Source organism: Rhizobium sp. WYCCWR10014, assembly GCF_001657485.1.
Classification (GTDB): Bacteria; Pseudomonadota; Alphaproteobacteria; order Rhizobiales; family Rhizobiaceae; genus Rhizobium.
On record NZ_LXFU01000029.1, the window covers coordinates 57,672 to 461,445 of the forward strand.

363 protein-coding genes, 2 tRNA genes, 6 pseudogenes and 2 riboswitches (1 of these 373 running past the window's edge) are annotated in these 403,774 nt (G+C 61.0%); of the genes and pseudogenes, 206 read left to right on the forward strand and 165 right to left on the reverse strand.

Going from position 1 to position 403,774, the window contains the following annotated elements:
* On the reverse strand, positions 1–14 hold the 5' end (the start) of the coding sequence (locus tag A6U98_RS09015) for a Tim44/TimA family putative adaptor protein (RefSeq protein WP_003544090.1). 691 nt of this gene lie to the left of the window's left edge; 14 of the gene's 705 nt are visible here — the first part of the coding sequence; the start codon lies at positions 12–14; its stop codon lies beyond the left edge, outside the window.
* Positions 15–145: 131 nt separating this feature from the next.
* On the opposite strand from A6U98_RS09015, the gene A6U98_RS09020 reads away from it, so the two are divergent.
* The gene (locus A6U98_RS09020; protein ID WP_064649770.1) at positions 146–652 is read left to right on the forward strand and encodes an FxsA family protein; all 507 of its coding nucleotides are present in this window, start codon (positions 146–148) and stop codon (positions 650–652) included.
* A 101-nt stretch (positions 653–753) separates the two neighbouring features.
* Positions 754–1,236 carry a protein-export chaperone SecB gene (gene secB, locus A6U98_RS09025; RefSeq protein ID WP_017995590.1) on the forward strand — a complete coding sequence of 161 codons (483 nt, stop codon included), beginning with the start codon at positions 754–756 and terminating at the stop codon, positions 1,234–1,236.
* Between the two features lie 66 nt (positions 1,237–1,302).
* On the opposite strand, the gene dnaQ is transcribed toward secB, so the two are convergent.
* The 5 genes from dnaQ to A6U98_RS09050 are packed head-to-tail and all read right to left on the reverse strand — an operon-like array spanning position 1,303 to position 4,933.
* Positions 1,303–2,025: a DNA polymerase III subunit epsilon gene (gene dnaQ / locus A6U98_RS09030; RefSeq protein ID WP_064649355.1), complete on the reverse strand. Its 723-nt coding sequence runs from the start codon at positions 2,023–2,025 to the stop codon at positions 1,303–1,305.
* Positions 2,018–2,629, reverse strand: coding sequence for a dephospho-CoA kinase (coaE, locus tag A6U98_RS09035; protein WP_064649357.1), 612 nt, complete (start codon positions 2,627–2,629; stop codon positions 2,018–2,020). The genes dnaQ and coaE overlap by 8 nt, the downstream gene beginning before the upstream one ends.
* Entirely contained in the window at positions 2,629–3,486 is an 858-nt protein-coding gene (locus tag A6U98_RS09040) for a shikimate dehydrogenase (protein ID WP_064649359.1), read from the reverse strand. The genes coaE and A6U98_RS09040 overlap by 1 nt, the downstream gene beginning before the upstream one ends.
* Positions 3,479–4,078 carry a Maf-like protein gene (locus A6U98_RS09045; RefSeq protein WP_064649361.1) on the reverse strand — a complete coding sequence of 200 codons (600 nt, stop codon included), beginning with the start codon at positions 4,076–4,078 and terminating at the stop codon, positions 3,479–3,481. The genes A6U98_RS09040 and A6U98_RS09045 overlap by 8 nt, the downstream gene beginning before the upstream one ends.
* A gap of 33 nt (positions 4,079–4,111) precedes the next feature.
* On the reverse strand, positions 4,112–4,933 hold the full coding sequence (locus tag A6U98_RS09050; protein ID WP_011649834.1) for a pyruvate, water dikinase regulatory protein: 822 nt from the start codon (positions 4,931–4,933) through the stop codon (positions 4,112–4,114).
* A gap of 401 nt (positions 4,934–5,334) precedes the next feature.
* On the opposite strand from A6U98_RS09050, the gene hemE reads away from it, so the two are divergent.
* The 8 genes from hemE (at position 5,335) to A6U98_RS09090 (ending at position 14,113) form a co-directional block, all read left to right on the forward strand.
* Positions 5,335–6,366 (forward strand): uroporphyrinogen decarboxylase, encoded by a 1,032-nt coding sequence (gene hemE, locus A6U98_RS09055; protein ID WP_064649363.1) that lies wholly within the window; start codon positions 5,335–5,337, stop codon positions 6,364–6,366.
* A 2-nt stretch (positions 6,367–6,368) separates the two neighbouring features.
* Entirely contained in the window at positions 6,369–6,905 is a 537-nt protein-coding gene (gene hemJ / locus A6U98_RS09060) for a protoporphyrinogen oxidase HemJ (protein ID WP_064649365.1), read from the forward strand.
* Between the two features lie 197 nt (positions 6,906–7,102).
* On the forward strand, positions 7,103–8,368 hold the full coding sequence (rho, locus tag A6U98_RS09065) for a transcription termination factor Rho (RefSeq protein WP_011654069.1): 1,266 nt from the start codon (positions 7,103–7,105) through the stop codon (positions 8,366–8,368).
* Positions 8,369–8,473: 105 nt separating this feature from the next.
* Positions 8,474–9,793, forward strand: a complete 1,320-nt coding sequence (mnmE, locus tag A6U98_RS09070; protein WP_064649771.1) for a tRNA uridine-5-carboxymethylaminomethyl(34) synthesis GTPase MnmE — start codon at positions 8,474–8,476, stop codon at positions 9,791–9,793.
* A 72-nt stretch (positions 9,794–9,865) separates the two neighbouring features.
* Positions 9,866–11,743: a tRNA uridine-5-carboxymethylaminomethyl(34) synthesis enzyme MnmG gene (gene mnmG / locus A6U98_RS09075; RefSeq protein ID WP_064649367.1), complete on the forward strand. Its 1,878-nt coding sequence runs from the start codon at positions 9,866–9,868 to the stop codon at positions 11,741–11,743.
* A gap of 25 nt (positions 11,744–11,768) precedes the next feature.
* Positions 11,769–12,386: a 16S rRNA (guanine(527)-N(7))-methyltransferase RsmG gene (rsmG, locus tag A6U98_RS09080; RefSeq protein WP_064649369.1), complete on the forward strand. Its 618-nt coding sequence runs from the start codon at positions 11,769–11,771 to the stop codon at positions 12,384–12,386.
* A gap of 19 nt (positions 12,387–12,405) precedes the next feature.
* Complete coding sequence (locus tag A6U98_RS09085) at positions 12,406–13,200, forward strand: ParA family protein (protein WP_011654065.1); 795 nt, start codon at positions 12,406–12,408, stop codon at positions 13,198–13,200.
* Positions 13,201–13,231: 31 nt separating this feature from the next.
* The gene (locus A6U98_RS09090; RefSeq protein WP_064649371.1) at positions 13,232–14,113 is read left to right on the forward strand and encodes a ParB/RepB/Spo0J family partition protein; all 882 of its coding nucleotides are present in this window, start codon (positions 13,232–13,234) and stop codon (positions 14,111–14,113) included.
* Between the two features lie 104 nt (positions 14,114–14,217).
* Here the strand turns inward: A6U98_RS09090 and holA are convergent, their stop codons facing one another.
* Genes holA through leuS form a run of 3 tightly spaced genes read right to left on the reverse strand, consistent with a single transcriptional unit; the run spans position 14,218 to position 18,410 of the window.
* Complete coding sequence (gene holA, locus A6U98_RS09095; RefSeq protein WP_064649373.1) at positions 14,218–15,258, reverse strand: DNA polymerase III subunit delta; 1,041 nt, start codon at positions 15,256–15,258, stop codon at positions 14,218–14,220.
* Positions 15,259–15,268: 10 nt separating this feature from the next.
* The gene (gene lptE / locus A6U98_RS09100; RefSeq protein ID WP_064649376.1) at positions 15,269–15,790 is read right to left on the reverse strand and encodes an LPS assembly lipoprotein LptE; all 522 of its coding nucleotides are present in this window, start codon (positions 15,788–15,790) and stop codon (positions 15,269–15,271) included.
* Positions 15,780–18,410, reverse strand: a complete 2,631-nt coding sequence (gene leuS / locus A6U98_RS09105) for a leucine--tRNA ligase (protein ID WP_064649378.1) — start codon at positions 18,408–18,410, stop codon at positions 15,780–15,782. The genes lptE and leuS overlap by 11 nt, the downstream gene beginning before the upstream one ends.
* Positions 18,411–18,610: 200 nt before the next feature.
* Between leuS and A6U98_RS09110 the strand changes: the two genes are divergently transcribed.
* From A6U98_RS09110 to A6U98_RS09120, 3 genes are all read left to right on the forward strand, one after another.
* A complete protein-coding gene (locus A6U98_RS09110; RefSeq protein ID WP_064649380.1) occupies positions 18,611–19,270 on the forward strand; it encodes a YggS family pyridoxal phosphate-dependent enzyme in 660 nt (219 codons plus the stop codon).
* Positions 19,271–19,352: 82 nt separating this feature from the next.
* Positions 19,353–21,263 carry a propionyl-CoA synthetase gene (locus A6U98_RS09115; RefSeq protein WP_064649382.1) on the forward strand — a complete coding sequence of 637 codons (1,911 nt, stop codon included), beginning with the start codon at positions 19,353–19,355 and terminating at the stop codon, positions 21,261–21,263.
* A gap of 155 nt (positions 21,264–21,418) precedes the next feature.
* Entirely contained in the window at positions 21,419–22,354 is a 936-nt protein-coding gene (locus tag A6U98_RS09120; RefSeq protein ID WP_064649384.1) for a flagellin, read from the forward strand.
* 78 nt (positions 22,355–22,432) lie between these two features.
* Here the strand turns inward: A6U98_RS09120 and A6U98_RS09125 are convergent, their stop codons facing one another.
* A complete protein-coding gene (locus tag A6U98_RS09125) occupies positions 22,433–23,137 on the reverse strand; it encodes a DUF1013 domain-containing protein (RefSeq protein WP_003544022.1) in 705 nt (234 codons plus the stop codon).
* A 232-nt stretch (positions 23,138–23,369) separates the two neighbouring features.
* Between A6U98_RS09125 and acs the strand changes: the two genes are divergently transcribed.
* Positions 23,370–25,325 carry an acetate--CoA ligase gene (gene acs, locus A6U98_RS09130; protein WP_064649386.1) on the forward strand — a complete coding sequence of 652 codons (1,956 nt, stop codon included), beginning with the start codon at positions 23,370–23,372 and terminating at the stop codon, positions 25,323–25,325.
* Between the two features lie 96 nt (positions 25,326–25,421).
* Here the strand turns inward: acs and A6U98_RS09135 are convergent, their stop codons facing one another.
* Positions 25,422–25,646: a DUF1674 domain-containing protein gene (locus A6U98_RS09135; RefSeq protein ID WP_064649388.1), complete on the reverse strand. Its 225-nt coding sequence runs from the start codon at positions 25,644–25,646 to the stop codon at positions 25,422–25,424.
* Positions 25,647–25,756: 110 nt separating this feature from the next.
* Between A6U98_RS09135 and htpX the strand changes: the two genes are divergently transcribed.
* The 4 genes and pseudogenes from htpX to purH all read left to right on the forward strand — a co-directional run bounded on the left by htpX (position 25,757) and on the right by purH (position 31,811).
* A complete protein-coding gene (htpX, locus tag A6U98_RS09140) occupies positions 25,757–26,719 on the forward strand; it encodes a zinc metalloprotease HtpX (protein ID WP_064649390.1) in 963 nt (320 codons plus the stop codon).
* Positions 26,710–28,097, forward strand: a pseudogene (locus A6U98_RS09145) (RsmB/NOP family class I SAM-dependent RNA methyltransferase). Before htpX ends, A6U98_RS09145 begins: the two are co-directional and overlap by 10 nt.
* Before the next feature lie 217 nt (positions 28,098–28,314).
* Positions 28,315–29,988, forward strand: a complete 1,674-nt coding sequence (locus A6U98_RS09150; protein ID WP_064649392.1) for a heparinase II/III family protein — start codon at positions 28,315–28,317, stop codon at positions 29,986–29,988.
* A 206-nt stretch (positions 29,989–30,194) separates the two neighbouring features.
* Positions 30,195–31,811, forward strand: a complete 1,617-nt coding sequence (gene purH / locus A6U98_RS09155; protein WP_064649395.1) for a bifunctional phosphoribosylaminoimidazolecarboxamide formyltransferase/IMP cyclohydrolase — start codon at positions 30,195–30,197, stop codon at positions 31,809–31,811.
* Between the two features lie 46 nt (positions 31,812–31,857).
* Here purH and A6U98_RS09160 read toward each other — a convergent pair whose 3' ends face one another.
* From A6U98_RS09160 to A6U98_RS37990, 3 genes are all read right to left on the reverse strand, one after another.
* The gene (locus A6U98_RS09160) at positions 31,858–33,246 is read right to left on the reverse strand and encodes an MFS transporter (protein ID WP_064649397.1); all 1,389 of its coding nucleotides are present in this window, start codon (positions 33,244–33,246) and stop codon (positions 31,858–31,860) included.
* 26 nt (positions 33,247–33,272) lie between these two features.
* Entirely contained in the window at positions 33,273–38,048 is a 4,776-nt protein-coding gene (locus A6U98_RS09165; RefSeq protein ID WP_064649398.1) for an NAD-glutamate dehydrogenase, read from the reverse strand.
* A gap of 131 nt (positions 38,049–38,179) precedes the next feature.
* On the reverse strand, positions 38,180–38,305 hold the full coding sequence (locus tag A6U98_RS37990; protein WP_280950214.1) for a hypothetical protein: 126 nt from the start codon (positions 38,303–38,305) through the stop codon (positions 38,180–38,182).
* Positions 38,306–38,324: 19 nt separating this feature from the next.
* Here A6U98_RS37990 and pdxY point away from each other — a divergent pair, with 19 nt between their 5' ends.
* The 3 genes from pdxY (at position 38,325) to A6U98_RS09185 (ending at position 41,629) form a co-directional block, all read left to right on the forward strand.
* On the forward strand, positions 38,325–39,200 hold the full coding sequence (gene pdxY, locus A6U98_RS09175; RefSeq protein ID WP_064649400.1) for a pyridoxal kinase PdxY: 876 nt from the start codon (positions 38,325–38,327) through the stop codon (positions 39,198–39,200).
* A 71-nt stretch (positions 39,201–39,271) separates the two neighbouring features.
* Positions 39,272–39,913 (forward strand): carbonic anhydrase, encoded by a 642-nt coding sequence (locus A6U98_RS09180; RefSeq protein ID WP_003544008.1) that lies wholly within the window; start codon positions 39,272–39,274, stop codon positions 39,911–39,913.
* Between the two features lie 96 nt (positions 39,914–40,009).
* Positions 40,010–41,629 carry a GGDEF domain-containing protein gene (locus A6U98_RS09185; protein WP_064649402.1) on the forward strand — a complete coding sequence of 540 codons (1,620 nt, stop codon included), beginning with the start codon at positions 40,010–40,012 and terminating at the stop codon, positions 41,627–41,629.
* Positions 41,630–41,674: 45 nt separating this feature from the next.
* On the opposite strand, the gene A6U98_RS09190 is transcribed toward A6U98_RS09185, so the two are convergent.
* The 3 genes from A6U98_RS09190 to A6U98_RS38110 all read right to left on the reverse strand — a co-directional run bounded on the left by A6U98_RS09190 (position 41,675) and on the right by A6U98_RS38110 (position 44,132).
* A complete protein-coding gene (locus tag A6U98_RS09190; RefSeq protein ID WP_064649404.1) occupies positions 41,675–42,496 on the reverse strand; it encodes a lytic transglycosylase domain-containing protein in 822 nt (273 codons plus the stop codon).
* Between the two features lie 277 nt (positions 42,497–42,773).
* On the reverse strand, positions 42,774–43,808 hold the full coding sequence (locus A6U98_RS09195) for an aspartate-semialdehyde dehydrogenase (RefSeq protein ID WP_064649406.1): 1,035 nt from the start codon (positions 43,806–43,808) through the stop codon (positions 42,774–42,776).
* Between the two features lie 111 nt (positions 43,809–43,919).
* Entirely contained in the window at positions 43,920–44,132 is a 213-nt protein-coding gene (locus A6U98_RS38110; RefSeq protein ID WP_011654045.1) for a hypothetical protein, read from the reverse strand.
* Positions 44,133–44,219: 87 nt separating this feature from the next.
* On the opposite strand from A6U98_RS38110, the gene A6U98_RS09205 reads away from it, so the two are divergent.
* From A6U98_RS09205 to A6U98_RS09225, 5 genes are all read left to right on the forward strand, one after another.
* A complete protein-coding gene (locus tag A6U98_RS09205) occupies positions 44,220–45,974 on the forward strand; it encodes an alkaline phosphatase (protein ID WP_064649408.1) in 1,755 nt (584 codons plus the stop codon).
* Positions 45,975–46,178: 204 nt separating this feature from the next.
* Positions 46,179–46,646: a hypothetical protein gene (locus tag A6U98_RS09210; protein ID WP_064649410.1), complete on the forward strand. Its 468-nt coding sequence runs from the start codon at positions 46,179–46,181 to the stop codon at positions 46,644–46,646.
* Between the two features lie 6 nt (positions 46,647–46,652).
* Positions 46,653–47,345 carry an ABC transporter ATP-binding protein gene (locus A6U98_RS09215; protein ID WP_064649412.1) on the forward strand — a complete coding sequence of 231 codons (693 nt, stop codon included), beginning with the start codon at positions 46,653–46,655 and terminating at the stop codon, positions 47,343–47,345.
* Positions 47,342–48,643, forward strand: coding sequence for an ABC transporter permease (locus A6U98_RS09220; RefSeq protein WP_064649415.1), 1,302 nt, complete (start codon positions 47,342–47,344; stop codon positions 48,641–48,643). Before A6U98_RS09215 ends, A6U98_RS09220 begins: the two co-directional genes overlap by 4 nt.
* Before the next feature lie 245 nt (positions 48,644–48,888).
* Complete coding sequence (locus A6U98_RS09225) at positions 48,889–50,775, forward strand: MFS transporter (RefSeq protein WP_064649417.1); 1,887 nt, start codon at positions 48,889–48,891, stop codon at positions 50,773–50,775.
* A 46-nt stretch (positions 50,776–50,821) separates the two neighbouring features.
* Here the strand turns inward: A6U98_RS09225 and lpxE are convergent, their stop codons facing one another.
* Together lpxE and leuB are read right to left on the reverse strand one after the other, a co-directional pair.
* Entirely contained in the window at positions 50,822–51,574 is a 753-nt protein-coding gene (gene lpxE / locus A6U98_RS09230) for a lipid A 1-phosphatase LpxE (RefSeq protein WP_184501548.1), read from the reverse strand.
* A gap of 278 nt (positions 51,575–51,852) precedes the next feature.
* Entirely contained in the window at positions 51,853–52,965 is a 1,113-nt protein-coding gene (leuB, locus tag A6U98_RS09235; RefSeq protein ID WP_064649421.1) for a 3-isopropylmalate dehydrogenase, read from the reverse strand.
* A 165-nt stretch (positions 52,966–53,130) separates the two neighbouring features.
* Between leuB and A6U98_RS09240 the strand changes: the two genes are divergently transcribed.
* Positions 53,131–54,063, forward strand: coding sequence for a pyridoxal-phosphate dependent enzyme (locus tag A6U98_RS09240; RefSeq protein ID WP_064649422.1), 933 nt, complete (start codon positions 53,131–53,133; stop codon positions 54,061–54,063).
* Positions 54,064–54,123: 60 nt separating this feature from the next.
* Here the strand turns inward: A6U98_RS09240 and leuD are convergent, their stop codons facing one another.
* The 3 genes from leuD to A6U98_RS09255 all read right to left on the reverse strand — a co-directional run bounded on the left by leuD (position 54,124) and on the right by A6U98_RS09255 (position 55,652).
* Complete coding sequence (gene leuD / locus A6U98_RS09245) at positions 54,124–54,732, reverse strand: 3-isopropylmalate dehydratase small subunit (RefSeq protein ID WP_003543984.1); 609 nt, start codon at positions 54,730–54,732, stop codon at positions 54,124–54,126.
* 133 nt (positions 54,733–54,865) lie between these two features.
* Positions 54,866–55,288: a glyoxalase/bleomycin resistance/extradiol dioxygenase family protein gene (locus A6U98_RS09250; RefSeq protein WP_011654037.1), complete on the reverse strand. Its 423-nt coding sequence runs from the start codon at positions 55,286–55,288 to the stop codon at positions 54,866–54,868.
* Between the two features lie 130 nt (positions 55,289–55,418).
* Complete coding sequence (locus tag A6U98_RS09255) at positions 55,419–55,652, reverse strand: hypothetical protein (protein WP_017962593.1); 234 nt, start codon at positions 55,650–55,652, stop codon at positions 55,419–55,421.
* A gap of 137 nt (positions 55,653–55,789) precedes the next feature.
* On the opposite strand from A6U98_RS09255, the gene A6U98_RS09260 reads away from it, so the two are divergent.
* Both A6U98_RS09260 and A6U98_RS09265 read left to right on the forward strand, forming a co-directional pair.
* Positions 55,790–56,710, forward strand: a complete 921-nt coding sequence (locus A6U98_RS09260) for a CoA ester lyase (RefSeq protein ID WP_064649424.1) — start codon at positions 55,790–55,792, stop codon at positions 56,708–56,710.
* Positions 56,710–56,916 (forward strand): DUF1737 domain-containing protein, encoded by a 207-nt coding sequence (locus A6U98_RS09265; protein ID WP_064649772.1) that lies wholly within the window; start codon positions 56,710–56,712, stop codon positions 56,914–56,916. Before A6U98_RS09260 ends, A6U98_RS09265 begins: the two co-directional genes overlap by 1 nt.
* 23 nt (positions 56,917–56,939) lie before the next feature.
* On the opposite strand, the gene A6U98_RS09270 is transcribed toward A6U98_RS09265, so the two are convergent.
* Positions 56,940–57,377 (reverse strand): metallopeptidase family protein, encoded by a 438-nt coding sequence (locus A6U98_RS09270; RefSeq protein WP_003543974.1) that lies wholly within the window; start codon positions 57,375–57,377, stop codon positions 56,940–56,942.
* Between the two features lie 161 nt (positions 57,378–57,538).
* On the opposite strand from A6U98_RS09270, the gene A6U98_RS37565 reads away from it, so the two are divergent.
* The 5 genes from A6U98_RS37565 (at position 57,539) to bfr (ending at position 64,373) form a co-directional block, all read left to right on the forward strand.
* Positions 57,539–58,483: a hypothetical protein gene (locus A6U98_RS37565; protein WP_064649426.1), complete on the forward strand. Its 945-nt coding sequence runs from the start codon at positions 57,539–57,541 to the stop codon at positions 58,481–58,483.
* A 10-nt stretch (positions 58,484–58,493) separates the two neighbouring features.
* Positions 58,494–59,939, forward strand: coding sequence for a DNA polymerase Y family protein (locus A6U98_RS09280; protein WP_280950220.1), 1,446 nt, complete (start codon positions 58,494–58,496; stop codon positions 59,937–59,939).
* A complete protein-coding gene (locus A6U98_RS09285; RefSeq protein WP_064649430.1) occupies positions 59,936–63,400 on the forward strand; it encodes an error-prone DNA polymerase in 3,465 nt (1,154 codons plus the stop codon). Before A6U98_RS09280 ends, A6U98_RS09285 begins: the two co-directional genes overlap by 4 nt.
* A 90-nt stretch (positions 63,401–63,490) precedes the next feature.
* Positions 63,491–63,922, forward strand: coding sequence for a (2Fe-2S)-binding protein (locus A6U98_RS37570; protein ID WP_082933858.1), 432 nt, complete (start codon positions 63,491–63,493; stop codon positions 63,920–63,922).
* Positions 63,888–64,373, forward strand: coding sequence for a bacterioferritin (gene bfr / locus A6U98_RS09295; protein WP_064649434.1), 486 nt, complete (start codon positions 63,888–63,890; stop codon positions 64,371–64,373). Before A6U98_RS37570 ends, bfr begins: the two co-directional genes overlap by 35 nt.
* Positions 64,374–64,459: 86 nt before the next feature.
* Here the strand turns inward: bfr and A6U98_RS09300 are convergent, their stop codons facing one another.
* The 6 genes from A6U98_RS09300 to rsfS all read right to left on the reverse strand — a co-directional run bounded on the left by A6U98_RS09300 (position 64,460) and on the right by rsfS (position 70,246).
* Complete coding sequence (locus A6U98_RS09300) at positions 64,460–64,993, reverse strand: RNA pyrophosphohydrolase (RefSeq protein ID WP_064649436.1); 534 nt, start codon at positions 64,991–64,993, stop codon at positions 64,460–64,462.
* 50 nt (positions 64,994–65,043) lie between these two features.
* Entirely contained in the window at positions 65,044–66,240 is a 1,197-nt protein-coding gene (locus tag A6U98_RS09305) for a divergent polysaccharide deacetylase family protein (protein WP_064649438.1), read from the reverse strand.
* Between the two features lie 77 nt (positions 66,241–66,317).
* Positions 66,318–67,640 (reverse strand): S41 family peptidase, encoded by a 1,323-nt coding sequence (locus tag A6U98_RS09310; protein ID WP_017995549.1) that lies wholly within the window; start codon positions 67,638–67,640, stop codon positions 66,318–66,320.
* Positions 67,630–69,030 (reverse strand): murein hydrolase activator EnvC, encoded by a 1,401-nt coding sequence (locus A6U98_RS09315; protein ID WP_064649440.1) that lies wholly within the window; start codon positions 69,028–69,030, stop codon positions 67,630–67,632. Before A6U98_RS09315 ends, A6U98_RS09310 begins: the two co-directional genes overlap by 11 nt.
* Positions 69,031–69,202: 172 nt before the next feature.
* Complete coding sequence (gene rlmH, locus A6U98_RS09320; protein WP_064649442.1) at positions 69,203–69,685, reverse strand: 23S rRNA (pseudouridine(1915)-N(3))-methyltransferase RlmH; 483 nt, start codon at positions 69,683–69,685, stop codon at positions 69,203–69,205.
* Between the two features lie 117 nt (positions 69,686–69,802).
* Positions 69,803–70,246 carry a ribosome silencing factor gene (gene rsfS / locus A6U98_RS09325; protein WP_032984631.1) on the reverse strand — a complete coding sequence of 148 codons (444 nt, stop codon included), beginning with the start codon at positions 70,244–70,246 and terminating at the stop codon, positions 69,803–69,805.
* Positions 70,247–70,456: 210 nt separating this feature from the next.
* Between rsfS and A6U98_RS09330 the strand changes: the two genes are divergently transcribed.
* A complete protein-coding gene (locus A6U98_RS09330) occupies positions 70,457–70,834 on the forward strand; it encodes a winged helix-turn-helix domain-containing protein (RefSeq protein ID WP_064649444.1) in 378 nt (125 codons plus the stop codon).
* Here A6U98_RS09330 and modC read toward each other — a convergent pair whose 3' ends face one another.
* The 7 genes from modC to obgE form a co-directional block, all read right to left on the reverse strand.
* Positions 70,835–71,902 (reverse strand): molybdenum ABC transporter ATP-binding protein, encoded by a 1,068-nt coding sequence (gene modC, locus A6U98_RS09335; RefSeq protein WP_064649446.1) that lies wholly within the window; start codon positions 71,900–71,902, stop codon positions 70,835–70,837. It abuts the gene before it with no gap.
* Positions 71,899–72,600, reverse strand: coding sequence for a molybdate ABC transporter permease subunit (gene modB / locus A6U98_RS09340; RefSeq protein ID WP_064649448.1), 702 nt, complete (start codon positions 72,598–72,600; stop codon positions 71,899–71,901). Before modB ends, modC begins: the two co-directional genes overlap by 4 nt.
* Positions 72,601–72,846: 246 nt before the next feature.
* A complete protein-coding gene (modA, locus tag A6U98_RS09345) occupies positions 72,847–73,638 on the reverse strand; it encodes a molybdate ABC transporter substrate-binding protein (RefSeq protein WP_064649450.1) in 792 nt (263 codons plus the stop codon).
* 496 nt (positions 73,639–74,134) lie between these two features.
* On the reverse strand, positions 74,135–74,815 hold the full coding sequence (locus A6U98_RS09350; protein WP_064649452.1) for a nicotinate-nucleotide adenylyltransferase: 681 nt from the start codon (positions 74,813–74,815) through the stop codon (positions 74,135–74,137).
* Complete coding sequence (locus A6U98_RS09355; RefSeq protein ID WP_064649454.1) at positions 74,790–76,073, reverse strand: glutamate-5-semialdehyde dehydrogenase; 1,284 nt, start codon at positions 76,071–76,073, stop codon at positions 74,790–74,792. The genes A6U98_RS09350 and A6U98_RS09355 overlap by 26 nt, the downstream gene beginning before the upstream one ends.
* Positions 76,066–77,235 carry a glutamate 5-kinase gene (proB, locus tag A6U98_RS09360; protein WP_064649456.1) on the reverse strand — a complete coding sequence of 390 codons (1,170 nt, stop codon included), beginning with the start codon at positions 77,233–77,235 and terminating at the stop codon, positions 76,066–76,068. The genes A6U98_RS09355 and proB overlap by 8 nt, the downstream gene beginning before the upstream one ends.
* Positions 77,222–78,298, reverse strand: coding sequence for a GTPase ObgE (gene obgE / locus A6U98_RS09365; RefSeq protein ID WP_064649458.1), 1,077 nt, complete (start codon positions 78,296–78,298; stop codon positions 77,222–77,224). The genes proB and obgE overlap by 14 nt, the downstream gene beginning before the upstream one ends.
* Positions 78,299–78,382: 84 nt before the next feature.
* Between obgE and A6U98_RS09370 the strand changes: the two genes are divergently transcribed.
* Complete coding sequence (locus A6U98_RS09370; RefSeq protein WP_064649461.1) at positions 78,383–79,249, forward strand: endonuclease/exonuclease/phosphatase family protein; 867 nt, start codon at positions 78,383–78,385, stop codon at positions 79,247–79,249.
* 92 nt (positions 79,250–79,341) lie between these two features.
* On the opposite strand, the gene A6U98_RS09375 is transcribed toward A6U98_RS09370, so the two are convergent.
* The 4 genes from A6U98_RS09375 to rplU form a co-directional block, all read right to left on the reverse strand.
* Positions 79,342–79,929, reverse strand: a complete 588-nt coding sequence (locus A6U98_RS09375) for a GNAT family N-acetyltransferase (protein ID WP_064649463.1) — start codon at positions 79,927–79,929, stop codon at positions 79,342–79,344.
* Entirely contained in the window at positions 79,926–80,582 is a 657-nt protein-coding gene (locus A6U98_RS09380; protein ID WP_064649465.1) for a GNAT family protein, read from the reverse strand. The genes A6U98_RS09375 and A6U98_RS09380 overlap by 4 nt, the downstream gene beginning before the upstream one ends.
* 126 nt (positions 80,583–80,708) lie before the next feature.
* The gene (rpmA, locus tag A6U98_RS09385; protein ID WP_003543909.1) at positions 80,709–80,978 is read right to left on the reverse strand and encodes a 50S ribosomal protein L27; all 270 of its coding nucleotides are present in this window, start codon (positions 80,976–80,978) and stop codon (positions 80,709–80,711) included.
* Between the two features lie 34 nt (positions 80,979–81,012).
* Positions 81,013–81,330, reverse strand: a complete 318-nt coding sequence (gene rplU / locus A6U98_RS09390) for a 50S ribosomal protein L21 (protein ID WP_003543907.1) — start codon at positions 81,328–81,330, stop codon at positions 81,013–81,015.
* 304 nt (positions 81,331–81,634) lie between these two features.
* On the opposite strand from rplU, the gene A6U98_RS09395 reads away from it, so the two are divergent.
* Positions 81,635–81,724 (forward strand) — tRNA-Ser (locus A6U98_RS09395).
* A 330-nt stretch (positions 81,725–82,054) separates the two neighbouring features.
* On the opposite strand, the gene A6U98_RS09400 is transcribed toward A6U98_RS09395, so the two are convergent.
* The 4 genes and pseudogenes from A6U98_RS09400 to A6U98_RS09410 form a co-directional block, all read right to left on the reverse strand.
* On the reverse strand, positions 82,055–83,686 hold the full coding sequence (locus A6U98_RS09400; RefSeq protein ID WP_064649467.1) for a glycosyltransferase family 39 protein: 1,632 nt from the start codon (positions 83,684–83,686) through the stop codon (positions 82,055–82,057).
* 35 nt (positions 83,687–83,721) lie between these two features.
* Positions 83,722–83,868, reverse strand: a pseudogene (locus A6U98_RS37575) (ATP-dependent DNA ligase); the annotation flags it as partial.
* Positions 83,869–83,999: 131 nt separating this feature from the next.
* Complete coding sequence (locus tag A6U98_RS09405; RefSeq protein WP_064649469.1) at positions 84,000–84,560, reverse strand: thioredoxin domain-containing protein; 561 nt, start codon at positions 84,558–84,560, stop codon at positions 84,000–84,002.
* 36 nt (positions 84,561–84,596) lie between these two features.
* Entirely contained in the window at positions 84,597–86,030 is a 1,434-nt protein-coding gene (locus A6U98_RS09410) for a DUF6880 family protein (RefSeq protein ID WP_064649472.1), read from the reverse strand.
* A gap of 200 nt (positions 86,031–86,230) precedes the next feature.
* Between A6U98_RS09410 and A6U98_RS09415 the strand changes: the two genes are divergently transcribed.
* Positions 86,231–86,485, forward strand: coding sequence for a DUF2934 domain-containing protein (locus tag A6U98_RS09415; protein WP_064649474.1), 255 nt, complete (start codon positions 86,231–86,233; stop codon positions 86,483–86,485).
* A gap of 34 nt (positions 86,486–86,519) precedes the next feature.
* Here the strand turns inward: A6U98_RS09415 and A6U98_RS09420 are convergent, their stop codons facing one another.
* Positions 86,520–87,089 (reverse strand): GNAT family N-acetyltransferase, encoded by a 570-nt coding sequence (locus A6U98_RS09420; RefSeq protein ID WP_064649476.1) that lies wholly within the window; start codon positions 87,087–87,089, stop codon positions 86,520–86,522.
* Positions 87,090–87,241: 152 nt separating this feature from the next.
* Positions 87,242–87,886 (reverse strand): ThuA domain-containing protein, encoded by a 645-nt coding sequence (locus A6U98_RS09425; protein ID WP_064649478.1) that lies wholly within the window; start codon positions 87,884–87,886, stop codon positions 87,242–87,244.
* 268 nt (positions 87,887–88,154) lie between these two features.
* On the opposite strand from A6U98_RS09425, the gene galE reads away from it, so the two are divergent.
* Both galE and A6U98_RS09435 read left to right on the forward strand, forming a co-directional pair.
* The gene (galE, locus tag A6U98_RS09430) at positions 88,155–89,138 is read left to right on the forward strand and encodes a UDP-glucose 4-epimerase GalE (protein ID WP_064649480.1); all 984 of its coding nucleotides are present in this window, start codon (positions 88,155–88,157) and stop codon (positions 89,136–89,138) included.
* Positions 89,116–90,684: an alkaline phosphatase family protein gene (locus A6U98_RS09435; protein ID WP_064649482.1), complete on the forward strand. Its 1,569-nt coding sequence runs from the start codon at positions 89,116–89,118 to the stop codon at positions 90,682–90,684. The genes galE and A6U98_RS09435 overlap by 23 nt, the downstream gene beginning before the upstream one ends.
* A gap of 156 nt (positions 90,685–90,840) precedes the next feature.
* On the opposite strand, the gene A6U98_RS09440 is transcribed toward A6U98_RS09435, so the two are convergent.
* Positions 90,841–91,338, reverse strand: a complete 498-nt coding sequence (locus A6U98_RS09440; protein WP_064649484.1) for a DUF1993 domain-containing protein — start codon at positions 91,336–91,338, stop codon at positions 90,841–90,843.
* A gap of 374 nt (positions 91,339–91,712) precedes the next feature.
* Here A6U98_RS09440 and A6U98_RS09445 point away from each other — a divergent pair, with 374 nt between their 5' ends.
* The 13 genes from A6U98_RS09445 (at position 91,713) to opgC (ending at position 113,064) form a co-directional block, all read left to right on the forward strand.
* Positions 91,713–92,642, forward strand: coding sequence for a sugar ABC transporter substrate-binding protein (locus A6U98_RS09445; RefSeq protein WP_064649487.1), 930 nt, complete (start codon positions 91,713–91,715; stop codon positions 92,640–92,642).
* Between the two features lie 69 nt (positions 92,643–92,711).
* Entirely contained in the window at positions 92,712–94,253 is a 1,542-nt protein-coding gene (locus A6U98_RS09450) for a sugar ABC transporter ATP-binding protein (protein ID WP_018448348.1), read from the forward strand.
* 34 nt (positions 94,254–94,287) lie between these two features.
* A complete protein-coding gene (locus tag A6U98_RS09455) occupies positions 94,288–95,313 on the forward strand; it encodes an ABC transporter permease (protein WP_011653996.1) in 1,026 nt (341 codons plus the stop codon).
* Between the two features lie 266 nt (positions 95,314–95,579).
* On the forward strand, positions 95,580–96,638 hold the full coding sequence (locus A6U98_RS09460) for a dipeptidase (protein WP_064649489.1): 1,059 nt from the start codon (positions 95,580–95,582) through the stop codon (positions 96,636–96,638).
* Positions 96,639–96,676: 38 nt separating this feature from the next.
* The gene (locus tag A6U98_RS09465; RefSeq protein WP_064649490.1) at positions 96,677–98,320 is read left to right on the forward strand and encodes an ABC transporter substrate-binding protein; all 1,644 of its coding nucleotides are present in this window, start codon (positions 96,677–96,679) and stop codon (positions 98,318–98,320) included.
* An 18-nt stretch (positions 98,321–98,338) separates the two neighbouring features.
* Positions 98,339–99,406: an ABC transporter permease gene (locus A6U98_RS09470; protein ID WP_064649492.1), complete on the forward strand. Its 1,068-nt coding sequence runs from the start codon at positions 98,339–98,341 to the stop codon at positions 99,404–99,406.
* Positions 99,403–100,338: an ABC transporter permease gene (locus tag A6U98_RS09475; RefSeq protein WP_020052146.1), complete on the forward strand. Its 936-nt coding sequence runs from the start codon at positions 99,403–99,405 to the stop codon at positions 100,336–100,338. The genes A6U98_RS09470 and A6U98_RS09475 overlap by 4 nt, the downstream gene beginning before the upstream one ends.
* Positions 100,335–101,168 carry an ABC transporter ATP-binding protein gene (locus A6U98_RS09480; RefSeq protein WP_064649494.1) on the forward strand — a complete coding sequence of 278 codons (834 nt, stop codon included), beginning with the start codon at positions 100,335–100,337 and terminating at the stop codon, positions 101,166–101,168. The genes A6U98_RS09475 and A6U98_RS09480 overlap by 4 nt, the downstream gene beginning before the upstream one ends.
* Positions 101,165–101,914, forward strand: a complete 750-nt coding sequence (locus tag A6U98_RS09485) for an ABC transporter ATP-binding protein (RefSeq protein ID WP_064649496.1) — start codon at positions 101,165–101,167, stop codon at positions 101,912–101,914. The genes A6U98_RS09480 and A6U98_RS09485 overlap by 4 nt, the downstream gene beginning before the upstream one ends.
* 163 nt (positions 101,915–102,077) lie before the next feature.
* Positions 102,078–102,266 carry a hypothetical protein gene (locus A6U98_RS09490; RefSeq protein ID WP_064649498.1) on the forward strand — a complete coding sequence of 63 codons (189 nt, stop codon included), beginning with the start codon at positions 102,078–102,080 and terminating at the stop codon, positions 102,264–102,266.
* Between the two features lie 127 nt (positions 102,267–102,393).
* Complete coding sequence (locus A6U98_RS37115; protein WP_184501524.1) at positions 102,394–102,558, forward strand: hypothetical protein; 165 nt, start codon at positions 102,394–102,396, stop codon at positions 102,556–102,558.
* A gap of 647 nt (positions 102,559–103,205) precedes the next feature.
* Positions 103,206–111,725, forward strand: a complete 8,520-nt coding sequence (locus A6U98_RS09495; protein ID WP_064649500.1) for a glucoamylase family protein — start codon at positions 103,206–103,208, stop codon at positions 111,723–111,725.
* 100 nt (positions 111,726–111,825) lie between these two features.
* On the forward strand, positions 111,826–113,064 hold the full coding sequence (gene opgC / locus A6U98_RS09500) for an OpgC domain-containing protein (RefSeq protein ID WP_064649503.1): 1,239 nt from the start codon (positions 111,826–111,828) through the stop codon (positions 113,062–113,064).
* Between the two features lie 51 nt (positions 113,065–113,115).
* Here the strand turns inward: opgC and A6U98_RS09505 are convergent, their stop codons facing one another.
* The 3 genes and pseudogenes from A6U98_RS09505 to A6U98_RS09520 all read right to left on the reverse strand — a co-directional run bounded on the left by A6U98_RS09505 (position 113,116) and on the right by A6U98_RS09520 (position 116,212).
* Complete coding sequence (locus A6U98_RS09505) at positions 113,116–113,469, reverse strand: VOC family protein (RefSeq protein WP_064649505.1); 354 nt, start codon at positions 113,467–113,469, stop codon at positions 113,116–113,118.
* 467 nt (positions 113,470–113,936) lie between these two features.
* Positions 113,937–114,207, reverse strand: a pseudogene (locus A6U98_RS37580) (IS5/IS1182 family transposase); the annotation flags it as partial.
* Between the two features lie 241 nt (positions 114,208–114,448).
* Entirely contained in the window at positions 114,449–116,212 is a 1,764-nt protein-coding gene (locus A6U98_RS09520) for a glucan ABC transporter ATP-binding protein/ permease (protein ID WP_011653986.1), read from the reverse strand.
* A gap of 318 nt (positions 116,213–116,530) precedes the next feature.
* Between A6U98_RS09520 and A6U98_RS09525 the strand changes: the two genes are divergently transcribed.
* The 3 genes from A6U98_RS09525 (at position 116,531) to A6U98_RS09535 (ending at position 121,729) form a co-directional block, all read left to right on the forward strand.
* The gene (locus A6U98_RS09525; protein ID WP_064649509.1) at positions 116,531–117,286 is read left to right on the forward strand and encodes a LuxR family transcriptional regulator; all 756 of its coding nucleotides are present in this window, start codon (positions 116,531–116,533) and stop codon (positions 117,284–117,286) included.
* 215 nt (positions 117,287–117,501) lie between these two features.
* Positions 117,502–120,966, forward strand: coding sequence for a pyruvate carboxylase (gene pyc / locus A6U98_RS09530; RefSeq protein ID WP_064649512.1), 3,465 nt, complete (start codon positions 117,502–117,504; stop codon positions 120,964–120,966).
* 190 nt (positions 120,967–121,156) lie between these two features.
* On the forward strand, positions 121,157–121,729 hold the full coding sequence (locus A6U98_RS09535) for an NAD(P)H-dependent oxidoreductase (RefSeq protein WP_064649514.1): 573 nt from the start codon (positions 121,157–121,159) through the stop codon (positions 121,727–121,729).
* 143 nt (positions 121,730–121,872) lie between these two features.
* Here the strand turns inward: A6U98_RS09535 and A6U98_RS09540 are convergent, their stop codons facing one another.
* The 4 genes from A6U98_RS09540 to A6U98_RS09555 form a co-directional block, all read right to left on the reverse strand.
* A complete protein-coding gene (locus A6U98_RS09540; protein ID WP_064649516.1) occupies positions 121,873–122,634 on the reverse strand; it encodes an amino acid ABC transporter ATP-binding protein in 762 nt (253 codons plus the stop codon).
* Complete coding sequence (locus tag A6U98_RS09545) at positions 122,631–123,311, reverse strand: amino acid ABC transporter permease (protein ID WP_064649518.1); 681 nt, start codon at positions 123,309–123,311, stop codon at positions 122,631–122,633. Before A6U98_RS09545 ends, A6U98_RS09540 begins: the two co-directional genes overlap by 4 nt.
* 201 nt (positions 123,312–123,512) lie before the next feature.
* Positions 123,513–124,286 (reverse strand): amino acid ABC transporter substrate-binding protein, encoded by a 774-nt coding sequence (locus tag A6U98_RS09550; protein WP_064649520.1) that lies wholly within the window; start codon positions 124,284–124,286, stop codon positions 123,513–123,515.
* Between the two features lie 152 nt (positions 124,287–124,438).
* Positions 124,439–125,308 carry a DMT family transporter gene (locus tag A6U98_RS09555; protein WP_064649773.1) on the reverse strand — a complete coding sequence of 290 codons (870 nt, stop codon included), beginning with the start codon at positions 125,306–125,308 and terminating at the stop codon, positions 124,439–124,441.
* Between the two features lie 212 nt (positions 125,309–125,520).
* Here A6U98_RS09555 and A6U98_RS09560 point away from each other — a divergent pair, with 212 nt between their 5' ends.
* The 4 genes and pseudogenes from A6U98_RS09560 to hisC all read left to right on the forward strand — a co-directional run bounded on the left by A6U98_RS09560 (position 125,521) and on the right by hisC (position 129,968).
* Positions 125,521–126,297, forward strand: coding sequence for a DeoR/GlpR family DNA-binding transcription regulator (locus tag A6U98_RS09560; RefSeq protein ID WP_064649522.1), 777 nt, complete (start codon positions 125,521–125,523; stop codon positions 126,295–126,297).
* Positions 126,298–126,360: 63 nt separating this feature from the next.
* Positions 126,361–127,551, forward strand: coding sequence for an MFS transporter (locus A6U98_RS09565; RefSeq protein ID WP_064649525.1), 1,191 nt, complete (start codon positions 126,361–126,363; stop codon positions 127,549–127,551).
* 96 nt (positions 127,552–127,647) lie between these two features.
* Complete coding sequence (gene ispG / locus A6U98_RS09570) at positions 127,648–128,898, forward strand: flavodoxin-dependent (E)-4-hydroxy-3-methylbut-2-enyl-diphosphate synthase (RefSeq protein ID WP_064649527.1); 1,251 nt, start codon at positions 127,648–127,650, stop codon at positions 128,896–128,898.
* Between the two features lie 16 nt (positions 128,899–128,914).
* A pseudogene (hisC, locus tag A6U98_RS09575) lies at positions 128,915–129,968 on the forward strand (histidinol-phosphate transaminase).
* Positions 129,969–129,977: 9 nt separating this feature from the next.
* Here the strand turns inward: hisC and A6U98_RS09580 are convergent.
* Positions 129,978–130,892 (reverse strand): polyprenyl synthetase family protein, encoded by a 915-nt coding sequence (locus A6U98_RS09580; RefSeq protein ID WP_064649529.1) that lies wholly within the window; start codon positions 130,890–130,892, stop codon positions 129,978–129,980.
* Between the two features lie 134 nt (positions 130,893–131,026).
* Here A6U98_RS09580 and mtgA point away from each other — a divergent pair, with 134 nt between their 5' ends.
* The 5 genes from mtgA (at position 131,027) to A6U98_RS09605 (ending at position 134,198) form a co-directional block, all read left to right on the forward strand.
* Positions 131,027–131,764 carry a monofunctional biosynthetic peptidoglycan transglycosylase gene (gene mtgA / locus A6U98_RS09585; protein ID WP_064649531.1) on the forward strand — a complete coding sequence of 246 codons (738 nt, stop codon included), beginning with the start codon at positions 131,027–131,029 and terminating at the stop codon, positions 131,762–131,764.
* A 156-nt stretch (positions 131,765–131,920) separates the two neighbouring features.
* Entirely contained in the window at positions 131,921–132,643 is a 723-nt protein-coding gene (locus A6U98_RS09590; RefSeq protein ID WP_064649533.1) for a DUF1868 domain-containing protein, read from the forward strand.
* A gap of 13 nt (positions 132,644–132,656) precedes the next feature.
* A complete protein-coding gene (locus A6U98_RS09595) occupies positions 132,657–133,304 on the forward strand; it encodes a glutathione S-transferase family protein (protein WP_064649535.1) in 648 nt (215 codons plus the stop codon).
* A gap of 155 nt (positions 133,305–133,459) precedes the next feature.
* Positions 133,460–133,645, forward strand: a complete 186-nt coding sequence (gene rpmF / locus A6U98_RS09600) for a 50S ribosomal protein L32 (RefSeq protein ID WP_003543812.1) — start codon at positions 133,460–133,462, stop codon at positions 133,643–133,645.
* A gap of 145 nt (positions 133,646–133,790) precedes the next feature.
* Positions 133,791–134,198, forward strand: coding sequence for a hypothetical protein (locus tag A6U98_RS09605; protein ID WP_064649538.1), 408 nt, complete (start codon positions 133,791–133,793; stop codon positions 134,196–134,198).
* On the opposite strand, the gene phaR is transcribed toward A6U98_RS09605, so the two are convergent.
* On the reverse strand, positions 134,193–134,765 hold the full coding sequence (gene phaR / locus A6U98_RS09610; RefSeq protein ID WP_064649540.1) for a polyhydroxyalkanoate synthesis repressor PhaR: 573 nt from the start codon (positions 134,763–134,765) through the stop codon (positions 134,193–134,195). The genes A6U98_RS09605 and phaR overlap by 6 nt on opposite strands.
* A 238-nt stretch (positions 134,766–135,003) precedes the next feature.
* Here phaR and A6U98_RS09615 point away from each other — a divergent pair, with 238 nt between their 5' ends.
* Together A6U98_RS09615 and A6U98_RS09620 are read left to right on the forward strand one after the other, a co-directional pair.
* Complete coding sequence (locus A6U98_RS09615; protein WP_064649542.1) at positions 135,004–136,185, forward strand: acetyl-CoA C-acetyltransferase; 1,182 nt, start codon at positions 135,004–135,006, stop codon at positions 136,183–136,185.
* A 71-nt stretch (positions 136,186–136,256) separates the two neighbouring features.
* The gene (locus tag A6U98_RS09620) at positions 136,257–136,982 is read left to right on the forward strand and encodes a beta-ketoacyl-ACP reductase (protein ID WP_017989801.1); all 726 of its coding nucleotides are present in this window, start codon (positions 136,257–136,259) and stop codon (positions 136,980–136,982) included.
* 612 nt (positions 136,983–137,594) lie between these two features.
* Here A6U98_RS09620 and A6U98_RS09625 read toward each other — a convergent pair.
* Both A6U98_RS09625 and A6U98_RS09630 read right to left on the reverse strand, forming a co-directional pair.
* Positions 137,595–137,855, reverse strand: coding sequence for a glycine zipper domain-containing protein (locus A6U98_RS09625; protein ID WP_003543792.1), 261 nt, complete (start codon positions 137,853–137,855; stop codon positions 137,595–137,597).
* A gap of 27 nt (positions 137,856–137,882) precedes the next feature.
* Positions 137,883–138,038 (reverse strand): DUF3309 family protein, encoded by a 156-nt coding sequence (locus A6U98_RS09630; RefSeq protein WP_007825451.1) that lies wholly within the window; start codon positions 138,036–138,038, stop codon positions 137,883–137,885.
* 807 nt (positions 138,039–138,845) lie between these two features.
* Here A6U98_RS09630 and A6U98_RS09635 point away from each other — a divergent pair.
* The 5 genes from A6U98_RS09635 (at position 138,846) to A6U98_RS09655 (ending at position 145,270) form a co-directional block, all read left to right on the forward strand.
* Positions 138,846–142,118 (forward strand): helicase-related protein, encoded by a 3,273-nt coding sequence (locus A6U98_RS09635; protein WP_064649543.1) that lies wholly within the window; start codon positions 138,846–138,848, stop codon positions 142,116–142,118.
* Positions 142,119–142,120: 2 nt separating this feature from the next.
* A complete protein-coding gene (locus A6U98_RS09640; RefSeq protein ID WP_064649545.1) occupies positions 142,121–142,525 on the forward strand; it encodes an RNA-binding S4 domain-containing protein in 405 nt (134 codons plus the stop codon).
* A 194-nt stretch (positions 142,526–142,719) separates the two neighbouring features.
* Positions 142,720–143,058 carry a ferredoxin FdxA gene (fdxA, locus tag A6U98_RS09645; protein WP_064649774.1) on the forward strand — a complete coding sequence of 113 codons (339 nt, stop codon included), beginning with the start codon at positions 142,720–142,722 and terminating at the stop codon, positions 143,056–143,058.
* A gap of 393 nt (positions 143,059–143,451) precedes the next feature.
* Positions 143,452–144,024 (forward strand): CarD family transcriptional regulator, encoded by a 573-nt coding sequence (locus A6U98_RS09650; RefSeq protein WP_003543775.1) that lies wholly within the window; start codon positions 143,452–143,454, stop codon positions 144,022–144,024.
* Positions 144,025–144,406: 382 nt separating this feature from the next.
* Positions 144,407–145,270: an RNA polymerase factor sigma-32 gene (locus A6U98_RS09655; protein ID WP_012759432.1), complete on the forward strand. Its 864-nt coding sequence runs from the start codon at positions 144,407–144,409 to the stop codon at positions 145,268–145,270.
* A gap of 113 nt (positions 145,271–145,383) precedes the next feature.
* Here the strand turns inward: A6U98_RS09655 and A6U98_RS09660 are convergent, their stop codons facing one another.
* Together A6U98_RS09660 and A6U98_RS09665 are read right to left on the reverse strand one after the other, a co-directional pair.
* On the reverse strand, positions 145,384–146,928 hold the full coding sequence (locus A6U98_RS09660) for a M48 family metalloprotease (RefSeq protein ID WP_064649547.1): 1,545 nt from the start codon (positions 146,926–146,928) through the stop codon (positions 145,384–145,386).
* A gap of 392 nt (positions 146,929–147,320) precedes the next feature.
* Positions 147,321–148,859, reverse strand: a complete 1,539-nt coding sequence (locus A6U98_RS09665; RefSeq protein ID WP_064649550.1) for an MDR family MFS transporter — start codon at positions 148,857–148,859, stop codon at positions 147,321–147,323.
* A gap of 116 nt (positions 148,860–148,975) precedes the next feature.
* Between A6U98_RS09665 and A6U98_RS09670 the strand changes: the two genes are divergently transcribed.
* The 4 genes from A6U98_RS09670 (at position 148,976) to A6U98_RS09685 (ending at position 152,788) form a co-directional block, all read left to right on the forward strand.
* A complete protein-coding gene (locus tag A6U98_RS09670) occupies positions 148,976–149,503 on the forward strand; it encodes a MarR family winged helix-turn-helix transcriptional regulator (RefSeq protein WP_027668531.1) in 528 nt (175 codons plus the stop codon).
* A gap of 57 nt (positions 149,504–149,560) precedes the next feature.
* Positions 149,561–150,217 carry a thiamine diphosphokinase gene (locus tag A6U98_RS09675; protein WP_197496366.1) on the forward strand — a complete coding sequence of 219 codons (657 nt, stop codon included), beginning with the start codon at positions 149,561–149,563 and terminating at the stop codon, positions 150,215–150,217.
* Between the two features lie 3 nt (positions 150,218–150,220).
* Positions 150,221–152,038, forward strand: a complete 1,818-nt coding sequence (locus A6U98_RS09680) for an ABC-F family ATP-binding cassette domain-containing protein (RefSeq protein ID WP_064649555.1) — start codon at positions 150,221–150,223, stop codon at positions 152,036–152,038.
* A gap of 120 nt (positions 152,039–152,158) precedes the next feature.
* Positions 152,159–152,788: a hypothetical protein gene (locus tag A6U98_RS09685; protein ID WP_064649558.1), complete on the forward strand. Its 630-nt coding sequence runs from the start codon at positions 152,159–152,161 to the stop codon at positions 152,786–152,788.
* A gap of 70 nt (positions 152,789–152,858) precedes the next feature.
* Here the strand turns inward: A6U98_RS09685 and A6U98_RS09690 are convergent, their stop codons facing one another.
* Positions 152,859–154,748, reverse strand: coding sequence for an ABC transporter ATP-binding protein/permease (locus A6U98_RS09690; protein ID WP_197496367.1), 1,890 nt, complete (start codon positions 154,746–154,748; stop codon positions 152,859–152,861).
* A 114-nt stretch (positions 154,749–154,862) separates the two neighbouring features.
* Positions 154,863–154,940: riboswitch (SAM riboswitch) on the forward strand.
* A gap of 47 nt (positions 154,941–154,987) precedes the next feature.
* On the opposite strand from A6U98_RS09690, the gene metA reads away from it, so the two are divergent.
* From metA to A6U98_RS09720, 6 genes are all read left to right on the forward strand, one after another.
* Positions 154,988–155,911 (forward strand): homoserine O-succinyltransferase, encoded by a 924-nt coding sequence (gene metA / locus A6U98_RS09695; RefSeq protein ID WP_018481841.1) that lies wholly within the window; start codon positions 154,988–154,990, stop codon positions 155,909–155,911.
* 226 nt (positions 155,912–156,137) lie between these two features.
* On the forward strand, positions 156,138–157,160 hold the full coding sequence (locus tag A6U98_RS09700) for an aldose epimerase family protein (protein ID WP_064649562.1): 1,023 nt from the start codon (positions 156,138–156,140) through the stop codon (positions 157,158–157,160).
* 164 nt (positions 157,161–157,324) lie between these two features.
* A complete protein-coding gene (locus tag A6U98_RS09705) occupies positions 157,325–158,098 on the forward strand; it encodes a GntR family transcriptional regulator (protein WP_064649564.1) in 774 nt (257 codons plus the stop codon).
* Positions 158,095–159,126 (forward strand): SIS domain-containing protein, encoded by a 1,032-nt coding sequence (locus A6U98_RS09710; protein ID WP_064649566.1) that lies wholly within the window; start codon positions 158,095–158,097, stop codon positions 159,124–159,126. The genes A6U98_RS09705 and A6U98_RS09710 overlap by 4 nt, the downstream gene beginning before the upstream one ends.
* The gene (nagA, locus tag A6U98_RS09715; RefSeq protein ID WP_064649568.1) at positions 159,126–160,277 is read left to right on the forward strand and encodes an N-acetylglucosamine-6-phosphate deacetylase; all 1,152 of its coding nucleotides are present in this window, start codon (positions 159,126–159,128) and stop codon (positions 160,275–160,277) included. The genes A6U98_RS09710 and nagA overlap by 1 nt, the downstream gene beginning before the upstream one ends.
* Positions 160,278–160,294: 17 nt before the next feature.
* A complete protein-coding gene (locus A6U98_RS09720) occupies positions 160,295–161,023 on the forward strand; it encodes an SIS domain-containing protein (protein WP_064649570.1) in 729 nt (242 codons plus the stop codon).
* A 215-nt stretch (positions 161,024–161,238) separates the two neighbouring features.
* Here the strand turns inward: A6U98_RS09720 and efp are convergent, their stop codons facing one another.
* On the reverse strand, positions 161,239–161,808 hold the full coding sequence (gene efp / locus A6U98_RS09725) for an elongation factor P (protein WP_064649572.1): 570 nt from the start codon (positions 161,806–161,808) through the stop codon (positions 161,239–161,241).
* A 149-nt stretch (positions 161,809–161,957) separates the two neighbouring features.
* Here efp and epmA point away from each other — a divergent pair, with 149 nt between their 5' ends.
* The 9 genes from epmA (at position 161,958) to A6U98_RS09770 (ending at position 174,885) form a co-directional block, all read left to right on the forward strand.
* Entirely contained in the window at positions 161,958–163,019 is a 1,062-nt protein-coding gene (gene epmA, locus A6U98_RS09730) for an EF-P lysine aminoacylase EpmA (protein ID WP_064649574.1), read from the forward strand.
* Positions 163,016–164,068 carry a lysine-2,3-aminomutase-like protein gene (locus tag A6U98_RS09735; protein ID WP_064649576.1) on the forward strand — a complete coding sequence of 351 codons (1,053 nt, stop codon included), beginning with the start codon at positions 163,016–163,018 and terminating at the stop codon, positions 164,066–164,068. The genes epmA and A6U98_RS09735 overlap by 4 nt, the downstream gene beginning before the upstream one ends.
* Positions 164,069–164,332: 264 nt before the next feature.
* The gene (locus A6U98_RS09740) at positions 164,333–164,584 is read left to right on the forward strand and encodes an acyl carrier protein (RefSeq protein WP_003543737.1); all 252 of its coding nucleotides are present in this window, start codon (positions 164,333–164,335) and stop codon (positions 164,582–164,584) included.
* Entirely contained in the window at positions 164,584–165,765 is a 1,182-nt protein-coding gene (locus tag A6U98_RS09745) for an acyl-CoA dehydrogenase family protein (RefSeq protein WP_064649579.1), read from the forward strand. Before A6U98_RS09740 ends, A6U98_RS09745 begins: the two co-directional genes overlap by 1 nt.
* A 5-nt stretch (positions 165,766–165,770) precedes the next feature.
* Positions 165,771–166,679, forward strand: a complete 909-nt coding sequence (locus A6U98_RS09750; protein ID WP_025396393.1) for an amino acid--[acyl-carrier-protein] ligase — start codon at positions 165,771–165,773, stop codon at positions 166,677–166,679.
* Positions 166,670–167,662: a DUF1839 family protein gene (locus tag A6U98_RS09755; protein WP_197496368.1), complete on the forward strand. Its 993-nt coding sequence runs from the start codon at positions 166,670–166,672 to the stop codon at positions 167,660–167,662. The genes A6U98_RS09750 and A6U98_RS09755 overlap by 10 nt, the downstream gene beginning before the upstream one ends.
* Positions 167,663–167,678: 16 nt before the next feature.
* Positions 167,679–170,159: a glycoside hydrolase family 2 protein gene (locus A6U98_RS09760; protein ID WP_064649581.1), complete on the forward strand. Its 2,481-nt coding sequence runs from the start codon at positions 167,679–167,681 to the stop codon at positions 170,157–170,159.
* Between the two features lie 45 nt (positions 170,160–170,204).
* Entirely contained in the window at positions 170,205–171,383 is a 1,179-nt protein-coding gene (locus tag A6U98_RS09765) for a glycosyltransferase family 4 protein (protein ID WP_064649583.1), read from the forward strand.
* Between the two features lie 190 nt (positions 171,384–171,573).
* On the forward strand, positions 171,574–174,885 hold the full coding sequence (locus tag A6U98_RS09770; RefSeq protein ID WP_064649776.1) for an oligosaccharide flippase family protein: 3,312 nt from the start codon (positions 171,574–171,576) through the stop codon (positions 174,883–174,885).
* A 71-nt stretch (positions 174,886–174,956) separates the two neighbouring features.
* Here the strand turns inward: A6U98_RS09770 and A6U98_RS09775 are convergent, their stop codons facing one another.
* The 3 genes from A6U98_RS09775 to A6U98_RS09785 all read right to left on the reverse strand — a co-directional run bounded on the left by A6U98_RS09775 (position 174,957) and on the right by A6U98_RS09785 (position 177,494).
* Positions 174,957–176,135, reverse strand: a complete 1,179-nt coding sequence (locus tag A6U98_RS09775) for a glycosyltransferase family 4 protein (protein ID WP_064649585.1) — start codon at positions 176,133–176,135, stop codon at positions 174,957–174,959.
* Between the two features lie 145 nt (positions 176,136–176,280).
* A complete protein-coding gene (locus tag A6U98_RS09780) occupies positions 176,281–176,517 on the reverse strand; it encodes an Lrp/AsnC ligand binding domain-containing protein (protein WP_003543721.1) in 237 nt (78 codons plus the stop codon).
* A gap of 68 nt (positions 176,518–176,585) precedes the next feature.
* Positions 176,586–177,494 (reverse strand): LysR family transcriptional regulator, encoded by a 909-nt coding sequence (locus A6U98_RS09785; RefSeq protein WP_064649587.1) that lies wholly within the window; start codon positions 177,492–177,494, stop codon positions 176,586–176,588.
* A gap of 84 nt (positions 177,495–177,578) precedes the next feature.
* Here A6U98_RS09785 and A6U98_RS09790 point away from each other — a divergent pair, with 84 nt between their 5' ends.
* The 6 genes from A6U98_RS09790 (at position 177,579) to A6U98_RS09815 (ending at position 186,005) form a co-directional block, all read left to right on the forward strand.
* Entirely contained in the window at positions 177,579–179,009 is a 1,431-nt protein-coding gene (locus tag A6U98_RS09790) for a VOC family protein (protein WP_064649589.1), read from the forward strand.
* 68 nt (positions 179,010–179,077) lie between these two features.
* Complete coding sequence (locus A6U98_RS09795) at positions 179,078–180,361, forward strand: FAD-binding oxidoreductase (RefSeq protein WP_064649591.1); 1,284 nt, start codon at positions 179,078–179,080, stop codon at positions 180,359–180,361.
* A gap of 25 nt (positions 180,362–180,386) precedes the next feature.
* Positions 180,387–181,925 (forward strand): aldehyde dehydrogenase family protein, encoded by a 1,539-nt coding sequence (locus A6U98_RS09800; RefSeq protein WP_064649593.1) that lies wholly within the window; start codon positions 180,387–180,389, stop codon positions 181,923–181,925.
* A 212-nt stretch (positions 181,926–182,137) separates the two neighbouring features.
* Positions 182,138–183,154: an iron ABC transporter substrate-binding protein gene (locus A6U98_RS09805; RefSeq protein ID WP_064649595.1), complete on the forward strand. Its 1,017-nt coding sequence runs from the start codon at positions 182,138–182,140 to the stop codon at positions 183,152–183,154.
* Between the two features lie 149 nt (positions 183,155–183,303).
* Entirely contained in the window at positions 183,304–184,971 is a 1,668-nt protein-coding gene (locus A6U98_RS09810; RefSeq protein ID WP_064649597.1) for an iron ABC transporter permease, read from the forward strand.
* Entirely contained in the window at positions 184,968–186,005 is a 1,038-nt protein-coding gene (locus A6U98_RS09815; protein WP_064649599.1) for an ABC transporter ATP-binding protein, read from the forward strand. Before A6U98_RS09810 ends, A6U98_RS09815 begins: the two co-directional genes overlap by 4 nt.
* A 68-nt stretch (positions 186,006–186,073) precedes the next feature.
* Here the strand turns inward: A6U98_RS09815 and A6U98_RS09820 are convergent, their stop codons facing one another.
* From A6U98_RS09820 to A6U98_RS09860, 9 genes are all read right to left on the reverse strand, one after another.
* Positions 186,074–187,408, reverse strand: a complete 1,335-nt coding sequence (locus A6U98_RS09820) for a glucoamylase family protein (protein ID WP_029870862.1) — start codon at positions 187,406–187,408, stop codon at positions 186,074–186,076.
* Between the two features lie 254 nt (positions 187,409–187,662).
* A complete protein-coding gene (locus tag A6U98_RS09825; RefSeq protein ID WP_064649601.1) occupies positions 187,663–189,501 on the reverse strand; it encodes an ABC transporter ATP-binding protein in 1,839 nt (612 codons plus the stop codon).
* A 25-nt stretch (positions 189,502–189,526) separates the two neighbouring features.
* A complete protein-coding gene (locus tag A6U98_RS09830; RefSeq protein WP_064649603.1) occupies positions 189,527–190,282 on the reverse strand; it encodes a DUF1028 domain-containing protein in 756 nt (251 codons plus the stop codon).
* Positions 190,283–190,284: 2 nt separating this feature from the next.
* Entirely contained in the window at positions 190,285–192,069 is a 1,785-nt protein-coding gene (locus A6U98_RS09835) for a gamma-glutamyltransferase family protein (protein WP_064649606.1), read from the reverse strand.
* Positions 192,070–192,090: 21 nt separating this feature from the next.
* Entirely contained in the window at positions 192,091–192,966 is an 876-nt protein-coding gene (locus tag A6U98_RS09840; RefSeq protein WP_064649608.1) for an ABC transporter permease, read from the reverse strand.
* Positions 192,963–193,910: an ABC transporter permease gene (locus tag A6U98_RS09845; protein WP_025396375.1), complete on the reverse strand. Its 948-nt coding sequence runs from the start codon at positions 193,908–193,910 to the stop codon at positions 192,963–192,965. Before A6U98_RS09845 ends, A6U98_RS09840 begins: the two co-directional genes overlap by 4 nt.
* Before the next feature lie 166 nt (positions 193,911–194,076).
* Positions 194,077–195,585, reverse strand: a complete 1,509-nt coding sequence (locus tag A6U98_RS09850; protein ID WP_064649609.1) for an ABC transporter substrate-binding protein — start codon at positions 195,583–195,585, stop codon at positions 194,077–194,079.
* 86 nt (positions 195,586–195,671) lie between these two features.
* Complete coding sequence (locus A6U98_RS09855) at positions 195,672–196,403, reverse strand: FadR/GntR family transcriptional regulator (RefSeq protein WP_064649611.1); 732 nt, start codon at positions 196,401–196,403, stop codon at positions 195,672–195,674.
* 210 nt (positions 196,404–196,613) lie between these two features.
* Complete coding sequence (locus A6U98_RS09860) at positions 196,614–198,056, reverse strand: M81 family metallopeptidase (RefSeq protein ID WP_064649614.1); 1,443 nt, start codon at positions 198,054–198,056, stop codon at positions 196,614–196,616.
* Between the two features lie 903 nt (positions 198,057–198,959).
* On the opposite strand from A6U98_RS09860, the gene A6U98_RS09870 reads away from it, so the two are divergent.
* From A6U98_RS09870 to A6U98_RS09880, 3 genes are all read left to right on the forward strand, one after another.
* Complete coding sequence (locus tag A6U98_RS09870) at positions 198,960–199,910, forward strand: AraC family transcriptional regulator (RefSeq protein ID WP_064649618.1); 951 nt, start codon at positions 198,960–198,962, stop codon at positions 199,908–199,910.
* Between the two features lie 451 nt (positions 199,911–200,361).
* Positions 200,362–201,192, forward strand: coding sequence for an alpha/beta hydrolase (locus A6U98_RS09875; RefSeq protein WP_064649620.1), 831 nt, complete (start codon positions 200,362–200,364; stop codon positions 201,190–201,192).
* 112 nt (positions 201,193–201,304) lie between these two features.
* Positions 201,305–202,510 carry an NAD(P)/FAD-dependent oxidoreductase gene (locus tag A6U98_RS09880; protein ID WP_064649622.1) on the forward strand — a complete coding sequence of 402 codons (1,206 nt, stop codon included), beginning with the start codon at positions 201,305–201,307 and terminating at the stop codon, positions 202,508–202,510.
* Between the two features lie 136 nt (positions 202,511–202,646).
* On the opposite strand, the pseudogene A6U98_RS37585 reads toward A6U98_RS09880, so the two are convergent.
* From A6U98_RS37585 to A6U98_RS09895, 4 genes and pseudogenes are all read right to left on the reverse strand, one after another.
* Positions 202,647–202,848, reverse strand: a pseudogene (locus tag A6U98_RS37585) (hypothetical protein); the annotation flags it as partial.
* 52 nt (positions 202,849–202,900) lie between these two features.
* Positions 202,901–203,326, reverse strand: coding sequence for a cupin domain-containing protein (locus A6U98_RS09885; protein ID WP_064649625.1), 426 nt, complete (start codon positions 203,324–203,326; stop codon positions 202,901–202,903).
* Positions 203,327–203,473: 147 nt separating this feature from the next.
* The gene (locus A6U98_RS09890; RefSeq protein ID WP_064649627.1) at positions 203,474–204,226 is read right to left on the reverse strand and encodes an SDR family oxidoreductase; all 753 of its coding nucleotides are present in this window, start codon (positions 204,224–204,226) and stop codon (positions 203,474–203,476) included.
* Between the two features lie 123 nt (positions 204,227–204,349).
* Positions 204,350–205,303: an MBL fold metallo-hydrolase gene (locus A6U98_RS09895; protein ID WP_064649629.1), complete on the reverse strand. Its 954-nt coding sequence runs from the start codon at positions 205,301–205,303 to the stop codon at positions 204,350–204,352.
* A 74-nt stretch (positions 205,304–205,377) separates the two neighbouring features.
* On the opposite strand from A6U98_RS09895, the gene A6U98_RS36710 reads away from it, so the two are divergent.
* Positions 205,378–205,614 (forward strand): hypothetical protein, encoded by a 237-nt coding sequence (locus A6U98_RS36710; protein WP_156667824.1) that lies wholly within the window; start codon positions 205,378–205,380, stop codon positions 205,612–205,614.
* Between the two features lie 121 nt (positions 205,615–205,735).
* Here A6U98_RS36710 and A6U98_RS09900 read toward each other — a convergent pair whose 3' ends face one another.
* A complete protein-coding gene (locus A6U98_RS09900) occupies positions 205,736–206,668 on the reverse strand; it encodes a LysR family transcriptional regulator (protein WP_064649631.1) in 933 nt (310 codons plus the stop codon).
* Positions 206,669–206,726: 58 nt separating this feature from the next.
* On the opposite strand from A6U98_RS09900, the gene A6U98_RS09905 reads away from it, so the two are divergent.
* The gene (locus A6U98_RS09905) at positions 206,727–207,476 is read left to right on the forward strand and encodes a glucose 1-dehydrogenase (RefSeq protein ID WP_064649632.1); all 750 of its coding nucleotides are present in this window, start codon (positions 206,727–206,729) and stop codon (positions 207,474–207,476) included.
* Positions 207,477–207,715: 239 nt separating this feature from the next.
* Here the strand turns inward: A6U98_RS09905 and A6U98_RS09910 are convergent.
* Positions 207,716–207,790: transfer RNA gene (locus tag A6U98_RS09910), tRNA-Gly, on the reverse strand.
* Positions 207,791–208,045: 255 nt separating this feature from the next.
* Here A6U98_RS09910 and A6U98_RS09915 point away from each other — a divergent pair.
* From A6U98_RS09915 to A6U98_RS09930, 4 genes are all read left to right on the forward strand, one after another.
* Positions 208,046–208,555, forward strand: coding sequence for a prolyl-tRNA synthetase associated domain-containing protein (locus A6U98_RS09915; RefSeq protein ID WP_064649633.1), 510 nt, complete (start codon positions 208,046–208,048; stop codon positions 208,553–208,555).
* Positions 208,556–208,715: 160 nt separating this feature from the next.
* On the forward strand, positions 208,716–209,690 hold the full coding sequence (trxA, locus tag A6U98_RS09920) for a thioredoxin (RefSeq protein WP_064649634.1): 975 nt from the start codon (positions 208,716–208,718) through the stop codon (positions 209,688–209,690).
* A 280-nt stretch (positions 209,691–209,970) separates the two neighbouring features.
* The gene (locus A6U98_RS09925) at positions 209,971–210,657 is read left to right on the forward strand and encodes an LON peptidase substrate-binding domain-containing protein (RefSeq protein ID WP_184501785.1); all 687 of its coding nucleotides are present in this window, start codon (positions 209,971–209,973) and stop codon (positions 210,655–210,657) included.
* 9 nt (positions 210,658–210,666) lie between these two features.
* Positions 210,667–210,855, forward strand: a complete 189-nt coding sequence (locus A6U98_RS09930) for a Trm112 family protein (RefSeq protein WP_017966162.1) — start codon at positions 210,667–210,669, stop codon at positions 210,853–210,855.
* A gap of 41 nt (positions 210,856–210,896) precedes the next feature.
* Here A6U98_RS09930 and A6U98_RS09935 read toward each other — a convergent pair whose 3' ends face one another.
* Positions 210,897–212,111 (reverse strand): ubiquinone biosynthesis hydroxylase, encoded by a 1,215-nt coding sequence (locus tag A6U98_RS09935; RefSeq protein ID WP_064649635.1) that lies wholly within the window; start codon positions 212,109–212,111, stop codon positions 210,897–210,899.
* 83 nt (positions 212,112–212,194) lie between these two features.
* Here A6U98_RS09935 and tesB point away from each other — a divergent pair, with 83 nt between their 5' ends.
* The 6 genes from tesB to A6U98_RS09965 all read left to right on the forward strand — a co-directional run bounded on the left by tesB (position 212,195) and on the right by A6U98_RS09965 (position 219,797).
* Entirely contained in the window at positions 212,195–213,079 is an 885-nt protein-coding gene (tesB, locus tag A6U98_RS09940; RefSeq protein ID WP_064649636.1) for an acyl-CoA thioesterase II, read from the forward strand.
* 210 nt (positions 213,080–213,289) lie between these two features.
* Entirely contained in the window at positions 213,290–213,640 is a 351-nt protein-coding gene (locus A6U98_RS09945; RefSeq protein WP_003543684.1) for a P-II family nitrogen regulator, read from the forward strand.
* 27 nt (positions 213,641–213,667) lie between these two features.
* Positions 213,668–215,098, forward strand: coding sequence for an ammonium transporter (locus tag A6U98_RS09950; RefSeq protein WP_064649637.1), 1,431 nt, complete (start codon positions 213,668–213,670; stop codon positions 215,096–215,098).
* A gap of 250 nt (positions 215,099–215,348) precedes the next feature.
* The gene (locus A6U98_RS09955) at positions 215,349–218,039 is read left to right on the forward strand and encodes a DNA translocase FtsK (RefSeq protein ID WP_064649638.1); all 2,691 of its coding nucleotides are present in this window, start codon (positions 215,349–215,351) and stop codon (positions 218,037–218,039) included.
* Between the two features lie 139 nt (positions 218,040–218,178).
* Positions 218,179–218,847 (forward strand): outer membrane lipoprotein carrier protein LolA, encoded by a 669-nt coding sequence (locus A6U98_RS09960; protein ID WP_064649639.1) that lies wholly within the window; start codon positions 218,179–218,181, stop codon positions 218,845–218,847.
* A gap of 146 nt (positions 218,848–218,993) precedes the next feature.
* Complete coding sequence (locus A6U98_RS09965) at positions 218,994–219,797, forward strand: exodeoxyribonuclease III (protein ID WP_028757778.1); 804 nt, start codon at positions 218,994–218,996, stop codon at positions 219,795–219,797.
* Between the two features lie 112 nt (positions 219,798–219,909).
* Here the strand turns inward: A6U98_RS09965 and A6U98_RS09970 are convergent, their stop codons facing one another.
* Together A6U98_RS09970 and A6U98_RS09975 are read right to left on the reverse strand one after the other, a co-directional pair.
* Positions 219,910–220,365, reverse strand: coding sequence for a cyclic nucleotide-binding domain-containing protein (locus A6U98_RS09970; protein WP_064649640.1), 456 nt, complete (start codon positions 220,363–220,365; stop codon positions 219,910–219,912).
* Between the two features lie 138 nt (positions 220,366–220,503).
* The gene (locus tag A6U98_RS09975; RefSeq protein WP_011653914.1) at positions 220,504–221,187 is read right to left on the reverse strand and encodes a response regulator transcription factor; all 684 of its coding nucleotides are present in this window, start codon (positions 221,185–221,187) and stop codon (positions 220,504–220,506) included.
* Between the two features lie 167 nt (positions 221,188–221,354).
* On the opposite strand from A6U98_RS09975, the gene A6U98_RS09980 reads away from it, so the two are divergent.
* Together A6U98_RS09980 and A6U98_RS09985 are read left to right on the forward strand one after the other, a co-directional pair.
* Complete coding sequence (locus tag A6U98_RS09980; protein ID WP_064649641.1) at positions 221,355–221,876, forward strand: L,D-transpeptidase family protein; 522 nt, start codon at positions 221,355–221,357, stop codon at positions 221,874–221,876.
* 131 nt (positions 221,877–222,007) lie between these two features.
* Positions 222,008–222,838: an aldo/keto reductase gene (locus A6U98_RS09985; protein ID WP_064649642.1), complete on the forward strand. Its 831-nt coding sequence runs from the start codon at positions 222,008–222,010 to the stop codon at positions 222,836–222,838.
* Positions 222,839–222,924: 86 nt separating this feature from the next.
* Here the strand turns inward: A6U98_RS09985 and A6U98_RS09990 are convergent, their stop codons facing one another.
* The 10 genes from A6U98_RS09990 to ffh form a co-directional block, all read right to left on the reverse strand.
* On the reverse strand, positions 222,925–223,278 hold the full coding sequence (locus tag A6U98_RS09990) for a hypothetical protein (RefSeq protein WP_064649643.1): 354 nt from the start codon (positions 223,276–223,278) through the stop codon (positions 222,925–222,927).
* Positions 223,279–223,590: 312 nt separating this feature from the next.
* Positions 223,591–225,000, reverse strand: a complete 1,410-nt coding sequence (gene leuC / locus A6U98_RS09995; protein ID WP_020052055.1) for a 3-isopropylmalate dehydratase large subunit — start codon at positions 224,998–225,000, stop codon at positions 223,591–223,593.
* Positions 225,001–225,285: 285 nt separating this feature from the next.
* Positions 225,286–226,098 (reverse strand): amino acid ABC transporter permease, encoded by an 813-nt coding sequence (locus tag A6U98_RS10000; RefSeq protein ID WP_064649644.1) that lies wholly within the window; start codon positions 226,096–226,098, stop codon positions 225,286–225,288.
* Positions 226,099–226,114: 16 nt separating this feature from the next.
* Positions 226,115–226,912 (reverse strand): transporter substrate-binding domain-containing protein, encoded by a 798-nt coding sequence (locus A6U98_RS10005; protein ID WP_064649645.1) that lies wholly within the window; start codon positions 226,910–226,912, stop codon positions 226,115–226,117.
* A gap of 145 nt (positions 226,913–227,057) precedes the next feature.
* The gene (gene rplS, locus A6U98_RS10010) at positions 227,058–227,612 is read right to left on the reverse strand and encodes a 50S ribosomal protein L19 (protein WP_064649646.1); all 555 of its coding nucleotides are present in this window, start codon (positions 227,610–227,612) and stop codon (positions 227,058–227,060) included.
* Positions 227,613–227,947: 335 nt separating this feature from the next.
* Positions 227,948–228,631, reverse strand: coding sequence for a tRNA (guanosine(37)-N1)-methyltransferase TrmD (gene trmD / locus A6U98_RS10015; protein ID WP_064649647.1), 684 nt, complete (start codon positions 228,629–228,631; stop codon positions 227,948–227,950).
* Positions 228,631–229,200 (reverse strand): ribosome maturation factor RimM, encoded by a 570-nt coding sequence (gene rimM / locus A6U98_RS10020; RefSeq protein ID WP_012759372.1) that lies wholly within the window; start codon positions 229,198–229,200, stop codon positions 228,631–228,633. Before rimM ends, trmD begins: the two co-directional genes overlap by 1 nt.
* Before the next feature lie 113 nt (positions 229,201–229,313).
* The gene (gene rpsP, locus A6U98_RS10025) at positions 229,314–229,685 is read right to left on the reverse strand and encodes a 30S ribosomal protein S16 (protein ID WP_003543667.1); all 372 of its coding nucleotides are present in this window, start codon (positions 229,683–229,685) and stop codon (positions 229,314–229,316) included.
* A 48-nt stretch (positions 229,686–229,733) separates the two neighbouring features.
* Complete coding sequence (locus A6U98_RS10030) at positions 229,734–230,054, reverse strand: chorismate mutase (RefSeq protein ID WP_064649648.1); 321 nt, start codon at positions 230,052–230,054, stop codon at positions 229,734–229,736.
* 16 nt (positions 230,055–230,070) lie between these two features.
* The gene (ffh, locus tag A6U98_RS10035) at positions 230,071–231,657 is read right to left on the reverse strand and encodes a signal recognition particle protein (RefSeq protein WP_064649649.1); all 1,587 of its coding nucleotides are present in this window, start codon (positions 231,655–231,657) and stop codon (positions 230,071–230,073) included.
* A gap of 491 nt (positions 231,658–232,148) precedes the next feature.
* On the opposite strand from ffh, the gene A6U98_RS10040 reads away from it, so the two are divergent.
* The 6 genes from A6U98_RS10040 to A6U98_RS10065 all read left to right on the forward strand — a co-directional run bounded on the left by A6U98_RS10040 (position 232,149) and on the right by A6U98_RS10065 (position 237,592).
* Positions 232,149–232,373 (forward strand): hypothetical protein, encoded by a 225-nt coding sequence (locus tag A6U98_RS10040; RefSeq protein WP_017962453.1) that lies wholly within the window; start codon positions 232,149–232,151, stop codon positions 232,371–232,373.
* Between the two features lie 117 nt (positions 232,374–232,490).
* Positions 232,491–233,396, forward strand: coding sequence for a diaminopimelate epimerase (gene dapF, locus A6U98_RS10045; RefSeq protein WP_064649650.1), 906 nt, complete (start codon positions 232,491–232,493; stop codon positions 233,394–233,396).
* Positions 233,393–234,667, forward strand: coding sequence for a tRNA (N(6)-L-threonylcarbamoyladenosine(37)-C(2))-methylthiotransferase MtaB (gene mtaB / locus A6U98_RS10050; RefSeq protein ID WP_064649651.1), 1,275 nt, complete (start codon positions 233,393–233,395; stop codon positions 234,665–234,667). The genes dapF and mtaB overlap by 4 nt, the downstream gene beginning before the upstream one ends.
* A gap of 16 nt (positions 234,668–234,683) precedes the next feature.
* Positions 234,684–236,288 carry a signal recognition particle-docking protein FtsY gene (ftsY, locus tag A6U98_RS10055; RefSeq protein WP_064649652.1) on the forward strand — a complete coding sequence of 535 codons (1,605 nt, stop codon included), beginning with the start codon at positions 234,684–234,686 and terminating at the stop codon, positions 236,286–236,288.
* A gap of 75 nt (positions 236,289–236,363) precedes the next feature.
* Positions 236,364–237,008: a septation protein A gene (locus A6U98_RS10060; protein ID WP_003543660.1), complete on the forward strand. Its 645-nt coding sequence runs from the start codon at positions 236,364–236,366 to the stop codon at positions 237,006–237,008.
* Positions 237,005–237,592, forward strand: coding sequence for a DUF2585 domain-containing protein (locus A6U98_RS10065; protein WP_064649653.1), 588 nt, complete (start codon positions 237,005–237,007; stop codon positions 237,590–237,592). The genes A6U98_RS10060 and A6U98_RS10065 overlap by 4 nt, the downstream gene beginning before the upstream one ends.
* Before the next feature lie 189 nt (positions 237,593–237,781).
* Here the strand turns inward: A6U98_RS10065 and A6U98_RS10070 are convergent, their stop codons facing one another.
* The 5 genes from A6U98_RS10070 to ccmA form a co-directional block, all read right to left on the reverse strand.
* Positions 237,782–238,390: a DsbE family thiol:disulfide interchange protein gene (locus A6U98_RS10070; RefSeq protein ID WP_064649654.1), complete on the reverse strand. Its 609-nt coding sequence runs from the start codon at positions 238,388–238,390 to the stop codon at positions 237,782–237,784.
* The gene (gene ccmD / locus A6U98_RS10075) at positions 238,387–238,566 is read right to left on the reverse strand and encodes a heme exporter protein CcmD (RefSeq protein WP_064649655.1); all 180 of its coding nucleotides are present in this window, start codon (positions 238,564–238,566) and stop codon (positions 238,387–238,389) included. Before ccmD ends, A6U98_RS10070 begins: the two co-directional genes overlap by 4 nt.
* A 2-nt stretch (positions 238,567–238,568) precedes the next feature.
* Positions 238,569–239,330 (reverse strand): heme ABC transporter permease, encoded by a 762-nt coding sequence (locus A6U98_RS10080; RefSeq protein WP_064649656.1) that lies wholly within the window; start codon positions 239,328–239,330, stop codon positions 238,569–238,571.
* A 47-nt stretch (positions 239,331–239,377) separates the two neighbouring features.
* The gene (gene ccmB / locus A6U98_RS10085; RefSeq protein ID WP_064649657.1) at positions 239,378–240,037 is read right to left on the reverse strand and encodes a heme exporter protein CcmB; all 660 of its coding nucleotides are present in this window, start codon (positions 240,035–240,037) and stop codon (positions 239,378–239,380) included.
* Positions 240,038–240,302: 265 nt separating this feature from the next.
* Complete coding sequence (ccmA, locus tag A6U98_RS10090) at positions 240,303–240,950, reverse strand: heme ABC exporter ATP-binding protein CcmA (protein WP_064649658.1); 648 nt, start codon at positions 240,948–240,950, stop codon at positions 240,303–240,305.
* Positions 240,951–241,212: 262 nt separating this feature from the next.
* Between ccmA and acnA the strand changes: the two genes are divergently transcribed.
* From acnA to A6U98_RS10105, 3 genes are all read left to right on the forward strand, one after another.
* Positions 241,213–243,903: an aconitate hydratase AcnA gene (gene acnA, locus A6U98_RS10095; protein ID WP_064649659.1), complete on the forward strand. Its 2,691-nt coding sequence runs from the start codon at positions 241,213–241,215 to the stop codon at positions 243,901–243,903.
* A gap of 346 nt (positions 243,904–244,249) precedes the next feature.
* Positions 244,250–244,990: a thioredoxin family protein gene (locus A6U98_RS10100; protein WP_064649660.1), complete on the forward strand. Its 741-nt coding sequence runs from the start codon at positions 244,250–244,252 to the stop codon at positions 244,988–244,990.
* A gap of 384 nt (positions 244,991–245,374) precedes the next feature.
* Positions 245,375–245,776, forward strand: coding sequence for a DUF2794 domain-containing protein (locus A6U98_RS10105; RefSeq protein WP_018448249.1), 402 nt, complete (start codon positions 245,375–245,377; stop codon positions 245,774–245,776).
* 6 nt (positions 245,777–245,782) lie between these two features.
* Here A6U98_RS10105 and A6U98_RS10110 read toward each other — a convergent pair whose 3' ends face one another.
* The 4 genes from A6U98_RS10110 to A6U98_RS10125 all read right to left on the reverse strand — a co-directional run bounded on the left by A6U98_RS10110 (position 245,783) and on the right by A6U98_RS10125 (position 250,599).
* Positions 245,783–246,331: a GNAT family N-acetyltransferase gene (locus A6U98_RS10110; RefSeq protein WP_064649661.1), complete on the reverse strand. Its 549-nt coding sequence runs from the start codon at positions 246,329–246,331 to the stop codon at positions 245,783–245,785.
* Between the two features lie 111 nt (positions 246,332–246,442).
* On the reverse strand, positions 246,443–247,171 hold the full coding sequence (locus tag A6U98_RS10115; RefSeq protein WP_003567385.1) for a Bax inhibitor-1/YccA family protein: 729 nt from the start codon (positions 247,169–247,171) through the stop codon (positions 246,443–246,445).
* Between the two features lie 180 nt (positions 247,172–247,351).
* Positions 247,352–249,895, reverse strand: coding sequence for an ABC transporter permease (locus A6U98_RS10120; RefSeq protein WP_064649662.1), 2,544 nt, complete (start codon positions 249,893–249,895; stop codon positions 247,352–247,354).
* Complete coding sequence (locus A6U98_RS10125) at positions 249,892–250,599, reverse strand: ABC transporter ATP-binding protein (RefSeq protein ID WP_027666930.1); 708 nt, start codon at positions 250,597–250,599, stop codon at positions 249,892–249,894. Before A6U98_RS10125 ends, A6U98_RS10120 begins: the two co-directional genes overlap by 4 nt.
* A 72-nt stretch (positions 250,600–250,671) precedes the next feature.
* On the opposite strand from A6U98_RS10125, the gene A6U98_RS10130 reads away from it, so the two are divergent.
* Both A6U98_RS10130 and thpR read left to right on the forward strand, forming a co-directional pair.
* Entirely contained in the window at positions 250,672–251,316 is a 645-nt protein-coding gene (locus tag A6U98_RS10130; protein ID WP_064649663.1) for an arylesterase, read from the forward strand.
* A gap of 68 nt (positions 251,317–251,384) precedes the next feature.
* Complete coding sequence (gene thpR / locus A6U98_RS10135) at positions 251,385–251,978, forward strand: RNA 2',3'-cyclic phosphodiesterase (RefSeq protein ID WP_028758047.1); 594 nt, start codon at positions 251,385–251,387, stop codon at positions 251,976–251,978.
* Here thpR and A6U98_RS35680 read toward each other — a convergent pair.
* On the reverse strand, positions 251,885–252,385 hold the full coding sequence (locus A6U98_RS35680) for a low molecular weight protein-tyrosine-phosphatase (RefSeq protein ID WP_082933862.1): 501 nt from the start codon (positions 252,383–252,385) through the stop codon (positions 251,885–251,887). The genes thpR and A6U98_RS35680 overlap by 94 nt on opposite strands.
* A gap of 34 nt (positions 252,386–252,419) precedes the next feature.
* Between A6U98_RS35680 and A6U98_RS10145 the strand changes: the two genes are divergently transcribed.
* Both A6U98_RS10145 and A6U98_RS10150 read left to right on the forward strand, forming a co-directional pair.
* Complete coding sequence (locus A6U98_RS10145) at positions 252,420–252,725, forward strand: 4a-hydroxytetrahydrobiopterin dehydratase (RefSeq protein ID WP_064649778.1); 306 nt, start codon at positions 252,420–252,422, stop codon at positions 252,723–252,725.
* Between the two features lie 106 nt (positions 252,726–252,831).
* On the forward strand, positions 252,832–253,224 hold the full coding sequence (locus tag A6U98_RS10150) for a YkvA family protein (RefSeq protein WP_064649665.1): 393 nt from the start codon (positions 252,832–252,834) through the stop codon (positions 253,222–253,224).
* A gap of 89 nt (positions 253,225–253,313) precedes the next feature.
* On the opposite strand, the gene A6U98_RS10155 is transcribed toward A6U98_RS10150, so the two are convergent.
* The gene (locus A6U98_RS10155) at positions 253,314–253,874 is read right to left on the reverse strand and encodes a sigma-70 family RNA polymerase sigma factor (protein WP_064649666.1); all 561 of its coding nucleotides are present in this window, start codon (positions 253,872–253,874) and stop codon (positions 253,314–253,316) included.
* Positions 253,875–254,210: 336 nt separating this feature from the next.
* On the opposite strand from A6U98_RS10155, the gene A6U98_RS10160 reads away from it, so the two are divergent.
* The 5 genes from A6U98_RS10160 (at position 254,211) to A6U98_RS10180 (ending at position 259,139) form a co-directional block, all read left to right on the forward strand.
* Entirely contained in the window at positions 254,211–254,720 is a 510-nt protein-coding gene (locus tag A6U98_RS10160) for an invasion associated locus B family protein (protein WP_017962430.1), read from the forward strand.
* Between the two features lie 351 nt (positions 254,721–255,071).
* Complete coding sequence (gene rlmN / locus A6U98_RS10165; protein WP_064649667.1) at positions 255,072–256,298, forward strand: 23S rRNA (adenine(2503)-C(2))-methyltransferase RlmN; 1,227 nt, start codon at positions 255,072–255,074, stop codon at positions 256,296–256,298.
* A gap of 93 nt (positions 256,299–256,391) precedes the next feature.
* The gene (locus A6U98_RS10170; RefSeq protein ID WP_064649668.1) at positions 256,392–257,345 is read left to right on the forward strand and encodes an ABC transporter substrate-binding protein; all 954 of its coding nucleotides are present in this window, start codon (positions 256,392–256,394) and stop codon (positions 257,343–257,345) included.
* A gap of 124 nt (positions 257,346–257,469) precedes the next feature.
* Positions 257,470–258,348: an ABC transporter permease gene (locus tag A6U98_RS10175; RefSeq protein WP_017989717.1), complete on the forward strand. Its 879-nt coding sequence runs from the start codon at positions 257,470–257,472 to the stop codon at positions 258,346–258,348.
* The gene (locus A6U98_RS10180; protein WP_064649669.1) at positions 258,345–259,139 is read left to right on the forward strand and encodes an ABC transporter ATP-binding protein; all 795 of its coding nucleotides are present in this window, start codon (positions 258,345–258,347) and stop codon (positions 259,137–259,139) included. Before A6U98_RS10175 ends, A6U98_RS10180 begins: the two co-directional genes overlap by 4 nt.
* Positions 259,140–259,246: 107 nt before the next feature.
* On the opposite strand, the gene A6U98_RS35690 is transcribed toward A6U98_RS10180, so the two are convergent.
* The 3 genes from A6U98_RS35690 to A6U98_RS10195 form a co-directional block, all read right to left on the reverse strand.
* On the reverse strand, positions 259,247–259,612 hold the full coding sequence (locus A6U98_RS35690; RefSeq protein ID WP_082933863.1) for a hypothetical protein: 366 nt from the start codon (positions 259,610–259,612) through the stop codon (positions 259,247–259,249).
* Positions 259,613–259,911: 299 nt separating this feature from the next.
* Positions 259,912–260,553 (reverse strand): LysE family translocator, encoded by a 642-nt coding sequence (locus tag A6U98_RS10190; protein WP_064649671.1) that lies wholly within the window; start codon positions 260,551–260,553, stop codon positions 259,912–259,914.
* 191 nt (positions 260,554–260,744) lie between these two features.
* A complete protein-coding gene (locus A6U98_RS10195; RefSeq protein ID WP_064649672.1) occupies positions 260,745–261,596 on the reverse strand; it encodes an SDR family NAD(P)-dependent oxidoreductase in 852 nt (283 codons plus the stop codon).
* 178 nt (positions 261,597–261,774) lie between these two features.
* Between A6U98_RS10195 and A6U98_RS10200 the strand changes: the two genes are divergently transcribed.
* The gene (locus A6U98_RS10200; RefSeq protein WP_064649673.1) at positions 261,775–262,998 is read left to right on the forward strand and encodes an argininosuccinate synthase; all 1,224 of its coding nucleotides are present in this window, start codon (positions 261,775–261,777) and stop codon (positions 262,996–262,998) included.
* Positions 262,999–263,471: 473 nt separating this feature from the next.
* On the opposite strand, the gene A6U98_RS10205 is transcribed toward A6U98_RS10200, so the two are convergent.
* Both A6U98_RS10205 and A6U98_RS10210 read right to left on the reverse strand, forming a co-directional pair.
* On the reverse strand, positions 263,472–264,842 hold the full coding sequence (locus tag A6U98_RS10205; protein ID WP_064649674.1) for an NAD-dependent succinate-semialdehyde dehydrogenase: 1,371 nt from the start codon (positions 264,840–264,842) through the stop codon (positions 263,472–263,474).
* 135 nt (positions 264,843–264,977) lie between these two features.
* Positions 264,978–265,718 carry an SDR family oxidoreductase gene (locus A6U98_RS10210; protein WP_064649675.1) on the reverse strand — a complete coding sequence of 247 codons (741 nt, stop codon included), beginning with the start codon at positions 265,716–265,718 and terminating at the stop codon, positions 264,978–264,980.
* A 638-nt stretch (positions 265,719–266,356) separates the two neighbouring features.
* Between A6U98_RS10210 and A6U98_RS35695 the strand changes: the two genes are divergently transcribed.
* A complete protein-coding gene (locus A6U98_RS35695) occupies positions 266,357–266,659 on the forward strand; it encodes a UBP-type zinc finger domain-containing protein (protein WP_082933864.1) in 303 nt (100 codons plus the stop codon).
* A gap of 2 nt (positions 266,660–266,661) precedes the next feature.
* The gene (locus A6U98_RS10215; RefSeq protein WP_064649676.1) at positions 266,662–268,395 is read left to right on the forward strand and encodes an FAD-dependent oxidoreductase; all 1,734 of its coding nucleotides are present in this window, start codon (positions 266,662–266,664) and stop codon (positions 268,393–268,395) included.
* On the opposite strand, the gene A6U98_RS10220 is transcribed toward A6U98_RS10215, so the two are convergent.
* Complete coding sequence (locus tag A6U98_RS10220; RefSeq protein WP_064649677.1) at positions 268,390–271,242, reverse strand: winged helix-turn-helix domain-containing protein; 2,853 nt, start codon at positions 271,240–271,242, stop codon at positions 268,390–268,392. The two genes, A6U98_RS10215 and A6U98_RS10220, sit on opposite strands and share 6 nt — an antisense overlap.
* A 470-nt stretch (positions 271,243–271,712) precedes the next feature.
* Between A6U98_RS10220 and A6U98_RS10225 the strand changes: the two genes are divergently transcribed.
* The 5 genes from A6U98_RS10225 (at position 271,713) to A6U98_RS10245 (ending at position 276,470) form a co-directional block, all read left to right on the forward strand.
* Positions 271,713–273,260 carry a winged helix-turn-helix domain-containing protein gene (locus tag A6U98_RS10225; RefSeq protein WP_064649678.1) on the forward strand — a complete coding sequence of 516 codons (1,548 nt, stop codon included), beginning with the start codon at positions 271,713–271,715 and terminating at the stop codon, positions 273,258–273,260.
* Between the two features lie 223 nt (positions 273,261–273,483).
* Positions 273,484–274,239, forward strand: coding sequence for an alpha/beta hydrolase (locus A6U98_RS10230; RefSeq protein ID WP_082933865.1), 756 nt, complete (start codon positions 273,484–273,486; stop codon positions 274,237–274,239).
* A gap of 227 nt (positions 274,240–274,466) precedes the next feature.
* Positions 274,467–275,267: a type 1 glutamine amidotransferase domain-containing protein gene (locus A6U98_RS10235; RefSeq protein WP_064649680.1), complete on the forward strand. Its 801-nt coding sequence runs from the start codon at positions 274,467–274,469 to the stop codon at positions 275,265–275,267.
* 115 nt (positions 275,268–275,382) lie between these two features.
* Positions 275,383–275,682 carry an antibiotic biosynthesis monooxygenase gene (locus A6U98_RS10240; protein WP_018243941.1) on the forward strand — a complete coding sequence of 100 codons (300 nt, stop codon included), beginning with the start codon at positions 275,383–275,385 and terminating at the stop codon, positions 275,680–275,682.
* Positions 275,683–275,828: 146 nt separating this feature from the next.
* A complete protein-coding gene (locus tag A6U98_RS10245; protein WP_012759334.1) occupies positions 275,829–276,470 on the forward strand; it encodes a LysE family translocator in 642 nt (213 codons plus the stop codon).
* An 83-nt stretch (positions 276,471–276,553) separates the two neighbouring features.
* Here the strand turns inward: A6U98_RS10245 and A6U98_RS10250 are convergent, their stop codons facing one another.
* A complete protein-coding gene (locus A6U98_RS10250; RefSeq protein WP_064649681.1) occupies positions 276,554–276,985 on the reverse strand; it encodes a hypothetical protein in 432 nt (143 codons plus the stop codon).
* Positions 276,986–277,195: 210 nt separating this feature from the next.
* On the opposite strand from A6U98_RS10250, the gene A6U98_RS10255 reads away from it, so the two are divergent.
* The 4 genes from A6U98_RS10255 to ppa all read left to right on the forward strand — a co-directional run bounded on the left by A6U98_RS10255 (position 277,196) and on the right by ppa (position 282,749).
* Entirely contained in the window at positions 277,196–279,283 is a 2,088-nt protein-coding gene (locus A6U98_RS10255) for a M3 family metallopeptidase (protein WP_064649682.1), read from the forward strand.
* Between the two features lie 157 nt (positions 279,284–279,440).
* Positions 279,441–281,261, forward strand: a complete 1,821-nt coding sequence (gene typA / locus A6U98_RS10260; RefSeq protein WP_064649683.1) for a translational GTPase TypA — start codon at positions 279,441–279,443, stop codon at positions 281,259–281,261.
* A 246-nt stretch (positions 281,262–281,507) separates the two neighbouring features.
* Positions 281,508–282,014, forward strand: coding sequence for a GNAT family N-acetyltransferase (locus A6U98_RS10265; protein ID WP_003543622.1), 507 nt, complete (start codon positions 281,508–281,510; stop codon positions 282,012–282,014).
* 201 nt (positions 282,015–282,215) lie between these two features.
* A complete protein-coding gene (ppa, locus tag A6U98_RS10270; protein WP_011653868.1) occupies positions 282,216–282,749 on the forward strand; it encodes an inorganic diphosphatase in 534 nt (177 codons plus the stop codon).
* A gap of 4 nt (positions 282,750–282,753) precedes the next feature.
* Here the strand turns inward: ppa and A6U98_RS10275 are convergent, their stop codons facing one another.
* The gene (locus A6U98_RS10275; protein ID WP_064649684.1) at positions 282,754–283,065 is read right to left on the reverse strand and encodes a DUF167 domain-containing protein; all 312 of its coding nucleotides are present in this window, start codon (positions 283,063–283,065) and stop codon (positions 282,754–282,756) included.
* Positions 283,062–283,352 carry a YggT family protein gene (locus A6U98_RS10280; RefSeq protein ID WP_026158917.1) on the reverse strand — a complete coding sequence of 97 codons (291 nt, stop codon included), beginning with the start codon at positions 283,350–283,352 and terminating at the stop codon, positions 283,062–283,064. Before A6U98_RS10280 ends, A6U98_RS10275 begins: the two co-directional genes overlap by 4 nt.
* Before the next feature lie 139 nt (positions 283,353–283,491).
* Here A6U98_RS10280 and A6U98_RS10285 point away from each other — a divergent pair, with 139 nt between their 5' ends.
* Positions 283,492–284,742, forward strand: coding sequence for an MFS transporter (locus A6U98_RS10285; RefSeq protein WP_064649685.1), 1,251 nt, complete (start codon positions 283,492–283,494; stop codon positions 284,740–284,742).
* Positions 284,743–284,768: 26 nt separating this feature from the next.
* Here the strand turns inward: A6U98_RS10285 and A6U98_RS10290 are convergent, their stop codons facing one another.
* The 6 genes from A6U98_RS10290 to hemC all read right to left on the reverse strand — a co-directional run bounded on the left by A6U98_RS10290 (position 284,769) and on the right by hemC (position 290,637).
* Positions 284,769–285,542, reverse strand: coding sequence for a glutamine amidotransferase (locus A6U98_RS10290; protein ID WP_064649686.1), 774 nt, complete (start codon positions 285,540–285,542; stop codon positions 284,769–284,771).
* Positions 285,511–285,996, reverse strand: coding sequence for a TerB family tellurite resistance protein (locus tag A6U98_RS10295; protein WP_062941301.1), 486 nt, complete (start codon positions 285,994–285,996; stop codon positions 285,511–285,513). Before A6U98_RS10295 ends, A6U98_RS10290 begins: the two co-directional genes overlap by 32 nt.
* A gap of 17 nt (positions 285,997–286,013) precedes the next feature.
* The gene (locus A6U98_RS10300; protein WP_064649687.1) at positions 286,014–287,654 is read right to left on the reverse strand and encodes a heme biosynthesis protein HemY; all 1,641 of its coding nucleotides are present in this window, start codon (positions 287,652–287,654) and stop codon (positions 286,014–286,016) included.
* Between the two features lie 4 nt (positions 287,655–287,658).
* Positions 287,659–288,924 carry a COG4223 family protein gene (locus tag A6U98_RS10305; RefSeq protein ID WP_082933866.1) on the reverse strand — a complete coding sequence of 422 codons (1,266 nt, stop codon included), beginning with the start codon at positions 288,922–288,924 and terminating at the stop codon, positions 287,659–287,661.
* 68 nt (positions 288,925–288,992) lie between these two features.
* Positions 288,993–289,700: a uroporphyrinogen-III synthase gene (locus A6U98_RS10310; RefSeq protein ID WP_064649689.1), complete on the reverse strand. Its 708-nt coding sequence runs from the start codon at positions 289,698–289,700 to the stop codon at positions 288,993–288,995.
* A gap of 7 nt (positions 289,701–289,707) precedes the next feature.
* Positions 289,708–290,637 (reverse strand): hydroxymethylbilane synthase, encoded by a 930-nt coding sequence (gene hemC / locus A6U98_RS10315; RefSeq protein ID WP_064649690.1) that lies wholly within the window; start codon positions 290,635–290,637, stop codon positions 289,708–289,710.
* Positions 290,638–290,709: 72 nt separating this feature from the next.
* Between hemC and tsaD the strand changes: the two genes are divergently transcribed.
* The 6 genes from tsaD to A6U98_RS10345 all read left to right on the forward strand — a co-directional run bounded on the left by tsaD (position 290,710) and on the right by A6U98_RS10345 (position 295,976).
* Positions 290,710–291,819 carry a tRNA (adenosine(37)-N6)-threonylcarbamoyltransferase complex transferase subunit TsaD gene (gene tsaD / locus A6U98_RS10320; RefSeq protein WP_064649691.1) on the forward strand — a complete coding sequence of 370 codons (1,110 nt, stop codon included), beginning with the start codon at positions 290,710–290,712 and terminating at the stop codon, positions 291,817–291,819.
* The gene (locus A6U98_RS10325; protein ID WP_064649692.1) at positions 291,816–292,799 is read left to right on the forward strand and encodes an NAD(P)H-dependent glycerol-3-phosphate dehydrogenase; all 984 of its coding nucleotides are present in this window, start codon (positions 291,816–291,818) and stop codon (positions 292,797–292,799) included. Before tsaD ends, A6U98_RS10325 begins: the two co-directional genes overlap by 4 nt.
* A gap of 9 nt (positions 292,800–292,808) precedes the next feature.
* Entirely contained in the window at positions 292,809–293,102 is a 294-nt protein-coding gene (locus A6U98_RS10330; protein ID WP_064649693.1) for a YciI-like protein, read from the forward strand.
* Positions 293,103–293,104: 2 nt separating this feature from the next.
* Positions 293,105–293,536: an EVE domain-containing protein gene (locus A6U98_RS10335; protein ID WP_003543603.1), complete on the forward strand. Its 432-nt coding sequence runs from the start codon at positions 293,105–293,107 to the stop codon at positions 293,534–293,536.
* On the forward strand, positions 293,533–294,216 hold the full coding sequence (locus A6U98_RS10340; RefSeq protein WP_064649694.1) for a methyltransferase: 684 nt from the start codon (positions 293,533–293,535) through the stop codon (positions 294,214–294,216). The genes A6U98_RS10335 and A6U98_RS10340 overlap by 4 nt, the downstream gene beginning before the upstream one ends.
* A gap of 80 nt (positions 294,217–294,296) precedes the next feature.
* Positions 294,297–295,976, forward strand: coding sequence for a glycoside hydrolase family 3 N-terminal domain-containing protein (locus A6U98_RS10345; protein WP_064649695.1), 1,680 nt, complete (start codon positions 294,297–294,299; stop codon positions 295,974–295,976).
* A gap of 609 nt (positions 295,977–296,585) precedes the next feature.
* Here A6U98_RS10345 and A6U98_RS10350 read toward each other — a convergent pair.
* From A6U98_RS10350 to A6U98_RS10385, 8 genes are all read right to left on the reverse strand, one after another.
* Positions 296,586–296,999, reverse strand: a complete 414-nt coding sequence (locus A6U98_RS10350; protein ID WP_018072093.1) for a DUF3830 family protein — start codon at positions 296,997–296,999, stop codon at positions 296,586–296,588.
* On the reverse strand, positions 296,996–298,429 hold the full coding sequence (gene hydA, locus A6U98_RS10355) for a dihydropyrimidinase (protein ID WP_064649696.1): 1,434 nt from the start codon (positions 298,427–298,429) through the stop codon (positions 296,996–296,998). The genes A6U98_RS10350 and hydA overlap by 4 nt, the downstream gene beginning before the upstream one ends.
* 11 nt (positions 298,430–298,440) lie before the next feature.
* On the reverse strand, positions 298,441–299,169 hold the full coding sequence (locus A6U98_RS10360; protein ID WP_003543594.1) for an amino acid ABC transporter ATP-binding protein: 729 nt from the start codon (positions 299,167–299,169) through the stop codon (positions 298,441–298,443).
* Entirely contained in the window at positions 299,166–302,114 is a 2,949-nt protein-coding gene (locus A6U98_RS10365) for an FAD-dependent oxidoreductase (protein WP_156667830.1), read from the reverse strand. Before A6U98_RS10365 ends, A6U98_RS10360 begins: the two co-directional genes overlap by 4 nt.
* Positions 302,111–303,001, reverse strand: a complete 891-nt coding sequence (gene dapA, locus A6U98_RS10370) for a 4-hydroxy-tetrahydrodipicolinate synthase (RefSeq protein WP_029870935.1) — start codon at positions 302,999–303,001, stop codon at positions 302,111–302,113. The genes A6U98_RS10365 and dapA overlap by 4 nt, the downstream gene beginning before the upstream one ends.
* Positions 303,002–303,016: 15 nt before the next feature.
* Positions 303,017–303,709, reverse strand: a complete 693-nt coding sequence (locus tag A6U98_RS10375) for an amino acid ABC transporter permease (RefSeq protein WP_064649780.1) — start codon at positions 303,707–303,709, stop codon at positions 303,017–303,019.
* 76 nt (positions 303,710–303,785) lie between these two features.
* Positions 303,786–304,622 carry an ABC transporter substrate-binding protein gene (locus tag A6U98_RS10380; RefSeq protein WP_018243921.1) on the reverse strand — a complete coding sequence of 279 codons (837 nt, stop codon included), beginning with the start codon at positions 304,620–304,622 and terminating at the stop codon, positions 303,786–303,788.
* Positions 304,623–304,737: 115 nt separating this feature from the next.
* A complete protein-coding gene (locus tag A6U98_RS10385; RefSeq protein WP_197496369.1) occupies positions 304,738–305,391 on the reverse strand; it encodes a GntR family transcriptional regulator in 654 nt (217 codons plus the stop codon).
* 112 nt (positions 305,392–305,503) lie between these two features.
* On the opposite strand from A6U98_RS10385, the gene A6U98_RS10390 reads away from it, so the two are divergent.
* Together A6U98_RS10390 and A6U98_RS10395 are read left to right on the forward strand one after the other, a co-directional pair.
* Positions 305,504–306,187 (forward strand): GntR family transcriptional regulator, encoded by a 684-nt coding sequence (locus A6U98_RS10390; protein WP_064649698.1) that lies wholly within the window; start codon positions 305,504–305,506, stop codon positions 306,185–306,187.
* Between the two features lie 310 nt (positions 306,188–306,497).
* Positions 306,498–307,355, forward strand: a complete 858-nt coding sequence (locus tag A6U98_RS10395) for a LysR substrate-binding domain-containing protein (protein WP_064649699.1) — start codon at positions 306,498–306,500, stop codon at positions 307,353–307,355.
* A gap of 92 nt (positions 307,356–307,447) precedes the next feature.
* Here the strand turns inward: A6U98_RS10395 and A6U98_RS10400 are convergent, their stop codons facing one another.
* The 4 genes from A6U98_RS10400 to A6U98_RS10415 form a co-directional block, all read right to left on the reverse strand.
* Positions 307,448–308,746 (reverse strand): aminotransferase class III-fold pyridoxal phosphate-dependent enzyme, encoded by a 1,299-nt coding sequence (locus tag A6U98_RS10400; protein ID WP_082933867.1) that lies wholly within the window; start codon positions 308,744–308,746, stop codon positions 307,448–307,450.
* Entirely contained in the window at positions 308,719–310,005 is a 1,287-nt protein-coding gene (locus A6U98_RS10405; RefSeq protein ID WP_064649701.1) for a TRAP transporter large permease, read from the reverse strand. Before A6U98_RS10405 ends, A6U98_RS10400 begins: the two co-directional genes overlap by 28 nt.
* Positions 310,002–310,466, reverse strand: coding sequence for a TRAP transporter small permease (locus tag A6U98_RS10410; protein WP_064649702.1), 465 nt, complete (start codon positions 310,464–310,466; stop codon positions 310,002–310,004). The genes A6U98_RS10405 and A6U98_RS10410 overlap by 4 nt, the downstream gene beginning before the upstream one ends.
* A gap of 95 nt (positions 310,467–310,561) precedes the next feature.
* Complete coding sequence (locus A6U98_RS10415) at positions 310,562–311,560, reverse strand: TRAP transporter substrate-binding protein (RefSeq protein ID WP_064649703.1); 999 nt, start codon at positions 311,558–311,560, stop codon at positions 310,562–310,564.
* Positions 311,561–311,782: 222 nt separating this feature from the next.
* On the opposite strand from A6U98_RS10415, the gene A6U98_RS10420 reads away from it, so the two are divergent.
* Complete coding sequence (locus tag A6U98_RS10420) at positions 311,783–312,040, forward strand: CrpP-related protein (RefSeq protein WP_064649704.1); 258 nt, start codon at positions 311,783–311,785, stop codon at positions 312,038–312,040.
* A gap of 93 nt (positions 312,041–312,133) precedes the next feature.
* On the opposite strand, the gene A6U98_RS10425 is transcribed toward A6U98_RS10420, so the two are convergent.
* The 19 genes from A6U98_RS10425 to speB all read right to left on the reverse strand — a co-directional run bounded on the left by A6U98_RS10425 (position 312,134) and on the right by speB (position 333,350).
* Positions 312,134–313,936, reverse strand: coding sequence for an adenine deaminase C-terminal domain-containing protein (locus A6U98_RS10425; RefSeq protein WP_064649705.1), 1,803 nt, complete (start codon positions 313,934–313,936; stop codon positions 312,134–312,136).
* Positions 313,937–314,043: 107 nt separating this feature from the next.
* The gene (locus tag A6U98_RS10430) at positions 314,044–315,234 is read right to left on the reverse strand and encodes an amino acid aminotransferase (RefSeq protein WP_064649706.1); all 1,191 of its coding nucleotides are present in this window, start codon (positions 315,232–315,234) and stop codon (positions 314,044–314,046) included.
* An 85-nt stretch (positions 315,235–315,319) separates the two neighbouring features.
* Complete coding sequence (hutH, locus tag A6U98_RS10435) at positions 315,320–316,933, reverse strand: histidine ammonia-lyase (RefSeq protein ID WP_064649707.1); 1,614 nt, start codon at positions 316,931–316,933, stop codon at positions 315,320–315,322.
* On the reverse strand, positions 316,930–317,112 hold the full coding sequence (locus tag A6U98_RS36730; protein WP_156667827.1) for a hypothetical protein: 183 nt from the start codon (positions 317,110–317,112) through the stop codon (positions 316,930–316,932). The genes hutH and A6U98_RS36730 overlap by 4 nt, the downstream gene beginning before the upstream one ends.
* 15 nt (positions 317,113–317,127) lie before the next feature.
* Positions 317,128–317,706: a TIGR02444 family protein gene (locus A6U98_RS10440; RefSeq protein ID WP_064649708.1), complete on the reverse strand. Its 579-nt coding sequence runs from the start codon at positions 317,704–317,706 to the stop codon at positions 317,128–317,130.
* A complete protein-coding gene (locus A6U98_RS10445) occupies positions 317,706–318,773 on the reverse strand; it encodes an ABC transporter ATP-binding protein (RefSeq protein WP_064649709.1) in 1,068 nt (355 codons plus the stop codon). Before A6U98_RS10445 ends, A6U98_RS10440 begins: the two co-directional genes overlap by 1 nt.
* Positions 318,770–319,801, reverse strand: coding sequence for an ABC transporter ATP-binding protein (locus A6U98_RS10450; protein WP_064649710.1), 1,032 nt, complete (start codon positions 319,799–319,801; stop codon positions 318,770–318,772). Before A6U98_RS10450 ends, A6U98_RS10445 begins: the two co-directional genes overlap by 4 nt.
* Before the next feature lies 1 nt (position 319,802).
* The gene (locus tag A6U98_RS10455) at positions 319,803–320,726 is read right to left on the reverse strand and encodes an ABC transporter permease (protein WP_064649711.1); all 924 of its coding nucleotides are present in this window, start codon (positions 320,724–320,726) and stop codon (positions 319,803–319,805) included.
* Positions 320,723–321,718: an ABC transporter permease gene (locus A6U98_RS10460; RefSeq protein ID WP_064649712.1), complete on the reverse strand. Its 996-nt coding sequence runs from the start codon at positions 321,716–321,718 to the stop codon at positions 320,723–320,725. The genes A6U98_RS10455 and A6U98_RS10460 overlap by 4 nt, the downstream gene beginning before the upstream one ends.
* Positions 321,719–321,785: 67 nt before the next feature.
* Entirely contained in the window at positions 321,786–322,724 is a 939-nt protein-coding gene (locus tag A6U98_RS10465; protein ID WP_018069089.1) for an isocitrate lyase/PEP mutase family protein, read from the reverse strand.
* 143 nt (positions 322,725–322,867) lie between these two features.
* Positions 322,868–324,478, reverse strand: coding sequence for an ABC transporter substrate-binding protein (locus tag A6U98_RS10470; RefSeq protein ID WP_064649713.1), 1,611 nt, complete (start codon positions 324,476–324,478; stop codon positions 322,868–322,870).
* Positions 324,479–324,585: 107 nt separating this feature from the next.
* Positions 324,586–325,161: a UbiX family flavin prenyltransferase gene (locus tag A6U98_RS10475; protein WP_064649714.1), complete on the reverse strand. Its 576-nt coding sequence runs from the start codon at positions 325,159–325,161 to the stop codon at positions 324,586–324,588.
* Positions 325,158–326,600, reverse strand: coding sequence for a UbiD family decarboxylase (locus A6U98_RS10480; RefSeq protein ID WP_064649715.1), 1,443 nt, complete (start codon positions 326,598–326,600; stop codon positions 325,158–325,160). Before A6U98_RS10480 ends, A6U98_RS10475 begins: the two co-directional genes overlap by 4 nt.
* A 153-nt stretch (positions 326,601–326,753) precedes the next feature.
* Entirely contained in the window at positions 326,754–328,604 is a 1,851-nt protein-coding gene (locus A6U98_RS10485) for a LysR family transcriptional regulator (RefSeq protein ID WP_064649716.1), read from the reverse strand.
* A gap of 214 nt (positions 328,605–328,818) precedes the next feature.
* Positions 328,819–329,790: an ornithine cyclodeaminase family protein gene (locus tag A6U98_RS10490; RefSeq protein WP_064649717.1), complete on the reverse strand. Its 972-nt coding sequence runs from the start codon at positions 329,788–329,790 to the stop codon at positions 328,819–328,821.
* A 159-nt stretch (positions 329,791–329,949) separates the two neighbouring features.
* Positions 329,950–330,597, reverse strand: coding sequence for an amino acid ABC transporter permease (locus tag A6U98_RS10495; protein WP_064649718.1), 648 nt, complete (start codon positions 330,595–330,597; stop codon positions 329,950–329,952).
* Positions 330,594–331,262, reverse strand: coding sequence for an amino acid ABC transporter permease (locus tag A6U98_RS10500; RefSeq protein ID WP_064649719.1), 669 nt, complete (start codon positions 331,260–331,262; stop codon positions 330,594–330,596). The genes A6U98_RS10495 and A6U98_RS10500 overlap by 4 nt, the downstream gene beginning before the upstream one ends.
* Before the next feature lie 144 nt (positions 331,263–331,406).
* Positions 331,407–332,204 (reverse strand): transporter substrate-binding domain-containing protein, encoded by a 798-nt coding sequence (locus A6U98_RS10505; protein WP_064649720.1) that lies wholly within the window; start codon positions 332,202–332,204, stop codon positions 331,407–331,409.
* A gap of 84 nt (positions 332,205–332,288) precedes the next feature.
* Positions 332,289–333,350, reverse strand: coding sequence for an agmatinase (gene speB / locus A6U98_RS10510; protein ID WP_197496370.1), 1,062 nt, complete (start codon positions 333,348–333,350; stop codon positions 332,289–332,291).
* Positions 333,351–333,611: 261 nt separating this feature from the next.
* Here speB and A6U98_RS10515 point away from each other — a divergent pair, with 261 nt between their 5' ends.
* The 6 genes from A6U98_RS10515 (at position 333,612) to A6U98_RS10540 (ending at position 339,097) form a co-directional block, all read left to right on the forward strand.
* Positions 333,612–334,688 (forward strand): extracellular solute-binding protein, encoded by a 1,077-nt coding sequence (locus A6U98_RS10515; RefSeq protein WP_064649722.1) that lies wholly within the window; start codon positions 333,612–333,614, stop codon positions 334,686–334,688.
* A 92-nt stretch (positions 334,689–334,780) separates the two neighbouring features.
* On the forward strand, positions 334,781–335,665 hold the full coding sequence (locus tag A6U98_RS10520) for an ABC transporter permease (protein WP_064649723.1): 885 nt from the start codon (positions 334,781–334,783) through the stop codon (positions 335,663–335,665).
* A complete protein-coding gene (locus A6U98_RS10525; RefSeq protein ID WP_064649724.1) occupies positions 335,662–336,501 on the forward strand; it encodes an ABC transporter permease in 840 nt (279 codons plus the stop codon). The genes A6U98_RS10520 and A6U98_RS10525 overlap by 4 nt, the downstream gene beginning before the upstream one ends.
* A 10-nt stretch (positions 336,502–336,511) precedes the next feature.
* Positions 336,512–337,579, forward strand: coding sequence for an ABC transporter ATP-binding protein (locus tag A6U98_RS10530; protein ID WP_064649725.1), 1,068 nt, complete (start codon positions 336,512–336,514; stop codon positions 337,577–337,579).
* 120 nt (positions 337,580–337,699) lie between these two features.
* Positions 337,700–338,569, forward strand: a complete 870-nt coding sequence (locus A6U98_RS10535) for a LysR family transcriptional regulator (protein WP_197496371.1) — start codon at positions 337,700–337,702, stop codon at positions 338,567–338,569.
* A 174-nt stretch (positions 338,570–338,743) separates the two neighbouring features.
* Positions 338,744–339,097 carry a RidA family protein gene (locus A6U98_RS10540; protein ID WP_064649727.1) on the forward strand — a complete coding sequence of 118 codons (354 nt, stop codon included), beginning with the start codon at positions 338,744–338,746 and terminating at the stop codon, positions 339,095–339,097.
* A 106-nt stretch (positions 339,098–339,203) separates the two neighbouring features.
* Here A6U98_RS10540 and A6U98_RS10545 read toward each other — a convergent pair whose 3' ends face one another.
* Entirely contained in the window at positions 339,204–339,695 is a 492-nt protein-coding gene (locus tag A6U98_RS10545; protein WP_064649728.1) for a hypothetical protein, read from the reverse strand.
* 315 nt (positions 339,696–340,010) lie between these two features.
* On the opposite strand from A6U98_RS10545, the gene sdhC reads away from it, so the two are divergent.
* The 19 genes from sdhC to A6U98_RS10640 all read left to right on the forward strand — a co-directional run bounded on the left by sdhC (position 340,011) and on the right by A6U98_RS10640 (position 358,331).
* The gene (gene sdhC / locus A6U98_RS10550) at positions 340,011–340,406 is read left to right on the forward strand and encodes a succinate dehydrogenase, cytochrome b556 subunit (protein WP_064649729.1); all 396 of its coding nucleotides are present in this window, start codon (positions 340,011–340,013) and stop codon (positions 340,404–340,406) included.
* Positions 340,407–340,416: 10 nt separating this feature from the next.
* The gene (gene sdhD, locus A6U98_RS10555) at positions 340,417–340,797 is read left to right on the forward strand and encodes a succinate dehydrogenase, hydrophobic membrane anchor protein (protein WP_064649730.1); all 381 of its coding nucleotides are present in this window, start codon (positions 340,417–340,419) and stop codon (positions 340,795–340,797) included.
* A gap of 6 nt (positions 340,798–340,803) precedes the next feature.
* Positions 340,804–342,645: a succinate dehydrogenase flavoprotein subunit gene (gene sdhA, locus A6U98_RS10560; RefSeq protein ID WP_064649731.1), complete on the forward strand. Its 1,842-nt coding sequence runs from the start codon at positions 340,804–340,806 to the stop codon at positions 342,643–342,645.
* Positions 342,646–342,663: 18 nt separating this feature from the next.
* The gene (locus A6U98_RS10565) at positions 342,664–343,443 is read left to right on the forward strand and encodes a succinate dehydrogenase iron-sulfur subunit (protein ID WP_003567268.1); all 780 of its coding nucleotides are present in this window, start codon (positions 342,664–342,666) and stop codon (positions 343,441–343,443) included.
* On the forward strand, positions 343,440–343,652 hold the full coding sequence (locus A6U98_RS10570; RefSeq protein WP_156667828.1) for a hypothetical protein: 213 nt from the start codon (positions 343,440–343,442) through the stop codon (positions 343,650–343,652). Before A6U98_RS10565 ends, A6U98_RS10570 begins: the two co-directional genes overlap by 4 nt.
* Before the next feature lie 136 nt (positions 343,653–343,788).
* Positions 343,789–344,304, forward strand: coding sequence for a protease inhibitor Inh/omp19 family protein (locus tag A6U98_RS10575; protein ID WP_003543526.1), 516 nt, complete (start codon positions 343,789–343,791; stop codon positions 344,302–344,304).
* 47 nt (positions 344,305–344,351) lie between these two features.
* Positions 344,352–345,515, forward strand: a complete 1,164-nt coding sequence (gene zapE, locus A6U98_RS10580; RefSeq protein ID WP_064649732.1) for a cell division protein ZapE — start codon at positions 344,352–344,354, stop codon at positions 345,513–345,515.
* A 177-nt stretch (positions 345,516–345,692) separates the two neighbouring features.
* Complete coding sequence (gene mdh, locus A6U98_RS10585; RefSeq protein WP_003543522.1) at positions 345,693–346,655, forward strand: malate dehydrogenase; 963 nt, start codon at positions 345,693–345,695, stop codon at positions 346,653–346,655.
* A 36-nt stretch (positions 346,656–346,691) separates the two neighbouring features.
* Positions 346,692–347,885, forward strand: coding sequence for an ADP-forming succinate--CoA ligase subunit beta (gene sucC / locus A6U98_RS10590; protein WP_064649733.1), 1,194 nt, complete (start codon positions 346,692–346,694; stop codon positions 347,883–347,885).
* 19 nt (positions 347,886–347,904) lie between these two features.
* Positions 347,905–348,807, forward strand: a complete 903-nt coding sequence (sucD, locus tag A6U98_RS10595; protein WP_011653811.1) for a succinate--CoA ligase subunit alpha — start codon at positions 347,905–347,907, stop codon at positions 348,805–348,807.
* Positions 348,808–348,979: 172 nt separating this feature from the next.
* Positions 348,980–351,964, forward strand: a complete 2,985-nt coding sequence (locus tag A6U98_RS10600) for a 2-oxoglutarate dehydrogenase E1 component (protein ID WP_064649781.1) — start codon at positions 348,980–348,982, stop codon at positions 351,962–351,964.
* 15 nt (positions 351,965–351,979) lie between these two features.
* The gene (locus tag A6U98_RS10605; protein ID WP_064649734.1) at positions 351,980–352,288 is read left to right on the forward strand and encodes a YciI family protein; all 309 of its coding nucleotides are present in this window, start codon (positions 351,980–351,982) and stop codon (positions 352,286–352,288) included.
* A gap of 39 nt (positions 352,289–352,327) precedes the next feature.
* Positions 352,328–353,605 (forward strand): 2-oxoglutarate dehydrogenase complex dihydrolipoyllysine-residue succinyltransferase, encoded by a 1,278-nt coding sequence (gene odhB, locus A6U98_RS10610; protein WP_027682569.1) that lies wholly within the window; start codon positions 352,328–352,330, stop codon positions 353,603–353,605.
* A 13-nt stretch (positions 353,606–353,618) separates the two neighbouring features.
* Positions 353,619–354,368 (forward strand): DUF4241 domain-containing protein, encoded by a 750-nt coding sequence (locus tag A6U98_RS10615; protein WP_064649735.1) that lies wholly within the window; start codon positions 353,619–353,621, stop codon positions 354,366–354,368.
* Positions 354,365–354,895: a hypothetical protein gene (locus A6U98_RS10620; RefSeq protein ID WP_064649736.1), complete on the forward strand. Its 531-nt coding sequence runs from the start codon at positions 354,365–354,367 to the stop codon at positions 354,893–354,895. Before A6U98_RS10615 ends, A6U98_RS10620 begins: the two co-directional genes overlap by 4 nt.
* On the forward strand, positions 354,892–355,644 hold the full coding sequence (locus A6U98_RS10625) for an SDR family oxidoreductase (protein ID WP_064649737.1): 753 nt from the start codon (positions 354,892–354,894) through the stop codon (positions 355,642–355,644). Before A6U98_RS10620 ends, A6U98_RS10625 begins: the two co-directional genes overlap by 4 nt.
* Positions 355,645–355,665: 21 nt before the next feature.
* Positions 355,666–356,304, forward strand: coding sequence for a LysE family transporter (locus A6U98_RS10630; protein ID WP_064649738.1), 639 nt, complete (start codon positions 355,666–355,668; stop codon positions 356,302–356,304).
* Positions 356,305–356,331: 27 nt separating this feature from the next.
* The gene (gene lpdA, locus A6U98_RS10635; protein WP_064649739.1) at positions 356,332–357,729 is read left to right on the forward strand and encodes a dihydrolipoyl dehydrogenase; all 1,398 of its coding nucleotides are present in this window, start codon (positions 356,332–356,334) and stop codon (positions 357,727–357,729) included.
* 101 nt (positions 357,730–357,830) lie between these two features.
* The gene (locus tag A6U98_RS10640; RefSeq protein ID WP_064649740.1) at positions 357,831–358,331 is read left to right on the forward strand and encodes a cytochrome b/b6 domain-containing protein; all 501 of its coding nucleotides are present in this window, start codon (positions 357,831–357,833) and stop codon (positions 358,329–358,331) included.
* Positions 358,332–358,343: 12 nt separating this feature from the next.
* Here A6U98_RS10640 and A6U98_RS10645 read toward each other — a convergent pair whose 3' ends face one another.
* Both A6U98_RS10645 and A6U98_RS10650 read right to left on the reverse strand, forming a co-directional pair.
* Positions 358,344–359,420, reverse strand: coding sequence for a TraB/GumN family protein (locus A6U98_RS10645; RefSeq protein WP_064649741.1), 1,077 nt, complete (start codon positions 359,418–359,420; stop codon positions 358,344–358,346).
* A 189-nt stretch (positions 359,421–359,609) separates the two neighbouring features.
* Positions 359,610–360,545, reverse strand: coding sequence for a tyrosine recombinase XerC (locus tag A6U98_RS10650; protein ID WP_064649742.1), 936 nt, complete (start codon positions 360,543–360,545; stop codon positions 359,610–359,612).
* A 139-nt stretch (positions 360,546–360,684) separates the two neighbouring features.
* Here A6U98_RS10650 and A6U98_RS10655 point away from each other — a divergent pair, with 139 nt between their 5' ends.
* On the forward strand, positions 360,685–361,635 hold the full coding sequence (locus A6U98_RS10655) for a 1-acyl-sn-glycerol-3-phosphate acyltransferase (protein ID WP_064649743.1): 951 nt from the start codon (positions 360,685–360,687) through the stop codon (positions 361,633–361,635).
* A 14-nt stretch (positions 361,636–361,649) separates the two neighbouring features.
* On the forward strand, positions 361,650–362,147 hold the full coding sequence (locus tag A6U98_RS10660; RefSeq protein ID WP_064649744.1) for a GNAT family N-acetyltransferase: 498 nt from the start codon (positions 361,650–361,652) through the stop codon (positions 362,145–362,147).
* Here A6U98_RS10660 and A6U98_RS10665 read toward each other — a convergent pair.
* The 3 genes from A6U98_RS10665 to A6U98_RS10675 are packed head-to-tail and all read right to left on the reverse strand — an operon-like array spanning position 362,128 to position 365,656.
* A complete protein-coding gene (locus tag A6U98_RS10665; protein WP_064649745.1) occupies positions 362,128–363,060 on the reverse strand; it encodes a dihydrodipicolinate synthase family protein in 933 nt (310 codons plus the stop codon). The genes A6U98_RS10660 and A6U98_RS10665 overlap by 20 nt on opposite strands.
* 14 nt (positions 363,061–363,074) lie before the next feature.
* Positions 363,075–363,947: an amidohydrolase family protein gene (locus tag A6U98_RS10670; protein WP_064649746.1), complete on the reverse strand. Its 873-nt coding sequence runs from the start codon at positions 363,945–363,947 to the stop codon at positions 363,075–363,077.
* Entirely contained in the window at positions 363,944–365,656 is a 1,713-nt protein-coding gene (locus A6U98_RS10675) for an IlvD/Edd family dehydratase (protein WP_064649747.1), read from the reverse strand. Before A6U98_RS10675 ends, A6U98_RS10670 begins: the two co-directional genes overlap by 4 nt.
* 241 nt (positions 365,657–365,897) lie before the next feature.
* On the opposite strand from A6U98_RS10675, the gene A6U98_RS10680 reads away from it, so the two are divergent.
* Complete coding sequence (locus A6U98_RS10680) at positions 365,898–366,923, forward strand: Gfo/Idh/MocA family oxidoreductase (protein ID WP_064649748.1); 1,026 nt, start codon at positions 365,898–365,900, stop codon at positions 366,921–366,923.
* A 129-nt stretch (positions 366,924–367,052) separates the two neighbouring features.
* Positions 367,053–367,736, forward strand: coding sequence for a GntR family transcriptional regulator (locus A6U98_RS10685; protein ID WP_064649749.1), 684 nt, complete (start codon positions 367,053–367,055; stop codon positions 367,734–367,736).
* A 43-nt stretch (positions 367,737–367,779) separates the two neighbouring features.
* On the opposite strand, the gene A6U98_RS10690 is transcribed toward A6U98_RS10685, so the two are convergent.
* Positions 367,780–369,408, reverse strand: coding sequence for a beta-xylosidase (locus A6U98_RS10690; RefSeq protein WP_064649750.1), 1,629 nt, complete (start codon positions 369,406–369,408; stop codon positions 367,780–367,782).
* Positions 369,409–369,759: 351 nt separating this feature from the next.
* Between A6U98_RS10690 and A6U98_RS10695 the strand changes: the two genes are divergently transcribed.
* From A6U98_RS10695 to A6U98_RS10755, 13 genes are all read left to right on the forward strand, one after another.
* A complete protein-coding gene (locus tag A6U98_RS10695) occupies positions 369,760–371,661 on the forward strand; it encodes an ABC transporter substrate-binding protein (RefSeq protein WP_064649751.1) in 1,902 nt (633 codons plus the stop codon).
* A 67-nt stretch (positions 371,662–371,728) separates the two neighbouring features.
* Entirely contained in the window at positions 371,729–372,733 is a 1,005-nt protein-coding gene (locus A6U98_RS10700) for an ABC transporter permease (RefSeq protein WP_003543481.1), read from the forward strand.
* Between the two features lie 6 nt (positions 372,734–372,739).
* Complete coding sequence (locus A6U98_RS10705; RefSeq protein WP_064649752.1) at positions 372,740–373,597, forward strand: ABC transporter permease; 858 nt, start codon at positions 372,740–372,742, stop codon at positions 373,595–373,597.
* Positions 373,598–373,601: 4 nt separating this feature from the next.
* Positions 373,602–374,636, forward strand: coding sequence for an ABC transporter ATP-binding protein (locus A6U98_RS10710; RefSeq protein ID WP_082933868.1), 1,035 nt, complete (start codon positions 373,602–373,604; stop codon positions 374,634–374,636).
* On the forward strand, positions 374,633–375,520 hold the full coding sequence (locus A6U98_RS10715; protein ID WP_064649753.1) for an ABC transporter ATP-binding protein: 888 nt from the start codon (positions 374,633–374,635) through the stop codon (positions 375,518–375,520). Before A6U98_RS10710 ends, A6U98_RS10715 begins: the two co-directional genes overlap by 4 nt.
* Positions 375,521–375,626: 106 nt before the next feature.
* Entirely contained in the window at positions 375,627–377,843 is a 2,217-nt protein-coding gene (locus A6U98_RS10720) for a primosomal protein N' (RefSeq protein WP_064649754.1), read from the forward strand.
* Between the two features lie 79 nt (positions 377,844–377,922).
* Positions 377,923–378,312, forward strand: coding sequence for a hypothetical protein (locus tag A6U98_RS10725; RefSeq protein ID WP_012759252.1), 390 nt, complete (start codon positions 377,923–377,925; stop codon positions 378,310–378,312).
* Between the two features lie 255 nt (positions 378,313–378,567).
* On the forward strand, positions 378,568–379,134 hold the full coding sequence (locus A6U98_RS10730) for a F0F1 ATP synthase subunit delta (RefSeq protein ID WP_012759251.1): 567 nt from the start codon (positions 378,568–378,570) through the stop codon (positions 379,132–379,134).
* Positions 379,134–380,663 (forward strand): F0F1 ATP synthase subunit alpha, encoded by a 1,530-nt coding sequence (atpA, locus tag A6U98_RS10735; RefSeq protein ID WP_003589851.1) that lies wholly within the window; start codon positions 379,134–379,136, stop codon positions 380,661–380,663. The genes A6U98_RS10730 and atpA overlap by 1 nt, the downstream gene beginning before the upstream one ends.
* A 28-nt stretch (positions 380,664–380,691) precedes the next feature.
* Positions 380,692–381,576, forward strand: coding sequence for a F0F1 ATP synthase subunit gamma (locus A6U98_RS10740; protein WP_025396266.1), 885 nt, complete (start codon positions 380,692–380,694; stop codon positions 381,574–381,576).
* Positions 381,577–381,599: 23 nt separating this feature from the next.
* Positions 381,600–383,036 (forward strand): F0F1 ATP synthase subunit beta, encoded by a 1,437-nt coding sequence (gene atpD / locus A6U98_RS10745; protein ID WP_017966276.1) that lies wholly within the window; start codon positions 381,600–381,602, stop codon positions 383,034–383,036.
* On the forward strand, positions 383,036–383,275 hold the full coding sequence (locus tag A6U98_RS10750) for a hypothetical protein (protein WP_003543462.1): 240 nt from the start codon (positions 383,036–383,038) through the stop codon (positions 383,273–383,275). Before atpD ends, A6U98_RS10750 begins: the two co-directional genes overlap by 1 nt.
* Positions 383,275–383,682: a F0F1 ATP synthase subunit epsilon gene (locus A6U98_RS10755; protein WP_012759246.1), complete on the forward strand. Its 408-nt coding sequence runs from the start codon at positions 383,275–383,277 to the stop codon at positions 383,680–383,682. Before A6U98_RS10750 ends, A6U98_RS10755 begins: the two co-directional genes overlap by 1 nt.
* A 278-nt stretch (positions 383,683–383,960) precedes the next feature.
* On the opposite strand, the gene A6U98_RS10760 is transcribed toward A6U98_RS10755, so the two are convergent.
* From A6U98_RS10760 to A6U98_RS10790, 7 genes are all read right to left on the reverse strand, one after another.
* Positions 383,961–384,698, reverse strand: coding sequence for a sugar transferase (locus A6U98_RS10760; RefSeq protein WP_064649755.1), 738 nt, complete (start codon positions 384,696–384,698; stop codon positions 383,961–383,963).
* Positions 384,699–384,865: 167 nt separating this feature from the next.
* Complete coding sequence (locus A6U98_RS10765; RefSeq protein WP_064649756.1) at positions 384,866–386,086, reverse strand: acyltransferase; 1,221 nt, start codon at positions 386,084–386,086, stop codon at positions 384,866–384,868.
* A 122-nt stretch (positions 386,087–386,208) separates the two neighbouring features.
* On the reverse strand, positions 386,209–387,219 hold the full coding sequence (locus A6U98_RS10770; RefSeq protein ID WP_029871002.1) for an ABC transporter substrate-binding protein: 1,011 nt from the start codon (positions 387,217–387,219) through the stop codon (positions 386,209–386,211).
* A 68-nt stretch (positions 387,220–387,287) separates the two neighbouring features.
* Positions 387,288–388,100 (reverse strand): ABC transporter ATP-binding protein, encoded by an 813-nt coding sequence (locus A6U98_RS10775; RefSeq protein ID WP_064649757.1) that lies wholly within the window; start codon positions 388,098–388,100, stop codon positions 387,288–387,290.
* On the reverse strand, positions 388,097–388,903 hold the full coding sequence (locus A6U98_RS10780; protein WP_064649783.1) for an ABC transporter permease: 807 nt from the start codon (positions 388,901–388,903) through the stop codon (positions 388,097–388,099). Before A6U98_RS10780 ends, A6U98_RS10775 begins: the two co-directional genes overlap by 4 nt.
* A gap of 89 nt (positions 388,904–388,992) precedes the next feature.
* Positions 388,993–389,625 carry a YkoF family thiamine/hydroxymethylpyrimidine-binding protein gene (locus tag A6U98_RS10785; RefSeq protein ID WP_064649758.1) on the reverse strand — a complete coding sequence of 211 codons (633 nt, stop codon included), beginning with the start codon at positions 389,623–389,625 and terminating at the stop codon, positions 388,993–388,995.
* A riboswitch (TPP riboswitch) is annotated at positions 389,616–389,729 on the reverse strand. (Overlaps the previous gene by 10 nt.)
* A 244-nt stretch (positions 389,730–389,973) precedes the next feature.
* Positions 389,974–390,570 carry an NAD(P)H-dependent oxidoreductase gene (locus A6U98_RS10790; protein WP_064649759.1) on the reverse strand — a complete coding sequence of 199 codons (597 nt, stop codon included), beginning with the start codon at positions 390,568–390,570 and terminating at the stop codon, positions 389,974–389,976.
* A gap of 83 nt (positions 390,571–390,653) precedes the next feature.
* Here A6U98_RS10790 and soxR point away from each other — a divergent pair, with 83 nt between their 5' ends.
* The 10 genes and pseudogenes from soxR (at position 390,654) to A6U98_RS10840 (ending at position 401,555) form a co-directional block, all read left to right on the forward strand.
* Positions 390,654–391,133 (forward strand): redox-sensitive transcriptional activator SoxR, encoded by a 480-nt coding sequence (soxR, locus tag A6U98_RS10795; protein WP_064649760.1) that lies wholly within the window; start codon positions 390,654–390,656, stop codon positions 391,131–391,133.
* 126 nt (positions 391,134–391,259) lie between these two features.
* Positions 391,260–392,030 carry an SDR family oxidoreductase gene (locus A6U98_RS10800; RefSeq protein ID WP_064649784.1) on the forward strand — a complete coding sequence of 257 codons (771 nt, stop codon included), beginning with the start codon at positions 391,260–391,262 and terminating at the stop codon, positions 392,028–392,030.
* Between the two features lie 104 nt (positions 392,031–392,134).
* A complete protein-coding gene (locus A6U98_RS10805) occupies positions 392,135–392,476 on the forward strand; it encodes a metalloregulator ArsR/SmtB family transcription factor (RefSeq protein WP_064649761.1) in 342 nt (113 codons plus the stop codon).
* 191 nt (positions 392,477–392,667) lie between these two features.
* Positions 392,668–393,561, forward strand: a complete 894-nt coding sequence (locus A6U98_RS10810; RefSeq protein WP_003543441.1) for a LysR family transcriptional regulator — start codon at positions 392,668–392,670, stop codon at positions 393,559–393,561.
* Positions 393,562–393,696: 135 nt separating this feature from the next.
* Positions 393,697–394,176, forward strand: a complete 480-nt coding sequence (locus A6U98_RS10815) for a formate dehydrogenase subunit gamma (RefSeq protein WP_064649762.1) — start codon at positions 393,697–393,699, stop codon at positions 394,174–394,176.
* The gene (locus A6U98_RS10820) at positions 394,173–395,729 is read left to right on the forward strand and encodes an NADH-quinone oxidoreductase subunit NuoF (RefSeq protein WP_064649763.1); all 1,557 of its coding nucleotides are present in this window, start codon (positions 394,173–394,175) and stop codon (positions 395,727–395,729) included. The genes A6U98_RS10815 and A6U98_RS10820 overlap by 4 nt, the downstream gene beginning before the upstream one ends.
* 57 nt (positions 395,730–395,786) lie before the next feature.
* Positions 395,787–398,666: a formate dehydrogenase subunit alpha gene (gene fdhF / locus A6U98_RS10825; RefSeq protein WP_064649764.1), complete on the forward strand. Its 2,880-nt coding sequence runs from the start codon at positions 395,787–395,789 to the stop codon at positions 398,664–398,666.
* Positions 398,667–398,703: 37 nt separating this feature from the next.
* Entirely contained in the window at positions 398,704–399,528 is an 825-nt protein-coding gene (fdhD, locus tag A6U98_RS10830) for a formate dehydrogenase accessory sulfurtransferase FdhD (protein WP_064649765.1), read from the forward strand.
* Positions 399,518–399,754 (forward strand): formate dehydrogenase subunit delta, encoded by a 237-nt coding sequence (locus tag A6U98_RS10835; RefSeq protein WP_018448151.1) that lies wholly within the window; start codon positions 399,518–399,520, stop codon positions 399,752–399,754. Before fdhD ends, A6U98_RS10835 begins: the two co-directional genes overlap by 11 nt.
* A gap of 143 nt (positions 399,755–399,897) precedes the next feature.
* Positions 399,898–401,555: pseudogene (locus tag A6U98_RS10840) on the forward strand (OFA family MFS transporter).
* A 118-nt stretch (positions 401,556–401,673) separates the two neighbouring features.
* Here the strand turns inward: A6U98_RS10840 and A6U98_RS10845 are convergent.
* Positions 401,674–403,434 (reverse strand): PAS domain-containing methyl-accepting chemotaxis protein, encoded by a 1,761-nt coding sequence (locus A6U98_RS10845; RefSeq protein WP_064649766.1) that lies wholly within the window; start codon positions 403,432–403,434, stop codon positions 401,674–401,676.
* Positions 403,435–403,774: the final 340 nt, after the last annotated feature.

Consider the following 403,774-nt stretch of genomic DNA (forward strand, 5'->3'; position numbering starts at 1 on the left):
TCGTTCGAACTCATATCGTATCGCAGCCGCCGTTAACATCTCTGATTTGTACTCCCATATAGTCTGCCTATACAGATGATTCAAATGATGGCTGGCATCTTCGCCAGCGACAAGAGGAGACCGGCGAGCCCGGGACATGACCGACATGCGTTTTTCGATCCTGCCAGCTTTCATTTTGCTGCTGCCGCTCGCCGAAATTGCCGGTTTCGTCGTCGTCGGCCGGGCTATCGGATTGTGGCTGACGCTCGCGCTCGTCATGCTGGGTTTTGTTATCGGTGTGGTTCTGCTGCGCCGGCAGGGCATCGGTATTTTGCGCCGCATGTCGAGCGAAGGACGGAATGGGGTGATGCCGGGCCGCGACCTGCTGCGGCCGGCGATGAACGTCATCGCCTCGCTGCTCCTGATCATTCCCGGCTTCCTCACGGATATCATCGCGATCCTCATTCTCATTCCGCCGGTGCGCGATCTCGTCTGGCGGGCAATCGCCAAACGCTTCGTCGTCGTCAATGCCAAGGGCGGCTCTTCCTCCGGTCCGCAACCCGATTTCCGCGACCGCAAGCCGAACTCGAAGGTGGTCGATCTCGATGAAGAGGACTATCATAGAGAGCCGGATCGCAACTCGCCGTGGTCCGGCAAACATCTTGGCGATTGAGGCACTACGGCTGATCAACCGCGCCGAGCGCCCAGGGTTGTAAGCCCTTCCCTGAAATGTTAGATGGCGGCACCATTCCCATGCCCCTCGAGGAAAAGCCAATGGCAGACGATAACAACAGCAACGGTGCGACCAACCCCACCCTTTCGATCCTTGCGCAATATACCAAGGATCTGTCCTTCGAAAATCCGGGTGCGCCGCGTTCGCTGCAGGCCCGCGACAAGGCGCCGACGATCAACATCAATGTGAACGTCAACGCTAACCCGCTTTCCGATACGGATTTCGATGTCGTGCTGTCGCTGAATGCCGAAGCCAAGGACGGCGACAAGACGGTTTTCCATACCGAACTCACCTATGGCGGCGTTTTCCGCGTTGCCGGTTTCCCGCAGGAACACATGCTGCCGGTTCTCTTCATCGAGTGCCCGCGCATGCTCTTCCCCTTCGCCCGTCAGATCATTGCCGACGTCACCCGCAACGGTGGTTTCCCGCCGCTGATGATCGACCCGATCGACTTCACGCAAATGTTCGCTCAGCGCGTTGCCGAAGAACAGGCCCGCGCTAAGGTTCAGGCCGTTCCGAACTGACCGGCTCTTTCTTGTCTGATATGCGGATGCCCGGGCTGGTCCCGGGCATTTTCAATTAAGGACGGTTTAATCGAGGTTGGCGTATTTCGCCCAGACGCTTTTTTCACCGAGCTTGGCGACGAGCGCCTCATGCGCCTGTTCCTCGGTTTGGCTGAGGCGCGGGGCGAGCGGCCGGGGCCTTTCGAGCACTGCGGCAATCACCACGTCGTCTTCCATCCCCGTGTCACCGCGAGCTGCCTGGTTGGATTTTCCGGCCATGCCGAGGCCAAGGGCTGCCTGTCTGCCGCCGATCATCTCGATATAGACTTCGGCAAGCAATTCGGAGTCGAGCAGCGCGCCGTGTTTGGTGCGGTGCGAATTATCGATGCCGTAGCGCCGGCAAAGCGCATCGAGCGAATTCGGCCCCATCGGATGTTTGCGCCGCGCCATCGACAGGGTATCGAGCACCCTTTCCGGCAGGATTGGCGGCAAACCGATCCGCGCGAATTCCGCGTTGATGAAGCCCATATCGAAGGTGGCGTTATGGGCAATCCACTTCGCATCGCCGAAGAAGGTAAGGATTTGTTCGGCAACTTCCCCGAAAGGCTGCTTGTCCTTCAGGAATTCATCGGTGATGCCGTGCACGGCGAGCGCATCCGGATGAACCTTCTGATCTCCAGGATTGATGAAGATGTGGATCGTGTTGCCCGTGGGGAAATGATTGAAGAGCTCGATGCCGCCGATTTCGATGATGCGGTCGGCGCGGTTGTCGAGGCCGGTTGTTTCCGTATCGAAGATGATCTCACGCATTCCGGAAATCTCCCTTGGCAATCCGCGTTTTCAGGTCGGCGACGATCTCGAACACCCGTTCCCTCGTCGTCGCGATACTGTGACTGGTGTCGATCAGATAATCGGCACGCCGCCGTTTTTCCGTGTCCGGCGTCTGGCGTGAGAGAATCATGTCGAATTTTTCCTCGGTCATGCCTTCGCGCGCAAGCACCCTTTGGCGCTGAATCTGTGGATCGGTGCTGACGACGACGATGACATCCACTCTTGCCTCGGCGCCGGTTTCGAAAAGTAATGGAATATCGAGCAATACCATGTCGGCGCCGGCGGCGCGTTGTCGCTTCAGAAATTCCGTCTCGCGTTTGCGAACCAGCGGATGGACGATCGCTTCCAGGCGTTTGAAGCCGTGAGTATCAAGAGCGAGCTGGCGGCCGAGTTCACGCCGGTCGACTGCTCCATCCTTCATCGTGCCGGGGAAGGCGGCATTCACCTGCGGTGCAGCCTCGCCGGCATAGAGATCGTGGACCACGGCGTCCGAATCGTTCACCGGGATTCCTGCATCGGCGAAGAGCTTTGACGCCGTCGATTTTCCCATTCCGATGGAGCCGGTGAGGCCGATCTTCAGCATCAGTGTGCTTCCATATCCGCAATGATGAGCGCGCGCAGCGCTGCGTCGACGATGGGACGCTGGCCGAACCATTTCTCGAATCCGGGCACGGCCTGATGAAGCAGCATGCCGAGACCATCGACGATGGGAAATCCTTGCTCTTCCGCTTGGACCAGGATCGGCGTCTTCAAGGGCACATAAACGATATCGGTGACGACGGCATCGGCTGCAAGAGGTGAGAAGTCGAGTTGCGGCGCTGGCTCGCCGTCCATGCCGAGCGAGGTTGTATTGATGAAGAGGCCGGCCCCACTCATCACTTCGGCAAGCGCCCCGGCCGGGTGAGCCCGAACACGCGGGCCAAAACGATCCGCGAGTTCACGCGCGCGTTCGACGGTGCGGTTGACGACGTGGATCTCCTTGAAGCCGCGATCGCGGACCGCCTGGATGATCGCCCGGCTGGCGCCGCCGGCGCCAAAGACGACGGCCGTGCCATGCCCGTCCCAGCCGGGATGGCATTCATCAAGATTGGCGATGAAGCCGCGACCGTCGGTATTCGTCGCATGCAGGGCACCATCCTCCCGCCAGAGCGTGTTGGAGGCGCCGAGTTCGCGCGATAGCGCGTCCGGCTTGTCGGCGAGCCGGAACGCCAATTCCTTGTGGGGAATAGTGACGTTGCCTCCGGCAAAGCCGGAACTGCCGTCCTTCAGCGAGTGAATGAAATCGGCAAAGGCCTCGGGTGCCACTTCATGAGCGCGATAACTGCCTGGCAGGCCGAGCGTCTTCAGCCAATATCCGTGAATCAGTGGTGAGCGCGAGTGCTTGATGGGAAAGCCCGTGACAAATGCTTTCGGCCCCAATGTTTCACGTGAATCACCCATCGATCGCTCCGAGTTCTCGCAATTTTTTTAAGAGCGGCAGCATCGGCAGGCCGAGAATGGTGAAATAATCACCCTCGATCTTTTCGAAGAGCTGGATGCCCTCCCCCTCCAATTGATAGGCGCCGACGCTGGAAAGCGCCCGTTCGCCAACCCGCGCCAGATGTCTGGCGATGAACTCCACCGTCAGCGGCCGCATCGTCAATTCCGCATGCGCAAGATGTTCCCACAAGACCACGCCGTCGCTGACGATCGCGACGGCGCTGTTCAATCGGTGGGTTACGCCGGAAAGAGCTTGAAGGTGGCTAGCCGCGTCGGCCAGGTCTTTCGGCTTATGGAAGACGCTGTCGCCGAGCGACATTGTTTGATCCGAACCGATGATCAGGCTATCTGGAAAACGGCTGCTGACCTCCTCTGCCTTGGCCCTGGCCAGGACGAGGGCCACGGCATCAGGCTTAGCGCCGGCTTTTTCCAGCGGCGCTTCGACGGCCCGTTCATCGATCCTTGCGGCATGCGCCTCGAAGGACAGACCGGCATTTTCCATCAGCATCCGGCGAAAGGGGCTCGACGATGCAAGGATGAGTTTCGGCGTCATGGGTTCCTCGGCGTGCCGGCTTTTCGTCAGCGCTTAGCGCAGCTTCGGCCGCAGAGCAACGATTGCCGCGGCTGTTTCCTCGATTGAGCGGCGGGTGACGTCGATCAAAGGCCAGTTATGACGGGCGCAAAGAGAGCGGGCATATTTCAGCTCCTCCGAAATCGCGGCACGATCGGTGTAGTGTTCGCGATCGAAACCCTGGGTCACGCCGAGCACCCGATTTTCCCGCACCTGGGAAATACGGTCGGTGGTGGCGATTAGGCAGACGATCAGCGGTTTGCTCGCGACGAAGAGGCTTTCGGGCAATGGCACGCCATAGACGATCGGAATGTTCGCCGTCTTGATGCCTCGGTTGGCAAGATAGATGCTGGTCGGTGTTTTCGACGTGCGGCTGATGCCGATGATCACGACATCCGCGTCGTTGTAGTCGTCGGGCATCTGGCCGTCATCGTGATCCATGGTGAAATTCAGCGCTTCGATGCGCGCGAAGTAGCCGGCATTCATCACATGCTGGGCTCCGACACGACGGCGAGATGGAGCGCCGAGATAGATCTGGAAAGCATTCATCACCGGCTCCAGCACATTCACCGAGGCGACGCCCATCTCGATGCAGCGTTCATCGATCAGGCTCGCGAGCTCGCGGTCGACAATGGTGTAGAGCACGATCCCGGGGGCGTCATCGATCGCCTGCAGAACCGGCAGCAGCTGCTTGCGATTGCGGATCAGCGGATAGACATGCTCGATCGGCTGCGCCGATCTGAATTGCGCCGAGGCGGCGCGGCCGGCGGAGATCAGAGTCTCTCCCGTTGAGTCAGAAATCAGATGCAGATGAAAGAAGTTCGTTCTGTTCTCCACGCTATTTTCCGCTGCCTGTTGAAAAGACTGGATGAAAGAGAGCTACGGCGGGGAGGCAGTCTCCGGCAAGGGAAAACATGCCTCTTTATCCACATTTCGGATTCTGCGGATCGGTTTCGATCGGCCCTGTGGACGATGGGGAAGAGATCTACTTCTTGAAAGTTCGTCCACAGCCTATCCACAGCAATGAGAAAAATTGCCGATCCGGAAGGATTTGGAATCATTTTCGGATTCGGCTTCTCCCCGAAATTTGGACGAGATGGACAAATCCTTCCGATGTTGTTTTGCAGGTGCGCGACAAATGGCATCGGCGGTGGATGGATTTTAATCCTTGATAGTCACCGACTCTAAGAAATAGAAACCTTTTAAAATATCTTTGTTATTTTATAGGGAAGAAGCGTTTGAGCGATACGCGCCGAAAGATCATGAGGGTTTTGAGTGGCGAGAGCCTCTCCCCTCCTCCTCTCTGGCTGATGAGACAGGCAGGACGTTATCTTCCGGAATATCGGGAGACACGGGCAAAGGCAGGGAGTTTTCTCGATCTCTGCTATACGCCTGACCACGCCGTCGAAGTGACATTGCAGCCGATCCGCCGCTTTGGCTTCGATGCGGCGATTCTGTTTTCCGATATCCTGGTCATTCCAGACGCAATGAAGCGGAACGTCCGGTTCACCGAGGGCCATGGACCGGAGATGGATCCGATCGATGAAGCCGGGATCGGCAGTTTGAACGGTGAAGAGGTTGTCGATTATCTCAGGCCGGTTCTGGAGACGGTGCGGCGGCTGCGTGAAGAGTTGCCAGCGGAGACGACGCTGCTCGGTTTCTGCGGCGCGCCATGGACGGTAGCGACCTACATGATCGCCGGGCACGGCACGCCGGATCAGGCCCCTGCCCGTCTCTTCGCCTACAGGCATCCCCGGGCTTTCGAGCATCTGCTGATGCTGCTTGCCGACGTATCGGCCGATTATCTCGTCGCACAGATCGATGCCGGCGCGGATGCCGTGCAGATCTTCGATTCCTGGGCAGGTGTTCTCGGCGAGAAGGAGTTTGAGGCGTTCGCGATCAGGCCGGTTGCGCGGATGATCGCTTCGGTCAAGTCGCAACGGCCACATGCTCGCATCATCGCTTTTGCCAAGGGGGCCGGGTATCAGCTCAAGACCTATCGGCAGAAGACGGGCGCAGATGCAATCGGTCTCGACTGGTCGGTCCCGCTGGCCTTTGCAGCCGAACTTCAGAAAGACGGACCGGTTCAGGGCAACCTCGATCCGATGCGTGTCGTTGCCGGCGGCCGGGCGCTGGAGGAAGGCATCGACGATATTCTGCAGCAGCTCGGCAATGGTCCGCTGATCTTCAATCTCGGTCATGGCATTACGCCGCAGGCCGACCCCGAGCATGTGCGTCTGCTGGTCGATCGTGTGCGAGGCGTGGCGTGACGATGGAAAAACAGACCGATCGAAGATCTGGCGCTTACGCCCGGCGCCGGGCTCATTTTGCGCTGGCCTTCTTCGCGCTGATGGCGGTCGCGCTATTTGCCTGGAATCCCGATAATCTCTACCTCTGGATCAAGGCGCTGCACATCATCGCGGTCATTTCCTGGATGGCCGGGCTGTTTTACATGCCGCGGCTGTTCATCTATCACACCGATGCGGAGCCCGGCTCGGTGCAATCGGAAACCTTCAAGGTGATGGAGCGCCGGCTGCTTCGAATCATCATGACGCCGGCAATGATGCTGACGTGGATTTTCGGCCTCTATCTCGCCTGGTCGGTTTACGGATTCCAGGGTGGGTGGCTGCATGCCAAGATCGGTCTCGTCTTGCTGCTGACCGGTGTTCATATGTTCTTCAGCCGCGCCGTCAGGGCCTTCGAGCGGGATGAAAACCGCCGCTCGGCGCGCTATTGGCGGTTCATGAACGAGGCGCCGACGGTGCTGATGATCGTGATCGTCATCCTCGTCGTGTTGAAGCCGTTCTGAGGAAAATCGTCCTCAGGTTAAATTTGCTTCATTTTAAGCAGCCCTCTTGCGGCAGCGATTGCGAGTCGCTATTTTCCGCGCATCTCATCTACGTGGCATGTGTGTAGAGTTCAGTCGTCTGCGAGCCCTTTCGCGGTACCGAATACGACCCAACATCGCCTTTCCCCTTTGAAATTGAAAAGAGTATTGGTCACTTCATGGCTGAAATGAAGCTTCAGGAACTTAAGAGTAAATCCCCGACGGATCTGCTGGCATTTGCCGAATCGCTCGAGGTCGAGAATGCAAGCACGATGCGCAAGCAGGAGCTGATGTTTGCGATCCTCAAGATGCTTGCCAGCCAGGATGTCGAAATCATCGGCGAAGGCGTCGTCGAAGTGCTGCAGGACGGTTTCGGCTTCCTGCGTTCGGCCAATGCAAACTACCTGCCGGGCCCGGACGATATTTACATCTCCCCATCGCAGATCCGCCGTTTCTCGCTGAAAACCGGCGATACGGTCGAAGGCCCCATCCGTGGGCCGAAGGAAGGCGAGCGCTATTTCGCGCTGCTCAAGGTCAACACCATCAACTTCGACGATCCGGAAAAGATCCGGCACAAGGTTCATTTCGACAATCTGACGCCGCTCTATCCGAACGAGCGCTTCAAGATGGAACTGGATATTCCCACCACCAAGGATCTGTCGCCGCGTGTGATCGATCTGGTGGCACCGCTCGGCAAGGGCCAGCGTGGATTGATCGTCGCACCGCCGCGTACCGGTAAAACCGTGTTGCTGCAGAACATCGCGCATTCGATCACCGCCAACCATCCGGAGTGCTATCTGATCGTCCTGCTGATCGATGAACGTCCCGAAGAAGTGACGGACATGCAGCGCTCGGTTCGCGGCGAGGTTATCTCCTCGACCTTCGACGAACCGGCCGTGCGTCACGTGCAGGTCGCCGAGATGGTCATCGAGAAGGCCAAGCGCCTTGTCGAACACGGCCGCGACGTTGTCATCCTGCTCGATTCGATCACGCGCCTGGGCCGTGCCTATAACACGGTCGTTCCCTCGTCAGGCAAGGTCTTGACGGGCGGTGTGGACGCCAACGCTCTGCAGCGGCCGAAGCGGTTCTTCGGCGCGGCGCGTAACATTGAGGAAGGCGGCTCTCTGACGATCATCGCGACGGCGTTGATCGATACCGGCAGCCGCATGGACGAAGTCATCTTCGAAGAATTCAAGGGTACCGGCAACTCGGAAATCGTCCTCGACCGTAAGGTCGCTGACAAGCGTATCTTCCCGGCGATGGATATCCTGAAGTCGGGCACGCGCAAGGAAGATCTTCTCGTTCCACGCCAGGATCTGCAGAAGATCTTCGTGCTCCGCCGTATCCTTGCTCCGATGGGCACGACCGATGCGATCGAATTCCTTATCGACAAACTGAAGCAAACGAAGAACAATTCCGACTTCTTCGATTCAATGAACACGTAATCCTTAGCCGGATTCGTTCTATTGAGAGCTGGGGACATCGTCATGATGTCGCCAGCTTTTCTATTTGAAGGAATCGATTCGACCCCAACCGATCAACCAGGCGATATGGCCATGTTGAATGATACCATATATGCGCTATCGAGCGGTGCCCTGCCCTCGGGTGTTTCAGTCGTTCGAATCAGCGGCCCGTTGACCAGAGACATATTGGTGAAGCTCATCGGATCAGTTCCGGCAGCCCGGCATGCATCTCACCGAACGATTCGGACTCGTAACAATCAGCCGATCGATAGCGGCCTTGTGTTGTTTTTTCCTGCTCCGAATTCGTTTACCGGCGAGGATGTTGCTGAGTTGCAGATCCACGGCAGCAGAGCCGTGCTGGCTGCGCTGTTTCACGCGCTTGGCGATTTTCCGGGTGTTCGGATGGCAGTCGAGGGTGAGTTCTCCCGTCGGGCTTTCGAGAACGGCAAACTTGATCTCGTCGAGGTGGAAGGGCTGGCCGATCTCATTGGCGCCGAGACCGAAATGCAGAGACGCCTTGCGGTCGAACATAGCGCAGGCGGACTTTCAGCAATTTACGATTCGTGGGCGGAACGATTAACGCGCGCCCGAGCGCTGATCGAGGCGGAGCTTGATTTCCCCGACGAGGATGACGTTCCAGGATCGGTATCGGATGCGGTCTGGGCCGATATGGCGAAGCTCCGCGGCGATATCGAGGATCACCTGGCGGCAGCTTCGGCCGGCGAGATTATCCGAGACGGCTTCAAGGTGGTCATCGCCGGTTCTCCGAATGCGGGAAAATCGAGCCTGTTGAATGCTCTGGCGCGCCGAGACGTCGCCATCGTGACGGAGATTGCCGGGACCACCCGTGATGTCCTGCAGGTTGATCTCGACATCGATGGTTACCTCATCAAGCTCTACGACACTGCGGGTCTTCGCGAGGCGGATGACAAAGTCGAAATGGAAGGTGTGCGGCGGGCACGCGTTGCACTACGTGATGCCGATCTTGTCCTGTTGCTGGTCGACATGACGAAACCTCTGCTTCCCGACGACTTGGAGCAGTCCTCCCCGCATGTTACTGTCGGGACAAAGAAGGATCTGACCGAAGTAGCATCAGGTCGTTATGATCTGCAGATTTCGACCGCGACGGGTGACGGTCTGCCGGAATTACGGCGGTTGATCGGCGACACAGTCGAGAGACGTTTTGCCGGTCTGTCTATGGCAATTCCCAGCCGGCAGCGGCATAAGGATTCGCTAGCGAAATGTTTAGCGGCGCTTGATGCCGCAATATTGCAGTCGGATGTGAGTCTCGAACTGCGGACCGAGCAGCTGCGAATTGCCGCTGAGTATTTGGGCAGAATTACCGGAAGAGTGGATGTCGACCAGCTGCTCGGGGTGATCTTCTCGGAGTTTTGTATTGGCAAATGATTCACGTGAAACCTTTTGGAACCAAAGCCTGCACGGTTTCACGTGAAACGCCTGCCGGAGAGGGAGTGTTGAATGACGGATAATGTCTTCGATGTGATTGTGATCGGTGGCGGCCATGCCGGGTCGGAGGCTGCCAGCGCAGCTGCGCGCCTCGGGGCAAAAACCGCTCTTATTACACATAGGCGGGACACGATCGGGGTCATGTCCTGTAATCCGGCGATTGGCGGGCTAGGCAAGGGCCATCTTGTGCGGGAGATCGATGCGATGGATGGCCTGATGGGTCGCGTCGCCGATGTTGCAGGCATTCAATTCAGGATGCTCAACAAGAAGAAAGGGGCGGCTGTCCGAGGACCGCGGACGCAGGCCGATCGAAAGCTTTATCGCCTGGCAATGCTGGCGGCGATCGAGGCAACGCCGGATCTGGATATCATCCAAGGCGACGCGTTTGACCTGGACGTTGTCGATGGTTGCGTTGCTGGCGTGATTATGAAGGACGGTCGGACCCTAAAAGCGCCGGCAGTGGTTTTGACCACTGGAACCTTTCTGCGCGGTCTTATTCATATCGGGTCGGAAAAGACACCCGCCGGGCGTGTCGGTGAAGCGCCGTCGATCGGATTGTCTGCGACCCTCGCCCGCCTGGGACTGCGGCTAGGACGTTTGAAGACCGGCACACCCGCCCGGCTCGACGGAAAGACAATCGACTGGCAATCCATCGGTCGACAGGGGGCTGACGAGGAGCTTGTCCCCTTCTCGTTTATGACAGACACGATTACCACGCCACAAATCGAATGCGGGGTCACCAGGACGACCGAAGCGACCCACCGCATTATTGTCGACAACATCATGCGCTCGGCAATGTATTCCGGGCAGATCGAAGGCGTCGGGCCTCGTTATTGCCCGTCTATCGAAGACAAGCTGGTGAAATTCGGCGAGCGGGATGGGCATCAGGTCTTTCTCGAACCCGAGGGGCTTGACGATGACACGGTTTATCCAAACGGAATTTCTACCTCGTTGCCGGCGGAGGTACAGGCGGAGTTCATCAAAACGATCCCCGGCCTCGAAGCGGCAAGAATACTGCAGCCGGGCTATGCAATCGAATATGATCATGTCGACCCGAGAGAGCTGACTCCATCGCTGGAGGTTAAACGGCTGAAAGGTCTGTTTCTCGCAGGCCAGATCAATGGCACCACCGGCTATGAAGAGGCGGCCGCGCAAGGGTTGGCCGCTGGGCTGAATGCTGCATTGCAAAGTAGCGATTCGGATCCGTTCCATTTCAGTCGGACGAATTCTTACATTGGTGTGATGATCGACGATCTTACGTCACGCGGCGTTACGGAGCCGTATCGAATGTTTACATCGCGTGCGGAATATCGGCTGACTTTGAGGGCTGACAACGCCGATATGCGCTTGACGCCGCTGGCTATGCGGCTCGGGTGCGTCAGTGACGCGCGAGTGCAGCGATTCACAGCCTATCAGGCAGAGATCGAAACCAGTCGGGCGCTCCTGCAGTCGCTTGCGGTTACACCGAATGAGGCGCGCCGCGCTGGCTTGAATATTAATCTCGATGGTCAGCGCCGAACCGCGTATGATTTACTGTCCTATCCGGATTATGATTTCGCCGCGCTTAGCCATGTTTGGCCGGAGACGCTCGGCATGATTGGACCAAAAGTCTCGGAAGCGCTGGAAATTGAGGCAGGGTATTCGGTTTATCTCGATCGTCAAGCCTCAGCGATTGCCGATCAGCAACGCGACGAGGAGCGGCAGATACCGCTTGGTTTCAATTATGACGCACTGGCTGGTCTCTCGAACGAGCTAAAGGTCAAGCTCGGCGCAGCTCGCCCTTTCAATATTGCCCAGGCCGCAATCGTTGAAGGAATGACCCCCGCGGCAATCGCATTGCTGCTTGTGCACTTGCGTCGCCTGCCCACTGCCAACCGCCATAGCGCCTGATTACAAGATTTGAGAGTCTTTTAGAATGGAATTAAACGGGTTGCGTGTTTCACGTGAAACACAGGAACGCTTGCAACACTTTGCAGCGCTGTTTCAGAAGTGGGCAAAAGCAATTAATCTGGTGGCGCCGTCGACCCTCGATGATCTATGGCACCGACATATCGCTGACAGCAGCCAGGTCTTTCAGATTCATCCGCAACCGATTACCTGGATTGATCTTGGCAGTGGGGGCGGCTTTCCTGGCGTTATTACGGCGATATTTCTGGCCGAGTTGCAGGATGGATGGGTCCATCTGGTCGAAAGCAACCACAAAAAGGCAGCGTTTCTGCGGACAGCGGTGCGGGAGACAAATGCGCGCGGCAGCGTCCATAGCATTCGAATCGAAGATGCTTATACGGAGGTTGGCGAATGTGGTGCGATTTCAGCGCGTGCCCTTACGGATCTTGATGGGCTCATCGGATATTCATCTCCTTGGATGCTTGGCAAGCAAAATTGTCGTGGCTTTTTTCATAAAGGCCGGGATTACCTAAGGGAAATTGACAAAGCACGTGGTCGGTGGGAATTCGATCTGTTAGAACATAAGAGCGCCGTCGAGCAGGAATCTGTTATTCTGGAAATATCAAATCTCCGGCGCTTGGCTTAACAGATCGGATATTGCGGCAATGGCTGGCGAACGACATCGGATTATCACCATCGCAAATCAGAAGGGTGGCGTTGGCAAGACGACCACAGCAATCAATCTGGCAACGGCGCTTGCTGCTATCGGCGAGCGCGTCCTGATCGTCGATCTCGACCCGCAGGGCAATGCCAGCACAGGCCTCGGCATCGATCGTCGTGATCGCAAGCTGTCCTCTTACGATCTGATGGTCGGTGATCGTGGGATCCCCGAAGTGACGCTCGAAACAGCGGTTCCTAATCTGTTTATCGTCCCTTCGACGATGGATCTTCTTGGCATCGAGATGGAAATCTCGCAGCAGAGCGATCGGGTGTTCAAGTTGCGGAAAGCGCTGTCTTCGCCCGAAGCCATGGCGTTTTCTTATATTCTTCTGGATTGCCCGCCGTCGTTCAATCTGCTGACGATGAATGCCATGGCGGCAGCGCATTCGGTCTTGGTGCCGCTGCAATGTGAATTCTTTGCGCTGGAGGGCTTGAGCCAGCTGCTTGAGACCGTCAGCCAGGTTCGGCGGACAGTTAACCCGCGTCTGGATATTCAGGGTATCGTCTTGACGATGTTCGATGCACGCAACAATCTTGCCCAGCAGGTTGTCAATGACGTGCGCACGCATCTCGGAGACAAGGTTTACCACACGTTAATTCCGCGCAACGTCCGGGTTTCCGAGGCTCCGTCCTACGGTAAGCCGGCTATTCTCTATGACTTGAAGTGCGCGGGCAGTCAGGCCTATCTGCAGCTGGCCTCCGAGGTCATCCAGCGCGAACGCCAAAGACTGGCCGCGTGATATCATTTTAGGGTGTAGGTGAGTGTAGATCATGAATGACGATGTATCAAAAAGGCGATTGGGCCGCGGCCTCGCGGCGCTAATTGGTGAAATGGATCAGCCTGTCCCGGTGGAAGCCGAGCGGACTATCAGCGCCGACAGAATGATCCCGATCGAGTTCGTCAGCCGTAATCCCCGCAATCCCCGTCGGTCCTTCGATGAGTCCGAGCTGCACGATCTCGCAAGCTCCATTCGTCAACACGGGATCGTTCAGCCGATTGTTGTGCGGACGATGTCGCGGGATCGATATGAGATCATCGCCGGCGAACGACGCTGGCGCGCAGCTCAGCTTGCCGGGCTGATCGAAATTGCCGTCATTATCCGTGATGTGGATGATAAGACGGCGCTAGAAATTGCTATTGTCGAAAACGTGCAGCGCGCGGATCTAAATGCCCTCGAAGAGGCCTTGGGCTACGAGCAGCTTATCGCGGAATACGGTTACACCCAGAACGACCTCGGCGAAATCATCGGTAAAAGCCGCAGCCATGTTGCCAACTCGTTGCGCCTGTTGAAATTGCCTGATCCGGTTCGCGATCTGCTTGCCGCCGGCAGCCTATCGGCTGGGCACGCGCGTGCGCTGGTTTCGACATCTGACCCGGCAAGTCTTGCCCGTACGATCGTTGCCAAGGGCATGTCGGTGCGTGACGCGGAAAAGCTGGCACAGAACAATATAAAGGCTCAGTCGGAACCACAGCAGGCGGCCTTACGACGGGATCAGAAGGATTCCGACACGCTGGCGCTGGAGAGGACACTTTCCGATGCACTCGGTCTTGAGGTTGCGATCAATCACAAGGCGAGCGGTGGCCAGATCAAAATTTCCTATAAGTCACTGGAGCAGCTGGAGGAAATCTGCCGTTTGCTCGAGAGGCGCTAAAAGGCTGTGCGTCCTTTCGGATGCGCAAAGGACGCACTCACCACTCTTTCAATCCTCGCATCGTGCAGGCCGAAAATCGATTCCGATTCTCTGCCTGATGCTACTCAGGCGGATTTCCGACCGGATTGAAGGGTGGTGGAAAGAAGCGTTTGCATCGCAACGCTGTCTTCCAGCACCTGCCGCCGTCTGCTTTGCAGAATAGCGGCCTGTAGCCGATTGGATTCACGGGCGATGCTTTCCGCGGTCCACTGGCGCAGCGCTTGTTCGATGATCGGTTTGCGCCGGAAATGCAGATGCCGCCCCATCGTCTGCATGATCTGAGGTGTCTGTAGCCGCTTTTCATCCAATTCGGCACGCATCGAATCCAGAAGCTGGAATTGCTTCAGACATGCCTGCAGAACGAGAAAGATCGCTGTTTTCGAGCTGCTGATTTTTTGCATGGCGTGCAGAAATGCGTTGAGATCACCGCCGAGGATGGCGTCGACCGCGTCGTCAACCGAAATGGCGCTGGCGTCGCCGATTATTTCGGTAACGTGATGTTCTTCGACCGTATTGAAGCCGCGGCAGTATAGAGCGAGCTTGCGCACCTCGTTTCGGGAAGCGATCCTGTCGCCGCCGATCAACGCGATCAGTGCCTGGCGCGCGGCCGGCGTAATGCCGAGCTTTTCTGCACCGAGCTCCATATCAATCAATGCATTCAAGGCGCGGCTGTCATCGGCGTAGGAGGGGATCGTCATGACAGATCGTGCGGCTTCTGCGGTCTTGCGCAGCAGGGAACCCTTCTTGAGGTCACCGGCCTCGACGATCAGATAGGCGGCTTCGAGTGGTTTTTCGGCCAGTAGCGCCAGGGAATCGACGAGGTATTTCTCGTTGGCGGCACCGCGGATCCAGATCAGTTTCTCGCCGCCGAACAAACCGATCGACTGGACCTCGTCGACCAACCGACCGGGGTCTTTCTGCAGGTCGCCGATATCGAGTTTCGTCAGCGAGAAGGGATCATCGAGAGCAACACCGCTCTTGCCGGCGAGCTGGCTTGCCCGTTCGGAAACAAGGCCGCGATCCGGCCCGTAGATGACGAAAATCCGATAGTTCCGTGCCGATTTCTGCAGGAATGTTTCGAATTCGTGGGATTTTATCTCTGCCACATCTCCGCCCTCAGCGGCTGAGGGCAGCGGCGATATCGGCTCCCACGAATTCCGCCACCTGATCCGCCGCGCGGTTTTCGGCGTCACGGATCGCCCGCTGCTTGGCGAATTCCTGCTCGGAAAAATCCACCAGCGCCGTGGTGGCGCGGCTGCCGGCCTTGATGACGTGATTGTCGGTCGCCGAACGCAGCGTGTAAGTGACGCTGACGGTCACACGGCCGGCGCGCGATGTATCCGTGGAATCCGTCAGGAGCGTATCGGCAACGGACGTGGTAGCGCGAATCTCAACCTGATATTGCGGGTTTACCGCTTCGCCGGCACCGCGCGACGCAAGGAAGATCAGGCGATTGCGCACCTGCTGCTCGACGCGGCTGCTTGCTGGGGAAAAGCCGACTGAGGAGAGCTTTTCGACGACACCGGAACTCTCGGAATAAAGCGGCCGGACCTGGCAGGCAGAGAGAAAAGCCGCAGAGGCAAGGATCATGGCGATGCCGGCATTGCGGGCCAGCTTGCAAGCGATATCAGACGACAATGTTTACAATCCTTTGGGGAACCACGATGATCTTCTTCGGTGCCTGTCCGTTCAGCGCGTTCTTCACCGCATCCAGATCCAGCACGGCGTCGGTGACGGCATTCTGATCTGCATCGCGAGAAATTGTCAATTCAGCGCGTTTCTTGCCGTTGATCTGTACCGGCAGGACGACATCGTTTTCGATGACGAGTGTTTCGTCGTACCGCGGCCAGCTTGTCCGGGCAAGCAGGCCTTCATTGCCGAGCGCGACCCAGCATTCCTCAGCCAGATGCGGCGTCATCGGAGAGACGAGCTGAATCAGGATCTCGGCGGCATCGCGCACCGCCGCGCGATAGGTGGCATCGCCCTCGCCTGCCGCAACCCTCGTCATCGGTGCGGCCAGCGCGTTGACGAGTTCATAAATTCGAGCAACGGCTTTGTTGAACCAGAGCTTGTCATAGTCGTTCTCGACAGCCTTCAGCGTCTTGTGGGCGGCCTGCGAGATCGACAAGGCTTCCCCGTCGGTTGCCGGCGCAGGTGCGACGGCGGAGAGCGCGTCCGCTGCTTCGGAAATCAGGCGCCACAGACGCTGGGTGAAACGATGGGCGCCTTCGACGCCCGCCTCGGACCAGATGACGTCACGCTCTGGCGGGGAGTCGGACAGAACGAAGAAACGAGCGGTATCGGCGCCGTAGGAGGCGATGATATCATCCGGATCGACGACGTTCTTTTTCGATTTCGACATTTTTTCGATCGAGCCGATCGCGACTTCCTCGCCCGACGTCAGCAGGAAAGCCCGGCGTTTGCCGTCGAGTTCGTCGATGCGGATATCGGCGGGTGCCACCCATTCGCGGCTGGCGCCGGCGCCGCGACTATAGGTTTCGTGGACCACCATGCCCTGGGTGAAGAGACCCTTGAAGGGTTCGGTGGCGGCGACGTGACCGGTCTCGCGCATGGCGCGGGTGAAGAAGCGGGAATAAAGCAGGTGCAGGATCGCGTGCTCGATGCCGCCAATATACTGGTCGACCGGCAGCCAGCGGTTTGCCGCCTCCGGATCGGTCGGCTTTTCTTCCCAGGGCGCGGTGAAGCGGGTGAAATACCAGCTCGAATCGACGAAAGTGTCCATCGTATCCGTCTCGCGGCGGGCATCCTTGCCGCAGTTCGGGCAGGAGACATGGCGCCAGGTCGGATGACGGTCGAGCGGATTGCCCGGCTGGTCGAAGGTGACATCGTCGGGCAGCTTGACCGGCAGGTCCGCCTTCGGCACCGGCACGACACCGCAATCATCGCAATGGATGACCGGGATCGGGCAGCCCCAATAACGCTGGCGGGAAATGCCCCAGTCGCGCAGACGGAAATTGACCTTGCGTTCGCCCTGCGGCGCATTGCCGAGCGAAGCGGCCGACAGCCGGTCGGCGACGATATTGAAGGCTTCCTCAGTCGTCTTGCCGTTGAGAAAGCGTGAATTGATCATCACGCCTTCACCATCATAGGCGGTGTCGCCGACGGAAAAGTTTGCGGCATCTCCATCCCTCGGCATGACGACCGCCACCACCGGCAGGTCATATTTGCGTGCAAAATCAAGGTCGCGCTGGTCGCCCGAGGGGCAGCCGAAGATCGCGCCGGTGCCATAATCCATCAAGACGAAATTGGCGATGTAGACCGGCAGCTCCCAGGAAGGATCGAGCGGGTGCCGGACGCGGATACCGGTATCCATGCCCTTCTTTTCGGCGGTCTCGAGTGCTGCAAGCGAGGTGCCGGCGCGGCGGCACTCGTCGCAGAAGGCTTCGATATCAGGGTTCTTCGCGGCGGCGTCCTTCGCCAGCGGATGATCGGCGGCGATTGCCAGGAAGGAAGCGCCGAAGAGCGTGTCCGGGCGGGTGGTATAGACCGTCACTTCGCTCTCGCCGGCAGGTGCCGTTTCCGGCACGATCTCCCAGCGGATCGTCAGGCCTTCCGAACGGCCGATCCAGTTCTTCTGCATCAGACGCACTTTTTCCGGCCACTGGTCGAGCGTATCCAGCGCGTCCAGCAGATCCTGGCTGAAGTCGGTGATCTTGAAGAACCATTGCGTCAGTTCGCGCTGTTCGACCAACGCACCGGAACGCCAGCCGCGGCCATCGATTACCTGTTCGTTGGCGAGCACGGTGTTGTCGACAGGATCCCAGTTGACCTTCGACTGCTTGCGATAGACCAGGCCCTTCTCCAGGAAGTCCAGGAAGAGATGCTGCTGGTGCTGGTAATATTCGACGTCGCAGGTGGCGAACTCGCGGCTCCAGTCCAGCGAAAGACCCATGGCCTTCAGCTGCGCCTTCATCGAGCCGATATTCTGGTAGGTCCAGGAAGCGGGATGCACGCCGCGCTCCATGGCCGCATTCTCCGCCGGCATGCCGAAGGCGTCCCAGCCCATCGGATGCAGCACGTTGTAGCCGCGGGCGCGCTTGTAGCGGGCGACGACATCGCCCATGGCGTAATTGCGGACATGACCCATATGGATGCGCCCCGAGGGATAGGGGAACATTTCGAGGACGTAATATTTTTCGCGCGGATCGGCATTGTCGGTCTCGAAGACCTTGTCTTCATTCCATTTCTGCTGCCAGCGGGGCTCGGCATCGCGCGGATTATAACGTTCGGTGGCCATCGTATTCGTATTTCCGGAAAATCAGGGGAGTTGGTCGAGACCTTCACCATGAAACCACCGTAGCGTCAAGTTTTGCAGGCGCTGCGAGCGTCCGATCTTGATCATGACCAGGCGATTTCACGAAGGCGGGTCTTGGCAAGCACAGGTTGGCTAGTTAGTTCATTGCCAATCCTTTCATGCTGGTATGTCGAGGCAGAACGATGGAACTTCAAGAGCGCTTGAACGATGTGCGGTCGCGGATTGCGGCCGGGGAACGCGAGGCAGGTCGTCCGGCGGGTTCCGTTCAGCTCGTCGCGGTGTCGAAGACCTTCGAGGCGGAGGCGATCCGCCCGGCCATCGAAGCCGGGCAGCGTGTCTTCGGGGAAAACCGCGTGCAGGAAAGCCAGGGCAAGTGGCCGGCGCTGAAGGCTGAGCATCAGGACATCAAGCTGCATCTGATCGGACCGCTGCAATCAAACAAGGCGGCGGATGCCGTCGCACTTTTCGACGTCATCGAGACGGTAGACCGGGAAAAGATCGCCCGCGCGCTTGCCGATGAGATGAAGCGGCAGGGCAAGACGACGCGGCTCTACGTCCAGGTCAATACCGGGCTCGAACCGCAGAAGGCCGGCATCGCTCCTGACGACACGCCAGCCTTCGTCGCTCTCTGCCGCGACGAACTCGGCCTTTCGATCGAAGGTTTGATGTGCATTCCGCCGGCCGAGGAAAATCCCGGACCGCATTTCGCCCTGCTGGCAAAGCTCGCGCTCAAATGCGGCGTCGGAAAACTTTCCATGGGCATGTCGGGCGACTACGGGACGGCGATCGCTTTCGGCGCCACCAGCGTGCGTGTGGGATCAGCGATTTTCGGTACGCGCTGAAACGCTGCTTTGGTCGGGCTTCCTGTTCCTCTTAATGCCGCCTAGATTGATATCGAGGTTTGCATGTCCTGGGGAGGAGCAGATGCGGAACGGCTATCATCAGGTCTATGCGGCCTGGAAACGCGATCCCGAAGCCTTCTGGCGCGAAGCGGCCAGTGACATCGACTGGTTCAAGCCAGCGGAGCGGGTTTTCTCGCCAAATGACGGCGTCTATGGCCGCTGGTTCTCAGGCGCCGAAACCAACACCTGCCACAATTGCCTGGACCGGCACGTGGCTGCCGGCCGCGGCGGCGAGACAGCAGTCATCTTCGACAGCGCAATGAACGGCGAGAAGCGCCATTTCACCTATGACGAGGTGCTTCGGGAAGTGATGGCCATTGCAGCAGCGTTGGTCGAGCGTGGCATCGGCAAAGGCGATCGCGTCATCCTCTATATGCCGATGGTGCCGCAGGCGGTCTTTTCCATGCTCGCCTGCGCCCGCATCGGTGCCGTTCACTCCGTCGTTTTTGGCGGGTTTGCCGCCAGCGAGCTTGCGGCCCGCATCGACGATTGCGGCGCGAAACTGGTGATCACTGCGAGCTGCGGGCTCGAGCCTGGTCGCATCGTCGCCTACAAGCCACTGGTCGATCAGGCGATCGAGATCGCGCATTCGAAGCCGGAGCGCTGCCTGGTGCTGCAGCGGCCGGAGCTTCGGGCAGATCTCGTCAGCGGTCGAGATCAGGATTTCGAGGTGGCGGTGGCGCAGCATCGTGGCGATGAGATCGCCTGTGTCTCCGTCAAGGCGACCGATCCGCTCTACATCCTCTATACGTCGGGCACGACGGGCCAACCGAAGGGTGTCGTGCGCGACAATGGCGGCCATATGGTCGCGCTCAACTGGTCGATGCGAAATATCTATGGCTTGAAGCCGGGCGAGGTCTTTTGGACGGCTTCGGATATCGGCTGGGTCGTCGGGCATTCCTATATCGTCTATGCCCCGCTGCTATCAGGCGTAACCACTCTGATCTTCGAGGGGAAGCCGGTCGGCACTCCGGATGCCGGCACATTCTGGCGCATCGTTTCGGAGTATCAGGTGCGGGTGCTCTTCACGGCGCCGACGGCATTCCGCGCCATCCGGCGGGAGGACGGTGACGGTGAACTGATGCGCCGATATCCCATGCCGGATTTGCGCGCACTGTTTCTGGCCGGCGAGAGAGCGGATCCGGAGACGCTGAAATGGGCGGAGCGTATGCTTGGCATACCCGTCATCGATCATTGGTGGCAGACGGAGACCGGCTGGCCGATCGCGGCAAATCCGCTCGGTCTCGGCGCCCTTCCCATCAAGCACGGTTCACCGACACTGCCGATGCCCGGCTATGATATTGCGGTGCTCGACGATGCCGGTCATCCGATCGAGGCAGGAACGCTTGGTAATATCGTCGTCAAGCTGCCCTTGCCGCCGGGCTGTCTGCCCACCTTGTGGAACGCCGACGACCGTTTCCGATCGGCCTATCTCGATGAGTTTCCCGGTTACTACAAGACGGCTGACGCCGGCTATGTCGACGACGATGGCTATCTCTTCATCATGTCGCGTACCGACGACATCATCAATTGCGCCGGGCATCGGCTCTCGACTGGGGCGATGGAGGAGGTCTGCGCGCGTCATCCCGATGTCGCCGAATGCGCGGTTATCGGCGTGATCGATGCGCTGAAGGGGCAGGCGCCCTGCGGTTTCCTGGTGCTGAAACGACATGTTTCCCGTGACGCGACGGCGATCGAATCAGAGGTCGTGGCGATGATTCGTGATTCGATCGGGCCTGTTGCCGGCTTCAAGACAGCCATCACCGTTAACCGATTGCCGAAGACACGCTCCGGCAAAATCCTGCGCGGCACGATGCAGAAGATCGCCGACGGCATACCCTGGAAAATGCCCGCAACCATTGATGATCCAACGATTTTAGAGGAAATTGCCGAGGCGCTGCGTGGGCGCGGTTTAGGCTCCTTGCCGATGTGAATTAAACTTTCGCTAAGCCTAATTGAGGAATTGTTAACCATGTTGATGCAAGCATTTGTTAACGGCAATGGCTTGCATAGCAGGCTTTGCATGACGCGGTCGCCGTTACCGGCCTAGTCCGGATTGCCCCTATCTCAACGATTGTGGAACGGATCATGACAAGCATCCTTACCAACAACGCTGCTATGGCAGCGCTGCAGACTTTGCGCGGCGTAAACGATAGCCTCAAGGACACCCAGGGTCGCGTTTCATCGGGTTATCGTGTCGAAAAGGCGGCTGACAATGCCGCTTATTGGTCGATTGCCACGACCATGCGTTCTGACAACAAGGCGCTATCGGCCGTCTCCGACGCGCTCGGTCTCGGCGCGGCCAAGGTCGATACCGCCTATTCGGCCATGGATAGCGCCCTTGATGTCGTCAGCGAAATCAAGGCTAAGATCGTCGCTGCCACCGAAAAGGGCGTCGACAAGACGAAGATCCAGCAGGAACTCGACCAGTTTCAGGAGCAGCTGCTCAGCATTGCCCAATCGGCGTCCTTCTCCGGCGAAAACTGGGTTGCCGGCGCTTCCGGCACGAAGAGCGTCGTTTCGTCTTTCGTCCGCGACGGCAGCAATGCCGTTTCGGTCAAGATGACGGACTATGTGCTCGATTCGGGCTCGCTTGGAAACGTGCTTTTCGGCATGACGAGCACCGGTGCGATCGAGACATCAAGCGGCATCATCGGCACGGCCTTCAACGGAACCTACGGCGGCACCTTCATCGTCATGGCGTCAATCTATGATCTCGACATCACCGGTTTTACCCAGGGTCAGCTTGACGCAGCCCTGACCGGTGTCGAACTGGTTCTCGGCGCTATGACCGCTGCCGGCTCGGCATTGGGCTCAATCTCGACCCGTATTCAGCTGCAGGAAACATTCGTCAGCGGTCTGCACGATTCGATCGACTCCGGCGTCGGCCGCCTTGTCGATGCCGATATGGAAGAGGAATCGAGCAAGCTCTCGGCGTTGCAGACGCAGCAGCAGCTCGCCATCCAGTCGCTCTCGATCGCCAACAGTTCGGCGCAGAACATCCTCACTCTGTTCCGCAGCTAATCGAAACAGGCAATCCGCAACAAAAAACCCCGCCGGTCAGCTCATACCGGCGGGGTTTTTCATGGGATCGCTGATATCTCAGTACTGATCGTCGTCCTCGTCCTTCGGCGCCGAGCGCAGCGAGCTCAGCTTGCGGAAGACGGCGTCGGCGTCGATTTCCTTTTCTTTTTCCTCTTCGCGCTCGTAGCTCGGGCTCAGGCGTTCGGTTTCCTGAGCCGATTGCAGCGTTGCGCCAAGCTCGGCGGCGGTCGGCAGCGGACGGCCCTTGGAGGCCTTTTCCACTTCCATGTCGAGATCGATCTGGCTGCAGAGGCCGAGCGTCACCGGATCCATCGGCGCGAGGTTCGCGGAGTTCCAGTGGGTGCGCTCGCGGATTTGTTCGATGGTCGATTTCGTCGTGCCGACGAGCCGGGAAATCTGCGCGTCCTTCAGCTCCGGATGGTTGCGAACGAGCCAGAGAATGGCGTTCGGGCGGTCCTGACGCTTGGAAACCGGCGTATAACGCGGACCGCGGCGCTTGGATTCCGGCACCCGCACCTTCGGTTCGGAAAGCTTCAGCTTGTGGTTCGGATTGGCCTCGGCGCGGGCAATCTCGTCGCGGGAAAGCTGTCCTGTCGAGATCGGGTCGAGGCCCTTGATGCCCTGCGCCGCTTCGCCGTCGGCGATCGCCTTGACTTCGAGCGGATGCAGTTTGCAGAACTGCGCGATCTGATCGAAAGACAGTGCCGTATTGTCGACGAGCCAGATGGCTGTCGCCTTCGGCATGAGCAGTGTTTGAGCCATGGATATAGTCCTTCTATCGTCCGCGCCGGTCGCGGTCCGTGGATTGTCACCACAATGTCCGGGAAATATGGCGCTATATAACCGCACTGTCGCAGAATTGCAATTCTTCCGAAGTGAAATGACCTTTGTCTAATTGCCGTGGCGATGCGAACTGCTATGAATTGCCGTGATTTCAAGTCCGGGCCCTGCATAGCTCACGCGGCCCGTCGCATGTCCCATGAGGAGGAGTTGCATGTCGGAGAAGATCTATCCGGTCACGAAGCCGGTGAAGGCGCGCGCCCTGATCGATAAGGAAAAGTACCTGAAATGGTACGAGGAAAGCGTCGAGAACCCGGACAAGTTCTGGGGCAAGCACGGCAAGCGGATCGACTGGTTCAAGCCCTATACCAAGGTCAAGAACACTTCCTTTACGGGCAAAGTTTCGATCAAGTGGTTCGAGGACGGTCAGACAAACGTCTCCTACAACTGCATCGACCGTCACCTGAAAACGAATGGCGACCAGGTGGCGATCATCTGGGAGGGCGACAACCCCTATATCGACAAGAAGGTCACCTATAACGAGCTCTACGAGCATGTCTGCCGGATGGCGAACGTGTTGAAGAAGCACGGCGTCAAGAAGGGCGATCGCGTCACCATCTATATGCCGATGATCCCGGAATCGGCCTATGCGATGCTCGCCTGCGCCCGCATCGGCGCGGTGCATTCGGTCGTCTTCGGCGGTTTCTCGCCCGAGGCGCTAGCCGGGCGCATCGTCGACTGCGAATCCACCTTCGTCATCACTTGCGACGAAGGCCTGCGCGGCGGCAAGCCGGTGCCATTGAAGGACAATACCGATACCGCAATTGACATTGCGGCACGCCAGCACGTGATCGTGGAGAAGGTTCTGGTCGTTCGCCGCACCGGCGGCAAGACCGGCTGGGCGCCCGGCCGCGACCTCTGGCATCACCAGGAGATCGCCACGGTGAAGGCGGAATGCCCGCCGGCGAAGATGAAGGCGGAAGATCCGCTCTTCATTCTTTATACGTCAGGCTCGACCGGCAAGCCGAAGGGCGTGCTGCACACGACGGGCGGTTATCTCGTCTATGCGGCGATGACGCATGAATATGTCTTCGATTATCACCACGGCGACGTCTACTGGTGTACGGCCGATGTCGGCTGGGTGACCGGCCACTCCTATATCGTCTATGGGCCGCTTGCGAACTGCGCGACGACGCTGATGTTCGAGGGCGTGCCGAATTTCCCGGATCAGGGCCGTTTCTGGGAAGTCATCGACAAGCATAAGGTCAACATCTTCTACACTGCGCCGACGGCAATCCGCTCGCTGATGGGTGCCGGTGACGAATTCGTCACGCGCTCCTCGCGTTCTTCGCTGCGCCTGCTCGGCACGGTCGGCGAACCGATCAATCCCGAGGCCTGGGAGTGGTATTACAATGTCGTCGGCGACAAGCGCTGCCCTGTCATCGATACGTGGTGGCAGACGGAAACCGGCGGCCATATGATCACGCCGCTGCCTGGCGCCACCGATCTGAAACCCGGTTCGGCGACGACCCCGTTCTTCGGCATTAAGCCGCAGCTTGTTGACAATGAGGGCAAGGTGCTGGAAGGCCCGGCCGACGGCAATCTCTGCATCACTGACAGCTGGCCAGGTCAGATGCGCACGGTCTATGGCGATCACGAGCGCTTCATTCAGACCTATTTCTCCACCTATAAGGGCAAGTATTTCACCGGCGACGGCTGCCGGCGCGATGCGGACGGGTATTATTGGATCACCGGCCGCGTCGACGACGTGCTGAACGTCTCTGGCCACCGGCTCGGTACGGCAGAGGTGGAATCCGCGCTTGTCTCTCACAACCTGGTTTCGGAAGCCGCAGTCGTCGGTTATCCGCATCCGATCAAGGGCCAGGGCATTTATTGCTACGTAACGCTGATGTCCGGTCACGAGGGATCGGATACGCTTCGCCAGGAACTGGTGAAACATGTTCGTGCTGAAATCGGCCCGATCGCCGCGCCTGACAAGATCCAGTTTGCGCCCGGCCTGCCGAAGACCCGCTCCGGCAAGATCATGCGCCGCATCCTGCGCAAGATCGCCGAAGACGATTTCGGTGCTCTCGGCGACACCTCCACGCTTGCCGATCCGGCCGTCGTCGACGATCTGATCGCCAACCGGCAAAACAAGGCCACCGCCTGACATATCGAGCCGCTCCGGTCCGTCCGGAGCGGCTCGCTCGTTAGTTAGCCGGATTCTCGGCTATTCCGATCGTAAGACGCCAATTGGAATATTGACTTAGAAATCAATCGCTCGGCCATTGATTTCGTAATCGCCGAAGCGCGCCGGCTCGGCTCCGCCGCGGCCGCCGATTTCCGGCGGCAGCTCCAGCGGCTTCTGGTTCTTTCGCCGCTCCTCGGCTTCGGCAAGGGCGCGTCTGGCAGCCGGGGACAGCATCTTGCGCGGCGGCTCCGTTCCCTCGGCCATCGGCGTTTCGCTATTGTCGTTATCGGCATCCTGCATGGCCGTCTCCTGCCGGAAATATTGAAAAAAGCTTATGAATAACCAAATCATAATGCGCCGGTGCCGGGATTAAAAGCTTGTGACGCCGAAATCGGAGATGGAGATCCGCAATGAACCTCGTTCGCACTGCCATGTTGCTTGCCTTCATGACGGCGCTTTTCATGTTTGTCGGCTTCCTGATCGGCGGTCGGGCCGGCATGATGATCGCGTTCGTCATTGCCGCCGGCATGAATTTCTTTTCCTACTGGAATTCCGACCGGATGGTGCTTTCGGCCTATCGCGCTCAGGAGGTCGATGAGCGCAATGCGCCGGAATTCTTCCGGATCGTGCGCGATCTCGCCCGCAATGCCGGCCTGCCGATGCCGAAGGTCTATCTTTACGATAGCCCGCAGCCGAATGCCTTTGCCACCGGCCGCAATCCCGAAAATGCCGCCGTCGCCGCCTCGACCGGCCTGCTCAGCGCCCTGTCTGCCAAGGAGGTCGCAGGCGTGATGGCGCATGAACTGGCCCACATCCAGAACCGCGATACGCTGACGATGACGATCACGGCAACGCTTGCCGGCGCGATCTCCATGCTCGGCAACTTTGCCTTCTTCTTCGGCGGCAATCGTGAGAACAACAGCAATCCCCTCGGCTTTGTCGGCGTCATCGTCGCGATGATCGTGGCGCCGCTCGCCGCCATGCTGGTGCAGATGGCGATCAGCCGCACGCGCGAATATTCGGCAGACCGCCGCGGCGCCGAGATCTGCGGCAATCCGCTCTGGCTCGCTTCGGCGCTCGGCAAGATCGCCCGCGGCGCTGCCCACGTGCCGAACGAAGATGCCGAGCGCAACCCGGCGACGGCGCATATGTTCATCATCAATCCGCTCTCCGGCGAGCGTATGGACAATCTGTTTTCCACGCATCCGAACACGGAAAACCGCATCGCTGCGCTGCACGACATGGCGCAAGGCGGCATGAATGTCTCGACGTCGCCGGCGCGTACTGCTAATCCGTCGCGCAAATCGCGCTCTGTTCCGGATACGGGTCTTGGTCGCGGTGGTTCGCAACCGCCAAAAGGTCCGTGGTCTTGAATTCAGACGGCACGAAGAAGCCATTCCGCAAGCATAAGCCCTCCATCGAGCGATCTGCGCCTGATAAGCCAGGCCTGCAGGCCCGGGCTGCGGCGGCAAAAATTCTCGCTGCCGTCGTCGACCGCAAGCTGCCGCTCGACGGCGCTCTCGATCATGAACAAGCAATCCGGCCTATAGGGCGCTCGGCGAAAGCGACCGGGCGCTCGTCCGCGCCATCCTGAACACGACGCTGCGCCATCTACCGCGCATCGATGCCGCGATTGCCGGGCTGCTGGATTCGCCGCTGCCGGAGGGGGCAAGGGCGCTGCATCACGTGCTCGCAATCGGGGCGGCGCAGATCCTCTATCTCGACGTCCCGGATCATTCGGCCGTCGATCTCGCCGTCGAGCAGGCCAATCAGGATCCGCGCAATCGTCGTTTCGCCAAGCTGGTCAACGCCATCCTCCGCCGGCTCGGCCGCGAGAAGGAGCAGGTGCTCGACGCCATCGGCAAGGTCGCGCCGATGCCGGCCTGGTTCATCGCCAGGCTGGAAAAGGCCTATGGCCGGGACACGGCGCTGGCGATTTCGGAATCCCAGCTCGAACCGGCGGCAATCGATCTGACCGTCAAGTCCGACCCCGAAGGCTGGGCGAAGCGGCTGAACGGCGTTGTTTTGCCCACAGGCGGCATTCGTCTTGCGGCCTTCGACGGCGGCATCCCCTCGCTCGAGGGCTTCGATGAGGGCGCGTGGTGGGTGCAGGATGCGGCGGCAAGCATCCCGGCGAAGCTTTTCGGCGATCTCTCGGGCAGACGTGCCGCCGATCTCTGTGCTGCGCCTGGCGGCAAGACGGCGCAGCTCATCCTTGCCGGCGGCGCAGTCACCGCACTCGACCAGTCGGAAAACCGGCTGAGACGGCTGCGCTCGAATCTCGACCGGCTCGGCCTCAAGGCGGAGACGATTGCGGCAGATCTGACGACATTCGAGCCAGCGGAGCGTTTCGACGCGATCCTGCTCGATGCTCCCTGCTCTTCCACCGGCACGACACGCCGGCACCCTGATGTGTTGTGGACCAAGGGACCTGAGGATATCGCCAGGCTGGCGGCGCTGCAGGAGCGGCTGCTGCGGCATGCGCTGACATTGCTGAAGCCGGGCGGCACACTGGTTTTTTCGAATTGTTCGCTCGACCCTGTCGAGGGTGAGGACGTCGTGGCCCGTGTTCTTTCCGATGTGGATGCGGTCGAGCGCGTTCCGATCGGCGCCGGTGACTGGCCGGGCCTTGAGGCGGCGATCACACCGCTCGGCGAATTCCGCACGCTGCCCACCATGCTGAAAATGCCTGACGGCATCGGCTCCGGCCTCGATGGCTTCTATGCGGCTGTGCTGCGGCGCCTGGCCTGATTGCAAGGCGTGAGCGCTCGCGGCGATCTAGCCTATACGAGGCGCTGCATAGCCTCGTGTCACGCATGCCGTTCCCTCCAAATCCGCCGGCATGATTTCAGGCGAAACGCGTTAATTTGCGTATATTCGAACCTTGTCACAAATTAATTCATTGTGGACGATGAAATCGGCCGCTTTTCACCTATTCTTAACCACGAGGGGCAATAGACAATAGAATATGCAGTCCGGTCGGCGTTTTGCGAGCATGTATGTTCGGGAGGCTTGGCGGCGCGCCTTGCGCCGCGTCGCGTTGCTGCGCCTGAAGCTCTTTCGCCATTCTGTCAAGGTGCCGGAGCGCCTGATCGTCGCACCGACCGATCTCCGCAGCATCGATCCACATGTGGCCGACGAGATCCTCAACGGACGATTTCTCCTGGCGGGGCGCATGCTGGAAACGGACGAAAAGTCGCCCTTTACCTTCACCCTGCCCTCACGCCCCTTCGCGACCCGTCTTCACAGTTTCGGCTGGCTGCGGCATATGCGGGCGAACAAGACGGAGCGCAGTTCGGCTGCAGCTCGCGCGATCGTCGACAGCTGGCTTTCCATCCATGCCGGTCGCATGGAGGGGATTGCCTGGGAAACTGACGTCACCGCCCAGCGCGTGATTGCCTGGCTGTCGCATTCGCCGGTGGTGTTGCAGAATGCCGACCGCGGCTTTTATCGCCGCTTCATGAAGTCGCTGGCGTTCCAGGTGAGGTTCCTGCACCGGATGGCGCCATTCACCCTCGGCGGCCTGGAGCTGTTTCGGCTTCGTATCGCGCTGGCCATGGCCTCCGTCGCCATGCCGGCGCGCGCCTCTACGCTCAGAAGGGCGGCGCAGGCGCTCGATCGCGAATTCGATAGCCAGATTCTGCCGGATGGTGGCCATGTGTCCCGCAATCCGCGCGTCGGGCTGGAATTGCTGCTCGATCTGCTGCCGCTCCGGCAGACCTATGTCAATCTCGGTCATGACTTGCCGCAGAAGCTGATCTCCGGCATAGACCGCATCTATCCGGCATTGCGGTTCTTTCGCCATCAGGACGGAGACCTGGCGCTCTTCAACGGGGCGACCTCCACGCTCGCAAACGAGCTGATGTCCGTGCTGCGATATGACGAAACTGCCGGCCAGCCGTTCAAGGCTTTGCCGCATTCGCGCTATCAGCGGCTTTCCGGGGGAAAGACGGTGATCATTGCCGATACCGGCACGCCGCCTTCGGGAGGCGCGCTTCGCACCGTCCATGCCGGCAGCCTCTCCTTCGAGATGTCGTCCGGACGCCATCGTTTCATCGTCAATTCGGGTTCACCGAAATTTGCCGGGCACCGTTATGTCCAGATGGCGCGCACGACGGCGGCGCATTCCACCGTCATCCTCAACGACACGTCGTCCAGCCGTTTTTCGTCCTCACCCTTCCTGAATCACGCCATCACCGAACCGGTGAGAACCATCACCGTCGAGCGTGCCGAAACCGAGGATGGACGCGACGGCATCAAGCTCAGCCATGACGGTTATCTCAGGGTGTTCGGGGTGCTGCACGAGCGTGAGCTGACACTCAATGCCGCAGGTTCGATCGTGACCGGGCGCGACCGGCTCGTCGTCCGCGAAGGATATGAGAGTGACGAGCCCCTGAAGGCCGTCGCCCGTTTTCATATCCATCCTTCCATCGTCCTGCATCAGAGTGACGGGGAGTCCGTGCTGCTGATGGCGCCGGACGGCGAAAGCTGGCTGTTTTCCGCACCCGGAAATGAGGTGCTGATCGCCGAGGACATCTTCTTTGCCGACAGCTCCGGCATCTGCGGCTCGGACCAGATCGAGATCGATTTCGATCTCGCCGAGAAGACGGAAATCCGCTGGTTTTTGTCCCGCAAAGGCTAGAAGCGGATGATTTTAGGCCGAGCGGCCAAAATCGGGATCGTATCCCCATCAAGGAAGTAAAGTACGATGCCGTCCAAAAATGGCTCATGCTTTTTGGCGTCATGCGCTGACGCCTGTTTGCGCGGCGGCAAAGCTGTGCTAACGCGGCGCCAGCATGCGAACATCCCGTGCGGATGTCCTCCCGAAGCCCGAACGGAGAAGGTTTCATGGCCGTAATTTCCAAGAAGATCCCCGCCCCCGACAAGGTCGAAATCAAGACCGCGCTCATCTCCGTCTTCGACAAGACCGGGATCGTCGACCTCGCCCACGCCTTGTCTGCCAGAGGTGTGCGCCTGCTTTCGACCGGCGGCACGTTTAAAGCGATCACCGCTGCCGGTCTTGCCGTCACCGATGTTTCCGAAATCACCGGTTTTCCGGAGATCATGGATGGGCGTGTGAAGACGCTGCATCCGACGGTGCATGGTGGCCTGCTGGCGATCCGTGACGACAGCGAACACCAGGAAGCGATGAAACAGCATGGCATCGAGGGCATCGAGCTCGCCGTCATCAACCTCTATCCCTTCGAGGAGGTGCGCGCCGCCGGCGGCGACTATCCGACGACCGTCGAGAATATCGACATTGGCGGTCCGGCGATGATCCGCGCATCGGCCAAGAACCATGCCTATGTGACGACCCTGACCGATCCGGCCGATTATGCCGAGCTGCTGGAGCAGCTTTCCGCAGATGACGGCAAGACCGCCTATGCCTTCCGCCAGCGTATGGCTGCCAAGGCCTATGCCCGCACCGCCGCCTATGATGCAATGATTTCCAACTGGTTCGCCGAAGCGCTGTCGATCGACACGCCGCGCCACCGGGTCATCGGCGGTGCGCTGAAGGAAGCGATGCGTTACGGCGAAAACCCGCACCAGAAGGCTGCCTTCTATGTGACCGGCGAGAAGCGTCCGGGTGTTTCGACGGCCGCTCTTCTCCAGGGCAAGCAGCTCTCCTACAACAATATCAACGATACGGATGCGGCTTACGAGCTCGTCGCCGAGTTCCTGCCGGAGAAGGCACCGGCCTGCGCGATCATCAAGCACGCCAATCCCTGCGGCGTCGCTACCGGATCGAGCCTGGTCGAGGCCTATCGGCGGGCGCTCGCCTGCGATTCCGTTTCCGCCTTCGGCGGCATCATCGCGCTCAACCGGACGCTGGATGCAGAAACGGCCGAGGAGATCGTCAAGCTCTTCACCGAAGTGATTATCGCGCCGGATGTCACGGAGGAGGCGAAGGCGATCGTCGCCCGCAAGCCGAACCTCCGACTGTTGTCTGCCGGTGGCCTGCCCGATCCGCGTGCCGCGGGCCTGACGGCAAAGACCGTTTCCGGCGGCCTGCTCGTCCAGAGCCGCGACAACGGCATGGTCGAGGATCTGGAACTCAAGGTCGTCACCAAGCGCGCGCCGACGGCGCAGGAACTTGATGACATGAAGTTCGCCTTCAAGGTCGGCAAACATGTGAAGTCGAACGCCGTGGTCTATGCCAAGGACGGCCAGACGGCCGGCATCGGCGCCGGCCAGATGAGCCGCGTCGATTCCGCCCGCATCGCCGCGCTGAAGGCCGAAGAGGCCGCCAAGGCGCTTGGCCTCGCAGTGCCGATGACGCATGGCTCGGCGGTCGCCTCCGAGGCCTTCCTGCCTTTTGCCGACGGTCTTCTGTCGATGATCGCCGCAGGGGCAACGGCGGTCATTCAGCCGGGCGGCTCGATGCGCGACCAGGAAGTCATCGATGCCGCCAACGAACACGGCGTCGCAATGGTCTTTACCGGCATGCGCCATTTCCGACACTGATCGGGTGCCGGCCGTGGCCGGCGCTCTTCCTCTAGCAGGTTTGTCCCTATGCGCGATCGGCCGGATAGGGCGTGCGGATCAAGAGTATCAATCCGCCGGCGAGGAACAGGATCAGCGTTGCCATTCCAAGCCGCGGTGATCCGCTCATATAGGTCACCAGCGAGAAGAGCAGCGTCGCCATGAAGCTGGTGGCGCGCCCCGAAAGCGCGTAGATGCCGAAGTAGCGGCCGGCTTCCTCGATGTTGACGCTGCGGGCGAGATAGGAGCGTGACGAGGCCTGCACCGGCCCGAAGGCGAGCCCGATCAGCAGGCCATAGAGGATATAGGCCTTTTCCGCCGCCGTCCCGAAGAGACCGCCGGAATCCGCCGCCGGCAGCGGCATCAGTCCGAACAGGGTGTAACCCGGTCCTGTCGAGATGATGCCGATGGTGGCGAGAAGCAGCATCGTGAGGCTGATGACGACGGTCACCTTCGAACCGACGCCCTTGTCGATGCGGCCGGCGATCAGGCAGCCGAAGATCGCAACGACATTCAGGATGATGCCGTAGATACCGATCTCGATCGTCGCCCAGCCGAACATGCCGGCCGCGAAGATACCGCCAAGGATCAGCAAGCCGTTGACGCCGTCCTGATAGATCATGCGGGCGATGAGGAATGTCAGGATGCCGCGGCGCTCTCTGAGCTCGCCAAGCGTGTTTTTGAGTTCCCGCAAGCCGGAGCGCACCGCGGTACCGAAGGGAAGACCCTTGCCAACATCGGGCGTGAAGAAGAACATCGGCAGGATGAAGATCAGATACCAGACGGCCGAGATCGGCCCGGTGATGCGTGCATCCTGGCCGGTCTCGGGATCGAGGCCGAACAGGGGATCAAGGCCGAGGATGGTCTTGCCGGTCTCAGGGCTCGCCGCCAAAAGCGTGACGACGGCAATGAGCACGATGATGCCACCGAGGTAGCCGAGCCCCCAGGCGGTGTTGGAGAGCCTGCCCACCTCGTGCTTGCCGACCAGGCGCGGCATCATCGAATCATTGAAGACGATCGAAAACTCGGCCGAGATCGAGGCGAGGATCATGAAAATGACGGGATAGAGAACAGGCGAGCCGGGTGCGGCGAACCACAGGCAGAACAGGCTGGCGATCTTGATGACCGCGAAGAAGCCGATCCAGGGTTTGCGTGCGCCGGATTGGTCGGCGATCGAGCCGAGCACGGGCGAGAGAAGGGCGATGATCACCGAGGAGATCGTCGCCATGTTGCTCCACGTCGTCTGCGCGGAAACCGGGTCATCGGTCAGGCGGGAAACGAAATAGGGTCCGAAGATAAAGGTTGTGACCACGGTGAAGAAGGGCTGTGCTGCCCAATCGAAGAACATCCACCCCCAGATGCCCTTCTCCGTGGCCTTCGGCGGTTGCGTTCCTGTCCAGTCAATGCGATTCAACATCCGCTCCTTCTTTGACGCGGACTGTCTCACCTCACCCGGTCGCGCGCAAGATCGGTCAGGATACCTGCAGCAACGGTAATACGCGCGAGATTGGGATCGCCGCCGTCGCTGAGGGTGGAAAGCTCCTCGAGGATACGGTTGATGCGGATACGATCCTGTGCATGCCAGGCTTGAACGGGAAGCTTTTCCTTGCCGTGATCGGAAAGTGCCGAGATGACGATGTCACGCCTTGCGCTGGCGATCTGGTCGATGCTGCGGGCAAGCGCCAGATTCTCATAATGGTCTGAGGTGAGGATCCGGCCGCCCGCCGCCAGCAGCCTGCCGATACGGAAGGTCTGCGACACGGCGATGTAGTTCTCGGCGGCGCGCACCAGGGGTTCGCCGGTGCGCTCGGCAATCTGCATGATCTCCGGCACCAGTGCGAAGATCGGGAGGCCGGCGATCTCGGCCGCGAGTTTTTCGGGCAGGCCCGCCTGGCTGTACTCCGCCTGGCGCACGGCGACCTCACTGGCCACCTGTCCGGCGAAGGCGGTTTTGAGCCTCTTCAGGGCCGTCTGCAGCCGGCTAATCACTTCCGCCATATCGGCCTTGGTCATGCCCGTTTTTAGCAGCAGGCGCGTCAGCACGACAAAGCTGTGGCTGATCTCCTCGTAGATGCGGTTCTGCATGTCGCCTGATATCTTGCCGTCCAGGGCGTCCGTCTCGGCCCAGAGGCGGGTCAGGTCGAAACCGTCGCGGGCAACGATTGCGGCGCGCACCACTTCCGGTGCTGAAGCCGCTGTTGCGTCCATCATGGCGACGGTGAAGCTCGGCCCGCCGCGGTTGATCGCTTCGTTGGCAAGCACGGTCGCGACGATTTCGCGCTTCAGCCGATGGCCGGCGATATCGCCGGCATTCGACTTCTGCATCTTCACGGGAAAATAATTGGAAAGGGTCGCGATGAAATAGGGATCATCAGGCAGATCGCTTGCCGCGAGCGCATCGAAGAGCACGATCTTGGCATAGGACACCAGCACGCCGATTTCCGGCCGCGTCAGTGGTTTGCCGGCCGTATAGCGTTCGGCTAGCGTCTGCTCGTCCGGCAGCGTCTCGACCTTGCGGTTCAGCTGGCCGGCGCCCTCGAGCACGCTCATGAAACGACCAAGTTCCAGACCGTTTGCCGTCCCCTTGCGCTCCGTCAGCGAGATAGCCAGTGACTGCAGGTAGTTGTTGCGCAGCACCAGGGTCGCCACTTCGCCGGTCATTGAGGAAAGAAGCTGGTCGCGTTTTGCGCGCGTCAGGCGTCCGTCATGCATGGCGGCTGCCAGCGCGATCTTGATATTGACCTCGACGTCCGAGGTATTGACGCCGGCCGAGTTGTCGATGGCGTCGGAATTGCAGCGCCCACCTTTCAGAGCGTAGGCAATGCGGCCTTTCTGGGTAACGCCGAGGTTTGCGCCCTCGCCGATCACCTTGGCGCGCACCTCCACCGCGGTGATGCGGATCGGGTCGTTGGCGCGGTCGCCGACTTCGGTGTCGGTTTCGGACGGCGCTTTCACATAGGTGCCGATGCCGCCGAACCAGAGCAGGTCGACCGGGCTCTTCAGGATCGCCGTCATGATCTCGAAGGGCGTCGCCACAGCCTTGTCGATGCCGATCGCGGCAACCGCTTCCGGCGTCAGCGTGACCGATTTCGCTGCGCGGGAAATGATCATTGCACCCTTTGACAGCACGCTCTTGTCGAAATCCTGCCAGCTTGAACGCGGCAGGTCGAAGAGCCGTTGGCGTTCCGCCAGCGTCTTTTCCATATCGGGGTCAGGATCGATGATGATGTCGCGGTGATCGAAGGCGGCAATGAGCCGGATCTTCGGAGAGAGCAGCATGCCGTTGCCGAAGACGTCGCCCGACATGTCACCGACGCCGGCGACGGTGAAGGGCGTCGTCTGGATGTCGATGTCCATTTCCCGGAAATGGCGTTTCGCGGTTTCCCAGGCGCCGCGGGCGGTGATGCCCATCTTCTTGTGGTCGTAACCGGCCGAGCCGCCGGAGGCAAAGGCATCGTCCAGCCAGAAGCCGGCTTCCTGCGCCAGTGCATTGGCGGTGTCGGAAAAGGTCGCGGTGCCCTTGTCGGCGGCGACGACGAAATAGGGATCGTCACCGTCGAGCCTGACGGTATCCTTCGGCGGGACGATATCGGCGCCCGCTATATTGTCGGTGATCGATAGCAGCGTGCGGATATAGGTCTTGTAAGCCTCGCGGCCGGCATTGAAGATCTCGTCGCGGCTGCCGCCGATGGGAAGTTTCTTCGGATAGAAGCCACCCTTGGCGCCGACCGGCACGATGACCGCGTTCTTGACCTGCTGCGCCTTGACGAGGCCGAGCACCTCGGTGCGGTAATCCTCGGCGCGATCCGACCAGCGCAGGCCGCCGCGTGCCACCTTGCCGAAGCGCAGGTGAACGCCTTCCACCTCGACGCCATAGACGAACATCTCGCGGAAGGGTTTCGGCTGCGGCAAACCGTCGACCAGGTGTGGATCAAGCTTGAAGGCCAGCATCGGCTTCGGCGAACCATCCGGGTTCTTCTGGAAATAATTGGTGCGCAGCGTCGCATCGACGATATTGACGTAGCGGCGGAGGATACGGTCGTCGTCGAGGCTCGGCACGTCGGCAAGCTCGGCCTCGATCGCCTGGTGCAGTTCGGCAAGCTTCTTCACGCGAGCCTTCTCGGAAAGCCTGGTGTCGAGTGTGTCATGGAAGAGACGGAAGATAGAAGCGGCGACACCGGGATATTTGTCGAGCGTCGTGGCGATATAATCCTGCGAATAGGCGATGCCGGCCTGGCGGAGATAACGCGCGTAGGCGCGCAGCACGTTCGTCTCGCGCGCCGAGAGCCCGGCAGAAAGGATCAGCCGGTTGAAGCTGTCATTGTCGATCGTGCCGGCGAAGGCGGCAACGAAGCCTTCCTCGAGGGCGGCGCCGTAACGCTGCAGATCGATCTCACCGCCATTGCGGGCCTCGAGTTCCATATCGTGCAGCACGACGAGTTTCTTTTCTCCATCGGCGGCCGGCACCCCGATGTCGAAAGTGCGTTCACTGACGACGTTGAAGCCGAGATTCTCGAGAAGCGGCACGCGGCGCGACAGCGCCAGCTGGCCGCCGGCGTGGAAGATCTTCAAGGAAAGGATGCGACCCTGTTCTTCCTGACGATGGTAGAACTGGATGCGCAGCGGTTCGCCGGCGGCGCAGGCACCGATATCGGCGAGGTCGGCCACGGTTTCCTCCGGAGTGAAGGAATCCTGGAAGGCCTGGTCGACGGATATCTTCGGGGCCTTGGCGCCGGCCAGCGCCTCGAAACGGTCGTCCCAGCGGGCCGTGATTTCGCGGATCACCTGCTCGAGCTTTGCCTGCGGAATGCGTGGCGTCTTGCCGCCCGAGCGGCCGATGATGAAATGCACGCGCGCCACGCCGCCTTCCGGGAAAGCCGGGTAATAGGCGGAGACGCGGCCGTCATAGACAGTTTTCAGATAAGTGCCGATCCGTTCGCGGACGATCGAGTCATATTCCTCGCGCGGCACGTAGATGATCACCGAGACGAAGCGGTCGAAATGGTCGATGCGCGGCAGGACGCGGACGCGCGGCCGATCGGCCAAGTCGTTGATCTGTTCAGCAAAACTTGCAAGCAGCGTCGTGTCGATCTGGAAAAGATCGTCGCGCGGATAGGATTCCAGCGTGTTGTCGAGCATGCGGCCGGAATGGCTCATCGGGTCGAAGCCGAAATGTTCCTTCACCTTCTCGATCTTGGAACGCAGCAGTGGGATTTCGGAGGCGAGCGAGGTATAGGCGGTCGAGGTGAAAAGGCCGACGATGCGCAGCTCGCCGGTGACGTTGCCCTCAGCGTCGAAGCGCTTAACGCCGACATAATCCATATAGGCCCGGCGATGGACGATCGATTTAACATTCGCCTTGGTGACGATCAGGAAGTCGGGGCCGTCGAGGAAGGCAAGGATCTCAGGCGTCGTCGTCACGGCGTCCTTGCCGGTGCGCAGCACCAGAACATCGGGATTGGAAAGGATGCCGAGGCCTGCACCCTTGTCGCGTTCGACCCTGGCATCGGTCCCCTTGCCGGAATAGACATATTCCCGCATGCCGAGGAAAGTGAAATTCTCATCGCGCAGCCAGGTCAGGAAAGCGACGGCTTCGTCGCGATCGACCTTCTTCCGGCTGGCGCCATTGGCCGCGAGTTCGGCGATCACTCCGTCGATCTTGGAAAGCATCGGCTTCCAGTCGGAAACCGACAGGCGGACCTGTTCGAGGACTTTTTCGATGCGTTTGACGAGATCGGCGGCCTGGGCGGAGTTGAGGGGCGCAACATGAAGCTGGATATGGCTGACGCGGTTGGCCGGATCGCTCGGGTGATCGGCGGAATACGTCGTCGGCGCCTTGCCCTTTTCCATGACCAGGATGGGATGCACGGCCATGAACAGGTCGCGATAGGTGCTCGTCACTTCGCCCATGACCGATTCAAATAGAAAAGGCATGTTCTGATCGGTGACTGAAAGCACCGAGACGGCGATGCCATCAGGCGTCACATCAGCAATCGTGTCGATGCTGACGCGGGGCGCCTTGCCGTTCCAGGCGCCGAGTTCCTTTGCCGAATGCACCGCGGAGAGCGCCAGCATTTCCGGCGTATAGAGTTCGAGATCGTCATTGCTTGCCCGGCCGAAGAGAATTTCCGGATCGAGATGCGCCTCGCCTGTCGCCTTGGCGATCTTGCGCGCGCTTTCGATCTGCTTTTCCCGTTTCGGATTGTTTCTGGCAGCCATGGATCGCCTCCCTCAATGTCTGATTTTTCGCAAGCTAGCAGAAGATTCTTCGAAAAAATCTCTAAAAGAGCGGTCCGAAGGATTGTTTTGACGCTTTTTTGGCGCTGGAAAAGAGAAATCGTAAGAGATTTTCAGCTTTCTTCGCCAAGCGAAAGCGAAAGTCCCGTCTTCCGGTTTTTCGTTCCGCCGAACATTTCCACGCCCGCATGAAGAATGGTTGACAGCGTGGCGTCAAAAAGATCATCAAACGCGGTCATCATTCGGATCTTGGATATCATGTCGGAAAATGCAGCGGGCGCAGTCATCGTCATTTCCAGCCATGTGGTGCGGGGCTCGGTCGGAAACCGGGCCGCCGTCTTTGCGCTGGAGACGCTCGGTCATCCGGTCTGGGCCCTGCCGACCATCGTGCTGCCCTGGCATCCCGGCCACGGCCGCTCGACGCGGCTAACTTTTGCGGAAGCGGATTTCGACGCGGCAATCGACGATCTGATCCGCGCGCCCTGGATCGGCGAAGTCAAGGCGGTGCTTTCGGGCTATTTCGGCAATGCAGCCCAGGCGCGCTCCGTCGCCCGGCTGATCGGTGCGCTAAGGCAAAACAATCCCGAGCTGCTCTATGTCTGCGATCCCGTCATGGGCGATCTCGGCGGCCTTTACGTGCCGGAAGCGACCGCGGAGGCCATTCGCGACCATCTCATTCCGCTCGCCTCGCTGGCAACGCCGAACCGCTACGAACTCGCATGGCTTTCGGGGGCAGCCCTTGAAGACAACAGCGCGATCATGGAGGCGGCGCTCGCGCTCGGACCATCGCGCATGCTCGTCACTTCGGCGGTGCCGATGATGGCGGGCGGTACCGGCAATCTCTATCTTTCCGGCCGCCACGCCCTTCTTGCCGAGCATCGCGTCGTCGACAACCCGCCGAATGGTCTCGGCGACCTCATCGCCGCCGTCTTCCTGTCGCGCCTGCTTTCCGGGATCGAGGACGAAAAGGCGCTGCAGCTTGCCACCGCCAGCGTCTTCGAGGTGCTTGCGCGTGCCGTCAAGCGGGGCAGCAACGAGTTGATGCTGGCAAGCGATGCTTCCAGCCTTTCGACGCCGATGGCCATGGTGCAGATGCGCCGGCTCGTGCATCCGGCGCAGCGGCGGAAAAAATGACGCATTTGCCAATGCGCTCATTTTGCGGTGCAGCAGTTGATCTTGTCTTCGGCGCGCGCTAATCCAGAAGCATGCAGCGTTTTCCAAATCCCCTTCTGGACGGCTATCGCAACTTTATGAACGGGCGTTATGCCGACGCCCGCGACAGGTATCGGCAGCTGGCCGAAAACGGTCAGAGTCCCCATACGCTTGTCATTGCCTGTTCGGATTCTCGCGCGGCGCCGGAGCTGATCTTCGATGCCGGCCCGGGCGAATTGTTCGTCATCCGCAACGTCGCCAACATGGTGCCGCCTTACGAGCCGGACGGTCATTTTCATTCGACCTCGGCCGCACTCGAATTTGCCGTGCAGGTGCTGAAGGTCTCGGATATCGTCGTGATGGGCCATGGCCGCTGCGGCGGCATCCGCTCAGCGCTCGATCCAAATGCCGAGCCATTGTCGCCCGGCGATTTCATCGGCCGCTGGATGTCGCTGGTCAAACCCGCCGCCGAGCAGATCCAGAGCAACGACGTGATGACGGCCGCCGAGCGGCAGACGGCGCTGGAGCGTGTCTCCATCCGCAATTCGATCAACAATCTCAGAAGCTTTCCCGACATCAAGGCGCTCGAGGAGGCGGGAAAGATTCATCTCCACGGCGCCTGGTTCGACATTTCGACCGGTGAACTCTGGGTCATGGACGCCGAGACACGCGACTTCATTCGTCCCGAAATCTAGGGACATGCCAGTTTATCAGTTTTTTAAGGATTGTTGCTAAGCTCGCCGTCAATTGGTCGCGCACGACCGACGTTTTGATCACCGTGGCGATTGGCGATGAAGTTCGAAACCATCAAAAGGGTTATCCTGGCCGCCATCATGCTGCCCTTCGTCTTCATGCTCATTGAAGGCGTCGTCGTCATACGCTCTTCGGTCAATCAATACTGGAACCTCGAAAAGGACCGGCAGTTCGCCGATGTGCTTGCCCGTGGCGGGTCGATCGCCGCCACGGAGATTCTGACTGAGATTGGCGCCACCCGCCGCTACCTCGCACATCCCAGCAGCAGGACTGCCATCGACATGCAGCAAAGCCGGGTGACGCTCGATCGCGAACGCCACGCTTTTTATGCCAGCCTGCCCTCCCGCGATGCGCTCGACGAGGGGCTCGTCGGCGAATTATCGATTCTCAGCCTTGCCTATAGCCGCATCGTCGCGGCGCGCAGCGCCGTCGACCAGGGGCGTTATGCCGGCAGTGATCCCGGTTCCATCTACTGGTATGCGGCTCTCAAGCAGCTTGCCGTCGTCGATGCGCTTTCGCCGCTGATCAGCGATCCGGTGCTGCTTGAGAAATCCAATCAGCTGATGGGTATCCTGCTGACCTATTACGGCGAAAGGCTGATCACCGGGATCGGCACCCGTTATCTCAACCAAGGGGCTTCCGCCAGATTGCCGGTGGAGCTCTTCGTACAGGGCAAGGTCATGCTCGGCGAGGGCATGGATCACATGGTCTTCCATTCCTCTGCGCCGGTCGTGCGCAACATCGTTGCTTATCTCGGCCGCAGCAGCCAGGTGAAGGCGAATGCTATCACCGATGCCATTCTCGCCGGATCGCGGCCGACACCCGCCGTGCATGACGTCTGGGCCGCCGCGCAGAGCGAGCGCATGAGCTTCCTGCAGCAGAAGATGATCGAGGCCGCAAAGGATATTCACGAGACCGGCGAAAACCTTTCGACGCGCTCGCACATACACCTGACGCGGATTCTGGCGCTGTGTGCCGGCCTGCTGATACTCGCCACATTGGTGCTGCTGCTGGCGGCAAAGGGCCTGCGCCTGATCGACCGACTGACCCAGGATCGGGAGGCGCTTGTGGGCGAGTTGCGCAGCGCCGCCCAGACCGATCTTCTGACCGGCCTTTACAACAGGCGCGGCTTCGAGGTCGCCGCATCCGCACTTCTCACACAGGCCGAGCACGGATCACGCTGGATTTCCGTCGTGCTGTTCGACCTCGATCATTTCAAGAAGATCAACGACGTGCACGGGCATGACGCCGGCGATGCCGTGCTCCGGCATGTCGCGGGCGTCGCGCGTGAGAATTTTCGTTCCTTCGATCTGCTGGTGCGCCATGGCGGCGAGGAGTTCCTGGCGCTTCTGCCGGATTCGACGCCTGACGATGCTGCAATCGTTGCCGAGCGTGTGCGGCTGGCGATAGAGGCGGCGGAAATCCCCCTGCCGAGCAGCGATGTTCTCAAGGTGACGGCAAGTTTCGGATGCGCCGGACGGGCAAATGAAGCCACCAACCGGAACTTCGAGGATCTGGTCAAGCGCGCCGACTTGGCGCTTTACGCCGCCAAGGCCTCCGGCCGCAATTGCGTCGTCTCGGGACCAATCATGCCGGTTCCGGTGCAGGAGGAGCGACGCAAGGCGGCGTCCGGCGGCGGCTTTGATTCCCGCATATGAAAAACGCCGCATATCGCAGCGGCGTTTTGGCGTATTCTATCGGGCCTATTTGCCGTCGATCTGCTGACCGATATAGGCGATCGCCTGCTGGTAGACGCTGGCGGCGTTCCAGCCCTGGATGGCCACGAAATTCGGCTCTCCTGGCTGATAGCCGGCGCCGGCGCGCCAGCCGTGGCCCTTGAGGAAATTCGCCGTCGAGGCCAGTGCATCGGCGCGGGAACCGACCATGTCAACGCGGCCGTTGCCGTCGCCGTCGGCGCCGAAGCGCACCACGTTGCGCGGCAGAAACTGCGTCTGGCCGATTTCACCATGGGCAGCGCCCTTGGCCTGCGGGCTCAGATAACCCTCGGAGACGAGCTGGAGTGCTGCATAGAGCTGGTCGGTGAAATATTGCGAACGACGGCAGTCATAGGCAAGGGTCGAAACAGCCGACAGCGTATGCTGGTTGCCCATATAGCTGCCGAAACCGGTCTCCATGCCCCAGATCGCAATCAGCGGGCCGGCCGGAACGCCGAAACGGCGCTCGATCGAGGCAAAAAGCGCCTGATTGGCGGCCTTCATGCTGCGGCCGCGGGAGATGATCGCGGCACCGCCGCGCTTTTGCATGAAAGCGTCGAAGGAGAGCTTGAAGCTCTTCTGGCCGCGGTCGGCGGCAATCGTCGGCCTGTTGTAATTGACGTTGGCAAAGGCGCGATCGAGGACCGAGCGGCTGACGCCGTTTGCTGCTGCTTCCTGCTTGAAGTCGGCGACCCATGCACCGAAACCGCTGCTATTATTGCCGCATTGAGCGCCCTGGGCCGCTGCCGGCAGCGCGTGGAGGATGCCCGCCGCCGTAAACGCCGCCAGAAAGAATGTTGTCATGCGCATGAGAAACCCCGCTTCCGATCTACTGAAGCGCGCCGCGGCCGATCGGGGCCATGCGACGCGCTCAAAGTCTTCGTTCTGTTCATGTCGCTGTCCCGAACCGCTGCACGGTTTTGGACGGCATGCCTTGGCTTGATGCCGGGCAGAATGCCAGCCAAAGGCGATCTTGTCACGACCACCTTTTTCAGCAAGCGCTTATGGACAGAAGCGTCCACAATTCGCCAAAAGCCCTGCCTTCATCATCAGCAGGGCTTTAGCATATTATGGTTTACAAATGGTATCAGGCGGCCTGCTTGCGCGGCTTGACGAGTCCGCGATTGACGAGCAGCTCGGCGATCTGGATGGCGTTCAACGCAGCGCCCTTGCGCAGATTGTCGGAGACCACCCAGATGTTGAGGCCGTTTTCGACCGTCGCATCCTCGCGGATGCGTGAAATGTAGGTCGCATCCTCGCCGGCGGATTCATATGGCGTGATGTAGCCGCCATCCTCGCGCTTGTCGATGACGAGGCAGCCCGGTGCATCGCGCAGAATGTCGCGGGCCTGGTCGGCGGTGATCTCGTTTTCGAATTCGATGTTGACCGATTCCGAATGACCGATGAAAACCGGCACGCGCACCGCCGTGCAGGTCACCTTGATCTTCGGGTCGAGCATCTTCTTCGTCTCGGCCAGCACCTTCCACTCTTCCTTGGTGTAGCCGTCCTCCATGAAGACGTCGATGTGCGGGATGACATTGAAGGCAATACGCTTGGTGAACTTCTTGTTCTCGATCGGATCGGCGACGAAGACGGCGCGCGTCTGGTTGAAGAGCTCGTCCATGCCGTCCTTGCCGGCGCCGGAGACCGACTGGTAGGTCGAGATGACGACGCGCTTGATCTTGGCAAAGTCGTGCAGCGGCTTCAACGCAACCACCAGCTGGGCGGTCGAGCAATTCGGATTGGCGATGATGTTGCGCTTGGTGAACTGGCTGATGGCATCCGGGTTGACTTCCGGCACGATCAGCGGCACGTCGGCGTCGTAGCGCCAGGCCGAGGAATTGTCGATGACGATGCAGCCCTGCTGGCCGATCTTCGGCGAGAACTTCTTGGAGATCTCGCCGCCGGCCGACATCAGGCAGATGTCGGTATCGGAGAAATCGTAATTCTCCAGATTGGAGACCTTCAGCGTCCGGTCACCGTAGGAAACCTCGGTGCCCTGCGAACGCGCGGAGGCGAGTGCCACGACCTCATCGGCGGGGAAGCCTCGCTCGGAGAGGATGTTGAGCATCTCCCGGCCGACATTTCCGGTCGCTCCCGCAACTGCTACTTTGAAACCCATTTCTCAAGCTCTCTTTCTCTTCTCTCCTCTTGTCCGGTGAGGGGAAAGGCGCGATTAATCGCGTCTTCCTGTCCCCAGCCGAGCCGGGGAGAGAGCGGCAGGCCAGAGACGTCAGACGGTTTTCGTCGTCGTTTTGGCCTTGGTTTTGGAAGAAACCGGAACGGCAATGTCCACCCCGGCAACTCGTGCCCGGTCATTGCATTCGGCAATGGCGTGTTCGTCGCGAACCATGGAGATTCCTTTTCCGCTGTTGCTCTTAGAAGGTTTTCCACAGGAGTCAAGGTTTTTGCGCTCAGAGCCGGCAGGCGAAAGCGGCGACCGCAATGCTGCGACGTTTTGTCATGCCGCTGTCATCCTCGGGAGGTATCCCGGCGCGGTTGTTAATGTCTGCAACGAAAACGGGGGTTTTCCATGCGTACGCTTCTTGCCGCCTTTGCGGCCACCACCATCCTTGCGGGCGCCGCTCAGGCGACGACGGTCTATCCGCTTGATCGCGCGACGATCCTGGCCGGTTCGCCGTTCGATTTCAAGGTCGAGCTCAACAAGCAGGTCAAGCCCGAAGACGTGAAGATCACGGTCAACGGCCAGGACTACAAGACCGTGCTTGGGGGCGAGGCGCAGTTCGTCGAACTGGAAAAGGGCAAGGACGACAAGGCTCTCGGTTCCGCTATCCTGCTGCGCGGCCTGAAGATTTCCGCTCCTGGCGACTACAAGATCGAAGTCGCTGCCGGCGACGAAACGAAGTCCGTCACCTGGAACGTTTACGAAACAGCGGCCCAGCCGAAGGCAAAGAACATTATCTTCCTGCTGGGTGACGGCCTTTCCGTTGCGCATCGCACCGCTGCCCGCATCATGTCCAAGGGCATGACCGAAGGTAAGGCGAATGGCCGCCTGAATATGGACGATCTCGAGCGCATGGCCTTCATCGGCACGTCGGCGACCAACGCCGTCGATACCGACTCGGCCAACACCATGTCGGCCTACATGACGGGTCACAAGACGGCCGTCAACGCGATCGGCGTTTACGCGGACCGTACGCCGGCATCCCTCGATGATCCGCGTGTTGAAACCTTCGCAGAAGCCGTTCGCCGCCTGACCAAGAAGTCGATCGGCATCGTTGCAACGGCCGAGGTCGAAGACGCCACGCCGGCTGCGGTCGTTGCTCACACCCGCAACCGCAACGACAAGGCCGACGTTGTCGGCATGCTGCTCGAGGTCAAGCCGGAAGTCCTCCTCGGCGGTGGCTCGGCCTATTTCCTCGGCAAGGAAGTCGCCGGCTCCAAGCGCAAGGACAATCAGGACTACATCAAGCAGTTCCAGGATGCCGGCTACAAGCTTGCCACCGACAAGAACGAGCTCGCAGCCAATGCATCGGCTGAAGGCAATCTCCTCGGTCTCTTCCACACCGGCAATATGGACGTCACGCTTGATCGCGAGTTCCTGAAGAAGGGTACCGTCGACAAGTTCCCGAACCAGCCGGGCCTCGTTGCCATGACCAAGGTTGCGCTCGACCGCCTCTCGAAGAATCCCGATGGTTTCTTCCTGATGGTCGAAGGCTCCTCGATCGACAAAATGTCCCATCCGCTCGATTGGGATCGTGCCGTCTACGAAACCATCGAATTCGACCAGGCCATCGGTGTTGCCCGCGAATTCCAGAAGGCCCATCCGGACACGCTGATCGTCGTCACCGGCGACCACACACACGGCGTATCCATCATCGGTACCGTCGATGATGAAAAGCCCGGCACGGAAATGCGCGAGAAGGTCGGGACCTATGCCGAAGCCGGCTTCCCGAACTACAAGGACGAAAACGGCGACGGCTATCCCGATAAGGTCGACGTCAGCCGCCGCCTGTTCCTGAGTGCCAACAATGGCCCCGATCACTACGAAACCTTCCGTCCGAAGCTCGATGGTCCGTTCGTTCCGGCTGTCCAGAACGAAAAGAAGGAATATGTGGCCAATGAGCAGTATAAGGATGTTCCCGGCGCGGTCTTCGTTCAGGGTAATATTCCAAAGAGCGGCGATAGTGGCGTCCATGCCGTCGACGACGTCGTCCTGCAATCGGCTGGTCCTGGCGCTGAAGGCTTCCATGGTTACATGGAACAGAGCGACGTCTATCGCGTGCTCGCCGATACCTTTGCTCTCGGCGCCAAGCAGACGAACTGATCTCTAGATGCGGATGATTTTAGCCCGGATCGGCCTAAAATCATCCGCATCTAAGTCAAAGAAATAGAGCATGATGTCGTCCGAAAACCGCGCACACTTTTCGGCATCATCCTCTGGCCCGGCTAAGCCGCTTGCCGGCCCTGCCTCATTCACCGATCATGGTCCCGGCCGTTCAGCGCCGGGATTTCATTCTTGGAGATCGCCATGGAAAAGCTCCCTTCGTTGCATCTCAGCCGCCGCGGCCTGATCGGCGCCATCGGCACACTGGCCTTCGCCGCTGTTGCTCGCCCGAGTTCTGCTGCGGATTCCTTGATCAGCTTCGATGAGCTTTACGGCAAGTTCGGCGTGCTCGGCCTCGAATTCTCCGACAAGGTGAAGCGTCTTGCCGGCAAAGGGATCAGCATGAAAGGTTTCATGGCGCCGCCATTGAAGGCCGAGGCCCAGTTCTTCGTGCTCACCGAGGTGCCGATGTCGCTCTGCCCCTTCTGCTCCTCGGATGCGGACTGGCCGGACAATATCGTCGTCGTCTATCTCGGCGAGAAGCAGACCTTCGTGCAGCCGCGCCAGACGATCGAAGTGCGCGGTACGCTTGAATACGGTTCGTGGACGGATCCGGACACAGGCTTCGTCAGCCTGCTGCGGATCCGCCAGGCCGAATATTCCGCCGTCTGAACCGATATGCTCGCTCTCGATATCGAAAATCTGACCGTCACTTTCCCGGGCCTGTCCTCGCCGGCGCTGGCGATCGGTCGCCTGTCGATCGATGCAGGCAGCAGGGTCGCCATTACAGGCGCGTCCGGTTCCGGCAAGAGCACCTTCGTCAATATCGTTGCCGGGCTGGAGCGGACACGGCAAGGCCGCATCCGCTGGAACGGCGAGGATATTGCGAGTTTTTCAGAAAGCCGGCGGGATCGGTTCCGTGCCGCCAATATCGGCCTGGTCATGCAGGAGTTTCATCTCTTCCCCGGCCTGTCGGCACTGGAGAACGTATTGCTGCCGGCGCGGCTTGCCGGCGCTGCTACGGCTGATGTCATCGAGCGGGCGCATGCGCTTTTGAGCACGGTCGATCTTTCTCGCCCCGGCCAGAAGATCGAAACCATGTCGCGCGGCGAGATGCAGCGTGTGGCGATCGGCCGGGCGCTGCTGCGCAAGCCCGGCGTCATCATCGCCGACGAGCCGACCGCGAGCCTGGATGCCGAAAGCGGCGAGGCGGTCGGCGATCTCATCCTCGATCTGGCGATTGCCGAAGGCAGCACGCTGATCGTCGTTTCACACGACCAACGCTTGGCCAGCCGCCTCGACCGGCGCATCACCTTCGGTTCCGGCCGGATCAGCGAAGATTCCGCGGCAACGGCGGGAGAAGCTGCATGATCCGCTTCATCCTTTCCGATCTTCGTCGCCTCTGGGCGGGATCGCTGGTGGTCGTGCTGCTGGTGGCGCTTGCGACGGCGCTTGGCGTTTCTGTCGTCCTGCAGGAGCGGGCGCTTCGTCTCGGCAGCGCACGCGCTGCCGACAAGTTCGATCTTGTCATCGGCGCCGGCGGCAGCGAGACGCAACTCGTGCTGTCGTCCGTCTTCCTGCAGCCCTCGCCTTTGCCGCTGATGCCGGGCGAAGTGCTGGGCAAGCTTGCCGCGGATCCACGGGTCGATTGGGCAGCCCCGATCGGCTTCGGCGATTCCTTCTCCGGCTATCCGATCGTCGGCACGACGACCATGCTGGCGCAGAACCTCTCCGGCGGCTTGGCCGAAGGCAAGATTTTTGCGCGCGAGGGCGAAGCCGTGATCGGCGCGGCTGTCAAGCTGTCGCTCGGCGGCGAGATCAAGCCGATGCACGGGTCGCTGGAAGAGGGCGGAGAGACTCATACCGAACTCGTTTATCATATCGCCGGCCGCTTGCGGCCGACCGGTACCGCCTGGGACCGGGCCATTCTCGTCCCCATCCAGGCCGTCTGGCACATCCATGGCATGGAGGAACATGCGGAGGACGGTGAGCACGAGAATGAAGCGGCGTCCGGAACGGATAGCGCCGAACATGGACATGAGCATGAGAAAGTTGGCGCTGATCACGATGGCCATGAGCATCACGGGGTAGCCGATCCGGATGCCGCGCTTGATGAGAGCTGGACTGCGGGCGCTCCCGGCCTTCCTGCCATTCTGGTCAAGCCGAAGACGATCGCCGATGCCTACAAGCTGCGGCAGGACTATCGTAGCGGCAATACCGTCGCTGTCTTTCCCGGTGAGGTGCTGACCAATCTCTACGCCACGCTCGGCGACGCCAAACAGATCCTGGTTGCGGTCGCCTCCGGCGCGCAAGTTCTCGTCGCAGCCTCGCTGGTGCTGGTCACGGTCATCCATATCGGCCAGCGCCGCCGTCAGATCGGCGCACTCAGGGCCTTCGGCGCCCCGCGCGGCGCGATTTTCGGTATCGTCTGGCTGGAATTCTTTTTCCTGGTGGCGGTCGGCATCGCACTCGGATTTGCGCTCGGTTATGCCGCGGCCCTCATCTTGTCCAGTATGTTCTCGCAAACGAGCGGGATCACCATGCCGGTCGGCTTCGCCCGTGAAGATGCCGCGCTTGCGGCGGTGCTGCTTGCCTTTGCCACAATTCTTGCTGCGCTGCCGGCAGTGCTCGCCTACCGGCAATCGCCGGCGCAGGCGCTAAGGGCATAACGGATCCACATCACAAACCGCTGTGAAACCTTCTTCCAAGCTTCCGGCAGCTCTATCGTCACGGGTGGCGGAGCTTGATGTGCATGACAAAGCGTCGCGCCATTAGACTAAAGTCATAATCCGAAAGCCTCTCTCTTTTTGATCTGTCGTTTCTGGCACACTCCCGTCAGGCGTGTCGCGGCCAGGGGTATGCTTTGAGGAGAAGTAGCCGCGCGCGTTGATCATCACTCTGTGGAGGACAGACAATGGCAAATGTCGCAAGCATCGACGGCGCGAAGGCCGCTCCGATGACCGGCGAGGAGAAGAAGGTCATCTTCGCCTCTTCGCTGGGCACCGTTTTCGAATGGTACGATTTCTATCTCTATGGTTCGCTCGCCACCTATATCGGCGCGACCTATTTCACCCAATATCCGGAGGCAACGCGTAACATCTTCACGCTGCTCGCCTTTGCCGCCGGCTTCCTGGTCCGCCCCTTCGGCGCGCTGGTGTTCGGCCGTCTCGGCGATCTCGTCGGCCGTAAATACACCTTCCTGGTGACGATCATGATCATGGGTCTGTCGACCTTCCTCGTCGGCATACTGCCGGGTGCCGCCACCATCGGTATCGCAGCCCCCATCATCCTGATCGCGCTTCGCTTGCTCCAGGGTCTGGCGCTGGGCGGTGAATATGGCGGTGCGGCAACCTATGTCGCCGAACATGCGCCGAACGGACGCCGCGGCTACTTCACTTCATGGATCCAGACGACGGCGACGCTCGGCCTGTTCCTGTCGCTGATCGTCATCGTCTTTGTTCAATATCTGATGGGTGCGGCTGAGTTCGCCGCCTGGGGCTGGCGCATTCCGTTCCTGCTCTCGTTCGTCCTGCTCGGCATTTCCGTATGGATCCGCCTGAAGATGAACGAATCGCCGGCTTTCCAGCGGATGAAGGCGGAAGGCAAGGGCTCCAAGGCGCCGCTGACCGAGGCCTTCGGGACATGGAAAAATGCCAAGATCGCGATCATCGCGTTGCTGGGCGCCACCATGGGCCAGGCGGTCGTCTGGTACGGCGGCCAGTTCTATGCACTGTTCTTCCTGCAGAACGTGCTGAAGGTGGACCTGTTCTCGGCCAATGTCATGGTCGCCATCGCACTTCTCCTCGGCACGCCGTTCTTCGTCATCTTCGGCGGCCTCTCCGACAAGATCGGCCGCAAGCCGATCATCATGGCAGGCCTTCTCATTGCGGCGTTGACCTATCATCCGCTGTTCAAGGCGATGACCTGGACGGCGAACCCGGCGCTTGCCGAAGCGCAGGCTTCGATTCGGGCAACGGTGACAGCTGATCCGGCGGATTGCAGGTTCCAGTTCAACCCGACCGGCACGGCGAAGTTCACCAGTTCTTGCGACGTGGCGACGGCATTCCTGACCAGGAACTCGGTGCCTTACGACGTGGTGCCTGGCACCGCCGGACAGCCGGCAACGGTGAAGGTCGGCAACGCGACGATCCCAAGCTTCGACGTCGTCGCTGCTGGCGACAAGGCCAAGGGGATGACCGCCGCCTTCGAAAAGAGCGTCAACATCGCGCTCCACGATGCCGGCTATCCGCTGAAGCGCGGTGCCGTCAAGGTGCCGGATGCCAAGCTAGATGCCTTCATCGCAGCCAATCCGGAACTGTCGCTCAACGCCGATGCCGTGCGCGCCGGCGAGAAGGAAACCGTACCGGTGGCCAAGCTGGTCGAAACCAAGCTGCTGACCGCGGATGAGGCCAATGGCGTCACCGACATGACGGTCTACAACATCGCCAATGGCGGCACTTTCGCCATGGTTGCCGATCCGGCTCGCGTCAACTGGATCGGCACGATCGCCGTGCTGTTCGTCCTCGTCCTCTATGTGACGATGGTCTACGGCCCGATCGCCGCTCTGCTGGTCGAGCTCTTCCCGACCCGCATCCGCTATACCGGCATGTCGCTGCCCTATCACATCGGCAACGGCTGGTTCGGCGGCCTGCTGCCGGCGACAGCCTTCGCGATGAGCGCTGCCGCGGGCGATATTTACTACGGTCTCTGGTATCCGATCGTCTTTGCGACGATCACGCTGGTGATCGGCCTGATCTTCCTGCCGGAAACGAAGAACAGGGATATCCACGCCATGGATTGAGCGGCGGATTGAGGCCAATCCTTGCTTGAGAGAAAAGGCCCGGCGCTCACAAGGCGCCGGGCTTTTCAACGTCTGGAAACAGGCGCTTCGAGAGCGGCCAGCCGTCCGGCGCCAGTTTGAAGAGCAAGCCGCAGCGGGCAAAGACGATCGCCGTCAGTAGCGAGAACCAGCCGCCGAAGGCAAGGCCGGCGATGACGTCGCTCGGATAATGGGCGCCGACCATGACACGCGTCATGCCGAGCCAGATGGCGCAAGCGATGAAGGCAACACGGTAGCGTGGAAATAGCAGGGCGAAGGCTGCGAAGAAGGCGCCGACCGTGGTGGAGTGGCCGGACGGGAAACTTTCGAAAGCAGAATGTCCCGAAAAGGGCGTGAAGGAAAACATGCCGTAGTCGTGGAAATGATCGGGACGTGCCCTGCCGATCGCGCGCTTCAGCAGATTGGCGAGAAGTCCTGAGAAGACGACCGTGAAGAAGAGATAGGCGCCGATCCAGCTGACATAGAGCGCCTGCGCCTTGGAACGCGCCGTCTTCACAAGCTTGTAGCCTGCCCTGCCCTGAAAGAACAGCAGGATGCTGGTATAGATCAGCCAGGCGGAATCGCCGAAACCGGTCAGCATCTCGCCGAGGTGTTTCACCGGCGCGGGAACTTCGCTGGCGCCGATCGGCGCGTCGAAGAGCAGCATCGAAAGGATCACGGCATTGAGCGTGACGAAGAGGCAGGCCTGCCAGCGCAAAGGCGGCATGCCAACGGCGCTCCGGCGCCAGCGCCTGTCCAGGGAAGCCCAAAATGCCCGCATTTCGTCGTCCGTTCGAATTTGTCCCAGAGCGCCGCGCGTCCAAGAGGACACGCTAAGGACGCTCTATTCCTTTGAATTGACGCATGATCCTTTGTCGAAATCGCTTCCGATTTCGGGATTATGCGCTCGTTAAAATCCGGCGCAAAAATACACGAGATTGTGGCCGAGAATAGTCCGTTTCGGATAATTCGACCAAGCGGGACGCGCTTCACCGCCCTCAATGAAAAAGCCCTCCGCATGCGCGATGCGAAGGGCTGGATACTGTTTCACGTGAAATATCAGGTGGAAAGCGTCTTGAACTCGGCGAGGATCGCATCGCCCATCTCGACGGTGCCGACCTGCCTTGCGCCATCGGCCATGATATCACCGGTGCGGATGCCCTTGTCGAGCACGTTGGCGATCGCCTTTTCCAGATCGTCGGCTTCCTTCACTAGATTGAAGGAGTAACGCAGGCACATGGCGAAGGAGGCGATCATGGCGATCGGATTGGCGATGCCCTTGCCGGCGATGTCAGGGGCCGAGCCGTGCACAGGCTCGTAGAGCGCCTTGCGCTTGCCGGTCTTGCCGTCGGGCGCGCCGAGTGAGGCCGACGGCAGCATGCCGAGCGAACCGGTCAGCATGGCGGCAACGTCGGAGAGCATATCACCGAAGAGATTGTCGGTGACGATGACGTCGAACTGCTTGGGCTGGCGCACCAGCTGCATGCCGCCGGCATCGGCCAGCATGTGTTCGAGCTGGACGTCGGAATATTTCGCCTTGTGTGTCTCGGTTACCACCTGGTTCCAGAGCACGCCCGACTTCATGACGTTGCGCTTTTCCATGGAGCAGACGCGATTCTGCCGCGTGCGGGCCATTTCGAAGGCGACGCCGGCGATGCGCTCGATCTCGTAGGTATCGTAGACCTGCGTGTCGATGCCGCGCTTCTGGCCGTTGCCGAGGTCGATGATCTCCTTCGGCTCGCCGAAATAGACACCGCCCGTCAGCTCGCGGATGATGAGGATATCGAGACCTTCGACCAGCTCCGGCTTCAGCGACGAGGCCGCAGCAAGGGCCGGATAGCAGATGGCGGGGCGCAGGTTCGCGAAGAGCTGTAGATCCTTGCGCAGGCGCAGCAGACCGGCTTCCGGGCGCACTTCGTAAGGCACGCTATCCCATTTCGGGCCGCCGACGGCGCCGAACAGAACGGCATCGGCGGCAAGCGCCTTCTGCATGTCGGCTTCCGAGATGGCAGCGCCATGTGCATCATAGGCGCAGCCGCCGACAAGGCCTTCGTCGGTGACGAAACCGGCATTCATCGCCTCGTTCATATAGGCGATGATCTTGCGGACCTCGCCCATGGCCTCGGGACCGATGCCGTCACCCGGCAGCAGGAAAAGATTGCGCGCTGTCATGAAACCCTCCTGGGAAAAACAAGTTGCGGTTTCTTAGACCCCGGAAATCGGCATTTCAAGCGACAGAAGCGGCGAATCGGTACGCTTCGCTCCGAGCCGCGACGGTTGCTCCTGCGTCCACAAACGAATTAGAACGGTGACCCTATCTTTATCCTGGATGTTCTCATGCCTTTCGCGCCTCTCCACCTCGACACGCCCTTGCTCCAGACGGCACCTGGCTACAGCGCCAGCGGCAAACCGCTCTGGCTGAAGCTCGATGCGCTGCAGCCTTCCGGCAGCTTCAAGCTGCGCGGCGTCGGCAGGCTTTGCCAGCACGAGGTGGAAAATGGGGCGCGCGAAATCTTCTGCGCTTCCGGCGGCAATGCCGGCATTGCGGCCGCTTATGCCGGCCGGGCACTCGGTGTGCCGGTCACGATAGTCGTGCCGGAGACGACGGCGGCCGACGTACGCCGGACGATTGCCGCAACGGGCGCGAATGTCCTTGTTCATGGTTCGGTTTTCGATGAGGCCAATGCCCATGCGGTCGAACTCGCCCGGAGCCGCAACGCAAGCTATGTGCACCCCTTCGACCATCCGCTTCTGTGGGATGGCCATGCCACGCTGATCGACGAGGTGGTGGCGAAAGGGGCAAAATTCGATTGCATGGTCACCAGCGTCGGCGGCGGCGGGCTGCTCGCCGGCATCGTCGAGGGGTTGAAGCGCAACGGGCTTTCCGATGTGCCTGTTATTGCCGTCGAAACGGAAGGGGCGGCTTCGCTCCATGCCAGCCTCAAGGCGAATGAGCGTATCACCCTTCCCGCCATTACCTCGATTGCCAATTCGCTCGGGGCGCGGCAGGTGGCGCAGCATGTCTTCGACCTGCCGAAGCATCATCCGATCGAAAGTGTTGTCGTCAGCGACGCCGATGCCGTTGCCGCCTGCCTGAAATTTGCCGATGCGCAGCGCATTCTGGTCGAGCCGGCTTGCGGTGCGGCCCTTGCGGTTGCCGATGTGCATGCCGGGCTGCTTCAGCGCTTCGACAATCCGCTTATCGAGGTCTGCGGCGGCATCGGCGTGTCGCTCGAAAAACTCAGGGGCTGGAAAGAAAAATTTCTTTGACCCGCACCAAAGAAAAAGCCGGGCGTAAGCCCGGCTTGATCGATAACCGATTGGAAGGGCTCAGGCTGCCCAGGGGTGCGAAGCGGCGTTCTTCTTTTCGAAGCTGTCGATCGCCTTGCCCTTTTCCAGCGTCAGGCCGATATCGTCGAGGCCGTTCAGCAGGCAGTGACGCTTGAATTCGTCGAGATCGAACTTGATCAAGCCACCATCGGGGCCGGTGATCTCAAGATTTTCGAGGTCGACGGTCAGGATGGCGTTGGAGCCGCGCGAGGCGTCGTCCATCAGCTTGTCGAGATCTTCCTGGCTGACCTTGATCGGCAGGATGCCGTTCTTGAAACAGTTGTTGTAGAAAATATCGGCGAAGCTGGTCGAGATGACGCAACGGATGCCGAAATCCAGAAGCGCCCAGGGCGCGTGCTCGCGCGAGGAGCCGCAGCCGAAATTGTCGCCGGCAACCAGAATCTTGGCATCGCGATAGGCCGGCTTGTTGAGCACGAAATCCGGGTTTTCCGAGCCGTCTTCGTTATAACGGGCTTCGGCGAAGAGGCCGGTGCCGAGGCCGGTGCGCTTGATCGTCTTCAGATAATCCTTCGGAATGATCATGTCGGTGTCGACGTTGACAACCGGCAGGGGCGCTGCAACGCCCGTGAGCTTCACGAATTTATCCATGACCCATGCTCCATTTCAGCAAATCTACTTCCTGAATTTGCATCTAGTCCAGTTTTTAGCCGAAATGAAGGAGAATCTTTCACAGATGGCGGCCACGCGACGTTTCGCGCGGTCCGCCGATTGCGCCTGTTCCTTATTTGGACGGTGCGTTCAACCCCCAGAGGACGCCGAACGGATCACGAAGCTGGCCATAGCGGTCGCCCCAGAACATCAGTTCGACCGGCATGACGACTTCGGCGCCGGCAGCAACCGCGCGATCCCACCAGAAATCGATATCATCGATCACCAGCTGGATTGCAAAGCCTTCATGGCCTTTGAAGGGATGGCCATATTCGGGATAGGCGTCCGACAGCATCAGGGAACTGCCGTTGATGTAGAGATGCACATGCATCGTTCTGCCGCTCTCGTCGACCGGCACGAGATATGCCTCTTCGGCGCCGAAAGCCTTCTTGTAGAATTCCGCAGCTTTCACCGCCCCGCCAACCGTCAGATAGGGGAGCAGGCCGTTCTTGACCGGTGGCATCTTGGTCGGGTTGCTCTCTGTCGTCGCATCCATGCTTGTCCTCCATTCGCTTTTTGAACGCCGGCTGAATGCCTGGCTGCTTCAAGGACGTAGCATGGAAGCGTGATCCGACAGTGTCGGCCGAAATTTTTCGGCGAAACCAAAATTTTCAGCGAAAAGGTGATCAGAGATCGATGATCGTACCGCGGCCGTCGTTCCACACGCGCATCTCGCGTTGGCCGTTGTTCGCTTTGGCGCGGACCGGAGCGGGCTTCATCTTCATCGAAAGCGCGCGGCCGACCATGAGCACGGTCAGGATGCCGCCGACGGCAAGCGTCACCGAAAAGGTGAGAAGCAGCATGGCCACGAAAACGGTGGCGCCGGCAAGCATGAGGAAGATGGAGCGAATGTTCTGCATGTTAGAGACCTTTCTTCGGAAAGGAATGTGGTCCTTCTCTTTCCTCTCTGCAAGGCAAGCATGGCTTTTTGTTGTTCTGTGGGAGGTTCTGGGGTGGGCTGCTTGCTTCGGCTTTCAAAGCTTGGCACTAATTCGCCATGAGCCGAAACCCGACGACCCGCTCCATCCGCCTGCGCCGTTCGGTGCTGAGCGTGCCTGCCATCAATCCCCGCGCCCTCGAAAAAACCCATGCGGTCGATTGCGATGCGGTGATCTTCGATCTCGAGGATTCCGTGGCGCCGGAAAAGAAGGCGGAAGCGCGGGACAATCTGAGGAATTTCTTTTTGGCTCGGCCGCTCCAAGGCAAGGAGCGGATCATCCGCATCAACAGTCTGTCCACCGATTTCGGCCTGGCGGACATGGAGTTGGTGACGGCGCTTGGTCCCGATGCCGTGCTGCTGCCGAAGGTCGACGAACCGCAGGATGTCATGGCGCTCAGTGACCTTCTCTCCGAGGCGGATGCATCGGAAGATCTGCGCATCTGGGCGATGATCGAGACGCCGCGCGGCATCCTGAATGCGGCTGGTATCGCCGAAGCCGGGCGCACGCCGGGCTCGCGGCTCGATTGCCTCGTCGTCGGGCTCAACGACCTGCGCAAGGAAACCGGCGTGCTGCCGCAGCCGGGGCGGAACTATCTCGTGCCGTGGCTGATGCAGGTTGTCCTTGCGGTCAGCGCCTACGGGCTCGATGCGATCGACAGCGTCTTCAACGATTTCAGGGATGAACAGGGTTTCGATGCCGAATGTCTGCAGGGCCGGGCCATGGGCTTTGCCGGCAAGATGCTGATCCATCCGGCGCAGATCGAGCCCGCCAACCGCCATTTCGGCCCGGATCCGGCAGCGATCGCGGAAGCGGAGGCGATCATATCAGCCTTTGCCGATCCTGCCTCCGATGGGCTGAACGTCATCAATGCAGACGGGCGGATGGTCGAGCGGTTGCATCTTGTCCAGGCGGAAAGTCTGGTCCATAAAGCCCGCCTGATCGCATCCCGCCAGGCTGCGGCACGAAAGACGATATGATGAAACTCTACCGCTTCCTGACCGGTCCCGACGATGCTTCCTTCTGCCATAAGGTCACCGCCGCCCTCAACAAGGGCTGGTCGCTGGAGGGCTCGCCGACCTATACCTTCAATGCCGCAACTGGCGCGATGCAGTGCGGCCAGGCCGTCGTCAAGCATGTCGAAGGCAAGGATTACGATCCCGAGATGAAGCTCTCCGAGCAGTAGCGCGTTCTGCCGAACGCGCGGTTTTAGCGCTCGGCGGCTTCCTCGGCGCTTGCCTCGATCCGCTCCATGTCATCGTCGCTCAGTCCGAAATGGTGGCCGATCTCGTGGATCAGGACGTGGGTGATGATATCGCCGAGCGTCTCGTCGTTCTCAGCCCAGTAGTCGAGAATGGGACGGCGGTAGAGGCGGATGCGGTTCGGCATCTCGCCGGTTTCCACCGTGAAACGTTCGGAAATGCCCCTGCCCTCGAAAAGGCCGAGCAGATCGAAAGGGGTTTCCAGCGCCATGTCCTCGAAAACGTCGTCATCGGGGAAATCTTCGATCTCGATCGTGAGGTTGGTCGTCAGCTGGCGGAATTCATCCGGGAGATGGCTGTAGGCCTCCATCGCCAGCGACTCGAAGGCGCTGATCGTCGGCGCATGGCGGTCCCGCCAATCATCGCTCTGGTCTATGCGGGCCATGAATATTCCTTCCTTTGCGGGCCCATATAGAACCTTTATCGCCGATTTTCGAGTGCGGAATCAAAGGCAGGAATATTTTCATAGAAAATGGCCGTTGACTCTTCATTAGCTCTCTGGAATCTATAAGAACATAACAGGAACAAGACGGATCGGAGAACGCCATGGCGCAGCACGCCCTGGCGCGCGAGCGGCTTTTTGCGCTCCGCGAAACCATTGCCCGACTGGAGGGAAGGCCCGCGCCGGCGCTTGCCGCAGCGGAGCAGGAAGCCCTGGCAGAAGGACGTAAGACCCGCCAGGAGCGCATTCTGCCGCCCCTGCCGTTTGGGGTGGAGTTTCTCGACGGCGCGCTGGAAGGCGGCTTGCCGCTCGATGCGATCACCGAATTCCGCTCGGCTCTGTCTCGTGATGCAGGCGCTGCAAGCGGGCTGGCGATGGCTGTTGCCGCGCGACTGCAAAAACAGGAAGCGGATGCCGGCAGGCTTATGCCGTTGCTCTGGATCGGCGATGCAGTCGGCACGCTGGAGGCCGGTCGTCCCTATGCCCCCGGGCTTCGGGATTTCGGGCTGAGCCCGGAGCGGTTTTTCCATGCGGCGCCGCGCAAGCTGGACGAGGCGCTCTGGCTGGCGGAGGTGGCGGTGGAAAGCGCTGCCTTCTCGGCCGTCATCTTCGAAGTGCGAGGCAATCCCGCCCATTTCGGCCTGACCGAGAGCCGCAGGCTCAGTCTCAGGGCGCATGCTGCCCGCCGTCCGCTCTTTCTTGTCCGTCAGGCCGGAGCGGAGGAGGCAAGCAGTGCGGCCTTCCGTCTGCATGTCGAACCAGCCCCGTCCGCTCTGCGGTCGTTGCCGGATGGATCGACACTTTCCGGTAGCATCGGCAATCCGATTTTCCGTCTGACGCTGGAGAAGAGCCGAAATCCGGCTCCGCTCTCCTTTCTTCTGGAGTGGAATCCCCATGAACGCGAATTTCTCCCTGTCGCCGAACCAAACCTCGTTCGTCCTCCAGGCGAACAGTCAGCGCACTCTGGCGCTCAGCTTCCCGCATCTGCCAACGGACCGCATCGCCCGCAAGCGATGGGGGCTCTCCTGGCGTTCGAAAGGGCGTCCTGAGACGCCACCTATCGTCTGTTCCGGCAAGCTCAACAATGCCATGCGGCTGACGGCACTGGACGAGTTGGCCGAAAGGCTGGGGCTGAAGAAGGAGCTGGGCGTTGCCGAAGCGCGCGCCATGTACCCCATGCTCGAGGTCGCGGAAGAGGATCCGGCGGCCGACCGCCGGTTGCTGGAAGCAATTGCCGACTGGTGCGACCGCTATACGCCGCTGGTGGCGTTCGACGGCAATGACGGACTGTTTCTCGACATTAGCGGCTGCGCTCATCTTTTCGGCGGTGAAAAGGCGCTTCTCAAGGATGTGCTGTCGCGGCTTTTCCATATGGGGTTCGATGCCCGCGGCGCGATCTCACCGTCACCCGGCCTTTCCTGGGCCGCGTCCCGCTTCGGGCAAGGCGGCGTGATCGAGGACGAAGAGACGGAACATGTGCTGATGTCCTTGCCGGTTGCAGCCTTGCGGCTGGAAGGACAAACCGTCGATGCCCTGAAGAAGCTCGGTCTGAAATATATCGGCGACGTCATCGATGCGCCGCGAGCGCCGCTGACCCGCCGGTTCGGCCCGGAGCTGCTTCTGCGTCTCGACCAGGCGCTGGGACGTGAAGAGGAGCCGGTCTCGCCCCGGCGTCCTGTTGCCAGCCTCTCGGCCGAAAGTCGGCTGATCGAGCCCATCGGGACGGAAGAGCAGATCCTTGCCGTCACCAGGCAGGTCGCCTTATCGCTGCAGCCGTCGCTGGAGGCGCGGGGGGCTGGCGGGCGGGTGTTCGAACTGGTCCTGTTCCGCGTCGACGGCAGGGTCTTTCGTATCTCCGTCGGCGCTTCCCAGCCGCTTCGCGAACCAAAGTTCATCGCCGGACTTTTTTCCGAGCGATTGCAGGCGGTCTATGACGACCTCGATGCCGGCTATGGTTTCGAGATCCTGCGGTTGAATGTGTTGCGGCACGATCCCTTCAACGAGGCGCAGGGTGATTTCGAGGGCGACCGGCAGGGAGAAATCTCGCTTTCGGCCTTCGTCGACCGGGTCTCGGCCCGGCTTGGGGCGGATTGCCTGCAGAGCTTCCAGCTCCGCGAGAGCCATGTGCCGGAACGCGCCGTCATCACGGTCCCTGTGATGGAGAGCCTTCGCAGCCGGAAGGCAGCGCAGGACATCCAGCTTCCTTTCCGCGAAGAGCGCCCGCTGCGGCTTTTTGCAACGCCGGAGCCTGTCGAGATCATGATCGCCGAAGTGCCCGATGGCCCGCCGCAGACTTTCCGCTGGCGGCGCATGCGGCATCAGGTGGCAAGGAGCGAAGGGCCGGAGCGGATTGCCATGGAATGGTGGATCGACGGGAGTGATGCGGAAGCACGTGACTATTTCCGCATCGAGGACGAGACCGGACATCGCTTCTGGATCTACCGTCGAGGCGTCTATGGTCAGGAGCTTGATCCTCGCTGGTTCATGCATGGCGTGTTTGCATGACTACCGCGCCTGCATTTTTCGAGATCGGCACGAGGACGAATTTCTCGTTCCTCGAAGGTGCATCGAAGCCGGAGGAGATGGTCGTGCAGGCCGCTTGGCTGAAGCTCCGCGGCCTCGGCATTGCCGACCGGAATTCGGTTGCCGGCGTGGTGCGGGCACATGCGCAGGCGGAGCAGCTCGAGGAGAGATACAAAAACAGGGATGCGATTTTAGCCGAGGCGAAGAAGAAGGGGAAAACGGAGGTTATTCTCGATCCTGTCCGGGTTCAGCCAGGCGCCCGTCTCGTCTTTTCCGATGGAACGCCTGATATCCTCGCCTATCCCCGTAATCGGCGAGGTTGGGCAAATCTCTGCCGTCTGCTCAGCGCCGGTAATTTGAAAGACGAGGCGGTCAAGGGGACCTGCATACTGACGGAAGCGGAGCTCATGGAATGGGGAGATGAGATGATGCTCGCTCTCGTTCCCGACCGCACCCTTGTCGATAGTCAGGCCGGTCAATCGGCGCTGAAAGATTATCTGGAGCGGTTCAGCGGGCGGTTCCGCAAGGCTTTTCATATGGCGCTGGCGCCAGCCTATGACGGCCGCGACAGGCAGGTCTTTGCGGTGCTTGCCATGCTTGCCGTCCGAAACCGCGTGCCGCTGATTGCGACCAACCAACCACTTTACCATCATCCCGAGCGCCGGCCGCTTTCGGATATCGTGATCGCGATCCGAGAGCACGTGGAGATATCGCAAGCCGGATTTCTGCTGGCACCGAATGCCGAGCGCTACCTCAAGGATTCACGTGAAATAATCAGGATCTTCCGGGACTATCCTGGTGCGATCGACAATACGCAGGCCTTTTTCGGCAAATTGACATTTTCGCTGAAGGAACTGGAGCACAATTATCCGCCGGAAAACGATCCTGGTGAAACGCCGCAGGAGACTCTCGAAAGGCTGACGAGAGCGGGAGCGGCAAGACGCTATCCCAAGGGTATCCCGCCCAAGGTGGCGCCACAGATCGAGTATGAACTCGATCTCATTAAAAAAAAGAAATATGCTTCTTATTTCCTGACGGTTCACAGGATCATCCAGCACGCCCGCTATGAACTTAAGGTCTTGTGCCAGGGGCGCGGATCGGCGGCAAATTCGGTCATCTGTTATTGCCTCGAGATAACGGAAGTCGACCCTCAAAAGAGTACGCTGCTCTTCGACCGCTTCATTTCGATGGATCGTGACGAACCGCCGGATATCGACGTTGATTTCGAGCATGATCGACGCGAAGAGGTCATCCAGTTCATCTATAAGAGATACGGCATAGAACATGCCGGGTTGACGGCGGGGGTGACCACCTACCGGACCCGTTCGGCCGGCCGTGAGGTCGCCAAGGCCTTCGGGCTGTCGGAAGATGTCCAGTCGGCGATTAGCAGCCTCGTCTGGGGTTGGTCTGAGGATAATCTCTCGGAGCGGGATGCCAAGGCCGCCGGCCTCGACGTCAAGGATCCGGTGACGCAGAACGTGCTGAGATATGCCTCCGAGCTTCTCGGTTTTCCGCGCCACCTCACCCAGCATGTCGGCGGGTTCGTCATCACCCAGGACCGGCTCAACGAGGTGGTGCCGATCATGAAGACGGCGATGCCGGATCGATACATGATCGAATGGGACAAGGACGATCTCGACAACGTCAAGATCCTCAAGGTGGATGTGCTGGCGCTCGGCATGCTGACCTGCCTGCGGAAGGCCTTTTCGCTGCTTGAATTGCATTACGACGTGAAGAAGACGCTCGCAGACCTCGGCAACAAGGAGCATGGAGATGAGGGCAAGCCGGTTTACGACATGATGGGCCGGGCCGATACGCTTGGCGTCTTCCAGATCGAAAGCCGGGCGCAGATGAGCATGCTGCCGCGCTTAAAGCCCAGAATCTTTTACGACCTCGTTATTGAAGTTGCGATCGTTCGGCCAGGTCCGATCCAGGGCGACATGGTGCATCCCTATCTGAAGCGCCGGGAGCAGCGGGCCAAGAACATTCCGATCAAATATCCGAGCAAGGAGCTGGAAACGGTTCTGGAAAGAACCCTCGGCGTGCCCTTGTTCCAGGAACAGGCCATGCAGATCGCCATTACCGCCGCAGGCTTCAAACCGGCGGAAGCCGACAAGCTTCGCAGAGCGATGGCGACATTCAAGAGAACGGGTACGATCGGCAACTTCGAAAAGCGGTTTATCGAGGGAATGGTCTCAAAGGACTATGATCCTGAGTTCGCGAAGCAATGTTTCAACCAGATCAAAGGCTTCGGCGAATACGGTTTCCCGGAAAGCCATGCGGCCTCCTTCGCGCTGCTCGTCTATGCCTCCTCATGGCTCAAGGCCTATTATCCCGATGTTTTCTGCGCGGCGATGCTGAACTCCCAGCCGATGGGCTTTTATGCACCGGCGCAGCTGGTGCGGGATGCACGCGAGCACGGGGTAAGGATCCTGCCGGTCGATATCAATGAATCGAACTGGGATTGCGGTCTGGAAGAGGCCGCTTTCGATCGGAATGCCGTCGATTTTCGACATCATGAGATGCGCGAGATCATCAAGAGCCGGCATGCGGTGCGACTCGGCTTCCGGCAGATCAAGGGCCTTTCGACAGACGATATGGAACGGCTCGTCAGCCATCGAGGCGAAGGTTACAGCTCGGTGCGCGATCTCTGGCTGCGGTCCGGTCTGCAGAAATCGGTCATCGAGCGACTGGCGGATGCCGATGCGTTCCGATCCCTCAAACTATCACGACGCGACGCGCTCTGGGCGGTGCGGGCGCTGGATGTGAAGAGTGCTACTGAGGAGCTGCCGCTTTTCGAGCGGGTCCGTCATGTCGATCTCCAGGCCGAGCCTGCGGCGAAGTTGCCGGAAATGCTGCCCGGAGAGCAGGTCATCGAAGACTATCGTTATCTCTCACTGTCGCTGAAGGCGCACCCCGTCTCCTTCCTGCGTGAGGAATTGCGCAAGGCGGGTGTGACGCGCAATGTCGATCTGTTGAAGGTCGCAAACGGAAAGCGGGTGACGATCGCGGGCCTCGTGCTGGTGCGCCAGCGGCCGGGTTCGGCCAAAGGCGTGATCTTCATGACGCTGGAAGACGAGACCGGCGTGGCCAATGCGATCGTCTGGTCGAAAATGTTCGACAAATACCGCTCGGTCGTGATGGGCGCCCGGCTGGTGAAAATCCGCGGCAGGCTGCAAAACCAGAGTGGGGTGATCCATACCGTCGTCGAGCATATCGAGGACATGACGCCGGCGCTCGGTATCCTGCAACGCGAGGCCCGGCGTTTCGGCGTCTGCGAGCGGGCAGACGAGGTGCTGAGGCCGGGCGTCGATCAGCGGCAGAAAAAGCTTGTTAATGTGCAGGAGAGGGCCGAGCTGGAAAAACGGATGGTTGCCACAGGCCGCCATGCGGGCGCGGCGGAAACCGCTGAGGTGATGGCGCGCGGACGCAACTTTCATTAAAAATGCATCGCACCGATCAAGACCATGCGGCGCGCTTTCATTTGCCTTATGGCGTCATCATCCTGAAACCGCTGCATAATCCTGGACGATATGCATGAAGGCCTCACCGGACACCGCTGTTCAACGATGCGGGACTCGAATTTTTTCTTGACAGCCACCATCTTCTTTAGCAGAAAACACGATAGTCAGTGTCATGTTTGGAATGAAGACGTGCTCGTCTGCAGCTGCAATTATATAACCGATAAAGAAATCCGGGAGGTTATCACCAACCTTCTCGATGAAGACTGTTGGCAGCTTATCGTGCCTGCGAAAGTCTATCACGCTATGGAGAAACGCGGCCGCTGCTGCGGCTGTTTCCCCAACGTCGTCGACCTCATTATCCAGACAACCGAGGACTATCACGCCCGTCGCCACTCGACGGAGGCCGAAATATTTGATTTCATGTCCCGCTTGAAACAATTCCATGAGGAAAACAGGAGAGCGGACATTGAAAGGCGACAAAAAGGTCATCGAGCGGCTTAACGAGGCGTTGTTCCTCGAACTCGGTGCGGTCAACCAATACTGGGTTCATTATCGTCTTCTTGAGGACTGGGGTTACACCAAGCTCGCCAAGAAGGAGCGCGCCGAATCCATCGAAGAGATGCACCATGCCGACCGGCTGGTTGCACGCATCATCTTCCTCGAAGGCCATCCCAATCTGCAGACCCTTGCACCCCTGCGCATCGGCCAGAACGTCAAGGAAGTTCTGGAAGCCGATCTTGCCGGCGAGTACGACGCCCGCGCGGCCTACAAAAAGTCGCGCGATATCTGTCATGACGCCGGCGACTATGTTTCCATGAAACTTTTCGAGGAGCTGCTGGCGGACGAGGAAGGTCATATCGACTTCCTCGAAACACAGATCGACCTGCTCGAGAAAATCGGCGAGGCCAAATACGGCCAGCTCAACGCCGATTCCGCCAACGAAGCCGAATAAGATTCGAACGGGATGCCGGCCGCCGATGGCGGCCGGTGATCCTATTCCTGCCGCCAAGACAAACGGAGGCAGTCATCCTGCCGTGATCAATCTTCCGATTGAAGTGTTTCCAAGTGCTGGAACTCGGCCACCACCTGCTCATAGACGGCGCGCTTGAAGGGCACGATCAGCTCCGGCAGTTGCTGCATCGGCTTCCATTCCCAGGCATCGAATTCCGGCTCATGGCCGCCAGGCGGCGGATTGATGGCGATCTCGCTGTCGTCGCCGTCGAAGCGGAAGGCGAACCAGCGCTGTGTCTGGCCGCGGAATTTTCCTCTCAGCCCGATGCCTATCAGCGCCGGCGGCAGATCGTAGTTGATCCAGTCTCTCGCTTCGGCAAGCAGGGTCACCGTCTTCATGCCGGTCTCCTCGTAAAGCTCACGGTAGGCGGCGTCCAATGGATCCTCGCCCTTGTCGATGCCCCCCTGTGGCATCTGCCAGAGCTGTGGCGAGCCGTCATATTCGGAATTACCGTCGGAGATACGTCGCCCGGCCCAGACGAGGCCATCGCGGTTCAGGATCATCACGCCGACGCAGGGGCGGTAGGGCAGATCCTCGGCTTTCACGGTCGCCTGGCTCATCTTCTTCTCCGTTCTGGGATTCTTCTCAAGGAATCTCTCAAGGATCCATCTCAAGGATTCTTGGGGTCGTTGGAAAGGGCGGCAACGCCGACGATCTCGATGCCGCGCATCGCGGCCTCCTCGCTCCATTTCGCTATGGCGTCAACGCTCTCATCGAAAGCCGAGGCGACGCCGATTGCCTGGCCGTTCTTGCGGGCGATGCGCTCGAGCTCATCGAGCTTCTTCAGGACGGCGTTGATATCGAGCTGGCCGTCGAGCTGCAGGTCGGCGAAGGCATAGGGCAGTTCGGTTCCCTTGGCGATCGCCGCCGTCTTCGACTGCGCTGATGTGCCATCGTCGAGAAACAGCAACCCACGCTTGCCGATGTCGCGCATGACTGGTTCCATGGCAGCGGGATCAGACAAGAAACGGCCGCCGAGGTAATTCATGACGCCGGTATAGTTGGTGATCTCGCCCATCGCTTTGTGCAGGTTTTCGATGTTGCGGGCAGCCGGTTTCGTGGTCAGCAGGGTTTCGGGGCCTGGATCGTTCGCCGGGTAATCAAATGGTTCGAGCGGCACCTGCAGAAGGATCTCGTGACCGCCGCGGCGGGCTTCCTGCATCCAGCGCTGCAGGCTGTTGCCGCTTGCGGCAAAAGCGAAGGTGATCTCTTCGGGGAGTTCGGCGATGGCGCGCTGCGTTCCGGTCTGGCTGAGCCCGAGGCCGCTGACGACGATGGCGATGCGGACGCCACGCGCGCCGGACGAGGGACGCGCATATTGATCCATCGGCCGCCGGCCATCGGGACCGACGATCGGCAGCCTGCCAAAGGGCGTCTCTTCGAGCAGCGCGTCATTGGGCTGGGCTGCCATGCGCGGATCCTGGCCGATCTGCATGGCGTCGACCAGCACCGGCCCGCCGCCGTCGCGCGGGCGGGGACTGTATTTGGTGACGACCGAGCCGTCGCCGGTGACCATCTGCTCGACATTGGCGCCCGAGCGCGGCTCGGCGCGGGGCATACCGTCCGCCGCTTGGCCCGTGGTGGCCGTCGGTGGCTGAGGCGCATTGGCAGGGGGTGTTGCGGCTTGTTCGGCCGCCGGCGGTTTGGTGCGTTCGAGCTCATCGCCGCGAAATGCCGTATAGAGGGAAAAGCCACCTATCGCGAAAAGGCAAAGGCTGGCGGCGATGCGGCCCAGGCGCAGAATACCCGGACGCCGGCTGCCGGTTTTGCGGTTGCGGCCCAAAGGCGCATGCAGGTCCGTTCCCAATTTTTCGCCCGCTCCAAAACCGGGAAACAGCAGAAAGGGTCAAGGCCGGGCGAGGTGCCCGGCCTTGACGTGATTGATTACTTGGCGACGACGGCCTTGTCCGGGTTCGGCGGGAAGGCCGGATCGGTCTTCTTGCCGCGCAGAAGGTCGAGCGCGTAGTTCAGCTGAACGTCGTCCTTCGGGTCCGGCGGGACGTAAGCAACGGAGCCCGAACCTTCGTCCGTCTCGCTCTGGCCCTTGATGTGGCCGCGCAGGCTGGATTCGCCTTCGGTCACCATCTTGCCCTGCAGTTCCTGCGGCAGCGGCTCCTCGACCTTGATGTCGGGGGTGATGCCTGTGCCCTGGATCGAGCGGCCCGACGGCGTGTAGTAGAGCGCCGTGGTCAGGCGCAGCGCGCCGTTTTCGCCGAGCGGGATGATCGTCTGGACGGAGCCCTTGCCGAAGGAGCGCGTGCCGAGAACGGTGGCACGGCGCAGATCCTGAAGGGCGCCAGCGACGATTTCCGATGCGGAAGCCGAACCGCCGTTGATCAGCACGATCACCGGCTTGCCATCCGTCAGGTCGCCCGGGCCTGCATTGAAGCGGCGGGTTTCATCCGGATTGCGGCCGCGGGTCGAAACGACTTCGCCACGCTGCAGCAGGGCATCGGAGACGTTGATAGCCTGGTCGAGCAGACCGCCAGGATTGAGGCGCAGGTCGAGAACATAACCCTTCAGCTTGTCGGCCGGAACGGTGTCCTTGATCTTCTTGATCGCCTTTTCCATGTCAGGATAGGTCTTCTCGGTGAAGGAGATGATGCGGAGATAACCGACATCGTCCTCGACACGCGATTTGACTGCCTGGACGGCGACGACGTCACGAACGATCGTCAGCTCGATCGGCTTGTCGGCACCCTTGCGGATCAGCGTCAGTTTGATCGGCGTGTTGACGGCGCCGCGCATCTTTTCGACTGCGTCTTCCAGCTTCAGGCCGCGGACGGACTGGCCGTCGATCTCGGAGATGTAGTCGCCGGCGAGAACGCCGGCCTTGGCGGCGGGCGTATCGTCGATCGGGGTGATGACCTTGACGAGTTCGTCTTCCATCGTGACTTCGATGCCGAGGCCGCCGAACTCACCCTTGGTCTGGGTGCGCATGTCTTCGGCGTCCTTCGCATTCATGTAGCTCGAATGCGGATCGAGCGAGGAGAGCATGCCGTTGATGGCGTTCTCGATCAGCTTGTCTTCCGCAGGCGGCGTCACATATTGCGCACGCACACGCTCGAAGACATCTCCGAAAACCGAAAGTTCCTTGTAGGTCGAGGATCCGGCCGCTTCTGCCGGCACACCCGCCGAGTAAATGACGCTCATTGCGGTCGCACCCATCAATGCGCCGACCAGAACAAGAGAAGCCCTACGAATCATTGCGTGCCTTTCCAGTGTCTTTGGCGGTCCACCACGGCCGGGAATCGACCGGTTTACCGTCCTTTCGAAATTCAATGTAAAGCGTTGGCCGGTTGGTTTCCAGCGCCAATGCAGTTGCGCTTGCCACTCTTTTCGCGCCCATCACGGCAAGCGGCTCGCCGGAGAAAACGAATTTTCCCTGACGGGTATTGATCGTATCCATGCCCGAGAGAACCAGATGGTATCCATCGCCCGCGTCGAGGATGATCATCTGGCCGTAACTGCGGAATGCGCCGGCGAAAACCACCAGACTATCCGCCGGCGCTGTCACCACCGTCTCTGGATTGGTGGCCACCGTCATTCCCATGGCTTCGTGCCCGGTGCCGTCGGCATCGCCGAACTGGCGCAGGATATCGCCCGTAACGGGCACCTCCAATTTCGCCTTCAATTCTCCGAAGGGATATGCGGGCGCAATGCGGTTTTTATCGGGCACGCCGCTGTCGGCGAGCGCCTTGGCCTGGGCGCGCTGCTCGTCCGTCAGCAGCTTGCGGTTCTCCTCGGCCTGACGGGCTGCAGCGGCGGCATCCCGCACCGAAGCGATCTCGGATTCCATCGAGGCGACCAGGCCTTCAAGGCTCGTCGCCTTGCCCGCCAGCTCCTCGGAGCGTTTCCTTTCGGCCTCGAGTTCGGCGGCGTTGCTGCGGCTGAGCTTGTCGTTTTCGGCAAGCAGCAGGTCCATGCGCCGCTCTTCCTCGATGCCGTTGGTGATCGTCGCGGTCAGAGAGGCCTTCTCGGCAGCACTTGCGGTCTGCAATGCGGCGAGGCTTGCGAGGTCTGCGGCAAGCTTGTCGGTCTCCTTGCGGATGCCGGGCACGACGGCGCCGAGCAGAATGGCGCTGCGCACGGAGGCGAGCGCGTCATCGGGGGTGACGAGCAAAGCGGGCGGCGGGTTGCGGCCCATACGCTGGAGCGCTGCCAGCACCTCGGCCAGCAGGCCGCGGCGCTCGTGCAGGGAACGGTGGATGCCATCCTCCTTGACGCCGAGATCGGCTAGCTTGTTCTCACTTTCGAGGATCTGCTTTTCGAGCGTCTTGCGGCGGGCGGCGGAATCGATCAGTGCCTGGCGGATGCTTTCCGTGCTCTTTTCGAGATCGGCAATGCTCTGCTGAAGCGCGCTCACCTTGTCGGTGGAGAGGCTGATCGTCTTCGACAGGGTTTCGAGTTCGGCACGGGTCTGGTCACGCTTGGCGGCAAGTTCGGCTGCCGGATCGGGCGGCGGCGGCTCGGCTGCCGGCTGCGGTGCGGATTGTGCCGCCTCGGGCGCGGCATCCTGCGCCCGGACGATGAACGGATTTGCCGACATGACAATCACCGCCACACCGACGCCGGCCGCGATAGCCGGCAGGATCATGCGGTGTCGCCTGGTGGATGCTCTCGTCATGCGTGTTGGGGCACTTTCTCAAATCGCGCGGAGACTAAGCTGATTTGGTACGCTTTGCCAGAAAGTTTGAAGGAGAACGGGCTGCCTAGCAAAACACGGCTGCGTGACATTGCGATTGCCGACACATCACGCCGATGCGGCATCAGACGCGGTGATAGGGGTGGCCGGACAGGATGGTGACGGCACGATAGAGCTGTTCGGCGATCAGTGTGCGCACGAGCTGATGCGGCCAGGTCATCTTGCCCAGGCAGAGCGTCGCGTCGGCACGGTCGTACAGGGAGGGATCGAGGCCATCGGCACCGCCGATCGCGATAGTGAGGTCGCGTTTGCCCTGGTCGCGATAGGAGCCGAGCAGGTTTGCGAAGGCTTCGCTGTCGAGCGCCTTGCCGCGTTCATCGAGAAGAATGAGGATGCTGCCATCGGCAAGCGATTTCAGAAGCATCGCCGCCTCTTCACGCTTGCGGGTCTCCGCATTGGAGGCCCGGCTTTCGGCAACTTCGGCAACGCGGGTCAATTCGAGGCCGACGGCAGGGCCGGCCTTAGAGAAACGGTCGAAATAACGGGCGGCAAGATCCTTTTCCGGGCCGGACTTCAGCCGCCCCACCGCAAAAAGACCTATTCGCATTCATCCGCTCCCGCTCATGCGGCACATCGGGCGCACACTACGCCACCGGCCGGCTTATCTGTTTGCCGGCCAGCCAATGCCACGTCTCAGGCGCCGGACAGAATGCCGGCTCGCCTGTCAGTGCCGTGTTTCTTCATCCATATCCGGAGCCGCCCACATCTTTTCGATGTTGTAGAACTCGCGGATTTCGGGACGGAACACATGCACGATAATGTCACCAGTGTCGATCAGGACCCAATCGCCGCCTTCCTGACCTTCGACGCGGGCCGTACCGAGGCCGTCGTCCTTAAGGTCGGTAAGCAGGTGATCCGAGATCGCCATGACATGCCTGTTCGAGCGGCCGGAGACGACGATCATGTAGTCTCCCAGCGCCGATTTTCCGGCAATGTCGATGGTGACGATATCTTCAGCTTTGGAGTCCTCGAGGCTGGCGAGGACGGTTTCTAGGGCACGGGCGGCGGCATCGGCGCCACGTTCCGCACTCTTCGGGATAACGGCGAGCGTTTTTCCCTTGGCGTGTACTGTTGTCAGTGCTTTCCCTTTCCTGGAATGACAAACTATGCACAACACAGATCCGATCGCGACCGGATCATGGTTAAGATAGGCATCAAACCATTAATGTTTCAAGACATGCTAAGGTACAGAACGGCCGAAAATCCGATCTGCCGTTCGAATTGAAGTATTTGACCGCTCGAGGCGGCCTGGTGCGGGCGGTGTACAGTTTCCATGCCGCAGCGTAAAGTGCGGCAAATTCCACGATCTCCAGATTCAATGACCGACTCAGCCGCAAAAACACTCGTGCCCGTCCTGCGAATCAGTTTCCCGGACGAGGATCGCCTCGGCCATGGCAAGATGGAACTGCTGGAACATATCCGCCAGACGGGATCGATCTCGGCGGCCGGGCGGGCGATGGACATGTCCTATCGGCGGGCATGGCTGCTGGTCAGCGAGATGAACCGGATGTTTAACGAACAGGTGGTGGAATCGCAGCGCGGCGGGCAGAAGGGCGGCGGCGCGGCGCTGACGCCGTTCGGCGAGGAATTGCTCGCACGTTTCCGCCGGATGGAAAGGACGATGCGCACGAGCCTTGCCGACGATCTCGCCTGGCTCGAGGCCAAGCGAAACCTGCAGCAGGGCGAGCACGGCTGATCAAGCCTCCAGGGCAACTGTCTTGATAACGGCGAAGACGGCCCTTCCCGGTCGAAGATCCAGACGCTCGCAGGACAGCGTCGTGATCCGGGAAAGAATGATATCGCCACCGCAATCGAGCCTGATTTCCACCGTTCCGTCCTCGGTCGACGACATCCCCTCTATCCTTGCTTCGAGGATATTCAACGCGCTGAGCCCCTCGGGCCTTGCGGTCGCCAGCATGACATCGCGGGAGGGAATGCGGATGCGGACCGATTTGCCGGGCGCAAGAGCCGCGCCCGGAATATGGAGCTGGCACGATTTCAGCGCGACCGTCGATAGACGGTGCCGCGCATCGAAGCTTTCCACCGTGCCCTCCAGCAGTGCGCCTGCCTCCCGCCGGTCGGAGGCGGTGGAGGGGCGGCTCAATATGTCGATGGCGGGGCCGGTCGCTTCCACCTTGCCGTCACGCATGACGACGACCTGGTTTGCCAGGCGAGCCACCTCGGCGATCGAGTGGCTGACATAGACGATCGGTATGTCGGTTTCGTCGCGCAATCGCTCGAGATAAGGCAGGATCTCGGCCTTGCGGGCATCATCGAGGGCGGCGAGCGGCTCGTCCATCAACAGCAGGCGGGGCGAGGAGAGAAGTGCGCGGCCGATGGCGACGCGCTGCTTCTCGCCGCCGGAGAGTTTCGAGGGGCTGCGCTCCAGCAGCGTCTCGATGCCGAGCAAGTCGACGATGCGGTCGAAGCTCTCTCCGCGTGCTGTTCTCGCCGCGAACCATCGGCCGTAGAACAGATTGGCGCGAACGCTGAGATGGGGGAAAAGTCGCGCTTCCTGGAAGACATAACCGAAGCGGCGGCGATGTTTCGGGACGAGAATGCCGGTTGCGGTTTCGGTCAGGGGCTCGCCATCGAGGACGACGCGGCCTTCATCCGGGCGGGCAAGGCCGGCGATGATGCGGATCATCGAGGTCTTGCCGGAGCCGGAACGGCCGAACAGCGCGGTGACGCCACGCTCGGAGGTGAAGGCGGCATCGAGCGAAAAGGCGCCGAGCCTCTGTTTTGCCTCGACGATCAGCGTCATTCCGGGTCGATCCTCCGGCCAGCGAGACGGGCGAGGAATTCGGAGGCGAGCAGGGCGGCCATCGAAATGACGACGGCGACGAGCGTCAGGCGGAGCGCGCCGGCATCGCCGCCCGGCACCTGGGTGAAGGTGTAGATCGCCGCCGACAGCGTCTGGGTTTCGCCGGGAATGTTGGAGACGAAGGTGATCGTCGCGCCGAATTCACCCATCGCCTTGGCAAAAGCGAGGATCATGCCGGCGATGATGCCGGGCAGGGTCAGCGGCAAGGTGATCGTCAGGAAGACCCAGACAGGGCCGGCGCCGAGGGTTCCGGCCGCCTCTTCCAGCTTGCGGTCGACCGCCTCGATCGACAGGCGGATGCTGCGCACCATCAGCGGAAAGGCCATGATGGCGCAGGCCAAGGCCGCGCCCGTCCAGCGGAAGGAGAGAACAATGCCGAAATACTGGTCGAGCAGGCTGCCGATCGGACCGCGACGACCAAACAGGATGAGGAGAAGGAAACCGGTGACGACCGGGGGCAGGATCAGCGGCAGGTGAACGACGCCGTTCAGCACCGACTTGCCCCAGAAGCGGCCACGGGCAAGCAGGAGAGCAACGAGGATGCCGAAGGGTAGGCTCGCCAGCATGGCGACAATCGAGACGCGCAGGCTGAGCAGGATCGCCGTCCATTCCTCATTGCTCAAGCCCAGACCGTCCAACAAGCGCTTTTATTCCTCTCAAAAATGAAGGCTCGCAAATGCGAGCCGTTTGTTGGCACATCTCACTCTTTACTCGGCGTCATCCTCGGCCTTGTGCCGAGGATCTGCTGCATATCCAAAAATGGACCGGATGCAGATGCTCGGGACAAGCCCGAGCATGACGATAGAGTAGTTAGCGGTCTTCGTCAGTAGATTGAAGCGTCGTGATGTGAGCCTCAAGTCAGGCACTGACATGCAAATCCGCAATCACTTCAGGATGGTGAAACCCTGCGCCGTGAAGAAAGCGGCTGCCTTGTCGGATTTTAGGAAATCGAGATAGGCGGATGCATCCGGGTTCTTGCTCTCGGCGAGGATTGCGATTGGGTAGATGATTGGCGGGTGGGAATCGGCGGGGAATGTGCCGACGATGGCGACACCCTTATCGGCCGCGGCATCCGTCTGATAGACGATGCCATAAGGCGCTTCGCCGCGAGAGACGAGGGCAAGGGCGGCGCGCACGCTTTCGGCGCCGGCGACCTTGGTTTCGACCGATTTCCAGACGCCGAGCTTTTCGAGCGCCGCCATGCCGTATTTGCCGGCCGGAACGGATTTCGGCTCACCCATGGCAAGCTTGCCGTCACCCAAAAGCCCGGCGAGATCGAAGCCTTGCTTGATCTCAACCGGTTTTGCCTTGTCCTTTTCCGCAACGAGCACAATCTTGTTGCCGAGCAGGTTGGAGCGGGTATCGGCCTTGATCGGGCTCTTCTTGGCGACATAATCCATCCAATCGAGATCGGCCGAGATGAAGACATCGGCAGGGGCCGCGTTTTCGATCTGCTTGGCCAGCGCGCCGCTCGCCGCATAGGAGGCGACGGCTTCCTTGCCGCTTTCCTTTGCCCAGGCGGCATTGGCGGCGTCGAGCGCATTCTTGAGGCTCGCCGCCGCAAAGACGGTGAGCTTTTCGGTTGCTGCGGCAGGCGTCGGAAGCGCGGCTGCGCCAAGCCAGAGGGCCGAGATCGCGGCGGTTGCCAGTTTCATCCATTGGCGGCGGTTCTGCATGACTTATTCCCCAGGGTTCGAAATATTGCGACGAATATAACGGGCGAGGCATCTTGGCTAGGGATATATCCAGGAAAATATAACCGTTTCGGACTGAGGTGTCCGCAACGACCCAATAGTTATGCGTTGCTGAAGTGCATGGCTTGAACCGCAGCATGAGATCCATAGGCTGGAAATACCCGAGCGACAGGTTGGCAAACCGCAAGCAATCCCGTCGGCAGAGCATGCTCCGTCGATTTCTGCCAAGAAAAACGGCAATGCCAAAGCCGCAAGGCTCCAGAGGATTGCAGGCAATGCATTGCTGCAATGCACCAATCGATATTCATCTTCCTGCGAAATATGCTACAACGCACTCATCGACACGGCTTCTCCTCCTCCCATAGCCGTTCGATAGGGTCGACAACACTCCTCCTCCCAGTTGTCGATCGAGTTTATAAGCCCGACGGATCTCCTCCCCCGTCGGGCTTTCTCGTTTTCTGGATCTTCTGAAATCAGGTTATTCGGCGTCGCCGTGCGACGAGCCGTTGCGGATTGCCGTCGAGCTCAGGCCGGAGCGCGGTCCGTGGATGAAGGTCCAGGCCGGGGCACGTTTCTTCCAGAGAACACGGGCGTCATCCTCATCGACACGAGCGAAATCGAAGGTTCTTGCCATTTTCGAGGAGAGGAAGGACAGCGTCGCGCCCGGTCGATCGACAACCGCGATCGGGAAGGTGCGGGCAATCTCCTGCCATTTCTGCCATTTGTGAAAGGTCTGCAGGCTATCTGCGCCCATGATCCAGATGAAATGCACATGCGGATTGCGCGCCTTGACGCGGGCAAGCGTGTTGGCAGTATAGCTGGTGCCGAGCGTCTGTTCGAAGGCGGTGACCTTGACGCGGGGATTGGCGGCAACACGCTCGCTTTCGGCAATGCGCTCGGCAAGCGGGGCGAGCTGGTTGCGGCTCTTCAGCGGATTGCCGGGTGTGACCATCCACCAGAGCTGGTCGAGGCCGAGCCGTTTGATGGCGATCTCGGCAACGAGCGCGTGTCCCTGATGCGGCGGATTGAACGAGCCCCCGAACAGACCGACGACCATGCCGCGCTCGCTGTACGGCATGCGGAGATAGTGCCGGTCCACATTCTCAATCGTCACGTCAGGCTTGGTCGTCACGTCAGGGCCGCGTCTGTCCGGCACCATGCACCCGATATTTGAAAGAGGTGAGCTGTTCGACGCCGACGGGGCCGCGGGCATGCATCTTGCCGGTGGCGATGCCGATTTCCGCCCCCATGCCGAACTCGCCGCCATCGGCAAACTGCGTCGAGGCGTTGTGCAGCAGGATTGCCGAATCGACCTCGGTGAAGAAACGCGCGACGACGTCAGCGTCCTCGGCGATGACCGCCTCGGTGTGGTTGGAGGAATATGTCTGGATATGGGCGATGGCGCCCGATATGCCGTCGACGACGGCAACCGAAATGATCGCGTCGAGATATTCCGTCGACCAGTCCTCTTCGGTCGCAGGCTTCATGCCGGGTGCGACCTTCAGCACCGTTGCCGAAGCGCGGATCTCGCAGCCGGCCTCCGTCAGAACCTCGAGCAGCGGCGTCAGATGCGTGCCGATCGCGGCGCCATCGACGAGCAGGGTTTCGGCCGCGCCGCAGATGCCGGTGCGCCGCATCTTGGCGTTGACGATGATCTTTTTCGCCATTTCGATATCGGCCGAGGCATCGACATAGATGTGGCAAAGGCCTTCGAGATGGGCAAAAACCGGCACGCGGGCCTCGCTCTGCACCCGGGCAACCAGGCTCTTGCCGCCGCGCGGCACGATGACGTCGATGGCGCCGTCGAGGCCGCGCAACATGGCGCCGACGGCGGCACGGTCGGTGACCGGCACGAGCTGGATAGCATGCTCTGGAAGTCCCGCCGCCTTCAGGCCCTCGACCAGGCAGGCATGGATAGCCCGCGATGAACGGCGCGAATCCGAGCCGCAACGCAGGATGACGGCATTGCCCGCCTTGAGGCAGAGGGCGCCGGCATCCGCCGTGACGTTCGGCCGGCTTTCGAAGATCACGCCGATGACGCCGAGCGGCGTGCGGACACGCTCGATCTTCAGCCCGTTTGGCCGGTCCCAGGCGGCGATGACTTCGCCGACCGGATCGGCAAGAGCGGCGATGGCGCGGACTCCCTCGGCCATGTCGGCGATGCGCTTGTCGTTTAGCGTCAGCCGGTCGACGAAGGAAGCGAGTATCTCGGTGCCTTCGATGTCCTTGAGGTCCTTGGCGTTCTCGGCAAGAATATGCGCCTTGTTCGCCAGGATCGCATCGGCCATGGCATTCAGCGCCCTGTTCTTGGCCTCGGTGGACGCAAAGCTCAGCGGTCGTGCGGCAGCCTTTGCCTTGCGGCCGATGTCGTTCATCAGCACGTCAATGTCAGGGCCTGGCGCAACGGTATCAAGCATAGCTCGCGTCCTTCTTCTGCCTTTCCGATTTCGAACCGACCTGCGCGGTCATCACCATGTCGTCGCGATGGACCATGGCGGCGCGCCCGGCATAACCGAGGATAGCCTCGATCTCCGCCGACTTGCGGCCGGCAATCCGGCGAGCGTCGTCGGCATCGTAGCTTACAAGGCCGCGGGCAATCTCGCGGCCGGCCGGGCCGATGATCGCCACCGTGTCGCCGCGGCTGAAGAGGCCGGAAACGCTGCGCACGCCGGCGGGAAGCAGGCTCTTGCCGGCCCCGAGGGCAACGACGGCGCCGTCATCGACATGCAGTTCGCCGGCCGGCTGCAGCTGTCCGGCAATCCAGGTCTTGCGGGCGGTAACGGGTGTGCCCGACGGTGCGAACCAGGAGGAACGCTCGCCGTTTTCGATCGCCGACAGAGGGTTGTCGGTCTTGCCGGAGGCGATGATCATGGCGCAGCCTGATGCCGTCGCAATCTTGCCGGCATCGATCTTGGTGCGCATGCCGCCGCGCGAAAGCTCGGAGGCCGCGCCTCCGGCCATTGCCTCGATCTCGGGGGTGATTTCGGCAATCGTTTCCAGGAACGTCGCTTTCGGATCGAGATGGGGCGGCGCGGTGTAGAGACCGTCGATATCGGAGAGAAGAATGAGCAGATCGGCGCCGGTCATCGTCGCGACGCGGGCGGCTAGCCGGTCGTTGTCGCCATAGCGGATCTCGCTGGTGGCAACCGTGTCGTTTTCATTGATGATCGGCACGGCGCCGATCTTCAAAAGCTGATTGATGGTGGCGCGGGCATTGAGATATCGGCGGCGCTCCTCGGTATCGCCGAGCGTCAGCAGGATCTGGCCGGCGACGATCTCGTCCCGCGACAGGCTTTCCGACCAGGCACGCGCCAGCGTAATCTGGCCGACGGCGGCGGCCGCCTGGCTTTCCTCCAGCTTCAGCGCGCCTGACGGCAGGTCGAGCACCGAGCGGCCGAGCGCGATTGCGCCCGAGGAGACGACGAGCACATCGATCCCCTTGGCCTTCAGGCCTGAGATATCGGCACACATGGCGTCGAGCCAAGCCTTTTTCAGGCCGGCCTTGCGGTCGACCAGAAGGGCCGAGCCGATCTTGATGACGACGCGGCGGTAGCGGCCAAGCGGCTTACGGCTGGTCATCGTCCTCGCCCTCATCGGTGACGACCATGTCGCGATGGCGCAGCTTCGGCACCTTGGCCGGCTTCTCCTCGGTATTGGCTTCGACGATGATGTCGCGGAGTGCGCGCAGCACCTCGGTCATGCCCTTGCCGGTGACGGCCGAAATCTGGAACGGCGTCTTGCCGCAGGCCTTGGCCAATTCCTTGGTCTTCTTCTTCAATTCGGCATCATCGAGCACGTCGATCTGTGATAGCGCCACAATTTCAGCCTTGTCGGTCAGATCGTTTCCATAGGCTTCGAGCTCGTGCTTGACCGTCTTATACGCCTTGCCGACCTTTTCCTCCTGGGCGGAGATGAGGTGGAGCAGCACGCGGGTGCGCTCGACATGGCCGAGGAAACGGTCGCCGATGCCGACACCTTCATGGGCGCCTTCAATCAGGCCCGGAATGTCGGCAAGGATGAATTCGCGCTCGTCGATGGTGGCGACGCCGAGATTGGGATGCAGCGTGGTGAAGGGATAGTTGGCGATCTTCGGCCGAGCCCGGGTGACTGATGCCAGGAAGGTCGACTTGCCGGCATTGGGCATGCCGACGAGGCCGGCGTCGGCAATCAGCTTCAGCCGCAGCCAGATGGTCTTTTCCTCGCCGGGCAGACCGGGATTGGCCCAATCCGGCGCCTGATTGGTCGAGGTTTTGAAATGGGCGTTGCCGAAGCCGCCATTGCCGCCATGGGCGAGGCAGTAACGCTGGCCTTCGACGGTCAGGTCGCAGATCAGCGTTTCCTGGTCTTCCTCGAAGATCTGCGTGCCGACCGGGACTTTCAACGTCACGTCGCTGCCGTTGGCGCCGGTGCGGTTCCTGCCCATGCCATGGGTGCCGATCGTCGCCTTGAAATGCTGCTGAAAGCGGAAATCGATCAGCGTGTTCAGGCCGTTGACGGTCTCGACCCAGACGTCACCGCCGCGTCCGCCGTCGCCGCCATCGGGGCCGCCGAACTCAATAAATTTCTCGCGTCGGAAGGAAACGCTGCCGCCGCCGCCGTCCCCGGACTTGATATAGACCTTTGCTTCGTCGAGAAATTTCATTTTACTTCCAATATTCAGTGGCAGTTGGACGGCCCGTCTTGGCCCATTCGATATAGGCGGTTCCGACGGAGGTCAAAGATTATCGTGAATTTTGCGAGCTATAACATACAGTACGGCTTCGGTCTCGACGGCAGATACGATCTGGCGCGCATTGCTCGGAGCGTCGAGGGAGCCGATGTCATCGCGCTGCAGGAGGTGACCCGCGGCTTCTCCCGCAACGGTTTTGCCGACACGGTGGCCGATGTTGCAGCCTTCTTTCCCGACTATTTCTGGGTGTATGGGCCGGCTTGTGACATGCATGTCGAAGCTGATGAAGGCGGGCTTCAGCCGGTGCGCGGGACGCGTTTCCAGTTCGGCAACATGGTGCTGTCGCGCTGGCCTGTTGTCTCGACCCGGACGCTGCTTCTGCCGCGCAGCCGGACGATCGGCAAGATCAACCTGCAGCGCGGCGCAACCGAGGCGGTGATCGACGCACCCGGCGGTGCGATCCGCGTCTACTCCGTCCATCTCGACCATGTCTCCCCTGACGAGCGCATCCGCCAACTGCAATTTCTGAATGCCCATATCAATGCTTTCGTCCAGGAGGGCGGGTCGCTGACGGGGGGTGGTGAGTTCGATCTGCCGGAGCCGCCGCTGCCGGAGGATTATATCATCATGGGCGATTTCAACATGGAGCCGGAATCGCCGGAATATTGCGCGTTTGCCGGTGCTGGCGGTGGATATTATGGCCGTGTCGCCAGGATCGGCACGCCGATGGACGCCTTTGCGGCGCTCGAAGCCTATCGCCCGGGGAGCTACAGCTGGATGGATCCTGAGGATCGCGGCAAACGCATGCATCTCGATTATTGCTTCGTCAGTTGCGGCCTGCAGAGCCGGTTGAAATCCGCCCGGATCGATACGCAATCCGTCGGTTCCGATCATTTCCCCGTATGGGTCGAGATAGGCGATTGAAGGAGACGCCGCCGGTGCGGCGGCGTCTGCTTTCTAGACCTGGAGCATGATGTTGTCCGAAAACCGCATACACTTTTCGGCATCATGCTCTATCAGGCCACTTTTCGCGGCTGCAGCGTGCCCGGCTGCAGCACGGTTTCGATGTGCGACACCATGGTGTTGCGGGCGAAACAATAGATTTCGCCGCAACCCGTCATGCGGAAACCGAGCTTCTCCTGCAGTCGCAGCGAAGCCGGGTTGTCGGCGAAGACGCCGGAATGGATCGGCGTCTCCGGCATGCGGCGCGAGAAGCGCTCGATGATCGCCGTCACCGCCTCGCTCATATAGCCGCGCCGCCAGTAGTAGCGGTTCAGCCAGTAGCCGAGGTGCCAGCGGCCGTGGCGCAACTCGATCGAGACGTTGCCGATATGGACATCGTCCTTGCCGGTAATCGCCAGCGGCCAGTCGGGCAGGGTGCCTGATGTGACCGGGATCAGCCAGTCCAGCGCATCCTGCCGGTCGAACGGCGCGGGTACGCGGGACAGCATGCGCGTGACCGCGAAATCGGAAAGCGATTCCGCGATATCAGGCGCATCGCTCAGCCTGTGGGGGCGGAGCGTCAGCCGGGCGGTCGAGATAACAGGCGCAGGGCCGGGCATCATCGGCTTGACCTCTGGCCTTTGCAGCGCAGTCGTGCTCATGCGATGTTCCCCCAGCTTCGGAGGGACATCCAGGTCTTGCGGTCGAGCCTGTACCATTCGACCGGCACGTTGCTGCCGAGCGCCAGCGAGGCGGCGAGCCCCGAACCCTGGAACTGGAAACCGCACTTCTGGATGACGCGGCGCGACGCGACGTTCATGACCCGGCAACGGGCGTCGATCTGATCGACGTCCTGACGGGTCCTGAACACCATATCGACCAGGGCATGGCAGGCCTCGGTCGTATAGCCCTGGTTCCAATAGGGCTCGCCTAGCCAGTAGCCGATCTCGACGGTCTTGCCGTCTGTCTGCGGCTCCACGCCGCAGCAGCCGATAAAGGCGCCGTTTTCGGCTTTGGTGATCGCATAGACGCACTTGCCAATCTCGCCATTTTTCGTGCGACGCACGAAGTCGGCAGCATCATCGGCGGTATAAGGGTGCGGCATACGCGATACCATGGTGGCGACTTTGGCGTTATTGGCGAGATGGGCAAGGGCGTCGATGTCTTCTTCGTGGGGCGCGCGCATGACGAGCCTTTCCGATAACAAGACAGGGCAATCGGTCCTTAACCGTTCCGGCCTCAGCCGCTCCGTGGAAGACCGCTGGTCTTCCCGGGGAGACCGTGATTGGTCTACCCTTAACAATTCGCCTTGCATGGTTCAGTCCTCCTTGAGGGGTAAAGAAAAAGGGGAGATGGCGCCCCATCTCCCCTGTTTTCTAGACTGAACCTGATACGGCCAGCCGGGTCGATGAGACGCCGGCTGTTTTTGAGCGCTACCGGCTTATTCCGCTGCTTCTGCTTTCGGCATGACAGACACGTAGACGCGACCGTTGGCCTTGGTTCGGTAGTTCACATTGCCGGCGGTAAGCGCAAAAATCGTGTGATCCTTGCCGAGGCCGACGTTGGAACCTGGATGCCACTCAGTACCGCGCTGACGCACGATAATGTTGCCTGCGATGACGGCTTCGCCGCCGAACTTCTTCACGCCAAGGCGCTTGGACTGAGAATCGCGACCGTTGCGCGATGAACCGCCAGCTTTTTTGTGTGCCATTGGAGTTCTCCTTTAAAACCTTGTCTCGTTGATCTTACTTGGCAGCCACGATGTCCGTGATACGGACGACCGTGTGATGCTGACGATGGCCGCGCGAACGCTTCGAATTCTGACGGCGGCGCTTCTTGAAGGCGATGACCTTCTTGCCGCGGTTCTGTTCGACGACTTCTGCCTTGACAGAGGCGCCGGTAACGAAGGGCGCACCGATCGCAGCGTCGGCGCCTTCGCCGATCACGAGCACTTCGGTGAATTCAATGGAGTCGCCAGCGGTGGCTTCCAGCTTTTCGATGGTCAGCACGTCGTTGGCTGCCACACGGTACTGTTTACCGCCGGTCTTGATGACTGCGAACATTTTTTATCCTTTCATGTTCGTTCCAGCGCTCCCCGCTAATCCAGCAGGTGGCTGTCTTTTTATCAGTCGAAGTTAAGCAGGGATTTCAGAGGTCTAATCCTCGAACTCGTCCTGCCGGTGAAGCCCCGCGCGAGCGCGGGACGGCCAAGGCGCGGATTTCTCCAAACCTATTGCGCAGCCGAGATACGCGAGTGACAAAAAGGTGTCAAGGCAAAAGGATGGAATGCTTCGACTTTTCGGCTTGCCAGCCTGTCATTTGCCCGTTATGAGAACGCCCGCGCCGAACAAGCGCCGACCAGACCGCGGAGAGGTGGCAGAGTGGTCGAATGCACCGCACTCGAAATGCGGCATACCTGCAAGGGTATCGTGGGTTCAAATCCCACCCTCTCCGCCATTTTGCTTTCGACCGTAATGGGTGTCCGCGTCCTCCTGCTATCTTTCGAACTTTCGGCGAAGTGGACGTCGAGATCGGCTGTCTCCTTGACCACTGCGCTGACACGTCGCGCGGGCTCAAGCCGCGGTCGTCAGAGCCATATGCAGCCCGGCACTTGAGGTGAGCGGCGCGACTGATTGCGGCCGGCGCCGAAACGGCTTTGCACCCCGTCGCCCATTGCCGAAGCGCAGCGCACCCAAGTCATATGTGAGGAAAAACGCGATCGTCTCCCCCGCGAAAGTGCCGGGCGTGATGGGGTCAAAGGCCTATGACCCCAGCCTGTCGCGGCTCTTATGGGCGGGTGATCCTATAGATCAGCAAATTTTTCAAATCCACAAGCTTGGTTGCGGTCCTGTCCAGATAGTCGATAACCCCATCATGATGCTCGACGAACAGTCGGCCCTCCTTGTCGGCGGCGTTCTTGGCCACGCCGAACAGATCCGCGCCCTGCGCGCGCAGTTCCTCGAGTTGTGCGATTGCGGCGGGGTCATCCGCAGCGAATTTCGACCATTCCGCATCACCTCCGCCAGGCGGGAACACCCAGCCGCGCGCCCTGCTGTAGTAGACTGCGACGGGATCGCCGACCTCAGGCGCGATGGCCACGACAAGGTCGCCCGGTTGCGCCAACCGCGCCAGTTCCTCGCCAAGCAGCTTGCCGTTCATGGCGATTGGCTTCTTCATCGTTCTGACGAGGGGCAAGGTCGACCAGGCAAGCGCGATGGCCACGATGAAGATCGAGCGAAGCACGACCGCCGGCGTCAGAACGGTTTTCGACCCAAGCGTTGCCAGAAGAAGCGCGCCGTGGCCGCAGAACATCGCGATCGGCACATGGAAGATGTGAAAGTTCCACACGTTGCTGGTGATCTCGCCCGCCGCCGCCAGATAGAGGATGATGGCCGCAGTCAGCCACACATAGGGAATGGTCCAAAGGCTGCGTTGCTTCGGGTCTTCGGCGCGGCTGAGTGGTATCCACAAGCCGACGGCCAGCAGCACCAAGAATGGATAGCCGTAGAACCACAAGACCGAGGTGTTCCATAAGGATTTGAAGTAGAACCTGTCCCTGACATATGTCCAGAAGCCGTAATCCCAGATATAGCCGCCAGTGCCGGCGACATGAAACGGCGGGTAGCTGCGGCCGAGGTAAATCGCCCAGCTGAAGTAAGCGCCGATGATGGCCAGGCTCAAAAGCCCCGCCAGGAGAACCCAGGTCGCCTGCTTTCGCTTCTTTTCCGAAATCCAGCAGACCATCAGATAGAAGATGGCGGCGCCGGCCGCGATGCCTGGCGGCTTTGACAGCACACCGAGCGAGAAGCTGACCGTGGCGAGCGGCAGGAGCCAACCGCTGCCGCCGGCCCAGTATTTGGCGAACAGCCAGACGCCAAGAGTCACCAAGGCCAGCATAGCGGGATCGGGAAGAAAGGAGCTGTCGATCATGATCGCCGCCGGCATCAGCGCGTAGGCCAGTGCCGCCGCGTGGGCGTGCATCTCGCTCCAGCATAGCGCCGTTAGTCTGTGCAGCGAAAATACGGTCACCAGACCGAAGAATGCCGCAACCACGCGGCCGAACCAGTCGTGCCAGCCGAAGAGTTGGTAGAGCAAGGCGGTCAGATAGCTGACGATCTGAAACTCGCGGCCCTGATAGCTTGGCCCGGGTCCGGTCCAGCTGACCTCCGGAAAAAAAATGTTCCAGCTGCGCTTCTGGAAATTGTCGGCCATCATTGCGGTGCTTATCTCGCGCCAACTGAAGCCGTCGACCAGCGGCAAGGTGATCTTGTGGAACCTGAAGACGATGGCAATAAGCAGGATCCCCAGGAAGATTGCCGTGTTGAGGCTCGGGTAGTTGCGAGCAGCCATGTTCCGGTCGGTCGTCTGCTGCTGACATTGCTGACCTTCGGCCCGATTCAATTTCGGGTCGTCGGTCATCTGAACCGTGTCCTCCCCGACCCCCGACGCGGCGCGATACGCGCCGTCATCGGATCGAGAGGAAGATTATCGAGAGCAAGATTAGGCTGAGCGGGATCTCGCCGCCGGCGCGGTCGGTTGCGGAGCGGCTCGTAGGCTTCACCGAGCAGCGGCTTGGAAGGCTTGCGGGGCGGCTTTGTCATGACGGCAGTTCATCAGCAATGCCTTAAAAAGCAATTAGCCCAGATTGATTACTGACTCCATCCCCCATGCGAACACAATAAGGGCATCGGCGAGACGGCTCACCTTGATAGTCTCTGTCGCTCAGCCAGCGTCAGTTGCCCAGCGCCTTCTTCACCCAGACTTCGACCTCATCGCCGCTGATCATGTCGGGCTGCACGAGCCCGTCGATCATGAAGGTCGGCGAGACATGGATGCCGTTCTGCCGGGCATATTTGCAGTGCCATTTGATCTCCCGGTCGAGATCCGGGATGGCGAAGACTTCTTTCAGCTTGACGCCGCTGTAGCCTTCCAGGCGCTCGATGATCTGGTTCGGCGTCACATCCATATTCGGGCCGCCGGCATGACGCTCGAATTCGAATTCTTCGCGATGGGCGGCGATGGCTGATATCACTTTCTTTGCTGTCTGCTTGCCGCCTTCCAACGTTGAGGCTGCGATGATGCAGCGGACGAGGACACCCGAATACATATGCCAAGGTTGCGACTGCAGGCGGATCTTCACGGTGATCTTGTCTTCGCCGGCCTGGCTCAGCAGGTCATCGAGCTTGTTGAACGCTCTGACCGAATAGGGGCAAGTCGGCTCCAGAAAGGCTTCGAAGATGCGGGGTCCATTGCCCCAAGTGAGCGGATCTGCATGCCAGGAAGTGGTCGTCATGGAATTCCTCTCTGAAGGTAAAGCATCCGCAGCGACTTAGGTCACAAGGCTCCAGAAGCCGTGCCTCTTGCCGTGTCGACGCTTAAGTTCTGCGACATAGATGTCATGGGGTCTTGTGTCGCCGAAGTCATTGATATGAGGCGCAAGCGATGCGCAGTCCGCAAGATGCCTCGCCGCATGCTTATAGCGACTGGACCGGCCGCTATCGAGCGCGAAATCGATCATGGAGCGCAAGAGGATGGTTGCCGCAAGCGGATGTTTCTCCGCCAGAGCTTCGGCCGCCGGCGGCATCAGCTCATAGAGATTGCCATCCAGTTCCGCCTTCCGCCTCATCACGAGTTTCGCTGCCTCGGCGGGTGCCTGCCAATTCAGGAAAAATGTAAGCGCCTGGTGGACCTCCGGGAAAGCCTGGGCATAAGCGAATGCCTTCTCCTCTGCCTCCAGATCATCGAAGTCCGGCAGTCGCTTGAGGAAGGCGCGGAGATGCTGATCGTGCAGCGACTGCTCGAAGCACGTCCATCTGTAGGTTTGAGCTTCCTCTCGCCGCCCCAGGGCCTCGAGCGTCTCGACGCGCGCGAGCTGCCATTCGAATGGCATGGCCTGGCCTGTCGCATCGACCTCATTCAGCACCTCAATTGCCTCCTTCGACCGGCCGGCTGAGACCAGGCGATTGGCGATGTCGGCCGCAATCATCGGCATCTTGCGCGTTTTCTCGGGTTGCTGAGCGATGTAGTCATCAACATCGCCCCGGGCGTCGGCAATTTCCTGCAAGGCTATGCGCACCGTCAGATCTCGCTGAGTGCTGTCGATCTCATCCTCGTAAAGGGGACTTCCGCTGCCCCAGCCGATGATCTCGCGCTTGTCATTAGCCGGCTTGTCTTTCGGCTCCTTGGACCATTCGACGAAGAGGGTTTTCAAGCAATCGAGACCATCCTTGCCGAGAGCTGGCGCCATCGCCGCAATCAGGTTGTCGTACTGGCCATAACCATCGTCTTGCACGGCTTTGAACACCTTGTCGGCCAGGACATTGGAGTCGATCTCGGCGGACACGGCGATTGCGGCAGCATCCTCGCAAGCCTGATGAAAACTTTGGATGATAGAACTGCTGCTGTCGCTGGATCTCTCAAAGATCGGATTCGCCAGTGCAAGGAACTGCCATATCAGTTCGAACGCCTCCCGGGGATCATCGACGGCAACCGTCTCTACAATCGTCTTGCGCTGGGTTTCGAGATCGCTTTTCAGCGCTTTCACTTTGCGCCAGTTGATGACGGTGCGGGCGCGGGCAATGCTGGCAAGCCGCTTTCGCACCTCACGCGCCACCTCGGCGCCGCCGTGATTGCCGGCAAGCTCCATTCGAAGCCGTCGCTTGTGGGCAGCGCTGCCCATGCTGACCTCGATCAGCAGCTCGGCAAGGCGCTGCGCACCAAGGGATTCGAGATTCTTCGCATTGAGTGTTGTCTTGGCTGCCATCGATCATCGCTGTCGTTTCTGCGATGACCCTACCCTGCAGGCGGTACGAGGCCAAGGTCCGGGAATGTGTGCACGGGATAATCCTTCGGCACCTCGCGATTAGCTAAAAACTAACGCTGCCTCGTAACGACTCCTAAAGCCGGTTTTGGCACCTTGTTGCCTGTCGAATATTGCTTCCAAATTTCTCGCTGGGGTTGATTATGAGTCATAATAAAGACGCCTGGGTCAGCCAGCGCGCTTATTCACTATGGGAATCGGAAGGCAGGCCGGATGGGCGTGGGGAAAGCCATTGGGCGCAGGCGCTGCGGGAGTTCGAGCAGCTGCAGCTGACGAAGGCCTCGCCCGATGGAAATGATCTCATCGAGAAGCTGAAGGCGGCCGGGCGGCTGATGCGGATCTATGACGAGGCGGCGCCGGCCGTCGAGAACGACCGGCAGATCAAGGCAGCTCGCTAGGCCGTATTTATCAATCCCTGGGTTGCCGAAATATTCAGCGGCATTCCAGGCGGACGATAGGCCTTGCCGGCAGGCGTCTTGCCACCTCGACGAAGCCGGCATCCAGAAACATCGAGAGCGCTCCCGGATAGAGCTCGGCTCCGTTCGAAGCACGGGCTGTCTGATCGACAGGGTAGGCTTCGAGACATTCGGCGCGGTTCGCGTTTGCGAATTCAACGGCGTGTTTCAACAACAGTCGCGACAGGCCCTGCCGTCGGAACGGCTTGCGGACGATGAAGCAATTGATCGACCAGACCGGCCTGTCATCGACCGGAGCAAAGGCTTTTGAACGGCGCAGCCGATCGAATACGGCGCGTGGCGCGACGCCGCACCATCCGGCCGGCTCATTGTCGTGATAGCCGAGAATGCCGGGCGGGCGCGGTTCGGCGACGAGACTGCGGAACCAGTTGCGATTTCCCACTCCCCATCCTGCCTTGTAGTCGGCATTCGGAAGGTACCAGTAGGCGCAGCGACAATTCCGGCCGTCGGCGCAACCGTCGAAGACCGCTTCTATATCGGCCAGGCGGTCGGCGGTGGCGGGGAAGAAAGAGAAGCGGTCCTGCATCCGGGCAAATTATGGCGCGGGCGGGTGATCGGCAAGCGGTCACGTGCCGGCCGATCAGGCGGGGCTGCCCTCCAGCTTGAAATGCGCGTTCTTTAGCCGCCGACTGCCCTGATATCGTTGCCGATCCTCATCCGCGGGCGATCGTTCTGGCGCTACTGGCGTGCGGCCCAGCTGAGGCCACGCCGCAGGATAAGGGGCATGTAGGGATGGTCGAATTCGGTCGCGACATGACCGAGGGCGGAATAGAAGATGCGGCCGGCGCCGAAATGGCGCTTGAAGACGACGGGCATGACGACATTGCGGGCCGCCGGATCGTAGGCGCCGGTGAAGGTGGTGGTCGCGAGGATTTCAACCGTCGGATCGTAATGGAGGTAATATTGCTCCGAACGATAGTCGAAGTCCGGAATGCCCTCCATGACGGGATCGTCCTGGCGGGTGACGGCGACGCGGAAGTCGATGATGTTGCCGGGATGGGCGACCCAGGTGACGCCGGAGACATAGCGGAAAGGCGCGCTTTCCTTGAAGGACGTAGCGAGCGCGCCGTGATGGCCGGCAAGCCCGAGCCCACCGCGCACGGCTTCGACGAGGGCAGCGGCATGCTCTTTCTCAAGCTTTTCGCCGGTAATGATCGGCACCAGCAGATCGGCCTTCGCCAGCATCGGAGATCCGAACACGCCGAGATCGCCGGTTACCTCGACCGTAAAATCGTCCTCGCGCAGGAGGTCGGCGACGATATCGGCGCATTGCTCCGGTTCATGACCTTGCCAGCCGCCCCAAACGACCAATGCCTTCCTCATTCGCGCGCTCCCTGCCTGATGGCTGCAGACCGTTGATCATCACATGGTGATGCAAGCGCCTTAGATCGGGCCGCTATGCAAATCACGCGAATAATTTATGTTTCTTCCTGATCCGGCACAAATTGCGCGAGTGGCGGATCGCACCCGGTCGAGCGTGGCTTCGGCATTTGACGTATTGCCCGTTGACGCCGATCGCAGTTCCTTCTTTTTATTGACGTGTATCTCGTCTAGGTTTCTCCCATCTCTCAATGAAAAATAAGGGTGGTGCATGGCAGGTGAAACGGTTCTTGTCGTCGGCGGCGCCGGCTATATCGGCTCGCATACGTGCCTCGATCTGGCGAACAAGGGCTATACGCCTGTCGTCTTCGACAATTTTTCGAACGGCCATCGCGAGTTCGTCAAATGGGGGCCGGCCGAGGAAGGCGATATTCGCGATCGCGCCCGGCTGGATGAGGTTCTGGCAAAGCACAAGCCGGCGGCGATCCTGCATTTCGCGGCGCTGATCGAGGTCGGCGAATCGGTGAAGGATCCGGTTTCCTTCTACGAGAACAATGTGATCGGCACGTTGACGCTGCTTTCGGCGGCACAGGCGGCCGGCATCAACGCCTTCGTCTTCTCCTCCACCTGCGCGACCTACGGTCTGCCGCAGAGCGTGCCGCTCGACGAAACGCACCGGCAGGTGCCGATCAATCCCTACGGGCGGACGAAATATATCGTCGAGCAGGCGCTTGCCGATTACGACCAGTACAGGAGCCTGCGCTCGGTGGTGCTGCGTTATTTCAATGCGGCCGGCGCCGATTTCGAGGGCCGGATCGGCGAATGGCATCAGCCGGAAACGCATGCGATACCGCTGGCGATCGACGCGGCACTCGGCCGCCGCCAGGGTTTCAAGGTGTTCGGCAGCGATTACGAGACACGCGACGGCACCTGTGTGCGCGACTACATCCATGTGCTCGATCTTGCCGATGCGCATGTGCGCGCCGTCGAATATCTGCTGAAGGGCGGCGATTCCGTTGCGCTCAACCTCGGCACCGGCACCGGCACGACAGTCAAGGAATTGCTCGGCGCGATCGAGGACGTATCGAACCGGCCTTTCCCGGTCGAATATATCGGCCGGCGCGAAGGCGATTCGCACACGCTGGTCGCCAATAACGACAAGGCGCGCGACGTGCTCGGCTGGGTGCCGCAGTATGATCTGTCTGAGATCATCCGCTCCGCCTGGGACTGGCATGCAAAAACCAACCAGCATTGAGCCAACCAGCATCGAGAAGGCGCGCCGGCCGAACATCCTGCTGATCACGGCGGATCAGTGGCGCGGCGATTGTCTGTCGGCTGCCGGTCATGCCTGTGTAAAGACGCCTGGTGTCGATGCGCTGGCGCGGGAAGGCACGCTCTTCCGGCGGCACTATGCCGGGGCGGCACCCTGCTCGCCAGCGCGGGCCACGCTCTATACCGGTCTCTATCAAATGAACCACCGGGTCTGCCGCAACGGTTCGCCGCTCGATGCTCGCTTCGACAATCTGGCGCTAGCGGCCCGGCGGGCGGGATACGACCCGACGCTGTTCGGCTACACGGATACGGCGCCTGATCCGCGCGGGATGGATGCGGGCGATCCGCATCTGACGACCTACGAAGGCGTGTTGCCGGGTTTTACGGCCCGTCAGCTTCTGCCGGAGCATGAGAAACAATGGCTCTCCTGGCTCAGGTCCCGTGGCCATGCGGATGCCGTCAGCCGCGATATCCATATTCCCGTCGGTGCTAGAGACGGAGACATTTCCGATGCGGCGCCGGCCTATTCGCGCGACGAGACGCAGACGGCTTTCCTGGCCGGCGAGTTCATCCGTTGGATGGGCGAACAGGACAGGCCGTGGTTTGCTCATGTCTCTTTCTTGCGTCCGCATCCGCCGTTCTCCGTGCCGGAGCCGTTCAACCGAATGTTCAGGTCGGGCGAGGGACCGGCTTTTGCCCGGGCGGCAAACCGCGAAGCGGAACAGGTCAGCCATCCCTACCTCGCCTATGCCATGCCGCGCACTGACAAGGGCAGCTTTATCCACGGCGCAACGGGGCCGCTCAGCGGCTGGAACGCCGAGGATTTCGCCGCGATCCGGGCGATCTATTATGGCATGATAGCAGAGGTCGATGCGCAGCTCGGCCGCATCTGGCAGGCCCTCAAGGATGCGGGCGCCTGGGATGACACGCTTGTTGTCTTCACGTCCGACCACGCCGAAATGGCGGGCGATCACTGGACGCTCGGCAAGGGCGGCTTCTTCGACGGCAGCTACCATATTCCGTTGGTGATCCGCGATCCCGCAAGCAGTGCTGCGGGTGGGGTCGTCGACAAATTCACCAGCGCTGCCGATATTTTTCCGACACTTTGCCAAAGGCTCGGCATCGACGCGAAGAACGGGCTCGATGGCCGGTCGCTCATGCCATTTGTCAGGGGTGGCAGCGGACAGGGCTGGCGGGACGCGGCATTCTGGGAATTCGATTTCCGCGACATTGCTCATGGCGAGGCCGAGCAGCATTTCCGGCTGCGGTCCAACGAATGCAATCTCGCGGTGGTCCGCGACGCGCGGTTCAAATACGTGCATTTTACCGCATTGCCGCCGCTCCTCTTCAATCTTGCCGATGATCCGATGGAGCTCGACAATGTCGCGGCGGATCCGGCCTATGCGGCGATACGGCTCGACTATGCCGAGAAGCTGCTGTCGCTCCGAGCACGGCATCTCGATCAGACGCTCGCCTATACCGAACTGACGGAAAGAGGGCCGGTGACCCGCCGGCCCTCAGACTGCTGACAAAGTCGGACAACTCCTCTTTCGTCATACTCGGGCTTGTCCCGAGTATCTGCAGCCGGCGCAGCAGATCCTCGGCACAAGGCCGAGGAAGACGCCGAGTAAAGAACGAGGTTGTCAACAAACTGGGGCCAGTGACGCGCCGGCCCTGACAGTGGTTCAGCCGAGATAGTCGCGCTTGCCGATCGGAGCACCCTGGCTACGCAGGATGGCGTGGGCCGTCGCGACGTGAAAATAGAAGTTCGGCAGGGCGAAGGTGGCGATATATTCGTCACCCGGCAGCACGATACCACTCTTTCCCGGCAGGGTGATCTGGCGGGTTTCTGTGCCTTCCAGTGCTTGCGTGGAGAAGCTGGCGAGATAGGTTTCGGTCTTTGCCAGGCGCTCACGCAGGTCGTCGAACGTCGTTTCGTTATCCTCGAACTTCGGGGCGTCGGTCGCCGTCAGGCGGGCGAGCGCAAATTTGGCGGTGTCGCTGGCGCGCTGATACTGGCCGGAGAGCGGCAGCATGTCGGGCGCCAGGCGAGCGGCGACCAATATTGCGGGATCAACATTCTTTTCCTTCGCATAGGCTTCGGCCTTGTCGAGGTAGGTTTTCAGGCTGGCGAGGCCGCGCTGGAACATCGGAACGGTGAGGCGATACATCGAAATGGACATTTGTCCTGTCTCCAAAATCTTCAAATGATTGGGTCGCGGCGGGAGGTCGAAGGCGTTTGCGGCCGGGAGCCTGTCTTCGACCCTCCCATAAATGGATGCTCGTTTCGTCTTTCACAACACTGACAATGCGGGCCTCGGTCCTCAAGCCCGCATGGCATTGCGCTCTCATCACGTTCTCGCCGCCGCTAAAGATGCTTGACGTCGTTCCCAGAAAATGGAATGAATATTCCGCAGAACGGATTTGACGGTTTGTTTGTTCCGTTTTGTGGAGCGCCGCGGGAGAGGTGGTGCGGAGAATTGCGGCTTCAGAGCAAATGCCTGGAGCTCCGGCGTGAGGAGGGTGCAGCCGGGCACCGCTTTGTGGAGGAAGTAAAATGAAAAAGTTTATCCTGGGCACTGCGATGGCGCTCGTCATGTCGACGGCGGCTCACGCGGAAACTGTCGGCGTCTCGATGGCGAAATTCGACGACAATTTCCTGACGGTTCTGCGCAACGGCATGACCGATTATGCAAAGACCCTCAGCGGTGTGACGCTGCAGGTCGAAGACGCACAGAACGACGTTTCCAAGCAGCAGAGCCAGATCCAGAATTTCATCGCCTCAAAGGTCGATGCGATCATCGTCAACCCAGTCGATACCGATGCGACCACGGCAATGTCGAAGCTCGCGGCCGATGCCGGCATTCCGCTGGTTTACGTCAACCGTCAGCCGGTCAACGTCGACACGCTGCCGGACAATCAGGCCTTCGTCGCTTCCAACGAGCAGGAATCCGGCACGCTGGAAACCAAGGAAATCTGCCGCATTCTCGGCGGCAAGGGCAAGGCCGTCGTCATCATGGGCGAGCTTTCCAACCAGGCTGCGCGCATGCGGACCCAGGACGTTCATGACGTCATCAAGACGGATGAGTGCAAGGGTCTAGAGATCGTCGAAGAGCAGACGGCCAACTGGGACCGCACCCAGGGCGCCGACCTGATGACCAACTGGCTCTCCAGCGGCATTGAATTCGACGCCGTGATCTCCAACAACGACGAAATGGCGATCGGCGCCATCCAGGCGCTGAAGGCAGCCGGCAAGGATATGACCAAGGTTGTCGTCGGCGGCGTCGACGCTACGCAGGACGCGCTTGCCGCCATGCAGGCGGGCGATCTCGACGTCACGGTGTTCCAGGATGCCGCCGGCCAGGGCAAGGGCTCGCTCGATGCAGCGCTCAAGCTCGCCAAGGGCGAAAAGATCGAAAAGAAGGTCTACATTCCCTTCCAGCTCGTGACGCCTGCCAACGTCAAGGACTTCGTCACCAAGAACTGAGGCGAACGCTACACGGGATGCGGGCTTTGCCCGCATCCTTTTCGCCTACCCGTATCCGGAGGAGATGATATGGCCGTCAGCCCGACAACCATGGCCGCCGTGCGCGCGAGCGGTGCAGTTCCGAATGCGGAATATCTCTTGAGCGCCGAGGGTGTCCGCAAGGAATTTCCCGGTGTCGTCGCACTTGACGACGTGCAGTTCCGGCTGAAGCGCGCCTCCGTGCATGCGCTGATGGGCGAAAACGGCGCCGGCAAATCGACATTGATGAAGATCCTCGCTGGCATCTATACGCCGGACAAGGGCGATATTCGCCTGAAGGGCATCGAGATCCAGCTGAAATCTCCGCTCGACGCACTGGAGAACGGCATTGCCATGATCCATCAGGAGCTGAACCTGATGCCGTTCATGACGGTCGCCGAAAATATCTGGATCCGCCGCGAACCGAAGAACCGCCTCGGTTTCATCGATCACGGCGTGATGCACCGCATGACCGAGGAATTGTTTACTCGGCTCAATATCGCCATCGATCCCGATATCGAGGTCCGGTTCCTGTCGGTCGCCAACCGGCAGATGGTCGAGATCGCCAAGGCGGTTTCCTATAATTCCGACGTGCTGATCATGGACGAGCCGACTTCGGCGCTGACCGAGCGCGAGGTCGAGCATCTTTTCCGTATCATCCGCGACCTCAAGGCCCAGGGCATCGGCATCGTCTACATCACCCACAAGATGAACGAGCTTTTCGAGATCGCCGACGAGTTCTCCGTCTTCCGTGACGGGCGATATATCGGCACGCATGCCTCGACCGACGTCACACGCGACGACATCATCCGCATGATGGTCGGGCGCGAGATCACCCAGATGTTTCCCAAGGAAGAGGTGCCGATCGGCGAGGTCGTGCTTTCCGTCAAGGATCTGTGTCTCAACGGCGTCTTCAAGAACGTCTCCTTCGAGGTCAGGGCCGGCGAAATCCTTGGCGTGGCCGGCCTCGTTGGTTCCGGGCGGTCGAACGTCGCCGAAACGCTGTTTGGCGTGACGCCGGCAAGCTCCGGCTCGATCGAACTCTACGGCAAGCCGGTGGCCATTTCTTCGCCGACCGAGGCCATCCGCAATCGAATGGCGTTCCTGACCGAGGACCGGAAAGATACCGGCTGTCTGCTGATCCTCGATATTCTCGAGAACATGCAGATCGCCGTTCTGCAGGACAGATATGTCAAGGGCGGCTTCGTGCAGCAGGGCGCAGTCGAGGCAACCTGCGAAGACATGGCAAAAAAGCTGCGCGTGAAAACGCCCAATCTTTACGAGCGGGTGGAAAATCTTTCGGGCGGCAATCAACAGAAGGTGCTGATCGGGCGCTGGCTGCTCACCAATCCGCGCATTCTCATCCTCGACGAGCCGACGCGTGGTATCGATGTCGGCGCCAAGGCGGAAATCCACCGGCTGGTCACGGAGATGGCGCGAGACGGTGTGGCGGTGGTGATGATCTCATCCGAGATGCCCGAGGTTCTGGGCATGAGCGACCGCATCATGGTCATGCACGAAGGACGCGTCACCGGTTTCCTCAATCGTGACGAAGCAACGCAGATCAAGGTGATGGAGCTGGCTGCGCAGTGATGCGTTGACGGCGATCGCCCAAGGGAGGTTTGACATGACTACCAAGGCAGCAGAGGGCGCGGCTCCGCTCGCAACCCGGCAAAGGCGGCGGCGCATACCGACAGAACTCAGCATTTTCCTCGTGCTCGTCGGCATCGCGCTCATTTACGAAGTGCTCGGCTGGATGTTCATCGGCCAAAGCTTCCTGATGAATTCGCAGCGTCTGACGATCATGATCCTGCAGGTCTCCGTCATCGGCATCATCGCCGTCGGCGTCACGCAGGTCATCATCACCGGCGGCATCGATCTTTCGTCGGGCTCGGTCGTCGGCATGACGGCGATGATCGCAACAAGCTTCGCCCAGTCCTCGACCTGGGGACGGGCCGTCTTTCCCTCGCTGACCGACCTGCCGGCTTTCGTGCCGATCGTCGTTGGTCTGCTGATCGGCGCGGCTGCCGGCCTCGCGAACGGCGCACTCATTGCCTACACGAAGATCCCGCCGTTCATTGCTACGCTTGGCATGTTCGTTTCGGCCAGAGGCGTGGCGAAGTGGTATACGAAGGGACAGCCGGTTTCCGGGATCACCGAACAGTTTCATTTCATCGGAACGAAAGCCTGGCCGGTTGTCGTCTTCCTGGTCGTTGCACTGATCTTTCACATTGCGCTGCGCTATACGCGTTATGGAAAGTTCACCTATGCCATCGGCGCGAACCCACAGGCCGCGCGTGTTTCCGGCATCAACATCGAGGCGCATCTCGTCAAGGTCTATGTGATTGCGGGACTGCTCGCCGGCCTCGCCGGTATCGTCACGGCAGCACGTGCGGAAACCGCACAGGCCAGCATGGGCGTCGGATATGAACTCGACGCGATCGCCGCGACCGTCATCGGCGGCACCTCGCTCACCGGCGGCGTCGGGCGCATCACCGGCACCGTCATCGGCACCATCATCCTCGGCGTCATGACCTCCGGCTTCACGTTCCTGAGGATCGATGCCTATTACCAGGAGATCGTCAAAGGCCTCATCATCGTCGCGGCTGTCGTCATCGACGTCTACAGACAGAAGAAACGCCGCAAGCACTGATTTCCGGCAGCGTGATCCGATAGTTTTGCGGGGGCCTCGGCCCCCGTTCCGTTTTGAGAGCACGATGCCGAAGACTGTGAGCGGTTTTCGGACGACATCACGCTCTAACTATTTAACTTAGAAGAGCATTCTGATTTTAAGCTGAACTGGCCGAAAATCATCCTGTTCCAGCGTCGATGACGGATTTTTAAAAAAAGGGTGGCGAATTCCGTCAGCTTTTCTATTCTGCCGCTTCATTCGCCCGCTCGGGCAGCGCAGGAAAACAGATGCAATTCGTATTTGACGGTCACAACGACGTTCTCCTTCGACTCTGGACACATTCAAAAGACGGCAGCGACCCGATCGCGGAATTCGCAGACGGCACTACGGTCGGACATATCGATGCGCATCGGGCAAGAGAGGGCGGTCTTTCAGGCGGTCTCTGCGCCATCTACATTCCCTCGGGCGATCTCGTCTTCGCCGATCCGGATGCCGATGGCCGCTATATCACGCCGATGGCGGCCCCTCTCGATCCGCTGCCTTCGCTTGCCATCGCCAATGAAATGGCGGCGATCGCGTTGCGGCTCGATCAGGCCGGCGCCTGGCGGCTCTGCCGGACAGTCAAGGATATCCGCGGCGCCATGGCGGATAACATTTTCGCCGCCGTCATGCATATGGAAGGCTGCGAGGCGATCGGCGCCGATCTCGCAGCGCTCGAGGTGTTCTACGCGGCAGGGCTGCGGTCGCTCGGTCCGGTCTGGAGCCGGCACAATGTCTTCGGTCACGGCGTGCCCTTCGCCTTCCCGATGTCGCCGGATACGGCGCCGGGCCTGACCGATGCCGGCTTCGCGCTGGTCAGGGAATGCAATCGTCTCGGCATTCTGATCGACCTTGCCCATATCACCGAGAAGGGTTTCTGGGACGTGGCGAAGAAAACGGACCAGCCGCTGGTCGCCAGCCATTCCAATGCCCACGCCCTGACGCCGGTCGCGCGCAACCTGACGGACAAGCAGCTCGATGCGATCCGCGAAAGCCGCGGGCTCGTCGGCATCAATTATGCCACCGCCATGCTGCGCGCCGACGGCCGCTCGGACAGCGACACGCCGCTTGCCGACATGATCCGCCACATCGACTATCTTGTGAACCGCATCGGCATCGACTGCGTGGCGCTCGGATCGGACTTCGACGGAGCCACCATTCCAGAGGAAATCGGTGATGCGGCTGGCAATCAGAAGCTGATTGCCGCTCTCAAGGAGGTTGGCTATGGTGATGCCGACCTCGCAAAACTTGCCCGTGAAAACTGGCTTCGTATTCTGGCCCAAGCTTGGCGGGAGGACCGCGCCTAAGCCTTTCCTAATCCAATCAAAAAACAGGGGAACAGACCATGATGATGACCAAACTCAGCCGCAATTTTCGCATGCTTTCGGCGGGAGCCGCTCTTTCGCTGCTGATGATGGCGGCACCCTCGGCGTTCGCCGAGACTCCGAAGGATACGCTGGTCGAAGGATTTGCCATCGACGATATCATCACGATGGATCCGGGCGAGGCTTTCGAGCTTTCGACCGCCGAAATTACCACCAACAGCTACAGCCTGCTCGTCCGTCTCGATATGGACGACACGTCCAAGGTGAAGGGCGATCTGGCCGAAAGCTGGAGCGTTTCCGATGACGGTCTCACCTATACGTTCAAGCTGAAGTCAGGCCTGAAATTCGCTTCCGGCAACCCGATCACCGCCGAAGACGTCGCCTGGTCGTTCGAGCGCGCCGTCAAGCTCGACAAGAGCCCGGCCTTCATCCTCACCCAATTCGGCCTGACCGGCGACAACGTCACGGAAAAGGCCAAGGCGGTCGATGCCGGCACCTTCGTCTTCACGGTCGACAAGGCCTATGCGCCGAGCTTTGTGCTCAACTGCCTGACGGCAACGGTCGCTTCCGTCGTCGACAAGAAGCTGGTGCTGGAGCATGTGAAGGCGGTGACGCCCGATGCCGACCACAAATACGACAACGACTTCGGCAATGAATGGCTGAAGACCGGCTATGCCGGCTCTGGCCCCTATAAGATGCGCGAATGGCGCGCCAACGAAGTCGTCGTGCTGGAGCGCAACGACAATTATTATGGCGACAAGGCAAAGCTCAACCGCGTCATCTACCGCTACATGAAAGAAAGTGCTGCCCAACGCCTGGCGCTCGAAGCCGGTGATATCGATATCGCGCGCAATCTCGAGCCGGGCGATATCGACGCGGTTTCGAAGAATGCCGATCTCGCGACAACGAGTGCGCCGAAGGGAACGATCTATTATGTCAGCCTGAACAACAAGAATGAGAACCTTAAGAAGCCGGAAGTCCAGGAAGCCTTCAAATATCTGGTCGATTACGATGCGATCAGCGCAACGCTGATCAAGGGTATCGGCGAGATCCATCAGACCTTCCTGCCAAAGGGTCAGCTCGGCGCACTCGATGAGAATCCCTACAAGCTCGATGTCGCCAAGGCCAAGGAACTGCTGGCCAAGGCCGGCGTACCCGACGGTTTCTCGATCACGATGGACGTACGCAACAGCCAGCCGGTGACCGGTATCGCTGAATCCATGCAGCAGACGCTGGCGCAGGCCGGCGTGAAGATGGAAATCATCCCCGGCGACGGCAAGCAGACGCTGACCAAGTACCGCGCCCGTACCCATGACATGTATATCGGCCAATGGGGTTCGGATTATTTCGACCCGAATTCCAATGCCGACACCTTTACCGGCAATCCTGACAATTCCGATGCCGGCACGGTGAAGACGCTCGCGTGGCGCAACACCTGGGAAGCGCCGGAACTCGACAAGCAAGCCAAGGCAGCACTTCTGGAACGCGACGCTGCCAAGCGCGCCGCCATATATCAGGACATCCAGAAGAAATATCTGGCAAACAGCCCCTTCGTCTTCATCTTCCAGCAGACCGAGGTGGCCGGCTACCGCAAGAGCGTGAAGGACTTCAAGCTGGGTCCGAGCTTCGACACCAATTTCGTCGGTCCGATCGCCAAGGAATAGTCCGGCGGGATTGGTCGCTTGAGCACCGTCGAAACAACGCAGGAGGCGCGGCCCCGGAAGGGCCGTGCTAGGGCCTTTGCAAAGGCGCTAGGGCGGTTTCTCTTTGCCGCCGTCACCACCTATCTCGGCCTTCTGGCCGTCACCTTCTTCATCGGCCGCGTCGTGCCGATCGATCCCGTGCTCGCCATTCTCGGCGACCGCGCGCCCAACCACGTCGTCGAGCGCGTACGCCAGGAAATGGGCTTCAACCTGCCGCTCTATCAGCAGTTCTTCATTTATATCAAAGGCATCCTGTCCGGCGATTTCGGCAATTCCGTACTGACGACCAATCCCGTCATGGTCGATATCCGCCGGGTGCTGCCGGCGACAATCGAGCTCGCGACGTTCGGAACGCTCATCGGCGCCTTCGTCGGCGTACCGCTCGGCGTTCTCGCCGCGGTGCGCCGCGGCAGCATTGCCGACCAGGTGGTGCGTGTCATCGGCCTCGTCGGCTATTCGGTGCCGATCTTCTGGCTGGCGCTGATCTCGCTCGTCATCTTCTATGCGCGACTGCGCTGGGTGGCCTTTCCCGGCCGCATCGACATCGTCTTCGAATATACGTTCACGCCGATCACCGGCCTCTACCTGCTCGACAGCGCCTGGCAGGGGCAATGGGACGTCTTCTATGATGTCTTCCGCCACATCATCCTGCCTGCCTCGCTGCTCGGCTACTTCTCGCTCGCCTATATCAGCCGCATGACGCGCAGCTTCATGCTGAACGAGCTTTCCCAGGAATATATCGTTGCCGCGCGCGCTAAAGGGCTTTCGGAAACGCGGGTGATCTGGGGCCATTCGCTGCGCAATGCCGCGGTGCCGCTGGTCACCGTGATTGCGCTTTCTTATGCCGGCCTGCTCGAAGGATCGGTGCTGACCGAGACTGTCTTTTCCTGGCCGGGCATCGGGCTCTACATCACCAATTCGCTGCAGAACGCCGATATGAACGCCGTGCTGGGCGGCACGATCGTCATCGGTACGGTCTTCATCGGTATCAACCTTCTGTCCGATCTTCTTTACCGGACGCTCGACCCGAGGACGCGAAACCGATGACGGTTCCCGCCAACCCATCCCAGCCGATGAGCCGCCGCGAATGGCTGCTCTCCGACCGGCCGCAATCGCGCCTGCAGGCCCGCCTCGGCCGCACCTATGTCACATGGCGGCAGTTCACGGCCAACAGGCTCGCCGTCGTCGGTTTGCTGATCATCGTGGCGCTGCTTTTCATCGCCGCCTTTGCCGATGTGCTCGCCACGCACAATCCCGTTGTCGGCGATCTGCGCAATGCCCGCCTGCTGCCGCCCGGCACGGGGGGATTCTGGCTCGGTTCGGACGACCAGGGCCGTGATATCTATTCGCGGCTGATCTACGGATCGCGATTGACGCTGCTCGTCGTCGTGCTCGTCGCCGTCATCTCGGCACCGGTCGGGCTGATTGTCGGTACGGTCTCCGGTTATGCCGGAGGCTGGGTGGATGCGACGCTGATGCGCATCACCGATATCTTCCTTGCCTTTCCGAAGCTGGTGCTGGCGCTCGCCTTCGTCGCAGCCCTCGGTCCCGGCATCCAGAACGCGATCATCGCCATCGCCATCACCTCCTGGCCGCCCTATGCGCGCATCGCGCGCGCCGAGACGCTGACGGTCCGGCGTTCCGACTATATTTCGGCGGTGAAGCTGATGGGCGCCTCGCCGCTTCGCATTATCGTCCGCCACGTCATGCCGCTCTGCATTTCCTCGCTGATCGTGCGCGTGACGCTCGACATGGCGGGCATCATCCTGACGGCGGCGGGTCTCGGTTTCCTGGGTCTCGGGGCGCAGCCGCCGCTGCCGGAATGGGGTGCGATGATCGCCTCGGGACGGCGCTTCATCCTCGATCAATGGTGGGTCGCGGCGATGCCCGGCATTGCCATCCTCATCGTCAGCCTCGGCTTCAATCTTCTCGGCGACGGCCTGCGCGACGCGCTCGATCCGAAGGAGAGCGGCCAATGACGACACTTCTGACGGTGGACAAGCTCAGGGTCAGCTATCCCACGCGCACCGGCGTGATCGAGGCCGTACGCGGCGTCTCCTTCACGCTCGGCAAGGAAAGGCTCGGCATCGTCGGCGAATCCGGTTCCGGCAAGTCGCAGACCGGCCGAGCAATCATGGGCCTGACGCCGAAACACGGTATCGTCACGGCCGACAGGCTTAATTTCAACGGCATCGATCTCATCAATGCGTCAGCCGGCGAAAGGCGCAGGCTGCGCGGCAAGCGCATCGCCATGATCCTGCAGGATCCGAAATATTCGCTCGATCCCGTCATGTCGATCGGACGGCAGATCTGCGAAACGCTGCGCACGCATGAGAAGGTCGGCAAGGCGGAGGCGCGCGAGCGCGCGCTCGCCATGCTGGAAGCGGTGCAGATCCGTGACCCGAAACGTGTCTTCGACCTGCATCCGCACGAGGTCTCGGGCGGTATGGGACAGCGTGCGATGATCGCCATGATGCTGATTGCCGGGCCCGAGCTGCTGATTGCCGACGAGCCGACCTCGGCGCTTGATGTGACGGTGCAGCTCGACGTGCTGCGGATCATGGACAGACTGGTGTCCGAGCGCGGCATGGGGCTGATCTTCGTCTCCCACGATCTGAGGCTGGTCTCTTCCTTCTGCGACCGCGTCATCGTCATGTATGCCGGAAAGATCGTCGAGGAGCTGGCGGCCGCCGATCTCAAACATGCGCAGCATCCCTATACGCAGGGCCTGCTGAACTGCATGCCCGAGATCGGCGCAAACCGTCATCCGCTGCCGGTGCTCGACCGCAAGCCGGAGTGGGCGGCATGAGTGCAGCTCTCGAGATCGACGATCTCAGCGTCATCTACGACCATTTTCATGCCTTGAAGAATGTCAGCATCACTGTCGAACGCGGCGAATCCTTTGGTCTCGTCGGCGAGTCCGGCTCGGGAAAATCGACCTTGCTGCGGGCCGTTGCCGGACTTGCGCCGGTCAGCGGCGGCGCGATCAATGTCGATGGCGAGCCGCTGAAAGGGTCGAAACGCAGCAAAGTCTTCTATCGGCGCGTGCAAATGGTCTTCCAGGATCCTTATGGTTCGCTGCATCCGCGTCAGACGATCGACCGGCTTCTGCTCGAACCGCTTGCGATCCACGGCATCGCCGACAGCGAGAAGCGGATCGCCCGCGCGCTTGACGAGGTCGGCCTCGGCAATGGTTTCCGTTTCCGCTACCCGCACCAGCTCTCCGGCGGCCAGCGCCAGCGCGTGGCGATCGCCCGGGCTTTAATCGTGGAACCGTCGATCCTGCTGCTCGACGAGCCGACATCGGCGCTCGACGCCTCCGTACAGGCCGAGGTGCTGAACCTGCTGGAAGAGATCCGACGCGACCGCAAGCTCACCTTCGTGATGGTCAGCCATGATCTTGGTGTCGTCACCCATATGTGTGAAAGGCTCGCCGTGATGCGCAACGGCGCCGTCGTCGAGCGGCTGAGCTCGCAGGAACTGGCGCAAGGCGCGGTTCACGAGTACTATACGAGAAATTTGATGATCGCGAGCAAGGGTTTCGTCAAAGCCTGAAAGCCAATCTTTTCAATCTCTTGAAAAGAAAGGACCGGCGGCGGTGTTAAGGATAATGTTTTCCTAAAAGACGACCATTCGACTAGACTATTGACAGCTGCCTTGCTTCTGTCATGATCCCGTTAACGTTTGTTAGCTTTCGTGATCGATGGAGGTTGATTGCATGTTCTTTCTCGGTGGGATGACCATGGGTTACCTCGATCCTCCTGTTAAAGCCGATCGCCGGGAACAGATTTCGGCATCCATTCCTGCGGAAAAGGACCGTCGGCTGATCGAGACTTCTTCCAACCCGCCGCAGAACGAGAACGCCGTCGAGCGCTCGTTGATCTGGGCATGGCGCACGCTCTGCTAAAAGGGCTGGTTGAATTTTCTCTTCCGTTCGCTCTAGACGGAATTTTATCTCTACCTACTTGATAGAGAAAATAAGAATATAAGCGCGAGCCGCACAACCGGCCGCACGAGAACAACGGAGGCGACATATGGCAGATCTGGGTATTTCGCATGCTCACGTGAACCAGTATGGTTCCGTACCGACCAAGAAGCCGCTCACCACGCGCCACAGGCTTCAGACGATGCTCCATGGAGCGATCTTCACCGCAGCATTCCTGTTCGTCGTAGCCTTGGTTTGCGGGGTCGTCGGGTAACTCGGGTGGATGATGAGCGTCGGCAGATGCCGGCGCTGCGGCGGTTTCCCGCCTTTATTGAATTCTAGAACATTTAATTTGTCTCGGCATTCTCCTGACACTCAAATGTCAAAAGGAGAATGGTCACGAGAGGCATTTGTTTTGGTGATCGGCATTCCGATCCCATCATTCTTCTCTACTTTATCGCGCCAACTAAAACGCGCCCCATCGACTTGATCGCGAGCGGAAGCGGCGTGGGCCACAACCGCCTAAACCGCCTCCGGCCGCTTGGACAGGCAGTCTTCTGTCTTTCGTTTTTCTGAAATCGAAGAGCTCTTGGATTGCCGGAACCAGGTGCCGGCATTTTCGTCATTTCCACCGCCCAGACAAGCTCGCCGGGTCGCGGCGCATGCCTCTTGACTTGAATTTTCCCGATAGTGTCCAAATTTTCGACATGGCTTTCGTGGAGAGGGTATCGATGGTCTTGATCCCGTCGGGTCACGTCCTGGACAGGGATCAGCCCGTTTGCATTGCTTGGCCCGAGTGTCGTTCACCCCGGCTTCATCGATCTTTGAAGAATAGGGCTCCGTTCATGTAGCAGTCATGATAAGCAGTGCAAAAGGCTGAGCAAAACAGCCATAACTTCGTTTGGATCCAGAACCGAACCCATGTCTATTTCTCATCTTTCTCCGAGCCTTCCGCGCGAACCCGATATGAAGCAGATCGATCACAACGGTTCGATCCGCTCGACCTATCTGTCGATCGAGGACATCAAGGCGATGGGCGATGCGGTCGCCCGCAACGGCGTCGACCAGCTGCCGGCTTTCGCCCCCTTCGATTTCTTTGCGCGCCATAAGGAAAACGAGAAGGAAATCCTGCGCGTCTACCGGACGACGGCGACCGACGTCGAGGCTGGCGAGACGATCACACCGGCGGCAGAATGGCTTCTGGACAATCACTATATCGTCGAAGAGGCGATCCAGGAGGTGCGGCGCGATTTCCCCCGGCGCTTCTATCGCGAATTGCCGACCATGGTCGTCGGCGGCGTCGAGGTACCGCGCACCCTCGTACTTGCCTGGCTCTATGTCGCCCATACCCACAGCACGATCTCGCAGGAAAGTCTGACGGCGCTGGTCGACGGCTTCCAGGCCAGCGAGACGCTCAAGATCGGCGAACTCTGGGCGTTGCCCTCTCTCGTGCGCTACGTGCTCGTGGAAAACCTTCGCCGCATTTCGAGCCGTGTCGAAGCTAGCCGCCGGCTGCGCCGTCGTGCCAACGAGGCGGCCGACGAATTGGTGCGCCTGACCGACCCGGCCGGGGCGGCCGCCTATCTGAAGACGCTGGAACCGCTTGCCGAGGACAATACCTTCTCGACGCAGTTCCTCTATCGCTTGCGCGACGGTTCGCAGACATCGAGCCTGGCGATCACCTGGCTCGATGCGCGGCTGGAAGAACTCGGCCGCAACACCGAAGAGACGACGACGGCCGAACACAGCCGGCTCTCTTCCGGCAATGTGACGATGGGCAACATCATCCGCAGCCTGCGCGAGATCGACGATGCCGAATGGTCGGTCTGGGTCGAGCAGGTCAGCCATGTCGACAAGCTGCTCTGGGAGCATTCGGATTACGGCATCCTCGATTCCGGCTCGCGCAACAAATACCGCAAACAGATCGAGAAGCTGGCCAAGCGCTCGCCGCTGTCGGAAATGGAAATCGCCCAGCTGGCGCTCGACATGACCGATGCCGCCAAGGCCTCCGACGAGCCGCAGCCGCATGAACCGAATGTCGGCGGCTTCCTCTCGGGCGCGCAGCGGCCGAAGCTCGAGGCGCGGGCGAACTATCGCCCGACGGTCATCCAGCATTTCGTGCGCGCCGTGCGCCGGTTCAACTGGCTAGCGATTGCCGTGCCCGTTATGCTGCTGACGGTCATCGCCATGGCGATCGTCGGCAAGTTCATGGCGAATGCCGGCATGGGTGCGTTTGAAATCGCCCTGCTGCTGATCATGTTCTCAGTGCCGGCGTCGGAGGGGGCGACAGGTCTCTTCAACACCTTGCTATCCTTCTTCGTGACGCCGGCGCGCCTCGTCGGCTACGAGTTCAAGGAAGGCATTCCGGAAGATGCGCGCACGCTGCTCGTCGTGCCCTGCCTGATCTCGAACCGCGACAGTGTCGACGACCACGTGCGCAATCTCGAGGTTCATTATCTCGCCAATCCGCGCGGCGAGATCTATTTCGCGATGCTGAGCGACTGGCCGGACAGCGAGGCGGAGGAAACGCCTGCCGATCTCGAGGTTCTCGATTATGCCAGGCGCGAGATCGCCAATCTCTCCGCTCGCTATGCCTATGACGGCAAGACGCGTTTCTATCTGTTGCATCGCCGCCGACTCTACAATCCCTCGGAAGGCGTCTGGATGGGCTGGGAGCGCAAGCGCGGCAAGCTGCATGAGCTGAACATGCTTCTGCGCGGTGACCGCGACACGACCTATCTGCCGGGCGCCAATGCAGTGCCGGCCAATGTGCAATATGTCATGACGCTCGATGCCGATACGCGCCTGATGCGCGATGCCGTCACCAAGCTCGTCGGCAAGCTCTATCATCCAATCAACCGCCCGGTCATCAATCCGAAAACCGGCCGCGTCGAAAGCGGCTATGGCGTCTTGCAGCCGCGGGTCACGCCGTCGCTGACGACGGGCAAGGACGCGTCGGTCTTCCAGCGCGTCTTTTCCATCAACCGCGGCCTCGATCCTTACGTCTTCACCGTTTCCGACGTCTATCAGGATCTCGCCGGCGAAGGCACCTTCACCGGCAAGGGCCTTTACCATGTCGATGCCTTCGAAGCGTCGCTGAAGGGCCGGATCGACGAGAACTCCGTGCTCAGCCACGATCTTCTCGAAGGCTCGATGGCGCGTTGCGCGCTCGTCACCGATCTCGAACTGGTGGAGGATTTCCCGATCCGCTACGAGGTGGAAACTTCGCGCCAGCATCGCTGGGCGCGCGGCGACTGGCAGCTTCTCCCCTACATGTTCAATCCGAAATACGGTGTCACGGCGCTCGGCCGCTGGAAGATGTTCGACAATTTGCGCCGCTCGCTGACGCCGATTGCCTGGTTCTTCGCTTCCGTGCTCGGCTGGTATTTCATGGGCCCGCTCGGCGCGCTCATCTGGCAGATTCTGCTGATCTTCTGCCTCTTCGTCGCGCCGACGCTGTCGCTCATCAATGGCATCATCCCGCGCACCAGCGATATCATCGCCCGCGCCCATCTCTATACGGTCTGGTCCGATATCACGGCCGCCAATGCCCAGGTTGCGCTGCGCATCGTCTTCATCGCCGATTCGGCCTGCATGATGGCGGATGCGATCGGCCGTTCGCTCTACCGTCTGTTCGTCAGCCGCAAGCTGATGCTGCAGTGGCGGACCGCGGCCAGCGTTCAGGCCGGCGGCCAGGGCACGTTGCTCTCCTATTACAAGGCAATGTGGCATGCACCGGTGCTGGCGCTGCTGGGGCTCGGTTTCGCAGCCCTTCCCGGCGACAACGCCTTCCTTGTCGGCATTCCCTTCGCGCTGCTGTGGATCCTGTCACCTGTGGTTGCCTGGTATGTCAGCCAGTCGGCGGAGACCGAGGACCGGCTGGAGGTCGCCGATTCCGTGTCGAGCGAACTGCGCAAGATCGCCCGGCGCACCTGGCGTTATTTCGAGACTTTCACAACGGCCGAGCAGAACTATCTGCCGCCGGACAATATTCAGGAAACGCCGCATGTGATCGTCGCGGCGCGCACCTCGCCGACCAATATCGGCGTCTATCTGCTTTCCGTTGTTTCCGGCCGGCATTTCGGCTGGTTCTCCTTCGAGGAGACGCTCGAGCGGCTGGAGCAGACGATCGCGACGATCGATAGAATGGAGAAATTCCGCGGCCATCTATTCAACTGGTATCACACCGATACGCTGCAGACGCTTGGCCCCCGTTACGTCTCGGCGGTCGACAGCGGCAATCTCGCCGGCCATCTGATCGCCATTTCGTCGGCCTGCCGCAACTGGGCCGAGGCGCCGTCCGCGCATATGCAGGGCAATCTCGACGGCGTCGGCGACACCGCCGGCATTCTCCGCGAAGTGCTGGCGGACCTGCCCGATGACCGCAAGACCGTGCGCCCGCTGCGCCGTCGCTTGGAGGAGCGCATCGTCGGCTTCCAGAACGCGCTTGCCGCCGTCAAGCGCGAGCATGAATTCGCCTCGATCCGCATCATCAACCTCGCCGTTCTCGCGCGCGATATCGAGAAGCTCGCTGCCAATCTCGACCATGAGGTCAAGTCGAAGCAGAGCGAAGAGGTCACCCAATGGGCGGCATCGCTCGTGAAGGTCTGCGAGGCGCATATTTCCGACAGCACCTTCGACCTTTCCAAAGTCGATGCGCTGAGGCCGCGCCTGGTGGCGCTGCGCGACAAGGCGCGCGATCTCGCCTTCTCGATGGATTTCGGCTTCCTGTTCCGGCCGGAGCGGCGTCTGCTGTCGATCGGCTATCGCGTCGAAAGCGGTGAACTCGACCAGGCCTGCTATGACCTTCTCGCATCGGAATGCCGCCTGACCAGCCTCTTCGGCATCGCCAAGGGCGACTTGCCGACGGAACACTGGTACCGCCTCGGCCGCCAGGTCGTGCCTGTGGGGTCGCGCGGTGCGCTGGTTTCCTGGTCCGGCTCGATGTTCGAATATCTGATGCCGCCGCTCGTCATGCAGGAGCGCGGCGGGGGTATTCTCAACCAGACCAACAATCTGGTCGTCGTCGAACAGATGAATTACGCCCGCAAGCTCGGCATTCCCTGGGGCATTTCGGAAGCGGCCTTCAATGCCCGCGACCATAACCTCAATTATCAGTACACGAATTTCGGCGTGCCGACGCTCGGCCTGAAGCGCGGTCTCGGCCACAATGCCGTTATCGCGCCCTATGCCTCGCTGCTTGCCAGCCAGTATGATCCGCCGGCCGCGCTGGAAAACCTGCAGAGGCTGCGCAAGCTCGGCGCACTCGGCAAATTCGGTTTCCACGACGCCGTCGACTTCACGCCGACGCGCGTGCCGGAAGGCAAGAAATGCGCGGTGGTCTACAATTATTATGCCCATCACCACGGCATGTCGATCGCGGCGGTTGCCAATGTCGCCTTCAACGGTCATCTGCGCGAACTCTTCCACGCCGATCCCGTCATCGAGGCGGCTGAACTGCTGCTGCAGGAAAAGGCGCCGCGCGACATTCCCGTCATGAGCGGCAAGCACGAGTCCGATACGCCCGCCAGCATCCAGGACGATCTCCTGCGGCCGGAGCTCAGGAAGATCAGTGATCCGGCTTCGCGCGACCGCGAACTCGTGTTCCTGTCGAACGGCCATTATTCGGTGATGCTGACGGCGACGGGCGCCGGTTATTCCCGCTGGAACAATCTTTCCGTTTCCCGCTGGAAGCCTGATCCGACTGAAGACCGCTGGGGCAGCTTCATCTTCCTGCGTGATACCGCCACCAACGAATGGTGGTCGGCGACATCAGAGCCGAAGGGCGTCGAAGGCGAAAAGATCATGGTCGAATTCGCCGACGAGAAGGCGCAGTTCACCAAGATTGTCGGCGACCTCACAAGCGAGGTGGAGTGCATCGTCGCGACCGAGCATGATGCCGAGGCCCGTCGTGTCACGCTGCTCAACATGGGAACGGAAGACCGTTTCATCGAGGTCACCTCCTATCTCGAGCCGGTGATCACCTCCGACGATACCGACAATGCGCATCCGGCATTTGCCCGCATGTTCGTCAAGACAGAGATCGGCAAACGCGGCGACGTCATCCGCGCCGAACGCAACAAGCGCGATCCGAACGAGCCGAACATCAGCATCGCACATCTGATCGTCGACAATGCCGGCGACACCCGCCATACCGAATTCGAGACCGACCGGCGCAAGTTCATCGGCCGTGGCCGCAGTCTTGCCGATGCGGCGGCCTTCGACCCGGGTGCTACGCTTTCCGGCAGCGACGGCTTCATGCTCGATGCCGTCATGTCGCTGCGTCGCACCGTCCGCGTACCGGCCGGCAAGAAAGTCAGCGTGATCTTCTGGACGATTGCGGCGCCAAGCCGCGAGGAAGTCGACAAGGCGGTCAATCGCTACCGTCATCCCGACGCCTTCACCCACGAGCTCGTCCAGGCCTGGACACGCACGCAGGTGCAGATGCGCCATGTTGGCGTCACCTCCCAGCAGGCGGCGGCCTTCCAGCATCTCGGACGCTATCTCGTCTATCCCGACATGCAACTGCGCAAGGACGAGGCGACTGTCGAGGCCGGCCTGCAGTCGCAATCGGCGCTCTGGCCGCTGGCGATCTCCGGCGACTTCCCGATCTTCACGCTGCGCATTAACGACGATATGGATCTCGATATCGCCCGCGAGGCGCTGCTGGCGCAGGAATATCTGCGCTCGCGCGGCGTCACCGCCGATCTCGTCATCATGAACGAACGCGCTTCGTCCTATGCGCAGGACATGCAGCATGCGCTTGACGCCATGTGCGAAAACGTGCGCCGCATGGGCCAGGCCGACGGGCTGCGCCAGCATATCTTTGCAGTTCGCAAGGACCTGATGGAGGAAGCCACCTATCACGCGCTGATCGCGGCTTCGCGCGTCACACTGCATACCAAGAACGGCAAGGTGGTCGACCAGATCAACCGCGCCGTGGCGCTGTTTGCACCCTCCAAGGAGGAGTTGCAGGAGATGGAACGGGCCGAGCGGAACAAGGCCCCCGTCAAGCGTGTTGCGCCGGTGCCGCCACCTGTCGTGCCGGCCGTCGTCATCGAAGAGGAAGGCGATCTCGACTTCTGGAACGGTATTGGCGGCTTTGCCCGCGACGGACGCGAATATGTCGTTCGGCTGCCCGGAGGTCATGCGACGCCGCAGCCCTGGATCAATGTCATCTCCAATGACAAGTTCGGCTTCCATGTGTCGGCCGAGGGCTCAGGCTTTACCTGGAGCGCCAATTCGCGCGACTATCAGCTGACCTCCTGGTCGAACGACGCCGTGGTCAATCGTTCGGGGGAGGCGTTCTATCTCACCGATCTGGACAGCGGTGCCGTCATGACGCCGTTCGCAGCGCTTTCCCGCCGCCCGGACATCCGGTTCGAAGCCCGCCACGGGCTCGGCTATTCCGTCTTCTCCAGCGTTCAGCACGATATCGCACTCGAGCTGACGCAGACGATCGACCGCGAAAAGCCGGTGAAACTGCAGCGCCTTCGCTTGCGCAATACCGGTTCGGCCCGCCGTAAGCTGCGTCTCTACGGTTATGTCGAATGGATCCTCGGCAGCAATGCGGCCCGCACGGTGCCTTTCATCCTGTCGAGCCGTGACGAGGAGACGGGGGCGCTGTTTGCCACCAATCCCTACAGCATCGATTTTTCCAACCGCACCGCCTTCTTCGCGGCGAGCGAGACGCTTTCGAGCTTCTCGGCAAGCCGGCGCGAATTCATCGGCAAGGCGGGAACGATCCAGGCGCCGCAGGCCGTCACCTCCGCCGCCGGCCTGTCCGGTACGACCGATCTCGACGGTGATCCGGCCGCGGCTCTTGCGATCGACATCGAGCTCGGCGCCGGCGAGGAGCGTGACTTCACCTTCTTCCTCGGTGATACGCCGACGGAAGAAGAAGCGCGCACCGTCATTGCCGATATTCGCAAGGCTTCGTTCGACGATGCCGTCGAGGCGAACCGCGCCTTCTGGCGGGATTTCACCGGCAGGCTGCAGATATCGACTCCGGATCGCGGGATGAACAATCTCGTCAATACCTGGCTGCCGTATCAGAGCCTCGGCTGCCGCATTATGGCCCGTACCGCCTTCTATCAGGCAAGCGGCGCCTTCGGCTTCCGCGACCAGTTGCAGGACACCTTGGCCTTCGTGCTGCACGAACCCTCGCTTGCCCGCCGGCAGATCCTGAATGCCGCTTCGCGGCAATTCCGCGAAGGCGATGTCCAGCATTGGTGGCTGCCGGGAACGGGTGCCGGCGTGCGCACGTTGATCTCGGACGACGTCGTCTGGCTCGCTTATGCGATCCATCACTATTGCAGCGTCACCGGCGACAAAAACGTGCTCGACGAGGAGATCGCCTTCCTGGAAGGGCCGGCACTGCTCGAAGGGCAGCACGACTCATTCTACAAGCCGGAGATTTCCGAAGACAAGGCAAGCGTCTACGAACACGCGGCGCTGGCGCTCGATCTCGCCATCGCCCGCAAGGGGGAAAACGGCCTGCCGCTGTTCCTCGGCGGCGACTGGAACGACGGCATGAACCGCGTCGGCATCGGCGGGCGCGGCACCAGCGTCTGGCTCGGCTGGTTCCTGGCGGGCGCATTGCGCTCCTTCATCCCCAATGCCGAAGAGCGCGGCGACACGGTCCGGGTAGAGCGCTGGTCGGCGCATCTCAGCGAGCTGAAGAAGGCGCTCGAAACTGCGGCCTGGGACGGCGGCTACTATCGCCGCGGCACGTTCGACGACGGTGCACTGCTCGGCTCCAGGGAAAGTCCGGAATGCCGGATCGATTCGATCGCGCAGTCCTGGAGCGTGCTGTCGGGCGAGGGCGATCCGGCCCGCGCCGTCACGGCGATGGAGGCCGTGCTCGACCAGCTGGTCGACGAGGATGCCCGCATCATCCGGCTGTTCACGCCGCCTTTCGTCAATTCCGCCAGGGATCCCGGCTATATCAAGGCCTATCCGCCGGGTGTGCGTGAAAATGGCGGGCAATATACCCATGCCGCGACCTGGGTGGTGATGGCGCTGGCGGAGCTGAAGCGGGGCGACGATGCCTTCCGCTGCTTCCAGATCCTCAATCCGATCACCCATGCGCTCGACAAGGCTTCAGCGGAGCAATACCGTGTCGAACCCTATGTCGTGGCGGCTGACGTCTACGGAAACGAGCCTTATACGTCGCGCGGCGGCTGGACCTGGTATACCGGGTCAGCCGGCTGGCTCTACCGCGCCGCCGTCGAGGGCATCCTCGGTATCCGGCTGAAGGACGGCCGGCTCTATGTGCGCCCGTCGCTCCCGTCGGAATGGGACGGTTTTGCGGCAGAGGTGGAGCAAGGCGGCGGGAAATACCGCATTTCGGTCTCAAAAGCGTCCAATGACAGCGGCTACACTCTGTCAATCAACGGCTGCGAAGTCACCGATCCCGAAGAGGGATATCCGCTCGGATAACAGCGTTCTCCACGCTGAAAAACACGGCGATTCGCGATGGCCAAAAGGGAACCCTTTTGGCCATCGTCGCGTTTGCAAATCGGATAATAAGGAGAAACCCATGGCAAGCACGCCGACCGAAGCCATCGTCACGGGGCGCAGTTCCCTATCCGCAGCTGCGCCGGTGCGTGACACGAGGCTCGACGTCTTGCGCGGCGTGGCGCTGATGATGATCTTCATCAATCACGTTCCAGGACAGATCTTCGAATATGTGACGACGAAGAATTTCGGTTTCTCCGATGCCGCCGAAGCTTTCGTGCTGATCTCGGGCATTGCCGTCGGCCTTGCCTATGGGTCCCGCTTCCAGCCGGGCAACCGGCTGACGGTGGCGATCAAGGCGGTAAAGCGCGCATTCACGCTCTATCTCGCCCATATGATCACCACCTTCATGACGCTGGCGCTCTTCATCTGCGGTGCCTGGCTGTTCCATCGGCCGGGATTGCTGGTCGAAATTAATATCCTGGCGGTTCTGATGAACCTGAAGGAAGGCATTCCTGCACTTCTGCTGCTCGGCCACCAGATCGGCTACAACAATATCCTGCCGATGTACGGCGCGCTGATGCTGATGGTGCCGATCATCCTGCTGTTGAATGCGCGCAGCCCTTGGCTGGCGCTCGGCGTCTCGGCTACGGTCTGGCTGCTTGCGGGCATCTATGAAGTGGCGCCGCACAACATGCTGATCGAGAGCTACTGGTTCCTCAATCCGCTCTCCTGGCAGTTCCTGTTTTCGATCGGCATCGTCTCGATGCTGCATATCAAGCGCGGCGGCACGATCCCGCGCCATCCGCTGCTACTTGCTGCCGCTGCCGGTTACGTCATGCTGTCCTTCATCTGGGTGACCGGCCATCTCTGGATCTGGGGCAATTCGCTGGCGGCACTCGGCCTGCCGACTGTTATCACCGGTTTCGACAAGACCTTCCTGTCGCTGCCGCGGCTGCTGCACGTTCTGGCGCTGACCTATCTCGTTATCAGCATTCCCGCGCTCTCGCGTATCCTTCGCCGTCCTGTGGACCATCCGCTGACGATCCTCGGCCGCCATTCGCTGAACATCTTCGTCGCCGGCACGATCCTCGCCATGATCGGCCAGGTGGTGCTCTACATCACCAACAAGGACCAGCTGGTCGGTCCGCTCTTCGTGATTGCAGGGATCGCGATACAATTCGCCTATGCCTATTATCTCGAGCGCAAGCGCCAGCAGGGCAAGGTCAAGGGGAAACTTGTCGCCGATACCGCCACCATCCCCGTTCCCGTCCGCATTGGCGGGACGGCAAATGCCTATCGCCAGAACGATCGAAAATAGGGCTTGGATTTTCCCAGCATGAAGGAGCCGGTGGCTGGCCAGGCCGCCGGCTCAATTTTTATGTACGAGGATGTTCACCAGCTTGCCGAACGGATCGCGCGCATAAAAGCGCCTGACGCCCCAAGGCTCGTCGGCCGGGCCGTACTCGATCGGGAAGCCTGAGACCGACATCGCCGCGAAAGCAGTATCGAGGTCGTCGACCTCGATCGAGAGGTCGGGCACCGGCGTTCCGGAGCCGCCTTCGCTGGCGATGCTGAGCTGAACGTTCATCGAGCGCGCGGCGCCGAATGTCGTGATCCAGCCGTGATCCATGATGACATCAAGACCGAGGATATCCTGATAGAAACGTCGGGCCAGAGTGATATCCGCTGCCTGGATATTGGCGACGATGCGCAGGACCGTCATGGGTTCGCTCCCGAGGTACTCCATGAAGGCAAAGGATAGCGGGGATGAACGCGGCGATCAATCATGTGGACGGGTGTGCAGACACCGTATCGTACGGCGATCCTCCTTTGCTCCGCGCGGCATGCCCCCACAAGGAGCTTGCTCTCACGCAAAGCACCAACCGCCAAGAAGGCTTGGCCCCGGCCAAATGCTATCGCGGTGGGAAGCCCGCGCGGCATCCCATCTTCCTCCTTGCGTAAAGTCCCGAGACATAGCTGACCGCAGGTGCGACAGCGTCGCTCGGTTTTTCGCCAACGGTTTGAGGGTATGGCCCACCCCGGCCTCCATCTTCGCGATCGTTGCGCGCAAGGAACTGCTGTCATACGCTTTATGGCCCGGATGGCATGACCTGTCGGCTTATTGAGAAAAGCGAGATCTTGCGTGATGTCGCCGACCTGGCTGGCCGCCACGATAAAGCGCAGGAGCGCGCATCGGTGGACCTTGTCATCAGTCCACCTCTGGAACGCCCCAGCGCCTGATCCTTGCCCCCTTTTTGCTCGCCGCCTATTGATGGGCACGCACGATGATGCTTTCGATCACTAAGTACAGATTGTCCCGGTCAGCGGTGAGGGCATCAAAGGCCCGCTCCCATACGCCGGCATGGCACCAGCGACTGAACCGGCGATGGACCGCCTTGCACTTGCCATAGCGCTCCGGCAGGCCCTGCGAGTGTGCCCCGAGCAGGATCCACAAACGACCGGTTGTCTACTCCTACCCCCGTTCGACCCGGATGGCTGGCTTTGTCTGGCAACAAAGGCGGAAATTCTCGACCATTGCCTCGTACAACTCCCATCAAAGGCCTCCGTGCTGCTCACGGTTCCCTATGGATCAGCGGTCCACCGTTTTGGGAATCCTGTATGTCGATTGGTCCTCAGTCCGAGCAAACAAAAAGGCCGGAAGGGCATCACCCTTCCGGCCTTTATCTTGAAACCCGAACCGATCAGGCGGCTTCGGTGGTGTGGGCCTTGCGGACCTCTTCGTCCGTCAGGATGCCGCTGGCGCGCAGCAGGGCGGCGAAGCGGCCGTTGCTGTGGCTGAGTTCGTCGAAGCTGCCCTGTTCGACGACGCGGCCGTCATCCAGGAAGAGCACCATATCGGCTTCGCGGACCGTCGACAGGCGGTGGGCGATGATGAAGGTGGTGCGGTTCTGGCGCAGATTGTCGATCGCGGCCTTGACGCGGGCTTCGGTTTCGACGTCGAGCGCCGAGGTCGCCTCGTCGAGCACCAGGATCGGCGCGTCCTTGAGGATGGCGCGGGCGATCGCGATGCGCTGGCGCTCGCCGCCGGAGAGCTTGTTGCCTCGTTCACCGACATGCGTATCGTAGCGATCCTCGCGGGTCTCGATGAAGTCGGCAGCGGCGGCGGCTTCGGCCGCACGGCGCATTTCCTCTTCACTGGCGCCCTCGCGGCCAAGACGGATATTGTCGCTGATCGAACGGTTCAGCAGGCCCGCATCCTGGAAGACGGTGGCGATGTGGCGACGCAGCGACTTGCGGGTCACCTTGGTGATATCGGTGCCATCGACGAGGATCTTGCCGCCCTGGGCATCGTAGACACGCTGCAGCAGGTTGACGAGCGTCGTCTTGCCGGCGCCGGTCGGGCCGACGATCGCGACCGTCTGGCCTGCCTTCACCGAGAAGGAGACGTTGTGCAGGCCCTGTGAGCTGTTGCCGAAGCCGAAGGAGACGTCGCGGAATTCGATCGCACCCTTGACGTCCTTGATCTCGCCGTTGCCGGCAGGCTCTTCACGTTCACGCACCGAGTCTTCCAGCGCATAGAATTCCTCAAGCTTGGAACGGGCCTCGAAAATCTGCGTAGCGAACTGGCGCATCAGGTCGAGACGACCGATCAACAGGTTGGCAAAGCCGATGAAGGCGATGACGTCGCCGACGCGCAGCTGGCCGGCCTGGACGAGCATGGTGCCGATGATCAGGACCACCATCATCGCGATGGTCGACGCCATGCGGTTCAGTGCGCTGGCGATCGCCCACCAGTCGAGTACCGGATACTGAGCTTCGAGCAGACGGTCGGCGAAGGATTTCAGCGCCCTGGTTTCGGCCTCGATGCGGTTATAGCTGTGCAGGACAGAAACGTTGCTGATCGAGTCGCTGACATGCGAGAAGACGGTATGATAATGGTTCTCGACCGAAGCCTGGCCGTCCTTGGTGCGGCTCATCACGACGCGGCCGATCAGCCAGTAGGCGATGGCGAGCACCATGAGCACGGCGGAAAGGCGCAGGTCCATCGACATTGCAGTCGGTATCAGAAGGGCAAGCGCGATGACCGTCGACAGGTGGTTGCGCATGAATTCCAGCCAGAGGCCGAACAGCGTCTCGCAGGCGCGCAGCAATGTATGCAGCGCGTTCGAGGTGCCACGCTGATGGTGCCAACCAAGCGGCATGGAAATGATGCGGCCGAAGGCTTCCGTCAACAGCGTCGCCCGCCGGCCATGGGCCAGCCGGTCGGCCTCACGGGCCACCAGAACGAAGGCAATGGTGTTGAAGACGGCGAAAGTCGCCCACATGAAGAGGATGGGCTTGACCTCACCCTTGCCCGAAATCGCATCGATGATACGACCGAACAGGATCGGCTCCGCGATGGTGATTGTCGCAAGAACAATGTTTGCGACAACGACCAGGGATACGCGCAGCTTGTAGGCGCCAAGATAGCGCAGAGCTCTTGCATAGACCTTGAATAGCGTCACGTCGAACCTCTTGTGCATCTGCGAAAACGGGATGATGCGATGCTACAAAAGCCTACCTGAACGGGCGATTAACGGAGTATTCAGGGTTCAGCCGATGTGACGATTGATACGATCGTATTATTCGAGCACACGACGAGATGGCCATGGCGCCGAAATTGCCGTTCGGCTATATCTCCCAACAATTTGCGCTTGCATTTTATTAAATGTTTAGCACAGCATTAAATTACAGACTGCATTTATTGAAGACCGTTTCGCGACCAGTTTGACCAGCCGCCGACGGCCTCACGCGGGCATCAGGTCCGGGCAAGGGGCATTTTTGTGAATATTAATTCGTTAATTCAATTACTTGTAATTCTAGAAGAATGCTCAAATCCTGAAGCTGTCGTCACCGAGCTGGAGCAGATCCTCCACGGTTGTGGCTTCGAATATTACGGTCTGCCACGCCATTTGCCGCTGAACCCGATGCAGCAGAATCCGGAGCCCTGGGCTGCGGCGCTTGCCGGCCGCTGGCCGGAACAATGGCCGCAGATATATACCGCGAAAAAATATGCTCTGATCGATCCGATGGTGCGCTATCTCGCTCATGCGCAGCGGCCTTTCCGCTGGCGGGAGGCGATGGCGGCCTTCCGCAAGGACGCGTATCATCGCCGCATGGAGCAGATGATGGTCGATGCCTTCGGGCACGGGTTGGAGGATGGCTACATCTTTCCCATCCACGGACGCAACGGCATTCTCGCCAGCCTTAGTCTCGCCGGCAAGCCGATCGAGCTGTCGCCGGTGGAAATCGCATTGCTGGAGGCGGTGGCGCGCAAAGCCTTCTGGCGATTGCTCGATCTGAAAGGCGAGGCGCAGGCACTGGAAACCGTGCTGCCGGCCGACACGCCGCTGACGCGGCGCGAGATGGAAATCCTGCATTATCTTGCCGAAGGCATGACTTCGATGGAGATCAGCAAGATGCTGAAGATCTCAAACCACACCGTCGACTGGTATATGAACGGCCTGCAGGACAAGCTGAAGGCGAAAAACAGGCAGCAGGCGGTAGCGCTTGCCTTCCGCCATGGCCTGATAAGTTAGAGCAATTCCGCTTCTCATCGAAGAGAAACGGCTCTGCTTTTTATTTTTACGCAACTGCGGACGCAAACCGTTTGGCGCTTTTCCTGGAATTGCTCCAGCATGTCGAAAAATTGCATTTCGCAGTCGCAAGATAAATTGAACTTTCTGTGACAAGAAGTTAAGAATTTCCTTCGCGGGTGCAGCATTCCCGCGTCTGAACGTCTGAGGAGACCGTTTTGCCCATTTCCAAGATTCTCGTTGCCAATCGCTCTGAAATTGCCATTCGCGTGTTCCGCGCGGCCAACGAACTTGGAATAAAAACCGTGGCGATCTGGGCGGAAGAAGACAAGCTGGCGCTGCACCGCTTCAAGGCGGACGAGAGCTACCAGGTTGGCCGCGGCCCGCATCTTTCCAAGGACATGGGCCCGATCGAGAGCTATCTGTCGATCGAGGAGGTGATCCGCGTCGCGAAACTGTCCGGCGCCGATGCCATCCATCCCGGCTATGGCCTGCTGTCGGAAAGCCCCGAATTCGTCGATGCCTGCAACAAGGCCGGCATCATCTTCATCGGCCCGAAGGCCGATACGATGCGCCAGCTCGGCAATAAGGTCGCAGCGCGCAACTTGGCGATCTCGGTCGGCGTGCCTGTGGTGCCGGCCACCGGGCCGTTGCCGGAGGACATGGCCGAAGTGGCGAAGATGGCAGACGGGATCGGCTACCCCGTCATGCTAAAGGCCTCCTGGGGCGGCGGCGGGCGCGGCATGCGCGCGATCCGCGATCCAAAGGATCTCGTCCGCGAGGTGACGGAAGCCAAGCGCGAAGCGATGGCGGCCTTCGGCAAGGACGAGGTCTATCTGGAAAAGCTCGTCGAGCGCGCCCGCCATGTCGAAAGCCAGGTTCTCGGCGATACGCATGGCAATGTCGTGCATCTCTTCGAGCGTGACTGCTCGATCCAGCGCCGCAACCAGAAGGTCGTCGAGCGCGCGCCGGCGCCCTATCTCTCTGAGGCGCAGCGCCAGGAACTCGCCGCCTATTCGCTGAAGATCGCGGCGGCGACCAATTATATCGGCGCCGGCACCGTCGAATATCTGATGGATGCCGATACCGGCAAATTCTACTTCATCGAAGTCAATCCGCGAATCCAGGTCGAGCATACGGTGACCGAAGTCGTCACCGGCATCGATATCGTCAAGGCGCAGATCCACATCCTCGACGGCTTTGCGATCGGCACGCCGGAATCGGGCGTGCCGCGCCAGGAGGATATCCGTCTCAACGGCCATGCGCTGCAGTGCCGCATCACCACGGAAGATCCGGAGCATAATTTCATTCCGGATTACGGCCGCATCACCGCCTATCGCTCAGCGTCCGGTTTCGGCATCCGCCTCGATGGCGGCACCTCCTATTCGGGCGCAATCATCACCCGCTTTTACGATCCGCTTCTCGTCAAGGTCACGGCATGGGCGCCCAATCCGTCGGAAGCGATCGCCCGCATGGACCGGGCGCTGCGCGAATTCCGCATTCGCGGCGTGGCAACCAACCTGACCTTCCTCGAAGCGATCATCGGCCATCCCAAGTTCAGGGATAACAGTTACACGACGCGCTTCATCGACACGACGCCGGAACTCTTCCAGCAGGTCAAGCGTCAGGATCGCGCCACGAAGCTCCTGACCTATCTCGCCGACGTCACCGTCAATGGCCATCCCGAGGCCAAGGACAGGCCGAAGCCGTTGGAAAATGCTGCCGAGCCGGTGGTTCCCTACGCCAACGGCAATACGGTCAAGGATGGTACGAAGCAACTCCTCGACACGCTCGGCCCGAAGAAATTCGGCGAATGGATGCGCAACGAAAAGCGCGTGCTTTTGACCGACACGACGATGCGCGACGGCCATCAGTCGCTGCTCGCCACCCGTATGCGCACCTATGACATCGCCCGCATTGCCGACACCTATGCACATGCGCTGCCAGGCCTTTTGTCGCTCGAATGCTGGGGTGGCGCGACCTTTGACGTCTCCATGCGTTTTCTGACGGAGGATCCGTGGGAGCGCCTGGCGCTGATCCGCGAGGGCGCGCCGAACCTTCTGCTGCAGATGCTGCTGCGCGGCGCCAACGGCGTCGGTTACACCAATTATCCCGATAATGTCGTCAAATATTTCGTCCGGCAGGCGGCCAGGGGCGGCATCGATCTCTTCCGCGTGTTCGACTGCCTGAACTGGGTGGAGAACATGCGCGTCTCGATGGATGCCATTGCCGAGGAGAACAAGCTCTGCGAGGCGGCGATCTGCTATACCGGCGATATCCTGAACTCGGCCCGTCCGAAATACGATCTGAAATACTACACCGACCTTGCGGTCGAGCTCGAGAAGGCCGGCGCGCATATCATCGCGCTCAAGGATATGGCGGGCCTTCTCAAGCCTGCGGCTGCGAAAGTTCTGTTCAAGGCGCTGCGCGAGGCGACAAGCCTTCCGATCCATTTCCACACGCATGATACATCGGGTATTGCGGCCGCGACGGTTCTTGCCGCCGTCGATGCCGGCGTCGATGCTGTCGATGCGGCCATGGATGCGCTTTCCGGCAATACCTCGCAGCCCTGTCTCGGCTCGATCGTCGAGGCGCTGCGCGGTACGGAGCGTGATCCGGGCCTCGATCCGGAATGGATCCGCCGTATCTCCTTCTATTGGGAAGCGGCGCGGAACCAATATGCCGCCTTCGAAAGCGATCTGAGGGGCCCGGCATCCGAAGTCTATCTGCATGAAATGCCGGGCGGCCAGTTCACCAACCTCAAGGAACAGGCCCGCTCGCTCGGCCTTGAGACCCGCTGGCATCAGGTGGCGCAGGCCTATGCCGACGCCAACCAGATGTTCGGCGATATCGTCAAGGTGACGCCGTCTTCCAAGGTCGTCGGCGACATGGCGCTGATGATGGTGTCTCAGGACCTGACAGTCGCCGACGTCGTCAGCCCCGACAAGGAAGTCTCCTTCCCGGAATCGGTGGTCTCGATGCTGAAGGGCGATCTCGGCCAGCCGCCGTCAGGATGGCCGGAAGCGCTGCAGAAGAAGGCGCTGAAGGGCGACAAGCCCTATACGGTGCGCCCCGGCTCGCTGCTCAAGGAGGCCGATCTCGATGCGGAGCGTAAAGTCATCGAGACGAAACTCGAGCGTGAGATCAGCGACTTCGAATTTGCTTCCTACCTGATGTATCCGAAGGTCTTTACCGACTTCGCACTCGCCTCCGATACCTACGGCCCGGTCTCGGTGCTGCCGACGCCCGCCTATTTCTACGGCCTCAAGGACGGCGAGGAGCTGTTTGCCGACATCGAGCGCGGCAAGACGCTCGTCATCGTCAACCAGGCAATGAGCGCGACAGACAGCCAGGGCATGGTGACCATCTTCTTCGAGCTCAACGGTCAGCCGCGCCGCATCAAGGTGCCGGACCGGGCCCATGGGGCGACGGGTGCCGCCGTCCGCCGCAAGGCCGAACCGGGCAATGCCGTTCACGTTGGCGCGCCAATGCCGGGTGTGATCAGCCGTGTCTTCGTCTCGCCCGGCCAGGCCGTCAATGCCGGTGACGTGCTCGTCTCCATCGAGGCGATGAAGATGGAAACGGCGCTGCATGCGGAAAAGGATGGCACGATTTCCGAAGTGCTGGTGCGGGCCGGCGACCAGATCGACGCCAAGGACCTGCTCGTCGTCTACGCAGGCTGAAGGGCCTCGCAAAGTCGCCCATCAGCCGACTTTGCGAGCCGGCTGCGTTCACTCGATTGTGTACGATCGACCTGTCAAAAAACTGATTTTTCGAATGTCAGCAGCCTTCGCGTCTTGCCCGGCGCGGAGGCTTTCTCATAGACTTGCACTCTTACCACCCGCCCCCAAGACCCATCAGGAAATCATCTCCATGAGCAAATTGAAGATTGCCGTCATCGTCGGCAGCACGCGTATTGGCCGTTTTGCCGAGCATCCGGCCAAGTGGATTGCCGCTATCGCCGCCGAGCGACAGGACATCGAGGTCGAGGTTCTCGACCTGCTCGACTACCCCATGCATTTTTTCGGTGAGCAGCGTACCACGACCGCTGAAAGCGAGACGGCGGAGCGCTGGAAAAAGAAGCTGCGTGAATTCGATGGCTTCATCTTCACCGTCGCCGAGTACAATCACGCTCCAACGGCGGTTCTGAAGAACGCCATCGACCTCGGCGAGTTCCTCCAGAAGCCGGTCGGTTTCGTCGGTTACGGCGGCGTCGGCGGCGCACGTGCTGTCGAGCATCTTCGCCTGATCTTCGTGGAAATGGGTGCGGCTTCGGTGAAAACGGGCGTGCATATCGCACTTGGCGAATATCTCGGCGTTCTCAAGGAAGGCAAGAGCCTCAGCGATTACGCGCATCTCAACGAAGCGGCGAAGAACCAGCTCGACCAGATCACTTGGTGGGGCAATGCGCTGAAGGCGGCGCGCTCGGTCGTCACGGCCTCCTGATTGGCGTTCCAGCAATGCCGGGATGTTCGCATCCCGGCATTAGATCAGGATGATTTTAGGTCAGGTCGGCCGGATCTAAATCAAAGAAGTAGAGCATGATGTCGTCCGAAAGCCGCTCACACTTTTCAGCATCATGCTCTAGCTCAGATATCGTAAGTATGGGCGGCGTTGATCGTCGAGATGAAACGTTTGGTGCGTTCGCGTTCCGGCGCGCTGAAGATTGCTCTGGCGCTGCCCGTTTCCACCACGCTGCCGGCTTCCAGGAAAACCACGTCATTGGCGATCTTAGAGGCAAGCCGGAGATCGTGGGTCGCCATCACCATCGTCGTGCCTTCGCTGGCAAGTTGGCCTAGCACATCGACCACTTCGGCCGAAAGCTCGGGATCGAGGGCGGATGTCGGCTCGTCACACAGAAGCACGCGCGGCGACGGCGCCAGCGCACGGGCGATCGCGACGCGCTGCTGCTGGCCGCCCGACAGCGTCGAAGGCCAGGCATCGGCCTTGTCGGTCATGCCGACCTTGGTCAGCAATTCCATCGCACGCTCGCGGGCCTTTTGCTTCGGCCATCTCAGCACCGTCACCAACCCTTCCATGACATTCTCGATCGCGGTCTGATGCGGGAAGAGCTGGAAGTTCTGGAAGACCATGCCGGTCTGGCGGCGGATCTTCTGGATCGCCGGCCAGCTCGTTCGTTTGCCCGGTGCAAAGGCCAGCGTTTCCTCTCCGAGGCGGATGGAGCCGGCGGTCGGAATTTCGAGCAGGTTGATGCAGCGCAGGAGCGTGCTCTTGCCGCCGCCCGAAGGACCGACCAGCGCGGTAACGCTGCCTTCGGGGATGCGGATGCTGATATCCTTGAGGATGACCGCATCGCCGAAGCGCTTTTCGATGTTGGAAAGCTCGATCATGCATTTGCCTCCAGCATGCCGCCATAACGCGCGAAGCGGCGTTCCAGCCGCACCTGCAGCTGCGAGAGGACGGAGCTCAGGACGAGATAGATCAGCGCCGCCTCAATATAGAGGATCAGCGGCTCATAGGTGGTGGCGACGATGCGCTGCGCCGCCTGGAAGAGTTCGGGCACGGTGATGGCGGCGGCAAGCGAGGTATCCTTGACCAGTGAGATGAAGGTGTTCGACAAAGGCGGCACGGCGACGCGGGCGGCCTGTGGGAGGATGGTGCGGCTCATGGCCTGGCGCCAGCTCATGCCGATCGAATAGGCGGCTTCCCACTGCCCCTTTGGCACGGAGGAGATAACGGCACGAATGATCTCGGAACTATAGGCGCCGATATTCAGCGTGAAGCCGATGAGGGCGGCCGGAAAGGCGTCGAGCAGGATGCCGAGGCTTGGCAGGCCGTAGAAGATGACAAAGAGCTGTACGAGCAGCGGCGTGCCGCGGATGACCCAGACATAGAAGCGCGCGACGGCCGAAAGCGGCGTCGGCCCGAAGAGCCGGCCGATCGCGGTGGCGAGCCCAAGCGTCAGGCCGAAGGCGAAGGATAGCAGGGTCAGCGGAATGGTGAAGATCAACCCCGCCCAGAGGAGCGAGGGTAGCGATTCCGCCATCAGTTGGAGCCAGTGCGCCAAGGGGGTTCCCTCTCGTCGGTTGGTACGTTGAAGTGGCATACCCCTCCCCACAAGGGGGAGGGGCTTAGCGGAGGCCCCGGCGCACCAAATAGCGATGGTACTGTTAGCTGAGAGGTTGTTTTGAGATGAGAACAGTGCGGCATCGAAGCCCCTCCCCCTTGTGGGGAGGGGTTGGGGAGGGGACTTTTTTCTGAACGAAGCTTACTTGGAAACGTCCTGGCCGAAATACTTGTCGGCGATCTTCTTATAGGTGCCGTCGGCCTTGATGTCGGCAAGCGCCTTGTTGATTTCGGCCAGAAGCTCCGGCTCGTTCTTGCGGATGATGACGCCGGAATAGTCGGCGTTTTCCTGCTCGGCGACGATCTTCACCGGCGCGTCCGGCTTGTGCTTCTTGAAATCGAGGAAGGAGAGGCTGTCGTTGATCGTGGCGTCGGCGCGCTTGGTCAATACCAACTGGATCGATTGATCGAAACCGTCGGTGCCGATGAGTTCGGCACCGGCTTCGGTTGCGAGCTTGCCGAAGTTGCTGGTCAGCGACTGGGCGGCCTTCTTGCCCTTCAGATCGGCGAAGGACTTGATGCTGTCATCGCCGTCGCGAGCGATCAGCACGGCCTTGGAGGCGATATAAGGCTCGGAGAAATCGTATTTCTGCTTGCGGGTTTCGGTGATGCCGACCTGGTTGATGACGGTATCATAGCGTTTGGCATCGAGGCCGGCGATCAGGCCATCCCACTTGCCTTCGACGAACTCGGCCTTGACGCCGAGCTTGGCGGCGATCGCTTCGCCGATCTCGACATCGAAGCCGACAAGCTTGCCGCTTTCGTCATGATAGGTGAAGGGCGCATAGGTGCCTTCGGTGCCGATCTTGAAGACGCCGGCCGATTTGATGGCGGCGAGGTTTTCACCGGCATGGGCAGGCAGGAGGGCCGCAGCCTGAATGAGGGCAGCGGCGGCGACGGTTTTCAACCAGTTCATTGTTTTATCCATCCTTGGGAGGTTGTCATCGGGTGAGGATAGTTTGCAGAAAATTAGGGCGCCGGAAGCGTAGAAAACTGCGAATAAAAGCAGCAACTGCAAATAATTTTCTCAAGCGGCCGTCTGAATCACGAATCCTGCAGAAACAGGCATCAGGCCGCGATGCGGCGGCGCAGCTTTTCGCTGACGATGATGATCAATCCGGCGCCGAGGATCATCGCCGCGCCAACGACCACATTGGGCGTGGGGATATCGGCCCAGATCAAAAAACCCAGGAGGAAGGCCCAGATGAGAGAGCTATATTCGAATGGCGCAAGCACGGAGACGGGCGCCTGGCGCATGCCTTCGAAAAGGGCGAACTGCGCGCAGCCGGCAACGACGCCAGTGGCGATGAGAAGGGCGAGCTGCGTCATATCGGGTGTCTGCCAGGTGTAGAGAACGGCAACGCCGGTCATGGCAAGAAAGAAGACGTTGGAAACGGCGAGCTGGATAATGGTCTTTTCGTGCAGCGAGGTCTTGCGCAGCAGCACCATGGCGCAGGCCCAGAGCACGGCTGCCTGCAGGGCCAGATAGACCGGCCAGGAGATGGTGAGGCCGATCGGATTGCAGGCGATGAGGACGCCGACGAAACCGACGCCGACGGCCAGCCAGCGCGCCGGCGTGACCTTCTCCTTCAGGATGACCCAAGCCAACAGGGTGCCGACGACAGGTGCGGCGTAATAAAGCGTGGTTACTTCGGCAAGCTGCAGGCGGCTTGCGGCGGAATAGTAGGAAAGCCAGGCGCAGAGCAGAAGCACACTGCGGGCAATCATCGGCTTGATGATCGGCGACCTCAGCGTCTGTTGGACGAGCTTGCCGCGACCATAGGCGAGACAACCGACGAGGATCGTCAGACTGCGGAAAAACAGGATCTGCCAGACGGGAATGCTGGAAGCCAGGACCTTGATGATCGCGTCATGGAAGGTGAACGCCATATAGGCGAGGGTCGTGAGCAGGATGCCCAGGCTGACGGAGTTTTTCACGGGGAGAGCGCACCAGGTGGCGGATATGCCGGCGGGAATCGGGAATGTCCAATCGATATTCCCGCCTCTCGGACCGGTCAATAGGGCATATTTGCTCTGGTGGTGGAGCTTTGTTTCGAAACGTCAGAAAACGTGTGAACGTGCATATTGCCTGCATGATCATAAGCGGTTATGCACGTTTTCGGTATATGAGGTCTCAAACCGGTAGGAACATGCAGGATTTTCTTTTGCGAGAGCGCCAAGGCGTGATTTCCGAGAGGCTGCGGCTGAATGGCCGCGTGCTGGCGACGGAGCTTGCGCTCGAATTCGGTGTCTCCGAGGACACGGTGCGGCGGGACCTGCGCGAGATGGCGGCGGCAGGGCTCTGCGAGCGGGTTTATGGCGGTGCATTGCCGGTCTCGCCGGCGCATGGAAGCCTGACGCAGCGCATCGGCTTTGCCGCTGACCGGAAACAGGCGCTGGCGCGCGCTGCGGCAAAGCAGATTGCCGCCGGTTCGACCGTGTTTTTCGATGCCGGCAGCACCAATCTGGCGATTGCCAACGCATTGCCGGCCGAACTTGCGCTGACGGCTGCAACGAACGCGCCGGCGATTGCCGCAGCGCTGATCGACAAGCCTGCCGTCAACGTCATCCTGATCGGCGGGATGGTGGACCGGCAGACGGGCGGTTCGCTCGGCGCCAAGGCCTTGCGGGACATGGAGCAGATTTCGCCCGATCTCTGCATTCTCGGGGCCTGCGGCGTCGATCTCGAGGCCGGCATCACGGTGTTCGGCTTCGAGGATGCGGAGTTCAAGCGGTTTGCGACATCCAGGAGCAAAAGGGTGTTGGTGGCTGCAACCTCGGAGAAATTCGGCACGGCTGCCCCCCATAGCATCTTGCCTGTCGCGCATTGCGAATGCCTGGTCGTCGAACACGATGCCGATCCGGCCATTCTCGCCCGTTACCGCGAGCGCGGATGCAGAACTGTTCTCGCCGAGAAAACGAACTGAGGCGACGTCATAGAGTTTAGGGAAATCGGGCGGGTGAAAGCCCGGCAATGAGGAAGACCGGAAATGGATAGTCATGTGAGTATGCCGGGAGCCCGGAGCGGCTTCATTACCAGAAGCAGAGCGGCGGTTTCCCTGCTCTTTCTCATGAACGGTTTTGTCGTCGGCTGCTGGGCGCCGAAGATCCCGGATTTTGCCGAGCGTCTGGCGCTGACGAAGTTCGAGCTTGGACTGATGATCCTCGTCTTCGGCGTCGGCTCGCTGGTCATGATGCCGATCGCCGGTGCGCAGATCGCCAAACACGGCTCGCGTATCGTCGTTCAGGTACTGGCCGGCTGCGTGCTGCCGTTGCTGCTGGCATTGACGCTGGCGCCAAATGTGCTCACCGGGGCAATCTCGCTCTTCCTGTTCGGCGGCTTTATCGGCGCAATGGATGTGGCGATGAATGCCAATGCGGTCTCGGTCGAGAAATCCATGCGCCGCGCCATCATGTCGTCCTGCCACGCTTTCTGGAGCCTTGGCGGACTGATCGGCTCCGGTCTCGGCGGCATCGTGATCTCTAAACTCGGCGTGCTCGGCCATGCGCAACTGGCGACGGTGCTGGCGGCAATCTTCGTTGCCGTCGCCTGGCCAATGATCCTTGCGGATCCGCCGCATCCCGACACCAAGAAGGAAAAGACGAAGCTGCCGATGGTGCCGCTGCCGTGGCTGCTCGGATTGATGGCGCTGTTCAGCATGGTGCCGGAAGGCGCGGTTCTGGACTGGGGCGCGCTCTATCTTCGGCAGGAAATGGATGCGTCCGTCGCGCTTTCCGGTCTTGGTTTCGCAGCCTTTTCGGCCACCATGGCAATCATGCGCTTTGCCGGCGACCTGGTGCGTGACCGTCTGGGCGGCGTCAAGACGCTACGCATCTGCACTTTGTTTGCCATTGTCGGCATGCTGCTTGCAGGCCTGGCGCCCAATGCGGAGCTTGCCATCCTGGGCTTTGCTTTTTGCGGTATCGGCATCTCCAACATGGTGCCGATCGCTTTCTCGGCGGCGGGCAATATTCCCGGACTCAAGCCCGGCATCGGTATCTCGGTGGTCACGACCATGGGCTATTCCGGCATGCTGGTTGCGCCATCGTTGATCGGCTTCGTCGCCGAGCATATCGGTTTTGCCGTCGTTTTCATGGCGCTGCCGGTGCTGCTGCTCGTCGTTCTGCTGCTTTCCAAGCTGGCCCATTATGCCGATGAGACCTCCGGAGGCGGTCACTAAGCCGCCTCCCAACAAAAGTGATATCAGGGGCGGTTGACAAGAAAGCGGTCATGATCCACCTGAAAGGCACTGTTTTTAGGGGTGAAAAAGCGCTTCATGTCCTCAGCCGCCGATTTTGATCCGAAACCGCGCCGCGCTTCCGTTGCCGTCGATGTCGGCGGCGTCATCGTCGGTGGCGGGGCGCCGGTCGTCGTGCAGTCCATGACGAACACCGATACGGCCGATATCGATTCGACCGTCGCGCAGGTCGCCGCCCTCCACAGGGCGGGCTCGGAGCTGGTGCGCATCACCGTCGACCGCGACGAGAGTGCGGCCGCCGTGCCGAAGATCCGCGATCGGCTGCTGCGCCTCGGCATGGACGTGCCCTTGATCGGCGACTTCCACTATATCGGCCACAAGCTGCTTGCCGATCATCCTGCTTGTGCCGAAGCGCTGGCGAAATACCGCATCAACCCCGGCAACGTCGGCTTCAAGGACAAGAAGGACAAGCAGTTCGCCGAGATCATCGAGATGGCGATCCGCTATGACAAGCCGGTGCGCATCGGCGTCAACTGGGGCTCGCTCGATCAGGATCTGTTGACGGCGCTGATGGACCAAAATGCCGAGGCTGGATCACCGCTTTCGGCCCGGCAGGTGACGCGCGAGGCGATCGTGCAGTCGGCGTTGCTGTCGGCAGCCCTTGCCGAAGAGATCGGCCTGCCGCGCAACCGCATCATCCTGTCGGCCAAAGTCAGCCAGGTTCAGGACCTGATCGCCGTCAATTCCATGCTCGCCGAACGCTCCAATCATGCGCTGCATCTCGGCCTGACCGAAGCCGGCATGGGCACCAAGGGCATTGTCGCCTCATCGGCGGCGATGGGCTTCGTGCTGCAGCACGGCATCGGCGATACGATCCGCGTGTCGCTGACGCCCGAGCCGAACGGCGACCGCACGCGCGAAGTCCAGGTGGCGCAGGAAATCCTGCAGGTCATGGGCTTTCGCCAGTTCATACCCGTCGTTGCGGCCTGTCCGGGCTGTGGACGCACGACGTCGACGGTATTCCAGGAACTTGCCCAGAACATCCAGAACGACATCCGCAAGAACATGCCGGTCTGGCGCGAAAAGTACCCTGGAGTGGAGGCGCTGAACGTCGCCGTCATGGGCTGCATCGTCAACGGGCCGGGCGAAAGCAAACATGCCGATATCGGCATTTCGCTTCCGGGCACCGGCGAGACGCCGGCGGCCCCCGTTTTCATCGACGGCCGGAAGGCGCTGACGCTGCGCGGTCCCAATATCGCCGCCGATTTCGAGGCGCTGGTTGTCGACTATATCGAGAAGCGTTTCGGCCAGCGGACGGCGGCGGAATGACCGCCTGCAACTTCGGATGAGCCAGTACTGGTCGCCCATCGTCAGCAAGCTTCAGCCCTATGTCGCGGGCGAGCAGCCCCGTATCGCGAACATGGTCAAGCTCAATACCAACGAAAGCCCTTACGGGCCGTCTCCGAAGGCGCTCGAGGCGATCCGGGAAGCGGCGGACGATCGTCTGCGGCTCTATCCAGATCCCGCTGCCACGGAATTGCGCGAGACGATCGCGGCTCGTTTCGGCCTGACGGCGGAAGAAGTATTCGTCGGCAACGGCTCCGACGAGGTTCTTGCGCATACGTTCCAGGCTCTGCTGAAACATGAGCGGCCGCTTCTCTATCCCGATGTGACCTACGCCTTCTATTCGACCTATAGCCTGCTATACGGCATCGAGGCGATCGAGGTGCCGGTCGATGGCAGGTTCGAAGTCCGGCTGGCGGATTACGACAGGCCCTGCGGCGCGATCATCATCCCCAATCCGAATGCGCCGACCGGCATCGGCCTGCCGCTCACCGGCATCGAGGCCCTTCTTGCCGCCCATCCGGACGCGGTCGTCGTCATAGACGAGGCCTATATCGATTTCGGTGGTGAAAGCGCCATCCCGCTGATATCCACGCATCCCAACCTGCTTGTCATTCAGACCCTGTCGAAGTCCCGTTCGCTTGCCGGTCTGCGCATCGGCTTCGCGCTGGGGCAGCGGCCGCTGATCGAGGCGCTGGAAGGACAGCTTCAATTCCTATCCGCTCGATCGTCTGGCGCAGCTTGCCGCGACGGCGGCGATCAAGGACGAGGCGTGGTTCGAGACAGGCCGGAGGAGCATCATCGCCAGCCGGGAAAGCCTTGTTAGGGAACTCGAAGCGCTGGATTTCGAGGTGCTGCCGTCCCAGGCGAATTTCGTTTTCGCAAGGCACAAAAGCCGTTCGGGCGCAGCATTTCAAGCCGCTCTGCGGGAGCGCGGCATTCTCGTCCGGCATTTTGCCAAGCCGCGTATTTCGGACTTCCTGCGGATCAGCATCGGCACGGATGAGGAGTGTGCCCGTCTGGTCTCCGCTCTCAAGGAGATACTGGCGGCCTGACCTGTCGCTTCAGCTCTTCCGGTCGGCGATGAAATGCGCTGCAGAAGTGAGGATCGAGGCGCGGGCGCCGTAAGGGGCAAGCAGCGCTTCGGCATCGCGGACGTGCTCACGGAGCTGGGTCTCGGCCCATTCCATGCCGCGCAGGGCGACGAGTGTTCCCTTACCGCGGGCCGCATCCTTGCCGGTCGCCTTGCCCATGGTCGCCGCATCCGAAGTCAGGTCGAGAATGTCGTCAGCAAGCTGGAAGGCAAGACCGATCTTTTCGCCGAAGGCGCGCAGGCGGCGCCGATCTTCCGGCGGGCTTGCCGAGATGACGGCGCCGGCTTCACAGGCGAAGCGGATCAGCGCGCCCGTTTTCATCGCCTGCAGGCGGATGATGCCACTCTCGTCGGGGGCCTGCTTTTCCGCCGCGAGATCGAGCGCCTGGCCGCCAGCCATGCCGCCGAGACCGGCCGCGCGGGCAAGGGCCAGTACCAGCGATGCCTTGCTCGTATCGGGAAGGGTCGTTTCCGGCGCGGCGATGATGTCGAAGGCATAGGTCAGAAGGCTGTCGCCGGCGAGGATCGCCGTCGCTTCGTCGAACTTGATGTGTACCGTCGGTTTGCCGCGGCGCAGGTCGTCATCGTCCATGGCCGGCAGGTCGTCGTGCACGAGGGAATAGCAGTGGACGCATTCGAGTGCGGCGCCGACGCGAAGTGCCGCCTCGGCGTCGCCGCCGAGAAGGGCGGCACTTTCGACGACGAGAAACGGGCGCAGCCGCTTGCCGCCGTTCAGCACGGCATAATGCATGGCATCGCGCAGCGTCTCGGGCCTGGCGATTTCATCGGAAAGGGCACTCGGTGAAAGCAATGCGTCGAGCAGCGCCTCGATGTCGCGGGCGTTGTTCTTCAGCCTCGTCTCGAAAGTGTCCGGGTTCGCGTCCATGGGCGCTGTTTGGCATGAGCGCCCCCGGGCTTGCAACGGAATTGTCGATGGCGGCAGCAAGATTCGCCGCGCACTCTGGCATAAGCTCCGCACAGGCGTTATGAGACGACAGGAGCGAAATCGGACTGGGGACATTGGATATAGCGCCGGAGAGAGAGGACAGCGTCGACATGCCGGCTCGTCGGCGATGGTTCGGAGACCGGCGCGTGTTGAAACGCATTGTTCTTGCCGTGCTGATCTTGCTGATCCTTCCCTATGCGCTGATCTTTTTCTATCTGCTGCCCTTCATTCACCCCGTCTCGACGCTGATGCTGCGCGACCTCGTGCTGCTGCGTGGCTACGACAGGCAATGGGTGTCGCTGGACAAGATCGCGCCGGTTGTGGTGCAGTCGGTGATGATGTCGGAGGACGGACAATATTGCTTTCACGGCGGCGTCGACTGGGCGGAAATGCGCATGCTGGTCGAGGATACGCTGAAAGGTCAGGCGACGCGTGGCGGCAGCACCATCCCGATGCAGACGGCAAAAAACCTCTTCCTCTGGAACAGCCGCTCTTTCGTGCGCAAGGCGCTGGAACTTCCGCTCGCGGTGACAACGGATTTCGTCCTGTCGAAACGACGACTGATGGAAATCTATCTCAATATCGCCGAATGGGGTCCCGGCATCTACGGCATCGAGGCAGCGGCCCAGCACCATTTCAAGGTGCCGGCCTCGAAGCTGACGCGGCGCCAGGCATCGCTGCTTGCCGTCTCGCTGCCGAACCCGATCGACCGCAATGCCGGCAAGCCCGGACGAGGCCTTCGCCGGCTCGCTGGCGTGATCGAGAGACGCGCGCAACGTGCGGGTGATTACATCAAGTGCATCTATGATTGAGATCAGAACTTGTCATTAGAACAGGATGACTTTAGGCCGGGTCCGCGTAAATCTGAATCCTGTTCTAAATTATTGAGTTAGAGCGGCAAGCGTCATCTGACAGTCTTGGTTCTGCCATATGGGCGATGCAGTCCTACCAGAGCCCCCGAGTCGCCCATGACCACCACGACATTTTCGCCCGAGCTTCTCCTTTACTCGAAGACGCATAATCCGATCCCGCCCACCCATCTCGGCAGCCGTTATCGCAAGGTCGGCGGCTTTCTACCGGAAGCCGGCAACACCATCGTCTGCCATCTCGAGAAGGGCTCGCAGACACAGGCGGTGCTGATCGAGGCGCGTGAGACATATCTGGCGATGCCCGAGGCCCCGCAGTTCCTCTTCACGCCGATATCAAGCATTCACATGACGCTTTTCGAAGGTGTCATCGAGACCCGGCGCCGGCAGGATTGCTGGCCGGCCGATCTTCCTCTCGATGCGCCGATCGACGACATGACCGAGCTGATGGCGGCCCGGCTCGAAGGTTTCTCGGTGTTCGATCCCTTCAAGGTCGCCGTCGTCGACGCTCGCCCGTCGGGCCTGCTCGTCGACGGAGCGACCGAGAAGGACCGCAAGGTCATGCGCGCCTGGCGCAATGCGCTGGCCGAACTTCTGGGCTATCGCCAGCCGAACCATGAGGATTACAAGTTCCACATGACCTTCGCCTATGCGATCGAACGGCTGGAGGACGAAGCCTTGCCGCGCTGGCAGGCAATGCTCGACAACGTGGCGGGGGATATCCGCCGCAAAGCCCCTGTTCTCGAGCTTAATCCGCCGGCATTCTGCGTGTTCGAAGACATGAATCATTTCCACGAATTGCTGATCTTCGATTTTGAAGCCTGAACGGGAGATGCCCATGGATAGACCGACGCTCTACATCGCCAACAAGAACTACTCCTCCTGGTCGTTCCGGCCCTGGATGGCGCTGACGGGCGCCGGCGTCGATTTCGAGGAGGTCCTGATCCCCTTCGACTATCCTGGTGGCAATCCCGATATCAAGGCGGTTTCGCCGACCGGGCGGGTGCCGCTCCTGCAGCACGGCGCATTGAAGGTCTGGGAATCGCTGGCGATCATCGAATATGTCGCCGAGCTTTATCCGGACGCCGGCCTTCTGCCGAGGGATCGGGCCAAGCGGGCACTCGCCCGTTCTGTTTCGATGGAAATGCTCTCGAGCTTCCGAGCTCTGCGCAGTGCCTGCCCGATGAATATACGCCGGCCGAAGGGCAGGATCGCGTTGCCGGATGGTGTCGACGCCGATATCAGCCGCATCGAGACGATCTGGCGCGACCTCCTGCAGCAATCCGGCGGACCGTTTCTGTTTGGCGCATTCTGCGGGGCGGATGCGATGTTTGCGCCCGTCGTCAACAGGTTCGACATTTACGATCTCGTCAGCCGAAACGACACGCTGGCCTATATGGGGACCATGAAGGCGCATCCGGCCTGGCGGAGGTGGGAAGAGGCGGCCCGCGCCGAGCCTTGGATCGTGCCGGAGGACGAAGTCTGAGCCTGGAATCATCGGCTTCGCAAAAAATACGCATGGGGACTGGTCAAGGCCACCCCTTGCATGTATAAGCGCGCCAAATTCCGAAATCGCGACATGTCCGTTTCGGCCGCCGGTGTGGCCGTGGGAATGTTTTGCCCGCAAGTGGAGTAAGAGAAATGGCTGTACCGAAGAGAAAAACAAGCCCGTCCAAGCGCGGTATGCGCCGTTCGGCAGACGCACTGAAGGCTCCGACCTACGTCGAAGACAAGAACTCCGGCGAATTGCGCCGCCCGCATCATATCGACCTGAAGACCGGTATGTATCGCGGCCGCCAGGTTCTGACGCCGAAGGAAAGCGCATAATTTCCCGATCCGGCTTGTCCGATCGAAGTTTCAAGGCCGGCGTCACGCCGGCCTTTTGCATTTCGACGATATAATATTTGCAATGACTTGCGGTGGGACAACGGTTTGCGGCAGTATTCTTCCATGATGCGCTGGGAGATTGCCGATGATAGCCGCCATGCCCCTGATGATTATCCCGTTTGTTCTTTATAATCTTGCGATGCTGGGCCTGATGGGCGATGGCGGCATTCCGGCACTGCAACATGATATCATCGTGCTGTCGATGATCTCAGGCGCGATCTGGAGCATGGCGCTCGGCGATCTTTTCATCGTCATCGCACTTGTCGTGCTGTTCTTCGAAATCCTCAAAGCCACCAGAACCGGTCCCGGCAATCTCGTCAACCACATGCTGTCGATGCTGGTGTTCATCGCCTTCCTGGTCGAGTTTTTGCTCGTCCGGGATGCTGCGACGCAGGTCTTCTTCATTTTGATGACGATCGCTCTGATCGATGTCATCGGCGGTTTTGCCGTGTCGATCCGGAGCGCCGGGCGGGATGTCTCGATCGGATTATAGGTTGTCGAGCTTGTTCTGAAGGGCGCGGAGCTGTTCCTTCAGCTCATCGATATCCTTGGCCTCGGCCTTGCGGCTTTCCTTGGCAGGCGGGGTCATGAAGGGCGAGAACATCTGCATCGCCTGCTGAAACAGCTCGGTGTTGCGGCGAACATGGTCCTCGACCATCTGCAACGGCAACTGCAGGTTCTTGCCGAGCGGCGTTTCGCCGAAGGCACGGTTTACCTGCTCGCGCATCTGGGCCTGTTGTTCGGTGAAGGAGCGCATCGAATGTTCGAGAAAGCTCGGCACGACCATTTGCATCTGGTCGCCGTAATAGGTGATGAGCTGTCGCAGGAAGGAGATCGGGAGCAACGTGTTGCCGGTCTTCGATTCCTGTTCGAAGATGATCTGGGTCAGCACCGAATGGGTGATGTCATCTCCGCTTTTTGCATCTTGTACGGTAAATTCTTCGCCCTTCTTCACCATCTCCGCCAGGTCTTCCAGCGTCACGTAAGTGCTGGTGCCCGTGTTGTATAGGCGGCGATTGGCGTATTTCTTGATAACGATCTGACCCTCATGCTTCGCCATATCAGTCTCCTGAACCCCCGTCTGATTTATGGATATTCCTCCATTTGAGACTGTAAACGCAAAAGAAGCCCGGTGACAATCTCTTTGTGCGATGCGGCAAACCTTTAACAGAGCAGATGAATCGGGGTTTGACGGGCGTTGCCTAAAAATGACGGCAGCCGGTCTTCGCGTTTGACTTGTGCTCCAAGCTTTGCCAGTTTCCACTTATGTAAGTGAGACGAAAACGAGGAGCGTCCCCATGAGCAATCCATCCATCGTCATCGCCAGCGCAGGGCGAACAGCAGTCGGCGCCTTCAACGGCGCTTTCGCGACGGTTCTCGCGCATGAGCTCGGGGCGGCCGTCATCAAGGGCGCGCTCGAGCGCGCCGGCGTCGATGCCGGCGAGGTGGATGAAGTGATCCTCGGCCAGGTGCTTGCCGCCGGCGAGGGCCAGAACCCGGCCCGCCAGGCCGCAATGAAGGCCGGCATTCCGCAGGAAGCGACGGCCTGGGGCGTCAACCAGCTCTGCGGCTCGGGCCTGCGCGCGGTCGCGCTCGGCATGCAGCAGATCGCCACCGGCGACGCCAAGATCATCGTTGCCGGCGGCCAGGAATCGATGTCGATGGCCCCGCATGCCGCGCACTTACGCGGCGGCGTCAAGATGGGCGACATGAAGATGATCGACACGATGATCAAGGACGGCTTGACCGACGCTTTCCACGGCTACCACATGGGCATCACCGCCGAGAATGTTGCGCGCCAGTGGCAGCTTTCGCGCGACGACCAGGATCAGTTCGCGGTCAACTCGCAGAACAAGGCCGAGGCGGCGCAGAAGGCCGGCCGCTTTACCGACGAGATCATCCCTTACCTCATCAAGACACGTAAGGGCGACGTTACGGTCGATGCCGACGAATATATCCGTCACGGCGCGACGATAGAGGCGATGGGAAAGCTGCGCCCGGCCTTCGACAAGGACGGCACGGTCACCGCCGCGAACGCGTCCGGCCTCAACGACGGTGCCGCTGCGGCGGTGCTGATGAGCGAGGCGGAGGCAGTCCGGCGCGGCATCCAGCCGCTCGCCCGCATCGTTTCCTGGGCAACGGCCGGTGTCGATCCGCAGATCATGGGCACCGGACCGATCCCGGCTTCGCGCAAGGCGCTCGAGAAGGCCGGCTGGTCGGTCAACGATCTCGATCTCGTCGAAGCCAACGAGGCCTTCGCGGCGCAAGCCTGCGCCGTCACCAAGGATCTCGGGTGGGATCCGTCGATCGTCAACGTCAATGGCGGAGCGATCGCGATCGGCCATCCGATTGGCGCCTCGGGTGCGCGCGTTCTCAACACGCTGCTGTTCGAAATGAAGCGCCGCGGCGCGAAGAAGGGTCTCGCCACGCTTTGCATCGGGGGCGGCATGGGTGTGGCCATGTGCTTTGAAGCGCTTTAAATAGCATACGATCCATGCTTGATTGAAGATCCCGCCAAGCGGCGGGGCGAAAAACAAAAGGGGAGCGGAACATGAGCAGAGTGGCTTTGGTCACCGGGGGTACACGCGGCATCGGCGCGGCAATATCCATGGCACTGAAAAATGCCGGATACAGGGTCGCCGCCAGCTATGCCGGCAACGACGAGAAGGCCAAAGCCTTCCACGACGTTACCGGCGTTCCGGTGTTCAAATGGGATGTTTCGGATTACCTCGCCTGCGGCGAAGGAATTGCCAGGGTTGAAAGCGAGATCGGCCCGGTCGAAATCCTGGTCAACAATGCCGGCATCACCCGCGACGCGATGTTCCACAAAATGACGCAGCAGCAATGGCACGAGGTGATCAATACCAACCTCACCGGCCTGTTCAACATGACGCATCAGGTCTGGACCGGCATGCGTGACCGCAGCTTCGGCCGTATCGTCAATATCTCGTCGATCAACGGGCAGAAGGGCCAGATGGGCCAGGTGAATTATTCGGCGGCCAAGGCGGGCGATCTCGGCTTCACCAAGGCGCTGGCCCAGGAAGGTGCTGCCAAGAACATCACCGTCAACGCTATTTGCCCCGGTTACATCGGAACGGAAATGGTGCTTGCCGTGCCGGAGAAGGTGCTGAACGAACGCATCATTCCGCAGATCCCCGTCGGCCGTCTCGGCGAACCGGAAGAGATCGCGCGCTGCGTTACCTTCCTCGTCTCCGACGATGCCGGCTTCATCACCGGTTCGACAATTACGGCCAATGGCGGACAGTTCTTCGCCTAGGTATTTCTGTCTTCGAGTCGACAGTAGAGATTAGATTCAAAGCGATTGGCGCGTCCGGCTGGACGCGCCAATCGCCGTTTATGGACGTCATCTGCGATGATGCCGGCCGCGATCTTGTGGCCGGAGTAGTAGGGCGTTTTCGAGAAGATCAAGAGCGCCGGTCTGTGTTCGGACGTCGCTGTGGCCGAGCTCTGGCCGGCACTTTGCGCAGCGAAGGATCTTTGCTGCTAAGGGCTGATATCGCAGTCGTCAGGAAAGCCGACGCGATGAGAATGGCGACGAGGGAGTTCAGCAAAATCTGAATCATGGAAACGTTTCCTTTCCGGGGCGCCGGGCGGCTGTGCCTGTCCGTTGCGCTCTAGAACAGGATGATTTTAGGCCGGGTCGGCCTAAAATCTGAATCCTGTTCTATATTCTTTAGTGAGAGCATGATGTCGTCCGAAAACCGCTCACACTTTTCGGCATCACGCTCTGAAGGAAATATGTGCCTGCCCGTTAGGCGGCGCTAGATTTGACTTTCGCAACCGATTGTCAACGTCTCGTTGACGGATGCGGCAGGCCAAAATAAAACGGGCGCCAAGGCGCCCGTTGGGAGTCCGATATGCTTGCCGATCAGTAGCGGCAACGGGCCTCGTAGCGGCGGCCGTACCGGTCGCGATAGACGCAGTAGCCGCGGCGTTCGACCGACTGGCCGATCAGAGCACCGGTCAAACCGCCGGCAACGGCGCCGACGGCGGCACCACCCCAGCTGTTGGTGACGGCACCACCGATGACCGCACCGGTGCCGGCGCCGATCGCCGTACCTTGCTCGGTCGCTGTGCAGGATGCCAAGGCGCCGACGAGGGCACCAATAAGAACAATCTTCTTCATCATGTCGTAACTCCCCAGGTTAGTTGGCCTTTAGATGCGGCCCATTAGTACAAGGATAATGATAATCACGAGAACTAGCCCCAAACCGCCGGAAGGTCCATAGCCCCAGCCACGGCTATAACCCCAATTCGGCAAGGCTCCGACCAAGAGCAGAATAAGGATAATAAGAAGTATCGTGCCAAGCATGGTGTGTTTCCTTCATTTCATCCGCAATTTGGATGGACTGGAAACACGCATTGGCGATTTTTGTTCCCGGTTAAGCTCCGGAAATGTGACGAAGCCTGATTCACGGTTTAATTTCCGTCATCATGCAAAATTGCCGCTATGGTTAAAAAGGCATTTAAATACAATATGTTGCGGTGAACAAAGCGGGAAAATCGCGATGTCGCCGATTCGTCAGCGATTCGTTCCGTTTTTGATCGGCGCGCCACAATTGGCCGCCCCGACTTAAAGCTGTCTGAATCCTGCTCCCAAAAAGATTAATGTTGGTGCGGCGGAGCGGGAAGGGCGCTGTCGTTGCTCCGCGTCTAGTGTGGCCGGGCCTGATAGCGCTACCAGATGTAGCCGTGAACGAAAGGCGAAAACGACGGAGTGAGCGATTCGTCTCCGATTCGTTCAGGCTTTGGTCGAGAGGTTAATTTCGGGCGGATTTTTGCCTGTTCAAAATCGGGCGACGATCATCACTCACGACCGCGAAAATGCGAACAGGAGAGAGTCTCACGATTCAGCATCTAGTGGGAAAAAGTGATTCAAAATCAATACTTAGCCGTGAACAAAAGCTGAATCAGCTTGAGTCACCGATTCGTCGCTGATTCGTTCTCACGCTGTTCCGAATCGGAAATTCGGGCGTTCTACGGGACTCGCAAAGGTCGTAATCCCCGAGGCATTTTGAAATCTGCCCTTGCGTTTGCGGCGGCAGCTGTCCATGTGTTGTCCAGCTTCCATCGAGGAGCCGAGATTTTCCTGGGGCACCCGCCTCATTTGCATGGACTCATGACTCTGACTTCGCAGCCGATGATTCTGAGTGGGCGCGGTGTGACCGCGGTGCTCGGGCCGACCAATACCGGCAAGACGCATTATGCCATCGAGCGCATGGTCGCGCACGGGACGGGCGTGATCGGCCTGCCGCTCCGGCTGCTGGCGCGCGAGGTTTATACGCGGGTGGTCGAGAAGGTCGGCGCGCAGAATGTGGCGCTGGTCACCGGCGAGGAAAAGATTTCGCCGCCCAATGCACGTTTTTCCGTCTGCACCGTCGAAGCGATGCCGCGCGAAACCAGGGCGGCCTTTGTCGCGATCGACGAGGTGCAACTCGCCGGCGATCTTGAGCGCGGCCATATCTTCACCGACCGCATCCTGCATCTTCGCGGCCGCGAGGAAACGCTGCTGCTCGGCGCGGCGACGATGCGGCCGATCCTGCAGCAGCTCCTGCCCGGCATCACTATCGTCGAGCGGCCGCGACTTTCGCATCTTTTTTATGCCGGGCAGAAGAAGATCACCCGGCTGCCGCAGCGCTCGGCTATTGTCGCCTTCTCCGCCGACGAGGTCTATGCCATCGCTGAGCTCATCCGCCGGCAGCGCGGCGGCGCTGCAGTGGTGCTCGGAGCGCTCAGCCCGCGCACGCGCAATGCGCAGGTGGCGCTCTATCAGGCGGGCGACGTCGAATATCTGGTGGCGACCGATGCGATCGGCATGGGCCTCAACCTCGATGTCGATCACGTCGCCTTTGCCCAGGACCGGAAGTTCGACGGTTACCAGTTCCGCAATCTCAATCCTGGCGAACTCGGCCAGGTCGCCGGGCGCGCCGGGCGGCACGTGAGGGACGGGACCTTCGGCGTCACCGGGCAAGTCGCGCCCTTCGACGACGAGCTGGTGCAGCGCATCGAGGGGCATGAATTCGACAACGTCAAGGTTTTGCAGTGGCGGACGACGGAGATGGACTTCTCCTCCATCCCGTCGCTGCGCGCCAGCCTCGAGGCGGGTCCGCGCGTGCCGGGGCTGACGCGGGCGCTGCCTGCGGTCGACCAGCAGGCGCTGGAACAGCTTGCGCGTTATCCCGAGGTCATCGATCTCGCCGACAGGCCGGCGCGCGTCGAAAAACTATGGGAGGCTTGCGCGCTTCCCGACTATCGGCGTATCACCCCAGCACAACATGCCGATCTTATCTCGACCCTCTTTTCCGATCTCGTCCGCTATGGCACGGTGAATGAGCAGTTTCTTGCGGAGCAGGTTCATCGCTCCGATCGAACAGATGGCGAAATTGACACGCTTTCGGCGCGAATCGCGCAGATAAGGACCTGGACCTACGTTTCGAATCGGCCCGGTTGGCTTGCCGATCCGACACACTGGCAGGAAAAGACGCGGGAAATCGAAGATCGATTGTCCGACGCGTTACATGAAAGGTTGACGAAACGCTTTGTTGATCGCAGGACATCTGTGCTCATGAAGCGCCTGAGAGAGAATGCGATGCTGGAAGCTGAAATCAGTGTGAATGGCGATGTCTTCGTTGAAGGACATCATGTAGGGCAGTTGAGCGGATTCCGTTTCACGCCGGTGGCGGGAACGGACGGACCGGATGCCAAGGCGGTTCAGGCTGCGTCGCAGAAGGCGCTCGGGCTCGAGTTCGAAGCCCGCGCGGCCCGGATGCATGCCGCCGGCAACAGCGATCTGGTGATCGGTTCGGATGGGTTGATCCGTTGGCTGGGCGACCCGGTGGCGCGGCTTTCGGGCAGCGATCACATCATGCGTCCGCGCGTGATCCTGCTGGCCGACGAACAACTGACGGGCAATGCCCGCGAACACGTTGCCGCCCGCATCGAGCGCTTCGTCAATCATCATATCAGCACGGTGCTGAAGCCGCTCGATGATCTGTCGCGCGCCGAGGACCTGCAGGGTCTCGCCAAGGGGCTTGCCTTCCAGCTCGTCGAGAATCTCGGGGTGCTGTTCCGCCGCGACGTGACCGAGGAAGTGAAGTCGCTGGACCAGGAGGCCCGTGCCTCCATGCGCCGCTACGGCGTGCGCTTCGGCGCCTATCATATCTTTGTTCCCGCACTTCTGAAGCCGGCGCCGGCCGAACTCATCACGCTGCTCTGGGCGCTGAAGAACGACGGTCTCGACAAGCCGGGTTACGGCGATCTCATTCCGGTGCTTGCCGCCGGCCGCACCTCCGTCGTCACCGATCCGAGCTATGAGCGGATGTTCTACAAGCTCGCCGGCTTCCGTTTCCTCGGCAAGCGTGCCGTGCGCATCGACATCCTGGAGCGGCTTGCCGATATCATCCGTCCGCTGCTGCAATGGAAGCCCGGTCAGAACAACCGTCCGGAGGGCGCCTATGATGGCCGCCGCTTCACGACGACGACGGCGATGCTGTCTATCCTCGGTGCGACGCTCGAGGACATGGAAGAAATCCTCAAGGGTCTCGGCTATCGCGCCGATGCCGTGAAGGCGGAAGAGGCATCAGTCCATCTTGCGGCGCAGGATGCGGCTTCAGTGCCTGCCGCCGGCGCGCAAACGCCTGCGGAAGAGACAGCCGAGAAGGCCGATCACGACGATGCCGATGGCGCCGCGGAAGAGACTGCTGCCGAGCCATCCACAACGGAGGCGGCTTCGACGGTGGCCGACGTGCCGGTGACGGAAGCGGTCGAAAGCCCCGCTCCGGCCGAAGCGATCGAGGCATCCGGTCCGGCGGAAGCCTCTGCTGCCGGGGAAATCTCCGCTCCTGTGGAAACGGTATCGGCTTCCGAGGAAACAGGACCTGTTCCCGGGGAAGCCGGCGAGCCGACGGAACCGAAGCCGGTTCTTCTATGGCGTCTTGGCGGTCGCAACGACAATCAGCGCCAGGCGCGCGGCGGCCATGGCGAACGCCGTGGCGGCCAGGGCGAGCAGCGCGGTCAAAACCAGGAGCGCGGCGACCGCAATCGCCGGCCGGGCGGCGGTGAAGGCGGCGAGGGCAATCGCAATGGCGACGGCCGCGACAACAATCGCCAGAACCGTGGCAAGGAAGGCGGCGGTCGCGATGGTGGCCGGCCGCAGCAGGCAAGAGGCGACCGCAATAACCAACCACGGGGCGACCAGCCGCGCGGTGACCGGCAGGATCGTGGCGATCGCAAGGATCGCGGCGAGCGTAACGATCGCAACGACCGCAACAACAATCGTGGTGGCTCGCAGCCGTTGCGCTTCGAGGCCAAGCCGCCGCGCAAGGAGAAGCCGATCGATCCGGATTCGCCTTTCGCCAAGCTCGCGGCTCTCAAGGAGCAGATGAAGAAGTAATCATGAGCGGGGAGACACAGCCGACAAGCGGTTCGCGCCAGCGCATCGACAAGTGGCTGTTCTTCGCGCGCATGGCGAAGTCGCGCTCGCTGGCGCAGAGCCATATCCAATCGGGCCATGTGCGCATCAACGGCGAGCGTTGCAACCATCCAAGCCAGATGGTCAAGCCGGGCGACCGTATCGAGCTGACGCTGGAGCGGCGGGATGTCGTTCTCGTCATGCGCCTGGCCGGCGAACGGCGGGGGCCTTACGAGGAGGCGCGCCTGCTCTACGACGACCAATCCCCACCGCCCGATGAGGCAAAACGTCTCACCGCCTACGAGCAGGCGATCCGGGCGACCGGCACCGGCCGTCCGACCAAAAAGGAAAGACGCGCAATCGACAGGCTGATGTCGGACGAGGATTAGAAAACTCTGTCTGCGGCGGCGGCTTTTGCAGATCGTTTATCCTTGAAATCCGGCGATAAAGCCGATAGGTCACTGACAACCTGCCGGAAGCGTGCTTGCCTCCCAAGCCTGCTCACGCTTTTCCTCCGGCACGGGGATAGGCGCGACGTTCCAGGTTGCCCGGCCCCATCCGCATGGAAATCCTGGAGTTCTTCATGACCTATGTCGTGACCGACAATTGCATCAAGTGCAAATACACCGATTGCGTGGAAGTCTGCCCCGTCGACTGTTTCTATGAGGGCGAGAATTTCCTTGTCATCCATCCCGACGAATGCATCGATTGCGGCGTCTGCGAACCTGAATGTCCCGCCGAGGCGATCAAGCCGGATACCGAGCCGGGCCTCGACAAATGGCTGAAGATCAATACCGAATACGCGACGATCTGGCCGAATATCACGGTCAAGAAGGACCCGTTGCCCGAGGCCAAGGAAATGGATGGCGAGGCCGGAAAATTCGAGAAGTATTTTTCGGAGAAGCCCGGTTCCGGCGATTGAGACAGCGCCACATTTGGTCCCCGGAATAGGGCGGCCGCGGGGCGAAACGATTTTAAAAGCTGCGTGAGGCATATGGGTGACATGTGTTGCCCGCATGACTCAAGCGAAGCAAATTATTGATTTCCTCATATTTTTATGATAGGTTTCGTCTACTGTTCCATTTGTGGCATGACGCATGCCCAAAACCATCACGAAAGCAAAACAAATCCGTACACGGTTTCCGTGACATATCAACGCTTTGAGCGCCGGGTCCCAAGATCGTGCGCAAGAAGTCTTTGCTTTTGCCCGATGGGACCAGAGTGAAGTCACCCGACGGATACTACCGTCTCACCCGGGCCTGACTGACCCGGCTCCGGCCGCCGCCGGAAGCGTAACAGGGAGTTTTTGAATAGAATGACGACTCAGCAGAAAAAGCCTTCTACAGCACGTCACGGCTTCAAGACCGGTGAATCGATCGTCTACCCCGCTCATGGCGTCGGTACCATCACCGCTATCGAAGAGCAAGAAGTTGCCGGCATGAAGCTCGAACTTTTCGTTATCGATTTCGAGAAGGACAAGATGCGTCTGAAGGTTCCGGTCGCGAAGGCGATGAGCATTGGTATGCGCAAGCTTTCGGAAACCGATTTCGTCGAGCGTGCTTTGAAGGTCGTGCAGGGCAAGGCGCGCGTCAAGCGCACCATGTGGTCCCGCCGCGCCCAGGAATATGATGCCAAGATCAATTCCGGCGACCTGATTTCCATCGCTGAGGTCGTGCGCGATCTGTATCGTGCCGAGAACCAGCCTGAACAGTCCTATTCCGAGCGCCAGCTATATGAGGCTGCGCTCGACCGCATGGCGCGCGAAATCGCCGCCGTCAACAAGATGTCGGAAACCGAAGCCGTCCGCCTCGTCGAGACCAATCTCAACAAGGGTCCGAAGCGCGGCAAGGCGATCGAAGAAGACGATTCACAGGATGAAGCCGCATAAAAGCGACCCCTGTATTCTATCAAAAAACCCGGCCTTCGTGCCGGGTTTTTTTATTGGAACTTTTTCCCGACTGCCGCGTTTATCACACGTAATTGCGAACTGCTCGTCGGGCAACGGCCTCAACGGGCGAACTGCTATTCCGTCAATGTTCGATGAGGAGCGGATCATGCCTTTTCTATATTGCCCATCCGGCAAAGTGAAGAAACAGGTCCAGCCCGGCCGTCTTACCGGCACATGATGAGAAATAGGGCCTCCCCCTGAAAAGTCCAGGGGCGAGGCTTTTTATGCATTCAGAACCCCATTCAATCCGGACAGCGATGTTCCGGAAGATGAGTTTTATTGTTCATTTCAGGGCGAGAGAGGCCTGTTTCGGGAGATCGAAATGAAGAACATGTCTGCAGATCGGCGCATGATCAAAATCGCGATGGCCGCGCCTTATCTCGCCCGCCAGGAAGAGCACGATCTCGCCACCCGTTGGAAGGATCATGACGACCGCGGCGCGCGCAACCAGATCGCCATGGCCCATATGCGCCTCGTCATATCGATGGCCGGCAAGTTTCGCAATTTCGGCCTGCCGATGAGCGACCTGGTGCAGGAAGGTTATGTCGGCCTGCTCGAGGCGGCCGCGCGCTTCGAGCCGGAACGCGACGTGCGCTTTTCTACCTATGCAAGCTGGTGGATCAGGGCGTCAATCCAGGATTATATCCTGCGCAACTGGTCGATCGTGCGCGGCGGTACGAGTTCGGCGCAAAAAGCGCTGTTCTTCAATCTGCGCCGTCTGCGCGCCAAGCTCGCCAAGGGCGACACCCAGCTGACGCTGCAATCCATTCACCAGGAAATCGCCGCGGCCCTCGGCGTCAGCCTCTCGGATGTGCAGACGATGGATGCCAGGCTTTCCGGCAACGACGCCTCGCTGCAGGCGCCGTCGGTCTCCGGCGATGCCGAGAGCGCGGAGAAGATGGACTTTCTCGTCAGCGACGATCCCCTGCCGGACGAGCAGGTGTCCAACATGATCGACGGCGAGCGTCGCCGCGTCTGGCTCGCTTCGGCACTGAAACATCTCAACGAACGCGAGATGAAGATCATCAGCGCCCGGCGTCTGGCGGAAGACGGTGCTACGCTTGAAGAACTCGGTGCCGATCTCGGAATTTCCAAGGAGCGCGTACGTCAGATCGAAAGCCGGGCGATGGAGAAGCTTCGCAGCGCACTCGTCAGCGCCGATCCGCATATGGCGGCCTACGCCTGAACCGAAAGCGCGTCGCGCATTAGGTCATTGTCGCAAAACCGCCGCACAGTTTTGCGCGAGATGTTTTATCCCCTCCAGCAGCACAGACTGGCCCGGCGCAAGCCGGGCCTCTTTTATTCGGCGATGATCTTGACGCGATCGCCTGTTGCAACGGCTGCACCCGTGGGAAGGGCGTTGATGAGCTTGAAGAGATCGAGCTTGCGGTCTGTGCCCATCATGCGGGCGGCGAGTGTCGAGATGTTCTCGCCCGGCCGGACGGTGACGACGCGGATGCGCAGCGGCTTCAGCGAGGCGGCCTCTGCCGGCGTCATGCGGCGGAAACTCGCGCGCAGCACATTCGCCGTTGGCTCAAGGGCGCCGCTGCCTTTCGGCACGGCGGTCAGGAAACGAAAGATCTGCGAATTGTTGCGGATCACGGTCACATCGAAATCCCAGCGGTCGGCGCTGGCGCGTGCTGTGGCTGCTTCCATGCCGTTGATGGTGATCGGCCGAATGGTCGACGGGTCGAGCCCGGTCACCCAGCCGCTGGAGATATAGTTGGTGAGGCTCTGGTTCTGATTGTCGGCGACGCCGTCGAAGCGGACGGCGATGTCGTTCGGGCCGGTGGCCATCACCGCTTCGACCTTGTTGTCGATGTGGAAATCCGGCGGCACGTCGAAACGGATGCCGAGACCGCCATGCAGGAAGGTCTGGCCGCGCACATAGCCTTCTTCCGGGCTGTCGCCGTAGAGCAGTCCGTCTATGCCATCGAGATAATAGTTGCGACCCTTGTCGCCGACCGACCCTTCCTGGCCGAAGGCGCGGGCGTGAGTGCGGGCAAGTTCTATGCGCTGGGCCGAATTCGGATGGCTCGACAGGAAGTCAAGGCTCTGGTCGGCTTCGGGATCAACCGACATGAAGCGACTGTAAGCGGCCATCGAATCGAGGAACCTGGCGGCGGCATAGGGGTCGTAGCCGGCTTCGCCGAGCATGCGCACGCCGATGACATCGGCCTGCAGCTCCTGCTGGCGGGAGAAGGCGGCGAGCCGCAGCTTGCCGCGGGCAAGCGCCTGCTTGCCGGCGATGTCGCTGGAGAGGACCTCGGCGACGACGCGGCTGGCGATGACCTCAGCCTCTTCGCGCTTCTGCCGCTCGATGCCGTGGTTCGCGGTCACATGGCCCATTTCGTGCGACAGCACGGCGGCGACTTCCGAGGCGTCGTTGGCAAGGGCGAGCAGGCCGCGGGTGACGTAGAGATAACCGCCCGGCAGCGCGAAGGCGTTGATCGCCGGCGAATTCAGGATGGTGATGCGGTAGGACTGGCTCGGATTTTCCGACACCGCCGTCAACGCGCCGGCGATGCGGGCGACGAGGCGCTCGGTTTTGGCGTCTTTGTATTCGCCGCCGTAGCTTGCCACGATGCGCGGATGCTCACGGGCGCCCATCGCCGCGCGCGGATCGTTCTTCTGCACCTCGTCGACGATCTGCGGATTGGAAGAAGGCGAAACACTGGGCTGATAGGATTGGTCGATCAGCGATTGACAGCCATTCAGCGCCATTGCGAGGGCCGAAAGCAGCATCATGCGACGCGCGAAGCGCCGCGGCGCGGAGATGGCATCACTGGAAAGCGCGGGCGATTTCCACGTCGTCAAGCTGTCCAGTCTGATTCTCCGCATCATGTCGCTGTTTTGCCGGTTTGCCGCAGATTCGGACCGACCGTGGCAAGGGGAACTCAACAGGTGCGCACCCCTGATCTCGCGCTGCACAATCGGCCGATACAAGTCGTTGCTGTAGCTGATTTACGCATCGGTTGCATAGCGAGACTCTGTTTAAATGTGGCGCCGTTGCATTTTAGCAAGCCTCAGGCATTAAGGCTTCCTTTCGCTCGGATGAAATTATGGCGAAAGTTCCGTCACAAAGCCGAGATTCGTCGACAGCGCGGAAAAAGAACGGCCCGATTGAAGCAACCGGCTGGATAGCGACAGTCCTGCGAGAAAATTACAACCCCTGATACAGGCATCGAGAGGGAACGCCTCACTGAGGAAGCATTCTCTTGCGGGTAACGATTCGACTATTCGGCAGCTTCCGCCGTCGCCGGTTGCGGCTTCGTCGTCTCGTCGGCGCGGGGCAGTTGCACGGGTTTCAACATGATGGCGGCGGCAAGGCCGATCAGCGCAATGGCGCAGGAAGTCATGAAGAGCGGCGAAAAAGCGGCGGCATAGGTATCGGCGACGGCCTGGCGGCTCGCTTCGGGAAGGGCGGCCATCATTTTCGGCGTCAGCTGCTTGATATCGGCGACGCCCGGAATGGAGACGCCGACCTTGCCGAGCTCAGAGGCGATGATGGCGCCATAGATGGAAATGGCGATCGAGGCGCCGCCCATGCGCGACAGCGTCACCGAGCCGGTGGCGGCGCCGACGTCGCGGGCGGGTGCTGCATTCTGTACGCCGATGACGGGAACCTGCTGGGCAAGGCCGATGCCGACGCCGTGCAGCATCATGACCGCGCCGATGAAGGCGATCGGCGTTCCGGCGTGGATCTGCGACATCAGCGCAAAGGCGATGGCGCTGCAGGTGAGGCTTGCGATGGCGAAGGGTTTGTAGCGCCCCGTCTTCGAGATGATGCGGCCTGCGGAAAGCGACCCGCAGACGAGGCCGCCGGTCAGAAGGATGAAGAGCAGGCCGGCGGCCGACGGCGAAAGGCCGGTCGTGGTCTGCAGGAAGAGGGCGAGATAATTGACCATGCCGATGGCGATGGCGCCGCCCATGATCGAGATCACCAGGAGAAGGCTGAAGGTCGAATTGCGAAACAGCTGCAGGGGAACGATCGGTTCGGGTGCGCGGCGCTCGACGAACACCCAGGTGACGGCGCAGACGACGCCGAAGGCGACGATGCCGATGCTCTCAGGCGAAATCAATGCACCAAACAGTTCGCTGCTGTCGGTGGCAAGCACGATGCTTGTCGTCGTCATGGCAAGCAGAAGCGCACCGGCATAATCGATCTTGGGGCGGCGATGCGGTTTGCGGTACGGCAGCATGAAGGCAAGGCCGGTGAGCACGATGAAGCCGATCGGCACGTTGACGAGGAAGATCGAGCGCCAGCCGAAGAGATCGCTCATCGTGCCGCCGAGCACAGGACCGATCGCGCCCGATGCCATCAGCACGAGGCTGGAATAGCTTTGATAGCGCGCCCGCTCGCGCGGCTCGAACAGGTCGGCGTTGACGGCGAAGATCGACACCATGATGCCGCCGCCACCAAGGCCCTGCAGCACACGGGCGGCGATCAGCGTGTCCATAGAGACCGCCAGGCCGCAGACTGTCGATCCGAGGGTGAAGATCATGATCGCCGTCATCATCACGTACTTGCGGCCGAACAGATCGCCGAGCTTGCCGTAGACCGGCATGACGGCGCTGAGCGACAGGAGATAGGCCGAGCCGATCCAGCCGAAGCGCTCGAGATGGCCGAATTCGCCGACGATCGTCGGCAGAGCCGTGGAGACGATCTGATTATCGAGCGTCGCCATGAACATGGCGGTCATCAGGAAGAAGAAGAGGATAAGCCGGCGACGAGGATCCGTCACGAGCGGCGCAGGCGCGAGTTGCATGTCCATGGGAGGCATCGTTCCGGGTTGACGTACTTTTATGTGCTAACAGCATATAGTTGTCAATGGCACATTAATGACATCGGCATATTCAATTTTTGAATCGGCTCTGTTATGGTCCTGTGATGAGCGACGTCCTGACCAAGACCCCTTCTGTGGAGCCGGCCGAGCCGGATCGTGAAAACGTGCCGCGTATCGGCCGGAGCATGGCGCGCATGCGGCTGATGACCGGGCGGCGGCTGATCGGCCGGCTGGCGATCCAGAGTGCTGCACCGGGCCTCGAGCTTTCGCATCTCGATGTGCTCGATGCCGTGCGCAGGGCACAGCCTGCCGGCGAGGTCACGGTCGGCATGATTGCGGAGATGCTGCGCATCGATCCGTCACGGGCAAGCCGGGTGGTGGCCGACATGGTCGGGCGCAACGTGCTGCGCCGCGAGGCATCACAGGCCGATGCGCGGCGGATCGTCGTTGTGATGACCGAGGTCGGCCAGGACCTGCTTGCCGAGATCGTCGCGCAGAAGCTTGCGATCATTTCCGAGATCGTTTCCGACTGGCCGCAGGAAGATGTCGAGCGCTTCGCAGCGCTTTTCGAGCGCTTCATCGGCGGCTACGAGGCGGTTTTCCTGTCGCGCGACAAGGATACGCCGGGCTGAGGCAGACGCCGTCGTTCGCCGGCCCTTCCCCTCGACCCCTCGTTTGCGCTAAGGGCAATGCCCATGAGCCAATCCACCTTCACCATTCTCCTTGGCGGCGAACTCAGCCTGACGGAGCGCCTGCGCGATGCCATCGAAGACAGCCGCTTCATTGCGGCCGATGGCGGCATGCGGCATGCGGCAGCACTCGGCATTACGCCGGAGCTCTGGGTCGGCGATTTCGATTCGACGCCTGATGATCTCGCGGGTGCATTTCCCGATGTGCCGAAACAGCCCTATCCGGCAGCGAAGGCGGCGACGGACGGCGAAATCGCAGTGGCGGAAGCAATCGCGCGGGGCGCGCGGCGGCTCATCCTCGCCGGCGCGCTCGGCGGTGAACGTTCCGACCACGCGCTTCAGCATCTGCTGTCGGCCGTCAGCCTGGCGGAAGAGGGTTTCGATCTGCTGCTGACCTCGGGCAAGGAAGAGGCGGTGCCGCTCATTGCCGGTACGATCCAACTGGACCTTCCCAAAGGCAGCCTGTTTTCCGTGCCCGGATTCAGCGAGCTAAGAGGGCTTACCATCGAGAATGCGCGTTATCCGCTGGCGGATTTCCATCTGCCTTTCGGCTCGTCGCGCACCATTTCCAATGTTGCGGAAGGCAAGGTTCGCTTTTCGCTCCGCAGCGGCCGGGCAATCGTGCTCGCCCGGCCCTATGATCTTTCCGGAGTCTGATTTTTGGCCCCTCCCATTCTGAAACTCGACGATATCTTCCTGAGCTTTGGCGGTGCACCGCTTCTGGCCGGTGCTGGCCTGCAGATCGAGCCCGGTGACAAAATCTGTCTCGTCGGGCGTAACGGCTCGGGAAAATCGACGCTGCTGAAGATTGCCGCCGGCCTGGTCGAGGCGCAGTCCGGCGAGGTCTTCCGCCATCCGTCCTCGACGGTGCGTTATCTCGAACAGGCGCCGGATTTTGCCGGTTTCAACACGGTGCAGGCCTATGCCGAGGCCGGCCTCGGGCCAGGCGATGACCCTTATCGTGTCACCTATCTGCTGTCGCATCTCGGGCTGAGCGGCGATGAAGACCCCAGAATGCTGTCCGGTGGCGAATCGCGGCGCGCAGCCCTTGCCCGGGTTATGGCACCAGAGCCGGACATTCTTCTGCTCGACGAACCGACCAACCATCTCGACTTGCCGACCATCGAATGGCTGGAAGGCGAGCTGCAAAAGACGCGCAGCGCCTTGGTGCTGATCTCGCACGACCGGCGTTTCCTCGAAAAGGTCTCGACGGCAACCGTCTGGCTCGACCGCGGCACCTCGCGCCGGCTCGACAGAGGCTTTGCGCATTTCGAAGCCTGGCGCGACCAGGTGCTGGAGGCCGAGGAGCTGGAGCAGCACAAGCTCGGCAAGTCGATCGAGCGCGAGGAGCACTGGCTGCGCTACGGCGTCACGGCGCGGCGCAAGCGCAACATGCGCCGTCTCGGCGAGCTGCAGACGATGCGCTCGAATTATCGCGGCCATAAGGGGCCGCAGGGCACGGTGCAGGCGACGGTTTCGGACGCGCAGGAATCCGGCAAGCTGGTGATCGAGGCCGACAAGATCACCAAGAGCTTCGGCGAGCGGGCAATCGTCACGCCGTTTTCGATCCGCGTGCATCGCGGTGACTGCATTGGTCTGGTCGGACCGAACGGCGCCGGCAAGACGACGCTGCTGAAGATGCTGACCGGGCAGCTTTCGCCCGATAGCGGCATCGTCAAGCTCGGCACCAATCTGGAGATCGCGACGCTCGACCAGAAACGCGAGGATCTCGACCCCGAGGATACACTTGCCAATTATCTGACGGATGGGCGCGGCGAAAACCTGCTCGTCAACGGCGAGCAGCGCCATGTCACCGGCTACATGAAGGAATTTCTGTTCCAGCCGGAACAGGCGCGTACACCGATCAGAAACCTCTCCGGCGGCGAACGCGCCCGGCTGATGCTGGCGCGCATCCTTTCGCGCCCGACGAACCTGTTGATCCTCGACGAGCCGACCAACGATCTCGATATCGAAACGCTCGATCTCCTGCAGGAGATTGTCGCCGGCTTTCCCGGCACCGTCATTCTCGTCAGCCACGACCGCGATTTCCTCGACCGCACCGTGACCTCGACGATCGCACCCGCCGTGCCGGATGCGCCTGATGGTCGCTGGATCGAATATGCTGGCGGCTACTCGGACATGCTTGTACAGCGCAAGGGCGCGCTCGAGGAGCGTAAGAGGGCCGAGAAGGCGGCGGAGAAACCGAAGACGCAGCAAGCAACAGCTTCAGGCAGCTCGAAGGTCAAGCTCTCCTTCAAGCAGAAATTCGCACTGGAAAACCTGCCAAAGGAAATGGCGAAGGCCGAAGCCGAAATCGCCAAGCGCGAACAGGTGATGGCAGATCCCAATCTTTTCACGCGCGATCCCGCAACCTTCAACCGGCTTGCCGGCGAGATGGAAAAACTGCGCGCCAGCCTGACTGACATGGAAGAGGAGTGGCTGGAGCTCGAAATGCTGCGGGAAGAGCTGGAAGGCTGAGATTTTCTCAAGGCCGAAGGCTCACTTTTCCTTGATTCGTCAGTGTGTCGTCCTGCGGCATAAGGTGCCATCCGGCAGCCGGGGATATTGCCGATCGCAATGGCGACAAGGAAAAGTCATATGTCTCGCAAGCCTCATCCCCGTTTTCTCACAGCACTTACTGTCGGCAGCCTCGTGGCGCTTGCCCTGTCGCAAGCTGCACAGGCGCAGGATGCCCAGCGCATTCGTGTTCGCGGCGCAATCGAAAGCCTCAGCGGCGATACGCTCGTCGTCAAGACCCGCGAGGGGAGCGATGCGACGATCGCGCTGAAATCCGGCTGGAAGGTCGGCGGCATCAGACAAGCTTCGGTCGAGGATATCAAACCCGGCGATTTTGTCGGCGTCGCTTCGCTTCCGAAGGGCACCGGCCCGGACGGGGCGATCGAGGTGCTGATCTTTCCGGCGTCGATGAAGGGAACCGGCGAGGGCAATCGTCCCTGGGATGCGCAGCCGAACAGCCAGATGACCAACGCGACGGTCAGCAACGCCGTCAAATCCGTCGACGGCCACACGATTACGCTGACCTATCAGGGCAAGGAAAAGACGATCTCGATTGCCGATGGCACGCCGATTGTGACGTTGGCGCCTGCGACCAAGGATGATCTGAAGCCCGGCGCCGGCGTCGTCGTCACCGGCGAGAAGGCGGCGGACGGCAGCATCTCGGCCAGCCAGATCGCCGTCGGCCTCAACGGCATCACGCCGCCGATGTGACCAGCGGCTCAAATCCTGTCTTATGCATGCCGTCATCCCAAAACCGCTCCACACTTTTGGGCGGCATGCATTAAAGCGCCGGCGCGGGCACGGCGGCAGCGCCCGCACTGGCGCTGGCGCCGGTCTGGGCGGCAGGCGGCTCCTCGGATGCTGACGGCAGCGCCTGCAGATGCAGCACGCGCGGCCTCAGCGCCTCGAGATAGGCCTCGGAGCGGCCGATATAGATCATGCCGCTTTCGGGCATCGAGGTGAGCAGTTTGGCCATCGTTTCCTGTAATTCCGGCTCCATGCCTTCCAGCACTTCGTCGAAGATGATCCAGCGCGGGCGCACGAGAAGCAGCCGGGCAAATCCGATCGCTTTCTGCTGGTCGCCGTCGAGCATCTTGTCCCAGCGGGCGCGGGTATCGAGCCTTGCGATCAGCGAATGGAGACCAACCTTGTCGAGGGCAGACTCGACGGCGGCTTTCTCGTAGGCTTCGGGACGTTCGGGAAAGGCCAGCGCCTCGCGCAGCGTGCCGCCGGGAACATAGGCAACCTGCGGAACGAAGAGCATGTCGTCGATTGGCGGCAGGCCCATCGTGCCGCTACCGCACGGCCAGAGGCCGGCCATCGCCTGGAAGAGCAGCTTGCGGTTGACGCTGTGATCGCCGTTGATCATGATCTTTTCGCCGGCCTTGATCACGACATTGGTTTCACGCAGGCGGAAACCGCCGCATTCCTCGATGTCTTCGCCGACCTTGGCGACGATCACCACATCCTTCAGCGTCAGCGTGTCGGGCGCGGCGTTTTCATAGGCGATGCTGTCCTTGAGGTCGAAGTCCTCTTCCATGTCGACCAGCGCCTGGCGGAAATCGGTGACGCGCATCAGCGTGGCGCGCCATTCGGCGATCGGGCCGAAATTGGAGACATACCAGCGCAGCGCCGTGTTGACCTGGTTGAAGGCGCCGACGGACATCATCAGCTGGCCGAGGGTGAGGCCGCCGGAGAAATAGGCGGGGGCGGCAACGATGATCGGGATGACGATCACCAGCCAGCCATAGCCGGCCGAAACCCAGGTGAGATTGGTATTGGCCATGGCGAGCCGCTTGACGACTGTCAGGACCGAGCTGATATCGGTGTTGATGCGCCGGCGTTCGTTCTCCTCGCCGCGGGCAACGGTAATCGCCGGCATGTTCTCATTGGCATGCATCAGCGTGAAGCGAAGCTCGGCTTCTTTCGAAAAACGGTCGGCATTGAGCTTCACCAGCTTGCGACCGACGACCTGGCTCAGCACCGAGGCGGAAGCGGCATAGAAAATCGCCGCCCAGACCATGTAGCCTGGAATGGAGAAGCTATGGCCGCTGATGCGGAAGATGAAGCCGCTGGAAAGCTCCCAGAGCACGCCGATGAAGCTCACCAGGAGAATGGTCGACTGCAGCAGGCCGAGAACCAGCCCCGTCGTGCTTTCGGCGAGGTTGCGGGAATCTTCGTGCAGGCGCTGGTCCGGATTGACGCCGATCAGGCCGCTGGAGGCAAGCCGCAGCGCCCGCTTGCGCTTCAGCCACTGGTCAACCAAATCGCGTGACAAGCCTTCGCGCATATAGAGCGCCGTCATCTGATTCAGCCAGGCCTGCAGCACGTTGAGCAGCAGCAGTGTGCCGGCGATCATCGCGAAGATTTCGAGTTGGTGGAAGAATTCGCCGAGGTCGCGGCGCTCCAGCGAGTCGTAGAAGGGAGCATTCCACTCGTTCAAAATGACCTGGCCGTAGGACGTCGCCAGGATAACGAGGATCAGCACGGTCGCCAGAAACAGCACCCTGCCGCGCACTTCCGAATTCCAGAATGCTGAGAACATGACGCCGAGGCGATATGTCAGGCTGAAATCATACCCTACCCTATCCTGCCTCCGGATGCCCGGCCTCCCCTCGATTTTATCTGCCATTACGCTTTTCCAAATCGCCCATACCCTTATAAATAACATGGTGGCGTTACCGGTCTATCAACAGATTCTATCAGTCATTAAAGTGTGATGATGCTTGCATGAGTCTCTCCTGCATGCTTTCGCCAGTTGATTCGCAATCCGACTGGGTCTAATTAAGGCCTCCGTGGTGATTTGGCCGGCCGGCTTGCAGCCACGTTAAAAAAGTCGCTAAAGGGCCGCGTGCGGACCGGTAGCGATTTTTTTCGCCGCCGGTTTTTGTTTTTGATCGAGTGACCGCAATGCCCATCAAGATCCCCGATACGCTGCCCGCCTTCGAAACCCTGGTTCAGGAAGGTGTGCGGGTGATGACCGAGACGTTGGCGATCCGTCAGGATATCCGACCGTTGCAGATCGGGCTGCTCAACCTCATGCCGAACAAGATCAAGACCGAACTGCAGATGGCTCGCCTCGTCGGCGCCTCGCCGCTGCAGGTGGAACTGTCGCTCATCCGTATCGGCGGCCACAAGGCGAAGAATACGTCCGAGGATCATCTGCTAGCCTTCTACCAGACCTGGGAGGAGGTAAAGCACCGCAAGTTCGACGGCTTCATCATCACCGGGGCGCCGATCGAGCTTTTGCCCTATGAGGATGTCACTTATTGGGCGGAGATGCAGCAGATTCTCGACTGGACGGAAACGAATGTCCATTCGACGATGAACGTCTGCTGGGGCGCGATGGCGGCGATCTATCATTTCCACGGCGTTCCGAAATACGAGCTGAAAGAGAAGGCCTTCGGGGTTTACCGCCACCGCAACCTGAAGCCTTCGTCCATCTATCTCAATGGCTTTTCCGACAATTTCGAGGTGCCGGTGTCGCGCTGGACCGAAGTGCGCCGCGCCGATATCGAGAAATCCGAAAGCCTGGAGATCCTGATGGAATCAGCCGAGATGGGCGTGTGCCTCGTGCACGAGAAGAAGGGCCGGCGGCTCTATATGTTCAACCATGTCGAATATGATTCGACCTCGCTTTCCGACGAGTATTTCCGCGACGTCGATGCCGGCGTGCCGATCAAGATGCCGCACAATTACTTCCCACATAATGATCCGGCGCTTGCACCGCAGAACCGCTGGCGCAGCCATGCGCATCTCTTGTTCGGCAACTGGATCAATGAAATCTACCAGACGACGCCCTTCGATGTAGAAGAGATCGGCACGGACCTCTGACCGTGGCCGATCGTGCCTCGAGCCGGTGCCGCCGCATCACTGCTGCGGCAAATCTTTCTGGTCCACCGGTTGCGGATTGAAGCAAATGCGGGCAGGTTCCTGTCCCGAAACCTACCACACCGCGCGTCTTCATCGGACGTGCAATGCACAGTTTGAATCGCTGCAAATTCCTCAAATCGAGCCCGAATTGAGGAATTTGCAGCAGAGATAGAATGGACGGTCGATCATGTCGGATAAGTTGGAGCGGGACGTTTTCGGGCAGACGAAGGCGGGCGAGACCGTTTATCGCGTCGTGATCAAGGGCGGTGGGCTGACGGCCAAGATCATAAGCTGGGGCGCGGTCATCCAGGATCTGCGCCTCGAGGGACATGACGCGCCGCTGCAGCTCGGCTTTGACGATTTCGACAGCTACCCCCTCTATTCATCCTATTTCGGCGCGACACCCGGCCGCTGCGCCAACCGCGTCGGCGGCGGCAGGTTTACGCTTGACGACGAGGACTATCAGCTCGAACTGAATGAAAACGGCGTGACGCATCTGCATGGCGGCAGCGACAATATCGCCAAACGCAATTGGACGATCGTCGAGTATGATGTCGACCGCGTGGTGCTGAAGATCGTCGATCCGGATGGCCGTGCCGGTTATCCCGGCAATTGCACCATCCACGCGACTTTCTGGGTGCATGGCAATGGTGAACTGTCGATCACCTATGAATCGACCAGCGACCAGCCGACACTCGCCAATGTCTGCCAGCACGCCTATTTCAATCTCGACGGCCGCGAAGATGCGCTTGGCCATGACATCATGATAGCCGCCGATCACTATCTGCCGACCGATGAGAAGCAGGTGCCGACCGGCGAGATCCGTTCCGTCGAGGGCACGGGATTCGATTTCCGTGAGATGGCGCCGATGAAGCGTTTCGTCGGCAGCGAACAAGTGCTGTACGACCATAATTTCTGCCTGTCCGCCGAGCGTACCGCCAAAAGGAGCGTCGCGCTTGCCCGCAGCCTCTATTCCGGTGTGTCGCTGGAAGTGCGCAGCACCGAGCCAGGCGTGCAGTTCTATGCCGGCTTCAAGCTTGACACCGGGGCTCCGGGCATCGGCGGGCGCAAATACGGTCCATTCGCCGGCTTCTGCCTGGAGACGCAGGTCTGGCCGGATGCCATCAACCATCAAGGTTTTCCGAATGCCGTTCTGCGCCCCGGCGAAGTGCTCCGTCAGGAGACGGATTATATCTTCACCAAGAACTGAGAGCCCTCCAGCGCCGGCGCGTTTCTAAACGCGCGGCGCTGCGGACGCACGCCTGTCAAACTTGAGCGCTATGAAACCCTTGCCGGTCCGCCGGCGAGGGTTTTTTCATTCCGTGCTCGATTCCGACTTGCCGATTGGTTCTATATAGGTTCTATTGTGTCCCCATGGATAGAACCAGTCTGATAGCGGAACTGAATAGCCGCGGCCTGCGTGACGAGGCGCTGACCGGGCCGCTTTACAAGCGGCTGGCGCAGACGCTGACCGGCCTCATTCAGGAAGGGCTACTGAAGCCCGGCACCGCGCTGCCGGGCGAGCGCGACCTTGCCGAGGCTCTGAAGCTCGGCCGTGTCACCGTACGCACCGCCTATCGCGATCTAATGGCATCCGGCGCACTGGAATCGCGCCACGGAAGCGGTACTTTCGTATCGAGCCGGGTGGAACGCATGGAACAGTCGCTGTGGCGGCTTTCCTCCTTCTCCGCCGACATGCGCTCACGCGGGCGTCTGCCGGCCGCACGGATATTGTCGCGGGCGGTCAATACGCCGTCGCCGGAGGAATCCTTCCTGCTCGGCCTCGGCGGCGACGAGCCGGTGCTGAGACTGGACCGTTTGCGCCTTGCCGACGGCCTGCCGCTGGCGATCGAACGCGCCGTGGTGCCGATGAAGTTCCTGGAGCACGATGCCGGTGGCGAGGGATCGCTCTACGACGCGCTGACGGCCAGTGGCCACAGACCCGTGCGCGCGCTGCAGCGGCTGACCGCGGTCACGCTCGACCCGTCCTCCGCCGCGATCCTGAACGTCAAAGCAGGCGCGCCGGCGCTTCTGATCGAACGCGTGTCGCGGCTGGAAGACCAGCGCGTCGTCGAATACACCCGCTCGCATTATCGCGGCGATGCCTATGATTTCGTTGCCGAATTGAGAATCGGAGATGACCTATGAATGACAACCAATCGCTGATGCTGCAAGAAGCCGGCCAATCGCCAGAGGTGGTGGCGACGCTGCTCGAAAAGGAAAAGCCGGTCTTTGCCGAGATTGCCCGGCTGTTTTCGTCCTCCCGCCCGAGCGTGGTAACGACGGCGGCACGCGGCTCCTCGGACCACGCCGCCACCTTCTTCAAATATCTCTTCGAGATTACCTGCGGCGTTCCGGTCGCCTCGGTCGGCCCGTCGATCGCTTCGGTCTATGGTGCAGCGCTGCATCTGAAGGGTGGCGTCCATTTCACCGTCTCGCAGTCGGGTGCCAGCCCCGACATCGTGGCGCTGCAGGACGCGGCGAAGAAGGGCGGAGCGACGACGATTGCCGTCGTCAATGTCACCGACAGCCCGCTTGCGAAACAGGCCGATATCGTTCTCGGCCTCAATGCCGGTGCGGAAAAGAGCGTCGCGGCGACGAAATCCTTCATCGCCTCGGTCGCCGCCCTTGCCGGCGTGACGGCTGCGATCGGCGGCGCGTCCGACCTGCAGGCTGCGCTGGGCAAGCTGCCGGAGGCGCTTTCGGCAACTGTCGGCATCGACACGGCGGCAGCCGAGGAGGTGCTCTTCAACGCGACCTCGCTCTATACCGCCGGCCGCGGCCCGGCCTTCGCGATCGCGCTCGAAGCGGCGCTGAAGGCCAAGGAAACCTCCGGCCTGCATGCCGAGGCCTTCTCGCTGGCGGAACTGATGCATGGCCCGATGCGCCTGGTGCAGCCGGGCTTCCCGATCGTCGCCTTCGCACCCGACGATGCGGCTTTCGCCAACAATGTCCAGGCGCTGGAGCGCCTGCAAAAACTCGGCGCCACCACTGTCGGCTTCTCGACACAGCCGCTCTCCGGTGTCCATCTGCGCGTCCCGACGACGGGCAACGGCCTCGTCGATCCCCTGGTGTCGCTGCTGGTCTATTACCGGCTGATCGAGTCGGTGACGCGCCGCAAGGGCTTCGATCCCGACAAGCCGGCAAACCTGCTCAAGGTGACGGAGACGGTCTGATGGTCCGCAAGATCTTCGTCGGCGCCCGCATCTTCGACGGCGAGCGTTTCCATGACGACAAAGCCCTCATCGTTGCCGATGGCCGCGTCGAAGCGATCGCTGCCAGAAATGACCTGCCGGGCGGCGAAGTGGTGACGCTTGCCGGCGGTGTTCTGTCGGCCGGCTTCATCGATGCGCAGGTCAATGGCGGCGCCGGGCGGATGCTGAACGACGAGCCATCCGTTGCCTCGATGGACATTATCGCCGGCGGGCACCGGCCCTATGGCACGACGTCGCTGCTGCCGACGCTGATTACCGATACCTCAGAGGCTTCCATTGCCGCCATCGAGGCGGCCAAGGAGGCAGTGAAAGCGAACCGCGGCGTTGCCGGCCTGCATCTCGAAGGCCCGCATCTGGCGCCTGCGCGCAAGGGCGCGCATCTGGCCGAACTGATGCGGCCGGTGGAGGACCGCGACGTCAAGGCCTTCATCCGGGCGCGCGAGGCGATCGGCACGCTGCTTGTCACCATGGCCGCCGAGCAGGTGACGGTTGCCCAGGTGCGCGAGCTTGCGGAAGCAGGCGTCACCATCAGCATCGGCCATTCCGATTGTTCGAGCGAGGCGGCGGAAGAACGTTTTGATGCCGGCGCGCGGGGCGTCACGCATCTTTTCAACGCCATGAGCCAGTTGGGACACCGCACGCCCGGCCTCGTCGGCGCGGCGATCGATCATCCATCGACCTGGTGCGGCATCATCGCCGATGGCCATCATGTTGATCCGAAGGCCTTGCGCACGGCGCTGCGCGCCAAACGCGGCGAAGGCAAGCTGTTTTTCGTCACCGACGCGATGTCGCTCGTCGGATCGGAGAAGGATTCTTTCACGCTGAACGGGCGCATCGTCCGGCGCGAAAGGGGCGGTTTCTGCTCGAAGCTGGTGCTTTCCGACGGCACGCTGGCCGGTTCCGACGTCGACATGATCTCGACGATCCGTTACGGCGTCACCTATCTCGACCTGACGCTCGCCGAGGCGTTGCGCATGGCGACCCTTTATCCGGCCCGGTTCCTCCGGCTTGCTGATCGCGGCCATCTCTCACCGGGGACGCGGGCCGATCTCGTGCATCTCACCGATGCGCTTGTCGTTACAGCCATCTGGCTCAGCGGCGAAGCGGCCTGAAATCAAGGATAAGCCGGATGACTGATATCACCGATGCCTATTTCTCCAATCTGATTGGCCGGCTGGAAGAACTCAAGCAGACGCTTGCCGAGCCGATGGCGCAGGCAGCAGCCGTCATCCTCGATGCTGCCCGCGGCGACAAGCGTGTTTATGTCTTCGGCACCGGCCATTCGCATATGCTGGCCGAAGAGGTGCACTATCGTGCCGGCGGACTCGCCTTCACCGTGCCGGTGCTTGTCGGCTCGGCCATGCTGCATGAGGGTGCGGTCATCAGTTCGGTCTATGAGCGTACGCAGGGCCTGGTGCGGCCGATGCTGGAGCGTTACGGCATGCAGCCGGGCGATGTCATCATCATCGCCTCCAATTCAGGTGTGAACGCCGCGCCGATCGAGGCCGCCGACTATGCGCGCGAAATCGGCGCAAAGGTGATTGCCATCACTTCGATCGCCTATTCCTCGGCGATCGCCAATGGCCGCCGGCGGCTTGCCGACGTGGCCGATGTGGTGCTCGACAACGGGCTGCCACCGGGTGACGCCGTTCTCGATCTCGAAGGCACGGGGCTTCGGGTTGGGCCAGTCTCGACGGCGGTTGGGGTGACGGTCATCAATGCGATCTTCGCCGAAGTCGCCTCGGAGCTTTCGAAATCCGGCGATGCGCCGATTTATCTCAGCGCCAACATGCCAGGCGCTGCCGAGATCAACCAGAAGCTCGTCAAGAAATACCGGCCGCGCAACCCGCATCTCTAAAGCATGTCGCGCAAAAGTGTGCCGCGGTTTGGCGATAACGACATGCGTAAAAACAAAGACCTAAAGCGCGATGAGCGAATCTAAAAGATCGCGACGCGCTTTAGAGCATCATGCCGAAAAGTGTGAGCGGTTTCGGACGACATCCTGTTCTATAAAGGCGGCGGATACAAAAGAGGCCGGCGTGAGCCGGCCTCTTGGATAGACTGAAACCAGGATCAGTCCTTGGCGCGTTCGACGTAGGAATTGTCTTCCGTCGCGATGACGACGCGGGTGCCGGTATTGATGTGCGGCGGCACCATGGCGCGCACGCCGTTCGACAGTATGGCCGGCTTGTAGGAAGACGAAGCCGTCTGGCCCTTGACGACCGGTTCCGTCTCCATGATTTCGAGCGTGACGTGGCGCGGCATCTGGATCGCCAGCGCAATGCCTTCATGCATAGACAGAACGCAGGTCATGCCTTCTTGCAGATAAGCCTTGTCGTCCCCCATCGTGTCGACATCGACAACGACCTGATCGTAGTTTTCAGGGTTCATGAAGTGAAAGCCTTCGCCGTCCTCGTAGAGGAACTGATGGTTCACGTCCTCGACGAAGGCGCGCTCGACCTGTTCGGTGGTGCGCCAACGCTCGGAAACCTTTACGCCGTCGACGATGCGACGCATGTCGACCTGGGTGACCGGCGTGCCCTTGCCCGGATGAAAGTTTGCCGCCGTGAGAACGACGTAGAGCTTGCCGTCGACATCGAGCACGTTGCCCTTGCGGACCGAAGAGGCGATGATCTTGACCATAAGACTTCCTTGTAACTCGGCTTTCGGCGTCGTAGAGGACTATCGAGACGCCCCGAAGACGCAAATATTTTTCTTTGGGGGCGCAACTAACCTAAAATCCGGGAAATAGCCACCCCCCATACCGGCTTCTCCGGCGAAGAAAGCTTGGAATGAACTCTTCGGCGAAAGCGTCCCCCTGGTGGACCCCGTCCGTGCATGCCGACCGCCGACCGTTCCTGATCGGGCGCAATGCGATCCAGGCGGCGTTGCGCGGGTTTTTCGCGCGCGAGGATTTCATCGAGGTGGATACGGCGGTGCTGCAGATCTCTCCCGGCAATGAGGCGCATCTGCATGCCTTCGCCACCGAAGCACTGACGACGGATGGGGAAAAGGCGCCGTTCTACCTGCATACCTCGCCGGAATTCGCCTGCAAGAAGCTGCTTGCTGCGGGCGAGGAGCGCATCTCGTGTTTTGCCCATGTCTATCGCAACCGCGAGCGCGGGCCGCTGCATCATCCTGAGTTCACCATGCTCGAATGGTATCGGGCCGGCGAAAGCTATGAGAGCCTGATGATGGATTGCGTGAGGATCCTGGCGCTGGCGGCCGAGACGGTGAAGACCGGCAAGCTTGTCTATCGGGGCGCCGAGAGCGATCCCTTCGCCGGGCCGGAGCGGATCAGCGTTGCCGAAGCGTTCGAGCGTCATGCCGGCATCGATCTTCTCGCCTCCGTTGCCGCCGACGGTTCGACCGATCGCGACCATCTGGCGGCCGAGCTCAAGCGCGTTGGCATGCGTGTTGCCGATGATGACGGCTGGGCCGATCTCTTCAGCCGGGTGCTGGTCGAAAAAATCGAGCCGCGTCTCGGTTTCGGCCGCATCACCATCCTCGACGAATATCCGATCTCGGAAGCAGCCCTTGCCCGTCCTTCGGCACGCGATCCCAGGGTTGCCGAGCGTTTCGAGCTCTATGCTTGCGGCGTCGAGCTTGCGAACGGCTTCGGCGAACTGACCAATGCTGCCGAACAGCGGCGACGGTTCGAGATCGAGATGGCCGAGAAGGCGCGGGTCTACGGCGAGACCTATCCGATCGACGAGGATTTCCTCGCCGCGCTGTCGCTGATGCCTGAGGCAAGTGGTATCGCGCTTGGCTTCGACCGGCTGGCGATGCTGGCGACAGGAGCATCGCGCATCGACCAGGTGCTCTGGGCGCCGGTGGCGGAGGTTGGAAGATGAATGTCGTCAAACCGATCAAGAGCGTCGACGATCTCGTGAAGGCGGGGCTGGTCGCGCCTGCCGATCGCGTCGCGCTCGAGGAGGTGGCGGCGCGTTACGCGATTGCGCTGACGCCTGCGATCAGCAAGCTCATCGACCGCACCGATCCCAGTGATCCGATCGCGAGGCAGTTCCTGCCTGATGTAGCGGAACTCACGGTCGCCCCGGAAGAACGCGCCGATCCGATCGGCGATCATGCCCACAGCCCCGTCGAAGGCATCGTTCACCGCTATCCCGATCGTGTCTTGCTCAAGGCCGTGCATGTCTGCCCGGTCTATTGCCGCTTCTGCTTCCGGCGCGAAATGGTCGGGCCGCAGGGCCTCGGCACGCTCGATGCGGCGGCGATGCAGGCCGCTTTCGATTATATCCGCAGTCATGAGGAAATCTGGGAGGTCATCCTCACTGGCGGCGATCCGCTGGTGCTTTCGCCGCGCCGGCTCCGCGAGATCATGGAGGCGCTTGCCGGGATCGCACATGTGAAGATCGTGCGTTTGCACACGCGCGTTCCGGTCGTCGATCCCGAGAAGATCGATGCGGCGCTAATTGGCGCGCTGAAGGCGAGCGGCAAGACGGTCTATGTGGCGCTGCACGCCAATCATCCGCGCGAACTGACGCCGGAAGCGCGGGCCGCCTGCGGCCGCCTTGTCGATGCCGGCATCGCCATGGTCAGCCAGTCGGTACTGCTCAAGGGTGTCAACGACGATCCCGACGTGCTGGCGAAGCTGATGAAGGCCTTCGTCGAAATCCGCGTCAAACCCTATTACCTGCATCATCCGGATCTGGCGCCCGGTACCAGCCATTTCAGAGTGACGATCGAGGAGGGGCAGGAGATCGTCGCGGCGCTGCGCGGGCGGATTTCCGGGCTCTGCCAGCCGGCCTATATCCTCGATATCCCGGGCGGTCACGGCAAGGCGGTCGTCAGTGGGAGCGCGATTCGGGCGACAGGCGACGGATGTTATTCCGTTACCGATTATCGCGGCAACGAGCATTCCTATCCACCGGCCGATTGAGGCAAAACGTGGCGCTTTTCGTGTCATTTCTGTACTCGCCACGCCGGAAACCAGAGTGTGTCGCAGCGCCGAAATTACCTTAAGTCATTGATATAAGGTGGTTGTTTACGACGATGCGGGACTGATCGCTAAAATCCTAACTATGAGCCTCAGTCATATTTAACTCAATAAATTAGCGGAATGTTCTGTTTTCCGCACTAAAAGAACGCTCATGACAAGGCGATGAACGCCGGTTCGGGATCATGAGAATCTTGGAGTGATGGGATGAATAAGGCAATCCGCGACCTCGTAGCCAAATTCGGCAAGCTTCCTGGGTCGATCGACCAGGTCGCTGACGACGCCGATCTTTATGCGGCAGGTTTGACGTCCTTTGCTTCAGTGCAGTTGATGCTTGGCCTCGAAGAGGCCTTCGACATCGAATTTCCCGACAATCTGCTGAACCGCAAATCCTTCGCGAGCATCTCGGCGATCGCCAGGACCGTCGATCTCATCCGGGACAGCCGGAAGGTCGCGTGATGAATTTCCCCGTCAAGATCATGCAGGACGGTCTTGTCGCAAGGGTGGCCCGCGTCGCCGAAATCGCTGCGAAATACGCGGATACCGTTGATGCCGAGGCCCGCTTCCCTCGGGAAGCCGTCGACGCGATGAAGGCCGAAAGGCTGCTCGGCATCCAGGTGCCGCGCCATTTCGGCGGCGAATCCGCCTCGATCACCGAGATCGCCGAACTGTGCTCGATGCTCGGCCAGGCTTGCGCTGCCAGCGCCATGGTCTTCGCCATGCACCACATAAAGCTGTCGAGCCTCGTCGAACACGGCGCCGACAGCGAATGGCATCGCAGCTTCATGCGCCGCATCGCCGCCGACCAGCTTCTGATCGCATCCGCCACCACCGAAGGCGGCATCGGCGGAAACCTGCGTAACAGCATCTGCGCGGTCGAGGTCGATGGCGATACCTGCCGCCTCGAAAAGGATGCGACCGTCATTTCCTACGGCTCGCATGCCGACGCGATCCTCATCACCTCGCGTGCCCACGCGCAGGCGGCTTCCTCTGATCAGGTGCTGACAGCCTTCCTCAAGGATCAGTACACGCTCGAGAAAACGCATGTCTGGAATACGCTCGGCATGCGCGGAACCTGCTCGGACGGCTTCCTCTTCAAGGGCGAAGCGCCGGCCTGTCAGATCCTGCCGAAGCCTTTCGCCGAGATCGCGGCGCAATCCATGCTCGCCTCTTCGCATCTGCTTTGGAGCGGCGTCTGGTACGGCATCGCCGTCGACGCCTTCTCACGCGCCCAGGCTTTCGTGCGTGCTGCCGCCCGCAAGGCGCCGGATGCCCAGCCGCCGGGCGCGTTGCGCCTCGCCGAGGTTTCGACCCTGCTGCAGATGGTGAAATCCAACGTGGTTGCCGGCCTCAAGGCCTATGAGGATGCCAAGGCCGACGTGGACAGGCTGTCCTCGATGGGCTTTGCCGTGGCGATGAACAACGTCAAGATTGCCTCGTCCGAGACGATTCTGGAGATCGTCAACCATGCCATGCTGATCTGCGGCATCATGGGCTACAAGAACGGCACGCCCTTCAGCCTTGGACGCCATCTGCGCGACGCGCATTCCGCACAGCTCATGATTTCGAATGACCGCATCCTCGGCAACACGTCGAGCATGCTTCTTGTCCATAAGCAGGACACTAGCCTACTGGGGTGACAGTCATGGATATGCAGACCTCGTTTCTGGACCGGCTTTTCGAATCCGGTCTGCTGATCGATACCGGCATCGACGGGCTCTATGGCCGTAGCGGCCAGTTTGAAGATGTGATCGCTGCCTTCGAGCGCCTGATCGACACGTTCGGCGGCGCCGATGGTGCCGAAGCCATGCGCTTTCCGCCCGGCATGAACCGCGCCTTCTTCGAAAAGAGCGGCTATATGAAGAGCTTTCCACAGCTCGCCGGCACGGTGCACAGCTTCTGCGGCAGCGAACTCGATCATGTCAGCCTGCTGCAATGCATGGAAGTCGGGGAAGACTGGACCAAGGGGCAGGAAGCGACCGACATCGTGCTGACGCCGGCTGCCTGCTATCCGCTTTATCCGACCATCGCCAAGCGCGGCAACCTGCCGAAGACGGGCGGCCTCTTCGACCTGCAATCCTATTGCTTCCGCCATGAGCCATCGAAAGACCCGGCCCGCCAGCAGCTGTTCCGCATGCGCGAATATGTCTGCATGGGCACCGAGCTGCACGTCACCGATTTCCGCCAGCGCTGGATGGATCGCGGCGTCGAGATGATGAAGGCCGTCGGTCTCGACGTGACGATCGACGTCGCCAATGATCCGTTCTTCGGCCGCGCCGGCAAGATGCTCGCCAATAATCAGCGCGACCAGAACCTGAAGTTCGAGCTTTTGATCCCGATCACCTCGGCTGCCAATCCGACCGCCTGCATGAGCTTCAACTACCATCAGGATGCCTTCGGCACAAAATGGGGTCTGAATCTCGAAGATGGCAGTGTCGCGCACACCGCCTGCGTCGGCTTCGGACTGGAACGCATCGCCCTTGCCCTCTTCCATCATCACGGGCTTGATGTGAAGCAATGGCCGGCCAGCGTCCGGAAAGCGCTGTGGGGCTGAGCAAATCGATGACATCGGTATTTTCGGGGGTATTTTCGGGAATCGACCCGGAAACCTACCGGGCGCATGCGCTGCATTCCGGTGAGCGCGCCTGGCCGGAAACCAATTGCTATGTCGATCTCTGGATCGAGGTTCTGGCGACATCAGGCGTTGCGCCGGAGGCGATGCTGGGTTTTACCCTGACGCAGGATTTCGAGGGCGACCAGTTTACCTTCTTCAAGGTGCCACTCGAGGATCTCGAAGCGCTCTACGGCATTCGTGCGACTGAGCTTGCCATCTACGACCGTGTCGAACGCCATGTCGAGGTTCAGATCGCGCGGGGTCGTCTCTGCCTGATCGAAATGGACTCCTTCTACATGCCGGATACGCGCGGCACTGCCTACCGACAGGAGCACGGCAAGACGACGGTCGCGATCAATCGGCTGGACGTTGCGGCCAAGCGCGTCGATTATTTCCACAATGCTGGTTATTTCCGTCTCGAAGGCGAGGATTTCGACGGATTGTTCCAGCTGCATCTGACGGAAAACGACCCGCCGTTTCTGCCCTATACGGAATTTGCCCGATTCCCGGAAAGGCCGGCGGACGAAGCGCATCTGCGTTCGACCGCGCGGCGGCTTGCCGGTTTTCATTTCACCAGGCGTCCCCGCGAAAACCCGATCCGCGCCTTCGCAAGTATCTTTCCGCAACAGGTCGAGGCGGTGGCGGAACGGCCGTTCGGCTTCTTCCACAAATATGCCTTCAACACGCTTCGCCAGGTCGGCGCCAATTTCGAGCTGGCGGCCGATTACCTCACCTGGCTTTCTCCTGGTGAATTCGGGGCTGCCGCCGAGCATGCCAGGCGCATTTCGGAGGTGGCGAAATCGGTGCAGTTCCAGCTTGCCCGCGCCGTCACCCGCAGGAAGTTCGAGCCGTTGCAGGCAGCACTTGATCCGGCCGCCGATGCATGGGATTCCATGATGGCGTCGGTTGCGGGGCGAATCTGAGGCCGGAGATCTGACCATGCGGGGGCGTTTGGCGAGCATCGGTGCCGAGGAAAGTCTACTTTCCGAAGGCTGGAACCTGATCCTGACGGAGCCGGGCGCCTGCGCCGTGCCGCACGACATCCCGCTCTCCGCACAGTTCATTCCAGCACCCGTTCCCGGCACCGTCGCCGCCGCGCTTGAAAAAGCCGGGCTCTTCGACCGGGAAAATCCCGGGCCGCTGAACACGCGGGATGCCTGGTATCTCTGTCGGCTTTTCGATGCCGAGCCCGGCGACGCGATCCTGCGTTTCGAAGGGCTGGCGACGCTCTGCCATGTCTTCCTGAACGGCCAGGAAATCCTGTTTTCCGAGAGCATGTTCACGGCGCATGAGATTCCGGTGACGCTTTCTGGCGGCGACGAACTGGCTTTGTGCTTCCGGGCGCTCGGCCCCCGCTTGTCGGAGCCAGGGCCGCGCGCGCGCTGGCGGCCGCAGATGATCACGCCGGCGGGCTTGAAGAATTTCCGCACGACACTGCTCGGCCATATGCCGGGCTGGTGCCCGGATATCCATGCCGTCGGGCCATGGCGGCCGATTTCGATGGTGCGGCGTCATCCGGTCTCGATCGACAATGTCTCCGTCCGCGCCGTATTGGAGGAGAGTGGCGTCGGCCGCCTCAGCGTTTCCCTGCATAGCAATGCAGAGGATCCGGCGATGCTACTGCGCTGCGGCGGGATGGAGCAGCCCTTCGAAAAGGTCGGCGACAGTCATTACTCGGCTATCCTCAAACTTTCCGACATCGAGCCCTGGTGGCCGCATACGCACGGCGCACCGCGTCTCTACGAGCTGACGCTGGTTTCTGACGGCGTGGAATATCCGCTCGGCAGGACCGGCTTCCGGCGTATCGACGTCGACCGTGGTGCCGATGGCGATGACTTCGCGCTCCTCGTCAACGGCGAACGCATCTTCTGCCGCGGTGCCGTGTGGACAACGGCCGATATCGTGCGATTGCCGGGCGGGCGGGCGGATTATGAGCCGTTCCTGCGGCTTGCCGCTGCAGCCGGCATGAACATGATCCGCATCGGCGGCACCATGGCCTACGAAACGCCTGATTTCTTGACGCTCTGCGACGAGCTCGGTCTGCTCGTCTGGCAGGATTTCATGTTCGCCAATTTCGATTATCCGCGCAACGACAAGGCTTTTCTCGGCCACGTGCATGCGGAGGTCGAGGAATTCCTGCACGGCGTGCAGGCGTCGCCTTCGCTGGCCGTGCTCTGCGGCGGCAGCGAAATCCACCAGCAGGCGGCAATGCTCGGTCTGCCGGCGGAATTCTGGAGCGGACCGGTCACCGATGAAGTCATTCCGGCGGTCGTCGCGCGCATGCGCCCCGACGTGCCCTATGTCCCGAACTCGCCCTATGGCGGAGCGATGCCCTTTTCGCCGAATGCCGGTATCGCGCATTATTACGGCGTCGGCGCCTATATGCGGCCGATTGCCGATGCGCGCCGCGCGGATGTGCGTTTTGCTTCCGAAAGCCTCGCCTTCGCGCATGTGCCGCAGCAAAGGACGCTGCAGCGTCATCTCGATGTGCCCGCCGTCCACAGCCCACTATGGAAAGCCCGCGTGCCCCGCGACCGTAGCGCATCGTGGGATTTCGAGGACGTTCGCGATTTCTACCTGCAGCTTCTCTACGGTTTCGATCCGGCCCATCTGCGCCGCGAAGATGCGGAACGCTATCTCGATTTCTCCCGCGCCGTTACCAGCGAGGTGATCGAGGAGACTTTTGCCGAATGGCGGCGCAAGGGCTCCGCCTGCAACGGCGCGCTCGTCTGGACGCTGCAGGACCTGCTGCCCGGCCCCGGCTGGGGAGTGATCGATTCCACCGGCGAGCCGAAGCCGGTCTGGTATGCGATGCGCCGTGCATTCCGGCCGGTTCAAGTGGTCTTCACCGACGAGGGAACGAACGGTCTCGACGTGCATGTCGTCAACGAGACGGATGCCGTGCTCGACGTCGAGCTCGAGGTCGTCTGCCTGCGCGGCGGAAAACAGCAGGTCGTCAGCGGCAGCAGGGCGTTCAAGCTGGCGGCAAGAGACACGGAGCGCCTTGCCTGCACCGCGCTGTTCGGCGCCTTCTTCGACACGACCTATGCTTTCCGTTTCGGGCCGCCGGCGCATGATGCCAGTGTGGCGCGCCTGCGCTCGCTGGCGGACGGCGCTACTCTCGCCGAGAGCTTCCACTTCCCGTGCGGACGGGGGAAGGCGTTGCATGAAGCAGCTATCGAAGCATCATTCACCAGAGACGGTGACGACTGGTTCGTTGACCTCAGGACCGACCGGCTGGCGCAATCGGTGCATATCGACGTCGAAGGCTATCGGGCCGACGACGACTGGTTCCACCTTGCCCCCGGCGCGATGCGGCGCGTGAAGCTCCACGCGCTGTCCGGCGTGGAAAGCGATATTCCGCCTGCGGGTGAAATCAGAAGTCTAGGCAGTTCGCATCGCGTCGCAATCGAGGGCTGACGCCCCTGCGAAGCATGATGCCGATCCATTGGGAAAGACCGTGATTTGAGAACGATATACCGCTTTCTGCGTGCCCATGTTCTGCAGCGGCTGATCCCGCGGTCGCGTCTTGCCTTCAATCCGCGCAGGCCGGTGGAAATCGTCGGCTATCTCTCGATGGCGGTCGGCGTCGGCGAATCGGCAAGGCTCTGCGCCGGCGCTCTATCGGAGGCTGGGTGGGCGATTTCGCTCTCCGACGTCAGCACGCATCCTGACGAGAATTCCTTCGCCGGATGGATGCCGTCGCATCTCTCCACCGAACCCGCGGGGGGCCGGATCTGGCATCTCAATCCGCCGATGCTGCCGCGCGCCATCCTGAAGAAGGGCGTTGCCAATTTCACCCGCGCCTTCAACATCGGTTATTTTGCCTGGGAGCTCGAAGTCGTGCCGGCCGAGTGGCGCAATGCGATGCATTACATGAATGCCGTCTTCGTGCCGTCGGAATTCACCAGGCGGACGATTGCGCCCCTCACTGCGGCACCGGTCATCGTCGTTCCGCATCCTGTCACCGAGAAGCCGGCGACGGAAGGCATGCGCCAGAAATTCGGCATCGAGGAAGACGCCTTTCTCGTCAGCTTCATCTTCAGCGCCGGCTCCTCGATCAACCGGAAGAATCCGCAGGCCGTCATCGAGGCCTTCCGGATATTTTCCGTCGAATGCCCCAGCGCCTTCCTGTTGATGAAGGCCAGTGGCAATATCAACAAGGATGAGGGCCTGCGCGAACTGGTCGCCTCGGTCGCGGGCAATACCCGGATAAGGATCGTCATCGACAGGATGTCGGACTCCGATATCAATGGCCTCATCCGCTGTTCAGACGCCTATCTTTCGCTGCATCGTTCCGAGGGTTTCGGGCTGACGGTGGCCGAGGCGATCATGCAGCGTACGCCCGTCATTTCCACGGCATGGTCGGGCACGGTGGATTTCTGCGATCCCGACAATAGCTGGCTGGTTGCCTCTCCCCTCATTCCGGTGGTCGATACCCATCCGGAATTCGCCGGGCTCAAGGGGGCGGTCTGGGCCGACCCCTCACCCGAGGAGGCGGCCGGGTATTTGGGGGACATTTTCCGCGCGCCAGAGCGTGCGCGAGAGAAGGCCGAGAGGGCGCGGGAGTTCCTGCTGCGCTACCTCGCGGAGAACAGCTACGAAAAGGCGCTCCAGACGCTGGCGGCGATGCAGGCAAGCTAAGCTGAGGTTGTCACTCCGCTTTATTTTAACATTTTCGCATTAGAGATGGCGGGTATGCGGCTTTAGAGCGTGTCGCGCAAAAGTGTGCAGCGGTTTTGCGATAACGACATGCGTAAAAACAAAAACCTAAGGTGCAATGAGCGATCTGAAGATCGCGACGCGCTTTAGGCCGATCCTGACGGATGGACAGATGTCGAAGGGTATTATCGCAAACTCGGTGATGAACGCGGCGGCAGGCATGCTGCTGCTTCTGACGGGCTTTGTTTCATCGATCATAACCGCGCGGTTGCTCGGGCCGGAAGCCAACGGCATCGTCGCCTTTTCGCTCTGGCTGGTGGTGACCGGCGCCTCGATCGCCGAGCTCGGCTCCAGCATCACGTTGCTGAAGACCTTGCCGCAACTTTCGGCAGAGGGCTTCGATGCACGCCGCCGGCGGGGTTTTGCCGCCATCCTCGTCAGCTTCATGATGTTCTCGACCGTCGTGCTGCTGGCGCTCTACGCGCTGTTCTTCCTGACATCCGAGAAGATGCACTGGGCCGACACCGCACCATCCGTCGCTCTGGTCACGGGCGTGCTGTTCTTCATCCAGGCGATCGGATCCTTCGTCAAATTCTACCTGATCGGCGAAAAGAAGCTGGGCGCCTTCTTTAAGCTGACGGTTGCAGTCTCTATCGTGCAGCTTGCCGGCGTTGCCGTCGGCGCCGTTTTCTACGGCGTCGAGGGCGTTCTCGTCGGTTATGCGCTCGGCCAACTCGTGCTGTTTTTCGCCACGTTGCCGATCCTTCTGGCGCGGCGCGACTGGTGCGGGGTCTCGCTGAAATATCTCGCATCCTCCTCCGTCATCCTGTCGATCCAGTTCATCATCGATTCCATTTTCCTCAACCGCCTCGAGCTGCTCTTCCTGCAGCAGTTCTGGTCGGTGGAGATGGTCGGCTATTATGCCGTCGGCCTGTCGATTGCGAATATCGCGCTGCAACTGCCGATCCAGATGACCGGCAGCCTGCTGCCCTATTATTCCGAGCGGCGGCACAGCAGCGACGATTCGACATTGCCGGTCGAGGTTTTTACCGCCGTTACCCGCAGCATGGCCTATATCGTGCTGCCGATGAGCCTGGGGCTTGCCGCGATCTCCAGCGAACTGGTGCTCGTGGTGTTCGGTGAAGCATTCCGCCGCAGCGGGACGGTGGTGGCGCTGCTTGCGCTCGTTGCTCCCGCCTATACCTTCATGCAGATCCTCAGCCTCTACCTGCTGTCGATGGACAGGGCCCGCTCCCGCCTGAACATCAGTGTGATAGGTGGCCTACTGATGGTAGCGGGTTGTTTACTGATCGTACCTAGGCTTGCGGCCGAGGGTGCCGCACTCGTGCGCATCCTCGTATTCGTTGCGATGTCGGTGATGATGATCAGACAGACAGGATTCGGATCCCAGCTTTCGGGTCTCTACGCAAGCTTGACGAAGGTGACGCTCGCCTCCGTCCTCTGTGCTTGCGGAGCGACTTCCGTGTTGGAATTCGTCCAGGGTCCGGCTGGATTGGTCGGCGCCATCATCGCCGGCGCATTCGCCTATTTTGCAGCACTCCGGGTGCTGCGCGCCGTACCAGGCGAGGATGTCGAAGTCATGCGCTCCATTCTCGACAAGATGCCGTCCCTGCTGCGGCGACCGGTTGGTCATGCGATCAATTTCATCGCGCCGCGGCTTCCCGGCGATCCCGATCGCGCCAAGGTCGCGCCCGGCGAATTCTCGCTGGAACCGGCCGAGGGTGCGGGGCGCAACGCTGCCTTGCCTGTCGTCTTCGACGGCACGATCGGGCTGTTCATGCCTGAGAATCCGCTCGCGAAGAAACGCTCGGCCGCCGTGCTCTTCGTCAGCCCCTGGGGTTTCGAGGAGATGTGCAGCCGCAAATTCTTCCGCGTCGCGGCCGAGCATTTCTCGGATATCGGCGTACCGAGCCTGCGCTTCGACTATCGCGGCACCGGCGACGCGCTCGATTTCGGGGCGCTGCCGGCAAGGCTGGAAACCTGGGAAAACTCGATCCGTGCGGCCGCCGACAAGCTGAAGTCGCTAAGCGGCTGCGACCGTATCATCCTCATCGCACAGGGCCTTGGTGCGACGCTTGCCCATCGCGTCGGTTCTTCGATCGAAGGCGTCGACAGCCTCGTCATGCTGGCGCCGGTGCTGAGCGGCCGGTCCTATCTGCGCGAACTCAACATGTGGTCTAAGATCATCGATGCCGATCTCGGCCTCGGCAAGGAACATGTCCAGACCGCGAAGGTGCAGATCGCCGGGCTCGTCATGCCCGAAGAGATCGCTGCCGAGCTCGGCAAGCTCAACATCACCTCGCCGCAGGGGCTCGCAGCCTCGCGCTATCTAATCATCGAACGTCCTGCCAAGGCCGAGGATACCGGCTTTGCCGACGCGCTGAAGGCGCTTGGCGCCGATGTCGAGCAGACGGCTTTCGAAGGCTATGACGAGCTCGCCACCAATCCGCTGTTTGCCAAGACGCCGATGGCTGTCGTGGCGCTGCTGACGACGTGGCTGGAGGCAACGACGACAGAGACATCCGCCGCCCATTCGCCGGCGGCGATCGACAACCCGCTGCTTGCCGGCGATGATTTTGCCGAAACGCCGGTCCGTTTCGGAAGCCATAATCATCTGGTCGGCGTCGTTAGCCGGCCGCTCGGCGAGATCAAGGGCAATGCCGTGCTCTTTCTGTCGACGGCATATGACCGGCATGCCGGCTGGGGACGGACGACTGTGGATATGGCGCGCGAGCTCGCCCGCCAAGGCGTCGTTTCGCTGCGTTTCGATTCGGCCAATGTCGGCGACAGCCCGCCGCGGCCGGATGCGCCGGAACAGGTGCTTTATTCGGATACGCAGACCGCGGATGCAGTCGCCGCGCTCGATCTGCTCGAAGGCGTCGTCGCCGGCCCGGTCATGGTCGCCGGCCGATGCAGCGGCGGCTATGTCGCCTTCCGCGCCGGCGTCGCCGACGAGCGCTTGAAGGCTGTCGTGTCGATCAATCCGTTCGTCTATTACTGGGATCCTGAAATGCCGGTGCGCAGGGAGCATGTCGTTTCCGTTCCCCGCAGCCTCGATGATTACAGCCAGCGCCTGGCGCGGCTCGACACGTTGAAGCGGCTAGTGCGTGGCCAGGTGGACGTCGTTGCAGCGTTGCAGAATATCGTCATAGCCGCCGGCCGCCGGCTGTCGCCATGGGTCGCGCCGCTGCTCGAGCTGCTCCCCGACCGGCGCCATATTGCCCGCGAGGTCCGGCACTCCTTCGCGTCGTTCGGCAAACGCGAGGTGCCGCTGACGCTGATCTACAGCGAGGGCGATGTCGGGCTCGACCACGTCTATTTCCACTTCGGGCCGCGCGGCGCCAGGCTTTCGCGCTATCCGAACGTGCGGCTGCTGATGCTGCCGGATGCCGACCACAATCTGACACCGCCGCAATCGCGCAAATTCGTGCTCGACGAGATCATCCGTCTGGCGAGAGCGTGACTGGGGATTTTAGAGCTCACGCCTCTTTCACACGCGCAACGCTGTAGCGCTTATGCGGTAGGAAGACAGGATCAGATGCTTTCCGCGGCGACGACATCAAGCGATCTATAGAGATCAATATAACGTCCGGCGACGATGTCCCAGGAATAGCCGCGGGCAGCGTCGAGAAGCTCAGCGCGAACGGCATCCGGCTGGCGCGAAAGAGCTTGATGGGCCGCTTCGATCGCCGTGGCGGCGGTCTCAGGATCCGTGAAATCGGCAAGCATGAGAACGGGATGCCGGGCGGCAAGCGTCGCAAAGGCATCGTTGGCGTTCAGCACCGGCAGGAGGCCGGCGCTCATCGCCTCCAGCGCCACCAGGCCGAAACCTTCATATTCCGAGGCGGAGGCGAAAATCGAAGCTTCTGTGATGATGCGTCGGATGGTGTCGTTGTCGGGCGAAACATGCAGGGTGACGCGGCCGGAAAGATGACGGCTTTCGATTGCGCCTTCGACATCCGCCCGGTTCAGGTCGGATTCGGCGCCGACAATGTCGAGATGCCATTCCGGGTCGCGGGTCTTCAGCGCGGCCATTGCATCGAGCAGATGGTCGATGCGCTTGTTCACCGAGAACCGGCCGATCGTGACGATGCGGCGCTTTGCCCGGCGTGAAGCGGTGTCGGCAAACTTGCCGATATCGGCGCCGTTTTCGATCAGGAGGCTGTCGGGCGCGATCTCGGAAAACTGCTTGAGGTCGGAGGCGCTGCAGCAGACGACGCGGCGATAGGCCATCGCCGAAGCGCGGGTCAGTGTCCGGAACCAGATCTTCTTGATTGCCGCGTATTTCCGCGTGTGGAAGAAGCCGCCATGGGTGGTGACGATCATCGGTTTTCCGTGCAGCCGCCGGCCCCAGGCGAGCGCGTCGAAGAAGAAGTCGATGGCGTGGACATGGACGAGATCGGCATCGGCGAGATGGCGGAAAACCTGCGGTGCCAGCGGATAGCGGCTGGAGCCGGACCAGGGAATGCGCACCACCTCGATGCCGTCGATATCTTCGCGAAGCGGCAGCTTGTCTTCAGGCGCGGTGAAGAGCGAATCCAGCGTGACGACGCGCACGCGATAACCGCGGCATACAGTCTGGCGGGCGAGATTGGCGACCACGTCTTCCAGGCCGCCGCGATTGGGCAGGAACTGGCGCACGACATGGACGATCAGCGGAGCTGTTTCCAACTTCGGCTTCGCGCGCACCCTATCTGCCTCGACGATCGACATTTTCCACCTATCGCTACGCACGCCGCCTCATGTCGAGGCGGAAGTCTTATAGCAACGACCAGATATCTCAGGCGTTAAGCCGCGGTTTAAGCGGTATCCTGAAAGGCGATTCTTCGCGAAAAAGGTTAACCGCCTCTGATGGAGATCAGAATGCCTTGAAGGTCAGCGTCGTCAGCGAGCGGACGATGCCGGGAATATTGGCGATGTTGTCGTTGATGAATTTGCCGATATCCTGGCCTTCCTCGATATAGACCTTCAGCAGCAGATCGTAGTCGCCGCTGGTCGAATAGAGCTCCGACACCAGTTCGGTCTGGTAGATGGCGTCGGCGACATCATAGGTCTTGCCGGGTGCGCATTGGAGCTGGACGAAGATCGGCTTCATGGAGATTTCCTGCAAAGTTGTTTGGTAGGCATAATGGTCGAAAGCGCCATGCCGATGCAAGCCGTTCGTCACGCAGCCGGGTTGGTGGTTGCCTCTGCGACGATCCAGTCACGAAAGGCGGCAAGCGGCGCATAATCGGCGCGCTCGGGCGGAAAGGCGAGATAATAGCGTTCGCGACTTTCCATTTCACGGTCGACAGCGGCGACGAGATCGCCGCGCCTGATCTCCTCCTGCATCAGGAATGTCGGCAGCAGGGCGACGCCGAGGCCGGCGATCGCCGCCTGCGCGGCCGTGGCGAACTGGTCGAAGAGCATGCCGTGGACGTTTTCGAAGGAAACGTCGTTGCTGGCGAACCACTGCTCCCAGGCGTCGGGACGTGTCGTCAGATGCAGAAGCGGAACGGCGAGCAGATCCTCCGGTCCTGAGATCGCATATTGATTCAGAAAATCCGGACTGCAGGCCGGCACCGTGCGCTCCGACATCAGGAAGGCGAGTTCGGCGCCCGGCCAGTGCGGATGGCCGAAGTGGATGGCGGCGTCGATCGAATCGAGGCGGAAATCGAAGGGCGAAAGCCGAGTCACCAGATTGATGGTCACGCCGGCATTGGCGGAGAGAAAGCGCCCCAGGCGCGGCGCCAGCCAGCGCGTGCCGAAGGTCGGCAGGATGGCGAGATTGAGGGTGCCGCCATGCGGATTGGCGCGCAGGTTCAGCGAGGCGCTCGATATCCGCCGCAGCGCCTCGCGAATCTCGCGGGCATAACCGTCGCCGGCAAGCGTCAGCCGCATGGTCTGGCGTTCGCGCAGGAAGAGCTCGACACCAAGCTGCTCTTCCAGTGCGCTCACCTGGCGGCTGACGGCGCTCTGCGTCAGATCGAGTTCGCGCGCCGCTGCCGTCACGCTGCCGGTGCGGGCAACCGCCTCGAAGGCGGCGAGATGCGAAATCGATGGCAGAAAACGTCTTGACGTCAGCATGGTCATTCCGTTTCAGAATGGGCTATTTCCGAAATAGCGATATTTGCGGCTTTGTCGCGCGTGTAAAGAGGTTCATCCTGCAAAAACGGAATGATCCGGAGTTTCCCAATGCCGCAAGCCTTCGTTTCCCCAGATCGCATCCGATCGCTGTTCACCGAGGCGATGTCGCAGATGTACCGGGCGGAAGTGCCGCAATACGGCACGCTGATCGAACTTGTGGCCGATGTGAATGCCGGCTGCCTCGAAAATGATCCCAATCTGCGCGAACGTCTGGCCCAAGCCGGCGAGCTGGAGCGCATCGATGTCGAGCGTCACGGTGCTATCCGGCTCGGTACGGCTGACGAGCTCTTCACCATTCGCCGGCTGTTTGCGGTCATGGGCATGCAGCCGGTCGGCTATTACGATCTTTCGGTCGCCGGTGTGCCTGTTCATTCCACCAGCTTCCGGCCGATCGACGAGGCAGCGCTCAACGTCAATCCATTCCGGGTCTTCACCTCGCTGCTGCGATTGGAGCTGATCGAGGACGAGGGGTTGCGCGGCGAGGCCGAAGCCATTCTGGCGAAACGGCGGATCTACACACCGCGCGCCGTCACGCTGATCGAGCGCCACGAGCAGAACGGCGGCCTGACCGAGGCGGAAGCGACGGAATTTGTCGCCGAGGCGCTTGAAACCTTCCGCTGGCATGGCGAAGCGACCGTCAGCGCAGACACCTACAAGCGCCTGCATGATGCGCATCGGCTGATCGCCGATGTCGTCAGCTTCAAGGGGCCACACATCAACCATCTGACGCCGCGCACGCTCGATATCGACGCGGTCCAGGCCCGCATGCCGGAACGCGGCATCACGCCGAAGGCTGTCATCGAAGGGCCGCCGCGCCGTCATTGCGATATCCTGCTGCGGCAGACGAGCTTCAAGGCGCTGGAGGAAACGATCGCCTTTTCCGATGATGACGGTGCGGTTCAAGGGACGCATACCGCCCGCTTCGGGGAGATCGAACAGCGCGGCGTGGCGCTGACGGCGAAGGGCCGGGCTCTCTACGACCAGCTGCTCGCCTCGGTTCGCGGCGAGGTGCAGGTCGGCGCCGGCGGCGCCAAGGCCGGCGCCTACGACGACGAACTCGCCGCGCGTTTCAAGGCACTCCCGGACAGCTGGGATGAGTTGCGCAACGAGGGTCTGGCCTTCTTCCGCTATGCCGCGACGCCTGCGGGCATTGCCGCCGCGGCTGGCAGCATGCTGCCCGGCGATCCGGAGGCACTGATCGCCAAGGGTTACCTCGCCTTCACCCCGATCGTCTACGAAGACTTCCTGCCCGTCAGCGCGGCCGGCATCTTCCAGTCGAACCTCGGCACCGACCAGCAGCAGAACTACGCGACTCGCTCGAACCGTGACGCCTTCGAGGCAGCACTCGGCGCCACCGTTCAGGACGAGCTGGCGCTTTACGCCGAACGCCAGGCGGCATCGCTGGATTCGGCACTGGCCGCGCTCGGCCTTGCGGACCTGCCGCTGAAGACCGTTGCGTGAAATGGCAGGTTCAACACTTTCTTTTATGCATTAGAGTATCCGCGATTTCGCTCTGATCGGACTGAGCCATGCTGAATGATCCGCGCTCCCACGGCCTCTGGGAAAAGACCGCGCCCGAAGCGCCGACGACCTCGCCTCTCGACGGCGCGATTTCGGCCGACGTCGTCATCGTCGGCGGCGGTTACACCGGCCTCTCTTCCGCCCTGCATCTTGCCGAGGCCGGGTCGAAGGTGGTGCTGCTGGAGGCCAAGGAGATCGGCTTCGGCGGTGCCGGGCGCAATGTCGGGCTGATCAATGCCGGCATGTGGGTGATGCCGAACGATCTGCCCAGCGTGCTCGGCCCGGTGCATGGCGAACGTCTGCTCGATCTGCTCGGCAATGCGCCGAAGCTGGTCATGGAGCTGATCGACAAACATCAGATTGCCTGCGAACTCGAACGGAACGGCACGCTGCATTGCGCGGTCGGCGCGGATGGGCTGAAGGAGATCGAGGATCGCGCCGCGCAATGGTCCGCCCGCGGCGCAGCCGTGACGCTGCTCGATGCGGCGGAAACGGCAAAACGCATCGGCAGCGATGCCTATACCGGTTCGCTGCTCGACAAACGCGCCGGCACGCTGCAGCCGCTTGCCTATGCGCGCGGCCTTGCCCATGCCGCCGTCAAGGCCGGCGTCGCCATTCACACATCCAGCCCGGTCATCGCAACGGAGCGTAACGGCAGCCGCTGGACCGTGAAAACAGCAAACGGCGAAGTCAGCGCCGAGTGGATCATCGTCGCAACGGATGCCTACAGCACCGGCCCATGGGAGCAGGTGCGCAGCGAACAGGTGCATCTGCCCTATTTCAATTTTGCCACCGTGCCGCTCGGCCACAATCTGCGTCAGTCGATCCTGCCAGGGCGGGAAGGCGCATGGGATACCAAGGAAATCCTCTCCTCCTTCCGCATGGACCAGGCCGGCCGTCTCGTTTTCGGCAGTGTCGGGGCGCTGCGCAATACCGGGTTGGCCGTACACAAGGGCTGGGCCAAACGCGCATTGAAGCGGCTTTTCCCTGTTATCGGCGATGTCGAATTCGAGTGCGAATGGTATGGCCAGATCGGCATGACCGACAATGCGCTGCCGCGCTTCCACAAATTCGCGCCTGGGGTCGTCGGCTTTTCGGGTTACAATGGCCGCGGCATTGCGCCTGGCACGGTCTTTGGCCGCACGCTGGCGGAGCATATCCTCGGCCGGATTGGCGAAGCCGATCTGCCGCTGCCGCTGACGGCACCCAGCGAACCGAGCTTCCGTGCGCTCAAGGAAATATGGTACGAAGCCGGCGCTCAGGTCGCCCATTTCGCCGATGCACGCTTCTAAGCACAATAAGATTGGAAACACGACAATGACCATCGCCGTCCTCGATCTCGCCACCGAAACCGCCAAGCTGCTTGCCGAACTCGGCGTCGATGCCAGCCGCTATCACGGCGGCACTCTTTCCGTCAGCTCGCCGGTCACCGGCAAGGAAATCGGCAAACTCAAGGAACATTCCGTTTCCGAGACGAAAGCGGCGATCGAAGCGGCGCACCAGGCTTTCCTCGAATGGCGTGCCGTGCCGGCGCCGAAGCGCGGCGAACTGGTCCGCCTGCTCGGCGAGGAGCTGCGCGCCGCAAAGACGGCGCTCGGCCGTCTCGTTTCGATCGAGGTCGGCAAGATCACCTCCGAAGGCCTCGGCGAAGTGCAGGAGATGATCGACATCTGCGATTTCGCCGTCGGTCTTTCCCGTCAGCTCTACGGCCTGACGATCGCCACCGAACGCTCCGAGCACCGGATGATGGAAAGCTGGCACCCGCTCGGCGTGATCGGCATCATCTCCGCCTTCAACTTCCCTGTTGCCGTCTGGTCGTGGAATGCGGCGCTTGCGATGGTCTGCGGCAATTCCACCGTCTGGAAGCCCTCGGAAAAGACGCCGTTGACGGCGCTTGCGGTGCAGGCGCTGTTCGAAAAGGCGCTGAAGCGTTTCGTCGCCGAGGGCGGTAGCGCACCGGCCAATCTGTCGACGCTGATCATCGGCGGCCGCGAGGTCGGCGAAGTGCTGGTCGATCACCCGAAGATCCCGCTCGTCTCGGCCACGGGCTCGACGGCCATGGGCCGTGCCGTCGGTCCGCGCCTGTCGCAGCGTTTTGCCCGCGCCATCCTCGAGCTCGGCGGCAACAATGCGGCGATCGTCTGCCCGAGCGCCGATCTCGACCTGACTCTGCGCGGCGTTGCCTTCTCCGCCATGGGCACGGCCGGCCAGCGCTGCACGACGCTGCGCCGCCTCTTCGTGCATGAGAGCGTCTACGACCAACTGGTGCCGCGCCTGCAGAAGGCCTATGGCTCCGTCACCATCGGCAATCCGCTCGAGGCTGGGACGCTCGTCGGCCCGCTGATCGACGGCCAGGCTTTCGAGAAGATGCAGGCAGCGCTTGGCGAGGCGAAGTCGGCCGGCGGCACGGTGACCGGCGGTGACCGCGTCGACAATGGTTCGGCCGAGGCCTTCTACGTTCGCCCGGCGCTTGTCGAAATGCCCGATCAGACCGGACCGGTCGAGCACGAGACCTTCGCGCCGATCCTCTATGTGATGAAGTATAGCGATTTCGACGAGGTGCTGGCGCTGCACAATGCCGTGCCGCAGGGACTGTCGTCGTCGATCTTCACCAACGACATGCGCGAGGCCGAAACCTTCGTCTCCGCCCGCGGCTCGGATTGCGGCATCGCCAACGTCAACCTCGGACCATCCGGTGCCGAGATCGGCGGCGCCTTCGGGGGTGAGAAGGAGACCGGCGGCGGCCGCGAATCCGGCTCGGATTCCTGGAAGGCCTACATGCGCCGCTCCACCAACACGATCAACTACGGCAGAACGTTGCCGCTGGCGCAGGGCGTCAAGTTCGACGTCGAATAAGTTGGCGGCAAAAGGCTGCAAAAGAGAGGCGGCGCTCGGGAAGCGTCGCCTTTTTTGCCAAATCGAGATTTATTCCCCTGTAATATGAAATATTTAGTCAAGATATTGTGATGGCTTTTCTGGCCAAGCCAAACTTGAAATCTGCAGTCAGGAAAAATATACGCCTCTCATCGCCCTTGGAGAGCTCGGGTGACATCGTCACGGAGGCCATCATGAACATTGCTCTTAACCGTTTTTCCCTCGCGCTTGCCGCTTCGTTTCTCTCCGCCACCGCGCTCGCAGGCAGCGCACATGCGCAAGACGAAGGTCTCGTCGTTTACAATGCCCAGCACGAAAGCCTCGGCCGCGAATGGATCGATGCTTTCACCAAGGAGACCGGCATCAAGGTCACCATGCGCCAGGGCAGCGACATGCAATTCGCCAATCAGATCATCCAGGAAGGCGACGCCTCTCCGGCGGATGTCTTCCTCACCGAGAATTCGCCGGCAATGACGCTGGTCGATGGCGCGGGCCTCTTCGCCCCCATCGAAAAGGAAACGCTGGATCAGGTTCCGGATCAGTATCGCCCGGCTGACGGTATGTGGACCGGCATTGCCGCCCGCACCACCGTTTTTGCCTACGACAAGACTAAGCTCACCGAAGACAAGCTGCCGAAGTCGTTGCTCGACCTCGCAGATCCGGCCTGGAAGGGCCGCTGGGGTGCAGCACCTGCCGGTGCCGACTTCCAGGCTATCGTTGCCGCCCTGCTGCAGCTGAAGGGCGAAGACGCCACCAAGGCATGGCTGAAGGGCCTGAAAGACAATGCCACGCCCTACAAGGGCAACAGCGTCGCGATGAAGGCCGTCAACGCCGGCGAAGTCGAAGGCGCTGTTATCTATCACTATTATTGGTTCGGCGATCAGGCGAAAACCGGCGAGAACAGCAAGAATGTTGGCCTGCACTACTTCAAGAACCAGGATCCGGGCGCTTTCGTCAGCGTTTCCGGCGGCGGCGTCCTGAAGTCTACCCAGCACATGAAGGAGGCCCAGGCTTTCCTGAAGTTCCTCACCAGCAAGGCCGGCCAGGCAGTTCTCAAGGACGGCACCTCCTATGAATATGCCATCGGCAAGGATGCGCCTTCCAACGACAAGCTCACTCCGCTTGCCGATCTCAATGCGCCGAAGGTCGAAGCTTCGACCCTCGACAGCAAGAAGGTCGTCGAACTGATGACGGCCGCCGGCTTGATCTAAAGCGTGGCGCGCCACACTTTAGATCTTTCGTTTTCCGCATGTCGTCGTCGCAAAACCGCGGCACACTTTTGCGCGACATGCTTAGACCTTTCTGCCGCAGGCGTCTTCCGGCCAAAACTATTGCTTTTGGCTCAAGAAAACCTTAGGGCATGACGACATCCGGCAACCGCCCTTCAAAGGCGGTTGCCTTCCTTTTTCAGCGTGTAAAGGCATCGGCCTTGCTGCAGGACAACAGATTGCTCGCATCCGGCAACCAGGCGCCGGTCGCGCCGAGGGCCGCGCGAATGGTTTTGCCACGCGGACGCATGCCGCACGCTTCCGTGATCCTGCTTGCAACCGTCGTCGCGATCTTCAGTCTCGTGCCGCTCGGCTTCATCGGCTGGGTAACCTACGATGTCGGCTGGGAAACAGTGAAGGCCCTGGTCTTCCGGCCACGCGTCGGCGAACTTCTCGTCAATACGGTTCTCCTGGAATCGATCACCATCCCGCTGTCGATCGTGCTTGCCGTGACGCTTGCCTGGCTGACGGAACGGACGGACATTCCTTTCGCGCGGCTCTGGGCCTGGCTTGCGATCGCTCCGCTCGCCGTGCCCGCCTTCGTGCACAGCTATGCTTGGGTCAGCCTCGTTCCCGGCATGCGCGGCCTGCAGAGCGGCGTCTTCGTCTCGGTCATCGCCTACTATCCGTTCCTCTACCTGCCGGTCGCCGCAGCATTGCGCCGCCTCGATCCGGCGATCGAGGATGCCGCGGCCTCGCTGGGCCTTAATCCCTGGCGCGTCTTCTTCCGCGCTGTGCTGCCGCAGCTCAGACTCGCCATCTGCGGCGGTTCGCTGCTGATCGCGCTACATCTGCTTTCGGAGTACGGCCTGTTCGTCATGATCCGGTTCGACACCTTCGCGACGGCCATCGTCGACCAGTTCCAGTCCTCCTATAACAGCCCGGCCTCCAACATGCTCGGCGGCGTGCTCGTCGCCTGCTGTCTCTTTCTGCTCGGCTTCGAGGTGCTGATGCGTGGCAACGAACGTTATGCCCGCGTCGGCGCCGGCTCGCCACGTCCCACGGACCGCCGCCGGCTGGGCTGGTTCGTGGTGCCCGCCGTTTTGCTGCCTGTCATCCTGGCGGTACTGACGCTCGGCGTGCCGCTGGTGACGCTTGGCCGATGGCTCTATCTCGGCGGCATCGATATCTGGCGCATCGAAGTCGGCAACGCCTTCCTGCAGACGATCGTGCTTGCCATTGTCGGCGGCGTGCTGGCTACGATTGCCGCAGCACCGATGGCCTGGCTTTCCGTGCGGGCGCCCGGCCGCCTTCAGCGCGTGCTCGAAGCCTGCCATTATTATGTCGGCTCGCTGCCGGGCGTCGTCGTGGCGCTGGCGCTGGTGACGATCACCGTGCGTCTCGTGTTGCCGCTCTATCAGACCTTCGCAACGCTGCTCGTCGCTTATGTGATGCTTTTCCTGCCGCGGGCCATGGTCGGGCTGCGCGCCAGCATCGCCCAGGCGCCGGTGGAGCTGGAGCGCGCCGCGATGGGTCTCGGCCGCACCCCGGGCCAGGCGGTGCGGCAGATCACCATGCGGCTTGCAGCACCGGGAGCGGCCGCCAGCGTCGCGCTGGCCGCACTCGGCATCACCAATGAACTCACGGCGACATTGATGCTGTCGCCCAATGGCGTCGATACGCTGGCGACGAAATTCTGGTCGCTGACCAGCGAGATCGACTATGTCTCGGCCGCCCCTTACGCCTTCATGATGGTCGTGCTGTCGCTGCCGCTCACCCTGATGCTCTATACCCAATCGAAACGGACCGCCGGCCAATGACGCTGCTCACGATCGAAAACATCAGCAAGCGCTATGGCCCCGTCCAGGCGCTGAAGGATATTTCGCTCGAGGTCTCGGCCGGCAGCCGCACGGCCGTCGTCGGCCCGTCCGGTTCGGGCAAGACGACGCTGCTGCGCATCATTGCCGGCTTCGAGCAACCCGATGTCGGCAGGGTGACGCTGGATGGCGACCTGCTCGCGGACGGTCCGGCGACAGTGCCGGCACACAAGCGCGGCATCGGCATCGTCTCGCAGGACGGCGCGCTATTTCCGCACTTGAGCGTTGCCGAGAATATCGGCTTCGGCTTCGAACGAGGCGCAGCCGATCGCGAGAAGCGCATCGTCGAGTTGCTCGATATGGTCGAGCTCGACCGCGGCATGCTGGCGCGGCGCCCGCATCAGCTTTCCGGCGGCCAGCAGCAGCGTGTGGCGCTGGCCCGCGCGCTCGGCCGCAAGCCGCGGCTGATGCTGCTCGACGAACCTTTCTCGGCACTCGATACCGGCCTGCGTGAAAATATGCGCAAGGCGGTTGCGCGCGTCCTGCAGGCGGCCGGCATCACCACCATTCTCGTCACCCATGACCAGGAAGAGGCGCTGACCTTTGCCGATCAGGTCGCGGTCCTTAGGGAAGGACGGCTGATCCAGGCCGGGTCGCCGCAATCATTGTATCTGCATCCGCGCGATCGCGAGACGGCACTGTTTCTCGGTGATGCCGTGCTGCTTCCCGCCATCATTCGCAACGGTTTGGCAGACTGCGCACTCGGCCATGTCGCCGTCGAAGGCAGTCGTCAGGGCAAGGCGGAGATCATGCTGCGGCCCGAGCAGATCCGCGTCGTCGCCGATGAAAGCGATCGCAACCATGGCGGACGTGTCGTCGAGGTGGAATTTGGCGGCGCGGTTTGCACCGTTGCGGTTTCGCTCGACGGCGTTGCCTTGCCGCCGATCCTGATCAAGACCTCGAGCGTGGCGCTTCCGGCGCGAGGAGACCTCGTTCGCCTCGATATCGCCGGCAAGGCGCATGTCTTCGATAACTAAACCAAGAGCCCGCACCTCCTATTGGACGCGCGGGCTCTAAAATCGATTTCGATTTCCGGGGTTGTGCGCTAGCCGAACTTGCGAACCACTTCTTCCGGCTCGATGCCTTCGAGCCAGCCGCCGGTAAAGCCGGCGCGCTCGAGCCCGAGGCGGATGACCGGCGATTGCCGCATCAGCTTCCAGATGAAATCCGAACGGTCGTTCTCGATGGTCATGACCACAAGCCCCTGGTCGATGCCAACAGTGCGGTCGTCGACCCAGCCTTCCGGCCGCTTGGTCTTGACCGTCGGGTTGAAGCCGCCAGGAAAGCCGCCTTCCAACAGCAGGTTCGGATAGGTGGTCAGAAGCGCCTTGGTGCCGTCAAGAGCCGCCTGCCGGTCGTAGGGCAGGCAGGCAAGTGCTGCCCAGGGTGCGATCGTGCCGTCATCCGGGCCAAGCGGTGCGCCGCGTGCGGCATAGCCCAGAACCTTCGGCTGGCGGCCACCGCGCATGCGCCGTGTCGGCGGCGGGCCGTCACAGGCAGAGAAACCCCAGATATTCCTGTTGTAGCCGACGAACTGGCCGGGATTGCGCTCGGCATAGTCACGCTGGACGTTGATCATCACCTGCGTGTTGCGGAAATAGTCCCAGTTTCGCTCCGCCATCGGCTTGTCCTGAATGGTGCGGAAATCGATCCAGGCATGCGAGAAGAGGTGGATGAAGAGCGGCCCGGCATAGAGGTAGGACTGCTCGCCATGCAGCATCCAGGAATAGCTTGACGTGAAGGCGTCGTAGCTCGATTGCGGGATCGGGTGCGTCGGCGAAGCGAGCGCCAGCGTATAGAGGATGATCGCCTCGTCGAAGCCGTGATAACGCCAACGCAGGAAGCCGGATGAGGGCTTCCAACCCATGGAAATGGTATCGCCCTTGTTCAGCGCCCAGCGCCAGTCGACGCGCTCGTAGATGAAGGTGGCGAGTTGACGGATTTCAGTTTCCGTCTCGTCGTCTTCGCGATTGAAATACTGTGCGGCCGTGAGGATGCCGGCGACGAGCAGCGCCGTATCGATGGTCGAAAGCTCGCTGTTCCAGGCGCGATGGCCGGTATCCATGTGCAGGAAGTGGTAGAAGAAGCCGCGGTGGCCGGTGGCGTGGCGTTCCTCGCCCTGGCGCGCCTCGGCGAAGAACCGCAGCGTATTGACCGTGCGTTCGGCTGCCTCCTCGCGGCTAATCCATAAACGCTCGACACCAACAGGGTAGGAGGAAAGCGCAAAGCCGACGGCTGCGATGCTGCACGGAACCCCGCCGATCGATGTGTCCGCCACAAGGCCGTTTTCGGGATTGGTATATTTCAGGAAGTACTTGAACGCCGAATGCTGCAGCCTGTCGACGAGCGCTGCATCAATGTCTTCAATCCGTTGCAGCATAGGCTCCTACCCAACTGTTGCATCGCCCCATGCTTCAACATGGGGGCCGTCCCCGGGCAAATCAAACCTTTTTGATTCGCAAGGATAAGAGAACACAAAAGGGTGGAATCGGTCGTTAATAATTATCGGTAAAATAATATCTAGCAGAAGTCATATAAGCGGTGCAGCAAAAAAGACAGCCCGCGCTCCACCGGCACGGGTTATTTTCCCGCAATACTTGTTTTCCTGATGCTTTGGAGAGTGGATTTTCACGTTCAGGCGGCTTCATCGAGCCGCACCAGATGACCTGCCGACACTTCCCGATATCGGCGCGGCGGCGCGACGTAGCCAACTGGGCGAACGGGGCTCTTGAGCTCGTCGGTTCCGAGGTTGCGCTTGATGCCGCGACGTGAGGGGTCGGGAACCGGTACGGCTGCCATCAGCTTCTTCGTGTAGGCGTGCTGCGGATTGCTGAACAATTCCGCGCGCGGGCCGATCTCGACGATTTCGCCGAGATACATCACTGCGACTCGGTGGCTGACGCGCTCGACCACCGCCATGTCGTGGGAAATGAACAGGAAGGCAAGGTTGAGGCTTTGCTGCAGGTCCATCAGCAGATTGCAGACCTGCGCCTTGATCGAAACATCGAGGGCCGAAACGCTTTCGTCGGCGACGATCACCTTCGGATCGAGCGCAAGCGCGCGGGCGATGCAGATGCGCTGACGCTGACCACCGGAGAATTCGTGCGGATAACGTTTCATCATGTCGGGTTTCAGCCCGACGCGTTCGAGAAGATCGGCCGCCTTGTCGCGGGCCTGGGCGCCTGTGCCGAGGCCATGTTCGGTGATCGGTTCGGCGACGGCGGCGCCGACGGTCATGCGCGGGTTGAGGCTGGCGAAGGGATCCTGAAAGATCATCTGGATGCTGCGGCGCATCCGTCTGAGATCGGCCGCGTCAAGGCTCAGCACGTCATAACCGTCGAGGCTGACACTGCCGCCGTTCGGCTGGACGAGGCGGGTGATCGAGCGGCCGGTGGTCGACTTGCCGCAGCCGGATTCGCCGACGAGCGACAGCGTCTCGCCCTGGAAGAGATCGAAGGAGACGTCCTCGACCGCATGGATCGCGCCCATCTTGCGGCCGAGCAGGCCGCCGCGGATATCGAAACGGGTCACGAGGTTCTTGACTTCGAGGATCGGCGTCCGGCGGCGGTCGACGGTGTCGGCCACCTCGATCGGCTCGCGGCGTTCGCCGGTCGCGGTATCGACGACGGGGAAACGCAGCGGCCATTTCCGGTCGGCCATCGAGCCGAGACGCGGCACGGCCGAGAGCAAAGCGCGGGTATAGGGATGCCTGCCGCGATGGAAGATGTCGTCGGTCGTGCCAGTTTCCACAGCCTCGCCGCGATACATGACGATGGTGCGGTCGGCGACTTCGGCGACGACACCCATGTCGTGGGTGATGAAGAGCACGGACATGCCCTCTTCTTCCTGCAGCATCTTGATCAGGTCGAGGATCTGGCCCTGGATCGTCACGTCGAGCGCCGTCGTCGGTTCGTCGGCGATCAGCAATTTCGGCCGGCTGGCGAGCGCCATGGCGATCATCACGCGCTGGCGCATGCCGCCCGAGAACTGGTGCGGATATTCGTCGAAGCGGGCGGCGGCGTTGGGGATGCGGACCTTTTCCAGCAGACGCACGGTCTCGGCCCGCGCCTCGGCCTTGCCGATATCGCCGTGGCAGGTGAGCGCTTCGGAGATCTGGCGACCGATGGTGAAGATCGGGTTGAGGGATGTCATCGGCTCCTGGAAGATCATGGCGGCGTCGTTGCCGCGCACCCGGCGCATCTCCTTTTCCGGAAGGGTGAGAACATCCTTGCCGTTCAAGCTGATGGCGCCATCGATGCGGCTCGATCCCTTGGCGAGAAGCCGCATGATCGAAAGGGAGGTGACGCTTTTGCCCGAGCCGCTTTCGCCGACGATCGCCACGGTCTCGCCAGGCATGACGTCGAAGGAGACGTCGCGTACCACCGGCTTCCAGTCGCCATCGACGAGGAAGGACGTCGTCAGGTTCCGGACGGAGAGAACCGGAGAGGCGGGGGCCGAAGAAACATCACTCATGTCGTTCCCTTGTTCTTATCTGGATTCACGTCTTCAAAGGTGTGGCGAAGGAGGTGGAAGGCCTGCCTTCAGCGATACGGGCCGCTTCCAGCGCAGCGATCTTTTCATCGATCTCGCGCCTGTCGGTCATGCCGTTCGGATTTTGCCGCGTCGCCATCGTCTCCGCGACATGAAGGTAGCGTTCACCCGCCACGGCGTGGAGGCGGACAAGTTCGGCAAGCGGGTCGGGATGATCGTCGGCGCGGATACTCAGCCACGGATAATCCTGATCGCGGTGGATGACGAGGGCGGCGGACTGCCTGCCACGCTTGTCGCCGCCGACATCTTCGCCTGCCTGCATCGCCAGCAGCAGGCGTTCGGCCAAGGGCTTGTCCATCGCTTTGTTATAGGTGGCAAGCGTCTCGACGACGACGTCAGGACCCGCGAGCATGTTGCCGGCGACCGAGACGTTTTCGTCGATCAGATGCCCGGCCCAGTCGATGCATGCGGCGCCAGTGAAGGCGGCGTTGCGCCCCTTCGCATCGATGAGGTGCAACTGCCGCTGATCGTGGCCGGCATCACGCGCGGTCAGCTCGGCGATGATTTCCTCAGGTGCCCTGCCTGCAGCCAGCAGCGACAGGCCATCGACGCCGTAAAGCGGGCTGACGAAGGCCTGCGTGGCGACGGCGCCGATGCCGCCGCGAATATGCGGCACAAGGGCGCCGACGGCAAAGAAGCGGCTCGCGACGGCGATGCCGAGATGACCGGTCAAGGGATCACGGGCGACGATGGACCAGGTCACGACTATCTCCCGATCGCATAGGCCTGCATCAGGCGCGGGGTGGCTGCGGCGCGCAACAGTCCGTCGCTATCGCGTCTCGCAGCGGTCAGACGGCCGATCGTCCAGGGATCGGCGACCGTCAGCTTGTGGCCCTTGCGGCGCAAGACATCGAGGACATCGGGGCCGAAATTCGCCTCCGCCATCAGGCTGCCGGGTTCGCGGGTGCGCGGATAGAAGGAGCCCGGAAAATGCGAAGTATGGAACAGCGGCTGGTCGATCGCCGCCTGCAGGTTCAGCTGGTGATGCGCATATCGCAGGAAGAAGGAGAGCTGCCACTGCTCCTGCTGGTCGCCACCCGGTGTGCCGAAGGCAAGGGTCGGGCGGCCCTCATAGAGGCCGAGCGAAGGCGTCAGCGTCGTGCGCGGCCGTTTGCCCGGCGCAAGCGACGTCGGCAGGCCTGGTCTCAGCCAGAACATCTGGGCGCGGGAATTGAGGCAGAAGCCGAGGCCGGGCACGGTCGGCGAGGATTGCAGCCAGCCGCCTGATGGCGTGACGGAGACCATGTTGCCGTCGCGGTCGATCACATCGATATGCACGGTGTCGCCGCGCTTTTCGGAAAGATGCGCCATGGTCGGCTCATAGACGGCGCCGGTTTTCGAATCCGCGCCGAGCATCGTCATCGTCAGATCATGCTGCGCTTCGAAGCCAGGCACGATGCCGGGGCGAAGATCGAACGAGGCGTCTGTGCCGACCAGCTTGCGGCGCTCGGCGGCATAGGTCTCCGACAGCAGATGCGCGATGGGAATCTCAGAAAAATTCGGATCGCCGTAATAGACTTCGCGGTCAGCGAAGGCGAGCTTCATCGCCTCGACGACAGTATGGACGAAATCGGCGCCAGCGGGATCCATTGCGGCGAGATCGAAGCCTTTAAGGATCGAAAGGGTCTGCAGAAAGACCGGACCCTGGCCCCAGGGGCCGATCTTGGCGATCGTCCAGCCATGATAATCATAGGTCAGCGGCTCTTCGATCGTTGCCGACCAGTTTGCCATGTCGTTGGCAGTCAGGACGCCCTTGTGGCGGTTGCCGCTCGCATCGATCACCTCGGCGGTTTTCAGATAGTCATCGATCGTCTCGGCGACGAAGCCGCGATAGAAGGCGTCGCGGGCCGCCTGCACCTGCGCTTCCCGGCCGCTTTTCACTTCCGCCTCGGCGATGATGCGCTTCCAGGTTTCGGCAAGCACCGGATTCTTGAAATTCTCATGCGCTTGGGGCGCGCTGCCACCCGGCAGCCAGGTCTCGTAGGAGGTCGGCCATTCCTTCTCGAAGAAGGCGGCGAGCCCTTTGATGGTGGCGGAGACGCGCGGCAGCATCGGATGGCCGTGCTCGGCGTAATAGATCGCCGGTTCCAGGACATCGCGCACGCTCATAGAGCCATAGTCGCGCAGCATCAGCATCCAGCCATCGAAGGAGCCGGGGATGACGGTCGCAAGCAGCCCATCACCAGGGATCAGGCTCAGGCCTTCCGCCGTATAGTGTTCGATCGTCGCGCCGGCGGGGGCGGGCCCCTGCGCGCAGATGACCTCGACCTTGTCCTTTTTCTTCGAATAGATCACCGCCGGCAGGTCACCGCCGGGACCGCAGAGATGCGGCTCGACGATCTGCAGCACGAAGCCCGTCGCCACTGCCGCATCGAAGGCGTTGCCGCCTTTTTCGAGAATGCTCATGCCGACGGCCGAGGCGATCCAGTGCGTCGAGGTGACGACACCGAAGGTGCCGAGGATCTCGGGACGGGTCGTGAATGCGGTCATGTCAAATGTCCTTTCGAGAAATCATGCTTCGCGCGGATCAAGCGCATCGCGCAGGCCGTCGCCTAAGAGATTGAAACCGATGACGACGAGGAAGATCGCGGCGCCCGGCCACATCGCCATCCATGGCGCCTGGGAGAGGAAATTCTTGGCGACGTTCAGCATCGAGCCCCAGCTGGGCGCCGGCGGTTGCTGTCCGAGGCCGAGAAAGGAGAGGCTCGCTTCGGCGATGATCGCGGTGGCGATGGTCAACGTTGCCTGCACCAGGATCGGCGCAAAGACGTTCGGCAGGATATAGCGGGTGATGATGCTCGAGGACCGGAGGCCGATCGAGCGGGCGCCCTCGACATATTCCTCGGTTTTGACCGAAAGCACCTGGCCACGCGTCAGCCGCACGAAGACGGGCATGGCCGAAAGGCCGATCGCAATCATCGCATTGGTCAGGCTCGGACCGAGAAAGGCTGCGAGCGCGATCGCGGTGATGAGGAAAGGCATGGCCAGAAAGGCTTCGGTGATGCGGGAGATCACCATGTCGATCCAGCCGCCGAAATAACCGGAGATAAGGCCGAAGGGCACGCCGATGATAACGGCGATCGCCACCGAGAAGACGCCTGCCATCAGCGACGCCTGCGCACCCCAGATCATCCGGGAAAGAATGTCGCGGCCGATGTCGTCGGTGCCAAGCCAATGGGCGGCGGAGGGCGCCTTGCGGATCGCCGACCAGCTTGTGGCGTTCGGATCGGGAATCGGAAGGAGGGGGGCAGCAAGGGCGAGGATCGCGAAGAAGGCGATGATCGCAAGGCCGACGAGGGCGCCCTTGTTGGCCCTCAGCTTGCGCCATGCGCGGCTTGGCGTGCGGTCGATCGCGGAGGGCATGACGGTCTCTCCGATCGCGGTCATAGGGCGGCCCTCATGCGCGGGTTGAGCAGGACGTAGAGAATGTCGGCCAACAGGTTCATCAGGATGAAGCCGATCGCGGTGCAGATCACCACGCCCTGGACGACGGCGTAGTCGCGGTTGAAGACAGCGTCGACGATGAGCTTTCCGAAACCCGGAATGGTGAAGATCTGCTCGGTCAGCACGGCGCCGGCGAGCAGTTCGCCGAAGAGCAGCGCGGTCAACGTCACGATCGGCAGCATCGCGTTGCGGAAGCTGTGCTCGAGCACGACAGTGCTTTCCGGCAATCCCTTGGCGCGGGCGGTGCGGATGTAATCGGCGCTCAGCACGCTGAGCATGGCCGAGCGGGTATGGCGCATCAGCGTCGCGGCCAGCGCATTGCCGAGCACGAAGGATGGCATCAGCATGGTTTCCAGCGAACGGAGCGGGTTGCTGAAGAAGGGTTCGTAGCCCGATGCCGGCAACCAGCCGAGATTGACCGAAACCAGCAGGATCAGCATGATGCCGAGCCAGAAATTCGGGATCGACAGGCCTGTCAGTGCGATGATGTTGGCGAGATAGTCGATCATCGTGTTCTTCTTGACGGCCGCCAGGATGCCCATCGGCACGCCGATGACAAAGGCGAAGATCATCGACATGATGGCAAGCTGGATGGTGACCGGCAGCTTTTCGCCAATGAGCTGTAGAACTGGCTGGTTGGTGCGCAGCGAGATGCCCAGGTCGCCCTGCAGTGCCGCACCCAGCCAGCGGACATATTGATAGGGCACGGGATCGTTCAGCCGGTACTTCTCGCGCAGGAATTCGAGAACCTGCGGGTCGCGTTCCTCGCCGGCCATGGCGAGGATCGGATCACCGGGCAGCAGCTTCTGCAGCGAGAAGACGAAGATCGAAATGATCAAAAGCGTCGGTATGGCGACCAAGAGCCGTTTGGCGATGTAGGTATACATGGGCGATCCTGACACGATCAAAGCATGTCGCGCAAAAGTGTGCAGCGGTTTTGCGATAACGACATGCGTAAAACAAAAAGCTAAAGCGCGTGAAGAAGACCTGAAAGATTGCGACGCGCTTTAGAATCATGCGGCGGAGGGTTTCCGCCGCATGATTTGCTTACGGTCAGTCGGCTTTCTTGACGCCGACGAGGCGGATCATGCCATCCGGCGACGGAATGAAGCCGGTGATGTTTTTGTGCAGCGCCCAGATCCAGGACTGATGGCCGAGATAGATGATCGGCAGATCATCGTTGAGGATGACGGCGGCAGCATCATACTTCTGCTTGCGCACGGCATCGTCGGTCGATGCACGGGCTTCGTTCAGCAGCTTGTCCACTTCGGGATTGCAGTATTTCGTGTCGTTGATGCCGCCCTTGCAGGTGATGAACTGATGGATGTTGCCATCGGGATCGACGCGGCCGGACCAGTCGGAACGGCTGAGCTGATAGTTGCCGGCCGTCTGTTCGCTCAGCAGCGTGGCGAATTCCGTCGATTTCAGACTGACGTCAAAGCCGGCTTCGCCGACCATCGACTGGATGATCTGCATCATCTGCATGGCAACAGGATTGTTCGGGATCTGTAGCTCGATCGGCACGCGGTCGAAGCCGGCTTCCTTGATCAGGGCCTTGGCCTTGTCGAGATCGCGGGCGGGGACAGGAATATCCTTGTCGAACCACGGGCTGCTCGGCGGGAAGGGCTGGTTGCCGGAGACGGCCGTGCCTTCATAGACGATCTGGTTGACGGCATCGCGGTCGATCGCCAGCGAGAAAGCCTGGCGCAGGCGCTTGTCCTTGCCGAAAGGATTGTCGGCACGCGCACCATTGCCGATATTGGTATAGAGCGCCATGTAGCCGGTGCCGACGGCATCGGCATAGACGAGGCTCGAATCCGCCTTCACGGCTTCAGCGTCGGTCGCCGCCAGACGCTCGATCATGTCGAGATCGCCGGACCGCAGGTTGGCGAGGCGCACCGTCGTATCCGGGATCGGCAGATAGGTCAGCTTGTCGATGAAGATCTTGTCCTTGTTCCAGTAGTCCTGGAACTTTTCGAGCACGATGCGGTCCTGCTGGACGCGCTCGACAAACTTGAACGGACCGGCGCAGACCGGGTGATCGCCGAACTTGGCGCCGAGTTCCTTGGCGGCCTTCGGCGAAACGATCATGCCGGCGCGGTCGGAAAGCTGGGCAAGAAGGGTGACGTCAGGCGCCTTGAGGGTGAACTTGACCTCGTATTCGCTCGCCGCCTCGACCTTTGCGACCGAGGTGAGCTCGCTCTTGCGGCGTGATTCCGGCAGGGTGATGTTGCGCTCGATGGTGGCGACGACGGCTTCGGCGTTGAAGGGGGTCTCGTCATGGAACTTGACGCCTTGGCGCAGCTTCATGGTGAGCTCTTTGCCGTCGGCCGACCAGCTCCATTCGGTGGCAAGCTGCGGCACGATCTTCAGATCCGGCGAGACGTCGACGAGCTTGTCGCACATCGCGGTGTAAACGATGCGGCCGACGAAGGTGCGTGACTGCGCGGGATCGAGCACGTCGGCATCGTCCTGCAATCCGATCTTCAGGTCGACGGCGAAGGCAGGAAGCGCAAACAGCGCGCCGGCAACGGTGGCGGTCAGCAATTTGGCGATCTTCATTCCATTCTCCTCTGTTCTGTTTATTTGTTTTTTGCTTCCATTCCGGCGGTTATGGCCCGCTCTGTTTTTCTCCCAGCTCACCCCGGTCAGGCGAGGGTCTTGTCGACCTCCGCTTCGCTGTGATCGAGCGAGGTGATGCGGATGAGGCTTTCCTGCAGTGTCAACAGATGCTGGCGCATCGCTTCGCCCGCCCTGGCAGGATCACGTGCGGCGATCGCATCCACGATTGCCGTGTGCTGGCCGAAGGTGACGGGCCGCGTCCGGCTGGCGCTGCGGGCGCGCTCGCGGATCGTCTGCCAGGCCTCGTCCTGGCGCACCCGGTTGATGACGTCGAAGATGGTGAGGAAGAAACCGTTGCCGGCGCATTGGGCGATCTGGCGGTGCAGCGCGCCGTCCCAGAGTTCGCGCCCGTCGGCATCGGTGCTTTCGTAGATCTTCTTCACCAGATCATACATGCGCTCGATATCGGCGGCCTTGGCGCGCATGGCGGCAAGCTGGGCGAGCTGCGGTTCGATGCGCAGGCGCACCTCCATGACCTCCATGAGATCGGTGCCGGCAACGATCGAGCCGACATGATCGCTCCAGCCGTCGGGGCGCGGGCCGGCATAGGTGCCGGAGCCTTGGCGGCGCCAGATGCGACCCTCGGCCTCCAGCACTTCGAGGGCGCGGCGGACGGCACGGCGGCCGACGCCAAGCATTTCCGAAAGGGTGCGCTCGGTCGGCAGCTTGCCGTCGGCGTCGAGACTGTCGGACCGCAGCAGAGCCCTCAGCCTCTCCAGCGCATAATTGGAATTGCCCTGCGTCTCATCCATCGGCATTCGCTTAAATGGTCCGTACCAATTTTCTATTGGTTCAGTGCAAACCAAATCGCGCCGACCGTCAAGCGCTTTTTTGTGCAAATGGAAATCTGCCCGTTTTTTGCTCAAATCCCGCTATTGCTGCGATATGGGAAAGCAGTCGATCGCGGCGACAGGGCGACGCCGCGATCGACAATATCATCTCAAAAATGCAATTGGTTCGGGTGAAGCTCAGGCCGGCGTCGAGCGTGCGGAGAGAAAGCCCTCCGGCTCGAAGACAAAATCCTTGTCGAAGGGATAGGTCGGATGCTGCTTGCGCAGCCGCGGCAGGCGCTCGACGAACTGGTCGACGACACCTGTTGATAGCGCCATCAGGTTCGGATTGGCGATCGGCGCCAGTTCCGGCGAGAGATAGCCCGATTTGACGACGATGATCTTCGCCCGGTGCGGGTCGAGGCCGAGCCGGGTGAAATCGACGATGTTGTGATAGGGCCGGCGCTTGGCGGAGAGCACCAGATCGATACCACTGACCGAAACCACCGCCTGCCGCTCGGCGGGATCTGACGTTTCGTGCAGGAACTTGACCGTGAAGCGGCCGTGAACGGGCTTGCTGCCCTTGGTGTCGAGCGAGGCGCCGACGCTGAGCTCCAGTTCCGCGCCGATGCCTGCGGCATAACAGGCCTCGGTCGCCGCCTTGTCGGCGATGCCGGCAAAGACGACGCCGGTGGCGTCCCTGGCAATCAGTTCGGCCAGTACATCGGCCCGGTCCCCGACGCCGCCGCCTGTGGGGTTGTCGCCGGATTCGGCAAGCACCACTGGGGCGGTCGGGCTGGCGATCGCCCTTTCGACGCATTCCTCGACCGAACCTGTCTCGCAGCCGAAGACGAAGTCTTCGCGCGCATCCCAATAAGCCCTCGCGAGACGTTTGGCCTCACGCTCCAGCACGGCGCGGTCGGTGCCGGTCATGATCGCGGCGGCGGTGGCGCGCGGTTCATCGGCCCAGACATAGCCTACCATCAGCGATGCGTCCCAGACGCCATCGATCGCATCGATCCCGGGCAGCATGTCATAGAGGCTCTTTGCCGGCTCATCGACGGTGCTGGTGCGCTCGCCGGGCAGCACGACGGGGATCGGCGCCCAGAGAACGATCGGCCGCTCTCCGGTTTTCAGGCTCTTCACCAGCATGGAGACGGAGCGGCACATCGTCTCCTCGACATCGATATGCGGCGCAGTGCGATAGGTGGAATAGATATCGAGCGCATCGATGATGCGTTGCGTGACGTTGCCGTGCAGGTCATAGCTGGCCGAAACCGTGCAATCCTTGCCGACCAGCGCGCGGGCCGCACTGATCCAGTCGCCTTCGGCATCCTCCATGCCCTCGACAAACATGGCGCCGTGCATGGCGAGATAGAGACCATCAAGCGGCAGCATCGGCTTCAGCCGCTCGAGGAATTCACCCTTGAAGGCCTCGTAGGTGGCGCGCGAAACCGGGCCGCCGGCGATGGCGCGGGCATGGATGGTCGGCAAGAACTCGGCATCATAATCCTTGAGGAAGGCGAAATAGGGAGATGCCAGCAGGGCCTCCCCACGCAACACGCGAAAATCCTTCTCTTCGTTCAGGACGGGGTTGTATGTGCTGCATTCGATATGAATGCCACCGACGGCGATGCGCATGGGAAACCTCAGTTGATGTTGGGAGCAGTCAGGACGTTATGAGCGATGCTGGCAACCCGGCTCCGGCGCCGGTATCGACGTGCTGGGTCTGGATCTGTGTCGGTCGACGGGGTTTGTGCTGCGATAAACTGAACATTCGGGATCCGATCCGAAGACGTGTCCTTTTGCCTCGACAATAAGTTTACAAACGAACCAATCAACCAAAATAAACTACAATCTTGATCTTCTAAGCCGGCGTCGAGGTGGGAAGATGCATCGGTGAGGCTCCGACCGACTTGGTTTTTTCCGTCGGATGCTGCGGGCCGATTGCTGCCGACAAACGTGTCCGCGTCGCCATGAAGAAAAAATCCCACTTCGGGATCCCGAAATTCCCCCGCTTCGGGATTCCGAAATTCGACGCCTTTTGGGCGGTGTCATCGCGGGAAAACATCCAATGATTTCAACACCGCAACCAATTTCGGGATTCCGAAGTGCTATATAGATTATGGTGGGGGTCTGGCTGGCCGATGAATCCAGCGCAGCGCTCGACAGGTTCGCCGAACAGGAAGTCGATGCGCCACCCACTCCACATGAGTTTCGGAACCCATACGGTCCCTTGCCGTGCGTTGGCACAAGGGCGTCAATCGTCGCGCTATGAAACATTTAATTTTATCGGCTGAGAACGAGGTCCAACGGCGAAGGCAACCTATCCTAGAGAATAGGTTTTTGCCCTCGAAAGTTTTTGATATTTACGCTGCATCGCACAACGCGAATAATCAAAAGCACGGCGAAATCGCTCGCGACATTGGGGCATGTCATGGGTAGTAGGACTGACAACGTCGGCCACTATAGGCGGATGCTCAATGAGCCCGCCATTGTTGCCGGGACCGCGTATAAGCAGCGCCTGCCAACGAGCGCGCTACCATGAGCTTGCCTTGCTCCAGCGATCCTCTCGAGAGCGCGTCGGATGAGGCAATCGAGGCTCGCCGGGACGACATGCCGGCTGCTGACCACAATCCTGCAAACGAGATGTCGCGCGTTCTGAGAACTGCGCCAATTCATCTTGCGGCAGACCCCTCCGGCGGTGCAATCGCCCACTGGAATCACGACCCCTTGCATGATGTCGTCGAGCCCATGACCGACCACGTCATCATGGCTTACAACGGCGTGATACAGCGCATGGAACGGCGGTCCGGACGATCGGTCGAGAGCGGAACGTTTCGTCGCGGGGTTGTGATCATCATCCCGGCTGGATCAAGCTCCCGATGGGATATTCCAAAACCGGTTGATGTCGTTCAGCTCTATCTTCCCCGCTCGACACTGACGCGCATCGCCGACGAAACCGATACTTTCACGCCGACCGATCTCGTGGAGCGAACGGCGCATCCGGACCTCATTACATCCCGATTGCTCCTGAGCGCAGCCGATGTCCTGGAAGGCAATACGGCACTGGATACACTGTTCAGGCAGCAGTTGACCGACCTTCTGGCCACGCGCCTGCTGGCTGCGCACACAGGCAAGGCACCGAGCTATCAGCCGGCGCTCGGCGGCCTCGCGCCGAGCGTGCTGCGCCGGGCCATCGAACGATTGCGGTCGGACGCCGACGCGGACGTCTCCCTCGCGGCCCTCGCTGCCGATTCCGGGCTGTCGCGTTTTCATTTCTGCCGTGCTTTCAAGGAAAGCACGGGGCTTTCACCGCACAACTGGCTGCGTCAATATCGGCTCGAGCAAGCCATAAACATGCTGCGCGATCCTCAAAATTCGATCGCGTTGGTCGCAGCCTCCCTCGGCTATGCCTCGCAAACAGCATTTGCAGCTGCATTCCGAAAATTGACCGGCGAAACGCCGACTGATTGGCGCCGCCGCCACGGCTGACCGCAATCTCTTTTCGCCCTCGCCTCAGATTCCGGACTGTCCCGTTCTTCGCTTCCAGGCCATCGGCTCGGGCACGCGACGACCCTGCCGCGCAATCCTCCTGGCATGGCGTTGGTCGCAGCCTCACTTGACTGCGCCTCGCAAATAGCCTTGGCCGCCACATTGCCAAAGCTGACCGGTAAAACGCCGGGCGATGAACTGCTGCGCACCCGCTAAACCGCAATTGCTCTGCAACGGTGCCAATCCCTCTGGCGCAGCTGTAGACGTGTTTCGCTAAACCACCATTGCGCCCATGCCAAAGGATCCTGCGGAGACAAGGGATGGTCTGGGACACCGATTACGGGTCGGTCGCAACGAAGCGGACCCGTAGCGGCTTGCATACCCGATTTTAGCAACTGTCCGTCCAGCGAGGACGGGCGCCGAAACAAATATTCTCCAAAGGATCAGCACAATGACCTCCATTACAACCAGCGACGGTGTTCAGCTTTTTTACAAGGACTGGGGACCGAAGTCCGCTCAGCCGATCGTCTTTCACCATGGCTGGCCCCTCAGCTCCGACGATTGGGATAATCAAATGCTCTTCTTCCTCGGCAAAGGCTTTCGCGTGATCGCTCATGATCGACGCGGCCACGGCCGATCGAGCCAGGTGAGCGACGGTCATGACATGGATCACTACGCCTCCGATGTTGCCGCGATGATCGACTACCTCGATCTTCGCAACGCGATCCATGTCGGCCACTCTACCGGCGGCGGTGAAGCTGCGCGGTATGTCGCGCGGTACGGCAAGGGGCGCGTTGCCAAACTGATCCTGATTGCGGCCGTGCCGCCATTGATGTTGAAGACCGGCGCCAATCCCGGCGGTTTGCCGATCGAGGTATTCGACGGATTGCGCAGCCAGCTTGCCGCCAACCGTTCGCAGTTCTATCGCGATTTTCCGAGCGGCCCCTTCTACGGTTACAACCGCCCGGGTGCCGAGCCGTCGCAGGCGGTGATCTCAAATTGGTGGCGTCAGGGCATGATGGGCGGCGCGAAAGCGCATTACGAAGGCATCAAGGCATTCTCGGAGACGGATTTCACCGAGGACCTGAAGAGCATCACCGTGCCGACGCTGGTGTTGCATGGCGATGACGACCAGATCGTTCCCATCGGTGCTGCCGCTCCATTGTCGGCGAAGCTCCTGCAGGCCGGCACGCTGAAAATCTACGAGAAACTGCCGCATGGGCTGTGCACGACCCATGCAGATGTCGTCAATGCCGACATGCTGGCCTTCATCACCGCCTAACCGACTCGCTTCACCAATCCGCGCGACATCGTTACCGACCATCTCGCCGCCCATCGGGAGCGGCAACGGTGACGCGCGGCCCTTTGAAACTAAAAATCATGGAGTGAATAACATGAGACTTGTGATTGTAGGCGCCGGGTTCGCCGGCATGTACGCCGCACTTTCCGCAGCCCGCCTGCGCGATATCGAAGGCGTTTCGCCCGAAGAGCTCGAAATCGCGCTGGTGTCCCCGGAGCCGACGCTCGTCATCCGCCCCCGGCTTTATGAGCCGAAGCCTGAGAGCCTCACGGCACCTTTGCAGGATGTATTTGACGCCGTCGATGTCGCCTACGTGCAGGGCAGCGTTGAAGCGGTCGACACGAAGGCCTGCACCGTAGAGGTCGTCAATGCCAAAGGCGAACGAAAGTCCCTTCAGTATCATCGCCTTGTGCTCGCCACCGGCAGCCGGCTGTTCCGTCCGAATATTCCCGGCCTCGCCGACTACGCCTTCAGCGTCGATAACATCGATGACGCCATTGCCCTTGATCGCCACCTGCACGAGCTTGCCAAGATGCCGGCCTCGGCCGCGCGCGACACAATCGTCGTTGCCGGCGCCGGTTTCACAGGTATCGAGGCGGCGACCGAGATGCCTTCGCGGCTGCGGACTCTGTTCGACAAAGCCGCCAATCCGCGTGTCATTATCGTCGACCGCAGCAGCGCGGTAGCCCCCGACATGGGCGAAGGTCCGCGCCCGATCATCGAGGAAGCACTTCGCAAGCTCGGCGTGGAAACGCGGCTCAATGCCGGCGTTTCATCGCTGGATAAATCCGGAGTTACGCTGAGTACCGGTGAGCATATCGAAACCATGACCGTGATCTGGGCGGGAGGCATACGGGCCAATCCGCTGACCACCAAAATTCCCGGCGAGCGTGACAAGTTCGACCGGCTGCTGGTCGATGGCTGCCTGCGCGTGCCGTCCGTACCCGGCGTCTTCGCCACCGGGGATGCGGCGCGTGCCGCTTGCGACGACTGCGGCAACTACGCACTGATGTCGTGCCAGCACGCCACACGCATGGGCGCCTTCGCGGGCAACAACGCCGCCGCTGAACTGTTGGGCGTGCCAGCACGGCGATATCATCAGGAAGCCTATGTCACCTGCCTCGACCTCGGCGATGCCGGAGCCCTCTTTACGCGAGGATGGGATCGCAAGGTGGAGATGGTCGGCGAGAAAGCGAAGGCGACCAAGCAGGAGATCAACACAGTCTGGATCTATCCGCCGAAGCCCGAGCGCGCCGCCGCGCTGGCCTCAGCTGATCCGGAGCACGTGACCAAACTGTGATCGGATCCCTCGATGAGCTGCGCTCTAAATAAGAGCGCAGCTTGCCATATTCCGGCTGGTTCCTGACGCAACTCATCTTTCATCGATCATTTCTTCCCGAGCGCTTTCGGCTCGTAAGCAATCTTTGAAGGCGTGCGACACCATTGGGCTGGTGCGGCGCGATGCTTGCCATAAAAGACACGAGATTCATGCCGGTAAAGAAAGGGATCTGGACGATCAGGCGACCTGTCGGTTTCCGCCCTGTGTGCCACACGACGATCCCGGCAAATTCCCAGAGTGTTGATCAGGACGACCGGCAGGAATTGTCTTCGCCGGACATAGCTGGGTTCACCGATCATGGTTTGTGTCAATGAACTGCCGGGCACGACATCGTGTGCCCGGCCAGATCGCCTATTTCTTGATTGGGAAGGTCAGTTCCTGCTCAGTGGTATCGACCACGAAGACGGCAAGCAGCTTTGCCGGCTTAGTCTTGCTGGCATTTTCGCTAACACCGTGGCGATCGCCCGGAAATTCTGAGAAGCTTTCACCGGCGCTATAGACAGTGACGGGGCCATCGTTGACCTGACTGCGGATCGTGCCTTCGAGAACGGTCGCGTATATGAAGGCGGACACTGGATGTGTATGGCCCTCCGAGAAACCACCCGGAGCATATTCGACGAGAACGCCCTTCATGCTCTTGCCGGGTACGTTCGGCAGTTTGTGGTCATAGACCAGCGTAACCTTTGCGCCCTCCCCGCCACCGGGCGCATCATGCGCAAGAGCCGAACCTGACAGGAGAGCCGTCAATGCGACGGCAAAAGCCAATGACTTGATCATGTTTATCGTCCTTTCATGACTTGGAGTCGATCGCAATTTCTATATAACATATTGTTTTTATACATCTTTTCGATGTTTGACATGGCCATCAAAATGCCAATGCTACGGGCGCATGGGCCGCTTATCAGGCGGCCCATGCGCAACTCGTTATTTTCTGGGCGTTGTCGCAAACCAATCGTCGAAACCGATGCGGCCGATGCGAGGATGATTGTCGGAGACGAGTGAGCCGTCTTCCAGTTTGGTGCCGAAATAGCGGGCATCCGGATCTGCGACAACGGTGCGGGAATCTCCGATCGCCTTGAGGTAGCGCGCGGCGAAATCGCAGAGACGCGCGCGCTCGGGGCCGCAGATTTCGATAATGCCGTTAGCCGGCGCGGCAAGCGCCGCGTCCGTCACGAAATCGGCGACGTCGTCGGACGCGATCGGCTGCAGGGAACCTGTCGACAAGCGGGCCGTGTCGCCAACCGTGCCCTCCTGGGCGATGCCGCCGAGAAATTCCATGAACTGTGTGGAACGCACGATGGTGTAGGGAGTGCCGGCTTCCCGGATGATCTTTTCCTGAGCGACCTTGGCTCGAAGATAGCCGCTATCCGGCAACCGATCCGTGCCGACGATGGAAAGCGCGATATGGTGTTTCACGCCGGCCGCGATTTCCGCTGCCATCAGGTTCTTGCCCGCCGTCTGAAAGAATTCAAGCACGGCCTTATCTTCGAAGGATGGCGAGTTCGCGAGGTCGATCACCACGTCGGTATTCTTCAGTGCTTCCGCCAAGCCCTCCCCGGTAAGGGTATTAACGCCGGTTTTCGGGGCAGCGGCAATGACCTCATGCCCTTTGTTGCGCAGGCGCTCTGCTGTCTTGGAACCGATCAGGCCGGTTCCGCCGATAATCACGATTTTCATAAGACGCTCCATTTGCTGCGCGCCCATGCGGTGCGCGTGGTTCAATAGGTGGATAGGTGAAGGCCGGGCTGGGCACGGCCTTCAAGGATGCACGCTTTGGTTCGGCCTTAATTCAACAAGCGATCAGTAGTCCCAGAAGACCGGGACCCAACGAAAGGCGTCGCCGTCGACCGCGACATGGCCAACGGAAGGAAACGGCATATGTGTTGCCACCAGCAGTTCGCCGGTCGCTGCAAGCTCTCGCAGAAGCCGGACCCGAACGCGGGCAGCCTCCTCGGGGTCATGCTCGAAGCCGTTGAACCAGTCGGGGTGGTCGAACCCGACCGCGAACACCGCGTCGCCGGCAAACATCAGACGGTCATTGCCTGAGGCCACGCGGACCACGCTGTGCCCGGGGGTGTGCCCGCCGGTACGAGAGACGACCACGCCCGGCGCCACTTCATATTCATCCTCAAACAGCCTGAGATGGCTGCGATACTCTTTGGCGAACCGCTTGGCGGCCGCCCGAAGCGCGTCGGGGAAGCCCGTCGGCATCGACACGTGGGAGAAATCGGGCGACTCCCAAAATTTGACCTCGGCAGCGGCCACATGGATCCGCAGGTCCGGATTCAACTGTTCCTTCACCCCGTCGACGAGCAGCCCGCCAACGTGGTCCATGTGCATGTGTGTCAGCACCACGTCGGTCACGGATCCAAGATCGATGCCGGCGGCCTCCAGTCGCTTCATCAACTGCCCGGCCCGCGGCAAGTTCAAGTCCGGGTCCAATCCCAGCCCAGCGTCGATGAGGATGGTCTGGGCGCCGCTGCGCACCACGACCACGTTCAGTGCCCAGTCGAAGGCGTCCGGCGGCAGGAACATGTCGCCCAGCCAGGCGGCCCGGGCGGCCGGCTCGGCGTTGTGTCCCAACATCGCGGTTGGGAGCGGTAGCACCCCATCGCTGATCACCAGCACGTCAATCTCGCCGATCCGCACCGCATAGCGCGACGGAACCAGCTCTTCGGGCGCCGGTCTGCTGGAATGTGAGCTATTGTCCAGTTTCATGCTTGCTTCCTGAGTGTTGTTGATCATCTGGTTCATCTTTGAAAACTCCTATGTTCTATCCTGGTGCTAATCCTGGGTGGCTTACGCTTCCTGGGCGGGAGGCGCGGTCAATGCGGGTGAAGTCTTTAACGATCGGCGACACACTCACTGCTGGCGTGTCCTCTCATGATCTAGCGAAACCGATCTGCGGCTGCGCCAGAACGATTGCTGCCGCTGCAGAGCAATTGCTGTTGACCCATGCGCATGCGGCAATCGCCCGGGGTTTTGCCGGTTTGTTGGATGCAGCCGCGAGAGAAACGTCCCGCGATGATCCTCAAAGACATCCTGGCCTTTGGATCGTCGTCTAAGTGGTTTTCGATTGCTTCGACCTTAGGGTCGGCATCCGAGCTGATCGGGGCATGGGAGACCTTACCCCGACGATACGCGAGACCGGCGGACCTGGATTCTGACCAACTCCAACATCAGTGCTCAGATGGCTTCGAGGGTTTTTGCCTCGCGGGCGATGAAATCGCAGACAAGTTTTACGCGCAACGGCACGGTGCGACCAAAGGCGTGCAGTGCATTAAAGGGAGCGCTCGGGAACGCAAACCCCGCCGCGAGTGTAACAAGCGTGCCGTCTGCCAGGTCTTTCGCGACCAGACATCGCAGAAGATAGGCCGCTCCCAGCCCACTCAGCGCAGCCTGGATGAGTGCGGCCGCTGAGTCGCAATCGACGCGCCCGAAGGGAATGAAGCTCGTCCCGTCCGGCAGGCGCAGAGGCTGCGTGACACCACCCAGTGCATAGCGGGCAAAGGGCAAAGCCGCCAGCGCTTCGGCAGTTGCAGGATTGCCCCAGGTCTTCAGAAAGGTCGGAGACCCGACGATCGTCATCGGCAGGTCGGCCAGGTGACGAACCATGAGGTCCCCCGGCGCGGGATTTCCAACACGCAGCACAACGTCGTAGTCCTCCCTGATCAGATCGACGAACCGATCCGTAAGTCCGACTTCGAGATGCAGGTTCGGATAGTCGGCTGCAAAGCTTCCGAAGAGGCGCGGCAGCAGGAGAGGGGCCATTTCGCTAGGCATGCTGATGCGCAAGCGACCGGACGGCGCAACGTCGGACCTGATCGCCTCTTCACTTGCATCCAGGTCCCGCAACAGCGGCGCAACGCGGTCGAAGAAAAGTTGCCCGTCCTGGGTAAGCGTCAGGGCGCGCGTGGAGCGCAGGAACAGCCGGGCGCCAATCTTCTTTTCCAGCCGCGCCACGCTCTTCGATACCGCTGACGGTGTCGTCGCCAGATCGCGGGCCGCGGCGCTGAACGATCCGGCCTCTACCGTCCGCACAAAAGCCATCAATCCGGGCATCTCGTTGAGCAGATTCGGCATTTGCACCTCCGCGGCACAGATCATGTGCCCGCCCATGATCTAATGACGAAGGGTGGCAGCGTTTATCTCATGTCTCGTTGAAAGGAGATAAACAATGCAACACCTCAAAGACAAGGTCGCCGTCATCACCGGCGGCAATAGCGGCATCGGCAAGGCGACCGCTCGGCTGTTCGCGGAAGAAGGAGCGCAGGTCATCATTTCCGGGCGCCGGCAGGATGCTGTCGACCGCGCCGTGCAAGAAATCGGTCCGTCGGCCATCGGCTTCGTGGGTGATGCCGCCGACCTGGAAGATCATCGCAGGCTGGCGGACACCGTGAAGAGCCGCTTCGGCGGGCTCGACATCTACATGGCCAATGCTGGGATCATCAATCTCACCCCCTCCGCCGAGGTGACTCCGGCAGATTATGACCGGCATTTCGCAATCAATACGCGCGGCGTGTTCTTCGGCGTGCAGACGATCGCCCCTCTGATCCGTGACGGCGGAAACATCATCGTTACGAGCTCGCTCGCGGCCACGAAGGTGCTCCCGGACCATACTGTCTATGCCGGTTCAAAGGCAGCAACCGCCGCCTTTGCGAAAAACTGGGCGATCGAATTCAAGTCGCGGCGGATCCGCGTCAACATCCTGAGCCCGGGACCGGTCGAGACGGAAATCCTCGCCAAGCTGGGCGTATCGGACGCCGAGCGGCCGGCATTCGAAGATTACATGGCTTCCCTGATCCCCGCCGGCCGTCTCGGCCGACCGGAAGAGTTGGCGCGCGCCGCACTCTTCCTCGCCTCCGATGCAGGAAGCTTTGTCAACGGGATCGAGCTTCATGTCGATGGCGGCATGACCCTGGCTTAAAAGGCCTGCCCTTTGCCAGCCCAAACGGGCTCTACAATCTGTCGAACCTGTCGAAGCTGTCGGTCTGGTGACTGAGGCTCGGCAGGTATCGAACGCATCAAACCATCCGCAGCAGAACGGCCGCCGCGAGCGCATGCATCTGACGTTGGAGAAGGATGCCACGCGTTCGGCACGAGGTTGTCACCCCTGTCTCAGAGACAATCTGTTACCTGTGTCTTCGGTATGGGCAATTGGAAAACTGGAGCGGGCGAAGGGATTCGAACCCTCGACCCCAACCTTGGCAAGGTTGTGCTCTACCCCTGAGCTACACCCGCTCAATCCGCATCGGTCCGGGGTAGTTGTTGGACCGTGGGCGCCGCCTCGCGGCGACCGGCGCTATATGGCCTAACGGGTTTTCAAATGCAACAGGGAAATGACGGTGAGGCGAAGAAAAATTCTGGTGTTTGCAGACGCCCGGCGGAAAGGCCGCAAATGCGGGGCAAAGCGTCGGTCGCAAAGATTGCCAAACGATGTGGACCGACTTAATCAGAACGCCTCGCTTTTTTCCCTTCCCGTCCAATGGATTGCCCATGTCCGAAAATGCCCCCAAGACAAGAGAACAACTGTTTGCCTTTCTCGACGGGCTTGGCATCGCCCATAAGACGGTCGACCATGCGCCGGTCTTCACCGTGGCGGAATCGGTGGCCCTGCGCGATGAAATCCCCGGCGGTCACACCAAGAACCTGTTCGTCAAAGACAAGAAGGACAGGTATTTTCTGCTGACAGTGGAGGAAAATGCTGCCGTCGACCTCAAGCAGGTGCATAATGCCATCGGCGGGTCCGGCCGGGTTTCCTTCGGCAGACCGGAGAAGCTGATGGAGTATCTCGGCGTCGTTCCGGGTTCGGTGACGGCGTTCGGCGCGATCAACGATACTGCGGAGAATGTCACTTTCGTGCTCGATGCCGAGCTGATGGCGCACGAGATCGTCAACTGCCATCCGCTATCCAATGATGCGACGACCTCGATTGCGAGCCGCGATCTCATCCGTTTCATGGAAGCGACGGGACATAAGCCGCTTGTCTTGAAAGTGACGTCCTGACATACGATTTTAGCGCTAAAGCGCGTCGCGATCTTTTAGATTCGGTTGCCGCGCTTTAGTCTTTGGTTTTGCGCATGTCTTTATCGCAAAACCGCCACGCAGTTTTGCGCGACATGCTTTAGCAAAGACGCCGGCTGGATCGGCGCGGCGGGAGATACCTATGAGCGGCAGCGACAACCCCTATAACGCTTCCTTCGGAAATCAGATGACGGCGACGACAAGCTTCGGTGCAACGCCGGAAGCGGCGACTGCGGCCGGCAGCTACATCACGGAGACGACGACCGCGAATTTCGGCAAGGATGTGATCGAGGAATCGCGCAAGCAGCCGGTGCTGGTCGATTTCTGGGCACCCTGGTGCGGTCCGTGCAAGCAACTGACGCCGGTATTGGAGAAGGTGGTCAACGAGGCCAAGGGCCGGGTCCGGCTGGTCAAGATGAACATCGATGACCATCCCTCGATCGCCGGCCAGCTCGGCATCCAGTCGATCCCCGCCGTCATCGCCTTCGTCAACGGCCGTCCTGCCGACGGTTTCATGGGCGCGGTGCCGGAAAGCCAGATCCAGCAGTTCATCGACCGGATCGCCGGTCCGGCCGGCGCCGACGAGGCGGCCGAAATCGAAGCCGTAGTCACGGAAGCGGCGGAACTGCTTGCCGCCGGCAATATCAACGAGGCCGCTCAGCTCTACGGCGCCGTCATGCAGGCCGACCCCGAGAATGCCAAGGCGCTTGCCGGAATGGCTGAATGCATGATCGCCGCAAACCAGCATCAGCGGGCGCGCGAAATCCTGACGGAATTGCCGGAAGAGCTGGCGAAAGACGCCGGCATCCAGGCCGTACTGATGAAGCTCGAGCAGATCGAGGAGGCCCGCAAGCTCGGAGACCCCGTTGCGCTCGAGCGTGAACTGGCTGCCAATCCCGATGACCATGAGGCGCGGATCAAGCTTGCCAAGATCCGTAATGTCGAAGGCCGGCGCGACGAGGCGGCCGACCATCTGCTGCTGATCATGCGCAAGGACCGCGCCTTCGACGATGACGGCGCCCGCCGCCAGCTGCTGCAGTTCTTCGAGGTCTGGGGCTTCAAGGATCCGGCGACGGTTGCAGCGCGTCGCAAGCTTTCGGCGATGCTGTTCTCCTAGGGCGCCGCGCGTCCGACAGGACGCGCCAAGGACGGTCTATCGTATTGAGTCCGTGCATGATCTTTTCTGAAAATCGATTCCGATTTTCGGGGTGTGCGCCACTGCATAATTCCTTAAATCAGGATCGATTTAAGGATTAAATTATGCAGCGATTCAAACTGTTACAGCGTGTTTTGCGCGTCTAAAAAGACGCGCGGCGCTGTAAGTTTCGAGCATCTGCCCTTGCGTTTTCGGACGAGGGCACCACATTCTCGTCAGGACGGGCATGCCCGTTACAAGAATGCGGGACGGTTTCATGCAAGTCGGGAATGCCAGATACCTGAAGCCGGGCGATCTGCCTGATGCGATCGCTGTCTTCCCCCTGACCGGCGCCCTCCTGCTGCCGGCCGGGCAGCTTCCCCTCAACATTTTCGAGCCGCGCTATCTGGCGATGCTGGATGCCGCACTGACCGGAAACCGGCTGATCGGCATGGTGCAGCCGGCGCTCGGCGAACATGAGGACAAAGGCGGCGATCCCCACCTTGCCGCTGTCGGCTGCCTCGGCCGCATCACCTCCTTCGCCGAGACCGGCGACGGGCGCTATATCGTATCGCTGACCGGCGTCTGCCGCTTCCGGCTGCTGGAGGAGAAAGCGACCAGCGATCCCTTCCGCACCTTCCGTATCGCCCCTTTTATCGCCGACCTCTCGGCCGAGAATGAGGAGGAGGCGGTCGATCGCGCAGCGCTTCTGACCGCCTTCAAGGCCTATCTCGACGCCAACAAGCTGGAGGCGGACTGGGAGAGCGTCGAGCGGGCGAGCAATCTGACGCTCGTCAATTCGCTGGCGATGATGTCGCCGTTCGGGCCGGCGGAAAAACAGGCGCTGCTGGAAGCGCCCGACCTGAAGACGCGGGCCGAGACGCTGATCGCCATTACCGAAATCGTGCTGGCACGCGTCTTCGGTGACTCCGACACGGTTCTGCAGTAGACTTCAGCCATGGATGAAAAACTCAGCCGCGTCGATCCAAAGCTGCTCGATCTCCTGGTCTGCCCGCTCTCCAAGGGCCGGCTTTCCTATGATCGCGAGCAGAATGAGCTTGTCTCGGAAAAGGCGCGGCTTGCCTATCCGATCCGCGACGGCATTCCGATCATGCTGGTGTCCGAGGCCCGCCGTCTCGACGATTGAAGCAATTCAAGAAGCGCTTTTGCCGGGAATTGCGTAAAAGGTTAAATCGTCTGGCCGGCAAGCAGCCGCGGATTGTCCTTTGCCGTCGTTCCGGCCGCCTGGCCGATGAAGAAGGATTTGAGGCGCGGCAGCCGGTCGACGATGCCGAGGCCGACGTCGCGGGCGATGCGGATCGGCGTCGCATCGTTGGAGAAGAGCCGGTTCAACACGTCGGTCGTCACCCCCATGCGGAAAGTGTCGAAGCGCCGCCAGGTCTGGTAGCGCTCGAGAATGTTGATCGAGCCGATATCGAGGCCGAGGCGATCGGCGTCCACGATGGTTTCGGCAAGTGCCGCTACATCCTTGAAGCCGAGATTGAGGCCCTGACCCGAAATCGGATGGATGCCATGGGCGGCGTCGCCGGCCAGCGCGAAACGCGGCGCGACGAAAGAGCGCGCCAGCGTCAGGCCGAGCGGGAAGGCGCGCTTGTCGCCGATCACTTTCAGGCTTCCAAGCTTGTGGCCGAAGCGGCGTTCGAGCTCTTCCTCAAAGATCAGGTCGTCGGCGGCGACCAGCCGGTTGGCATCCGGGGTCCGCTCCGTCCAGACGAGCGAGGAGCGGTTGTTCTTGAGCGGCAGGATGGCAAAGGGGCCGGCCGGCAGAAAATGTTCCTCGGCGCAGCCGTCATGCGGCCGCTCGTGTTCGACGGTCGCAACGATGCCGGACTGGCCGTAGTCCCAGGTGACGGTCCTGATGCCGGCGAGATCGCGCAGTTTCGAGCGCACGCCGTCGCAGGCAACCAGCAGCCGGGTTTCCAGCGCGCTGCCGTCCGAAAGCGTGACGGTGACATGGGTGTCGTGGGTTTTCAACTCCGTGGCGCCGAGCCCATGGCGGATATCGATGCCGAGCCGGTCGCAGGCGCCGCGCAGTGCCGCGACCATGGCAACATTCGGGATCATGTGGGCGAAGGGCCGGCCATCGGCCACTTCGCCGTCGAAGGTCAGAAAAACCGGACGCACCGGATCGGAGGTCTTGGAGTCGGTGACGATCATTTTGGTGATCGGCTGGGCTTCCGGCTCGATCTCGTTCCAGATGCCGAAAACCTCGAGCATCTTCGCCGCCGCCGCGATGATGGCGGAAGCGCGCGTATCGTTTTTCCAGACATGCTCGGGGGCCGCCTCGACGACGGCGACATTCAGATGGGGTGCTGCCTGTTTGACCGCGACAGCGGCGGAAAGGCCGACATAACCCCCGCCCACAACCAGCATGTCCAGCATCGCGCCGCTCCCGTACCTTGTGCCTCAGATGTGCTCTATATAGATCATCGCAACTTCACTTCCTACCGCTGGGAGACACAGAAATGACGGGCGAGACATCAGGGCCTTCGGCGATGGAGACGCTGCTTTCGACGCTCGACCTCGAACCGATCGAGGTCGATATCTTCCGCGGCCGCAGCCCCAAGGTCGGCTGGCAGCGGGTCTTCGGCGGCCAGGTGATCGGCCAGGCGCTGATGGCGGCGCAGCGCACCATCGAGGGCGAACGTTTCGTCCATTCGCTGCATGCTTATTTCATGCGTCCCGGCGATCCCACGGTGCCGATCATCTATCAGGCAGAGCGCATCCGCGACGGATCGAGCTTCAACACGCGGCGTGTCGTCGCGATCCAGCACGGCAAAGCGATCTTCGCGCTGTCGGCCTCCTTCCAGGTGGAGGAGCAGGGCTTCGAGCACCAGATCGCGATGCCCGAGGTCGAGATGCCCGAGGCGCTGCTCGGCGAGCAGCAGATCAAGGAACAGTATCTCGCGCACGCGCCGGAAGCGATCCGAAAATACTGGCAGCGCGAGCGGCCGATCGAGATCCGTCCCGTCTCGCTGACGCATTATTTTTCCGACAGGAAGCTCGATCCGAAGCAGGATGTCTGGGTGCGCGCCACCGGCCCGGTTCCCGACAACAGGCTCTATCAGGCGGCAGTGCTTGCCTATCTTTCGGACATGACGCTGCTCGATACGTCGCTCTATGCGCACGGAACGTCCATCTTCGACCAGAGCCTGCAGGTGGCGAGCCTCGATCACTCGATGTGGTTCCACAGACCCTGCAAACTCGACGACTGGCTGCTTTATACGCAGGACAGTCCGTCGGCTTCAGGTGCCAGAGGATTAACCCGGGGTAGCCTATTTACACGATCGGGTAGCCTGATTGCCTCTGTCGCGCAGGAAGGTCTGATTCGGAAAAAGGCAAATGAATAAATAATGTGCAGCTTTTCGAATTTGCGCGTTATTTGTGCGCTTATCGGCCGGTCATTTGCCTGTTTATTGGCATTCTTTATTATAATCTTTACTTTTCAATAACTTACGATCTGCCTTGAATCTGGCACGCCCCTTGAATGTATATCGCCGGTCGCTGTTCAGAAACGTCAGCGGCAAGGAGAGTCGGCTCCGCGCCGAGGATAACGAAGGATGGGAAACCAGATGAAAATTGTGATGGCCATTATCAAGCCGTTCAAGCTCGATGAGGTCCGCGAAGCCCTTACGGCGATCGGTATTCAGGGGCTGACCGTAACCGAGGTGAAGGGCTACGGGCGCCAGAAGGGGCACACCGAAATCTATCGCGGCACCGAATATGCAGTCAGCTTCCTGCCGAAGCTCAAGATCGAAATCGCGGTTGCATCGGAACTCGTCGACAGGGCAGTCGAGGCCATCGCGGCATCGGCCAAGACCGGCCAGATCGGCGACGGCAAGATCTTCGTCTATTCGATCGACCATGCCGTGCGCATCCGTACGGGCGAAACCGATTCAGAAGCGCTGTAAGAACGGCAGATCAAGGAGCTTTATCCAATGTCAATTTCGAAGTTTTCTTCCACCTTTGCGCGGCTTTGCGCAGCTTCGGCCGCCCTTCTGGCGCCGGCCGTCGCTTTCGCGCAGGAGGCTGCGCCAGCTGCCGCCACCGCTGCTGCTGCTCCTGCTTTCACCATGGACAAGGGTGACAATACCTGGATGCTCGTCTCCTCGGCGCTCGTCCTTTTGATGACCATCCCCGGCCTTGCGCTTTTCTACGGCGGTCTGGTGCGCGCCAAGAACATGCTCTCGGTGCTGATGCAGGTCTTCATGATCACGGCCGTCGTGGCGCTGATCTGGGTGACCTATGGCTATTCGCTCGCCTTCACCGACGGCGGCTCGCTGAACAGCTTCGTCGGCGGCTTCTCCAAGGCGTTCCTGGCCGGCGTCAACACCTCGTCGCTTGCCGAGACCTTCTCGAAGGGTGTCGCTATTCCGGAATACACCTTCATCGTATTCCAGATGACCTTTGCCTGCATCACGCCCGGCCTGATCGTCGGTGCGTTCGCCGAGCGCATCAAGTTCTCGGCCGTCATGCTCTTCGTCGTGCTCTGGGTTACCTTCATCTACTTCCCGATGGCACACATGGTCTGGTTCTGGGGCGGTCCGAGCTCCTACACTTCGCCAGCTGGCCTGATCTTCTCCTACGGTGCAATCGACTTCGCCGGCGGCACGGTCGTTCACATCAATGCCGGTATTGCGGGCCTCGTCGGCGCCATCATGCTCGGCAAGCGCACGGGCTATAAGAAGGAAATCATGGCTCCGCACTCGATGACGCTGACCATGGTCGGCGCCTCGCTGCTCTGGGTCGGCTGGTTCGGCTTCAACGCCGGCTCCAACCTTGAAGCCAATGCCTATGCCTCGCTTGCCTTTATCAACACCTTCGTCGCAACGGCTGCCGCCGCTGTGTCCTGGTGCATCGTCGAAAGCCTGACCCGCGGCAAGGCTTCCATGCTCGGTGGTGCTTCCGGTGCTGTCGCCGGTCTCGTTGCCATCACCCCGGCGGCAGGCTTTGCCGGCCCGATGGGCGCGATTGTTCTCGGCCTCATCGTTTCGCCGGTCTGCTACTTCTTCGTCGATGTCGTGAAGAACAAGTTCAACTACGACGACAGCCTCGATGTCTTCGGCGTCCATTGCATCGGCGGCATCATCGGCGCTCTCGGCACCGGTATCCTCGTCAACCCGGCGCTCGGCGGTGCAGGCATCGTCGATTATTCGACGGCCGATTTCGCAGCCTCCTATGCCGGCACGGCAACCCAGGTCTGGGCTCAGGCCAAGGGCGTGCTGACGACGCTGCTGTGGTCGGGTATCGGTTCGGCGATCCTCTACAAGATCGTCGACGTTGTTATCGGCCTGCGTGTAACCGTTGAAGCCGAACGCGAAGGTCTCGACCTTTCGACCCACGGCGAAGCCGCCTACCACTCTTCCTGATCACAGGGTTTGCGGCGCCCGGCACAAGGGCGCCGCTGCACAGCCCGTCGCGGCCTATCTAACCATAGACCGCATTTGGCCCGGACCTTTCAAGGTTCGGGCTTTTTTCATTTCCCGGTTCGGAATGCACGTCCAGGCATGCATGGTTAACATCGCTTTAACCCGGCTCTGATTAGGTAGAGCGGACGCATTTTGGCACGGCGAAGCTTTAGCGATTCGCGTGTCCTCAGGCATTGGACGGGTTAGACACATGGCAAGAAGCACGTCGCCGGCAATGGATGGCCGTCCGGATCGGTTTTCCTTCTCGGCATTCATGCTGCGGCAGATCCAGGCGCTCATCGGCTTTGCGATCTTTCTGCTGCTGGCGTTCTGCGTCGCGGCACTGGCGACATGGAATGTTGCGGATCCGAGCTATTCCTATGCGACCGCAAACTCGCCGACGAATATTCTCGGTTACACCGGTGCTGCCTTTGCCGATATCGTCATGCAGTTCCTCGGGCTTGCCAGCGTCGTTTCGATGTTGCCGATCGTCGCCTGGGCGCTGACGCTGATCTCGGGCCGCCGCTTCAGCCGTATCCCTGCCCGTGCCGCCGCCTGGTTCGGCGGTTCGGTGCTTTCCTGCGCCGTCCTCGGCTGCTTTCCGCCGCCGCTCACCTGGCCGATCCCGAACGGCATCGGCGGTGTCATTGGTGACATGATCCTGCGTTTTCCCGCACTCTTCGTCGGCGCCTATCCGACGGGCACCTTCGCCATGGTCGTCGGTTGCATCTTCGCCGCGCCGACCGCCTGGCTGATGCTCTTTGCATCGGGGCTCGTTGGCCGCAGCGACGCCGACGAGGAGATCGAGGAAGACTACGTCGATACGCGTAGCAAGGCCCGCGTCGTCGGAGATGAGGACGAAGAGGAGGACGAGTCCCGCTGGGTCGCTCTCAGCGGCGCCGTGACGCATGCCTGGTACATGAGCCAGGGCCGGTTGCGCCGGCTATTCGGCATGGGGCCGCGCAAGCGGCGCCAGGGCGATTACGAATCACCTTATGATTTCAACGATGACGAGTTCGGCACGCTGAACGAACCCGTGCGCGCCAAGGCGCCGACCGTCCGCGGCGAGCGCATGGAGCCGTCGATGGAGCCCTCGATGGGGGCAAGAACGGCTTCGCCGCGGCGCATCGTCTCCGCGCCGTCGATGTCCATCGATGACGACGATGATAATGACGACCTGCCCTTCGAAAACGACATGCCGCCGCGCCCGGCTGATATCCTGCCCGACGACGATGACGACGAGGACTGGATGATCCGCGCGCCGACAAAGGCGGCCGGCAAGCCGGAACCGCGCGTCGTCCCCGTGGTCGCCCGTCCGAAACCCAGCGCCCGCATCGAGCGAGAAGCGCAGGGCTCGTTCATCCGTCCCGAGGGTTTCCAGCTTCCCTCGATGCATCTGCTCGCCGAACCGAAGAATGTCGTTCGCGACTCCACGCTTTCGGCCGATGCGCTGGAGCAGAACGCCCGCATGCTCGAAGGCGTGCTCGAAGATTTCGGCGTCAAGGGGGAGATCATCCATGTTCGCCCCGGCCCCGTCGTCACGCTCTACGAACTGGAGCCGGCACCCGGCATCAAGTCGTCGCGCGTCATCGGCCTCGCCGACGATATTGCCCGCTCGATGAGCGCCATTGCCGCCCGCGTCGCCGTCGTGCCCGGCCGCAACGCGATCGGCATCGAATTGCCGAACCAGACGCGCGAGACCGTCTACCTGCGTGAACTCATCGCCTCCCGGGATTTCGAGGGCAGCAAGGCAAAGCTCGCCATGGCGCTCGGCAAGACGATCGGCGGCGAAGCCGTGATCGCCGATCTTGCCAAGATGCCGCATCTGCTCGTCGCCGGCACCACCGGTTCCGGCAAGTCGGTTGCCATCAATACGATGATCCTGTCGCTGCTCTACCGCATGACGCCGGAACAGTGCCGGCTGATCATGATCGACCCGAAGATGCTGGAACTCTCCGTCTATGACGGCATCCCGCACCTGCTTTCGCCTGTCGTCACCGATCCGAAGAAGGCCGTCGTCGCGCTCAAATGGACCGTGCGCGAGATGGAAGAGCGCTACAAGAAGATGTCGAAGATCGGCGTGCGCAACATCGACGGCTTCAACTCCCGCGTCGAGCAGGCGCTGTCGAAGGGTGAGGCGATCTCGCGCACGGTGCAGACCGGCTTCGACCGCCACACCGGCGAGGCGATGTACGAGACCGAGGAATTCGATCTGCGGCCGATGCCTTATATCGTCGTCATCATCGATGAGATGGCCGACCTGATGATGGTCGCCGGCAAGGATATCGAAGGCGCCGTCCAGCGCCTGGCACAGATGGCGCGTGCGGCCGGCATCCACGTGATCATGGCTACACAGCGTCCGTCGGTCGACGTCATCACCGGCACGATCAAGGCGAACTTCCCGACCCGCATCTCCTTCCAGGTGACCTCGAAGATCGACAGCCGCACCATCCTTGGCGAACAGGGCGCGGAACAGCTGCTCGGCATGGGCGACATGCTCTACATGGCGGGCGGCGGGCGAATCCAGCGCGTGCACGGCCCGTTCGTTTCGGATGTCGAAGTGGAAGAGATCGTCTCCTACCTGAAAACCCAGGGCTCGCCGCAATATCTCGACGCGATCACCGCCGATGACGACGAAGACGGCGATTACGGCGGCGGCGGCGGTCCGGCCGGCACGTCCAATCTTTCCGAATCGGAAGATCCCTACGACCAGGCGGTCGCCATCGTGCTGCGCGACGGCAAGGCGTCGACTTCCTACGTCCAGCGCCGGCTCGGTATCGGCTACAACCGTGCCGCCTCGCTCGTCGAGCGCATGGAGAAGGAGGGCATCATCGGACCGGCCAACCATGCCGGCAAACGCGAGATTCTCGTTCCCACCGAAGGCGACATCCTCGACCGCTGACAGAACAGGCATATATTTCCAATACAGCCGCTTTTGCGGAAACCTGATAACGTCACAGCCGTTACCTCTCGCAGGCCGATCGCAACGCCTTGAAGACGCCGCCTTTCGGCAGCATGCAGATCGCATAAAGGAGATTTAGATGAGTCACTCCGATAGCTTCCTCTCCGGCCTGACGGTAACGCGCCGCGAGCTTCTCGGCGCCTTTGCCGTCGCTGCGATAGCGAGCGCCATTCCCCTTGGCGCTTATGCGCAGGCTGCAGCTCCCGCCTCCGGCACGGCGCAGGCGATCGCCGATCATTTTTCCGGCGTCACGACGATGCAGGGCGAATTCGTGCAGTTCGGCCCGCGCGGCGAACAGACCGGCGGCAAGTTCTTCATCCAGCGCCCCGGCAAGCTGCGCTTCAACTATGACGATCCGTCGCCGATGCGGGTGATCGCCGACGGCAAGAACGTCGCCATCGGCAATATGAAGCTCAAAACCTGGGATCTCTATCCGCTGTCCAAGACCCCGCTCAGCCTGCTGCTCGCGCAGCATATCGACCTGTCGGCCGGCATGGTGAAGGGCGTGAAGGAAGAGTCTGACCTGACGACGATCGCGCTCGGCAACAATACGGTGTTTGGAAACTCGACCATCACCATGATGTTCGACCCGAAGACCTACGATCTGCGGCAGTGGACGATCACCGACAATCAGGGCAAGGACACCTCGGTGATGATCTTCAACGTCAAAACCGGCATGCAGTTCGAGGATCGCGTCTTCCGCGTGCCCTATGAGACCATTCCAGGCACGCCGCAGTCGCGCGACTGAGACCTTTTCGGTTGATCGCTTGATGCTTTTGCGCGCGTCTGGTTCCCTCGCGTCCACCTTTGTTTTAAAGCCCTTTCATGAAAGCGCGTCGCGTCGAGCCGGGGTTCGGCCGACATGCGGGCATTGGACGCGAGAGGGCACGGGGCATGGGTTTTTCGATCACCACCTGGAACATCAATTCGGTGCGGCTGCGCATGCCCATCGTCGAGCAGCTCGTTCTGAAGCACAGGCCCGATATCCTCTGCCTGCAGGAAACCAAGGTGACGAACGAGCTGTTTCCGGCAGCACCGCTCAGGGCGATGGGCTACAATCACATCATCATCCATGGCCAGAAGGGCTATCACGGCGTGGCGATCGCCTCGCGTATTCCATTGACCGAGGATCACCGCCAGGATTATTGCGGCGTCGGCGATGCGCGCCACATCTCGGCGATCTTCGAGCACGGCAATCGTCGCGTTCGGCTGCACAATTTCTATGTCCCGGCCGGCGGCGACGAGCCGGATCGCACGATCAATCCGAAATTCGGCCACAAGCTCGATTTCATCGAGGAGATGAAGCTGCTGAAAGCCAATGGCGAGGCCAACACCTCAGCCATCCTCGTCGGTGACCTCAACATCGCGCCGCTGGAGCACGACGTCTGGTCTCACAAGCAGCTTCTCAAGATCGTCAGCCATACGCCTGTCGAAACCGAGGGGCTGCTCGAGGTGATGAAGCGCGGCGCCTGGCTCGATCTGATGCGCCAGCATGTGCCTGCCAGCGAGAAACTCTACACCTGGTGGAGCTACCGCGCCAAGGATTGGGAGGCCGCCGACCGCGGCCGCCGTCTCGACCATATCTGGTCGTCGTCGGATCTCGGGCCGCATCTCAAGCGAATCGAAATCCTGAAGGAGGCGCGTGGCTGGGACCGGCCTTCCGACCACGTACCTGTCACGGCGCATTTCGATTTCTAGAGCAATTCCAGGAAAAGTGCGAAGCGGTTTTCCGTCCGGAATTGCGTCAAAACAAGAGGTTAGAGCGATGCGGTTCAGCTTATCGTAAAGCGGAGAACTGCTCCAACCGGGATCAGCTGAAGCGGTAGAACTGGCTCGCGGCCTTTGCCGCTAGCTCCGCAAGATTATCGCGGATCCGGTTCTCGATCAGTCGGGCCGCGTCCGGATATTCTTCGATCAACCGGTGGAACAGGGCGCGGGTGATGCGGATGATGCTGGTGTCCTCACGCGCTACCGCGGTGAACTTGCGCTCCACCAGCGTCACCAGCGCCAGCTCGGAAACCAGGGTGCCGGGGCCGGCGACCCCCTCTGTCCTCTGCATGCCGTCGCTGCTCGTCGCGCTCAGTTCCAGACTGCCGCTGAGGATGACATAGGCGCTCTCGGCGGGCGAGCCCTGGCGAAACAGCATCTGGCCGGCAGCGATCATGCGCCGGTCGGCGCCGAAGGCGATCAACCGCAGCTGATCCTCGTTCATGTCCTTGAACAGAGGAAGCTGCGCGAGCATGTGGATGTCGTCGGTCAGCGCCATGCGGGCTTTTCGCCTTAGAGCAATTCCAGCAAAAGTGCCTGGCGGTTTTGCCAGGCAAAGCGTCAAACGCTTTTGCCGGGAATTGCGTGAAAACAAAGAGATAGAGCATTTCTGTTATTCGGAGAAAACGGAAATGCTCTAGGGTATGATCTTGTAGCCGCCGTTTTCCGTGACGAGGATTTCAGCATTGGAGGGATCGCGCTCGATCTTCTGGCGCAGGCGATAGACGTGGGTTTCCAGCGTATGCGTCGTCACGCCGGAATTATAGCCCCAGACTTCTTCGAGCAGTACGTCGCGGGTAACGACCTTCTGTTCGGCGCGGTAGAGATAGCGGATGATCGCCGCTTCCTTTTCAGTCAGCCGGATCTTCTGGCCGTTATCGGTGGTCAGGAGCTTCTGGCTCGGCTTGAAGAGGTAGGGGCCGACGGTGAAGGTCGCGTCCTCGCTCTGCTCATGCTGGCGCAGCTGCACGCGGATGCGCGCGAGCAGCACGGCGAAGCGGAAAGGCTTGGTGACATAATCGTTGGCGCCGGCTTCCAGACCGAGGATCGTGTCCGAATCGGTATCGTGGCCGGTCAGCATGATGATCGGCGCCTTGAAGCCGCCCTTGCGCAGCAGCTTCACCGCCTCGCGGCCGTCCATATCGGGCAGGCCGACATCCATGATCAGCAGGTCGATCGGCGTCGAGCGGGCGGTCGCCACACCTTTGCCGGCGTTGGCTTCCTGCAGAACCGTGAATTCCTCATACAGCGACAATTGCTCCGTCAGCGTCTGTCGAAGGTCATCGTCGTCATCCACCAGAAGAATGGTGCGTGCGGTCATGCCGTTTGCGTCCTCGTGTTAAGTCCCCTAGTCCTACGCCAAATTCCTGGTTTGGCAAGGATCGGGCGGCGGGCTGTTGCCGGGTCGGTTTCGATATGATTTCAATCGAAGCCCCAGACAAGGCACGACATGCGAGAAAAATGGAAAAAGCAAGGCAGAGGCGAGCTATGACGCCATCGACGATCGTGGTGCGTCCTGCGCCGGGGGGCAAGAGCCGGGCGATCGTCCGGTTTGGCGTCATCACCGTGCCTGCTGCGATCGGCCGCTCCGGCCGCACCGTGATGAAACGCGAGGGCGACGGCGCCACCCCGATCGCCTCGATGAGGCTGATATCAGGCTTCCGGCGCGGCGAGCGGAACGGCCGGCTCGTCACTCCGCTTTCCATCCGCCGCATCCGCCCCGACATGCTCTGGTGCGATCAGTCCGACAGTGCCAGCTACAACCGTCTCGCCAGGGCGCCGTTCAGCGCAAGTCACGAGGAGATGCGGCGCAGCGACGGGCTTTACGATATCTGCCTGGTGATGGACTGGAACATTTCCTCGCGTGCGCGCAATCGCGGCTCGGCGATCTTCTTCCATCTCATCAGGCCAGGCTACGAGCCGACGGCGGGCTGCGTGGCTGTGAGCCTGCGCGACATGCGCCGCCTGCTGCCGCACATTCGAAAGGGAACGATTGTCCGCGTCGTCTGATTGTCTTCCGGATGCGGTCGCCTATATGTTTCCGGTGACCGAACGCTCCGGCTGAAATGCGTTCAGGGACGTTCGCAAGCGCGGGCGCAATTCATGCCTCGTCCAATTCTTCAAACTCCCGGAGATATATTGTGACCGCTCAACCCATCATCACTTTCCATGACGGACATTCCATTCCGCAGGTCGGCCTCGGCGTCTGGCAGACGCCGCAGGATATTGCCGCTCCCACCGTGCGCACGGCGATCGCCGCCGGCTATCGTCATATCGATACGGCTTCCGGCTACGACAACGAAGAGGGTGTCGGCGAAGGCATCCGCTCTTCCGGCCTCGACCGCAAGGACATCTTCGTCACCACCAAGCTCAGGAATACCGATCAGGGCTATGACAATACGCTGCGCGCCTTCGACGGCAGCCTGAAGAAGCTCGGTTCCGAGTATGTCGACCTCTATCTCATTCACTGGCCGTCGCCGCATCGTGGTCTTTACACCGAGACCTGGAAGGCTTTCGTGCGCATCCGGGAAGAGGGCCGCGCCCGCTCGATCGGCGTGTCGAATTTCTATCCTGAACATCTCGAGCGCGTCATCGGCGAAACCGGCGTCGTTCCCGTCATCAACCAGATCGAGCTGCATCCCGATTTCCAGCAGAAGGCGGCGCAGAAGGCTCATCAGAAGCTGAACATCGCCACCGAATCCTGGAGCCCGCTCGGCCAGGGCAAGTTCATCTCGAACGCTGATATAGGCGAGATCGCCAAAAAGCATCAGAAGACACCGGCTCAGGTCATCATTCGCTGGCACATCGACACCGGCCTTGTCGTCATCCCGAAATCGGTGACGCCGTCGCGCATCGAGGAGAATTTCCAGGTGTTCGACTTCAAGCTCGATGCCGACGATATGGCCGCGATCGCCAAGCTTGATAGCGCCGACGCCCGCATGGGGCCGGACCCGCACACGGCGACCTTCTAATCGCCGTCCCAATCATTGCCAAGCCAATCAACGGCCGCCTCGGGAGAGATCAACCGCGGCGGCCTTTGTATGACAGGCCTGCCGCGTCAATAATTACATTTGGACGAGCCGTTGGTCGGGGTAAAACCGTAGTTGCAAGCATTGTTCAGGCGCTGCGGCCGTCCGATCGAGCCGGTATATTCGTCCGAAGCGAAGGCGCGCGAGGGATACCAATAGCCATTGGAGCTCTTGGTATAGCCGGGCCGGGCGCTGCTATAACCGCGATATCCATTGAGAGTTGGTGCCTTGCTTTGCGCGACCTGTTGCCACAAACCGGAAGAGACCGTCATCGGCGGTGCCGCCGGATGGATCGGCGCAGCCGCAACGGCATCGATTGATGCCAGTGATGCGAACAGGCCCAGGATGGTTTGCGGCAGACGTCCTGCCATTTTCTGTCTCATGGCTATTCTCCCAGATCACACAACACGGAGCTGGCGCAGCCAGGCCAGTGATCGCCGAAACCGGCAATGGACGCCCGAAAGCGTGCCTGTCGAAAGTCGCGCGAGTTGCGCCTGAAGCGCCATCTCGATGAAGCCACAGGCCTTCCCCGATGTCGATTGCCCGAACGGGTGAAATCGAGAAGGCGGGCCATGCACCGACGAGACTATGGGATCATCACCGGTCAGGTGCCGAGGAAACAGGGTGCGACAAATGCGAAGCCCACCGATGCGCAGGGGCATCGGTGGGCTTTGATTGTCATCTGTTTTGACGGATCAGTTCCACTCGCGGATATCGACGAAGTGACCGGCGATCGCGGCTGCGGCTGCCATTGCCGGCGAGACGAGGTGCGTGCGGCCCTTGAAGCCCTGACGGCCTTCGAAGTTGCGGTTCGAGGTCGAGGCGCAGCGTTCGCCCGGCTTCAGGCGGTCGTCGTTCATGGCAAGGCACATGGAGCAGCCCGGCTCGCGCCAGTCGAAACCGGCGGCTTTGAAGATCTTGTCGAGGCCTTCGGCTTCCGCCTGTTCCTTGACGAGGCCGGAGCCCGGCACGATCATCGCGTCGACGGTTGGGGCAACCGTCTTGCCTTCGACGACCTTGGCGACTTCGCGCAGGTCCTCGATGCGGCCGTTGGTGCAGGAGCCGATGAAGACGCGGTCAAGGGTGATGTCGGTCATCTTCGTGCCCGGCTTCAGACCCATATAGTCGAGCGCGCGCCACTTGGAGGTGCGCTTGGTTTCGTCCGGAATGTCGTCCGGGTTCGGAACGATGCCCTGGACAGAGATGACATCCTCGGGCGAGGAGCCCCAGGAGACGATCGGCGGCAGGCTGGCGGCATCGAGCACGACGACGCGGTCGTAATGAGCGCCCTCGTCGGTCTGCAGCGTCTTCCAGTAGGCGATCGCCTGTTCCAGCGCCTCGCCCTTCGGCGCGCGCGGCTTGCCCTTGATATATTCGAAGGTCTTTTCGTCAGGGGCGATCAGGCCGGCGCGGGCGCCGCCCTCGATCGTCATGTTGCAGATGGTCATGCGGCCTTCCATCGACAGCGCGCGGATCGCTTCGCCGGCAAATTCGATGACGTGGCCGGTGCCGCCGGCCGTGCCGATTTCGCCGATGATGGCAAGGATGATGTCCTTGGCGGTGACGTGCGGCGGAAGCACGCCATCGACCCGCACCAGCATGTTCTTCGCCTTCTTCTGGATCAGCGTCTGGGTCGCCAGAACATGCTCGACCTCGGAGGTGCCGATGCCGTGTGCCAGCGCGCCGAAGGCGCCATGCGTCGAGGTATGGCTGTCGCCGCAGACGATGGTCATGCCGGGCAGGGTGAAGCCCTGTTCCGGACCGACGATGTGGACGATGCCCTGGCGCTTGTCGCTTGCCGAGTAATACTCGACGCCGAATTCAGCGGCGTTGGTCGCCAGCGCTTCCACCTGGATGCGGCTTTCCTCGTTCTTGATGCCGAGATGGCGGTCGGGCGAGGTCGGAACGTTATGGTCGACGACGGCGAGCGTCTTTTCCGGCGCGCGAACCTTGCGGCCGGTCATGCGCAGGCCTTCGAAAGCCTGCGGCGAGGTCACTTCGTGGACCAGGTGGCGGTCGATGTAGAGAAGACAGGTGCCGTCTGCCTGTTCGTCGACCAGATGATCGTCCCAGATCTTGTCGTAGAGGGTACGCGGTGCGCTCATGGCGTTAAGTCCGTTTTTCTAAAGCTTTTGGAAAATCGAGAAATGGCAGATCAGGCTCCGCCGGCCGTCATTCGATCAACGAAGTCGGCTGTTGAGCGCACCGGACACGCACGCAAAAAACCGTGCCGGCAGGCGATAATGGTCCTGCAGCACGAAAATATGCGCACCAATGCATCTGAACTTGGATTCCATGGCCCTGCATATAGCGATTTTTCGCGGCGGCTTCAATTTGAATCATCAGCAGACGCTCTGCGGCCTCTCAGCGGCGCAGCGGCTATTGATCGCTTACCGCGACTTCATCCATTTCTCCGTCCGCCGCAGCGCCAGCGACAGACCGATCGTCAGGATCAGATAGATATAGGTGACGATCGAATAGGTTTCGAAGAAGCGGAAGGAGCCGGCGGCGTAGACCTTGCCCATCTGGGTGATGTCGGCGACGCCGAGCACGGAGACGAGCGAGCTGTCCTTCACCATCGAGACGAAATCGTTGGAGAGCGGCGGGAAAATCACCCGGATCGCCTGCGGGAAGACGACGGAACGGAAGCGCCGATAGCGCGAGAGGCCGAGCGCCTTGGCCGCCTCGATCTGGCCGAGATCGACCGACTGGAAACCGGCCCGGAAGATTTCGGCGATGAAGGAGGAATAACCGACCGTCAGCGCGATGATCGCTCGCCACATCAGCGACAGGTCGCGCACCAGGATGGGCTCGGCCACGCCTGACGTCACCAGCGGCGAAATCAGGAAATTATAGCCCGCAACCAGAGCCGGCGCGCCGACGAAGGCGACGTAGAACAGCAGCACGAGGATCGGTATGCCGCGGATGATCTCGATGTAGAATCGCGCAATCTGACGCAACACCTGGCTGTCGGCCATACCAAGCAGGCAGATGCCGAGGCCGAGCACGGTGGCGAGCACGAAGGCGACCAGCGTGACGAAGACGGTGATGCCGACACCGTTGACGACGGTGCGGAAGACCTGGGCATAGATATCGTTGGCGACGATGACGACGGCAAGCACGAGGCCGATCGCGACAAGCGCGACCAGCCACCAGGGATAGTCGTCCTTGACGTGTCTGTCTGGAGATGGTCGCAAGGCCATCAGCGGCTGCTCGGCGTCATTCGCCCATCTTGTAGTCGAGGAACCACTTCTTGTTCAGCCCATCCAGCGTGCCGTCGGCCTTGAGTGCTGAAATGGCGGCATTGACCGGGGCGACAAGGTCGGACCCTTTCGGGAAGATGAAGCCGAAATCTTCGGTGCCGAGCGGTTCGCCGATCAGCTTCAAGGCGCCGTTCGAGGCATCGACATAGCCTTTGCCGGCAGTGCCGTCGGTCAGCACGACGTCGACGTCGCCGGCCTTCAGGGCCTGGACGGTGGCGCCGAAGGTTTCGAAGAGCTTGATGCGCGGGTTCTGCTCGTTGCCATCAAGCACTTCATAGACGGCGGTGTAGAAGGGCGTGGTGCCGGGCTGCGCGCCGACCAGGCCATCCTTGAATTCGCCGAAGGACTTGCCATCGGCGAAGCGCTTCTCATCGCCGCGCACCAGCATGAACTGCTGCGAGCGCATATAGGGATCGGAGAAATCCACCTTCTGCTTGCGGTCTTCCTTGATGGTGATGCCGGTCATGCCGATGTTGTATTGGCCGTCGGAAACCGCCTGGATCATCGCGTCCCAGCTGGTGTTCTGGTATTCGACCTTGAAGTTCAGCCGCTTGGCGATCTCGTTCATCGCATCATATTCCCAGCCGATCGCCTTGCCGGATTTCGGATCGACGAATTGCAGCGGCGGATAGGCATTCTCGGTGACGACGACGACGCTCTTGCCGCCGAGATCGGGCAACTCGGCGGCCGATGCGGCCAGGGGTAGAAGAGCAAGGGCGGCGAAGCTCGCAAGAACGGTACGGCGAAACAACATTGAACGGTTCCCCAAAATTGAACGGCAAAAACTGTCACGGAAGATAGGTCTGAGGCAAGGGCGCCCACTGCGTGGCCGAGCAAAAAATAGAAAAGGCGACCCGAAGGCCGCCTTTCCAAGCAAAGAATTTTGCGTAGGGCAGATCTTATTCTGCTGCCGGTTCCGCTGCAGCGGCGGCTGCTTCAGCGGCGGCCTTTTCGGCAGCGGCCTTGGCTTCCGCAGCTTCGGCTGCTGCCTTCTCGGCGGCGAGCGCCTGAGCTGCTGCAATCTTTTCAGCTTCGATGCGTGCCTTTTCTTCGGCAATGGCGGCGCGCTCGGCGTCGTTGAGCTTGCGGGCGCGGACGCCGGTGTCTTCAACGATACGGGCAGACTTGCCGCGGCGGTCGCGCAGGTAATAGAGCTTGGCGCGACGGACCTTACCGCGGCGAACGACGTCGACGCTTTCGATCATCGGCGAGTAGACCGGGAATACGCGCTCGACGCCTTCGCCGTAGGAGATCTTGCGGACCGTGAAGTTTTCCTGCAGGCCGCCGCCGGAGCGGGCGATGCAGACGCCTTCATAGGCCTGAACGCGGGTACGGGTGCCTTCCGTGACCTTCACGTTGACGCGGACAGTATCGCCCGGGGAAAATTCGGGAAGCGTGCGCTTGGCTTCGATCTTGGCGGCCTGTTCGGCCTCAAGCTGCTGAATGATGTTCATCGTCTTAACCTTTGGTTCTTCTGAAACAGCCAGAGCGCTCAACACTGATCCTTCGGAACTGGCCTCAGGACTTTGCCCGTCAAGGGCGGGAGCGGATTCGCCATTCTTTGTTTGCTGGCAGACGGGGATAAACCCCATTTCCGCGTGCGCCAATACACGAAAGGCCAAGGCTTGTCATCCCTTGGACGAGATTTTTGTGAAAAGGGCTGCGAAATCAGCCGTTTTTCTCACTTTAAAGCGCCGCGCGTCTTTTCTGACGCGCAAAGGACGCTGTAACATTTCGAATCTACGCATCGTGTTTTCCGAAAAGCAATCCCGATTTTCGAGCCGATACGCTAGCCTTTTTCGAGCAGATCCGGCCGCCGCTCCCGGGTCAGCCGCATCGCTTCCTGATGCCGCCACTTTTCGATGGCGCCGTGATTGCCGGACGTGAGGATCGAGGGGATTTCCCGACCTTCCCATTCCTGCGGCCGGGTATAATGCGGATGTTCCAGCAGTCCGCCTTCGAAGCTTTCGTGCAGGCCGGAAAGATCGTTGCCCATGACGCCAGGCAGGATGCGGATAATCGCATCGAGCACGATCAGCGCCGCCGGCTCGCCGCCGGATAGGACGTAGTCGCCGATCGAGACCTCTTCCAGTCCGCGCGCTTCGATCACCCGCTGGTCGACGCCCTCGAAGCGGCCGCAGACGATGATGACGCCGTCGCCCGCCGCGAGCTCGCGCACACGCTGCTGCGTCAACGGGCGGCCGCGCGGGCTCATCAGCAGCCGCGGGCGGGTATCGTTTTCTGAGGCACTGTCGATTGCGCGGGCGAGAATGTCTGGCTTCAGCACCATGCCGGCGCCGCCGCCGGCCGGTGTGTCGTCGACGGTGCGGTGTCTGTCGGTGGCAAAGTCGCGGATCTGTACCGTGTCCAGCGACCATTGCCCCCGCTCCATCGCCTTGCCGGCGAGCGAGAAGCCCAAATGCCCCGGAAACATTTCCGGATAAAGTGTCAGCACGCTCGCCCGGAAAGCCATCACTTCTTCTTTTTCGGCTTGTCGGGAGTGAATTTCGAAAGCTCTTCGGGATCTTCGACCAGCCCGGCCGCCAGCGGATCGATCAGCAGCGTGCCGGCCTCGAGGTCGATCTCCAACACGGAGGCTTCCGAGAAGGGGATCAGCACCGGACGTTTGCCCGGACCTTTGAGTTCCAGCAGGTCGCCGGCGCCGAAATCGAAGACGCCGGTGACCGTGCCATAACTGACACCCTTGTCGTCCCGCGCCTCGAGCCCTTCGAGATCGGCATAGTAGAACTCGTCGTCCTCCAGTTCCTCGTCCGGCAGGTTGTCCCGCTCGATATAGAGTTCAAGCCCGTTCAGAGCCTCGGCGGCATTGCGGTCGTTGACGCCGCGGAAACGGACTACGACGACATTCTTCATCTCGCGGATTTCGAGGACTTCGAAGCTGCGGCCGTCCATGCTGTGCAGATGGCCGTAGTCGCCAAGCGCGCCGGGATCGGCCGTATAGGCTTTGGCGCGCACCTCGCCGCGGAGGCCTTGCGCGCCGCCGATCGTCGCCATCAGAACGGGGTTTTCAAGCTTTGTCATGGGTTCCTTCATGTGAAGCCGAAAGACAGGTTTCTCATAAACGAAGTGCGGGCGATTGGAAACGAAAACGGGCGGCATGTCGCCATGCCGCCCGCTCGAAGGGAATGTCGCGATTATTCCGCGGCGTCTGCAGCAGCAGCAGCGGCGTCGGCGACCTTCTGAGCCTTTTCGGCGGCGCGTTCCTGGGCGCGCTTGCCGGGCTTTGCCTTGACCGGGTTGTTCTTGACTTCGCGCTTGGCAACGCCGGCTTCATCGAGGAAGCGCAGAACGCGGTCGGTCGGCTGGGCGCCGTGTTCGATCCAGTGCTTGATGCGCTCGGCGTTCAGCTGAACGCGCTTCTCGTCGTCCTTGGCAAGCATCGGGTTCCAGGAACCGAGGTTTTCGAGGAAGCGGCCGTCACGCGGGCTGCGCGCATCGGCGAGAACGACGTGGTAGTACGGGCGCTTCTTGGAACCACCGCGGGCGAGACGAATTTTCAGTGCCATGTTCTTTACTCCTTGGGCTTTTCTTGACCGCTTTCTTGAGCGGTACGGTTATCGGGCTGCAGCGCTTTGTTCAGCGTGATCCGCAGCGATCTGCTCATGATGCCGGATGACTTCCTTGATGACGAAGTTCAGGAACTTCTCAGCGAAATCCGGGTCCAGATTGGCGGCTTTCGCCAGCTGGCGAAGGCGTTCGATCTGGTATTCCTCGCGCGCCGGGTCGGCCGGCGGCAATTTGTATTTGGCCTTCAGCACGCCGACCTCTTTAGTGCAGCGGAAGCGTTCGGCCAGCATGTGCACGAGAGCGGCATCGATATTGTCGATCGACTGACGATAGCTCGCGAGCTGGGCTTTGACGTTTGGATCAATCATGGGGCAAACGATCCTTTCACTTCTTCTTCGGCAATCCGGGCAATCCCGGGAAACCACCGCCAAGGCCCGGCAGCTTGGCGCCGCCAAGGCCCGACAAACCACCCGGCAGACCGCCGAGACCGGGCATACCCCCACCCGGTTTTCCAAGCCCCGCCGCTTCCGCCTGCTTCTGCAAGGCCTCGAGCTGCCGGGGATCGATATTCGAGAGATCGGGCATGCCGCCACCCATGCCGCCCATGCCGCCGCCGAGCCCCATCTTGCCGGCAAGGCCGCCCATCATCTGCTTCATCATGCCGCCTTTGCCCTTGCCGCCCATCATCTTCATCATGTCCGCCATCTGGCGGTGCATCTTCAGAAGCTTGTTGATGGCGGCGGCATCGGTGCCGGAGCCGGCGGCGATGCGCTTCTTGCGCGAATGCTTAAGCAGATCGGGATTGGTGCGCTCGGCCTTGGTCATCGACTGGATGATGGCGATCTGGCGACCGAAAAGTCTGTCGTCGAGGCCGGCTGCGGCCATCTTGTCCTTCATGCCGGCCATGCCGGGCATCATCCCCATGATGCCGCCCATGCCGCCCATCTTCTGCATCTGGCGCAGCTGGTCGGCGAGATCGTCGAGGTCGAACTTGCCCTTGGCCATCTTGGCGGCCATGGCGGCTGCCTTCTCGGCGTCGATGTTCTCCGCCGCGCGCTCGACGAGCGAGACGATGTCGCCCATGCCAAGGATACGGTCGGCGATGCGGCGGGGATGGAATTCCTCCAGCTCGCTCATCTTCTCGCCGACGCCGATCAGCTTGATCGGCTTGCCGGTGACGGCACGCATCGAAAGAGCGGCACCGCCGCGGCCATCGCCGTCCATGCGGGTCAGCACCAGACCAGTGATGCCGACGCGTTCGTCGAAACTGCGGGCGAGGTTGACGGCGTCCTGGCCGGTGAGGCTATCGGCGACCAGCAGGATTTCATGCGGGTTCGAGCGCTTCTTGATGTCGGCCATCTCGACCATCAAGGGCTCGTCGATATGTGTGCGGCCGGCGGTATCGAGGATGACGACATCATGGCCGCCGAGCCTGGCCGCCTGCACGGCGCGGGCAGCGATATCGGTCGGCGACTGGCCTGATATGATCGGCAGCGTGTCGATATTGGCCTGGGCGCCGAGCTGGCGAAGCTGCTCCTGCGCGGCCGGACGGCGCGTGTCGAGCGATGCCATCAGCACCTTCTTCTTCTCACGCGTCGACAGGCGATGGGCGATCTTCGCCGATGTCGTCGTCTTGCCGGAGCCCTGCAGGCCGACCATCATGATGACGACAGGGGCAGCGGCATGAAGGTCGACGCCAACCCCTTCGCCGCCCAGCATCTCGATCAGTTCGTCATGCACGATCTTGACGACCATCTGGCCGGGCTTGATCGACTTCAGGATCTCGGCGCCGACGGCCTTTTCACGCACGCGGTCGGTGAAGGAACGCACGACGTCGAGCGCGACGTCGGCCTCCAGCAACGCACGGCGAACCTCGCGCAGCGCCGCGGAAACATCGGCTTCCGAAAGCGCGCCACGGCCTGTCAGTCCATTCAGAATGGATCCAAGACGGTCCTGGAGGTTTTCAAACATCGGCTCTTCCTTGATACGTTTCGGGCGGGTTTGGATATGCCCGGAAACGTCGTGCTTTTCCTTGACGAAAACAAGACGCAAAGCCAAAAAGCACCCGAGGGCGCATCGCGCTGTCGGGTGTTGACCTCCGGGATCTCAGGTCCCGGTCGGCGGCTCGGAGTCATGCGGCTCGTCGCGGATTGGGCGCGATAAACAGGAAAGTCGGGCGAAAGTCAAGGCAATGCGGACAAATGACCGCATGACCGCCGTCTCAAAGCTGTGTGCCGAGAGGGCGGCAGTGTCTCACCCAGCGGTTGCAGCAAAAGTACATACTCACACAAATCGATGTATTGGCTTGCGCAATCCGCCAGGGTTTCAGGTTTTGCCGATAAATATTGCCACTCCGGCGGCCGAATTCGCTGTCCATGCCAGTTGCAAATTATTCGGCTTGTGATTCTACTTTCTACTTAAGTGCGTCCTGTAAAATGATTCGTGAATATCCTTGATGCCGAATGAATCGGCGGAGATATCGAATGCTAAATGCTGATATTGAGAGCTGGGCGCTGGCGCGGGCCCATCATATTGTTTTGAACGAAGGCCTGAATCTCGCGAAGGCGGCACAGGATCTGGATCGCAAACGGTCCCGCTCGCTGGTCTACGAGCTGAGAAAGGTCATCACTGCAGCTATTGTCGAAGCCCATGCTGCATCCTTCGATCCTGACGGGGCGCAGCGGTAAAAGCCGAGCTGCTGCCTCGAAGGGGTCAGTGGGCCGCAACGCCCGCCCGGCACTCACCCACTGGTAATTCCTTCGCATTTCCGCCATATACACCGGAAAGACAGACGGAATGGTACCATGAGCGCAACGGTCGAATTCGCGAGGATGAACGGGCTTGGCAACAAGATCCTGGTCGTCGACATGCGCGGCCGGCCGGACAAGGTGACGCCGGCGGCGGCGGTCGCGCTCAATGCCGATCCGCACACTGAGTTCGATCAGATCATGGCGATCCATGATCCGAAGGCCGAAGGCACCGATGCCTTCATCGATATCCTGAATTCCGATGGTTCGAAGGCGCAGGCCTGCGGCAACGGCACGCGTTGCGTCGTGCAGGCGCTTGCCGCCGAGACCGGCAAAAAGGCCTTCACCTTCCAGACGGTTGCCGGCATCCTGAATGCCGTCGAGCACGAGGACGGGACGATCTCCGTCGATATGGGCCGGCCGGTGTTCGATTGGGACAGGATCCCGCTGGCGGAAGAATTCCACGACACCAGCCGCATCGAGTTGCAGATCGGTCCGATCGACAATCCGGTGCTGCATTCGCCTTCGGCAATGTCGATGGGCAATCCGCATGCGATCTTCTGGGTGGACAGGGACGTGATGTCCTATGATCTCGCCCGCTTCGGACCGCTGCTCGAAAACCATCCGATGTTTCCCGAGCGCGCCAATATCACGCTGGCGCAAGTGACGTCGCCGACATCGGTGACGACGCGCACCTGGGAGCGCGGCGCGGGACTGACGCTCGCCTGTGGCTCGGCTGCCTGTTCTGCGGCTGTCAGTGCTGCGCGCACCGGCCGCACCGGCCGCAAGGTGACGATCAATGTGGCTAGCGCCAAGCCGCCGGCCACGCTTTCCATCGAATGGCGCGAGCGCGACGATCACGTGATCATGACCGGCCCGGCCGAATGGGAATGGTCGGGCAGGCTCGATCCTTCGACCGGTCTCTGGTCGCGCGATGGTACCCGAGAGGCGGAGGCGCAGTGAGCGGCATCGAGGTCATTACCTTCGGCTGCCGCCTCAACACATATGAATCCGAAGTGATGAAGGCGCAGGCTGAGAAGGCCGGGCTCAACAACGCCATCCTGGTCAACACCTGTGCCGTGACCGGCGAGGCCGTGCGCCAGGCCCGCCAGGCGATCCGCCGGGCCCGGCGCGACAATCCGCATGCCCGCATCATCGTCACCGGCTGCGCCGCCCAGACGGAAAAGCAGACCTTTGCCGCGATGACGGAGGTCGATGCCGTGCTCGGCAACGAGGAGAAGCTGACGAGCGCCTCCTATCGCAGCCTGCCGGATTTCGGCGTTTCGGCCGAAGAGAAGCTCCGGGTCAATGACATCATGAGCGTCAAGGCGACGGCGCCGCAGATGGTCAGGCATATCGACGGCCATGTGCGTGCCTTCATCCAGATACAGAACGGCTGCGACCATCGCTGCACTTTCTGCATCATTCCCTATGGCCGCGGCAATTCCCGCTCCGTGCCGATGGGAGCCGTCGTCGACCAGGCTCGCAGGCTCGTCAACAGCGGTTATCGCGAGATCGTGCTGACCGGCGTCGATGCCACCAGCTATGGCAGCGATTTGCCCGGCACCCCGACGCTCGGGTTTTTGGCGAAGACGCTGCTGAAGCAGATCCCCGATATCCGTCGCCTGCGGCTTTCCTCGATCGACAGCATCGAGGCCGATGCCCATCTGATGGATCTCATCGCCGACGAGCCACGTTTCATGCCGCATCTGCATCTGTCGCTGCAGCATGGCGACGACATGATCTTGAAGCGCATGAAGCGCCGGCATTTGCGCGCCGATGCGCTGCGTTTCATCGCGGATGCGCGCCGCCTGCGTCCCGAGATGAGCTTCGGCGCCGATATGATTGCCGGCTTTCCCACCGAAACCGAAGAGATGTTCGAGAATGCCGTGAGGCTGGCCGAAGAGGCTGGCATCGCCCATCTGCATGTCTTCCCCTACAGTCCGCGTCCCGGCACCCCGGCCGCCCGCATGCCGCAGCTCGACCGGTCGCTGGTCAAGGATCGCGCCGCAAGGCTGCGCGCCGCTGGACATAGGCTGCATCAATCCCATCTCGATGGGATGATCGGAACCCGGCAATGGCTGCTTGTTGAAAACAACGGCCTGGCGCATACGGAGAACTTCACGCTGGTCGCAGCCCCCGGCCTTCGTCCCGGCGAACTTGTGCCGGTCACGATCACCGGCCACAATGGCAAGCATCTCGACATGCAATTGACGGCCGCAGCAGCGGCCTGACTTTCACGGAATCCCCATGGCGCTCAGTTTCATCAAAAAGGTCTTCACCTTCGGCAAGCCGGCTGAAGAACCTGTGCCTGCGGCCGTGGAAAGGGAGCTGGAGCCGCGTTCGCGCGACGAAGATCTGCCGGTTGCCGACGATCCGGTGCTGCCCGAGGAAATGGATACGGCCGGTGGGCCGGCTGCCGATATCGGCGAGGGCTGGGTCGAGGCACCGGTTGCTGACGACGATGTCGAACCCTCAATCCTGCCCGCCGCCGACCAGCTGAGCGACATGGGTGTCGTGCCGTTATCGCTGCTGGAAGCTGAGGCGGCGGCAGCGGAGGCGGAGGCGGAGGCTGAAAGTCAGACGGTCGCCGAAACCATTACGGAAATACCCGTTTCCGTCCCTCTGGAACATCTCCCGCACGAGGCGGCAGATCATGTGGAGGCCGGAGCGCTAGAACAGCCGGCTGACCTCGAAGAGATCGTCGAAAAGCTTCCAGAAGACATTCCGGCTGAGCCGGAAGAGATTCCGGCTGAGGATGACGCAGGACTGGATTCGCCCTTCCAGCCAATCTCCCCACCTGTGGCGGAGATGCCCGGCAGGGCAGAGGGGGGTAGCCCCGCGGCAGAACCGGAGATTGGCTTTCCCATCCTCCCCAGAGGCTTTGCCACCGGCCCAAAGGTCGTCGAGCCGGAGCCCGTTGTCCTGCAGCCAAAACTCAGCTGGTTCCAGCGCCTGCGTAATGGCCTTGCACGCACCTCTTCGCAGCTGACCGGCCAGATTACCGCGCTCTTCACCAAGCGCAAGCTCGATGACGAGACGCTGCAGGATCTCGAGGACCTGCTGATCCAGGCCGATCTCGGTGTCGAGACCGCCATGCGCGTCACCGACACGCTCGCCTCTGAGCGCTATGGCAAGGATGTCACCGGCGAGGATGTCAGCCGGATCATGGCGTCGGAAATCGCCAAGGTCCTGAAGCCGGTCGCCAAGCCGCTGCAGCTCGACCTCTCGCACAAGCCGCATGTCATCCTCGTCGTCGGCGTCAACGGCACCGGCAAGACCACGACGATCGGCAAGCTTGCGGCAAAGCTTTCCGGCGCCGGCCTGAAGGTGATGCTGGCGGCCGGCGATACTTTCCGGGCGGCGGCGATCGAGCAGCTGAAAATCTGGGCCGACCGGACGCAATCCGAATTCATCGGCACCAAGCTCGGCGCCGATGCGGCCGGCCTTGCCTATGATGCCTTCGAACAGGCAAAGGCGAAAAAATGCGACGTGCTGATCGTTGATACCGCCGGCCGCCTGCAGAACAAGGCCGAGCTGATGGCGGAGCTCGAGAAGATCGTGCGCGTGCTCGGCAAGCTCGATCCCGATGCGCCGCATACCGTACTGCAGACGCTCGATGCCACGACGGGGCAGAACGCGCTCAGCCAGGTCGAGATTTTCCGCAACGTCGCAGGCGTCAACGGGCTGATCATGACCAAGCTCGACGGCACGGCGCGCGGCGGTATTCTCGTCGCCATCTCCGCCAAGCATAAGCTGCCGGTCTATTTCATCGGTGTCGGCGAGGGCGTCGAGGATCTGGAGCCGTTCGAGGCCGAGGATTTTGCCCATGCCATTGCCGGACTTGGGCAATGATGCCACAGATATGCCGCCGAAAGCCTGCAGGGCAGGGCCGGAAACAGTTTCCAGGAAAACAGGTTTGAAGAACGCATGAGCACCGAAAGCGATATCACCCCGTCTGCTGCCGACCGGCATCATCCGCTGCTGAAACTGGCGCTGGAACTCGGGCCGCTGATGATCTTCTTCTTCGCCAATCTGCGCGGCCAGTGGCTGGTGGAGACGTTTCCCGCTCTTTCCGAATTGGGCGGACCGCTGTTCGTCGCGACCGGCCTCTTCATGGCGGCGACGATCATCTCGCTGATCGTTTCGAAGATCGTGCTCGGCCATCTGCCGATCATGCCTTTTGTATCAGGCATCGTCGTCGTCATCTTCGGCTCGCTGTCGATCTGGCTGCAGAACGAGACCTTCATCAAGATGAAGCCGACCATCGTCAACGCGCTCTTCGGGGTGGCGCTGCTCGGCGGGCTAGCCTTCGGCAAGTCGCTTCTCGGCTATGTCTTCAACGCCGCGTTCCAGCTCGATGCCGAGGGCTGGCGCAAGCTCACCATCCGCTGGGGCATCTTCTTTCTCTTCCTCGCGGTGCTGAACGAAGTCGTCTGGCGCAATTTTTCCGACGGTACCTGGGTCGCCTTCAAGGTCTGGGGCACGATGCCGATCACCATCATCTTCACGCTGGCGCAGATGCCGCTGGTGCTGAAACATAGCGTCAACCTGGAAACGGAAGGCGAGAAGTGAGCGCTGTCGACGTAGAATCTCGCGTAAGACACCAGAACTTCTGGTTTGTCGCCTGCCTTGTGGTCCTGGTCATTCAGATTGCTGCCGAATTTATGATGGGCCGCGTGCCGATCTGCGCCTGCGGCTATGTCAAGCTGTGGGAGGGCGGGGTCAATACCAGCGGCAATTCGCAGCATCTGTCGGATTGGTATACGCCGTCGCACATCATCCACGGCTTCCTGTTCTACGGGCTCGCGCATCTTATCCTGCGCGGCAAGCCGTTGGCGGCAAGGCTGCTGCTGGCGCTCGTCATCGAATCCGGCTGGGAGCTTCTCGAGAACTCCCCTCTAATCATCGACCGCTACCGCACGGCGACGATCGCGCTCGATTATTACGGCGACAGCATCCTGAATTCGGCGATGGACACCATCTTCATGTGCGTCGGCTTCTTCTTCGCGCGGCGTGCGCCGGTGGCGCTCACGGTGGCGATTGCCATCTTCTTCGAGATTTTTACCGGCTACATAATCCGCGACAACCTGACGCTCAACGTGGTGATGCTGATCTGGCCGGTGGAGGCGATCAAGGTCTGGCAGGGCGGGGTGTAGGGCCTCTTTGTCCCGATAACCCCTCCCCAACCCTCCCCACAAGGGGGAGGGGCTTATATGCCGCTCCGGCGCTTTTCATTTCACCGTTTCATCCGCAGAGAGGCTGATATTTGCTCGATGCGGGTGCCACGAGTTTAGTCCCTCCCCCTTGTGGGGAGGGGTTGGGGAGGGGTCTTTGTGGAGTAATCGCTACGAAGCCGGCTCCCCGAGCGCCTTTTCCATTGCAGGAAAAAGCCCTTCCTTCAGGCTGATATCGTCGAAGGGGCCGACGCGCTTGTAGAGGATCGTGCCGTCTGGCCCGACCAGATAGCTTTCCGGAATGCCGTAGACACCCCAGTCGATCGCTGCCTTGCCGTTCGGATCGATGCCGATCGCCCGAAAGGGGTTGCCGAGCTCGCCGAGGAAACGCAGGGCGTTGTCGCTGTGGTCTTTGTAATTGATGGCGACGATGTTCAGCCGCTCGTCTTTTGCCAGCTCTTTCAATAGCGGATGCTCGTCCCGGCAGGGGAGGCACCAGGAAGCGAAGACGTTGACGAGGGTCAGCTTGCCCTTGATTGCCGCATCGGTCAGCGCCGGCAGGTTGGCGCCGTCGAGCGGCGGCAGGTTCAGCGCCGGCGCCTTGGTGCCGATTAGGGCGGAGGGAATGTCGGCGATGTTCTTGCCATGGAAATCCTGGTCGTAGAGCATCTTTGCGGCCGTGGCCGCAATGCCGCCGAAGACGATGAGCGGCAGCAGCGCCAATGCGTAACGGCTCAGCCCGCACGGCTTGGCGGCGGTGTTTTCCGGCGTGTCGTTCATTCGCCATCCCCCACACTGTCCTTGGGGCGCGCCGAGCGGCGGCGGATGCCGGCAGCCTCAAGGGCTGCAAGTTCCCTGCGGCGGGCGCGGCCGTCGGCCCAGGTCCAGACCGTGACGACGATCGTCACCAGGGCCGCAAAGCCATAGGAGGCGTAGACGTAGAAGGCATGCGTCACGGCTATTCCTCCCGGCTCGCCATGCGGGCGGCAAGACGGCGCTGGGCGGCGATGCGGCGGCGCCAGATCTCGTTCCTCATCGCCATGATGTGCAGCGTGAAGAAGAGCAGGGTGAAGGCGATCGCCATGACGAAGAGCGGCCGCAGGAATTCCGGATCGATCGCCGGGCCGTCGAGGCGCAGCACGCTTGCCGATTGGTGCAGCGTGTTCCACCACTCGACCGAGAATTTGATGATCGGGATGTTGACGAAGCCGACGAGGATGAGCACGGCGCTGACGCGTGCGGCCTTCGACGGATCGTCGATGGCGCGGCCGAGCGCAATCAGCCCGAGATACATCAGGAAGAGGACGAAGACGGAGGTCAGCCGCGCATCCCAGACCCACCAGGTGCCCCACATCGGCTTGCCCCAGAGCGAACCGGTGACGAGTGCGAGCAGGGTGAAGGCGGCGCCGAGCGGGGCTGCGGCCTTGGCGGAGACATCGGCCAGCGGATGGCGCCAGACCAGAGTGCCGATCGCCGAAACGCTCATGATCGTATAGCACATCATCGAAAGCCAGGCCGACGGCACATGCACATACATGATGCGCACGGTCTCGCCCTGCTGGTAGTCGCCTTCGGTCGCAAAGCTCAGATAGAGACCAACGGTAAAACAGAGGGCGGTGATACCGGCCAGCCACGGAATGGCGCGCGCCGCCAGCGCCAGAAACCGCGTGGGGTTGGCGAGATCACTGAATTTGCTGATGGCAAGGCTCGTTTCGCTCATGTCGCTTCCTTACCTTGATCCGGCTTTTCCCGCAATCGAATGGCCCATCAATCCGCTGTGTTTCGCAGCGCCACGGCGGCTGCTGCCGGGCCGATGACCGCGAAGAAGAGTGTCAGCGCAATGAGGATCAGGAAGGGCGGCAGGAAGGGGGCGGGATCCTCGACTGCGGCATAGGTGGCGCTGACGCCGAAGATCAGCACCGGAATGGTCAGAGGCAGCACGAGGATCGAGACCAGCAGGCCGCCGCGGGGCAGCGCCACGGCAACGGCAGCACCCACGGCGCCGATGAAGGTGATGGCGGGCGAGCCGACCAGCAGCGTCAACATGGTCGCGCCGATCGCCGTCTCGTCCATGTTCATGAAGAGGCCGAGCAGCGGCGATGCGATGACGAGCGGCAGGCTGGTGGCGGTCCAATGGGCGAAGCATTTGACCAGCACGGTGAGGACGAGCGGCGTTTCCTGTATCAGCATCAAGTCGAGCGATCCGTCGTCACGCTCGGCCTGGAACAGGCGGTCGAGGCCGAGAAGGGCGGCGAGCAGGGCGCCGATCCAGACGATGGCGGGGCCGATGCGCGACAGCAGTTTGAGATCGGGACCGACGCCGAAGGGAATGACGGCGACGATGGTCAGGAAGAACAGCACGCCAATCAGCGCACCGCCGCCGGCGCGAATCGAGAGTTTGAGGTCGCGGAGGAAGAGGGCGGTCATGCGGGGCGCTCGTTGCGGGGATGTGAGGAAGACCCCTCACTGTGAGCGAAGAAAAACCCCTCCCCAACCCCTCCCCACAAGGGGGAGGGGCTAAGCTGCGGTCCGCGGCTGTGGCCGAAAGTGAAGGTTTTGCAGGCTTTTATCGTTCTGCCGACTGCTACGATGAGATTTGTGCGAGACAGCGCGGCACAGTAGCCCCTCCCCCTTGTGGGGAGGGGCTGGGGAGGGGTTTCTACGCCATGCCCTCGTAAACATCCGCAGACCATCAACCCCATACCCCATGATCCACGCCGGCAAAGCCCGTCATCTTCAATTCCTGCGTATTCTTCAGTCCGAGCGGCTGATGGGTTGCCGCCAGCACGATGCCGCCCTTTGTCAGATGCGCTCCAATCAAATCGGCAAACAGCCGGTCGGCGCTGGCATCGAGTGCGGCGGTCGGTTCATCGAGGATCCAGACGGGGCGGTAAGCGACGAGCAGTTTGGCGAAGGCTATCCGGCGCTGCTGGCCGGCGGAGAGATAACCGAAGGGAAGGTGGGTGATGCCGGAAAGACCGACGGCGTCAGTGGCGTCCTCTACGGAGAGGGCGGCGGCAGAGCCTGTACTGCCGAGAAAGGTGCCCCAGAAATCGAGGTTTTCTGCAACCGTAAGTTCATTCTTCATCGCATTTCGGTGGCCAAGGTAGTGGCTGGCTTCCCCGGCGTGCCTGCCTCCCGGGCTCTCTTCGCCGTGAAATATGACAGTGCCTTTTTCCGGCCTGAGGAGGCCGGCGACGACACGCAGCAAAGTGGACTTTCCCGATCCATTTTTTCCCGTCAGCACAAGCGCCTCGCCGGCTGCCAAGTGAAAGGAAATGTTAACGAAAATGAGATCCTCACCGCGCCTTGCAGCCAGATTTTCGGCGGTGAGATGCATGCGTCGGCTCTTTCTTGGTTTCGGCTTGCGGCGGGGTCAAAAAATGTCCGATTTTGACTGTTCTCGGGTATGGCAAGTTTTTAGGAAATTATCTATAAGACCTGCAACCACGCCAGCGGTCGGCGTGAATTTCATCCTTGCGCCGAACTTGGAGCGTCTGTTCCACGTGCGGACAGCGGAAATGGCCGTACCCGCATCCTGATGTGCATTAAGTGCATAGGCGTTCGCACGACTGTGTTGGCTATCAGAAACGGGGTATCTCGTGTCTAAATCTCTTGACAGTTTCAATTGTCGTTCCACGCTTTCCGTCAACGGGAAGGACTATGTCTATTACAGCCTGCCCAAGGCTGAGGCAAACGGTCTGGCCGGCGTGTCGAAGCTTCCCTATTCGATGAAAGTGCTGCTTGAAAACCTGCTGCGCTTCGAAGACGGCCAGTCAGTCACCAAGGAGCACATCCTGGCCGTTGCTGAATGGCTGAACAATAAGGGTGCGGTCGAAAACGAAATCGCCTATCGCCCGGCGCGCGTGCTGATGCAGGACTTCACCGGCGTTCCCGCCGTCGTCGATCTTGCCGCCATGCGCGACGCGATGGTGTCGCTCGGCGGCGATCCCGAGAAGATCAACCCGCTCGTTCCCGTCGATCTCGTCATCGACCACTCCGTCATCGTCGACGAATTCGGTACGCCGCAGGCCTTCGCCCGTAACGTCGAGCTGGAATACCAGCGCAACGGCGAGCGCTACCGCTTCCTGAAGTGGGGCCAGCAGGCCTTCAAGAATTTCCGCGTCGTGCCTCCCGGCACCGGTATCTGTCATCAGGTCAATCTCGAATATCTCGGCCAGACAGTTTGGACCAAGGAAGAGGACGGCGAGACGATCGCCTATCCGGATACCTGCGTTGGCACCGACAGCCACACGACGATGATCAACGGTCTCGGCGTTCTCGGCTGGGGTGTGGGCGGTATCGAAGCGGAAGCTGCGATGCTCGGCCAGCCGGTCTCGATGCTGCTGCCCGAAGTCATCGGCTTCAAGCTGACCGGCAAGCTCAAGGAAGGCGTCACGGCGACCGACCTCGTTCTCACCGTCGTGCAGATGCTGCGCAAGAAGGGTGTAGTTTCGAAGTTCGTCGAATTCTTCGGCCCCGGCATGGACAACATGCCGCTCGCCGACCGTGCGACGATCGGCAACATGGGCCCGGAATACGGCGCGACCTGCGGCTTCTTCCCGGTCGACGGCGAAACCATCAATTATCTCACTATGTCCGGCCGCACACATGACCGGATCGCCCTCGTCGAAGCCTATTCGAAGGCGCAAGGCATGTGGCGCGAGGGCGACGGTTCCGAGCTCGTCTTCACCGATACGCTGGAACTCGATCTTAGCGACGTCGTGCCGTCGATGGCCGGCCCGAAGCGTCCGGAAGGCCGCATTTCGCTCGAAAACATCGCGACCGGTTTTGCCGGCTCGATGGATGCCGACTACAAGAAGCCCGGCCAGCTGAACAATCGCTATGCGGTTGAAGGCACGGATTTCGATCTCGGCCATGGCGACGTGGCGATCGCTGCCATCACGTCGTGCACCAACACCTCCAACCCGTCAGTCTTGATCGCCGCCGGCCTTCTTGCCCGCAACGCCGTTGCCAAGGGCCTGAAGACGAAGCCGTGGGTGAAGACCTCGCTGGCACCGGGAAGCCAAGTCGTCGGCGAATATCTCGCCAAATCGGGCCTGCAGGCCGATCTCGACAAGCTCGGCTTCAACCTCGTCGGCTTCGGCTGCACCACCTGCATCGGCAATTCCGGCCCGCTGCCGGCGCCGATCTCGAAGACGATCAACGACAAGGGCCTTATCGTTTCCGGCGTTCTCTCCGGCAACCGCAACTTCGAAGGCCGCATCTCGCCCGACGTGCAGGCGAACTACCTCGCATCTCCGCCGCTCGTCGTCGCTTATGCGCTTGCCGGCACTGTGCAGATGGATCTGACCAAGGAGCCGATCGGCGAGGACCAGAGCGGCAATCCTGTTTATCTCAAGGACATCTGGCCGACCTCGAAGGAAGTCCAGGAATTCATCCTGAAATACGTGACCCGCGAACTTTACGAAAGCAAATATGCCGACGTCTTCAAGGGCGACGTCAACTGGCAGGCCGTCCAGGTCCCGCCGGGCCAGACCTATGCCTGGGACGACAATTCGACCTATGTGCAGAACCCGCCCTACTTCGTCGGCATGGGCAAGAAGGGCACCGGCGTTTCCGACATCAAGGGCGCCCGCGTCCTCGGCTTGTTCGGCGACAAGATCACCACCGACCACATCTCGCCTGCCGGTTCGATCAAGGCAGCATCGCCGGCCGGCGCCTATCTCATCGACCACGACGTCGCCGTTGCCGACTTCAACCAGTACGGCACGCGCCGCGGCAATCATGAAGTGATGATGCGCGGCACTTTCGCCAATATCCGCATCCGCAACCACATGCTCGGCCCGAACGGCAAGGAAGGTGGCTACACCATCCATTACCCGTCGAAGGAAGAGACCTCGATCTACGACGCCGCCATGCAGTACAAGCAGGAAGGCGTGCCGCTCGTCATCTTCGCCGGTGTCGAATACGGCAACGGCTCCTCGCGCGACTGGGCTGCCAAGGGCACCAACCTGCTCGGCGTCAAGGCGGTGGTCGCCCAGTCCTTCGAGCGCATCCATCGTTCGAACCTGGTCGGCATGGGCATCATCCCCTTCGTCTTCGAAGAGGGCACGACCTGGCAGAGCCTCGGCCTCAAGGGCGACGAACTCGTCACCATCGAAGGTCTGGAAAAGATCAAGCCGCGCGAGAAGAAGATCGCCAGGATCACCTATGGCGACGGCACCGTGAAGGAGGTTCCGCTGCTGTCGCGCGTCGATACGCTCGACGAGGTGATCTACCTCAACAATGGCGGCATCCTGCAGACGGTTCTGCGCGATCTCGCTGCCTGATTTTCAGAGCATGATGCCGAAAAGTGTGAGCGGTTTTCGGACGACATCATGCTCTTCTTTTTTGATGTAGATCCGGATTCAGATTTAAGGCCGGGTCGGCCTAAAATCATCCGGATCTAGGAGACTCACACGATAATGGCCGCCGGAGAGCAGTTTCCGGCGGCTTTTCTTTGCAGCGACGCCATTTAAACGGGGCTCACGATGATTTGTTTTACGCAAGTTCCCGTCGAGCTACGTCTCACCCGTTCGTGACTTTTCGTTTGGACCCGGAAGGATTATTCGTACGTTCATATGTCAGGGCCGCGGTTCAAACATGCCGTCGGCGCTGAAAAAGAGGTGCAGGTGAATGTCCCCCCGTTTTTTGATTCCGCTGATTGCCGGCGTTGTTCTCTCAGGCCCGCTGCAGGCCGAAGATGGCACGCCGAAAGGTGTCGTCGAACTCTTCACGTCGCAGGGCTGCTCCTCCTGTCCTCCCGCTGATGCTGCTTTCCGCAAGCTAGTGAACCAGGGTGATGTCATCGCGCTCGCCTATCATGTCGATTACTGGAACTATCTCGGCTGGGCCGATACGCTGAGCTCCAAGGAAAACACCGAGCGGCAGTATGGCTATGCCAAGACGATGGGCCGCAGCAACGTCTACACGCCGCAGGCCATCGTCAACGGACGCGGCCATCTGGCCGGCGCCGATTTGAATGGGATCAACAGCAAGATCGACACCTATAGCAGCGAAGGCAACGGGCTGACCGTTCCGATCAGTGCCGCGATGCGCGGCGACGAGCTGGAGATCAAGATCGGCGCGGGACAGGGCAAAGCCAATGTCGTGATGGTCTATTTCGACAAGGAAAAGACGATCGACGTCGAAAAGGGCGAAAACAGCGGCCAGAAGATCTCCTATCTGCACAGCGTCACCAATGTCGAAACCGTCGGCATGTGGGACGGCAAGGCAACCAGTCTGACGCTGCCGGCCAGCGTCCTGCAGCGGCCGCAGCTCGAGGGCTGCGCCATCCTGCTGCAATCGGCGACTGCAGACGGCGATCCGGCTGCGATCCTTGGCGCGACCGTGGTGATGGCTGGCAAAAATATCTGAGATTCCATCCGCTTCCGGATGAAGTGCTGGGGCGGCCCGGCCGAGCGTATTCGGGGCTGGGGTTAAGGTCGATACGCTCCGCCGGGCCCTTTGGCGCGCTGGCGCCAAACTGGAATTCATAAATCTCCTGCAAATGAGGCGCTGTTTTGACTGAAATGCGGCGCTGCGGAGAAAGCGTTGACCTGTCCAGCGCATCATGCTTTCCGAAAATCGAACCCAACTTTCGGAAGGCATGATGCGCTGACTCAAAGTGCTACAGCGTCCTTGCGGGACAGACGTGCGGTGCTGCAGTGCGGCGGAATGTGACAGTTGGCACTCTTGCAATTTGCGGCGGCTCGGGCAAACTGTCACCCTCCTGTCACATGTGGAGGCCTTGTGAGACTGATGACAGATCAGCCGGATTTACGACACGGCGAAAGCCGTTCCGTCGACCATAGTTCCTCAGTCGTCGTCGATCTCAGGGAATACAAACAAAGCAAGGACCCGCTTCCGGTGACCTTCCACCGGCGCGAACTGGACGCCATCCTCTGGATCTACGGCCGGATGGTCGGCGATGGTGAATGGCGCGACTACGCCATCGATCACCTGAAGGACAGGGCGGTCTTTTCCGTTTTCAAGCGCTCCGGCGAAATGCCGCTCTTCCGCATCGAGAAAAACCCGAAGCTCGCCGCCAAGCAGGGCGCCTATTCCGTCATCAACACCAACGGTACGATCCTGAAGCGCGGTCACGAGCTGAACCAGGTGCTGAAGGTGTTCGACAAGGCCCTGAAGCTCGTCGACAAGTAAGCCGGATTACAGCGTGCCGGGATAGACGGACGGGTCCGGATCGGTGCTCGTACCTTCACCGAGGACGCGCTGCATGAACATCGTATCCAGCCAGCGGCCGTGCTTGTAGCCGGTGCCCTTCATCAGGCCGACCTCCTCGAAGCCGGCCGTGCGATGGAGCGCGATCGATGCGGGACTGGCGCCACCGATGACGGCCGCCATCTGACGAAAGCCGAGGGTGGTGCAGCGGATGATCAGTTCGGCGAGCAGCGCCTTGCCGATACCGCGGCCGCGGGCTTGCGGCGCCAGATAAATCGAATCCTCGACCAGCCAGCGATAGGCAGGACGCGTGCGGAAGGCCGAGGCATAGGCGTAGCCGAGCAAGGCCCCGTCCGTGCTGATGGCTGCGATATAGGGATATTGCTGGCCGACGATCGCCGAAAAACGCAGCGCCATCTCGGCCTCGGAGGGCGGGACGATCTCATAGCTCGCGACGCCGTTCAGGACCGATTCGCGATAGATATCGGCAATGGCGGGTATATCGGCATTCGAAGCATCGCGCAGGAGGAAGGGCATTTCGGCGGCAGGTCCATCGGGAGGGCAAGGTCTTTCCAAAAACCATTCCGCGAAAGACCGCGCAACAAAAAAGGCGGCCGAAGCCGCCTTTTCGATCTCAGTCGGTCCTGCTTATTTACGGTTGCCCATGAACTGCAGCAGGAACATGAAGAGGTTGATGAAGTCGAGATAGAGCGTCAGCGCACCCATGATCGCCTTGCGACCGGCCACGGCAACGTCATCGGCTTCCAGGTACAATTCCTTGATCCGCTGCGTATCGTAGGCGGTGAGGCCGGCGAAGATCAGAACGCCGATCACCGAGATCGCAAACTGCATGGCCGACGAGGCCAAGAAGATGTTGACGATCGAAGCGATGATCAGGCCGAAAAGACCCATGATCAGGAACGAGCCCATCGCCGACAGGTCACGCTTCGTCGTATAGCCGTAAAGCGACAGCGCGCCGAAGGAGGCGGCGGTGACGAAGAAGGTCTGAACGACGCTCTGGCCGGTGTAGACCAGGAAGATCGACGACAGCGACAGGCCGACCAGTGCGGCATAGACCCAGAAGGTCGTCTGTGCGGCGGCCACGCTCATGCTATTGATGCGGAAGCTCAGGAAGAAGACGGCCGCAAGGGGCGCAAGGATGACGACCCAGCGCAAGGGCGACTGGAACAGGAGCACGCCGAACTGGGTAAGCTGGCCGTCCTGAACTGCGAAGTTGAATCCGAGATATGCGGCCACACCGGTGATCGCCAGACCCAGCGCCATCAGGTTGTAAACCTTGAGCATATAAGCGCGCAGGCCTTGATCAATCATCTCGCCGGTCTGAGCGCGGCTTTGATAGTTACGAAGATCAGCCATAGTTTCCTCTTACAAGCTCCGATGGAAATACGGTGTCGGGGTTTTCGACCCGGGCGCCGCTGCGGAGCTCCAGCATGCCTGCGGATAATATGAGGCTTTCGCGCATCGCAAACAAGAGGCTTGCAAAGGCTCGGTCGGTTAAATCGCCGTAAGGTGAAGGGTTTGGCAGCCGCTGCCCGGTCAAAGCTCGCGCAAAACGGGGGCCGCCTTTTGCCCAAGGATGCGCCAGGTGCCGATAAGGCCGATGCCGACCGTGAGGACGAGCGCGGTCACAAGCGTCAGTCCCGCCACGTCGGGCAGAAAGGTCGAGGGCAGACGCATGATGCGGGCGACGATGAACCAGGCGGCAACGCCGCCGGCGATCAGCGCGAAGATCGCAGTCGCGAGGCCTAGGATCAGATATTCGTAGCTGAAGGCGCGGATCAGCATGGCGCGGGTGGCGCCGAGCGTCTTCAGCACCACCGCGTCGTGGGTGCGTGCCCGGTTTCCGGCGGCAAGCGCGCCGGCAAGGACGAGGATCGAAGCGAAAAGGGCGACGGAGGCCGCAGCGCGGATCGCGGTTGCAAGCTGCCCGACCAACTGGTTGACGATATCGATCGCGTCCTTGACGCGCACACTGGTGATCGTCGGATAGGTGTTGGTGACGGATTTCAGGATCGCCGCATCTTCGGCCGGTGTCGAAGAGGGATCGGTCAGCGTCGCCAGCCACGCATGCGGGGCGCCGCGGAAAGTATTCGGCGAGAAGACCATGACGAAATTGATCGACAGCGATTCCCACTGGACGCGGCGCAGATTTGCGATCTTCGCCGTGATATTGCGGCCGAGCACGTTGACGGTGACCTTATCGCCGAGCTTGAGGCCGAGCTCATGCGCCTCTTCCGAGGAGAAGGAGACGAGTGGCTCGCCGCTGTAATCCTTGTCCCACCATTTGCCTTCGGTGAGGGCGGCGTTCTCCGGCAGGGTTTCGGCATAGGTGATGCCGCGATCGCCGTTCAGCACCCAGCGGCCGGCGGCCGGCACGTTCATCTTGGTGACGTCCTCGCCGTTGAAGGCGATGATCCGGCCGCGCAGCATCGGCACTTCGACAAGCTTGCCCTGGGGCGCTTGCGCCTGGACGAGATCGCGGAAGGCGCCGACCTCGGCGCTCTGGATATCGACGAAGAAGAAGTTCGGCGCACCCTCGTTCATCCGGCCGGTCAGCTGCTGGCGCAGGTTTCCGTCGATCAGGGTGAGCGTCACCAGCAATGCCAGGCCAAGGCCGAGCGAGAGCACGACCGAGGGGGTCAGCGCGCCGGGGCGGTGGATGTTGCCGATCGCAAGCCGCAGTGCCGGCGAATTGACGCGCGGGCTGCGGCGCGCGAGCCAGGCGATCAGCGCGGCGACCAGACGCAGGACGACGAAGGCAAAGACGATCGCGCCGACGAAGACGACGGCGATGAAGCGGTCATAGGCGGTGAGGATGGCAAGCCCGGCAAGGGCGGCCATGAACAGGGCGGCAAGCAGGATGTAGGGCCAGGAGGGCAGGTGGCGAGCCTCGAAGCCCTGCTCGCGGAAGAGGGCGGTCGCCGGCACTTCGCGGGCGTGGCCGAGCGGCAGGATGGCGAAGGCGAGCGTCGTCAGGATGCCGAAGAGCGTGGCGAGCAGCAGGGCGCCGGGGTAGAGGGTCGGCGTCGTCGAGACCGGCAGGAATTGCGCCAGGAATTGCGCGGCAAGCATCGGCGACAGGGCGCCGATGACGAGGCCGATCAGGATGCCGCCGAGAGCGATGATGGCGATCTGGAAGAGATAGATCAGAACGACGACCTGCGCCGGTGCACCGAGACATTTGAAGGTGGCGATGGTGGTGCGCTTGGAATCGAGGAAGGCGCGCACGGCATTGGCGACACCGACGCCGCCGACGATCAGCGCGGTGAGGCCGACCAGGGTCAGGAACTGCGAGAAGCGTGTGATGTTTTCGGTGAGCGAGGGCGCGGCGCGGTCGCTGGTGCGGATCGCCCAGCCGGCGGAGGGGAACTCCTTCGAGGCGCGCGCCTGGATGCCCGACATCGCGCCCTTGTCTTCCAGCCGGATCTTGTAGGCATGTTCGACCAGGCTTCCCGTCTGGATCAGCCCGGAGGCTTGGAGCGCCTGGCGGCTGACGAGCAGACGCGGCGCAAAGCCAAAACCTTCCGACAGTGCGTCCGGCTCGGTTTTCACCGTGCCGGTGATGCTGAGCTTGACGTTGCCGAGCAGCAATTCGTCGCCGACCGCAAGCCCGAGCCGATCGAGAAGCAGGGGCGCTGCGACCGCACCATAGGTGCCGCCTTGGCCCGAAAGCAGCGCTGCAAGCGGATAGTCCGGCTCGGCCACGAACTTGCCGTAGAGCGGGTAGGCGTTATCGACAGCCTTGACCTCGACCAGCGCCTGATCGGAACCGTCGGGCTTGCGGGCCATCGAGCGCAGGCCTGTCGACACCGAAACGGTGCCGAGGCCTTCGAGGAAACCGATTTCCTGAGGCGTGGCTTCGCGGTTGTTGAGTTCGAAGCGGACGTCGCCGGCCAACAGCTCCTGCCCCTGCGAGGCGATCGTGTCGGTGATCGACTGCGAAACGGAATTGACGGCGGCGATCGCGCCGGTGCCGAGTGCGATGCAGGCAAGGAAGATGTAGAAGCCGCGGATGCCGCCGCGCAGCTCGCGCAGTGCCAGGCGAAAAGCGAGCGAGACGCGTGGCGTGATGATCCTCATGCGATCGCCGCTTCACTGCGGCGGGCGGCGCTGTCGCCTTCGATCCGGCCGGAGCGGACGCGAATCTGGCGCGAGCATCGGTTTGCAAGCGAGACGTCATGGGTGACGAGAAGCAGGGTCGTGCCACGTTCGGCCTGCTTGGAGAACAGAAGGTCGGCGATCTGGCGGCCGGTCTCGGTATCGAGATTGCCGGTCGGCTCGTCGGCGATGAGCAGGGCCGGCGACGGGGCGAGCGCCCTGGCGATCGCCACGCGCTGCTGTTCACCGCCGGAAAGCTGACCGGGATAGTGGTTCAGCCGTTCACCGAGGCCGACCGATTTCAGCTCGCGATGGGCGATCTCGAAGGCGTTGCCGACATTGGCGAGCTCGAGCGGCACTGCGACGTTTTCCAGCGCCGTCATGTTGGCGATCAGGTGGAAGGACTGGAAGACGATGCCGATGTTGCGGCCGCGGAAATCGGCGACCTGGTCCTCGCTGAGGCTATGGAGCGGCGTGTCATTGATGTTGATCTCGCCGCTGTCGAGTTTCTCCAGTCCGGCAAGCACCATCAGCAGGGTCGATTTGCCGGAACCGGAAGGGCCGACGATGCCGACGGATTCGCCGGCAGCGATATCGAGATCTATACCCTTCAGCACGTGGACGGAAGCGGCTGCGCTGCCAAGAGTCAGATCGGCGCCCTTCAACTCGATAATGGTTTTTGCCAACAGAAATCGCCCTATATAAGTCCGTAATCGAAAGGCCGCATAACGGCACCTCGCCAATCTAGGGAAACCAGGATGAGATTTAAAGTTGCCGCCCTTCAATTCACCGTCATCGCCGTCTCGCTGATCCTTGCCACTGCGGCCAATGCCCGGACGATCAATCTCGTCGGTTTTGGGGACAGTTTGATGGCGGGCTATCAGCTACCGCCCGGCGACGGCTTTCCGGAAAAGCTGCAGGCGGCCCTGAAAGCGAAGGGCCTCGACGTCACTATTGCCAATGCCGGGGTCTCCGGCGACACGACGACAGGGGGCCTTGCACGCATCGACTGGTCGGTACCCGACGGCACCGATGGCGTCATTCTCGAGCTTGGCGCCAATGATGCGTTGCGCGGAATCCCGCCGGAGGAGAGCGCCAAGAATCTCGATCAGATGATTATCCGGCTAAAGGAGCGTGGGATTGCCGTGCTGCTCGCCGGTATCATAGCGCCGCCGAACATGGGAGCGGATTATGCCGCACGATTCAACCCGATCTACCAGAAGCTCTCGGAAAAACATGGGCTTCCACTCTATGCCTTCTTCCTCGACGGCGTCGCGCTGGAGGCTGGATTGAAGCTCGAAGACGGCATGCATCCAAATGCGAGAGGTGTCGACGTCATGGTCGAAAAGATGGAGCCGGCTGTCACAAATTTCGTCGAAACGATTTCTTCTGTGAAGAAATAGGGGCTTGCGCGGTTGTTGATTGCATGATTCCGTGTGAGCACCTGCAAAAGATTCGGGGAGTGCTCGTGATGCCGAGACTGTTTACCGCCCTCGAAATTCCGCGCAATGCGGCGATGAGTCTTTCATTGCTGCGCGGTGGCCTCCCCGGAGCACGATGGATCGATGTGGAGAATTACCACATCACCCTGCGCTTCATCGGTGATGTCGACGGCCGTACGGCCGATGAAATCGTTGAACGCCTCGACCGGATCGACCGGCCGGAATTCCAGTTCCGCCTGGAAGGCATCGGTTCCTTCGGTTCGAAGAAACCGCATTCGGTCTGGGCCGGCGTCTCGCAATCGCCTGAAATGTATGCCCTGCAGGGCGAGATCGAGCGGATCTGCCAGCGCATCGGCCTGCCGCCGGATCCCCGCAAATTCATGCCGCATGTGACGCTGGCGCGGCTCAAATCCTCGCGGCTCGACGATGTCGTGCAATATCTGGCGGGGCGCGGCAATTTCCACACCGCAACCTTCACCGCACCGCGCTTCGTGCTGCTTTCGTCACGCGAATCGGTCGGTGGCGGGCCTTACCTCACTGAGGAAGTATTCCCGCTGCACGAGGCACGCTCGACGCCCAGCGTTTCGAGCAGGCTGCTGCAACCGGTCAAGAGCCTGGTATAAACCAGCTCGAAACCATCAGGGCCGCCATAATAGGGATCGGGGATATCCTCTCCCGTTCCCAGCGCGATATCACCGAAAAGGTGGATATTCGCCCCATGCGGCGCGCTCTTATCCAGCGCCGCCAGGTTGTCGCGGTCCATGGCGACGATCAGATCGAAATCCCTGAAATCCCTTGGCCGGATGCGCCGGGCGCGCTGTCCCGATATGTCGATGCCGTGGCTTTTCGCGGTGGCGATCGAACGCCGGTCGGGCGGCTCGCCTTCATGCCAGCCGCCGGTGCCGGCGGAATCGACCGTAAAACCGGCGGTCAAGCCTGCCTCGGCGACGAGATGGGCAAAAATCCCCTCGGCGAGCGGAGAACGGCATATATTGCCCATGCAAACGAAGAGGATGCTGATGCGTTTCATCGGTAACCTGTCTGACAGAGAAGAGGACCATGGCATGAAAATGGAAAGACTGGAACGGACGGCAGCCGAGGCGCAACTGGCCGAGCTTTCGGGCTGGGTGCTCAATGATGCGGGTTCGTCGATATCGAAGACGTTCAAGTTCGCAAATTTCGTCGAGGCTTTCGGCTTCATGACGCAGGCAGCGCTCGCGGCCGAGAAGCTCAACCACCATCCCGAATGGTTCAACGTCTATTCCAGGGTGGATGTGACGCTGAACACGCATGATGCCGGCGGGCTGACGGAGCTCGATTTCAAGCTCGCCAAAGCCATGGAGAAGGCGGCGGCGCGCGGTGTTGTTTGAAAGGAGCCGATTGAAAGGAGCCGATTGAAAGGGGCCGATTGAAAGGCGCCGATTGAAAGGCTGGGCGCCGTCACCATATGTTCGCATGGACAAAAGGGATGCAGGGATGGACGAGGTCAAATTCGGGGAAATCCTCTTGCCGGGCGACGAGGACACCCAGAGCCGGCGGGAGAAAACCGTAAGGCAGAAATTCTGGCCGACGTTTCGGCGGGCGGTGCGGCAGATCCCGTTCTCGCGCGATGTGGTCGCCGGTTTCTATTGCGCGCTCGATCCGAAGACGCCGACGAAGGTGCGCGGCGTGCTGCTTGCGGCACTCGCCTATTTTGTCATGCCGATCGACATGATCCCGGATATTTTCGCGGTCATCGGCTTTTCCGACGACATCGCCGTGCTTTCGGCCGCCTTTGCGATGGTGCGCGGCCACATCCGGCCGGGTCACTACGAAGCGGCCGACCGCGTTCTCGCCGATCGGCCGGAAGAAGCAATGAAGACGATTTAACGCGTGTCGAATCGAGCGGGGATGTGACACGCTTGGTTCATGTGTGTCGTCATCTCAAAACCGCTGCGCCCTCTTGGGCGAACATTGCGTCAGGCGATTTCGCGTTCCAGCACCTTGCGGAGTTTACCGAAGGCAAGCCGGATACGGGACTTCACCGTGCCGAGCGGCAGACCGGTCGCTTCGGCGATCTCCGAATGCGATTGACCGAGGAAGAAGGCGGCGCGCAGCATGTCGCGCTGTTCCTCCGGCAATTGGCCGACGGCGGCGCGTATCTTGGCGTCGCGATCGTCATTGGCGATGATTTCTTCCGCGCCGATATCGGCCGGCGGCTGCAGGGCCGGATCGGTCTCATCGAAGATTCGGGTGTTGGCGCGCCGCTGCATGTCGATGCGGCGGTTGCGGGCAATGCGGAAAAGCCAGGTCGAGAGGGAAGATCGCGTGGCATCGTAGAGCTCTGCCTTGTGCCAGAGCACGATCATGATCTCCTGGACCAGTTCCTCGGCCTCGCCTGATGTCATCCTCTGGCGCATCAGCCAGGCTTTCAGGCGGGGTGCGAAATAGTCGAACAGGATGGAAAAGGCCTGCTGGTCGCGATCCCTGGCGACGGCCTTCGCGAGGGCAGCGAAACGCTGTCTTTCCTCGGCATCCATATCTCCTCACCAGCCCCCTGCGACAATAATTTCGTCCCGGATTTCCAAGTCTTACTGAGGTACAACGGATTTGGGAAAGGTCAAACTCTTGCCTGAATCTTTGTGTCTTAAATTCAGCCGAACGGACGGCCAGTGCCATTGGGGCACGGTGTCGCGGCCGATACCGTTAAAGGGACGAAAATTGACACTCGAGCTGAAATGACACAGGCACATACAAATCGCAGCTATTGTTGACCATTTGGTAACCTGAATTAAGTCAAAATAAAGCAGATCGTGATTATGCGGCGCCCGCTATGATCGCTTCGGGCCTTGAATCGCAAGAACCGGCAGGAATCCATGTTTGTAAAAAGTATCGTATCCGCTCTCGCACTCACCCTTGTTATGGCCGGAGTTGCGACAGCGCAGCAGGCCGCGCCGAACCGCATCCAGCAGTTTCAGGCATGGGGCGCCTACTCCTACAAGTCGGGCAACAGCACCGTCTGCTATGTGCTGTCCGTTCCGACGGCAAAGCAGCCGGCAAGCGTCGACCACGGCGACAATTTCTTCATCGTCTCCCAGCGTCCGGGCCAGAACATCTCCTACGAGCCGCAGGCGATGATGGGCTACACGGTCAAGGAAAATTCGAAGATCAACGTCGTCATCGACAACAAGACCTTCGTGATGTTCACCAAGGACAAGGCCGGCTGGGTCGAGAATGCTGCCCAGGAGCCGGCCCTCGTCGCCGCGATGAAGACCGGTCATTCGATGACGGTCAATGCCGTTTCGCGCAAGGGCACCGGCACCTCCTACAGCTATTCGCTCTCGGGCATCTCGGCTGCGCTGAAGCAGATCGAAACCTGCAAGTAAGCGGTCCTTCAAGCCGAAGAATTTCATGGGCCGGCCTTGCGCCGGCCCTTGTCATTTCCATCTAAAGCGCGGCGATCTTTCAGATCTGCCTGCCGCGCTTTAGGTCTTTGGTTCTAGCATGTCGTAGTCGCAAAACCGCTGCACACTTTTGCGCGACATGCTTGATGGTGACGCGCGGGCAAAATGATGCTAAAGCCGGCGCCAACAGCGGACAGATCGCGATTTCAGTCGCCGTTCCGCCATTCAATTTCTGCCGATGTGCTGTCATGCGCCCGCAGGTCTTCCGGCTCACTGCTGAAGTCCGCGGGGTTGCGAGGAGCAGCCACATGTTTGAATTCGGGATGAATGCCTATGTCCGTCATGGATGCGATCGTTGTCACCAAGCCGCAGGCGCGCACGTCCGCCAACCTCGAGAAGCCGTCGTTGATCGGCATGTCGCGCGAGGAGATGGGGGCGGCACTCCGGGAAAAGGGTGTGCCCGACAAGCAGATCAAGATGCGCGTCTCGCAGCTCTGGAACTGGATCTATGTGCGAGGGGTCTCCGACTTCGACCATATGACGAATGTCGCCAAGGACATGCGGGAGATGCTGAAGCAGCATTTCACTATCGCACGTCCCGAGATCGTCGAGGAGCAGGTCTCCAACGACGGCACGCGCAAATGGCTGCTGCGCTTTCCGCCGCGGGGCGCCGGGCGTCCCGTCGAGATCGAGGCCGTCTACATTCCGGAAGAGGGCCGCGGCACGCTCTGTATCTCAAGCCAGGTCGGCTGCACGCTCACCTGTTCCTTCTGTCATACCGGGACGCAGCGTCTGGTGCGCAACCTGACGGCGGAGGAAATTCTTTCGCAGCTGCTGCTTGCCCGCGACCGACTTGGCGATTTCCCGGACCGCGAAGCGCCGCAGGGTACGATCATGCCTGCCGAGGGCCGCAAGGTCAGCAACATCGTCATGATGGGCATGGGTGAGCCGCTTTATAACTTCGATGCCGTCAAGCAGGCATTGCTGATCGCCACGGATGGTGACGGCCTGTCGCTGTCCCGGCGCCGCGTGACGCTTTCCACCTCCGGTGTCGTGCCGGAGATCTTCCGCACCGGCGAGGAAATCGGCGTCATGCTGGCGATTTCGCTGCATGCGGTGCGCGACGATCTGCGCGACATTCTCGTGCCGATCAACAAGAAGTACCCGCTGAAGGAACTGATCGAGGCCTGCCGGACCTATCCGGGCCTTTCGAACGCGCGGCGCATCACCTTCGAATATGTGATGCTGAAGGATGTCAATGACAGCCTGGAAGACGCCAAGGGGCTGATCAAGCTCCTGAAGGGCGTGCCGGCGAAGATCAATCTCATTCCGTTCAATCCTTGGCCCGGCACCAATTATCAGTGTTCCGACTGGGAGCAGATCGAGAAGTTTGCCGATTTCATCAATTCGGCAGGTTATGCCTCGCCGATCCGCACGCCGCGCGGCCGCGACATTCTTGCCGCCTGCGGCCAGCTGAAATCGGAATCCGAACGCATGCGCAAGACCGAACGTCTGGCCTTCGAGGCGATGATGATCGCCAATCACGGCGCCGACGACTGATCAGCAAGTTTGATCCTCGCTACAATTCTCCGCGATTGATTTCAGGGGGCGCTTTTCCTAAAAGTGCCCCCAAAATCATTCAGGAGGATCCCCATGCGCCCGATTTTACTCGCTCTTGCCGCCACTTTGGCCCTTTCCCTGCCCGCGAAGGCTGACGACGTCACCGTCGCCGTGACGGCGATCGTCGAACATCCGGCGCTGGATGCGGCGCGCAAGGGCGTTCTCGATGCGCTGGCGGCTGCGGGCTACAAGGAAGGCGAGAACCTGAAATTCGTGTTCGAATCGGCGCAGGGCAATCCGGCGACGGCAGCCCAGATCGCCCGCCAGTTCGCCGGTGACGAGCCCAATGTCATCGTGCCGATCTCGACGCCATCAGCCCAGGCTGTCGTCTCCTCGACGCGTGACATTCCCGTCGTCTTCACGGCCGTCTCCGATCCGCTCGGCGCCCAGCTCGTCAAGAATATGGACAAGCCGGGCGGCAATGTCACCGGCCTTTCCGACATGTCGCCGGTCGGCGAGCATCTGGCGCTGATCAAGGAAATCCTGCCTGATGTGAAAACCATCGGCTATCTCTACAATTCCGGCGAGGCGAATTCCGTTTCGCTGCTCGCCGTGCTGAAGGCTGAAGCCGAAAAGGCTGGCCTGAAGGTGGTCGAATCGGCCGCCACAAAATCGGCCGAGGTCCAGGGTGCGGCACGCGCACTCGTCGGCCGCGCCGATGCGATCTACATTCCGACCGACAACACGATCATTTCCGCGCTCGAAGGCGCTGTTGCGGTTGCCGAGGAGAGCAAGCTGCCGCTCTTTACCGCCGATACGGATTCGGTTTCGCGCGGCTCGATCGCCGCCCTCGGCTTCAATTATTATGATGTCGGCAAGCAGACCGGCGAGATCGTCGTGCGTGTGCTGAAGGGCGAGAACCCGGGCGATATCGCGGTCAAGACCGCCGCCGGCAGCGACCTTGTCGTCAACAAGGCTGCGGCCGAGAAGATGGGCGTCACCCTGCCGCAGAGCGTGCTTTCCCGCGCTACCAAAGTCATCGAATAGTCGGCCGGTACGTCTGCCGCCTTCGTCGTATTCAAACCGCTCTCGTTTGCACGGGAGCGGTTGTTTGTATTAAAAGGCTTCGTTTCGCGACGGGCGGAACGGACATAAAAAGGGGCTGAAAGCCTTGAGCCAAATCGCATTCTGGGGGGCCGTCGAGCTCGGACTGGTCTATTCCTTCGTCGCTCTCGGCGTCTATCTCGCCTTTCGAGTTCTCGACTTTCCCGACCTGACGGTCGACGGCTCCTTTCCGCTTGGCGCGGCGGTGACGGCCGTGCTGATCATTGCCGGCGTCAATGCCTGGCTTGCGGCGCTGATCGCCATGGCCGCCGGCGCCGCTGCGGGCATGGTGACGGCACTGCTCAACGTGCGCTTCAAGATTCTCAATTTGCTTGCCTCGATCCTGACGATGATCGCACTGTTTTCCGTCAATCTGCGCGTGATGGGCAAACCCAATGTCGCCCTCATCAATGCCGACACGATGATCAGCCCGTTCTTCGGCCATGGCCTTCGCGATTTCTACGTGCGGCCGCTCTTCGTCGGTGTTCTGGTCGTCATCGCGCTCATCCTGGTCTGGCGTTTCCTGGAAAGCGATGCCGGCCTTGCAATGCGGGCGACAGGCGCCAATGCAAGGATGGCGCGGGCGCAGGGCGTCGATACCAGCCGGCAGATCTATCTCGGCATGGCGATCTCGAATGCGCTGGTGGCGCTCGGCGGCGCGCTGTTTGCTCAGACGAACGGCTTTGCCGATGTCACCTCAGGCGTCGGCACAATCGTCGTCGGTCTTGCGGCCGTCATCATCGGCGAAACGCTGCTCGGGCGGCGCGGTCTGCTGATCGCGCTTGTTGGATGCGTGCTCGGCTCGATCCTCTATCGCATCGCGATCCAGTTGGCGCTTTCGAGCGACGTCATCGGCTTGCAGGCGTCCGACCTCAATTTCGTCACGGCGGTGCTGGTGACTGTGGCGCTCATCCTTCCCCGTCTTCGCGGAGGTGCCGCATCGTGATCAGCGTCAAGGACATCAAGGTTGTTTTCGGGCGTGGCACGCCGCTGCAGAAGCAGGCGCTGAACGGCGTCAGCCTGACGATCGAGGAAGGCTCCTTCGTTACCGTCATCGGCTCCAACGGCGCCGGCAAATCGACATTGCTCGGCGTGCTTGCCGGCGATGTGCTGGCAAGCGAGGGGCAGGTGCTGATCGGCAGTGCCGACGTGACAGGCAAGACGACAGCGGCGCGCGCCGGGCTCGTCGCTCGTGTCTTCCAGGACCCCCTGACCGGAAGCTGCGGTGCCTTGTCGATCGAGGAGAACCTGGCGCTTGCGGCGCGCCGCGGCGAACGGCGCGGGCTTGTTTCGGCGCTGGGCGCAAAACGGCGCGAGCATTTTCGCGAGAGGATCGCCGAGCTCAATCTCGGGCTCGAGAACCGCATGAAGGACCGCATGGACCTGCTTTCCGGCGGCCAGCGGCAGGCGGTCTCGCTCGTCATGGCGACGCTGGCCGGCTCGGAGGTGCTGCTGCTCGACGAACATACCGCGGCGCTTGACCCCGGCATGGCGGAATTCATCATGGGCCTGACCCAGAAAATCGTTTCCGAGCGCAAGCTGACGACGCTGATGGTGACGCATTCGATGCGCCAGGCGCTCGACTATGGCCACCGCACGGTGATGCTGCATGGCGGAGAGATCGTGCTCGATGTCGCCGGCGACAGCCGCAAGACGTTGCAGGTCGAGGATCTGATCGCCATGTTCCGCAAGATGCGCGGCCAGACGCTGGATGACGATGCGTTGCTGATCGGTTAGCGGGCAGCTGATCGTTTCACGCCCGCGGCGGACCGGTTACCGGCCGCGGGCGGATCGATCAATCGACCGCGAGCGGATCGATCAACCGACCGCGGGCGGATTGCTGCTCAAGAGCAGACTTCCACCAGAACGCGATGGCCGTACTGGTTGAGCCATTCCGGCTGGCACTGTTCCGGGTAATAGTCGTCGTCGCCGAAGAACAGACGATTTCTATCATGGAAGGCGAAACGGCCGTCGCGGTGTCCGCCAAAATGACCGGCTCCGCCGAAGTGATGCGCTCCGAAGCTGCGATCGGCGAAATTGCCGCCGCCCATATGCGCACCACCGCCGAAGTGGCCGCCGTCCCGCGAGAAGCCGCCACTGCCATGGCCTCCGCCGCCGTGGGCTAAGGCAGGTGTTGTCGCGGTCAGGGACGTGACGGCAAGCGTCAGCGCAACAACTCCCGCTGTTATGATATTGCGGAACGTAATCATGGACTTATCCTTTCAAGGCAGCTCTTCGTGAGCCGTAAAGGATATGTGGGCAGAGAAGGCGGCGTGGCCTAGCCACAATTGCCGACTTGCGATCATATGTTGATCACAAGTAATCGCGCGAAAGGCATGGAATAATTTTGGAAGACGACGAAATCGCGGTCACTGCCTGCTCCGGCGTGGGCGTCTCGCGAATATTGCTGTAGCTGGCGGCGGATCGTTTCACGACCGCGGGCGGATCGAACAACCGACCGCGGGCGGATTGATAAACCAACCGCGGGCGGATCGAAGCCGACCGCGGGCTATTTCGCCTGCGTGAGCAGGATCTTCGCGGCGAAGACCGAGAAAACGCCGGCGAAGGTATAGTCCATGCCGCGCAGCACTTTCTTGTTGTTCTGCAGCCAGGAGGCCAGCCAGTCGGCGGCAAAGACGACGCTGGCATTGACCGGCATGCCGATCAGGATGAAGCAGAAGCCGAGAAAGAGCAGCTTGTGGGTGACGGCCGGATCGCCCGCGCTGACGAATTGCGGCAGGAAGGTCATGAAGAAGATGATGACCTTGGGGTTCAGAAGATTGACCCAGAAGCCTGAGGAGATGTTCGAAAGGGCGGTGCCCTTCTGCTCCTCGACCTTGGCGACGGTGAGCTTCGAACCGAAGCGGATCGCCTGCACCGCCAGCCAGAGCAGATAGGCGGCACCGCCGGTCTTCAGGATCAGGAAGGCGGTCGGCGAGGCGGTGATCAGCGCCGAAATGCCAAAAGCGACCAGCATGGTGTGGACGACGATGCCGAGGCTGGTGCCGACGACAACGAAGAGCGCCGCCTTCTTGCCCTGGGCCAGCGCGCGGCTGATCGACAGCGTCATATCGGGGCCTGGGGTCGCCGCAAGCAGCAGCGTCGCGGCGGCAAAGGCGAGAAGGGTCGGCAGGCTGGGCAGGAAATCCATGACACACTCTGAAGCCGGAAAGGATCTGGGGATCTCTTACCCGGCTTTCAGAAAATTACCAATCAAACCTTCTAGATTCGAATGATTTTAGGCCTGATCGGCCTAAAATCATTCGAATCCAAGTCAAAGAAATAGAGCATGATGTTACCCGAAAACCGCGCACACTTTTCGGCATCATGCTCTGGCGCCGATTACTTCTGTTCGAGGAAGGCCTTGAACTTGTCGCCATAGTCCTTGTGCCAGCGCGACAGTGGCGGACGGTTCTCGATGATATCGCCGGCCGCCCAGGCCATTCGGCGTTCGTCGACCGGACGTGCCACATCATTGTCAGGGCAGAGAATATAGAAATCGCCGCGTTCCAGGCTCTCGACCATGAAATCGACGGTCTGTTCCGGCGTCCAGGCGGCAGCCGGTTTTTCCGCGCGGTCGCCCTTGGTGAGGCCGGTGAAGACGAAGCCGGGGATCAGAAGATGGGCGGAGATCTTTCCGCCTTCGGTATTGCGAAGCTCATGCTGCAAGGCTTCGGTGAAGACTTTCACACCAGCCTTGGAGATGTTGTAGGCGGGGTTGCCGGGCGGCGTGGTGATGCCCTGCTTGGAGCCGGTGTTGATGATCAGGCCTGGCTCGCCGTGCGACAGCATCTTCGGGCCGAAGGTGCGCGTGCCGTTGATCACACCCATCAGGTTGACGGCGAAGATATTGTCCCAATTCGCCTGCGGGCTGAAGATCGAGGTTTCCGGGCCGATTCCGGCATTGTTCATCAGCACGTGCACACGGCCGAAACGCTGGAGGACGGCGCGTTCGAGCGCTTCCAGCGAGTCTCTGCTGGCGACGTCGGTCTCGACCGCCATCACATTTTCCTCGCCGGCAATGGCCTTGAGTTCGTTGGCGGCGTCGGCCAGCCGATCGCCGCCGAGATCGGCAATGGCGACGCTCATGCCGCGTCCGGCGAAATATTTCGCCGCGGCAAAGCCGATGCCGGAGGCGCCGCCGGTGATGACGGCAACATTGGACTTCTTGAAAATGTCTTGAATATTCGTCACGGGGGCAGCCTCTCCTCGAGCATTTGCGGACGCTGGCGAATATGGGCTCCGCTTTGGCGCTGTCAAACGGTATCGGCACCGTCACCGTCGCACTTGGTCTTGCGTCACGCGTCAATCTCGCTAAAAGTGCCGCGACACCGGGTTTTCGCCGGCCTTTTATGCAACGGACCTCATCATCATGGCATCATACAAAGACGTGAAGAAAGTCGTTCTCGCCTATTCCGGCGGCCTCGACACCTCGATCATCCTGAAGTGGCTGCAGACGGAGCTCGGCGCCGAAGTCGTCACCTTCACCGCCGATCTCGGCCAGGGCGAAGAGCTGGAGCCGGCGCGCAAGAAGGCCGAGATGCTCGGCATCAAGGAGATTTACATCGAGGACGTGCGCGAGGAATTCGTGCGCGATTTCGTCTTCCCGATGTTCCGCGCCAATGCCGTCTACGAGGGCGTCTATCTGCTCGGCACCTCGATCGCCCGTCCTCTGATTTCCAAGCATCTGATCGATATCGCCAAGAAGACCGGCGCCGATGCGATCGCTCATGGCGCGACCGGCAAGGGCAACGACCAGGTCCGTTTCGAACTGTCGGCCTATGCCCTGAACCCCGACATCAAGATCATCGCGCCGTGGCGCGACTGGGCGTTCAAGAGCCGCACCGACCTGCTGGCCTTCGCCGAGCAGCATCAGATCCCGGTTGCCAAGGACAAGAAGGGCGAAGCGCCGTTCTCTGTCGACGCCAACCTTCTGCATTCCTCTTCCGAAGGCAAGGTTCTCGAGGACCCCTCTCAGGAAGCGCCTGAATATGTGCATATGCGCACCATTTCGCCGGAGGCCGCACCCGACAAGGCAACGACCATCAAGGTCGGCTTCGAAAAGGGTGATGCGGTTTCGATCAATGGCGTACGCATGAGCCCGGCGACGCTCTTGGCGACACTCAACAATTACGGCCGCGACAACGGCATCGGCCGTCTCGACCTGGTCGAGAACCGCTTCGTCGGCATGAAGTCGCGCGGTGTCTACGAAACGCCAGGCGGCACGATCCTGCTTTCGGCGCATCGCGCCATCGAATCGATCACGCTCGACCGCGGTGCCGCCCATCTCAAGGACGAGATCATGCCGCGTTACGCCGAGCTGATCTATTACGGCTTCTGGTTCTCGCCGGAGCGCGAGATGCTGCAGGCGCTGATCGACAAGAGCCAGGAGCATGTCGAAGGCGAAGTGACGCTAAAGCTCTACAAGGGCAATGTCATGGTCATCGGCCGCGAAAGCGAAAAGTCGCTCTATTCCGACAAGCTCGTCACTTTCGAGGACGATCAGGGCGCCTACGACCAGAAGGATGCGGCCGGCTTCATCAAGCTCAATGCGCTGCGCCTGCGCACGCTCGCCAAGCGCAACCTCGCGAAGTAATCACGGTTTGCTTTTCGAACCGGATGTGAGCCCGCCGGCATTGCCGCGCGGGCTTTTTCGTGGAGTGAGGTAGCAAACGCCACCAAGTTCATAGAGCGTTCTGGATGGCCGGATTGCACCAACAACGGATATGGCTCGGCTTGGATAGACGACCGCTACGGGGCCGCCGGCGGACGGCTTTCGGGGAGCAGGCGCCGAAAGCTGACATTGGTTCATCAGGAGCTCGAAGGTCCGCTTTTGCCCCGCAGCAGACGATTTTGCTGCCGCCGCCGCGGCGCATGACCTCGGATGACCGGTCTATGGCACGGAAAGTTCGGGACGCTTGCGCTTCCTGCGCGATCAGGTTAACCACTGAACTATATGGTTCAGTATGTTAGTCCTCCCCTCGGCACTAAAACAAAATGGGCCGCTCGGCTGCGGCCCATCGTGGCACCGGTAGCTCTCAATGTGATGCGCCCGGCTTCGGAGGCCGATCAATGCGCGACGAGCACCATCTTCTGGTTTACCAGTTCCTTAATACCCGCGCCTGCGAGCTCGCGACCATAGCCTGATCTCTTGACCCCGCCGAACGGAAGTTCCGGCCCGGTGAAGGAGGATGTGTTGATCCATACGGAGCCGGTCTCGACCTGCGAAGCGAGGGACTTGGCGCGCTCGACGTTTGCAGTGAAAATAGCCCCGGAAAGCCCGAAGTTCGAATCGTTCGCGATCCTGACGACATCCTCATCGTCCTTGATGACATGAACCTGCGCCACTGGACCGAAAAACTCCTCGAAGTAGGCGGGATTGTCTCGAGACACATTGGTCAGGATGGTCGGCTTGTAGTACGCACCCGGCCCCTCGATCACCTCCCCGCCGACCAGGACCTTGGCCCCGGCCTTGACAGCGCGCTGGACCTGCCCGGCGATGTCGTCTCGTGCCCCGATCGACGACATCGGCCCCAATCCGACCGTTTCATCCATGGGGTCGCCGATCTTGGTGTTGGTGAATTTCTCAGCGAGCTTCTTCACGAATTCGTCGGCGACCTTCTCGTGGATGAGGAAGCGCTTCGCGCCATTGCAGACCTGACCGCATCCGCGGAGCCTGGCCTCGACGCCGACGACGGCCGCCTTGTCGATGTCGGCATCGTCGAGAACGACGAAGACATCGCTTCCGCCGAGCTCCATCACGGACTTCTTCAGGTTCTTGCCGGCGTTGGCCGCGACGATGCTGCCCGCACCCTCGGAACCAGTGAGAGCCACGCCCTGGACCCGGTCATCGGCGATGAGCCTGGAGATCTGATCACCCGTCGCGAAGATATTCGTCCAGGCGCCCTCCGGCGCACCCGCTTCGGCCAGCAGCTCTTCGAAGGCGACGGCGGCCTGTGGGACCATACTGGCATGTTTCGCGAGCACGGGATTGCCGATCGCCAGATTCGGTCCGGCCACGCGGATCAACTGGTAGAAGGGGAAGTTCCAGGGCTCGACGGCGACGACGACACCGATCGGATGATACTCCAGCCATGCATCGCCCTTCGATGTCTCAACCTTCTCGCGGGCGAGAAAGGTTTCCGCGTTGTCGGCATAGTAGTTTGCGATATCGGCGATGATACGCACCTCCGTGCGCGCTTCGTTGATGCGCTTGCCCATTTCCAGGGTGAGAATGCGTGCCAGGTCTTCAACGCGCTCGTTCGCCAATTCGGCAAACCGGCTCAGGACCTTGAGCCGGGGAGCCCTGCCGCCCTTGCACCACGGCGACTTGTAGAGGGAATGCGCCGAGGCGAGCGCGCGTTCGATTTCCGCGTCGCTGTGATTGTCGAATGTCTTAAGGACCTTGCCGGTCGCCGGATTTACGCTCTGATAGGCCATGTCATATTCTCCTTTCTATATCGGGGTCGGAAACGACCGGTCTTTGAACCTTGAGACGCGCGTTCACGCACACCGCGGCCCGGTTCGGGGGTCTGGATCGTCAGAGTCGCGGCAGCGGTGGATTCGATCCGCCGATCAGAATTCCTGCGCCGTCGGACGCAGCACGATCTCGTTGATGTCAACATCGGCGGGTTGCTCGATGGCGAAGGTGATCGCCCCGGCGACGGAACTGGCGGGGATCGCCGACTTGTAGAATTCCATGACCGTGCCCTGCGATGTGCCGCTGGTCGTGTGCTTGAGATCGCTCTCGACGGCGCCGGGCTCGATCGAGGTCACCTTGATCTTGCTTCCGACCTCCTGGCGCAACCCCTCCGAGATGGCCCGGACGGCGAACTTGGTGCCGGAGTAGACCGTGCCACCCGGCGCGAAGACCTTGACCCCCGCGACGGAGCTGATGTTGATGATGTGGCCCGCTTCCTGTTTGATGAACATCGGAAGAACCGCGGCGATACCATACAGGCTGCCTCTGAGGTTTACGTCGATCATCGCGTCCCATTCTTCCGTGTTCACTTCCACCATGGGACGGATGGGCATCAGCCCGGCATTGTTGATCAGGACATCCAGCTTCCCGAAATCGGATACAACCGCGTCCACGACCGATTTGAACTGGTTCTTGTCTGCCACATCCAGCTCATAGCCTTTCGCCTTGCCGCCGGAGAAGGAAATCCTGGAGGTTACTTCGTCGAGTTTGCCCCGCCGACGCGCGGCGATCGCGACCTTCGCCCCCTTCGAGGCGAGCATCTGGGCGGTCTCCGCGCCCAGGCCCGTGCCGCCACCGGTGATCAACACGACTTTTCCTTCGATATTGGTCGTCATCTTGTTTGCTCCTTTCCTGAGTGGCGAAATGCGTATCTGCTGGATTGAGGTCGACGGCGGATATGGCGGCCTCGGCGACAGCGATGTCCTGCTCCACCGATCCAGCGCTTGCTCCCACGGCACCTAATCAACCGCCGTACGCGGAGGACGGGGAGCGCGCCGTCGAAGATGATGACGCTGCCGATCAGCGCGCCGTCCTGCCGGACTTTCAATGTTCACGGGCGGCAAGCCGGAGCGTCCGGGCGATGCGTTCCCGTCGTTTGGAGTGGATGCAGGTTAACATCTGCTCGCGGCGGTGCGCGCTAAATGGGGTGAATGTGCGCGAAATCTGGCATCTCATCGCCCTTGCTCGAATTAGCAAAGTCCTTCGTGGCTGATGAAAGGCCCTTCGGTTTTGATCACTTGCCGACCGTTATCTGTGACTATGCAGGTTGAAGGCGACCGGCCGGCCCGTTGTTTTCGCGAACGTCCTCCGTATATGGCCAGCGGCAGTTTCGCCGTTTCCCAGTATTTCACGATGATAAGCGCTGTTTAACGGGCTGCCGCAGGCGGACGCAGGTAGGCTTTCGTCGAGCATTCCCCGTTGGATGACTCGGCGATGACCGAAAGTAAGTCGCCGGATGTCGTTAGGAGAAAAGATGTCACAGTCCTGCAATCATCGGCTGGGCATTTCAAATGTCCTTCCTCAATCCCTGGGATGTGAGGAATGCTTGGCATCCGGCATGGCATGGGTACATTTGCGGCTGTGCCGGTCTTGCGGGCATGTGGGATGCTGTGACAACTCGTCAGGTAGACATGCGACCGCGCATTATTTCGCCACGGCCCATCCGATCATCGAAGGCTACGATCCGCCGGAGGGATGGGGCTGGTGCTACGTCGACGAAGAGTTCGTCGTGCTTCCCGATCAAACGCCGCAGCGCGGGCCGATACCGAGGTTTTAGTGATGGCCTATAGCGGTGACTTCAGCACAGCCAACAGCCCGATTTCCGCCGAACTAAGGGAGATACCTGGCGAGGCGTTTCCTCGCCTCACGCCCGAGATGATGGCACGCATTGCCCCGTTCGGACGGAGGGATCAATTCGACGGCGGTGAATACTTGTATGAAGTCGGTGATCGGGAGGTCGATTTCTTCATCATTCTGAACGGGTCAGTCGACGTGTTCGAAAGCGACGGACACGGGGGCCACGCGATTGTCGCCAGGCACCAGGTCAATCAATTCACTGGAGAGTTGCATCATCTAAGCGGACGGGCGGTTCTGGTATGCGCGCAAACCACGGCTTCCACGTCTGTCATCCGCCTTTCCCGCGTATCGCTTCTCAGGCTGGTGAACGCCGAGCCGGACATCGGAGAGATCATTTTGCGTGCGCTTATACTGAGGCGCGCCAGACTTCTGGAATTCGCCGAGGGCGGCACCGTGATCGTGGGCAGTTGCCGCTCCGGAAATACGGTCCGCAGTCAGACTTTCCTGGAAAGGAACGGCTATCCCTATCGCTGCCTCGACACTGACGTCGACCACGATGCACGGGCTGCAATGGAGACATTCCATGCCGACGCCGATAGCCTGCCGATCGTTGTTCTCAACGGCGTCAGGGTACTCACTCAGCCGACCAACCATGATCTTGCCGAGGCTCTCGGGATCACGGAGCGGCTGAGCTCTTCGCATGCATATGACGTGGTTATCGTGGGTGCCGGGCCATCCGGTCTCGCGGCGGCGGTCTACGCCGCATCCGAAGGGCTGAACACGCTGGTCATAGAGGCGGTTGGGCCTGGCGGACAGGCGGGCACGAGTTCGCGCATCGAGAACTATCTCGGATTTCCAATGGGTATTTCGGGACAGGATCTCGCCCGGCGAGCGCAAATACAGGCTCAGAAGTTCGGCGCACGTTTCGCCGTCGCCGAGGCGGCGTGGCGTCTCGATTGCACTTGCTATCCGTTTGGGGTGCACTTGGAAGGTGGCAATATGGTGTTTGGCCGATCTGTCGTTGTCGCGACCGGCGCTCGCTACCGAAGACTGGATATTCCCGAGTCCCAACGCTTCGAGGGGAAGGGAATTCACTATGCGGCGACGTCGATCGAGGCGCAGCTTTGCGAAGGCACGGAAGCCGTGGTGGTGGGCGGTGGAAACTCTGCCGGGCAGGCCGCGATCTTCCTGTCGGCAAAGGCGCGTCATGTGCATCTGCTCGTCCGGGGTGACGGACCTTCGGACGCTATGTCGGACTATCTTGTCGGTCGCATCATGCAGTCCCCGCGGATTACCCTACATACCCGCAGCGAAATCACCTCGCTTGCCGGTGAAGGCTACCTTTCATCGGTGCGATGGGGACAACCCGGGAAGGAAGAGTCCGAACATACGATATCGAACCTCTTTCTGATGATCGGGGCTGTCCCAAACACGGACTGGCTGGACGGTTGCGTCGAACTCGATGATCGGGGTTTCATCCTGACTGGCTACGACCACGACGGCGCACCGAACGGTTCGCCCTATGCGACCAGCGTCCCGGGCATATTCGCGGTCGGCGACGTCCGAGCCAAATCCGTCAAGCGCGTTGCCTCCAGCGTCGGCGAAGGATCAGTCGTGGTCCACTCGATCCACGGCTGGCTGGCGAGCAATCCGGTGAGCCGCGAAACAGCGGATCGATCGGTGGCGTTTGAGGATGCGTCTGGCGACTCGCTATGAGCCCGGAAGTCGTCCAAGATCCTGCAGCTCCGTCATAAGGTTTCGGGCTCTCTGCAAGTCCGGAGTATCGAACCCATCGATGAACTGGCCATACACTGGCTCGAGAACGCTCTTGGCCTCATCGATCTGCAATCGGTCTCTAAGCAGAGCAGCAAGATCAGTTGCGCAGCGAATTTGCCACGCCCATGCTCCATTTTCCTCCGCCACTGTCAAAGATCCCCGCAAGGTGGAAAGTGCTTCTTCGTCGCGGCCGACCGATCGTTCTTTGACAGCCCTAAGACGTAGCAGCTCGGGCACCATCGAACGTTGCGGTCCCACTTCAAACAAATAGTCGAGAATCCGTACGCCCTCATCCATGTGCCCGTTCGCATAGAGGGCTCTTATCAAAAGCGCATAATAAACATGACGTCCGATCTGCTTGAGGCCCGTGCGGAGCCCATCGAACGCTGACATTAGTCCATCCGGGTCCTTTCGAACGCCTGAAAGCGCGTCAAGCGCCTCAATGTAGCAGCTTGCGACCGGAATCCATGCCGGCATGCCGTGACGGAAGATCGTATCCTTTAGTAGCGCGGCATATTCCCTGGCTAGAGCATGCTCCTGACATTCGCACAGCACGAAAAGCACGCCGTGAGTGTAGCAATAAATAAGCGTCCATCCATGACGGGCTTCCAAAGCCTCCCTCGCTGCAGCTTGAACTCTATTCAAACCAGTCCCAGGCCTGCGCGATCCAAGCCAGTAGAGTGCGGCCAATATAGTATCCGTCCTGATCCTTGGATCGAGGTCGAAGCGAGAAACCGTGCCATCGGCGGTATTTTGCAACTCCAGACGCAATTTCTCCAACCGTGCAATCGCCGGCCGGTACTCGCAACGTATGATTTCCCATTCCGTACAAAGATGCTCATGCTCCCACTGCGCCGCCCGATTATTGGAGCGCATGGCGAGCCCTTTCAATTCTCTGAGAGTCTTCCGGGCTTCGGTCTGGTGGCCAGGCAGGAGCCGATATCTCGCCAGGGCGCCTAAGGCTTGGCACTCGGCCCGACTATCGCCGATCTGACGTGATAGCTGAATTGCTGTTTCAAAGATCTTGATAGCCTTCTCCGCATCGGCTGATATGTAGCTGCTCACTGCGGCGAGCCCGACGACCAGCTTGAGCTTCAGGGTTGTGTCTCTGCAGCCAATCCGATCGAACTCGACGAGCGCCTGTTCGCAGTTCCTGCGGGCCTCTTCGCTCAACGACGACTCATGCCACAGTGGCAACCCCGATGCCACCAACTGCATGCCAAGCAGCGGATCGGCGCGAAGAAAGAGTGCCCAGCCGATGGCCCTGCGCAAATCGTCCGCACGACTGGCGTAGGCGATATGCCACTGCCGCGTCGGAAGTCTTGCCTGGTCGGCATTCGCACGAGTGAAGATGTCCAGCACAAGTCGGGCGTGGGCCTGAGACACAGCGGTCAGTTCCCCCGCGGCTTCCAGCAGATTGCCTGCGAATGCTCGAGTACTGTCGAGAAGCCGGTATCGCATACCACCTGACATCTGTTCGACGCTCAGCATCGACTTGGCGCGCAGGCCGGCAATGGCATCAAAGACGACCGTTGGATCCAAACCATGGTGGACAACGATGCAAACAACCTCATCCATATCGAACGTGCCCATGAAGATCGAGATGGCACGCAACACGGCTGCCTCGCTCTTCGTAAGGAGTGCGTAGCTCCACTGCATCGTCGCCAGCAGAGTCTGTTGACGAAGCGGTCCCTCCTGGTCAGGTCCGACCAGTGTGGCGAAACGATCGTCAAGTTCTTCGAGAACATCAGCAGCACTTCGGCTTCCGAGCCGGGATGAGATAAGTTCTATGGCGAGAGGCGATCCGTCGAGCCGCCTGCAGATCTCGGCAACGGCAGATGCATCCCCATCCTCCGTCTTGTATTTCCCTTTCTCTGACGCTCGTTCGACGAGAAGTTGTGGTGCGGAATAACGGAGGACTTGTTCGGCTGTATGGATATGGTCAGGCGGTGGAACTTCCAGAGGAGCAAGCCAGAAGACCTCTTCTCGCTTCGCGCGGAGAGCCTGGCGGCTCGTCGCCAGAATCCTCACATCACTTGTGTTTGCCACAATGACATCGCAGAGATGGGCAACGGCATTGAGCACATGCTCGCACGTGTCCAGCAACAGCAAGGTCTTCCTTCGAGCGAGGATGGATGAGATCGCGTCGAGGCGATCCTGGCTACCTGAACTGATGCCCAGCGCAGCCGCAACTGAAGGGATGACGAATTCCTCGCCGGCCACTCGGGAGAAATCTATGAAGGTGATGAGATCTCCCTCTTCGTCTTCGAGCAGTTGCACTGTGGCGACTGCAACCGTTGTCTTGCCGATGCCCCCAGGGCCAACGATCGTCGTCAGCCGGTTGGCGGCAATCCTAGCTCGCAATTCAGCGATTTCGGCATCCCGTCCGATAACCGTGGCCAATTCGGGAAATCGGGTGTTTGCCACAACGGGAAGATCCGCAATTTTTGGGATTTCTCCGGTAATGACCTGATCGGTCAGCCGGTAGCCACGGCCTACGAACGTCCTGATATAGTCTTCTGTGGGAGTGTATTCCCTTAATGCCCGCCTAAGCGAAGCGATCGTCACTTTCAGATTGGCTTCATGGACAAAGATGCCGGGCCACGCGGCATTGTACAGCTCCTCCTTATATACCAACTCACCCTTCTTCCGGGCCAAGGTCACGAGCATCTCCATTGCCCGACCGCCAAGCTGAACCTCTTCAGCACCGCAAAACAAACGGCGATGCTCCCCGTAAAGGCGAAAGGGACCAAATGCCACCACATCATCCGGTTCCGTCGGTACCATGTGTTCCTCTTAGCGTGCCGATGATCGACCCGGCGCAAGAATGATATCAATGTCACTATCGCGCGGGTGGACGCGGCAATCTCAACATCACTCTAAGCGAACGAACACGGGAGGGTCTGCCTCCCGCCTGTGGGCCTGTCGGACGAACTGACCCCAGTTGCCTCATTTTTAAGGGCCGCGCCCACCGCTCGCCGTTCAGTCTTTCCTCGACGGAACACCCGATGCTTGGATCTTCAAATCAATAAACAACGTCGCCGCACAGGTCTGCTGGTCAGTGCCTCCGTCGCGCATAACTACTTACAGCCTGTAAAGTCTCGGACCGCCGGCGCGAAGTTTCTGCCGCGGCAAACCATTCCACGCCAATATTTACCGGATTTTACCTCCCATTGGGAGCGAACTCTCATAATATTGAAGCTGAATATATATGGATTAACTGCCCTACGAGTGCAAAACCATTGAGGGGAACCAATATGGAAACTCACGCTGGGAACGGCTATTTCGGGTTCGGACCATATCGCTTGAATCCGGCTGCAAGAGTTCTCCGGCGAGGCGACGATCTGCTTGCGATAGGCAGCCGCGCCTTCGACGTCCTTGCCGCTCTCGTTCAAAATCATGGACGGGTTCTCTCTCACGGGGAGCTCATGGCATTCGCATGGCCCGGTCTCCACGTCGAAGCCTCCAACATAAGAGTGCAAATGACGCATCTGAGGCGCGAAATCGGCTGTGGCGAAAACGGTAATCGCTATATCGTCAGCGTGGTGGGCCGCGGCTACAGCTTCGTCGCCCCCGTCATATGGGAAGAGGCGTCCGAGCTGGAGGACAGGTATGCGCCCGTGAGCTGCGATCAGGCTTGCAATGGATCTAACGGCGCAACGAATACCTCTTTTCCGCCTCGTTTGAGCCACCCTATCGGCCGAGACGAGAATATTTCCAAGCTTTCGCAGATGGTGGCTGAGCGCCGGTTCGTGACCGTTGTGGGTGCAGGAGGGGTCGGCAAGACGACTCTGGCCATCTTGGTGGCGCACGCCCTCCACATGTTTGACCATGCGTGTTTTGTCGATCTCGGCATCATCGATGATGAAACGGCCGTCTTGGAAGCGGTAGCCTCGGCTCTGGAGATCCCCTTTTCAGCAGGCGATGCCATCGGCGACATCATCGGTCAGTTGTCTCCACGAGGCACCCTCGTAATCCTTGACAACTGCGAACACGTTATTGACACCGTGGCCGATATCGTGAGTTCGGTGCTCAGGCGTACCGCCAGTGTGCATATTCTCGCCACGAGCCGAGAAGCGTTCCGTTTGCCCGGCGAGGCCGTATATCTTCTCCGGCCACTTGGTGTTCCTCCGCCTACAGGGCGTTTGACTGCCGCTCAGGCGCTACTTTGGCCTGCGATTCAGCTTTTCGTGGAACGTGCGGTCGATGGCGGCTATCTGGAGTCGTTAGGCGACGAGGAAGCAGCGGCAATAGCGGCTATTTGCCGGAGATTGGACGGCAATCCGCTGGCGATAGAACTTGTGGCGAGCCGCATGGCCCCCTACGGCCTAGATCGGGTCGCGGAGCTGTTGGACAACCAGCTCTCCTTGCGATGGAGGGGCAGCCGATACGCCAACCCACGCCACCAAACCGCAGAAGCGATGATGGATTGGAGTTACGCTCTTTTATCCGACATGGATCAACGGGTATTCAGGCGACTGTCGGTATTCCCGGGCGAGTTTTCCGTTGATGCTGCCCTCGCGGTCGTGGAAGATGATGACTTCGAGCAGGCAGATATCATCAAATCGATCGGCAATCTTATCGACAAGTCCCTCCTCTCACTTCATCCGGGAACAGGACCTGCGCACCTCAAGCTATCGGGCATCGCTAAAGCCTATGCGGCGTTCAAGCTCCTTGCCTCCGGGGAGCGCGCACCCATCGAACAACGCCAGTCTTTGTACCATGTTCAAGCGGCTCAACAGTGCCGCGCAAGCATGGCTGTCTCTTCGGATGGCGGACAGACGATGCAGCTCCGGGCGTCTTAGGCCGCGTCCTTGCAATTCCGGGGTTTGTGGCGGTGACGGACGACTGCCGCAGGCTTCGACAGTTCCCGATAGGCGAAGGATCCGAAAGAAAAAGCCTGAATAGTCCAACACGCGACTAAGCACGGCAAAATCGCAGGATTTAACCACAATTAATATGCCTCCGAGGCTGGGTTGGTCGATTATTCCCGTGTCGCCATCGAGATCAATGATCGGAGAACGTCGCATGTCCCAAAACCTTGGACTTATCTTCAGCGCCCTGGTGGCGTTCGCAAGCACATCTCCCGCCGCTGTCGCTGCGGATCTCAAAGCCAAGACCGTTGTCCTTGTTCACGGCGCTTTCGCCGACGGATCGTCCTGGCAGAAAGTCATCCCCCTTCTGGAAAAGGCCAGATTGAAAGTTGTCGCCGTCCAAAATCCGTTGGAGTCCCTGGAGAGCGACGTGGCTTTCACCAAGCGCGCGATCCGCGATGCCGAAGAACCCATCGTACTCGTCGGTCATTCGTGGGGCGGCGTAGTGATCACGGAAGCGGGTGATGACCAGAAGGTGAAATCCCTGGTCTACGTAGCTGCCTACGCGCCTGATGCCGGTCAATCGCTGGTCGATGTCGCCTCCAAGTACCCTGACCAGGAAAGCCGGAAGACATTCGTCAAGGACGAGGATGGGTATCTGAAGATAAGCGATGAAGGCATTTCCAGGTATTTCGCGGCCGGCCTCTCCCCGGACGAGCAGAGGCTCGTTGCCGTCGTGCAGGGACGTTTCCATGTGCGTGCCACCACCACGCCCGTCAGCCATGCCGCCTGGCGTGACAAACCGTCTTTCATGGTCGTGGCGACGCAGGACCAGATCATCGCTCCCCAGATGCAAAGGGATCAGGTGAAATCTGCAAAGGCGGAGATGATCGAAGTACCTTCCGGCCACGTGGCGATGCTCTCCCATCCCGAGGAGGTAGCGGATCTCATTGTGAAGGCGGCCCAATAGGTGGCAAGGGCGAGCAGGCCTCTTTCGCTTGGGCGAAACAACTGAAATCCGGATCGACAGAGGCGAATAAGACGATGCCACCCCTCGTTATAGCCTTACGCTTCGAAGCGAAATGGATGCTTACGGAAGGCGGAGCCAAGGTGGCCTGCAGACATCCCTGAAGGGCTCTACCATCGTGACCATCCGCCGTACGGCACCAATTAACCACATCAAATAAGGAGGATTCTATGAGCAAGGGTAACGTTCTTGTCGTTGGGTCGAATGCCACCCGGATTGAAATTCAGGGCGGTGGAACTGGCCCAACCGGCCAATATCTCAACGAAACCGTGGTGCCAGCCATGGCTCTTGTTGCCGCCGGATACGAGATCGTGTTGGCAACGCCCGACGGCACCAAGCCGCACATCGATCCCGTGTCGGACGCGGCACAGCATTTTGACGGCGACGAAGCTGCTCACAAGCGCGGGCGCGCCTTTTTCGACGACCATCGGGCGATGAACGATATCAGGACATTGAGATCAGTCATCGAAGACGGGATCGATGGTTATGCCGGCGTCTTCGTACCCGGCGGTCAGGCACCGGCCGTCGATCTTATGCAGGATGCCGATCTCGGCGAGATCCTCCGCCGCTTTCATGCTCGCCGGAAGCCCACGGCCTTTCTTTGCCACGGGCCGATCGCCTCGCTTGCCGCACTGCCGCACGCAAAGGAATATCGGGCTGCCCTGATTGCAGGCGATGTTTCCGAAGCGTCTGAACTCGCCAGGGGCTGGCAGTATGCCGGTTATAAGATGACGGTGTTCTCCGCCAGTGAGGAGAAACCGATCGAAGAACAGGTCCTTCATGGCAAGCTCTATTTCAACATGCCAGACGCATTGCGCATGGCGGGTGGCGACGTCACGATGAACCCGGTCGACTTCTCCCCCCATGTGATAGAGGACCGCGAGCTGATCACAGGCCAAAATCCGCGATCGGATCATCCTCTTGCGGCGAAACTGGTCGACGCCCTCAACCGGGTGACGGTTTCGGCGTGATCTGATGGAACACGGCATGGAAGGTGATGGCGTGCCTTCTATGCTGTTATCCCGGCCCGCAACGTCTCGTCCGCCCAAGCAAGTTACCTCATGCATTCCATCAGGAGCGTTCTGTATGACACAGTCGCCGACCAAGATCACAGCCATCCTGACAGCTCATCTCGGAAAGGCCGTCGAGTTACGAGCATTGCTTGTTGGCATGGCACCGCTTTGCCGGGCCGAACCCGGCAATCTGCGCTGGGATGTCTGGTGCGACCGGGCGCATGGCGAGCGATACGTGCTCGATGAACTCTATCTGGACGCCGCCGCCGTCGAGGTGCATCGCATGACACCCCATTATCAAGCCTATCTGGCCAAGATTCCCGAACTGGCAGAGAGAACGGCCTGGGTGCTGGAGGCGGTAGAGGTCGGATAGTTCCCAGCAACACGACAGTACCACCGCGGGCCGAAAGCCGCCTCTGGTAGCGTTTGCTACCTGATCCCACTCTCCATGGCAGTGCACCACCCTTGACGGATGGCCGTGATCGCTTAGTCTGCTGTCATCATCCTCGGAGCATTTCCATGACGCAGTCTTTGCTCTTCGGCGCCTTTCTGGCGGCGCTCTTCTACGTGCTCATTCCGGGACCCGCCTTCCTGCAGCTGCTCGGCATCGGCGCCGGGCAGGGCCGCAAGGCCGGTGCCTTCTTCATGATGGGGCATCTGGTCGGGGATCTTATCTGGTCGTCGCTGGCACTGATCGCGATCGTCGGGGCAAAGACGATCGGAACCTTCGTCTTCGACCTGCTCGGCCTTGCCTGCGGCTTCTACCTCGCCTGGATCGGCTGGAGCGCCGTCAATGCCAAGCCGAAAGCGGAGGGGCAGGCGCTTGTTGTGGTCGAGCGGCCGTTTCGCCGTGGTCTGATCTTCGGCGTCACCAATCCGAAGGGCTATCCGGTGGCGCTCGCCACTTTCACCGCACTGGTTGCTGGCTCGGCCGGCGCGCTCGATTTCGAGGCGTTGCCGGTGCTGCTCGTCGTTTCGTTCGTCGGTTTCGTGACGGCTGACATCATCCTGATCGGCATCATCGGCGCCGGTACGGTGCGGCGCTTCTATCGCGCCCATGAGCGGTTGATCGTGCGCTGCTCGGGCGTGCTTTTCATGGGATTTGCCGCCCAGGCGCTCTGGCACGCAACGCCCGGCCTGCTCGGCTGGCGCAAGGCCTGACCTAGAACAGGATGCATCCTGTTCTAAAGTTAGAGCATGATGGCGTCCGAAAACCGCTCACACTTTTCGGCATCATGCTCCGATCAGCCATCGAGGAAATTGACGATCGATTTCAGCGTCTGAACCTCATTGGGATCGCCGATCGACATGGCGATCTGCAGCTGGTTCTTGTAGTAATCGAGGAAATTGAAGCTGGTGCCGTCGGTGACGCTGGAGAGATCGATGATGTTGCCGAGCGGATCGATCGCATGCATCGGCAGTGGTTCGGAGATCGCGGCGTAGGTGTTCTGATCGATCAGGCCGCTGTCGAAACTCTGACGTGCGTAATTGCGCAGTTCTCCAGGGCTGACCGCGGTGAAATCCGGGCCTTCGCCAACTTCGTCTTCGATCTGGAATGAGGCCGGGGCGGGAGCTCTGGTCTCGATTTCAATATCAGAGGTCTTCGAACTTTTTGCGTTATTAGGATTGTTTTTAAAAAGCAAACTCTGAGAAGACCGCACAGAAAAAATTTCCATGGCGCATGTCCCCTTACAAGAAGAACATCGGAAAACTAGCGCCTGCGCGTGATTCGCGTCAATCGTTAACGATTGGTTAATTTTCACGTAGCAATTGTTGTCCACCAGATTTGGCAGGTGAGGACAAAAGGTCCTTCCCGGCAGCATACCAATTCTATGACGGCTCTCCTATATTGACGATCCATCTGCATGCCAAAAGGGAATTCTCCGATGCCTTCTCCACATGATTTCAATCCGGCGCTGGTGACCTGGGACGGTCTTCACGGCTTGCCGCGTTTCGATGCTGTTGATGACGGTGATTTTGCCGCCGCCTTCGAAGCCGCGCTTGCCGCGCATGAAAAGGAGATCGACGAGATTGCCGGAAACGGCGATGCGCCGACATTCGACAATACGGTCGTGGCGCTGGAGATTGCCGGCGACGCACTGTCGCGCGTTTCGTCGCTGTTCTGGAACAAGGCGGGCGCCCATACCAATGATGTGATCCAGGCGCTGGAGCGGGAGATCTCGCCGAAGATGTCGCGCCATTATTCGAAGATCGGCATGAATGCCGCGCTTTTTGCCCGCATCGACACGCTCTGGGAGAATCGCGAGACGCTTGGTCTGACGCTCGAACAGACACGCGTGCTGGAACGCCACTGGAAAGGCTTCGTCAAATCGGGCGCCAAGCTCGAAAAGGCCGAGCAGGAAAAACTCGCCGCGATCAACGAAAAACTTGCCGGCCTCGGGACGCAATTCGGCCAGAACGTGTTGGCCGACGAGAAAGCCTGGGCACTGGTCCTTTCTGATAGCGCCGAGCTCGAGGGCCTGCCGGAATTCCTTCGCGACGCGATGGCGGCGGCAGCGCGTGAACGCGGCGAAGAGGGCAAATATGCGGTGACGCTGTCACGCTCGATCATCGAGCCCTTCCTCACCTTTTCGGAGCGCCGCGATCTGCGCGAGCAGGCTTTCAAGGCGTGGGTGGCGCGCGGCGAAAATGACGGGGAGACGGATAACCGCGCCGTCATCAGAGAAACGCTGGCGCTGCGCCATCAGGTAGCGACGCTGCTTGGTTACGGCAATTTCGCCGAGCTGAAGCTCGACAACACGATGGCGAAGACGGCGGATGCGGTGAACGGCCTGCTGAGGGCTGTCTGGGCGCGGGCGGTGAAACGCGCCGGCGAGGAGGAGGTCGATATCGCGGCACTAATCGCCGAAGAGGGCCGGAACCACGAGGTGATGCCCTGGGACTGGCGCCACTATGCCGAAAAGATCCGCGCACGGAAGTTCGATTTCTCCGAAGCCGAGCTCAAGCCTTATCTGCAGCTCGAGAAGATCATCGAAGCCTGCTTCGACGTGGCCGGCCGGCTGTTCGGCATCCGGGCCGTCGAGAAGAAGGGCGTGGCTGCCTATCACCCGGATGTCAGGGTGTTCGAAATCAGGGACCGCGAGGACAAGCTCGTCGCCCTCTTCCTCGGTGATTATTTCGCCCGCAGCTCGAAACGATCAGGCGCCTGGATGAGCTCGTTGCAATCGCAGCACAGGCTGGAGCTGAAGAACGGCCGCCACGGCGAATTGCCGATCATCTATAATGTCTGCAACTTCGCCAAGCCGGCGGAAGGCAAGCCGGCGCTGCTGTCGCTCGACGATGCCCGCACCCTATTCCACGAATTCGGCCATGCGCTGCACGGCATGCTTTCGAACGTTACCTATCCCTCGGTTGCGGGCACCGGCGTTTCGCGCGATTTCGTCGAGCTGCCGTCGCAGCTCTATGAGCACTGGCTGACGGTGCCCGCTATTCTGAAGCGTTATGCCGTGCATGTTGAAACCGGCGAGCCGATGCCGCAGGCCCTGCTCGATAAGGTGCTTGCCGCCCGGACCTTCAATGCCGGCTTCAATACCGTCGAGTTCACCTCGTCGGCGCTGGTCGACATGGCGTTTCACACGAGAAAGACCGTCGAGGACCCGATGGCGGTGCAGGCCGAGGTGCTGGCCGAGATCGGCATGCCGAAGTCGATCGTCATGCGCCATGCGACGCCGCACTTCCAGCACATCTTCTCCGGCGGCTATTCGGCCGGCTATTACTCCTACATGTGGTCGGAGGTGCTCGACGCCGATGCCTTTGCCGCCTTCGAGGAGACGGGAGACGCCTTCAACGGCGAGATGGCGCGCAAGCTCAAGGACAATATCTATTCCGTCGGCGGCTCGGTCGATCCGGAAGACGCCTACAAGGCCTTCCGCGGCAAATTGCCGAGCCCGGATGCGATGCTCGTCAAAAAAGGACTTTCGACCTTCGAGGAATTGACAGGCAGCGACGCCTAAGACAATTTGATGACATGCGATGATGCGGCGGGGCGACAGCCTTGCCGCAGCTTTTGCGCGTTCCCCCCTTTCGCAAACGCAAAAAAAACTGTATGGACGCCCCAAACTAATAGGCGCGCCCTCTAGAGCGTGCGCCCCAGCTTCAGAGATTTCACATATGGCACTTCGCAATATCGCGATCATCGCGCACGTTGACCATGGCAAAACGACCCTGGTGGATGAGCTTCTCAAGCAGTCCGGCTCGTTCCGCGAAAATCAGCGTGTCGCTGAACGCGTGATGGACTCGAACGATCTCGAAAAAGAACGCGGCATCACCATTCTCGCCAAGGCGACCTCGGTGGAATGGAAGGGTGTCCGCATCAACATCGTCGACACCCCCGGCCACGCCGACTTCGGCGGTGAAGTCGAGCGCATTCTCTCGATGGTGGATGGCGCGATCGTTCTCGTCGATGCGTCCGAAGGCCCGATGCCGCAGACCAAGTTCGTGGTCGGCAAGGCGCTGAAGGTTGGCCTTCGCCCGATCGTCGCGATCAACAAGATCGACCGTCCTGATGGCCGCCACGAAGAAGTCATCAACGAAGTCTTCGACCTCTTTGCAAACCTCGACGCGACCGACGAGCAGCTCGACTTCCCGATCCTCTACGGTTCGGGCCGCGACGGCTGGATGAACGTCAATCCGGAAGGTCCGAAGGATCAGGGTCTTACGCCCCTTCTCGACCTGGTGCTCAAGCATGTTCCGGAGCCGACCGTCCACGAAGGCCCGTTCACGATGATCGGTACGATCCTCGAAGCCAACCCCTTCCTCGGCCGCATCATCACCGGTCGTATCAATTCCGGTTCCATCAAGCCGAACCAGGCAGTGAAGGTTCTCCACGCCGACGGCAAGACGATTGAAACCGGCCGTATTTCCAAGATCCTCGCCTTCCGCGGCATCGAGCGCACGGCAATCGACGAAGCGCATCAGGGCGATATCATCGCGATCGCCGGCCTTTCCAAGGGCACGGTCGCCGACACCTTCTGCGATCCTTCGATCACAATACCGCTGCCGGCGCAGCCAATCGATCCGCCGACCGTCACCATGTCCTTCATCGTCAACGACAGCCCGCTGGCCGGCACCGAAGGCGACAAGGTGACCTCACGCGTCATTCGCGACCGTCTCTTCAAGGAAGCGGAAGGCAACGTCGCCCTGAAGATCGAAGAAGCCGAAGGCAAGGATTCGTTCTACGTGTCCGGCCGCGGCGAACTTCAGCTCGCCGTTCTCATCGAAACCATGCGTCGCGAAGGCTTCGAGCTTGCCGTGTCGCGTCCGCGCGTCGTGATGCACAAGGACGAAAGCGGCCAGCTTCTGGAGCCGGTCGAAGAGGTCGTCATCGACGTCGACGAAGAACATTCCGGTGTCGTCGTGCAGAAGATGTCCGAGCGCAAGGCCGAAATGGTCGAGCTGCGTCCGTCGGGCGGTAACCGTCTCCGCCTGCGTTTCTACGCGCCGACCCGTGGCCTGATCGGCTACCAGTCGGAGCTGCTGACGGATACGCGCGGCACGGCGATCATGAACCGCCTGTTCCACGACTACCAGCCCTATAAGGGTGTGATCGGTGGCCGCGTCAACGGCGTGCTGCTCGCCAACGCTCCCGGCGAAGCCGTCGCCTATGCGATGTTCAACTTGGAAGATCGTGGCCCGATGATCATCGAGCCGGGCGAAAAGGTCTATGCCGGCATGATCATCGGCATCCATTCGCGCGACAACGACCTTGAAGTCAACGTCCTGAAGGGCAAGCAGCTCACCAACATCCGCGCCGCCGGCAAGGATGAAGCGGTGAAGCTGACACCGCCGATCCGCATGACGCTTGATCGTGCGCTCTCCTGGATTCAGGATGACGAGCTGATGGAAGTGACGCCGAAGAATATTCGTCTGCGCAAGATGTATCTCGACGCAAACGATCGCAAGCGTTTCGAAAAGACGAAGGCGGCTCTCTGAGCGCCATTCAAAGTGCTGCAGCGTTTTGGGCTTCCGAAAAGAGGCGCGGCGCTGGAGAGAAATCCTTAAAAACCCCGGCCCTCGCGCCGGGGTTTTTTATTGTGCGACGCGTCGATTCCATCTTGTGACAATCGTTAAAAAAGCGTTAACTTTTGATCGTCGTCCACATATCAAGTCTGTGGGCAATCGATCACAATGCCCCTGTGCATATGGTTAGTTGCCCTCGGCGGGACCAGAGTAAACGTTATGAAGACGTTGTCGATCGATGTCCGGCGGGCCGAGCCGCAAGATGCCCGAGCCATATCGGAAACACACAGGCTTGCCTGGCAACACACCTACGCGGGCATCATTCCGCATCGCGCGCTGACGCAGATGATCGAGCGGCGCGGCGAAAGCTGGTGGCGCAAGGCGACGCGCGGACCGGCAACGCTGCTGGTTCTCGATGTTGCCGGAACAGTTGCCGGCTACGCGACACTCGGCCTCAATCGCGCCCGCGCTCTGCCGCAGGAAGGCGAAATTTACGAGCTTTATCTTCGGCCTGAGTATCAGGGTATCGGCCTCGGCAGGATGCTGTTCGGCGAGGCGCGCCGACTCTTGAAGTCGCTCGGCTGCAACGGGCTGGTCGTCTGGTGCCTCGAGGATAACGAGACCGCCAGCCACTTCTACCGCAATCATGGCGGCGTCGATTTCTGCGAAGGCATGGAAAGTTTCGACCACAGGCAATTGAAGAAGATCGGCTTCATCTGGAGCTGAACGTCCGTTCAAGGTGCCACAGCGTCCTTTGGCGTCTGAAAAGACGCGCGGCGCTGGAGTCGGCGTTCGCCTATCTCCTCTTGGAAACTTTTGATGTGAATGTGGCCCGGTGCAGTCAAGCATTGGCGCTGTGCGATGTTGCGTTGCCACATGAAACTGATTATCTGGCTGCCAGCACATTCAACCTCGCGGGAGTTTCTTATGCGCATCGACGCCATTTCAATCGGTAATAATCCACCTGAGGACGTCAACGTTATCGTCGAGGTTCCGGTCGGCGGTCATCCCATCAAGTATGAGATGGACAAGGAAGCCGGCACGCTGGTGGTCGATCGTTTCCTCTATACGCCGATGACCTATCCGGGCAATTATGGTTTCGTGCCGCACACGCTGTCGGAAGACGGCGACCCGATCGACGTCCTGATCGCCAGCACCCGCCCGCTGGTTCCCGGCTGCGTCATCAATGTGCGCCCGATCGGCGTCCTGAAGATGGAAGACAATTCCGGCAAGGACGAGAAGATCATCGCCGTGCCGTCGCCGAAGCTGACGCTGCGTTATGAGAAGGTGAAGGACTACACCGATCTTCCCGAGATCACGCTGAAGCAGATCGAGCACTTCTTCGAGCACTACAAGGATCTGGAACCCGGCAAGTGGGTGAAGATCTTCGGCTGGGGCGACTCCAAGGAAGCCGGCGAACTCATCCTCGAAGCCGTCGAGCGCGCCAAGAAGAAAGGCTGATCGCTCAGCCTAAAAATATCTCGAGCTTTTTTACCAAATCCTCCGGATCGCCGTCGATCCGGAGGATTTTTTTGCGCGCGGTCTCACCCGAGACGAGGCTGACGCTGGATTTGGGAATGCGCAGGGATTTTGCGATCAAAAGGATGAGTGCCTTGTTGGCCTTGCCTTTCTCGGGCACGGCAGTGACGCGTGCCTTCAGGAAAGCTTCACCCTCGCCGTCGGCCTCAACGCCGTCGAGAGCATCACGCCCGCCATTCGGCGTCAGCCGGACGGCGAGGCGCAGATGGTCATCGAAAAGGCTCCAGGGACGGCTCAAGCGACCAGCGGGTACACTGTGGTCCAAAGCAGGGTGCGCAGGAAGAAGATGATCAGCAGCAGGATGATCGGCGAAATGTCGATGCCGCCAAGGTTCGGCAGCAGGCGGCGGATCGGCTTCAGCACCGGTTCGGTGACATTATAGAGGAATGTGCCGACCGAATTGACGAACTGATTGCTGGAATTGATAACATTGAAAGCATAGAGCCAGGAAAAAATGGCACTGGCAATCAGGATCCAGGTGTAAATATTCAAAGCCAAATCAATGGTTTGAAACAGCGCAAACATCATCGTCTCCAATTCGTTGTTGACAGACATGTAGACATTGGCGACTAAACGGGCAAGTGCCGTGTGGAAACGCACGGTGAATCATGTTTAACGGGCGGCATTGCAGCTATTCCGGCGCCCGTCTCCTCGGAAAACATCCATGTCGTTTTCGCCCACCGGAGACCGTTTTGCCGCGTTCCGGCATTCGTCCTACACGCGGTTCTTCTTCGCGCGCTTCCTGCTTTCCTTCTCGCAGCAGATCGTCAGCGTCGCGGTCGGCTGGCAGATGTACGACCAGACGGGCAGCGCGATCTATCTCGGCTTGATCGGTCTCGTGCAGTTCCTGCCGTCGCTGCTGCTCATCCTCGTCACCGGTTCGGTGGCCGACCGGTACAATCGCCGGGCGATCGCCGCACTCTGCTCGCTGGTGAGCGCGCTCTGCACGCTGGCACTGCTTGTGATGACTTTGATGGGAAGCTTTACGCCGCTGCCTGTCTTCGCGGTGCTTTTGATCTTCGGCATCGAGCGCGCCTTCATGTCACCGGCGGTACAGTCGCTGGCGCCCAATCTCGTGCCGGAGGAGGCACTCTCCAATGCGATCGCCTGGAATTCGTCGTCCTGGCAGCTCGCGGCAATCACCGGGCCGGTGTTCGGTGGCCTGCTCTACGGTGTCAGTGCGCCGACTGCCTATACGGTGGCGGTGATCTTTTCCGTGCTCGGTGCCGCCCTTCTCTACATGATCCCGAAACCGGTGCAGAAGACGACGGGTGAGACCAAGAGCTGGGCGATGATCCTCGGCGGCTTCAGTTTCATCCGTGCCGAAAAGGTGGTGCTGGGGGCGATCTCGCTCGATCTCTTCGCCGTGCTGCTCGGCGGGGCCACGGCGCTGATGCCGATTTTTGCGCGCGATATCCTCACCCTCGGTCCCTGGGGCCTCGGACTGCTGCGCGCCGCACCCGGCCTCGGCGCCATCGTCATGGCGATCTTGCTTGCCGCCTATCCGCTCAGACATCGCGCCGGCATCTACATGTTCATCGGCGTCGCCCTGTTCGGCATCGGAACGATCATCTTCGGCATATCGACCAACACCGAGGTCTCGATCGCGGCGCTGGCGCTGATGGGAGCGGCCGACATGGTGTCGGTTTATGTCCGCGAGAGCCTGATTGCGCTCTGGACACCGGATCAGCTGCGCGGCCGCGTCAATGCGGTCAACATGGTCTTCGTCGGCGCTTCGAACGAACTCGGGGAATTCAGGGCGGGCACGATGGCGGCGCTCTTCGGGGCGGTGCCGGCGGTCGTCATCGGCGGGATCGGGACGCTTGTCGTGGCGGCGATCTGGGCGTCGAGTTTCCCCAAACTGCGCCAGATCGATACGCTCGACGCGCCTAGCGCATCGTCGGAATCGGTTTAAGGAAAGGCTCTGATGCGCGACGCGCTTTACGCGCGAAGAGCGATAGAGGACGCCGCCTTCGCCGCCTTTCCCTCGAAGACGATGTCGAGAAATTCGGTCAGCCAGGCTTTCAGCGGCGCGTCGAACAGCATGCGGCCTTCGAGATGTTCGCGGCCCTGCTGGGCATTCGGCAGGATGAAGCGATGGGCGCCATGCACGACCCAGCGATGCATCATCACCCGGGTCAGTTCGGCGTGGAACTGCAGGCCCCAGGCGTTGCCGTCGTAGCGGAAGGCCTGGTTCGGATAGGCATCGCCTTCGGCCAGCAGGTCGGCGCCGCGCGGCAGCTCGAATCCCTCGCGATGAAAATGATAGACCATCTTCGGCCAGTGCATCAGCAGGCGGCCCTTCTCGGTCGGGTGCAGCGGATACCAGCCGATCTCCGTCGAGCCGTCGGCATTCGACTGCACCTTGCCGCCGAGATGACGGACCAGCATCTGCGCGCCGAGGCAGATACCGAGATAAGGTCGTTTTTCCCGGAGCGGAACGTCGATCCAGTCGATCTCCTTCTTGACGAAATCATCGGGATCGTTGGAGCTCATCGGCCCGCCGAAGACGACGACGCCGGCATGGTCTTCAAGTGTTGTCGGAAGCGGCTGGCCCAGAACCGGGCGCCGGATATCGAGGCGGTAGCCCTTTTCGACGAGCAACTGGCCGACGCGGCCGGGGCTCGACCGCTCCTGATGCAGGACGATGAGGATCGGGCGCCCGTCGCGGTTCGGGTTTTGCTCAGTCGGCATCATCTTGCGCAACCTGGACATCTGTCACCCTGGCGGCGGCCTCCTGCCGCTTCTGTATTCGCTCGCGCGAGGAGACGCCGAGCAGATCGGCGATACGCCAGATCACATGATCTTCCATCTCGCTGCGCTCGCCATCGGCATAGACGATGTCCCAGAGGATGCCGATCAGCTCCAGCCGTTGCTCGGTATTGAGGTGGCGTTTCAGGTCGGCGGTGAAGCGATAGTAGTCGACGGCGGAGCTTTCGGCCTCGAGGCCGGCAGCCATCAGAGCATCAAGCTGCTTGCCGTCGAGCGCATACTGCTCCTTCAGGAGCTTGCGCAGCCGTTTCTTCTCGCTGGCTTTGATCTGGCCGTCGGCCTCCATGACCTGCATGCAGAGCGCTGCCACTGCGATGCGGGGATCATCAGGGGCAAAACCTTTCTTCGGGTTATCGGCGGTGAGCTTCTGGAAAAATGCCTGAAAGCGTTCAAACATGCGGTTTTCGTTCCATTTCAGAAAAGGCGGAGCCGTGTCTTGGGTTCCGGTTCCACCCTGGGATCGCGAACGCCGGGGTCATCCGGCAGTCCGCCAAAGAAAGGCTTCGCCTCGCCTGGCGCCGGCGCTTTATCGCTCACGGTAGGTTCGGCGGGTTTCGGTTTTGCCGATGTCGGTGCCGGTGCTGGTGCAGGTGCCGGTGCCGGCGTGGGGCGCACAGCCTCGGCAATCGTCGCGGCGCGTTCCAACTCAATGATGCGATGGTCGTTGACCGGGCTTTCCGGCCTGACGTCACGCAGCGGCGGCAATGTCTTCAAAGCCGTTTCGATCGAGGCCGGGCCCGAACCGTCTTCGAGCGCACCCTCGATCTGGCCGAAGGGCGCCTTCCATTCGAAGGCGTCGAGACGGCCCGTCACCGGCGATATCGGCAGCCACTTGTCGGATACGAAGCCGTCTGCCACCCAGGCCGGATCGCGCGGCGCCTTGAGCGCCTGGGCCAGCCAGTGGCGCACGCGACCCTGGTCTCCGGTCTCGGCTTCTTCGATGTCGGCCAAGAGCAGGTAGGCGGCTTCACGCGGCTGCATGCGCGCCGCTGCTTCCGCCTTGGCGCGAGCCTTGGCGAATTCCTGCGCGTCGAGGGCTGCCTGGGCGACGACGAGAAGGGATTCGACGTTGTTCGGGCGCTGCCCTTCCAGCCGTTCGGCACGCTTCAGCCGGTCGAGCGTGGAATCGCCGCTGCGGGCCCTGACATAGGCTTGGCCGATTTCAGGATGAGGTGCCGATTTCCATGCCTGTTCGAGGATCGAGGCGGCCTTGCGCACGCCGCCTTCGCGAAACAGCGCCTTTGCGGCAATGAGGGCTGCCGGAATGAAATCGGCGGCAAGCTTCAGCGCCTGCAGGGCGTCGTCGCGGGCACCTGTCGGGTTGCTTTCCAGCTTCTCGCCGGCGCGCGCCGTCAGGAGGACGGCGTGCAAACGGTTGGCTTCGGCCTTTTCGACGACGCGGGCGGCCTTCTGCTGTTCGAGCAGGCGGATCGCATCATCCCAGCGGCCGGCCTGGCTGCGATATTCGAGCGTCGCCTGTGCGGCCCAGGGCAGATATGGCGCGTTGTCGGCAGCCTTTTCGGCATATTGGCGGGCGGCCTCGTTGGCCCCGAGACGGCGGGCTTCCAGATAGAGGCCGCGCAAGCCAAGCTCGCGTGTCTCTGGATCGTTGGCCATCGCCTCGAACTTGGCGCGCGCCTCATCATGGCGGCCTTCGATCAGGGCGGCCTGGGCCTCGAGCAGGTTGATCAGCGGTTCCTGATCGGCGCGGATCAGGCCGCGCGAGCGGGCGGCCATCTTGCGGGCAAGCAGCGCATTGCCGGCGCCGGCGGCGATCAGGCCGGTCGACAGCGCCTGATACCCGCGGTCCCGCTTGCGGGCGCGGAAATAACGTGTCACCGAATGCGGCGAGGTCCAGACGAGGCGGACGAACCACCAGGCGATCATCACCGCGGCGACGAGGGCGATGATCGCGCTGGCAGCGACGATCAGCTTCGTCTGGTAGATCTGGCCCTCCCAGATCAGCGAGAGGTCACCGGGACGATCGGCGAGCCAGGAGAAGCCATAGGCGAGAAGCAGCACGAAGAGGGCGAAGACGACAAGGCGGATCAGCATGGTCTTACCCCTCCTTGCCGGTGCCGGAGACCGCTTTCGATAGCGCCCCTCCGACCAGTTCCTCGACGCGGATGCGCGCTTCGAGGGATTGCTTGAAGGCGGTGGACGCCTGTTTGCCGAGGGCCGGCAGGTTGTTCCATTCGGCGGATGCGCCGGGCAGGTCGCCGCTTTTCACCTTGTCCTCCATGCGGGCGGCGATGGCTTCGACGCTTTCACCCTCGATATTGCCGACGGGACGGACGCTCACCAGCGATTTGGCGCTCGACATCAGCCGGTCCGACCAGCTCTGGTTCGGATCCGGCTGGTTGACGGCTTCGACGATCGCTGTGGCGACATCGGGAACCTCGCCCACCAGCTCGGCGCGTGAGGGAATGCCGGTCTCGGCAAAGGCTTTGAGGTCGGCAACGGCTGGATCGTCGGGTGCGACGCCGGCGAAGGTGTCGAGTTCGGCCAGGAAAGGGCCACCGCGATCGATCGCCGCCTTGAGGGCGGCAGCGGCGATTGCCCGGGCAACGGCGACATCCTCGCGCGGCTCGTTCAGCTTCTTTTCGGCTTCTTCGAGGCGCTTGGCGATATCGGCGCCGTTCGTCGTCTGCTGCTCGGAAGACTGGGCAAGCGTCGAGCGCAGCTGGTCGACCTGACCGGTCAGTTCCGCAATCTTCTGGTTGAGTGCATCGACGTTAGCAGAATCGGCCGGTGCGGCGACTGCGGGGGCCTTTGCAGCCGTTTCCAGCGCAGCGACGCGTTTCGCAAGCTCGCCGTCATCCGTGCTCGCCGGATTGGCGGCAAGGTTGGCGACGGCCTGTTTCAGGCCGTCGATCTCACCGGCAAGACCGGCCGTCTCCGGCGAGGTCGTCTGCGACGCGGCGGAACCCGGGAGGTAGCCCGCATACTGGATGGCGCCGGCGCCAAGCAGTGCCACGAGGCCGCCGAAGATGCCGGCGGCAATCAGACCCGAGGTGCCGGCGCTCTTCGGCGCGGGCTGTTCGGGAGGAGGGGTGAAGGAAGGTTCTGTAGCTGCCGGTTCCTCTTCCGGCGCATCCATCACAGGATTCTCTTCATATTCGGCATGCGACGCAGTCTCGGTTTCGGGCGCCAGGCCGGCATCGGCAGCGGCGGTACCGTCGGCAGTTTCATTGTCTACCGGTTTTTCGGCGTCGGCTGCAGCGGCGAATTCCTGTGCATCGAGGTCGATCGTGACCGGCTCGTCGGCGCTCTTCGAATGGCGTGGCGGGTTTCCCGATACCATGAGGTCCTCTTTATTCTGCATTGCAACGAAACTAGACAGTGATGCCAGTTAAGGGAAGAGGTTAGATCAAATTTGGGCGGTTAGAGCCTTCAAAGCAGCGACAGAAGACTCTTCTCATCCGCCATCGGTGAAATCTCGACGCTTTTTTTCAAAGCCGTAGGGATGGGCTCCGCCACGGCCTCGCTAAGGCAAAGGAGGCGAATTGCGCTGCGCTTCGGCAGGGCGGACTGCGGCTCCAGGAGACGAAAGAAATCTACGGCCGTCTGGCGGGAATAGAAGAGGATGGCGTCCGGGTAACCGTTAGCGAAGATCGCGTCGATCTCGGCGGGATCGCGGGCGGCCGGCTGCATGCGGTAACATTCGGCGACGGAAAAGTGGATGCCGAGCTCGTGCAATCTTCCTTCAAAAGTCTCGGCGCGCGGGGTGCCGGCGAGGTAGAGCAGCGTGCCCGGTTTCTCCGCCGCGACGAGATCGGCGAGATCGCGGCCGTTGCCCTGGGATGAGGCGACCGATCGGAAGCCGAGGCTGCGCGCTTCTTCGGCAGTCGTTTTGCCCACCGCAAAAAGCGGGCGGGCAAGATGCGGACGAAGTTGCTTACCGAGCGCGGAGAGGACCCTGATGGCTTCCGCGCTGGTCACCGCGACTGCGCCGCTGGTGGTTGCAAGCGCGGCTAGGGCGGCGGCGCTGTCGTGCATCGGCTGACGCAGCGGCAGCAGCAACGGCTCGTGGCCCATATCGCGCAGACGTTGTGCGGTTCTCGTCGCCGAATGCGCGGGGCGGGTGACGAGCACACGCATGGCCGCTTCAGTGCCAGTCGTCGAAGAAAGCGCTGCCGGCTCTTGCACGCACGTCCTGGCCGGCGCGGGTGCCGAGTGCTGCCGCATCGCGGCGGTGGCCGTCAGTCGTCACCGCATGTTGGTCGCGGCCGTCGGGGGTGATGATGAGGCCCGAGAACCGGATCAGGTCGCCTTCGCAGACGGCATAACCGCCGATCGGCGTGCGGCAGGAGCCGTCGAGTGCCGCAAGGAAGGCGCGTTCGCAGGAGACGGTGTCGAAAGTCGGGCCATCGTTGACCGGCGCCAGCAGATCGTCGACCCTGGCATCGCCGATGCGGCTTTCGATGCAGATCGCACCCTGCGCCGGCGCTGGCGGGAAGGTGTCGGGGTCCAGGATATCGGTCAGCACGTCGACCTTGCCGAGGCGTTTCAGGCCGGCAAGCGCCAGCAGGGTCGCATCCACCTCGCCCTCTTCGAGCTTGCGCAGGCGCGTTTCGACCAGGCCGCGGAAGGTGATGACATTGATGTCAGGCCGCATGCGGCGGATCAGCGCCTGGCGGCGGAGCGATGAGGAACCGACGGTGGCGCCATGCGGCAGGTCGATCAGTTTGCGCGCGGTACGGCCGATGACGGCGTCGCGAATATCCTCACGCGGCAGATAGGCAGAGAGATAAAGCCCCTCGGGCAGTTTCGTCGCCATGTCCTTGGCGGAGTGCACGGCGAAATCGAGCTCGCCTAATGTAAGCTTCTGTTCGAGCTCCTCGGTGAACAGGCCCTTGCCGCCGATCTCGGCCAGCGATCGGTCGGTGATGCGGTCGCCCTTGGTGGTCAGCACGACGATCTCGAACATGTCCTCGGGCAGATGATGCGCTGCCATCAGCCTGTCGCGGGCCTCATGCGCCTGGGCAAGCGCCAGCGGGCTGCCCCGCGTACCGATCCGGAAAGGTTTTGTTTGCATCCGCTCTATTCCGTTGTTACCGGAGTTCTCGTAAACGGGTTTCCATCCCATCGCAATCAACGAACAGGCTTCATGGTTCCCTTTCTGCGCATCCTTGGCATCGAAACGAGCTGCGACGAGACCGCCGCCGCGGTCGTCGAGCGCGACGCTGAGGGGCATTCCAACGTGCTGTCGGATGTCGTGCTTTCCCAGCTCGACGAGCATAGCGCCTATGGCGGCGTGGTGCCAGAGATCGCCGCACGCGCCCATGTCGAAGCGCTGGACGAGCTGATCGAGGAGGCGCTGAAGCGCGCCAATGTGTCGCTCGATGATGTCGATGCCATCGCCGCCACGTCGGGGCCGGGGCTGATCGGCGGGCTACTTGTCGGCTTGATGACCGGCAAGGCGATCGCCAGAGCCGCCGGCAAGCCGCTCTATGCGATCAACCATCTCGAAGGCCATGCGCTGACGGCGCGGCTGACGGACGGGCTTTCCTTTCCCTATCTGATGCTACTCGTTTCCGGCGGCCATACCCAGCTCATCCTGGTGCGTGGTGTCGGGCAGTACGAGCGCTGGGGTACGACGATCGACGATGCGCTCGGCGAAGCCTTCGACAAGACGGCAAAGCTGCTCGGCCTGCCCTATCCCGGCGGACCGGCGGTGGAGCGGATGGCGCGGGACGGCAATCCCGATCGCTTCGATTTTCCGCGGCCGCTGGTCGGCGAGGCACGGCTCGATTTCTCCTTCTCCGGCCTGAAGACAGCGGTGCGGCAGGCGGCGCAGGATATCGCACCGCTCAGCGATCAGGACGTGGCGGATATCTGCGCCTCGTTCCAGAAGGCGGTTTCGCGGACGCTGAAGGACCGTATCGGCCGCGGCCTGCAGCGGTTCAAGACGGAATTTCCGACGACATTCTCTGCTACTGGCGAAAAGCCGGCGCTGGTCGTTGCCGGCGGTGTCGCCGCCAATCTCGAACTGCGCGGCACGCTGCAGGCGCTGTGCGACAAGAACGGCTTCCGCTTCGTCGCGCCACCGCTGCACCTCTGCACCGATAATGCGGTGATGATCGCCTGGGCAGGACTGGAACGGATGGCGACCGGTGCCGCGCCGGATGCGCTCGACGTGCAGCCGCGTTCGCGCTGGCCGCTCGATTCCCATGCGGAAACGCTGATCGGCTTCGGAAAACGAGGGGCCAAGGCATGAGCGAAAACATCGCCGTCGTTGGATCGGGGGCTTTCGGTACGGCGCTTGCCGCCGTGATCGCGCTTGCCGACCGCAGCGCCGTGACGCTCGTCGGGCGTGATCCGTCACTGATTGCCGATCTGAAAGCCGAACGGCTGCATGATGCGGTGCTGCCCGGCATTCTCCTGCCCGATACGCTTGAATTTTCCGCCGAGGCGGATGCGATCGCCGGCGCTTCCATCGTGCTTTTTGCGATGCCGTCGCAGGCGCAGGCCGATGCGGCGCGGCAATACGGACCCTATCTTTCCAAGGATGCTGTCGTCGTTACCTGTGCCAAGGGTATCGAACGGGCGACGGGCAATCTTCTGACCGACATGCTGGAACGGGAACTGCCGGACCATCCCATTGCCGTGCTCTCCGGCCCGGGTTTTGCCGCCGATATCGCCAAGGGCCTGCCGACGGCGATGGCGATTGCTGCAGCCGACATGGAAATTGCGGAGCGGCTCGCTCAGGCGATTTCCGGGCGGACCTTCCGGCTTTACGCTTCCAATGACCGGATCGGCGTACAGCTCGGCGGCGCGCTGAAGAATGTGCTGGCGATCGCCTGCGGCATCGTCGAAGGCCGCGGCATCGGCGATTCCGCGCGTGCGGCGCTGATTGCGCGCGGGCTTGCGGAAATGTCGCGTTTCGTCGTCGCCAAGGGCGGGCAGGCGGATACGGTGCGCGGGCTTTCCGGCCTCGGCGATCTGGTGCTGACAGCGACAAGTCATCAATCGCGAAATCTGCGCTTCGGCATAGCGCTCGGGCGCGGCGACAAGACCGATCCCCTGCATGGTGCGCTGGTGGAAGGTGCGTTTGCCGCCTCCGTCGCCTCGCGGCTTGCGGCGGAATTGAAGGTCAGCATGCCGATTACCGATGCCGTTTCCGCCATCATCGACGGCAGGCTCGATATATCAGAGGCGATAGAGCAGCTGATGACGCGTCCGATCACCACCGAATAGGAGACAGACATGCTTTTCGCCCTTCTCTGCAAGGACAAACCGGGACATCTGAACGTGCGCATGGATACGCGTCCGACGCATATCGAGCATCTGAACAAGCTGAACGCCGAGGGCACGCTGAAGATCGCCGGCCCGTTTCTCGATGACGACGGCAAGCCCTGCGGCAGCCTGATCATCGTCGAAGCGGAATCGAAAGAGGCGGTGCGTGCGCTTGCCGATGCCGATCCCTATGCCAAGGCCGGACTATTCGAAAGCGTCGACGTCAAGGCCTACAACTGGGTCTTCAACAAACCGGAGGCGTGAGCATGGCGCACTGGCTCTATAAATCCGAACCCGCTTCCTGGTCCTGGGAGCAGCAGAAGGCTGCCGGCGAAAAGGGCACGGAATGGACCGGCGTCCGCAACTATCTGGCGCGCAACAATATGCGGGCGATGCAGATCGGCGACAAAGGGTTCTTCTATCATTCCAATGACGGGCTGGAGATCGTCGGCATCGTCGAAGTCTGCGCCCTGTCGCATCCCGATTCTTCCGCCAAGGGCGATCCAAAGTGGGATTGCGTCGATATCCGCGCCGTCATGGACGTGCCGAAGCCGGTGACACTGAAGGATGTCAAGGCGAGCGAGAAGCTCGCCAAGATGGCGCTCGTCACCTCGATGCGGCTTTCGGTGCAGCCGGTGACCGAGGAAGAATATCTCGAAGTCTGCCGCATGGGCGGATTGGACAATCCGCCGCGTTGAAGACCGATCCAGAAGCCTTCATCCGCGCCAATACCAGCCTGATGATGCCGCCGCATGTGCCGGAGATTTCGCTCTATCTGGCAAGCGAGGCGCATGAGCTCTGGCTGAAGACGGAGGAGCAGCTGGAGGCGATCGGCCTGCCGCCGCCCTTCTGGGCTTTTGCCTGGGCGGGTGGCCAGGGACTGGCGCGCTACATTCTCGATCATCCCGAGACGGTGCGCGGCAAGCGGGTGCTGGATTTCGCCAGCGGTTCCGGCCTTGTCGGCATTGCGGCTGTGATGGCCGGCGCCCGCGAGGTCATGGCTAGCGATATCGATCCCTGGGCGGAGACGGCAGTCCGGCTGAATGCCGAGGCCAATCGCGTTTCACTCGGATTTACCGGCGCCGATCTGATCGGGCAGGCCGTCGATGCGGATATCGTGCTTGCCGGCGACGTCTTCTACGACCGCGCTTTCGCCGATGCGCTCGTTCCCTGGTTCGCGAAGCTGGCAGCCGACGGCAAGTGGGTGCTGGTCGGAGATCCCGGACGCAGTTACCTGCCAAGAGAGCGACTGGAATTCTGCGCGGTTTATGAGGTGCCGGTAACGCGGGCGCTGGAGGACAGCGAAATCAAGAAGACGACGGTGTGGCGCTTCGCTCGGCACGAGCTATCCAAAATGTTCCCGACGAACTTAACCTGACATCACCGCGCTGGCTTATGGCGGGATAGCGTGCATATTCACACGGGCTATCCGCAGAGCGTTGATCAACGGGGGAACGTATGACGATCTACGACGAGCTTCGCAAAGCGCCGTTCAACCTCGACGACGCTGCGATGTCCTGGCTCCAAGACACCTATTCCTCGCTCGATCTTGATGACAAGATCGGCCAACTCTTCACCTTGATCATGATCGGGACGGATGAGGAGGATTTCAAACGCATTGCTTCACTAAGGCCGGGCGGCGTAACCCGCTTCTTCACGGCTGACCTCGAGTTCGAGCGGCGGGTCATTTCTGACCTCGTGGCCAAGAGCAAAGTCCCGCCCATCATCAGCGCAGACCTCGAAGGCAGCCGTCATTCCTTCGCTTTCGGCACTCCGGTGCTGGGCCAACTTGGCCTCGCCGCCGTCGACGACGTTCAGGCGACAGAGAAAAGCTCGGAAATCTTGGCGCGGGAGGGCCGCGCGATGGGGGTGCGTTGGTCCTTCACGCCAGTCATCGACATAAACGCCGCGTTCCGATCACCGATTGTCGGTACACGGTCATACGGCTCCGATGTCAACAAGATTGAGCGGCACGCGGTTGCCCATGTTCACGGTCTCCAGCGAAATGGCGTTGCCGCCACCGCAAAACACTGGCCGGGCGAGGGATATGACGACCGCGATCAGCACCTCGTGACGACGACCAATCCGCTTTCCATGGACGAGTGGAAGGAGACCTTCGGTCGGCTCTATGGAACGCTGATCACCGAAGGCGTGTTGGCAATCATGAGTGGGCACATTTCCCTTCCGGCCTATATTCGATCGAAGATGCCAGATGTCGGGCTTGAAGCTTTCCGACCGGCCTCGGTTTCCCGGTTGCTGAACGTTGATCTTCTCCGAGATGAACTCGGCTTCAATGGTATCATCGTCTCTGACGCGACACCCATGGGAGGGCTGTCTGCCTGGGGCCACCACCTCGATACGCTGCCTGATATCATCGCAAATGGCTGCGACATGATCCTCTTCAGCGATGAACCTGAAGAGGATATGGCGGCGGTCAAGGCTGCCGTCGAAGATGGGCGAATTACTCCGGAGCGACTTGAAGAAGCGGTTCTTCGCGTGCTGGCGCTCAAGGCGCATCTCAAACTTTTTCAACCGTCAGATGTCCTCCCCGATGCGGCGGACGTGCGCCACCTGCTTGCGCATCCAGACAGTGTCGCTGCATCAAGGGAATACATCGGCCGCTCGCCTACGCTTGTGAAGGACGTCAATGGCATCTTTCCGCTCGATCCGGTAAAGACAAAGCGCGTGCTGCTGGTCGACGGCGGCATCATTCATCCGCTCATGCCGCAGCCACTGGAATTCTTGCTACCCGCGCTGTTGCGGAAGGAGGGTTTCGAAGTCACGATCGACCGACCGGACATCGTGCCGACCCCCGACGACTTCGACCTCGTCGTCTACGCGCTAGGCGACGAGTCGCTGCTCGTGCGAGGCCGAATATTCGTCGACTGGCATAGGATGGGTGGTGGGGGCCTTTTCAAGGCCATGTACCGACCGTGGACGAATATTCCCTCCGTAATGATCTCATTTGGGCATCCCTATCACCTTTACGATGCGCCGCGCGTACCGGCCTATATCAATGCGTACTCCACCATGGACAGCGTCCAGGAAGCCGTCGTTGATTGTATGCTCGGTCGCAAGCCCTTCCTCGGCACCAACCCGGTAGACCCTTTCTGTGGCCTTGAAGATGCGCGCTATTGAAGTCGTTGGGAGCAGAGGCTGACGGCCCATTGGAACGGGGCAACAGGCGCGTTCCGATTATTCGCGATCGCCCGGACCAGAAGACGTCAGCCGGCGATCAAAGCACGCACCGCATCCGTAGAAATGACGCCGCCTCGACGGGAATAGAACCGTTGGCAAAGCGCGGCCTTACCTGCTCGACAGGGGTATCACAGCGTCATTGCGCATCACCACCTCTATATGGGCGCAGAATGCTGAGAGACGGGCGAGGAGGAATTGGCGGCGAAGCCATGAGCCTCTGCAGAAGAGACATCTTGCGCGTTTTTGGCTGCTTCTGCGACGGAGGCAGTTCTTGCGCCGCTCTTTTCGCAAGTTCGAAGTCAAAATCAAAAGACATTTCGGGCCTCGTCCACCATTGGAAATCTCGAAGAAAATCTCGAAGACTAGAATGCAGGAAACGTGCCAACCGATGCGTTAGGCGGTGCTGGCACGCTGGCGTCAACCCTGTCGCCTTGCGCTATTGCGCCTAAAGCGCGTCGCGATCTTTCAGATTCGCTCGTCGCGCTTTAGGTCTTTGTTTTTACGCATGTCGTTATCGCAAAACCGCTGCACAGTTTTGCGCGACATGCTTTAGGATACGGCCTCGAATCGAATAGACTGCGCGCCTTCCCACAGCGTCAGGCGCCCTATTTCGGCGAGTTGGTCGAGATTGGATGTGATTGTGATGAAATGATTGCCAGCCAGTTGGCCCATTTTCGATGAAAAATCGACGCCTCCGTAGGCAAGCAGGATTTCCGTTTCACTGATGCCGCCCGGGTAAAGGATGATATGACCGGGGGCCGGATGGCTTGTATGGTTCTCATAACCGACGCCGAAATCATGGTCGCCAAGCGGGATCCAAACGCCCTCACCAGACCAGCGAACGTGCACGATTTTCCCATCGAACGGCATCTGCTTGATGAATGCTTCACAGGTTTTGGGCGCTCTGGCAGTTTCCAGGACAGCGTCGAAGATGAATGGCCCTGCTGTAATTTTCAGTTTCATGATGTCGCTCTTGTTAGATTTGACTGCTTGTTGATTTGTCTCGCCGCGGCTTTCCGATATTGCCCGTGGCCCTTGGCACCCACCAGGACGCCGTTTTCGACGACAGCTTTTCCGGCGACAATTGTCGTTATCGGCCAGCCGGTGATCTCGATCCCCTCGTAGGGCGAATAGTCTGCGCCATCATGCAGGTCCGCATGACGGATGGTCCGCTGGATGGCTGGATCCCAGATCGCGATGTCCGCATCTGCCCCTACGGCAATCGTTCCCTTTTGTGGATAGAGGCCATAGGTCTTTGCATGGTTTGTTGATGTCAGGGCGACAAAGCGCGGCAGATCGATGCGTCCGGCCATGAACCCTTGCGAAAATAGGATGGGAAGGCGGGTTTCGATGCCTGGAATGCCATTGGGAATGTGCCTGAAATTCGTGCGGCCTTTGGGATTAAGCTTCCCGCGCTGGTCGTCGTAGCGGAATGGACAATGATCAGATGAAAAGAGTTCGAATGCCGCGGTCTCGATGCCGCGCCAGCATTCTTTCTGGGCATCTTCATCCCGCGGCGGCGGAGAGCAGACAAGTTTCGCGCCCTCCCAATCCATGCCGTCGAGGTCCTTGGCGGTGAGCGTCAGATATTGCGGGCAGGTTTCCCCGACGACCTTGACGCCTCTCGTCCTTGCGCGAGCGATCTCTTCCATCGCCTCGCCGTTCGAGACATGCACAATGACAACAGGAACGTCGACGATTTCGGCGAGCGTTAGGGCGCGGTGCGTGGCTTCACGTTCGACAGCGACCGGACGGGTAGAGGCATGAGCGCGTGGGGCAACGTCGCCGGCCAGCTCGTGTTTTTCGATCAGGAACCTGATTGCGTCCTCGTTTTCGCAATGGACCATGACGGTGGCGCCTGTCCGTCGCGCGACATCGAGCGTCTTCAGTATCTGCGCGTCATCGAGGCGCAGGCTCTCATAGGTCATGAAGACCTTCAGCGATGGATAGCCGTCGGCCACAAGCGCTGGCAACTCCTGGCCCAGCACGGCGTTGCTCGGGTCGGATATGATCAGATGAAAACTGACGTCGGTATAACACTGGCCCTCCGCGAGCGCATGATAGGCCGTTAGCGCCTCTCGCAGCGACTTGCCCTTTTCCTGAAGGCAGAACGGCATGATGGTCGTATTGCCGCCGAACACCGCCGATAGCGTTCCGCTCTCGAAGTCGTCCGCCATCTCGATCCCGTCGCCCGAAGGCTGGGAGATATGGACATGGCTGTCGATGCCGCCTGGAAGGACATATTTCCCCGAGGCGTCGATCGTGCGCGCAGCGCCCGACAGACTTTGTCCGATCTGGACAATCTTGCCGTCTTTAATGCCGATATCCGCCTGGAAAACATCCGCAGCAGTCGCCACCGTGCCGTTCTGAATAATGAGATCGTAGTTGCTCACAAGCCTGACCTTCAGTGTTGCAGGATTTTGCCAAGGAAAGCTTCGGTTCGCGGATTATGTTTTCCCGCGAAAAACTCCTCGCTCGGACGATCCTCGACGATCTCGCCCTGATCGATGAAAATCACGCGTGTCGCCACCCGGCGGGCAAATCCCATCTCATGGGTGACGACCATCATCGTCATGCCGTCCTTTGCCAGTCCGGTCATGACGTCGAGCACTTCGGAAATCATCTCTGGATCAAGCGCGGATGTCGGCTCGTCGAAGAGCATGGCGAGCGGATCCATCGCGAGCGCCCGCGCGATGGCCACGCGCTGCTGCTGCCCGCCGGAGAGTTGGCTTGGATATTTTTTCGCGTGGTCCGTCAGCCCGACGCGGTCAAGGAGCGCCATGGCCTTCGCGTGGGCTGCCGTTTCGCTGCGGCCAATGACAATCTTCTGCGCCAGCATGATATTGCCGATGATCGTCAGATGCGGAAACAATTCGAAATTCTGGAAGACCATGCCTACCCGTGTGCGAAGGTTCGGCAGGTCGGTCTTCGGGTCGCCGACTTCGATACCATGCACTCGGATCGAACCTTCCTGAAACTGCTCGAGCCCGTTGACGCATTTGATCAATGTCGATTTGCCCGACCCCGAGGGACCGCAGACAACCACGACCTCACCGCGCTCGACGTTCACCGAGCAGTTCTTAAGGACAGCGAACTGACCGTAATATTTGGTAACGCCAGTGATCTCAATCATGCCCGGCCTTTCTGGAAACGCGAGATGGAAAAGGGTTGCAAGGCTCTATCGGTCTCGCGACCGAGAACGAGCCGGGATGTTAACTGGCCGACGATCGGGCCGAGCGTGTAGCCGTTTGAAGTGACGGCGTTGAAGAACCCGGGCATTGACGGATGTTCGCCGAGGATCGGCGCGCCGTCGATATTGATGTTCATCGCCGCCCAGCTTCGGATGACGTGAAGTTTGCGCAGAGCGGGAACGACGTGCTGGGCAACCCAAAGGTTCCCCTCAAGGCTCGACAGTAGCGGGCGTGGATGTTGATGGACGGGATCGAGGCCTGCGGTCCAGCCGCCGCCGATGATGAAGTTCCCGTTTGCCGCCTGCTTCAGGGTCAGATGGCGGTCGGCATGGGCGACGAGACACGAGATCAAAGGTGCTGCGGCCTCGGTAACCACCATCTGCAGCGGAGCTCCAAATACCGGCACATGGACACCGAGCATCGCGCCGATCCTTGAAGCGAAGGCTCCGGCTGCATTGACGATCCGTTTTGCCCGCAATATGCCCCTCGATGTCTTGACCTCGAACCCGTCGTCCGAAGTCCTTATTCCGGTGACCTCGCAATTTTCGAAGACTTGAGCGCCGTCTCGCCGTGCTGCCTCCAATATATACTGCGTCGCGACGAGAGGATTGATCTTGCCCTCCTGGGAGCAGTAGGCAGCGCCGACGAAGTGAGAAGACAGAGCAGGCTCCAGAGAGCGCAGTTCCTCTTGCCCGATCAAGCGGCTATCAATCCCGGCCGCGCACTCCACCCCGACCTTTTCCGCCAGAAAACGCATGTGATCATCGGTTTCCGCCACCATGAGGCCGCCTGTGACCTTCATCTCGAAATCCTCTTCGAGTTCGCTTTGCAGCGCCGCCCACAGAGCGATTGAATCGCGCTGGAGGGGAAGTGTTTGTGCGGCCGCGCCGCCGCCACCTTCGGCACGGGCGCCATGATCGAAGGAAAGCAGCTGGGCATGAAGGCTTCCTGCATTCCCTCCTGATGCCAGCGAGTTCGCAAAAGCGCGCTCCACCACCGTAACGTCCTCGCCTTCCCGGGCAAGGAAGAGCGCCGTCGAAAGGCCTGCAATGCCTGCGCCGATCACCAGCGTGGACGTTTCCACCACCGGCAAAGCTTGAGGATTCGCCAATGCGGGTTTTTCCGGCAAAAGTGCGCGCTTGTGGCCGCCCCATTCCGGCTTTTCGACCGCAAGCGCTGCCAGCGGAATAGGTCGAAGTGGCATTTGCGGAGCCAGAAAACCGCTCGTTTCGCCAGCGAGGTGCCGTTCTTTCGCGACGTCAGCGATCGCTTTGCCGCAGTAGCGGCTCTGACACCGCCCCATGCCTGCACGCGACAGGCGCTTTAATGTCGAAACGTCCTGCGCACTATCTGCGCTGAGCGCCCTCAGGACACCGTAAGTCACGCCTTCGCAACGGCAGATCAATGCATCATCTGGCAGAATTGCCGTCTTTGTCTTTGCATCGTCCTTCGGCGCAAAGACCTGCCAAAGGGCTTCTTGAAACCGTCTGTGGCGGGCGAGCCGTTTCATTGGGCTTTCGTCGGTTTGGACAAGGAGGCCCAATTTTCGAGCAATCGCGGCGGCGGCGATCCGTCCTTCTGCAATCGCAACATGTGCGCCGCCGAAACGCGCCGCTTCACCGGCAATATGCACGTTCGCAAGCGTAGTCTGACCGTCGAGGTCTCGCACTGCCCGCAGATCTCCGTCGACGACCTCATGGCCGCATCCAAGTAGCCGCGACAGCTCATTGGAGGATGTGAAATTGCCGCCGATGAGGACCGTGTCGGCATCGAGATTGGTCTCGCCGCCTGGTCCGGCGAAGGTGACGCTCTCCACACGCTGCGAGCCGTTGATCGAGGTGAGTACGCTATTCCAGCCTATCCTGACGCCCGCGGACCTCAGCGTCGATATCTGGCGCAATCCGTGGCGGGCGAGGGCGGGATCCGTTGTCAGAAGGCCGAGGGCCGCCGCCGGCCGAGACCAGGGTGGCGGTGCTGCTTCCAGCAAAGCGACTATGGAGGCTCCTGCCTTTCGAAGTTCGTTTGCGACCTGCATATTCAAAGGACCGTTTCCGGCGACAATGATCCTTCGGCCGGGAACGGTGCCGTAGCTCCTCAGCAACGTCTGGGCGGCCCCTGTTGTCATCGCACCAGGAAGTGTCCAACCGCTCACCGAGGTTGGGCGTTCGTAGGCTCCCGTCGCGATGATGAGCATTTTCGGCTTGCAGTAAAACGCATGGCCGGACCCATAGCAGGCGATTATAAGCGAACCGTCGTCGTCACGTGCAGCACCCCACACCACCGCAGCACTTAGAAATGTCACGCCGTGATCGCGCACTTGCCCTATAAGCGCTGCGCCGGATAAAGCCTGCTCGTCACCACTCAATTGCTCAGCGGCGTTCCGTGTCGAGGGCTGTTTGAAATACTGCCCGCCGGCAGACGGCCGTTCATCAATGACAGTCACCTTGGCGCCGGCCGCAGCAAGGACCTCCGCGGCGGCAAGCCCTGCAGGCCCGGCTCCGACAATGAGAACGTCCATCGTCCTTGTCGTCAAGGAATGCGGCACACCGCAGAGATCGGCAATCTGACCAGTGCCAAGATCTGGCCGCGCAGCAGGACGCAGAACCTGCATGTCATTGTCGACAGTGGTCATGCAGGCCCGCTGGCTGACTTTTCCGTCGATCGTCACGAGACAGTCGTGACAGACACCCATTCCGCAGAAGAGGCCACGGCCCTCGCCTTTGATGCCTCGGGAAAATTCATGCCGCCCCGTCGCCTCGATGGCGGCGGCAACCGACATGCCCTTTTCGGCAAATATCTGCAGACCGTCGACCGAGAGCCTGACCCGCGCATCGTCGGGCCTCAAACTCTGGTTTATGGAAGCGACGGGCATCATGGAATTCCTCAGACGCTGAACGTCAGATCGAAATCGGCCACCAGCCTCTTCATGGCGGCATCCTGCGCGGGCGGCAAGGGCAGGCGCGGCGGACGCGGCAGGCCTGCGCCAAATCCCATGTGGGTCAGCAGTGACTTCGTTCCCGCGACATAGGCCTGGCCCCCGACCGCCTGAATGACAGGCAGCCATTTGAGGTAAAGCTCTCTTGCCTCATCGAACTTTTTCTCATTTGCGACAAGTTCGAAGATCCGCGCCATCGGTCCTGGCGCAACATTTGAAGCCACTGCCACCCAGCCCTGCGCACCCATAACGAAAGACTCGAACCCGAGAATACCCCCGAACACAGTCATATCGTCGCCAGCCAGCCGGATGATATCGCGCACGCGCGTCACTTCGAGGGTGGACTCCTTGATATAGTCGCAGCCGTCGATTTCGGCGATGCGCTTGACCAACTCTGGCGTCAGATCGACGTTTGCGGTGGCGGGATTGTTGTAGACCATAATCGGGATGGCCACGGCAGACGCAATGCTCTTGTAGTGGTGAACGAGTTCGTCGTCCGTTGGGGTGGAATAGAACGGCGGAATAATCATGACGCCGTCAGCCCCCATTGCCTCGGCCTTGACGCTCAGGCGAATGGACTCCCGCGTATCTTCCGCTCCCGTGCCGATCAGAACAGGCACCCGTCCCGCCACAGTTTCGATGACGGTCCGCGCCACACCATCGCGCTCTTCCTCGCTGAGCGATAGAAACTCGCCCGTCGATCCAAGGGGGATCAGGCCATGGATACCTTCTTTGACCTGCCAGTCGGTAAAGGCAGCCAGCCCCTTCAGATCGACCGCGCCGCTGGGATCCAAGGGAGTAATCATCACGGTGTAGACACCGCGGAACGTCTTCTGCATTTGAAAATCCTGGTTCTAGCGCTTCTCGTTAACGGAAAGCCGAGATCCGGCTTGACCGAGACGCTTTTCGATATGGCTCTGGAAGAAGTCCCAGAGTGTTGTGAGGAGGAGGTAATAAATCGCCGCGACCGCGAACAGTTCGAGCACCATGAACCGCTCCTGGATGAGAACCTGGGTCCGGCGAAGAAGTTCTTCGACCGAGATGACGGAGGTGACGGAGGTCGTTTTCAAGAGACCGTTCACCGAATTGCCGAGAGGCGGAACGATAACTTTGAAGGCTTGCGGCATGACGATGTAGCGCATGATCTGACGCTCTGTCATGCCGAGCGCGCGCGCTGCCCTGGTCTGGCCTTCCGGCACGGCTTCGATTCCGGCACGAATGATCTCCGCGAGATAAGCCGCCTCGTTGAGAGCCAATCCGAGCAACGCCGCCTCTATGACGGTGAATTTGATGCCGAACAGCGGAAGCGCCGTGTAGATCGCAATCAACTGTACAAGAAGCGGTGTGCCGCGAAAAAGCCAGATATACGCCTTGGCAATGTAGGTTGGCACCCGCCGCGACGATCGCCGCATCAATGCAAGGGCAAAACCAAGAATTAGCCCCGCAACCAACGAGACGACGGTGAGCCAGACGGTCGTGAACACCCCGCCAAGTATAAAGGGGTTGAACAGGTAACCGAAGAAGCCAGACCAGTTCCAAAGCGACATGAAGACGACCTTCTGCAAGAGGGCTGGCGCGACGTGGCCGCGCCCGCCTCATCTCTAAACGATCTTTGAAATCAGTTCAGCGGCCGGGGCCTTTGACCGAATAGTCACCCGCGACCATCGGCAGACCGTATTTGTCAAACAGCGCCTTCAGAGATCCATCCGCCTTCATGTCCTTCAACGTCGCAGACACGGCATCAGCCAAAGCCGGGCTTTTGAATGCGACAGAAACCGGAGCGGGGTAGAGGCCGCTGATTGCCCGTTTGAAGTCCCCGCGAGAATCGTACTCCTTGGCGACGGCGTCGATCGACACGACACCCTGCACCTGGCCTGCCCGCAGAGCCTGGTAGGCCAGGGCGAAATTATCGAACGTCTGGATGGTCAAGCCTTCTTTGCCCGCGTCACGCAGTTCCTTGTCGAGAAGGCGTGTCTTTGTTTCCTCGAAACCACCGATTTCGACACCGATCGTCATGCCGGCCAGATCATCTTTTGCGGCGACGTTTTTCTTCGAATCCGGTGCCACGGAGACGCTGATGGCCTGATCTTCATAGGGGATCATCTGCATGATCTTGGCGCGTTCTTCGGTGAAGAAAATGCCTGTATTGATCATATCCCAACGGCCAGCCTGCAGGCCCGGAACCATCGCGGAGAATTCGATGCGGACATATTCGGGTTCAAGGCAAAGGCGCTTGGCGATCTCTTTGCCGAGGTCGATGCGCATGCCCTTCAGATCGCCCGTGGAGTCGATGAACTGGAGCGGAGGAAGCGTTGGATTGGTCGACATGACGAGCGTGCCGGGCTTGATCAACTCGCCTGCCGCCACTTTGGGTTCGCAGGATTGAGCGAAGGCAAAAGACGCTGTGATCGACAGGAAGGACGCGGCAAGAACGCTGCGAGAGAAGTGTGAACGGAGCATGGAGAGCCTCTGGAGTTCGGTTCTTTATCGTTGGATCCCAACCCTGCATTCAAGTGGGATCCCACTTTTATACAAAAGTTCACCGTGGATGCAAGTGCATTCTCAATTCATCGATTCAGTAGTTCGCAAGGACGCCCTGGCGGACGACTTCGAGATGATCGGTCATGGCTCGGCGAGCCCCCTCGGCGTCGTTGGCGGCCAAGGCAAGCAGGATCGCTCGATGTTCTCGCACGCCCGGCTTCGCGCGCACGACAGGCAGCTGTCGCTCGAAGATCGTTGTGTAGCGTCGCATCTCCCCGATCGTGGTTGCCATAAAGGGGTTGCGGCTCTCGTTTGCGATATAGTTGTGAAGCGCGTCGTCAAACGCCCAGACCACCTCAGGGTCAGGTTCGGGGTCGGCCTCGATCTCGTCCAGCATCCTTGTCAAAGGGTCCAGTTCAAGTTGCGAAACGTGGGGACTGGCGAGCGCGGCTGCAGTTGGTTCGAGCAGCATCCTCATGGTGAGACTGTCAAGGTAATCCTTGAGACTGATGACCCTGACCGAGAGAACGCTTTTTTCGTTTCTGACAAGTAGTCCCTCTCCTTCGAGACGTCCCAGCGCGTGGCGCATGGGAGAACGCGAAACAGCATGTTTAGTCGCCAGGCGGCGTTGCTGGACGACCGATCCCCCCGCGAGCCTGGCTGATAGAATATCGGCCAGCAGGGAACGGTAGGTTTCGTCAGCAAGGCTGGAGTCGCCAACTTCATTCAGACCATCGTCCATCTGCACTCGTTCCAGTCCTTTTCCAAATCGGCTATCATATGTAACAAGTGATCGCGTAAGGAAAGCGCGGTGCCGCGTCGAGCGACCAACGCCATGAAGAACAAGGAAATAGCAAACGGTGACAGACGCCTTAGCGGCCCCGGGTCGGAGAATTGCGGAGAAAGGGCAGCATAATCTTGCATCGCTGACCTACAAGGCCGTGTCCGACATGATCCGGCATCGCCGGCTGAAAGGCGGGCATGTCATCGTTGAGGCAAGGCTTGCCGAGACACTCGGGATTTCGAGGACACCGCTGCGCGAAGCGCTGCAGAGGTTGGAGGGCGAAGGCCTGGTTCGCAAGGGCGATGGCCGAAACTACGTCGTGCGACAGGTGGATGTCGGCGAGTATCTTCAAAGCTTGAAACTGAGGTTGTTGATCGAACCTGAAGCGGCGGTATTGTCGATCAACGCCATTCCGAGGCGGCTTTTGATGAGCGTCCGGCAGGAAATCCACGACCTTTTGGATGCGACGGCGTATCACACAGACGCGCACTGGTTCTCGGACGACAATCTCCATAATATGATCATCGATCATTGCGGCAACGCGGTAATGGCAAAGGTACTGCGGGAGCTCCGGGCGACCACGCGTCTCTTCGAAATCGACCGCCTGAAAGATCGCCTGAAGCCGGACTCCACGGAACATCTCGTTATCATCGAGGCGATCGACCGGGGCGACGTCGAAGAAACTCGCCGAGCTGTCGCCCAACACATCGAAAGCCTCATCGCATTTACGCGAATGCATCTACAAGTCGCTGACCTTTAGTATTGCAGTTGCTTTTGTGTGTCACGGCAAGTCGGGTTGGATGCGCGGCGGCGGCGGGCGACACCGGCCTGTGGTGGCAGCAGGCTATTCTGGGGCGTGGTCATTGGGACGCGGCTGGTTTCTGCGACATCGTGTGTCCATGCCCTTGAGACTTGGCTGGCCAAATCGGCGTGTTCGCATCATGACCAAGCGCTTTACTCACTTGAGGAAAGGGAGAATGATATCTGCAGTCCGGCGGTCTTTTGGTGAAGCTCGCTTAGTCGGAACGATCAGATCGCCGCACGTCTCATAGCGAGTTCCAAGGTTCAAAATGCAGCACTTCGACACAGATGCGCTCGCGACCTTCGTGGCAGTGGCCGACGCCGGTGGCTTTACTGCAGCAGGGTCGAGGATCGGCAAGTCGCAAGCGGCCGTCAGTCTCATCATCGCCCGTTTTGAAGAACAGATCGGGCGGAAGCTATTTGACCGGACAAGACGCGGCGTGCACCTGACTGAAACAGGCGAGATCCTGATTGGCTATGCCCGCCGTATCATTGCAATCGAGGACGAGGCGCTGGCAGCGCTCGATCCAGGTGCCATGCGCGGCTATGTCCGTCTTGGAATGCCGGACGACTACATCGAGCTGTTTGGCAAGCCTTTGATTGAAGAGTTTTCGCGCGCCAATCCCCGTATCCAAGTCGAGATCCAGTGCGATTTCTCCCGCTCCCTCGAGGCGATGGTCGAACATGGCACTATCAATCTCGCTATCATCACTCGTGCACCGGATTCCATCGTCGGCGAGTTGCTGCGTCGCGAGCCGCTGGTCTGGTGCGGACCTCCGGATGGGCAGATTGAGCGGCAGCGGCCCCTGCCTCTTGCCCTGTTTCCGGAGAAGGATTGTCGGGCACGGCCCCATATCGTCCACGCTCTCACCCAGGCCGGCATCGGATGGCGAGCGGCATGGACATCCTCACATCTACCGTCGATTCAGGCGGCGCTGGATGCTGGTGCCGCGGTTACAGCTTTGCCGGCCTCCGTTGTCGCTTCGCGACACCGCCGTCTGACCGCGGAAGACGACGGCCTGCCGTCGCTGAAACCGCTTGAGATCGCCCTTCTCGTTCCACATGGCGCGCGAGCCGCTGTTCGCACGGTCGCCAGCTTCGTCCGCTCGCATTTTCAGCAGCTTTGACACTATCTACAGTCGCCGCGATCAGGGTCGCGATACGGCGAACGGCCCGTTGCAAGGCATATGGTTTTCAGGATCCCAAAACAGCAAATTGGCTAAGCCGCCATGGCCCTTGCAGCGTCTTCAAAAATACCGATCATCTCGTCGACAACGCCATCGGTGTGGGCATTGGAAAGATAGAGGCGTCCGAAGGCAAACGGCATGATCAACAGCCCGCGGCGGCGAAGCGCCTCGTGAAGTTTGAGGGTCATGACGGCATTTGCCCTGTCCAGCGTCTCTGCGTAGTTCGAGGGCGGGCTATCGGCAAACCAGATTGTAAACACAGAGCCCTCCCCAGAGGTTGTAACCGCCCTTCCACAACTGGCAAAAGCTGAATTTATGCCATGCCTTAACCGCTCGCCCCGCGCCAGCAAGGCAGCGTAATCGAGGTCTCTCAGAACCTGAAAGGTTGCGGTGACGGCGGCTGTGGCCACTGGATTGCCGCTGTAAGTTCCGGCGCGGTTGACCGTACCTTCTTCTGCAAGCGCCATGAGGTCGGGTCGACCGAGGATAGCGGCCACTGCGACGCCACTGCCGATGGCTTTGCCGACGGTGGCCAGATCTGCTTCCACCTGCATGCTATGCCCCGTCAGCCCGAAACGCGTGCGAAATCCCATCAGCACTTCGTCGAGAATGACAAGCGCGCCATGGCGCCGCGCCGTGGCTTCCACATGCGCAAGATAGCCGGGCGCTGCCGGGATGCATCCCGCATTGGCCAGCATCGGTTCCAGGATAACGGCAGCGATGTCACTGTTTTCCGCGAACAGTTGATCGACGTCATCGAAATCGTTGAACCGCAGCAGCGTGGTTCGCTCGTGCACGGGCCTTGCGTTTGTGAGCATTGCCGCATCGGCGGATCCCGCCTGGCCCAGCGTGACATCGTCATACCAGCCATCATAGCCGGCAGCCATTTTTGCGATATAGGAGCGGCCCGTGGCAGCGCGAGCGAGTCGGCAAGCGAGATGAACAGCCTCGCTGCCGGTATTGGTAAAAATCGCCCGTGACAAATGCTGTGTCGCCGCGGTCAGCACGCTGGCAGCTTCCTCCTCTCCATCATGGGCAAAGGCCGGCATCGGCCCATTGCGCAGGGCGGCCGTGACGGCCTCGACAACCAGCGGATTCGCATGGCCGATCACCGTCGCCCCAAATCCGAGCGCCGTATCGATATATTGGCGCTGTCTGTCGTCCCAGATATAGGCACCTTGGGACCGTCGGGCGACAAAGGGTTTGCCATCCATGGGTGGCAAGGCCCGCCCGGCGCTGGAGATTCCTCCAACCAGATGTGTCGTCATCGTATTTGTCCATTCGTTGCGGCCACGGACGGTTGCTAGAACCCGAAGTAACGCGGAAGCCACTCCGTCGTCTCCGGAATGAAGGCGACGAGCAGCAGGCAGATGTTGCTGGTAATGAAGAACGGGATAAGCCTGCGCGTAACCGCGTTCACCCCGACCTTGGCGACGTTGCAGACGACGAAGATGTTGGTCCCCACCGGCGGCGTGAACAATCCAATACCCAGCGCCATCGTGAAGATCAGACCAAGTTGATATGGCTGAAGCCCTGCTTCGACGCCAATCGGATGAACGATCGGTGCGAGGATAATCAGCGAAGGCCCAAGGTCCGCCCAGGTGCCGACGAAGGTCAAAAGCGCCAGGATGAGCAGGATCGTGATGGTCGGACCGGCTCCCCAAGCATGAAGCAGCCCGGCGGTCCATTGCGGAATCTGCTCGACGGTCAATATCCAGGAAAATGGAACGGAAACAGCCATGATGATCATGATCGCGCCGGACATGCGCACCGTCTCCACCCCGATCTTCCAAAGGCCGGCTAAGGTAATTTCGCGGTAGAGGACGCCTCCGACCAGAAGAGCCCAGACCACTGCCACGAAAGCAGCCTCCGTCGTTGTCGCAAGCCCACTCAGCATGGAACTGAGAACCGCAATAGGCATCATCAACGCAGGAAGTGCCCGCAAAAGGTGCTTGCTGAAGCTTGTTACGGTCGGACGGGTCTCCGACTTTGGAAAGTTCTCCTTCACCCCGACCCACCAAGCTGTGAGCATGAATGTGACCGCCAACATAAGGCCCGGAATAATGCCTGCTGCAAACAGCCCGCCGATCGACGTATCCGTTATCACGCCATACATGATCATCACGACGCTCGGCGGCAGGATGATGCCGAGGGTCCCGGCTGCGGCGGTGACGGCTGCCGAGAAATCCCTTGGATAGCCGCGTTCGGCCATCGCCGGAATCATGATGGCGCCGACAGCACCCGTGTCGGCCGTGGCCGATCCGGTGATACCGCCATAGATCATGCAGGTCGCGACATTGACGACGCCCAGTCCACCCCTCACCCATCCGAACATGTCGTTGGCAAGATCGATGATCCGGCGCGTCAGGCCACCCTCGTTCATGATGCCGCCGGCCACGAGAAACAGCGGGATGGACGCCAATGAAATGGAATCGGCTCCCATATAGACCTGTTGCGCAAACCAGGAGGGTGGGAGCGGAACCAGACCGAAATAAATGACGACAAGGGTGGAAAACGCGATCGACCATGCGACCGGCACACCAGTGTAGAGCGTGATGGCGAAGACCCCGAAGAGAACCAGAAGTGTCATCGGCCACGCTCCCGGATTGCTGAAACAATACGAGCAATGGCGATGACGGCGAGAGTGGCGCCCATGAAGACGATGATGCTCTGAACGGTCCAACTCGGCGCGCGCATGACGGGTGTGGGAACAAATCCCGTGCGCGCAAGCATGGCCTTGCCGCTCCACAGAAAGGCGGCGGCGACGGCGAGCAGGACGAGATTGTGATAGATGCGAAACCAGCGATTGCGGCCGCTGGTGGACGTGTTTCCGTCGATGGAGACGTTCTCCCCGGCGACCTCTGAGAGAACAGCACCGATCGCGGTCGTCCACAAAAACAGGATACCGACCATTTCAAATGACCAAGTGATTCCGGAGAGACCGAGATAGCGGCCCACAGCGCCAAGGCCGGTCGAGAGAATTAGGGCGACGACAACCAGGACACCAGCGATCGTCATCACGAAGACCGCTGAAGAAGCGAGGCGTTTCATGGGGGTTTCCATCGAAATAGGAAGTGGCTGCATTGGCAACGGATGCGGCAAGAACACGTCGGAGGGGCCGATCGCATCCTCGCCGCAGCTATTACCTACTTTCCGGTTGCTGCCGAGCGCACGGACGACACCAGATCGTCCCCCCATTCCGCCCCGAATTTCGCGTAAACAGGATCCACCATGGCACGGAACGGTGTCGTGTCCACTGTTGTGACCGTAACGCCCTTCGACTTAAGGTCCTCGATGACCTGGGCATAGACCTCGTCGAGTTTTCCGCGGTACCAGATCGTCGTCTCTTCGACTGCCTTGGTCACCGCAGCCTGGTTTTCCGGGCTCAGGGCGTCGAAGCGCTCCTTGTTCATAAACCAGTAGTTCGGGGTCCAGATATAGTTGGAGACCGATAGGAACTTCGCGCTTTCGTACCATTTCTGATCCGCGAAATCGCGTATTTCCGGCTCCACGCCGTCGACCACATGCGATTGCAGCGAGGTATAGACTTCCCCGAAAGGAATCGATTGCGGCAGGGCGCCCAGTTGTTCGATGGTTGCAAGAATGACCGGGTTCGGCGGCGTCCGCAGCTTCAGACCCTTGATATCCTCCGGTGTAGCGATTGATTTGCTGACGGTTGCAAATTGACGGAAACCGGAATCAAGCGCGCCCAGCATCTTGAAGCCGTTGTCGGCGCCCGTGTCGAAGACCTTCTTCCCGACTGGTCCGTCGAGAAAGGTGTGCGCTGCGTTTGCATCGGAAAACAAGAACGGCAAGGTGACGACGTTGAGCTTCGGATCGATCGCATCCGCAACGCCGCCTAAGCCGATATCGATGGAGCCGGAGCCGACACCATCGGCGATCGGTCCTTCATCGCCCAACTGACCATCTGGAAAAATCTGGACGGTAAGGCCGCCCTTGGTTTCGCCGGCGAGCTTGTCGGCGAACATGACGACAGCCTCCTGAATGAGGCTCTTCGAACTTGACGCGTGGGCGAGCCGAAGGGTTTCGGCATTCGCTTGGCCGGTGCAAAGCAACAGGATGCCGGCGATGGTGGACATGGAAAGGCGACCGGCGTGAGCCCGCATTATATTGAATTCCAACATGTTACCCTCTTTGTCATTGTTATGACCAAGAGTATGTGCGGCCTTTCTCAGGGGTTCAATCGGCAAAGCAACGTCTTCGATCAGGAAGTGTTATGTTGCCATATCAGATCGTTATGCTGCACCGCTTGTCATCGCAACTGTCCCAAATTAACCCATTAATTAGCATTCACTTGCATGCGCGGACTGCGATGCTACCGTCGCCGGCATCGTGGGGGATCGCGTATGACAATTGAAGAGCTGATCGATTTACAGGAAGCAGGCTCAAGGGCGCGGGTGCTCGGCCTGAAGGCTCACGAAAACCCATACCTCGCCGCCCATAGGATGCCGACTGGTGATACCGGCGCCCTCGGGGATTGGCTTGCGCGTCACGACGCGTGGAAGTTCGGTTGGGAAGCGGAAGACGCTAGTCGCGAAGGTAGGATTGTTACGCACTTCAAGGAACTGATATCGGTTGCCAAACGAGGTGTGCTCGATGCCTAACGTTATTGATGGTGGTTCGCTCGCGACAAGTTAGGTTTCTTGCCTCGTCACGGCGAAGGATCGGCACCTCTTTCACCATCGGATTGCCCGCGTTCAGGCCTTTTCGAAGAGCGGCGAGATCACCATTTCCGGCACCAGCACCAGACCCTTGTCGGTTATCCGGATTTCCGGGATGACCGACAGCGGGATAAGGTTGAAGCCCATATAGGCGATGGTGCAGCCTGCCCTTTCCCATTCGAGCTTCAAGGCCTTTACCTCGTCCGCGACCTGGTGCACGCGCTTGTCGGACAAAAGCCCGGCGATCGGCAGTGGCACCATGGCCGTCACCTTGCCGTCCATGACGACACAGACGCCACCCTGCTTTTCTTCGATCGCGTCGAGCGCCACCTGCATGTCCGCGGCATTGGTGCCGGCGACGATGATGTTGTGGCTGTCGTGGCCGACCGAGGATGCGACAGCGCCTTGTCTGAGCCCGAAGCCGTTGAGCAGTCCGTGGGCGACATTGCCGGCAGACTTGCCGTGACGCTCCACCACCGTCACGAAGCAGAGGTCGTGCTTGTCGAAATGGGCTTGCCAGTCATTGGCCGGTTCCAGCGTGACGGTGACGTGGCCGAGGGTAATGCCAGGTAGCTCCGTCTTGATCGTATGAGCGACGACTGTCTCCGTCGGCAGGTCCGGTGTCAGCTTGAGATTTTTTGGCAGTTTGACCGTGTGGTAGGCGGCATCCGGATAGCGGTACGGTTTCGACAGGGCTTCGTCGAGGATCGGCGTGATCTTCTTGCCGTCGACGACGAGCTCGCCGCCGTACCAGGTGCTAACAGGCGTAAGGTCGTCGCTGAGAAGCACCAGGTCCGCGCGGCGTCCGCCGCCCAGACCGCCGATTTCGCCTTCCATGCCGAACCGCGTCGCGCCGTGCAGCGAACCCATCGCCCAGGCCTCTTCCGGCCTCATGCCGTATTTCACGGCTTCGCGCGTTACCCAGTCCAGGCCGAAGGTAAGCAGATCTTCGGCATCACGGTCGTCGGTGCAGACGGCGACGCGCTTGTGGGAGGCGCCGAGCTCGGTGATCGTCTTGATCGCCTGCGGCAGCGAATGCCAGGGGGTCGTCGGCGGGCCGCCGCGCAGGAAGATCCACACGCCGGCTTCCAGCAGGTCGTCGGCAATGTCGCGGTCGATGGCTTCATGCGTGTCGGTAACGCCGGATGCGGCATAGGCGGCAACAAACTCTCGTCCGTAGACGTGGCCCGACACCGGCCTGCCGCGCTCGAGTGCTGCAGCCAGGATCGCATGGCTGCGCTCGTCGCCCATCGCAACGGGGACAAAATCCATTTTCTCACCGAGAGCCACGGCTTCCGGCCATTTGTCGAACAGGGCGGCGATCTTGTCCGGCGTCAGGTCGCCGCCGGCTGTTTCCAGATCAGGCGTCGTCGCCGGCACGGTGCTCGGCACGGTCAGGAAGATCGACAGCGGCGCCTGCCGTGCATCCTCGAGCATGGCCTCGACGCCGGCGACGTCCATGACATTGCCGATCTCGTGGCTGTCGCAGAAGATCGTCGTCGTGCCGTTGAGGAGCGCCGCTTCCGCATAGGCGCAGGCCGTCACCATCGAGGATTCGATATGGATATGCGGATCGACCAGGCCAGGGGCGATGATGCCGCCTCTGGCGTCGTAGAGCTTGGCGCTCCCGCCTCTGTAGCTGCCGGCCGGCTTCACTGCTGCGATGCGGCCCCCCGAAATCCAGACTTCGCGTCCGTCGAGAAAACGCTCCGAATAGGTGGACAAAACGCGTGCGCCTTGGATGACCAGGTCGGGTTCGCGACGAGCGGAGGCGACATCGGCAAGACGGCGGGTCATAGTCGAGAGCGGCTGAACGGAGAAGCGGGTAAGCGTGCTCATGAAAACCTCATTTCCAGGGCTCGGGGAGGACAGGCAAGATTGTAAGGAACGCTGTCAGGGGAGGGAAGCGCGAATAGTTCTTGTCTCTGGCCTCAAACGGATGCCAATCAGCGTTTCCCGCGAACTGCCAGAACGGCTTCCGCAAAGGTGTCGATCTGGCTGGCCTGCAGCCCGGCGACATTGATGCGTCCGTCCTCGACGATGTAGATGGCGTGGTGCTCGCGCAGCATTACGGCTTCCCCGGGTGTCAGACCGATCAGCGAAAACATGCCTTTGTTCCTGGCGAGGAAATCGTAGTCGCCGCCATTGGTGAAACGCCGGAACGAGGCAGCAAGCCCCTGGCGCAGCGACAGAATGTTGGAGCGCATACCATCCAGCTCGGCGCGCCAGTTGGCCGCGAGTGCCGGGTCCTCCAGGACGGTGCGAACGATAGCCGCGCCATGATCCGGCGGCATCGAATAGACGATACGGGCGCGCACCGTAAGTTGCGCCTTGGCTGCATCCGCCCGATCCGCGTCGGCGGCGAGAATGAACGCCGCACCTGTACGTTCGCGATAGATTCCGAAATTCTTCGAGCATGATGCGGAGACGAGCATTTCCGGAACCATGCCGGCGAGCAGCCGCACGACGAAGGCGTCGTCATCGAGACCGTCGCCAAACCCCTGATAAGCGATATCGGCCAGCGGAACGAGCCCGCGCTCGGCGATGATCTCCGCCAACGCCTGCCATTGCGAACGGCTTGGGTCGGCGCCCGTCGGATTATGGCAGCAGCCGTGCAGCAACACGACATCACCCCGCTCCGCCCGCGAAAAATGATCGAGCAGGGCGTCGAAATCCACCTCGCCTGTTCGGCGATCGAGGTACGGGTAAGTGACGATCCGAAGCCGGTTGTCTTCGAGGATCGACACATGGTTCACCCAGGTCGGATCGGGCACATGGACCGCAGCACCCGGGCGCGCCAGGGAGATCAAGCCGGCGAGCACCGTCAAGGCGCCCGCTCCGCCCGGCGTCTGGATGCCGCGAATTCGCTCCCACGGCGCGGCCTCGCCGAAGACAAGCCTGCCGATGAGATCGCAGAAAACAGGATCTCCGGCCGGGCCGACATAGGCCTTGGTCGTCTGCGCGGTATGGATTCGCTTTTCCGCCTCCCTCACCGCCCGCGGGATCGGCGTCGTACCGGAGGCGTCCCGGTAGACCCCGACGCCGAGATCGATCTTGTTCGGACGACTGTCCTGCCGGAAAATCGGCATCAATGATAGGATCTTGTCGGCTGGCGGCATTGTCAGATCATCGAACATGGTTCTCTCCGGTCAGGGGAATTGCAGGCGGCGATGAAACGTCGGCACTTCATGATGCGGGCGCAGTTCAAATCAGCCGGCCCGCCTATTTCAGCGCGCCGATCTTATTCTCGATGGCCTCCAGAAATGCGCCGGACCGCACGATCTCGAGAGCCGGTGTGGTCTGCTTGGGCATGTAGCTATCCTCCTGCTGGAACGGGATCGTGGCGCGAAGCGCGTCATAGAGGGCCTGGCTGCCGGCTCCGAGCTTGTAGCCGCCGAGCGCCTCTTCGGTCAGGAAGATGGCGCGGGCCGCAAGCAGGCATTCGACACCAAGGATCTTCGGCATGTTGTCGACCACCTGACGCGTCTTGCGGCATGCCCATGTCGCCATCGAAACATGGTCTTCCTGGCTGCTCTTGGTCGGGATGGTATCGGCAACGGCGGGGAAAGCCAGCGTCTTGTTTTCCGATGCGACGGACGCCGCAGCCGTCGAGATGATGCCATAGCCGTAATTCAGGCCGATCGGCTTGCCGGCAAGGTTCGGCGGCAGGCCGTAGTTCAATGTCGTGTCGCAGAGCGAGAACAGGCGGCGCTCGGAAATATTGCCGATTTCCACCAAAGCGATCGTCAGCAAGTCCATGGCAAAAGCGATGGGTTCGCAATGAAAGTTGCCGCCCGACAGGAATTCCAGCGCGCCGAGCTCATTCCAGAAGACGAGCGGATTATCGGTTGCGGCGTTGAGCTCGCGTGTGATCAGCTCCTTGGCGTGCTCCAGCTGGTCGCGGCAGCTTCCATGCACCTGCGGCAGGCAACGGAAGGAATACTGATCCTGGATTCGGGCGGTGTGTTTCGGATGCAGGATATCGTCCTCGAGGCGTACCGCACGTGCTGCCTCGGTCGTGCGACGGCTGCCCTCGATGATGCGACGGATATTTTCCGCAGTCGCGATCTGCCCGGGCTGCTTGCGCACGAGATGAATGCGGGGATCGAATGCCGCCTGCTCGCCGCGGATCGCCTCCAGACTGAGAGCGCCGGCCGCATCGGCTGTCTTCATCAGCATCTCGGCGTCGTGGAGGTTGAGAACCGCCATGGCCGCACAAAGGCTGTTGCCATTGATGAGGGCAAGGCAGTCCTTCGCCTTGAGATCGAAAACAAGGGGGAAAATGCCGGCTTTTTCCAGAGCCTGCGGCGCTGGCATGCGTTCGCCCTGATAATAGGCTTCCGCCTCCTCATAGCCGATCAGCACCGAAACCATATGCGCCAGCGGCGCCAGATCGCCGGACGCGCCGACCGACCCCTGGATCGGCACCACAGGATGAACGCCACGGTTCAGCATCTCAACGAGACGATCGACCACCTCGATCCGCAGGCCGGAAACTCCGAGGCAGAAGGCGTTGATGCGGACGGCCATCATGGCGCGGACGATTTCTTCCGACGCCGGCTCTCCGATGCCGGAGCAATGCGAGAGCACGATATTGCGCTGGAAGCGGTCGTTATCGGCCTGGTTGATGGCATAATCCTTGAGCTTGCCGACGCCGGTGTTGAAGCCGTAGGTCGGCGGCGCGTTTTCGGTCAGCCAGTTTTCCTCGATATAGTTTCGCACCTTGATGATTTCGGCGCGCGCTGCATCGGCGAGCGCTACCTTGGCGCCCTGGCGCGCGATGCGAACGGTATCTTTGATCGTCAGGCTGTCACCGTCTAAAATTATGGCGTTCATCTCGATGTCCTTGAAGCTCGATAGGTGTGAGAAGGTAAGTGCCGAAATCGAACGCGCGCGCCGGGAGCGCAGCCTATCTCCATCGCAGCGGTAATGTCGCCAGTGACGGCGACGTAGTTTTCCGTGACACCTTCTTCGGTGACGATGGTTCCTGTCATGACGGCGTCGAAATCGCTCATGATGTCTTCAGATCCTCAATGCGCATGATGGGGAAAGCCGCGGGACACGGCCTTGGCGGCGTCTCGTAGCTGTCCGACCAACGTCCCTGCTTCAGGTTCCGGCATGGAAATCGTTTCGAGATAGCGGGCTGCCAGCCCGCCCGGCCCTTCGAGCGGGAGAAAGTCGTCGGCCAGGCGCCGGACCTGCAACCGTTCCGCCTCCAGCTCCGCTGCCTTGATCTGCTCGTAAAATTCAATCTCTGCCGTGTTCCTGCGGCCTTGACGCAGGGTTAGCCGAAGATGTCGCAACGGCAGGACGAAAAGCGAGCGCCATTCGCCGGCACGGTCCAGAAGCCGCCGCATCTCGCCGTCATCCGCGCCGTGTCCGTCACTATCCGCAAGAGCGAAGAACAGCAGTGACGGCACGTCCACCGCGTAACTGGTCTGGGCTTCGAGGCACAAAGACGCGATGCCGGGCTCGCCGTAGAGCCGGACCATGACATCGAACACGTTGGCACAGAAAACAGTCCGCCTCGCAGCTCCGGTATCCTGTTCTGAGCGCGCGTTGTCGCTTGCCTCCGTTTTTTCGTCGAATGCATCAAGGGCTTTTTCCATCACGCTTGTTCCGCTGTCTTTATTCCGGGCGCCGGTTCGTCGTGAGGGAAATGGCAGGCCGCGAATTGGCCGTAGGGCATCGCCGCAAGCTTCGGTTCCTGCGCTGCACAGATCGCCTGAGCGCGTGGGCAACGCAGGCGGAACCGGCATCCGGACGGCGGCGCGCTCCGCGATGAGGCCTGAGTCGGCGTTGCGCTCGGCACGATCTTCCGGCTGGCATCGGGAACCGGGACTGCTTCCAGCAGCCTGCGGGTATAGGGATGCGCCGGACGCTGATAGATGGCATCGCCGGTTCCGATCTCGACGATCCTGCCCATGTAGAGGACGGCGACCCTGTCGCTGACATTGCGCACGACGGCGAGATCGTGGGAAATGAAGATCAGCGCCAGGTTTCGCTTCTGGCGGATATCCTGCAGAAGATTGATCACATGCGCTTGCACCGACACGTCGAGAGATGCAACCGGCTCGTCGCAGACGATCAGCTCCGGCCCAACGGCAAGCGCCCGCGCGATCGCAATGCGTTGGCACTGGCCGCCGGAAAACTGATGCGGCCTGCGGCCCTCCACCATCGCCCGGCTCATGCCGACATCGTTGAGCGCACGATCGACCCTTTCGAGTCTTTCCGCTTTGCGGATGCCCTGGATCTCGAGGCCTTCTCCGACGATATCCTGCACCTTGCGGCGCGGATTGAAGGAAGAAATCGGATCCTGGAAGATCATCTGCAGCTTCCTGCGGATGGCGCGAAGATCGGAAGCAGAGAGATCGGCAACATTCAGGCCGTCATATTCGACGTGGCCGTCGACACGCGTATCCGCCTTCGGCAGAAGCTTCAGAAGGGCACGGCCGATGGTCGTCTTGCCGCTGCCCGACTCTCCGACGAGGCCGAGCGTTTCTCCAGGGGCCACATCGAAGGAGATGCCGTCGACCGCAACAAAGGTCTTGCCGCCGCGGCGATATCTGACCGAGAGATCGCGTACCTTCAAAAGCGCGTCGTCGCGCAGGAAAGCATCGAAGGCATGCGTTGCGGCACCTGCATCGATGGCCTGGCCGGAAGGCTCGTCATTCATGACAATGCCCTCCTTTCGACCGCGGTGTCGGCTGCATCGCCGGTTTGAACAGGCACATAGCAGGCGAAGCGATGCTTGCCGTCCGCACTGGTCGTCATCGGCGGCATCGAGGCATGGCAGCGGGCCTCGGCAGCAGGACAGCGCGGCGCGAACGGGCATCCCGGCGCGGGGTGGGCGAGATCGGGCGGACGGCCCGGGATCGTGTGTAGTTTCGTATGAGCCGGCTGGTCCATGCGCGGCATCGCCGAAAGCAGAGCCTCGGTATAGCGATGGCGCGGATGGGAAAAGACGGTCTCCGTCGGGCCGTATTCCACGACATGCCCGCCATAGAGCACGAGGATGTCGTCGGTGCGTCCCGCGACGATGCCCAGATTGTGCGTGACCAGGATCATCGACATCTGCCGCTGCTGCTGGATAACCTGCAGCAGGTCGAGGATTTCCTTCTGAACCGTCACGTCGAGTGCAGTCGTCGCCTCGTCGGCGATCAAGAGATCCGGCTGGCAGGCAAGTGCCGTGGCGATCATGATCCTCTGCTTCATGCCGCCCGAAAACTGATGCGGATAATGCCCGTAACATTCCGCGGCATCGGGAATGCCGACGCTTGCCAGCAGTTCGATCGCAAGCGCCTTCGCCTGCGCCTTTCCAAGCCGCAGATGGAAGCGGCTTGCCTCTTCGATCTGCCGTCCCACTCGCACGAACGGGTTGAGGGATGTCATCGGGTTCTGGAAAACCATCCCGAACTTGCGGCCGAGAAAGGCGCGGCGTTTCGCCTCGTTGAGCGTCGACAGATCGGTCCCGTCTGCAAGGATGCGGCCGCTGGTTTTCATGCCCTCCGGCGCAATCCCCATGATGGTCTTGACCAGCATGGATTTGCCAGCGCCGGATTCTCCGACGATGCCGAGCGTCGTGCGCGGCGGGATGCTGAAGCTGACGTCATGCAGCACACCGATCGGCCCGAACGGCGACCTGAAATGACAGGAGAGCTCGTGACAATCGAGGACCGGGGTGATTTTCGCTGCCTCGGTCATATCAGAGTTCCCTGCCGCGATGGTTCATGCGACGGGCCAGACAATCCCCGACCGTGTTGAGCGAGTAAACTGTTAGAACGATGGCGACGATCGGTCCGAAGATCAGCAGTGGAAAGCGGCTGAGCAGATCGGTCGAGCTGGCGATCATCCCGCCCCAGCTCGGCGCCGGCGCCGGAATGCCGTAACCGAGAAAGCTCAGCGATCCCTCCGTGATGATCAGCCCCGCCATCAGCGGCGGAACGATGGCCGTCAGCGCCGGAACGAGATTGGGCAGGATCTCGCGCAGCAGAAGCCGCATGTCCGACGCGCCCATGGCGCGTGCTGCCAACACGTAATCACGGTCGTTCTGGGCAATCACGCCGCCTTTGGCGATGCGTGCATAGGTTCCGATGTCGAGCAGGCCAAGCGCCAGCATCATCGTGAAAACCGAATTTCCGATCACCGATATCAGCGCCAGGATGACGAGGATCGGCGGAAGGGACGCCATGGAATTGGCATAGAGATCGACGACCCGCTCGACCGGGCCGCGATAGAAGCCGGCCAGCATTCCGAGGGTCATGCCGATCACCAGCGAGATCAGCGTCGCGACCGAAACGATGGCAAGCGTCGTTCGCGCACCGTAGAGCACGCGGGATAGAATGCTGCGCCCGAGCGCATCGGTTCCGAACAGTCCGTTCAGGCTCCATTCCGGGCCTTGCGAGAAATCGCCATAGGGAAAGCTTGCCCGAACGAGGCCCGGAATGAACTCCACGAAAACCGAGGAGATGATCAGGACCGCCAGGAACGCGAAGGCGAACCATTCCATCGGATGGCCGCTCGGCATGCGGAACCGCGCGGTCTTCGGCATCGCGGCATTCAACGTCTCCGCCAATGCGACCGCTTGGCCGGGCACGAGGTCCGTTTGTGTTGGCTGGAGGCGGCTCATGACACGTCCACCCGCGGATCGATCAGCGCGTAACCGAGGTCGACCAGGATGAAGATCACGACGAAGATCACCACCGTCAGCGACAGGATGGCCTGCATCACGGGCAGGTCGTGGCTGCTCACCGCATTGAGAACGGTCCAGCCGATGCCAGGTACTGCGAAATAGCTCTCGACGATGAAGGAACCGCCGAGCAGATAGGTCATCGACAGGCCCATCACCGTCAGCACCTGGGGAGAGGCCGGGCGCAACACGTGGCGCATCAGGATATAGCGCGTCGGCAGACCCTTGGCCCTGGCAACGAGGACATAGTCCTCCTGGAGGATCGCGACGAACTCGCTGCGGCTCACCCTGTAGAAATAGGCTGCCTGGTGCACGCTGAGGCACATCACCGGCAAGGCGACGTAATAGAGATTGCCGATCGGATCGTCGCTGAAGGAAACCCAGCCGGTCGCCGGCAGCCAGCGCAGCACGATTGCGAAGATGAAGCCGAGCAGCACCACAATGACGAAAGTCGGGATCGACAGCATGACCGAAGAGATCGCCCGCAGCACCGTATCGACGACGCCGCCCGGCCGGCTGGCCGTATACATGGCGAGCGGCACGCCGATCAGGAGCGAGACGAACATCGCGAGCAGCGCAATCTCGAACGTCACTGCCGCCCGGTCGACCAGGAGTTTTGCCACGGACTGCTGGCTGAACATGGTCTGCCCGAGATCTCCCTGAAGAAGCCGTCCGAGCCAGCCGAGATAACGTTCCCAGACCGGCAGATCGTAGCCGTAACGGCTGTTCAGCGCATCGATCTGCGCCTGCGTCGCGTTCTCTCCAAGGATCAGCTGCGCCGCCGACCCCGGCATCAGGCTCGACAGCGCCGTCGCCGAGAACGTCACCAGCAGGAAGACCGGAATGCCGGCCAGAAGCCGGACGCCGACCGCTTTCAGATAGGAGAGCTTGGCAATTCGCAACGATCGGACTCCGATTGTCAGGTGGAACATCCAATGCCGGACTGGACCGGCATCCGGATTTCGCAAAACGAGACGGCAGAGCGGCCGGCCTCCGGGATCAGAGGGCCTTCCATCTGTCCTCGGCATCGAGCCAGCCGCTGTCCCGCTCCAGCGAGGCCTTCTGCTCGGCAGGCGTCATGCCGCCCATGCTATGCTCGTCCGCATAGCGCGTGCTGCGGTCCTTGAAGACATGCCGACCGTAATCCATCATGCCATACATCGATCCCTTCTCGAGATAGTGCATGGTCACCAGGTTGAAGCCGAGCGCCTCGATTTCTTCAAGCCGCACGAAGGGCACGCCGTTGACGGTCGCGACATCGCCGAACATCTTCCAGCCGGGCAATTCCTTGGCCACCTTCCGGCATTCCTCCAACGTGCGCAGGCCATGCACATAGGTCATTTCAGCGCCGAGTGCTGCGGCGCGCACGCAGCGTTCGATAGCGTCGTCCAGCCCCTTTTCGAGCTTGGATTCAGTGCGTGCGATAACCACGCAATCGGTGCCTTCGCAGGCTTCGATCGAGGCCTTGATCTTGGCGAGCCAGAGTTCCTGCGAGACGACCTCATGCGGCACGTTGCCATCGACCTTGCCGGCCAGCGTCGCCGCCTCCATGGCGCGGCCGAACCGCGCATATCCGCGTTCATTGGGCGTATCCTCGATCAGGATCGCTCCGGCGCCGGCTTTGGCGAGACGATAACAGGTGCGGAAGGTCTGGACGACATCGCCGAAGCCGTCATCGGCATCGATGACCAGCGGCAGAGGCGAATAGTCGGCGATGCGGTCGGTCGCGTAGACCAGCTCCTCCTGATTGTGCAGGCCGAGATCCGGCACGCCGGACATGCTGAATCCCAGCGATGCGCCGCTGAGCAGGATCGCCTCGAAGCCGGCCATTTCCGCCGCCTTGGCGGAGTAGCAATCCCAGACGCAGGGCGTGAACACCTGCTTGCGGGAAACCAGATCCCGAAACTTCACCTTCTTGCGATTGCCGATCATTGTCATCCACCTTTTCCGATCGCCCCGCATGGCGGGGCTCATTCTGTCGTCTTAACGTCTATGGCGTGTACGGTCGTCCCAGCACATCGACCGGCCCTTCGCCCGCCCGGATCTTCCGGGCGAGCCTGCGCGTCGTGATCTGGAACCCGCTATTTCTGGCAGACATCCGTGCAGACGTAGAGGAACTGCTTTTGCAGGATGCCGCCGTTCGAAGGAACGACGCCGCCGGTATTGTCGCGCAGCAGCAGCGAGCGTGTCTGTTCCCCGAAGATGTAGAGCGGCATCTCGGTTGCAACGAGCTTCTGAACCTTGACATAGGCGGCTTTGACAGCGGCCGGATCGAGAGTGGAGCTGGCCTCTTTCAATGCAGCATCCATCTCCGCACTCTTGTACTGACCCCAGTTGAAAGCACCGCCGGAACTCAGTAGGTTGGAAATGTTCGGCTCGGCACCGTTCGACACCAGCACCCCGCCTTCGACGCAGATGTCGAAGTCGAGCTGCGTCTTGCACCGCTGGATCAGCGAGGCCTGGTCGACCTCGACGATCTCAGCCGAGGCGCCCTCATAGCCGGTCAGCACCTGCTGGATGTAGGCGGCAAGACGCTTCAGGTCCGAGTTGGTATAGGTGACGATCTTGATCGAGAACGGCTTGCCGTCCGCCTTCAGAGCATCGAACAGTTCCTGCGCCTTCTTCGGATCATAGGCGGGCAGCGATGAAGCGCTGTCGAAATAGGGCGAATTCTCTCCAAAATAATTGCTGGGTGCCTTGTATCCGGGCATCTGCGTGAAGGCCTGCATCAGCCGCGCGCGGTCGATGGCGGAATAGAAGGCCTCGCGGGCGCGAACATCGGTGAAGATACCCTTGGCCTGGTTGAGATAGGCGCGGTTGATGCCGCGGATCGGGATCTCGCGGGTCGCAACCCCCGGCGCCGTTGCGTTCGAGCCGAACTGATAGGGATAACCGGCCATCATCGTTGCGCCGCCCTGCACGACGGTGGCGATGCGGCTGTTGGTTTCGGGAATGATCGCGAACTTGATCGTATCCAGATAGGGGCGCGGCTGATCCCAATAACCGGGATTGCGGGCCATGGTCATCGATATGCCCTGGTTCCATTCGGTCAGCGTAAAGGCGCCGGCGCCCACCGGCTTGATGTCGGTCTTTTCCTTGGCGGCCTTCAATGCTGCCGGCGAGGCGATGAAGGGGCACAGCTCGGCGACTTGGGCTGCGAAATTGGCGTTCGGGGAGGACAGTTTGATCGTCAGCGTCTGCGGATCGACGACGGTGATCGCCTTGTTCCATGAGGATATGAACGGCTGCGCCGGTGAAAGCGTGGCCGGATCGGCGGCGCGGTCCCAATTGTATTTGACGGCTTCGGCATCATAGGGCGTACCGTCCGTGAACTTCATGTCCTTGCGAAGCTTCAAGGTCCAGGTCACGGCGTCGGTGCTGGCCAGGCTTTCGGCCATGCCGCCGGTCACGACGCCCTTGTCGTTGACGTAGACGATAAAGCCGTAGACGGCGTCGAGCACATCCATCGGGCCGCCGGGATAGGTGCCGGCGGTGATCGCCGGATCCCAGCTCTTGATGTCCGAACCGTTGATGATGGTCATCGTGCCGCCGCTGACGGGCTTTTCCGTCTGCGCGATCGCGTGAGATGCGGCGAGCATCACGGGTGCGGCCGACGTCAGCGACAACAGCAAGGCGGCGGCGCCGCGCATGAACAGGCTCTGCAGCCTTCTGGAACGATTGTCTGACAACATCACTCTATCTCCTTTTTTTGAGTTCCCCTGGGGGAGTGATTGTGCGTCGTTGTTTTGCATGCGGTTGACATGATGGCCCGGCAGCTTTCAGCACTGCTCTTCATGGCTCAGTCGTTATGATCCTCCGTCCAGCGCCGAACCTTCGGATGATGAAGCCCGAATTGATCCAGCGCACGCCCCACGGTCTGGTCGACCATTTCGGCGATTGATTTCGGCAGCGTGTAAAAGCTCGGCACCGGCGGCATGATGACCGCGCCGCTGCGTGTTGCCTGGTCCATCAGCGCGATATGGCCCGCATGCAACGGCGTTTCCCGCACCATCAGCACCAGCCGGCGGCGTTCCTTCAGGCAGACATCGGCGGCGCGCACGATCAGATCGTCCGCATAACAATGCGCGATCCCGCTCAGCGTCTTGATCGAGCATGGCGCAACCAGCATGCCGTCGCACTGGAAGGAGCCGGAGGCGATCGAGGCGCCGATATCGCCGTGGCTGTAGACCCGATCGGCGAGGCCACGGATTTCGTCCGCGGTCTTTCCCGTCCCTTCGGCCAGTGCCGTGCGGATCGCCGCGGGCGATATGACGAGATGCGTCTCGACATCGTCGAAATCCCGCAGCATCTCCAGCGCACGCAGTCCGTAGATTGCACCGGAAGCCCCTGATATGCCGATGATCAATCGCCTCAAATCAGCATCTCCGGCTTGACGCGCAACAGCAGCTGGCGCATCCGTTCGTAGGAATCCGGCGGCGGAAGCGCCTTGTCGAACCCTTCCCTTCGATCGCCCGCCTTCATCGTGGCGTCGTAGCCGACCTTGGCGATCACGCCGCCGTCTTCCTGAGGCTCGGACCGGTCTGCCGGAAGGTCCGTGACGATGAGAATGTCGCGCTCCGCGCGCATGCGCGTCATCTTTGCCAATTCGACGGCATCGAGATCCCAAGGGTCGACATCGCTGTCGACGATCGTGATGTTCTTGACGATGCTGACCGCACCCCAGCAGATCGACATGATGCGGCGTGCCTGTCCCGGGCGGGGCGCATCGATCTGCACGACCACGTTGTTCCGTCCGCTGCCTGATGCGGTGACGGCAACCTCGCCGACATTGAGAACGGACCGCCGGATGACGGCCTTGAGGCTGGCAGCGATCGGCACCGCGCCGAGATAGAGGTGCTCCATGTGGTAACCGGGCTCGATCACCTGCAACATCGCGTCGGAGCGGCAAGTCATGCATTCAAATCTGACGCGCACGCCGGAACCGTAATCCTCGTACATTCCGTGATATTCGGAGACCAATCCTTCGAGGATCGGCTCGTCGATATGAATATGACCTTCGAGCACGATCTCCGCCTCTGCAGGCACGGCAAGATCGACAGACTTGCAGCGGGCAAGCCGCACCGGCTCGCCGAGCAGCGATCCGGCGCAGTGCATTTCATCGTCACCAAGCCCCAGATAGAAGCAGGCGGCAAGCTGAATGGCCGGATGCGCGCCGAGGACGACGGCGAAGGGGAGCGGCTCGCCTTTGGCGCCCGCCTTGCGGGCCATGATGGCGAGGTGATGGTTCGGTGCAATTCCGATCATCGCCTCGTTCGGACCAAGCACCTTGATGCGGGCATAGGACGCGTTGCCCAAGCCCGTTTCAGGGTCACGCGCCACGATCAGACCCGCGGTAATGTAAGGACCGGTTTCCTTGGAAAAGAACGTCGGGACTGGAAGCCGGGTTAGGATGTCGTCCTGGAAGAGCTGTTGCTGTACCGGCGCATCGTCCACGAAGACAGGCGGCACCGGAGAGGCGATCGAGGACAGCAACTTTTCCTGGATCTCGCTTTTCGCGACGTCAAGCGCCAGGGCGACACGATCGAGATCCGACAGGACGTTGCCGAAGATCGGCATGTCGTGACCTTTGATGCGGTCGAGCCTCACCGCCGCCTTTTCATCGACGATGGAAAGAATGGCCGACACGTCGTGGATCGGGTCGACTTCCTCCGAAATCACCAGTAGCTGACCGCGTCGGTCGAGTTCCTGAAGAATGCCTCGACAGGATTGATCGCTTTCGCTGCCGCGCATTGCGGCGTTGGCCGTCTGGGATGTCATGGCCGCGTTTTCAGGCGGATCAGGGCGATCATTCATCCGGCAATCCTGTGAAAGTCATTTCCGAGCTGTTTGATGCGGCAAGTATCCGCCGCGGGCCGGAGGCTGGGTAGCTCGAAAATCATGAATTGGAGGATAGGAAAATCAGAATGCTCGGCGCATGAGCGCGATTCGACACGATATGTTTTTAGATCACGCCTGTTGGCCGAAGACGGCGACGAGTGACTGGATCATCGTCCGTTCGGCCTCCGACAGCGTCCTTTCGCCGGAGAAAATCACCGAGAGGTTTCCGGCGATCACGTCTTCCGTAATCGACGCCGCGGTGAGGCGTCCGCTGCCGATGTCCTGCTGGACCGAGGACACCGGCAGGACCGTGCAGACCGGTAAGCGGCGGACCATGGCGATGGCCAATGGCAGAGAACCGACGTCCATGATGGGCTCGACACGCAGATGCCGCGCGCTGGCGGCTGCCATGAACGCCTGATGGATACTGAGATGCTTGATTCCGAGAACCAGCGGAAATCCGCAAACTTCGGCCAGTGGAATTTCCGTTCGGCCGGCAAGGTTCAAGGCCGGATTGGCAACGACCGAGAGGCGCTCGCTCGGTCCGAGATGGATCCGGGTCATCTGCGTCTGGACGGAACCGACAATAGCCAGATTGAGCTCTCCCGCGCGCACCTGATCGTGAAGCGCAGCGTTGGAACCTTCGATGATTCTCAGCCGGTATTCGGGATGGCCAAGGCGGGTTGCCGTCAGCGCCTGCGCCACCTTGTCCGTCATGACGCTATCATGCCCCGAACTCGGCAGCATGCCGATTGAGATGGTCGCCTGAGTGTGGGCGGCAATATCCTGACTGGCCTTTAGAAGGCTGTCGATGCGCTCTTCGATCTCCAGGGTGAACGGAAGCAATGCCTTGGCGGCCTTCGTGCTCTCGGCACCGTTGCGCCGCCGTTCGAACAGGGGTTGCCCGACAACCGCCTCGATCTTCTGAATCTGGGTCGAAACGGAGGGTTGGGTGACATGCGCCGCGCGCGCCGCCGCCGAAATACCTCCGCTGAGGTGCGCAAGGTTGAAGTAGTGCAATTGACGTGCCGTCAACTGCGGCCGGAAGACGATATTGGCCTCCGTTGCCTCCAGATTTTTCTTGAGGTTACAAAGCAGGGCGGACACGACCGCCTGGTCCGGCCCGTTTGCGCGCACGCCCAAGGTGCTCGACAACGGCGGATCGAGGGGCTCCAGATGCAGGCGCGCAAGTCCGAGGCGGTCGGCGACCATACTGCGGGGCATCAGGAATCGCATTTGCGGAAACTCGTTGAGCAGCCGATGAAGGTCTGCCGGCTCTTCATCCATCAGGATCATGCGGTCGCGGATGCCATGCTCGTCCGCATATCGGGTGACGGCATCGCGAAGTGCCTGACGCATTTTCAAAATGACAAACTTCTGACTGGGGGAGCGAAGATCAACCGCGGCCTCCGCCGTTCCGACGGAAAGCCAGACCTCATCGTAAAAGGGCGTCATCGCAGGCAGGTTCGCAGATGGCACGCCGGTCATATAGCCGACTTCGATTTCCATCAAACCCGCGTTGCCCGGGATTTCCGCAGCTCCGTCATCAACAAGGGATTTTCCTCGCACGTCTGCAAACATCACGTCGATCAGCAGGTCGGGCCGCTCGCGTTCCATATCTTCGACGGTACGTCCGATCGCCTTCGAAAATCGGCCGATGGAGAAACTGAGATCGAGACGAATATCGATGCGAAGATGGTCCGTGTCCCCATTCCGCATCCGACGCACGAACCTTTCGCGATGAAGGATGGCCGTTGCCTGCTGAAACAGCCAGAAGGCTGCCGGTAAAGGACTGAGGTGACCGCTTTTGCGAATGAAGAGCTTGAGTTGAAGTTCATTTTCCAAAGTACGCAGACTTGATGTCAGCGCCGAAGGAGCAATCCCAAGCTCGCGCGCGGTCTCTGCCAGCGTCGGGCTCTGACAGGCCAGCACGAAATGGGCCAGTTGCTGGATTTCGATGCGCGGCGGATTTGTAATCACTGCGGGTCTATATCGGATTGCACAAGGGGCTTACCCGACTATGGCACACAAAGCGTTATACCGCACAAATATCAGCGCCGGCCCATTGCTTCCTCTTTGCCACCGAACCGACATGGTCGGCGTCGGACTTTGGTCGGGCGCAGCACTGGCGATCGAATGCCTGGACAGGCTTCCATTCCGATCATTCGCGATCGCCTGGACGACCCAAAAGACATCAGCCGGCGATCAAGACTGCCTCATACACCATCGTCGCGGCGGCAAGATCGGCCAACGCCGTTCCGACTGCCTTGTAGAGAGTGATTTCGTCATTGGAGGTCCGCGCTGGAACATCCCGGCGGCACAGCTCGTCAAGTGTCGCACGCACCGCATCTGTAGAAATGACGCCGGCCCTGATCGGCTGAACCAGATCGCCCGCTTCGTGAAGGGCTTCGTGCGTGTCGATATAGACAGACGAGCGCCGAAGTGCCTCGTCATCGGCCTCGCGCATCGCCGGGGTGAAGCCGCCGATCAGATCGACATGGGTGCCCGGCCGCAGCCATTCGCCCCGAATGAGCGGCGCGGTCGCCAGCGTCGCCGCGCTGACAATATCGGCCTGCCGCACTGCTGCTTCCAGATCCGTGACGGCAGTGGCCTGGAGCCCCTGTTGCCGGAGGCTCTGCGCCAGCCGTTCCGCATTGGCAGGATCGATATCCCAGATATCGACATGCGCGATCGGCCGGACGGCGCGGTAGGCATCGGGTATGAGGCTCGCGACGCGGCCTGCGCCGATCACCAGCAGACGGCATGCATCTTCTCGAGCAAGATAATCCGCGGCAAGGGCCGATGCCGCTACCGTGCGGCGCGCCGTGATCGTGTTTCCGTCAAGGAGCGCAAGCTGCATCCCGGTCCGGCCATCATAGAGCATGTAAGTCGAGGTCAAACCGGGAATGCCGCGCACCGTGTTGCCGGGAAAGACGGTGACGATCTTGATGCCAAGGTAGCGCTCCGACCGGTGCGTTTGATGCCAGGCAGGCATCAGAAGCAGCGTCGCATCCGGCTCGCCGCTATTGGCTATCGTGTGGTGATGCCGCACCGGCACGACACAGCCTTCGGCGAATGCTTGCCGCAGGGTCGCGACCAGCGGGCCGAAAGGTAGAAGCTCGCCCGTTGTCGGGGCATCGAGAATGCGAATTTGTGTGTGGGTCATTGATGCGATCTCTCAGTAAGTTCTGACTGCTGGATAAAGCGAATTCTCTGTGATTGAACGAGAGCCGCGTCGCCACTACGCGGTGCACCAGCTTTTCAACCGGCATCGGGCTCTTCGGACACTTCGTTGTGGTCGGAATGCCGAGCAACTCGGCACCGCTCAGCCAAACGCCGCTTTCTTCTCCAGAAATCTGGCGTATTGCGTCAGCGGATAGCACAGGGCGAAGAAGATCACCGCGACGAGACCGTAGACCTTGAAAGGTTCGAAGGTCGCGTTGTTGATGGCGTTGGCGGTTTTCAGCAGTTCGTCGAAGCCGAGGATCGAGGCCAGTGCGGTGCTCTTGATCAACTGGACCAAGAAGCCGACAGTCGGCGCGCGGGTGATCCGGAAAGCCTGCGGCAGGATGACAAGGCGAAGTTCGAGGAGACTATGCAAGCCCAGGCTGGCTGCAGCGTCCCATTGCCCGCGCGGCACCGCCTCGACGCCGCTCCGCCAGATTTCCGCAAGATAAGCGCTAGCATAGAACGTCAGGCCGCAGACGGCGGCGGTCCAGGACTCGATCCGGAAACCGAGCATCGGCAGGCCGAAGAACATCAGAAACAGCTGCATGAGGAGCGGCGTTCCCTGAAACAGGGCAATGTAGCCGGACGCGAAGCTGCGCGGCCAGCGCGTTTTCGATATGCGTGCAGACAGGATCGCCAGGCCAACGATCGCGCCGCCGGCAAAGGCTGCGAGCGAAAGCAGCAGGGTCCAGCGTGTCGCGAAGACAAGATTGCGCAGAATGTCCCAGAAGGTGAACTCAATCATGTCAGACCGGCTCCCAGAAAACGGCGCTTCCCGGCGAAAAGGAGCCGGCGAAGTGCGGCGGACATCGAAAGGTAGATCAACGTCGCCACCAGATAGGTCTCGAAGGAGCGGAAGGTACGCGACTGAAGCAGATCGGCCTCCTGCGCCAGTTCGCGGACCGATATTTGCGAAACAACCGCCGATTCCAGCATCATGATGATGATCTGGCTCGTCAGCGCCGGAAAGATGATGGCGATCGCTTGCGGCAGGATGATCTTGAAGAACACCAGCCGAGGCCTGAGGCCTAGTGCCTGCGCCGCCTCTTTCTGGCCTCTCGGTATGGCGTCGAGCCCGGCGCCGACCACCTCGATCGTGTAGGCCGCCATGTTGAGGGTCATGGCAAGGACGGCGGCAGTGATCGGATCGAGGCGAATGCCGAGGCTAGGCAAGCCAAAGAAGATGAAGAACAGCTGCACCAGGAATGGCGTGTTGCGCATGATTTCCACATACAGGCCGACGGCCTTGCGCAACCATGGATAAGGTCCCCGGCGCGCAGCCGCGCCGAGAATGCTGAGAACGATCCCGAGGACCGATGTGGAGACCGTCAGTGCAAGCGTCGTGCCTGCGCCATAAGCCAGAGCTCCCATTCCGTCCCAAAGCCAATTGAAATCGAGGCTGTATCTCATCGCTTGTCCTTTGGAGCCGAATGATCCGGGCCGGGTCGGCCCGAAATCCCAATCCGCCTCTCAACCAAAGAATGGAAGCATGATGCCACCGCAATCGCTTGCAGTTTTCGGCATCATGCTCTGGTGAGTGGGAGGCGGTGCTCGTCAGTCCTTCAGGTTTTCAGGGTTGAGCGGCGCTTTCAGCCAGCTCTTCGAGCTTGCGTCGAGCGAACCATCGGCGATCATTGCGGCGACGCTGTCATTGACAGTCTTCTTGAGACCTTCCTCACCCTTGCGGAGCGCGATGTGCGAGGGGGAGCTGAGAAGCTGAAACTTCTGCTCCGGCTTCAGCTCGTCCTGTCGTGCCAGAACCTGCGCACCGACATCGTTGCCGACGACCATCAACTGGGTCTGACCGGATATGAAGGCCTGGATGACCGAATTATAGTTCTCGAAACGCTGGATCGCAGCCGAGCCGGGGGCGACGGCTGTCAACGACGTGTCTTCGAGCGTCCCACGATTGACGGCAACGGTCTTGTCGGCCAGGTCTTCCTTGCCGGTCACCTTGAGCGCAGCCGGGCCGATGACGGCGATATAGTAGGGGGCGTACGGGGCGGCAAAATCGATAACCTCGGCGCGCTCCTTCGAATAGCCGACGCTCATCAGCAGGTCGACGCGGTCGTCGTTCAGGTAGGCGATCCTGTTCTGGCCGGTAACGCTGACGAGATTGAGTTTCACGCCGAGCCCGTCGGCGATCTTCTGGGCGACGTCGACGTCATAGCCCTTGATGCTCATATCGGCGCTTGCCGACGAGAAGGGCGGGAAATCGGAGAAGATGCCGATGTTGATCTCGCCTGCGGCCTTGATATCGGCAAGTTCGTCGGCCTGCGCGGCCCCTGCCAGGATGCCGAACACGGCAATTGCCGCGGTGGCGGTGTAGCGCAATTTCATAAGAGCAGTCATGTCGTTCCCCTTTTTGAGACGTGTTGTGCGACAGGTGAAGGATGGTAGCGGGCACGAGCCACGCTGCCGTTGTGGAGCTGGTTTTCAGGTCAGTTTTGTCCTGACCGCGGGACTGAACATTGCGAGGCACAGGAGTTCGAACAGGACCTGGGCGGCGATCTGCGCGGTGTTGGTGGTGTTGTCATATTGCGGCGCGATTTCCACGACGTCGCCGCCGACGAGGTTGATGCCCTTGAAGCCGCGCAGCAGGGTCAGGGCCTCCCTCGGCTGAAGCCCGCCGACTTCTGGCGTGCCGGTTCCCGGAGCGAAGGCCGGATCGAGGCTGTCCACATCGAAACTGAGATAGATCGGACCGGCGCCGACAACCTCCAGAGCCTTTGCGATAACGGCCTTGAGCCCCATCTCCGCCACCTCTTCAGCGTGAATGACGGTCATGCCGGAGGCAAAGGAGAACTCCCAGAGATATTCGCCGCCGCCGCGGATGCCGATCTGGATCGTGCGCTTCGGATCGAGCACACCCGCCAGAACCGCCTCGCGGAAGGGCGCGCCGTGATGGAACTTCGAGCCCTCATAGGGACCAGCGGTGTCGCAATGAGCGTCGATGTGGATCATGCCGACCGGCTGGCTGGCCGCCAGGCCCTTGAGGATGGCGCCGGAGATCGAATGGTCGCCGCCGACCGACAGCGGGATGACCCCGGTTGCCGCGATCATCCGGTAGCAGGCCTCGATGTCGGCGTGGCACTCGGCCAGGCCGAACCGGCTGCGCATCGGCACGTCGCCGACATCGGCGACCTTTAGTCCTCCCATCGGCGCGACACGCAGAACATGCTCGTAGGGACCGATACGCTCGATCGCCCGGACGGCCCGCGGCCCCAGCCGCGCGCCGGCGCGATTGGTGACGCCGAGGTCCATTGGCACGCCGATCAAAGCCACGTCGAGCGCCTCAAGCACCTCGGGGCGCAAGCCGTTCTCGATGAAATGAGCATCCAGAAAGGTCGCAGGGTCGGCGAAGGGCCATTTGCGGCTGTCGCCGTCCTTGAATACGCTCGCCGCCACGGCGCGGAAGTGCGGATCTTCCATCTCCCCGCCTGCAGCGCTGCCGAAGCGCTTTCTCAAGTCTTCCAGAAAATCCCGGTCAATGGTCAAGGCAGGCTCCCACGGTATTGATGCTGCCATCATCATCAGCGCCGCCCGCTTCTCTTGGAACCGCGAAAATTCGAGAGGGGATATAACGATTCTTGATAGACCAGGTCTGCCGAGGCTCCACGAAGCGGGTAGTGCGTTCATCCGGACGTTCAGAAAACTTTATAACCCGGCGAGAATTTTCCCACTACCGCGGCTGGTAACCTCCAAGCAGTTTCCGATGCGAACGGTCCAGCAGAGGGCCGACAACAAAGGGGACCTACCATGTTGCACGATATGACACGCCGCCGCTTCCTCGGATCCGCCGCCGCCGCGGGGATTGCCGGCACAATGACCGGGTTTGCAAGATCCGCCGCAGCCGGCAGCGGCAATCTCACCGCCGTCGAATGGGGCGGCGATGTCGTCGAAGCGATGAAGCAGATTGCCGCCGACCAGAATGCGGCGACATTCAACTGGGTTCTTCACCAGGGCGGCGCGGGTGCAATCCTGCCAAAGATCAAAGCCGTCTGGCCGAATGTCGACTACGACTACGTCGCCGGCTGGGAAGGCTCATTCAACAGCATGGTGAAGGAGGATTGGCTCGAAACCATCAATCCTGCCGATATTCCAAACCTTGCGAATATTCCCGAGAAAATCATCATTCGTGACGGCAAGGGCAATATCAAAGCGGTCCCACGCGCAGTTGGCGGCATGTATTTCGGCGCCCGAACCGACACGGCTCCTATCGCCGTGAAGACCATCGATGATCTGCTGAGCCCCGATCTGAAGGGCGCGATCTGCTGGCCGGGGCCGACGCAGAGCATGATGCTCCAGATTGTCGCGCTCGCCCTTCACGCCGGCGGCAGCGAAACGAATATGGAACCAGGGTGGAAGCTCATGACGGAATTGGCGAAATCCGGCAATATCGGCCGCGTCGCCATCACCGATATCGATTTCACCAATTCGCTGACGTCGGGCGAGACCTCCGTCGGATTCTTCGCTGAGCCCGGCTGGGCGGCCGTGGCGAAGAACTTCCCGGTTACGCGGTTCACCAAGGACAGCAATTTCAAGGCCTTCCTCTACCAGAGCGGTTTCGGCGTCCTGAAGAATAGACCAAACACCAAGGCAACGCTCGATTTCGTCAACTTCGCGATCAGCCCGGACATGAACTCGCTCTACGCCAAGGTCGCTGGCGAAGCGCCGTTGAACAGCAAGGCAGTCACGCCCGACAATCTCAAGCATCTGTCCTTCACGTCGGACGAGTTTTCGAGCTTCGTCTATGTGCCGGACTACAATGTCGTCCTCGAACAGCAGGATGCCTGGTCCAAGCGCTGGGAGCAGGACATCGCCCCGTTGCTCTAAAGCGTGTCGCGGCAGGTTGTCGAAGGCGCGGCGCGGCTTCGACAACCTCCCTTTCTCATGGCCCGCAAGGGCGAGGAAAAGGCTGTTCCACCATGACCAAGGTAAGGCGGCAACCCGTTGCCATTTCTATTCCGGATCGCCGCGATGCGGCCCTGACGCTCGGGCCAGCCCTGCTGGTGTTCGCATTTGGTTTTCTGTCGCCGCTCATCAATCTGGCAATCGAAAGCTTGAAGGAGTTTACGCCGGGGCGCGTCGGCTCCGTGGAAAATGCCGCGGCAACGGTTCAAAACTACTACGAGCTTGTAAACCAGGCGTTTGCAAGCGTCCTGCTGACGACCTTCTGGATTGGCGGAGTTGCCGCGATCATCGGCCAGCTTGTGGCATTCCCGCTGGCCTATTTCATCGTGCGGCGCATATCGCCGCGGATGCGTACGCCCACCCTCGGCTTTTTGATTACGCTTGTTCTTTCCAGCGTCCTGATCAAGACGTACGCGATCGAACTGACCTTCGGGTCGGTCGGCATCTTCCGACCCTTCCTCTTGACTCTGGGCCTTTCTCCCAACAGCCGCGAATATATTAATATCGTCGTTATTGCGGGTCTGGTTCACTCGATCATACCGGTCGCAACGCTAACGCTGATTGGCGCGATGCAATCGATCGATCCGCGTCTGCTCGATGCGGCCCAGTCGCTCGGCGCGCCGGGATGGAAAGCCCATCTGTCGATCACGCTTCCCCTGAGCTTCCCGGCTCTGATCTCAAGCACGCTTGTCTCGCTGACTTTCGCGATCAGCGCCTTCGTCATTCCCATGGTGCTCGGGAGGGGCCGGGTGCTTTTCATGTCGAATGTCATCTACACCCGGTTCAGCGATATCGCCAACTATCCGAGCGGTGCGGCGATCTCGCTCGTCATGCTTGCCGCGGCCTTGGCGGTCGTCGCTGTCATAACGTTTGCGCAGGCGCGGAGGGTTTCCCGATGAGCATGAAGTCTCTTGCGGCGAGAACCGGAGACCGGATCGCCGGTTCCCTTGCCTACGGTGTCATCGGCCTTGGATTGGCGTTCCTCGCCATCCCGTTGGTGATAACATGCGTCATGGCTTTCGACGCCAGGACCTACCTCGGCCCGATGCCGCCACCTGCCCTCTCGCTTCACTGGTTCGAACGGCTCGTTTCCCAGGCGGATATCCTTGCCAGCCTGCGCACCAGCCTCATCTTGGCGGTACTCACGACGGTTCTGTCCGTTACGATTGGAACTGCGGCGGCTGTCGGTCTTGCCCGGGGCAATTTTCCAGGAAAGGCAGCGCTGACTTCGGCCTTTCTCTCGCCACTGATCGTCCCGCCGGTCGTCATTGGATTCGGCCTGCTGCTTTTCCTTTCCAAGGCCGGTATCACAAATGGTATGGCGCGCCTGCTCCTCGGCCACGTGATCGTGACGTTGCCCTATTGCATAAGGACCAGTCTCGCCAGCCTTCTCGGCAGCGACCAACGATTGACGGAAGCCGCAATGGTTCTCGGCGCCACCGAGCGCCAGGCCTTCTGGACCATTACCCTGCCGCTCATGCGGACGGGCGTCGTCACCGGCGCGATCTTCGCCTTCGCCATTTCGATGGATGACGTTTCGATCAGTCTCTTTCTGAGCGATCCGTCCGCAACGACCTTGCCTGTTACGCTGGTCAGCAACATGCGCGCGGCTTTCGATCTGACGATCGCCGCGGCGGCCGTGGTGCTGATTGCCGTCACCGCGTTGCTGATCGTCGTGCTGGACCGTGTCGTCGGCTTCGACACCGTCGTCGGCCAAGGTTTGTTTCGTTCATGAGGACAATACGATGATTTCTGCCGTGGAATTTCAAGGGGTCAGCAAGCGCTTCGGCGAAACTGTCGCCCTCGGTGATATCTCCTTCTCGGTGAACCCAGGTGAAACAATCGCACTGCTTGGACCGAGCGGCTGCGGCAAGACCACCATTCTTCGGCTCATTGCCGGATTCGAGCGGCCTGACCAAGGCTCGATCCTCATCGACGGCGAGCCGATGGCCGGATTGAAACCCTATGAGCGCAATGTCGGGCTGCTATTCCAGCACTACGCTCTTTTCCCGCATATGACCGTCGAACAGAACATCGGCTACGGACTTCGCCATCGCAACCATCCGCCGGGGCAAATACCGCGTCGCATTGCCGAGATGCTCGAGCTCGTCCGGCTCGTCGGTTTCGGACAGCGGCGGCCGCATCAGTTGAGCGGCGGCCAGCAGCAGCGTGTTGCGCTTGCGCGGGCGCTCGCCACCCATCCGAGCCTCCTTCTTCTGGATGAGCCCCTGTCGGCCCTCGACGCCAAACTTCGGCATGAGCTGCGCACCGAATTGAAGGATGTGCTCGCCGCGGTCGGCTCGACCGCCATCGTGGTGACCCACGACCAGGAGGAGGCGATGAGCCTGGGAGAGCGCATATTCGTGATGAACCGCGGGGCAATCATGCAATCCGGCAAGCCGGATGATGTGTATTGGCGTCCAGGCTCGCGTTTCGTCGCCGACTTCATGGGTCGGACGAATTGGATTCATGGCTCGATTTCGGCCGCGGGCGGAACGGCCCGGAAATTTCGCTCCGAATCCGGCTGGGAGTTTCCGGTCGCGTCCACGGCAAGCCTTTCAGGTGCCGCCGAGATTTGCGTGAGGCCGGAAAGCGTCGAGATATCGTCCGGTGCTCCGGCTGCCGGAGCCATGACCGGACGTGTTGCCGACGTCGTGACACTCGGTTCCTTCAGGCATGTCTTTCTGGACCTCGCCAGTGGCGACCGGATCATCTCGGCTTGCCCGAACCGCCCAGACATAGCCTTCGCTCGCGGGCAGGAGATCAGCGTTTCCATTCCCCCCGAGGCATGCGTTCTCTTCGCGCGGCATTGATGGGGCGCAGCCTGCACTGCGCCCGGGCTAAGGGTCACCAGTTGCCGGAAGCACATGGTTCGTCCAATATCCACTTACGGGCAGAGAGGCCCTCGGCTCTCGAGCGTCCCAAAGTATGGAATGCGGCTACTGATGCTTGATCTTGATTCCTATCTGCTTCGTGCATTTCTGACCGTCGCTGAGATCGGCACTGTCAACGGAGCAGCCGTCAAGCTGAATAGAACACAGGCGGCCGTGAGCATGCAGATCCGCAAGCTGGAGGAGCTTGTCGGCGTTACGCTGTTTTCGCGTTCGTCAAAGGGCCTCGAGCTGACGAGCCATGGGCAGATCATGCTGGCTTATGCCCGCGAAATGGTCGCCCTCAGCGACGAGGTCGGGAAAAGGCTGACAGGCAAGATGATCGAGGACCGCATTCGCCTCGGCGTCGTTGAGGACTTCGCAGCCGGCCACCTGATCGACATTCTTAGTGCCTTCCGAGCCCAGAACCCGAAGGTCGAGATCGACATCATCGTCGAGCCGAATCGCCGCCTCGCCAAACTGTTCGAAGACAGGAAGCTGGATCTCGTGGTTTGCGACATCACCTGCCTCTCGCGAAAACCGACCCTGATCTGGACCGAATATTTGATGTGGACGGTCAGATCCGACTTCGTGGTGGATGCCGAAAAACCGCTTCCCATCATTATGTTCGAGGAGGAGTGTCCCTGGACGCTCCCGACGATTGCGGCGCTGTCCCAGCGGAACGTCAAATGGAAGACGGCGTGTGTCGCATCGACGCTGGTTGCCATGGCGACCGCGGTTCGCGTCGGTATCGGTATCGCGCCAATGATGCTCAACACGAAACCGGAGGGCTGCCGGACGCTTGACAAATCGGCGGACCTGCCCGGTCCAGTGCGCATCGAAATCGGTCTGTATGCTCAACCCGAGACGGCCGAAGGGGCGCGCTATCTTGTGGACTTCATTTCGCGGCATACGGCCATATTGTCCAGCTAGAGCCTTTCCTGGTCAGAATGCTGCAATCTGACCAGGAAAGGCTCTATGAGCGTTCAGCTTCCATTATATCGGGTCAATTTAATTCCCCCTACCGGAATGGCGAGCGAAGCCCCACAGTGATCCATGAAGGGTCGACGGCCCAATCTCAAGCATTCATGGAAGTCTGCGAATACGATGATGGGGCAAGCCAAAGTTGACGAAACTCTCCTCGCGGCTGCCGTCTATCTGCCCGGCCAGGTCGCAAACCTCACGAGGGGAGCGAGCGTGACGGCGCAAACCAACGAAATACTGGAGCGCATCAATGACATGCTGCTGCGCGAAGGTACCGACAAGTCAGAGATCATTCTCGCCAACATCTGGCTCAGGGACCTTGCCGCATTCGAGGAAATGAACAAAGCCTGGGATGCTTGGATGCCGGATAGTGGAACGCCACGGCGGGCGACGTTTGAGGACAAGAATCTCCCGCCGATGTGCGCCATCCGTATCGACGTAGCCGCGTCGCGAAAGAGTGGCGCCGGGCACATTTGAGCCGCTTGCGTTCTCTAAAGCGCGTCGCGATCTTTCAGATTCTCTCCTCGCGCTTTAGGTCTTTGTCGTTGTCGCAAAACCGCGGCACACTTTTGCGCGACAGGCTCTAAGGCCGGATGACGCAGACATTGGCCTCATAGGCGCAGGGATCGTCCTGCACGGCGACGTCGATGACCTTTGCTTTCGGTGCGAGCAGCTCCGGCCGTGCTGTGGGATAGCCATAGCCATCGCCGCCGACATAGGTTCCGCCATCGGCCTGATAGACATACGAAGAGCCGGCATAAGTGTCGCCGCCGCGACCACCCTGCGCCTGGGGAACAACGACGATGAGATTGTTGCGGGCGACACGATTGGTCGCCGGCGATGAGAACTGTCTCAGGAACGGCATCCGTTCCTTGCGGTTCCGATATCGATAGGCGTTGTCGAAACGGATGCCGCGATCGCGCCAGCCGATACGTTCGCCGAGGAGCAATCCACCGTGGAAAGCGTGACGATGGCCGGCAAAGCGATGATCGTTGCGGCGGTGGCCGGCTTCGGCGGGAAGTGCAGCAAGCGCGGACAGGGCAATCAGGGCGACTGCGGACAGACTGCGAAACATGGGTGGCCGGCCTCCGGAATTCCGATCCCTAACAAATCGTTAACGCCAGATTGCGCCAAAAGCCGGAGCTTGTCCATTCAGGTCGGACAACCGGCACAAAATTTGAGCGGAAAGGACCAGTTTCTTTAGCCTGCAAACTTCCCGGTAACGCGAATCGATTAAATTAAAAGCAGACAGCGATTGTGCTTGTCGTCGGCGGTTCCGGTGATTAAACGTCGCAATTGATGCAACGCACACAGAGAATTTTGTCATTCGTGTGGTTGACTGAGCATGCTCCGAAATCCGGGAGCGCAGAGAAGCCGCCGCGAGGTTCTGATGGCGAACGTGACAAATAACCGGCCCCTATCGCCGCATCTGCAAATCTACAAACCTATTCCCACCATGGTCATGTCCATCGTCCACCGCATTACCGGTGGCGCGCTCTACGTCGGCACGCTGCTCGTCGCCTGGTGGCTGATCGCGGCGGCAAGCGGCCAGGGCTCCTATGACTGGGTCAACTGGGTGCTCGGCAGCCTGCTCGGAAAGCTCGTGCTTCTCGGCTATACTTGGGCGCTGCTGCACCACATGCTCGGCGGCTTCCGCCACTTCATGTGGGATCTCGGCTATGGCTTCGGGAAAGAATTCTCGACCAAGCTCGCCATCGCCAACATCATCGGGTCGCTCTGTCTGACCGTGCTGGTCTGGGTGATCGGCTTCCTCATTCGCTTCTGAAGGTCCTCTCATGGATATGCGCACCCCCCTCGGCAAGGTTCGCGGGCTCGGCTCCGCCAAGGAAGGAACGGATCATTTCTGGCGCCAGCGGCTGACGGCCGTCGCCAATGTTCCGCTGATCCTCTTCTTCGTCTTCTTCATGCTCGCCTATGCCGGCTCGCCCTATGCGGAGGTGGTTCGCGCCTTGTCGAACCCCTTTGTCGCGGTTGTCATGGGGCTGATGGTGATCTCCGGCGTCATTCATATGAAGCTCGGCATGCAGGTCATCATCGAGGATTATGTGCACGGCGAGTTCGGCAAGATCGTTCTCCTGATGCTGAACACGTTCTTTGCGATCCTGATTGCCGGCCTCTGTCTCTTCGCCATTCTGAAAATCGCATTCGTAGGATAAGCTGACATGGCACCGACTTCACCCGCCCAGAATGGCAAGGCCTACAAGTATGTCGATCACTCCTACGACGTGATAGTCGTCGGCGCCGGCGGCGCCGGGCTGCGCGCCACGCTCGGCATGGCCGAGCAGGGTTTCCGCACGGCCTGCATCACCAAGGTATTCCCGACCCGCTCGCATACGGTCGCGGCCCAGGGCGGCATCGCCGCTTCGCTGCGCAACATGACGCCGGATAGCTGGCAGTGGCACCTCTACGACACCGTCAAGGGTTCCGACTGGCTCGGCGACGTCGATGCCATGCAGTATCTCACCATGGAAGCGCCGAAGGCGGTCTATGAGCTCGAGCATTACGGCGTGCCGTTCTCGCGCAACGAGGAAGGCAAGATCTATCAGCGCCCGTTCGGCGGCCACATGCAGAATTATGGCGAAGGCCCGCCGGTACAGCGCACCTGCGCCGTTGCCGACCGTACCGGCCACGCCATCCTGCATACGCTCTACGGCCAGTCGCTGCGCAACAATGCCGAGTTCTTCATCGAGTATTTTGCGCTCGACTTGATCATGTCGGAAGACGGCAGCCGCTGCACCGGCGTCGTCGCCTGGTGCCTCGATGACGGCACGATCCATCGCTTCGCCGCCAAGATGGTGGTGCTGGCAACCGGCGGCTACGGCCGCGCCTATTTCTCGGCAACATCAGCCCATACCTGCACCGGCGACGGCGGCGGCATGGTGGCGCGTGCCGGCCTGCCGCTGCAGGACATGGAATTCGTCCAGTTCCACCCGACCGGCATCTACGGTTCAGGCTGTCTGATCACTGAAGGCGCCCGCGGCGAGGGCGGCTACCTCGTCAACTCCGAGGGCGAGCGCTTCATGGAGCGCTACGCCCCTTCGGCCAAGGACCTTGCCTCGCGCGACGTCGTTTCGCGCTGCATGACACTGGAAATCCGTGAAGGCCGCGGCGTCGGCAAGGCGAAGGACCACATCTTCCTGCATCTCGACCACCTCGATCCGGCCGTTCTGCATGAACGCCTGCCGGGGATTTCCGAGAGCGCCAAGATCTTCGCCGGCGTCGACGTCACGCGCGAGCCGATCCCGGTTCTACCAACCGTTCACTACAATATGGGCGGCATTCCGACGAATTATTGGGGCGAAGTGCTGAACGCCGACAGTGCCAATCCGGAACGGATCATCCCCGGCCTGATGGCTGTCGGCGAAGCCGGCTGTGCCTCGGTGCACGGCGCCAACCGTCTCGGCTCCAACTCGCTGATCGACCTCGTGGTCTTCGGCCGCGCCGCGGCGATCCGTGCCGGCGAGGTCATCGACCGCGCAGCGCCGATCCCGCATCTCAACGTCGCAGCCTGCGACAAGATCATGGACCGCTTCGACGGTCTGCGTCATGCCAGCGGCGGCACGCCGACGGCGGAACTGCGCGAGAAGATGCAGCGCGCCATGCAGGAAGACGCTGCTGTCTTCCGCACGCAGGAATCGCTGGAATCCGGTTGCCAGCGCATCTCGGCAATCTGGGGCGAGATGAAGGACATCAAGGTCACCGACCGCTCGATGATCTGGAACTCGGACCTCGTGGAAACGCTTGAGCTGCAGAACCTGATGGCCAACGCCATCACGACGATCTATGGCGCCGAGGCCCGCAAGGAGAGCCGCGGTTCGCATGCCCGCGAAGACTATACCGAGGGTGCATTCGCCGGCCGCGACGACGTCAACTGGCGCAAGCACACGCTCGCCTGGGTCAACGAGGCCGGCGACGTCAAACTCGACTACCGGCCGGTTCACACCGAGCTCATTGCCGAAGGCATCGATCCGCACAAGATCGAGCCGAAGGCTCGCGTGTACTGATCTCAAGAGGAACCGGACATGGTTGAACTCGCTCTCCCCAAGAATTCTCAGATGCGCGAAGGCAAGGTCTGGCCGAAGCCGGCGGGTGCCAAGAACACCCGCGAATTCCGCGTCTACCGCTGGAGCCCGGATGACGGTCAGAACCCGTCGATCGACACCTTCTACATCGATGTCGACGATTGCGGGCCGATGGTGCTCGACGGTTTGCTCTACATCAAGAACAAGATCGACCCGACGCTGACGCTGCGCCGTTCCTGTCGCGAGGGCATCTGCGGCTCCTGCGCGATGAATATCGACGGCACGAACACGCTCGCCTGCACCAAGGGCCTCGACGATATCAAGGGTGCGGTGAAGATCTATCCGCTGCCGCATCTGCCCGTCGTCAAGGATCTGGTTCCCGACCTCACCAACTTCTATGCCCAGCATCGTTCGATCGAGCCATGGCTGAAGACGGTGTCGCCGGCGCCGGCCAAGGAGTGGAAGCAGAGCCACGAGGACCGGCAGAAGCTCGACGGCCTCTATGAATGCATCCTCTGCGCCTGCTGCTCGACCTCCTGTCCGAGCTACTGGTGGAACGGCGACCGCTATCTCGGTCCGGCCGTTCTGCTGCAGGCCTATCGCTGGCTGATCGATTCCAGAGACGAGGCGACCGGCGAGCGGCTCGACAATCTCGAGGATCCGTTCCGTCTCTATCGCTGCCATACGATCATGAACTGCGCGCAGACCTGCCCGAAGGGCCTCAACCCGGCCAAGGCGATCGCCGAAATCAAGAAGATGATGGTCGAGCGCCGGGTTTGATCAGCGCGCATACCGATGGCGGAATCGACGGCTTCGATCCCGAAGCCGTGGCCTATATCAGGTTGGCTCGTGCAATCCTTCTGCAGGACGCTCCTGAGCGATATTCCGAGACATTGCGCGAATTTGACAGGGATCCTGACAAAGATGAACTCGGGCAACACCTTGCTGACAAATTCTGTGTGCAGGAAGTTTTGCAGCGGGACAGTTGAACTGTATCGTTTTTCGGTTAGTTGTTGTCACGGGCAATTTATGCAGCGCGACTTGATTAACCAAATCGAATTACGATAATCGGACTTGTCTCACGCCCGTTTCTCTACGGCGATGGCCGAATTCAGGAGTATGATGATGCAGTTGCGATATGCGATGACAGGTCTGGTGGTGGTTCTGTCGCTAGCCGGTTGTCAGCGTACGGCATATGATTACAGCTCCAACGCCAGTGCCGGCCCGGCGCCGTTGACGGCGCAGCCGGTGCCCTCGGTGCAGGGTGGGCAGCTTCCGCCGCCGACCGGCAGTTCGCAGTTTCCGGCCGCGCCGACGACGACGGCGCCGATGCCGGGCGCTCAGCCCGGCGCAATGGCCGCGAATGCGCTCGATATCACCAAGGAATCGATGGTCGGCAGCTGGCGTGTCAACGGCAGTTGCGACATGTTCCTGACGCTCACCAATCTCGGCAGCGGTTCGCGCGGCGGAACGCGTGGCTGCGTCGGCGAGTTGACGGCGATGGGCTCCTGGGAGGTCGCCGGCAAGCAGGTGCTGCTCAAGGACCGCTCGGGCAACCAGCTCGGCAGCGTCTACAAGACGGCCGACAATCGCTTTGAGGGACAGACGAGCACAGGCCAGTCGATCAGCCTCAGCCGGTAAATGTTCCGGCGGGTCTCCGCCGTTGACTGACAGGCGGACATGCCCTCATGCAACCAATGCCGGATTATGCGCTCAGCGTCTGCGAACAGCTTAAAGCGCTGACCGCATCGGGCGCGCTCCAGGTCGATTCCGCCCAGATGGACGTGGCAAAGAGCCTCGACCGGGTGCTCGCCGGGCTGAAGCGGCGGCGACCGGCGGCAAAGTCGAGCGCGCTCGGCTGGATGTTTGCCGCCAAGAAGAAATCCGGCGACGGCATCAAGGGTCTTTATATCCACGGCAGCGTCGGGCGCGGCAAGACCATGCTGATGGACATGTTTTTCGCCATGGCGCCATGCAGGAAGAAACGCCGGGCGCATTTCCACGAATTCATGGCAGATGTGCATAACCGCATCGCGGCGCACCGGCTGAAGCTCAAGAACGGCGAGACGAGGCAGGCCGATCCGATGCCGCCGGTCGCCGCAGCGCTCTACGACGAGGCAGAACTGCTCTGCTTCGACGAGTTCACGGTGACCGACATCGCCGATGCGATGATCCTGTCGCGGCTGTTCTCCGAGCTTTTCGCGCGCGGATGCGTGCTGGTCGCGACCTCGAACGTCGAGCCCGACAATCTCTACATGGATGGTCTCAATCGCGGCCTGTTCCTGCCGTTCGTCGCATTGCTCAAGCAGCATGTCGATGTCGCCACCCTGGATTCGCCGACCGACTACCGGATGGAGAAGCTGAGCAGTCAGCCGGTCTATCTGGTGCCGATCAACGAGCATAACGACATGGCGATGGATGCGTCCTGGACGCAGGCGCTGCATGGGCGCAAGGCGCAGCCGCTGGATATTCCGATGAAGGGGCGCCACATCCATGTGCCGCTGGCCGTCGACCGCATGGCGCGGTTCTCTTTCGCCGATCTCTGCGACAAGCCGCTCGGGGCGGTCGACTTCCTGGCCATTGCCGAACGTTTCGATACGGTCTTCGTCGATCACGTTCCATTGCTCGGGCCGGAAAAGCGGAACCAGATCAAACGGTTCATCATTATGGTCGATACGTTCTACGATCATGCCGTGCGGCTTTACATTTCCGCGGCGGCCATGCCGGAGGAATTGCTGCTGCACCGCCGGGGCACCGAGGGCTTCGAATTCGACCGCACGGCATCGCGCCTGTTCGAGATGCGCAGTGCGGAATATCTTGCGCTGCACCATGAAAAACGCGCCGCAGAGTAACAATTTGGTGACAGAATAACTTACGTTTACGTAAGAATTTTTGTATCTAAACGATTGAAAACGCTGCATCAAAAATAATGAATTGCCATTTTTTGGCTTTGGGTCTATGCGATTGCGTCATTGGGCGGTGCCTTGCGCGTCCGTTCGACGAATTTGATCGCAAAGGAAACAGCGAAAATGGCGCGTAACAAGATCGCACTCATTGGTTCTGGCATGATTGGTGGCACGCTGGCGCACCTCGCCGGCCTGAAGGAACTCGGCGACATCGTTCTCTTCGACATCGCGGACGGCATTCCCCAGGGCAAGGGTCTCGATATTTCCCAGTCGTCGCCGGTCGAAGGCTTCGACGTCAATCTGACCGGCGCCAGCGACTATTCCGCGATCGAAGGCGCTGACGTCTGCATCGTCACGGCGGGCGTCGCCCGCAAGCCCGGCATGAGCCGCGATGACCTTCTCGGCATCAACCTCAAGGTCATGGAGCAGGTCGGCGCCGGCATCAAGAAATATGCCCCCAACGCCTTCGTGATCTGCATCACCAACCCGCTCGACGCCATGGTCTGGGCGCTGCAGAAGTTTTCCGGTCTTCCGGCCAACAAGGTCGTCGGCATGGCCGGCGTTCTCGACTCCTCGCGCTTCCGTCTTTTCCTCGCCAAGGAATTCAACGTGTCCGTACAGGACGTCACGGCCTTCGTTCTCGGCGGCCACGGCGACACGATGGTGCCGCTCGCCCGCTACTCGACGGTCGGCGGCATTCCGCTCACCGATCTCGTCACCATGGGCTGGGTCACCAAGGAACGCCTCGAAGAGATCATCCAGCGCACCCGTGACGGCGGCGCCGAAATCGTCGGCCTGCTGAAGACCGGCTCGGCCTATTACGCGCCGGCCGCCTCGGCGATCGAGATGGCCGAATCCTACCTCAAGGACAAGAAGCGCGTTCTGCCCTGCGCGGCCCACCTCTCCGGTCAGTACGGCGTCAAGGACATGTATGTCGGCGTTCCCACCGTCATCGGCGCCGGCGGCGTCGAGCGCATCATCGAGATCGATCTCAACAAGACCGAGAAGGAAGCCTTCGACAAGTCCGTCGGCGCCGTCGCCGGTCTCTGCGAAGCCTGCATCAACATCGCGCCTGCCCTCAAGTAGTTGCTGGGCTGAAGTAATCGAAACAGGGATACACCCATGAACATTCATGAATATCAGGCCAAGGCTCTGCTGAAGGGCTATGGCGCGCCGGTTGCCGAAGGTGTGGCTATTCTCAAGGTTGAAGAAGCCGAGGCTGCCGCCAAGTCGCTTCCCGGTCCGCTTTACGTGGTCAAGAGCCAGATCCATGCCGGTGGCCGCGGCAAGGGCAAGTTCAAGGAACTGTCGCCGGAAGCCAAGGGCGGCGTGCGTCTCGCCAAGTCGATCGACGAAGTCGTCGCCCATGCCAAGGAAATGCTCGGCAACACGCTGGTGACGGCGCAGACCGGCGAAGCCGGCAAGCAGGTCAACCGCCTGTACATCGAAGACGGCGCCGACATCGCTCGCGAGCTCTATTGCTCGCTGCTGGTCGATCGCTCGGTCGGTCGCGTGGCTTTCGTGGTCTCCACCGAAGGCGGCATGGACATCGAAGCTGTCGCCCACGACACGCCTGAGAAGATCCAGACGATCGCCATCGATCCGGAAGCCGGCGTGACGGCTGCAGACGTTGCTGCGATCTCCAAGGCTTTTCAGCTCGATGGTGCTGCCGCCGAAGACGCCAAGACGCTTTTCCCGTTGCTCTACAAGGCCTTCGGCGAGAAGGACATGGCTCTGCTGGAGATCAATCCGCTGATCGTCATGAAGGACGGCCATCTGCGCGTCCTCGATGCCAAGATGTCTTTCGACGGCAACGCGCTCTTCCGTCACGACGACGTCAAGACGCTGCGCGACGAGACCGAAGAAGACGCCAAGGAAATCGAGGCCTCGAAGTGGGACCTCGCCTATGTCGCGCTCGACGGCAATATCGGCTGCATGGTCAATGGTGCAGGACTTGCCATGGCGACGATGGACATCATCAAGCTCTACGGCAAGGAGCCGGCTAACTTCTGCGACGTCGGCGGCGGCGCCGGCAAGGAGAAGGTTGCTGCGGCTTTCAAGATCATCACCGCAGACCCCAAGGTCGAAGGCATTCTCGTCAACATCTTCGGCGGCATCATGAAGTGCGACGTCATTGCCGAGGGCGTGATTGCCGCGGTCAAGGAAGTCGGCCTCAAGGTTCCGCTCGTCGTGCGCCTTGAAGGCACCAATGTCGAGCTCGGCAAGAAGATCCTGAACGAGTCGGGTCTGGCGATCACGGCGGCCGACGACTTGGACGATGCGGCCAAGAAGATCGTCGCGGCGATCAACGGCTAATTTTGAAGGATCTGAAAGAATGTCTATTCTCGTCAATAAAGACACCAAGGTCCTCGTTCAGGGGCTGACCGGCAAGACCGGCACGTTCCACACCGAACAGGCGCTTGCCTACTACGGCACCCAGATGGTCGGTGGTATCCATCCGAAGAAGGGTGGCGAAACCTGGACCGGCGCAAAGGGCGAAAGCCTGCCGATCTTCGCAACCGTTGCCGAGGGCAAGGAAAAGACCGGCGCCAACGCGACCGTCATCTATGTTCCGCCGGCAGGAGCCGCCGATGCGATCATCGAGGCGATCGACGCCGAGATCCCGTTCATCACCTGCATCACCGAAGGCATCCCGGTCATGGACATGGTGCGGGTCAAGGCTCGCCTCGACCGCTCCAAGTCGCGCCTTCTCGGCCCTAACTGCCCGGGTATCCTGACGCCGGAAGAATGCAAGATCGGCATCATGCCGGGCTCGATCTTCCGCAAGGGTTCGGTCGGTATCGTTTCCCGCTCGGGCACGCTGACCTATGAAGCCGTGTTCCAGACCTCCAACGAAGGTCTCGGCCAGACGACGGCCGTCGGCATCGGCGGCGACCCGGTCAAGGGCACCGAGTTCATCGACGTCCTGGAAATGTTCCTGGCCGACGAAGCCACCCAGTCGATCATCATGATCGGTGAAATCGGTGGTGCAGCCGAAGAAGACGCAGCGCAGTTCCTCAAGGACGAAGCCAAGAAGGGCCGCAAGAAGCCAATGGCCGGCTTCATTGCCGGCCGTACGGCGCCGAAGGGCCGCACCATGGGCCATGCCGGTGCTGTGGTTTCCGGCGGCAAGGGCGATGCGGAATCGAAGATCGCGGCGATGGAATCGGCGGGCATCAAGGTATCGCCCTCTCCGGCCCGCCTCGGCAAGACGCTGGTTGAAGTCCTCAAGGGCTAAGCCACCTATATAGACCGGGCGGAGGAACGGCATCTGCGCCTTCCGCCCGGCCTCGACAACACGAGACCAGCAGATGCGCCGCGGACAGGCGGCAATTGGAATGCGGCAGCCGGCCATCAAGCCGGCAAATTCATCAAAGTCAGGAGGCGGGCGGAAGCGTCCGCATATCACCATGGCACGGCAAGAAGCCAACGAGCAGTTTCAGATCACCTCGTTTCTGGATGGCGCCAACGCTGCCTATATCGAGCAGCTCTACGCGCGGTACGAAGAAGATCCGGCATCGGTCGACGATCAGTGGCGGTCCTTTTTCAAGGCGCTGGAGGAGGATCCCAGCGATGTGAAAAGGGCGGCCAAGGGCGCTTCCTGGCGCAAGAAGAACTGGCCGCTTCAGGCAAGCGGCGATCTGGTATCGGCTCTCGATGGCGACTGGGGCATCGTCGAGAAGGTGATCGAGACCAAGGTCAAGGCCAAGGCCGAAGCCCAGGGCAAGCCTGCCGACAGCACCGAGGTCCTGCAGGCGACGCGCGATTCCGTGCGCGCCATCATGATGATCCGCGCCTACCGCATGCGCGGCCACCTGCACGCCAAGCTCGACCCGCTCGGCATCGCCGCTCCCGTCGACGACTATCGCGAGCTCTCGGCGGAGAATTACGGCTTCACGCCCGCCGATTACGACCGCAAGATCTTCATCGACAACGTGCTCGGCCTGGAATACGCGACCATCCGCGAGATGATCGAAATCCTCGAGCGCACCTATTGCTCGACGCTCGGCGTCGAATTCATGCATATCTCCAATCCGGAAGAGAAGGCCTGGATTCAGGAGCGCATCGAAGGACCGGACAAGGGTGTGGCCTTCACGCCGGAAGGCAAGAAGGCGATCCTTGCCAAGCTCGTCGAAGCCGAAGGCTACGAGCAGTTCCTCGACGTCAAGTTCAAGGGCACGAAACGTTTCGGCCTCGACGGCGGCGAATCGCTGATCCCGGCGCTGGAGCAGATCCTCAAGCGCGGCGGCCATCTCGGCCTCAAGGAAGCCGTGTTCGGCATGGCCCATCGCGGTCGCCTCAACGTGCTCTCCCAGGTCATGGGCAAGCCGCACCGGGCGATCTTCCACGAGTTCAAGGGCGGCTCGGCCGCTCCCGATGAGGTCGAAGGCTCGGGCGACGTCAAGTACCATCTCGGCGCTTCCTCGGACCGCGAATTCGACGGCAACAAGATCCACGTTTCGCTGACGGCGAACCCGTCGCATCTCGAAATCGTCGATCCGGTCGTCATGGGCAAGGCCCGCGCCAAGCAGGACATGAATGCCACCGTCTGGGACGGCGACATCATCCCGCTTTCCGAACGCGCCAAGGTGCTGCCGCTGCTGATCCATGGCGACGCGGCCTTTGCCGGCCAGGGTGTCATTGCCGAAATCCTCGGCCTGTCCGGTCTGCGCGGTCACCGCGTCGCCGGCACCATGCATGTGATCATCAACAACCAGATCGGTTTCACGACCAACCCGGCCTTCTCGCGCTCGTCGCCTTATCCGTCCGACGTCGCCAAGATGATCGAGGCGCCGATCCTGCACGTCAACGGCGACGATCCGGAAGCGGTGGTCTATGGGGCGAAGATCGCCACCGAATTCCGCATGAAGTTCCACAAGCCGGTCGTGCTCGACCTGTTCTGCTACCGCCGCTACGGCCACAATGAAGGCGACGAACCGTCCTTCACGCAGCCGAAGATGTACAAGGTGATCCGCGCCCACAAGACCGTGCTGCAGCTCTATGCTGCCCGTCTCGTTGCCGAGGGCCTGCTCACCGACGGCGAAGTCGAGAAGATGAAGGCCGATTGGCGCGCCCATCTCGAACAGGAGTTCGAGGCCGGCCAGCACTACAAGCCGAACAAGGCCGACTGGCTGGACGGCGAGTGGTCGGGCCTGCGCACTGCCGATAATGCCGACGAGCAGCGCCGCGGCAAGACCGCCGTGCCGATGAAGACGCTGAAGGAGATCGGCCGCAAGCTCTCCGAGATCCCCGCGGGCTTCAATGCGCACCGGACGATCCAGCGCTTCATGGAAAACCGCGCCAACATGATCGCCACCGGCGAGGGTATCGACTGGGCGATGGCCGAAGCGCTCTCGTTCGGCGCGCTCTGCGTCGAAGGCAGCAAGATCCGCCTGTCCGGCCAGGATTGCGAACGCGGCACCTTCTCGCAGCGTCACTCGGTTCTTTACGATCAGGAAACCGAAGAGCGCTACATCCCGCTCGCCAATCTTTCGCCGACGCAAGGGCGCTACGAAGTCATCAATTCTATGCTTTCGGAAGAGGCCGTGCTCGGTTTCGAATATGGCTATTCGCTTGCCCGCCCGAATGCGCTGACGCTCTGGGAAGCCCAGTTCGGCGATTTCGCCAATGGCGCGCAGGTGGTCTTCGACCAGTTCATCTCGTCGGGCGAACGCAAGTGGCTGCGCATGTCGGGCCTCGTCTGCCTGCTGCCGCACGGCTATGAAGGTCAGGGTCCGGAACACTCCTCGGCCCGCCTCGAGCGTTTCCTGCAGCTTTGCGCGGAAGACAACATGCAGGTCGCCAATGTCACGACGCCGGCGAACTACTTCCACATCCTGCGCCGGCAGCTGAAGCGCGACTTCCGCAAGCCGCTGATCCTGATGACGCCGAAGTCGCTGCTGCGCCACAAGCGGGCGGTCTCCACACTTGCCGAAATGGCCGGCGAATCCGCCTTCCATCGTCTGCTCTGGGACGATGCCGAAGTGATCAAGGACGGCCCGATCAAGCTGCAGAAGGACAACAAGATCCGCCGTGTCGTCATGTGCTCCGGCAAGGTCTATTACGATCTTCTCGAAGAGCGTGAAAAGCGCGGCATCGACGACATCTATCTCTTACGCGTCGAGCAGCTCTATCCGTTCCCGGCAAAGGCGCTGATCAACGAGCTGTCGCGCTTCCGCAATGCCGAGATGGTCTGGTGCCAGGAAGAGCCGAAGAACATGGGCGCCTGGTCGTTCATCGACCCCTTCCTCGAATGGGTGCTCGCCCATATCGACGCGAAGTATCAGCGCGTCCGTTATACCGGCCGTCCGGCCGCCGCCTCGCCGGCGACGGGCCTGATGTCCAAGCATCTGTCGCAGCTCGCCGCATTCCTCGAGGATGCATTGGGCGGTTAAAACAAGGGGGGCGCAATGGCTTATTTCTTTCTGAGACTGCAGCCGCCGCGCCCCACTTTCCCGCATGACGGGACCGGGGAGGAAATGGCCGCGATGAAACGCCATGTCGAATACTGGCATCGGCACGCCCTTGCGGGATCGGCGATCATCGTCGGCCCCGTCTTCGAGGGTGAAGGCGCCCGGGGCATGGCGATCGTCGAGGTCGAGGATCAGGCGGCGGCGCAGGTTCTTGCCGACGGCGATCCGATCATCGCTTCCGGCTTCGGTTTCCGCTTCGATATCCTGCCGATGCCCTCGATCATCTCGCGGCCGCCCGCCGTCTGAAACGTATAAACGAAAACACACGAAATCAGGATCTGAACAATGGCCACAGAAATCCGCGTTCCAACTCTCGGTGAATCCGTCAGCGAGGCAACCGTCGGCACCTGGTTCAAGAAGGTCGGCGACGCCATCAAGGCCGACGAGCCGATTCTCGAGCTTGAAACCGACAAGGTGACCATCGAAGTTCCAGCACCTGCCTCCGGCACGCTTTCGGAAATCGTCGTCGCTGCCGGCGAGACTGTCGGCCTCGGCGCGCTGCTCGGCCAGATCGCCGAAGGTGCTGCCGCTGCCGCTGCACCGGCTGCTGCTGCACCGGCTGCCGCGCCTGCTGCTCCGGCTCCCGCCCAACCGGCCGCTGCCGCTCCGGCCCAGCCGGTGGTTGCCGCTGCTGCTGCATCGTCATCGAGCGCTTCCGTCTCCACCATGCCGCCGGCACCGGCAGCTTCGAAGATGCTTGCCGAAAACAACCTTTCCGCCGATCAGGTCGACGGTAGCGGCAAGCGCGGCCAGGTGCTGAAGGGCGACGTCATCGCGGCCGTCGCCAAGGGCATTTCCGCTCCGGCGGCCGCACCCGCGGCGACGCCTGCCGCCGCGCGCGGTCCGTCGACGGTCGAGGATGCCTCGCGCGAAGAGCGCGTGAAGATGACGCGCCTGCGCCAGACGATCGCCAAGCGCCTCAAGGATGCGCAGAACACCGCCGCCATGCTGACCACCTACAATGAGGTGGACATGAAAGCGGTCATGGACCTGCGCAACAAGTACAAGGACATTTTCGAGAAGAAGCACGGCGTCAAGCTCGGCTTCATGGGCTTCTTCACCAAGGCGGTGACGCATGCGCTGAAGGAACTGCCGGCCGTCAACGCCGAGATCGACGGCACCGACGTCATCTACAAGAACTACTGCCATGTCGGCATGGCCGTCGGCACGGACAAAGGCCTCGTCGTTCCTGTCATCCGCGACGCCGACCAGATGTCGATCGCCGAAATCGAGAAGGAGCTCGGCCGTCTTGCCAAGGCAGCCCGTGATGGCTCGCTCTCCATGGCCGACATGCAGGGCGGTACCTTCACCATCACCAATGGCGGCGTCTACGGTTCGCTGATGTCTTCGCCGATCCTCAATGCACCGCAGTCCGGCATTCTCGGCATGCACAAGATCCAGGAGCGGCCGGTTGCGATCGGCGGGCAGGTGGTCATCCGTCCGATGATGTATCTGGCGCTGTCCTACGATCACCGCATCGTCGACGGCAAGGAAGCGGTCACCTTCCTCGTGCGCGTCAAGGAAAGCCTGGAAGATCCGGAACGTCTGGTTCTCGATCTCTAAGGGAGCGCTTTCGATGCGGAACCGGATCATGCGAGCGGCGCGCCTTCTTCTTTGCGCTGCCGCCGCGCATGTCCCGGTTTCCGCATCGGCTGCCGGCTGGGACATCAGCAAGGCAAGCAGCAATTTCGAGCTGGTGGCGTTCAGCGATGCCGAACTCTCCGGCCGGTCGATCGGCGTGATCCATATGGGCAATGTCGAGCTGACCTCGGGGCGCATCGTTGCCGCCGATCCGCTCGCCCAGCCCGACCGTCCGGCGCTCGCAAGAACGGTTGCGCCGGGCGAGTATCCGGTGACGCTCTACCAGGCCTTCGGGCGCATCGCCGCCGCCAGCATGCAATTTGCCGAGGGCAAGCCGGATCATTGGGAGCTTGCGGTCCTGCCCGGGCAGGACCCGGCGACGCTGAAGGACGGCGAGATCTTCGGCTACCCCGTCGATGCCGGCCTCGGCTGCTACATGGATGCCGATACGCTTGGTTTGATTGGAGAGCGCGAGGCGCAGGTGCAGGCGCAGAAACCGGATTCCGACGTCAATTATTACGACGACGTGCTGGCGTCGGACCTCGACGCCAACAAGGGCATCTATGCGCTGCACCGGCCGGTTGCCGGCAGACGAGGCAATGTCGCGGTGTTCTGGAGCGGCTGGGGCGACGGTTTTTATCCGGTCTTCTGGGGGCTCGACAAGGATGGCCGCGCGCTGGTGCTGCTGACGGATTTCAGCATTGTCGAGAATGCCGACGGGCGGAAGGAGCCGAAGCTGCAATGAGCGGAACGACCGGGATCACGACGAGACGGACAGGCGTGGCTGCAATCGCAGCCGCCGCGTTTTTCGTCGTTCCGGCATCCACCTTCGGCGCCGCGTGCAAGCAGGAACAAGCCGTCTACGTCGATCGCGATGGTGCCTATGAGTTGCGCTTTGCACCGCTGAATTCTTCATCGGCTGCCGCCAGCAACCAGTTCAAGGTCAGCGCGCTTAAGACACCTGTCGTGATGGAAGGTTATGTCATGCCATCGGAGGATCCGGTGCGCGCCATTGGCATCCTGATGTTCAACTGCCCCGAGGGGGATGCGACCGGCGCGGATCTCGATGCCTGCACGGTCTGGCAGGGCGCCGTCTATGGCCTGGATGCCGAGGGTGAGATGAACAATCTGCAGCCCGAAGGCGCTGCGGCGGCCGAAAAGCTCGTGCTCCCCGGCCTTGGTCGCGCCATCCGCGAATCCAGCGCCTGGGGGGAGGGCAAGGCCGTGGTGGCACCGTGGGACGTGCTGACATTTAAGGAGTGTGCGACATGAGCGATACACCTGTTGTTCTCATTACCGGCGGAAGCCGAGGCATCGGCGCTGCGGCTTCGCGGCTTGCCGCGCGCCAGGGCTGGCGTGTCGCGGTGAACTACGCCGCCAACCGTCAAGCCGCGGATGCTGTCGTGGCTTCGATCGCTGAAGGCGGCGGCGAGGCCGTGGCAATCCAAGGCGATGTCGGCAAGGCTGCGGATATCGTCTCGATGTTTACGGCGGTCGACCGGCATTTCGGCCGGCTCGACGGGCTCGTCAACAATGCCGGCATCGTCGATTATCCACAGCGCGTCGACGAGATGTCGGTAGAGCGGATCGAGCGCATGCTGCGCGTCAATGTGACCGGCTCGATACTCTGCGCTGCAGAGGCCATACGTCGCATGTCGAGCCGGCATGGCGGTCAGGGCGGAGCGATCGTCAACATCTCGTCGATGGCGGCTGTCCTCGGTTCGGCGACGCAGTATGTCGATTATGCCGCCTCGAAGGCGGCGATCGACACGTTCACCGTCGGGCTGGCGCGCGAGGTCGCAGCCGAGGGTATCCGGGTGAATGCGATAAGGCCCGGCGTCATCGAAACCGACCTTCATGCCTCAGGCGGCCTGCCGGATCGGCCGCGCGAGCTGGCTCCGTCAATCCCGATGCAGCGCGCGGGCACGCCCGAGGAGGTGGCGGATGCGATCCTCTATCTTCTGTCACCTTCGGCTTCCTATATAACCGGCGCGATCCTCAATGTGAGCGGCGGCCGCTAGAACGACAGGGCGAAAAACAGCATGCAGTATATTCTCGAATTCCTCGGCCTGATGGCCGTCTTTTCGATCTTCATCGTCGTGCCGGGCGCCGATTTTGCCGTTATCCTGCGCCAGAGCATCGTGCATGGGCGACGCGCCGCGATCATGACCGGGCTCGGCATGGGCTTCTCCCTGCTCTTTCATATCAGCTACACCATCCTCGGCCTCGGCCTGATCGTGTCGAAATCGCTGATGCTGTTTGCTGCCATCAAATGGACGGGCGTTGCCTATCTGGTCTATCTCGGCATCAAGTCGTTTCGCGAGCCGGGCTTCAAGGTGAGCGATATCGAGGTGACGGCTGAAGACCGCAAGCCGGTCTCGATGCCGAAATGCCTGGGCATGGGCTTCATCACCAATGCGCTGAACCCGAAGCCGGTGCTGTTCTTCCTGTCGCTGTTTTCGACGCTCGTCCATCACGACACGCCGGCGCTGATCCAATTCTCCTATGGCGTCGGCATGGCGACGGCACTGGTCGCCTGGTTTGCCGGCGTCTCCTATTTCTTCACGGTCAAGGCGATCCGTGACCGCTTCATCGCCAGCGGCAAATGGTTCAACCGCATCACCGGAGCGGCACTCGTCGGCTTCGGTTTCCGCCTCGCTTTGTCGCGCGCGGCCGATTAAACAAAAAAGTCCAAAGGGAAAGAAGCAATGTCCTACGATGTGATCATTATCGGAACCGGCCCGGGCGGCTATGTCTGCGCCGTCAAGGCGGCCCAGCTTGGCCTCAAGGTCGCCGTCGTTGAAAAGCGGGCGACCTATGGCGGCACCTGCCTGAACGTCGGCTGCATTCCGTCGAAGGCGCTGCTGCATGCCTCCGAAATGTTCCATCAGGCCGGCCACGGGATGGGCGCGCTCGGTATCGACGTCCCGGCGCCGACGCTCAATCTCGGCAATATGATGGCCCACAAGGATGCGACGGTGAAGTCGAATGTCGACGGCGTCGCCTTCCTTTTCAAGAAGAACAAGATCGATGCCTTCCAGGGTACCGGCAAGGTCGTCTCGGCCGGCAAGGTCTCCGTCACCGCCGATGACGGCAAGGTGCAGGAAATCGAAGGTAAGAACATCGTCATCGCCACCGGCTCCGACGTCGCCGGCATTCCCGGCGTGCAGGTCGAGATCGACGAAAAGACCATCATCTCGTCCACCGGTGGCATCGCACTCGAGAAGGTGCCGGAAACGCTGATCGTCGTCGGCGGCGGCGTCATCGGCCTCGAGCTCGGCTCGGTCTGGTCACGCCTCGGCGCCAAGGTCACCGTCGTCGAATATCTCGACACCATCCTTGGCGGCATGGACGGTGAAGTCTCCAAGCAATTCCAGCGCATGCTGGCCAAGCAGGGCATCGATTTCAATCTCAGCGCCAAGGTCACCGGCGTCGAAAAGGGCGCCAAGGTCACCTTTGAGCCGGTCAAGGGCGGCGACAAGGTGACGCTCGACGCCGAGGTCGTGCTGATTGCCACCGGACGCAAGCCCTATACGGCGGGTCTTGGCCTCGAAGAGGCCGGTGTTACGCTCGACAATCGCGGCCGTGTCGAGATCGACGGTCACTACAAGACCAATGTCGATGGCATCTATGCGATCGGCGATGTGGTCAAGGGGCCGATGCTGGCGCACAAGGCAGAAGACGAGGGCGTGGCGCTTGCCGAGATCCTCGCCGGGCAGCATGGCCATGTGAACTACGAGGTCATTCCGAGCGTCGTCTACACCCAGCCGGAGATCGCTTCCGTCGGCAAGACCGAGGAAGAGCTGAAGGCGGCAGGCGTCGCCTACAAGGTCGGCAAGTTCCCCTTCACGGCGAACGGCCGGGCGCGTGCGATGCTGGCAACGGACGGCTTCGTCAAGATCCTTGCCGACAAGGATACCGACCGGGTGCTCGGCGGCCATATCGTCGGCTTCGGCGCCGGCGAGATGATCCACGAGATCGCCGTGCTGATGGAGTTCGGCGGTTCGTCGGAAGATCTCGGCCGTACCTGCCACGCGCATCCCACAATGTCGGAAGCGGTGAAAGAGGCTGCGCTCGCAACCTTCTTCAAGCCGATCCATATGTAATCCTACATATTCGTAACAAAGCATACAGCCGCTTGCCGGAAGGCAGGCGGCTGTTTTAGTTGTTGCGTATCGATGAGTTCAGCATCCGTGAAGGTCCAGAAATGCAGCAGCCGTCCATCGTGAGTTACAGCCTGAGCCAGCGTTTTCTTCACTGGGCCGTGGCGCTGCTGGTCTTCTTCAACCTGCTGTTTCCCGATGGCATGAATATCTGGCATCGGCTGATGCGCAGAGGCCAGGTACCGACGCCGGAGCAGATTTCGTCGGCGAATATCCATGCCTATGTCGGCATCGCCATCCTGCTGCTTGCCGTCCTCAGGCTCGGGCTGCGTTTTACCAAGGGCGTCCCGGACGAGGTCGCACAGGAGCCGGCGATCTTCCGTCTTGCAGCGAGGCTTGCCCATGCCGGCCTCTACATCCTGATCTTCGCGATGCCGCTTTCGGGCATCGCCGCCTACTATTTCGGTATCGATCCCGCCGGTTCGTTCCACGCGGATGTCCTGAAGATCATTCTCTGGGCGCTGATCGCGGCGCATGTCGCCGGCGCCCTCGTCCATCAGTTCTATTGGAAAAGCAATGTTCTGCGCCGCATGACGCTCGGCTGACCGCCGGCGGGTTCAGTTCACCGCGGTGACGGTGAAGCCCTGCTGGCGCAGCAGTTCGATGACGCCGTCCTTGCCGGGCAGGTGCAGGGCGCCGACGGCCATGAAGACGTTGCCGCCGTCGAGGATGGGGGCGGCGCGCTCGGCCATCACCTTGTTGCGGTCAAGGATGACGCGCTGCTCGAAGGCGGCATAATCGCTGTTTTCGCCTTCTTCCTCCGGTGTCACGGTTTTCAACATCGGCATGGTCATGCCGATGTCGCCGGAGAGGTAGAGATCGGTCATCGTCTCGACGACATCACTCATCTTGTCGCCGAGTTCCAGCGTCTCGATCAGCGATTTCAGATGGAATTCGGTCGGCAGATCGGCCATGGCCTGGATCTGCTCGGCAAGGGTTTCCAGCCCCTTGACCTGCTTGCCTTCAGCAATGGCATCGGTGGCGATCTTCTGGTCGAGGAACTGCGTGCCTTTTGCCTTGCGGGCGATTTCGCAGGCCGGCAGGGCGACGGCGCTCGAAATCATCCAGGGCCGCATGCGGGAAACGGCGCTGATCGGGATACCGCGCTGCTTGAGGCCGGTTTCGAGACGCTTGTAGTCTTCGGGAGAAAGCAGCTTGTCGATCGTCGTGCCGTCGGTGAACATCGTCAGCTCCGGCTTTGCGAGCAGGGCGGCGGTCGCCTTCCGCTCATCGAGGATCTCGTCGGATTCGATGATGATCGTGTCGGCGGCATCGTGGGCTGCCTGGGCGCGCGGCGGCAGGGCAAGCACACGCGGATCGGTGACATGCATGCTGCCGAGCAGCCACGAGGGCGCAAGTCCTGCCTTCTCGATCTTCCAGAAGATGCCTTTGCCGTTCGGCGTGGCGTCGGCTTCCTTCAGCGCCTCTGCGTAGCGGGCAGGGTCGGTCTGCTGCAGCTCGACCATCAGATTGCGGCCGGTGCAGGCGACGTCTTCGGCTGCTGCCGGCCTTGCCGTCAGGAAGGCGGCAAACAGGGCGGCAAGAAGAAGAATGTGAAAGGCTGCGATCAGCCAGAGCAACAGATTGGCCGGCACTGCGAGGTAGGACGTCCGGCGGCCGATTGATGTCGTCATGATGGGTGTTCCGATCACATGCTATAGGCTTCATGCTCTACGCCCGGCTTGCGCATATTCCTTTAAGAGAATGCCTTAACGAGAGCTTAAAGCGCGTCACATTCAATCGCACCCATGCGATGCGCTTTAACCCTATCGTTTATGCAAGTCGTTGCCCCAAAACCGCTGCGCACTTTTGGGCGACATCCATTACGCGCGCGGATGAGCCCGATCATACACCTCGAGCAGCCGCGATGCATCGACGCCGGTATAGACCTGTGTTGTGGAAAGGCTGGCATGGCCGAGCAGTTCCTGAATGGTGCGCAGATCGCCGCCGCCGGCAAGCAGGTGGGTGGCGAAGGAGTGGCGCAGTGCATGGGGTGTGGCCGTCTCCGGCAGGCCGAAGGCGCTGCGCATCTTCTGCATCGTGCGCTGGATGATCGCCGCTTGCAGCTTGCCGCCGCGAGCGCCGCGAAACAGCGGTTCTCCGCTTTCGAGATGATATGGGCAGAGCGCGCGGTATTTCTCGACGGCATCGAAGACCACAGACAGCAGCGGCACCAGCCGCGTCTTGTTGCCCTTGCCGGTGATGCGCAGCGTCGTTGCGCCCTTCTGCAGGTCGGCGGGAGTAAGATCCAGCGCTTCGGAGATGCGCAGGCCGCAGCCGTAGAGCAGCGTCATGACAGCAGCGTCGCGCGCAGCAATCCAGGGTTCGTCATGGAGTTGGGCGTCGTCGCTGACGACGGTGATCGCCTGGGTGTCCGACAGCGGCTTGGGCAGTGATTTCGGCTGTTTCGGCGAGCGCACCGCGGCAGCGCCGGCGGCGTTGACCAGGCCCTTCTTTTCGAGATGGCGCAGCAGCGAGCGAAGACCAGCGAGATTGCGGCCGAGCGATCGGGCGCCGGAGCCCTGCTTGCGCCGGGCCGCCAGGAAGGCGCGGAAATCAGCGGAGCGCAACTCCCTGATATCGCCAAGCGTCGCCGGGCCGGCGAGATGGCCGGTCAGAAAGGTCAGAAACTGGCGGGTATCGCGCTCGTAGGCGTCGAGCGTGTGCTCGGAAAGACGGCGCTCACTGGCGAGGTTTTCGAGCCACGCGGCGCGTTCCGCCATCAGGCGGTGATCGGCGATAACAAGCAGTTCGTTCACGTTGCGGACCTTGATTTTGCCTTCAAGTCCGCCAATTTGGAGCAGGAACAGTTATGGAATAGATAATGCCGGCCAAGCCTTTGTCATCCTTCGATCATATTCAACTGCGATAGCTTATACCCCATAGACAGGATCTTTCATGGCACGGCGCGATTCCATGACGGCTTTCGGACAGCTCGCGGAAGCGATCGCTCTCGTTTCACACGGAAAGCCCGGTCATATCGTCGATACGCTGATTGCCGAACGCGGCCAGAGGATCGTGAAAAATCCGCTCTGGCCGGTCATGCGGCCATTCCTCTATACGCTGCTGCGCTACAACAAGGCGCTTGAATTCGCCAATGCGGTCGCCAAAATGCCGGGCTTCCAGTCGTTCGAATATCTGAGCGATGTGCTGAGGCTCGACATCGGTATCACCAATGGCGAACGCATTCCCGATACCGGCGGCTTCATCCTCGTCAGCAACCATCCGACCGGCATCGCCGACGGCGTTGCCGTGTTCGATCTTTTGAAAACGCGCCGGCCGGACATGATGTTCTTTGCCAATCGTGATGCCATCCGCGTCAATCCGCGGTTTGCCGAGATGATCATTCCCGTCGAATGGCGGGAGGAGCATAAGAGCAAGCTGAAAGCGCGCGAAACGCTGCAATTGACGAACCATGCGGTGAAGGAAGGCAAGGCGACAGTGCTCTTTCCCTCAGGCCGTATCGCCTATTGGGCGAACGGCCGGCTGAATGAACGTCCGTGGAAGACCTCGGCTGTCGGGCTGGCGCGAAAATACAATCTACCAATCCTTCCCGTCCATATGACGGCTCGCAATTCCGGGCTGTTCTACTGGTTGGCGAAATGGTCGACGGAGCTTCGCGACATGACCGTGTTCCACGAACTGCTGAACAAACGGGGCGACCACTTCGATTTCGTCATCGGCAATCTCATTCCGGCCGAACAGCTGGACGGCGACCTCAACGAGGTGACGAAGGCGCTGGAGAAACATACGGTGCATGATATGGCTAGAGATGGCGACGCGAGTTTCGTGCCGGTCGGCCTGCCGGTTGCGGCGACGCACCGCGAGATGCCGGTTCCTGCCATCTAACCACCGGCACCGCCATGACAATCGATATCCGCAGGCTCAGCGATCGATTGCCGCAGGAGATCGCAGATCTCGAAAGCGAGGCCCGGCGGGAAGGCTATCGCCATGTCGCCCGCCTTATCGACGAATGGTCGATCGGCGATAACAGGTTCGAACATTACGGTGAAAGGCTGCTTGGCGCCTATGTCGATGAGGTGCTCGCAGGCATCGGCGGCATGACCGTCGACTCCGCCATATCAGGGGCGTTGCGGATGCGGCGTTTCTATATTCGTCCCGCAATGCGCAGGCGCGGCATCGGTCGGATGCTTGCCATGGCACTGCTTGATCATGCGTCTTCCTTTCTGCACCGTCTCACCGTTCATGCGGGAAACGATGGTGCGGCAAGGTTCTGGGAGTCGCTCGGGTTTCAGCCTCACGAACGAGATGGACATACCCATGTGCTCGCGCTGCAGCACCATAGCGATGATCCAGCGGCTTCGGATTTCCGCCAGTGTGTTACGCCCCGATCTCCTTGAGGCGGATGGACTGGCGCGCCAGCAAGCGCTCGACATCGGCAATATCCAGTGTCGAGAGCTTGGCGCCCGGCTTGCGCAGGTTGGCGGACTTGATCACGCCGCGCTTGGCAAGCACATATTTGCGCGAGGCAAGACCGATGCCCTGCTGCTGTTCGTAGCGGGCGAGCGGCAGATAGGCATCGAAGATCGCATGGGCGCGATCGGGATTTCCGGCGGCATAGGCCTCGACGACGCCAACCATCATCTCGGGATAACAAAAGCCGGTCATGGCGCCATCGGCGCCGCGGCCCATCTCTTCGGGCAGGAAAAGCCCGCCGTTGCCGCAAAGGATCGAAATGCGCCGCATGGCGCCCTTGTCGCTGGCTGTGCGAAGTGCCGAGATCTTCGACAGACCCGGCCAATCTTCATGTTTGAGCATGACGCAGTTCGGCACCTCGTTGACGATGCGCTCGATGACCTTGGGCGCGATCGTCACATTGGTGGTGAGCGGATAATCCTGCAGCACGAAGGGCGTGTCGCCCAGGGCCTCGCCGACCGACTGGTAGAAGGCGAAAGCCTGATCGTCGGTCTTGACGGTCCAGGGGGGCGCGACCATGACACCGGCCGCACCTTCACCCATGACGGCTTCGGCGAGTTCGCTCATCGGCGCAAGGCCCGGCGCCGAAACGCCGACGACGACGGGGAGCCTCCCGTCGAGGCGCTTCAGCACCCGTTCGACGACTGTCCGCGATTCCTCAGCGGTCAGCTTCGGAGCCTCGCCGAGCTGGCCAAGCACCGTCAGGCCGGTGACGCCGGCACCTTCGTAGAAATCGACCATGCTGTCGATACTGGCGAGATCGAGCGCGCCGTCATCGGTGAAGGGGGTTACGGCGATTACATAGACGCCCTTGGCATCTTCGGTCAGTCTGGCCATTGGTGCTCTCCAATTCAGCGGCCGAAGAACAGCGCTTCGGCATTTCGAACAAAAATCTTTTCAGCAATCGCGGGGTTGTCGATGGCGGCCTGCATGATTTCGATCAGCTCGGCATCATCGGGCATGCCGTCCCACAATTCGGTGTGCGGCCAATCGCTGCCCCAGAGCAGCCTTTCCGCATGGCTGGTGGCAAGGGCGCGGCCGACCTCGGCAAAACCGTCGTAATTCACATCCTTCGTCAGACGATAGGGCGCGGTTACTTTGACATAGGTATCAGCCGCGTCCATCAGCCTTTTCAGCGCATCGACATGCCGTGATCTCGTCTCTCTGGCAAGCGGAATGAAGCCGAGATGATCGATGACGATGGGCAGGCGGATGCCGGACAGTGTTGCCGCAATATCGGGAAGCTGTTCGGGATTGATCTGCAGTTGCAGCGACCAGCCGAAAGGAGCAATGCTCTCCGCCAGTGTCCTGGCGGCGGCGAGCGGGAGGCCGCCCTTGTTGCGCGTATTGATCCGCACGCCGCGCACTCCGAGCCGGTCGAGCCGCTCTATCTCGGTTTCTGCGGTTTCGGGATCGATGACGACGATGCCGCGCAGACGATCTGGATAGGCGGCCAGCGCCTCAAGCAGCACCCTGTTGTCGAGGCCATAGACGCTTGGCTGCACCAATACGCCCCTGGCGATGCCAAGGCTGCCGGAGAATTCGATCCAGTCGGATATCGTCGCGATGTCAGGCGTGTAGCTGCGTGGGGTGTTGAGCGGAGCGTCGGCGCGAAAGACGTGGAAATGCGTATCGACCGTGCCTTGCGGCAGTGCCGCCCGCGGCAGCCGCGTCAGTGGCCGGCGGGGCAGGCAAAGCGGTGCCTCCATATCAGCGGCGCTCATCGCGCATCGAGCTCCTCGCTTTGCAGGAAGTCGAAGTCGGCGCCTTCGTCAGCCTGGAGCACGCGCTCCTGATAGAGCTTCCCATAGCCGCGCGACGGGGCCGGGGAGGGCCGGTTGACGACTTCAAGCATGCGGCGATCGAATTCCGCCTGGTCGATATCGAGATCGATACGCCGGCCCTCGACGTCGAGGCGAATGCGATCGCCGGTGCGGACGATCGCCAGCGGGCCGCCATCGGCGGCTTCAGGCGCGATATGCAGGATGATCGTGCCGAAGGCCGTGCCGCTCATGCGGGCATCGGAAATCCGCACCATGTCCTTCACGCCCTGCCGCGCGAGCTTGCGGGGGATGGGTAGATAGCCGGCTTCCGGCATGCCGGGCGCACCTTTTGGTCCGGCATTGCGCAGAACCAGAACGTCATCGGCATGGACGTCGAGATCGTCGCTGTCGATGCGCAGCGTCATATCCTCGACCGAATCGAAGACCACGGCGCGTCCGATATGCTGGAGCAGATCCTTGGAAGCTGCGGATTGTTTGATGACGGCGCCGCGCGGCGCAAGATTGCCGTGCAGGACGGCGATCGTTCCGATCGGCTTCAACGGTTTCTCGATGGTGCGGATGATGGTCTGGCCCGGTTCGTCGACGACAGCGTCGATGATTTCGCTGATCGTTCTGCCGTAGACAGTCGGAGCGCTGCCGTCGATTTCATGGCGCACCGCCTTCAGCAGAGCCGGGACGCCGCCCGCCTCGTGGAACTGCTCCATGTAATGCTGACCGGAGGGCTGCAGGTCGACGAGCAGGGGAATGCTTCGGCCCAGCCGGTCGAGTTCGGCCATGTCGAGGCGCAGGCCGAGGCGACCGGTGATTGCGGCAAGATGGACGACGGCATTGGTCGAGCCGCCCATCGCCTGCAGCGCGACGAGACCGTTGCGGATTGCCTGCGGCGTCAGGATATCGCGCACGGTCGGGGCAGCCTCGTCCATGGCGAGACGTGCGGCGACACGGCCTGTCTCCTCAGCAAGGCGGACGCGTTCGGATTCGACGGCGGGCGCCGAACCGGCGCGGGGGAGGCAGAGACCCATGACTTCGGTCAGGTTCGCCATGGTGCTCGCCGTGCCCATCACCGTGCAGGTGCCGATCGAGCTGGCCAGCTTGTTGTTGACCTCGGCGATCTCGGCCTCGTCGATCTCTCCGGCGCGGAAGCGTCCCCAGAAGCGGCGGCAATCCGTACAGGCGCCAAGCCGTTCGCCCTTGTGGTGGCCGACGGCCATGGGGCCGGTCGGCAGGAAGATCGCCGGTATCTCGCTGCTGGCGGCCGCCATGATCTGGGCCGGCAGGGTCTTGTCGCAGCCGCCGATCAGGACGACGGCATCCATCGGCTGGGCGCGGATCATCTCTTCCGTTTCCATCGCCATCAAGTTGCGCAGATACATCGAGGTTGGCGAGGCAAAGCTCTCGTGGATCGAGATCGTCGGAAACACCATGGGCATCGCACCCGCCAGCATCACGCCGCGCTTGGTTGCCTCGATGAGTTGCGGCACATTGCCGTGACAGGGATTGAAATCACTGTAGGTATTGGCGATGCCGACGATCGGACGGTCGAGCGCATCGTCCGAATAACCCATGGCCTTGATGAAGGCTTTGCGCAGGAAAAGGGAGAATCCCTGATCGCCATAACTCGTCAGCTTGCGGCGAAGACCGTTCGACAAAACCTGTTCCTCCCTCGCCAAATTGATCCATGGCCGTGGTGTCAGCGTAGAGGGATACGGAGGATTGTCAATAAATAAGATGACGCCACTGTATCGTATTTTTGGATTTCTTCGTCGATCACCATAAAATACAATGGTAATCGCCGAAATTCGCGCTTTCGTTCGGCAATCAGGAGATTGGCTTTTGCGAAGAAGCAGGATAGATTATTGATAAAATGGGATTGTATACAGAGGAAGCACGGTGATGGGGGCGGAACGACGGCGTATCGGCATTATCGGTGCCGGCTGGGTCAGTGCCTACCATCTGCCTGCATGGATGCGGCAATCGGAAAGAGCTGAGGTCGTGGCGATTGCCGACCCGTCGCCGAGCGCGGTCGAAGCCCGGCTTGCCGCCTTTGATATCGCGCGCAGCTATACAAGCGCGCAGGCGATGCTGGACGCCGGGCAGATCGATGCCGTGGATATCTGCGCGCCGCGGGAGTCCCATGTCGAACTGGTCCGGCTGGCGGCGGCAAAGGGCCTCGACATCATCTGCCAGAAGCCGCTCGCACCCTCCTACGGCGAGGCGGTCGACCTGCTGGCAAGCCTTTCCGGCAGGGGCAGGCTGATGATCCACGAGAACTGGCGGTTCCGCGCTTATTATCGGCGGCTGAAGGCGTGGCTCGACGAAGGGCTTGCCGGCGAGATCCGCCAGGTACAGTTCGAATTCCTGTCCAGCGGCATGATAGCGGATGCTGAGGGAAGAAGGCCGGCGCTGATACGCCAGCCCTTCTTCCGGACGCAGGAGCGATTGCTGGTCATGGAAGTGATGATCCATCATCTCGATACGCTGAGATATCTTCTGGGTGAGTTGGAGGTGGTCAGTGCACGGCTTGAGAGGAGCAATCGCGATATCGTCGCGGAGGATGTCGCCAGCGTCGTCCTGCTCCGGCTTAGCGACGGTGTTCTCGTCACCATCAATGCCAATCTCGCCGTGCATGGCGCGCCGCCGGCGCCGCGCGATCACCTACGCATCTTCGGGGCGTGCGGCACGCTTGAACTTAACGGCAATCTGCTCACGGCTGAGGGTGCGCAGCAGCGCCAGGAAAGCTTCGATCCTGACGAGGCCTACCAGGGCGCCTATGACGCGACCATCGCGCATTTCCTCGACGCCCTCGATGGAAAGGTCGCGATGGAGACGTCGCCGGACGACAACATCAAAACGCTTGCTCTTGTCGAGGATATCTATCGTCTGAGCCAGTTCGACCCGGAACGCAATCCACTGTAACATGGCCCGCTGTTAGAGCGCCGCGCCTCCAGGACGCGCTAAGGACGCTCTATCAGATTAAATTGGCGCATAATCCTTTTCCGAATATCGACTTCGATTTTCGGGGTTATGCTTCAGAGGAGATGACATTTGCAGACGCTCAACGAAAGCCGCGAAGACGGCATCGAGCATGATGATCTAAGCATTGCCCGCGCGCTGGAGGAGGACATCATTTTCGGGCGGCTTGCGCCCGGAACCCGCCTGACCGAAGACACGCTCCTTGCCCGCTTTCATGTCACGCGCCATTTCGCCCGCCAGGCGATCGTGCAGCTCGAGACGATGGGCATTGTGGTTCGGGAGCGCAACAAGGGGGCGACGGTCCGTTCGCTGACGGCTCGCCAGGTCCAGGAAATCTACGACGTTCGGGAACTGTTGCAACGGCAGGCGGCGCTGTGGATAAAGCTGCCGGCGCCCGAGGCATTGATCGAGGAACTGCTGGCGCTGCACGAGGAGCATGGCCGCCACATCGAATCCGGCTATCTCAGGGGGGTGCACGAGGCCAATGACAAATTCCACCTGACGCTCTTCGGCGCCTGTGGCAATGCGCATCTCGTGCAATCGATCGAGCTCTATATGCGGCTCAGCCTGCCGGTGCGCGCCAATTCGATGTCGAGCAAGGAGTCGCTGCGCATCTCGCACGAGCACCATCGGCTGATGATCGAGATGCTGCGCGGTGGGGATAACTGGGTTCTCGCCCAGCTCTGCGTCGACCATCTGCAGCCGAGCAAGAAACGCTATCTCGCCTATGTCGGCGAGAATGACCGGGTCGCTTGAAAGGGAGCGCAAAATTTCGATTGCGCTCCCTTCGCCTACCGGCTCACCAATCGAGGCGCAGGAGAGACACGCCCTGACGCGGTAGGGAGACTTTGAGCCCGATCTTGCCGTCATCGACCTTGACCGGTGCCTGGCCGTCGATCTCGGCGAGTTTTCCCGAGGCTTCCAGTCTGGCATAGTCTTCGCCGGCTGGATTCTGCGGCTTGCCCATCGCTTTCCAGACGCCGAAGGCGTTGGAACGCTGCTCGTCCATCCTGAAATGCCTGAGCGAGGCGGACTTGTCGCCCCAGCCGTCGAGATTGACCGTGATATCGGCGGACGGCCCGGCTTCATCATCGTCGTGGTAGTGCCAGACGAGAATGGAAACGCCCTTGTCGTCGCGGGTTGCCACGACGTTGACATCGGGCTTGCCGCGAACGCCATGGCTCATGATATCTTCGATGTCGCGGCGATAATCGCTTTCCGATTCCAGCCATTCGCCGCCGAGTTTGCCGAGCATGCGGAAGCCGTTGAGAACAGCCTTGTCGACGCCGTTGGTGGCAAGATCGCGGAAGCCGTCGAAATAGGGCTGGTCGTCGAACAGGAAGGCCCAGGTGACCGCGCCTTCGATGTGGATGTTGGCGCGTCTTGCAAGCTCATAGGTGCGGATCATGCTCTCGACGACATAGACGCCGTAGAGCGGGCCGTTGCGATAGCCGTTCTGGGGATGAACACGAGCAGAGCAGGCTGCACAGCCTTCCGGATCGGATTCGCCAATCACCACGGGCAGGTGCCGGAGCTCCGGAAACTCATTGATGATGGCAAGGTTCGTCTCGATGTCGCGGAGCTGCTTGTGCAGGCCCATCCGGACGTGACCCTCGTAGATCACCGGATTGCCCTTGGCGTGGAAGGCGAGGAAATCGATCGGCGACTTGTTCTCGACGACATGCTTTAGGAAGGCGCGCAGGAATGTCTGGGCTTTTTCGTTGGCAAAGGCGCCGCAGGTGTGCGGGCCGCCAACGCGGGCGTTCGGAAGCGCGCGTTTCAAGGCCTTGGCGCTGACGTCATACATTTCGCAAAATTGTGGGATGGTGCCGGTCCAGTAGTGGCCGTCCGGTTCGTTCCACACTTCCCACGGCCAGCTTGAAACGACGTCCTCGCCATATCTTTCGGCAAGGTGGCGCGCCCATGCTTCGATCAGGTCGCCCCATTTCTTCAGGTCCGTCGGCGGGGCCGTCCAGCCGGTGGTGATCGTTGCGTATTTGTCGGCCGGCTCCCATTGATGGCGATAAGGACCGTCGAAATCGGAGAGCGCTTCGGGCGTGAAGCCGATTTGAATCAGCGGAATGTTGCCAGCTTCGACATAGGTGTCGAAGATCTTGTCGATGATTGTCCAGTCGTAGACCGGATTGCCGTTCGCATCCTCGGTATAGGCATTGGTCGAACCCCATTTGAGGGCAGGCAGGCCATCGCCGCTGGTCAGAAGATTGTGCGCGCGGATGCGGGGCGGCTCAGGGCTGAGCTCTGTCAGTTCCTTGAGCAGCTTTCTGCCGTGGGGGGAGTAGGTGTAGTTCGGCTCGTCGTATCCGAACCAGTTCCACAAAGGTTCGTATTTGCCGGTTGGCCGGTTGGCGTGAACGGAGATTGTCACGTCATAGGGGCTGCTCATCCTGGTGTCCTCTTGAACGGTCATGCCAAAGCTTCCTCCCGAAAGCAGCTGACCTCTCTGGTGATGAAGTACGGCCACTTGGGAGGGCGCCGCGCTCGCCGCAAAAGCTAAGCCAAACGCTCACTTTGTCAATAATATAAAAAAGCACATCGCTACCCTGCGTCAAAAATGCCTGAAAATGCGCTATTTTCTATAGGCTGCAAAATTATCAGTTGCCGTTTCTCAAAAAATTGTCGATAACTATGGCGTGAGTTCGCCCGCCGCCGAGGAGTGCATGTGTCCCTGCGGCACGTGCAGGCAGGGGTTCGCTGGACGCTATCGTCAATTGATTACGGGAAGCGCTCGCCGTGGCGAGTTGAGGAGGAGGAACATCCGATGAAGTTCCGTAAATATGCAGCCATTGCCTTATTGTCGCTCATGGCCCTTCCGGCAATTGCGCAGGATTTCATTGCCGGCATACCGCGCAACGAAACGCTGATCATCCAGGGCACGCCGCAGCAGAATGCCGACTGGTTCAACGTCTGGGCTCCGGGCGGCGGGGCGGCGGCAAATCTCAACGGCCTGCAGCAGCTGACCACCGATACGCTGTGGTTCATCAATCCCGAGGGCGGCAAGGATGCCTGGCAGAATGCGCTGGCCAGCGAACCGCCGAGCTACAACGCCGATTTCACAGAGATGACGGTGAAACTGCGCAAGGGCATCTTCTGGAGCGACGGCGTCGAATTCACCAGCGACGACGTGGTCTATACCGTGCAGACGCAGATCGATCATCCGGGCATGGCCTGGAGCGCGCCATTCACCGTCAATGTCGCGAGCATGGAAAATCCGGATCCGCAGACGGTCGTCTTCCATCTGAAGAAACCGAACTCGCGCTTCCACACGCTGTTCACCGTGCGCTGGAATGCCGCCTGGATCATGCCGAAGCACGTTTTCGAGAAGGCCGCGGATCCGCTGTCCTTCAACAACAACCCGCCGGTTTCGCTCGGGCCCTACCAGCTGCAGAGCTACGACAAGGGCGGCAACTGGACGATCTGGAAGCTGCGCGACGACTGGCAGCGCACGTCGATCGGCCTGGCTGCGGCACAGCCGCCTGAGGTCAAATACGTCGTCTATCGTGCGGCCGGCAATCCGGAAGCTCGCGTCATCGAACAGCGCAACCACAATCTCGACGTCATCAACGACATGGCCCCCGAGGGCATGTTCTCGATCATGCGCGACAGCAAGAGCACGGCCTCCTGGCTAAAGGGCTTTCCTTTCGCACATCCGGACCCGACGCTGCCTTCCGTTCTCTTCAATACGAAGAAGGCGCCCTTCGACAACAAGGACGTTCGCTGGGCGCTCGCACTGCTGATCGATATCCGCGAAGTGGCGCTCGGCTCCTACCGCGGTGCGGCCAATATCGCAGCCCTTGCCACGCCGCCGACGGGTTCCGCCCCGGATGATTATTACGCACCGATGCAGGACTGGCTGACGAATTTCGAGCTCGACACTGGATCCCGCAAGATCAAGCCCTACGATCCAAACATCTCGGCGCAGATCGCCAATATGGTGCGCGGTCAATGGGCCGATCAGATCCCGACCGATCCGGCCAAACTACAGCGCACATTCGGCTTCGGCTGGTGGAAGAAGGACGTTGAGGCTGCGACCGAGCTGCTGCAGAAGGCAGGCTTCAAGAAGAGCGGCCGCCAGTGGATGAAGCCTGACGGCACGCCCTTTGCGATCCGCCTGCAGGTAGAAGGCGATGCCATCCCGACGCTTGCTCGCGCCGGCACGGTGATTGCCCAGCAATGGACGCAAGCCGGCATCGCAACCAAGGTCGATGTCGCCGGACCGACCAATGGCCAACGCCTCAGCACCGGCGACTTCGAGGCAGCGATCTACTGGAGCATCGAGACCTGGGGCGGTCATCCCGACCTCTCCTTCTTCCTCGACAGCTATCATTCCGAGTTCATCAAGCCGGTCGGGCAGATCCAGCCGCCGCGCAATCTGCAGCGCTGGCAGGATCCGCGTCTCGACCAGATCATCGAGCGCAATCGGTCGATCGCCTTCGATTCGCCCGATGTCGCCAAGCTCGGCCAGGACTTCCTGAAGCTTGCGGTCGAGGAAATGCCGATGATCCCGCTGATGGCCTACAACAAGTTCGCACCGCTCGATACCACCTACTGGACCAACTATCCGAGCGCTGACAATCCCTATTCGGCCTCGGCTCCGAACTGGTCGAACATTCGCTACATGGTGGTCGGGCTGAAGGCCAATCCGGATGCGCCGAAGCCTTGATCGAGGCACAACAAAGGAAACAGCCGGCCGCCGGCTGTTTCCGTTCTGCTATTGAAGGGTCGATGTCATGAACGGCTTTCTGATCTATGCGGCAAAACGCTTTCTGCAATTTCTCTTCGTGGTCTTCACCGGCATCACGCTGGCCTTCCTGATCGCGCATTTTTCGCCGGTCGATCCGATCGAGCAGACCGTGTCGCTGTTGACGAGCTTCGGCTCCACTGATCCGCAGGCCGTCGAAATCCTCCGCGAATCGCTGCGCGAGCTCTACGGCACCGGCGGCCCGCTGCTGGAGCAGTATTTCACCTTCTGGGGCCGTGTCCTGACCGGCGATTTCGGCCCGTCGCTTTCCTCTTTCCCGACCCCGGTGATGACCGTTATCGGCCGTGCACTGCCCTGGACCGTCGGGCTTCTGACGCTCGCAACGATCATTTCCTGGATCATTGGCAATTTTCTCGGCGCGCTTGCCGGCTATTTCCGCAGCAGCAAGCTGCTGAAGGTCGCCGGCATCGTCATCATGGCGCTGCAGCCGATCCCGACCTACATCATCGGTCTCAGCCTGGTGATCCTTTTCGGTTTCATCTGGCCGATCCTGCCGATCAGCGACGGTGCGCAGGTCAATCTCGCGCCGGCCTTCAACTGGGCCTTCATCAGCTCGGTGATCGAACACGGCATCCTGCCGGCCCTGACCCTCGTGCTCGTCGGCATCGGCGGCTGGTTCATCTCGATGCGCTCGCTGGTTTCGAACATCGTGACCGACGACCACGTCGTCTATGCCGAACTTGGCGGCGTGCGCTCGCGCAGCATCTTTTCGCAATATGTGGCGCGCAACGCCATGCTGCCGCAGGTCACCGGCCTGGCACTCAGTCTCGGCAACGTCTTCGGCGGCGCCGTCATCGTCGAGTTCGTCTTCAATTATCCCGGGATCGGCAAGCTTCTGATCTCCGGCATCTATTCCGGCGATTACAGCCTCGTGCTCGGCGTCACCACCATCGCCATCATCGCGGTTGCCGCTGCGGTCTTCGTGATCGACATCATCTATCCGCTGATCGATCCACGCGTGAAACTGGGGTAATCCGTGATGTTCAAAGTCCTCAGAGACCTGCTGCGCTACAACAAGGAGTTCCTGGTCGGAACCATCCTGATCGCTATCATCCTGGCGTTGATCGTGGCGTCGTTCTTCTCGCCCTATGACGAGAATGCCATCTATGTCGTTGCGCCCGACATGCCTCCTTCGGCCGAATTTTGGCTCGGCACCACCTCGCGCGGCCAGGAGGTTTTCTGGCAGATCGCCGCCTCGATGCGCAATACGCTGTTCTTCGGCATCATCGTCGCCTTTGTCAGCCGCATCATCGCCATCGCCGTCGGGCTGATCTCCGGCTATATCGGTGGGCGGACCGACCAGATCATCATGGCGGTCAACGATACGCTCGGCGCACTGCCGAACATTCCGATCCTGCTGCTTCTGGTCTTCGTGCTTCGCGACCAGATGACGTGGTTCATGCTGGCGATCACCGCAGCGCTGCTCGGATGGACGCACGACAGCCGCCTGATCCGTTCCGTCGCCCTGTCTCTCCGTCAGCGGGAATTCACGCGGCACGCGGTTTTTTCGGGCATGCGCACACCGCAGATCCTCATCCGCGAACATCTGCCCTATGTCATGCCGATCGTCTTCTTCACGACGATGAACAACATGATCTGGGCGATCGGTCTCGAGGTGACACTCTCGGTGCTCGGATTTTCCGACATCAACCGGCCGACGATCGGTGGCATGATCTACTGGGCCAATGCGCATTCCGCGATGGTATCGGGCATATGGTGGTGGGTCGCCTTTCCGATGCTCTTCGTCGTCATCCTGTTCCTCGGCCTGTTCATGCTTGCCATGTCTGTGAACGAATATATCGACCCGCGCTCGCGGCTCGCCCGCATGGGAGCTTGAGGAGATGCAGAACCTGATGAGGACGCAGCCTTTGACCCTTGCCGAAAACACCTTGGACGCACTGACGATCGACGAGCTGAAATGCTACTACGTCAACGACTATTTCGGTGTGCGGCGGGAGATCCGCGCAGTCGACGATATCAGCCTGACCATCCGCAAGAACGAGATCTACGGCATTGCCGGCGAATCCTCGAGCGGCAAGACATCGCTGATCAAGACGCTTGCCGGCGCCATCCGCCCGCCGATGCGCGTCGTCGGCGGAACGGTGAAATTCAATTTTGCCGACGGGCCGATCGATGTCTATGGTGAACCGGCGAAGATGAAGGCGGCACGCTGGCGTCACCTTTCCTACATCATGCAGGGCTCGATGAACGTGCTAAACCCGGTCAGAAGGGTGAAACACGCCTTCACCGATTTCGCCTCCCGCCATATGAACCTCGATCCCGCCGCCTTCCGCGCGCGCGTCGAGGCGCATCTTGCCAGGCTGCATCTCGATCCGCATGTGCTCGAGGCCTTTCCGCATCAGCTTTCGGGCGGCATGCGCCAGCGCCTGACCATTGCTCTCGCCACTGTCTGTGAGCCGGAATTCATCATCGCCGACGAGCCGACGACGGCGCTCGACGTGCTCGTGCAGCAGGACGTTCTGGCGCTGATCAAGGAAGTGCAGGCCCGCCTGCAGTCCTCGGTCATCTTCGTGACCCACGACATGTCGGTGCATGCTGCCATCACCGACCGGCTGGCCATCATGTATGCGGGACGGCTGGCGGAGGAGGGGCCGACGCAGGCGATCTTCGACAATCCCCAGCATCCCTACACCGTCCACCTGATCGGCAGCCTGCCGCGCATTGGCGACGTCTCGACGCGAAAGAGCCTCAGAGGCAAGCCGCCGGCACTTTCGGATCCGCCTTCGGGATGCCGTTTCCATCCACGCTGTCCGATCGCAATCGACAAATGCGCACGTGAAGTGCCGGCCATGCTGCCGAGCGCCACGGGAGGGCGAGTCGCATGCTTCCGTGCCGGGGAGTACCAGATCCAATGAGCAGCAATCTCCTCGAACTCGACCATGTGACCAAGCTTTTTCCGATCGGCGGTTTCTTCTCGCGCGAAAAGATGAAGGCGGTCGACGATGTCAGCTTCGCGCTCAGCGCCGACAAGCCCGAGATATTCACGATCGTCGGCGAATCCGGCTCCGGAAAATCGACGCTGGCGAAGATGATCCTCGGCAGCGAAAAGGCCGATCGGGGCAGCATTCATTTCGACGGTACGGATGTGAAGGCGGTGCGTTCCCGCAGGGATCGCGAGGCTTTCATGGCCAAGGTCCAGCCGGTCTTTCAAAATCCGTTCGAAGCTTTCAATCCGCTGACGCGGATCGACGAGTATCTGCTGGCCACCGCCCATCGCTTCAAGGGCGCGAAGAGCCGCGCCGAGAAAGAGGCGCTTGCCGACGTTGCCCTCCAACGCGTCGGCCTGTCGATGGCGGAGATAAAAGGCCGCTTCTCGCACGAGCTTTCAGGCGGGCAATTGCAGCGTATTGCGGTCGCCCGTGCGCTGATACCCGAGCCGAAGCTGATCGTGGCGGACGAGCCGGTCTCGATGGTCGACGCATCGCTTCGCATGTCGATCGTCAATCTCTTCCGGGATCTGCGTGACGCTCTCAACGTCTCGATCGTCTACATCACCCATGATCTTGCAACCGCCTATTACATTTCCGACCGCGTCGTGATTATGCGCAAGGGCGTCGTGGTGGAGAGCGGCGATGCCAGGGACGTGCTGGAAAATCCGAAACACGCCTATTCGATCGCGTTGAAGAACGCTGTCCTGCCGCCCGATCCTCGCGAGGCGTCGGCGATCCTGCGCCTGCGGCAGCGCAATGCCGAGACAAATGAAGCCACTTCCGGCAGTGGCGACCGCCTTGCCAGGTGAAGCGCAATTTCTGACCTACACTCATTAAATCGCGGCGACGACCCGGAACGCGTCGCCCCGTCTTTGCGGTTCCAATTCCATCGATTTGCGGGCATGGTCTCGCGCGATGAGCACAGATTCGTCCGATCTCTTTGGCGCGCTTTTCGAGGCACCGCCCGCGAACCGAACGGTTCCGGTGCTGGTGCCGATGCCGGCGCCCAAACCCTATTCCTATTCGGTGCCGGATGGCATGGCGGTCGAGCCCGGCTCGGTCGTGCAGGTGCCGCTCGGGCCGCGGCAGGTGATCGGCGTCGTTTGGGACGGCGGCGAGGACGGCGTCGATCCGAAGAAGCTTCGGCCGATCAGCCATGTCTTCGACTGCCCGCCGCTTGCCAGGGAGATGCGGGACTTCATCGATTGGGTGGCGACCTATACGCTCTCGCCGCCCGGCCTCGTCGCGCGCATGGCGCTGCGGGCGCCGAACGCCTTCGAGCCGGAACCGATGGTGGAAGGGTTGAAGCTCGTCGGCGGCGAACCGGAGCGGATGACGCCGGCGCGCGCCCGAGTGCTCGATACGGCCTCCGACGGCTTTTCCTGGACACGCAGCGGCCTTGCCCATGCGGCGGGTGTCTCGACGAGTGTCGTCGACGGGCTGATCACGCTCGGCATTTTTGAGGCAATATTCCTGCCGCCGCCGCCGGTCGTTGCGATGCCGGATCCGGATTTTGCCGCAGCACGTCTCGAAGGGCCGCAGAAGCAGGCGGCCGAAGATATCGTTGCCGACGCCCGCAAGGGCGAATTTTCGGTGTCGCTGATCGACGGGGTGACCGGCTCCGGCAAGACCGAGGTCTATTTCGAGGCGATTGCCGAGACGCTGAAACGTGGCAAGCAGGTGCTGATCCTGCTGCCGGAGATCGCGCTGACGGCCAGTTTCATGGAGCGCTTCCAGGATCGCTTCGGGGCAAAGCCGGCCGAATGGCATTCCGATCTTGCGCCGCGCATGCGCGAGAAGGTCTGGCGCCAGGCGGTGACCGGCGAAGTGCGGGTGGTGGCGGGCGCTCGCTCGGCGCTCTTCCTGCCCTTCGAGGATCTCGGCCTGATCATTGTCGACGAGGAACATGATCCCGCCTACAAGCAAGAGGATCGCGTCTTCTACAATGCTCGCGATATGGCCGTCGTGCGCGGCCGCATCGGCGATTTCCCCGTCATCCTGGTGTCGGCGACGCCGTCGGTCGAAAGCCAGGTCAACGGCCAGAGCGGACGCTACAGCACCGTTCACCTGCCGACGCGTTTCGGCGATGCGGCGATGCCGGACCTGCATCTGGTCGATATGCGCAGGCACGCGCCGGAGCGCGGCGGGTTCCTGTCGCCGGTGCTGATCCGGGCGATCGGCAAGACGGTGGAAAAGCGCGAACAGGCGCTGCTCTTTCTCAACCGGCGCGGTTATGCGCCGCTGACGCTCTGCCGGGTCTGCGGCCACCGGTTCCAATGCCCGCAATGTTCGAGCTGGCTGGTGGAGCATCGTTTCCGCAAGCAGCTGCAATGCCATCAATGCGGCCATGCCGAGCGCACGCCGGAGGCCTGCCCGGAATGCGGCACGCTCGACCATCTCGTCGCCTGCGGGCCAGGCGTCGAGCGCATCGCCGAGGAAGTGGAACGGCATTTCCCGGAGGCGCGGACGATCGTTCTTTCCTCGGATATCATGGGCGGGGTGAAGCGGCTGCGGCTGGAGCTGGAAGCGATCGCCAAGGGCGAGGCCGATATCGTCATCGGCACCCAGCTCGTCGCCAAGGGCCATAATTTTCCGATGATGACGCTGGTCGGCATCGTCGATGCCGATCTCGGCCTTGCCAATGGCGACCCGCGCGCCGCCGAGCGCACCTTCCAGCTTTTGTCTCAGGTGACCGGCCGGGCCGGGCGCACCGGCCTCAAGAGCCATGGGCTGCTGCAGACCTACCAGCCGCAGCATCCTGTCATGCAGGCGATTGTCTCCGGCGATTCGGATGCTTTCTACGAGCGCGAGATCACCGAACGCGAACGCGCCCTATTGCCGCCCTTCGGCAGGCTCGCCTCGATCATCGTTTCTGCCGAAACCCGCCATGATGCTGAAAACCATGCGCGCGGCATGCGCAACGCCGCACCGCAGGTGTCGGGCATCTCGGTGCTCGGCCCGGCCGAAGCGCCGCTCGCGCTGGTGCGCGGCCGCCACCGCTTCCGTCTTTTGGTCCACGGGAGGCGGAACTCGGACATGCAGGGGTTCCTGCGGGCGATGCTGTCGCAATCACCCAAGGAGCGCGGATCGGTGCAGGTGCAGCTGGATATCGATCCGCAGAGTTTTCTCTAAATCAAATGGCGCGCCATTCCCTCCCTTTTCGGCCCATGCCATAAAACACTGATTCATCCGGGTGATTTGGGGCTGACGCATGGAGTTTTACTTTCCGACCGAGCTTGGCGAGCAGCTTGCCTTTTGCTCCGCCGCTTTCACGGCGCTTGCCGGCTTCATCATGATGTTCGCGCCGGGCCACACTTTCCGTCTTCTCGGACTGCAGGCGCAGGAGGGGCGGCCGGAAGGCTTCGGCGAGGGACGCTCGATGGGCGGTTTCTATCTCGGCTTCGGGCTGTCGGCGATCATGCTCGCTCAGGACTGGATCTATATGGCGCTCGGCGCCTCCTTCGCGATGGCTGCCTTTGCCCGCGTCATCTCGATCCTGTCCGATAAGGGGAGTAATCTCGTCAACTATTTACTCCTGGTTGTGCAGATCGCTTTGGCTGCGCTACCGCTGCTCTACGTTTTCGGCTTCACCCAGACGTGACTCTTGCTGCCGGCAGACGGCTTCTTCGGCCTGCTTTCAGGCCATTGCGCGATTTTGCAGACAGAAATTCATGGGAAAGGCGTATTCGGGCATTACGCGTGTTGCGAGTCCGAACATCCTATGTTAGACGGACCCCGAATTTCGGAAGAAGCAAGAGGCTTCTCTTGTGATTTCTGGGGGAAATCAAAACGAATTCAAGATCATAGGTTCGGCGCCCGCCGAGAGCCGGATTTTGGGTTGAAATCAGGGAAATTTGTGCCAGTGGCAGACACGTCCCAGCTTACTTCTGGTGTTGCAGAACGCTATGCCTCGTCGCTTTTCGAACTGGCGCTCGAGCAGGGCGCCGTCGACAGCGTCACCGCCGATCTTGACCATTTCCAGGCGATGCTGGATGAGAGCGCCGATCTGAAGCGCTTCGTCGCAAGCCCGGTTTTTTCCGCTGAAGACCAGCTGAAGGCGATCGTCGCCATCAGCGAGAAGGCCGGCATCAGCGGTTTCTTCGCCAATTTCCTGAAGGTCGTGGCGCGCAACCGCCGCCTGTTCGCCCTGCCGGGCATGATCAAGGCCTTCCGCATCATCGCCGCGAACCATCGCGGTGAAATCTCCGCCGAGGTCACCTCGGCGCATGCGCTTTCGCAAGCGCAGGAAACCGAATTGAAGGTGGCACTCAAGAGCGTTACCGGCAAAGACGTGACGATTGCCGTCACGGTTGATCCGTCAATTCTTGGTGGTCTGATCGTGAAGGTCGGGTCCCGCCAGATTGATACGTCTCTTCGTACCAAACTCTCTACCCTTAAGCTCGCATTGAAAGAGGTTGGCTGATGGATATCCGCGCCGCGGAAATTTCCGCAATTCTCAAAGACCAGATTAAAAATTTCGGCAAAGAGGCAGAAGTCTCGGAAGTCGGCCAGGTTCTCTCCGTCGGTGACGGTATCGCTCGTGTCTATGGTCTGGACAATGTCCAGGCCGGTGAGATGGTCGAGTTCCCGGGCGGCATCCGCGGCATGGCGCTGAACCTCGAATCCGACAATGTCGGCGTCGTCATCTTCGGCTCCGACCGCGACATCAAGGAAGGCGACACCGTCAAGCGGACCGGCGCCATCGTTGACGTTCCTGTTGGTCCGGAACTGCTTGGCCGCGTCGTCGACGCGCTCGGCAATCCGATCGATGGCAAAGGCCCGATCAACGCGACGCGCCGTTCGCGCGTCGACGTCAAGGCTCCCGGCATCATTCCGCGCAAGTCGGTTCATGAGCCGATGTCGACCGGCCTCAAGGCCATCGACGCGCTGATCCCGGTCGGCCGCGGCCAGCGCGAGCTGGTCATCGGTGACCGCCAGACCGGCAAGACCGCGATCCTTCTCGATGCCTTCCTCAACCAGAAGGCCATTCACGACAACGGTCCGGAAGGCGAAAAGCTCTACTGCGTCTACGTTGCCGTCGGCCAGAAGCGTTCGACCGTTGCCCAGTTCGTCAAGGTGCTCGAAGAGCGCGGCGCGCTGAAGTATTCGATCATCGTTGCCGCCACCGCTTCCGATCCGGCACCGATGCAGTTCCTGGCACCGTTTGCCGGTTGCGCCATGGGCGAATATTTCCGTGACAACGGCATGCATGCGCTGATCGGTTACGACGACCTGTCCAAGCAGGCCGTGTCCTACCGCCAGATGTCGCTGCTGCTGCGCCGCCCGCCGGGCCGCGAAGCCTATCCGGGCGACGTTTTCTACCTGCACTCGCGCCTGCTCGAGCGCGCTGCGAAGATGAACGACGATAAGGGCGCCGGTTCGCTGACCGCTCTGCCGGTCATCGAAACGCAGGGCAACGACGTGTCGGCCTTCATTCCGACCAACGTCATCTCGATCACCGACGGCCAGATCTTCCTTGAAACCGACCTGTTCTACCAGGGTATCCGCCCGGCCGTGAACGTCGGTCTGTCGGTTTCCCGCGTCGGCTCGTCGGCACAGATCAAGGCGATGAAGCAGGTTGCCGGCTCGATCAAGGGCGAACTCGCCCAGTATCGCGAAATGGCCGCCTTCGCCCAGTTCGGTTCGGACCTCGACGCTGCGACGCAGCGCCTGCTGAACCGCGGTGCACGCCTGACCGAACTCCTGAAGCAGCCGCAGTTCTCGCCGCTGAAGACGGAAGAGCAGGTCGCCGTGATCTTTGCAGGCGTCAACGGCTATCTCGACAAGCTGCCGGTCGCTTCGGTCGGCAAGTTCGAGCAGGGCTTCCTCTCATATCTGCGTTCGGAAGGCTCCGCCATCCTCGACGCGATCCGCACGGAAAAGGCAATCAGCGACGATACCAAGGGCAAGCTCACCGCTGCTCTCGATAGCTTCGCAAAGTCTTTCTCGTAATCAGGCCCTAAGTTAGGACGGATCACGGATGCCTTCACTTAAGGATCTGAAAAACCGGATCGCCTCCGTCAAGGCGACGCAGAAGATCACCAAGGCGATGAAAATGGTCGCCGCGGCGAAGCTTCGGCGTGCGCAGGAGGCGGCCGAGGCCGCCAGGCCTTATTCGCAGCGCATGGGTGCGGTTCTGGCGAACATCGCCAAAGCCGTCACCGATGCCGACGGTGCACCGACGCTGATGACCGGCACGGGCCAGGACAAGGTCCATCTGCTGGTGGTCTGCACGGCCGAACGTGGTCTTTGCGGTGGTTTCAACTCGCAGATCGCACGCTTTGCACGCGAACATGTCCGCAAGCTGCTTGCCGAAGGCAAGACGGTGAAAATCTTCACCGTCGGCAAGAAGGGTCATGACATCCTTCGCCGCGAATTCGCCTCGCTCATCATCGAGCGCAAGGAATTGCGCGACGTCAAGCGCGTCGGCTTCGAGAATGCGGACCAGATCGGCAAGCGCATTATCGAGATGTATGCTGCCGGCGAGTTCGACGTCTGCACGCTGTTCTATTCCGAGTTCAAGTCGGTGATCAGCCAGATTCCGACGGCGCAGCAGCTCATCCCGGCTTCAACGGGAGCTGTGCAGACCGAAGATGCCGCACATGCAGGCGCCGTCTACGAATACGAGCCGGATCCGGCATCGATCCTCGAAGATCTGATCCCGCGCAACATCTCCGTCCAGATCTTCCGCGCGCTCCTTGAGAACGTCGCAGGCGAGATGGGCGCCAAGATGAGCGCTATGGACAATGCGACGCGTAATGCCGGTGAGATGATCAACAAGCTGACGCTGAGCTACAACCGCCAGCGTCAGGCGCAGATCACCAAGGAACTCATTGAAATCATTTCGGGCGCGGAAGCGCTCTGAGGCTAGGAAAAGAGGGTCAGAAAATGGCTGAGGCAGCTACCCCCAAGATCGGCTCTGTCGGCAGAGTCACCCAGGTTATCGGCGCCGTCGTCGACGTTGCTTTCGAAGGCGAACTGCCGAAGATCCTGAACGCGCTGGAAACCACCAACAACGGCAACCGCCTGGTTCTCGAAGTTGCGCAGCACCTTGGCGAAAACGTCGTCCGTACCATCGCGATGGACTCGAGCGAAGGTCTCGTCCGCGGCCAGGAAGTCGCCGATACCGGCGCTCCGATCATGGTTCCGGTCGGCAACGAGACGCTCGGCCGTATCATGAACGTCATCGGCGAGCCGGTCGACGAAGCCGGTCCGCTGGTCACCGCTCACAAGCGCGCCATCCACCAGGATGCGCCGTCTTATGTCGAGCAGTCGACGGAATCGCAGATCCTCGTCACCGGCATCAAGGTCGTCGATCTTCTGGCTCCCTATGCACGCGGCGGCAAGATCGGCCTCTTCGGCGGCGCCGGCGTCGGCAAGACCGTTCTGATCATGGAACTGATCAACAACGTCGCCAAGGCGCATGGTGGTTACTCGGTTTTCGCAGGCGTCGGTGAACGCACCCGCGAAGGCAACGACCTCTACCACGAAATGATCGAATCGAACGTCAACAAGCATGGCGGCGGCGAAGGCTCGAAGGCGGCACTTGTTTACGGTCAGATGAACGAACCGCCGGGCGCCCGCGCCCGCGTCGCCCTGACCGGCCTGACGGTCGCCGAACACTTCCGCGACCAGGGCCAGGACGTTCTGTTCTTCGTCGACAACATCTTCCGCTTCACGCAGGCAGGTTCCGAAGTGTCGGCTCTGCTCGGCCGCATCCCGTCGGCCGTCGGTTATCAGCCGACGCTCGCGACCGACATGGGCCAGATGCAGGAGCGCATCACCACGACGACGACCGGCTCGATCACCTCGGTTCAGGCCATCTACGTTCCGGCCGACGACTTGACCGACCCGGCGCCGGCGACCTCGTTTGCTCACCTTGACGCAACGACGGTTCTGTCGCGCTCGATCGCTGAAAAGGGCATCTACCCGGCCGTCGATCCGCTCGACTCCACGTCGCGCATGCTCGATCCGATGGTCGTCGGTGAAGAGCATTACGACGTCGCCCGTAAGGTCCAGTCGACGCTGCAGCGCTACAAGGCCCTGCAGGACATCATCGCGATCCTTGGCATGGACGAACTGTCCGAAGAGGACAAGATTGCTGTCGCCCGTGCCCGCAAGATCGAGCGTTTCCTGTCGCAGCCGTTCTTCGTCGCCGAAGTCTTCACCGGCTCGCCGGGCAAGCTGGTTGCTCTCGAAGACACGATCAAGGGCTTCAAGGGCCTGGTCAACGGCGAATACGATCATCTGCCGGAAGCAGCCTTCTACATGGTTGGCTCGATGGAAGAAGCGGTCGAAAAGGCCAAGAAGCTCGCAGCTGCTTAATGAGCGATGCGCTAGACGAGATATTCTGCTGCGACTCCTTGAAAGGGGTCGTGGCGGATCTTCCGGAACCAGCAGCGCCGACCGTCTATCGCGCCGATAATGGCGTGCTGATGATGGTGGTGGGTCTGGTCCAGAGCGAGGAAGGCCTCGGTTATCTCGACCAAGCGATAATGCACTGCCCGTTCTGCGGGACTAAATTGCAAGATGCGAAAGCCATAGCCGAGAAGGTAAGTCACTGATGGCTGACAATTTCAACTTTGAGCTCGTTTCGCCGGAGCGTCTGCTGCTGTCGGAGATGGTGACCGAGGTCGTCATCCCTGCGACTGAAGGCGAGATGACGGTCATGGCAAACCATGCGCCGACGATGACGACGATCAAGCCGGGTGTCGTGAGCGTGCGTTCGGCCTCCGGCAAGAAGCAGGACTACGTGGTATTCGGCGGTTTTGCCGATATCCTGCCGACCGGCTGCACATTGCTCGCCGAATCCGCGGTTCCGGTCGAGGAACTCCACAAGGATGAGCTGACCCGTCGTATCGAGGCCGCCCGCAAGGAACTCGAACATGCCGAGCTGCACGAGCACAAGTCGAAGCTCGAACACTTCATCATGGAACTGACGCACCTGCGCGGCGTCGTTCAACAAGACTGATCGCAATCGACTGCGACGGATGAAAGGCGGCTGCAACAGCCGCCTTTTTTGTGTCTGTTCTGTCTGTCGGGCGATGGCGCATCGGCCCGAAATCGGAAACGCTTTTCGGAAAGCGCTTCACGATCTTTTCAGATTCGCGCCTCGCGCTTTAAGTCTTTGTTTCTACGATATGGTTTTTTTCAAAACCGCTGCACAGTTTTGCGCGACATGATCTAAAGACCGCGCCACCGGTCGCTTGAAATGAAGAAGCGGCCGTAGGCGGCTTTGCCGGGATCGTCTCAGAAGCCGGTGCCGCCGCGCAGCTCGATGACGACCGTCTTGAACAGGATCTTCAGGTCGAGCAGCAGGCTGAAATTCCTGACATAATAGATATCGCAGGCGATGCGGGCGCGAGCTGCCAGCGGCCGTGCCGTCGGGCCGCGCCAGCCGCGCGTCTGCGCAAGGCCGGTGATGCCGGGGCGCATGATGTGGCGGTAGTGGTAGTCCGGCACCAGTTCCTCGTAGAGCTGGCCGGCTGCCCGCATATTGATGGCGTGGCAGCGCGGGCCGACCAATGACATCTCACCCATGAGAACGTTGAAAAGCTGCGGCAGCTCGTCGATATTGGTCTTGCGGAGCACCGAGCCGATGCCTGTCACCCGGCTGTCGCCCTTGACGGTCTGTTGAATGCCGCTGGGATCGCAAGCTTCGGCGCGCATCGACCGGAACTTGAAGACCGTGATCTTCCGGCCGTTCAGCCCCCAGCGGATCTGGCGGAAAAACACCGGACCGCCATCGTCGAGTTTGATGAAAAGAGCGATTGCCAGAAAAAGCGGCGCGAGCGCGATGAGCGCGCTGACTGAGGCGACGATGTCGATCAACCGCTTCACGCCCAGCCGCACAGCCATTTTTCTTTCGACAAGTGAAAAGCTATCCGGCTGGCGAATGTTGGAGTTCGCTATAACCAGGGTCTTGGTTTTGTCCTGACGCTGAGACGGATCGAAGCGTGGATTCGTCTTCGAAGTAAAAGCATTCATTACGCAAGGTCCACAAGTTTAGATGCGATACTGAACAACATGGAGACAAATACATGGTCACGTATCGTTTGTCATCGGTATAAATAGGAATTTAGTAACCCTAAAGATGCCAAAAATGGGAGTATTCGGCGTTAACCTTAACGCCTGTAGTTGCGCTCTAGGGAAATTTATACTTTGAAAGGAGTAGCCCGATTGGATTGGCGAGATGTCAGCCGGTTGCCGAAATCGATCGCCGGTTTTTCCAGCAGGAAGTAGCTGAGGCTCGCGACCAGAAGGATAAGCGCCGCCGCCAATCCGCAAGACAGCAGCCAGCCGGTGACGACATTTTCCGAGGACACGCCGAACGAACCCGGGTCGAGCCTCTGGATCAATATCAGGATGATCTCCTGCCAAATATAGATGCCGAAGGAGATCTTTGCGATATAGCGGACAGGAGCGTTGTCGAGCAACCCGCCCAGGCGTTGCGAATGGCTCAGCAAAACGAGCGCCGTTGCGACCGCCAGTGGAAAGACCGGAAAGCCATAGGGGATTTCGAGCCAGCCGTAACCCTCGGCGGAGCCGCCGGGCGATATGACGAGGCGGTAGGCGGCAACGGCGAGGGCGAGGAGCGCTGTGGCATCGAACCAGGAAGAGCGCCTTCTTGGCAGCATGACCTCGACGCCGGCGGCAAGCGCGCCGAGCGCGAAGACGGCGAAGAAGCCGATCGGGTTATATCTCGGCATCCATTCCTTCGCCCCGCCCTGAAGGCCGTACTGCCAGCCGCGTTCGATGTCGTCGAGCGGAAAGAGGGTCAGGATCAGCACATGGGCGAGGAGTACGCCCGTGATGACGCAAAGCCAGGCGAAACGGGCAAGCAACGGGCGCTGCTTGAGGAACGGCAAACGAAACAGCAGGAGAAAGCAGACGGGCAGGAGCACATAGCTGGTGACCTCGAAGGGAATGGACCAGAGCGGCCCGTCGGCTTCGACAGGAAAGAAGGTGCGCCAATGCCACTGGCTCATGAACAGCAGTCCCGAGACGTAGCGGAGCACAAGTTCAGGCGTCAGCGGCAGGGCAAGCAGCGTCAGGCTGAGGGCGAAGCCGATGGTGGCGGCGAACCAGAAGCCCGGAGCGATGCGCGCCATCCTGCGGATCGTATAATGCCGGAGGCCCGGCATGTCGCTGCCCGTGTCGAGCGCGCGCCAGAACGGATGGGCAAGAAGAAAGCCACTGAGGACGAAGAAGATGGCAACGCCGAAATTGCCGAAGCGGAGGATGTTTGCGGTCGATCCGAGTTCGTCTGGGATTCTGCGCATATCCAGCCGCAGCGCGAAGTGGTGGGCGAGCACCAGCAGACAGGCCGTCGCGCGCAGAAAGTCCGCTCCGGCCAGTCTCTCCTGTTGTCGCATCCTGCCTCCCGCCTTGCCCAGAGGATGATGCCCGAAAAGTGTGAGCGGTTTTCGGACGACATCGTGCTCCGGGTCTGGGACTTTGCAGCGGAAAGCCGCGACGGGCAAGGCAGGCGTTGGTCTCAGTCGAGAAGTTCGTTGGTATAATAGGTGGAAAAGTCCGGCTTCTCCTTGAGTGCGGCGCCATTCGCATCGACGAGAATGCCATTCTCCATCAGGAAGCCGCCGAGGGCCTCGGCCTTTGCCGGGTCGAGCTTACCGATCACACCGGCTTCGGATTTCAGGAAGTGCCCCTCGATCAATGCCTTCTGAGAAGCCTTTACCAGTTCCGTATTCATCAGTGCGCCGTTGCTTCCAGAGATCAGCAGGTCGCAGGCTTCGTCGGGATGGTCGACGGAGTAGGCATAACCCTTTCGTGTCGCCTGGATGAAGGCGCGGGCGTGTTCCCGACTTGCCGAGAGATAGGCGTCGCTGGAGACGATGACCGTCGTCTGCTCGTCGGGAATGCCGTAATCGGAATAGTGGAAGCGGCCGATTTTCCGGTTTTCCAGTTCGGCGGCGATGCCTTCCCAGGTGTAGATCTCCAGCGTGAAATCGATCGAGCCATTGTCCAGCGCCTCGTAAGCGGAGGTGCCGAGGGTGACGGTCTTGACGTCGCCCTTGCCGCCATCATTGCGGATCATCGCGGAGATCAGCGCACTCTCCCAGGTGCCGCCAAAGCCGCCATAGGTCTTGCCGTCGAGGTCTTTCGGGCTCTTGATGTCGTCGCGTCCGCCCTTGAAGATCAGCCGTGCGGTTTCCGTCTGGACGACGCCGTAGACCATCTTCACGTCACCGCCGCCAGCGCGTTGCGTGAGGGTCTCGATCTCGCTGCTGATGCCGAAATCGGCAACGCCGTTCGACACCAGCGTTCCGGCGCTGGTATCGGTGAAGGGAAGAATCTCGACATCGAGCCCAGCATCGGCATAAAAGCCCTTCGCCTTGGCGACATAGATGCCGATATGGTTGGTGTTGGGCGTCCAGTCGAGCGCGATGCGAACCTTTGCGGGCGCCGATTGGGCGAAGGCGGAGCGACCGGCGAGGCTTGCCGCGATGGCGGCGAAGATCGTCTGGCGACGGGTGAGAAGCAGCATGGTGACCTCCTCAGGTCTCTGGAGCATGATGCCGAAAAGCGTGAGCGATTTTCGGGCGACATCATGCTCTAACTCTTTAAATCAGAACAGGATTCAGGTTTGAGGCCGACCGGCCTAAAATCATCCTGTTCTAGCGGATGAAGCAGGGTTTGCAGGATTTCGGTTTCGATCGCCTGGGCCGCCGGCGAGCCGAGATCGGCAATGCTTCTCGGACGGGGCAGGAGAACGCGGAATTCGCGGATGATACGCGCCGGACGGGCCGAAAGCACGTAGATCCGGTCGGAGAGGAACACGGCCTCGCGAACATCATGGGTGATCAGCAGCGCCGTCCAGCGGTGTTCGGTCCACATGCCCTGCAGCCATTCCTGGATCTGCGTGCGCGTCAGCGCGTCCAGCGCGCCGAAAGGCTCGTCGAGCAGCAGCATGTCCTGGGTCTGGACGACGGTGCGCAGCAGCGCGGCGCGCTGGCGCATGCCGCCTGACAGTTCGGAGGGATAGTGATGCTCGAAGCCTGCGAGGCCAAAGCGCTCGAACAGAGGCGCGACGGCGGCACGTGCCGCGCGGCGGCTCATGCCGCGCACCTCCAGGCCGAGTGCCGCATTGTCGATGATCCGGCGCCAGGGCATCAGCGCATCGCGTTGCGGCATGAATGCGAAGGAATGCGGCGCCTCTTCCAGCGGCGCGCCCTTGAAGAGCATGGTGCCGGAATCGGGCCGAAGCGCCTGTGTCAGCAATCTCAGTACCGTCGATTTTCCGGAGCCGGACGGGCCGACGATCGAAACGAACTCGCCGCTTTCGACAGCCAGCGAAATATCGTCCAGCACCTTCATGCCGTCGAAGGACTTCGAGATGTTGCGCAGTTCAACCATTGCATCGCTCATCGGCGCTGCTCCCCGGATTGTTGCCAGGGCATGACGAGGCGCTGGATCATCAGCGTCAGCCCGAAGAGGCAGAGTGTCAGCACGGCGCTGACGACGACGGCGGCGAGCACAAGATCGGGGCGGAAGTTGTTCTTGGCGTTGAGGATATAGATGCCGAGGCCGCGGGCGGCACCGGCATACTCGGCAAAGATCGCGCCGACGACGGCATAGGTGATCGAGATCCGCAGGCCGGCGAAGAAATAGGGAAGCGAGGAGGGAAGCCGTGCCAGACGGAAAATGCGCCAGCGGCTCGCCTTCATCGAATTCAGCAATTCGGCGATGTCGCGGTCGGTCGATTCATAGCCCTGCAGCAAGGCGACGAGCAGCGGGAAGAAGGTGACGAGCGCCACCAGCAGGATCTTCGGCAACAGGCCGAAGCCGAACCAGAGCACGACGAGGGGAGCGATCGCCACCAGCGGCAGGGTCTGGCTGGCGATGAAGATCGGCAGCAATGCCCGGCGCATGAAGGGCACAAAATCCATGAGGATCGATGCGGCGAAGGCGAAGGCCAGCGACAGGGCGAAACCTCCGAGTGTCGCGCCGAGCGTCGGCCAGGTGTTTGATATCAGCGCCTCGCGGTTCAGCCAGCCCTGGACGACGATACGCGACGGCGCCGGCAGGATGGACGGCTTGATGCCGGAGAGATCGACATAGAGTTCCCATGCCGCCAAGAAGGCGCAGCCGGCGAACAAGGCGGGTATGCCCCGGTAGAGAGCGGCGCGGAGCGCGGCAAGGCGCGAATCCGATCGTTGTGGCAGTGTCATCAGCGTTCGTTTCAGGCTTTCGTCGGGCACTGCATAATTCCTTAAATCGGAATCGATTTAAGGATAAAATGATGCAGCAATTTAAAGTGTTACAGCGTCCTTTGCGCGTCTGAAAAGACGCGCGGCGCTGTATTGGCGGACACCGTGATGTCGAGGGTCACATGTCCCACAGGGTCGCCGAAGCGATAGAAGGCCTCACGAATGGTAGCAAAGACGGCGCCAGCGTCTCCAGAGAGCCTGGTGCAGAAATTCTTGGCGCGGTCGAAGGTGCCGGAGCGCTTCAGGAAGTCGATGCAGCCATAGATCTCGTCCATATGGGTACCGGTTCCCATTACGTAGAGCGAGAATTGCGCAGCGGTCGGCTGTCCGGTCTCGGCGGTGGTTTCAACGGCGGCAAGCGCGGCTGTTACACGCTCGGCAAGCGGCTCCGCCTGACCGCGCAAAGGGTTGACGCCGCAGATGGCGTCGTCGGGCTCGCCGGGGCAGCCGCGTGAAATGGCAGCGGACAGCACGCAATGCTCGCCGGTCTTTGCGGCGGCGACGAAAAGATCGCGCATGGCGGCGAAGAGAATGTCAGGCGGGCCGACCAGCAGTGTGGAGATGTCATCGGTCTCGATGCGCAGCCGGTCGCGATAGGGGTCGAGCGCCGTGACGGCATCGAGAATGATGCCGACGAAATTGTCGGACATCGGATAGAGTGACACTTGTGCGCCTGAGAACATCTGAACCTCGCTCCGCTGGCATTACCCAGATCAGCTTTGAAGGGTCCAGAGGTTTGCACCTCACATCTCAGCCCCGGCAATACGGAGCTCCCCTGTTATTTGCGCGGAAACTATCACCGGGGTTTTCTCCCCGCAACCGCAAAATTGCGAACCCGTCGGTGCGGTCGGAAAGAAGCGGATGTGGCGGAAAACACCCGGGCGGAGGATCTGCCCGGGTGTTCCCAATGGTTCCGTACCTGCCGGGAACGGAACCGGAGCTTTCTGGCTCAGGCGGCTAGTGCATAACCCCGAAAATCGGAATCGATTTTCGGAAAGGATTATGCGCCGATTCAAAGTGATAGAGCGTCTTTAGCGCGTCTGAAAAGACGCGCGGCGCTCTATTTCGGCATAGGGACGATCGCTGCGGGCGGTGACGAGCGCCTGCGTCCACCATTCCAGCCTCGCCATCATCCGATCGAGCAAACGTATTGCGTCGGCGGGATCGTCGAGCCTTCCCTGCGTGTCGAAGCGGTTCCAAGGTGCGGCAAAGCTCACCGAATCGCGGATGGTGACGGCGTGGAGTTCGGCAAAGACCAGCCGCAGCTGTTCGACGGCGCGCAGGCCGCCGGATATGCCGCCATAGGAAACGAAGGCGACCGGCTTGCCCTGCCAGGGCTCGAAGAAGATATCGATGATCGACTTCAACGGTGCGGTGAAGCTGTGATTGTATTCCGGCGTGACGATGATGAAGGCGTCGGCCATGCCAAGCCGTCCGGCGAGCCTGTCGATTTCGGGGTGCGCCATGTCACGATTGGCCGGCAGCGCGAAATCCAATGGGTCGGTGATGTCGATATCAAATTGCGCGAAGCGGAGTAGTTCCTGCCTCAGCCATTTGACCACCCGGTCGCAGATGCGGCCCTCTCTCGTGCTCCCGTAGATGACAGCCAGTCTGGTGGGTGTTTTCATGCGTCGCTCCATGTTGCGATTGGACTTTACGATTGCAGGAGCAAGGGTTATAAAACCTCAACTAATATTGAGGTCAAGAGGCGATGGATACAATTCCGGCAGCGCCGCTCGGCAAGCTCCTGACAGTCGGCGAAGTGGCGGAGCGCAGCGGCCTAGCCGTCTCGGCGCTGCATTTTTACGAGACCAAGGGGCTGATCTCGAGCATTCGCTCCCGCGGCAACCAACGGCGCTATGGGCGCGATGTGCTTCGCCGGCTCGGCATCATCAAGGTGGCGCAACGTGTCGGCATTCCGCTCTCGGAAATCCAAGCCGCGTTCGAGTCCCTGCCGCAGGGACGTACGCCGACCGTCGCCGATTGGCAGACGCTGTCGGCGCTGTGGAAGGATGATCTCGACGCGCGAATCAGGCGGCTTAGCCTGCTGCGCGACCGTCTGACCGGCTGCATTGGCTGCGGCTGCCTGTCGATCGAAAGCTGTCCGTTGCGCAATCCCTGCGACCGGCTCGGCAAGGAAGGGCCGGGTGCGCGCCTTCTCGAGGCCGAAGGCGTCTTCCTTGGAAGGTGACGTCTTCCCGGGGAGAGACCAGTCTGTCCCGGAAAGATCGATGCGCGCCTTCCTTTCAGTCGGCACGCTCATATGTTAAGGGCGAATGACGCAACCGGCGGCAGTGTCCGCGAGGAGGACGGCTTCGTGTTCCATCCCAGACTGTTCGAAAATCGCAATGTCGTCGTAACCGGCGCCGGTCGTGGCATCGGCCTCGAAGTGGCCCGGCAGTTCCTGGACTGCGGCGCGAAGGTGATCGTCCATACCGGGCGCAAGCCGGGACGCGACCTGCCGGATTTCCTGTTGACGGCTGAATCCGAAAGACGGGCGCTGCTGCTTAATGCCGATTTCTCCGCAATCGGTGGGGCAGCGCAATTTGCAGAGGATGCTCTCGCCTTCTTCGATAAGGTCGATGTGCTCGTCAACAATGCCGGCACCATGCTTGGCCGTTTTCCGGCTGCCACGCTCACCGACGCAGAATATGAGGCGGTCGTGCGGCTCAATCAGACGTCGGTGGTGGCGCTGACGCGGGCGCTGCTGCCGGCATTGAAGGCGGCTGGTGGCGCTGCCATCGTCAACACGGTTTCGATTTCGGCGCTGACCGGCGGCAGCCCCGGCTCCTCGATCTATTCGGCCTCGAAAGCCTTCGTTGCGACTTATTCCAAGGCGCTTGCCCGTGAGCTTGCGCCGGACGGAATCCGCGTCAATTGCGTGTCGCCAGGAACGATCGAGACGGATTTCCATGAGCGCTATTCTTCCCGCGAAAAGCTGGAGCAGACGAGAAAATCCATCCCCCTGCAGCGGCTCGGCACGGCGGAGGATTGTGCGCCCGCCTACCTGTTCCTGGCCGCTTCCGCCCTCTCGGGCTACATCACCGGACAGGTGATCGAGATCAATGGCGGTCAGCTTATCTGCTGATTTGTTTGGACCTTTTTTGGCATTTCATCACTTTTGACCAATTCGCTTGTGCGAATATGCTATTGTGCTGATCTAGCACATTGCCTTCCCTTCCGAGATATCGAATGCCGTTGCCCAAACCCGAGCCGGGGATGTCCGGCCAGGAATTGCACGAGCTCGCTGGAAAAGCCCATGAAGCGAGCGATCTGCTGAAAGCGCTAGCGCACCCGACCCGACTTCTGATCCTCTGCATACTTGCGAACGAGGAGCGGACGGTGGGTGAAATCGAAAATATCCTCGGCATACAGCAGGCAATGGTCTCGCAGCAGCTGGCGCGTTTAAGGCTCGAAGGCCTGGTCCATACGCGCCGTCAGGGCAGGCTGGTCTATTACAGCATCGGCAATGTCAGCGTGCTTGCCTTCCTCGAATCGCTGTTCGATCTTTTTCCGGCTGCAGAAAACAGTTAGAGCATGATGCCGAAAAGTGTGCGCGGTTTTCGGACGACATCATGCTCTATTTCTTTGATTTAGATCAGGATTCAGATTTTAGGCCGATCGGGCCTAAAATCATCCTGATCTAGAGATCGCCCTTGCGGAGCACGGCTGCTGCGTCAAAGATGAACTGACCCGGATGATGTCACGCCGGATCGGGAGACCGGATGATCGACAAGCTGGAATTCTTCATCGCCCTTGCCAATGAAAAGCATTTTGGCCGCGCCGCGGAGGAGTGCGGGATCTCGCAGCCGACGCTTTCGGCCGCCATCCGGCAACTCGAGGATCAGCTCGGCGTCATGCTGGTGCAGCGCGGTTCGCGGTTCCAGGGGCTGACGCCGGAGGGGCAGCGCGTGCTCGAATGGGCCCGGCGCATCGTCGGCGATGCCCGCACCATGCGCGAGGAGATGCGCGCCGCGCGCCGCGGCCTTTCCGGCCACATCCGCCTCGCCGCCATTCCGACCGCCCTCGCCATGCTGTCGCGCATCACCACGCCCTTTCAGGAGCGGCATCCCGGCGTGACCTTCTCGATCGTCTCGCGGAATTCGCTGCAGGTGCTGAGCATGCTCGAAAACCTCGAAATCGATGCCGGCATCACCTATCTCGAAAACGAGCCGCTCGGCCGCGTCACGACCGTTCCCCTTTATGCCGAGCGCTATAATCTGATCACGGCTGCAGGCAGCCCGCTATCCGATCGCGACAACGTGACCTGGCGGGAGATCGGCGATCTTCGGCTTTGTCTATTGACTGCCGACATGCAGAACCGCCGCATCATCAACCGCCACTTGACGGAAGCAGGCGCCACAGCGCATCCGACGCTCGAATCCAATTCGATGATCGTGTTGTTCTCGCATGTCAGGACCGGACGCTGGGCGAGCATCATGCCGCGCAACGTCGCCAAATCCTTTGGATTTCCAGTGGAAATCCGCATGATCCCGATCGTCGAGCCGGAGGCGCATCATCTGGTCGGCCTTGTTGCGCCTTATCGCGAGCCCTTCACGCCGCTTGTCTCGGCCTTGCTGCATGAAGCGAGAGTGCTCGTGCAAGATGAAGAACTTTGATAGAGAAAACCTATCAAGCAACGAGATAGCTTTATTGATCGCCGGCTGCTTCCCTGAAATGGTGGTTGCGGAATAGCACTCGGCCGGGGGAGGCCCGCTATTCCGCAACGAGCAAGCCGCCGGGAGGGCTGCCTTATGACCATTCATATCGCCGAAGGCGATATTGCAGCACGCACCCGAGCGATCGTCGCCGATCTTCGATTTCTCGAAGGGCCGCTGCTTCCCATTCTGCACGAGGTTCAGCAGGAATTCGGCTATGTGCCGCAGGAAGCCATGCCTGTTATCGCGGAGGAATTGAACCTCTCGCGGGCCGAGGTGCATGGCGTGGTGACTTTCTATCACGATTATCGCGACCATCCCGCCGGCCGGCACGTGCTGAAGCTCTGTCGCGCCGAAGCCTGTCAGTCGATGGGCGGCGATGCGCTGGCCGAACGCGTCAAGGCGCTGCTCGGCATTGATTTTCATCAGACGACGCTCGATGGCGGTGTGACGCTGGAGCCGGTCTACTGTCTCGGGCTCTGCGCCTGCGCACCGGCGGTGATGCTTGACGGCGAGCTCTATGGCCGGGTCGACGATCAGACGGCGGCGGAACTCGTCGCGGAGGTACGTCGATGACGGTGAGGATATATGTTCCGCGCGATGCCGCAGCGCTGGCGCTCGGGGCCGAAAAGGTGGCAAAGGCGATTGCCCAGGAGATCGCCGCCCGCGGCTTCGATGCTAAGATCGTGCGCAACGGCTCGCGCGGAATGTTCTGGCTGGAGCCGCTGGTCGAGGTCGAGGTTGCCGGCAAGCGCATCGGCTATGGACCCGCGAATTCCAAGGATGTGGCTGATCTGTTCGATGCCGGGATGATTGATGGAGGCGAGCATCGGCTCTGTCTCGGGGAGGTTGAAGACCTCCCGTTCCTCAAGGAACAGACCCGCCTGACCTTCGCCCGCTGTGGCGTCACCGATCCGCTTTCGCTTGGCGATTACGAGGCGCATGGCGGTCTTGCCGGCCTTCGCCGCGCCGTTTCGATGACATCAGCCGAAATCGTCAAGGAAGTCACCGATTCCGGCCTGCGCGGTCGCGGCGGCGCAGGCTTTCCGACAGGCATCAAGTGGAAGACCGTTCTCGATGCCGCCGGCGAACGCAAATATATCGTCTGCAACGCCGATGAGGGCGACAGCGGCACCTTTGCCGACCGGATGATCATGGAGGGCGATCCCTTCGTGTTGATCGAGGGCATGGCGATATCAGGGCTGGCGACCGGGGCGACCAAAGGCTTCGTCTATACGCGTTCGGAATATCCGCATGCCATCGCTGTCATGACCGAGGCTGTCGGTATCGCGCGCCAGGCCGGCATTCTCGGCCCATCGGTGCTCGGTTCCGGCCGCGCCTTCGATATCGAGGTGCGCACCGGCGCCGGCGCTTATGTCTGCGGCGAGGAGACGGCGCTGCTCAACAGTCTCGAAGGCAAGCGCGGCGTCGTGCGCGCCAAGCCGCCGCTGCCGGCGCATAAGGGGCTGTTTAACTGTCCGACCGTTATCAACAATGTGATCTCGCTGGCTTCAGTGCCCGTCATCATGGAAAAGGGTGCGGCCTTCTATCGCGATTTCGGCATGGGCCGCTCACGCGGCACCATCCCGCTGCAGATTGCCGGCAATGTCAGATATGGCGGCCTGTTTGAGACGGCCTTCGGTCTTTCGCTCGGAGATATCGTCGACAGGATCGGTGGGGGGACGGCGACGGGACGGCCGGTCAAGGCCGTGCAGGTCGGCGGACCGCTCGGCGCCTATTTCCCGCGGGCGCTGTTCGACACGCCGTTCGACTATGAATCCTTCGCCGCCAGGGAGGGGCTGATCGGCCATGCCGGCATCGTCGTCTTCGACGACACGGCCGATATGCTGAAGCAGGCGCGTTTCGCCATGGAATTCTGCGCCGTCGAAAGCTGCGGCAAGTGCACGCCCTGCCGCATCGGCTCGACGCGCGGCGTGGAGACGGCCGACAAGATCGCTCACGGTATCGAGCCGGAGAAGAACCGGGTGCTGCTTGCCGATCTCTGCAACACGATGAAGTTCGGCTCGCTCTGTGCGCTGGGTGGGTTCACGCCCTATCCTGTCATGAGCGCCATGACGCATTTCCCGGAGGATTTTTCGCCGGCACCTCTGGTGGAGGCGGCGGAATGACGCGTTTTTCATGGAACGCCTGCGCTGACCTCACCATCTCAAGCAAGGAGACCCATCATGTCTCTCATCCATGAAATCGACTACGGCACCCCGGCTTCGAAATCCGAGGCCATGGTGAGGCTCACCATCGACGGACAGCAGATCAGCGTGCCGGAGGGCACCTCCATCATGCGCGCCTCGATGGAGGCCGGCATCAAGGTGCCGAAGCTCTGTGCTACCGATATGGTCGATGCTTTCGGCTCCTGCCGGCTCTGCCTCGTCGAGATCGAGGGCCGCAACGGCACGCCCGCTTCCTGCACGACGCCGGTGGCGGCAAACATGGTGGTGCACACGCAGACGGGGCGATTGAAGGATATCCGCCGCGGCGTGATGGAACTCTATATTTCCGACCATCCGCTCGACTGTCTTACCTGCGCGGCCAACGGCGATTGCGAATTGCAGGACATGGCGGGCGCCGTCGGCCTGCGCGATGTGCGCTACGGCTATGAGGGCGACAATCACGTCAAGGCGCGCAGCAATGGCGACATCAATCTGAAATGGATGCCGAAGGACGAGTCCAATCCCTATTTCACCTATGATCCCTCCAAATGCATCGTCTGTTCGCGCTGCGTGCGCGCCTGCGAGGAAGTACAGGGAACCTTCGCGCTGACGATCGAGGGCCGCGGTTTCGGCTCGCGCGTTTCGCCCGGCATGCACGAACATTTCATCGATTCCGAATGTGTCTCCTGCGGCGCCTGCGTCCAGGCCTGCCCGACGGCGACGCTGACGGAGAAGTCGGTGATCCAGATCGGCCAGCCGGAGCATTCGGCCGTGACCACCTGCGCCTATTGCGGCGTCGGCTGTTCTTTCAAGGCGGAAATGCGCGGCGAGGAACTGGTGCGCATGGTGCCCTGGAAGGACGGTCAGGCCAATCGCGGCCATTCCTGCGTCAAGGGCCGCTTCGCCTATGGCTACTCCACCCACAAGGACCGCATCCTCAATCCGATGATCCGCGAAAAGGTCAGCGATCCCTGGCGGGAAGTGAGCTGGGATGAAGCCTTCGCGCATGTCGCGATGGAGTTCCGCCGCATCCAGTATCAATACGGTCGCGAGGCGATTGGCGGCATCACCTCGTCGCGCTGCACCAATGAGGAAACTTATCTGGTGCAGAAGCTGATCCGCGCCGGTTTCGGCAACAACAATGTAGATACCTGCGCCCGCGTCTGCCATTCGCCGACGGGTTACGGCCTCGGCCAGACCTTCGGCACGTCGGCGGGCACGCAGGATTTCGACAGCGTCGAGCATTCCGACGTCGTCATCGTCATCGGCGCCAATCCGACCGACGGACATCCGGTGTTCGGCTCGCGGCTGAAGAAGCGGCTGCGCCAGGGCGCCAAGCTCATCGTCATCGACCCGCGCCGCACCGATATCGTCCGCTCGCCGCATATCGAGGCCTCCTTTCACCTGCCGCTGAAGCCCGGCACCAATGTCGCGGTCATGACGGCGCTGGCGCATGTGATCGTCACCGAAGGGCTCTTTGACGAGGCGTTCATCCGCGAGCGCTGCGACTGGTCTGAGTTCGAGGATTGGGCGGCCTTCGTCGCCGAGCCGCAGCATAGTCCCGAAGAGACCGAGATCTTCACCGGCGTGCCGGCGGCGGATCTGCGCGGCGCGGCAAGGCTCTATGCCAAGGGCGGCAACGGTGCGATCTATTACGGCCTCGGCGTCACCGAACACAGCCAGGGCTCGACCACGGTCATCGCGATCGCCAACCTGGCGATGGCGACCGGCAATATCGGCCGCCCAGGCGTCGGAGTGAACCCGCTGCGCGGCCAGAACAATGTGCAGGGCTCCTGCGACATGGGCTCGTTCCCGCACGAATTGCCGGGCTACCGGCACATTTCCGACGATGCGACGCGCGATATCTTCGAAAAGCTCTGGGGCGTGAAGCTCAACAACGAGCCGGGCCTGCGTATTCCGAACATGCTGGATGCAGCAGTCGACGGCTCGTTCAAAGGCATCTACATCCAGGGCGAAGACATCCTCCAGTCCGATCCCGATACCAAACATGTCGCGGCCGGGCTTGCGGCGATGGAATGCGTCGTCGTGCAGGATCTGTTCCTCAACGAGACCGCCAATTACGCCCATGTCTTCCTGCCGGGCTCGACCTTCCTCGAGAAGGACGGCACCTTCACCAATGCCGAACGACGCATCAATCGCGTGCGCAAGGTGATGTCGCCGCGCAACGGCTATGGCGACTGGGAAGTGACGCAGAAGCTTGCCCAGGCGATGGCGCTCGACTGGAATTACACCCATCCGTCGGAGATTATGGACGAGATCGCCGCGACGACGCCGAGCTTCGCGATGGTCTCCTACGACTATCTCGATAAAATGGGCTCGGTGCAGTGGCCCTGCAACGAGAAGAACCCGCTCGGCTCGCCGATCATGCATGTCAACGGTTTCGTGCGCGGCAAGGGCAAGTTCATCCGCACCGAATATGTGGCGACCGACGAACGTACCGGCCCCCGCTTCCCGCTGCTGCTGACAACCGGCCGCATCCTCAGCCAGTATAATGTCGGAGCGCAGACGCGGCGGACCGAGAATGTCGTCTGGCATGCGGAAGACCGGCTGGAAATCCATCCACACGATGCCGAGCAGCGCGGCGTTCGCGACGGCGACTGGGTCAAGCTCGGCAGCCGCTCCGGCGACACGACGCTCAGGGCGCTGATCACCGATCGCGTCGCGCCGGGTGTCGTCTATACGACCTTCCATCATCCCACGACGCAGGCGAACGTCATCACCACCGATTTCTCCGACTGGGCGACGAACTGCCCGGAATACAAGGTGACGGCGGTGCAGGTCTCGCCCTCCAACGGGCCGAGCGAATGGCAACTCGAATATGACGAGCAGGCGCGGCAATCGCGCCGCATCGCCGGCAAGCTCGAGGCGGCGGAGTGACGATGCGGGGGCGGCTCTGTAAACAGGAACGCGCATCATGACCTTCACCGTCACCGCCCGTGCTCCCGAAACCGCCCGCCGCAACGGCATTCTCCAGGCCGGTTCGCGCATCGTGCCGGAAGAGGTGCCGATCGCCTTTTCCTATGGCGGCAGTTCGCATGCGGTGATGATGGCAACACCTGCGGATCTCGAGGATTTCGCCGTCGGATTCAGCCTGACCGAAGGGATCCTTGCCGGGCCGGCGGAGATGTCGGGCATCGAGGTCATTGAGGGTGAGCAGGGGATCGATGTGCAGGTGAGCCTGGTCGACGACGTCGCCGATCGGCTGCGGGCACGGCGACGCAGCATGGCGGGACCGGTCGGCTGCGGGCTCTGCGGCATCGAATCGATCGAACAGGCGGTACGGTCGGTGCCTGACGTTTCGACATCGCCGCTGGCGCTGTCGCATGCGGATATCGTCCGCGCCGTTTCGCTTCTGAACGAGGCACAGCCGCTGCATCGTGAGACGCGGGCGGTGCATGGCGCCGGGTTCTATTTTCCCGGCAGGGGGCTGATTGCCGTGCGCGAAGATGTCGGCCGGCACAATGCGCTGGACAAGCTCTGCGGCGCCATCATCCGCGCCAATGAAAGAGGCGGGGACGGCGCCGTCGTCGTCACCAGCCGGCTCTCCGTCGAGATGGTGCAGAAAGCGGCGATCCTCGGCAGCCCGGTGCTCATCGCCATTTCGGCGCCGACGGCTCTCGCCATCCGCACGGCCGAAGAGGCCGGCATGACGCTCGTCGCGCTGGTGCGCGGCGAGGATTTCGAGATCTTCACCCACCCGCACCGCATCTCGCCGGGAAGCATTGCCGATGTCGCATGATACCAAGACCAAGCTCGTCTATATGGCAAACCAGATCGCCACCTTCTTCAAGAGCCAGCCGGAAAGCGAGGCCGCGCAGGGGGTCGCCACCCACATCAACAAATTCTGGGACCCGCGCATGCGGCGGCAATTGTTCGAAATTCTGGAGAATGAGGAGAACGGCCTGGACGCGCTCGTGCTTCAGGCCGTTCCTCTTATCCGAAAGCCGGAGCCGGTAACACACTAAAGCGCGTTCCTCGCGCTTTATATCTTTATTTCAATGCTTTAGTCCAAAAAACGAGGATCGGTCCGTGCGCGAGGGAAGGCAGGAGCAACCTGCCTGCGCAAAAGCTGAAATCAAACCAGATTTTGAATCAAGGAGGAGTTTTCATGACTGCAGCGGAAACACGTACAGACGAGGCGTTGGCGGGGTTAGGCCTGCTCGATCGTGAAAGGATCGTCGCAAGGCCCGGGTTCAATCGGTGGCTGGTGCCGCCGGCCGCGCTCGCCATTCATCTCTGCATCGGCATGGCCTATGGTTTCAGCGTGTTCTGGCTGCCGCTTTCCAAGTCGCTCGGGATCACGGCCTCGACGGCCTGCCCCGAACTGACACTCGCCTCGGCGCTGTTCACCACGACCTGCGACTGGCGCGTTGCCGACCTCGGCTGGATCTATACGTTGTTCTTCGTTCTGCTTGGCTCATCCGCCGCCATCTGGGGCGGCTGGCTCGAGCGGGCCGGTCCGCGCAAGGCGGGCGTCGTTTCCGCCTGCTGCTGGTGCGGCGGCATCATTCTTGCCGCGATCGGCGTCATCACGCATCAGCTCTGGTTGATGTGGCTGGGCGCCGGCGTCATCGGTGGCATCGGTCTCGGCCTCGGTTACATCTCGCCGGTCTCGACGCTGATCAAATGGTTTCCCGACCGGCGCGGGATGGCGACCGGTATGGCGATCATGGGCTTCGGCGGCGGTGCGATGATCGGCGCCCCATTGGCCAACCTGCTGATGAATACCTTCAAGACCGACAGTTCGGTCGGCGTCTGGCAGACCTTCATCGTCATGGCGGTGATCTATTTCGTCTTCATGATAGGCGGCGCCTTCGGCTATCGCATCCCGCCGGCCGGCTGGCGTCCCGAGGGTTGGACGCCGCCTGCAGCCAAGAGCACGATGATCACCACCAAACATGTGCACCTGCGCGATGCCCACAGGACAAAACAGTTCTGGCTGATATGGGCGGTGCTTTGCCTCAACGTTTCGGCCGGTATCGGCGTTATCGGCATGGCCTCGCCAATGCTGCAGGAAATCTTCGCGGGCTCGCTGATCGGTCTGCCTGATGTCGGCTTTGCCCAGCTCGACGCCGGGCAGAAGGCATCGATCGCCACGATCGCAGCCGGTTTCGCCGGCTTGCTGTCGCTCTTCAACATCGGCGGACGGTTCTTCTGGGCGTCGCTGTCCGACAAGATCGGCCGCAAGAATACCTATTATGCTTCTTCGTCCTCGGCATCGTGCTTTATGCGCTGGCGCCCACTTTCGCAGGCATGGGCAACAAGGCGCTGTTCGTTCTCGCCTTCGGCATCATCCTGTCGATGTACGGCGGCGGCTTCGCGACCATCCCGGCCTATCTTGCCGATATTTTCGGTACGCAGTTCGTCGGCGCCATCCACGGCCGGCTGCTGACGGCCTGGGCAACGGCCGGCATCGTCGGCCCCGTCGTCGTCAATTATATCCGCGAAGCGCAGATCGCCGCCGGCGTTGCGCCCGGGCCAACCCTCTATACCGGCACCATGTATATCCTCGCCGGCATGCTGGCGCTCGGGCTCATCGCCAATGCGCTGATCAGGCCGCTTTCGGACAAATGGTTCATGTCGGATGACGAGGTCGCCGCGCTGCAGGCGAAGTCGGCGGCTGTCAATGCCGGGCCGACAGGTTCCTTCGGCATTGGCACAGGTGGTCTGGACGCCAAGGCGATGCTTGCCTGGGCCGTCGTCGGCATTCCGCTGCTGTGGGGTGTCTGGGTGACGCTGAGGGCAACCTTCGCGCTGTTCGGCTAAGCGATCAAAGCGCGTCGCATGGGCATTATGCGATGCGCTTTATCTTGGTATACAGCGCATATGATCAAAGTGCCGCCTGGCGGCGGCACAGTAAATTGACGATGTGCGGAGACTGGGATCAGAGCTCTTCCCAGCTCTGGGCAGTTGCCGCGGCAGTCCCGTGCGCCTTTGCGACACGTGAAACCAGATGCAGCGCCGGTGAGCCCGTCTGTCTTGCCTCATGCCTGCCTGTGGTCTGGATCTGGCCTGGCAGACGGAACCTCGTCAGCAACACACGTAGCGTTTCGGCTTCCCTCGCAAGGCTGTGGCTGGCAGCGGTGCTCTCCTCGACCATGGCGGCATTCTGCTGGGTTGCCTGATCCAGCGTATTGACCGCCTGGTTGATTTCCTTGAGGCCGGTTGCCTGCTCCCTGGAGGCTTCGACGATGGCGACGACGTTGCCGTCGATATCGCCGACCTGGGTGACGATTTCCTCGAGCGCTTTACCGGTTTGGCCGACGAGGCCGACGCCGTTCCTGACATGCTCGCCCGACGTGTTGATCAGTGTCTTGATCTCCTTGGCAGCATTAGCGGAGCGCTGGGCAAGCTCCCTGACCTCCTGGGCCACTACGGCGAAGCCCTTGCCGGCTTCGCCGGCGCGGGCCGCCTCGACGCCGGCATTCAATGCCAGGAGATTGGTCTGGAAGGCGATATCGTCGATGACGCCGATGATGTTGGTGATTTCGCGGGAGGACTGTTCGATCTGGCCCATGGCGGCGACGGCATTGCGGACCACGATACCGGATTGCTCGGCGCCCTGCTTGGTCATGGCGACAAGGCGGCCGGCCTCATCGGCGCGACGGCTGGAATCGTTGACAGTGGTGGTGATCTCTTCCAGCGCGGCTGCGGTTTCTTCGATGGATGCGGCTTGCTGTTCCGTCCGCTTGGAGAAGGAGTCCGCCGATGCGCCAATCTCGCGTGAGCCGGAGGCGATCGCGCTGGCATTCTCGCCGATCGTCTTCATCGTCTCGGCAAGACCTTTGATTGCGGTGTTGAAATCGTGCCGCAATTGTTCCATCGACGGGACGAAGGGCGTGTCCACCGTCCGTGTCAGATCACCTTCTGACAGCTGGCGCAGCGCGCCGCCAAGCAGAGAAATCGCGCTCATGCGCTGGGTGACGTCGGTTGCGAATTTCACGACCTTGTAGACCTTGCCGTCGGCATCGACGATCGGGTTATAGGCAGCCTGGATCCAGATTTCGCGGCCGTCCTTGCCGTAGCGGACAAATTCGTTGGCAATGAATTCGCCATTGGCCAGACGGCGCCAAAAGTTGCCGTAATCCTCGGTGCTGACATAGGCCGGATCGCAGAATATGCTGTGGTGCTTGCCGGTGATCTCGGCCAGGGAGTATCCCATGGCTTTGCAGAAATTCTCATTCGCGGTCAGGATCTCGCCCTTCGGGGTGAATTCGATCGCCGCCTGCGAACGCGAGATCGCCTCCAGCTTGCCGGAATCCTCGACCGCCTGCTTTTTGGCGGCAGTGATGTCGGCCGCGAATTTCACCACTTTGAATGGCTTGCCGCTCTTGAGAACAGGATTGTAGGAAGCCTGGATCCATATCTCTCTGTTGCCCTTGGCGAGACGCTTGTAAGCACCGGCATCATATTCGCCGCGCCCGAGCCGTGCCCAGAAGGCACGATATTCAGGCGTTGCCGTATAGGCCGGCTCGCAGAACATGCTGTGATGCTTGCCGACGATCTCGCTCAGGCGATAACCAAGTGCATTGCAGAAATTCTCGTTCGCCGTGAGGATATTTCCCTTGAGGTCGAATTCGATGATCGCCTGCGATTTGGAAATGGCATTGAGAATATATTTCGAATCGGAAGATAGACCAAACATTCCCGTCCCTCTGAAATGCACAGTTTTCTGCTGCTTCGTCTGGTAAGGCGAAGCCGATCGGACGAGGAATGCCGGTGATGAGAAGGCAGACGGTACTGGCTGTCATTCCCAGATTGGCGGAAAACGTGTCATCCTTGGGTATCCCACGATGACGGAACGTGGTTAATTTCCGGTATAGAAGCTGTTTCTAATCAAGAAGCGCCAAAGCCGATAGTGGCGGCCGAAGCTTACTTATGATGGCGCAACAAAAAACCGCCCGGGTGAACTGACCCCAATAAGTTGGACGGTTTAAAGGCTGGTTAGATTTAAGGGCTGAGTTCTGTATTGCACAGGGCTCAGC

Excerpts from the sequence above, each read along its gene's own strand:
- A6U98_RS10105 (WP_018448249.1), top strand. The coding sequence starts at position 245,375 with ATGACAGATCAGCCGGATTTACGACACGGCGAAAGCCGTTCCGTCGAC.
- A6U98_RS09840 (WP_064649608.1), bottom strand. The coding sequence starts at position 192,966 with ATGACCGCGATCGGAGAGACCGTCATGCCCTCCGCGATCGACCGCACG.
- A6U98_RS10545 (WP_064649728.1), bottom strand. The coding sequence starts at position 339,695 with ATGTTTCGCAGTCTGTCCGCAGTCGCCCTGATTGCCCTGTCCGCGCTT.
- A6U98_RS10705 (WP_064649752.1), top strand. The coding sequence starts at position 372,740 with ATGTTCAAAGTCCTCAGAGACCTGCTGCGCTACAACAAGGAGTTCCTG.
- A6U98_RS10440 (WP_064649708.1), bottom strand. The coding sequence starts at position 317,706 with ATGGAAAAAGCCCTTGATGCATTCGACGAAAAAACGGAGGCAAGCGAC.
- A6U98_RS09485 (WP_064649496.1), top strand. The coding sequence starts at position 101,165 with ATGAGTGCAGCTCTCGAGATCGACGATCTCAGCGTCATCTACGACCAT.
- A6U98_RS10155 (WP_064649666.1), bottom strand. The coding sequence starts at position 253,874 with ATGGATGCCGAGGAAAGACAGCGTTTCGCTGCCCTCGCGAAGGCCGTC.
- A6U98_RS10200 (WP_064649673.1), top strand. The coding sequence starts at position 261,775 with ATGGCATCATACAAAGACGTGAAGAAAGTCGTTCTCGCCTATTCCGGC.
- A6U98_RS10350 (WP_018072093.1), bottom strand. The coding sequence starts at position 296,999 with ATGAAACTGAAAATTACAGCAGGGCCATTCATCTTCGACGCTGTCCTG.
- tsaD (WP_064649691.1), top strand. The coding sequence starts at position 290,710 with ATGGTTCCCTTTCTGCGCATCCTTGGCATCGAAACGAGCTGCGACGAG.
- A6U98_RS09620 (WP_017989801.1), top strand. The coding sequence starts at position 136,257 with ATGAGCAGAGTGGCTTTGGTCACCGGGGGTACACGCGGCATCGGCGCG.
- A6U98_RS09495 (WP_064649500.1), top strand. The coding sequence starts at position 103,206 with ATGTCTATTTCTCATCTTTCTCCGAGCCTTCCGCGCGAACCCGATATG.
- A6U98_RS09550 (WP_064649520.1), bottom strand. The coding sequence starts at position 124,286 with ATGAACTGGTTGAAAACCGTCGCCGCCGCTGCCCTCATTCAGGCTGCG.
- A6U98_RS35690 (WP_082933863.1), bottom strand. The coding sequence starts at position 259,612 with ATGATTACGTTCCGCAATATCATAACAGCGGGAGTTGTTGCGCTGACG.
- A6U98_RS09090 (WP_064649371.1), top strand. The coding sequence starts at position 13,232 with ATGAATGACGATGTATCAAAAAGGCGATTGGGCCGCGGCCTCGCGGCG.
- A6U98_RS09595 (WP_064649535.1), top strand. The coding sequence starts at position 132,657 with ATGGATAGACCGACGCTCTACATCGCCAACAAGAACTACTCCTCCTGG.
- A6U98_RS09955 (WP_064649638.1), top strand. The coding sequence starts at position 215,349 with ATGGCAAGAAGCACGTCGCCGGCAATGGATGGCCGTCCGGATCGGTTT.
- A6U98_RS10110 (WP_064649661.1), bottom strand. The coding sequence starts at position 246,331 with ATGCCCTTCCTCCTGCGCGATGCTTCGAATGCCGATATACCCGCCATT.
- phaR (WP_064649540.1), bottom strand. The coding sequence starts at position 134,765 with ATGGCGAAGCATGAGGGTCAGATCGTTATCAAGAAATACGCCAATCGC.
- A6U98_RS09580 (WP_064649529.1), bottom strand. The coding sequence starts at position 130,892 with ATGGACGCGAACCCGGACACTTTCGAGACGAGGCTGAAGAACAACGCC.
- A6U98_RS10810 (WP_003543441.1), top strand. The coding sequence starts at position 392,668 with ATGATCGACAAGCTGGAATTCTTCATCGCCCTTGCCAATGAAAAGCAT.
- A6U98_RS09655 (WP_012759432.1), top strand. The coding sequence starts at position 144,407 with ATGAAGAACATGTCTGCAGATCGGCGCATGATCAAAATCGCGATGGCC.
- A6U98_RS10150 (WP_064649665.1), top strand. The coding sequence starts at position 252,832 with ATGGACGAGGTCAAATTCGGGGAAATCCTCTTGCCGGGCGACGAGGAC.
- leuD (WP_003543984.1), bottom strand. The coding sequence starts at position 54,732 with ATGGATAAATTCGTGAAGCTCACGGGCGTTGCAGCGCCCCTGCCGGTT.
- A6U98_RS10815 (WP_064649762.1), top strand. The coding sequence starts at position 393,697 with ATGACCATTCATATCGCCGAAGGCGATATTGCAGCACGCACCCGAGCG.
- htpX (WP_064649390.1), top strand. The coding sequence starts at position 25,757 with ATGAACCTCGTTCGCACTGCCATGTTGCTTGCCTTCATGACGGCGCTT.
- A6U98_RS09400 (WP_064649467.1), bottom strand. The coding sequence starts at position 83,686 with ATGACCGACGACCCGAAATTGAATCGGGCCGAAGGTCAGCAATGTCAG.
- rsmG (WP_064649369.1), top strand. The coding sequence starts at position 11,769 with ATGGAATTAAACGGGTTGCGTGTTTCACGTGAAACACAGGAACGCTTG.
- A6U98_RS36710 (WP_156667824.1), top strand. The coding sequence starts at position 205,378 with ATGCGGGTGAAGTCTTTAACGATCGGCGACACACTCACTGCTGGCGTG.
- A6U98_RS10235 (WP_064649680.1), top strand. The coding sequence starts at position 274,467 with ATGAGCAAGGGTAACGTTCTTGTCGTTGGGTCGAATGCCACCCGGATT.
- A6U98_RS09845 (WP_025396375.1), bottom strand. The coding sequence starts at position 193,910 with ATGTATACCTACATCGCCAAACGGCTCTTGGTCGCCATACCGACGCTT.
- A6U98_RS09240 (WP_064649422.1), top strand. The coding sequence starts at position 53,131 with ATGCCTTTCGCGCCTCTCCACCTCGACACGCCCTTGCTCCAGACGGCA.
- typA (WP_064649683.1), top strand. The coding sequence starts at position 279,441 with ATGGCACTTCGCAATATCGCGATCATCGCGCACGTTGACCATGGCAAA.
- A6U98_RS09420 (WP_064649476.1), bottom strand. The coding sequence starts at position 87,089 with ATGCAGGACCGCTTCTCTTTCTTCCCCGCCACCGCCGACCGCCTGGCC.
- A6U98_RS09205 (WP_064649408.1), top strand. The coding sequence starts at position 44,220 with ATGCGTACGCTTCTTGCCGCCTTTGCGGCCACCACCATCCTTGCGGGC.
- A6U98_RS10790 (WP_064649759.1), bottom strand. The coding sequence starts at position 390,570 with ATGAAAACACCCACCAGACTGGCTGTCATCTACGGGAGCACGAGAGAG.
- ccmA (WP_064649658.1), bottom strand. The coding sequence starts at position 240,950 with ATGCATCTCACCGCCGAAAATCTGGCTGCAAGGCGCGGTGAGGATCTC.
- A6U98_RS09670 (WP_027668531.1), top strand. The coding sequence starts at position 148,976 with ATGAGCGACGTCCTGACCAAGACCCCTTCTGTGGAGCCGGCCGAGCCG.
- A6U98_RS09810 (WP_064649597.1), top strand. The coding sequence starts at position 183,304 with ATGACGACATCCGGCAACCGCCCTTCAAAGGCGGTTGCCTTCCTTTTT.
- A6U98_RS09605 (WP_064649538.1), top strand. The coding sequence starts at position 133,791 with ATGATAGCCGCCATGCCCCTGATGATTATCCCGTTTGTTCTTTATAAT.
- A6U98_RS10170 (WP_064649668.1), top strand. The coding sequence starts at position 256,392 with ATGCGCCCGATTTTACTCGCTCTTGCCGCCACTTTGGCCCTTTCCCTG.
- A6U98_RS09890 (WP_064649627.1), bottom strand. The coding sequence starts at position 204,226 with ATGAAAATCGTGATTATCGGCGGAACCGGCCTGATCGGTTCCAAGACA.
- A6U98_RS10495 (WP_064649718.1), bottom strand. The coding sequence starts at position 330,597 with ATGATTGAGTTCACCTTCTGGGACATTCTGCGCAATCTTGTCTTCGCG.
- A6U98_RS10600 (WP_064649781.1), top strand. The coding sequence starts at position 348,980 with ATGGCACGGCAAGAAGCCAACGAGCAGTTTCAGATCACCTCGTTTCTG.
- mdh (WP_003543522.1), top strand. The coding sequence starts at position 345,693 with ATGGCGCGTAACAAGATCGCACTCATTGGTTCTGGCATGATTGGTGGC.
- fdhF (WP_064649764.1), top strand. The coding sequence starts at position 395,787 with ATGTCTCTCATCCATGAAATCGACTACGGCACCCCGGCTTCGAAATCC.
- A6U98_RS09965 (WP_028757778.1), top strand. The coding sequence starts at position 218,994 with ATGGGTTTTTCGATCACCACCTGGAACATCAATTCGGTGCGGCTGCGC.
- A6U98_RS10290 (WP_064649686.1), bottom strand. The coding sequence starts at position 285,542 with ATGTCCAGGTTGCGCAAGATGATGCCGACTGAGCAAAACCCGAACCGC.
- A6U98_RS09085 (WP_011654065.1), top strand. The coding sequence starts at position 12,406 with ATGGCTGGCGAACGACATCGGATTATCACCATCGCAAATCAGAAGGGT.
- sucD (WP_011653811.1), top strand. The coding sequence starts at position 347,905 with ATGTCTATTCTCGTCAATAAAGACACCAAGGTCCTCGTTCAGGGGCTG.
- A6U98_RS09930 (WP_017966162.1), top strand. The coding sequence starts at position 210,667 with ATGGATGAAAAACTCAGCCGCGTCGATCCAAAGCTGCTCGATCTCCTG.
- A6U98_RS37115 (WP_184501524.1), top strand. The coding sequence starts at position 102,394 with ATGGCAGATCTGGGTATTTCGCATGCTCACGTGAACCAGTATGGTTCC.
- A6U98_RS09210 (WP_064649410.1), top strand. The coding sequence starts at position 46,179 with ATGGAAAAGCTCCCTTCGTTGCATCTCAGCCGCCGCGGCCTGATCGGC.
- A6U98_RS35695 (WP_082933864.1), top strand. The coding sequence starts at position 266,357 with ATGTCACAGTCCTGCAATCATCGGCTGGGCATTTCAAATGTCCTTCCT.
- A6U98_RS10655 (WP_064649743.1), top strand. The coding sequence starts at position 360,685 with ATGGCACGGCGCGATTCCATGACGGCTTTCGGACAGCTCGCGGAAGCG.
- lpxE (WP_184501548.1), bottom strand. The coding sequence starts at position 51,574 with ATGCGGGCATTTTGGGCTTCCCTGGACAGGCGCTGGCGCCGGAGCGCC.
- A6U98_RS10615 (WP_064649735.1), top strand. The coding sequence starts at position 353,619 with ATGCGGAACCGGATCATGCGAGCGGCGCGCCTTCTTCTTTGCGCTGCC.
- A6U98_RS10300 (WP_064649687.1), bottom strand. The coding sequence starts at position 287,654 with ATGCTGATCCGCCTTGTCGTCTTCGCCCTCTTCGTGCTGCTTCTCGCC.
- A6U98_RS09795 (WP_064649591.1), top strand. The coding sequence starts at position 179,078 with ATGCTGAATGATCCGCGCTCCCACGGCCTCTGGGAAAAGACCGCGCCC.
- A6U98_RS10445 (WP_064649709.1), bottom strand. The coding sequence starts at position 318,773 with ATGAATGACGAGCCTTCCGGCCAGGCCATCGATGCAGGTGCCGCAACG.
- epmA (WP_064649574.1), top strand. The coding sequence starts at position 161,958 with ATGAACTCTTCGGCGAAAGCGTCCCCCTGGTGGACCCCGTCCGTGCAT.
- ccmB (WP_064649657.1), bottom strand. The coding sequence starts at position 240,037 with ATGACCGCCCTCTTCCTCCGCGACCTCAAACTCTCGATTCGCGCCGGC.
- A6U98_RS10770 (WP_029871002.1), bottom strand. The coding sequence starts at position 387,219 with ATGCTGCTTCTCACCCGTCGCCAGACGATCTTCGCCGCCATCGCGGCA.
- A6U98_RS10460 (WP_064649712.1), bottom strand. The coding sequence starts at position 321,718 with ATGTTCCACCTGACAATCGGAGTCCGATCGTTGCGAATTGCCAAGCTC.
- A6U98_RS09625 (WP_003543792.1), bottom strand. The coding sequence starts at position 137,855 with ATGATGAAGAAGATTGTTCTTATTGGTGCCCTCGTCGGCGCCTTGGCA.
- A6U98_RS09990 (WP_064649643.1), bottom strand. The coding sequence starts at position 223,278 with ATGAGACAGAAAATGGCAGGACGTCTGCCGCAAACCATCCTGGGCCTG.
- A6U98_RS10775 (WP_064649757.1), bottom strand. The coding sequence starts at position 388,100 with ATGAGCGATGCAATGGTTGAACTGCGCAACATCTCGAAGTCCTTCGAC.
- opgC (WP_064649503.1), top strand. The coding sequence starts at position 111,826 with ATGGCAAGCACGCCGACCGAAGCCATCGTCACGGGGCGCAGTTCCCTA.
- A6U98_RS10420 (WP_064649704.1), top strand. The coding sequence starts at position 311,783 with ATGACAATTGAAGAGCTGATCGATTTACAGGAAGCAGGCTCAAGGGCG.
- tesB (WP_064649636.1), top strand. The coding sequence starts at position 212,195 with ATGACGGGCGAGACATCAGGGCCTTCGGCGATGGAGACGCTGCTTTCG.
- A6U98_RS09800 (WP_064649593.1), top strand. The coding sequence starts at position 180,387 with ATGACCATCGCCGTCCTCGATCTCGCCACCGAAACCGCCAAGCTGCTT.
- A6U98_RS10520 (WP_064649723.1), top strand. The coding sequence starts at position 334,781 with ATGACCAAGGTAAGGCGGCAACCCGTTGCCATTTCTATTCCGGATCGC.
- A6U98_RS36730 (WP_156667827.1), bottom strand. The coding sequence starts at position 317,112 with ATGAGCGATTTCGACGCCGTCATGACAGGAACCATCGTCACCGAAGAA.
- A6U98_RS09775 (WP_064649585.1), bottom strand. The coding sequence starts at position 176,135 with ATGTCGATCGTCGAGGCAGATAGGGTGCGCGCGAAGCCGAAGTTGGAA.
- A6U98_RS10690 (WP_064649750.1), bottom strand. The coding sequence starts at position 369,408 with ATGACCGTTCAAGAGGACACCAGGATGAGCAGCCCCTATGACGTGACA.
- A6U98_RS09855 (WP_064649611.1), bottom strand. The coding sequence starts at position 196,403 with ATGCCGATGGATGAGACGCAGGGCAATTCCAATTATGCGCTGGAGAGG.
- A6U98_RS09735 (WP_064649576.1), top strand. The coding sequence starts at position 163,016 with ATGAATGTCGTCAAACCGATCAAGAGCGTCGACGATCTCGTGAAGGCG.
- lpdA (WP_064649739.1), top strand. The coding sequence starts at position 356,332 with ATGTCCTACGATGTGATCATTATCGGAACCGGCCCGGGCGGCTATGTC.
- A6U98_RS09815 (WP_064649599.1), top strand. The coding sequence starts at position 184,968 with ATGACGCTGCTCACGATCGAAAACATCAGCAAGCGCTATGGCCCCGTC.
- A6U98_RS09405 (WP_064649469.1), bottom strand. The coding sequence starts at position 84,560 with ATGACGACCACTTCCTGGCATGCAGATCCGCTCACTTGGGGCAATGGA.
- A6U98_RS10265 (WP_003543622.1), top strand. The coding sequence starts at position 281,508 with ATGAAGACGTTGTCGATCGATGTCCGGCGGGCCGAGCCGCAAGATGCC.
- A6U98_RS09870 (WP_064649618.1), top strand. The coding sequence starts at position 198,960 with ATGAGCTTGCCTTGCTCCAGCGATCCTCTCGAGAGCGCGTCGGATGAG.
- rpmF (WP_003543812.1), top strand. The coding sequence starts at position 133,460 with ATGGCTGTACCGAAGAGAAAAACAAGCCCGTCCAAGCGCGGTATGCGC.
- dapF (WP_064649650.1), top strand. The coding sequence starts at position 232,491 with ATGAGCGCAACGGTCGAATTCGCGAGGATGAACGGGCTTGGCAACAAG.
- ppa (WP_011653868.1), top strand. The coding sequence starts at position 282,216 with ATGCGCATCGACGCCATTTCAATCGGTAATAATCCACCTGAGGACGTC.
- A6U98_RS09850 (WP_064649609.1), bottom strand. The coding sequence starts at position 195,585 with ATGAAGATCGCCAAATTGCTGACCGCCACCGTTGCCGGCGCGCTGTTT.
- A6U98_RS09835 (WP_064649606.1), bottom strand. The coding sequence starts at position 192,069 with ATGACCGCATTCACGACCCGTCCCGAGATCCTCGGCACCTTCGGTGTC.
- A6U98_RS09215 (WP_064649412.1), top strand. The coding sequence starts at position 46,653 with ATGCTCGCTCTCGATATCGAAAATCTGACCGTCACTTTCCCGGGCCTG.
- soxR (WP_064649760.1), top strand. The coding sequence starts at position 390,654 with ATGGATACAATTCCGGCAGCGCCGCTCGGCAAGCTCCTGACAGTCGGC.
- A6U98_RS09315 (WP_064649440.1), bottom strand. The coding sequence starts at position 69,030 with ATGATCCTGCCGGCTATCGCGGCCGGCGTCGGTGTGGCGGTGATTGTC.
- A6U98_RS10210 (WP_064649675.1), bottom strand. The coding sequence starts at position 265,718 with ATGACGACCAATATCGAAGGAAAAGTCGTGTTGATCACCGGTGGCGGC.
- A6U98_RS10395 (WP_064649699.1), top strand. The coding sequence starts at position 306,498 with ATGCAGCACTTCGACACAGATGCGCTCGCGACCTTCGTGGCAGTGGCC.
- A6U98_RS09350 (WP_064649452.1), bottom strand. The coding sequence starts at position 74,815 with ATGGTGCCGGACAGACGCGGCCCTGACGTGACGACCAAGCCTGACGTG.
- A6U98_RS10575 (WP_003543526.1), top strand. The coding sequence starts at position 343,789 with ATGCAGTTGCGATATGCGATGACAGGTCTGGTGGTGGTTCTGTCGCTA.
- A6U98_RS10505 (WP_064649720.1), bottom strand. The coding sequence starts at position 332,204 with ATGACTGCTCTTATGAAATTGCGCTACACCGCCACCGCGGCAATTGCC.
- A6U98_RS09970 (WP_064649640.1), bottom strand. The coding sequence starts at position 220,365 with ATGGCGCTGACCGACGACATCCACATGCTCGCGCAGCTTCCTCTGTTC.
- A6U98_RS10665 (WP_064649745.1), bottom strand. The coding sequence starts at position 363,060 with ATGGCCAGACTGACCGAAGATGCCAAGGGCGTCTATGTAATCGCCGTA.
- A6U98_RS09960 (WP_064649639.1), top strand. The coding sequence starts at position 218,179 with ATGAGTCACTCCGATAGCTTCCTCTCCGGCCTGACGGTAACGCGCCGC.
- A6U98_RS09220 (WP_064649415.1), top strand. The coding sequence starts at position 47,342 with ATGATCCGCTTCATCCTTTCCGATCTTCGTCGCCTCTGGGCGGGATCG.
- A6U98_RS10115 (WP_003567385.1), bottom strand. The coding sequence starts at position 247,171 with ATGGCTGATCTTCGTAACTATCAAAGCCGCGCTCAGACCGGCGAGATG.
- A6U98_RS10640 (WP_064649740.1), top strand. The coding sequence starts at position 357,831 with ATGCAGCAGCCGTCCATCGTGAGTTACAGCCTGAGCCAGCGTTTTCTT.
- A6U98_RS10360 (WP_003543594.1), bottom strand. The coding sequence starts at position 299,169 with ATGATTGAGATCACTGGCGTTACCAAATATTACGGTCAGTTCGCTGTC.
- atpA (WP_003589851.1), top strand. The coding sequence starts at position 379,134 with ATGGATATCCGCGCCGCGGAAATTTCCGCAATTCTCAAAGACCAGATT.
- A6U98_RS10405 (WP_064649701.1), bottom strand. The coding sequence starts at position 310,005 with ATGACACTTCTGGTTCTCTTCGGGGTCTTCGCCATCACGCTCTACACT.
- A6U98_RS09380 (WP_064649465.1), bottom strand. The coding sequence starts at position 80,582 with ATGCAAGGCGAATTGTTAAGGGTAGACCAATCACGGTCTCCCCGGGAA.
- A6U98_RS09740 (WP_003543737.1), top strand. The coding sequence starts at position 164,333 with ATGAATAAGGCAATCCGCGACCTCGTAGCCAAATTCGGCAAGCTTCCT.
- ftsY (WP_064649652.1), top strand. The coding sequence starts at position 234,684 with ATGGCGCTCAGTTTCATCAAAAAGGTCTTCACCTTCGGCAAGCCGGCT.
- pdxY (WP_064649400.1), top strand. The coding sequence starts at position 38,325 with ATGTCGGAAAATGCAGCGGGCGCAGTCATCGTCATTTCCAGCCATGTG.
- odhB (WP_027682569.1), top strand. The coding sequence starts at position 352,328 with ATGGCCACAGAAATCCGCGTTCCAACTCTCGGTGAATCCGTCAGCGAG.
- sucC (WP_064649733.1), top strand. The coding sequence starts at position 346,692 with ATGAACATTCATGAATATCAGGCCAAGGCTCTGCTGAAGGGCTATGGC.
- A6U98_RS37570 (WP_082933858.1), top strand. The coding sequence starts at position 63,491 with ATGCATGAAGGCCTCACCGGACACCGCTGTTCAACGATGCGGGACTCG.
- A6U98_RS10455 (WP_064649711.1), bottom strand. The coding sequence starts at position 320,726 with ATGAGCCGCCTCCAGCCAACACAAACGGACCTCGTGCCCGGCCAAGCG.
- A6U98_RS09440 (WP_064649484.1), bottom strand. The coding sequence starts at position 91,338 with ATGTCCATTTCGATGTATCGCCTCACCGTTCCGATGTTCCAGCGCGGC.
- A6U98_RS10240 (WP_018243941.1), top strand. The coding sequence starts at position 275,383 with ATGACACAGTCGCCGACCAAGATCACAGCCATCCTGACAGCTCATCTC.
- A6U98_RS09705 (WP_064649564.1), top strand. The coding sequence starts at position 157,325 with ATGGATAGAACCAGTCTGATAGCGGAACTGAATAGCCGCGGCCTGCGT.
- A6U98_RS09300 (WP_064649436.1), bottom strand. The coding sequence starts at position 64,993 with ATGAGCCAGGCGACCGTGAAAGCCGAGGATCTGCCCTACCGCCCCTGC.
- A6U98_RS09260 (WP_064649424.1), top strand. The coding sequence starts at position 55,790 with ATGAGCCGAAACCCGACGACCCGCTCCATCCGCCTGCGCCGTTCGGTG.
- A6U98_RS10710 (WP_082933868.1), top strand. The coding sequence starts at position 373,602 with ATGCAGAACCTGATGAGGACGCAGCCTTTGACCCTTGCCGAAAACACC.
- A6U98_RS09250 (WP_011654037.1), bottom strand. The coding sequence starts at position 55,288 with ATGGATGCGACGACAGAGAGCAACCCGACCAAGATGCCACCGGTCAAG.
- A6U98_RS10740 (WP_025396266.1), top strand. The coding sequence starts at position 380,692 with ATGCCTTCACTTAAGGATCTGAAAAACCGGATCGCCTCCGTCAAGGCG.
- A6U98_RS09195 (WP_064649406.1), bottom strand. The coding sequence starts at position 43,808 with ATGGGTTTCAAAGTAGCAGTTGCGGGAGCGACCGGAAATGTCGGCCGG.
- A6U98_RS10565 (WP_003567268.1), top strand. The coding sequence starts at position 342,664 with ATGGTTGAACTCGCTCTCCCCAAGAATTCTCAGATGCGCGAAGGCAAG.
- A6U98_RS10645 (WP_064649741.1), bottom strand. The coding sequence starts at position 359,420 with ATGACGACATCAATCGGCCGCCGGACGTCCTACCTCGCAGTGCCGGCC.
- hutH (WP_064649707.1), bottom strand. The coding sequence starts at position 316,933 with ATGAACGCCATAATTTTAGACGGTGACAGCCTGACGATCAAAGATACC.
- A6U98_RS09900 (WP_064649631.1), bottom strand. The coding sequence starts at position 206,668 with ATGGGCGGGCACATGATCTGTGCCGCGGAGGTGCAAATGCCGAATCTG.
- A6U98_RS10245 (WP_012759334.1), top strand. The coding sequence starts at position 275,829 with ATGACGCAGTCTTTGCTCTTCGGCGCCTTTCTGGCGGCGCTCTTCTAC.
- dnaQ (WP_064649355.1), bottom strand. The coding sequence starts at position 2,025 with ATGCGTGAGATCATCTTCGATACGGAAACAACCGGCCTCGACAACCGC.
- modC (WP_064649446.1), bottom strand. The coding sequence starts at position 71,902 with ATGACGCTGATCGTCGAGGCAAAACAGAGGCTCGGCGCCTTTTCGCTC.
- acs (WP_064649386.1), top strand. The coding sequence starts at position 23,370 with ATGTCGGAGAAGATCTATCCGGTCACGAAGCCGGTGAAGGCGCGCGCC.
- A6U98_RS10725 (WP_012759252.1), top strand. The coding sequence starts at position 377,923 with ATGGAGTTTTACTTTCCGACCGAGCTTGGCGAGCAGCTTGCCTTTTGC.
- A6U98_RS09375 (WP_064649463.1), bottom strand. The coding sequence starts at position 79,929 with ATGAGCACGACTGCGCTGCAAAGGCCAGAGGTCAAGCCGATGATGCCC.
- A6U98_RS10130 (WP_064649663.1), top strand. The coding sequence starts at position 250,672 with ATGAGATTTAAAGTTGCCGCCCTTCAATTCACCGTCATCGCCGTCTCG.
- A6U98_RS09640 (WP_064649545.1), top strand. The coding sequence starts at position 142,121 with ATGAGCGGGGAGACACAGCCGACAAGCGGTTCGCGCCAGCGCATCGAC.
- A6U98_RS10060 (WP_003543660.1), top strand. The coding sequence starts at position 236,364 with ATGAGCACCGAAAGCGATATCACCCCGTCTGCTGCCGACCGGCATCAT.
- A6U98_RS09895 (WP_064649629.1), bottom strand. The coding sequence starts at position 205,303 with ATGAACCAGATGATCAACAACACTCAGGAAGCAAGCATGAAACTGGAC.
- A6U98_RS09120 (WP_064649384.1), top strand. The coding sequence starts at position 21,419 with ATGACAAGCATCCTTACCAACAACGCTGCTATGGCAGCGCTGCAGACT.
- A6U98_RS09635 (WP_064649543.1), top strand. The coding sequence starts at position 138,846 with ATGACTCTGACTTCGCAGCCGATGATTCTGAGTGGGCGCGGTGTGACC.
- A6U98_RS09150 (WP_064649392.1), top strand. The coding sequence starts at position 28,315 with ATGCAGTCCGGTCGGCGTTTTGCGAGCATGTATGTTCGGGAGGCTTGG.
- A6U98_RS09785 (WP_064649587.1), bottom strand. The coding sequence starts at position 177,494 with ATGACCATGCTGACGTCAAGACGTTTTCTGCCATCGATTTCGCATCTC.
- A6U98_RS10215 (WP_064649676.1), top strand. The coding sequence starts at position 266,662 with ATGGCCTATAGCGGTGACTTCAGCACAGCCAACAGCCCGATTTCCGCC.
- A6U98_RS10005 (WP_064649645.1), bottom strand. The coding sequence starts at position 226,912 with ATGTTGTTTCGCCGTACCGTTCTTGCGAGCTTCGCCGCCCTTGCTCTT.
- A6U98_RS09650 (WP_003543775.1), top strand. The coding sequence starts at position 143,452 with ATGACGACTCAGCAGAAAAAGCCTTCTACAGCACGTCACGGCTTCAAG.
- A6U98_RS09110 (WP_064649380.1), top strand. The coding sequence starts at position 18,611 with ATGGAACTTCAAGAGCGCTTGAACGATGTGCGGTCGCGGATTGCGGCC.
- A6U98_RS10750 (WP_003543462.1), top strand. The coding sequence starts at position 383,036 with ATGAGCGATGCGCTAGACGAGATATTCTGCTGCGACTCCTTGAAAGGG.
- A6U98_RS10330 (WP_064649693.1), top strand. The coding sequence starts at position 292,809 with ATGCTTTTCGCCCTTCTCTGCAAGGACAAACCGGGACATCTGAACGTG.
- A6U98_RS10620 (WP_064649736.1), top strand. The coding sequence starts at position 354,365 with ATGAGCGGAACGACCGGGATCACGACGAGACGGACAGGCGTGGCTGCA.
- purH (WP_064649395.1), top strand. The coding sequence starts at position 30,195 with ATGGCCGTAATTTCCAAGAAGATCCCCGCCCCCGACAAGGTCGAAATC.
- A6U98_RS10225 (WP_064649678.1), top strand. The coding sequence starts at position 271,713 with ATGGAAACTCACGCTGGGAACGGCTATTTCGGGTTCGGACCATATCGC.
- sdhD (WP_064649730.1), top strand. The coding sequence starts at position 340,417 with ATGGATATGCGCACCCCCCTCGGCAAGGTTCGCGGGCTCGGCTCCGCC.
- A6U98_RS10525 (WP_064649724.1), top strand. The coding sequence starts at position 335,662 with ATGAGCATGAAGTCTCTTGCGGCGAGAACCGGAGACCGGATCGCCGGT.
- A6U98_RS10250 (WP_064649681.1), bottom strand. The coding sequence starts at position 276,985 with ATGGAAATTTTTTCTGTGCGGTCTTCTCAGAGTTTGCTTTTTAAAAAC.
- hemJ (WP_064649365.1), top strand. The coding sequence starts at position 6,369 with ATGGAAAAACAGACCGATCGAAGATCTGGCGCTTACGCCCGGCGCCGG.
- zapE (WP_064649732.1), top strand. The coding sequence starts at position 344,352 with ATGCAACCAATGCCGGATTATGCGCTCAGCGTCTGCGAACAGCTTAAA.
- A6U98_RS09480 (WP_064649494.1), top strand. The coding sequence starts at position 100,335 with ATGACGACACTTCTGACGGTGGACAAGCTCAGGGTCAGCTATCCCACG.
- ffh (WP_064649649.1), bottom strand. The coding sequence starts at position 231,657 with ATGTTTGAAAACCTCCAGGACCGTCTTGGATCCATTCTGAATGGACTG.
- A6U98_RS10765 (WP_064649756.1), bottom strand. The coding sequence starts at position 386,086 with ATGCGACAACAGGAGAGACTGGCCGGAGCGGACTTTCTGCGCGCGACG.
- A6U98_RS10465 (WP_018069089.1), bottom strand. The coding sequence starts at position 322,724 with ATGACAATGATCGGCAATCGCAAGAAGGTGAAGTTTCGGGATCTGGTT.
- A6U98_RS10100 (WP_064649660.1), top strand. The coding sequence starts at position 244,250 with ATGTCCCCCCGTTTTTTGATTCCGCTGATTGCCGGCGTTGTTCTCTCA.
- A6U98_RS10500 (WP_064649719.1), bottom strand. The coding sequence starts at position 331,262 with ATGAGATACAGCCTCGATTTCAATTGGCTTTGGGACGGAATGGGAGCT.
- A6U98_RS09190 (WP_064649404.1), bottom strand. The coding sequence starts at position 42,496 with ATGCGCATGACAACATTCTTTCTGGCGGCGTTTACGGCGGCGGGCATC.
- A6U98_RS10835 (WP_018448151.1), top strand. The coding sequence starts at position 399,518 with ATGTCGCATGATACCAAGACCAAGCTCGTCTATATGGCAAACCAGATC.
- A6U98_RS10410 (WP_064649702.1), bottom strand. The coding sequence starts at position 310,466 with ATGAAACGCCTCGCTTCTTCAGCGGTCTTCGTGATGACGATCGCTGGT.
- A6U98_RS10785 (WP_064649758.1), bottom strand. The coding sequence starts at position 389,625 with ATGTTCTCAGGCGCACAAGTGTCACTCTATCCGATGTCCGACAATTTC.
- trmD (WP_064649647.1), bottom strand. The coding sequence starts at position 228,631 with ATGGCTTTCCGGGCGAGCGTGCTGACACTTTATCCGGAAATGTTTCCG.
- A6U98_RS10430 (WP_064649706.1), bottom strand. The coding sequence starts at position 315,234 with ATGTTCGATGATCTGACAATGCCGCCAGCCGACAAGATCCTATCATTG.
- A6U98_RS09915 (WP_064649633.1), top strand. The coding sequence starts at position 208,046 with ATGTCCGAAAATGCCCCCAAGACAAGAGAACAACTGTTTGCCTTTCTC.
- A6U98_RS10380 (WP_018243921.1), bottom strand. The coding sequence starts at position 304,622 with ATGCTCCGTTCACACTTCTCTCGCAGCGTTCTTGCCGCGTCCTTCCTG.
- leuC (WP_020052055.1), bottom strand. The coding sequence starts at position 225,000 with ATGAGCGCACCGCGTACCCTCTACGACAAGATCTGGGACGATCATCTG.
- rlmN (WP_064649667.1), top strand. The coding sequence starts at position 255,072 with ATGTCCGTCATGGATGCGATCGTTGTCACCAAGCCGCAGGCGCGCACG.
- A6U98_RS09435 (WP_064649482.1), top strand. The coding sequence starts at position 89,116 with ATGCAAAAACCAACCAGCATTGAGCCAACCAGCATCGAGAAGGCGCGC.
- A6U98_RS10000 (WP_064649644.1), bottom strand. The coding sequence starts at position 226,098 with ATGGCCTTGCGACCATCTCCAGACAGACACGTCAAGGACGACTATCCC.
- A6U98_RS10335 (WP_003543603.1), top strand. The coding sequence starts at position 293,105 with ATGGCGCACTGGCTCTATAAATCCGAACCCGCTTCCTGGTCCTGGGAG.
- A6U98_RS09745 (WP_064649579.1), top strand. The coding sequence starts at position 164,584 with ATGAATTTCCCCGTCAAGATCATGCAGGACGGTCTTGTCGCAAGGGTG.
- A6U98_RS09180 (WP_003544008.1), top strand. The coding sequence starts at position 39,272 with ATGCAGCGTTTTCCAAATCCCCTTCTGGACGGCTATCGCAACTTTATG.
- efp (WP_064649572.1), bottom strand. The coding sequence starts at position 161,808 with ATGGTCAAGATCATCGCCTCTTCGGTCCGCAAGGGCAACGTGCTCGAT.
- A6U98_RS09880 (WP_064649622.1), top strand. The coding sequence starts at position 201,305 with ATGAGACTTGTGATTGTAGGCGCCGGGTTCGCCGGCATGTACGCCGCA.
- A6U98_RS10605 (WP_064649734.1), top strand. The coding sequence starts at position 351,980 with ATGGCTTATTTCTTTCTGAGACTGCAGCCGCCGCGCCCCACTTTCCCG.
- A6U98_RS09975 (WP_011653914.1), bottom strand. The coding sequence starts at position 221,187 with ATGACCGCACGCACCATTCTTCTGGTGGATGACGACGATGACCTTCGA.
- A6U98_RS10720 (WP_064649754.1), top strand. The coding sequence starts at position 375,627 with ATGAGCACAGATTCGTCCGATCTCTTTGGCGCGCTTTTCGAGGCACCG.
- fdhD (WP_064649765.1), top strand. The coding sequence starts at position 398,704 with ATGACCTTCACCGTCACCGCCCGTGCTCCCGAAACCGCCCGCCGCAAC.
- A6U98_RS10535 (WP_197496371.1), top strand. The coding sequence starts at position 337,700 with ATGCGGCTACTGATGCTTGATCTTGATTCCTATCTGCTTCGTGCATTT.
- A6U98_RS09330 (WP_064649444.1), top strand. The coding sequence starts at position 70,457 with ATGACCGACTCAGCCGCAAAAACACTCGTGCCCGTCCTGCGAATCAGT.
- A6U98_RS09770 (WP_064649776.1), top strand. The coding sequence starts at position 171,574 with ATGTCGAAGGGTATTATCGCAAACTCGGTGATGAACGCGGCGGCAGGC.
- A6U98_RS10780 (WP_064649783.1), bottom strand. The coding sequence starts at position 388,903 with ATGACACTGCCACAACGATCGGATTCGCGCCTTGCCGCGCTCCGCGCC.
- A6U98_RS10415 (WP_064649703.1), bottom strand. The coding sequence starts at position 311,560 with ATGTTGGAATTCAATATAATGCGGGCTCACGCCGGTCGCCTTTCCATG.
- secB (WP_017995590.1), top strand. The coding sequence starts at position 754 with ATGGCAGACGATAACAACAGCAACGGTGCGACCAACCCCACCCTTTCG.
- A6U98_RS09685 (WP_064649558.1), top strand. The coding sequence starts at position 152,159 with ATGTCTCGCAAGCCTCATCCCCGTTTTCTCACAGCACTTACTGTCGGC.
- A6U98_RS09860 (WP_064649614.1), bottom strand. The coding sequence starts at position 198,056 with ATGCGCATCGCCGTCGGTGGCATTCATATCGAATGCAGCACATACAAC.
- A6U98_RS10820 (WP_064649763.1), top strand. The coding sequence starts at position 394,173 with ATGACGGTGAGGATATATGTTCCGCGCGATGCCGCAGCGCTGGCGCTC.
- fdxA (WP_064649774.1), top strand. The coding sequence starts at position 142,720 with ATGACCTATGTCGTGACCGACAATTGCATCAAGTGCAAATACACCGAT.
- A6U98_RS10220 (WP_064649677.1), bottom strand. The coding sequence starts at position 271,242 with ATGGTACCGACGGAACCGGATGATGTGGTGGCATTTGGTCCCTTTCGC.
- A6U98_RS09710 (WP_064649566.1), top strand. The coding sequence starts at position 158,095 with ATGAATGACAACCAATCGCTGATGCTGCAAGAAGCCGGCCAATCGCCA.
- A6U98_RS37565 (WP_064649426.1), top strand. The coding sequence starts at position 57,539 with ATGGCGCAGCACGCCCTGGCGCGCGAGCGGCTTTTTGCGCTCCGCGAA.
- A6U98_RS10660 (WP_064649744.1), top strand. The coding sequence starts at position 361,650 with ATGACAATCGATATCCGCAGGCTCAGCGATCGATTGCCGCAGGAGATC.
- proB (WP_064649456.1), bottom strand. The coding sequence starts at position 77,235 with ATGACCAGCCGTAAGCCGCTTGGCCGCTACCGCCGCGTCGTCATCAAG.
- A6U98_RS10760 (WP_064649755.1), bottom strand. The coding sequence starts at position 384,698 with ATGAATGCTTTTACTTCGAAGACGAATCCACGCTTCGATCCGTCTCAG.
- A6U98_RS09590 (WP_064649533.1), top strand. The coding sequence starts at position 131,921 with ATGACCACCACGACATTTTCGCCCGAGCTTCTCCTTTACTCGAAGACG.
- A6U98_RS10040 (WP_017962453.1), top strand. The coding sequence starts at position 232,149 with ATGAATCGGCGGAGATATCGAATGCTAAATGCTGATATTGAGAGCTGG.
- A6U98_RS09980 (WP_064649641.1), top strand. The coding sequence starts at position 221,355 with ATGACGCCATCGACGATCGTGGTGCGTCCTGCGCCGGGGGGCAAGAGC.
- A6U98_RS09225 (WP_064649417.1), top strand. The coding sequence starts at position 48,889 with ATGGCAAATGTCGCAAGCATCGACGGCGCGAAGGCCGCTCCGATGACC.
- A6U98_RS10120 (WP_064649662.1), bottom strand. The coding sequence starts at position 249,895 with ATGAGGATCATCACGCCACGCGTCTCGCTCGCTTTTCGCCTGGCACTG.
- A6U98_RS10160 (WP_017962430.1), top strand. The coding sequence starts at position 254,211 with ATGTTTGTAAAAAGTATCGTATCCGCTCTCGCACTCACCCTTGTTATG.
- A6U98_RS10625 (WP_064649737.1), top strand. The coding sequence starts at position 354,892 with ATGAGCGATACACCTGTTGTTCTCATTACCGGCGGAAGCCGAGGCATC.
- modA (WP_064649450.1), bottom strand. The coding sequence starts at position 73,638 with ATGCAGAACCGCCGCCAATGGATGAAACTGGCAACCGCCGCGATCTCG.
- A6U98_RS10540 (WP_064649727.1), top strand. The coding sequence starts at position 338,744 with ATGATGGGGCAAGCCAAAGTTGACGAAACTCTCCTCGCGGCTGCCGTC.
- A6U98_RS10305 (WP_082933866.1), bottom strand. The coding sequence starts at position 288,924 with ATGCAGAATAAAGAGGACCTCATGGTATCGGGAAACCCGCCACGCCAT.
- A6U98_RS09115 (WP_064649382.1), top strand. The coding sequence starts at position 19,353 with ATGCGGAACGGCTATCATCAGGTCTATGCGGCCTGGAAACGCGATCCC.
- A6U98_RS09560 (WP_064649522.1), top strand. The coding sequence starts at position 125,521 with ATGCAGGATTTTCTTTTGCGAGAGCGCCAAGGCGTGATTTCCGAGAGG.
- A6U98_RS10515 (WP_064649722.1), top strand. The coding sequence starts at position 333,612 with ATGTTGCACGATATGACACGCCGCCGCTTCCTCGGATCCGCCGCCGCC.
- A6U98_RS10375 (WP_064649780.1), bottom strand. The coding sequence starts at position 303,709 with ATGTCGCTTTGGAACTGGTCTGGCTTCTTCGGTTACCTGTTCAACCCC.
- A6U98_RS09165 (WP_064649398.1), bottom strand. The coding sequence starts at position 38,048 with ATGGCTGCCAGAAACAATCCGAAACGGGAAAAGCAGATCGAAAGCGCG.
- A6U98_RS09565 (WP_064649525.1), top strand. The coding sequence starts at position 126,361 with ATGGATAGTCATGTGAGTATGCCGGGAGCCCGGAGCGGCTTCATTACC.
- galE (WP_064649480.1), top strand. The coding sequence starts at position 88,155 with ATGGCAGGTGAAACGGTTCTTGTCGTCGGCGGCGCCGGCTATATCGGC.
- A6U98_RS09720 (WP_064649570.1), top strand. The coding sequence starts at position 160,295 with ATGACTGATATCACCGATGCCTATTTCTCCAATCTGATTGGCCGGCTG.
- A6U98_RS10280 (WP_026158917.1), bottom strand. The coding sequence starts at position 283,352 with ATGTTTGCGCTGTTTCAAACCATTGATTTGGCTTTGAATATTTACACC.
- A6U98_RS10425 (WP_064649705.1), bottom strand. The coding sequence starts at position 313,936 with ATGAGCACGCTTACCCGCTTCTCCGTTCAGCCGCTCTCGACTATGACC.
- A6U98_RS09885 (WP_064649625.1), bottom strand. The coding sequence starts at position 203,326 with ATGATCAAGTCATTGGCTTTTGCCGTCGCATTGACGGCTCTCCTGTCA.
- A6U98_RS10190 (WP_064649671.1), bottom strand. The coding sequence starts at position 260,553 with ATGGATTTCCTGCCCAGCCTGCCGACCCTTCTCGCCTTTGCCGCCGCG.
- A6U98_RS10845 (WP_064649766.1), bottom strand. The coding sequence starts at position 403,434 with ATGTTTGGTCTATCTTCCGATTCGAAATATATTCTCAATGCCATTTCC.
- sdhC (WP_064649729.1), top strand. The coding sequence starts at position 340,011 with ATGGCGAACGTGACAAATAACCGGCCCCTATCGCCGCATCTGCAAATC.
- A6U98_RS09825 (WP_064649601.1), bottom strand. The coding sequence starts at position 189,501 with ATGAGTGATGTTTCTTCGGCCCCCGCCTCTCCGGTTCTCTCCGTCCGG.
- A6U98_RS10630 (WP_064649738.1), top strand. The coding sequence starts at position 355,666 with ATGCAGTATATTCTCGAATTCCTCGGCCTGATGGCCGTCTTTTCGATC.
- A6U98_RS10670 (WP_064649746.1), bottom strand. The coding sequence starts at position 363,947 with ATGAGCGCCGCTGATATGGAGGCACCGCTTTGCCTGCCCCGCCGGCCA.
- A6U98_RS09760 (WP_064649581.1), top strand. The coding sequence starts at position 167,679 with ATGCGGGGGCGTTTGGCGAGCATCGGTGCCGAGGAAAGTCTACTTTCC.
- A6U98_RS10700 (WP_003543481.1), top strand. The coding sequence starts at position 371,729 with ATGAACGGCTTTCTGATCTATGCGGCAAAACGCTTTCTGCAATTTCTC.
- A6U98_RS09490 (WP_064649498.1), top strand. The coding sequence starts at position 102,078 with ATGTTCTTTCTCGGTGGGATGACCATGGGTTACCTCGATCCTCCTGTT.
- A6U98_RS09950 (WP_064649637.1), top strand. The coding sequence starts at position 213,668 with ATGTCAATTTCGAAGTTTTCTTCCACCTTTGCGCGGCTTTGCGCAGCT.
- A6U98_RS09355 (WP_064649454.1), bottom strand. The coding sequence starts at position 76,073 with ATGCTTGATACCGTTGCGCCAGGCCCTGACATTGACGTGCTGATGAAC.
- A6U98_RS10295 (WP_062941301.1), bottom strand. The coding sequence starts at position 285,996 with ATGTTTGAACGCTTTCAGGCATTTTTCCAGAAGCTCACCGCCGATAAC.
- A6U98_RS09660 (WP_064649547.1), bottom strand. The coding sequence starts at position 146,928 with ATGATGCGGAGAATCAGACTGGACAGCTTGACGACGTGGAAATCGCCC.
- A6U98_RS10230 (WP_082933865.1), top strand. The coding sequence starts at position 273,484 with ATGTCCCAAAACCTTGGACTTATCTTCAGCGCCCTGGTGGCGTTCGCA.
- rpsP (WP_003543667.1), bottom strand. The coding sequence starts at position 229,685 with ATGGCACTGAAAATTCGTCTCGCCCGCGGTGGTTCCAAGAAGCGCCCG.
- rlmH (WP_064649442.1), bottom strand. The coding sequence starts at position 69,685 with ATGCGAATAGGTCTTTTTGCGGTGGGGCGGCTGAAGTCCGGCCCGGAA.
- A6U98_RS09020 (WP_064649770.1), top strand. The coding sequence starts at position 146 with ATGCGTTTTTCGATCCTGCCAGCTTTCATTTTGCTGCTGCCGCTCGCC.
- A6U98_RS10695 (WP_064649751.1), top strand. The coding sequence starts at position 369,760 with ATGAAGTTCCGTAAATATGCAGCCATTGCCTTATTGTCGCTCATGGCC.
- A6U98_RS10070 (WP_064649654.1), bottom strand. The coding sequence starts at position 238,390 with ATGAACGACACGCCGGAAAACACCGCCGCCAAGCCGTGCGGGCTGAGC.
- atpD (WP_017966276.1), top strand. The coding sequence starts at position 381,600 with ATGGCTGAGGCAGCTACCCCCAAGATCGGCTCTGTCGGCAGAGTCACC.
- A6U98_RS09255 (WP_017962593.1), bottom strand. The coding sequence starts at position 55,652 with ATGCAGAACATTCGCTCCATCTTCCTCATGCTTGCCGGCGCCACCGTT.
- A6U98_RS10205 (WP_064649674.1), bottom strand. The coding sequence starts at position 264,842 with ATGGCCTATCAGAGCGTAAATCCGGCGACCGGCAAGGTCCTTAAGACA.
- mnmG (WP_064649367.1), top strand. The coding sequence starts at position 9,866 with ATGACGGATAATGTCTTCGATGTGATTGTGATCGGTGGCGGCCATGCC.
- A6U98_RS09675 (WP_197496366.1), top strand. The coding sequence starts at position 149,561 with ATGCCCATGAGCCAATCCACCTTCACCATTCTCCTTGGCGGCGAACTC.
- A6U98_RS09185 (WP_064649402.1), top strand. The coding sequence starts at position 40,010 with ATGAAGTTCGAAACCATCAAAAGGGTTATCCTGGCCGCCATCATGCTG.
- coaE (WP_064649357.1), bottom strand. The coding sequence starts at position 2,629 with ATGCTGAAGATCGGCCTCACCGGCTCCATCGGAATGGGAAAATCGACG.
- A6U98_RS09700 (WP_064649562.1), top strand. The coding sequence starts at position 156,138 with ATGTCGGATAAGTTGGAGCGGGACGTTTTCGGGCAGACGAAGGCGGGC.
- A6U98_RS09935 (WP_064649635.1), bottom strand. The coding sequence starts at position 212,111 with ATGCTGGACATGCTGGTTGTGGGCGGGGGTTATGTCGGCCTTTCCGCC.
- rho (WP_011654069.1), top strand. The coding sequence starts at position 7,103 with ATGGCTGAAATGAAGCTTCAGGAACTTAAGAGTAAATCCCCGACGGAT.
- leuB (WP_064649421.1), bottom strand. The coding sequence starts at position 52,965 with ATGACAGCGCGCAATCTTTTCCTGCTGCCGGGTGACGGCATCGGTCCC.
- A6U98_RS09410 (WP_064649472.1), bottom strand. The coding sequence starts at position 86,030 with ATGGCAGCCAAGACAACACTCAATGCGAAGAATCTCGAATCCCTTGGT.
- A6U98_RS10450 (WP_064649710.1), bottom strand. The coding sequence starts at position 319,801 with ATGACCGAGGCAGCGAAAATCACCCCGGTCCTCGATTGTCACGAGCTC.
- A6U98_RS09630 (WP_007825451.1), bottom strand. The coding sequence starts at position 138,038 with ATGCTTGGCACGATACTTCTTATTATCCTTATTCTGCTCTTGGTCGGA.
- A6U98_RS10345 (WP_064649695.1), top strand. The coding sequence starts at position 294,297 with ATGACGATCTACGACGAGCTTCGCAAAGCGCCGTTCAACCTCGACGAC.
- A6U98_RS09820 (WP_029870862.1), bottom strand. The coding sequence starts at position 187,408 with ATGCTGCAACGGATTGAAGACATTGATGCAGCGCTCGTCGACAGGCTG.
- A6U98_RS35680 (WP_082933862.1), bottom strand. The coding sequence starts at position 252,385 with ATGAAACGCATCAGCATCCTCTTCGTTTGCATGGGCAATATATGCCGT.
- rimM (WP_012759372.1), bottom strand. The coding sequence starts at position 229,200 with ATGACAAAGCTTGAAAACCCCGTTCTGATGGCGACGATCGGCGGCGCG.
- A6U98_RS10805 (WP_064649761.1), top strand. The coding sequence starts at position 392,135 with ATGCCGTTGCCCAAACCCGAGCCGGGGATGTCCGGCCAGGAATTGCAC.
- A6U98_RS09045 (WP_064649361.1), bottom strand. The coding sequence starts at position 4,078 with ATGACGCCGAAACTCATCCTTGCATCGTCGAGCCCCTTTCGCCGGATG.
- A6U98_RS09505 (WP_064649505.1), bottom strand. The coding sequence starts at position 113,469 with ATGACGGTCCTGCGCATCGTCGCCAATATCCAGGCAGCGGATATCACT.
- A6U98_RS09135 (WP_064649388.1), bottom strand. The coding sequence starts at position 25,646 with ATGCAGGATGCCGATAACGACAATAGCGAAACGCCGATGGCCGAGGGA.
- A6U98_RS09905 (WP_064649632.1), top strand. The coding sequence starts at position 206,727 with ATGCAACACCTCAAAGACAAGGTCGCCGTCATCACCGGCGGCAATAGC.
- A6U98_RS09285 (WP_064649430.1), top strand. The coding sequence starts at position 59,936 with ATGACTACCGCGCCTGCATTTTTCGAGATCGGCACGAGGACGAATTTC.
- A6U98_RS09790 (WP_064649589.1), top strand. The coding sequence starts at position 177,579 with ATGATCCGGAGTTTCCCAATGCCGCAAGCCTTCGTTTCCCCAGATCGC.
- A6U98_RS09455 (WP_011653996.1), top strand. The coding sequence starts at position 94,288 with ATGACTACCAAGGCAGCAGAGGGCGCGGCTCCGCTCGCAACCCGGCAA.
- rplU (WP_003543907.1), bottom strand. The coding sequence starts at position 81,330 with ATGTTCGCAGTCATCAAGACCGGCGGTAAACAGTACCGTGTGGCAGCC.
- A6U98_RS37990 (WP_280950214.1), bottom strand. The coding sequence starts at position 38,305 with ATGACCGCGTTTGATGATCTTTTTGACGCCACGCTGTCAACCATTCTT.
- A6U98_RS09780 (WP_003543721.1), bottom strand. The coding sequence starts at position 176,517 with ATGAAGCCGATCTTCGTCCAGCTCCAATGCGCACCCGGCAAGACCTAT.
- A6U98_RS09875 (WP_064649620.1), top strand. The coding sequence starts at position 200,362 with ATGACCTCCATTACAACCAGCGACGGTGTTCAGCTTTTTTACAAGGAC.
- A6U98_RS10310 (WP_064649689.1), bottom strand. The coding sequence starts at position 289,700 with ATGCGTGTGCTCGTCACCCGCCCCGCGCATTCGGCGACGAGAACCGCA.
- metA (WP_018481841.1), top strand. The coding sequence starts at position 154,988 with ATGCCCATCAAGATCCCCGATACGCTGCCCGCCTTCGAAACCCTGGTT.
- A6U98_RS10530 (WP_064649725.1), top strand. The coding sequence starts at position 336,512 with ATGATTTCTGCCGTGGAATTTCAAGGGGTCAGCAAGCGCTTCGGCGAA.
- A6U98_RS10030 (WP_064649648.1), bottom strand. The coding sequence starts at position 230,054 with ATGATTGATCCAAACGTCAAAGCCCAGCTCGCGAGCTATCGTCAGTCG.
- mnmE (WP_064649771.1), top strand. The coding sequence starts at position 8,474 with ATGGCCATGTTGAATGATACCATATATGCGCTATCGAGCGGTGCCCTG.
- A6U98_RS09465 (WP_064649490.1), top strand. The coding sequence starts at position 96,677 with ATGATGATGACCAAACTCAGCCGCAATTTTCGCATGCTTTCGGCGGGA.
- hemC (WP_064649690.1), bottom strand. The coding sequence starts at position 290,637 with ATGCAAACAAAACCTTTCCGGATCGGTACGCGGGGCAGCCCGCTGGCG.
- A6U98_RS09690 (WP_197496367.1), bottom strand. The coding sequence starts at position 154,748 with ATGTTATTTATAAGGGTATGGGCGATTTGGAAAAGCGTAATGGCAGAT.
- A6U98_RS09450 (WP_018448348.1), top strand. The coding sequence starts at position 92,712 with ATGGCCGTCAGCCCGACAACCATGGCCGCCGTGCGCGCGAGCGGTGCA.
- A6U98_RS09535 (WP_064649514.1), top strand. The coding sequence starts at position 121,157 with ATGAGCAAATTGAAGATTGCCGTCATCGTCGGCAGCACGCGTATTGGC.
- trxA (WP_064649634.1), top strand. The coding sequence starts at position 208,716 with ATGAGCGGCAGCGACAACCCCTATAACGCTTCCTTCGGAAATCAGATG.
- A6U98_RS10255 (WP_064649682.1), top strand. The coding sequence starts at position 277,196 with ATGCCTTCTCCACATGATTTCAATCCGGCGCTGGTGACCTGGGACGGT.
- rpmA (WP_003543909.1), bottom strand. The coding sequence starts at position 80,978 with ATGGCACACAAAAAAGCTGGCGGTTCATCGCGCAACGGTCGCGATTCT.
- A6U98_RS10755 (WP_012759246.1), top strand. The coding sequence starts at position 383,275 with ATGGCTGACAATTTCAACTTTGAGCTCGTTTCGCCGGAGCGTCTGCTG.
- A6U98_RS09475 (WP_020052146.1), top strand. The coding sequence starts at position 99,403 with ATGACGGTTCCCGCCAACCCATCCCAGCCGATGAGCCGCCGCGAATGG.
- nagA (WP_064649568.1), top strand. The coding sequence starts at position 159,126 with ATGGTCCGCAAGATCTTCGTCGGCGCCCGCATCTTCGACGGCGAGCGT.
- A6U98_RS09265 (WP_064649772.1), top strand. The coding sequence starts at position 56,710 with ATGAAACTCTACCGCTTCCTGACCGGTCCCGACGATGCTTCCTTCTGC.
- ispG (WP_064649527.1), top strand. The coding sequence starts at position 127,648 with ATGTCCTCAGCCGCCGATTTTGATCCGAAACCGCGCCGCGCTTCCGTT.
- A6U98_RS10325 (WP_064649692.1), top strand. The coding sequence starts at position 291,816 with ATGAGCGAAAACATCGCCGTCGTTGGATCGGGGGCTTTCGGTACGGCG.
- A6U98_RS09160 (WP_064649397.1), bottom strand. The coding sequence starts at position 33,246 with ATGTTGAATCGCATTGACTGGACAGGAACGCAACCGCCGAAGGCCACG.
- obgE (WP_064649458.1), bottom strand. The coding sequence starts at position 78,298 with ATGAAATTTCTCGACGAAGCAAAGGTCTATATCAAGTCCGGGGACGGC.
- A6U98_RS10285 (WP_064649685.1), top strand. The coding sequence starts at position 283,492 with ATGTCGTTTTCGCCCACCGGAGACCGTTTTGCCGCGTTCCGGCATTCG.
- A6U98_RS09125 (WP_003544022.1), bottom strand. The coding sequence starts at position 23,137 with ATGGCTCAAACACTGCTCATGCCGAAGGCGACAGCCATCTGGCTCGTC.
- A6U98_RS10080 (WP_064649656.1), bottom strand. The coding sequence starts at position 239,330 with ATGAGCGAAACGAGCCTTGCCATCAGCAAATTCAGTGATCTCGCCAAC.
- A6U98_RS10145 (WP_064649778.1), top strand. The coding sequence starts at position 252,420 with ATGAAAATGGAAAGACTGGAACGGACGGCAGCCGAGGCGCAACTGGCC.
- A6U98_RS09310 (WP_017995549.1), bottom strand. The coding sequence starts at position 67,640 with ATGATTCGTAGGGCTTCTCTTGTTCTGGTCGGCGCATTGATGGGTGCG.
- A6U98_RS09415 (WP_064649474.1), top strand. The coding sequence starts at position 86,231 with ATGAGTCATAATAAAGACGCCTGGGTCAGCCAGCGCGCTTATTCACTA.
- A6U98_RS09425 (WP_064649478.1), bottom strand. The coding sequence starts at position 87,886 with ATGAGGAAGGCATTGGTCGTTTGGGGCGGCTGGCAAGGTCATGAACCG.
- A6U98_RS09445 (WP_064649487.1), top strand. The coding sequence starts at position 91,713 with ATGAAAAAGTTTATCCTGGGCACTGCGATGGCGCTCGTCATGTCGACG.
- A6U98_RS09540 (WP_064649516.1), bottom strand. The coding sequence starts at position 122,634 with ATGATCGAGCTTTCCAACATCGAAAAGCGCTTCGGCGATGCGGTCATC.
- A6U98_RS10715 (WP_064649753.1), top strand. The coding sequence starts at position 374,633 with ATGAGCAGCAATCTCCTCGAACTCGACCATGTGACCAAGCTTTTTCCG.
- leuS (WP_064649378.1), bottom strand. The coding sequence starts at position 18,410 with ATGGCCACCGAACGTTATAATCCGCGCGATGCCGAGCCCCGCTGGCAG.
- thpR (WP_028758047.1), top strand. The coding sequence starts at position 251,385 with ATGCCGAGACTGTTTACCGCCCTCGAAATTCCGCGCAATGCGGCGATG.
- dapA (WP_029870935.1), bottom strand. The coding sequence starts at position 303,001 with ATGCAGAAGACGTTCCGCGGTGTCTACACCGTGATGATTACTCCCTTG.
- A6U98_RS10480 (WP_064649715.1), bottom strand. The coding sequence starts at position 326,600 with ATGAATGATCGCCCTGATCCGCCTGAAAACGCGGCCATGACATCCCAG.
- A6U98_RS09665 (WP_064649550.1), bottom strand. The coding sequence starts at position 148,859 with ATGGACATGCAACTCGCGCCTGCGCCGCTCGTGACGGATCCTCGTCGC.
- A6U98_RS10490 (WP_064649717.1), bottom strand. The coding sequence starts at position 329,790 with ATGACCCACACACAAATTCGCATTCTCGATGCCCCGACAACGGGCGAG.
- A6U98_RS09750 (WP_025396393.1), top strand. The coding sequence starts at position 165,771 with ATGGATATGCAGACCTCGTTTCTGGACCGGCTTTTCGAATCCGGTCTG.
- A6U98_RS09270 (WP_003543974.1), bottom strand. The coding sequence starts at position 57,377 with ATGGCCCGCATAGACCAGAGCGATGATTGGCGGGACCGCCATGCGCCG.
- A6U98_RS09615 (WP_064649542.1), top strand. The coding sequence starts at position 135,004 with ATGAGCAATCCATCCATCGTCATCGCCAGCGCAGGGCGAACAGCAGTC.
- A6U98_RS09460 (WP_064649489.1), top strand. The coding sequence starts at position 95,580 with ATGCAATTCGTATTTGACGGTCACAACGACGTTCTCCTTCGACTCTGG.
- rplS (WP_064649646.1), bottom strand. The coding sequence starts at position 227,612 with ATGAACATCATTCAGCAGCTTGAGGCCGAACAGGCCGCCAAGATCGAA.
- A6U98_RS09805 (WP_064649595.1), top strand. The coding sequence starts at position 182,138 with ATGAACATTGCTCTTAACCGTTTTTCCCTCGCGCTTGCCGCTTCGTTT.
- A6U98_RS09925 (WP_184501785.1), top strand. The coding sequence starts at position 209,971 with ATGCGGGACGGTTTCATGCAAGTCGGGAATGCCAGATACCTGAAGCCG.
- A6U98_RS09945 (WP_003543684.1), top strand. The coding sequence starts at position 213,290 with ATGGGAAACCAGATGAAAATTGTGATGGCCATTATCAAGCCGTTCAAG.
- A6U98_RS09040 (WP_064649359.1), bottom strand. The coding sequence starts at position 3,486 with ATGGGTGATTCACGTGAAACATTGGGGCCGAAAGCATTTGTCACGGGC.
- sdhA (WP_064649731.1), top strand. The coding sequence starts at position 340,804 with ATGGCACCGACTTCACCCGCCCAGAATGGCAAGGCCTACAAGTATGTC.
- A6U98_RS10470 (WP_064649713.1), bottom strand. The coding sequence starts at position 324,478 with ATGTTGTCAGACAATCGTTCCAGAAGGCTGCAGAGCCTGTTCATGCGC.